The sequence below is a fragment of the Aquitalea sp. FJL05 genome, assembly GCF_003852595.1.
Classification (GTDB): domain Bacteria; phylum Pseudomonadota; class Gammaproteobacteria; order Burkholderiales; family Chromobacteriaceae; genus Aquitalea; species Aquitalea aquatilis.
In genome coordinates this window covers 1-440447 of record NZ_QAJS01000006.1, presented here as the reverse complement: position 1 = coordinate 440447, position 440447 = coordinate 1, and the positions used below count along the sequence as shown (strand labels likewise).

Below are 440447 nucleotides of genomic sequence, written 5' to 3'. Positions count from 1 at the left end.
TGCCATGGCAGCCCTTGTTGCATTCGCGCGGCAGAATCAGGCGAGTCCCAGTTCCGCGGCATGGTCATGGCACAGTGCCAGACCGGCGGAGTAGCCTGCCTGGTACATCTGCGACAGATTGGAGTAAGACCAGTCCAGCTCCTGCTCGCGTTGCGCGGGGCTGATGAACTGGTCATATGCTACGCGCAGCAACTGGGTGCGCGGCTTGCCGTCGGCATCCTTGTTATGGATTGCTTCGAACAGTTTCAGATCGTCGCGGGCAATTTCGGTCAGCGGGGTGATGATGGACTGCACCCAGGCATCGTACAGATCGCGTGGCGGATGCAGCAGCTGTTCGCTGCCCAGCACATCAAAGACCACCGTGGTGTCGATATGCGGGTGGTCCTGGAACAGGCGCTTGAAGTTGAGGGTATCGATGGCCGCACCCTCGATATAGTAGTCGCCATCCAGCAAGTAGGGCGGGTAGATCAGCGGAAAAGACAGCGCTGCCAGAAAGTGTTCGTGGGTGATCTGCTGCTTGTCCCAGCACTCCATGCGCTTGCGGCTGAGGTTGTAGGCATTCAGATAGAACTGTGGCTTGAGGCTGGCCAGCTTGCTGAAATCGACTACCTGGTCGATGAACGGCACATGGGCACACAAGCCCTTGCTCTGCGCGGTCAGGTCGCTGGGGCAGAGGCTGGCCATCAGCCAGTTACTCCAGTCGGCGGCCAATCGCTGCAGTGGCCCCCGGTCGGCCTGGGCCTGGATGGCCTGCAGTACCGGATTGGCTTGCTGCCATTGGCGCCAGATGTCTGCCAGCGGGCCGGGTTTGTTGAATACCTTGAAATTGACCGGGAAAGCGGAGTACAGCGCATCGGCCACCCCCATGTCGGCCAGCTTTTCCAGCGCGCTTTTGGCGTCCTGGCCCCTGGCTGCGGCATAGAGCAAGCCAACTATCGCTCCTGCCCCCGAGGTGGAAATGATGTCAAACTCAACGCCCGCTTCGATAAAGGCTACTAGCGAACCTGCCATCAGGGTGGCATTGGGTGCGCCACCACCCAGTACCAGCGCCAGCGATTTCTTTTTGGAGTGCATGCTTGTGATTCCGGGTGATGATCTGTCAGGAATTATGCTTTATGGATGATGAATTTACTTATTGCATAGTAAAAAATTTAAATTCACATCGTCAGTGATTCGGTGACCACCACTACGTGGTTTTACCATGTACCTTGTAATGCATAGTAGTTGGGAATAATATCCGGCTTGTTCTTGCATCTGGCACGCCTATCTACCGTGTAATGCAAGGTATGGGAGTCTGACCATGAAAACGCAGTTGAAAAAGGGCACGTTGGACATGTGCGTGCTGGCGGCACTGGCAGCGGGTGACAGCTATGCCTACGAACTGGTAAGCATTTTGTCGCGCAGCATGGAGGTAAGCGAAGGCACCATGTACCCGCTGATGCGCCGGCTGCAGGCCGAGGCATGGGTTTCCACTTATCTGGTGGAATCGGCCAGCGGGCCTTCACGTAAGTACTACACCTTAACCGTTGAAGGGCGGCGACAGTTAGTGCTAATGCAGCAGGAATGGCAGGAGTTCGTTACTGATGTGAACAGTGTGTTGCAACTGGCCGCAGGCCGGGCCAAGGGAGAAACAGCATGAAGCAGCAGGAATTCATCGAACAATTGCAGGATGCTTTGTCACGGCTGCCGGAAGGGGAGAGGCAAGACATCATTGCTGATTATCAGGAGTATTTCCGTGATGGCCTGGCGGCCGGCCGCAGCGAAGCGGACATTGCAGCTGCCCTGGGTGATCCGCACCAGCTGGCGCGGGAACTGATGGCGCGTCATCACATGGCGCGCTGGGAGAGCCGCAAGAGCTTCGGCAACCTGTTTGCCGTGGTGGGAGCCATTGCTGGCCTGGGTTTTCTCAATTTCATGCTGGCCATTCCCTTCCTGTTCTATCTGTGGCTGCTGACCATGGCGGCACTGGCTGCTACCGGCATCCTGATCGGTGGAGTGATGTTGTTCGGCACGTTGGCATGCAATGAGCTGTTTGCTTGGCCGGCCCTGCATGAGGCACGAGACATGCGAGCGGTCTGGTCCGTATTTGAGCAAGGTGGTCCGACGGGTAATATCCATATTCGTGGCAGTCATGGCGAAAAGGTGGATGTGGTGCGTGATGCTTCCTCCGGGCAGGCCCGCATCAACATACAGTCCAGCGGTGGCACGGTCAGCTTGGAGCGTAATGCTAGCGATGCCACCGGTCAGTTGCGCATCGAAGACGAAGAAGGGCGGGTGGATATTGATGCGCTGGATTGGGGCTTTAGTCGCAAGGGGGCCTGGATTGCCAGCGTAGTCATGATATTGCTGGGTGGTGGTGGGGTGTTCCTGTGTTATCTGCTGGCGCGCTGGACTTGGCGTGGTCTGCTTTCCTATGGCCGTTATCAGTTGGGCTTGCTGGATAAGGCTAGGAGACTGGATAGTTGAGTCCTTGCATTGTCATAGGTAAAAACGGACCCCGTGAGGTCCGTTTTGTATGGATGTGGTGTTGCAGTATCTGACTCAGTGCCCTTCATAAGAACAGACAGTGAACACATCCAGGCCGGCATCGCGAATCAGCTGGCCGCCGCCCAGTTCGGGCAGTTCGATGATGGTGGCGGCTTCCAGTACGTTCGCCCCCAGCTTTTTCAGCAGATTGTAGCCGGCCATCATGGTGCCGCCGGTGGCAATGAGGTCGTCGATCAGAATCACCCGGTCGCCCGCCTTGCAGGCATCGGTATGAATCTCCACCGTGGCGTTGCCATATTCCAGCTCGTATTCCTCCGCCACCGTGGTAAAGGGCAGCTTGCCCTTTTTGCGGATGGGCACGAAGCCGACATTCAGCTCGTAAGCCAGTACCGAGCCAATGATGAAGCCACGGGCATCCAGGCCGGCAATCAGGTCCACTTCTTCCAGCATGTAGCGATGAACATAAATGTCGATCAGCATGCGGAAGGTCTTGGGGTTTTGCAGCAGCGGGGTGATGTCGCGGAACATCACGCCCTGGCTGGGCCAGTTGGGCACGGTGCGGATCCAGCCCTTGAGGTAGCTGGAGTAGTCGAGATTGCTGAGATTTTCCATGGCGCTATTGTACTTTCAAATGAAGCGAGCGTGTTTGGCTGCGCTGAAAGTAAAAAGGCCCGCCGCAACAAGCGGCAGGCCCTGTATTGCCCGATGTCGATCAGGCGAAGAAAGCCAGCTTGAAGATCCACAGCGCGGCAATCACCAGCACGGCCGGTTTCAGGTCGGCAAAGCGGCCAGCCAGAATCTTGATCACAGCATAGCTGATGAAACCGAAAGCAATGCCATCGGCAATCGAGAAGGTAAACGGCATGGCCAGTGCAGTCATCACCGCAGGGGCGGACTCGGTCAGGTCGTTCCATTCGATTTCTGCCAGACCGCGCGCCATCAGCACGGCGACGTAGCACAGTGCCGGTGCAGTAGCGTAGGCCGGTACGGTCTTGGCCAGCGGGGATACCCACAGGCAAGCCAGGAACAGGATGGCCACGACGATGGCGGTCAGGCCGGTGCGACCACCCACGGCGGTGCCGGCAGCGGATTCGATATAGGCAGTGGTGGAGGAGGTGCCCATCACGGCACCAGCGGTGATGGCAATGGAGTCGGCCAGCAGGGCGCGCTTCAGGCGCGGCAGCTTGCCATCCTTGTCCAGCAGGCCGGCGCGATGCGATACGCCTACCAGAGTGCCGGTGGTGTCAAACAGATCGACAAAGAAGAATACGAAGATCACGCCAACCAGGCCGGCATTCATGGCGCCGTGCAGGTCCATGGCCATATAGGTGGGGGCCATGCTCGGCACCGGAGCGAAGATGCCTTCGAACTTGGACAGGCCAAATACGATGGACAGCACGGTGACAATCAGGATGCCGATGATGATGGAGCCCGGTACCTTGCGGTATTCCAGTGCCACGATCAGGAAGAAACCCAGAATCGCCAGCAGAGTGGTCGGATTGTGGATGTCACCCAGCGTCAGGTAGGTGGCCGGATGCGGAGCAATCACGCCGGCATTCTTCAGTGCGATGATAGCCAGGAACATGCCGACACCGGCGGAAATGGCAAACTTCAGCGAACGCGGAATGGCGTTGACGATGGCTTCGCGCACCTTGAACAAGCTGACAGCCAGGAAGACCAGGCCGGAAATGAATACCGCACCCAGTGCCGCTTGCCAGGGGATCCCCATGCCCTTGACCACGCTGAAGGTGAAGTAGGCATTCAGGCCCATGCCAGGCGCCAGAGCGATCGGGTAGTTGGCTACCAGGCCCATGATGGCGGTGCCCAGTGCTGCAGCCAGGCAGGTCGCCACGAATACGGCATTCAGGTCCATGCCGGTAGCCGACAGGATCAGCGGATTGACCAGTACGATATAAGCCATGGTCAGAAAGGTTGTGAAGCCGGCGATGACTTCGGTTCTCACCGAAGTGCCGTGTTCCCTCAGCTTGAAAAAGCTTTCCAGTAGTTGCATGACAGAGATGCTCCGAGCCTTAGTTATGATTTGGTTAAGACGCGGGATTTTACTTCGGTGTGAAGACAAACACCTAAATCTTGACATGAAGATACTTTTACCCTTAACCGGAAATGCACTCTGTGGTATTCTGAAAAATTACCCTTTCTTTGGCAGGAAGCTCGATTGATGACCAAAGCAGTCGGGAACATCTATATCGTGGTGGCACCTTCCGGCGCGGGCAAAACCTCGCTGGTGGCGGCTTTGCTGCAGGCAGAGCCAACCGTTGAGCTGTCCGTTTCCTACACCACGCGCCCTGCGCGCACGGGTGAGGTGGATGGCCAGCATTACCACTTTGTCGGGCATGCCGAATTTCAGGCCATGATCGAAGGCCAGGACTTCCTGGAGTATGCCGAGGTATACGGCAATTTTTATGGCACCAGCGTGCGCTGGCTGCAAAGCCGGCTGGAGCAGGGCCGCGACATCTTGCTGGAAATCGACTGGCAGGGTGCCGAGCAGGTGCGCAAGGTATTCCCGGAGGCGATCGGCATTTTCATTCTGCCGCCTTCCATCGAAGAGCTGGAGCGCCGCCTGCGTGGCCGTGGTACCGACAGCGAAGAAGTGATTCTGCGTCGTCTGGCTTCGGCCCGTTCCGAAATCGACAAGGTAGCCGAATACGACTACATCGTGGTCAATGACGATTTCGAACGCGCCAAAGGTGATCTGGTCAGCATTTTCCGCGCACGCCGCCTGCGTGCGGCAGTGCAAACCCTGCGACTGGCGCCGGCGCTGGCCCGCATGGGCGTGCAGCACGACTAGCACGCATTGGTTGCTCCGGCAAAACTCGATATAGTTATCCACATCGCGCAATTTACGAAAGAAATCAGATGGCACGTATTACCGTAGATGATTGCCTGGATCGCATCCAGAACCGTTTTGACCTGACTCTGGCCGCAGCCTATCGCGCCCGTCAGGTTGCCTCCGGCGCAACTTCCTTCGTGGATGCCGGCCGTCACAAGCCCACTGTTGTTGCGCTGCGCGAAATCGCTGCCGGCCATGTAGGCAAGGAAGTTCTCACCCGTAGCAAGAGCTGATCAGGGTGCAGGCGGAGCGACACATGGAGACCGGGCTGGAGATCGCCATCGATTACAAGGCATTGATCGAACGCGAAGCGGCGGCATTTTTCGAGGCAGCCGCCCGTTATCTCAAGCCGGAAGACGTGCAGTTGCTGCGCCAGGCCTTCGATGTCAGCCGTGAGGCGCACGAAGGCCAGACCCGCAAGAGTGGCGAGCCCTACATCACCCATCCGCTGGCGGTCGCGACCATGCTGACCGACTGGCGGCTGGATGTGCAGGGTCTGGCTGCTGCCTTGCTGCATGATGTGCTGGAAGATACCGGTGTCACCAAGCCCACGCTGGCCGAGAAGTTCGGCAAGGTGGTGGCGGATCTGGTGGATGGCCTGTCCAAGCTGGAAAGGCTGGAATATCAGACCAAGGAAACCGCCCAGGCGGAAAACTTCCGCAAGATGGTGCTGGCCATGGCGCGCGACATTCGCGTCATCATCGTCAAGCTCGCCGACCGGCTGCACAATATGCGCACGCTGGACTCCATGCGCGAGGACAAGCGCCAGCGCATTGCCCTGGAAACACTGGAAATCTACGCGCCGATTGCCAATCGCATCGGTCAGAACAAGGTCTACCGCGAGCTGCAGGATCTGGCTTTCAAGCACCTGCATCCGCATCGCTACAGCGTACTGTCCAAGGCCGTACGTGCCGCGCGCGGCAACCGCCGCGAAGTGGTCAACAAGATTCTGAAAACCGTCAGCCAGCGGCTGGTGGAAAGTAATATCGAAGCCACCATCAAGGGGCGCGAAAAAAACCTCTACAGCATCTACAAGAAAATGCAGGAAAAACACCTGTCATTTTCCGAGGTGCTGGACATCTACGGCTTCCGTGTTGTCGTGAATGACATCCCCAGCTGCTACCTGGCGCTGGGTGCCCTGCACAGCCTGTACAAGCCTATTCCGGGTAAATTCAAGGATTACATCGCCATCCCCAAGGGGAATGGCTACCAGAGTCTGCACACCACCCTATTCGGCCCTTACGGCACGCCGGTCGAAATGCAGATTCGCACCCGTGAAATGAACGGCGTGGCCGAGGCGGGTGTCGCCTCGCACTGGATGTACAAGAGCGGCGACGCCGGCATCAATACCGCCCAGCAACGCACCCACCAGTGGCTGCAAAGCCTGCTCGACATGCAGGAGGAGAGCGACGACGCCGTCGAATTCCTCGAACACATCAAGATCGACCTGTTCCCGGACGAGGTGTACGTGTTCACCCCCAAGGGCAAGATCATGGTGCTGCCGCAAGGCTCCACCCCTGTCGATTTTGCCTATGCCGTACACACCGACGTAGGTCATCGCTGCATCGCCGCGCGCGTCAATCATGTGCTGATGCCGCTACGCACCGTACTGCGTAATGGCGATACCGTCGAAGTCATCACTTCGACCCAGGCCAAGCCCAATCCGTCCTGGCTCACTTTCGTGCAAAGTGGTCGTGCGCGTTCCGGCATCCGTAATTACCTGAAGAGCCTGCAGCGCGAAGAGGCGTCCACGCTGGGCGAGAAGATGCTCAAGCAAGCCATCGGCGCACTGGCGGTGTCACCGCTGCTGCTGGATGACGCGCTCAAGTCTGAATACATGGCGGTGCATGGCGACAAGCTGCATGCATTTGCTGAAGTGCTGGCCGAAATCGGTGCCGGCAAACTGTTGCCCATTGCGGTGGCACGCCGTCTGGTTGAGCTGGCCGGTGAGCGACTGGGTGAGGATGTGCGTGTTGGTCCCATCACCATTCGCGGCAACGAAGGCGGCACCGTGCAGCTCAGCAGTTGCTGCAATCCTTTGCCGGGTGACGAGATTCTTGGCGTCATCACCAAGGGGCAGGGCTTGGTGATCCACCGCATCGCTTGTCCGAATGTGCAGCGGGTTGATCACGACAAGGTGCTCAACGTCAATTGGGAAACCCAGCGTGACCGCATGTTCGGTGTTTCTGTCAGCGTGCTGGCGCGCAATGAACGCGGTGCGCTGGCGGATATCGCCGCCGCCATTTCACAGGCTTCTGCCAATATCGAAAGCGTCGATACCCAGGATACCCATGTGGGCGACGGCTTTATTCACATTCATTTCCGCCTGCAGGTGGAAAGTGTCGAGCATCTGTCACGCGTGCTGAACGAAATCCAGAATCTGGTCGTGGTGCAACGGGCGGAGAGGAGATAAGCCATGCAGTTGTGCATCAATGGCGAAATGAAACAATTTGCCGCGCTGGCTACCGTGGCAGAGCTGGTGCAGGCGCTGGAGCTGGTCGGCAAACGGGTTGCCGTCGAACTCAATGGCGAGATCGTACCCCGCAGTCAGCATGGCCTAGCCGCGCTGGCGGATGGGGATGAACTGGAAATCGTGGTGGCGGTTGGCGGTGGCTGACGCTGCGCCAAAGGAGTGGAAAGTGCAGGATCAACTGGTCATTGCAGGCAAGGCTTATAACTCACGCCTGCTGGTAGGTACTGGCAAGTATCGTGATTTCGAACAGACTGCCGAGGCGCTGGATGCCTCCGGCTGTGACATCGTTACCGTCGCGATTCGGCGTGTCAATCTGGGTCAGCACGCCGGTGAGCCCAATCTGCTCGATTTTTTGCCGCAGAACCGTTACACTCTGCTCCCCAATACGGCGGGCTGTTATTCCGCCGAGGATGCCATCCGCACCTTGCGCCTGGCGCGCGAGCTGCTGGATGACCATCGTCTGGTCAAGCTGGAGGTGCTGGGCGACTCCGGCAACCTGTTCCCCAATGTCAAAGAAACCCTGAAAGCAGCCGAAGTTCTGGTGGCCGAGGGCTTTGATGTCATGGTGTACACCTCGGATGACCCGATCATTGCGCGCGAGCTGGAGCAAATCGGCTGCTGCGCCATCATGCCGCTGGCCAGTCTGATCGGCTCGGGCATGGGCATCCTGAATCCGTGGAATCTGAAACTGATCATCGAGCAATCCAGTGTTCCGGTGTTGGTAGATGCCGGCGTGGGGACCGCATCCGATGCGGCCATTGCCATGGAACTGGGTTGTGATGGCGTGCTGATGAATACCGCGATTGCCGCTGCCGGCAATCCCGTATTGATGGCACATGCCATGAAACTGGCTGTCGAAGCAGGCCGCGCCGCCTATTGTGCGGAGCGGATGCCGAAACGTTTTTATAGCGCTGTACCAAGTTCTCCTAGTGAGGGGGTGATTTCTTCTCGCAAGCCGTGATGCACAAAAGCGCCACAAAAAGCTTGTCGGGAATGCTTCAGACTTTTCCAAACCGCGTATTGTTGTTAAAATGCTGTTTTTTATAGGTAGCGGTACGTCCATACCTACGGATCTAAGGATACTTGAGTCAATGCCGAATATTCGCGTTAAAGAAAACGAGCCGTTCGAAGTCGCCATGCGTCGCTTCAAGCGCGCTGTAGAAAAAACCGGTCTGCTGACCGAACTGCGCGCTCGTGAGTTCTACGAAAAGCCGACCACCGAACGCAAGCGTAAGCACGCTGCTGCCGTAAAGCGCCACTACAAGCGCATCCGCAGCCAGATGCTGCCGCCGAAACTCTTCTAAGAGTTGCTCCGGCAATAAAGCGGGACCGCAGGCATGGCCTGCGGTTTTGCCATTTGTACTCCAGAATTCTTACGCCATGTCTTGACATGGCCCTTGTGAGCACGACATGAGCCTCAAAGTTCGCATCAGCGATGACATGAAGTCCGCCATGAAGGCAAAGGACACCGAGCGTCTGGCAGCCATCCGACTGTTGATGGCTGCCATCAAGCAAAAGGAAGTGGACGAACGTATCGAGCTGGATGACGCAGCCATCGTGGTGGTGATCGACAAGATGCTCAAGCAGCGCCGTGACTCCATCTCGCAGTACGAAGCCGCTCAGCGCCAGGATCTGGCCGACAAGGAAAAGGCCGAAATGGTCGTGCTGATGGCCTATATGCCGCAGCAATTGTCCGAAGCGGAAATCGACGAACTGGTCGCCAAGGCTGTTGTCGACAGTGCAGCCGCCTCCATGCAGGACATGGGCAAGGTCATGGGCCTGTTGCGCCCGCAACTGGCGGGCCGTGCCGATATGGCACTGGTCTCTGCCCGCATCAAGGCCAAGCTGAGCGCCTGACCTATGGCCGGGTGCTGTATGGCCCGGTATTTTGTTCCCTCGTGTTAAGGCAGGTGTTCGCCGTTGATTCCACAGGACTTTGTTGATCAGTTGCTGTCCCGTGTCGATCTGGTCGACGTGGTGGATCGCTATGTCCCGCTGAAGAAGGCCGGCCAGAACTATCTGGCCTGCTGTCCTTTCCACAAGGAAAAATCCCCTTCCTTTACCGTTAGTCCCAGCAAGCAGTTCTATCACTGCTTTGGTTGTGGCGCGCATGGTTCTGCCATTGGTTTCGTCATGGAATACCAGGGGCTGGGCTTTGTCGATGCGGTGAAGATGCTGGCGGAAAGCATCGGCATGCAAGTGCCGGAAGTGCGCAGTATCAATCCGGAAGCTACCCGTGCGGCGCGTGAGCGTCAGCTGTCGCTGGAAGAAGTGATGCAGCTGGCGGCGGGCTATTTCAAGCAGCAGCTGAAATCGGCCCCAGTCGCCATCAGCTATCTGAAAGGCCGGGGTGTCAGTGGTGAAATTGCCGGCCGTTTTGGGCTGGGTTATGCGCCGGGTGAATGGCAGAATTTGCAGGCCATTTTCCCGCAATACCAGGACGACAAGCTGGTGGATGCCGGCCTGGTGATTCTGAATGAAGAAAGCGGCAAGCGTTACGACCGCTTCCGCGAGCGGGTGATGTTCCCCATTCGTAACCAGCGCGGCGCCATCATCGGTTTTGGTGGCCGGGTGCTGGGCAAGGGGGAGCCCAAGTATCTGAACTCACCGGAAACGGTGCTGTTCGAAAAAGGCCGCGAGTTGTATGGCCTGTATGAAGCCCGCCAGGCCATCCGCGAAAAGAACCGCGTATTGGTGGTGGAAGGTTATATGGACGTGGTGGCATTGGCCCAGTTTGGCATTGGCTATGCTGTGGCTACGCTGGGGACGGCCACCACCGGCGAGCACGTGCGCAAGCTGATGCGCCATGCCGACCAGGTATATTTCTGTTTTGACGGTGACAAGGCTGGCCAGAAAGCCGCCTGGCGTGCACTGGAAAACAGCCTGCCGCAATTGCAGGATGGCAAGGCGCTGAATTTCCTGTTTTTGCCGCAGGAGCACGACCCGGACAGCTATATACGGGAATTCGGCACAGAAGCATTTGAACAGCAGCTGGAAGAACACAGCCTACCGCTGTCGGTTTACTTTACCCGCGAGCTGACAGGCCGCGTGGATATGAATACGCCGGAAGGGCGGGCAGACCTGATCAAGCAGGCCAGCCCGCTACTGGCACAGATTGCAGCACCGGCGCTGGGCTTCATGATCAGAAAAAGGCTGGCGGAACTCGCCGGCATGGACGTCGACGATTTCGACATGCTGACCACGGGCAAGAAGGCGCCGGAGCGCAAGGGCAAGCGGGAATACCGCCTGCCGGAAGAATCATATCGCCAGATCAACACGCCCATCGTCCACAAGCAGATCAAGTGGCTGCTGATGAACCCGGCGTGGGCCGGTGATGTGACATTGCCGGACAGCCTGCCGCTGTCCGACGAACTGGCCTGCTTTGCGATGTTGGCCGAGAGTGTGCAGGGACACGAACAGCCGCCCAATACGGCGCAATTGATAGAGGGGCTGCGCGGCACCCCCTACGAAGGGCTGATCGACAGTGTGCTGCACCAGGCCATGCAGGATCCGGACGAGTTTGCCGACCCCGGCGAGGATGATCGCACCCAGTTTCAACACGGCAATACCAAGCTGTTGAAAATGCTGCGTGAAGCCCAGGTGGAAAGGCTAAAACTGAAAGACCGCAACGAAGGTCTAACGCCGGAAGAGAAAGCATTATTCAGGGAACTGCTCCGAGACCTGCTCGGCTCATCCCCGTGAGCCAGGGCAGAAGTGACGTAGTTGTGTTATAATCAACTGTTTTTTTCGGCTTATTTTAAGCAGGAAGCAAAATGGCGGCCTCTCCCGAAAATCAAAAAGACGTACAGGACAACGAAGAACAGGTAATGAGCCTGGAAGAGCAGCGTAAACGCCTGCGCCAGCTGATTGCCCTGGGCAAGGAACGTGGCTATCTCACCTATGCTGAGATCAACGACCACCTTCCGGAAGATGTCTCCGATGCCGAACAGATCGAAAACATCGTCACGATGATTTCCGGCCTGGGCATCCAGGTTTACGACGAAGCCCCGGACGCAGAAACCCTGCTGATGTCCGATGCCACCCCGGCCGTGGCTGATGAAGACGCGGTGGAAGAAGCCGAGGCAGCCTTGTCCTCGGTCGATTCCGAATTCGGCCGTACTACCGATCCGGTGCGCATGTATATGCGCGAAATGGGTTCGGTGGAGCTGCTGACCCGTGAAGGCGAAATCGAAATCGCCAAGCGCATCGAAGACGGCCTCAAGCACATGATTCTGGCGATCTCGGCTTGTCCGGGAACCGTGGCCGAAGTGCTGGAGCTGGTCGAGCGCATCAGCAAGGAAGAAATCCGCGTTGATGAAGTAGTGGACGGTTTCATCGATCCGAATGCCGATACGGCTGAAGCGGCGCTGCCGTTTGCCGAGCCGGAAGTCGAGGAGGATGCGCTGCTCGAAGACGAGGAAGCAGAAGCCGAAGACGACGAGGCCAGTGCCGAAGCCGCCAATCTGGCCAATCTGGAAGAGCTGAAACAGCAAACGCTGGAGCATTTTGCCGGCGTGCGCATGATGTTCGACAAGATGGTCAAGGTGCTGGAAAAGGAAGGCTCCAAGTCCAAGGGCTATCTGGAACTGCAAGACGCCATCACCACCGAATTCATGCTGGTGCGCTTCTCCACCCGTCAGATCGAGTCGCTGTGCGAATCGCTGCGTCGCCGTGTCAATGAAATCCGCACCTTCGAGCGCGATATTCAGGACATCTGCGTCACCCGCGTGCGCATGGACCGTACCCACTTCATCAAGGTTTTCCCGGGCAACGAAATCAACACCGCCTGGGTGGAAACCGAAATCGATTCCGGCAAAGCCTGGAGCGAGGCACTGACCCGCTTCAAGTACGCCATCATCGAGAAGCAGACCAAGCTGTCCGAGCTGCAGGATCGCGCCATGTTGCCGATCAAGGAGCTCAAGGAAATCAACCGCCAGATGTCGGCGGGTGAATCCAAGGCGCGGCGTGCCAAGAAGGAAATGATCGAGGCCAACCTGCGTCTGGTGATTTCCATCGCCAAGAAGTACACCAACCGTGGCCTGCAGTTCCTCGACCTGATCCAGGAAGGCAATATTGGTTTGATGAAGGCGGTGGACAAGTTCGAATACCGTCGTGGTTACAAGTTCTCGACCTATGCTACCTGGTGGATTCGTCAGGCCATTACCCGCTCCATTGCGGACCAGGCCCGTACCATCCGTATCCCGGTACACATGATCGAAACCATCAACAAGATGAACCGCATCAGCCGTCAGATCCTGCAGGAAACCGGTCGCGAACCGGACCCGGCCGAACTGGCGGAAAAGATGGAAATGCCGGAAGAGAAAATCCGCAAGATCATGAAGATTTCCAAGGAGCCCATCTCCATGGAAACCCCGATCGGCGACGACGACGATTCCCATCTGGGCGACTTCATCGAAGACCAGAACAACCTGGCACCGTCTGATGCTGCGATGTACTCCAGCCTGAAAGACGCCACCAAGGAAGTACTGGACACCCTGACGCCGCGTGAAGCCAAGGTACTGCGCATGCGTTTCGGTATCGACATGAATACCGACCATACCCTGGAAGAAGTGGGCAAGCAGTTTGACGTGACGCGCGAGCGGATTCGTCAGATCGAAGCCAAGGCCCTGCGCAAGCTGCGTCACCCGACCCGTTCGGAACGTCTGCGCAGCTTCCTGGATAATGAGCCGGGCGGTCAGTAAGCTGGCCTTGTAGGCAGACATCATCCCCAAGCCGCTTGCATCAGGGCTTGGGGATTTTTATTTGTCTCTGCTATAATGCCCCCCTTCGGGCCTTTAGCTCAGTTGGTTAGAGCAGAGGACTCATAATCCTTTGGTCATCGGTTCAAGTCCGATAGGGCCCACCAAATTCAGACAACGGCTTGCTGCGATTTCGCGGCAAGCCGTTTTTTATTGGCTTTACTATCGCTTGGTCATTGCCGACCGCCGTGGCTGGCAAGGTGCGGGGTGGCCCGCTATGATGCTGCATTGCAGAAACTTTTTCTTTGCCAGCGGGTCTAGCTCGCTGCCACGCTAGCTCGTGTCTGCATTTCCCCCAGCTGTTCGGTCGGGTTTCCAAACGCACCTCGGCCCCTCTGTTCGGCTTTCCGAATGCATGTCATTGTATTTTTAATTTTATTGTTTAAAAACAATGACTTGCTTTGCTGTTTTGTGAATTTTTTCTGGCATGATTACTGCTGATACGAGCGGACTCAACACCGGTCTTAAAGCCGGGTTACTCTGGAGAAACGCTCGTGAAAACCAACAAGATTACCCTGTGGGTCTTGATCGCCCTGGTATTGGGCATCGCAGTCGGCTACGGCTGTCACACCTCGATTACCGATCCCAAGCAGCTGAAAGAGGTTGCCGGTTACTTCTCCATCCTGACCGACGTGTTCATGCGTCTGATCAAGATGATCATCGCCCCGCTGGTGATGTCCACGCTGGTGCATGGCATTGGCAGCAGTGATTCCCGTTCGATTGGCCGCGTTGGCCTGAAAGCCATGGGCTGGTTTATGGGTGCCTCGCTGGTTTCCCTGTTCCTGGGCCTGATCTTCGCCAATACCCTGCAGCCGGGTCTGGGTTACACCCTGCCGATGGCTGATGCTTCCGCTCCGGTAGTGAAGGCTACTGCGCTGAACCTGAAGGATTTCATCACCCACATGTTCCCCACCAGCTTCTTTGACGCCATGGCGAAAAACGAAGTGCTGCAAGTGGTGGTGTTCTCGGTGTTCTTCGGTGTGGCCATCGCTTCCTACAAGGGTCCGAAGCCTGACATCCTGATGAAAGGCTTGGAGCAGCTGGCCAGCATCATGCTGCGCGTGACCAATATCGTGATGATGTTTGCTCCGGTAGGTGTGTTTGGTGCGGTTGCCGCCACCATTACCGCTGATGGCCTGGGCGTGCTGTCGATGTACGCCAAGTTCATGGGTAGCTTCTATCTGGCGCTGACCTGCCTGTGGCTGCTGATGATTGCTGCGGCTTATGGCTTTGTCGGCAAGAAGATCTTCGCGCTGCTGAAAACCATTCGCATGCCGCTGATGCTGGGCTTTGCCACTGCCAGTAGCGAAGCTGCCTATCCGACCCTGCTGGAACAGCTGGAGCGTTTTGGCATCAAGGAGCGTATCTCTGGCTTCGTGCTGCCGCTGGGTTATTCGTTTAACCTGGATGGCTCCATCATGTACACCTCGTTTGCTGCGCTGTTCATCTCGCAGGTTGCCAACATCCACCTGACCCTGGGCCAGCAGATCACCATGCTGCTGATCCTGCTGATCACCAGCAAGGGTATCGCCGGTGTGCCGCGTGCCTCGCTGGTGGTGGTGGCTGCCGTACTGCCGATGTTCAATCTGCCGGAAACCGGCATTCTGCTGATCCTGGGTATCGACCACTTCCTGGACATGGGCCGCACGGCGACCAATGTACTGGGTAATGCGATTGCCACTACCGTGGTGGCTGCGTCCGAAGGCGATATCGATGCCGAGGCTGCGCATGTCAACCCGGCTTTGGCAGAAGACCAGGCCTGAGCGCCTTGAGAACCTGTCCCTAGTCTGCTGCGCTTCGGTGATACTGCGTTAAAAACGCCTGCGGAATGCTCATTTACTTCATGTAAATTCCGCTTCCTTAGTCGTTTTTGCCTTGTCTCACTCTAGCTCGCGAGACTTTGAACAAGTTCTAAGGCCCTGCCACCGTTTGACCCCATAAAAATCCAGTGACAGACCCCGGCCTGCCCAAGCCGCCGATACAGGCGGACAGGCAGGACGCGGGGCTGATCGCTGCAGCCAGTTGCTTCCCGGCAACGACATCCCCACTAGTCTTTCTACAAAGAGATAGAGACATGAAAAAATCGTTCAATCTGCTGTTGTCCAGCGCCGCCGTGATGGCTGCCCTGTGTGGTCAATCTGCCCATGCAGCCGAAGCGGCCAAGCCGCACGTGGTGATTCTGGCTACCGGCGGCACCATCGCTGGTACCGGTGCCAACAGCACCACCACCATCGGTTATACCGCTGCCAAGCTGGGCGTGGACAAGATGATTGCCGCCGTGCCCGAGCTGTCCAAGGTGGCTGATGTGCGTGGTGAGCAGGTGGCCCAGATCGCCAGCGAAAGCATGACCAACGAAGTGTGGCTGAAGCTGGCCAAGCGCGTGAACGAACTGCTGGCGCAGAAGGATGTGGATGGCGTGGTGATTACCCACGGTACCGATACCATCGAAGAAACCGCTTATTTCCTGGATCTGGTGGTGAAGAGCAAGAAGCCAGTGGTGGTGGTTGGTTCCATGCGTCCGTCTACCGCCATCAGTGCTGACGGCCCGATCAACCTGTACAACGCCGTGATTCTGGCAGGTAGCAAGGATGCTGCCGGCAAGGGGGTACTGGTTGCATTGAACGACCAGATCAATGCTGCACGCGAAGTGACCAAGACCAACACTTCCACCACCGATACCTTCAAGACGCCGGAACTGGGCTACCTCGGTTACATGCAGGACAACAAGCCGCATTTCTACCGCATGTCCACCCGCAAGAACACGGCCGATACCGAGTTTGACGTGAGCAAGCTGAACAGCCTGCCGCGCGTGGATATCGTTTACGGCTATGCCAATATGGACCGCGTGGCCATGGATGCCAACATCGCTGCCGGCGCCCAGGGCATCGTGCAGGCTGGTGTGGGTGATGGCAGTATCGCCGCACAGATGATGCCGGCCTTCCGTGATGCCCGTAAAAAAGGCGTCGTGCTGGTGCGTAGCTCGCGCGTGGGCAACGGTATTGTCGCCCGCAACGGCGAGGCCAATGACGATCAGGAAGATCTGGTGGTCAGCGACACGCTGAATGCACAGAAGGCACGCATTCTGCTGATGCTGGGCCTGACCAAGACCCACGACACCAAAGAACTGCAACGCATGTTCTACACCTATTGAGCCGCAGGGCCGGGTACTGTGCCGGCCTGTCTGCCCGTTGTGATGCCGGTGTCGAGCCGGCGTGATCCCCCCGCAACGGCAGCATGGCGCAGTGTCTGCTCATGCAGCCTTTGGCAAGCGGCCCCGGTGGCCGCTTTTTTTACGCCCGCCAGCCGGGCGATAGCGACACAATCAGCCCGGCTGGTTGAGGCCGTATTTTTTCAACTTGTCGAACAGGGTGGTCTTGGCGACTTTCAGGGCTTCGCTGGTGCGGCTGAGGCTGAAGCCGTGGCGGCGGAATTCTTCGGCAATCAGTGCGCGTTCGAAAGCTTCGACGGTTTCGGCCAAGGGCAGGCTCTGGCTCAGTTCGCCGGATTCGGACAGCGGGCTGCGGATGCCCAGCACATAGCGCTCGGCCACATTGCGTAGTTCCCGTACATTGCCCGGCCAGTCGTAGGCCAGCAGTTCGGCCTGTTCATGGGCCTCCAGCTGCGGAGTGGGGCGGTCGAAGCGGCTGGCGGCCTGCAGCAGGAAGTATTCGAACAGCAGGGGGATGTCCTCGCGCCGTTCGCGCAGCGGCGGCAGTTGCAGGGTGACCACGTTCAGCCGGTAGTAGAGGTCACTGCGGAAGCTGCCGTTATTGCCCATGGCCTTGAGGTCGGCCTTGGTGGCCGACACCACGCGGCAGTCGACGGAGATCGGGGTATTGGAGCCCAGCCGTTCCAGCGTGCGCTCTTGCAATACGCGCAGCATCTTGATCTGCAGCGGCAGCGGCATGCTTTCGATTTCATCGAGGAACAGCGTACCGCCATTGGCGTATTCGATGCGGCCGATGCGGCGCTTGGCCGCGCCGGTGAAGGCATGGGCTTCGTGGCCGAAGATCTCGCTCTCGAACAGGTTTTCTGCCAGCCCGCCACAGTTGACCGCGACAAAATTGTTTTTCTGACGACGGCTGATTTCATGCAGGCAGCGCGCCACCAGCTCTTTGCCGGTGCCGGTTTCGCCCAGGATCAGCACATTGGCCGAGGTATCGGCCAGATCGGCGATCATGCGCCGCACTTTCTCCATGGCCGGCGAGCGGCCGATCAGCCGGGCTTCCAGGCTTTGCTTGTCATGCAATTGCCGGCGCAGGCTTTCCACTTCCAGGCTGAGGCGGCGCTGCTCCATGGCGCGGCACACCACTTCATGCAGTCGTTCCGATGAAAACGGCTTCTCGATGAAGTCGTAGGCCCCGTCCTTCATCGCCTGTACCGCCAGGCTGACATCGCCGTGGCCGGTGATCAGGATCACCGGCAGGCCGCTGTCGCGAGCCTTGAGCTGGCGCAGCAAGGCCATGCCATCTTGCCCTTGCAAGTGGATGTCGCTTACCACCACGCCGGGGAAGCCGGGCAACAGCAGCGACAGTGCCTGCTCGGCGCTGGCGACGCCGCGTGCTTCCAGTCCTTCCAGCGCCAGCGCCTGTTCGCAGCCCAGCCGGACATCCGGATCATCTTCGACAATCAACACTTTCATGCCATCAAACATGGCGGTTTTCCTTTGTGGCAAGCGGCAGGGTAATGGTGAATACCGCGCCACCCTGCGGGTGGTTGTCGGCGCTCAGGCTGCCGCCGGCTTCGGCGATGATGCCGGCGCTGAGTGTCAGCCCCAGGCCCAGGCCGATGCCGGCGGGCTTGGTGGTGACAAAGGGCTCGAACAGCTGGGCGCGTACGGCATCCTGCAAACCGGGGCCGTTATCGCGAATCTGCAATTGTAGGTGTTCTGTGGTGCGATGGCCGCTGATTTCGATGATGGGCTGTGGCCGGTCTTGCAGCTCGTCCAGCGCATTGGCCAGCAGATTCACCAGCACTTGTTCAAAGCGGTTGGGGTCGCAGCGTGCCTGCCACGGCTCCGGTGCATTGGGGCGCACAATGCGTACCTGGCTGCCCTCCAGCCGGTTGCGCAACAGCAGCACCGCACTGTCGATGGCCAGGCTGATGTCCACCGTGCCCAGGCTGCTGGTGGATTTGCGCGCATAGCCCTTGAGTGCACTGGTGATTTCCCCCATTTTATCCACCAGCTGGCAGATGGTTTGCAGATTGCTGCGGGCGGTGTCGGTTTGCTGGCGTTCGATAAACTTGATGGCATTGCCGGACAGGGTGCGCAGGGCGGCCAGCGGCTGGTTCAGTTCGTGCGCGATACCGGTGGCCAGTTGCCCCAGCACGGCCAGCTTGCCGGCCTGTACCAGATTGTCCTGGGTTTGGCGCAGGTGCTGTTCGGCGCGGATGCGTTCGCTGACTTCTGCCTGCAGTTGCAGGTTGGTACGGGACAGGTCGGCCGTGCGCTCTTCCACCTTGCGTTCCAGCTCGCGGTAGGCGCGCTGCAGTGCCTCGCGCGCGGCCAGTTTGTCGCGCAGGCGGCGGCGCCGTTCGTTCAGCCACAGAATGCCGGTGAGGCTGAGCAGGGTGAGCAGGGCGGCCAGCGCCGCACGGTTATAGGCCAGCTGATAAACCGGCTCCAGGCTGGACAGCACGGTAAGCCGCCAGTTGGACAGCGGCAGTTGCAGCGATTGTCCCAGCATGTCGCGCGGGTAGGCCAGCCGGCTCAGCGTGCGCCGGCCGCTCTGGTCCAGCCGGTAGATGTGGCTGCCGTTGCCCAGGCTACGTCGTTCTTCCAGCCCCAGCGGCTGCAGGCGTTTGCGGTTGTATTGCCGGTTGCGGTCGAAGGCATCCTGCAGGGCCTTGCTGAAGGGCTTGAGGGTACTGAATTTCCAGCCCGGCTCGGTGGCCAGGATGACCACTTCATTCTGGTCGGACACCATCACCATGGTCTTGTTTTCGCGCCACAGCTTTTCCAGGTATTCCATGTTGATCTTGACCACCGCCACGCCAATGATGCGGCCGTGGCTGGTCAGTGGCTCGGACAGATAGTAGCCGGCCTCGCTGCGGGTGGTGCCCACGCCGAAAAAGCGGCCAGGCTGGCCGTTGATGGCATCGGTGAAATAGGCGCGGAAGGCATCGTTTTCGCCCAGATAGCTGTCGGGCTGACGCCAGTTGCTTGTAGCGCGCACGATGCCGCTGCTGTCCATGATGTAGATGGCGCTGGCCCCGGTGCGCTGGCTCAGGCGTTCCAGATAGTCATTGGCGGCCTGCTGGCGCTGGCGGTCTTGCGGGGCGTGCAGCAGCCGCTCCACATAGGGCGACAGGCCAAGCAGGCTGGGCAGGCGGGCGTAGTGGCCGATCTCGCTGTTGAGGCTGTTGGCGTACAGTTCCAGCCGCTGGGTATTGGCCGAGCGCAGCTCGTCCAGCGAACCGTCCACGCTGGCGCGAAAAGAGGCGACGGCGGCAATGTCCATCAGCACCAGCAATAGCGCTATGCGCAGTACGGTACGCAGTTTCAAGCGAAATCCAATCCTCGGGGCGGGCTGCGGCGCACCGGGCAGTGCCGGCGACCAGCAGAAAGGCGGCCGTTGGCCGCCTGCTGTGATTCGGGTCAAGCCGCACAGAATGGCGGCAGCCGGCTATTGTAGCAAATGCCTTCGCCTTCGCGGGGACGCTTGCCTGCCTACAGATGCCGTTCGAAGTGGCTGACCAGCCGCTTCAGGTCGTGGGCCGTGGTGTGCAGTTGCTGTGCTACCTCGCTGGTGGTGGCGATGCTGTGGCTGTTCTGCTCGGTGAGCGCACTCATGGTCTCCATATTCTGTGCCACTTCGGTGGAGGCCGATGACTGCTGCTGCAGCATTTCCGCCACGTTGGCTGCCGATTGCGCCACGCCCTGGTTGGCCTCGCGGATGGCGGCCAGGCTGGCGCTGGCGGTGCCGATGGCGTCTTCCACGCCCTGTACCCGTTCCAGTGCGGCATGCACGTTCTGCAATACCTGATGCGTGCGTTGGTGCAGCACATTGATGGACTGCTCGATTTCCAGCGTATTGCCCGCTGTGCGCTCGGCCAGCTTGCGCACCTCGTCGGCCACCACGGCGAAACCACGGCCCTGTTCGCCGGCGCGTGCGGCCTCGATGGCAGCATTCAAGGCCAGCAGATTGGTCTGGTTGGCGATCTCCTTGATGACCGAGGTGACCGAGCCGATTTCCTCGGCTGATTTTTCCAGAACCATAATGGCATCGCGCGTGGTCTGGAATTCTCCCATTACCTGGCGGGTGACCTCGCGGGTTTGCAGCATCTTGTCTTCGCCCTGATCGGCCAGCTGGTTGGCGGCGCTGGCATGTCCGGCACCGGTGCGGGTGGTGATGGAGATTTCATTGACCGATACCGACAGCTGTTCCAGCGCTGCCGCCACGCGGGTGATGCCTTCCTGGGCATGCTCGCCGCGCTGTTGCAGATTGCTGGCCTCGGTATGGGTGGCCGTGGCGGCCTGGCTGATGTCATGCGCGCCCACTACGACATCGGCCAGTACGGCGCGGGTATTGATGCGCATGGTTTCCAGCATTTCCAGCATCTGGCGCACATCCTGGCAGCCGGACTGGGGAATGGCTTGCTTGAAATTGCCTTCGGACAATCGGGCCAGGCCCTGTTTCGCCTGTTCCAGCGGTGCCGCCAGCCGCTGGTGAATCAGCACGGCAGCGCCAATCAGCCACAGGATGCTGGCTGCGTTGAGGTAGTCGTGCAGGCTATCGGGCAGGAGCAGTTGGGAAAGCAAGGCCAGTGCCGGTGGCAGCATGGCCAGCACCAGCAGGTTTTGCAGGCTTGCTGATCTTGGCTGGCGGGTTTGGGGAAAGCTGGCCCGTTTGGCACGCACATCGGCATAGAGTTGTTCGGCCTGCTGGCATTGCTGTTTGTCCGGGGCGCTGCGCACCGACATATAGCCAACGGTATGGCCGTTTTCACGAATGGGGGTGACATAGGCGTCCACCCAGTAGAAATCCCCCTGTTTGCTGCGGTTCTTGACCAGCCCACGCCAGGGATGGCCGCCCTGGATGGTCTGCCACATGTCTTCGAAGGCTTCCGGTGGCATGTCCGGGTGGCGTACGACATTGTGTTGCTGACCGATCAGCTCGCTTTCGCTGAAACCGCTGATATCAATGAAGGCGCGGTTGGCGTAGGTGATCAGTCCCTTCAGGTCGGTCTTGGTGACGATGGGGCGCTGCGGATGCAAAAACAGTTCCTGCTGCGTAACCGGCTGGTTGATGCGCATGACGGGCTCCCTGAGTAATGCTTCTGTCCGGGGTGCCGTGCAGCGAAGGTGGGCATGACAACGGCCGCAAGCCGGCACCGGCCGGTATTGTTTCTTTACCGGTATAGTCGAAAAACCCTAATGCCATAATTTTTCTTCCACTGCTGCTTGACCGTGCACAATGCTGTGCAAGGCTTTACACGAGGCAGGCGGTACGCTGGCTGGCTTCTTGCAGTACCTCCTGCAATAACAGGTCGAAACTGTCGACCAGGGCGGAGGCCGGGCGGTGCAAGGGCCGCACCAGATGAACGCGGAAGGGCAGGGACACGGCCAGCTTTCTCACCACCACACCCTGACCGGCAAACTCCAGCGCAGTGAGCGGATTGACCACGGCAATGCCGACGCCCTGACGCACCATGCTGCATACCGAGGCCGCGCTGTGGGTTTCCAGCACCATTTGCCGCTGCACCTGCTGTTCGGCAAACAGGCTATCCAGCTGCTGGCGGTAGATGTCGCTGACTGACAGGCTGATGAAGGCTTGGCCGGCGAAGTCGGCCAACTCCAGTACCGCCTTGTGGCACAGCGGGTGGCCGCTGGGCAGCACTGCGACTTCATCGGCACAGAAGATTTGCTGCTGACTGGTGCCCGCCGGCTGCAGCTGGCTTTCGGTCAGTCCCAGGTCATGGCGTTGCGCGGCCAGCCACTCTTCCAGCAAGGGCGACTCCTGCGGTGCGATGCTCAGCCTGACCTTGGGATAGCGTGCCAGAAAGCGCTGACAGACCGTTGGCAGCACCGCCTGGGAGAACATGGGTAGACAGGCGATGGACAGCTGGCCATGGTCGAAGTGACGCAAGGCTTCGGCGGTGCTGACAATGCGCTCCAGCCCCAGATAGGCACGCTGGACCTCTTCGAATAATTGCAGGGCCTGACGGGTGGGGCGCAGCCGGCCACGGACGCGTTCGAATAGCGTCAGGCCACTTAGTTGTTCCAGCCGGGCCAGTTCGCGGCTGATGGTGGGCTGCGAGCTGTGTAGCAGGATGGCGGCTTCGGTGACGCTGCCGGTGGTCATGATGGCGTGGAAGATTTCCACATGGCGCAGGTTGAAGGACATGGCGTGGCTCGGCTTGCTGGTGATGGTCATATCATAAATGAAAGACCTGGCGATAAATTGATATTTTATTTTCGTCGCAGGCTGCGGCAGTATCATGGCAATCATTGAATGGAATGCCATGAAAACTTTCGCCGCCCCCCAACTTGCCGCCCTGGCCGAACAATTCGGCGCCCCGCTGTGGGTATACGATGCCGCCGTGATTCGCGCCCGCATTGCCCAGCTCAAGCGGTTTGATGTGATTCGTTATGCGCAGAAGGCCAATTCCAATACCCATATCCTGCGCCTGATGCGTGAGCAGGGCGTGATGGTGGATGCGGTGTCGCTGGGCGAGATCGCGCGTGCGCGCCAGGCCGGTTACGATCTGTCTTCCGCCGAGCCGTCCGAGGTGGTATTCACCGCCGATGTGCTGGACCGCGCCACGCTGGACCAGGTGGTGGCCGAGCGCATCGTGGTCAACGCCGGCAGCATCGACATGCTGCGCCAGCTGGGTGAGCGTTCGCCGGGCCACCGCGTGTGGCTGCGCATCAATCCCGGTTTTGGTCATGGCCATAGCCACAAGACCAATACCGGCGGTGAAAACAGCAAGCACGGCATCTGGCATGCCGATCTGCCGGCGGCGCTGGCGGTGATTGCCGCTAGCGGCCTCAAGCTGGTGGGCATTCACATGCATATCGGTTCCGGCGTCGATTATGGCCATCTGCAGCAGGTATGCGGTGCCATGGTGGAGCTGGTACGCAGCCTGGGGCAGGACATCGAGGCCATTTCGGCCGGTGGCGGCCTGTCCATTCCTTATCGCGACAGCGATAGCCGCATCGATACCGAGCATTACTTCCAGCTGTGGGACGCCGCCCGCAAGGAAGTGGAACAGCTGCTGGGCCATGCCGTGCGGCTGGAAATCGAGCCGGGCCGCTTCCTGGTGGCCGAGTCTGGTGCCCTGATTGCCGAAGTGCGTGCGGTCAAAGCCATGGGCAGCCGCCATTTCGTGCTGGTGGATGCCGGCTTCAACGACCTGATGCGTCCTTCGCTGTATGGCAGCTACCACGAAATTTCGGTGCTGGAGCGCAGCGGTCAGGAGAAAACCGGTAAGGTCGCCACCGTGGTGGCCGGCCCCTTGTGCGAATCGGGTGATGTGTTTACCCAGCAGGAGGGCGGGGTGGTGGAAAGCCGCGACCTGCCGCCAGCGGTGGTGGGCGACTGGCTGGTGTTCCACGACGCCGGTGCCTATGGCGCGACCATGTCGTCCAATTACAATAGCCGCCCGCTGCTGGCCGAGGTATTGCTGGATGAGGCGGGCCCGCGCTTGATCCGTCGCCGCCAGACCATGGCCGAGCTGCTGGCGCTGGAGGCGGTGTAAGTCTGCGATCCTGGCAAAAAAAGCCCGCCGTTAAGGCGGGCTTTTTCATGTGCAGGTGCTGGCTTAGAACTCCTTGCGCAGCATCAGCCAGCTGGTGTTGGCATCCGGCTGCTCCAGTCCCAGCGCACGTTGGCCGCCAGCGTTTTGCCTGACCTGGCCATAGCCGGCTTGCAGCCAGCTGGTTTTGCTCAGGTAGTACTCGGCACCGATGGCCCACTGATTGGCACCCCAGTTCAGGCTCTGGCCATCTACCTTCACCTGGCGGCGGTGCGAATATACCGCCATGGGTTTGAAGTTGCCCATGCGATAAGCGGCGCTCAGCGCATACACCTGGCTGGTGAGCTTGTTGTTGCCGGTTTTGGCGATGCCGGCTTCGATAATGCCTGGAATCTCGAAGTCGTCGCTATTGTCCTGGTTCTTGTGGGCATTGCCGTACAGCGTGGTTTTTTGCAGGGTGGCGGCCAGTGACAGATTGTTGGCGTTGTAGCCGAATTCCAGCCGGTGCACGCCGCTGTTGTTGCTGGCAATGCTGTTCAGCTTGGTCAGATAGGCGTAGGTGGCGAAGTAGCCGTCGTCGGCGTAAGACAGGCGCAAGCCCCAGGTGTCACCGCTGCTCTTGCCATCCACCTGCTTTTCGCCGGCACCATATTGCAGGCTGCCCTGCACGCCGTACAGGCGTGGGCTATCGTAGCGCAGGCTGTTTCTGGCGCGGCTGTCGCCATAGTTGTTGCTGCCGAAGATGTCGCGCGCTTCGTACAGCGGGTAGGCAATGCCGCCTTTCACGTCGCGGCGCGGGCTGGACATGATGTCGGTGGCCTCGGTATCGGTCAGGACGTCATCGATAAAGCCGGCGCGCAGTCTGCCCCAGCCGCCTTCCAGCCCGACAAAGCTCATGCGGTTGGCCAGCCGGCCGCTGCCGGTACCGTTGTTGGGTACGCCATCCAGTGCCATGCCGGTTTCCACCTGCCAGATGGCCTGCAAGCCGTTGCCCAGATCCTCGCGACCCTTGAAGCCGATCTTGCTGCCGTAGTCGTCGATGCCGGTGGTCTGGCGGTAGTGGGTATCGGCACTTTTCATGCTGTTGATGCCAACGCGCATGGAGCCGTAAATGGATACGTCGGCCAGGGCCAGTGCGGGCAGGGTACAGGCCAGGGCTGCGACCAGAATGCGTGGGTTCATGGGTTTTCCTGATAATTGACGGGACTAGCCATTGCCGCAGTGGCGGAAGGCTGGGCGGGCTGAGTGTGCTGAGGCGGGCGAGTCAGCGTCAATGCGTCAGGGTAGGGTGGGTGTTTGGCGATTATTTACGTAAATTTGCGCTTATTTTTGTATATTTTCTTTTAATTGCAGGCAAGATGGGCGGCCTCTACGGGCTGGCCGCCTGGAGAGGGCGGGCTGCTGCTGTACCGAAGGTCGGGGCCTGCTTACGTATGCGTGGTCTGCCCAGGATAGGGATGAGGTGAGACTTGGTCGGTTCGACCGGCTTTTAGGGCAATTCCTGTCTTTCCTGGGAAGCCTCCGAGCCGGGCCGGACATGAAAACGCCTCCGGCTGGCGGAGGCGCTGGTAGCAGGCAAGGCCCTGATCGGGCCTTGTGCTTACATATTCATATTGTTGATGACGAACTTGACGCCCGGCACCTTCTCGGCGATGACGCCAGCCTTGAACATCTGCTGGTCATCGGTCATCTTGCCGTCGATGGTCACTTCCTGCTTTTTGCTGGCAACGTGCAGATTCAGTGCTTTCAGTTCCGGATCAGCATCCAGGGCGTTCTTCACATTGCTAGCCAGCTGTTCGTCAGTGGGAATGGCATCTTCGGCGTGGGCCATGAGGGGGGCGAAGCCAATGTTCAGGGCCAGGGTTGCCAACAGGGCGGAACGAGCGAAAAGGTGTTTCATGGTTATCTCCTTGCTTCAAGCAGCGTGATGGCCTGGCCGACCATTGCGATGGATCGCCAGTGGACTGTGTTGTGGCGACATGTTATCCACCTTTGTTTGCAGTTTTGTTGCGGCTCGATGAAATAGTGCATTTGGCGAACTCGCTTGCCAGGCCCGGGTCAGACGCGAGTCCTGACCGTGCAGCGCTGCGCCGCGCACGGTAACATGGCGGCTGGCTGTTTCCAGCCAGTCACCACCCTGATTTTTAAATTACGCAAGTTCCCGTCCATGCTGAAACGATTGTTGTTGCTGTTGCCACTGCTGTGGCTGGCAGCCTGTTCCACCACCACCCCTACCACGCCGCGTCCGGGCGATGGCGGCCTGCTGAGTCCGGCAGCGTTGCCGGCCTGGCAGCAGCAGAATATGGGCGACACCCTGTCGGCCCTGCAGCAAAGCTGCAAGGTCACGGCGCGCAAGCCGGCCTGGCAGGCGGTCTGTGCCGATGCCGCACGCATTCCTGCTAGTGATGGTGCACAGGCGCGGCAGTTTTTTGAAAGTCGCTTCAATGCCTGGGCGGTACGCGATAGCGCCGGCAGCGGCGGCTTGATTACCGGCTATTACGAACCTCTGCTCAATGGCAGCCGCAGCCGCAGCGAGCGCACGCCTTATCCGGTATATGGCGTGCCGGCCGACCTGCTGGTACTGGACTACCCGCCCGCCTTGCATGGTCGCAGCGTGCTGGTAGCACGCAAGGCTGGTGGCAATCGTCTGCAGTTGCTGCCGGGCAAGAATGAAGCAGCGCCGGGCGAGATTGAAATCCGCCCGGCGGATTTTCCCGTGGACAGCCGCAGCAACAAGCTCAAGGGGCGGCTGGCGGGTAACCGTCTGCTGCCGTATTACACCCGGGCCGAGATTGCCCAGGGCAAGGGCGTGGCCAGTGCGCCGGTACTGGCCTGGGTGGAGGACCCTGTGGAGCTGTTCTTCCTGCAGGTACAGGGCTCGGGCCGCATCCAGCTGGAAGACGGCAGTTTTCTGCATGTCGGCTATGCCGAGCAGAATGGTTATGCCTATCAGTCGATTGGCAAATGGCTGGTGGAAAAGCGCGAGTTGACGCTGTCTGCCGCCTCGATGCAGGGCATACAGGGCTGGATCAAGGCCAACCCCGGCCGGCAACAGGAGCTGTTTGCAGTCAACCCCAGCTATGTCTTCTTCAAGACGCTGCCGGGCGGCGACAGTGGCCCGGCCGGTGCACTGGGCGTGCCGCTGACCGGTGGTTACAGCATTGCGGTTGATCCGCATTACATTCCGCTGGGGACGCCGGTCTATCTGGCAACGACCTGGCCGCTCAGTCAACAACCACTGACCCGGCTGGTGCATGCCCAGGATACCGGCAGCGCCATTCGTGGCGCGGTGCGCGCCGATCTGTTCTGGGGCTATGGCAGCGAGGCCGGCATGTATGCCGGCCGGATGAAACAGAATGGCAGCATGTGGATGCTGCTGCCCAAGGGGATGACGCCGTCGATGGCGGCAGCGCCTTAGCGCCTGTTCATAGGCTGCTGGATTGAGCCGAGATGGGGGTGATACTGCGTTAAAAACGCCTGCGGAATGCTCATTTACGCTAGGTAAACGCCGCTTCCTTACGCGTTTTTGCTTGGTCTCACTCTGGCTCGCGGGACGCTGAGCAGGCTCTTAACATGACAACGGACGACAAGAACGGATGAAAGCAAGCTGGCTGGGATGGGGAATGCTGTTGGCGCTGTTGGCAGCTTGCGGCAAACAAGGCGAGGGTGCTGCCAGTGGCAAGGCCGTGGCCTCCGCTGCCGTGGCCGGCGCACGCGAGCTGTCGCGCGCCGATGTGGAGGTGGCGCAGCTGTCTGCCTTGCGTGATGCCTTGCCGTTTACCGGTACGCTGGCCGCGCTGAAAAGCAGCAGCATCGCCGCCGAGGTGGAAGCCAGGGTCAAGGATGTGCTGGTGCGCGAAGGCGAGTCCGTGCGGCAGGGGCAGGAGCTGGCACGGCTGGACTCCGAGTCGCTGGACCAGTCGGTCAGCGAGCAGCAGGCCCAGCTGGCCGCTAACCAGTCGCGGCTGAAGCTGGCGCGCACCAAGCTGGACAAGCAGCACGAGCTGCTGCAAAAGGGTTTCATTTCCCAGCTGGCCTATGACGAGGCCGAGAGCGAATTCACCGTGCGCCAGGGCGAGCTGCAGGCGCAGATCAGCCAGCTGGCACGGGCGCGGCGCTTGCAGGCCGATAGCGTGGTGCGCGCCCCGATAGCCGGCGTGGTCTACGAGCGCAAGATCAACCCCGGTGAAATCGCCGCCAAGAATGCCCGGCTGTTTTCCATTGCCGACCTCAGCGTGCTGGAGTTGAGCGCGACGGTGCCGGCGCAATGGATAGGCCGCATTCAGCCCGGCCAGCAGGCGTGCTTCAGCGTGGAAGGCCTGCCCGACGAGTTGAGCGGTGCCGTGGTGCGCGTCAATCCGGTGGCGCAGAGCGGCACCCGCAGTTTTCTGATTTATATCCGTGTCGACAACCGCGACGGCCGGCTCAAGGCCGGGCAGTTTGCCAAGGGCGGCGTGGTATTGCGCCAGCTGGAGGGGCAGGTGGTGCTGCCGCAGAACGCGGTGCAGGATTTGCAGGGCAAGCCCTGGGTCATGCTGGTGGAACATGGCCGGCTACAGCGCCTGCCGGTGCAGCTGCTGCTATGGTCGCAGACCGAACGCAAGGTGGCGCTGCAAGGGGTGAAGCCCGGCCAGCTGGTTCTGTCCGCCGCGCTGCTGGGTGTGGCTGCCGGTGATGCCGTCAGCCTGCCGGCCGGCCTCAAGTAAGGGGATGATGCCATGTGGTTGACCCGTGTCAGCGTGCGCAATCCCTACTTCGCCACCGTGTTGATGCTGACCTTGCTGGTGCTTGGCCTGTTTGCCTGGTCGCGGCTGCCGGTGGAGGAGCTGCCCGACATCCGTTTCCCGGTTGCCGTCATCACCACCCAGTACAGCGGTGCCTCGCCCGAAGTGGTAGAAAGCGAAGTCACCCGCCCGCTGGAAGAGGCCATCAACACCATCAATGGCGTCAAGCACATCCGCTCCTATTCCTTCGAAGGCAGTTCCACCATCGTGGTGGAGTTCGCGCTGACAGTAGACCCCAATATCGGTGTACAGGATGTACGCGACCGGGTGGGCGGGGTGCAGGGCCGTTTTCGCCGTGAAATCGCTACGCCATCGGTATCGCAATTCAATCCCAACGACCAGCCGCTGCTGTCGGTCAGCTTCAGCTCCAGCCAGGTGTCGCAGCGCATGCTGACCACCTGGCTGGAAAACACGCTGAAAAAGCGGCTGCAAACAGTGTCCGGCGTGGGCGAGGCCAAGGTGGTGGGCGGTGTGAAGCGGCAGATCCGCATCGACGTCGACCCCTACCGGCTGGAAGCCAGTGGCCTGTCGCTGCAGGAAGTGGCCGATGCCATCCGCGCCGGTAACCGCGACTACCCGGCCGGTGCCGTCAGCACGGCCAGCAATGAGCTGAGCGTGCGCGTCAGCGGCAAGCTCAAGTCACCGGACGACTTTGCCAGCCTGGTCACCGGCTATCGCAATGACAGCCCCATCCGCCTGTCCGACATCGCCAGTGTCAGCGATGCCGAGGCCGAAGCGGACAGCCTGGCGCTGATCGACGGCAAGCCCGGCGTTGGCATGGATATCCGCGCGGCACGCGGTGCCAACGTGGTGGAGGTGGCCGACGGCGTCAAGCAGGTGATTCGCCAGTTGCAAGGCCAGCTGCCGCCGGGCACCCAGGTGCGCTTTACCTATGACAAGTCGGAAGACGTCAGGAAATCGCTGGCCAATGTCGAAGCCAGCTTGCTGGAGGGCGCGGCACTGACGGTGCTGATCGTCTTCCTGTTTCTGGGCAGCTGGCGCAGCACGGTGATTACCGGCCTTACCCTGCCGGTAGCGCTGATCGGCACCCTGTTTGCGCTGCAGGCGCTGGGTTTCACCCTGAACCTGATGACGCTGATGGCGCTGTCGCTGTCCATCGGCCTGCTGATTGATGACGCCATCGTGGTCCGCGAAAACATCGTGCGGCATCGCCATCTGGGCAAGAGCCATTATCAGGCGGCGCTGGATGGCACCAATGAAATCGGCCTGGCGGTGCTGGCCACCACCTTGACTGTGGTGGCGGTGTTTTTGCCGGTCGGTTTCATGAGCGGCATCATCGGCAAGTTTTTCCACCAGTTCGGCCTGACCGTGACCGTGGCGGTGCTGATTTCCATGCTGGTCAGCTTTACCCTCGACCCGATGTTGTCGTCGATCTGGCCCGATCCGCACCAGCACGGCGACCGCCATCGCGGCCCGCTGGGCCGGCTGCTGGATGGGTGTGAACGCTCGCTGGACCGGCTGGCCGAGCGCTATGTGACGGCCATCGGCTGGACGCTGCGGCATCGCAAGACGGTGCTGAGCGGTGCGCTGCTCCTGCTGCTGGGTAGCTGCATGCTGGTGCCACTGATCGGTGGTGAATTCATGCCACGGCAGGACAAGGGCAAGTTTTCGCTATCGTACAAGACCGCTCCCGGCTCTTCGCTGGATTACACCACCAGCAAGGGGCGTGAGCTGGAAACCTTGCTGCGTCGGCTGCCGGCCGTGCAGTCCATCCAGCTGACTGCCGGCAGCGGCAGTTTCGGCTCGGGCAAGAGCGATGGCCAGCTGGTGGTGGATCTGGGTAGCAAGAGCACGCGTAGTCACAGCCTGTTCAGCGTGATGCAGCAGGCACGGGCTGCCGTCAGCCGGGTGGCCGGGGTGGAGATCCTCTCGCTGGAAGAAATGGGCAAGGAAGGCCCCGGTGGCAAGCCCATCAATATCGGCCTGCGCGGCAGCAATCTGACCGAGCTGGATGTCGCGGCCAATGCCTTGATCAAGCAGCTGGCCAAGGTAAAAGGAGTGGGCGATCTGCAAAGCAGCCTGGCCGATGCCGACCCCGCGCTCAAGCTGGACATCCGCCGCGATGCGGCGGCCAGCCTGGGGGTGGATCTCAATCGCGTGGGCAGCACGCTGTCGCAGCTCTTGGCCGGGGATGTGGTGGGCAGCTGGGAAGCACCGGATGGCGAAAACTACGATGTACTGCTGCAAGTGCCGCGCAGTGAGCGGCGCAATGAATTGCTGGACATCATTACCGTGGCCGGGCGGCCGGATGCCAATGGCGCAGCCAGCATGGTGCCGCTGTCCACGGTTACCCGGCTCAGCCCTGGCCTCAGCCCGCGCCAGATCGACCGCGTCGACCTGCTGCGCCAGGTGACTGTCACCGGCAATATCGCCGGGCGGGATGCCGGCTCGGTGTTTGCCGACATCAGCAAGATCACCGCTACTTTCAAACTGCCGCCCGGCGTGGTGCTGGCCGAGGAAGGCGAGCGCCGCGACATGGAAGAATCCCTGGGCTATGCCGTGCAGGCGCTGGCCATGGGGGTGATCTTCATCTACATGATCCTGGCGGCGCAGTTCCGCAGCTTTACCCAGCCGCTGGCCATCATGGTGGCGCTGCCACTGGCTTTCGTCGGGGTATTCCTGGCCTTGTGGCTGACCGGCTCCACCCTCAATATGTTCTCGGTGATCGGCATCATCATGCTGATGGGGCTGGCGGCCAAGAACGGCATTCTGCTGGTGGATTTCATCAATCAGGCGCGGCGTGAGGGCCTGGGCCGTAGCGAGGCCATCATCGAAGCTGGCCGGGTCCGGCTACGCCCCATCATGATGACCAGCCTGGCGATGATTTTCGGCATGCTGCCGATGGCGCTGGGCGGCGGCGAAGGGGCAGAAACCCGCGCGCCGATGGCGTATGCCATTATCGGCGGCATGATCACCTCCACCCTGCTGACCCTGATTGTGCTGCCGGTGGTTTACAGCTATCTGGACAGCTTGCGGCTATGGTTGCGGCGTTGGCTGGCACCCGCCGGCAGTGGCGTTGACCTGCCGCGCTAGCTGGCCATTCCGTCAGTATCGCAGCATGCTTGGCCCAGGTCCTGCCTACACTGCAATACCCCGCAGCCGCTGCGGCAGTGATTGTTTGATGCATCTGTTATAACAGTATGAATAAACAGTAAGGTAGCTGCCATGTTCAAGCCACTTGCCACCCTGTTGTTGTCCTTGCTGTTGAGTGCCCACTCCCTGGCCGCCGTGCCGGTGCAGCCGGTGCGCTATGCGCTGGTGTCCGGGCTGAGCGATCCGCATCGCGCCTATATGCTGGCCCTGTTGCAACTGGCCTGCGACGAAGCCCGGCTGCGCTGCCAGCTGCTTGGCACCAGCACCATGAACCAGTCGCGCGCCCTGGTGCAACTGAGCAAGGCCAATGGTGGCATCGACCTGTTCTGGGGCATGACCAGCAAGGAGCGCGAGCAGAAGACCTTGCCGATCCGCATTCCGCTGGACAAGGGACTGATTGGCTGGCGTGTGGCACTGGTTCCGGCCGAACGGCCCGATTTGCTGGCGGGCATCAGCACCCGTCAGCAACTGGCGCGGCTGGTGGCCGGACAGGTGGACGACTGGCCGGATACGAGCATCCTGCGCAGTGCTGGCCTGAAAGTGCTGACCAGCCAGGATTATGGCAATCTCTTTCCCATGTTGCAGCGCAAGCGTTTCGACTATTTCCCGCGCAGTGTGATGGAAGTGCAGCGCGAGGCTGCCCTGCCGGTGGCGCAGGGGCTGGTGATCGATCCGCACCTGCTGCTGCGCTATCCCGCCGCCATGTATTTCTTTGTCAGCCCGCATCAGCCCCAGTTGGCCAGCCAGTTGGAGCAGGGTTTGCGCATGGCCTTGCAGGATGGCCGTTTCAACCAGCTGTTCCAGCGCTATAACGGTCAGGTTCTGGCCGGGCTGGCGCTGGCCAAGCGCACGCTGATCGAGCTGGACAATCCCTTGTTGCCACCAGCCACCCCGCTACAGGATTCCAGCCTGTGGTATCGCCCCTGACATCGGCCAGCCACCTCAGTGCTGGCTGCCTTCCTCTTCCAGCCAGCGGCAGAATGCCGTTACCAGTTCATCGTCTACCAGTGCTTGTGGCACCGCCCAGGAATAGCCGCGCACGGTGATTTCCGGCCCGGCCAGCGGTGCGACCAGCTTGCCGCTGGCCAGCTCGCTTTCGATGACCGGCAGCGCCCCCAGCGTCACCCCCAGTCCGTCCACTGCGGCTTGTAAAGCCAGGTAGTAATGGTCGAAATGCTGATCGGCTGCTGATTGCAAGGCCGGCACCCCGGCCGCGGCCAGCCAGCGTGCCCAGGCCACCGGCCGGGTTTCCGCGTGCAGCAGGGTATGGGCGGCGAGGTCGGCAGGCTGCCTGATGGGCAGGCGCTGCAGCAGGGCCGGGCTGCACACCGGTATCTCCCGTTCGGTGAGGAAGGCATGCGAGACAAAACCATGCCAATGGTCCTTGCCACGGCGGATGGCGATGTCGAAATCGGCATTCTGGTTGTTGATGCTGGCATCCGAGGTCGCCAGCCGCAGCTCGACGCCGGGATAGCGCAGCTGGAAGCGGGTGAGCCGCGGCAGCAGCCAGTGCATGGCCAGGGTGGGGGTGACATTGATATTCAGCCGCCGTCCCTGCTTGCGTGCCGTCAGCTTTTCGGTGGCACCGGCAATGCTGTCCAGTGCCGCCTGAATGGCTGGCAGGTAGGACTGGCCGGCCACCGACAGCCGCACGCGCCGGCCGTGGCGTTCGAACAGCTCCACGCCCAGCCACTGTTCCAGCTGCTGGATCTGGCGACTGATGGCACCGTGGGTCACATACAGCGCGCTGGCGGCTGCGCTGAAACTACCGTGGCAGGCAGCGGCTTCAAAGGCTTTCAGCGCATTGAGCGGGGGAAGGCGTCGGTTCATGCTGGTGAGTTTAGCTCACATGGAAAGCCATAAAAACTCGTTTGTTGATTAGGGCTGGGCGGGCTAGGCTTGCAGCATGACTTCATCCCTGATCATTCCAAGCCGCCGCCAGTTGTTCCTGGGCTTTTTCAGCATAGGACTCAGCGGTTTCGGCGGTGTGCTGCCGCTGGCCCATCGCATGCTGGTACAGCAGCGCCGCTGGCTGAGCGAAGAAGAATTCACCGAACTGCTGGGCCTGGGGCAGATTCTGCCTGGTCCCAATATCGTCAATATGTCCATCGCCATCGGTTCACGCTTTCATGGCGTGGCAGGTGCCTGGCTGGCCGTGGCCGGCCTGATGCTGGCGCCGCTGGTCATCGTGCTGAGCATGGCCATGCTGTACGACCATTACCAGAGCCTGCCGGATGTGCAGGGTACCTTGCGTGGCCTTGCCTCAACGGCGGCCGGCCTGTTGCTGGCCATGGCGCTGCGCATGGGCGAGAAAATAGAGCGCCATGCGGTGGCCGCCGTGTTTGCGCTGCTTACCCTTCTGGCTGTTGGCGTGCTGCGCTGGCCGCTGCTGCTGGTGTTGCTGGTGCTGGCTCCGGTATCGGTATGGCTGGCGCGCCAGCGCGGTCGGGCAGGAGAGAAAGCATGATGCTGCTGCTGTCGCTACTGGCCAGTTTTTCCGTGTTCTCGCTGATGGCAGTGGGTGGTGCCATTACCCTGATTCCGGAAATGCATCATTACGTGGTGGAAAGCCATCACTGGATGAGTGGCCAGGAGTTTGCCGCGCTGTTTGCCATTGCCCAGGCTGCGCCGGGGCCGAATGTGCTGGTGGTCAGCCTGATCGGCTGGAAGGTGGCCGGCCTGGCCGGAGCTTTCGCCGCCACGGTGGGGATGTGTGGCCCCTCGTCACTGCTGTGTTATTACGTGGCCCGGCTGTGGCAACGCTGGCATGCCTCGCCATGGCGGCGCGCCATCGAGCGCGGTCTGGCACCACTGACCATCGGCCTGGTGACCGGCAGTGCCATGCTGATGAGCGAGGCCGCCAACCAGCATTGGTCCGGCTGGTTGTTGTGTGCCGGCAGCACCGTGCTGGCCTGGCGTACCCGCGTCAATCCGCTGTGGCTGCTGGCTGGCGGCGCACTGCTGGGCTTTGCTGGCTGGATCTGAGCGCCCCGGTTCCGGCAGGTGCCGGGCGGCGTCATCTGTGTTTCATGCAGAGCCGTCACACTGCGCTTTACTGCCGCCGCCGGAGCCTGCATGTCTTCCTCTGCCATTCCCGTACGCCTCAATCTGCTCTTGCTGCTGCTGGCGCTGCGCTTGTGGCTGGTCGAACTGGTGGCAGTGCCGCTGGCGGTGGCCTGGTTTCATCCCGCTTACGGTCTGTTGCTGGTGGCGGCGGTACTGCTGATTCCGCTGCGCTGGCAGCTGTTGCACGAAGCCGTGCATGGGCTGCTGCTGCCTTCGGTGCGTTACAACCGGCTGGCCGGACGCCTGCTGGGCATCAGCCTGGGCATTCCCTTTGATGTATGGCGGCAGGCGCATCATCTGCATCACCGCTACAGCCGCAGTGCGGCCTGTCGGGTGGAGGTGTATGAGCCGGGCGAGGAGGCGGGCTGGCAGCGCCGGCTTTATCTGTGGCTGCGGCTGTGTGGTGCGGCCTATCTGATGGCGCTGGCCGGCAGCCTGCTGCTGCTGTTCTGCCCGGCCCTCGGACGCTGGCGCTGGCTGGCCGGGCGCGCACCCTTGCTGCCCTTGTTGCAGCGTCGTGTGTGGCGCAGCCCGCAGCGACACTGCGCGCGGTTGGATGCCCTGCTGGCCTGGCTGCTGCCCGGCCTGTCATTGCTGATCTACGGCGCGCACGACTGGATGCTGTGGCTGGCTTTGCTGGCGCGTGCGTTGTTGATCTCGCTGACCGATCACGTCTGCTTTGCCGGCCAGCCGCTGGGCGATGCGCGCCGTGCCGCCAATCTGGCGCTGCCGCGCTGGCTGGGCCTGTGTCTGCTCAACAGCCATTTGCGCGGTGTGCACCATCTGTGGCCACAGCTGTGCTGGCAGGCGCTGCCGCAGCGTTTCGTCTCTGCCCGGCTGGAGTGGGATGGCCGTTTCAGCCAGGCAATCTGCCTGCGCCAGTGGCGTGCCACTCCCGCCACCGGCCTGCCGGTAATACCCCGGCGCAAGGCAGGGACAGGTATAATGCCGGCTGATTCCATTACGCCAAGCTAGCAAGCCCATACCATCATGACCCAGCTCAAGAACGATACTTTCCTGCGCGCGCTCCTGAAGGAGCCGGTTGAATATACCCCCATCTGGATGATGCGCCAGGCTGGACGCTACCTGCCGGAATACCGCGCCACCCGCGCCCGCGCCGGCAGCTTCATGGGCTTGTGCACCAGCCCGGATTACGCCACCGAAGTCACCTTGCAGCCGCTGGAGCGTTTCCCGCTGGATGCAGCCATCCTGTTTTCCGACATCCTCACCGTGCCGGACGCCATGGGGCTGGGCCTGTACTTCGCCGAAGGCGAAGGCCCCAAGTTCGAGCGCCCGCTGCGCGATGAAAGCGCCATCCGCGCCCTGAGCGTGCCGGCGCTGGACAAGCTGCAATACGTGTTTGATGCCGTCTCCAGCATCCGCAAGGCACTGGACGGCCGCGTGCCGCTGATCGGCTTTTCCGGCAGCCCCTTCACCCTGGCCTGCTACATGATCGAAGGCGGCGGCTCGGATGATTTCCGCAACGTCAAAGCCATGCTGTACAGCCGTCCGGAATTGCTGCATCACATTCTGGCCGTCAACGCCCAGACCGTGACCGATTACCTGAATGCCCAGATCGATGCCGGCGCGCAAGCCGTGCAGATTTTCGACACCTGGGGCGGCGCGCTCAGTCATGCGGCCTATAAGGAATTCTCGCTGGCCTATATGCAGCGCATCGTGGCCGGTCTCAAGCGCGAGGCCGATGGCCGCCGCGTGCCGGTCATTGTGTTCACCAAGAACGGTGGCCAGTGGCTGGAAGAGATTGCCGCCATCGGTGCCGACTGCGTAGGCCTGGACTGGACCACCGATATCGGTCTGGCCCGTGCCCGTGTCGGCGACAAAGTCGCCCTGCAAGGCAATTTCGACCCGAACGCGCTGTTTGGCTCGCCGGCAGCCATCGAAGCCGAGGCTGCACGTATCCTGGCGGCCTATGGACAGGGTTCCGGCCATGTCTTCAATCTGGGTCACGGCATCTCCCAGCATGCCGACCCCGAGCACGCCGCCGCCCTGGTAGCGGCCGTGCATCGTCTGTCCCGTCCCTTCCACCAGTAAGTGTGCATAGGCCGGGGCTGCGCCCTGGCCTGTTGGCATTTGCAAGTACGGCCTGATCAATTCCCGCTTTGTTGCAAAGGTATTTCTCAAAACAGTCTGATTTATCAGCTGTTTCATCCATTGCGGGGTGTGGGGTATCGCCCCAGCCGGGACGGACTTTCTGCAGTATGTGCAGCCTTTTTTGCCCTGCTGATCAAAGGGGTGTTGACAGCATTGCCCGGTGGTGTTCTCAGAGTTATTCACACTGGGAACTGTAGCTGTGCAGACTTGTCAAGCCCACTGGGCAATATTAGTGCTGCGCTTTTAAGTAATTGAAAAATAAGCACTTATTCTTCTGATTAATTTTTGTGCAATCTAATGGAAATGCTGATTTAATAGCCTTTCCCCGGCCAGTAAACGAGTTGTTCACAAAGATATCCACAGCTTCTGTGCATAGATCGCGCAAAGCCTTGTCGGAATTGGGTTTGATGTAAAAGGGAAAATTGCCGTGGGTCTTCAGAGAGTTCAGGTGGTGGTCGATCTGCCCCTATTTGGCGCATTTACCTACCTGTCTCATTTTGCAGTCAGCCCCGGTCAGCGGGTGGCTGTTCCCTTTGGTAATCGCCTGTTGTGTGGCGTGGTTGTCACTGGCATACCCCCCGAGGGTTTGCTCGACAGCCAGCTCAAACAGCTGGAGCAGGTATTTGACAGCCTGCCCCCCTTGTCGGCCGACTTCCTCGCGCTGGCCGAATTCGCCGCCGCTTACTATCACTTTCCCCTGGGTCAGACCCTGTTCACCGCCCTGCCCACCGGGCTGCGCGAGGCGCGCGACATCACCCCGCCGGACGAGCGCCCGTATGGCCTGACTGAGGCGGGCCTCGCCGCGATGCCGGCCGCGCGGCAGCGGGCGCGGCTAGCCTTGTGGCAGGCCTTGGGCGATGGCCCGCTCAGCCAGCCCCAGGCGCGGCAGATCACGCCGCAGGCTGGCAAGATCCTGGCCGACTGGCTGGCCGCAGGCCTGGTACAGCGGCTGGAGCCGGAAATCCAGCCGCTAGAGCTGGGCCCCAGTCCGCAGTTGAATGCCGACCAGCAGGCGGCACTGGATGCCTTGAGCTGTGAGCCGGCTGGTTTCCAGGCCTGGCTGCTGCATGGCATTACCGGCAGTGGCAAGACCGAAGTCTATCTGCAGCGCATTGCGCTCTGCCTGGCACAGCGGCAGCAGGTGCTGGTGCTGGTGCCGGAAATCAACCTGACCCCGCAACTGATCGAGCGCTTCCTGCAGCGCTTTCCCGCCAGTCGCATTGCCGTACAGCACAGCCAGTTAGCCGAGGGAGAGCGCCTGCGCAACTGGCTGGATGCCTGGCAGGGGCGGGCCGACATCATCATCGGCACCCGGCTGTCGGTGTTCACCCCCATGCCACGGCTGGGCATGATCGTGGTGGATGAAGAACATGACGGCTCCTTCAAGCAGCAGGACGGCCTGCGCTACCATGCGCGTGACCTGGCGATCTGGCGTGCGCGCCGTGCCGGCATTCCCATCGTGCTGGGCAGCGCCACGCCCAGCCTGGAAACCGTGGCCAATGTCGAGGCTGGCCGCTACCGCCAGCTCAAGCTCAATCAGCGCGCCCACGGGGCTGCGCGCTTGCCGACGGTGCGGCTGGTGGATACCCGTCGCGCCAAGCTGGTCGAGGGATTGTCCGATCCGGTGATCAAGGCGCTAGCGGCGCGGTTGGAGCGCCAGGAAATGAGCCTGGTGTTCATCAACCGCCGTGGCTTTGCCCCGGTGCTAGCTTGTACGGATTGCGGCTGGACCAGCGGTTGTCCGCGCTGCTCCACCCGGCTGGTACTGCATCTGCTGGAGCGCAAGCTGCGCTGCCATCATTGCGGCTGGGAGGAGAACGTCCCGCATGCCTGCCCGGAATGTGGCGCACCGGATATCAAGCCGCTGGGCGAGGGCACGCAAAGGCTGGAGTCGGCACTGGGCCGGCTGTTTCCGGAGGCCCGCATCCTGCGCATCGACCGCGACACCACCCAGCGCAAGCAGGCCTGGGACGAGATTTACCGCAAGGTCCATGCCGGCGAGGTCGACATGCTGGTCGGCACCCAGATGCTGGCCAAGGGGCATGACTTTGGCACCTTGTCGCTGGTGACGGTGCTCAATGCTGACGGCGGGCTGTACTCGGCCGATTATCGTGCTTCCGAGCGGCTGTTTGCCCAGCTCACCCAGGTGGCCGGCCGCGCCGGCCGGGCCGATGCACCGGGTGAAGTGCTGGTGCAGACGCAGTGGCCGGAGCACCCGCTGTATCAGGCCCTGGTGGCGCATGATTTCGACGGTTTTGCCGCCAGCTTGCTGCAGGAACGCCGCCAGGCGGCTTTCCCGCCCTCGGTCTATCAGGCCCTGTTGCGCGCCGATGCCCCGGAGCTTGCCAGTGCTACGGCCTTTCTCACCCACGTCCGCCAGCAGATGCAGGCACTGGCGGCCGAGGTGCTGATATCCGGCCCGGCCCCGGCGCTGATGGTGCGGCTGGCCAATCGCGAACGGGCGCAACTGGTGCTGGAGTCGGCCAATCGTCAGGCCCTGCACCGTTTTCTTGATCAACTGCCCCCGCTGCTGGATGCCCAGGCGCGCCAGCACGGCCGTGGCTTGCGCTGGTCGCTCGATATCGACCCGCAGGAGATGTAATGAAGTCAGTCATACACGCATTCGCCCTGATCTTGCTCACCAGTACGGCGGGTGCCGCCACGCTGGACCTGCACGGGCTGAAGCCGGATGAAGTCGCCATCTGGGCGGCACCGGTCGAGGGCGGTACCGAACTGGCCAGCCTGCGCGCCGATGCGGCGGTTAATCCAGCCTCCACCATGAAGTTAGTGACCAGCTGGACCGCACTCAACCGCCTCAAGCCCGGCTACCGCTGGACTACGCGGCTGGTGTCGGCGGCTCCGCTGGAAAACGGCGTATTGAAGGGCGACCTGGTCTGGGTGGGGGCGGGCGATCCACGCTTTAGTACCGCCAATCTGCAAGAGCTGCTGCGTGGCCTGCGCCAGCGTGGCGTGCAGCGTATCGATGGCCGGCTGCTGCTGGACAAGAGCGCTTTCAGCAGCATAGGCACGGCGGAAAATTTCGGTGGTGACGAGGGCAAGTCGTTTACGGTTGAGCCGGATACCCATCTCACCGGCCTGAAAGTGGCCTGGTTGCGTTTTTTCAATGACGCCAATGGCGCACGGGTGGTGCTGGACCCGCCGCTGGCCGGTGTCAGTGTGCAGGCCAAGTTGAGCAGTGCCGGTGGCAGCGCCAGTTGCCCGGACGTCAGGCAATGGGTGCAAATCCGCCAGCAAGCCGGGCAGATCGAGGTCAGCGGCAAGCTGCCGGCTGCCTGCGATGGCAGTCAGGCCTATGTGAATGTGCTGGAGCACAATGACTTTGCCGCCCAGTCGTTTGCCGTGCTGTGGGCCGAGCTTGGGGGCAGCGGCCCGCAGAGCGTGGCGATTGCACCGGCACCGGCAGGGGCGCGCACACTGGCGCAATTCCAGTCCGAGCCGCTGACCGTGGCGCTGGCCGATATCAACAAATACAGCAACAACACCATGGCACGCACCGTCTATCTGACACTGGGGCGGGAAGAAGGGGGGAGCGATACCCCGGCCGCCGCCCAGCGCGCGGTACGCCGCTTGCTGGCCGAGCAGCATATTTCCGACGAAGCGCTGGTGCTGGAAAACGGCTGCGGCCTGTCGCGGCGCGAGCGGGTGTCGGCCCGTTTGCTCGGCCAGGTACTGCTGAATGCCGCGCGTGGCCCCTATGGTGGCGAGCTGCTGGCCAGTCTGCCGCTGGCCAGCGAGGACGGCACGCTCAAACGGCGCTTTGCCAGCATCGGCCCGCGGCTGCGCATGAAAACCGGCACGCTGAAGGACGTCAAGGCGCTGGCCGGTTACTGGCAGGCTGCCGACGGGCGACGGCTGGCCATCGTGGCCATCATCAACAGCCCGCGTGCGCTGGCGATGGGGCCGGCACTGGACGGCATCGTGGCGGATCTGATCCACCGCTTCGACCGCAGCGCACCGGATAGCAGCCAGCTGCCAGCCGCAGAAGCTATAATGCAGCCCTGAATCCCACCACGCATTAAACAGGTTTTGTCATGAAACACGTCACCATGTATACCACCGCAGTCTGCCCCTACTGCATCCGCGCCAAGCAAGTGCTGGCCAGCAAGGGCGTGACCGGCATTGAAGAAATCCGCATTGATCTGGACGATGCGGCACGCGATCACATGATGAGCAGCACCGGCCGGCGCACCGTGCCACAAATCTTCATCGGCGACACCCATGTCGGCGGCTGCGACGATCTGGTGGCTCTGAACCAGGCCGGCAAGCTGGACGTGCTGCTGGCTGATTGACCGCCATCAAGCAAGCACGGAGTCGCCTGCTGCCATGGCCCATTCCCGCTGGGCCGCACTGGCCGCACACCGTGCTTTCATGCGATGATGCAAACCTGATTTTCCTTTGCAACCGGCCGCCCGGGGCGGCCATCAGCGAGACTGAGACATGAGCGAGCAACAAGAGCTGCAACCGGTATTCTCCATCGAAAAAATCTACGTAAAAGATCTGTCCCTGGAAGTGCCGAATGCACCGCAGGTCTATCTGGAAGCGGCCCAGCCGGAAATCGACATGCAGCTGGCCAGCGAAGGCAAGCAGATTGATGACGGCTTCTATGAAGTGGCGCTGACCGTGACCGTGACCGCCAAGCTGCCGGAAAAAACCATGTTCCTGTGCGAAGTGACCGAAGCCGGTATCTTCCGCATCGAAAACGTGCCGGTCGAAGACATCGAACCCATTCTTGGCGTGGCCTGCCCGAACATCCTGTTCCCCTATGCCCGTGAGACTGTTTCCAATCTGGTGAACCGCGCTGGCTTCCCGCCGGTACTGCTGTCGCCGATCAACTTCGAAGCGCTGTACATGCAGCAGCGCGCCCAGCAAGCCGAAGCCGGCAACGCCTGATGCTGCGCCGCCTCGTCGCCGCTGCTGCCGTGCTGGCCGGGCTGTATGCCCTGCCGGCGCAGGCGCTGGAATTCCGTTCGGTCAAGGAAACCGGTGTGGCGCTGTACGAGGCGCCCACATTGAGTGCCAAAAAGCTGTTCGTGGTCAGCCGCTATTATCCGGTGGAAGTGTTGTCCAGCCAGAAAGAGTGGTCGCGCGTGCGTGACGCCACTGGCGGCATCGCCTGGATTCCGCTGGCGGCACTGTCCGGCCAGCGCTGGTTGCTGGTGACGGCCGACCAGACCGTGGTGCGCGCCACGGCCTCTGCCGATGGCCAACCCGTGTTCAGCGTGGCCCGCGATGGCGTGCTGCAATGGCAGGAAGCGCCCAAGGATGGCTGGGTCAAGGTCAAGCACCGCGACGGCAGCAGCGGCTTTGCCCGTATCACCGATCTGTGGGGCCTGTAAATGAAACTGGCCATTCTGGGGAGTGGGGCATGGGGTAGCGCCTTGGCGCTGGCTTTTGCCCGTCATCATGATGTCAGCCTGTGGGGGCGCGATGCCGCCCAGATGTCCGACATGGCGGCCGAGCGTGTCAACCGCCGCTATCTGCCGGACTGTCCCTTTCCCGACAGCATCACGCTGACCGCGGAATTGCCACGTGCCATCCACGGCGCCGAGCTGATCCTTATCGTCACCCCCATCGTTGGCCTGCGGCCTACCTTGCGGGCGTTGACGGCACTGTCTTCCGCGCTGCCGCCCATCCTGTGGGCGTGCAAGGGCTTCGAAACCGGCTCCAGCCTGCTGCCGCATCAGGTGGTGGCCGAAGAGTTGCCGACTGATCACCCCTGTGGCGTATTGTCCGGCCCCAGTTTCGCCCGTGAAGTGGCGGAAGGCCTGCCGGCCGCAGTAACCATTGCCGCGGATGACGGCGAGTTTGCCCGGCGCATTGCGCGTGAGCTGCACAGCCCGCTGCTGCGGCTGTATGCCAATGATGATCTGGTGGGTGTTGAAGTGGGTGGCGCGGTCAAGAATGTGATGGCCATTGCCACTGGCGTAGCCGATGGGCTGGGTTTTGGCATGAATGCCCGCGCCGCGCTCATTACCCGTGGTCTGGCGGAAATCACCCGTCTGGCCAGTGCGCTGGGTGCCAGCCAGCAGACCATGATGGGCTTGTCCGGCATGGGCGATCTCATTCTCACCTGCACCGGCGCGCTGTCGCGCAATCGTCAGGTGGGGCTGAAGCTGGCCGAAGGCAAATCGCTGGAGATCATTCTGGCCGAGCTGGGCCATGTGGCTGAAGGCGTGAGCACCGCTCGCGAAGTGCTGACCATGGCGGAAAGACTGGAAGTGGAAATGCCAATTACCGCAGCCGTGTGCGGCCTGCTGTATCAGGGCAATGATCCGCATCGGGTGGTGGAAGGGCTGCTGAGCCGCGCACCCAAGTCCGAAGGTGGCGGTGCACTGGATTGATGCTTGCCGTGTACCAATGAAAAAGCCTCCATGATGGAGGCTTTTTTCATGCTTCATGCCCTGGCAGTGATGGGGGCTGCTTCAGGCTGAGAGCGAATAACAAGAGCGTAGCGTCCCTGGGGCAAGGCACCGACGCAGACTGTACCAGCAGTACGGCCAGCAGGCGCAAGGCCGCAACAGGGTTTTTGTCAGCGGCTGTTAGTGCGTGCGCTGGTTCTCACGCAGGCTCTGTGCATCCCAGTAGGCATTGATGTTCTGGATGCGCTGCTGCTCGGCGGCCGGAAGTTTGGCGAAGTCATTCTTGATGGTTTGCTGCTCGGCCTGCCAGGCGCTTACCGTGGCTGCTGCCGGCGGGTTGTTCTCGGTGTCATGGGCAAAAGCGGCGCTGCTGGTGATCAGGGTAATCAGGGCGATGGCTAGGGTTTTCATACTGTTTTCCTTGCTGATGAGATTGTGTGTCTGCTGTGTTCTACAGCTTGGGGACAGTATATTTTTAGTAATCAGTTCAATAAATACCTATTATTTAAACCATTTATTTACTATTGGTGTTTAATAAGACGAAACTTTGGCCGGTGCGCATAGTCGACACCGGCCTGTCATGTCACAGCCCCAGTACGTGGTCCTGCTGTTGACTCAGGCTGGGCTGCTACTGTCGTCGCTTCCTGCTGTCCTGTCAGGATGGTCAGCGGGCGGCTCTGCCAGCTGCAGCCGTGTGGCAATGTCGTGCTGCTTGAAACGGCCGTTGCTATGGCACAACCGCTCCGCGTACAGAATGACATTGTCGCTGTCGGCGATCAGGATGGCCGGGGCGGTATAGCCGCTCAGTGGGTAGCCGCTCGCCAGCACCCCGTATTGCTTGTGAAAGTCCCGACCACGCAGGGTGGAGAGCAGGGTGACGCCAGGCAGGCCGTGCTCGTGCCGGCTGCGCAGCAGGGAAGAGGGCGAATCCACACACACCACGATCGGTTGCAGGGCTGGCCAGTTTTCGAGAAAGCGACGGGTGTCCCGCAGCAGCGCCAGGCCGCCGTGTTCGTCTTCATCCAGCGACAGCAGGGTCAGAATGACCTTGGGCTGGCCGGCAAAAGCCTCCAGCGCAATATCGCGTTTGTGTTCGTCCACCAGCATGAAGCTGGGCAGATAGCTGTCCGGCAGCGGGAACTCGCCGCTCACCGGAATGGCCTCGTCGCCATACTGCAGTATGAAATCGTGCATGCGCTGCCTCCTTATCCTTTAATGCTGGACCGCACAGAGCCAAATACAAGGCCGATTCGACATTCTGTTGACGGGCAGACGCAAAAAAAGCGGCCGAAGCCGCTTGGTGTGGGGTGTGTGCCGCTCAGGGATAGAACCAGTACAGGCTGTATCCCATGGCGCGCACCTTGCCGGCATCCAGCCGCATGGTGACTTTCACCTCGCTGTTGGCATTGAAGCGCTGCAGCTTGAAGTCGTCAGCCTTGAGGTATTCCTTGGGCGAGAACACCTTGCGGATCAGCACCTGATCGTCGGCATCCTTCAGCGAAACTTCCAGCATCGGGTAGTTCTGCGCAAAGGCGGCGTGGTTCTTCAGGGTGGCGGACAGCTGGATCAGGTTGGCATGCTCCGGCACGAAGGCCAGCTCCGACCATTCGGTGCGGATCTGGGCGATATCGGTGGGCCAGGGCACGTTGCAGCCAGCAATATGGCAGAAGGCTTCCAGTGCCGGACGCGCTTCCGGTACTTCGGCAGCAATGCGGGTGCGATTGAAGTAAACCAGCTGGCCGGCCAACAGTACGCTGCCGATGATGGCCAGCAATACCATGACGGTAGTCAGCAGCGGATTGCGCCGGTGCGGCTCGCTGCTTTCTTCGTCGGCTTCACCCAGATCGCCATAGGGATGCGGCGGGCGGGCTGGCGGTGCCGGGATTTCAGCCAGTTCGGTGCTGGTCGCGGCGGCGGGCGGCGGAACATCGTCGGCCTGCTCACCACGGCGGCGTTTGTTGCCAAACACGTCGGGCAGGGGGGCAGCCTGCTCTGGCTCATCCAGCTCGGCCGCATAGTTCTGGCTGGGCGTCGGGCTGGTTTTGCGGGTTTGCAAGGCTTCGGCCAGCGCACGCTGGAACTCTTCGGCCTCGCGGCTGCTGCCGCTGTCGGGCGGCTGCATGGTATTGGCAGGGGCGAGCGCGGGGGCCGGCTCCAGATCGAAATCGTCGGCAGTGGCCGGGCTGACTGCGGTCTGTGGGTCGAAGTCGGGCAGTTCCAGCTCGAAATCGTCCATCGGATCGGCAGGCGGCTGCGCGCGGGGCGCGGCAGCAGCGGGCGGCGTGGCCGGCACGGGCTGCGGTGCTGCTGGCGGTGTCAGTACCGGCGGCGTGTCGGTACTGACAAAATGCTCGGTGGCGTTGAATACATGCGAACAGCGCCCGCAGCGGACGAGTCCGTTGGCGGCAGATAACTGCTTGTCGTTAACCTTGAAACGGGTCTGGCAACTGGGGCACTGTGTCGTATAGCTCATACGCTTGGGCGTCGGGTTCCTGTCAATCGTGTCCAACCCTCGTCGAACACGGGCGTATCCATGGTGAACCACTGCGCATAAATGGCAGACAGTTCATCAGCCTGTTCGGCAAGAATACCGGAAAGAACGATTCTACCACCGGTTTTTACATGGCTTGCCAGCAGCTGGCCAAGCATGCGCAGCGGGTTGGCCAGAATATTGGCCAGCACGACATCATACTGCGCGGCCGGATTGGCATCCGGCAGGCAGAAGGTGGCGGTCACGTTGTTCTGGTCGGCATTGTCGCGACTGGAACGCACCGCCTGGGCATCGATATCCACCCCCAGCGCCGAGCCTGCGCCCAGCTTGAGGGCGGCAATGGCCAGAATGCCGGAGCCGCAGCCGTAATCCAGCACGCTTTCATTGCCCTCTATATGCGCATCCAGCCACTGCAGGCAAAGCCGCGTGGTGGGATGGCTGCCGGTGCCGAAAGCCAGGCCCGGGTCCAGCTGCAGGTTGATGGCGTCCGGCGACGGAGCATCGTGCCAAGTGGGGGTGATCCACAGGCGGTCCGAGATGCGGATGGGCTCGAACTGGGATTGCGTCAGGCGCACCCAGTCCTGCTCTTCCACGCGTTCGGTCTTGTACGCCGGCATGGCCAGCTTGCAGGCGGTGCAGGCGGCGGCGATCAGCAGCGCGACGTCGGCATCTTCGGCAAACAGGGTGATGATGCGGCTGTGATTCCACAGCTTGTCCACCGGCATGCCGGGTTCGCCGAAGATGGGCTGTTCCAGCTCGGTGCCGGCCAGCGCATCTTCAATGGCGGTCGACAGCGCGCCGGCGTCCATCAGGGCATCGGCCAGGCGTTCTGCCACGGCCGAATCAGTGTCGATGGTGGCTTGTAGCCAAGCCATTATGCCTCTCCCTTTTTCATCTGCGACAGGCGCTCTTCCAGATAGTGAATACTGGTGCTGCCGCGCTGGAAGGCGGCATCCATGAACAATTCCTGATGCAGCTGGATATTGGTCTTGATGCCGGAGATGGAGATTTCCGACAGCGCCACGCGCATGCGGGCCATGGCCTGTTCGCGGGTGTCACCGTAGGAAATCAGCTTGCCTACCATGGAGTCGTAGTGCGACGGCACGGTATAGCCCTGGTAGATGTGCGAATCGATGCGAATACCAGGACCACCGGCCGGATGATAGCTTTCGATCTTGCCCGGCGAGGGTACGAAGGTAAACGGATCTTCCGCGTTGATGCGGCATTCCATGGCATGGCCACGCAGGATGATGTCGCTTTGCTTGTAGCGCAGCTTTTCGCCGGCAGCAATGCGGATCTGTTCCTGCACGATGTCCACGCCGGTAATCATCTCGGTCACCGGGTGTTCTACCTGCACGCGGGTGTTCATTTCAATGAAGTAGAACTCGCCGTTTTCGAACAGGAATTCAAAGGTACCGGCCCCACGGTAGCCGATGCGGCTGCACGCTTCGGCGCAGGCGGTGCCGATGCGCTGACGCTGCTCGTCGGTAATGCCCGGTGCCGGTGCTTCTTCGATGATTTTCTGGTGGCGGCGCTGCATGGAGCAGTCGCGTTCGCCCAGATAGATGGCATTGCCGTATTCGTCGGCCAGAATCTGGATTTCGATATGGCGCGGCTGCTGCAGGTATTTCTCCATGTAGACAGTCGGGTTGCCGAATGCCGCACCGGCTTCGGTGCGGGTCATCTGTACCGAGTTGATCAGCGCGCCTTCGGTATGCACCACGCGCATGCCACGGCCACCGCCGCCACCGGCGGCCTTGATGATGACCGGGAAGCCGATTTTCTTGGCGATCTTGACGATCTCGGCCGGATCATCCGGCAAAGCGCCAGCCGAGCCGGGTACGCAAGGCACGCCGGCAGCAATCATCGCGTCCTTGGCCGACACCTTGTCGCCCATCAGGCGAATGGTGTCCGGGCGCGGGCCGATGAAGACAAAGCCGGATTGTTCCACGCGTTCGGCAAAGTCGGCGTTTTCCGACAGGAAGCCGTAACCGGGGTGGATGGCCTGGGCGTCGGTCACTTCTGCAGCGGCGATCAGCGCCGGCACGTTCAGATAGCTCTTGGTCGACGGGGCCGGGCCAATGCAGACCGACTCGTCGGCCAGCTTGACGTATTTGGCTTCGCGGTCGGCTTCGGAATGCACGACCACGGTCTTGATGCCCATTTCGCGGCAGGCGCGCTGGATGCGCAGGGCGATTTCGCCGCGGTTCGCAATCAGGATTTTTTCAAACATGGTAGGGACGTCCGTAGAGTGGCGCGTCAAACGACAAGGGCACAGACGCTGTGTCTCGTGCCCTGTCATCTCTGGCGTCTATTAGCGAGGCAGAGAAGAATTACTCGATGATGAACAGCGGCTCGCCGTATTCCACCGGCTGGCCGTCTTCGGCCAGTGCGGCCTTCACCACGCCGGAACGGTCGGCTTCGATTTCGTTCATCAGCTTCATGGCTTCGATGATGCACAGGGTATCACCGACATTCACACTCTGGCCTACTTCCACGAAAGGCTTGGAACCCGGGCTGGCCGAGCGGTAGAAGGTGCCGACCATCGGCGACTTCAGCGCATTGGCGTTGTTGGCCGGGGCCGGGGCTTCTGCTGCGGCTACCGGAGCGGCGGCCGGTGCCATTTGCTGTTGCATCGGCATCTGCATCATCGGCTGGGCGTAGGCGATCTGGGTGTTGGCCGATACGCGGGTGATGCGGACTTTCTCTTCCCCTTCGGTCACCTCGAGTTCGGCAATGCCGGATTCTTCGACGAGATCGATCAGTTTCTTCAGTTTACGCAGATCCATGGTAATCCTTCGGATGGGATGTACTTTATTATGCTCAGGCTTGCGCGGACAAACGCCGGATGGCGTGCGCAAGTGCCAGCTCATAGCCCTGCGCGCCCAGGCCGCAGATCACGCCGACCGCCAGATCGGAAAAATACGAATGCTGGCGGAAGGGTTCACGGGCGTGGACGTTGGACAGGTGTACTTCTATGAATGGCACCTTCACCCCCGAAATGGCGTCACGCAGGGCAACGCTGGTGTGGGTAAAGGCCGCTGGATTGATGATGATGAACGACGTTCCGTCTGTCATGCAGGCGTGGACGCGATCAATCAAGAGGTGTTCGGCGTTGCTTTGCAGCGCCTCAAGCTCGAAACCGGCGGCGCTGGCCTGTTCGGTCAGCCGCTGGTTGATGGAGGCAAGCGTATCCCGGCCATAGTGCTGTGGTTCCCGTGTCCCGAGCAGATTGAGGTTGGGGCCGTGCAGCACGAGGATTTTTCCGGTCAAAGCTTTGCTCCTGAGTTCAACATGGGCGCGAGTTTGCCGCAATTAGCGACACGATGTCTAGCTTTTCGAGTATTTCAAACGGTTGTTTGATGGTTGGCGGATGCTGCGGATTTGGCCGGAAAGCCCGCCATTTCGAGCGAATGCACTACAGTGAACCGCATTTTAAACGGTGGCAAATTTTTTACAGTTTCTTGCGCCGCACTCTTGATCAAGCTCAAATTCGGCGCTTGGCCGAACAAGTCCGTGCCGGGGCTGGCTGGCGCGGGTATAATTTGCCGGTTTTGATTCGAGCTTCACGCCATGCTGCTGTCTGATTTCGATTACCACCTGCCAGAACACCTGATTGCCCAGCATCCGCCCGCCGTGCGCGGTGCCAGCCGTTTGCTGCATGTTGCCGGCACTTCCCTGACCGACGGGCAGTTTGCCGATTTTGCCAGCCAGCTCAAGGCCGGTGATGTGATGGTGTTCAACGATACCCGCGTCATCAAGGCCAGACTGTTTGGCGAAAAGGCCAGTGGCGGCAAGATAGAGGCGCTGGTAGAGCGCGTGCTGGATGCCCACACCGTACTGGCCCATGTCCGCTCTTCCAAGTCACCCAAGCCCGGCACGCGGCTGATTTTTGCCGAACGCTGGGAAGCGGAAATGGTCGAGCGCGACGATGCCCTGTTCAAGCTGCGCTTTCTGGCCGAAGACAATGTGTTCGATATCCTGGAGGCTTCCGGCAAGCTGCCGCTGCCTCCCTATATAGAGAGAAGCGCCGAAGGCGACGACGACGAGCGCTACCAGACCGTCTACGCCCGCGAGCAGGGCGCGGTGGCAGCACCGACTGCCGGCCTGCACTTTACCGAAGCGATGCTGGCGGCCTTGCAGGCCAAAGGTGTGGAACTGGCCTATGTCACCCTGCATGTGGGGGCAGGCACCTTCCAGCCGGTGCGGGTGGAAAACATCGCCGAGCACAAGATGCACAGCGAAATCTACGAAGTGCCGCAGCGCACCTTTGAGCTGATCCAGTCAGCGCGTGCGCGGGGCAACCAGGTGCTGGCGGTGGGCACCACCAGCATGCGCGCACTGGAATCTGCCGCGCGCAGTGGCGAGCTGGTGGCTGGCCGTGGCGAGACCGACATCTTCATCACGCCGGGTTACCGCTTCCGCGTGGTGGATCGCTTGCTGACCAATTTCCATCTGCCCAAGTCCACCTTGCTGATGCTGGTCTCGGCTTTTGCCGGCTACCCGGAAATGCGTGCTGCCTACGCCCATGCGGTGGAGCAGCAATACCGTTTCTTCAGCTATGGCGATGCCATGCTGCTGGAACGCAAGGACGAGCAGGGCTAAGCGCCCATCTTTGAAAACGACGAGGCAGACATGGCAGGAATCAGTCCCAATAGTGCCCAGGTGCAGGAAATCACCCTGCATGCCGTTTCGCGTACGCTGGAAATCAGCTTTGATGATGGTGAGCGCTTCCAGCTGCCGGCCGAATACCTGCGGGTGTATTCGCCCTCTGCCGAAGTGCGTGGCCACGGTGCCGGTCAGGAAGTGCTGCAGGTGGGCAAGCGCCAGGTGGCGATCACCGCGCTGGAGCCGGTAGGCCACTACGCCCTGAAGATTACCTTTGATGATGGCCACGACAGCGGCCTCTATAGCTGGTCTTACCTTTACGAGCTGGGTGCGCAGCAAGCGGCATACTGGCAGGATTATCTGAATCGCCTCGCCGCCGCTGGCGCGAGCAGGGAGTGAATATGGATCAAGAAACGCATTTTGGCTTCAAGACGGTGGCCGAGAGTGAAAAGGCCGGCAAGGTAGCCGATGTTTTCCATTCGGTGGCCAAGAAGTACGACGTGATGAACGACCTGATGTCCGGTGGCCTGCATCGCGTATGGAAGCATTTCACCCTGACCACCTCCGGCGTCAAGCCCGGCGACAAGGTGCTGGATATCGCCGGTGGCACTGGCGACCTGGCACGTGGCTGGTCCAAGCGCGTGGGCAAGAAGGGCGAAGTGTGGCTCACCGACATCAACAGCTCCATGCTGACCGTGGGCCGCGACCGCCTGCTGGACGAGGGCCTGATTCTGCCGGTATCGCTGGCGGATGCAGAAAAACTGCCGTTCCCGGACAACTACTTTGATGCGGTGTCGGTAGCTTTTGGCCTGCGCAACATGACGCACAAGGATGCCGCACTGAAGGAAATGTGCCGCGTGCTCAAACCGGGCGGCAAGCTGATGGTGCTGGAGTTTTCCAAGGTATGGAAACCGCTGTCGCCCATCTATGACTTCTATTCCTTCAAGGCGCTGCCGGTGATGGGCAAGATGGTGGCTGGCGATGCCGACAGCTACCAGTATCTGGCCGAATCCATCCGCATGCATCCGGATCAGGAAACCCTGAAGGCCATGATGCTGGAAGCCGGCTTCGGCAAGGTGGACTATCACAATATGACGGGTGGTGTGGTGGCGCTGCACAAGGGCTACAAACTCTAAAGCCCCTGTGCCGGGTCTGCCGGTGAAAGCATGACAAGGAGATTCCATGGACGGCATCACCAATCTGTGGGCCTTCATGGCGGCAGGCTTGTTGCTTAACCTGACGCCCGGCCCGGACACTTTTTACATCCTGGGTCGCAGCACGGCACAGGGCAGTCGTGTCGGCCTGCTGTCGGCGCTGGGCATAGGCCTGGGTAGTCTGGGACACACCCTGCTGGCCGCCTTTGGCTTGTCGGCGCTGCTGGCGACATCGGCCATGGCCTTTCTGGCGGTCAAGCTGCTGGGGGCGGGCTATCTGCTGTGGCTGGGCGTGAAGATGCTGCGTCGTCCTGGCAGCAGCGTGGCGGGTGATGCTGCCCGGTTGGAAGCCGCGCGGCCAGCCAAGATCCTGCGCGAGGCCTTCCTCACCAATCTGTTCAATCCCAAGGTGGCGCTGTTTTTTCTGGCCTTCCTGCCGCAGTTTGTCAAACCGGGTGCCACCGCCGTGTCCTTTGTGATTCTGGGCCTCAGCTTTGTTGCCACCGGCTTTGCCTGGTGTGCGGCATTGGCCTTGCTGTCGGCCCGGCTGGGCGACTGGCTGCGGCGCAAGGGTGTAGCGCAGCGGCTGGACCAGCTGTGTGGCGGCCTGTTTATCCTGCTGGGTATCAATCTGTTGTTTGCCCGGCTGAAACACTGAAACCGGGCTGCTTGTTTGTGGAGCATTGCTGATGCGTATCCAGATTGCCGTATTCAATCATCTGCTGAACCAGCAGCCCGCCGTGCGCGCCGAGCTGGCGGCCCATGCCGGCCGCCGTGTTGGCATCGCCCTGGCTCCGCTCACCGTGCGTGGGGTGATTACCGATGATGGCTGGCTGGCTGCCTGTGAGGGCGAGCCTGAGGCCGTCATCCGCTTGCAGCATGCCGCTGCGCTGGCGGCGGTGAGCGGTCGTGACCCGGCGCTGAGCGATGTCAGCCTGGAAGGCGACGCCGAGCTGGCTGCGGCCATTGGCCGTCTGATTGCGCGTCTGCGCTGGGATGCCGGCGAAGATCTGTCGCGGGTCATGGGCGATGTGGCGGCCAACCGTTTGCAGCGCGTGGCACGGGCCTCGCTGGGCTTCAAGGGTGAAATTGCCTGGCGCTTGCTGGAAAACTGGGTAGAGCACCTGCGCGAAGAAGCACCCATGCTGGCCAGCCGGCAAGCCGTGGGCAGCTATCTGCGTGCGGTGGACAGCTTGCGCGATGATGTGGCGCGTAGCGAAAAAAGACTGGCGCGGCTGGAAGCGGTGCTGGTGAAACCAAAGGAATAAGGGCTAGCCCGGTCATTATGCGGATTTCGCGTTTTTTCAAGATTGTTTCCACGCTTTACCGTTATGGTCTGGATGATTTTTTCGAAGGTCATTCGCGCCTGGGTTTTGTCCACACGCTGCTGAAGCTGTGTCCGCTGCCGCGTGATGTCAGCGCCCCCTTGCCAGAACGGGTGAGGCTGGCACTGGAAGGGCTGGGGCCGATTTTCGTCAAGTTCGGCCAGGTACTGTCCACCCGGCGCGATCTGCTGCCGCCCGACTATGCCGATGCGCTGGCCCAGTTGCAGGACCGGGTGGCCCCGTTTGACGGCGCGCTGGCGCGGCAGGTGATCGAACAGAGCTTTGGCCAGCCGGTAGAGAATTTGTTTGTGGATTTTGAGATCACCCCGGTGGCCAGTGCCTCGGTGGCGCAGGTGCACAAGGCCTGGCTCAAGCAGCCGGATGGCAGCCGCGGCCGCGAGGTGGCGGTCAAGGTATTGCGCCCCGGCATTCAGCCGGTGATCGAGCAGGATCTGGCCTTGATGTCCACGCTGGCCCGCTGGGTGGAGCGTTTCTTTATCGACGGCAAACGGCTGAAGCCGCGCGAGGTGGTGGCCGAGTTCGACAAGTATCTGCACGACGAACTGGACATGATGCACGAGGCAGCCAATGCCTCGCAGCTGCGGCGCAACTTCACCGGCTCGGACATGCTGATCGTGCCGGAAGTGTTTTACGACTACACCAACCGCAATGTGCTGACGCTGGAGTGGATGCACGGCACGCCGGTAGGGCAGATCGAGCGCCTGCGCGAGCAGGGTGTGGACTTGAGCAAGCTGTCGCGCTTCGGGGTGGAAATCTTCTTTACCCAGGTGTTCCGCCATGGTTTTTTCCATGCCGACATGCACCCGGGCAATATCTTCGTGGCGGAAGATGGCCGCTATATCGCGCTGGATTTCGGCATCGTCGGTAGCCTCACTGATGAAGACAAGCATTATCTGGCGGTGAATTTCCTCGCCTTCTTCAATCGCGATTACCACCGCGTGGCCACCGCGCATATCGAATCCGGCTGGGTGCCGAAAACCACCCGCGCCGAGGAGCTGGAAGCCGCAGTACGCACGGTGTGCGAGCCCATCTTTGAAAAACCCTTGTCGGAGATTTCCTTCGGCCTGGTGCTGCTGCGCCTGTTTGAAACCAGCCGCCGTTTCAATGTGGAAATCCAGCCGCAGTTGGTCCTGCTGCAAAAAACCCTGCTCAATATCGAGGGACTGGGACGCCAGCTGGACCCCAACCTGGATTTGTGGGTGACCGCCAAGCCCTTCCTTACCAAGTGGATGAACGAGCAGATGGGCTGGCGCGGCATGCTGCGCACCCTCAAGCAGGAGGCTCCGCAATGGGCCACCACCCTGCCTACGCTGCCGCGCAAGCTGAATGAGGCGCTGTCTGCCGCCAAGAGCGACCTGCTGGTGGAGGGGTATATCCAGCTGATGCGCGAACAGAAGCGGCAGAATTTCCTGCTGGCGCTGATTGCCATTCTGCTGACGGCCTTGTTGGCGAAGTCCTTGTTGTAATCTGTGGGATGGGGAAACAGAAAAGCACGCATCTGTCAGACAGACGCGTGCTTTTTCCATGGGCCTGTCCGGACTTTAGCCGGCGATGGCGTTTTCCCTGGGCTGAAGCGTTGCCGGCACATGCAGCGGCGCGGCGGTGCGCGAGCTGATGTCATGCAGGCTGACGCCCGGTGCCAGCTCCTGCAGATGCAGGCCGTCGACCTCCACCCGGATTACGCCCAGATCGGTAATGATCAGGCTGACCACGCCGACACCGGTCAAGGGCAGGGTGCAGCGTTCCAGCAGCTTGGCTTCTTCGCTGCCGTCCTTTTTCTTGGCGGTGTGCTCCATCAGCACCACCACCCGTCCCACGCCGGCCACCAGATCCATCGCCCCGCCCATGCCCTTGACCATCTTGCCCGGAATCATCCAGTTGGCCAGATCGCCGCTCTGGCTGACCTGCATGGCGCCCAGAATGGCCAGATTGATCTTGCCGCCACGGATCATGCCGAAGGAGTCGGCCGAGCTGAAGATGGCCGAACCGGGCAGGGTGGTGATGGTCTGCTTGCCGGCGTTGATCAGGTCGGCGTCCACTTGCTCTGCCGTCGGAAACGGGCCGATGCCCAGCAGGCCGTTTTCTGATTGCAGCCATACTTCCATGCCGGCTGGCACATGGTTGGCCACCAGTGTGGGCAGGCCAATGCCCAGGTTCACATAAAAGCCGTCCTGCAATTCCTGTGCCGCACGGGCGGCCATTTGTTCTCGGGTCCAGGCCATGTTCAAGCCTCCGCCAAAGCTGCGCTGCGCACGGTGCGCTGCTCGATGCGTTTTTCGGGATGGGGGTTCAGCACCAGTCGCTGCACAAAGATACCGGGGGGGTGGATGGCATCCGGGTCCAGCATGCCGTTTTCCACGATTTCTTCCACTTCGGCCACGGTGATGCGCCCGGCCATGGCGACATTGGGATTGAAATTGCGGGCGGTGCGGCGATAGATCAGGTTGCCGGCGCGGTCGGCCTTCCAGGCCTTGACCAGCGCCACATCGGCGCACAGGGCCTGTTCCAGGATATGCGGCTGGCCGTTGAAGTCGCGCACTTCCTTGCCTGCGGCCACCAGCGTGCCGTAGCCGGTGCGGGTGAAGAAGGCCGGAATGCCGCTGCCGCCGGCACGCAGTTTTTCCGCCAGCGTGCCTTGCGGGGTGAATTCCAGCTCCAGCTCGCCACTCAGGTACTGGCGTTCGAATTCCTTGTTCTCCCCCACGTAGGAAGCAATCATCTTGCGAATCTGTCGGGTGTTGAGCAGCTGGCCCAGGCCAAAGCCGTCCACGCCGGCATTATTGGAAATGGCGGTGAGATTGCACACGCCGCTGTCGCGCAGTGCGGCGATCAGCGCTTCGGGAATGCCGCACAGGCCGAAGCCGCCCACGGCAATGGTCTGGCCATCGGCCACGATGTCGGCCAGGGCGCTGGCCGCATCCGGGTAAAGCTTGTTCATTGGTTTTCCTTGCTTGCTTTACTGGGCAGTCCAGCCGCCGTCCATGGCCCAGGCAGCACCGCGTACTTCATCGGCCGCCGGGCTGCACAGGAACACCGCCAGCGCACCCAGCTGCTGCGGCGTGACAAACTGGCCGGAGGGTTGCTTCTCGGCCAGCAGCGCTTGCTGGGCCTGTTGCGGGCTGCTGCCCTGCTGCGCGGCGCGGTCGGCAATCTGCTGTGCCACCAGCGGGGTGAGCACCCAGCCCGGACAAATGGCATTGCAGGTGACGGGGCTGTGGGCGGTTTCCAGCGCCACGGTTTTGGTGAGGCCCAGCACGCCGTGTTTGGCTGCCACATAGGCGGATTTGCCGCTGGAGGCCACCAGGCCGTGGGTGGAGGCGATATTGATGATGCGGCCCCAGCCGCGCTCGCGCATGGCCGGCAGCAGCAGACGGGTGGTGTGGAACACCGCACTCAGATTGATGGCCAGCACCTTGTCCCATTGCGCCGGGGGAAAGTCTTCTATCCGGGCCACATGCTGGATGCCGGCGTTGTTGACCAGAATGTCCACACCGCCGCACTCTGCAGTGGCGAAATCGCACAGCGCGTCAATCTGGGCCGGGTCGGACAAATCTGCCGGATGATGCCAGGCCTGCACGCCCAGTGCCTGTATCTGTGCCAGGGCGGCTGCCACATCGCCAAAGCCGTTGAGCACGATATTGGCCCCGGCTTCGGCCAGTGCTTGGGCAATGCCCAGGCCGATGCCGCTGGTGGAGCCGGTGACCAGCGCGGTTTTTCCTGCCAGTGAAGTCATGATGGATATCCTGTCAGGCCCCGCCGGCTGGCAGAGCCTGAACGCTATAGAGAATTAAACGAGGCCGGTGAGGTAGAACACGCTGATGACGAAGAACACCGCCAGCGTCTTGATCAGGGTGACCGCGAAGATGTCGCGGTAAGCCTCGCGGTGGGTGAGGCCGGTGACTGCCAGCAGGGTGATCACCGCGCCGTTATGCGGCAGGGTGTCCATGCCGCCACTGGCCATGGCCACTACGCGGTGCAGCACTTCCAGCGGAATGCCGGCCGCCTGGCAGGCGCTGATGAACTGTTCGCCCATGGCGGCCAGCGCGATGCTCATGCCGCCGGAAGCCGAACCGGTCACCCCGGCCAGGGTGCTGACCGTGACGGCGGCATTGACCAGCGGATTGGGAATGTTCTGCAAGGCATGCGCAATCACCATGAAGCCAGGCAGGGCGGCAATCACCGCGCCAAAACCGTATTCCGAGGCGGTGTTCATCGCCGCCAGCATGGCTCCGGCGATGGCACCCTTGCTGCCCTCGGCAAATTTCTCGCGGATGGCCGGCCAGGCGCTGAGGGCAACGAAGGCAATGCCCAGCAGCAGGGCGGCTTCTACCGACCAGATGGCGGTGACGGTGGAGATCTGCGTGGTGACTGGTTTACTCATGCCGGCCAGTTTCAGCTCATGGCTGACCCCATACCAGGCGGGAATCCAGCGGGTGAAGGCAAAGTTGCTGATGCCGATCAACAGCAAGGGGGCCATGGCCAGCCAGGGCGAGGGCAGGTTGCTGGTGTCGATGTGTTCCGGCTCGTTGTGCAAATCGGTGCCATAGCCTTCGCCCTTGGCCATCAGGCTGCGACGGCGCCATTCCAGATAAGCCAGCCCGACGAGGGTGATGAACAGCGCGCCAACCACACCCAGTACCGGGGCCGCCCAGGCCGTGGTCTTGAAAAAAGTGGTGGGGATGATGTTCTGGATCTGCGGCGTACCCGGCAGCGAATCCATGGTGAAGGAGAAGGCCCCCAGTGCCACCGTGCCGGGAATCAGCCGCTTGGGAATATTGCTCTGGCGGAACATCTCGGCGGCAAAGGGATAGACGGCGAATACCACTACGAATAGCGAAACCCCGCCGTAAGTCAGCAGCGCGCATACCGCTACGATGACGGCGATGGCGCGTTTCTCGCCGATAAAGCGGATGACGGCAGCAACAATCGACTTGGAAAAGCCGGACAGCTCCACCAGCTTGCCGAACACCGAACCCAGCAGGAATACCGGAAAGTACAGTTTGACGAAGCCCACCATCTTGTCCATGAACAGCCCGCTGAAGGCAGGTGCCACGGCAGAGGGTTCGGTTAGCAGGACGGCGCCCAATGCCGCCAGTGGTGCCATCAGAATGACGCTGTAGCCGCGATAGGCCGCCAGCATCAGGAAGAACAGTGCCAGTAAAACCACGATAAAACTCATGGTGCATCTCCTCTATTGTTGTGTGGCCCACTGCGGGGCCCTTGTGTGGACCTGGCGCATGGCCCTGTCCCTGAACGGGATAACAGCAGGAAGCGTGCCTGAATTGGATATTCAATTAAATCAATAGCTTGCTGTGAATTGTGCTGGCGGTGAGGGCTTGCTGTCTCTGTTTGGAGACGCTATGGCGGCTTAGGACAGTGGCAGGGCCGCTAGTGGCGGGGGGAGCGCGGCCCGTCTCGCTTGGTAGACGCTGTCTCTGTTTCGAGACGAGGCCGGATGTCCTGCCGCTGACTGGGCTTGTGCTGGCGGCTAGGGCAGGGTGCGGATGCCCAGCGCGGCCAGCTTCTTGTATAGGGTGGCGCGGCCCATGCCCAGCTGGCGGGCGGCGGTTGGCACATGGCCGGCGGCGGCGGCCAGCGCTTGGCGTAGCAGTTGCGCCTCGAAGCGCGCCATCTGCTGCTGGTAATCGCCACCATCCTGCTGCGCGGCAGGCATGGGGCCCAGCAGGCTGTTGATGTCGGCTTCGTCCAGCATGCCGCCCTGGCTGAGCATGCTGGCCCGCTCCAGAATATTGCGCAGCTCACGCACATTGCCCGGCCAGTGATAGGCAGCCAGCCGCTGCATGGCTGCCAGCGTCAACTGGCAGCGCCCCATGTGGCCGCGCTGCGCCAGTTGCAGCAGCAGCGATTCGCACAGCGCAGGCAAATCCTGCAGATGGGCACGCAGCGGCGGCAGCTGGATGGTCAGCACATTCAGCCGGTAGTAGAGGTCGGCGCGGAAGCTGCCGGCTGCCACCTTTTCTTCCAGCCGGGCCGAGGTGGCGGCAATGATGCGGATATCCGCCCGCAGCACGCGGTTGGAGCCCAGCTGTTCGAATTCCTTGTCCTGCAATACCCGCAGCAGCTTGGCTTGCAGTGCGGCCGGCATGTCGCCGATTTCATCCAGAAACAGCGTGCCGCCATCAGCCAGTTGCAGCTTGCCGCTGCGGCCTTTCTTGTCTGCCCCGGTATAGGCACCGGCGCTGGCACCGAACAGCTCGGCTTCCAGCAGGGTATCGGGAATGGCCGCCATGTTCAGGCTGACCAGCGGCTTGCCTGCCCGTGGCGAGGCGGCGTGAATGGCATGGGCCAGCACTTCCTTGCCGGTGCCGGTTTCACCCAGCAGCAGCACTGCACCTTCCAGCGGTGCTGCCAGCCGCGCCTGGCGCTTGACCTCGCTGATCAGCGGGCTGTCGCCGACAAAATGTTCGAAGCTGTATTTGGCGCGGCGTGCCTGGGCCAGCGATTCACGGGTGGCGGCCAGCTCCTCGGCCAAACGGGTGAATTTGGCCACCAGCGGTGCCAGCGACTGGATCTTGTCGAACAGGGCAAAGCCGACCGCGCCAACGGTACGCCCGGTGGCATCTTTCAAGGGGAGGCGGGTGACCACCAGCTGGTCGCCGCCGGTGGGCATGATGTCCAGCAGCATGGGTTCGCCGGTGCGCAGCACTTCGCGCATCTGGCTATTGGGAATGACGCTTTCCACCGGCTGGCCCAGCGTGCTCTGCGGGTCGGCAAAGCCAAAACGCCCGGCATAGCGGGCATTGATCCAGATGATGCGGGCCTGCTCATCCACGATCACCGTTCCCTGGTAAATATCATCCATATGCTGGAACAGCGACTGCATCGCCCATTGCCGGACGTGATCATAATCTGCCAGTTCGGTAGCGGAGTGGGGCACGGTCTGTCCTTGGGCGACGTGGATGAGGCAGATTACCACGCAGCTTGGGCGCATCGCCAAGCAGCTTGGCATGCTTGCAATATTATATGAAAATATATAATATAAATCATGCAAAAACGCCGAGGAGCATTCCATGAGTCATGACTACACCGCATTGGCCCGCGATCTGGGCAGCAAGCTGGCGGAATTCCGCCGTGAAATACCCGAAACCATGAAAGGCTTCGGCCAGATGAGCCGCGCCGCCCATGCCGATGGCGCGCTGTCCAACAAGACCAAGGAGCTGATCGCGCTGGCCATCGGCATCGCCAACCGTTGTCAGGGCTGTCTGGCCTTCCACAGCAAGGCGCTGGTGGAGCTGGGCTGCAGCCGCGCCGAATTCATGGAAATGCTGCAAGTGGCGGTGTACATGGGCGGCGGCCCGTCGCTGATGACCGCGGCCGAGGCGCTGCAGGCTTTTGAAGAGTTTGGCGGCGAGAAACCGGCGGCCGCCTGACCTGGCAGCGCAAGCCCATGCCCCAATAGCCAAGCCCCGCCTGATGCGGGGCTTTGTCATGGCGGCCTTGTTGTGTCAAATCGCCAGAATGGCGGCCACCACGCGGCGGTCTTCCGCCATCAGGATGTTGAAGGTGCGGCAGGCCGCCTGGGTATCCATCACGTCCACACCGATGCCGGCGTTGACCAGCGCGGCCATCAGGCGCGGGTGGAAAAAGCGCAGGCTGGCGCCGGAACCGAACAGCACCAGCTCAGGTTGCAAATCCAGCAGCATGTTGAAATGTGACTCTGCCAGGCTGGAAAAGTCATCCACACCCCAGGCCTGTACGCTGTCCGGCGTCACGATCAGGTTGCCATCGTGACGTTCGGCATTGATCAGCACATGGCCTTCGCCATAGCCGGTAAACAGGTTTCTGCCCTGTCCCAGGGCCTGATGCATTTTCATGGGCTCGCTTTCCTGCAAGGGTAATGGTGGTGCTGGCGTCGGGTGTTGCAGCACGGCAGCGCAAGCGCGCACTCCGTAATGCAGTGCAGCACGGTTTGGGATAGGATTATACCCTGACCTGCTGTTGCCAGACGGTGTCGCCAATGGCCGGGACAGACAAGGGACTCTAATGAAAGACAACAAACCGCGCCGCCGCAAGACCGCCGCAGTGTCCGGGGCGCGGCCCGTGACGGAAAAACAGGCCACCATGCAGCCAGTACACAAATCGCAGAAGCTCGCCAATGTTTGCTACGACATCCGTGGCCCGGTGCTTGAGCATGCCAAGAAGATGGAAGACGAAGGCCATCGCATCATCAAGCTGAATATCGGCAATCCTGCGCCATTCGGTTTTTTTGCGCCGGATGAAATCATCGAAGACGTCATCGTCAACCTGCCGTCCGCCTCCGGTTATTCCGATTCCAAGGGCCTGTTTGCCGCGCGTAAATCCATCATGCATTACGCGCAGGAAAAACAGCTGCCCAATGTCAGCATGGACGACATCATCATCGGCAATGGCGTGTCCGAGCTGATCGTGATGGCCATGCAGGCGCTGCTGGATAATGGCGACGAAGTGCTGGTGCCCGCACCGGACTATCCGCTGTGGACCGCTGCCGTCAGCCTGGCCGGTGGCAAGGCGCTGCACTATGTCTGCGACGAAGAGCAGGGCTGGTTCCCCGATATCGACGACATCCGCGCCAAGATCACCCCCAATACCCGCGCCATCGTGGTGATCAACCCCAACAACCCCACCGGTGCCGTGTATCCGCCGGCACTGTTGCAGCAGATTGTCGATCTGGCGCGCCAGCATCAGCTGATCATCTACGCCGACGAAATCTACGACAAGGTGCTGTACGACGAAGTCAAACACACCTCCATCGCCTCGCTGGCACCAGACCTGCTGGTGGTCACCTTCAATGGTCTGTCCAAGAACTACCGCGCCTGTGGCTATCGCGCCGGCTGGATGATTCTGTGTGGCGAGAAAAAACACGCGCGCGACTATATCGAAGGCCTGAACATGCTGGCCTCGATGCGGCTGTGTGCCAATGTACCGGCGCAGTTTGCCATCCAGACTGCACTGGGCGGTTACCAGAGCATTGATGATCTGGTGGCACCCAGCGGCCGCCTGGCCCGCCAGCGCGATCTGGCGCACAAGCTGCTCACCGACATTCCCGGGGTGACTTGCGTCAAGCCGCAGGGGGCCTTGTATCTGTTCCCGCGGCTGGACCCCAAGATTTACCCGATCAGCGACGACCAGCAATTCATTCTGGAACTGCTGCAGGAAGAAAAAGTGTTGCTGGTGCAGGGCAGCGGGTTTAACTGGATTGCGCCGGATCACTTCCGCGTGGTATTCCTTCCTAACTCGGATGACCTGATCGAAGCGATAGGTCGCATCGCCCGTTTCCTGGCGCGTTACCGCCAGCGTCACGGCACGGCCTGATGCTCCATGCAGCCGGCGGCGCAACAGCCCGCCGGCTATGTCATCCGCGTGAAGACCTCTTGGCAAGCCGGTATGGCCGCCTTGCCAAGAGGCCGTCGGCCCGGGACAAAACACTAGAGACAGACATGGAGATGGTAATGAAACCAATCAATATTGGCCTGATGGGCGTGGGGACTGTCGGTGGCGGTGTCGCCACCGTACTCAAGCGCAATGCCGAGGAAATCGCCCGCCGCGCTGGCCGCGAAATCCGTCTGACCATTGCCTCGCGCCGCAATCTGGAGCTGGCACGCCAGCTGGTGGGCGATGATGTCAAGTTGGTGGCCGATGCCTTTGCCGTGGTCAACGATCCGGAAGTCGACATCGTGGTCGAGCTGATCGGTGGCGACACCGTGGCCAAGGAGCTGGTGCTCAAGGCCATCGCCAATGGCAAGCATGTGGTGACGGCCAACAAGAAGCTGCTGGCGGTGCATGGCAATGAAATCTTTGCCCGTGCCCAGGAACAGGGCGTGATGGTGGCCTTCGAGGCTGCCGTGGCTGGTGGCATCCCCATCATCAAGGCGCTGCGTGAGGGCCTGTCGGCCAACCGTATCGAATGGATCGCCGGCATCATCAACGGTACTTCCAACTTCATCCTGACCGAAATGCGCGAGAAGGGTGCCAGCTTTGCCGATGTGCTGGCCGAGGCGCAACGCCTGGGTTATGCCGAAGCCGATCCCACCTTCGATATCGAAGGTCACGATGCCGGCCACAAGCTCACCATCATGGCCGCGCTGGCCTTTGGCATCCCCATGCAGTTCGATAGCTGTTACCTGGAAGGCATCAGCAAGCTGGACGGCGTGGACATCAAGTACGCTGAAGAACTGGGCTACCGCGTCAAGCTGCTGGGCTTTACCCGCCGCACCGATGCCGGCGTGGAACTGCGCGTGCATCCGACGCTGATTCCGGAAAGCCAGCTGATCGCCAACGTCAACGGCGTGATGAATGCCGTGCTGGCCAAGGGCGATGCCGTCGGCCAGACCCTGCATTACGGCGCGGGTGCCGGCGCGCTGCCGACCGCCTCGGCCGTGGTGGCGGACATTGTCGATGTGACCCGCCTGCTGACCGCAGACCCGGAGCATCGCGTGCCGCATCTGGCCTTCCAGCCGGATCAACTGAAAGACCTGCGTATCCTGCCGATCGACGAGGTATATAGCTCTTACTACCTGCGTATCGGCGCTGCCGACCGCGCCGGTGTGCTGGCCAATATCACCGGCCTGCTGGCAGAAAACGACATCTCCATCGAAGCGCTGATCCAGAAGGGCTCGGCCAGCGAAGGCAATGCCGAAGTGGTCATCCTCACCCACCGGGTGCAGGAAGGGGCCATCAACGCCGCCATCGCCGCCATCGAGGCACTGGAAAGCGTAGCGGGCAAGGTAGTGCGCCTGCGCATGGAAGAACTCAACGACTAAGAACGTGTTCACGTTCTAGCGAACGAAGGGTCAGCCAAGGCGAAAGGGCGTGAAAAAGCGGAATGGACAGGGAGTCCATGAGCATTTTGAACGACTTTTCAACACTGGATCACCCGAGTATCGCAGAGCGTGAACAGGTTCTAAGGCATTCGCCCCGTCATCGCCGACGGGGTGGCAACTGGATGGTGGCAATGGCAAGACTCTGGATAAACGGCGTAGGCATGGCCTGTGCCCTGACTGCATCGGCGTTGTATGCCACGCCGCTGACGCCCGGCCAGCATAATCTGCTGCAGGGCTTCCTGATGCGCGGCTGTATCAAGCGCACCCCGGCATCTGACGGGGTGGCCGAGCACTCCGACGCCCAGGTCCAGAAATATTGCCAGTGCGCCAGCGAGCATCTGGCCAACACCTTCACCTCGGAAGAGGTGATGGGCGTGCTGACCGGACAGATCCGCAAGGACGATCCGCGCGGCAAGAAACGGCTGGTGGAAGCCTCTGCTGCCTGTAGCCGTCATCTGGATGCAAGTAGCGCCGACTGAGACTCAGCTACCCAATGGAACACATCATGGCTACCTTCCCCAAACGCTTGCTGCTGTCGTTGCTGTTGTTGCCACTGTCTGCCTGGGCTGATACCACCAGCGGCAGTCTGGCGGACGATCCCAGCATGGCACCCTATGTCCAGAATTTCAGCCAGCTGATCAGCAAGGGCTGCATGACCAGCTTTGCCAATGACAGTGCAAAGCTCAAGCAGCTGGAACAGCAGCTTGGTCATGCCATTACCCAGCAAAACCGCAGCAGCTACTGTAGTTGTGCCGCCGACAAGGCCATGCAGGCGCTGACCATCGATGACCTGAGCGAAGCCGTGGCCAACAGCATGTCTGGCAGCAAGACCGAGAGTGGCAGCAATACCTTCAAGGCCTTTTCACCCGAGATCAAGAAAAAGATCGTCAAGGCCAGTTTTCAATGTCTGGACAGGTTGACCAACTGATCATGAAGTACCTCAGCACACGTGGCGGCATGCAGCCGCAAAGTTTCAGCGACATCCTGCTCATGGGCCTGGCACCGGATGGTGGCTTGGCGCTGCCGGAAAGCTACCCGCAAATCAGCCGCAGCCAGCTGGATGCCTGGCGCGGCCTGTCTTATGCCGAGCTGGCCTTCGAAATCATCCGCCTGTTCGCCACCGACATCCCCGAGGCCGACCTCAAGGACATCGTCAGCCGCACCTATACTGCGGCCGTCTTTGGCAGCGAGGACATCACCCCGGTGAAGCGCCTGTCCGATGGCCTGGTGATTCTGGAACTGTCCAATGGCCCGACGCTGGCCTTCAAGGACATGGCCATGCAGCTGCTGGGCAACCTCTTTGAATATGTGCTGGCCAAGAAGGGCCAATCGCTGAATATTCTGGGTGCCACTTCCGGTGACACCGGCAGCGCTGCCGAATACGCCATGCGCGGCAAAAAGGGTATCAATGTCTTCATGTTGAGCCCGGATGGCCTGATGAGCGCCTTCCAGCGCGCACAAATGTTCAGCCTGCAGGATGCCAACATCCACAATATCGCCATCAAGGGCATGTTCGACGACTGTCAGGACATCGTGAAGGCGGTGCAGAATGACCACGCCTTCAAGGCCAAATACCAGATCGGCACCGTCAATTCCATCAACTGGGCGCGTGTAGTGGCGCAGGTGGTGTATTACTTCAAGGGCTATTTCAACGCCACCAGCAGCAACGACGAACAGGTCAGCTTCTGCGTGCCGTCAGGCAACTTCGGCAATGTCTGCGCCGGCCATATTGCCCGCCAGATGGGCCTGCCGGTGCAGCGCCTGATCGTGGCCACCAATGAAAACGACGTGCTGGACGAATTCTTCCGCACCGGTGCTTACCGTCCGCGTGGCACGGCCAATACTTATGTCACCTCCAGCCCGTCCATGGACATCTCCAAAGCCTCCAACTTCGAACGCTTCGTGTTCGATCTGGTCGGCCGTGATGGTGCCGCCGTGAAGGCATTGTGGGCGGATGTGGACGCTGGCAAGGGTTTTGATCTGTCGGCCAAGCTGGGCGATGCTGCGCAAAAGTTTGGTTTTGTTTCCGGCAAGAGCAGCCATGCCGACCGCCTGGCCACCATTCGTGCCGTGGATGCCAGCGATGGCGTGGTGGTGGATACCCATACCGCCGACGGTATCAAGGTGGCGCGCGAACTGCGCCTGCCGGGTGAAACCGTGGTCTGCCTGGAAACGGCGCTGCCGGCCAAGTTTGCCGATACCATCCGCGAAGCGCTGGACCGCGATCCGCCGCGTCCGGCTGGTTTTGATGGTCTGGAAGACCTGCCGCAAAAAGTGGTGGTGTTCGACGCCGACGCCGCACGGGTCAAGGCCTTTGTCGAACAGACCCTGGCCGGCTGAAGTCTGCCCGTGTCAGCCAGACAGGCTCCGTCAGGAGCCTGTTTTTCATTGCAGCTTGCAACTGTTGCCGGCTTTGCCACTCTGATGGCAGTCAGCTTACGCCGATACGCATGGGCAACCGGACTGGATACAATGGCAGGATGAAATTCCCTTATCTGTTTCTGAGCATGCTGCTGTCCGGCATGGTGTGCGCTGCGGCCAACCAGGATATGGTGGCACTGGAAAAACTGGCCGACCGCTTCATGCAGCAGGAAGTCAGCCATCGCCAAGCCAGCTACAAGCTGGGGCGGCTGGATCGCCGGCTGGTGCTGCCTGCATGTTCCAGCCCCAAGGTGGATTGGTCCAATACCGCGCAGACCAGTGGCAATACCAGCCTGGTGATTGTCTGCCCTGACAGTGGCTGGAGCATACGGCTGCCGGTCGCCGTCAATGAAAAGCAGCTGGGCGTGGTCCTGACCCGTTCCGTGGCCGCCGGAGAGGTGCTGCAGGAGGGGGATGTGAAGCTGGTGGAAATTGCCAACCCGGGGATGGCGCGCAATGTGCTGAACGAACTGGCTCTGGCTGTGGGCCAGAGCATGCGCAGCGGGGCGCCGGCGGGCAGCTGGCTACGCAATTTCATGGTGCATGCACCCTATGCGGTACGCACCGGGCAGCCGGTCAAGGTATCGGCCGGCGGCGACGGTTTCAGTGTTTTGTCCGAAGGTACGGCCAATGGCAATGCGGCCATCGGCGAAGCTGTGTCGGTCCGCCTCAGCAGCGGCAGGATGGTGCGTGGAATGGTACAGCCCGATGGCACGGTCAGTCTGACATACTGAATAAAGTTTCAAGAGATTGCTTTTTCAGCCGATAATAGATCAAACCCCTAGTTAGTTTGGAAGGTCCCACCATGAAAATCGACAACTCGGGCAGTGCGGTTGGTGCCTATGCCAGCCAGAGCAAGCTGGCCAAGCGCGATGCCGGCACGCAAGCGACTGCTGCCGGCTCGGCCCCGACCGATAGCGTGGAAATCAATCCGCTGGCCAGCCGTATCAGCGCACTGGCAACCCAGGCTGGTGACACCGCGCCGTCGTTCGATGCCGCCAAAGTGGACGCCATCAAGAGCGCCATTGCTGCTGGCAGCTTTTCGGTCGACCCCGGCAAGATCGCCGACAGCCTGATCGCTTCCACCAAAGAATTGCTGAACCAGTAAGCCCGGCAAAATGGTTGACGCTGCCATGAATCAACAACAAGGCTTTGCCGAACTGTGCCAGGCTGAAACTGCCCATGTACTGCGCCTGGTTGAGCTGCTGCAGCAGGAGCAGCAGGTGATGATCGCCGGCCAGGTGCATCTGCTGGAAGCCTTGGCCGACAGCAAGAGCCAGGTGCTGGACGAACTCGCCAGACAGTCGCAGCAGCGCGGCCAGTTGATGAAGACGCTGGGCCTGTCTGATAGCGATACCGTGTATATCTGGCTGGCTGACAAGCCGGCCGAGCGCCAGGCCTGGCTGGCACTGGAAGACCAGATTCACCGTGCCCAGGGCATCAATCAGCTCAATGGCAGCTTTATCGAGCAGCAACTGGGGCAGGTCGAAGAATCGCTGACGGTATTGCGCCAGGCCGCTGCTGCCACGCTCAGCTATGACCGTGGCGGCCAGCAGCCGCAACCGGTAGGTGGCCGGCGCTTTCTCGGTTCGGCCTGAGTCCGTTTTCTCGCTGTTTCTCCCGCCTGTCGCTGCGATGTGGTGGGCGCATCTGTCCCTTATGTGGTATCTTCGCCGCTAGGCCTGAGCAAACCACCATCCAAAAATCTGATGACCCTGATTTCCCTGATATTTGCGCTGGCACTTGAACAGCTGCGCCCACTGGGCAACCGTAACCGCGTCTGGCATGTGTTTACCCGTTATGCCAATCACCTGGAACGCAACCTGAATGCCGGTGCCAACCGGCATGGCGTGTTTGCGTGGATGCTGGCCATCCTGCCGCCGGTGTTGCTGAGCCTGCTGGTGTACTACGCCTTGTATGCTGCCAACCCGCTGCTTGCCATTCTGTGGAACGTGCTGGTGCTTTACCTCACCATGGGCTTCCGTCACTTTTCCAGCGCTTTTTCCGAGATATCCCTGGCCTTGGCCGAGGGGCGTGATCTGGATGCGCGTACCGCATTGTCGCGCTGGACCGGTTTGCCGGCAGCCGAATTGTCGGTGGGAGAGATTTCACGGCTGGCCATCGAGCAGGGCGTGGTAGACAGCTATCGTCACGTGTTCGGCACCATGTTCTGGTTCGTACTGTTGCCGGGGCCGTCCGGTGCCTTGCTGTACCGTCTGTGCAGCATGCTGGGCCAGAAATGGGGTGGTCGTCAGGCTGAGGAAGACCGCTTTGGCCGATTTGCCGGCAGTGCTGCTGCCTGGCTTGACTGGTTGCCGGTGCGTCTGACTGCAGCCAGCTTCGCCGTAATGGGCGATTTTGAAGACGCGGTTTACTGCTGGCGCTCGCAGGCAAAAACCTGGGGTAATTACGCTAACGGCATTCTGCTGGCCTCGGCGGCCGGCGCGCTGGGCGTCAAACTGGGCGATCCGCTCCGACAGGATTACACCATCAAGTTCCGGCCTGAACTGGGCCTGGGCGACGAGGCGGATCCCGGCTTCCTGAAAAGTGCCGTCGGACTGGTGTGGCGCTCGGCCCTGTTATGGTTGTTTGTCGTCCTGTTGCTCAGCGTTGCCAATCACATGGCCTGATGCCTGCTAATCGCCGCCCGTGATGGGCGGCGTTGCCATTTCAGCACGGCCATGTTCATGAACAAGGGGATGCGTCGCCCACTGCGCCGCCATCACCCAACCGAATTGCAGGAGCACACACATGCTGTTTTCCGAACTCGGGCTGTCGCCCGAGATTCTTCGTGCCATTGAAGAACAAGGCTATACCGAGCCTACCCCCATCCAGGCCAAGGCCATTCCGCTGGTTTTGTCTGGTCGCGATCTGTTGGCGGCTGCACAAACCGGTACCGGCAAGACTGCCGCTTTCATGCTGCCCATCCTGGAGCGGATGAAGAAATTCGCCAATACCAGCGTATCGCCTGCCATGCATCCGGTGCGCGCGCTGGTGCTGTCGCCCACGCGCGAACTGGCTGACCAGATCGGCGTCAACGTCAAGACCTATACCAAGTATTTGCCGCTGCGTGCCACCACGGTGTTTGGCGGCATGAATATGGACCCGCAAACCGCCGAGCTGCGCCGTGGCATGGAAATCGTCATCGCCACACCGGGCCGCCTGCTCGACCATATCCAGCAAAAGACCATCCAGCTGAACAAGGTGGAAGTGCTGGTGCTGGACGAAGCCGACCGCATGCTGGACATGGGCTTCATCCAGGACATCCGCAAGATCATGAGCATGTTGCCCAAGGAACGGCAGACCCTGCTGTTCTCGGCTACCTTTGCCACAGAAATCAAGCGCCTGGCTGCGGACTTCATGAAAGATCCGCAGACGGTTGAAGTGGCCCGTCAGAACGCCACCAACGAGCAGGTGGAACAGCTGGTGTATTCGGTGGATGCCGGCCGCAAGCGCCATCTGCTGAGCCATCTGATCAAGACCCGCGACATGAGCCAGGTCATTGTGTTCTGCAAGACCAAGATCAGTGCCGACCAACTGGCGCGTGATCTCAAGCGCGATGGCCTGGTGGCGGAAGCCATTCATGGCGACAAGGCACAGGCTTCGCGCCTGGAAATCCTGTCTTCCTTCAAGGAAGGCAGCCTGCGCGTACTGGTGGCCACCGATGTGGCGGCCCGTGGCCTGGATATTACCGAGCTGCCGTTCGTAGTGAATTACGAGCTGCCCAATTCGCCGGAGGACTATGTACACCGTATCGGTCGTACTGGCCGTGCCGGTGCCAGCGGTATCGCCATTTCGCTGATGAGCCCGGCGGAAACCCGCCAGCATGAGGCCATTGAAAAGCTGACCCGCCAGACACTGACGCCGCAGGTGGTGGAAGGCTTCCAGCCGGGTGCAGCTGCCCCGCGTGAAGAATCGGCACCGCGTCGCGAGTCTTCCCGTGGTGAGGGTGGTCGTGACTATGGCCGAGACGGGGGGCGTGAAGGAGGTCGTGAAGGGCGTACGAGTCCGGTGCGTTCTGCCCCGCGCGAATCGCAGCGTGATCCGATGTCCTTGCCGGCATCTGCCCTGATGGTGGGCAAGTCGGGCGAGGGCCTGAAAACCATCAATCCGACCGCCGGTAGCCGCCGTAGCCGCAAGGCGCAGCGCGAAGTACCGGCACTGCTACTGCCGCCGCGTTACAAGGTGGAAGCCAACCGCTGAGTATTTGCCGCTGCCAGCCCGAAACCGCCCGTCGCCAGACCGGCGGTTTTTTCATGTCTGATGGAAAGGGTGGGTAGAAATGGCGGGCAGAAAAATGGCCCCCGCAGGGGCCCCAAGGAAGCAATGCTCCGTGCGTACAAATCAGACAAAAATCACCAGTGCGGCCATGGCACCATGGGCACCCATTACCAGGCTTTGTTCGATATCGGCGGTGCGGGAGGAGCCGGAAATGAAGGCTCCAAAGCCGTGCTCCGCCATGTCGATGCGGGCATAGGCATCGCGCATGGTGTCTACCATGGCGTCACGCGGCACCACCAGTACCAGCTTCTGGGTGAGGAAATAGATGGAGCGGAAGTGGTTGTCCGGATGGCTCACCCACACGGTGGCGTTTTCTGCCACCGCCAGCTGACCGGGGACGATGGCGACATCGACATCGTGCCAGGCATGCGGATCGCTGACTTCTTCGTGCTCCGGCAGCGTCAGGTCCACCGTGCGCCCGGCATCCGGCCAACGTGCGGCCACGACATCGGCCACGCTCTGGCCATCCGGCAACTGGACGGCATCGCCACCCAGATTGCGGATCAGCGTGGCAAACGCCTCGAATGGGTTGTCATAGCGAATGAAGGGCACGGCATGGATGTCCGGCAAAGCCGTGGCTTGCGGGCGGTTCTGGCGGATACGGGCCAGTATGCTGTCACGCGTGCTCATTGCTGCTCCTCCTTGTCCTTCTTGTCCTGTTTATCTTTTTTGTTCTGGCTGCGCTGCTGGTACTGTTCCTTGAAGCTCTGGGCCGGCATCGGTGGCAGATCACGGCCTGCGCGGCTCCAGGCGCTGTGGCGGGTGAGGCTTTCCGGGATGATGGGCACCACCTTGCGCATCACCTTGCCGCCCAGATCGAACAAGGCCGGATGCTGGGTCAGAAAACGCATGGCCAGCAGGCCCATTTTCTTGCCGGTGGGCAGCAGGTTCTGGTCGAAGGCTTTCTTGCGATGCAGCACCAGCTGCTCGTGCAGATTGATCTTGACCGGGCAGACATTGGAGCAGGAGCCGCAGGTACTGCAGGCAAAAGCCATGCTGCCGTGTTTCTTCATGTCGCGGCTGGGCCCCAGGGTAGAGCCGATGGGGCCGGGAATGATGTAGCTGTAACTGAAGCCGCTGCTGCGCCGGTAAACCGGGCAGGTATTCATGCAGGCCCCGCAACGGATGCAGCGCAGGCTCTGGTAGAAGTCTTCATTGCCCAGGATGTCGCTGCGGCCATTGTCGACGATGACAATGTGCATTTCGCCACCGGGACGCGCCTGGTGGAAATGCGAGGTATACGTGGTGACCGGCGAACCAATGGCCGAGCGGGCCAGCAAGCGGGTGAATACGCCCAGGTGCTCCAGCTTGGGAATGATTTTTTCCAACCCCATGCTGGCAATGTGAAGCGGTGGCAGGCTGGTGCCAAGGTCGGCATTGCCTTCGTTGGTGCACACCACCACGCCACCGGTTTCGGCGATGGCGAAATTCACCCCGGTCAGGCCGGCATCGGCAGTCAGGAAATGCTCACGCAGATTGGCGCGTGCCGCGTGTGTCAGATAGGTGGGGTCGTTATTGCCGGCCTCGGTGCCCAGCTCCTTGTGGAAGAGCTCGGAAATCTGCTCTTTCTTCAGGTGGATGGCCGGCATCACGATATGGCTGGGGGCTTCGTGGCGTAATTGCACGATGCGCTCGCCCAGGTCGGTATCCACCACCTCGATGCCGCGCTGCTCCAGATAGGGGTTCAGCCCGCACTCTTCGGTGAGCATGGACTTGGACTTGACCAGCTTCTTCACCTGCCGCGCCGCCAGAATGCCGTGCACGATGCGGTTGTGCTCGTCGGCATCGGCTGCCCAGTGGACGGTGACGCCGTTTTTTTGCGCATTGGCTTCAAACTGTGCCAGGTAATCGTCCAGTTGCGACAGGGTATGGGCCTTGATTTCGCGTGCCAGCCGGCGCAGTTCTTCCCACTCCGGCAGCTGTTTGGCCTGGGCATCGCGCTTTTGCCGTACCCACCAGATAGCGCTGTCGTGCCATTTGGCCTGGGCACGGTCCTTGAGGAACGCTGCTGCAGCCTGCGGGTGTTTTACGCTGTCGTCCTTCATGCGCCTGCTCCACGGCCAGTGAGAATTTCCACGATGTGCAGCGGACGGATCTGCTTGCCCTGATGGCGGATGATGCCGCCCATGTGCATCAGACAGGAGGGGTCGGCACCGACGATGTATTCCGCGCCGGTGGCCTCATGCTGGGCAATGCGATCCTCGCCCATGGCGGTGGACAGCTCCGGTTCGTCCACGCAGAAGGTGCCGCCAAAGCCACAGCATTCGTCGCGGCGTTCGGGCAGCAGTACTTCCACGCCATCCACCAGCTTGAGGATGTTTTCCAGCCGCGACTGGTAGGGAATCATCAGTTCGGACGGGCTGGCGTGGTGCAGCTCGCGCAGGCCGTGGCAGCTTTGGTGAATGGATACCTTGTGCGGGAAATAGACCGGCTTGGGCAGTTTTTCCAGCTTGAGTACGTCCTGCAGGAATTCGATGATCTCGTAGACCTTGGGCTTGAGCTGCTGATAGGCCGGGTCTTCCGCGATATACCAGTCGTAGTGGTGGGTGACGTGCGAGACGCAGCTGCCAGAAGGGGCGACCACATAGTCGTATTGCTGGAATACGCCGGTAAAGCGCCGGGCGGCATCACAGGCCCCCTTGCTGTCACCGTTATTGGCCAGCGGCTGGCCGCAGCAGGACTGTTGCAGCGGAAATTCCACCTCGCAGCCCAGGCTTTCCAGCAGCTCGAGCGTGGCCATGGCCACATGAGGGAAAAGTTCGTTGATGAAACAGGGAATGAACAGGCCGATTTTCATGGTGCGCGGGGCCTCCGACAGGCTGGAGCAGGGGACTGGCTGCATTTAATCCCCATTTCCCCCGCTTTGCCAATGCGGAATTACCCTTGAGCCTGCTCCCGCCGTGCTCAGTTCGCCTGATCGTTCTGGTTTTTCATCTCGGCAAAACGGCTGATCACCTGCACCACGCCCTTGGCCTGGTGATTGATCTGCGCAATGGTCTGCCCCACGCGCTGCGACAATTCCACGCTGCCGTTGGCCTGTTGCAGCAGGCTTTGCATGCTGGCCACCGCCGTATCGGTGTGTCCCTGGATATCTTGCACCATGCTGCTGATTTCCCCGGTGGAGGAGCTGGTGCGCTCGGCCAGTTTGCGCACTTCGTCGGCGACCACGGCAAAACCACGCCCCATTTCACCGGCACGTGCGGCCTCGATGGCGGCATTGAGCGCCAGCAGATTGGTCTGGTCGGCAATTTCCTTGATGGTCTGAACGATGGAGCCAATCTGTTGCGAGCGATCACCCAGCTGCTGCACTTGCTGGCTGCCGCGTTCGATGTCGGTCGCCATGGTCATGATGCCTTCGATGCTTTGCTCGATGTCGAATACGCCGGCATTGGCCAGTTCCTGCGTCTCTTTCGAGGAGCTATAAGCCAGCAGCGCCGAGTCCCGTTCCATGACCTGTTGTTCTACCTGCTGGCTGATGTCGGTGGCGAACTTGATGACGCTGAGCACCTGTCCGCTTTCATCCAGCACCGGATTATAGTTGGCCTCCAGCCACACGGTGCGGCCATCGCGGGTCAGTCGCTGGATGCGGCCGCAGTAGTGCTGACCGTTGCGCAGGCGCTGCCATAGTGCTTCGTACGCCTGGCTGGCGGCGAATTCCGCCGGGCACAGCAGGCGGTGCTGCTTGCCGATCAGGCTGTCGCGGGTATGACCGGTGGCCAGCAGGAAATTGTCATTGGCACTGATGATCTGCCCGTCCGGGGTAAATTCGATCACCGCCATGGCGCGGTTGATGGCTTGCAGGATGGCGTCGTTGCGAGTGGCGGCATTGACCGCGGCAGTGATGTCGGTGGCAAACTTGACGATGCTGACCACGCGGCCTTGCTCATCCAGCAGCGGACTGTAAGTGGCTTCCAGCCAGATGCTGCGGCCATCGGCACTGCGGCGCTTGACCCTGGCCTGATAAAATTCGCCGCGGCGCAGGCTGTCCCAGAGACGCTGGTAGTCGCTGCTGGCGGTATAGGCGCTGTCGCAGAGCTGGCTGTGCTTTTTGCCTTGCAGTTCGCTCGGGCTGTGATAGCCCATGGTGGCGAGAAAGTTTTGATTGGCCTCGATGATGCTGCCATCCGGATTAAAGCGGATCACCGCCATGGAGCGGTCAAGCGCCTTGCTCAGTTGCTGCTCGGCATAGAGCTGTTGCTTGAGCTCGGCAATTTCTTGTTTCAGTTTGCGATCGAACATGTTTTCCCCGTTATCATCCTGCTTTTAATCGTTATAGCGGATTGGTGTCTGCTCTGACAGTGGCGTTGCCGCTATTGCCATGCAGGCAAGGCTGTAGCAGCTCGCTCAGCCATTGCATGAACACGCGGCAGCGCTGTGGTAACTGGCGGCGGTTGGCATACAGCAGGGAGACAGGCATCGGCGGTGCCTGCCAGTTTGGCAGGATTTCCACCAGCTGCCCCGTGGCCAGCTGGGCTGTCACGCCAGCCTGCGGTGCCTGGATGATCCCCATTCCAGCCAGGCAGGCGGCATGGTAGGCATCGGAATTATTCACCGTCAGTGCGCCCGGCATGCTGTGCTGGCGCAGGCTGCCGGTGCTGTCCTGATATTCGAAACCACCGCGCCGTCCACCCAGCACGCTTTGGTAATGGATCAAGCGGTGGTCGGCCAGATCGTCCAGGCTGTGCGGTGTGCCATGACGCGCCAGATAGTCCGGGCTGGCGCAATTGATCTGGCGCTGCCAGCCCAGATGGCGGGCAATCAGGTTGGAGTCGCGCAACTGGCCCACGCGCAGCACGCAGTCGAAACCTTCGCTGACCAGATCGACCAGCCGGTCGGTGCTGCTCAGCTCTATTTCCAGTTGCGGATGCCTGTGCAGGAAGTCTGGCAAGTGGGGCAGCACGGTGTGGCGGGCAATGGCAATGGGCAGATCCACGCGCAAGCGGCCGGACAAGCGGGCCGGTGTGCTGGCAAACAGCGCCTGCAGCTCCTCCACCTCATCCAGCAAGTCCTTGCAGCGCTGGTAATACATCTGCCCGTCCGGCGTCATGCTGACCTGCCGCGTCGTGCGGTGTAGCAGGCGTGCGCCCAGGCTGTTTTCCAGTTGCTGGATGGCAGTGGAAACGCTGGCCTTGGGCAAGGACAGCTGTGTCGCGGCCCGGGTGAAGCTGCCCATCTCGGCCACGCGCAGGTAAATACGCATGGCTTGTAGCTGATCCATGACATGGCACTCTATTGTCTGGAAAGTGCGAACAGTATGATCGAAGATGGCATGTTTATCACCATAAAACAAAACAATACACTGCAATCCTGCAGATGCATCCTGCTTCTGCCTTTTCATCAGGAGCTTCACATGCAACAGAAAATTGCCCTTGTCACCGGTGGCAGCCGTGGTCTGGGCCAGAATGCCGCCCGCAAGCTGGCCGCCCGTGGTGTGGCCGTGGTGCTGACCTACCAAATGAATCAGGCTGCGGCCGAGGCGGTGGTGGCGCAGATTACCGCTGCCGGTGGCCAGGCCGCTGCCATGCAGCTGGATGTGGCACTCAGCAGCAGTTTTCCGGCGTTTGCCGAACAGTTGCGCCAGCTGTTACAGCAGCGCTGGCAGCGGTCACAGTTTGATTACCTGCTCAACAATGCCGGTATTGGCATCCATGCCGGTTTTGCCGAAACCACGGAAGCCCAGTTCGATCAGTTGCTCAATATCCAGTTCAAGGGTGTGTTCTTCCTCACCCAGGCACTACTGCCGCTATTGGCTGATGGTGGCCGTATCCTGAATGTTTCCACCGGCCTGACGCGGTTTGCTTTGCCCGGCTATGCGGCCTATGCCGCCATGAAGGGCGCGGTCGAGGTACTTAGCCACTATCTGGCCAAGGAATTGGGCCCACGTGGCATTGCGGTGAATGTACTGGCCCCCGGTGCGATTGAAACCGACTTTGGCGGCGGGGCTGTGCGTGATAATGACCAGCTTAACCAGTTTATTGCCCGCCAGACGGCGCTGGGTCGAGTCGGCCTGCCAGATGATATTGGTGCGGTAATGGCTTTGCTGTTGTCAGATGAGGCCGGCTGGATCAATGCGCAGCGTATCGAGGCTTCTGGCGGTATGTTTCTGTGAAAAGAGTGACAGTTTCAAACATTGCCAATACAATTGCATGAGCAATAATAGTCAATATTCAATACAGATAAAGAGCTGCATCTTGCAGCTCTTTTCATTTGCCGCGCACACTTGGCAAGGCAGATTGAAGTGATATGCTTGGGTTGTGAGTTTTCAGCAAGCGAATGTGCTTGTCGATGTGTCACCGTAGTCAGCAGGGTCGCTTAAGTACTTTTGCTGCTCAGATTATTTGTTTTTATTTGAAGATAAATACTTTAGTCGTATGGTATTTGTTTTGTTAATCGATTAATTTTTTGACACTCTGAATGAGTTTGAAGTTACCTGCCGGCTCCATTCTGGCCGGTGAGTGCAGCTTGTTATTCGGCAATAGTCAGTCAAGGTCAGTGTCGCATCATGATAAATATCAAACAAAATTTGACTAATTGCTGTGCGGATCTTTGCTCCGGAAAGGCGGACGAAGAAAAAATCGTCCAGATGATTGCTCTGCTCAAGGCATTTCACGTGCTGTATGTCAATGTTCATACACCGGAAGCCAGGTTGATTCAGCACGTGATTGAAAATCTGAAATCGGTTTATTCGGTTTATCAGTCACGGGATGAAATCGTGCTGATGCCTTACGAAATAAGAGAACTGACCGCTGCCAAGCAGGCCTGCATGGCAAAGTCTGGCCGCCGTGGGGCCAATGTTTTGAATCATCTGTATGCGGTTTATCTGGAATATTACCGCCAAATGTTGAAAGGTAATCTGGCCTGAGTAGCCTGTTATGCAAAGGCGGTGTCATCATGCTTTCCGTGCAACTACAGCAGTTTGATGATGGTCAGTAAAAAAGCCCGCATCGTGCGGGCTTTTTTAAATGATATCGCTGGTTTACAGCCGGTAGCGGTGTACGGCTTCCGTCATGGATGCCACTGCCTGATCCAATTTGTCTGCAGTGGTCGCGGTTTCTTTTGCGGCGTCGCTTGATCGTTCTGCCATTTGTGCAATTTGTTCTACCTGAACGGCAATGGTGGTACTGGCAGTAGCCTGCTCACGAATGGCTTCTGTAATTTCTGTTACCAATTCTTTGGCATTGGATGAGGCATGGCCGATCTGCTCAATGGACTGCAAGGCATCATCTGCGCCATGGACACCTGCATCTACCAGTTTCTGCGTATCCGCCATAGCAACTGCACTTTGTCTTGAGGTCTCGGTAATACTGCGAATGACGCTATCTATTTCACTTGTCAGTGTTGTAGTACGTTCCGCCAGTTTACGCACTTCATCTGCCACCACGGCAAAACCACGTCCCTGTTCTCCGGCTCGGGCAGCCTCAATGGCTGCATTCAATGCCAGCAAATTGGTTTGCTCGGCAATATCCTTGATACTCCCAACCGCAGCAGCCACTTTACTATTTTCCTGCTCCAGCTGATTGATGCGCTGTGTTGCCTGATTCACGGTGGTATGAATCGAACGAATATCTTGTACTGTCTTGCCAATGACCACTTGTCCGGTACCGGCCAAAGCATTGGCTTCAATCGTTTTTTCGCTGGTCGTACCCGCACGTGTACCAACGTGATTGATACTGACAGTCAGTTCTTCCATGGTTGCTGCAATGCTGGCCGACGCTTCATTTTGATGGCTGGCCGCTTGGGAAACATGGTTGGCAGCCAGGGTTAGCTTGCCGGTGTAGTCGGTCACTTCTTTGCATGTGGTGGCGATCTGGCGCAGGCTGCCATTGATGCCTTCAATCAATTTATTGAATGCTGTTGCCGTAGTGCCAACTTCATCATGGGGATGATGTACCGTAACCTTTTTGGTGAAATCCAGGCTGGCCTGAATTTCAGACATGGCATTCTTTAGTTCATTCAGCGGTTTGGTAACGGCGTTGAATGTTCTGTATCCACTGGCTGCCAGTATGATGACAGTCAGTATCAGTGTGATGAGGGTGACTGTTTTTGCATTAGCTGCTTCTTTTTCGGATTTAATGACTTCTTCCGCGACATATTTTTGGTTATATTCAATATGCTTTTCAATATTTTTCAGCAAATCATCTGCTTTGGGAATGACTTGTTCGACGCGTATTTTTTTGGCCAGGGCTAAGTTGCCTTGGTCAAAGGCGGCAAATAATGGCTTGGCTGATTCGTAATAGCTATTGAGTTTTACTTTATCATCATTAAAGTCATGGCGATCTTCATCGCTATTGATGAATTTTTCATAATCGGCAATGGAGTCTTGCGCTATTTTATATCTTTTTTCAAAAAGATCTCTGGTGGCATCTTTTTCATTTTGATTTTCGGATATCAAGTATTGAGTCACCGATAGCCGTAAACGTAGTGCTGATTTTTCAAATTTGGCTAGCGTTATAATGCTTGGATAGTCGCTATTTGAAAAATTTCTAGCAGTATCTGCCAGGGAGTTTTGCGTATAAATGCTGAACCCGCTGATGACTAAAATGGCAGCAAGTGCCAGGCCGATTTGTAGAAGTATTCTCTGAGCGACTGTCATTTTAAATTTCCCTGCTTTGTTTTTTTAAATACTTCGTTGTTGGTAGTGGTTCTCACTGCCCCGGCGATGCATTGAAGAAAATGGTGCATTGAAGCAAATAAAGTGTAGAAGTATTTAACTGCTTATTCAATCTGATCTAGCAGACTTTCCCGTGGCTCTGCGCTTGTCATCCCCGTATTTCCCACTGCATGGACCAAGCCTGTGACCGATAGCTCCACCGCACAGCACACGGTGTAAGGCGCCGCCAGAGTGCAAGCGGGCGGTCAATTTCCATAGTCATTTCCTGCCCACACCCTGCTGTGAAAAGCACGCGCTAGTGCGGATGTCGATTAATGGCGTCGCCGCAAAGAATGAATTGCTTGGGGGCAACAAGAGGCAGCGCTATCGCACTGCGAAGGCTGGTTGCTGCGCCCGGGCTGAATTGCCTTCAGTTTCTTGTGCGAAATTTGTGCGAATTCTGACGCCGCATTAAGCCGCCATCACATCAGCGCTGTTCGGCTGAAATCCTTGCTGGGCCTTGGTTTTACGCGGTTTTGCGCGGTTTGGTGTGGCTTGTGAATGGCGGAAGAGAATGGGAGTCGAACCCACCTGGGACCGCTGGCGGCCCCCTCTGGTTTTGAAGACCAGCCACCCCACCGGGGATGCCTCTCTTCCGTGTCGGCCGATTATACCGGTTTCAGCCGCTGGGTGAAGTTTGGCCCTCCGCCTGGGCGGGGGTGGTGCTGTGGTGGGTGAACAGCAGGTTTTCGCGCAGCAGGTGACGGTCGGCCAGGCGGCGGGTGAAGCCGCTGCGATCAAAGAATTCCAGAATCTGGATCGCCAGCTTGCGGCCACAACCCAGCTGGTTGCGAAAGCTGGCGGCATCGGCATGGCCGTGTTGCTGACACAGCTGGCGGACGATGTCCGCCATGTGCTGCACGGTGTCGGCGGCAAAGTAGCGGTCTTGCACCACGGCGACGACATGGCCCAGCCGGGCGGCCTTGCGTAGCAGCTGCCTGAGCTGTTCTTCTTCGATGTCGCTGGCGGCGGCCAGATCGCGCACCCAGTGTGGCTCGCTGCTATTGGCAAAGCAGGGGGCCAGCTGCTGCCAATGCGCTTCTTCCTGAGACGTGAATCCAAGCACATGTTGCGGCAGGTGCACCCAGCCACGGGTCTGGCGCAGGCTGCCTTGTTGCAGCAGTTGCTCCAGCAGCAGATTGACCGTTGCTTCCGGTTCGCCAGGCAAGGCCAGCCGACGCAGGCGGCCACGGCTGGCACCCAGCTGGTCGGGGTGTTGTTGATGCAGTCTGGCCAGTCCATCCAGCAGTTTTTGCTGCAAGCCGGTCCAGCGCTCGGCCGCGTAGAGGCGGTCCGCTACCTGCTGGCCAGTGTTGTGTTGCAGCAGGGCCTGCATGCTGGCGACCGGCAGCTGGTTGGCCCAGGCAAAGTCGTCCAGCATGACCGCCTGCTGACTGCTGAGCAGCGCTAGCTTGGCTGGCAGGCTCAGCATGGGGTCTTGCAAGTGATGCAGATGGTCTAGCCGCTCAGGCAGGCGCTTGCCTCGCGCTGGCGGTTGCAATTCCAGCACTTGTGCGCCGGCGATGGTGTCGCGGGCGCTGGCGTCACGCAAGATGAGCCGGTCGCCATCGGCCAGCCACAGCGGCTGATCCAGCGTCAGTTCGGCCAGCGTCTGGGCACCGGCTTCCAGCTGGCTGCGGCAGAGCAGCACCAGGCGGCCGGTGGTGTGGCGGGCGGCGTGGTGGATATGCACGGCCTGCCAGTGCTTGAGCGGGGCAATGGCCTGCAGGGCGATGGTGATGCGCTGGCTGGGCGGCGGCGGAGCGCTGGCCAGCAGCCAGTCGCCACGTTGAAGCTGCTGCTTTTCCACATCGCCAACCAGATTGAGTGCAATGCGCTGGCCGGCCTGGCCATGGGTGGCGGCGGCATTCTGTACGTGCAGGCTACGTACCCGCACCGTCACATTGCGCCCGCTCAGCCACAGCTTGTCGCCAACGGCCACGCGCCCGCCCAGTGCGGTGCCGGTGACCACCAGCCCGGCACCGCTGAGGGTGAAGGCGCGGTCGATGGCCAGCCGGAAGCGCAAGTTGGCGGCAGCCTCCGGCAGGCTGCTTTGCTGCAGCAGATGCTGGCGCAAGCTGTCGATTCCCTCGCCGCTGTGGCTGGAGACGACAAACAGCGGGGCGTCGGCCCAGCGGCTGTCTTGCAGCAATTGGCGGATATCGGTGGCGACTTGTTGCAGACGCGCCGGGTCGACCAGATCGCATTTGCTGATGACCACGCTCAGTTGCGGGATGCCGCTGAGTTGCAGAATGGCCAGGTGTTCACGCGTTTGCGGCATGATGCCGTCGTCGGCAGCCACCACCAGCAGGGCGTGGGGAATGCCGGACAGGCCGCACAACATATTGGCCAGAAATTTCTCGTGGCCGGGCACATCGACAAAGCCCAGCACCCGGCCATCCGCCAGCGGCAGATAGACATAACCCAGGTCTATGGTCATGCCGCGCTTTTTCTCTTCGGGCAGGCGGTCGGCATTGTGGCCGGTCAGCGCCTGCAGCAGCGCGGTTTTGCCGTGGTCGATGTGGCCGGCGGTGGCGAAAATCATGCGATGGAGTGATCGGCCGGATGTTCCAGCCCCACCGGGTCGATATGGGTCATGACATTGAGTACCGGGTGTTGCTGCATCACCATGTCGCGGGCGCGTTCGGCGATGTCGTGGGCATCAAATACATTCATGTGGCCATCCACTTCCAGGTGGACATCCACCACGATCAGGTCACCCATTTTGCGGGTGCGCAAATCATGCAGTGCCAGCACGCCGGGCGTGACCAGCAGGGTCTGGCGGATGGCTTCGGTTTCTTCGGTATCGGCAGCGCGGTCCATCAGGTCGTGCAGCGAATTCCAGGCGAAGCTCCAGCCCATCTTGCCGACGATGAAGCCGACAATCAGTGCGGCGATGGGATCGAGAATCGGATAGCCCATCAGGTTGCCGACAATGCCGATGGCCACCACCAACGACGATGCAGCATCGGAACGGGCATGCCAGGCATTGGCCACCAGCATGCTGGAACGTACACGCTGGGCGACGGCCAGCATGAAGCGGAACAGCAATTCCTTGGAGACCAGCGCCACCAGTGCTACCCACAGCGCAATGCTGTGCACGGTGGGAATGGCCGACGGATCGTGAAACTTCACCGCTGCCGACCACAGCATGCCGATGCCCACGGCCAGCAGCAGCAGGCCCAGTACCAGCGAGGCGGCGTTTTCATAGCGCTGGTGGCCGTACTGGTGGTCGGCATCCGGGGCCTTGCGGCTGTGATGGCCGGCCAGCAGTACCACGAAGTCGGATAGCAGGTCGGACAGCGAATGAATACCGTCGGCCACCAGCGCCTGGGATTTGGCGAACATGCCGATCAGGATCTGTGCGCTGGCCAGTACGATATTGACCCAGACGCTGACCATGGTGCTGCGGTGGGCTGCCTTGTTGCGTGCGGCATCATCTACCGTCTCGTGTGGGGAATGGCTGGTGTGTATGGTCATGGCAAAACAGTCCGGATCAGGTGGGGGAGTGCAGTATGCCATAGCTGGCTTAAGTTTTTATTAATTGGGTTCTATTTTATGGTAAACAAAAACAATAATAAGAATGATCTGCATTTCGGCGATGTTGGCGGCTGATCATGTCAGAATACCGCCTGTTATCCCTCCTGCTCCGGAATGATCTTGGCTCTGTTGCTCAAGTCCCTGCTCGGTGCGCTGGCGGTGGTGCTGATCAGCCTGCTGTCGCGCTCGCGCAATTACTATATTGCCGGCCTGGTGCCGCTGTTTCCCACTTTTGCGCTGATTGCCCACTACATTGTCGGTAGCGAGCGCGGACCGGTTGCGCTGAAAACCACCGTGCTGTTCGGCATGTGGTCCTTGCTACCGTATTTTGTTTACCTGTTCAGCCTGTATTGCCTGGTCGACCGCCTGCGGCTGCCCTGGGCACTGGCCGCCGCCACGCTAAGCTGGGCGGTGGCAGCCTTTGTGCTGATCCAGGCCTGGAGCCGCTGGCACGGCTAGCCGGGCGAACTGGCTGAGTCTGTCGGCAGCAGGTTGGCGAGAAAAGCGGCTTCATCTTCCAGACAGCGCAGGTCCAGCCACAGTTTGCCATCGTATAGCCGGCCAATCACCGGGGCGGGCAGGCTGCGCAGGCGGCTGGCCAGCGCTTCCAGCGTGCTGCCGCGGCCATCGCGGGCACTGAAGGTAATGGCCCAGCTGGGCAGGCGATCCACCGGTAGCGAACCACTGCCAATCTGCGACAGGCAGGCGGCGCTGGCAGTGTCGAATTCAGCCCCGGCAAAGCTGCTCAGACTGTCCTGCAGGCGCGTGGCTTGCTCTTGCATGTCGGCTTGCGGGCGGGTCAGCCGACGCAGGGTGGGCAGTTGCCGGGTCAGCTTGTCCGGTTGCAGATAGAGTCGCAGCGTGGCTTCCAGCGCGGCCAGTGTCATCTTGTCGCAGCGCAGGGCGCGCTTGAGCGGGTGTTGCTGGATTTGGTCTATCCAGCTTTTCTTGCCGATGATCAGCCCGGCTTGCGGGCCGCCCAGCAGTTTGTCGCCGGAGAAACTCACCAGATCCACGCCCTGAGCAATCATCTGCTGCGGCATGGGTTCGGCCGGCAGGCCATGGGCGGACAGGTCGATCAGCGCGCCCGAGCCCAGATCGGTTGCCGCTGGCAAGCCGTGATGGTGGGCCAGTTCGGCCAGCTCGGCTTCGCTGACGCTGTGGGTGAAGCCTTCGATATGGTAATTGCTGGTGTGCACCTTCATCAGCAGCCCGGTTTCCGTATTGATGGCCTGGCTGTAATCGCGCAGATGGGTGCGGTTGGTTGCGCCCACTTCTACCAGCCGGCAGCCGGCCTGACGCATCACATCCGGCATGCGGAAGGCACCGCCGATTTCTACCAGCTCGCCACGCGACACCACCACCTCGCGCCCGGCTGCCACGGTGGAGAGCAGGATCAGCACGGCAGCGGCATTGTTGTTCACCACGCAAGCGGCTTCGGCACCGGTCAGCTCCTGCAGTAATTCGCTGATGGCGTTATCCCGATGGCCACGGCCGGCCCCGTCCAGATCGTATTCCAGTGTTACCGATTCGCGCATGGCGCGGCTGACGGCGGCGACGGCTTCTTCCGCCATCGGCGCGCGGCCCAGATTGGTATGCAGCACGGTGCCGCTGAGATTGAACACCGGCCGCATCTGCATGTGCTGGCGGCTGGCCACACGCTGGCTGGCAGCCTGTGCCAGTTGTTGTTCGTCTTCGGCCCAGCCGGGCAGGCTGTGGTTGGCGCGGATGTACTGGCGTGCCTCATCCAGCGTCTGGCGCACGGCTTCGGCCAGTGCGGCGCTGCCATGGCGGTCGATGACCTTTTCCAGCAGGCGGTGATTGAGCAGCCGGTCTACCGAGGGCAGGCGGGCATACAGGTTTTTCAGCTCCATGGGGCCTTCTCAGAATCGGGAAAATCGGTACAGCAGATACAGCAGGGCCACCAGCAGCAGATTGCCGGCCAGCCAGCCCAGGATGTGCCGCCACTGGCTGTGCTGATCCGTTGCCGGTTCGCAGCGTTGGCGGTGCAGGGTATGGGCGATGCATTGCCAGCCGCTCCAGGTGGCTTCGGCGATATCGGCGGGGAGCGATAGCAGTTTGTTGTCCTGCTGCGGATCACGGGTATGCATGGTGTGGCTCCTGCAAGTTCGGGAGGTCTCTCACCTTGCATACTAGCCGAGCCGACGCAGCAATGGGTAGCGGGTGTGGAACTGCACGTATAATGGCGCGATGACACATGATGCCACTCCCCCCTTTGCCGGCTTGACGCCGGATGCACTGCTGGATGCGGTGGAAAGCCTGGGCCTGCGCGCCTCCGGCAGCCTGCTGGCACTCAACAGCTATGAAAACCGCGTCTATCAGGTGGGCATGGAAGAAGGTCCGCCGCTGGTCGCCAAGTTTTACCGCCCGGAGCGCTGGAGCGATGCACAGATACTGGAGGAGCATGTTTTCAGCCAGCAGCTGGCCGAACGCGAGATTCCGGTGGTGCCGCCGCTGCTGTTTGACGGTGCCAGCCTGCATCAGCATGGCGGTTTCCGTTTTACCCTGTTCGCCCGCCGTGGCGGACGGGTGCCGGAGCTGGGTGACAGCCGCACGCTGGAGTGGATTGGCCGTTTCCTGGGGCGGATTCACGCCTTGGGGCAGGTCGAGGATTACGCCCAGCGGCCGCAGCTGGATATCGACAGTTTCGGGGTGGAGCCGGTGAACTATCTGCTGGCCAACAATCTGTTGCCGGCCGATCTGCGCGAGGTGTATCGCGGCGTGGCGGCCCAGGCGCTGGATGGCGTGCGGCGCTGCTTCGACCGTGCCGGTACGGTGCGCCAATTGCGCCTGCATGGCGATTGCCATAACGGCAACATGCTGTGGACCGACGATGGCCCGCACTTTGTCGACTTTGACGACAGCCGCATGGGGCCGGCATTGCAGGATTTGTGGATGCTGCTGTCCGGCTCGCGCGAGGAGCAGTCAGCCCAGTTGGCTGATGTGCTAGCGGGCTATGAGGATTTCTGCGACTTCAATGTGCGCGAGCTGTATCTGCTGGAGGGCTTGCGTACCTTGCGCCTGCTGCATTATTCGGCCTGGCTGGCGCGGCGCTGGCATGATCCGGCCTTCCCGGCGGCCTTCCCCTGGTTTGCCCAGCCGCGCTTCTGGGAAGAGCAGATTCTGTCGCTGCGCGAGCAGATTGCCCTGATGGACGAGCCGCCTTTGTGGCGTCTGCCCTGAGCCTGCCTGTCGCAAACTAGCGGATGGCCGGAGGCGTTTCGCCGACCATCCGCTGGTGCTGCTTGGCCCAGGGCTGCAGCAGTGCGGCCTCCATGGGCCGGGCAATGAAATAACCCTGCCCCAGATTGCAGCCGCGCGCCTGCATCAGCTCCATGTCCTGCCGGGTTTCTATCCCCTCGGCGACCGTAGTCAGCTGCATGCGCTGACCCAGTTCGATGATGCTGTTGGCGATGGCCTGCAAATGCGGCTTGCTGCTAATCGAGGTCACCAGCGACTGGTCGATTTTCAGCTCGGTGAAAGGAAAGTGCGTGAGCTGCTGCAAGGTGGCAAAACCGGTGCCGAAATCGTCGATGGACAGGCCGAAGCCGGCCAGCCGCAAGCGTGCGGCAATGCCGATGGCTTCCGGCAGATTGTCGGCGATGGCGGTTTCGGTGATTTCAAACGTGATGTAGCGGGCCGGTACTTTGCTGCGGTGCAGGCGGCTTTCCATTTCGCCGATGAGGGTGCTGCCCTGTAGCGAGCGGGCGGACAGATTGATGGACAAGGGCAGGCGCAGGCCTTGGCGGGCCCATTCCTGCCATTGCAGCAGCCCCTGATCCAGCATGGAGAGTGTCAGCTCGGTGGCCCAGCCATGCTGTTCGATCACCGGGATGAAGCTGCCCGGCATGACCAAACCGCGGCTGGGGTGCTGCCAGCGCGCCAGCATTTCCGCGCCCTTGAGCTGGCTGCTGTCCAGGTCGATCTTGGGCTGGTAATAGGGAATGATCTGCTGCTCTTGCAGTGCCAGGCGTATTGCGTCCGGGTCGTATAGCGCGCAGCTTTCCTTGGCCTTGGCGGATTGCTGGCACAGCCGTGCCAGCAGGTCCTGCATTGCTCCGGCTTGCAGCGGTTTTTTCAAACCACCCAGCACTGGCAGCCCCAGCCCGCAGCCCATCAGCTCCAGCGTGGAAATCAGCATGTAGTCCTTGCCAGAGGTGAGGATGATGTAAGGCGTCAGCTTTTCCAGCGCCAGTTGCTGCATGACCTGCACGCCATCCATGCGCGGCATTTCCAGGTCGAGCAGCATCAGGTCCGGCACTTGCTGGCGCACCTGCGCCATGCCTTCCTCGCCGTTGGCCGCATGGCGGATACTGCTAAAGCCCAGCTGGCTGCACAGTTCTGTGGCGAGCAGCCGGTGCAGCTGGCTGTCTTCCACGATCAGCACATCCTGCATGTCAGCAAACGGCATGAATGGCGCTCCCTTAGCGGCAAATGGCCTTGGCCATGGCGTCCAGCGGGATGACCTCATCGGCCGCCCCCAGCTTGATCGCCTCCTTGGGCATGCCAAACACCACGCAGCTGTCTTCGTCCTGGGCAATGGTGCGGGCACCGACATCATGCATTTCCTTCAAGCCCTTGGCCCCGTCGTCACCCATGCCGGTCATGATGATGCCCAGCGCATTCTTGCCGGCGAACTTGGCGGCAGAGCGGAACAGCACATCGACCGAGGGCTTGTGGCGGCTGACCAGCGGGCCGTCCACCACTTCCACCTGATAGAAAGCGCCGCTGCGCTTGATCATCATGTGCTTGCCGCCGGGGGCAATCAGCGCCCGCCCCGGCAAAATGCGATCGCCGGTGGCTGCTTCCTTGACTTCGATTTCCGACAGCCGGTCCAGCCGTTCGGCAAACGAGGCAGTGAATTTTTCCGGCATGTGCTGCACGATGGCCAGCCCCGGGCAGGTGCGCGGCAGCTTGGTGAGAATGGCTTCCAGCGCCTGGGTGCCGCCGGTGGAAGTGCCAATGGCGACGATGCGTTCGGTGGTCTGGAACATCTGCTGCCCGGTGGGGGCGGCCAGGATGGCATCGGCCGATAACTTGGGGCGGGTTTCCAGCGGGGTGGGCGGCAGGCTGCGCATGCGGCTCATGCGGGCGGCGGCCGCACCCTTGACGGCCTGGATCAGCAGATTGTTGCTGTCCTGCAGAAACTGCTTCACCCCGGCGTGCGGCTTGGCGATGACTTCGACTGCCCCGGCGGCCATGGCCTGCATGCTGATGTCGGCCCCCTTCTGGGTGAGCGAGGAGCAGATCACCACCGGGGTAGGGCGGCTGGCCATGATCTGCTTGAGGAAGGTGATGCCGTCCATGCGCGGCATTTCCACATCCAGCACGATGACATCCGGCCAGTGCTGTTTCATTTTTTCCATGGCGACGATGGGGTCGGTCGCCACATCCATCACCTCGATGCCGCTGCTGGCGTTGAAGACTTCGCTCAATACCTGCCGTACCACGGCGGAGTCGTCGACAATCATCACCTTGATGCTCATGTTTTTTTCCTTTTTGTACCGGTCAGGGTCGGGCCTGTATCGGGGTCCTGCGACAGGCGCACCCAGACATCGCCGGATTGCACATCAAATACCACCATTCTGGGACTCGCCCCGCCCAGATCCTCTGCCTGCACCGTCAGCCCCAGTTGCCGTGCCAGCAAACGGGCCATGTCGGCATTGCGTGCAGCAACATCGTTGCTGCCGTGTTCTCCTTCGAGCGTGGCCAGGATGGCTGCGCCACCAATCAGCTTGGCCCGGAATTCCTGCAAGGGCCGTCCGGTGGCCAGCACTTCGCGCAGCAACAGCAACATGGCCTCGTCGCCATAACGACCGGACAACTGGCTGCTCCGCTCGTTGCGGTGCGCCAGCAGGTAATGACACATGCCGCCCACTTGCAGCTGCGGGTGCCACAGCACGATGGAAACGCAGGAGCCCAGCAAGGTGCTGATGACATGCTCCCGGTCGGCGAACAGCCATTCGCCGGGGTGCAGAAACACTTCTTTACGCGGGCTGCTGGTCATGATGCTTTCACTTGTTTGCTGCTGCCACCGGACGCCATGCCGAAGGTGCTGGGCAGGCCCGATGAATTGGCCGCTGCGACCCTGTCGGGCCAGCACCGCAGGGCAGATGGCGTGAACAGATCCTCATCCAATCTAGTTCATCAGGCAGGCGCTTTCCGCCTTTATCTGCACACCCAGTGGCGAGGACAGGCCGGCCATCTCTTCAATCGACAGCACTTTGTCCATGTGCAGCAGCATGATGAAGCCGTGCTGCCGGTGGGTGACGCCGGCAATGAAGTCGGGCCGCAGATGGTTGCCAAAGGCTGGTGCCGGCAGGATGTCGGCGGCACTCAGGCTGATGACCTCGTGTACCGCATCCACCAGCATGCCGATGAACTGGCGCTGTCCTTCATGGCCGGCTTCCAGAATGACGATGCAACTGCGGCGCAGAATGGCGCTGGCGGGGCGGCCGCAGCGCTGGGCCAGGTCGATGACCGGCACCACCGTGCCGCGCAGATTCATCACTCCATGCACGAAAGCGGGCATTTGCGGCACGCCGGTCAGCCGGTGGTATTCCAGGATTTCCTTGACCTGCAGGATATTGCAGGCGAAGACATCGGCACCCAGCTGGAAACTGAGGTACTGCTCCGGTTCGGCCGGCTTAGTCATGGGCATCCTCCTGCAGCAGCAAGTCTGGCTGTGCTGATGGCGCTGGCGGAAGAAGCAAGCCTGCCAGTTCGTCCAGCGCCAGCAGGCGGCTGGCATCCAGCAGCACGGTAAAGCCCTGCGGTTCGCGCAGCAGGCCGGCAATGAAGTGCTCGGTTAGCAGCCCACCCAGCTGCGGTGCGGCTTCGATCTCGCTGCGCGCCAGTTCCAGCACGGCATACACTTCGTCAACCAGCATGCCGATTTCCTGTGTTGGCTGGCTGTCGGCCAGCTGCAGGATGATGATGCAGCTGCGGCGCTGTGGCGCGGCGGTGGGCAGCCCCAGGCACTGCGCCAGTTCGATGACCGGTACGCCGCTGCCGCGCAGGTTGAGCACGCCACACAGCGGCGGCTGCATATGGGGCAAGGTGGTCAGCGGCTGGTACTCCAGCAGTTCGCGCACCACATCGATGCTGATGCCCAGCTGGTGTGGTCCGGCGCGCAGCCGCAGGTATTGCACCAGTTGCGGCAGCGGCGGGGGAGCGGCGGCAGCCTGTTTCGGTTTGCGCCAGTGTTGTTGTGCGCCCATGCGGCTGTGCCTAGTAACGGATGTAGTCGGATTCGTCGGTGGGGTTGGCACCGACGCGACGCAGCTGCTGTGGCATGCCGTACTGCCCGGCCCGGCCACTGGGCGGCGAGGGCAGCGGGGCGGCGCTGTCGTGCAGCCGGAAGAAACTCATCAGCTCCAGCAGGTTTTCCGCCTGGCTGCTCATTTGCTCGGCGGTGGAGGCCAGCTCCTCGCTGGCCGAGGCGGTTTGCTGGGTGGTGGAATTCTGTTGCTGGACGGCGCTGCTGATCTGGTTGACCGCGCTGGCCTGTTCATTGGAGGCGGCGGCGATTTCCTGCACCAGATCAGCCGTGCGGCCACTGGAACGCACCATTTCACCCAGCAGCTTGCCGGCTTGCTCGGCCAGCCCGACGCTGCCGGCGGCAACCTGGCTGATTTCCTGGGCGGCGATCTGGCTGCGCTCGGCCAGTTTGCGTACTTCTGCCGCCACCACGGCGAAGCCCTTGCCGTGTTCGCCGGCACGCGCCGCTTCGATGGCGGCATTCAGTGCCAGCAGATTGGTCTGGTAGGCAATGTCGTCGATGATGACGATCTTGTCGGCAATCTGGCGCATGGCGTGTACGGTCTGGCGCACGGCCTCTCCCCCCTCGGCAGCCTCGCGGGCGGCCTGTTCGGCAATGGCTTCGGTGACGCGGGCATTGTCATTGGTCTGGTTGATGGCGGCCGACATTTCCTCGATGGCGGAGGTGGTTTCCTCGATGCCTGCGGCCGATTCGCTGGCCGATAGCGACAGTGACTGCGAGGTGGCATTCAGTTGCTGGGAGGCCGAGGCCAGATTGGCCGCGCCGTTTTTCACTTCGGCCATCAGGCCGGCCAGGGTGCTGACGGTTTGTGCCACCGAGTACAGCATGCTGCTGCTATCGCCAGGGCGCAGTGGCAGCTGGGTATCCAGCCGGCCACTGGCCAGCTGCTGCATGATGTCGGCGACGGCATGTGGCTCGCCGCCCAGGGTGCGGCGCAGCGAGCGGATGATCAGCACTGCCAGCAGGCTGCCCAGCAGCAGGGCGGCTGCCGATAGCAGCAGCATGATGTCGTGTGCCTGCTGGATGCCGGCTTCACTCTCCTGGCGTGATTGTTCGTTCAGCCGCAGTTCGGTGTCGTACAACTGGCGCAATACTTCGGTGAAGCGGTTCATGGCCGGATTGGCCTCTGACTGCATCAGCTGGATGGCAGCGTCTTTTTCATTGATGGCGGCCTGCGCCTCGGACTTGTCCATGGCAGTGAAGGCGAGTGGGCGGATCGACTGGATCTGCGCGATCAGCTCTCTTTCGCGCTGGCTCAGCGCCGGTTCGGCCAGCATGTCGCGGATCAGCAGCTGTTCGCTGTCCAGATAGCGGCGCTTGGCCTCGTTATAGCGTTGGATGGCATCGTTGATGGCATGCAGATCGGGATAGATGATGATGTTGCGGTAATTGATCCGCAGCTCCTGCGCCTGCTCGATCAGGATGGACACGCGCGTGGCATCACGGTCGTTGATGCGCATGTCGCCCAGCATGCCGTTGATGCGCACGAAGCCGAACAAGGCGACAGAGACGCACAGCACCAGCAGCAGTAGCAGGCTGGCAAAGCCCAATCCCAGCCGCATGGCTATGCTTATGGGTGCAGATTTGTTCATGGTCATTTCCCCGAATGCAGATCGTTGTTATGTGATTGCAGGCCGCCGGCCGGCGGGTATGCTTCCTGCTCCAGCGCGTAGCGGCTGGCTTCCTGCTGGGTGGCATGCTGGATGAGAGCCAGTACGTCCAGAATCAGCGCCACCGCACCATTGCCCAGAATGGTGGAGCCGCTGATGGCTTTCAGATGGCGGAACAGGCTGCCCAGCGGTTTGATCACGGTCTGGAATTCGCCTTGCAGTGCATCCACCACCAGCCCCACCCGACTGGCACCGGTCTGGATCACCACCACGTTCTGGCGGCGGCCGGGCTGCCCGTCCAGCTCCAGAAACTGGCGCAGATACAGCAGTGGCAGGATTTCACCGCGCAGCTGCAGCCGCTCCTGCATGTCACGGCAGCCGGGCGTGGCGGGCAGTTCCATGCACTCGACCACGGTTTCCAGCGGAATGACAAAGGTGGAGCTGCCCACTTCCACCAGAAAGCCGTCGATGATGGCCAGGGTGAGCGGCAGACGCAGGCGGAAGGTGCTGCCCAGCCCGACTTCGCTGTCTATCTCCACCGTACCGCGCAGCGCCTCGATATTCTTTTGCACCACATCCAGCCCCACGCCACGGCCGGACAGATTGCTGACGCGCTCGGCCGTGGAAAAGCCGGCGGCAAAGATCAGCCGGTAGATGTCCTGCTCGCTTAGCATGGCATCGCTGCTGATGATGCCGCGCTGCACGGCCTTGGCCAGGATGCGCTGCGGGTCGAGCCCGCCGCCATCATCGGCCACCTCGATCACCACGCTGCCCGATTCATGATAGGCATTCAGCCAGACATGACCCTGCTCCGGTTTGCCGGCGGCCCGGCGCTGCTGCACATCTTCGATGCCGTGGTCGATGGCATTGCGCACCAGATGGGTGAGCGGGTCGGCCAGCTTGTCGACCATGGATTTGTCCAGCTCGGTTTCCGCACCGCTGATTTCCAGCTTGATGGATTTGCCCAGCTCGTGGCCGACATCGCGCACCACGCGCGGGAAACGGCTGAAGGTTTCACCGATAGGCACCATGCGCATGGCCAGTGTATGCGAGCGGATCTGCTCGATCAGCCCGGCCATCACCACGGTGGATTCCAGCAAGGGGCTGCTGCCATTGCCGCGCGCCAGCAGATTGGCCGCTGCGCCGGCAATCACCAGTTCGCCGACCAGATTGATCAGGCTGTCGAGCTTGCCGGCTTCCACCTTGATGAACCTGCTTTCGCTGCTGCGGGTGGTTTTGCTGTCTGCTGGCGTGGCCACTGCCGCTGTCGTGTCGGTGGCTGTGCTGGGAGGAGTGGCCGGCGCGCTCTGAGCCGTGGGCTGCCACAGCCCCCATTGCTGCCAGATGTCGCTGCAGCGTTGCTGCTCGGCGGCGTCGCCGGCCTGCAAGGCTTGTTGCAGATGGCTGGCCAGCTCGCTGCGCGGGCTGATGATGAACTGGCTGTCCTCACTGGCAAAGGCGAATACGCTGGCCAGTTGCTCAGCATCCACCGCACCGCGGAACTGCATTTCCAGCCGCAGGTAATTGCGCTCCGGGTCGAAGCTGTCATCCGCGGGCAGTGCACTGCAACAGGCGGCAATGGCCTGTATCTGTCCCAGTGTGGCCAGGTAGCGCACAAAGGATGCCGGGTCCATGCCATTGCGCAAGACCTCCGGGCCAAAGCGCAGTGACAGCAGCCAGTCGCTGTCGGCGGCCTGCTCGGGGCTGCTTGCGCTGGTTTCGGCCGGCTGGGGCGACATACCCGGCTGCTGCAACAGGGCCGCGATGTCCGCCAGAATGCGGTCCTGCTCGCCCGCCGGAATGGCCTGCCCGGCGGCCACTGCTGCCAGCTGGGCCTTGACGTGATCGTGGCTGCGCAGCAAGACGCCGCTCAGTTCGGCATCCAGTTGCAATTTGCCATCGCGCAGCTGGTCCAGCAGGTTTTCCGCCTGATGAGTGAAACGGACAATCTCTGCCAGCTCGAACAGTCCGGCCGAACCCTTGATGGTGTGCATGCAGCGGAACAGTGCGCCCAGCTGTTCGGTGCTAATGCTGTCGGCTTCGGCGTCCAGCAGGATGCATTCCATCTCTTCCAGCAGTTCGGCAGACTCTTGCAAGAAGGACTGCATGGCCAGTTCAAGATTCATCCGCAGCCTCCAGTGCACTCTGCAAGGCTTGCAGGCCCAGCAGCCGGATGAAATCCACTAGCGCCGGGCTGGCATGGCGCAGCGTCAGCTGGCATGGCTGCTGTGGCGCGGCCTGGTGCAACCACAGCAGCACCTGTGCGCCGGCGCTATCGATTTCCTCGATTTGCGACAGGTCGATCTCCAGCTGCGCATGCTCGCGCAGGGCCGCTGCCAGCTGCTGGTGCAGGGCCGGGGCCTGGTAGATGGTCTGCTCGGCAGCCAGGGTGATGAGGTGGGCCATGGCGCTGGCTCAGGGCAGGATGAGCCGGGCGATGGCGTCCAGCAGTTGCGGCGGCTCGAATGGCTTGATGACCCAGGCGCAGCTACCGTGTTGCTGACCTTGCCGTTGCAGATGGTCGGCGGTTTCGGTGGTCAGCATGATGACCGGGGTGCTGTGATAGTCGGGATGCTGCTTGATCTGTGCCAGCAGGCTGAGGCCATTCATCACCGGCATGTTGAGGTCCGACAGCACCAGATGGATCTTGCGCCCGTCCAGCAAGGCCAGCGCTTGCTGGCCATCGGCCGCCTCGATGACATCGTAGCCGGCACCTTCCAGTGTCATCTTCACCACCAGCCGCAGGCTGGTGGAGTCGTCCACGACTAGTATGGTCTTGGCCATATTTTCCCCTTGTACGTCGCTGACGTTGCAGCCTGCTGCGGCTGGCGTATTGCCACAGGTTGGCAGGCGGCTGGTGCCCGGACGGGCTATTTTTGTGGCAGCGACTGCTGCTTGGTCTTTCTAGTTTTGTAGTTGCTGCCTTTGTCGAATGCAAAGGGGAATGGCAGGGCGATGTGTTTTATTTATTATTACTGGTCATGATTTTTTAAACATTGTTTCTTGTCGCAATAAAAAAACCGGCCACCCGGGCCGGTTGTTGATTGGCAGTAAGGTATTCAGCCGGGAAACAGCAGCGGGTTAATGCCGCTGCGGGCAAAGCCCTGTTCTTCCAGCGCGGCATCCAGCGCCAGGCTGGCCAGGTCGTCCGCCACGGCCTCGGCCTGCTGATCCTTATCCAGTGACAGGATTTTCAGATAGCTGCCGCAATCGCCGCAGGATTCCCCGCGCACCGCCGCATGCTGGTCTTGCAGCGACCAGTAGCCAATGTCGCGCGTTGCCTCGCAGTTGCTGCACTTTGCCCGTACCAGATGCCACTCGCTTTCGCACAGGCTGCAGTGCAGATAGCGCAGGCCGGCCTCATTGCCCTGATGCACGATGCTGGCCACCGGCGCGCTGGCGCACACCGGACACAGGTGGCGGGCATCGCCCGGCTCGGCCACGGCGGCGATTTTCAGCTGGCTGGCCAACTGGCTGAAGTACACCGACAAGGCCGCCCAGATGAAGGGTGCCTGGGCGCTGTCCACCGCCGCCAGATCACCCGACAACAGTGACTGGGCTGCCTTTTCATGTTGCTCTGCCGGTGCGGCCAGCAACTGCGTCAGCACCTGCTGCACGGCCGGACTGGCGCCATCCACCAGCTGTGTACACAGGGCCTGCAGCAATTGCCGCCATTGCCCGTCGCGTTGCCAGGCCATGGCACCCAGTGGTGGCAGGCCGTGCTCGGCGCACTGCTGGAAGTAGTCCTCCCGCGCGGGCAGCAACACCGGCTGGCTGTGTACCAGCTGGTGTTGTGCTTCGGCAATGCGGCTGGCCAGTTGCAGGTAATCGGCCATGACATGCCCTGCCGCCAGTTGCTGCAGCCGGGCCGCACGCTGACGATACAGCGTGGCTGGCTGCGGCAGCAGCAGCGGGGTGATGTCCAGGCTGGCCGCTTGCCGCTCTGCCAGCTGTTCTACCGGCACAATGCGAATGCTCATGGCTTGTTCTTGTCTCCTGTCATTTCGCGGTACCAGCGCGGGTGATGCTTCTTGGCCCAGGCATGGGTGACCACGCCCTCCACCATGGCGCGGATGGTGCCGCGCACCCAGATGGCGGCGTAGACATGCACGATGATGCCGGCAATCAGCGCCAGGGCGCTCCAGGCATGCAGCAGCAGGGCGACGCGGATCAGCTCGATGGGGAAGTAATAGGCAAAGTAGGGCCGCCAGATGATGACACCGGTACAGATCAACACCAGCAGGCAGCCGGTCATCATCCAGAACATGCCTTTCTGGCCGCCGTTGTACTTGCCGGTATCGCCCACCTCATGGCCTGCCAGCACCGACTTCACCGATTTCATCCACTTGATGTCTTCCTTGTCGATGAAATTGTGATGCCAGTAACGGAAAAACTGGCGGGCAAAGCCGAGGAACATCAGCACCCCGACAAAGGGGTGCACGATGCGCGCCAGCTGCGGCGTGCCAAACACCCCGGTGAGCCAGAAGAAGGCCGGGTAGAAGAAGGCCAGGCCGGAAATGGCCAGCAGCACGAAACACAGCGCCACGATCCAGTGGTTGATGCGTTCTGCGGCACTGTAGCGCTTGATCAGCTTTTCCTTGCTCATACCTTGTCCTCCTCTTCTTCATCCTCGGCCTTGTTGGGGCCGACGCCGATGTAGTGGAAGAAGCCGAACAACACCGAAGCGGCCAGACCAATGGTGGACAGCGGCTTGAGTATGCCCTTCCACAGGCTGACCACCGGGCTGATCTGCGGGTCTTTTTTCAGTCCGTGGTACAGCTCGGGCTGGTCGGCATGGTGCAGCACATACATCACGTGCGTGCCGCCCACGCCTTGCGGATCGTACAGGCCGGCATTGGCATAGCCACGGGTTTTCAGCTCGTCCACCCGTTCCTGTGCGTATTCCTTCATGTCCTCCTTGCTGCCGAAGCGGATGGCCCCGGTCGGACAGGTTTTCACACAGGCCGGCTCCTGGCCGACGCTTACCCGGTCGGAACACAAGGTGCACTTGTAGGCCTTGTTATCCTTCTGGTTGATGCGCGGCACATTGAAGGGACAGCCGGAAATGCAGTAGCCGCAGCCGATGCAGTGCTCGGACTGGAAGTCCACGATGCCGTTGGCGTACTGGATGATGGCACCGGGCGAGGGGCAGGCTTTCAGGCAGCCGGGGTCGGCGCAGTGCATGCAGCCGTCCTTGCGGATCAGCCATTCCAGCTTGCCGTTCTGCTCGGTTTCGCTGTAACGCATCACCGTCCAGCTTTCGGCGGACAGGTCGGCCGGGTTGTCGTACACCCCGACATTGCTGCCCACTTCGTCGCGCAGGTCATTCCACTCCGAACAGGCCACCTGACAGGCCTTGCAGCCGATGCAGGTGGTCACGTCGATCAGCTTGGCCACTTCCGCCTTGTGCTCGCGCGCAATCGGCGGCTGGGTAGGGCTGGCGGAGCGGCGCAGGATATCTTGCGATTGCAGTGACATGGTCGCTCCTATGCTTTTTCAACGTTGACGAGGAAGGACTTGAACTCCGGCGTCTGGGTATTGGCATCCCCGACAAACGGCGTCAGCGTATTGGCAATAAAGCCCTTCTTGGTCAGTCCCTCAAAGCCCCAGTGAATCGGAATGCCGACATGGTGCACCGACTGGCCGTTCACCGGCATGGCCTTGATGCGCTTGGTCACCACCGCCCTGGCCTTGATATAGCCGCGCCGCGACGACACCTTGACCATGTCACCGTGGACGATGCCCTTTTCCCTGGCCAGTTCTTCGCCGATTTCCACGAACTGTTCCGGCTGCATGATGGCGTTGAGCCGCGCATGCTTGGTCCAGTAATGGAAATGCTCGGTCAGGCGGTAGGTGGTGGCGGCATAAGGGAACTGCTGATGCTGGCCCAGTTGCTCCTTGTCGCCCTTGAACAGCCGCGCTGCCGGGTTGGAAATCACCTTGGGATGCAGCGGGTTGGTACCCAGCGGCGTCTCAAACGGCTCGTAATGCTCGGGGAAGGGGCCTTCGGCCATCTTGTCCAGCGCAAACAGTCGTCCCAGACCTTCCGGCTGCATGATGAAGGGGCCCATGGCGCTGCCTGGCGGCTCGTCGGCCTTGAAGTCAGGCACATCCACGCCCACCCACTTTTCGCCATTCCACTTGATCAGCGTGCGCTTCTTGTCCCATGGCGTGCCATCGGGTTTGCAGGAGGCGCGGTTGTACAGGATGCGGCGGTTGGCCGGCCAGGCCCAGGCCCAGCCCAGGGTGTTGCCAAGGCCGGATGGGTCGCTGTTGTCGCGCCGCGCCATCTGGTTGCCAGCCTGGGTCCAGCTGCCGGCAAAAATCCAGCAACCGGACGCGGTGCTGCCATCGGCCTGCAGCAGGGCAAAGCCGGGCAATAGCTCGCCCTTTTTCGCCAGCGTCTGGCCGGGGTTTTTCGGATCGGGCAGATCAGCCAGCGCCTTGCCGTTCAGCTCCTTGGCCAGCTCTTCCGGCTTGGGCTCGTGCGGGTCGCCATAAGCCCAGGACAGGCTGTTGATGGCATCCGGGAAGGTGCCGCCGTCCTTGGCGTACATGGCCTTGAGCTTGAGGAAGATGCCGGCGAGGATTTGCGGGTCAGTCAGTGCCTGGCCCGGTCCTTCCGCACCTTTCCAGTGCCATTGCAGCCAGCGGCCGGAGTTGACGATGGAGCCGTCTTCCTCGGCAAAGCAGGTGGTGGGCAGCCGGAACACTTCGGTGTGGATCTTGGCCGGATCGACATCGTTCTGCTCGCCGTGGTCCTGCCAGAAGGTGGAGGTTTCCGTGGTCAGCGGGTCCATGATCACCAGGAACTTCAATCGCGACAGGGATTCCACGATCTTGTTCTTGTTGGGGAAGGACGCCACCGGGTTGAAGCCCTGGCAGAAATAGCCATTCACCTTGCCCTGATGCATCAGCTCGAAGTACTGCAGCACATCGTAGCCCTTGTCCCACTTGGGCAGCAGGTCATAACCCCAGCTGTTGTCTGCCGTCGCCTTGTCGCCCCACATGGCTTTCATGAAGGAAACAAAGAACTTGGGATAGTTCTGCCAGTAGTTCATCTGGCCATCGGCCAGCGGCTTGCTGGTGTACTTGTCCAGATAGGATGACAGCGTCGGCTCTTTCTCCGACGGCATGGTCATGTAGCCAGGCAGATTGGTCGACAGCAGGCCCAGGTCGGTCAGCCCCTGGATATTGGAGTGACCGCGCAAGGCGTTGATGCCACCACCGGCCATGCCCATATTGCCCAGCAACAGCTGGATCATCGCCATGGTGCGAATGTTTTGCGCACCGATGGAGTGCTGGGTCCAGCCCAGGGCATACAGGAAGGAGGTGGTCTTGTCCGCTGCGCTGGTTTCTGCCAGGTATGCGCAAATGGCCTGGAAGGCTTCTTTGGGCGTGCCGCAGATATTGGTCACCACGTCGTCGGTATAGCGCGACACATGCTGTTTCAGCAGATTGATCACGCAACGCGGGTCGCTCAGCGTGTCATCGCGTTTGGCCATGCCTTGCTCGTCCAGCTGGTAGGCCCAGGTGGATTTGTCGTATTTGCGCTTTTCCGCGTCATAGCCGCTGAACAGGCCGTCTTCAAAGCTGAAGTCCGGGTGCACCAGCAGTGCCGCATTGGTGTAGGCGAGCGTGTATTCCTTGTTGTATTTGCCGGTTTCCAGCAAATAGCGAATCACGCCGGACAGCAGGGTGATGTCCGTGCCGGTGCGGATAGGCGCGTAGAAGTCCGCCACCGAGGCGGTACGGGTAAAGCGCGGGTCGATGACCAGCAGCTTGGCCTTGTTGCGGGTCTTGGCCTCAATGGCCCAGCGGAAGCCAACCGGGTGTGCTTCGGCGGCATTGCCACCCATCACCACGATCAGATTGGCGTTCTTGATGTCGACCCAATGGTTTGTCATGGCACCGCGACCAAATGTTGGGGCAAGACTTGCCACCGTTGGTCCGTGTCATACACGCGCCTGATTGTCGACAGCCAGCATGCCCAGGCTGCGGGTAAATTTGTGGGTCAGCCAGCCAGCTTCATTGCTGGAGGCAGACGCAGCGAGAAAACCGGTGGACAGCCAGCGGTTCACCGTCACGCCATCGGCGTTCTTTTCGATGAAGTTGGCATCGCGGTCCTGCTTGACGTGCTTGGCGATGCGCGCAAAAGCCTCGTCCCAGCTAAGGCGTTTCCACTCGTTGCTGCCGGCTTCGCGGACTTCCGGATATTTCAGGCGATTAGGGCTGTGGATGAAGTCCACCAGGCCGGCCCCCTTGGGGCAGAGCGCGCCACGATTGACCGGATGATCCGGATCGCCTTCGATGTGAAAAATTTCGGACTTGGCGTTTTTGGCACCATCGCCCAGGCTGTACATGAGAATGCCACAGCCTACCGAGCAGTACGGACAGGTGTTGCGGGTTTCACTGGCGCGCATCAGCTTGTAGCTGCGCACATCAGCCATTGCCTTTTCCGGCAATAAACCCAGCGTTGCAATCGTGGAACCTGCCATACCCCCGGCGCACAGCTTGAAGAACTGCCGCCGATTGACCTGCATGGGGTCTCCTTCATGGGGAATGTTGACTGACTTTCCGCTCTGGTCGTCAAATGCAGCAATATGCTTGCTCGACGCCAATACCGGGCAGAAAGACGGGTCTGGCCAACCTGTGAGAGTTGTCGCCTGACCCCATTATCGTCAGCAATTTCTGTAAGCTCAAATAGCGAGTGACAATGAAACCCCTAAAAAATCCTAATCCATGACCGATTCCGCTCTCGAAGGCTTTGATATCTCCAGCAATATTGCCCGAATCCAGTGGCAGGAGGCACAGCCCATGCTGCACCAGGCCGATGTCCTGGCCTGCGAAGTGCCGGTGGCACTGGTCTACAACGGTCTGGCGCATGTGGTGATGATGGCCAGCCCGCAGCAACTGGAAGATTTTGCCCGTGGTTTCTCGCTGGCCGAGGGCATTGCCCGGCAGGTCAGCGATATCTACGACATCGAAGTACGCAACGCCGCCAGCGGCATCGAGGTGCATGTCGAGCTGGCCACGGCCTGCTTTGCCGCCCTCAAGGAGCGCCGCCGCCAACTGGCCGGCCGTACCGGCTGCGGCCTGTGCGGTGTGGAGCAACTGGCAGAAATCTTTCGTCCCTTGCCCGCTTTGCCGGATACGGTAAGGCTGGGTTGGCCAGCGCTGAAGCGGGCGCTGCAGGCGCTGCCCGAGCGGCAAACCCTGTCGCAGCAGACCGGCTGCGTCCACGCGGCCGCCTGGCTTGATCTGCAAGGCAGCTTGCTGAAGGTGTGCGAGGACGTTGGCCGGCATGTTGCGCTGGACAAGCTGATCGGCCGGCGGGCCATCAGTGACTGGGGCGCGGGCGTGGCACTGGTGACCAGCCGCGCCAGCTACGAAATGGTGCAAAAGGCTGCTGCTGCCGGCATTGAAATCCTGGTGGCGGTTGCCGCCCCCACCGCGCTGGCGGTGCAAATGGCCGAACAGTACGGCCTTACCCTGCTGGGTTTTGCCCGGCCGGGCAGGGTGAATGTCTACACCCATCCGCAGCGGCTATTGGCTGGCTGAGCCAGCGGCTGTCACGGCTGGCCAGCTTGTGGCAGATGGACGGGGCGGCCAGGCAGATTCCAGCTGTGCTTCAGCAGCGGCTGATAGCCGCGTGGCCGCGATTTGTTGCATTGCGCAAAGGCAGATGGGCATTGTCGAACAATGGCCTTGCTTTTATGGCGAAGATCGGGCCAGAATCGAAGTCCGACATATCAACCTTTCTATATAAGAAGCAAGCATGGCACTCATCGTACAAAAGTACGGCGGTACCTCGATGGGCTCTGCGGAGCGCATCAAGAACGTGGCCCGCCGTGTCGCCAAATGGAAAGCGCAGGGACATGATGTCGTAGTAGTGGTATCTGCCATGAGCGGCGAAACCAACCGACTGATTGCCCTTGCCAAAGAGATCCAGGCCTATCCGGACCCGCGCGAGCTGGACGTGATCATTTCCACCGGCGAACAAGTCACCATCGGCCTCCTGGCCATGGCACTCAAGGAAATTGGCGTCGACGCCAAGAGCTACTGTGGCTGGCAAGTGCGCGTCACCACCGACGACTCGCACAACAAGGCACGTATTCAATCCATCGACGAAGCCGCCATGCGGACAGACCTCGCGGCCGGTTCGGTCGTGGTGGTGGCAGGCTTCCAGGGCATTGATGAAAACGGCAACATCACCACGCTGGGTCGTGGTGGTTCCGACACTTCCGCCGTGGCGCTGGCCGCTGCGCTGAAGGCCGACGAATGCCAGATCTACACCGATGTCGACGGTGTCTACACCACCGATCCGCGCGTCGTGCCGGATGCCCGCCGTCTCAAGACCATTACCTTCGAGGAAATGATCGAGATGGCCTCGCTGGGCTCCAAGGTATTGCAGATCCGTTCGGTGGAATTCGCCGGGAAATACAAGGTACGTCTGCGTGTACTGTCCAGCTTCGAAGAGGAAGGGGAAGGCACGCTGATTACGTTCGAGGAAGATGAAAACATGGAAAAGGCCGTAGTTGCAGGCATCGCGTTTGACCGTAACGAAGCACGCATCAATGTGAAGGGCGTACCCGACAAGCCGGGCATCGCTTACCAGATTCTGGGCCCGATTGCCGATGCCAACATCGAAGTCGACATGATCATCCAGAACGTGGGCGAAAACGGCACGACCGATTTCTCCTTCACCGTGCCGCGCGGCGAATTCCCGCGCACCATGGACATCCTGCGCGAAGTGCAAACCCATATCGGCGCCGCCAAGATCGATGCCGACGACAAGGTAGCCAAGATCTCCATCGTCGGCGTGGGCATGCGCTCGCACTGTGGCGTGGCCTCCACCATGTTCCGCACCCTGGCGGAAGAGGGCATCAATATCCAGATGATTTCCACTTCGGAAATCAAGGTATCGGTGCTGGTGGACGAGAAATACCTGGAGCTGGGCGTGCGCGTTCTGCACAAGGTATTTGGTCTGGATCAGCCGGCATAATTTTTTAGGTAGATGCTTGACAGGGCGCGCCAGCTTGCTTAATATGGCGCTCTCTGAACGGAGAAATGGCCGAGTGGTCGAAGGCACTTCCCTGCTAAGGAAGCATACGGGCTTAAACCTGTATCGAGGGTTCGAATCCCTCTTTCTCCGCCAGAATCTGCACCCGTAGCTCAGTTGGATAGAGTATTTGGCTACGAACCAAAGGGTCGGGCGTTCGAATCGCTCCGGGTGCACCAAAGTCCCTATAGTTTAGCGGTTAGAACACCGCCCTTTCACGGCGGTAGCCGGGGTTCGATTCCCCGTGGGGACGCCAGGATTCAAGATCAAGCCCAGTCGCAAGACTGGGCTTTTTCGTTTCTGTTTTCCTTTTCCCTGTTGCGGTATTCCTGCCGTACGTGTTTCCTTCCAGTTCGGCAAGCAGACCATACATGGCCTGCTTGCCTGATCATCGCTATTGCCGTGCCATGCAGGCCTGGTAGCGCACATTCACCTTGTCGGCAAACCATTGTGTGGTCAGCTTGCGGCTGATTTTCGGGCTGTGCAGGTCGATCTGCGGCATGCGTTCGCGTGGCTGGGGCTTGCCGGCCTGCTTGTCTGCCAGTGCAAACAGCTTGCGGTACAGCTCGCTTTGCGCAAAGGCGCTGTTCTTCTCCTGCTGCAAATCCCGTTCGATCTCGCCTTGTTTCATGTCCAGTTTTGTCTTGAGTTCCAGCAGCGCCCGGTAGCTGCTGCCACTGGCCTGTTTGCCGCTATAGCTGAGCAAATCGCCATCCAGTGCCAGCTTGCGGCCGGTGAGCTGGCTGAGCGCGGCCTGGAATGCCGCATTGCGGCTGCTGTAGCGCCCGGCATTGAAGTCGGCGAAGCGATAGCGCATGTCCTGATAGGGAGCCGGGTATTGCAGCAGGATGGCGCTGCCAAAATACACGCCGCCACGGCGGGTGAAGACGTCATTGCGGATGCTGTTGCCGGTCTGGTAAGGATAGGGCCAGATTTTGACGTGGGCTTCGGCAAACTCCACGCTTACCTGCATCGGCCCGCCGGTGCGAATGGGGTTCTTCATATTCATCGGCAGCCCCAGCTTGCTGGCTTCGGCTGACATGTCTTCGAATAACAGATTCATCTCGCGCTCGGTGCGCAGATTGTCTATGCGTGATTTGTAGCTTTTGCCATTGGGCGAGGTTTTCAGCAGGGCGGCTTTGACCACCGGCAGCGGTACCAGGTATTTGTTGGCACGCTCGCCGATCTTGCCCCAGACAATGGCTGGCAGATTAGGCACGCCGGGGTCGCCTTGCCAGCTGGATTCCTGCTCGATCACCGCGGCTACGGCGCAGAAATTGTCGGCTCGGTAGGGGAGCTTGAGTGCGGTAAAGGCACTCAGGATGTCATTGTTCCAGCCCTGGCGATCACCGATGCCAGGTGGCAGCAGGCGGTTCAACAAGGTGCGTGCCTGGCTTTCTGTCAGCGGTGCTTTGCTGCCGGGGGGAGTGACCGGGCTGATAGTGACGGGTGGGGTGACTGGCGGGGGAGTGGTCACAACCGTGGCGGCGGGCTCGCTGGCTGCGGTAGGGATAACGGGTGCAGGTACTGGTACGGGGGCCAGATTTGTCGGCGTGGTGCTACAGGCGCAAAGCCCGGCTAGCAGCGCCAGGCTGAAAAGATGACGGGTCATACGGATAAAGTCCAAGAGGCCAAGCCGAGACCTTAGGCTATCTGCGCCGGTGCGGCAATGCTTGCAGTCTTGCCGTATCGGCAAGCATGGGCCGCTCAGGCAGGAAAATGCTGTTGCTGGCCGCGCTGTTATTTACAATGCATGACCGGGCCGGCGCAAACATCAGCGCCCAGCAACAAGCCACAGGTGGGAGAGACCGATGATTTATCTATATAGCGCGCAAGACGGCGAGCAGTACCGCCAGTTACTGCAGCAAGCGCTGCCACAGCGGCAGGTAGTCTGCTGGCCGCAGCCGGTGGAGGCTACGCAGGTGCGGCATGCCGTGGTGTGGAATCCGCCGGCCGGTTTTTTTGCCGGCATGACGCAATTGCAGGCGGTATTCGTACTGGGTGCCGGTGTGGATCGCATTCTGCGCCGTGATGATCTGGACCCGGCGGTGCCGGTGATCCGGCTGAGCGATGCCGGCATGGCGCAGCAGATGCTGGAGTACGTGCTCTACGGTGTGCTGCATGTGCAGCGCCGCATGGACCAGTATCAGCGCCAGCAACAGCACCGTCAGTGGCAGGCGCTGGCTGCTACGGCTGCCGGCCAGACCCGGATTGGCGTGTTGGGGCTGGGAGAGATTGGTGGCAGGGTGGCGCAAGGCCTGGCGGCAATGGGCTACGAGGTGGCTGGCTGGAGCAGGCAGGGGCGGCAGTTGCCGGGCGTGGCTGATTTTGTCGGTGAGCAGGGCTTACCTGCCTTGCTGGCGCGCAGTGACATCCTGATCAATCTGCTGCCGGCCACGGCAGAAACCCGTGGTTTGCTGAACAGCCAGCTATTGCGGCAACTACCGCGTGGTGCGGCGCTGATCAATGCCGGGCGTGGCGAGCAAGTGGACGAAGCGGCCCTGCTGGGCATGCTGGATAGCGGCCATCTGCGCTTTGCCTTGCTGGATGTGTTTGTAGTGGAGCCGTTGGAGAGTGTCCATCCATTGTGGCGCCACCCGGCGGTGCTGCTGACACCGCATATTGCCGCCATGACGCTGGCCGAGCCGGCGGTGGCGCAGATTGTGGCCAATCTGCAGGCGCTGCAGCAAGGTGTGCCGCCGCAGGGCCTGGTGCTGAGAGAGCGCGGTTACTGAGCGGGCAGTACCGCCAGCGGGTTGGTGGCCCGGCCCTGGTGGCGCAGCTCGAAATGCAGCATGTCGCGTGTACTGCCGGAGCGGCCTAGCGTGGCAATTTGCTGCCCGGCTTTGACTGCCTGGCCTTCTTTCACCAGCAGCGTCTGGTTGTGGGCATAGGCGGTGAGGTAATCATTGCCATGCTTGATGATGAGCAGGTTGCCATAGGCGCGTATGCCCTTGCCGGCATAGGCTACGGTGCCGCTGGCGGCCGCACGCACCGGGTCGCCTGCTTTGCCCGCGATGTCGATGCCCTTGTTGCTGCTGCCATTGAACTTGCCAATTAATTGCCCTGTGGCCGGCCATTGCAGCGTGATGGCGCTGGCGACCGGGCGTGCTGGCGTGCTGGTGGCCGGTTTGACTGGTGGCTTGGCCTGGGTGGAGCTACTGGTGGCCTGCGGGCTGATGCGCAGAAGCTGGCCGGCATTGATGCTGGCCGGGTCTTTCAGTTGATTCCAGCTCACCAGATTGCCGACGCTCTGGCGATGCTTGAGCGCAATGCGGTACAGCGTGTCACCGGGCTGAACACGGTAAAAGCCTGCCGGTGCCGGCGGGTAGTCTGGTAGCGTGCTGCAGGCGGTGATGACCAGTATCAGCAGCAGGTAACAGCGGCGAAGAAGGGATTGCATGCGGGCATTTTAGCATTGCCCTGCACTACCGGCCGACTTGGCTGGTTTTCGTGCCGTTTGCCCACTAAGCTGAAAGCCCCGCTGCAGTTTTGAAAGGAGTGCACGATGGCCGATGAACCGTTCTCGCCACAGAGCTTTCCCTATGCCGTAGAAGTGGAGGCCGGCAAGCATTACTGGTGGTGCGCCTGTGGACAAAGCGACAAGCAGCCGTTCTGCGATGGCAGTCATGCCGGCTCCTGTTTCAGCCCGGTGGAGTATGTGGCCGAGCAAAGCGGGCTGGTTTACTTCTGTGGCTGCAAGTTGAGTGAAGGCAAGCCCTTGTGCGATGGTTCGCACAGCCAGCTGTCCTGAGCTGTTGGTGTTGTAAAGAAAAACCCCGCCAAGGCGGGGTTTCTTGTGACTGGCTGATCAGCGGATGATGGGCTTGTAGCGGATACGCTTGGGCTTGGCACCTTCTTCGCCCAGACGCTTTTTCTTGTCGGCTTCGTATTCCTGATAGTTGCCGTCAAAGAAGGTCCACTGCGATTCGCCTTCCGCCGCCAGGATATGGGTGGCGATACGGTCGAGGAACCAGCGGTCGTGGGAGATCACGAACACGGTGCCGGCGAATTCCAGCAGCGCATCTTCCAGCGCACGCAAGGTTTCCACGTCCAGGTCATTGGACGGTTCATCCAGCAGCAGCACATTGCCGCCCTTGAGCAGGGTCTTGGCCAGATGCAGACGGCCACGTTCACCCCCAGACAGCATGCCTACCTTCTTCTGCTGATCGGCACCCTTGAAGTTGAAGCGGCCCAGATAGGCGCGGCTGGACATTTCAAAGCGGCCAACCGTCAGGATGTCGGCACCACCGGACACGTCGTCGAATACGGTCTTGTCGTCTTCCAGGCCTTCGCGGCTCTGTTCGACAAAGGCCATCTGTACGGTCTGGCCGATACTCACGCTACCGGAGTCCGGCTGCTCCTTGCCGGCAATCATCTTGAACAGCGTTGATTTACCGGCACCGTTGGGGCCGATGATGCCGACGATGGCACCAGCCGGTGCCTTGAACGACAGGTTGTCGATCAGCAGGCGGTCGCCAAAGCCCTTGGACACACCGTCGAATTCGATCACTTCATTACCCAGGCGCTCGGCTACGGGGATGAAGATTTCCTGGGTTTCGTTGCGCTTCTGGGTTTCGTAGCTGGACAGTTCTTCGAAGCGGGCAATACGCGCCTTGGACTTGGCCTGGCGGCCCTTGGGGTTCTGGCGCACCCATTCCAGTTCCTGCTTCATCGCCTTCATGCGCGCGCCTTCGCTCTTGGCTTCCTTCTCCAGGCGCTCTTCCTTCTGCTCCAGCCAGCTGGAGTAGTTGCCCTTCCACGGGATGCCTTCGCCACGGTCCAGTTCCAGAATCCATTCGGCCGCGTTGTCGAGGAAGTAGCGGTCGTGGGTGACGGCTACCACGGTGCCGGGGAAGCGCACCAGGAATTGTTCCAGCCACTCTACCGATTCGGCGTCCAGGTGGTTGGTCGGCTCATCCAGCAGCAGCATGTCGGGCTTGGACAGCAGCAGCTTGCACAGCGCCACGCGGCGCTTTTCACCACCGGACAGCGGGCCGATCTTGGCGTCCCACGGCGGCAGACGCAGTGCGTCGGCGGCCAGTTCCAGCTGCAGTTGTACATTGTCACCGGCACCGGCGGAGATGATGGCTTCCAGCTTGGCCTGTTCTTCGGCCAGGGCGTCGAAGTCGGCATCTTCTTCGGCGTAGGCGGCATACACTTCTTCCAGACGCTTTTGCGCGCCCATCACATCACCCATGCCGCTTTCCACTTCTTCGCGCACGGATTTTTCCGGGTCCAACTGCGGTTCCTGCGGCAGGTAGCCGATTTTCACGCCCGGCAGATGCTGGACTTCACCGTCGTATTCCTTGTCCACATTGGCCATGATGCGCAGCACGGTGGATTTGCCCGAGCCGTTCAGACCCAACAGGCCGATCTTGGCACCGGGGAAGAAGGACAGCGAAATATCCTTGATGATCTGGCGCTTGGGCGGCACCACTTTGCTCACGCGGAGCATAGACATTACATATTGAGCCATGAGGGACCACGCAGAAGGTAATCGTTAATGGGGGGATTCTACCAAAAGCAGGCCGCGCTGGCGTTGCCTGCTTTCGAGACTGCTTTACCAGAACCAGGCGAGGATGGCGGTGGTGAGCATGGCGAAGGCACAGCCGATCTTGGCGGCGGTACCGACCAGAAAGCCGGCCAGCGTGCCCACACCCACGCGACCGGCCTGCCAGGCGTCGCGCCGGGCAATGAATTCGCCAATCATGGCACCCACCAGCGGCCCCAGAATGACGCCGGCCAGCCCCATGGGCAGACCGGCAATGCTACCAATAAAGGCGCCCCACAAGGCTTGTTTGCTGGCACCGGTCATCTTGGCGCCCAGCAGGCCGGCGAGAAAATCGACGGCAACGCCACACAGGGTGATCAGCGTCAGGATGGTGAGCGATAGGCTGCCCAGGTGCTGGAAGTCATCGACCCAGCCGATGAGCAGCATGCCGCCCAGCATCAGCGGCAGACCGGGCAGAGCGGGAAACAGGACGCCGGCCATGCCGATGATGATCAGCAGGCTGGCTAGCAAGTAGAGCAGGATAGTCACGTGGGCTCCTCGAAGTAGCGGCAACACCATGAGAAAGCGGCCGGGCGACGGAAGTTCCGCCGGCCGGCCGCCATGTCATCTGCCTGCTGGGCTCAGGTTTTAGCGGGCGTATTCTTCCAGCAGCACGTTCTGTGCGCAGCGCTCCTTGCCACGGCTGGGGCGACGCTTGTAGCTGCCGTCAGATTGCATGTCCCAGGCGTTGACATTGTCTTCCAGGTACAGGCGCAGCGCTTCCTTGATGATGCGGCGCTTGACCTTGGGGTCGAGGATGGGCGAGCAGGTTTCAATGCGGCGGAACAGGTTGCGGCCCATCCAGTCGGCACTGGCGATGTAGAGGTTTTCCTGCTTGTCGTTATAGAAGTAGTAGACACGCGGATGCTCGAGGAAGCGGCCGACCACCGAGCGCACGGTGATGTTTTCCGACAGGCCCGGCACGCCCGGGCGCAGGGCGCACACGCCACGGATGATCAGCTGGATCTTCACCCCGGCCTGGCTGGCGCGGTACAGGGCATGAATTACCTGTGGTTCCAGCAGGGCATTCATCTTGGCGATGATCTGCGCCGGACGGCCTTGCTGGGCGTGTTCGATTTCGCGTTCGATGGAGTCGAGCAGCAGGCTGTGCAGGGTAAACGGGCTCTGGTACAGCTGTTTGAGCTGGCTGGCACGACCGAGGCCAGTCAGTTGCACGAAGATGTCGTTCACATCGCTGGCGATGTCTTCGTTGCAGGTCAGCAGGCCCAGGTCGGTATAGAAGCGGGCGGTGCGCGGATGGTAGTTGCCGGTGCCCAGATGCACATAGCGGCGCAGGCGTTTGTCTTCGCGGCGGATCACCATCAGCATCTTGGCATGGACCTTGTAGCCGAACACGCCGTATACCACGTGTGCGCCGGCATCTTCCAGGTGGCTGGCCCAGCTGATGTTGGCTTCTTCATCGAAGCGCGCCATCAACTCCAGCACCACGGTGACCTGCTTGCCGGCACGGGCAGCGGCAATCAGCGATTCCATCAGCACCGAGTCGGTACCGGTGCGATATACCGTCATCTTGATGGCCACGACCTGCGGGTCGGTGGCGGCCAGATTCAGCATGTCGATGACCGGCTGGAAGCTCTGGAAGGGGTGATGCAGCAGGATATCGCCCTTGCGGATGGCGTCGAACAGCGGCACTTTCTTGTCCAGCTGGTCGGGCAGGGAGGGTACGAAGGGCGGGAATTTCAGGTCGGGACGGTCGACCAGATCCGGCACCTGCATCAGGCGTACCAGATTGACCGGGCCGTTGACGCGGTAGACATCCTGCTTTTTCAGATTGAACTGGGTGAGCAGGAATTCTTCCATGTGCGGCGGGCAGGTATCGGCGATTTCCAGCCGTACTGCATCGCCAAACTGGCGCTGACGCAATTCGCCTTGCAGGGCGGTGCGCAGGTTTTTCAGGTCTTCGTCTTCCACCGTCAGTTCGCTGTCGCGGGTGACGCGGAACTGGTAGCAGCCCTTGACCGTCATGCCGAGGAACAGCTCGTGCACATGCGAGTGCAGGATGGAGGACAGGAAAACAAAGGTATGGGGGTGGCCGTTGCACACTTCCGGCGGCACCTTGATCACGCGCGGCAGGATGCGCGGGGCCTGCACGATGGCGATGTCAGACTGGCGGCCAAAGGCATCGCGTCCTTCCAGTTCCACCGCGAAGTTGAGCGATTTGTTCAACACCTTGGGGAAGGGGTGGGACGGGTCCAGTCCGATGGGGGTAAGGATGGGCAGCAGCTCGTTACTGAAGAAATCATGCACCCATTGCTGTTGCTGCTCGGTCCATTCAGTACGGCGCAGGAAAATGATGTCTTCCTGACGCAGCGCCGGGAACAATACATCACTCATCACGGCGTATTGCTGGCGGACCAGTTCGTGCGAGGCGGCTGATACCTTGGCCATGATCTGTGCCGGTGTCGAGCCGTCGGCCAGAATGCGGCTGGGGGTGAGCAGGGCGGTATCCTTCAGCCAGGCCATGCGTACTTCGAAAAACTCGTCCAGATTGGAGGAGACGATGCACAGGTACTTCAGGCGCTCCAGCAGCGGCAGGCTTGGGTCTTCGGCCTGAGCCAGTACTCTGCGGTTGAATTCGATCAGGCCCAGTTCACGGTTGAGCAGCAACTCGTGGGTTTGTGACATACGGTTTCGCGCCAATAATTGAGAGTGATTGAGACAAAAAAGCCCTCGGTCAGGAGGGCTCTGCGTATTGCTTACTGCTGCGGCGGCGTGTAGCCGGCTGGTGCATCTGCACCGGCACCGAAGAAATAGGCTTCCAGCTGCGCTGCCAGATACTGGCGGGCACGGGCATCGGCCAGGCTCAGGCGGTTTTCGTTGATCAGCATGGTCTGATAACGCAACCAGCCTTGCCAGGCTTCCTTGGAAACACTTTCATACACACGCTTGCCAAGCTCGCCCGGCAACGGGGGGAAGTCGAGACCTTCAGCCTCGCGACCCAGCTTGATGCAATTGACGTTTCTTGCCATTGCGAATCCTTGCAAAAGTTAAACCGAATATACTGCAGTATTGTGTCACAGACATGAAACCCTTCCAACCATGCCACGGCTGTGGCTGAAGCTGGGTTTACAGCTGTTTGACGAATATTTTCGAGCGGCGCTGATTGTTGTAGAAGGCCTGACGCGCCAGTGGCAACTGGCCACGGCCGGCTTCGGCAAAACCGCGCTCGACAAACCAGTGTGCGGTCTGGGTGGTCAGCACGAACAAGGCTTTCAGGCCCTGGGTGCGCGCCTGGTATTCCACATGCTTGAGCAGGGTTTCGCCAAAGCGGCCTTCGCGCCGCTCGGGTGCTACCGCCAGGCAAGCCAGCTCGGCCATGCCGGCCTCGGGGAAGGCGTGCATGGCCACGCAGCCATAAATCTTGCCGTCGTGTTCCAGCACCGAATACTGGGAGATTTCCATTTCCAGGTGTTCGCGACTGCGCTTGACCAGAATGCCTTGTTCTTCCAGCGGGCGAATCAGATTGAGTATGGGGCCGACATCATCAATGCTGGCGCTGCGCACCTTCACCAGCGAATCGCGCGCAATCATGGTGCCGGTGCCGCCATTGGTAAACAGCTCGGCCAGCAGCGAGCCATCTTCATGATGGCTGACCAGATGCGCGCGCGGGATGCCGTCGCGGGTGGCTTTCACGGCATAGGGCAGGTAGGCGGTGACATCGCGTTGCAAGTGACCGGCCTGCAGCAGGTCTTCGGCCTGCTGGGCGGTGAGCGAACTGACATGCTGGCCCAGCTCGTTGGTGACGCCACGTCCCTCGATCACGAAGATAAGCTTCTCGGCTTTCAGTGCAGAAGCCAACTGGGCGGCCATTTCTTCCATGGTCAGGTTGAAGGCTTCGCCGGTGACGGAGTAGCCAACCGGCGACAGCAAGACCAGCTCGCCGGCGGTCAGCCGGGTATTGATGCCGTCCACATCGATGCGTCGTACCTGTCCGGTGTACTGCATGTCCACACCATCAAGCACACCCAGCGGCTGGGCCGTGATGAAATTGCCGCCGGCCACGCGCAGATGAGCGCCGAACATGGGGGAATTGGGCATGCCCATCGACAGTTGTGCCTCGATGCCGTGCCGGGTAACGCCACAGGCCTGCTTGACGATTTCCATGGTACTGGCATCGGTCACTCGTCGGTCGCGGTGGAACAGCCGGTTCAGTCCGAAGCGCTTGAGCAGGGCTTCGATCTGGGGGCGGATACCATGCACCAGCACCACGCGCACACCCAGACTGACCAGCAGATTGATATCCTGCGACAGATTGTAAAAACCGCCCTCCATCACTGCTTCGCCGCTGATGGCGAGCACGAAGGTTTTACCACGAAAGGTATTGATGTAAGGGGCGGCTTCACGGAATGAGAGGACAAATTCCCGATTCAGCATTGTTGGATTGGCTCCCGCCATGGAAGGACTTCAGAAGTGACAAGCCTAGCAGGAATAGGACGGCATGGGCAGGGCTTTTGCCACCTGTCATCTGCTGGGAAGAAACGAAAACAGCCACCCCGCACGTGGCGGGGTGGCTGTCTGAGGCGGTATCAATTGCCTTGTTTGATCAGCAGTTGCTGCACCTTGAGGATGTTCAGACCTTGCGATAGCTGGTAATCCTGCTTCGGATTGGGTTCGCGCGGATTATCCGGGCTGGCGTTCTTGTCATCCTGCTGCTTGGGCGCTTCCTGCTTGAGCGGAGCGGCCACCGGCGGTTTTGCCGGTTTGCTCGCCTTGGCCGGAGCGTCGTCGCCATTGGGATTGGCCAGATGGTTTTCCAGATCCACTTCGCGCACGCGCAGGGCCTGGTCGGCGGCCGTCACGGTAGCGTCTTCCACCACCACATCCGGCACAATGCCCTTGGCCTGGATGGAGCGACCGCTTGGCGTGAAGTAGCGGGCGGTGGTCAGCTTGATGCCACCGGCACTGCCCAGCGGCAGGATGGATTGCACCGAGCCCTTGCCGAAGGTCTGGGTACCCACCAGCACGGCGCGCTTGTGGTCTTGCAGCGCACCCGCGACGATTTCCGAGGCCGAGGCCGAGCCGCCGTTGACCAGCACCACCAGCGGTACCTTGTGGGTTTCCTGCGGCAGGACCGACAGCGGATCGGGCATGCCCGGGCGGCCGTAGTTCTGCGGCGTGGCTGTCAGCTTCATCTTGGCATCGGCGGTGCGGCCTTCGGTGTAGACCACCAGCGCATCCTTGGGCAGGAAGGCGGCGGATACGCCAACGGCGCTGGTCAGCAGGCCACCGGGGTCATCACGCAGATCAAGCACCAGGCCCTTGAGCGGCTGCTTGTTCTGCTTGGTCATGCTGGCCACGGCTTCGGCCAGGTTCTCGGTGGTGTGTTCCTGGAACTGGGTGATGCGGACATAGCCGTAGCCCGGTTCCAGCAGCTTGAACTTGACGCTCTTGGTCTTGATGATGGCGCGGTTGAGGGTGAAGACCAGCGGCTTGGTTTCACTCTTGCGGGCAATGGTCAGTGTGACCTTGGTGCCGGGTTTGCCACGCATGCGCTTGACCGCATCGTTCAACGACAGGCCACGTACCGGTGTGTCGTCAATCTTGATGATCAGGTCGCCACTCTTGATGCCAGCCTTTTGCGCCGGAGTGTCTTCAATCGGCGAGACGACTTTTACCAGGCCGTCTTCGGCACCGATTTCAATGCCCAGACCACCGAATTCGCCCTGGGTACCTTCACGCAATTCCTTGAAAGCGTCGGCATCCATGTAGTCGGAATGCGGGTCCAGTCCGCTGAGCATGCCCTTGATGGCTTCGGTGATCAGCTTTTTGTCATCGACCGGATCAACATAATCCTGCTTGATGCGGCCAAATACTTCGGCAAAGGTACGTAATTCGTTCAGCGGCAGCGCAGTGGGTTCCTTGCCGGCAAAAGCCTGCACACTGAGGGTAAGGGCGCCGCCGGCCAGAGCGCCGGCCGCGAGCCAGGCAATTTTTTTCATGCGATGACTAGTCATATTGTGTGTTGGTCTCCGATACCGCGGGTGGCTTAGCGTACCCAGGTTTGCGGGTTGAGAGGTCGTCCCATATGCCGGATTTCAAAGTACAGGCCGGATTCGCCGCTGTCCAGTGCGCCTGTGTTGCCGAGTGTTTCACCTGCTTTGACCGAACTGCCCACGCTCTTGCCGATGGAGGACAGGCCGGTATACACCGTGAGGTAATTGCCGCCATGGTCAATGATCACGGCGTTGCCGAATCCGCGCAGCGCATCAGCATACACTACGTTGCCGTCGGCGACCGCATGCACGGCCTGACCCGCTGCCGTTTTGATGAACAGGCCCTTCCACGAAGTCCCTTCACTACGGGCGCTGCCAAAGCGGCCGGCCAGTACGCCTGATACCGGCATTTTCATGCGGCCCTGCAGGCTGGTGAAAGCCTTGCCGGCAGCGCTGTTGTCTGCCACATCGTCGACGGGTTTTTCCTGTGGCACCGGCACGGTTTTCTTGGCTACTTCCGGCACCGGCTTGCCTTGCTTGCGGGCGTTTTCGGCCAGCTTGCGACGGCGCTCGTTTTCCTTCTTCGCCGCCATGGCCGCGGCCTGTCTGGCCTTGCGTTCTTCTGCCGCCTTGCGGGCGGCTTCCTTGCGGCGGCGTTCGATTTCCTGATTGATCTGGGCAATCAGGTTGGTCAGCCGCTTTTCATCCTCTTGCAGCTTGCCCAAGCGGCTTTGCCCGGCCTGGATTTCTCCGGACAGCTTGTTCAATTGGGCCTGCTTGCTGGTTTTGTTGTTGAGCAGGGCGCTTTTTTCCCGGCTCTTGTGATTCGACAGGGCGTCCAGCCGGGCCAGCTCCTGTTCCAGTTGGTAGGTGAGCGCTTCCAGTTCGTGCTGGTGGGTAATCAGCTGCGCCACCATCTGCTGCTGGGCTTTGGCAATGTGCTGGTAGTACACCATGTCGCGCGAGGTCTGGTTGGGGTCGTCGGCGTTGAGCATCAGCTTCATGGCGTCGTGATCGCCATTCTTGTACTGCCTGGCCAGCATCTGCGCGACATGCTGCCGAGTGGTAGCCAGCTTGTTTGCGGTGTCTTGTACTTGCTTGCGCAGCTCGGCCAGTTGTTGTGCCGAATTGCTTTGCTTGTTTTCCAGCGTGGCAATCACCTTGCTGGTCTTGGCGATGGCCTGTTCCGACTCCTGAATGGCCGATTTGGCTTCCTGCTGTACCACCTGCTTCTGGGCGAGGTCCTTTTTCAAGCTGTCGATTTCCTTGCGCACCGATTGCAGATTCTGCTGCTGTGGTGCGGTAGACAGGGGAGGAGAGGCAGTGGGTGTCGCGGCGTGGGCCGCGCCGGCCAGCAGGGCGAACAGCAGTATCGGTTTCATTCCATTATCGCTTCGGATTAAGCCTGTGGCCTGCATGATAACAGGCGGATGCGGAGGGATGTGGCCGGAGAGGCAGCCGGTCTGCATGGCAGACCGGCGCAGCGACTTACTGGAAGTCGATCAGCGAACGGCCGGTCATTTCTTCCGGCTGGGGCAGGCCCATCATGGCCAGCAGCGACGGCGAGATGTCTCGCAGTGCGCCACCTTCCTTGATCTTGGCTTTGCGGCCGATGTAAAGGAAGGGCACCTTGTCCAGCGTGTGCTGGGTGTGCGGCTGGTGATGCACAGAGTCGAACATCTGCTCGCAGTTCCCGTGATCGGCGGTGATCAGCACTTCGCCGCCGGCGGCGCGCATGGCATCCACGCAGCGCTTGATGCAGCCATCCAGTGCCTCTACCGCCTTCACTGCCGCATCGAACTTGCCGGTATGGCCCACCATATCGCCATTGGCGTAATTGCAGATGATGGCCTGATATTTGCCCGAGGCAATGGCTTCCACGATGTGGTCGGTCACCTGGGCCGCGTTCATTTCCGGCTGCAAGTCGTAGGTGGCTACCTTGGGCGAGGGCACGAGGATGCGCTCTTCACCCGGATACACCTGCTCTTCTCCACCATTGAAGAAGTAGGTGACGTGCGGATATTTTTCTGTTTCGGCAATGCGCAGCTGCTGCAGGCCCTGTGCGGACAGGTATTCGCCCAGACCATTGCTGATTTTTTGCGGAGCATAGGCCACCGGATTGCGGTAAGCCTCGCCATACGAGGTGAGGGTGGCGAACAGGCCCAACTTGGGCTGGCGGGCGCTAAAGCCGCTGAAGGCCGGGTCGGTCAGTGCGGTGGTGAGCTGGCGGGCGCGGTCGGCGCGGAAATTCATGAACAGGGCGACATCGCCGTCCTGCATCTTCACTGGCTGGCCGATGCTGGTGGCTGCGACGAATTCGTCGTTCTCGTCGCGAGCATAGGCTGCGGTCAATGCAGCCAGACCGCTATCGGCATGGTACAGACCTTCGCCTTCCACCAGCAGGCGATAGGCAGGCTCTACCCGCTCCCAGCGTTTGTCGCGATCCATGGCCCAGTAACGGCCGGTGACCGATACCAGACGCGCTGCCGGGCAGTCCGCCAGCACCTCATCCAGACGCTTGAGGTAGGTTTCTGCACTGCGCGGCGGGGTGTCGCGGCCATCCAGGAAGGCATGCACGTAAATCTTGCTGACGCCCGCGGCCTGAGCGGCACGGATCAGGGCAAAAATGTGATTTTCATGGCTGTGGACGCCGCCATCGGACAACAGGCCCATCACGTGCAGCGCAGAGATTTTTGCTTGCTGGATGGCTTGTTGCAGGACAGGGTTCTGGTCGAAACGGTTTTCTTCGATATCGCAATCGATGCGGCTGATGTCTTGTTGGACAATCCGACCAGCGCCGATGTTGAGATGGCCGACTTCCGAGTTGCCAAACTGCCCTTTGGGAAGGCCAACATGGCCTTCGGAGGCATCGATGACACCGTAGGGAAAAGCCTGTTTCAGTGCGTTCCAGGTGGGGGTATTGGCATGCAGGATGGCGTTGTCGTCGCCCTCCAGTCGGTGTCCGAAGCCGTCGAGGATGAGGAGTAATACCGGTGTGATAGCTGTCATGATGTCCACAATCAGAATATTAGAAATTCTTGATGGTATTGATTTTTTTAGTTAGTATTGTACCGTAGTCAAACCAATATAAATACGCATTGCAATCTACTTAGGAGCAGAGCTTGCTGTTCAACGATGACCAGATCGAACAGTCCTCGAGGGCGATGAAGGCAATGTCGCATCCCTTGCGGTTGAAGATCATTTCGGTACTGGGCGACCAGGAAGTCAGTGTGCAGGATATTGTGGAACAGGTGGGAACCTCGCAGAGCAATATCTCGCAACATCTGGCCATCATGCGCGACAAAGGTGTGCTGCGAACACGCAAGGATGCGAACCGGGTTTATTACCGCGTTGGCGATATCCGGACACTGGAAGTGCTCAAGATGATGCGTGAAGTATTCTGTGGTTTTGTCGACTGACCCATCTGCCAGCCGATATCAATGAAAAAAGGCCGCTCAGCGGCCTTTCTTGCGTCTTACATACAGCGTTTTGTTAACGGTGGCGACAATATCGCCAGCCTGATCCCGGATATCAACCTGCAGCTCCGGCAGATATTTCTCGCCGCCGGCGGTACGTTGGCGGATGTCCTGCAATTGCATCTCGTCCAGGCGGAAGCGCGCGCTGACCACGCCGGTGCCGGGCTTGTGGTATTCGATGGAGCCGGCCTTGTCCCACACCACATAGTCCGGGCCGAGCGACTGTATCAGCATCAGCATGAAAAACGGGTCGGTCATTGAATACAGGCTGCCACCGAAGTGCACGCCGACATAATTGCGGTTGGTCAGACCAAGCCGCAAGCGCACATCAACTTGTTTCCAGTCGGCGGCAATGTGGCAAACCTTGATGCCCGCTCCCAGAAAGGGCGGCCACAGGTTGATGATGGTCTTGATCAGGCGCGGCGAAGGTTTCAACATGGCTGCATTCAAACGGTTGTTTGATTTACATGCTCGGCAAAAAGCTGATCCATGTCAAGTAAACCTGTTTTCGGTTCGTCTGCTTTCAGAATGGCAATTCTGGCTGCGCGCCTTGCGGATGATCGATGATGGCTTCGGTGATGCCTTCGGCCAGACGGAGCAGCACTCTCTCCTGATTCAACAACTCTTGTGGCGATTTAACTGCCTGCCCGTCGCGCTTTTGAACAATGGCATAGCCACGGCTGAGCACCGCTTCCGGGTTCATTGCCTCCAGTGTGGCGTGATGTCGCTGTAGCAATTGCTGTTGTCGGTCCAGCGTCTGGCTGATGCCACGTTGCATGCGCTCGGCCAGGCGGGCAAGGTGTTGCTGCTGCTGGGCAAGCTGTGGCTGGTGCCGCTGCATGCGGCTGCTGGCCAGTTGCAGTGCCCAGCGCCGGCGTGAGAACAGGGTGTCCAGCCCGCGCTGCATACGGTCGCAGGCCTGGGTCAGGGCTAGGGCCTGACGGCGCAGCTTGTCGCCGGGATGTGCCAGACGACGGGCCAGATAGTCCAGTCGTTGGGACTTGTCGGTCAGCAGACGGGACAAGGCCCGCTCCAGCCCGCGCTTGCCTTGCTCCAGTTGCAGCCGCAGTTGTTCCTGACTGGGAGAAACCAGCTCGGCAGCGGCCGTCGGGGTGGGGGCCCGGCGGTCGGCAACAAAGTCGCAGATGGTGAAATCGGTTTCGTGGCCAACGCCGCTGACGGTGGGAATGCTGCAGGCGGCAAGGGCGCGGGCAACGATCTCCTCGTTGAATGACCACAAGTCTTCGATGCTGCCGCCACCCCGGCAGACAATCAGTACTTCCACTTCCTGCCGGGTCGAGGCTTGCTGGATGGCGGTGGCAATTTGCCGGGCGGCCGCTTCTCCCTGCACCTGTGCCGGGTAGAGGATGACGGGAATGCCAGGCATGCGTCGAGCCAGGGTGGTGACGACATCGCGCAGTGCTGCCGCTGCTGGAGAGGTGACGATGCCGATGGCGCGTGGGTGCGGCGGCAAGGCACGCTTGCGGGCCTGATCGAACAAACCCTCGGCATTCAGCTTGGCTTTGAGCTTTTCAAATGCTTCGTACAGTCGGCCCAGTCCGGCCGAGCGCATGGTATCGACATTGATCTGGAAGTCACCGCGGGCTTCGTACAGGGTGACCAGTCCTTTGAGTTCCACCTGCATGCCTTCGGCCAGGCGGAAGGGGAGCAGGCTCAGCTTGTGACGGAACATGACGCAGCGTATTTGTGCGCCGCCATCCTTGAGCGAGAAATAGGCGTGACCGGAGGCTGCCAGCGTCAGATTGGATATTTCTCCGCCGATCCACATGGGGGGCAGGCCCGATTCGAGCAGGTCGCGCGCCATGCGGTTAAGCGAGGAGACACTGATAACGTCGTTGGCCGAGGTATTGAAATTCATGGTTGTCAAGTCATCCACAGCAGGAATACCGTTTTTTGTCGTCTGTAAATTGTCGGACAATGCTTTTGGCTGGGGGTATGTTGCTTTGATTAAATTCTTTTAAAAACAATAGCTTGTGTATTTTGTTCAAATTGCGTGCAGCCGGATGAAAGCGCCGTGCCAGCAGGATATGAGCGGTCTGTTCACAAGCTTATCAACAAAGTTATCCACAGCATCTGTGGATGCGGCCAAATTTCCCTTAGAAAATCGACTCTTAGCGAATTTCCTTACATTGGTTTGGGAAATGTCTTTTTTTATTACCGGCAAGTCTCTGACTACGGTTGCCGAGAACCCTGGCAACCGCTAAAGTTTAGCGTTTAGCTAAAGCTTTGGAGAATGTTTCGTGTGGTCAATCATTGAAGCGGCCGGCTGGCCGATCTGGACCATCATTCTGGCCTCGGTCATTTCGCTGGCCATCATCTTCGAGCGGCTGTTCAGTTTGCGCGCATCGCTGATCGTGCCGGATGGCCTGCTGGCGCAGACTGTAACCGAATATCGCCGGGTTGGCGCCTCTGCAGACCTGCTGCAATTACTCAACAAGCACTCACCGCTGGGCAAGCTGTTTGCCGCCGGCCTGCGCAATGTCAGCGTTAGCCGCGAGGTAATGAAAGACGCCATCGAGGACGAAGGCCGCGTGGTGGCGCATCAACTGGAACGCTTTCTGAATACGCTGGGCACCATCGCGGCCATGGCCCCCTTGCTGGGTCTGCTGGGTACGGTGATCGGCATGATCGAGATTTTCGGGTCGCAGGCTCCGGGCGGTTCTTCCAATCCCCAGCAACTGGCACATGGTATTTCCATTGCGCTGTACAACACCGCCTTTGGTTTGATCGTGGCCATTCCCAGCATGATGTTCTATCGCCACTTCCGCGCCCGCGTGGATGGCTTGCTGGTCGAGATGGAGTCCCAGGCGGTGAAACTGGTGGAAGTGCTGCACGGCGACCGCCAGAACGGCAGCAAGTCATGAATTTTCGTCGCGGACGGCAACGCGAGGAGCCGGAAATCAACTTCATCCCGATGATTGATTTGCTGCTGGTGATCCTGATTTTCCTGATGGTCACCACCACCTATTCCAAATTCGCCGAGCTGAAGATCAATCTGCCCAGTGCCCAGGCCGAAACCAGCCAGCCTGTGGCTACCGAGATCACGGTAGCGGTGGCGGCTTCCGGTGAAATGGAGGTGGCAGGACACAAGCTGGCCGCCGGCGACAAATCTGCCTTGCAGGTGCAGTTGCGCGATGCAGCTGCCGGCAAGAAAGACCCGGTGATCATCATCAACGCCGATGCCAAGGCGACTCATCAGTCGGTAGTGAGTGTCATGGAGGCCGCACGGGCTGCTGGCCTGACCCAGCTGACTTTTGCCACGCAAAACAGCACACCGTGAGTCGCATCAGTCAACGTATCGAACGCCACTGGTATCAACCTACTTGGTGGCTGACAGCCCTTCTGGCTCCGCTGGAAGGGCTGTTTGCACTGGTGTCGGCGCTGCGGCGCACGGCTTATCGCCTGCGACTGCTGCGCAGCCATAAGCTGGCGGTGCCGGTGGTGGTGATTGGCAACATCAATGTGGGTGGTGTCGGTAAAACACCGCTGACCTTGAGTCTGCTGGCCAGCTTGCAAGCCCAGGGCGTGCGGGTGGGGGTGGTGAGTCGTGGCTATGGCGGGACGCACCGGCAGCCAAGGTTGGTGAGTGCCGACTGTAGCCCGGAACTGGTGGGGGACGAGCCACTGCTGTTGGCTGCCAGTGGTGCACCGGTTGTGGTGGGACGGGACCGGGTTGCCGCCGGTGAATGGTTACTGCACTGCCATCCTGATTTGCAATTGATCCTGACCGATGACGGCCTGCAGCACTACCGGCTGGCCCGCACACTGGAAGTGGTGGTGCTGGACGGTGGGCGCGGTCTGGGCAATGGCCATTTGTTGCCGGCAGGCCCGCTGCGTGAGCCGGCCGCACGTCTTGCCAGCGTAGATGCGGTGGTGGTGAATGGCGCAGCCTCCTCCCTGGCACTGCCTGCCACTTTGCCATGCTTTCAGATGCGGCTGAGTGCAGAGCGCCTGGTGGCGCTGGCCGATCCGGCACGGAGTCGCAGCGTGGCGGATTTCGGTGCCGAGCCGGTGCTGGCATTGGCGGGTATCGGTCACCCCGAGCGTTTTTTCAACACCTTGCAAGGCCTGGGATTTTCGCTGCAGCACTGCCTCAGCTTTCCTGATCACCACGATTTCAGCGCGGCGGATTTGCCTGCTGGCGACAGCCCCATCATCGTCACCAGCAAAGATGCGGTGAAATTGCGGCGGGTGATTCATGATGCGGCGCAGCGTGCTAGACTATGGGTCTTGCCGGTTACGGCACAGCTGACGCCGGATCTGGCGGGCTGGCTACTTTCCCGATTGAAGATAAGACATGGACGCTAAATTTCTGGACATCCTGGTGTGCCCGCTGTGCAAGGGCCCGCTGGTATTCGACAAGGCCCAGCAGGAACTGATCTGCAAGGGCGATCGTCTGGCATTCCCGGTGCGGGACGGCATCCCGATGATGCTGGAAACCGAAGCGCGCGAACTGCCGCCGGAAGAAGAAGTAAAATGAGCGGTTTTGCCGTCGTCATCCCTGCGCGCATGGCCTCCAGCCGTTTGCCGGGCAAGCCGCTGGCTGATCTGGCCGGCAAGCCCATGGTGGTGCGGGTGGCCGAGCAGGCGGCAAAAAGTGCAGCCAGCCAGGTGGTGGTGGCTACCGACCATGCCGATATCTTGCAAGCCTGTGCTGCACATGGCATCGCCGCGGTGATGACGCGTGTTGATCACGCCAGCGGCACCGACCGCCTGGCCGAGGTCGCACAGCAGATGCAGTGGGATGACGCGCAGATCGTGGTCAACGTTCAGGGCGATGAGCCCTTGATCGATCCGGCACTGATCGACCGCTTGGCCGCCCTGATGGCCGAGACCAAGGTGCCAATGGCCACCGTGGCCCACCCGTTTCATGCAGCACAAGATATGTTCAATCCCAATGTGGTCAAGGTTGTGCTGGACCATGCTGGGCGGGCCCTGTATTTCAGCCGGGCGCCCATTCCCTATGCCCGTGACGCGTTTGTACACGATACAAGCGTCTTGCCAGCCGACCTACCGGTCTTGCGGCACATCGGCATGTATGCCTATCAGGCAGGTTTTTTGCAGACTTACAGCTCATTGAGCCCGGCACCGCTGGAGCAGTTCGAAGCACTGGAACAGCTGCGCGTGCTGTGGCATGGCTACCCCATCATGGTGGCCACGGTGAGTGAAGCACCCGCGGCCGGCGTGGATACGCCGGAAGACTTGGAACGGGTGCGTGCCGTACTGGCCGGGCGCTGAGCGCCGGGCAAGGCCGCAGCAGAAGACGGCCGATGAACACCAAACACAATAAACGACATACAAACTGACGGGAGTAATTATGCGATTGATTCTGTTGGGCGCTCCGGGCGCTGGCAAGGGCACTCAGGCCAACTATATTCGTGAACAGTTCGGCATTCCGCAGATTTCCACTGGCGACATGCTGCGTGCGGCCGTCAAGGCTGGCACCCCGCTGGGCCTGGAAGCCAAATCCATCATGGATGCCGGCGGTCTGGTGCGCGACGACATCATCATCGGTCTGGTCAAGGAACGTATCGCCGAAGCCGATTGTGTCAACGGTTTTCTGTTCGACGGTTTCCCGCGTACCATTCCGCAAGCCGAAGCCATGATTGCTGCCGGCGTGGATATCGACTACGTGGTTGAGATTGATGTGCCGGATGCGGCCATCGTTGAGCGCATGGCTGGCCGTCGTGTACATCTGGCCTCCGGTCGTACCTACCACATCACCTTCAATCCGCCGAAAGTGGCCGGCAAGGATGACGAGACCGGTGAAGACTTGATCCAGCGTGATGACGACCACGAAGAAACCGTGAAAAAGCGTCTGGCGGTGTATCACGAGCAAACCGAAGTGCTGGTGGGCTTCTATGGCGAGCGCGCTGCCAGCGGCGATGCCAAGGCTCCCAAGTACGTCAAGATCGATGGCACCCAGCCGGTAGATGTCGTGCGTGGCAATGTATTGAAGGCGCTGGGCGCCTGAGCTGCAGACTGAGTGCTTGATGAAACAAAGCGGGCTGCGGCCCGCTTTGTTGTTGCTGTCGCAGCATTTTCGCCTTGCCCATGCTTGTATTGCGATGAATTGACGCTATCTTGCTGGTATACACTGGAACTGTGGTGGTGTTTTGCTTGCCCAAGCCTGTCCGGGACGGCAGCTTCGGTTTTGCCATATTTCCTGCCGGGCAAGAGAAAGAGGTGTTATGTATTACGGAGAGCGCTTCAACGGGATTTCCCACCTGGTGGGCACCGTGCTGGCCATTACCGGGCTGATCAGCCTGGTGTATGTGGCGGCAGAGCAGGGCGATCCCTGGAAAATTGTCAGCTTCAGCCTGTATGGTTCTACGCTGGTGCTGCTGTATCTGATTTCCACGCTGTATCACAGCGCCAAGGGACGGGCCAAGGCCATTTTGCAGAAGTGTGACCATTCGGCCATCTATTTGCTGATTGCCGGCAGCTACACGCCGTATTGTCTGGTCACCTTGCGCGGAGCCTGGGGTTGGACACTGTTCGGGCTGAGCTGGGGCCTGGCCATTTTCGGCATTATCCAGGAGTTGACACTGGGGCGGCGCACCCGGTTGCTGTCGATGATTCTGTATGTGGTGATGGGCTGGCTGGTGGTGATTGCCATGCAGCCGCTGATTGCCGCCATGTCCTGGGGCGGGCTGTTCTGGCTGGCCTTGGGCGGCCTGATTTACAGCGTGGGTATTTACTGGTTTCTCAATGACGAGAAAATCCGCCATGGCCACGGTATCTGGCACTTGTTTGTGCTGGGTGGCAGCATCTGCCAGTTTGTCAGTGTGATGTTTTACGTCGCCTGATTAGCGCCGCCTGACCATGACAAAGCCGCCACAGCGTATGCTGCTGGCGGCTTTGTCATGGGGATGGATTTGCTTACAGTTCAAAGGGCAGCCTGCCTTCGTCCACCATATCGCACAGCGCACTGACCACTACCGGATCAAACTGGCTGCCTGCGCGGCTGCGGATATAGTCCAGGGTTTCCGTCAGCTCCCATGGCTCCTTGTAGGGGCGCTTGTTCAGCAGGGCATCAAACACATCCACCACCGCCACAATGCGGGCAGAGAGCGGTATTTGCTGCTCTTTGAGCTTGTTCGGGTAGCCATTGCCATCGAAGTGCTCGTGGTGGCCGCCGGCAATTTCAGAACCCAGTGACAGATAGCTCTGCCCCTCCACCATCTGTGCCGATTTGGCCAGGATGCTGGCACCAATACCGGCGTGCTGCTCCATGATGCGCCGCTCGTCGGGGTCCAGCTTGCCCGGTTTGAACAGAATGTGATCCGGCGTGCCGACCTTGCCGACATCGTGCAGGATGCTGGCCATGCCCACCATGTCCATGAATTCGGCAGTGAGCAAGTCCAGATACTGCCCGCGCTGGCGGATTTCGCCGGCAATGGCATCGGTGAGCTTCTGCACCCGCAGCACGTGGGCACCGGTATCGGTATCACGATATTCAGCCAGCGCTGCCAGGGCCACCACGGTGGCTTCCTGCGAATGGCGCAGCTGGTTGTAGAGATAAAGGTTGTCGTAGGCCGAGGAAATACGCTGGCAGAACACCTCCAGCAGATTGCGCTCTACATCGTCCAGCGGCCAGGGCGGGGTGAAGTGTACGGCGAATTCGCGCCCGTTCTGCGCGGTAATGCACAGCACATCATAGGGGTGCTGGTAGATATTGCGCTTTTCCTGCAAGGCCTGCCGGATGGCGCTGGCCAGTTCCGGGTAGTCGTCCAGGCTGCCACTTTCCAGCAGGCTTTCATAGGCACCGGCTGCGGCCAGGATTTCCAGTTGTGGCCGGCCCGTCATGTCTGGCGTGCTTTCCACGCAGAGAATGCCATCGGTGCCCACATCCAGAATGGCGCTGATCTGCTTGAGCACGCCAGAGGCGAACTCCTTCAGCGAGAACATCTGGTATAGATCGGCCGCCCCTTCCAGAATCTTGGCCAGACCCTGACGGTTTTTTTCGATGGTGATCAGGTTCTCGTAGGCCCGCAGCGAGGCGATGACCGTGGTAAACAGCTTTTGTACCGTCAGCTCGGTCTTGGTTTTGTAGTCGTTGATATCGTAGTTGAGGATGACTTCCTGTTCCGGTGCCTGGCCGGGTTGGCCGGTGCGCAGCACGATGCGGGTGGTGCTGATCTGCAGTTCCTCGCGGATGCGGCGCACCAGGCGCAGGCCGGCGTCATCGGTCTCCATTACCACGTCCAGCAGTATCAGCGCGACGTCGCCATGCTGTTGCAGCATCTGCAGGGCTTCGCCTGCCGAGTAGGCACTGAGCAGCTCGAGTGCACGATCCTTGTAGCGCATATTGCGGATGGCCAGCGCCGTGGCACTGTGGACATCCGGCTCATCATCCACGATCAGGATTTTCCATGGATGCCTGTACGGGGGCACAGGTGCGCTCAGATCTGGCGGATCATCATCCAGCAGCCAGTCGTCGTCATTTGCTTGCTGCTGGCTCATTGGTTGAACTCCTTGTGCTGAATTTCAGGGGCGATGCAGGGAATGGTGATGATGAAGCTACTACCTTTGCCGACTTCGCTGTGCACCTCGATACTGCCACCCAAACGTTGCCGGATGATGTTGTAGACGATATGCAGACCGAGCCCGCTGCCACCGCTGCCACGGCGCGTGGTGAAGAAGGGGTCGAAGATGCGGCTGAGGTTTTCGGCAGGGATGCCCTTGCCGTTATCCTTGATGCTCAGCTTTACATTATTGTTGCTGCTGCGCTCGGCATGGATGCTGATGGCCCCGCCGGGCTTTTCATCAAAGCCATGCACCAGTGCATTGACCAGCAGATTGGTGATGACTTGCGACACCGCTCCCGGATAGCTGTCCAGCAGCAGGTCGTCTTCGCAGGAGATGTCGATGCTGGTCTGCGAGCGCTTGAAGCGCGGCTTGAGACTGGTGACGATTTCACTCAGATAGTCGTTGAGCTGGAAGTCGCGGCGCTGTTCGCTGGTTTGATCCACCGCCACTTGCTTGAAGCTGTGGATCAGGTTGGCGGCGCGTTCTGCATTGGACAGAATCAGTTCGCAGCACTCTTTGGCGGTATCCAGATAAGCCTGGAAGTCGCTTTTCTTGATGCCGCCGTTATCCAGTTTTTCCGTGATATGCAGGGTCGTGGTGGCCAGGTGTGAGGCCGTGGTCAGGGTAATGCCCACCGGTGTGTTGATTTCATGGGCCACGCCAGCCACCAGGCTGCCCAGCGAGGCGAGTTTTTCAGCCTCAACCAGGGTTTGCTGGGTGTGCACCAGCTGGCGCAGGGCCAGCTCGGCATTGTCCTTTTCCAGACGGGCCTGGGCCTCGGCCGCCGTACGCATGGCGAGGTCAGCCGAAATGCGGTCGACAATGCGGTTGAAGCTGCGGGTGACTGCACCGAACTCATCCTGGGTTTCCTGCGAAATGCGTGAGGACTTGGCGTCATCACTGCTGGCCGCCCGATTCAGTGCATCCTGCAAGCGCTTTAGTGGATCGAACACGAAGCGGTTCAGGTTGTAGGTCATCACGAAGAAGATCAACACGTCCAGTACCACGATTTCCAGCAGGATTTCCAGCAAGTGCACCAGTTGGCGGTGTTCCAGCTGGCTACGGGACAGGTAGACGGTGGCTGTGCCGAGCTTTTCGCGGTTCTGGTAGATGATGGGTAAGCTCAGCACATCATCGCTGCTGGGCTTTTCGGATGGTGCCATGTCGCGCAAGGTGTTGCTGTCGCTGCGGATGCGGCCGATGTTCAGGCCAGCGTCACCGGTAATGCGAATGGCCACCACCGAGTTCCAGCCCAGCTCGGCATCCAGTGTCAGGCGGGTGTAGGAGTCGTCCATCTGCCAGACCCCGTGTGGCAGGGACAAGGATAGCCGCGCCTGCAGTGAGGCGCGTTGTGCCTGGTAGTCTGCTTCATCCTGGCTGCGGTTCTGGTTATAAGACAACAGACCGGTGATTGCCACGATCACGGTCACCCCCATCATCAGCCAGAGCCTGAGCTTTGATTTGATACTGTTCATTGCTTTTATTATCCCTCTTACCCTGTTTGAATCCTAGAAACTCAACACGGGAATTGCTACAACTGTTTGCTAAGCATGTTGGCATCGCAGTATGAAGCTGTCACGGCTGTTATGCGTGATGGGGATAATTTAATGGTTTACGCTTGCAAATGGCAGCACAACCAGCAGGCGTTGGTTGAGAAATGCAGTTTTTTTGCACTCAAGTGCAGCTTGAGCCAGTTGCCATCAGCATATTGGCACTGCTCTGGCTAATGGTGCTAGTTGCTTTTTCCCAGTTTTTGCAGCAGCAGTCCGCCCAGGATCAAGCCCAGTCCGATCAGCGTGGAGGGCAGGATGGGTTCGCCGACAATGAAGTGGATCAATCCCAGTGACAGCAGTGGTGACAGGAAAATCAGGTTGGCGATGCGCGCAGTACTGCTGGTGAGCTTCATCGCGCTTAGCCACAGTACGAAGGTGAAACCCATTTCCAGGCCGCCGACATAGGCGGCACCCGCCAGGCCTTGCCAGGCGACTGGCTTGAGTTCGCCGCTGAAGGCGCAAAAAGCCAGTGTCAGCGGCAAGGACAGCAGGAAATTGAGCGTAAGCCCGATCACCGGTTCGCGTTGATCGCGGGCATTGAAAATCCAGTAGCCGGCCCAGAGCAGGGTGGAGGCCAGGGCGAAGCCAACACCTTTCAGGCTGGAGAAATGCAGTTGCAGCAGCTGGCCATGGGTGCCGATGACCAGCACCCCCAGATAGCAAATCACGGCGGCCAGCATGTCTGGCCGGCTCAGCTTGTGTTTGAGCAGGGGCACTGACAGCAAGGTCATGGTCAGTGCCCAGGTGTAGTTGATGGCCTGTGCTTCTTGCGCGGGCAGCAGGGCGTAAGCCTGGAACAGGATCAGGTAGTAGGCGAGCGGATTGACTGCGCCTAGCAGCAGTGAGCGGCGCCAGTGCTGGCGCAGGGCCGGCAGAAGGCTGGCAAGACGACCTTGCCACAGCAGGATGGAAAACAGGCTGAGTGTGGAGGCGATGCTTGCATACAAAACAAGCTGTGCGGGCGACAGATGCTGCAAACTGATCTTGAAGGCAGCGGCCACCGTAGACCAGGCAAGAACGGCAGAAAGCCCTAGCAGATAAGCTTTTTTTTGTTGAGGCAAGACAATTCTCCACCATATTGGTGGCTCATTTTACACATGGCGAGCGGGCTGCGGGAATCGTTCTTGTATACAAAAACTGGGATTGAACTTGTTGCGGGCTAGAGCAGGCGGTTCAGCCAGTTGCTACAGCGTTGGCTGGTAGCCGATGCAGTCAGGCCGATGGGGCCGCCTGCCTGTTGCTGATATTCATCCCCGGCCAGTCCGTGTACCCGAGCCGCCAGGCTGCTGGCTGCTCGCGCATCCATGCCCTGCGCCAGCAAGGCGGCGATCAGTCCGGTCAGCACATCTCCCTGCCCGGCAGTGGCCAGTGCCGGACCGCCGCTGGTATTGAGCAGATAGGGTTGTCCAACAGTTACGATCAGGCTGCCAGCTCCTTTTAGCAGCACCGTACACTGAAAACGCTCGGCCAGTTGACGGGCGGCGGCTAGACGGTCGCCTTGCACGGTCGCGGTTGAGCAAGCCAGCAGGCGGGCTGCTTCTGCCGGGTGCGGCGTCAGGATGCTGGTGGCTGGGCGCTTGGCCAGTGCCTGCTGAATGTCGATGCTGCAGGCCAGCAGGTTAAGGGCATCCGCATCCAGCACCAGTGGCAAGGAGCTGGCCAAGGCCAGCGCAAGCCATTGCCGGGCCGGTTTGTCCTGTCCCAGGCCAGGCCCAAGCGCCAGCACGTCGGCTGATGGCAGCGGCATGGCCGGATCGGCATGCTGCAGCATCAGTTCCGGGCAGGCGGGGTCGACCGGCAGGCTGCCATCCAGTGTCAGTACATGCACTTTGCCTGCGCCTGCGGCCAGTGCTGCGCGTCCGGCTAGCAGGGCTGCACCCAGCATGCCGCGATTGCCACCAATGATGCATACCGTGCCGTTGCTGCCTTTGTGGCTGTCGCGTCGGCGTTGCAGTGGGCTGGCATCCTGTCGGTTCAGATAGCCTTCGGCTGGTGGTAGCAGCGCTTGCGGGCAGTCGAGTTCGGCCAGTTCGATTTGACCGGCATGGTCGGCACCCGCGGCATAGAACAGTCCCGGTTTGTGGCAGAGAAAAGTCAGGGTATGGCTGGCATCCATGCAGGCCTGTTGTGCCTGCCCGGTGTAAGGGTCCAGCCCGCTGGGGCAGTCCAGGGCCAGTTTCAGGCAGGATAGCTGGTTCAGCCGGGTAATGACGGCCACCCAGTCGGCTGACAGGGGACGGCTCAGGCCGATGCCGAACAGGCCGTCTATCAGCAGGTCTGGCGTGGGGTAGTCGCTTGCCAATTGCTGCAGGGGAATCCCGCCGGCTTGGCGTATGGCCTGCAGTGCGGCCTGGCTTTGCGGACTGGTGGCGGCTTGCGGCAGCAGGATATCCACGCTGTAGCCTGCCTGCATCAGCAACAAGGCAGCATATAGCGCATCACCACCATTATTGCCGGGGCCTGCGGCCACCAGGATGTGTGCGTCGCGGTCCAGGTGTTGGCCCACCCAGTCGGCAGTGGCGCGGGCAGCGCGTTGCATCAGATCGAGGCCTTGTCGTTCGGCTTCGGTTTCGAGCCGGCGCAAGTCCGGCAGGCTCCACAACGCGTTTTCCCGCATGGCTTACTCCTTGTGTGCTTCACCCCAGCGCGGCATCAGGCTATGGGGGATGCGCAGCTGGTCCAGAATGCGTGCCACGACAAAGTCCACCATGTCATCGACGCTAGCTGGATGTGTATAGAAGCCTGGTGATGGTGGCAGGATGACGACCCCCAGCCGGGCCAGTTGCAGCATGTTTTCCAGGTGGATGACCGACAGTGGGGTTTCGCGCGGCACCAGAATCAGTTTGCGGCCTTCCTTGATGCTGACATCGGCAGCCCGCTCGATCAGATTATCACTCATGCCATGGGCAATGGCGGCCAGGGTTCCCATCGAGCAGGGGCAGACCACCATGGCATCTGCCGGATTCGAGCCCGAGGCGACCGGGGCAAACCACTCTTCACGGCCAAACACGGCCAGTTGTTCGGCTTGTGCGCCGGTACGTTCATACAGCCATTGTTGTACTTCGGCGGGGCGAGAGGGCAGCAGCAGATTCATCTCCTGCTTGGCCACCACCTGGGCCGCCTGTGAATATAAAACCCACACGCGGATACCTGCGGCGATCAGTGCATCGATCAGGCGCAGGCCATAAGGCAGACCGGAGGCTCCGGTCAGGGCGACGGTAACGGTTTTGGGTATGGTCATCAGCATCTTCCATGGGCAGGGATCTTGCCGATGCTGTGGGCAGGATCCGCAATGGCCGGGAGGTATGGGGGAGCCGCACTGTCCGGCTGCAGGGGGCCGCGCGGGTTCAGGCTTCGCGGAACAGCTGGCGGTGGCGCAGCAGCACCTGTGAGGCGGGAAAGGCCCGCGCCAGTTGTTCGGTAATATAGACCGAGCGGTGCTGGCCACCGGTACAACCGATGGAGACTGTCAGGTAGCTGCGGTTTTCACGGCTGAATTCCGGCAGCCATTTGGCCACCATGTGACGAATGTCTTCGGTCATTTCAGCGACCAGCGGGTGCTGCAGGAAAAAATCGACAATCGGTTGATCCCGGCCGGTCAGTGGACGCAGGGCAGGGTCGTAGTAGGGATTGGGCAGGCAGCGCACATCGAAGACATAGTCGGCATCCAGCGGGACGCCATGCTTGAAGCCGAAGGACTCGAAGATGATGGTCAGCCGGCTGCTGTCTGCCTCTACCAATTCCTTGATCCAGCTTTTCAGTGCATTGGCCGACAGCTCGCTGGTGTCGATGCGAATGCCCATTTCCTGGATGCTGGCCAGTAACTCCTGCTCCAGCCGGATGCATTCTTCCACCGTGGAGCCGCTGCCGGACAAGGGGTGGCGACGACGGGTTTCAGAAAAGCGCTTGACCAGGGTTTCCGGCTTGGCTTCCAGAAACAGCAGTCGTACGTCCACGCCTTGCTGGCGCAGCTTGTCCACTTCCTGTGGCAATGCGCCGAGCGAAGGGCTGGAACGGGTATCCACGCTGATGGCGATTTGCTCGTAGCCATAGTCGGCATACAGCGACATGGCCTCATGCAGCATGGTGGCTGGCAGATTGTCCACGCAATAATAGCCGGAGTCCTCCAGCGCGCGCAGGGCAATGGATTTGCCGGAGCCGGACAGGCCGCTAATCAATATCAGGCGCATTTTCCTGATCTCTGAGGAAGTTGGTATGGCGTTCGATGAATTCACGCGTGCTGTCGATGCCACGCAGTTGCAGGATGTAATTGCGTACTGCCGCTTCCACCAGCACGGCCAAGTTGCGGCCTGCAGCCACTGGCAGCACCACCTTGCGTACGGTGACACCCAGAATGTCCTGGGTTTCGGACTGGATATTCAGCCGATCCAGTGCCTGCATGGCCTGGTCGTTGGCTTTGACCAGATGGATGATCAGTTTGAGCACCTTTTTCGGCCGGACGGCGGTTTCACCGAAAATGGTGCGGATATTCAGAATGCCCAGGCCGCGCACTTCCAGAAAGTCGCGCAGCAGGGGCGGGCAGCGGCCTTCCAGTGTTTCCGGGCCGATGCGGTAGAGTTCCACTGCGTCATCGGCCACCATGCCGTGACCGCGTGAAATCAGTTCCAGTGCCAGCTCGCTCTTGCCCATGGCCGAGTCGCCCATGATCAGCACGCCGATTTCCAGCACATCGAGAAAAACCCCATGTAGCACTGTTGAAACCGCCAGCGCACGCGCCAGATAGATGCGCAGCACATCCATCAGGTAGGGGCTTTCCAGCGGCGTGCTCATCAGTGGCACGTTATGGGTGTGGCAGTAGTCGCGCAGCAGCTTGGGTACCTGCTGGCCATTGGCCACCATCACCACCGACATGGTCTTGTGGAACAGCTGGTCCAGCGCGGTCTTGGCGGCGGACTGTTCCAGCCGGTTCAGGTAGTCGACTTCGGCCAGACCCAACACCTGTACACGGTTGGGGTGGATGAAGTTGAGGTGACCCACCAGTGCCAGCGTAGGGCGCTGCTCGTCATTGCCGATGGGGCTGTCGGCACCACCGGTGCCGGCCACCCAGGTCAGATTGAGCTTTTGCTGATTGTCCTGATACAGCCGGCGCACGGTGATGCTAGGCATTATTGGTATTCCATGCAGTGAGCAACTGGTAGAGCTCGGCGCGGTTGGTGGCAGTCAGCAATTGTTCGCGCAGCTGTTTGCTGGAGAAGAGCTGGGCCAGTTCCGACAGTACCTGCAGGTGCAGGTCGGTGGCTTGTTCCGGTACCAGCAGTACAAACAGGCTTTGCACCGGCTTGCCATCCGGCGCATCGAAGGGGATGGGGTTCTTCAGCCGAATGAAGATGCCGGCGGCTTCCTTCAGACCACGGGCACGGCCATGCGGAATGGCGACTCCCTGGCCCAGTCCGGTGGAGCCGAGCTTTTCCCGGGCAAACAGGCAGTCGAAAATTTCACTGCGCGCAATGCCGTGGGTGTTTTCGATAAGGAGGCCCACCTGCTCGAAGACGCGCTTCTTGCTGGCGACATCCAGGTCCGGGAGGATGTGATCCTGTGTCAGGATTTTGCCGATCAGGCTCATAGGAATGTGTGCACGCGGCTACAAAAACTGGCCAATTCTACGTTGCCTTCATCAAAATGAAAAAGGCTCCGTGCAAATAAAAACGGGAACCCGCTGGGTTCCCGCATCGTCGGTCAGGTGATTACAGGGTGGCTTCCGGTTGAACCTGCGGAGTCACGCGGTGTTCGCTCTGTTTTTCCTTGTGCTTGAGTACCTGTCGATCCAGCTTGTCCATCAGCGAGTCGATGGCAGCGTACATATCGGAGTCGGTGGCTTCTACGTGGATGTCCTTGCCGGAGAGGTGAACGTTGACTTCTGCCTTTTGCACCAGCTTGTCTACCGACAGTGTGACGGTAACGTCGATAACGTGATCGACATGGCGGGTGATACGTTCCAGCTTGCTTTCCAGAAATTCGCGGAGGGCCGGGGTTACTTCGAGGTGGAGACCGGTTACTTTGAGGTTCATACCCTAACTCCTTCTTGTGTTGACTGCCCGGTCGGGTCGGCCGGGCAAGCGGATATTCTTCAAGGCGTCCTACAATGCCTTGCGCAGGTTGACCGGTGGAATCTGCATAGCTTCACGATACTTCGCAACGGTACGTCTTGCAACCTGCATGCCCTGTTTACCCAATTCGTCGGCAATGGCGCTGTCAGAAAGTGGCTTGGCCGTATTTTCGCCGTCTATCATGCGGCGGATATGGGCCTTGATGGCAGTGGCCGAGCATTCGCCGCCACTGTCGGTTTCCAGGGAACTGCCGAAGAAATATTTCAGCTCGAACAAGCCGCGCGGGCAGAGCAGGTATTTCTGGGTAGTCACCCGGGAAACGGTTGATTCATGCAGTCCCAGCTCGTCTGCGATATCGCGCAGGATGAGCGGACGCATGGCCACTTCTCCGTGTTCAAAGAACGCTTGCTGCCTTTCCACTATAGCTTCCGACACTTTCAGGATAGTGTCAAATCGCTGCTGGATGTTCTTGACCAGCCATTTTGCTTCCTGCAGGCGGCCGGAAAGCTCGCCTGCACCGGCACGGTTTTCCGACAGCATCTGGGCATACAGCTGGTTGACCCGCAGCCGGGGTACGGCACCGTTGTTGAGTTCGGCCACCCAGCGGCCGCGGCGTTTGCGCACGGTGACATCGGGGATGACGTAGTGCACGTCCTCGCCACCGAAACCGGCTGCCGGATGGGGGGTCAGCCGGGCGATCAGTTGCTGGGCCTGGCGGATGGCGGCGTCGTCGACGCCGAGTAGGCGTTTGAGCCGGGTATAGTCGCGATTGCCCAGCAAACCGAGGTGTTCTGCCACGATCTTGCGCGCCAGGGCATGGCCGTTTTCCTGCGGTGGCAGACGGTCCAGCTGCAGGCAGAGCGATTCGGCCAGCGAGCGCGCGGCGATGCCGGCCGGATCGAACTGCTGCAACAGGCGCAGGCCGACCATCAGTTCGTCGGCTTCCAGCTCCAGTTCCAGCGGCAAATGACTGGCCAGTTCTTCCAGATCGACGCTGAGAAAGCCGTTGTCGTCCAGTTCTTCGATCAGCAATTGCACGATGGCCTGATCGCGGGTGGGGAGCGTCAGTTCGCCCAGCTGGGCCAGCAGATGTTCGCGCAGGCTGACCGGGCAGGGGACGTTGAGCATGGGGTCGAACTCGTCGTCGCCGTCGTTGCGGCGGCTGCCGCTGCCCCAGTCGGTGAGTTCGCCGCTGCTGTCGTCACGCGGGTTGCTGTCGCTGTCATTGCTGTCGGAGGCGGGCGTGCTCTCTTCTCCGGCCGCCGGCGTGTCGCTGGTACTGGTGCTGCCTTCTTGTGTCGGGGTGTCGTCGCCGCGTTCCAGCATGGGGTTGTCCAGCAGGAAGCGCTCGACTTCGGTTTGCAGGTCGAGGGTGGACAGCTGCAGCAGCTTGATCGACTGCTGCAGTTGCGGGGTAAGCGTGAGTTGCTGTGAAACCCTGAGCTGTAGTGACTGTTTCATGGCTTACAGGTGGAAGTGTTCGCCAAGGTAGACCTGGCGCACTTTCTCGTTGTTGACCAGTTCTTCCGGTTCGCCGGAGGCCAGTACCGAGCCGTCGCTGATGATGTAGGCGCGGTCACAGATGCGCAGGGTTTCCCGTACGTTGTGGTCGGTAATCAGTACGCCGATGCCACGTTGTTGCAGGAAGGTGATGATTTTCTGGATGTCGATCACGGCAATCGGGTCGACGCCGGCAAAAGGCTCGTCCAGCAGGATGAAGCGCGGGCGGGTGGCCAGTACGCGGGCGATTTCCACCCGGCGTCTTTCGCCGCCGGACAGCGACAGGGCATTGCTTTCGCGCAGGTGGGCGATATTGAGGTCGTCCAGCAGCAGGCTGAGTTCCTTTTCCAGCTTGTCACCTTTGTAGCCGGCGATTTCCAGTACGGCGGTGATGTTTTCCTCCACCGTCATCTTGCGGAAAATCGAGGCTTCCTGCGGCAGGTAACCAAGGCCAAGGCGGGCGCGCTGGTGGATGGGCAGGTGGGTGATGCTGCTGCCATCCAGGGTGATTTCACCTTCATCGGCGCCGATCAGGCCGACAATCATGTAAAAACTGGTGGTTTTGCCCGCGCCGTTGGGGCCGAGCAGGCCGACCACTTCGCCGCTCTGGATCTGCAGGGCGACATCCTTGACGACGGTACGTTTCTTGAAGCGCTTTTTCAGCCGCTCGACTTTCAGAATGCTGGGGCCGCTCATGGTGCGTTTCCGTCGGGTTTCTTGGCGGCAGGGGCGGTGGTGTCCCTGGGCTTGGGCTGGATGATGGCGGTGACGCGGCCGCCATTGCTGCTGGCGCCGCTGCTGACTTCATACAGCTCGGTTTCGGTGTTGTAGGTGATGACGTTGCCGATGACCAGATCGTTGCCGCGCTTGACGCGGGCATTGCCGGTGAGGACGGCGACATGGCTGACCGTGTTGTAGTCCAGTTGGTTGGCCTGGCCTTCAATCCATTCGTTTTTTCCATCCATTTTCTGGCGGAACAGTACCTGACGCCCGGTGGCCTGCATGGTCTGGTTGCCCTGCTTGTCCTGGGTGACGGTGGCGCGGTCGGCGTTCAGTTTCAACGTGCCTTGCACGATGATGACATTGCCCTGCCAGACGGTAACGCCCTTGAGCTGGTCGAGATTGCCGCGATCTGCACTGATTTCAATGGGTTTGTCGCGGTCGGCCTTTTCGGCGTGTGCACTGTGGCCCGCGCACAGGGAAAGCGCCAGCAAGGCCAGGCGGGCGTAAGTGCGGCATTTATTTTTCATAGGTGACCTTTGCATTGGACAGCAGCTGCAATTGGCCGGTCTGCTGTTCATAGATGAAGCCGACGGCACTGCCGCTCGACTTGCCGTGATAGAAGTGGGTCAGCGTGGCGGCCTGCGCGATGTGGCGCACGGTATCGATACGCATATTGCTGCTGACCACGCGGGTTTCCGGCTGCTCTGCACTGGCCGGCTGGATCAGCGTGACTTTCTTGTCAAACAGCGCCTGTCTGGTCTTGCTGTTATAGCGCCCGCTTTCGCCAATGGCGTGGTAGGCGAGTACACCGTTCTTGTAGCTTTGCAGGTCCGGCGTTTCGAAATAGGACTCGGTGCGGTCAGGGTACTGCCACATGCGGCTGGCAATCATTTTTTCCTGCAGCATGCCCTTGGGGTCGTAGCGGGTAGCGACGACAGCATCAACCACGACTTCCGGCTTGTTGGGGTCGAGTTCGCGCTTGCTGGGCTCCCAACGCGATACGGTATCCAGCCAGACCGTCAGCAGGCCGGTGATGAGGACCAGCAGGATGGGAAACAGCCGGTGCGAGCGGATCATGCCAGATACCTGGCCAGGATGGCATCGAAGTTGCCCTGAGCCTGCATGATGAGTTCGGCCAGTTCACGCACCGCACCCTGGCCACCGGGAAAACCGGTGACGTAATGGGCGTGCTGGCGCACCAGGGTGGGGGCGGCCGGTACCGCCACGGCCAGCCCGACACGGCGCAGCACCGGCAGGTCGATCAGATCGTCACCGATGAAGGCGCATTGTTCGGCGCTGACATTGGCCTGCTCCAGCAATTGGGCCAGCGCTTCCTGCTTGTTGTGGATGCCGCCGAAATAGAAATCGATGCCCAGCGCGCGGGCGCGATGCTCGACACAGCGGTCGGCCCGGCCGGAGATGATGGCCAGCTTGACCCCGGTGGACTGCAGTAGCTTGAGGCCCAGCCCGTCCTGCACGTAGAAGGATTTGCTTTCTTCGCCCTGGGCGTTGTAGTAGATGCGGCCGTCGGTCATGACGCCGTCCACATCCATGATCAGCAGCTTGATTTTGCGGGCTTGTTCGGTGATGGCTTGCATGAGTTTCCTTGTGGGTGGGCTAGCGGAGCTAGACCACGCCGGCCTTGAGCAGGTCGTGCATGTGGATGGCACCGGCCAGTTTGCCGTCGGCATCCACTACCAGCAGGCTGGTGATGCGACGCTGCTCCATCAGGTGAACCGCTTCGGTGGCCAGCTTGCTGTGCAGGATGGTTTGCGGGGCGGGGCTCATCACCTGGTCGATGTTCAGGTCGTAGATATTGCCGGAATGTTCCAGCGTGCGGCGCAGGTCACCATCGGTATAGATGCCGCAGATGACATTGTCTGCGTTGGCGATGGCCACCATGCCCAGTCGCTTGTGCGACATTTCCAGCAGGGCGTCTTTCAGCGCGGTGCCGGGGGCGACACGTGGCAGCTCTTCGCCACTGTGCATCAGATCCTTGACGTGTACCAGCAGGCGGCGGCCCAGGCTGCCACCGGGGTGCGACAGGGCGAAGTCTTCCGGGCCGAACTGGCGCGCGTCCAGCAGGGTTACCGCCAGGGCATCGCCCAGTGCCATTTGTACGGTGGTGCTGGTGGTGGGGGCCAGGCCCAGCGGGCAGGCTTCCTTTTCCACCTGGGTGTCCAGCAGAATGTCGGCTTCGCGTCCCAGCGAGGAGGCCGGATTGCCGGTCATGGCGATCAGCACCAGGCCCTTGCGCTTGAGAGCGGGCAGCAGGGCGACCACTTCGCCGGATTCGCCGGAGTTGGACAGGGCGATGACCACGTCCTGTGCGGTAATCATGCCGAGGTCGCCATGGGCCGCCTCGGCCGGATGAACGAAGAAGGCCGGGCTGCCGGTACTGGCCAGGGTGGCAGCAATCTTGCGGCCGACATGGCCGGATTTGCCCATGCCAGTCACCACGATGCGGCCGGTGCAGGCCAGAATGGCCTCGACTGCTCGCAGAAAGTCGCCGTTCAGACGGCGCGACAGTGCCAGAATGGCGTCGGCTTCGGTGTGCAGCACTTCGCGTGCCAGGTCGAGTCGTGATGTTGCTTGAGCATTTTCCATGGGGGAAAGTATATCAAAGGTTATAATCGGTGGAGTCACAAGCTGGTGCATCTTTTGCTTGTCGGCTGATTAACAATCATTGCGCGGCACCGTTTTAGCCCTTGTGGCGACTGTTTCATACCGGGGTCGGGCGCGATTTATCTTTTAGAGTCCGGCTGGCCCTGTCAGCACCATGTCCTTATTTCTTGCCCGGTTTTACAGGAGATTGTCGCACCAATGCATTCGCTTGCTCCCATTGTGCTGGTTCTGCTGGCCGCCGTACTGTCCGTTACCCTGTGTCGCAGCCTGCGGGTGCCGCCGATGCTGGGCTATCTGGTGGTGGGCTTTCTGGCCGGCCCCGGCGTGACCAGCCTGATTCCGGATGGCGAGGAAACCCAGTTTCTTGGTGAGATCGGCATTGTTTTCATGATGTTCTCCATCGGGCTGGAGTTCTCCCTGCCCAAGCTGCGGGCGATGCGGCACCTGGTGTTTGGTCTGGGGCTGGCGCAGGTACTGGCGACCATGTTGCTGATTGCGCTGGTGATGGGCTGGCTGTCTGGCTCGGCGCTGTCCGGTTTTGCCGTGGGTGGTGCGCTGGCCATGTCATCCACCGCCATTGTCAGCAAGCTGTTGACCGAGCGGCTGGAGCTGAATCAGCAGCACGGCCAGTTGGCTATTGGTGTACTGCTGTTTCAGGACATTGCGGTGGTGCCCTTGCTGATCCTGCTGCCGGCCTTTGCCGGGGGCAGCGAAACCTTGTGGATGGATCTGGGGCTGGCTGCGGTGAAAGTGGTGGTGGTGATGGCACTGCTGCTGTTTTTCGGCCAGCGCCTGGTGCGGCCGTGGTTTCATCTGGTGGCGCGCCAGCGCTCTGGCGAGCTGTTCATGATCAATGTGTTGCTGATCACCCTGGGGGTGGCCTGGCTGACCGAGTTGTCCGGCCTGTCGCTGGCGCTGGGGGCCTTTGTGGCCGGCATGCTGATTTCCGAAACCGAATACCGCTACCAGGTGGAAGAGGACATCAAGCCCTTCCGCGACATCCTGCTGGGCTTTTTCTTTGTCACGGTAGGCATGCGGCTGCAACTGTCGGTGCTGTTTGAGCGCTTTGGCGAAGTAGCGCTGATGCTTGGCCTGCTGCTGCTGGCCAAGCTGGGCATTGTGTTTGTGCTGGGACGTCTGCTGCGCCATCAGCCCAATCATTCCATGCGCGCTGGCCTGGCGCTGGCGCAGGGGGGCGAGTTCGGCTTTGTGCTGCTGGCTTTGTCCGGCAACCTGGGTCTGATTGCCGAAAGCACCGAGCAGGCGGCCATTGCCGCCATTTTGCTGTCGATGCTGGTGGCACCGTTCATGATCATGCACGGCGAAGCCATTACCCGCCGGCTGGTGAAGCAGGATTGGATGATGCAGGCTTTCAGCCTGCACCACTTGCTGGTGGAGAGCATGGGCAAGTCCGACCATGTGCTGATTTGCGGCTATGGCCGTAGCGGTCAGGCGCTGGCCCGTTTGCTGGAAACCGAAAGCATTCCCTTTTTCGCGCTGGACATGGACCCGGAGCGGGTGCGCGAGGCCGGTGAGGCGGGCGACCCGGTGGTGTTTGGCGATGCCGGCAAGAAGGAAGTGCTGGTGGCCGGTGGCCTGATGCGGGCCAAGGTGGTGGTGGTGACTTTTGCCGATACCCATGCCGCTCTGCGCATTCTGCATACGGTGCAGGCTGCCAGGCCGGATCTGCCGGTGATCGTGCGCACCGTGGATGACAGCGATATCGATTTGCTGCGCAAGGCCGGTGCTGACGAGGTGGTGGCCGAGGTGATGGAAGGCAGCCTGATGCTGGCCTCGCAGGCGCTGATGGTGCTGGGCGTGCCATTGAACCGGGTGCTGCGCCGTATCCGCTCTGTGCGGGAAGAACGCTACAACCTGTTTCGTGGCTTCTTCCGTGGTGCCAGTGATGATGCCGAGGGGCTGGACGAGGCGCTGGTGCCGCGTTTGCTCAGTATTCAGGCTTGCCCCGGTGCCCATGCCATCGGTCGGCCATTGGGTGAGCTGCATCTGGAAGGGCTGGGGGTGGAGGTGAAGTCGGTGCGCCGTAACAGCATTCGCCGGCTGGACTTCGATGCCGATTTTGAAATCGATGCCAACGATGTGCTGGTGCTGCTGGGTACGCCAGAGCAGCTAGCGCTGGCCGAGGCGCGCATTCTGGAAGGCTGAAAGGCTGACTGGTCGCCTGTCCCCGCTGCAATGAACAAGGCCGTGTCATCGACACGGCCTTGTGCTTGTCTGCCCAGCCTGCTGGCTCAGGGCAGAATGGTGGTGATCTGCTTTTTCAGCTCTTGCTTCAGTGCCTGCTGCTTTTCGCCTTCGGTCTTCTTGCCCTTGACCATGGCGTTGAAGTCCAGCGCATACACTGGCGCATTCAGCGGGCCGGTAATCTTCAATGGAACGTTGACCCCCTTCAGCCGGCTGAATTCCTGCGGGTTGGCTTCCACATCCATGGTGTAGTCGACGATGTTCTGCGTCAGGTCGACCTTGCCCGAACCTTTCACGTTAACCAGCTGTGACGCCAGCTGCATGTTCTGGCTGCGGGCCACGCCCTTGTCCAGGCGGAAGCCGGCTGACAGTGTCGAGAAGGTGGTTTTCTGGTCGGCCTGGGCCTGGGTATTCCACTCTTTCAACTCTGCCGGCAGGTTTTTCAGTGCGGCCACCAGGTCGATACCGGACAGCGCGCCCTTGTTCAGGCTGGTTTCCACCGAACCGGTCAAGGTATTGCGCAGGTCGAGGAAAGACTTGCCATCCGCACTGATGTTGATCTGGCCATTGCCCTTGCCGTCCAGACGGCTGAAGTTGAACAGATCGACCAACAATGGGCGGATGTTCATGTCCTTCAGCGTTTGTTTGACCTCAAGGTGTGGCGTGTCGCGGCGCGCCAGCAAGATGTCGCCCTGCAGACGGCCCTGATAGATGTCGGCCGACATCTGGTCCAGCTCCAGTTCGCGCGGATTGATGCGCACGCTGGCACTCAGGTTGTTCATGCGGAAGCGGCCCATGGCCAGTTCACCGACGGCGATCTTGCCGGTCAGGTCGAAATAGTCGAGCCAGTCGAGTGGAATCGGCTTGCTGTTCTGGAAGATGGCCACCGGGTCGCCCTTGCTTTCCGGCAGGTAGCGGTTGAGGTCGAGCTTGCCTACCGACAGGGTGACCTCATGGCGCGGTTTCATCAGGCCGAACTGGCTTACCGTTACCGACAGGTCGGAGCCATCCAGCTTGCCGGCCACGCGCAGATTGAGGCGCGGTTCGTCCAGATCGCCATCCAGCGCACCTTCCATGCTGGAAAACAGCTTGCCGCGCGGCAGCAGCGGCGTGGTGAGCGTGGCGGTCATGTTCAGCGGCTGCATGCGCAGCTGTTTCATGCCCATCAGCGCGAGTGGCGCATCCAGCTTGAAGTTGAGCCGGGTGTCGCCGGCCTGCCAGTTGAAGTCGCCCTTGACCTTGTCTGCGGCCAGTCCGCCTTCGGTGAGCTTGAGGTTGTCCAGGCCGGCATCCAGCTGGTACTGGCTGTGGGCGTAATTGAGCTTGCCGGCCAGATGGGCGGAAGGCATGGTGATTTCATTGAAGCTAGCGTTCAGCTCCGGTACTTTCAGCTCCAGCTGGCTGCTGGGGCGTTCGCTGCTGAAGTTGAAGCCGAGATCCTTGCCGGTGGTTTGCAGCGTGGCGAAGTTCAGTTTGTACTGGCCGGTGGCGGCAAACTTGCTCTCACCCAGGCCGGGCAGCTCGGACAGGGCAACGGCATCCACTTTCTCCAGGCTGACCTGATCGTCCTGAATGGTGAGCGGAGTGCTGATGGCCAGGCGGATGGGGCGTTTGCCATTGCTGAGAATGGCGGCGGCGCTCAGGTTGGCGCTGCTGCGCAGGTCGTCGGCATCCAGGCTGATGGTATCCAGCTTCTGGTCATTGCCGGTCATGCGGTCGGAGTAAACCAGCGTGCCTTCGCGCACCAGCAGGCTGTCCAGCTTCATGCTGACATTGCCCGGGGTATGGCGCTGGAACAGGTCCATTACCGACAGCCGGCCATCGGCGGCGCGGATGATGCTGGCGCTGACGCCATGTAGTTCCAGTGCCTTGATTTCGCGGTTGCCGGTTAAGAGCGGCAGCCAGGACAGATAAACGTCCAGCTGTTCTACCCGGGCAAAGGGCAGGCTGCTGCCGGGTTCGCTGATGGTGAGCTGGTGAATGCTGAGGCCGGGCGAGGGGAAGAGCGTGGGGCTGATCTTGCCTTCCACCACCACCTGGCGCTGGGTATCGCGCAGCGAGGCAGCGAGGGTGGTCCTGATCGACGCTTCATCGAATTTCCAGAAAATCAGTGCCTGGATAATGACAAACAGCGTCAGCAGCGTCGTCGCGCCGTAGACCGAGATACGAAGCCATAGCCGGCCGGAGTTCCATTTCATGAGTGCGTCTTCGGGGGGCTTAGCAGGATGATGTTATTTGCAAGCATGGTGTGGCTGACAGGGGCTTGGCAGCCGCTTGCCCAAATTTGGCGAAGCCAAAATATTACCGGGCAGCCGGCATTTGTAAAGCGTGAATTTTAGCATGCTTTAGCAGGTGGGCCGTAATCGGCCGGCAAGCCCCGGGAAATCAGGCGTAGCAGGGGATTGAATGGCCATGTTGCTGCCGAATTCCCATCCGCCCGGTGCTGGCTTTGGCGCAGCGGTCAGTGGCCACGGCTGCTCGTGAGCACTCGCGATGCAAGCAAGGGCAGCCCACCTGTCGATGTGCGCACAGGGGGGGGCTTGCATGCGTAGCTTCCGGCCATGTGCCGGAGCCACGTCACCGGACTATGTCAGGCCGTAAATGGTCAGGCCGTAAACAGTCAGGCCGTAAATGGAGGCTGCCCAGACGAGCAATATCGTCAGCGAGCGGACCGGTACTTGAGTCGCGTGACGGGGCGCCGTGGTGGCTGAGTGATGTGCTGGCTGGGCCGCTGCCGGGCTGTTTTCTGCGGTGATTTCAGCTTTTTTGCCACGGTGTGGCGGCGGAAAAGTGGCACTGCCTGCTGGCTTTTTTCATGTCGTGCATTCACTTGATCTGGAGCAAATGCCGTCAATGCGGCGAGGCGCAGCATCCCACCCACAATAGTATTAGTAAATAATTATTTATCGATTGGGGATGTGTTCGATGACGACTTCGCTCATGCCGCTTAATGTCGGCAATACCGGCTTCATGCTGCTCTGCTCCAGCCTGGTCATGTTAATGACGCCTGGCCTGGCTTTCTTTTATGGTGGTCTGGTCGGCCGCAAGAATGTGCTGACCATCATGGCCCAAAGCTTCATGTCACTGGGCTGGACCACGGTGCTGTGGTTTGCCTTTGGCTATTCGATGTGCTTTGGCCCGACATGGCATGGCATCGTGGGTGATCCGACCTACTATGCCTTCATGCATGGCGTGACCCTGCATACCATGTATACCGGCAACGACGCCGGCATACCGCTGATCGTGCACGTGGCCTATCAGATGATGTTCGCCATCATCACTCCCGCGCTGATCACCGGTGCCTTCGCCAACCGGGTCACGGTGAAAGCGTATTTCCTGTTTCTCACCGGCTGGCTGGTGTTGGTCTACTTCCCCTTTGTCCACATGATCTGGAGTCCTGATGGCCTGCTGGCCAAGTGGGGCGTGCTCGATTTTGCCGGCGGCATCGTGGTGCACAACACCGCCGGTTTCGCCGCGCTGGCCTCCGTGCTGTATGTGGGACGCCGCTCGGTGGTGGAAAACAAACCGCACAATGTGCCGCTGATTGCCCTGGGTACCGGCTTGCTGTGGTTTGGCTGGTATGGCTTCAATGCCGGCTCGGAATTGCGCGTGGATTACATCACCGCATCTGCCTTTCTCAATACCGACGTAGCCGCCTCGTTTGCCGGCACGGCGTGGTTTTTCCTTGAGTGGTCTCATGCCCGTCAGCCCAAATTCATCGGCTTGCTGACCGGCGCGGTGGCTGGCCTGGCCACCATTACCCCGGCGGCGGGTTATGTCTCGCTGGGTACTGCCGCAGTCATCGGCGTGATTGCTGCAGTCGTCTGCTACTACGCAGTGCAATTGAAAAACCGTCTGGGTTGGGATGATGCGCTGGATGTCTGGGGCGTACACGGTGTGGGCGGCCTGTTGGGCACACTGCTGCTGGGCGTGTTTGCCAGCAAGGCCTGGAACCCGGCCGGCGCGGATGGCCTGTTGATGGGCAATCCGGATTTCCTGTGGAAACAGGTGGTGGCCGCGGTGGTGTCCGGCTTGTGGGCCTTCGGCTTTACCTACGGCATGCTCTGGCTGATCAACAAGATGACGCCGGTGCTGATTGACGAGCATACGCAGGAAACCGGGCTGGATCAGACCCTGCATGGCGAGGAAGCCTACAGCGGTTCGCTCTGAACAGGGTGACTGGCAAAACCAGACCGGTTGCCAGCTATCGACCAGACAAGAAAAAAGCCAACCGCTGACGGTTGGCTTTTTCTTTTGCAGATCAAGGATCTACAGGAATTCGGTATGGAGCGGGCGATGGGAATCGAACCCACGGCACAAGCTTGGGAAGCTTGGGTATTACCATTATACGACGCCCGCGAAGGGTGGCATTGTAACCGGGTTTTGCATTGCTGGGTAGCCGCTTGTGTGATGTCGGCCAAGGGGCGGTGCTGGTGGGGGAGGGCATGCGGTGGTGGCTATCCCGTGGCGGTGCTGCCCTGGGCGGCAGGGTGGGCCGGCGCTGATACAAAATCAGCACATTAATCCGCTTGTTTTAGCCTGGGTCGCAGGGGAGTATTCCGCACGATGCCCGCGGAATAATTTGACAGTCGCGCGGGTACTGGCGCGCCGCCGTGTCGAGCAAGGGAGGAATGGTGATGGCAGAAGAGGAATACGAAATCGCGGGTCTGCATGAAAAGCTGCTGGAGGAAGAAGCGGAAAAAGGCCAGCTGGCGCAGAAGATCGCCTTGCTGACCGCCATTCTGGCCACTATCGGTGCGGTGTTCAGTTACCAGAGCGGTGCCAAGCAGAACGAGGCGCTGTTTCTGAAGAATCAGAGCATTCTCAAGCAGTCGGAGGCCTCGGATGCCTGGGGCTATTACCAGGCCAAATCGACCAAGGCGCATCTGGACCAGCTGGCGCTGGTGCTGGTGACCGATCCGGCGCAAAAGGCCCAGTTCCAGCTTGATCTGCAAAAGCAGGAAAAGCAGAAGCTGGAGCAGCAGAAAAAAGCGGAAGCCTTGCAGGAAGAGTCGCGCCGGCTGAGCGAGGAGTCGGAGCGGGTATTGCGTCCGCACGAGCGCATGGCGTTGGCGATGACGCTGATCCAGATTGCCGTGGCCATGGCTTCCATCACCGTGCTGACCCAGCGTCGCTGGCTGCTGGCGGTGTCTATCCTGTCGGCGTTGGGCGGCATCGGTCTGGCAGCAAGCAGCTGGTTTTGAGTGGTGGCAGGGGCGGTGTGTCATCCGTCATAACCCTGCTGCGTTGTAGACAATGATGGGTGCAGGGCAGGGGCCGGCACCCAGGTCGCTTGCCGGGCAAGCGAGGGCGACCGTCGCCCAATAGTGAGAGAGGCATGGCTGTGCAACAAGACGAAGCCGGACAACACGCTCCGGCCGCGATAGCGGGCAGTGCCGGGCACCAGCATGGCTGGTCGCAGCGGCTGGATTACTATCTGGATGTAATGGGCATGCGCGGCAAGGGCCTGCTGTTGCTGGGCGGTCTGCTGGCCACCGGCTGGGTGATGGCGGGTATTTACAAGGTGCAGCCGGACGAGCAGGGCGTGGTGCTGCGCCTGGGCCGCTGGGTGGATACCACCCAGGCCGGGCTGCATTATCACCTGCCATGGCCGATTGAAACCGTGCTGCTGCCCAAGGTCACCCAGATCAAGCAATTGAAACTGGCCAACCTGTTTGACGGCGCGGCCACCGACTCCAGCGACCCGCGCGAAAAGCAGATGCTGACCGGCGACGAAAACATTGTCGAGGCCGATTGCGCGGTGTTCTGGCGCATCAAGGACGCCGGGCAGTTCCTGTTCAAGGTGAATAATCCGGAAACTTCGCTGCGTATTGCCGCAGAAAGCGCCATGCGCGAGGTGGTGTCGCGCACGCCGATTCAGGCGGTGATGTCCAACCGCCGCCAGCAGGTGGCTGAAGAAACCCGCGCCCTGCTGCAAAGCCGGCTGGATGAAGCCGAAAGCGGCATCATCGTCACCCAGGTGCAGCTGCAGCGGGTGGACCCACCGGCGGCGGTGATCGATGCCTTCAACGATGTGCAGCGCGCCCGTGCCGACCAGGAACGTGCCCGCAACGAAGCCCAGGCCTACAGCAACGATATCCTGCCCAAGGCGCGTGGCGATGCCGCCCGCATCCTGCAGGAAGCGCAGGCCTATCAGAGCCAGGTGGTGAATCTGGCACAGGGCGAGGCCAAGCGCTTTGATTCGGTCTACCAGAGCTATGCCCAGTCCAAGGATGTCACCGCCTGGCGGCTGTATCTGGACAGCATGGACGAAGTCTTGAAGAAGGCCAGCAAGGTGGTGGTGGATTCGTCTGGCAAGGCTGGCAATGGCGGCGTGCTGTCGCTGCTGCAATTGCAGGACAAGGACAAACCCAAGCCGGCGAAGGAGACCCGCTGATGGCCCGCTCGTACAAAGGCGCCGGCATCCTCGGCGCGCTGGCAGTGTTGTGGCTGCTGTCCTCCTCTTTCTACACCCTCAGCGAGGGGCAGAAGGGGCTGATCATCCGCCTGGGTGCGCCCATCGAGGTGGATGCCGAGCCCGGCCTCAAGTTCAAGCTGCCGCTGGTGGACAGCCTGCAGTTTTATGATGTGCGGCTGCAAACGCTGGCACCGCCGCCGGAACAGATCATTCTGGGTGATGAAAAACGGCTGGAGGTGGAAACCTACACCCGCTACCGCATTGCCAATCCGCTGCGCTTTTATCAGGCGCTGCGCACGGAAGACCAGGCCCGCTTGCAACTGACTCAGCTGGTGAGCACCTCGTTGCGGCGCGAGCTGGGCAAGGTGCCGCTCAAATCCCTGCTATCGGAAGAACGTACCCGCATCGTGCAGCAGATCCAGCAGGAAACCGCTACCCGCGCCCGTTCCTTGGGCATCGAAGTCACCGAAGTCCGCCTGCACCGCGCCGACCTGCCGCTGGAAACCAGCCAGGCGATTTACGACCGCATGAAGTCGGCCCGCCAGCAGGAAGCACGCGAACTGCGCGCCCAGGGCGGGCAGTGGGCACAGGAAATCCAGGCCAAGGCCGATGGCGAACGCACGGTGATCCTGTCCGAGGCGCAGCGGCAGAGCGCCATCATTCACGGCGAGGCCGATGCCCAGGCCAACAAGGTGTTGGCGGCGGCTTTCAGCAAGGACCCCAAGTTCTACAAGTTTTATCGCTCGCTGCAGACTTACCGTCAGGCGCTGTCCGATTCGGCCCCTACCTTGCTGCTGACGCCGGATTCGGCGCTGCTGCATGACTTCCGCAACGGGCCGGCAGCCGGCAAGCCATGAGCCAGCTGGCTGTGCCGCAGTGGCCGTCGGCGAGTCGGCTGCGCCGACTGGCGGCCACGCTGGGGCCGGGGCTGGTGGTGATGCTGGCCGATACCGATGCCGGCAGCGTGCTGACAGCAGCCCAGAGTGGTGCGCAGTGGGGTTATCGCCTGTTGCTGCTGCAGTTCCTCATCATTCCGCTGCTGTTCATCGTGCAGGAGCTGACGGTGCGGCTGGCGCTGTCCACCGGCAAGGGTTATAGCGAGCTGATCCTGCAACGCTTTGGCCGCTGCTGGGCGCAGCTGTCCTGCGCGGCGCTGGTGGCCAGCTGTTTTGGTGCGCTGCTCACCGAAATGAGCGGGCTGGCTGGTGTCGGCCAGCTTTATGGCGTGCCGGTATGGCAGAGCGTGGCGCTGGTGGCCGGGCTGATCCTGCTGATGGTGTGCAGCGGCAGCTATCGGGCGGTCGAACGCGTGGCCATGCTGTTTGGCGTGGCCGAGCTGGCCTTCCTCTACATGGCCTGGCATGCCCAGCCAAACTGGCAGCATATCCGGCAACAGGTGTTGGTGATGCCGCTGCACGATGCCAGCTATCTCTACCTGCTGGCGGCCAATCTGGGCAGCAGCGTGATGCCGTGGACGGTGTTCTATCAGCAGTCGGCGCTGATCGACAAGGGACTGGACCTGCGCGACCTGCGCGCGGCGCGGCTGGATACCATGCTGGGGGCAGTGCTGTGCCAGCTGGTTACCGCCGCCGTGCTGATTGCCTCGGCAGCGGTGTTTGCCGGACATGGCGGGGTGGTGCTGGATACCGTGCCGGAGCTGGCCGATGCCTTTGGTCGTGTGCTGGGTCCGCTGGCTGGCCGTTTGCTGTTTGCCCTGGCGCTCAGTGGCGGCGCGCTGGTGGCCACCATCGTGGTCTGCCTGTCGGCTGCCTGGGCGCTGGGGGAAATGCGCGGCACCCGTCACTCGCTGGCGCAGCATCCGCTGCAGGCACCGTGGTTTTACGGTGCGTTTGCCCTGTTGCTGCTGGCTGCCGCACTGACCGTGGTGCTCAGCCACAGCCTGGTGCGGCTGTCCATTGCCACCGCCGTGCTCAATGCCGTGCTGCTGCCCTTGGTGCTGGGCTTTCTGTTCTGGCTGGCGCGCAGCGAGCTGCCGCCGGGGCTGCGGCTGCAAGGGCGCTATGCCGTGGCCGTGGGAATATTGTTTTTACTGACTGGCGGGCTGGGTTTGTACGCCGGGGTGACCGGAGCCTTGCATGGCTGAACCGGGCGCGTTTGTGCTGAATGAAAGGCTGTGATGGAGCTGGATGGTTTGATGCATGCGCTGGGCATGACGCTGCAAGTGTTTTTTCTCGACCTGATTCTCAGCGGCGACAATGCGCTGGTGATTGCGGTGGCCTGCCGCTCGCTGCCGCCAGCGCTGATGCGCAAGGCGGTGCTGCTGGGCACCGGCTTTGCCATTCTGCTGCGGGTGTTGCTGACCACGGTGGTGGGTTTCCTGCTGCAAGTGCCGCTGCTGAAACTGCTGGGCGCGGCCTTGCTGGTCAGCATTGCCATCAAGCTGCTGCTGGGTGATGACGACGGCGATGCGCTCCCCGGCAGTGCTGCCGACAGCCGTCAGCTGTGGTCGGCGGTGTCGGTGGTGGTGATGGCCGATCTGGTGCTCAGCCTGGACAATGTGGTGGCGCTGGCCGCCGCCGCGCAGGGCAGCGTGCTCTATCTGATACTCGGCCTGCTGTTCAGCGTGCCGCTGCTGATGTATGGCAGCCTGTTCATCGCCCGCCTGCTGGGTGAGATCCCCTTGCTGATTCCGCTGGGTGCCGCCCTGCTGGGCTGGGTGGCCGGCCAGATCGCTGTCACCGACCCGCTGCTGGCTGACTGGATCACTACCCAGGCCCCGGCCTTGCAGGTGGTGGTGCCATTGCTGTGCGTGGTGTTCGTGCTGGTGGAAAGCCGCATTATCCGAGAACGTGCCCAGGCACTGACTCCACCGCCGCCTCTGGGCTGGCTGGATGGCCTGATGGGCCGGCTGGCGCGCATTGGCGAAGCGGGCGCTACGCCCCAGGTCGTCGCTGTGGCTACGCTGGTCGAGCATACCGGACCGCAGGGTAATGCCGAGGCGATGGCGGTGAGCACTGTGCCAGCCGTCATGTCTGCTGATGCGGCCGTGGTGGCCCCGGTATCTGAAAGATCCCCGCCTGCCAGCGTGGAGGAGGTGGCCACAACGGCAGCCAGCAGCGAGCAGCCGCCGGAGACGGCAGCGATCCGCACGGACGCTGATAAGCCTGTCGCCGCCGACAGTGTGGCGCGGCCAGCACGCAAGGACGGTTTGCTGAATTCGCCGCGCATGGCGCTGCTGGTGAAGCTGCTGCTGGGCGTGGCGGCGCTGGTCGGGGTCTGCGCCTTGGGCTGGCTGCTGTTTCATCTGCTCAGCCAGGGCTTTTTGCCGACGCCGGCACCCAGCACCAAGGTGAAACACTGAACACAGGCAGGCCGGGGCGGACAAGTGGCTGGGCAAAACTGCCGCCATTGTTTACCGTTGTGGCCTGCCGCATTTTTGCCTGCCGCGCCGTTAATGGCGTGGGGGATTTCGAGGTTAATCCACATGTATCGTTATCTGTCTGCCGGCTTGTTGCTGGCCCTCGCCGGCTGCGCCAGCAGCGTGGCTCCTGTCCCCGCTCCGGTGGTTTCCCCGGCGGTGCGCCCGGCACCGATGCCCGATCCGCAAACCCTGCTGCCCGCGCCGCTGCCGGCACCGGTCCAGCCGGCTCCGCCGGCGAGTGCGCCGGTAAGCAAGCCAGTGCCGGCTCCGCTGCAGCCGGCCTACAACAACGAACAGGCGGGTTCCGCCTTGCTGGAGCGGCTGTTGCCGCGCGGCATTCCGGCCCGCCGCGAATGGCATGGCGACATCATGAGCGCCTTTAGCCATCTGAAAATTCCGTATGCCCCGCAATACTTCTGCGCGGTGCTGGCAGTGGCCGAGCAGGAGTCTGGCTTCAATCCCGATCCGGTAGTACCCAATCTGTCCAAGATTGTTTGGGGGCAGATCGAGGAGCGGCGGCAGAAGTATTTCATTCCCTCGCTGGTGGTGGATGCCGCCATGCTGAAGAAATCGCCCAATGGCCAGAGCTACAAGGAGCGGGTGAATGCGCTGCGCACCAAGAAGCAGATGAATGCGCTGTTTGAGGACATGATTCGCGAGCTGCCGTTCGGCCAGACCATCTTCGAACACAAGAACCCCATCCGCGATGGCGGGCCGATGCAGGTGAGCGTGGCTTTTGCCGAAACCCAGGTGCGCGCCTGGCCCTATCCCTACAGCTACAGCAGCCTGCGTGATGAGGTGTTCAGCCTGCGCGGCAGCGTGTACTTCGGTTCGGCCATCCTGTTGCAATATCCCATCAGCTATCCGGACATGGTGTACCGCTTTGCCGACTACAACGCCGGCCGCTACGCCAGCCGCAATGCCGCCTTCCAGCAGGCAGTGCAGCATCTGTCCGGGCAGAAGCTGGCGCTGGATGGCGACATCATGCTGTACAGCGACAAGATGAACCGCGTGCTGTCGGGTGCCACCAGCGATACCCAGCGCGCGCTGAATGGCCTGGCCGGTCGCCTGCGCATGAGCCCGGACGAGATGGCACGTGACCTGCGCCAGGAAAAGCTGTCCGGCTTCTCGCAAACCGCGCTTTACCAGCGGGTGTTTGCGCTGGCCGATCAGTCCGGCAAGGCCGCGCCGCGCCAGATCATTCCGCAGATCGTGCTGATCAGCCCCAAGTTCACCCACCAGCTGACCACCGAGTGGTTTGCCCGCCGCGTGGATGGCCGTTATCAGAAGTGCATGGCTCGCGGCACCGCGTCGTGAGCAGCGGGGCAGGGGAATCGTCGCCGCGATAAGTGGGTGAGCGCGGCGCAGCGTTGTATGATGTTGGCAAATTTCACCGGATTGTGCCATGGCAACCCTGCTACGCCCCCTTGTCTTCACCGCTGCCCTGCTGAGCTGCACCCTGGCCAGCGCTTCCAGCATTGTCACCTTCAGCCCGCAAGGTGAGATCAAGACCGTCAGCCAGGTGCGCGCCAGTTTCAGCGACAGCATGGTGGCGCTGGGTAACAGCGCTGCCGCCGCGCCATTCAGCTGGTCGTGCTCGCTCAAGGGCCAGGGCCACTGGGTGGACGACAAGACCTGGGTGCTGGACATCAGCGCCATGCCGCCGGCCAATACCGACTGCCGCTTCAATCTCAAACCCGGCCTGAAAGACATGCAGGGCGGCGTGCCTGGCGGTGTGCGGCAGTTCCGTTTCTTTACCGGGCTGCCGGTCATCAGTAATAGCTGGCCTGATCCCGGCCATATCGAGGAAGATCAGGTCTTTGCGCTGCAGTTCAATGCACGGGTGGTCGAGGCCGGCCCCTTGTTCTGCCTGTCTTCTGCTTCGCCGGAGCGCTTGCCCGCGCAGCCGGTCAGTGCGGCCGAGCGCGGCATCCTGCTCAAGCATCTGCGGCTGGAGAACGAGGCCGCCAGCGTGGCCACCGTGCGCTGCAGCCAGCGCCTGCCAGCGGATAGCAAGCTGACCTTGCTGCATCCGCGCGGCAATGCAATGGCGGACAAGCTGAATTTCCAGGTGCGGCCGCCCTTTACTGCCGCCCTTAGCTGCCAGCGCGAAAATGCGCGCGGTGCCTGCATTCCCTTTGCCTCGATTACTCTCAACTTCACTTCGCCGGTACCGGAAAAGCTGGCCATGGCCATCCGGCTGCGTGGCAGTGAGGGTGAGCGCAAACCGGCAGCGGTGAAAAACAGCCATGGCGAACCGGTGGACAGCGTGCGTTTCGATCCACCGTTTCCGCCACTGGAAAACTTCAGCCTGGTGTTGCCGGACAAGCTGCGTGACGAGGTGGAGCGCCCGCTGGCCAATGCTGCCCGCTTTCCGCTGGCGGTGAAGCTGGCCGACTATCCGCCACTGGCCAAGTTTGCCGCTGCCCCCTTCGGCATTATCGAATCCGGCCCGGATGCCGCCCTGCCCATTACCCTGCGCGGGGTGGAAGCCGGCCTGAACATCAAGACGGTGCAACTGGGCGGGCAGGCGCTGCGCTTGTCCGACGACCGGCAGATGCTGCAATGGCTGAACAAGGTGGAGCGCTATCATGAGTCGCGCATTCCCAACAAGGCGGGCAAGGAGGTGGAAAGCCGGCGGCTGTCACTGCTGAGCCACGAGCGCGCCGCGCAGCCACTGAAGCTGCCCACCCAGCCGGATGCCCAGGGCAAATGGCCGTTCGAGGTGGTGGGCATTCCGCTGCCCAAGCCGGGCCTGTACGTGGTGGAGGTGTCCTCGCGCCTGTTGGGCAAAGCGCTGCTGGCTGCCGACAAGCCGATGTATGTGCGCACGGCGGCCCTGGTCAGCAATCTGGCGGTGCATCTGAAGCGCTCGCCGGAAAATGCGGCGGTGTGGGTGACTACCCTGGACAAGGGGCGGCCGGTGCCGGATGCGCACATCGCCGTGTATGACTGCAAGGGCGCCACCCTGTGGCAGGGCCGTACCGACAGCAAGGGCGTGGCCTTTGTCGGCAGCCGGCTGGACGAGGGCAGCTGCGAGCACGGCGACGAGCAGTCTTCCGGCTTGTTCGTCACTGCCCATGCCCGTGATGCCCAGGGCAATGAGGATGTGTCCTTTGTCCGTTCCGGCTGGAACCAGGGCATCGAGTCCTGGCGTTTTCCCTTCCCCACGCGCAGCGACGCCGCCCCGGCCCTGCTGGCGCACAGCATTCTGGACCGCAGCCTGTTGCGTGCCGGTGAAACCGTGTCGATGAAGCACCTGCTGCGGGTGCAAAGCAGCCGTGGCCTGTCGTTGCTGAAAGCCGGACAGCTGCCGCAGCAGTTGCGCATTGTGCACGATGGCAGCAGCGACGAATTCGTGCTGCCGCTGAGCTGGCGGCAAGGGCGCTATGCCGAAAGCAGCTTTACCCTGCCACGCGAGGCCAAGCTGGGTGAATACACCCTTTATCTGGAACGCAAGGGCAGTCGCAGTAGCGGGGACACGGGCCAGGCATCGAGTCCCGAGCTGGATGGCTACTCGCTGCACAGCGGTAGTTTCCGGGTGGAAGAGTTCCGGCTGCCGGTGATGCGTGGCCGGATCAGCAGTGCGCGTGACGCCGGCATTGCCGCCAGCAGCCTGCCGTTGAACGTGTCGCTCAGCTGGGGCAACGGCGGCCCGGCCAAAGGCTGGCCGGTGGAAGTCAGCGCCATGCTGACGGAAAGCTATGGCCACTGGAAGGGCTACGACGACTACAACTTTTCTGCGCCGCAACGCAGCCGCGAACAGCGCGACAGTTCGCTGGATGGCAAGGTGGTGCTGGACAAGGCCGCCGTGGTGCTGGATGGCAACGGCAACGGCAAAACCATGGTCAACGGCCTGCCCAAGCTGGACCGCCGCTACGATCTGCAGGCCGAAGCCGCCTATCGCGACCCGAATGGCGAGGTGCAGACCATCAGCCGTCGCCTGGCGCTGTGGCCATCCGCCCTGCAACTGGGCATCAGCGTGGAAAGCTGGATGAACAGCGGGCGCGAAGTCCCGCTCAAGGTGGTGGTGCTGGATACCACCGGCAAGCCGGTGGCTGGCCGCAAGGTGCAGGTCAGCCTGCGTGAGCATCGCTATCTGTCCAGCCGCAAGCGGCTGGTGGGCGGCTTTTACGCCTGGGAACACAATGAAGAAGTCGCGGACAAGGGCCAGGTGTGCAGCGGTAGTAGCGATGCCCGTGGTCTGCTGTTGTGCGATATCAGCCTGAAGGATGCCGGTGAAATGGAGCTGGTGGCCCAGGCCCAGGATGACAAGGGCAATCTGGCGCAGGCCGCCCAGCAAGTATGGGTGAGCGAGCATGACGAGCTGTGGTTCGATGTCGACAACAACGACCGCATCGATGTGCTGCCGGAGAAAACCGACTACGCCCCCGGCGATATCGCCCGCTTCCAGGTGCGCATGCCTTTTCGCAAGGCCACGGCCTGGGTCGGCATCGAGCGCGACGGCATCATGGAAACCCGCGTGCTGGAACTGGAAGGCAAGCAGCCGGTGATCGAACTGAAGGTCGAGCCGGACTGGACGCCCAATGTTTATGTGTCGGTGCTGGCCATCCGTGGCCGGGTGCGCGAAGTGCCGTGGTATTCCTTCTTTACCTGGGGCTGGAAAACACCGGGCGAGTGGTGGGATGCCTACTGGCATGAAGGGCGGGATTATACCCCGGCCACGGCGCTGGTGGATCTGGCCCGGCCGGCCTTCAAGTACGGCATTGCCGAAATCCGCGTCGGTGATGCCGCCAAGCGGCTGGCGGTGGAAATCAGCCCGCTGCGCAAGAGCTATGGCATCCGTCAGCCGGTTGAGGCCGACATCAAGGTCAAGCTGCCCAATGGCAAACCGGCACCGGCCGGCACCGAAGTGGCTTTTGCCGCGGTGGACGAAGCCCTGCTCGAGCTGCAGCCCAATCGCAGCTGGGAGCTGATGCAGGCCATGTACCAGCGCCACAGTTACGGGGTGGAAATCGCCACGGCGCAGCAGCAGGTGGTGGGCAAGCGTCACTTTGGCCGCAAGGCCTTGCCGCCGGGTGGTGGTGGCGGCAAGGCACCCACCCGCGAACTGCTGGACACCCTGCTCAGCTGGCAGCCGCGCGTGGTGCTGGATGCCAATGGCCACGCCCGGGTGCGTTTCAATACCAATGACGCCCTCAGCCGCTTCCGCCTGGTGGCGGTAGCCGATGTCGGGCGCGACCAGTTCGGCACCGGCGAGGCCGGCATCAATGTGGTACAGGATGTGCAGATCAGCGCTGGCATTCCGCCGCTGGTGCGCAATGGCGACCAGCTACAGGCTGGCATCACCGTGCGTAATGGCAGCGATCATCCCTTGCAACTGCAAGTTCAGGCTGCGGCCGAAGGCTTGCCCTCACTGCCGCCGCAGGCCATCAGCCTGCCGGTGGGCGAGTCGCGCTGGGTGAGCTGGCCGGTGACCGTGCCGGCCGAGCTGTCGCAGCTGAAATGGCAATTCCAGGCCAGCGAGCGCAATGGCAAGGCCAGCGACCGGCTGGCAGTAGCCCAGCCGGTGGAGCCGGCTGTGCCGGTGACGGTGGAGCAGGCCAGCCTGCAACGACTGGCTCCGTCCCTGTCGCTGCCCGTGGCCTTGCCACCTGCAGCCCTGCCGGGGCGCGGGGGCTTGCGCATCAAGCTGCAGGACCGCCTGGGCAGCAGCTTGCCGGCGGTGCGGCGCTGGTTTGCCGAATATCCCTATCACTGCCTGGAACAACGTAGCGCGGTGGCGCTGGGGCTGGGCGACAAGGCTGCCTGGCAGGTGCTGGGGCAGGAGCTGCCGCTGTATCTGGATGGCAACGGCCTGGCGGCCTACTTCCCGCTGGGCGAGGGCGCGGCCGACCGGGGCAGCGATATCCTGACTACCCATTTGCTGGCCGTGGCGCACGAAGCCGGGGCCAGCCTGCCGCAAGCCGGCAGCCAGCGCATGCTGGACGGGCTGACCGCCTTTGTCGAAGGCCGCATCAAGCGCGAGCTGTTGTCCTCGCACCAGGATCTGGATGCGCGCCGGCTCAGTGCCATGGAGGCGCTGGCGCGCTATGGCCGCTTCCGTCCGGCCATGCTGGAAGTGCTGGAACTGAACCCGCAGAAAATGAGCACGGCGATGCTGCTGGACTGGCTGAGCCTGCTGGATCGCGCTGCCACCATTCCCCAGCGCGCCAGCCGGCTGGTGGAAGCGACCAATCTACTGCGGGCGCGGCTGACTTATCAGGGCAGCCACATGGGCTTTACCACCGAGGCCGCCGACAATGCCTGGTGGCTGATGGGCAATGGCGATGTCAATGCCGCACGCCTGTTGCTGCTGGCCAGCCGTCGCCCGGAATGGCAGGCCGATGTGCCACGCCTGCTCACCGGCCTGCTGGCGCGGCAGAACAAGGGCCACTGGCAGACCACCACTGCCAATCTGTGGGGCAGCCTGGCAGTGGCGCAGTTCTCGCGCCAGTTTGAAAACACCCCGGTCAGCGGCAGCAGCGTGCTGAGTCTGGAAGGCAGCAGCCAGAAGCTGGCCTGGCCGCAGGCAGGCAATCAGGCCGCCGTGTTGTTGCCGTGGCCGGCTGGCGGACGCGGCACGCTGCAACTGAGTCATCAGGGCAGCGGCGCCCCCTGGGCCACGGTGCAGGCCGAAGCGGCGGTGGTGTTGAAGAGCCCGCGTTACGCCGGCTACAGCATACGCAAGACGCTCACCCCCATCAGCCAGCACACCGCCGGCCGTTATCAGGTGGGGGATGTGGTCAAGGTGACGCTGGAGATCACCGCGCAGAGTGATATGAGCTGGGTGGTGGTGGATGATCCGATTCCGGCCGGGGCCAGCATCCAGGGCAGCGGGCTGGGCCGGGATTCGCAAATCGCCGGCGCGGCCGCGCGGCAAGGCGACAGTGCCGATTATGTCGAGCGGCGCTTTGCCGGTTATCGCGCCTATTACGGTTTCGTGCCGCGCGGCAGCCTGAAAGTGGAATACAGCATGCGGCTGGGCAATGCCGGGCTGTTCCAGTTGCCCCCGACCCGGGTCGAGGCGCTGTATGCGCCCGAGGTGTTCGGCATGTTGCCCAATGCAGCTTTCCGTGTGATCGATGGCCAGTAAGGGAGGGCGTGGCGCGCTGTTGCTGGCGGCGCTGCTGTTGAGCGGCCCCTGCCTGGCGCTGCCCGGCTTTGCGCAAGTGAAGGCGGCATGGCGCTCGTCGGATGTCATCGTGCAAGACCGCCACGGCCAGCCGCTGCAGCGCTGGCGGGTGGACAAGCAGGGGCGGCGACAGGACTGGGTCAGCCTGGTCGATACCTCGCCGGCCTTGCGTCAGGCGCTGGTGCTGTCGGAAGACAAACGCTTCTACCAGCACAGCGGGGTGGACTGGTCCGGGGTGGCTGCCGCGGCCTGGGGCAATCTGTGGAATACCCGTACCCGTGGTGCCTCCACCCTCACCATGCAGCTGGCCGGCTTGCTGGATCAGCAACTCAAGGCCGGGCGCAATGGCCGCAGCCTGTGGCAGAAAATGGGCCAGAGCTGGTCTGCCGCCGAACTGGAACAGCACTGGAGCAAGGCGGAAATCCTGGAGGCTTACCTGAATCTGGTGGCCTTCCGTGGCGAGCTGGTCGGCCTGTCTGCCTTGTCGTCCACTCTGTTTGGCAAGCTGCCTTCCGGGCTGAACCAGGAAGAATCCGCCATCACCGTGGCGCTGATCCGCGCCCCGAATGCAGCAGTGGAAAAGGTGTCGGCCCGCGCCTGCCAGCTGCTGCACGATCTGGGCCAGTCAGCACGTTGCGATGTGGTGGCCATCCATACCAGCCAGGCGCTGGCGCGCAGCCGCGCCGCCAATCCGCAGGCCGAGCAGGACGCGCCGCACTTTACCCGCAAGCTGTTGCAGCGCCAGCCCATGGCGCAGGGCGGGGTGGTGCGCAGCACGCTGGACCAGCCCCTGCAGCGTTATGCCACTAGCGTGCTGCGCCGGCAATTGGCCGCACTGGCGCAGCGCAATGTGCAGGATGGTGCGCTGGTGGTGCTGGACAATGCCAGCGGCGACATCCTGGCCTGGGTGGGTTCCAGCGGTGCCGCGCTGTCCAGTGCGGCCGAGGTGGATGGCGTCACGGCGCTGCGCCAGGCCGGTTCCACCCTGAAGCCCTTTCTGTATCAGCTGGCCTTGCAGCGTCGTTATTTGACTGCGGCCTCCTTGCTCAATGACAGCCCGCTGGATTTGCAGACCGGCAGCGGCTTGTATGCTCCGCAGAATTACGCCAAGGATTTCAAGGGTCTGGTGTCGGCGCGCACCGCGCTGGCGGCCTCGCTGAATGTGCCGGCAGTGCGGGTGATCGAAATGGTCGGGCCGCAGGCGCTGCGCGACCGTTTGACGCAGCTGGGGCTGAGCAGCCTGCAACAGGACGGCGAGTATTACGGCTACAGCCTGGCGCTGGGGGCGGCCGACATCCGCCTGCTGGAACTGGCCAATGCCTACCGCACCCTGGCCAACCAGGGGCGTGCCTCGGCATTGCGCTGGACCATGGCCGATCCGCCGCCGCGCTGGCAGCGGCAGCTGGATGCCGCCAGCAGCTTCATCATTGCCGACATCCTGTCCGACCGCACCGCCCGCGCGCGCACTTTTGGTCTGGACAGCGTGCTGTCCACCCGCTACTGGAGCGCGGTGAAAACCGGCACCAGCAAGGACATGCGCGATAACTGGGCGGTGGGTTTCTCGCGCCAGTTCACCGTGGCCAGCTGGGTGGGCAACAGCAATGGCGAACCGATGTGGGATGTGTCCGGCATGCATGGTGCCGCACCAATCTGGATGGCCGTGCTGGACAAGGCGCAAAGCAGCACCGGGCCATCGCTGCCACCGTCAGTGCCGGCCGGCGTGGTGCGTCAGTTGGTACGTTACCGTGGTGGCGAGGAGGCCGAGCGCCAGGAGTGGTTTCTGGCGGGCAGCCAGCGCAGCCTGATCGAGAGCGCGGACAGCAAGGCCACGGCGCAAAGCCCGGGCATCGTGTCCCCGCTGGATGGCAGCATTTTTGCCATCGATCCGGATATTCCACCGGCCAATCAACGGCTGCTGCTGCGCGCTCGTGGTGTGGTGGCGGCACAGTGGTGGCTGGATGGCAAATGGCTGGGCAAGGGCGCGGCCTTGCGCTGGTTTCCCTGGCCGGGCCGGCACCGGCTGGAGCTGCGCGATGGCAAGGGCAACAAGGTGGAGGCCGTCGGCTTCGAGGTGCGGGGTGCCATGCTCAAGCCGCCAGCCCGGCCGCCGGGGCGCAGCACGCCCCCCGGCATGCCGCACTAGGGCGGCAGGGCCTGCACTGCAATACAGATCGCGTCGACAGGCCCTGGCCAGCGGCTTCAGCGCTGCCAGTTCAGCTGGGTCCAGCCGTGCTGGGCAGCCACTGCCGCCAGTTTCGGGTCGGCATTCACGGTATGGGCCTGTTCCACTGCCTGCAGCAGCGGCACATCGTTGATGGAGTCGCTATAGCCATGGCTGCCTGCCAACGCAGCCCCGTGCTGCGTCAGCCAGTCTTGCAGGCGCAGCACCTTGCCGTGTTGATAGGTCAGCACGCTATGGGTGCGGCCGGTATAGCAGCCATCGTGGGTTTCCAGGCAGATGGCCAGAAAGTCGTCCGCCCCCAGAAAGCGTGAAATCGGCCCCACCAGATGCTCGCCAGTGGCAGAAATCACCAGCAGGGTGCGCCCCTCCGCCTTGTAGCGCGCCAGTGTTTCCCGCGCGGCCGGAAAGACGATGGGCGCGATCTTGTCGGCGATGAAGCGTTCCACCCACTCGGCCATGTCCGCCATGCTGCGGCCCTGCATCGGCTGCAGGGTGAATTCCATATAGTCTTCCATGCGCAGTTCGCCACGGCGGTAGGCTGCCATCAGCTCGGCCTCGCGCGGCAGCATGTCGGCAGCGGCCAGGCCGTGTTCCACCATGAATTGCAGCCACAGGCTGGAGCTGTCGCCGTCAGTCAGGGTGTCGTCCAGATCAAAAATGGCCAGCATCAGCGTACCTCGCGCATGTCGTCGCGGCTGATTTGCAGCCTGACTTCGGTGCCGGCGGGCATCAGGTCGCTGGCCGTGCGGTTCAGCCGGTCTACCTGCAGGGTGATGCCGGCGCTTTCAATCTGGTAGCGGATGATATTGCCCAGCAGCTGGTGCTGGCGGATGGTGCCGGCCAGGGTGCCATCCTGCTGGCTGTGGCCGTCCAGCACGTGAATGGATTCCGGGCGGATGGCCAGGTGGCCGCTGATGTTCAGCCCCAGCAGGCGGTTGGTGTCGGCAGCGCCCAGCAGGTTGTAATTGCCCATGAAGCGGGCGACAAACTCGGTGGCCGGTTCGGTGTAGACGATTTCGGCGCGGCCTTCCTGCTCCACCTTGCCCTGGTTCATCACGAAGATGCGGTCGGACATGGTGAGCGCTTCTTCCTGATCGTGGGTGACGAAAATGGTGGTCAGGCCAAGGCGGCGCTGGATGTCGCGGATCTGCTCGCGCAGGTTTTTGCGGATGCGAGCGTCCAGTGCCGACAAGGGTTCGTCCAGTAGCAGGATGCGTGGCTCCACCACTAGCGCGCGCGCCAGTGCCACCCGCTGACGCTGGCCGCCGGACAATTCGTGCGGGTAGTGGCTCTCCTTGCCGGACAGCTCCACCAGCTTGATGACCTCGGCCACCTTGCGCTTGATGTCATCGGCCGGGCATTTGCGCATTTTCAGGCCAAAGCCGATGTTCTGCGTCACGTTCATATTGGGAAACAGCGCATAGCTCTGGAACACCATGCCGATGCCGCGCTTTTGTGCGGCCTGGTGGGTGATGTCCTCGCCGCCGACGCAGATGCGGCCGGAGGTAGGGGTTTCAAAGCCGGCGATCATGCGCAGTACCGTGGTCTTGCCACAGCCGGAGGGGCCGAGGAAAGTCACGAACTCGCCCTGTTCGATACTCATGTTGAAGTCGTGCACCACGACGTGGTCGTCGAAGCGCTTGTGCAGATTATTGATGGTGAGATAGGCCATGCTGGTTCCTTGAGTTCTGTCTGTGCTCAGGCCGTCTTGCGGGCCGGGCGGGCATTGCGGGCGAATACCTGGATCAGCCCCATCGAGGCCCAGGTCACCATGAAGGCGATGATGGCCAGCGCCGAAGGCTCGTAAGCCCGGTTGGCACCAATCAGCTGCAGATAGGGGCCGAAGGCCGGGCGGCCCAGCAGGCTGGCCATGGTGAATTCGCCAATCACTACCGCAAAGGTGAGAAAGGCGCCGGACAGGATGGCCGATTTCACATTGGGAAAGATCACCTGCAGCAGGATGCTGGGCCAGCTGGCACCCAGGCTCTCGGCCGCTTCGGTCAGCGTGCGCACGTCGATGGCCCTGAGGCCGGCATCGACGGAGCGGTACAGATAGGGCAGCGCCAGCGTGACATAGCTGCACATCAGCAGCAGGTCGGTGGCGCGCTCGTTGCCGGTCAGCGGCAGCCAGGAGCTGCTGTTGTACAGCTTGAGGTAGCCAAACACGATGACGATGGCCGGAATCACCAGCGGCAGCAGGGTGATGAACTCCACCAGCGGCCGCAGCCGTGGCAGTTTCAGCTGAATCCAGTAAGCGGTGGGCACCACCAGCAGGATGCCGACGATGATGGTGAGCACCGCCATCAGCGTGGAATAGCCAAAGGTAGCCTGAAAGCCGGGGTCGGCCAGCACCACCTTGTAGGCCTCGAAGCTGTAGCCGTCGCGGTTCATCTTCAGGCTGAATTCGAAGGTAGCGATCAGCGGCAGTACAAAGTAGAGGGTGCCGATGGCAATGGCCACCCAGGCGCCCAGTCGGGATGTCGATTTCATTCACGCCCCCTTTCGGCGCGGCTGCGCAGCCAGATATAGCCGGCATTGGACAGGCCGGTCACCACGATCATGCCCAGAGCCAGGGCGTAGCCCAGGTTCTGGTCGTGCAGCACGTCGCCGCGAATCTGCGCATACAGCAGGATGGGCACGATGTTGAGCGAGCTGCCGGTGAGCGCATAGGCCGTGGCCACCGCGCCAAAGGCATTGGCAAACAGCAACAGCGCCGAGCCCATGATGCTGGGCCACAGAATGGGCAGGGCAATATGCCACCAGTAGGCCACGCTGCTGCCGCCCAGGCTTTCGCAGGCTTCGCGCCATTCGGCACGCAGGCCATCGATGGCCGGGGTGACGATCAGCACCATCAGGGGAATCTGGAAGTACAGGTAGGTCAGCGTGAGGCCCAGAAAACTGAGAATGGAAAAACCGCTGCCGTAGAGGTCAATGTCGGCATAGTTGCGCAGCAATACCGTCACCAGGCCCATGCGGCCCAGGGTGGACAGGAAGGCGAAAGACAGGGGAATGCCGGCAAAGTTGGAAGCCACGCCGGAAAAGGTCATCAGCGTGGGGCGTATCCATTGCGGCAGGCCGCCCTGAATGGCGGCCAGCGCCAGCGCCAGACCGATTACCGTGCCGCCCAGCGCCGAGGCAGCGCTGACTTCAAAACTGATCCAGTAGGCCGACAGAATGCTGTCGTCGAACAGTTTGGCGATATTGCCCAGGGTGAAATGGCCGTCGGCATCCTGAAACGCGCCTATCATCAGCGTGGCGGTGGGCAGGATCAGAAACAGCAATGCAAACAGGAAAAACGGTGCCACGCCCAGCCAGTTGAGCGAAGACAGCGTCAGGCCCTTGCGGATCTGGCCTGTCCCGGGCTCGGGATGGTGGGTGAGGGAATCGGGTGAAGTACTCATCCGTGGTGCAGCCTCGTGTACAAGGGAGTGCCCGGCATCAGCAACGGTGGAGCCGGTGGGCTGCCGCTGCCTTGCTGTTGTACTGCCACGCGGGCAGGGTCGGGTCTGGTCCCTGATGGGTGGGATCAAAAACCGTCATGGCCGTTTGCACGGCCATGAGGTCTGGGTGCTCAGATGCTGGCGGGCTTACTTGACGTTGCTGCCCACCACGCTGTCCCACTGTTTGGTGATGGTGGCCTTGTACACTTCCTGTTGTTCCAGGGTGGGGAACACGGCCTTTTTGTAGCTGGCGGCAGCCGGCAGCTTGGACAGCAGGTCAGCCGGTACTTTCTTGCGCGCAGCCAGGTCGTTGAAACGGCTCGGGTGGCAATAGCCCTTCAGCCAGCCCAGTTGGCCTTCGTCGGAGTACAGGTATTCCATCCACAGCTTGGCGGCATTCGGGTGCGGGGCGTAGGCGCTGATGGCCTGTACATACACGCCAGCCACCACGCCGGATTTCGGCACCACTACAGCCACTTTCGGGTTGCCCTTCAGGGTGTCGCGGTCGGCCAGGGCGTTGTAGTCCCAGCGTACGATGATGGGGGTAGTGCCCTGGGCCAGCGAGGCAGCCTTGCCGATCACCGGCACGAAGTTGCCGCTCTTGTTCAGCTGCGAGAAGAATTTCAGGCCGGCATCGGCGGCCTTGGCCGGGTTGCCACCTGCTTGCGACAGGCCGGCAGCGTACACGCCCATGATGGCCTGGTTGGCGGTGCGCGGGTCACCGGCCAGCGCCACAGCGTTCTTGTATTCCGGTTTCAGGAGGTCAGCCCAGTCGGCCGGTACTTTCTTGATGATGTCGGTATTCACTTCGAAGGCCAGCACGCCGTAGTAGTCGCCGTACCAGAAGCCATCCTTGTCCTTCACTTCAGCCGGAATGCTGTTCCAGGTGGAAACCTTGTACGGCTGGATCAGGCCAGCGGCCTTGGCCTGCGGGCCGAAGGACAGGCCAACGTCGATCACGTCCGGCGCTTGCGGGCCCTTATTGCCCTTGTTGGCCTTGATGGCTTCGATTTCATCGCCGGAGCCGGCGTCCGGATTCAGTTCGTTCACCTTGATGCCGTATTTGGCCTTGAAGCCGGCCACCAGGTCGCCATAGCCACACCAGTCATGCGGCAGGCCGATGGTGGTGAGCTCGCCTTCCTGTTTTGCCGCCTTGATCAGGCTGTTCAGATCCTGTGCATGCACAGCGGAAGCACCAACACTCAGTGCGGACAATACAACTGCGGCCATCAGCTTCTTGTTCATTGGTTCCATCCTTTGGACTAGGTCAATATGAGCAGGGCGATCATAGGCAGTGCAGGTGACGAAATGATGTGAGGCAAGTTTCAGTTCCGTGTCTATTGTGTGAAGTCTTGCGTGCGACCTGTTTTGGTCATATTCCGACATGCTGTCGCAGGCTTGTCATTTGAGTTTGCTAAACACTAAGCTCCAGTCAAATCAATATGGACTAGTCCAGAGCATGTCAGTAGAAAATAACCAGACACAAGTCGCCCGGATAAGACAGTCCCTGCTGGCACAGATCGAAGGCGGACTGCTGCCGCCCGGCGGCAAATTGCCGTCCGAACGCAGCTTGTCCGAGCTGTTCGATACCACCCGTATCACCCTGAAGGATGCTCTGCTGGCGCTGGAGGCCGAAGGCTGCATCTACCGCGAAGACCGGCGTGGCTGGTTTGTCGCCCCGCCCCGGCTGGAATACAACCCGCAGTACCGGGTGCATTTCCAGCAGATGGTGCAACAGCAGCAGCGGCGGGTGGATACCCGGGTGCTGTCGGTGCGCAGCATGGTGGCGACACCGGCGATGAGCCAGCGGCTGCAATTGTCGGCGCTGGCGCGGGTGTTGCAGATTTGTCGCCAGCGCAGCCTGGATGGCCGCGTGGTGATGTATGTCGAGCACTATCTGAAGCCGGAATGCTTTCCCGGCATCATGAACGAAGACCTGTCGCAATCGTTGACCGAGCTGTACCAGACGCGTTACGGCCTGCATTACCGCCGTTCGCGCTTCGACATCACTCCGACAGCCGCGCGCGGCGAGGTGGCACAGGCACTGATGCTGGCCGATGGCAGCCCCATCCTGCGCATCACCCGCATCAACTACGACCAGCAGCAGCGCATCATTGATTGCGATGTCGAGTACTGGCGGCACGATGCCATCCGCTTGTCGGTGGACAGCCAGTTGCCGACAGAGCCAGGTGATCTGGGTATTACGGTCATGCCAATGGGTTGATGTGTGAATTATTTGTCATTTTTGTCATGAATTAACAATTGCACACAGTTCCATTACAAATGCTTACCAAGCGATACAGCATGGCTACAGACCGGCAATGACTGCGTGCGACATGCTGCAAGCAGTTCCTCATTTCCGGAGAGCATTCAATGAAAGCGCAAATCCTGCGTAGTGGCCGCTGGCTGATGCTGGCCGCCGCTGTGTCTGGCCTGAGTGCCTGCGTGGTGGTTCCGCCGCGCACCCAGGTCGTCTACAAGCCCGCCCCGGTGGCTGTCGCCCCGCACTGGAATCCTGCCGAACACCCCTATTACGGCCATGCCATGAGCGATCTGCGCCAGGCGCGTGCTCTGCTGGCGCGTCCGGATGTGCAGCCAGTGCAGGATGACGAGCGCTGGGCCGTCGGTGCCATCGATGCCGCCCTGAAGGAAATGACCCAGGCCTCGATCCAGGACGGCAAGAACCCCTGGCAGCCACAGCCCATTGATACCCGGCTGAACTCCACCGACCGCTTCCATCAGGCCCTGCAATTGCTGGAACAGGCCCGGCGCGATGCCAGCCACCGCGAGGATGATCCCTGGGTGCGCGATCTGCAGGGGCGCATCCTGCATCACATCGACGATGCTCACCGCGCCACCCAGCAAGCCATTGCCGACGCACTGCGTTGAGCCAGGCTGTCACACCACTGCTTCGCAACCATAACAAAGCCGCTTGTAATCAAGGAGAACAACCATGTTGATCCTGAAGAAATCTGTCGCCAGCCTGCTGCTGGCTGGCCTGGCCCTGTTGGCAACGGGTACGGCGATGGCCGACGACTGGCACGGCAATGACTGGCGCCCGGACATGCAGCGCGAGTGGCGAGAGGGCATGCCCTGGCGCTTCGAGCAGCACCACTGGCAGCCGGAGCAGCATCCTTACTACAGCCATGCCATGACCGACTTGCGCATCGCCCGCGATTTGCTGTCCCGTCCGGACCAGCCACGTGTCGAGCAGGGCGAGCGCCGTGCCGTGGAAGCCATCAACCAAGCCCTGCATGCCATGCATGATGCGGCTATTGATGATGGCAAAGACCCCTTCCAGCGCATGCCGCCGGATGCACAGTACCGCCCGGACGACCGTTTCCATCAGGCGCGGCGCCTGCTGGACAAGGCCAGGCAGGATGCCAGCCATGAGGAAGATGACCCCTATCTGCGCGGCCTGCAGCATTACATCATCGGCCAGATTGCTGTTGCCCAGCATGCTGTGAATGACGCCATCAACGAAGCATTGCGCTAAGACTCGCTAACAAAACCCCCGCGCCTGCGTTGCGTCTCCTTGCCGTACTCTTGGTACTGTCTGCGCTGGCGCGCCCTGGCCCAGGCTCTCTGCGAGGTTTTGTTCGCGGCGTTAAACCTTCACCGCTGCGTCCCCCCGCCACAGCCCGACTGTCGCGGGGGTTTTTACTGCCAGGCGGGCGGCTTGCCGCCAAGTTGCCGGTTTTGCGCTACCATGCCGGCTGTTTGATGTTGACCAAGGATGCAACCATGACCCGCCTGCTTGTCCTCTATAGCGGAGGCACCATTGGCATGGACCACAGCCCGGATGGCCTGGCCCCGGTGCCGGGCCTGCTGCCACGGCTGCTGGAACGTTTTCGCACGCCGGCGCTGGATTTCGATGTGCTGGAATACCCGCAGCTGATCGACTCGTCGGCCATCATGCCGGCGCAGTGGCAGCAACTGCTGGATGACCTGATTGCCCGCTATGCCGACTACGACGGCTTCGTGGTGATCCACGGCACCGACACCATGGCCTATACCGCCAGCGTGCTGGCCTTTGCCCTGCAAGGCCTGGCCAAGCCGGTCATCGTCACCGGTTCACAACTGCCGCTGGTGCATCCGCGCTCCGATGGCTGGAGCAATCTGGCCGATGCACTGGAAGCCGCCAGCCAGCCCGATCTGCACGAAGTGTGCATTGCCTTCAATCGCCTGCTGTTGCGCGGCTGCCGTGCGCGCAAGCTGGATGCGGCCAGCTTTGCCGGCTTTGCCAGCCCCAATGCGCCGGCCTTGGCCAGCTTTGGCATCCAGGCCCAGTGGCAGCGCCAGCACTGGCTGACGCGCACTGGCGCTTTTGCCCCGGTAAAGCTGGATGTCTCGCTCAAGCTGGCCACCTTTTTCCTGACTCCCGGCTATGCCAGCACGCTGGCGGGCCAGATCATGCAGGATGGCGAGCTGGATGGCGCAGTGCTGATGAGCTATGGCAACGGCAATACCCCGGCTGATGCGGCCTTGCTCGCTGGTGTGGCCGCGCTGACGGCGCGTGGCGGTGCCGTGCTGAACATCAGCCAGGTGGTGCATGGTGCGGTCGAAGTAGGGGCTTATGCGGCGAGCCAGCCATTGGCGCGGGCCGGGGCGGTGGCCGGGGCAGACCTGACGCCAGAAGCGGCCACAGCCAAGCTGCTGGTGCTGTTGTCGCAGGGTTTGCGTGGCGAGGCCTTGCGCCAGCAGCTGGCTACCCCGCTGCTGGGTGAGAGCAGCTAAGCTTGCCAGGCTAGTCTGTAGTAAAGAACAAGGGCGTGCCTGCGGCACGCCCTTGTTGCTGTCCGGTGCAATAAATTGCCTAAAAAATAAGCGGTCTGATTTTTCATTGCCAGATCAGTAGCTTGCCCATGCTATCCACAAGCCCTCCACACCGTGGTACACGCGGGGTGGGGAAAAACATGGCAACTGCCCAAAAAACAGGCAATGGCAGAAAGCCTGTTACCACTCAATGGTTTAGACAGTTTGTCCACAGCCCACACACAAGGCTGTCCCCTCTGCTTGTGTAAAACCGTGTGCTACCGCGCAGGAGGGCTGGCTTGGTGTGGACGGCTGGCTGCTGCCTAAAAAAGCAGCAGGTCAGGAAAAGTCCATTTCTTTCAGTGCTTTGCTTCAGTTGCCCACAGGCGGTGCACAAGCCTGTCCCCGCCTGCTGTGCAAAACCATGGCCAACAGCCAGTTTCAGCGGTGGAGAGCGCCAGCAGGCTGCATAAAATGGCCATTGCCTAAAAAACAGGCAGTCAGTAAAACCCTGTCGCGTTTCATGCACTTAGCCAACTTGCCCACAGACCGTGCACAAGGCTGTCCCCGCGCCATGTGTAAAACTGCGGCGACGCTGCCAGGCACAGGCAGGCAGCAGGAAACGGGTACTTGCCTAAAAAACAGGCAGTATAGAGAAGGCTGATTGCTTTCAGCGACTTAGCCTGTTTGTCCACAAGCCACGCACAAGGCTGTCCCCGCTGGCTGTGCGAAACCGTGCACCGTGTGCAGAAATGCGCGGCAACACTACTGGCAGGCTGCCATCCCGACGTATAATCAGGCTCTTTGCCGGTGCCGTGCCGTGTCAGTCATCAGAATCGCCGTGATCGGGCCGGAATCCTGCGGCAAGAGCACCTTGTCGCTGCAGCTGGCAGCCGCCTTGCGCAGCCAGGGCTTGCGCGCCGTGGCCGTGGCCGAATATGCGCGCACCTATTACGCCGAACGGGACTACCAGGTGAGCATGGCCGATATCGAAGCCATTGCCGCCGGCCAGTTGCAGGCCGAACAGGACGCGGCAGCAGGGCAGGACTGGCTGGTGTGCGATACCACGGTGCTGACTTGCAAGATCTGGGCCGATGTGGCGTTTGGCCAGCCTTCGCCGGCCCTGCTGCAGCTGTACCGGCCACAAGACTATGGGTTCACCTTGTTGACCGCGGCCGACATCCCCTGGCAGCCGGACCCGCTGCGCAGCCATCCCCAGCAGCGCGACTGGTTGCTGGGTTTGTACCAGGCCGAGCTGGCGCGGCAAGGCGTGGCGTATACCCTGGTGCAGGGCGGGCAGGCCGCACGGCTGGCGCAGGCCTTGCAGGCGTTGGGCCGCGCAGATTTGCCCAAAAAATAAGCAGTAGCGACAAAGCCTTTATATTTCATGGCTTTGTCCCCATTTTCCACAGCTACCCCACAGCCCTGTCCCGCAGGCAGGTGGAAAAGCGGCAGTATCTGCCTAAAAAACAGGCACTGTGAAAAATGGCTTTTCGCTCAAACAGTTGCAGGTCTTGTCCACAGCCGGTGCACAAGCCTGTCCAGAATGGATGTGTAAAAATGAATGAAATCTACAAACTGACTACCGAATACATCGCCCTGTGCGATCTGCTGAAAAGCTGCAGCGTGTGTTCTTCCGGTGGCGAAGCCAAGCATTTCATCGCCGAAGGTAATGTGGCGGTGAATGGCGTGCAGGAATTGCGCAAGACCTGCAAGATCCGCGCCGGCCAGGTGGTGAGCGGGCAGGGCTTTACCATCAAGGTGCTTGCTGCCTGATGAGCGAGCCGCTTCCGCTGGCTCCAGATGCTGCCGATCCCATGCCGGAGCCGCCGTTCGAGGTGAGCGACGACATGTGCTGCGGCAGCGGCTGTGATCCCTGCATTCTCGACACCTATCAAGCCGAGCTGCGCGACTACCGCAGCCGGCTGGCCGCCTGGCAGGCGCGGCAGCCCTTACGGCAGAACAAGGACGGACAATAAGCCATGGCCAGTATCGATCTGCATTTTCATTCGCACGCCTCCGATGGCGCGCTGCCGCCGGCCGAGGTGATTGCCCGCGCCGCCGAGCGCGAGGCCACGCTGGTGGCGCTGACCGACCACGATTGCACGCGCGGGCTGGCCGAAGCCCGTGCTGCCGCCGCGACCCATGGCGTGGATTTTCTCGACGGGGTCGAGGTATCGGTCACCTGGAATGGCAAGCACACCGTGCATATTGTCGGCCTGGGCATCGACCCCGAGCATGCCGGCCTGCTGGCCGGTCTGCAGTCCATCCGCGATGGCCGGGTGGAGCGTGCCCGCGAAATGTCTGATTCGCTGGCCCGTATCGGTATCCACGGGGCTTTCGAAGGGGCGATGGCGGTGTGTGAAAACCCGGAAATGATAGGCCGTACCCACTTTGCCCGTTTCCTGGTCAATAGCGGCGAGGTGAAAGATGTCCGCACCGTGTTCCGCAAATACCTGACGCCGGGCAAGCCCGGCTATGTGCCGCATGAATGGACCAATCTGGCCGATGCAGTAGGCTGGATCGTCGCCTCCGGCGGCATGGCGGTGATCGCCCATCCCGGCCGTTACGATATGGGCCGCACCCTTACCGAGCGGCTGATCCTGGATTTCAAGGACGCTGGTGGTCGTGGCATCGAAGTGGCCAGCGGCAGCCACAGCCTGGACGATATGCACAAGTACGCACTGATCGCCCAGCGCTACGGCCTGCTGTCCAGCGCTGGCAGCGATTTTCACGCGCCGGGCGAAGGCGGCCGCGACGTGGGCCGCACCGATGACCTGCCGCCCATTTGCCAGCCGGTGTGGCAGGCACTGCAAGAGCGCATCATCCGCGCCCCACGCGCGGCATAAACCAACACAAAAGCACACACATGGCACAGTTCTTCATGATTCACCCGGACAATCCGCAGGCGCGGCTGATCCGGGAAGCGGCGACCATCCTGCGGGGCGGCGGGGTGGTGGTGTATCCCACCGACTCCTGTTACGCGCTGGGCTGCATGCTGGGTGACAAGAAGGCGATGGAGCGCATTCTGGCCATCCGCCAGATCGAGCTCAAGCATCACCTGACCCTGGTCTGTCACAACCTGTCGGAGCTGGCCAACTACGCCCGCGTCGACAATAGCCAGTTCCGCCAGCTCAAGGCCGCCACGCCGGGTAGCTACACCTTCATCCTGCAGGCTACCAAGGAAGTGCCGCGCCGCACCTTGCATCCCAAGCGCGCCACCATCGGCCTGCGCGTGCCGGACCACAAGGTGGCGCTGGCCCTGCTGGAAGAGCTGGGCGAGCCCATCCTGTCCTGTACGCTGTTGCTGCCGGGTGATGACGAGCCGCTGACCGACCCGTATGAAATCCGCGAACGGCTGGAGCACAGCGTGGATGCGGTGATTGACGGCGGCTGGTGCGGCACCGACCCCACCACGGTGATCGACATGACCGACGGCGTGGAACTGCTGCGTCGCGGCAAGGGCGACCCGGCCGTTTTCGGTTTATAGCCAGCCCGGCTGGAACCATGGCCGGCTGTCCCCATCTAGTAGTGGTTCATCTTACCCAACCAGAAAAGAAGCTATGGGCGATACCTCTCAACTGATCCAGCAGATCAGCATCTATGCCTTGCCGGTGCTGCTGGCCATTACCCTGCACGAAGCCGCACATGCCTATGCCGCCAAGCGTTTTGGCGATGCCACTGCCTATATGCTGGGGCGCATGACGCTTAACCCGCTCAAGCACATCGACCCGGTCGGCACCGTGCTGCTGCCCCTGCTGTCGCTGATGATGGGCGGTGTATTGTTCGGCTGGGCCAAGCCGGTGCCGGTGAATTTTGGTGCCTTGCGCAATCCGCGCGTCGGCATGCGCTGGGTGGCGGCTGCCGGCCCGCTGGCCAACTTTGTCATGGCGGTGATGTGGGTCTTGCTGCTGAAACTCGCCATCATGATGAACAACAGCTATTCCGAACCGCTGGCGCTGATGAGCAAGGCCGGCATCAATATCAACGTCATGCTGATGGTGCTCAACCTGCTGCCACTGCTGCCGCTGGATGGCGGGCGCATCGTGGAAAGCCTGCTGCCGCCGGGCCTGGCTTACAAGTATTCCCGGCTGGAACCCTATGGCATGTGGATACTGATCGCGCTGATCTTTACCGGCGCGCTCATGCCGCTGCTCAATCCGCTGCGTCAGCTGGTGTATCATCTGCTCAGTCTCTTTTTCTAACTGGAATCCGCTCCATGTTTGCCAACCGCATCCTTTCCGGCATGCGCCCCACGGGCAGCCTGCACCTGGGCCACTACCACGGCGTCATCAAGAACTGGGTAGAGCTGCAGAGCAGTCACGATTGCTATTTCATGGTGGCCGACTGGCACGCTCTCACCACCAATTACGATAATGTCTCCATCATCGAAAAAAGCATCTGGGACATGGTGATCGACTGGCTGGCCGCCGGTGTCGACCCGGACAAGGCCACGGTATTCCTGCAGTCCAAGGTGCCGCAGCATGCCGAGCTGCACCTGGCGCTGTCCATGGTGACCCCGCTGTCCTGGCTGGAGCGCGTGCCCACCTACAAGGACCAGATCGAAAAACTGTCCACCAAGGATCTGGGCACCTACGGCTTCCTCGGCTACCCGCTGCTGCAGGCCGCCGACATCCTGGTGTACAAGGCCGGGCTGGTGCCGGTGGGCGAAGACCAGGTGCCGCACATCGAACTGACCCGTGAAGTGGCCCGCCGCTTCAACAATCTGTTTGGCCGCGAACCCAATTTCGACGAACTGGCCCAGGCCGCCGCCAAGAAAATCGGCAAGCAGGGCAAGCAGTTCATGCAGCAGCGCACTGCTTATTTGCAGGACGGCAACGCCGAAGCGCTGCAAGCCGCGCGTGAGATTCTGGCCGCCAGCCAGAACCTGGGCGTGGCCGACCGCGAACGCCTGGCCGGCTGGCTGGAAAACAAGGGCAAGACCATCCTGCCGGAGCCGGAAGCCAAGCTGACCGCCGCTTCGCGCATGCCGGGCCTGGACGGGCAGAAGATGTCCAAGTCCTACGGCAACACCATCACCATGCGCGAAGCGCCGGAGCTGGTGAGCAAGAAGGTCAAGGCCATGCCGACCGATCCGGCCCGTGTGCGCCGTACCGATGCCGGCAATCCGGAAAAATGCCCGGTGTGGCAGCTGCATCAGGTGTACAGCGATCACGAAACCCGCGAATGGGTGAAGCAGGGCTGTACCAGCGCCGGCATCGGCTGTCTGGATTGCAAGCAGCCGGTGATCGAAGGTGTGCTGCGCGAACAGCAACCGATGTTCGAGCGGGCCGAGCAGTATCTGTCCCACCCGGACCGGGTCAAGGAGATCGTGTTCGAAGGCTGTCGCCGTGCCGAGAAAGTGGCAAAAGAAACCATGACCGACGTGCGCGCCGCCATGGGCCTGGGTTTCTGAGCGCAGCTGACAAACCCCCTGTTGCGGCGTTGCGCCTCCTTGCCGTACGTCGTGTACTGTCTGCGTCGGCGCGCCTTGCCCCAGGGCCGCTACGCTGTTTTGTCAGCCGCACCATGCTGTAGCAGCGGTGGTGGATGTAAAAAAGCCGGAACAAACGTTCCGGCTTTTTCATTTTCTGGGGAAGGTACTACCCCAAGCGGATCTCCATATGGCTTGTCATGCGGCTTTTTCTCTACGAGGAATTTGGGGTAGCGCGCAGTGTGTATGTGGAGGTGAGTAGCAGGGAAGTGGAGATTCGAACCGATATGCCCGATCCTTCGTTGGCACGCGCCGACGGAATGGCCACGGACAAGGTTTTAAGCCACCGCATGCTTGAGTGGCGCGACGATAGCGCGCCGCGAGTTCGGTGGCGCCTTGGCCGTGGTCGGGCAGGCGGAAATACGCGGGCCGTCGAGGTCGCCCGGGGTTGCAAGGGGGCTGGCGGGCAGCCCCGCCATACGATGCAAGCACGTCGTCCGGAGCGTGCCAACGAGGCATGGGGGTATCCTGCTTTTGCCTGGCTGCTCAGTGCTCCATCCGTGGCAAAAACACCTCCGCCAGCATGCAGCGACAACTGCCGCCGCCCACCGCTTCGATGGTGGGAATGGGGTTGACCACCGGCTGGCCGTGACGCTCCAGTACGCGCTGCTGTTGCGGGGTGAAGCCGTCCCAGGCTCGTTGCGACATGGCCAAGAGCGGGGTGCCATCCTGCGCCGCCAGTTGCAGGATATTGCCGCAAAAGTGCTGTTCTACCTGCTGATGACTGATGCGGATTACCTCGTGGGTGGATTCCAGCGCCTCCAGCACCCGGCGTCGTTCTTCCGGCTGGTACAGGCTGTCGGCGCAGATCACCGCGATGTCCTGCCCCACCGACATCATCACATTGCTGTGATAGATGGGCACGCCGTGGCTATCGGCGGTGTCGAACAACTGGACATCTTCCAGCCCGCGCAGCCTGGCGTAGCGATACAGCGCCAGCGGATGGCAACGCTGCGAGCGGGCGGCATAGACACGGTGGCGGGCGTGGTCGAAAATCATCACCCCGGTGCCTTCCAGAATCAGCTGCTCCTCCCAGGGATGGCCAATCCAGCTGATCTGGTTGATCTGATAGCCATGGTCCAGCAGCAGTCGCGCCAGCTCTTCCACCCGGCGCTCCTGGCGGCGGTTGGGGGTATGCATGGGGTAGACCTGCAGGCTGCCATCGGCACTGGTGCTGAACCAGTTATTGGGAAACACCGCGTCCGGGGTGGCAACGCCATCGGGGCTTTTTTCCAGCACCATCACCTGCAGGCCGTGCTGTTGCAGGCGTTGTACCATGGCCTCGAATTCGGCGAGGGCCAGTGCGGTGACCTCGGCCGGTGCCAGCTGCAGCCGGTGCTGGAACACATTGTCGGCACCGGTTTGTTCGTTGAAGGCAAAGTCGACGGGGCGCACCATGACCACGGCACGAGCCAGTTGTGCTTGTGCCGGACGGGTCAGTGACAGGGGGGCGACCCAGGGCAGATTCTGATTTCCCATGTAATGGTTTCGGAGGCAAAGTGTGGAGGGTGCTGGTATAGTAGCCAGACCTATATCAAACAAAAAGTTGGATTTGTTTGACATCTCCATAATGATTTGGAATGGATTTTCATCTAGCCGCCCTCAAGGCCTTTGTCAGTGCCGCGCGCGAGTCTTCATTTTCCCGCGCCGCCGACTGCCTGCACCTCACCCAGCCCGGCCTGTCCAAGCGCATCCGCAGCCTGGAAGATGCCCTGCGGGTGGAGCTGTTCGACCGCATCGGCCGGCGCACGGTGCTGACCGAGGCCGGCCGCGCCTTCCTGCCCTATGCGCTGCGCATCCTGGCCGAAGCCGAAGAGGCCGGCCAACTGCTGCGCAGCCTGCTGCCGGCGCAGATCGGCAAGCTGCATCTGGCGACCACCCAGCACATCGGCTTGTACTACCTCAAGCCGCTGCTGGCGGAGTTTGTGCGCCAGTATCCGGGCATTGATCTCACCGTGGATTTCAAGACCTCGGCGGAAACCCACAAATTGCTGTGTCAGGGCGAGCTGGAACTGGGCTTCATGTCCGAACCGCCGCTGCATGAGCAGGCGCTGGAGTATGTAGAGGTGCTGAACGAGCGGCTGTGCTTTGCCGTGGCACAGCAGCATCCGCTGGCCTTGCTCGAGGCGCTGACGCTGCAGGATCTGGCACGCTATCCGGCGCTATTGCCCGGCAGCAATACCCGTTGCCGCCGGCTGATCGAAAACCTGTTTCAGCAGCATGCCACCCCGCTGGATGTGCGCGAGCCGTCCAATTATCTGGAAGCCCTGCGCATGCTGGTGGAGGCCGGGCTGGGCTGGAGTGCCTTGCCCGAGGTGATGATCAGCAGTGGCCTGTGCCGGCTGCCTTTGCAGTCATACGAGCCGGCCCGCACCATCATGCTGGCCTATCACCGCAAAGTGAGCCTGTCCGGCCCGGCCCGGCTGTTTCTGGAATGGCTCAAAGACCACCCGCCTGGCTTACACTCTGTCGCATGAGCACCTTGACCACCACCACCGATTTCACCCTGACTGCACCGGAACTGCCGGCCGGTCTGCCCATTGCCCATGTCTTTGGCCAGCCTGTGCTGGAAGTGCCGCAGGATCTGTTCATTCCGCCCGATGCCTTGCAGGTGATTCTGGAAAGCTTCGAAGGCCCGCTCGACCTGTTGCTATACCTGATCCGCAAGCAGAATCTGGATGTGCTCAACATTCCCATGGCCGACATCACCCGCCAGTACATGAGCTATGTCGATGCCATGCAGGGCGAGCGGTTGGAGCTGGCGGCCGAATACCTGCTGATGGCGGCCTTGCTGATTGAAATCAAGTCGCGGCTGTTGCTGCCACGCCCGCAGCTGGACGAAGAGGGAGAAGTGGACGACCCGCGCGCCGAACTGGTACGCCGCCTGCTCGACTACGAGCAGATGAAGCTGGCCGCGCTGGCGCTGGACAAGCTGCCACAGGCCGACCGCGACTTTGCCTGGCTGGCCGTGCTGATCGAGCAGGGGGCCGAGGCAAGGTTGCCGGATGTTGCCGCCATGGATCTGCGCCAAGCCTGGCTGGCGATTTTGTCGCGCGCCAAGCACAAGCGCAGCCACAAGGTGGAAAAGGACGAACTGTCGGTGCGCGAGCAGATGAGCTGGATCCTGCGTTATCTCAGTGATCGCGAATATGTGCCGTTCGAGGAACTGTTCGAAGTCGACAGGGGCGTGCCACACCTGGTAGTCAATTTCATCGCCGTGCTGGAACTGGTGAAGGAAGGGCTGATCAAGGTCAGCCAGGAAGTGGCCTACCAGCCGATTTACGTGCGTATCGCCATCAGCTGATGGCCGCGACTGTTGCGCGCATGACAGTAACGCGTCAATTGACCGTGCTGCTTGGCGGGAAATCAGGTAAAATCCGCGCCTTCCCCGCGCAATGTATATTTTTTCGCCCCCAGTCCTGTGCGCAGGCCGGGCGAGACCTGGTCCGATGTCCACCATCACCGACTTAAACTATCTCAAGATCGTGCTGGAAACGGCATTGTTGACCGCGACGGAACCCTTGTCGGTATCCCAGCTCAAAAAGCTGTTTACCGAAGACATCAAGGCCACCCTGCTGAACGACATTCTGGAAGACATCCAGACAGACTGGCGTGGCCGTGGTGTGGAGCTGGTGAAACTGGCCAGCGGCTGGCGCTTTCGGGCGCGTGCCGAGTTCACCCCTTATCTGTCACGGCTGAATCCGGAAAAACCGCCGCGTTATTCACGCGCCGTGATGGAAACCCTGGCGATTATCGCCTACAAACAACCTGTTACCCGTGGTGATATCGAATCCATTCGTGGCGTATCGGTGTCCACCAGCGTGATGCAAACCCTGCTGGAGCGGGGATGGATTGAAGTAATCGGGCACAAGGACGTGCCCGGCCGGCCGGGGCTGTATGCCACCACCCGCAAGTTTCTGGATGATCTTGGCTTTGTTTCGCTAAGGGACCTGCCACCACTGGCAGACTTGGGAACACTGGTCATACCCGATGCCCAGCCACAAGAGATCGGCAGCGATGAAGCCGAAGACACTCTCCCCCTCGACGATGAGGCGGACAATCTGGAGCCACAGGCAGAATAGGCTGGACGCCGTTTTGCTGTGCGCTCGTACTGAAAGAGCATGATTTATGTCTACCAAAGGACAAAACAACGCCCGCCAGCCGGTGGCGCGTGTAAAGGGCCGCGAATCTTCTCCGCGCCGTCAGCCCGATGCGCCGCGCGGCAACGCCCCGCAGCAACAGGGTCGTGGCAAGCCGGGAGGCTTTGGCAAGGCGCGCAATCCGCAAGACGCGCAAGGCCAGGGTGGCAAGCCGCAGGGCCGTCGTCCTGCTGCACCGCGTGATGCCTATGGCAACCTGCTGCAATCGCAGCCGCATGCCGCACCGCATGAAAGCGCGCCGCTGTTCAAGATGAGCCGTTCCGAGCTGGCCCAGCTGGAACTGCAACGCCAGGCCCGTGGCCAGGTGGTACGTGGTGAAAACGGCGAGGCCAACGGCAATGTCGCTGAGCCGAAAAAGCCGGCCGCAGGCCGTCGCAAGGAAACGGTCAACCGCCGTGGCGAAGTACAGAGCAATCCCACCGGCAGCGGCAAGCGCAGCCAGTCGGAAAACAACCGCCAGCAGCAAGCTGCCCGTCGCCAGGAAAAAGCCGAGCGTCTGCAAGGCCAGGGTGGTGAGGCATTGCAGCACGAACGCCGCTTTGGCAACAAGAATGCCGCCATGCCGGTGGCTGAAGGTGAGCAAAGCCCGCGTGAACAGCGCCGTGCACCGGCCGCGGGCAAGCCGCGCGCAGAAGGCAAGTCGCTGGTAATCAAGGCAAAAAAGTTGCGTCTGCGCAGCCCGAGTCAGGACGTGAAAGAAAAGTCCAAGCGGCTGCGCGAGGTGCGCCTCGACAAAGAACAGATTGAGCCGGTTCGCCTGCAAAAGGCCCTGTCGGCTTCTGGCGTCGGTTCCCGTCGCGAGATGGAAGAGTGGATCGAAGCCGGCCTGGTGCTGGTAAACGGCAAGAAAGCCAGCCTGGGTGACCGCGTGGGTCCGGAAGACCGCGTGACCGCCAAAGGCGATGTGATCAAGCTCAAGTGGGCCGACCGCCTGCCGCGCGTCATCATGTACCACAAGCAGGAAGGCGAAATCGTTTCCCGCGACGACCCGGAAGGCCGTGTCAGCGTGTTCGAACGCCTGCCGCAAGCCAAGAGCAGCCGCTGGGTGGCCGTGGGCCGTCTGGACGTGAATACCTCCGGCCTGCTGCTGATCACCACCAGCGGTGAACTGGCCAACCGCATGATGCACCCCAGCTTCGAAGTGGAGCGTGAATACGCAGTGCGCGTGCTGGGCGAGCTGACCCCGGAAATCGCCAAGGAAATGACCGCCGGCGTGGAACTGGAAGACGGCCCGGCCGCTTTCCAGCGCGTGTTCCAGCGCGGTGGTGCCGAAGAAGGTGCCAACCAGTGGTACAACGTGGTGATCAAGGAAGGCCGTAACCGCGAAGTGCGTCGCATGTTCGAACACTTCGGCCTCACGGTCAGCCGCCTGATCCGCGTCCGTTTCGGTAACCTGGGCCTGCCCCCGCGCCTGAAGCGTGGCCAGTTCTACGAACTGAACGAAGCCGAAGTGGCTGCGGTGATGAAGTGGTCTGACCTGACCATGACCGGCCGCAAGAAAACCCGCGGAAGCAAGGCAGAGTGAGCCGTGGCAGCTGGCCGTTGCTGACGGCACTGGCTGCGCGCTGCTGCAAATGGGTGACCGCCTGGCGGTCGCCCGTTTTGCTTTCGGCGGGCTTGCAGGATGAGGTCGTGCCGCCGGCTGCCACCGCAGGTGGTGGTGGCCTGCTGGGCTTGCGTCGCGGACCGCGTGCTTCGGTGGTCATCATTCAGGATGGCCGCCTGCTGATGATGCAGCGTATCAAGAATGGCAGGGAGTACTTCGTACTGCCCGGCGGCACCATCAAGGCGAGCGAAACCCCGGCCATGGCCTGCGTGCGCGAAACCCGCGAAGAAACCGGCCTGAGCATCTGGCTGGCCGAGCAGCTATGCACGCTGGAGCACAAGGGGCGCATCGAGCATGTGTTTCTGGCCAGCAAGTTTCGTGGCACGCTGCGGCTGGGTGGCCCAGAGCTGGCGCGCATGACGCCGGATAATCAATACCATCTGGTGTGGCTGGATTACGCGCAACTGCAGCAGGTCAAGCTGCGGCCGAAGAATCTGCTGGTGTACTGCCGGGAATGGCTGTGGCCGGTTGACGAGTGACAACTTGCCGCTGCCGCCATTCTCGACGTAAGGTAGCGGATTGCAGCGCAAGGCAGGGAAGCAGGCATGAGCAAGGCATTTACCAAAGAGAATGACGAGGCCGAAGACGATCTGCCAGTCGAGCAGCGGCTGCCGGCCTCCAGCAAGAACTACATCACACCCGGTGGCTGGCGTCGGCTGAAGGACGAGCTGTACCAGCTGGTCAACAAGGAAAGGCCGGAGGTAGTGCAGGTGGTCAACTGGGCGGCCAGCAATGGCGACCGCTCGGAAAACGGCGACTATCTGTACGGCAAGCGCCGCTTGCGCGAAATCGACCGCCGTATCCGCTTTCTGACCAAGCGGCTGGAGCTGGCTGAAGTGGTCGATCCCGAGGCGCGTGAAGCCACTGACCAGGTATTTTTCTCCGCCACCGTGCTGATCGAGCGGGGTGATGGCAGCGAGCAGTTGCTGAGTATTGTCGGGGTGGACGAGATTGATCTGCCGCGCGGTCATATCAGCTGGATTTCGCCGATTGCCCGCACCCTGATCAAGGCGCGCGAGGGAGATAGTGTGTTGTTTCGCGGCCCGGACGGCGACGAGGACATCGAAATCCTCGAAGTGTACTACCAGAAAATCAGCTGAAGCGCTGTGTTCTGCCCAAACAAAAGCCCGTGTCGGAAGACGCGGGCTTTTTTATATGCTGCCGAAGCTTGGCCGGGTTTAGTGCTTGGCGTCGTCGGCGTCTGCACGGCCGGCCAGTTGGCCGTTGACGGCCATCCAGTCGCGGGTGGCGGTATCGCCGATACGACTGAACGCCTGGCTGAGCAAGCGGGCTTGCTCTTTGTGCAGGGCTTCTTCCAGCTTGCGGCCTTCGCCGGTCAGCGTCAGCTGCTTGACCCGCTTGTCGTGGTTGGCGGCCACGCTGGCAATCAGTCCCATCTCCACCAACTGGCGCAAGGGCATGTTGATGGCCTGTTTGGTCACGTCCAGCGCGCTTAGCAGATCCTTGACCGACAGACCGGGATAGCGGGCCACGAAGAACAGTATGCGGTGATGCACCCGGGCCAGGCCACGCCGGGCCAGGATTTCATCCGGCTTGGCGGTAAAGGCTTTATAGGCATGGAAGAACACTTCCATGGCTGCGCGCAGATCAATCGCGTTATCGCTGTCAGGCATGTTGACGACATCCCCTGTCAGGGGTAAATTAGGTCAAAAAAATTGACGTTTATTGTCTATTGGGCTGGCGCAATAGCAGACCATAAAGCGGTAGCAGAAGAAATCATCCTTACTGCTGCAGGAGCTGGGCTTCCGTAGGCTTACCACCCTCGGCCACGGCAATATGGCAGACATGCTGGTGCGACAGTCATGGAGATTACCATGTTTTCAGAACGTATCGAACGACTGATGGGTTCGCTGATCCGCGAAATCCTTGCCGCCGCCCAGCGCCCTGAAGTCATTTCCTTTGCCGGTGGTCTGCCTGCAGCCAGTTGTCTGCCGCAGCTGGATTTCAGCGGCCTGCCGCCTGATCTGGCGCAGTACGGCACGACCGAGGGCGAGCCGCAGCTGCGCGAACTGATTGCCGCCCAGGCTAGGGCTCTGGGGCTGGAGTGCAGCGCCCAGCAGGTGCTGGTGTTGTCCGGCTCGCAACAAGCCATTGATCTGGCGTCCAAGCTGTTCATCGATCCGGGTACACCGGTGGTGACGGAAGGGCCGACCTATCTGGCGGCCTTGCAGTCCTTCAATCTGTTTGGTGCCGCCATTACTGCCGTTGCCCAGGAAAATGGCCAACTACCGCCGGCCAAACTTGAGCAGGCCCTGCGTACGGCGAAGCCACGGCTGACCTATCTGATCCCCAGCTTCCAGAATCCGTCCGGTGCCTGTTACAGCGAGGAAAACCGTCGTGCGCTGGCCGAGGTGATTGATGCCCACGGCTTGCCGGTGTACGAGGATGATCCTTACCGCGCCCTGTCTTATGATGGCGAAGCACCGGCACCGCTGGTGAGTCACTTGAAGAATACACCGTGGATTTATGCCGGTTCCTTCTCCAAGACACTGGCTCCCGGGCTGCGTATCGGCTACCTGATTGCTTCGCCCGAGCTGTACCCGCATCTGGTCAAGCTGAAGCAATCCACTGATTTGCACAGCAACCGTCCGGGGCAGTGGTTTATTGCCCAGCAGTTGGCTGACCCGGCGTTCCCGGCCCATCTGCAATCGCTGCGCGATACCTACCGTGTGGGTCGCGATGCCATGCAGGCTGCGCTGGAAAAGCATTTTGCCGATCTGGCCGACTGGCAGGTGCCCCAGGGCGGCTTGTTCTTCTGGCTGACTCTGAAGCAGCCGCAGGACACGCGCGAGCTGCTCAAGACCGCATTGGCCGAGCGCAATGTCGCCTTCATGCCGGGCGAGCCGTTCTACCCGAATCCGCAGGATGGCATCGGTCACTTGCGCCTCAACTTCAGCCATGCTGCTGTTGAGCGCATCGACGAGGGCATTGCCCGTCTGGCCGAGTTGGTGCGTGCCGCTCACCGTTGAGTTTTGCTGCAATGAAAAAGCCGCTCACAGGAGCGGCTTCAGGCTGCTGACAAAGTAAGTTGGTACGATTACGCGGGACCCGGCAAAGCCGGGCCTTTCGACTCACTTAATTAATTCCGCAGCCTTCCATTTATTCCCAATCCCCCCGCCCTTGCCCTGCAAGGGAGCCTCGCTTTCCTTTGAGAAAGCGAGACGGGTTTGTCAATAATCTGAAAAGCCGCTCACAGGAGCGGCTTTTTTATCTGCAGTGTCCGGATCAACTGCCAAGCGGACCTTCGTTTTCCAGCATTTCCACACCGGCCAGGCCAGAGCGGAACACCGCCTGCTGCAGGGTTTCCACGGCTTTCTTGCGGAAAAACTGCTTGCGGGTGACCAGCAATACCCGGCGTTGCGGTGCCGGTTCCTGGAAGGGCAGGATGGACAGCAGGCTGTCATCACCAGGGCCGATGGAGGTGGATGGCATCACGGTCACACCCATGCCGCTGGCCACCATGTGCCGGATGGTGTTGAGCGAACTGCCTTGCAGGGTGGTGGCAAGGCCGGACTGGTGGTTCTGCTTGCTGGCCAGTTCGCTGCAGGCCTGCAATACCTGGTCGCGGAAGCAGTTGCCCTGGTTCAGCAGCAGTACGCTCTCGTCAGTCAGCTGGCTGGCTTCGATGCAGGCCAGCTTTTCCCATGGATGGCCCTTGGGTGTGGCGACCACGAAGGATTCATCGTACAGCGGCCAGGTCATGGTGCCGGCTTCTTCGAAGGGGTCGGCCACGATGATGGCGTCCACTTCACCGCGCTTGAGCATTTCAGCCAGACGGACGGTGTAGTTCTCTTCCAGAATCAGCGGCATGTCCGGTGCCAGAATGCGCAGGGCCGGAATCAGCTTGGGCAAGAGATAGGGGCTGATGGTGAAGATCACCCCCAGCTTGAGCGGGCCGACCAGCTCGTTCTGGTGCTCACCCGCCAGCCGTTTGACGGTTTCGGCTTCTTCCAGCACGCGTTGCGACTGCTCGATGATGCGTTCGCCAATTTCCGTCACCGCCACTTCCTGGCCACCACGTTCGAACAGGGTGATGCCCAGCTCGTCTTCCAGCTTCTTGATGGCGATGGACAGGGTGGGCTGGCTGACAAAGCAGCTTTGTGCGGCGCGGCCAAAGTGGCGCTCGCGCGCCACTGCCACGATGTAGCGGAGTTCGGTCAGCGTCATGGTTTAGCGCTGGTGCTCCGGCAGGACGATATTGACCTCCAGCACCTCGAAGTCATCCTGGCGTTCTACCTGCACCTTGATGTCATCCAGATTCACCGCCACGTATTTGGAGATCACCTCCATCAGTTCGCGTTGCAATGCAGGCAGGTAGTCAGGGGCGCTGCGACCATTGCGCTCGTGCGCCAGAATGATCTGCAGACGTTCTCTGGCGATGGCGGCCGTCTTCTGGCGCTTGCCGAACAGAATGTCGATAAGAGACATGGTTTAACCTCCGAACAGGCGCTTGAGCAGGCCCACCTTGGGCGCGTCCAGGAAGCGCATGGGGCGATCTTCGCCCAGGAAACGTGAAATCACGTCGGAATAGGCCTCGGCCACATCGCTGCCCTTCAGGTGAATGGCCGGCGTGCCGGAGTTGGAGGCTTGCAATACGGTCTGCGATTCCGGAATCACGCCAATCAGCGGCACGCGCAGGATTTCCTTGACGTCGTCTACCGACAGCATTTCGCCCTTGTCGACACGGGCCGGCGAGTAGCGGGTAATCAGCAGGTGTTCCTTGACCGGATCACCACCCTGTTCGGCACGGCGCGACTTGGAGGCCAGAATGCCCAGGATGCGGTCGGAGTCGCGTACCGAAGACACTTCCGGGTTGGTGACGATCAGCGCTTCATCAGCAAAGTACAGTGCCAGCAGGGCACCCTTTTCGATACCGGCAGGCGAGTCGCAGACGATGAACTCGAAGCCGCTGTCGGCCAGTTCCTTCAGCACCTTTTCCACGCCCTCTTGCGACAGGGCATCCTTGTCGCGGGTTTGCGAGGCCGGGATGATGTAGAGGTTGTCGCAGTTCTTGTCCTTGATCAGGGCCTGGTTCAGCGATGCCTCGCCATTCACCACATTGATCAGGTCGTACACGACGCGGCGTTCGCAACCCATGATCAGGTCCAGGTTGCGCAGGCCGACGTCAAAGTCGATGACCACAGTCTTGTGTCCACGCAGGGCCAGGCCGGATGCAAAGCTGGCACTGGTAGTGGTTTTGCCGACACCACCTTTGCCGGAAGTCACGACGATGATTTTTGCCACGGTAAATCCCTTTGGATAATTGAATTATTCGCCAAGCGCGGTCATGACCAGGCGCTCGTTTTCAAGATAGATCTGGGTAGGCTTGCCCTTGATACTTTCGGGCAGGGCCTGTTCGATAGTGCGATAGACCCCGGCAATGGAAACCAGTTCGGCCTCCATGCTGCGCACGAAAATGCGGGCGGCTGTGTTGCCACGTGCGCCAGCCAGTGCGCGGCCACGCAGCGGGGCATAAATATGGATGTTGCCATCGGCAATCACCTCGGCACCGGCGCTGACCATGGCCAGGACCACCAGGTCGCCGCCACGGGCGTAAATCTGCTGTCCGGCACGAACCGGGCGGTCGACGATCATGGCGGCCACCGGGGCGGGGGCGGCTGCCACCTCCACCGGCTTGGCCACGGTCTCGCTCAGGTTCTGGCGTGGCGGCGTATTGCCGCGCACATAGGCCAGGCCATAGCGGCTGGCGACCTCGGCCATGCTGCTATCCGGATGGCGCAGGGCGACGGCACGAATGCCATGGCGGCTGAGCATGGGGAGCAGGCGGCCGTAATCGGCGTCGGCTGCATTTACCAGGGCTTCCACATCCAGCAGGAAAGCTTCGGCCGGGGCATCACCGGCCGGGCCGAAACGGGCCTCCAGCGCAGTAGTCAGTTCTTCCAGATTGTCCGTGCGGAGAATCAGGGCCAGCAGATCAAGGCTGGCAGATTTGATGTCAAAGGCGGTGACCGCAGAGCTCATGAGTAGGCTTTATATAAATAGATTTCTTCTATGGAGCGAGTGTACTGGCTTGCCGCCCCCCTTTCAATGCCGGTGAACTAATCGGCGAGCACGGCCTTCTGTTGATATTGCGCTGCAAAAAATACCAGCAGCCTGGCGCAGGCTGTAATTGTCGCAATACTGTCATTCATTTGGAATGTTGATGTTGTAAAAACACATACAAAATAGTTGTTTACGTGATTGTGCGGTGCAGCATTTACTTGACCGGCACCAATCATTTGGTTAAATTACATTTGCTGCTGTGCAGCATTGGCGGCGAAACGGTTGTTGTGACTGTTAAAGCTGAGTTGTATTTCGACATTTCCAGGAGTAGCCATGTTTACCAACACCCAAGAATTTTCTGCTCTCGGCCAGGTGCAGTTCGACAAAGCCGTTCGCCTGTCCTCCATCGTTCTGGCTGGTGCCGAGCGTTTTGCCAACCTGCAGCTGGAACTGACCCGCAAGCTGCTGGACAACAACGCCAAGCACTTCAAGGCACTGACCGAAGTGAAAGACCCCAAGGCATTTGCCGAGCTGCAAACCAGCCTGGCACAGCCCAGCCTGGATCAGGCTTTCAGCGTGGCGCGCGAAGTTTACGACGTGGCTGTTGCTACCCAGGGCGAACTGAGCTCCTTCGTGGAAGAACAACTGGCTGAACAGAACAAGCTGCTGCTGAGCAATCTGGACCGTCTGTCCAAGAACGCCCCGGCTGGTTCCGATGTTGCCGTTTCCGCACTGAAAACCTTCGTTAACAGCTCCAATGCTGCTTTCGAAAGCGTGTCCAAGACCGCCAAAAAAGTTAGCGCCGAAATTGCTGAAGCCAGCGTAGAAGCTGCCAGCACCCAGGCCAAGGCCACTGCTGCTGCGGTAAGCCGCAAAAAGCCGGCTACGCCCGCTGCTGCCTGATTTGTTGCAGTAATACAGAAAACCCGCCTAACCGGCGGGTTTTTTTATTGCCTGCCATTCTGCTGGCTAAGAGCCTGTTCAAAGTCTCGCGAGCTAGAGTGAGACAAGGCGAAAACGGCTAAGGAAGCGGAGTTTACATAGAGTAAATGAGCATTCCGCAGACGTTTTTAACGCGGTATCACCGAAGCGCAGCAGACTATGAACAGGTTCTAAGGCTGGTGCAGGGTGGAAAACACCTGCTGCAGCATGCTGTGCAAGGTGTCACGCTGTTGCATGGCCAGTACGATGAGGATGGCCAGATTGGCAGCAAAATGGCTTTGTGCGGCGGCAGGCAGGGCGAAGTTGCTGCGCGCCTCGCTGGCGCTATATGCGGCAGGGTTGATGCCCTGGCGCTGCAGATAGTCGGCGGAGAGCAAATACAGCTTGTCAGCCAGTTCGCTCTGCTGCTGCATCAGCTGTTCCCAGTTGATGCTGGCGGGCTGGCCATTGGCTGGCAGCTGTTGCAAGGCCAGTTGCCAGGCATGGCGCATGGCGTTGATGACATGCAGGGTGTAGCGGGCGCTGCCCAGCGGCCCGCAATGCAGCCAGCCTCCTGCCAGCGGCGCGGCGCAATCCAGCCAGTGGCGGGCTTCGCTGCTCGCGGGGAGTTCTCCGCCGCAAAGCAGCATGAAACCGAACTGCTCACCCTGTGGCAGCCATTGGCCACACACTTCCAGCAAGGCAATGTCGTGCTGCCGGCAATGCCCGGCACGCTCCAGCAGGTGCTTGCTGTCGTCTGCCGCCAGATCCAGCCAGCAGTGCTCTCCGGCAAAGCCTTGCCACTCGGCCGGTAGCCATGTGGGCAGGCCTGCTTCCGCTGCGCGCAGCAGGGTGCCTGCTTGCAGGCGCTGGCTGAGCCAGTGCAGATGAGGAGCGCTGCCCTGAGGCTGAAACATTGCTTGGCCTTATATGATCAGTTGCTGTTGCTGAATGGCGAGTGCCAGGTTGTCAATAAACCAGGCTAGTGCTTTGCCGGGACATTCTTCTTTCCATGCGTAAAACATCTTGGTGCAACTGCGCTTTTCCTTGAGTGATTTTTCCACAAGTTGGCCGTTTTGCAGATAGGGAGCGGCGAGCATGCGTGGCAGGTAGCCAATGCCCAGTCCCGCAGTCATCAATGCGAGCTTCGCATCCAGTGTATGCACGGTCAGCACGTCCTGCCCGTTGAGTATGCCTGCAGTTCGTGTCGGCAAGCGGCGCGAGGTGTCGCCCAGCGAAATAATCCGGTGCTGGCGCAAGGTGTGGGCGGCCAGTGGTTCGGGGGCGGTGGCCAGCGGATGTTGCGGGCTGACCAGAAACACGAAATCGATGGTGCCGATTTCCCGGTGGAAATAATCACCTGCTGGCGGGTGACCGGGTGCGCCCAGCACCAGGTCCGCACGCGCGTCATACAGCGCATCCCAGATGCCGCCGAAAACCTCACGGGTAAAGCGCAACTGTGTGCCGCTGCCCAGCTGATCGAAGCGGGTGATGAGCGGAATGAGCTGCTCGAAGGGGATGAGATCGCCGATGGTGATGACCAGCTCACTTTCCCAGCCGGCCGCCTGTTGCAGCAGCCGGTGTTCGACCGTGCGCGCGGCATCCAGCAGATTACGGCCATCGCGCAGCAGGACTTGCCCGGCAGCGGTCAGGCGGGCGCGGTGTCCGCTGCGGTCGAATAGCTGTACATCCAGATCTTGTTCCAGCTTCTGGATGACGTAGCTGACGGCCGAGGTGACCCGGTGTAGTTCGTCTGCTGCTGCGGCAAAGCTACCGTTGCGATCGATGGCATCCAGAACCAGCAGGGCATCCAGGGATATTTTCATGTTCGAATTTTTTGAATGAGCCGTTCAGATCATTTCGCTATCAACAGGAATCGCTCGCGTTTAATATCTGTTTCACCAACCCGATGCAAGTGACAAGGCAGTTTTTCAAGCATTAATTGTACAGACCTATCAGGTAGTGACATCAAAAAAATTGAAGCATTTTGATGCTCAGCTGCACAAAGCTTGCATCCTGCTAACCGAATGGAGTGAATCATGTTGAAGAAATTGATGCTGGCCCTTGTTGTTTCGAATGCACTGGTAGCAACTGCCATGGCCCAGAGCGATGTACGCAGCCGCCCGGACAAAGATGTCGTGCAAAAGTACGAACAGCAGTTCAGTCAGAGCGATGCGCAGCGCAAGGCTGCTGATGATCGTGCCGGCAAGGCTATTGCAGCCAATGCCGCCGATTATCGCAACCACTAAGCAGACTGCCGGCAGCTTTCCCTGCCTGGCACTCTCCCATACAAAAACGCCAGTGCATGCACTGGCGTTTTGTCTTGTCCGCAGGGACAGCAAGCCCGCAAGGCGGGCTGGGTAGGCAGGCTTACTTGCCGAAGCGGGCAATGCCTTCTACCAGTTCGGTCTTGGCATCTTCCAGCGTGCCCCAACCGTTGATCTTGACCCACTTGCCCTTTTCCAGGTCCTTGTAGTGCTCGAAGAAGTGCACCATCTGCGCGCGCAGCAGTTCCGGCAGGTCTTCCAGTTTCTGGATGGACTTGTACATCGGGCAGAGCTTTTCTACCGGTACGGCAACCAGCTTGGCATCCACGCCGCCGTCGTCTTCCATCTTGATCAGGCCCAGGGCGCGACAGCGGATGACCACACCGGGCGGCAGCGGGAAGGGGGTAACGACCAGCACGTCGACCGGATCGCCATCGCCGGCCAGGGTTTGCGGCACAAAGCCGTAGTTGGCCGGGTACATCATGGAGGTGCCCATGAAACGGTCAACCACCAGGGTGTTCCACTCTTTGTCGAATTCGTATTTGATCGGCGCAGCGTTGGCGGAGATTTCGATCACGACGTTGAAGTCGCCCGGCATGTCTTTGCCCGGGCCGATGAGTTCCAGGTTCATCAGGCAGAATCCTTTGTTAGATGGTGGTTGTTTACATGGAAAATCATGCCGGATTATATCAGCAGCTGCCGTCTTGTGCGGTGCACGGGTATAATCTTTGACGGATTTGTGCACCAGTCGGGAACCATATGTTTGATACGCTGATTACTGAATTCGACAAGGGTTTGCGTACCCTGTTTGCCCAGGCGGAAAGCCAGCGGCCACGGCCGGATGCCGGGCTGGAGGAGGCGGAGTTGAGCGCTGCGGAAAAGCGCCATGCCATGGGCCTGATGCGGGTGAATCACTGCGGCGAAGTATGCGCCCAGGCACTGTACCAGGGGCAGGCGCTGACTGCGCGCAACCCGCAAGCGCGCGAGGCGCTGCAGCATGCCGCATTCGAAGAGGTCGAACACCTGGCCTGGACTGAGCAGCGCATTCGCGAACTGGGTGGTCACCCCAGCCTGCTGGGTCCACTGTGGTATACCGGTTCGCTGGCGCTAGGCGTAACGGCCGGCCTGCTGGGGGATAAATGGAATCTGGGTTTTCTGGAAGAAACCGAGCATCAGGTTGGCGCTCACCTGGATAGTCATCTGACTGCACTGCCCGAGGCGGATGCCAAAAGCCGCGCCATCGTGACGCAGATGCGGGATGACGAATTGCGCCATGCCGACATGGCGCATGAGTTTGGTGCAGCCAGCCTGCCGGCTCCGGTTAAGGGATTGATGAAACTGACTGCCAAGCTGATGACCGCTACCAGCTATCGCGTATAGTGGGCAGGGGAGTCGCGGTTCAAGTCCATACGCCACCTCATGGTGGCGTTTTTATTGGAGAAGAGACAATGGCAGAAACCATGGCACAGCTCTTTTTGCAGCAAGCGGCAGCAGTGGGTTTTGATGCGGACGATGAAATACGTATTGGCGGCAATTATCAAGCGCTGGTCCGTGATGGCAATCTCTTGTATGTCAGCGGGCAGGTGCCGCGTATCGGTAGTGAGGTGGTGGTGAAAGGCGCAGTGGGTGGGGAGATTGATCTGGCCGCTGCTCAGCACGGCGCGCGTATTGCCGTGCTGCGCTGCTTGGCCTTGCTGCAACGGGAATTGGGCAGCCTGGAGCAGATTGCCCGCATGTTGACCATGACGGTTTATGTGCGTTCGGCGGCCGGTTTTGCGCAGCAGAGCGAGGTGGCGGATGCCGCATCGGAACTATTGCTGCAGGTAATGGGCGACGCCGGGCGTCATGCACGTACTTCGGTAGGGGTGGCTGAACTACCCAAGGGGGCTGCAGTAGAGATTGCCTTGCAGGCTCGGGCAAACAGCTGATTGCGTGATGGCCATGAAAAAGCCCAGTCTGGTGACTGGGCTTGATCTTGAATCCTGGCGTCCCCACGGGGAATCGAACCCCGGCTACCGCCGTGAAAGGGCGGTGTTCTAACCGCTAAACTATAGGGACTTTGGTGCACCCGGAGCGATTCGAACGCCCGACCCTTTGGTTCGTAGCCAAATACTCTATCCAACTGAGCTACGGGTGCAAAGCTGGCGTCCCCACGGGGAATCGAACCCCGGCTACCGCCGTGAAAGGGCGGTGTTCTAACCGCTAAACTATAGGGACGCTGTAGTGGTGCACCCGGAGCGATTCGAACGCCCGACCCTTTGGTTCGTAGCCAAATACTCTATCCAACTGAGCTACGGGTGCACTGTCTCGAAAACGTTTTGTCTTTCGAGAGGGCGAACTATACAGATTCACTTTTTTTGTGTCAACACTGCGACAAATATTTTTTTGCTTTGCCCGCCGAAGCGCGGGGCGAGCCTGTTGCACCAGCCGCAACGCGCCCTGGCGAGCGGGTTCGGCAAATGCGGGCAGCCCGTGTAAGATGGCGCTGCGGATCAGCCTTGGCGCTTGATCCATCCCCTGCCGGTTGTTCCGGCTCATTATTTCGCCCGATGAGACTGCATGCTGTTTGATATCCCCTGGGCCATTGTCGACCTGGAAACCACTGGCGGCCATATCGGTCGCGACCGCATCACCGAAATCGGCCTGATCATGCTGGATGGTGATCAGCTACGTCGCTATCAGACACTGGTCAATCCCTTGCAGCCGATTCCGCCATTCATCGAAAACATGACTGGAATCAGCAACGAGATGGTGCAGGTACAGCCTCCGTTTGCGGCTATCGCTGGCGAGCTGTTGCCCATGCTGCAGGGGCGTTTGCTGCTGGCACACAATGTGCGTTTCGATTACGGCTTTTTGCGCAACGAATTCCGTCGCCAGGGCTTGCGTCTGCAAAGTGCAACCCTGTGTACGGTAAAACTGTCACGCCGGCTGTATCCGCAGCATTTCAAACATAATCTGGACAGCATCATTCAGCGTCATGGCCTGCAATTGCCGGACCGGCACCGCGCCATGGCCGATGCCGAGGCGCTGTTGCTGTTCTTGCAGTCGGCTATCGCCGAGCTGGGCGAGGCTACGGTGCAAGATGCCATCCGTCAGGTGCTGGCACAGCCGGATCTGCCACCAGGAGTGGACGCCGCGCTGGTGGATGATCTGCCTGATCTGCCCGGCGTCTATACCATTTGGGGTGAAGAGGGCGCTGCGCTGTACGTGGGGCGCGCCAGCAATGTGCGTGGCAAGGTAGTTTCGCAATTGGCGCAGGATGGCAAATACGGCAAGGACCCGTCGATACAGCGGCCTATCCGGCGTATCGAGTGTCAGGAAACGGTGGGCGAGCTGGGGGCGCATCTGCTGGAACAGCGCCTGCTGCGCGAGTTGCAGCCGTTTTACAATCACCGCAGCCGTCTGGCGAATGATTTGTGCTCGATTCAGCTGGACCATGGCCAGGGTGAGTTCATGCGACCGGCCATCGTGTATGCCGACCAGCTGGATTTCAGCCGCACGGCTGATCTGTATGGGCTGTTTCGTAGCCCGAAAGAAGCGCGCAAGGTATTGGCCGAAATCGCCAATGGCAATGGCTTGTGTCAGTCGGTACTGGGAGTGGAGGCGCTGACCAGCCGCAAGGGCGTGGGCTGTGCGGGCATCAGCAGCGGGCGTTGCCGTGGCGCTTGCATCGGTAAGGAAGCCGCGCCGCAGCACAATATGCGGCTGATGCAGGCGTTGGCGCGCATCAAGGTCAAGCCCTGGCCGTTTCCGGCACCGGTGGCCGTGGTGGAAACCGACGAAGTCACCGGCGTGGCGATGGAGCATGTCTTCGACCGCTGGTGCTACCTGGGTTCGCGTGCCGTCGGTGAGCAGGCCCTGGCTGGTGCGCCGAGCTTTGACATCGATACCTACAAATTGCTGGATGCCTATCTGAAAAAGCCGGCAGAGGGTAGCAGCCTGAGGCTGCTGGCCTAGGGCCTGTTAACGCTATTTTTTTCACGGCGGCGGATGTTGAGGGGATGCAATGCGCGAAAAACCGCGCTGGCAGGGCATTCCCTGCCAGCGCGGTTTGACAAGGCAGTGCGCCGCTCAACATCTGCCCCGCAGGGCAGGCCCGACCAGCTTGCCACTGCTGCGTTGTCGGATTTGCGCTTGGGGCCACCAAGCGCTGCACCCTCCGCCTTGCATTGACAAGCTTTCAGGGCCTGCGCCGCAGAAAACATAGTGTTAACAAGCCCTAGCTGTTACTCGTGCATGGCCTGGAAGCTGCGCAGGCGGCTTTCGATGATGCGTGGATTTTCACCATTGGCGATGGCCACCAGGCCTTCCACTACCATTTCTTTCAGGGCGATCTCGGCGGCGACCAGGTGCTTGAGTTTGGCGGCCACCGGCAGGAAAAACAGGTTGGCGGAGCCGACACCATACACGGTGGCGACAAAGGCCACGGCAATGCCGGCGCCTAGCTTGGACGGGTCAGACAGGTTTTCCATGACGTGGATCAGCCCCAGTACCGCGCCAAGAATACCCATGGTGGGCGCATAGCCCCCGGCCGATTCCCACACCCGCGCCGCCTGCTTGCGGGCATGTTCGAACATGCCGATTTCCACTTCCATCACCCCGCGCAGCACATCGGGTTCGGCACCATCCACCACCATTTGCAGGGCTTTCCTGGTGAACGGATCTTTCTGTTGGCTGACATAGCCTTCCAGCGACAACAGGCCGCCGCGACGGGCAGTCTGGCTCCAGTTCACTACTTCGCGGATCAGTTTTTCGTGGTCTTGCGGCGGCGGCTGGAAAATCCACTTGACCATGCGCATGCCGGCGACAAATTGCTTGGGCGTGCTCTGCAGCATGACGGCACTCATGGTGCCGCCGATCACGATCATGAAGGCAGTCAGTTGCAACAGGGAGCCAATATTGCCCCCTTCGATGGCCTGGCCGGCAATGATGGCCGTCAGGCCCATGACGATGGCGATGATGCTGATCTTGTCCACGCTGAATTCCGTTATCTTTATCTGAGCAAGCGGATGGTTTCACCAGCGGTTTCCGATGTGCTGCTATCGGATGGCCGGGCACGGCGGTCGCTTGGCCTGGCCTGCCCGGGAGGCGGGGCAGGGGGGGCTTGTGCGAGCCGCAGTGCGCCAGACCGTCAACACGCTCTAGATCCATTCCTTCATTTTGGCCCGAATACGGGCAATAGCCTGGGTATGCAACTGGCAGACGCGGGATTCCGATACTTCCAGTACCGCGCCAATTTCTTTCAGGTTCAGTTCCTGCTCGTAGTACAAGGCCATCACCAGCTGGTCGCGCTCGGGCAGGGTCTTGATGGCATCGACCAGTGCCTGGCGGAAGTCGCCGTCGGCCAGTACCTGCAGCGGGTTGGGGGCGTTGTTGTCTTCGATATTGGCAATGGCGTCATTCAGGCTTTCGCCTTCGCCATCGGAGAAATCTTCGAAGTGCACCAGGCTCAGCCCCTTGCAGTCGCCCAGCATGCCTTGGTAGTCGTCCAGCTCTACGCCCAGTGCTGCAGCGATTTCCGATTCCAGCGGTGCGCGGCCCAGCTTTTGTTCCAGCTTGTTGATGTTGTCTTCGATCTGCCGTGCCTGACGGCGTGCCTGGCGCGGCAGCCAGTCCTCGCGGCGCAGCTCGTCCAGCATGGCACCACGGATGCGCTGGCTGGCAAAGGTCTCAAACTGCACGCCCTGGCCGGGGTCGAACTGGCGGGCGGCATCAATCAGACCGATGATGCCGACCTGGACCAGATCGTCCATTTCCACCGAGGCCGGCAGGCGGGCCATCAGCATGCCGGCCAGTTTCTTAACCAGCGGCAGGTGGTTCTGTACATCGATTTCCGGGGCGGTGACCGCACCCGCATAGCCTTTGCGGCGTAGGGACGGCAGTGTCATCGTCGTTTTGCTCCATCTGCCTCGGCCCAGTCGCGCGAGGTGGCTATCAGCATGTCCATGAAGCCGGTGTCGTGGCGCTCGGTTTCCGGGCTGTCCCACTGTGGCAGCACCGCCGCCAGCTGGGCGAAGGCGGTGGCGGCTTCGCTGTCGGGGAAGGCTTCCATCAGCGGACGACGCAGGGCCTGGCTGCGGCGCACTGCATTGTCGGCCGGCACAAAGCCGACCCAGCGCAGCGAGACGCTGAGAAATTCGCTGGTCACGGCGGCCAGCCGGTTGAACAGCTCACGTGCTTCTTCCAGATGCCGGGCGCGGTTGATCAGCACATTGAAGCGTTGGCGGCCAAAGCCGGCGGACAGGCGTTTGATGTTGGCGTAGGCGCTGGTCATCGAGTCGGCCGCCGGGCTGAGCACCAGAATCAGGTTGTCCGCCACGCTGGCGGGCACCGGGTCGGTGGAGGTGGCGGGGACGTCGATCATCAGTACCGTGCTGTCGCGCTCCAGTGCGGCAAATTCGCTGCCCAGCCTTAACCATAGCTGGGCCGAGAACAGGGCGCGTTCTTCCGGTCTGGCATACAGGTTGATCAGCTGGATGCCCTGGCGCGAGGTGGTCATCATTTCATCCAGCCCGCCCACGCTGACCATCTGGCTTTCCAGGGTGGCGGTAGTGGGGGCGCCCAGGCGGCGTGCCTGTATCTGCCCCAGGCTGCAGTCGACGACTAGCGGCCGGTGGCCGGCGTAGGCCAGACCCAGCGACAGCTCGGTGACCAGCGTACTGGCACCGGCCTTGTCTGAACCGATGAAGGCAAAGCTGGGCGCACGGCTGGCCTGGGCGGAAAGACGGCGCAGGCTGGCGGCCTGGTCTTGCATATTGCTGCTCATAACCAGCTGGCCTGAGCGGAGTTCATGATGGTCAGTTCATCACCTTGCAGGCTGAAAGGGGAGCCCGGTTGTGGCGCGCGCAGGGCACGGTCCACCAGGAAGGCCGCGCTGGCCGAATGCAGGTCTTCCGGCACGCGCTGGCCATTGGTGATGTAAAACAGCTTGAGCCGGTTGCGGATGATGACATCCATGCTGGGGCCCATGCTGACGGCTTCGTCGATCTTGGACAGGATGCAGCCGGCCAGACCGTTGCCGCGGTAGTGGCGCACCACGTCTTCCAGGGTATGGCCGTCGGCATTGGCGGCCAGCAGCAGCAGGCGTTCCACCTGGCGGCCTGCACCACGGAACATCTCGATCTGGCCGGTGACGCGGGCATCGCGCTGACTCATGCCGACGGTGTCGATGAACACCAGATGGCGATTGGACAGGTCGGCCAGGGTCAGTTGCAGATCGCCTTCGTTCTGGATGGAAAACACCGGGATGCCGAGAATCTTGCCGTAGATGCGCAATTGGTCCTGGGCACCGATACGGTAGCTGTCGGTGGTGATCAGCGCCACATGCTGGGCACCGAAGCGCATGGTGGCGTGCGCGGCCAGCTTGGCCACGGTGGTGGTCTTGCCCACGCCGGTGGGGCCGACCAGTGCATACACGCCACCCTTGTCCATGATGTCGTGATTGGCGTCGGCGCATTTCAGATTGTGCATCAGCGCCGAACGAGCCCATTTGATGGCGATGTCACCCTCGTACTGGGCTGGCATCTTTTCGATCAGCTGGCGAATCAGGTTGGCAGAAAAACCCATGCCCAACAGATGCTTGAACAGCTCGATGCGATTGGGCGTCTTGCCCTCCATGTCCGACCAGGCAAAGCTGGCCAGCTGGCTTTGCAGCAGGCTGCGTAGCAGCTTGATTTCATCGCCGATCTGCTTGAGTTCCTGCGCCATCACCTCCGGCTCTTCATCTTCCGCAGCCGGAGCCGCCTTGCCCGGTCGCGGCGTATTGCCGTTGACTGCCGGACCGGCCGCTACCGTCTGCATCTTCACCAGGGACTCCGGCACCATGCTGGCCGGCACTGACCGAGCCGGGGGCGGGGTTTGCGGGCTGACGTTGAAATTGACGGCGGGTGTTTCGGCCAGTGAAGGTTCGATACGCTGCTGCGGGCGCGGGGCAGGGCTGTCGATGCGGGGTGGTGCCGGGCTTTCCAGCGGCTCCACCGGCATGGCATAGGTACGGGCAATGGCGCGGTTGGTGGCGGCGTTGGGGGCCGCCGGCGCAGGCTGCACCGGACGGCTGACCGCCGGCGCGTTACGGGCCGGGTGCTTGCTGCCAGGCGTGGACAGATTGGTGGCCAGGTTGGCGACATCTGCATCCGCCACGGCCATGATCTCTACGCCGCCCCCCATTGTCGGGCGATTGGACAAGATGAGGGCGTCGGCACCCAGCTCCTCGCGGACCTGTCTGAGTGCATCACGTGTGGTTTTTCCGAAGAATTTTTTTACCACCATTGTTTATCAGCCCTTGCTTCCCCCAATTACCGCAATTATACGAATGGATTTATTGTCCGGTACTTCATTATGCGAGATCACACGCAGTTGTGGGAGAGCCCTTCTCAAGAATCGTGCCAGTAGTGGCCGCAAACCTGGTGGTGTCAGCAATACCGGATTGTAACCTTGAATCTCCACTTGTTCGGCTTGTTGTGCAGCGCTGGACAGCAGGTTTTCTGCCAGACCGGGTTCCAGACCGCCGCCGGTCTTGGAGTTGACTGCCTGTGACAGCACGTTTTCCAGTGCGGGGTCCAGCGTCATCAGCGGTAGTTCGGTCTCGCCGGGGAACAGCTGCTGCACGATGACCCGCGCCAGCGCAGTCCGTACCGAGGAGGTGAGGTCGTCCACGTCCTGGGTGGTGCCGATGTGGTCTGCCAGGGTTTCCAGAATGGTGCGGAAGTCGCGGATATGGATGCCATCGGTCAGTAACTGCTGCAATACCTTTTGCAGAATGCCGATGGGGACAATCTTGGGCACCAGGTCTTCCACCAGCTTGGGCGATTCCTTGGCCTGATGGTCGATCAGCGCCTGCACTTCTTCGCGGCCCAGCAGTTCGGCGGCGTGGGTTTGCAGCAGGTTGGAAATATGGGTGGCCACCACGGTGCTGGAGTCGACCACGGTATAGCCCATCTGTTGGGCTTCTTCGCGCTTGGCGGCATCGATCCACACCGCCGGCAGGCCGAAGGCCGGGTCGGTGGTGGGCGTGCCGGGCATATTGCCGTTTACCCGCCCCGGATTGATGGCGAGGTATTGCCCGATATAGGCCTCGCCCTGTCCGATTTCCACGCCCTTGAGCAAAATGCGGTAGGCATTGGGCTTGATTTCCAGATTGTCGCGGATGTGGACTGCGGGTACCAGAAAGCCCAGTTCCTGGGCGATTTTCTTGCGGATGCCGCGAATGCGGCGCAAGAGTTCGCCATCCTGGCTGCGGTCGACCAGCGGAATCAGCCGGTAACCGACCTCCAGTCCCAGTGCGTCCACGTGTTGCACATCGTTCCAGCTGACTTCGGCCATGGGCTGGTCGGGTGGGGCGGCGGCCAGGGCTTCCTGCTTGCTTGCCTTGGCGGCGGCGGCCATTTCCTTCTTGTCCATGGTCCAGCCCAGCGCGCCCAGCAGGCTGGCGATCAGCAGGAAGGCGAAGTGCGGCATATTGGGGATGAGGCCGATCATGCCGATGACGGCGGCCGTGATGTACAGCACTTGCGGTTTGGCAAACAGCTGGCCGAAGAACTGCTCCGACATGTCCTTGTCGGTCCCCACACGCGACACCACGATACCGGCGGCGGTGGAGATGATCAGCGCGGGAATCTGTGCCACCAGGCCATCGCCGATGGTGAGCAGGGTGTAGGTCTTGGCGGCGGTGCCGGCATCCAGATCATGCTGTACCACGCCGACAATCAGGCCGCCGACGATATTGATGACGATGATCATGATGCCGGCCATGGCATCGCCGCGCACGAATTTGGAGGCACCGTCCATCGAGCCGAAGAAGTTGGCTTCTTCGGAAATGGTGGAGCGGCGCTTGCGGGCTTCGTCTTCGCCGATCAGGCCGGCGTTGAGGTCGGCGTCAATCGCCATCTGTTTGCCGGGCATGGCATCCAGGGTGAAGCGGGCGGATACTTCGGCGATACGGCCGGCACCCTTGGTGATCACCACGAAGTTGATGATGGTGATGATGACGAATACCACGATACCAATGGCGACGTTGTCGCCGATCAGGAAGTGGGCAAAGGATTCGATCACCTTGCCGGCGGCATCCGGGCCGCTGTGGCCTTCCAGCAAGATCGTCCGGCTGGATGCCACGTTGAGCGACAGGCGCAGCAGGGTGGTGACCAGCAGTACCGAGGGGAAGGATGAGAAGTCCAGCGGCTTGCGGACATTGATGCCCACCAAGAGAACAATCACCGACACCGCAATATTGAAGGTAAAGAACACGTCCAGCAGCACCGGTGGCAACGGCAATACCATCATCGACAAAATGAGGATGATGAGGATGGGGCCGGCCAGCTTGGTGACGTTGAACTGCTTCAGCTGGGTGAGGAAATTATCCATGCGGGATTACTGTCTCGCTTTCGGGGCCGCATCTTGCTGGCGTTTGCTTTCCGGGTCAAGGTCGGCGGGGACTTCCAGCTGGTCCGGGTAGACCGGTGCCAGGCCGCCGTTGTATTCATAAGCTTTCAACTGGTAAACATAAGCCAGAATCTGCGCTGCCGCAGTATACAGCCTGGCGGGGATTTCCCGGCCCAATTCGCCATGGAAATACAGCGCCCGGGCAAAACTGGGCGAGCGCATCACCGTGACCTTGTGTTCTTTGCCGCTTTCGATGATTTTTTCGGCCAGTTTCAGCGTGCCCATGGCGACAATCTGTGGTGCCTGCATGCCTTCTTCGTATTTCAGTGCCACCGCATAGTGGGTTGGGTTGGTCACGATCACATTGGCCTTGGGGATTTCAGCCATCATGCGCTTGCGTGCGGCTTCCCGTTGCAGCTGGCGGATACGGCCCTTGACCTCGGGCGAGCCTTCCATTTCCTTGTATTCCTGCTTGATCTCTTCCTTGGTCATGCGCAGTTGCTTGTGGTAGTTCCACAGCTGGAAAGGCACGTCGATCACCACCAGCATCAGCATGGCGGCGGTGACGGTGAAGAAGGTGGTGATCAGCATGTCGGTCATCTTGAGGATGCCTGCTTCCAGCGGCATGGTGAGCAGACCGAGAATGTCGCTGCGCTCGCGCCAGATGATCCATACCGCCACGCCGCCGATCAGCATGCTCTTGAGGATGGCCTTCAGGCCTTCGGTGGCAGAGTTGAGCGAGAAAATGCGCTTGATGCCGCTGGCCGGGTTCAGCTTGGTCAGCTTGGGCTCGAGCGGACTGAGGGTGAAGTTCCAGCCGCCGATCAGAATGGGAGTGGCTACCGCCACCAGTGCCAGCCCGCCCAATATCGGCATCAGCTGCCACAGCATGGAGAACAGTGCCTCCTTGAAGCGGATGATGGCCGGCTCGGCCTGTTGCACCGTGTGCTGATCAAAGATCAGCAGCTGTTTCATCATCAGCATGATGGCGCCGGCGAGCTTGCCGCCCAGGGTCATCAGCAATGCGACTCCGGTCATGGTGACTGCGAACGTGGACAATTCCCGCGAGCGCGGGATATTGCCGTCGTCCCGTGCGGTTTGCAGCCGTTTGGCTGACGCGGGTTCGGTCCGTTCGAGATCGGAATCTTCTGCCATTGAGCTCCAGTTTTCTGACGTTGTATTTTAAAGCGGATGGTAGCGTATGCCGGGGGCGGCCGGCCAGTCCGATTTGGCATCATGGTTATTGCCCCTGCTGTTTTTACAGCAAGGGCGGCCGAGGCGACGGGCTGCGGCTGCCTGCGGTACAATCGGCGGATTCTTATGGATGGATGGCAGCATGCAACAGTACCTCGACCTGATGCGCCATGTGCTGGAACATGGCCATGACAAGTCCGACCGCACCGGCACCGGCACCCGCTCGGTATTCGGTTACCAGATGCGCTTCGACCTGCAGCAGGGTTTCCCGCTGATCACCACCAAAAAATGCCACCTGCGCTCCATCATTCACGAACTGCTGTGGTTTCTGACCGGCGATACCAATATCCGCTATCTGAAAGAAAACGGGGTATCGATCTGGGATGAGTGGGCCGATGAAAATGGTGATCTGGGCCCGGTTTACGGCTACCAGTGGCGCAGCTGGCCGGCGCCGGATGGCCGCCATATCGACCAGATCAGCAATGTGGTGGAGATGATCAAGCGCAATCCCGATTCACGCCGGCTGATGGTTTCCGCCTGGAATCCGGCGCTGGTGGATGAAATGGCGCTGCCGCCTTGCCACAGTTTGTTCCAGTTTTATGTGGCGGACGGCAAGTTGTCTTGCCAGCTGTATCAGCGCTCGGCCGATATTTTCCTGGGTGTGCCCTTCAATATCGCCTCCTATGCCTTGCTCACCATGATGGTGGCGCAAGTGTGCGGCCTGCAGCCCGGCGATTTCGTGCACACGCTGGGCGATGCCCATTTGTATAGCAATCATCTGGAACAGACCCGCCTGCAGCTGAGCCGCGAACCACGCCCGCTGCCGCAGATGAAGATCAACCCGGCGGTGAACGATCTGTTTGCCTTCACCTTTGATGACTTCACGCTGGAAGGGTATGACCCGCACCCGCACATCAAGGGAGCGGTGGCGGTATGAGCAAGCCTGTTCTGACGCTGGTCGCCGCCATGGCCAGCAACCGGGTGATCGGCATCAACAACACCTTGCCCTGGCACTTGCCGGAAGACCTGAAGCATTTCAAGGCGGTGACGCTGGGCAAGCCGGTGCTGATGGGGCGTAAAACCTACGATTCGATTGGCCGCCCACTGCCGGGCCGACGCAATATCGTGATTACCCGGCAAGCCGACTGGCAGGCGGCTGGTGTGGAAGTGGCACATTCACTGGAGCAGGCTTTGGAAATGGCCGCTGACGTGGAAGAAGTCTGCCTGATTGGCGGTGCCGAGCTGTACCGGCAAGCGATTGCCGCAGCGGATCGCCTGCGGCTGACTGAGATTGCCCAACCCTTCGATGGCGATGCGCATTTCCCAGCGTTTGATGTGGAGGCCTGGCAGGAGGAGTCGCGCAGCGAGCATTGCAGCGAACAGGGGCTGGCCTACGCTTTCGTCGATTACCGACGTTGCAGTGTTGGCTAGGCAGAAGCTGATCTGACCATGACAAAAGCCGCGAGCAAGCGGCTTTCAGGCTGCTGACCAAGTAAGTTGGTACGATTGCGCTGGACCCGGCGAAGCCGGGCCTTTCGACAGCTGCTTGCTTCCGCAGCCTTCCCGTTTATTCCCAATCCCCCCGCCCTTGCCCTGCAAGGGAGCCTCGCTTTCTTTCCAGAAAGCGAGAGGGACTTGTCAACAATTTGAAAGCCGCTTGTGACTACCCGGCTCAGTGCTGGCTGCCAGCCAGTGCCTCGGCGGATTTCTGTGCCAGCTTGCTGTAGTCCTGGCCAAACTCCGCCACCATGATGCGCAGGCGCGTGGTGTCGCGGGCGATGATGGTTTTCAGCAGGTCTTCCAGAAACTGTTGGGTAAGATCCATTTGCGACCGGCCAGCACGCAGGATGGCGAACAGGCAGCGCTGGGTCAGCGGCAGCAAGTCTTGCAGGGCAGCGCTCATGTAGCGGTTGCTGGAGAAGTCGTACAGCGCACGCAGAAATTCCACGCCGCTATCAAAATAACCCGGCATGTCATCCTGGCGATGGCATTCCGCCAACTGTGTCATCAGCTCGAAAAAGCGTGCCAGATCGTCGTTTTTCCAGTTGCTGGCCAGGTTGCTGACCACCCGGTCCAGCAGCATGAACCACAGTTCGAAGAAGTCGCGTACATCCTGGCCGGAGATGCTGGACACCACGGCACCACGGCGCGGAAAAATTTCCACCAGATGACGCCGCTGTAGAATCAGCAAGGCTTCCCGTACCGAACCCCGGCTGACCTCCAGCTCGGCCGCAATGCGCAGTTCCTGTATCCGCTCGCCCGGTGCCATTTCTCCCTGGATGATCTTTTTGCCAAGGTATTGGGCTATTTGTTCCGTGAGCGAGTCGTTGGCCTTGAACGTCATCAGCGTCTCCATTATCGAATATTATTATTTTCATATATATTGGCCTGCACGGCAATTGGAATGTGGAATTGTCTGGCAATTGGGCTGTCGGGCAGGGTGATGCAATTAGGCAAAGCCTGTTGCATTTTGATGATGTTTCTTTGCCTTGTTAGGGAAATCCCTTGTCTGTATTCGGAATAGGCTTTAGGATTAAAACGCTTGTTTGAAATGGCTGACACGAGGAATGGGGCTATACAAACTTGCCTGAGGCAAGCAGTGCACCTGAGGGTGCGGTGTGTTTTCTCACAATCTAGCGGGTTGTTTACCGGTCCTGGACCGGGGGATGATTGGGGCCTTCGCTGCGGCGAAGGCCTTTTTTTATCTGCATGGGTGCCGTGGAAAAAAGAAAACCCCTGGCCGGCTTGGAGCGGGGCAGGGGTCTGGCGCAGGCGTGCTGTGTTTACAGCGCCGCGCGGCGGGTGGCCATCAGGTAGTTGACCTGGGTGTCGTCGCCCAGCGAATAAATGCGCGTCAGCGGCTTGTAGCTCATGCCGCTGACGTTGCCGATTTCCAGCCCGGCATTGCGCGCCATGCGCGACAGCTCGGACGGCTTGAGGAAGCGGGCATACTCATGGGTGCCGCGCGGCAGCATGTTGAGCACGTACTCTGCGCCCACGACTGCCAGCAGATAGGCCTTGGCATTGCGGTTGAGGGTGGAGAAGAATACCCAGCCACCCGGCTTGACCAGACGGGCACAGCTGCGCACCACGCTTTCCGGGTCTGGTACATGCTCCAGCATTTCCATGCAGGTGACGACATCAAAGCTGCCCGGCGCTTCGTCGGCCAGTTCTTCCACGGCGATGCAGCGGTATTCCACGGCCACGCCCGACTCCAGGCTGTGCAGCTGGGCCACTTTCAGCGATTTCTTGGCCAGATCAATGCCGGTGACCTGCGCGCCGCGCAGGGCCATGCTCTCGGCGAGAATCCCGCCACCACAGCCCACATCCAGTACCTTGAGGTCCTTGATGCCGGCAAAGTCATCGATATAGTCCAGCCGTAGCGGGTTGATCTCGTGCAGCGGCTTGAATTCGCTGTCCTTGTCCCACCACTTGTGTGCCAGCTGGCTGAATTTGTCGATTTCCAGTTCGTCTACATTGCTCATTGCTTACCTCGCCAGAATACGGTTGCGCCAGTCTTCACCGCGCGCTTTCAGTGCAGCTTCGTCCATGGTCTGCAGCTGGCGTGCGTCCAGCAGGCAGCGGCCCTTAACCCAGACATGGCTCACCTGCTCGCGGCCGGCGGCGTACACCACATGCGATACCGGATCGAAAGCCGGGGCGGTTTCCAGTGCCGACAGGTCGATGGCGATCAGGTCGGCCTGTTTGCCCACCTTGACCGAGCCTACCTTGTCGGCGATACCCAGTGCGCGCGCGCCGTTCAGCGTAGCCATGCGAATGGCGGTGGCTGCCGGCACGGCGGTCGGGTCCAGCGTGCCCACCTTGGCCAGCAGGGCGGCCAGACGGGTCTCTGCCATCATGTCCAGCTTGTTGTTGGACGCTGCACCATCGGTGCCGATACCGACGGCCACACCGGCTGCCAGCAGTTGCTGTACCGGGGCGATGCCGGAGGCCAGCTTCATATTGGATGCCGGATTGTGCGCGACCGCCACGCCATGCCGGGCGACGATGTCGATTTCCTCAGCATTCAGATGCACCATGTGGGCGGCAATCAGGCGCGGCGACAGCAAGCCCAGCTGTTGCAGGCGCGCCAGCGGGCGTTGTTGCAGTTCCTTGACGCTGTTGCTCACCTCATCCGCGGTTTCGTGGATGTGGCAGTGAATCCGCATGTCTTCGCGCTCGGCCAGATCAACCACCTTGCGGAAGGTGTCATCAGATACGGTGTAGGGGGCGTGCGGGGCCAGGGTGAAGGTAATCAGCTCTTCGCCCAGGAATTCGCTACGCTCGGCCATGCCCTTGCTGATGTATTCATCGGCATTGCTGGCGTAATTGGTGGGGAATTCCAGAATCGAGCAGCCGACAAAGGTGCGCATGCCGGATGCCAGGCCGGCGCGGCCCATGGCGGCATGGTAGAAGTACATGTCGTTGATGGTGGTGGTGCCACCACGAATCATTTCCGCCATCGCCAGGCTGGCACCGTCGAACACGAAATCATCGCGCACGTGCTTGCCTTCGGCCGGCCAGATATGATTGTTCAGCCAGTCCATCAGCGCCTTGTCGTCGGCCAGACCGCGCAGCAGGGTCATGGCCGAGTGGCCGTGCAGGTTGATCAGGCCAGGCATCAGCACATGATTACCCAGTTCCAGTCTTTCACTGGCGTTGATTGCAGGGCACTGGCTGGCGGGCAGAATGGCGGCGATCTGGCCATCCTTGATGGCGACCGCATGGTTTTCCAGCACTTCGCCATCTTGTTCTACCGTGATGATCCAGCGTGCCGAAATAAGCGTGTCGTATTGTGTTGCTGACATGGATAAAGTCCTGCCGAATTCTGAATGCTGGGGATTGTAGGCTGCTGCTCTGGGCATGGCAAATTGACCGCGTGGGCGGTGGCCGTACCGCATAAACTGTTATGTAAAGAAAAAATCGCTTATAACTGGGAAAGGTCTGCCTTATTATGCGATTAATCTGATTGACAGCACATGAGCTGCAATTTTGCAGCTAAATATTGATAGCGGGTTTTCCGCGCCATGAACGTTTTTTGATAATCGATACCGATGGCATCCCAAGAAGAAAAGAACCCAGTCACCTCTAGCCTCTCCCTGCGCACGGTCTTCATGATCGCCGTGGTACTCGGCTTGCTGATTCCCGCCTCCATCATCAGTTATCTCAGCATCAATATTCAGCGGGACAACCTCACCGCCCAGCTGGAAACCGACGAAAAGCGCTTGCTGGACATTGTGGCGCTGGGCATGCAGGAGCCATTGTGGAACCTCAGCCGTCAGGCCGGCAGCCCGCTGATTTCCTCGGTCATGGAAGACGCCCGCGTGGTGTCCATCCGGGTGACCGACACCCAGTCCAACCAGGTTTTCCTGTCCGCCTTGCGTAGCGAGCGGCGCGTCGGCGGCGTTTCTTTCGTACAAAAACCAGTGATTTACCGTGGCGAGGAAATTGGCCAGGTCACGCTGGAGTTTGATACCGAGCATCTGGCCAACGCCCTGCACAATCAAGTGAAGAACATCCTGCTGATTCTGGTGGCGCAGCTGGTGTTGTCCATTCTGCTGATCATGAGCATTCTGCATTCGCGTTTCCTGCGCCCCATGCACAGCCTCACCGAGCAGGCCACCCAGTTGGCCGAACTCAAGCTGGAGTCGCCGTTTTACTGGGCGCGGCGTGATGAAATCGGCAAGCTGGGCAAGCACCTGGAATGGACCCGCTCCGAACTGAAACGGCTGATTGACGAGTTGCGTGCGAAAACACTGGCGCTGGAGGCGGATATTTCCCGCCGCCGCGAGGTGGAAGATGCGCTGCGCCGCTCGGAAAACAAATACCGTGAACTGTTCTGGTCCAATCTGGATGGCATTGTCATCAGTTCGCTGGATGGCCAGGTGATGGATGCCAACCCGGCCTTTCTCAACCTGATGTGCTACAACCTCGACCAGCTCAAGCAGCAGAATTTCTGGTCGCTGGTGGGGCAGGAGAGCGAGGCGCTGGAGCGCTTCAACCTGGACAACAAGGTATTGCGCTTCGGTTATTGCGACGAATTCGAGGCGGTGTACATGAACCGCTTCAGCAATCAGGTGCCGGTCAGTGTCAAGACTGTGGCCATGCGTGATGCCTTTGGCCGCATCAATGCGGTATGGCGCATGGTGCGCGACATCTCCGAAAAGCGTGCGGCAGAAGAGCGGGTGCAACTGGCGGCCAAGGTGTTTGAAAACACCGTCGAAGGTATCATGATCACCGACAGCGACAAGCGCATTCGCAGCGTCAACAAGGCATTCACCGAAATTACCGGCTATTCGCAGCAGGAAGTGTTGGGGCAGAAAACCAGCATCCTGTCTTCCGGCCGTCACGATGAAGCCTTCTACGGCAATATGTGGCTGGCCATTGATGGTCAGGGTTCCTGGCAGGGCGAAATCTGGAACCGGCGCAAGAATGGCGAAATCTACCCGGAGTGGCTGGCTATTAACGCGGTGCGTAACCCGCTGTCCGAAATCACCCATTATGTCTCCATCTTCAGCGATCTGACCGAGCGCAAGGCCGCCGACGAGCGTATTCAGTTCCTGGCGCATTTCGACGTGCTGACCAGCCTGCCCAACCGCGCCCACATGCACGACCGAGTCGAGCTGGCGATTCACAATGCCTGCCGCGATAACGAGCAAATGGCGCTGCTGTTGCTGGACCTCGACCGCTTCAAGACGGTGAACGAGTCACTGGGGCACTCTGCTGGCGACATCTTGCTGCAGGTGGCGGCCGACCGCATCAAGTCCTCGCTGGCTGCCGGTGAAACCGTGGCGCGGCAAGGGGGCGACGAATTCATCATCCTGCTGCCGGCGATTTCCGACCCGAGCGAGGCTGCACTGGCGGCGGAGCGCATCCGCGAATCCTTCAATGCTTCCATCGAGCTGCATAACCACACCATCACCATCACGCCGTCCATCGGTATCAGCGTCTACCCGGATGATGGCCGCGACTTCGAAACCCTGGTGCGCAATGCCGATGCCGCCATGTACCACGCCAAGTCGTCGGGCCGTAACAGCTACAAGTTCTACACGGCCGACCTGAACGCCCGTGCCCGTGAAATTCTGGCCATTGAGAGCCAGCTGCGCTTTGCACTGGAGCGCAACGAATTCATCCTGCATTACCAGCCGCAAGTGGCGATGGCCGATGGCCGCATTACCGGGGCCGAAGCACTGATACGCTGGAATCACCCCTCGCTGGGCATTCTGGGACCGGCGCGCTTTATCGAAGTGGCCGAGGAGCGCGGCTTCATCGTGCAGATCGGCAACTGGGTGATCCGCGAAGCCTGCCGCCAACTGGCCTTGTGGCATGGCCAGGGGCTGCCCAAGATGTCGCTGGCAGTCAATCTGTCAGCCTTGCAATTCCGCCAGCAGGATCTGGCCGAGGTCCTGGAAACCGCTCTGCGTACCCATGGCTTGTCTGCCGACATGCTGGACGTTGAGGTGACGGAAAGCGTGATCATGGAAGACGTGACCAGCACCGTGCAGGCCATTGACAGCATCAAGGGCATGGGGGTACAGCTGTCCATCGATGACTTTGGCACCGGCTATTCCAGCCTGTCCTACCTCAAGCGCTTCAAGGCGGACAAGCTGAAGATTGACCGCTCCTTCGTGCGCGACATTCCCAATGATGCCGACGATTCCGCCATTGCCCGGGCCATCATCAACATGGCGAAAAACCTCAATATGCAAGTCGTGGCCGAAGGCGTGGAAACCATCGATCAGTGGCGTTTCCTCAAGCAGGAAGGGTGTGACCTGATTCAGGGCTATCTGCTGGCCAAACCGATGCCGCCGGAGGAGTTTGCCGGCCTGCTGGCCAAGGGTAGTTTGCTGCCCGAGGAATAAGGCAGCTTCCGCGCCGCGCCAGCTGGCTTTCTTTCAGTAAATTGGTATCTTGAATATATATATTCAGATAGTTCCTGTTGATGTGTTCGTTCGGTTATCAATGTGCCTGGCACTCGCGCAGTGTGTTAGCGCACTTCGACAAGTCCGGACTGGCGCTGAAAGAGAAAGAAAGCCATGTTTTTTGAAAATGATCAGGCCATGTCGGCTGTCGGAAGAGAACTGCTGGCCAACAGTTTCGAATTCATTCCCATCCCCATCCTGATTTCCGAATGCAGCAATAGCGGCGATATCAATTCCGGCCGCTGGCATCGTTTTTCCAATCAGGCCTTTCGTCAGCAGATTGGCTATAGCCTGGAAGACATGCCGGATATCGATAGCTGGTTCCAGCTGGCTTATCCCGATGCTGGCTACCGGGCGGAAGTCATGCAGACCTGGGAGCGGGAGGTGGAGCGTTGCCTGGCCAGTGGCCAGCCGCTGGCGGAACTGACCGCCCTGGTGTGCTGTGCCGATGGCCAGCAACGCTGGTTCATCATCACCGCGCAGACGCAAGCGGCCACCTTGCCATTTCTGCAGATCATCACCTTTCGCGATGTGCACGAACTCAAGTGCACGGTGGACGAGAACATCCGGCTGTCCCGTACCGATTTTCTGACCCGGCTGCTGAACCGGCGTGAAGCCAGCAAGCGCTTGCAACTGGCCTGGGAAGGCTGGCAGCGCGCGAGAGAGATGTTCTCGGTCTTGCTGTGTGATATCGATGGCTTCAAGCATGTCAACGACCAGTACGGCCACGCCTGTGGCGATCACATGCTGGTGTTTTTTGCTGATCAGCTTACTGCCTTGTTTGATGGGCAAGCGGATATCGTGCGCTGGGGCGGTGAGGAGTTCTTGCTTATCCTGCCGGCTACCGATCTGGCGGGTGCCGCCATCGCCGCCGAACGGCTACGCCAGCAGATAGCCGACAGCAAGCCGGTATGGCAGCAGCAACAGCTTGGTTTGACCGTCAGCATTGGCTATACCTGCGTCGCTGATCATGGCGAGCTGGAGGGCATATTGCATGCCGTGGATGTAGCCATGTACCGTGCCAAGCTACAGGGGCGCAACTGTATTTGTCAGGGCTAAGTGTCATGGCTGGCAGGGGCTTGCTCAAGGCCCCTGCGTGCGGGCGGTTTTGGCTGGCCTGCTGCGTGATTGCTGTTCACCCACAATGCAAAAAACCACGCGGTAGCGTGGTTTTTTGTTGAGTCCCCAGCGGAGCTGGCGGCTTATTCCGGGCGCATCTGCGGAAAGAGAATGACATCGCGGATGGACGGGGCGTCGGTCAGCAGCATCACCAGACGGTCGATGCCGATGCCGCAGCCACCGGTCGGCGGCAGGCCGTATTCCATGGCGCGGATGTAGTCGGCGTCGTAGTGCATGGCTTCGTCGTCACCAGCGTCCTTCTGGGCCACTTGCGACAGGAAGCGTGCTGCCTGGTCTTCCGGATCGTTCAACTCGGAGTAGCCATTGGCGTGTTCGCGGCCGACGATGAACAGCTCGAAGCGTTCGGTGATGGCCGGATCAGCATCGGAGCCACGCGCCAGCGGGGACACTTCCACCGGGTAGTCGATGATGAAGGTCGGGTTCCACAGCAGGCTTTCGGCACATTCTTCAAACAGTGCCAGTTGCAGGCTGCCCAGGCCCGGTGCCGGCGGCAGCTTGCCACCCAGGCGCTTGATTTCGGCGGCTACCCAGGCGGCATCGCCCAGTTGCTCATCGGTATATTGCGGGTTGTAGTGCTTGATGGCACCGACGATGGTGAAGCGGTCGAACGGTTTGCCCAGTTCCACTTCCTTGCCGTTGTAGCTGATGGTGGTGCCGCCACAGACGGTTTCGGCACAGCGGCGGATGATGTTTTCGGTCATCTCCATCATGCGCTGGTAGTCGCTGTAGGCTTCGTAAAATTCGATCATGGTGAACTCGGGGTTGTGGCGTGTGCTCATCCCCTCGTTACGGAAGTTGCGGTTGATCTCGAACACGCGTTCCAGACCGCCAACCACCAGGCGCTTCAGATACAGTTCCGGTGCGATGCGCAGGTAGAGCGGCATGTCCAGCGCATTGTGGTGGGTGACGAAAGGCTTGGCTGTGGCGCCGCCCGGGATGGGGTGCATCATCGGGGTTTCCACTTCCAGATAGCCTTCGCTCACCATCACGTCGCGAATCTTCTGCACGATCTGCGAGCGCTTGATGAAGGTGTTGCGGCTGTCTTCGCTCATGATCAGGTCGGCGTAGCGCTGACGGTACTTTTGTTCCTGATCGGTCATGCCGTGGAATTTTTCCGGCAGCGGACGGATGTTTTTCGACAGCAGGCGCACTTCGCTGGCCTGTACCGTCAGTTCGCCGGTCTTGGTCTTGAACAGCACGCCGCGGATGGCGATGATGTCGCCCAGGTCGTAGTGCTTGAATTCGGCATGTACTTCTTCGCCCACGCCATCATTGGCGATATAGGCCTGGATGCGGCCACTGCCATCCTGTAGGGTGGCAAAGCTGGCCTTGCCCATGACGCGCTTCAACATCATGCGGCCGGCAACGGCAACCTCGATCTTTTCGGCTTCCAGAGCTTCCTTGTCTTTACCCGCGTGTTTTTCCTGAAGATCCTTGGCAAAGTGGCTGCGTTTGAAATCGTTGGGGAAAGCGACGCGTTTTTCGCGGATGCTCTTCAGCTTCTGGCGGCGTTCCGCCATGATCTGGTTTTCGTCCTGACTTGGGGATGATGCTTGTTCACGTTCAGACATGATGACTCCGTTGACTACTGCGGGTAAGGGCAGGGGGCCATTCCCCCGCCAGGCCTCATCGGCCAACAATTAAGGTATTACGCTGCGCTAATGCAGGCTGGCTGTAGCAGCCAGCCCGGACGTTTACACGCCCTGCTTCAGGCTGGCTTCGATGAAGCCATCCAGGTCGCCATCCATGACGCCCTTGATATTGCCCACTTCATAGCTGGTTCGCAGGTCCTTGATGCGCGACTGGTCGAACACGTAGGAGCGGATCTGGTGACCCCAACCCACATCGGTCTTGGTGTCTTCCAGGGCCTGCTTGGCCTCGTTGCGCTTTTTCAGTTCCAGCTCGTACAGCTTGGCGCGCAGCATCTGCATGGCTTCATCGCGGTTGCGGTGCTGCGAGCGGTCATTCTGACACTGCACCACGGTGTTGGTGGGCAAGTGGGTAATACGTACGGCCGAGTCGGTCTTGTTGATGTGCTGACCACCGGCACCGGAGGCGCGGTAGGTATCAACGCGCAAATCAGCCGGGTTGATGTCGATCTCGAAGCTGTCGTCCACTTCCGGATACACGAATACCGAAGAGAACGAGGTATGGCGACGGGCATTGGAGTCGAACGGTGACACGCGCACCAGGCGGTGTACGCCCACTTCGGTACGCAGCAGGCCGTAGGCGTATTCGCCCTCGATCTTCAGCGTGGCACTGCTAATGCCGGCGACTTCACCTTCGGAGACTTCCAGCACGTCTACCTTGAAACCCTTGCGCTCGGCATAACGGGTATACATGCGCAACAGCATGCCGGCCCAGTCCTGTGCCTCGGTGCCACCAGCACCGGCCTGGATGTCCAGGAAGCAGTTGTTGGGGTCCATCGGGTCGTGGAACATGCGGCGGAATTCCATCTTGGCCACTTTGGCCTCGACTTCTTCCATGTCGGCTTTTACCGCGAAGATGGTTTCGTCATCTTCTTCGCTCTTGCCCATTTCCAGCAGTTCGCGCGCATCGGCGATGCTGGCGTTGATGCTGTCCAGCACCAGTACCACATCTTCCAGTTGCTTGCGTTCGCGGCCCAGCTCCTGGGCGCGCTTGGGGTCGTTCCAGATATCGGAATCTTCAGTGAGGCGGCTTACTTCTTCCAGACGGTCTTTTTTTCCGTCGTAGTCAAAGATACCCCCGAATATCGGTGGCGCGCTCGGCCAGGTTTTCAATCGTGGCCGCAATCTGGTTCAGGACTTCGACTTCAATCATGCTCTTGCTCCAGTAGCAGTCTGTATTAGTAAATTCAAATGTACTTGCTTGTATTGATCAAACACAAAAAGCGCACCAGTTGGTGCGCTTTTCGCTGATCTGGCTAGTGCTTAGCCAAACAGGTGAGCGACAGCTGCGCGCTCTTCTTCCAGCTCGGCCAGGGTGAAGTTCATGCGTTCGCGGCTGAACTCGTCCACTTCCAGACCTTCGACGATTTTGTATTCGCCATTTTCGCATACAACCGGGAAACCGTACATCACGCCTTCCGGAATGCCGTAGGAACCGTCGGACGGAATGCCCATGGTCACCCACTTGCCATTGCTGCCCAGCACCCAGTCGTGGATGTGGTCGATGGCGGCATTGGCGGCGGAAGCAGCAGAGGACAGGCCACGTGCTTCGATGATGGCAGCGCCACGCTTGCCTACTGTCGGCAGGAATACGTCACGGTTCCAGGCTTCGTCGTTGATCATGGCTTTTACCGATTGGCCATCAATGGTGGCGAAGCGGTAGTCGGCGTACATGGTCGGCGAGTGGTTGCCCCATACCGCCAGGTCCTTGATCGAAGCCACCGGCTTGCCGGTCTTGGCAGCCAGTTGCGACAGGGCGCGGTTGTGGTCCAGACGCAACATGGCGGTGAAATTTTTCGGGTTCAGGTCCGGAGCGCTCTTCATGGCGATCCAGGCGTTGGTGTTGGCCGGGTTGCCTACCACCAGAACGCGGACATTGCGGTCGGCATGGTCATTCAGTGCCTTGCCCTGAACGGTGAAGATGGCACCGTTGGCTTCCAGCAGGTCCTTGCGTTCCATGCCCTTGCTACGCGGGCGGGCACCCACCAGCAGTGCAACTTGAGCGTCCTTGAAAGCGACGTTCGGGTCGTCAGTGGCAACCATGCCGGCCAGCAGCGGGAAGGCACAGTCTTCCAGTTCCATCATCACGCCCTTAACGGCGGTCTGGGCTTGCGGCAGGTCGAGCAGTTGCAGGATGACCGGCTGGTCTTTGCCCAGCATTTCACCACTGGCGATACGGAACAGCAGGCTGTAGCCAATCTGACCAGCAGCGCCGGTAACGGCAACGCGAACGGGAGCTTTCATTGGTGGACTCTCCTTTAGATATCCGGGACTGTCTCAAATTGCAGATGTTGCTCTGCACTATAAGTGTGAAGCGAGTGTATCACGGAGTGTAGACCATGTGGCACTGGATTCCCCATCAGAAATTCTGATAAGCTGCCTTATGTCTTGTGTCTTATATAAGACATCCCTTTACGCTTGATTTATTTGATGATACAAAGCCACTACATGATTGCTAATGCTCCGCGTCGTCAGCCGCTTTATGTGCAAATCAAGCAGTTTTTGCTGCGTCGTATCGCCGAGGGCGAGTGGCTGGAACATGATGCACTGCCCAGTGAATGGGACCTGGCGGCAGAGATGTCGGTGAGTCAGGGAACAGTGCGCAAGGCGCTGGGTGAGCTGGTGGCGGATGGCCTGCTATACCGTCAGCAGGGCAAGGGCACTTTTGTTGCCGCCGTGCTCAGTGACTGGGGAGCGTCCTTGCTGCAGTCGCCCGGGGTGTTCGACGAAATGCCGGATCGTCTGAGCTGTGAGTTTCTTGCCATCTCGCGGGTCAATGCCAGCGATGACATGGCGGTGGCGCTGCAGTTGCGCCGGCATGCGCCGATGTTTCGGGTGCGCCAGTTGTGGCGCGGGCAGGGCAGGCCGGTGGCGCTGGATGAAGCCTACCTGCCGGCTGAACGATTTGATGGCATGGAAGCGCGCTGGTTTCGCTCTGCAACCGGGGTGTATGCCACCTTGCAACAGCGCTTTGGTGTAAGGGTGGTAGAAAGCCGCGAGCAGTACCGCGCTGTCATGTTGCCGCGCGAAGATGCGAGTTTGCTGGGTTTGTCCGGCGCAGCGCTGGAAGAGCCGGTATTGAGTGTGCTCAGACTGACCTTTTCGTCAGTTGGAGAGAGAGTGGAATGGCGGCAGCGCTACTGCCTGAGTCGTGATCTGGCGCTGCTGCAAAAGGGCTGTTGATGTCGCCTGCCAGCATGGCAATGTCGCTTGTCCGGCAAAAAACGGGCAGCAGGCAGGTGATTTTTGCTAGAATTTCCAGATCATATTGCCCTGCAGCATCGGGCAGCATGATGTTCAGTATTGAGAGGGACCACCCGGTTTTTACAAGGGCGGACCTTTCAGGCGGGCTTCCAGACAGGGGCCCGGAGATAACCACTTGGTTCAAATACATCCAAGGAAGCCATATGCAGAAGCAACGACCGAAGCACCTGGATCTGGCCACGATCAGACTGCCCATCCCGGGTATTGTCTCGATCCTGCACCGGGTCAGTGGTGTGGCGCTCTTCTTTTCCCTCCCGCTGTTGATCTACCTCCTTCATGGTTCGCTCAGTTCAGCAGAGTCCTTTGAAACCTACCGTGCCGTAGTCGCGCATCCGCTGATGAAGATCATCCTCATCGGCTTGTTGTGGGCCTACATGCATCACTTCTGTGCCGGTATTCGTTTCCTGTTCCTGGATATCCACAAGGGTCTGGAACTGCAAACTGCCCGTGCTACCGCCAAGACTGTGGTGGTGGTTAGCCTGGCCCTGACTCTGATTCTGGGAGTAGCTCTATGGTAAACCGCTCTGTCATCGGCGCTCACTACGGTTTGCGCGACTGGGTCATGCAGCGCGTGACGGCCACCATCATGGTGATCTATACCGTAGCTCTGGCGCTGTTCCTGCTGACCATGCCGTCCAGCTATGCAGGCTGGAAAGACTTCTTCGCACAAACCTGGGTGCAAGTGCTGACCCAGACCACCCTGCTGGCAGTCTTCCTGCACGTATGGGTTGGTATTCGCGATGTGTGGATGGACTACATCAAGCCCACCGGCCTGCGTCTGACGCTGCATGCCTTCACCATCGTGTGGCTTGTGTCCTGTTTCATCTATTCCGTTAAAGTTGTCTGGGGGCTGTAATGGGCGTACCTGTTCGTCATTTTGATGCAGTAATCGTTGGCGCAGGTGGTGCCGGCATGCGTGCCGCCCTGCAGCTGTCCGAAGCTGGCCTGAAGACTGCCGTACTGTCCAAGGTATTCCCCACCCGCTCCCACACCGTGGCAGCACAGGGCGGTGTATCCGCCTCGCTGGGTAACTCCGAGGAAGATCACTGGCACTGGCATATGTACGACACCGTCAAGGGGTCGGACTGGCTGGGCGACCAGGATGCCATCGAATTCATGTGCCGCGAGGCACCGAAGGTCGTGACCGAGCTGGAACACTTCGGCATGCCGTTCGACCGTAACGCTGATGGCACCATCTACCAGCGTCCGTTTGGCGGTCACATGTCCAACTTCGGTGAAAAGCCGGTGCGTCGCGCCTGTGCTGCCGCCGACCGTACCGGTCATGCCATGCTGCACGCGCTGTATCAGCGCAATGTGCGCGCCAACACCCATTTCTTTGTGGAATGGATGGCGCTGGACCTGATTCGCGACGCCGACGGCAATGTGCAGGGCGTGATCGCCATGGAAATGGAAACCTCGGAAATCGTGGTATTCCAGGCCAAGGCCACCCTGTTTGCTACTGGCGGTGCCGGTCGTATCTACGCTTCTTCCACCAATGCCTTCATCAATACCGGTGATGGCCTGGGTATGGCCGCTCGTGCCGGCATCCCGCTGGAAGACATGGAATTCTGGCAGTTCCACCCCACCGGCGTGGCCGGTGCTGGTGTGCTGATTACCGAAGGCGTACGTGGTGAAGGCGGCATTCTGCGCAACAGCGAAGGTGAGCGCTTCATGGAACGCTATGCACCGAATGCCAAGGATCTGGCTTCGCGTGACGTGGTATCCCGCGCCATGGTGACCGAGATCAACGAAGGTCGTGGTTGCGGCCCGAACAAGGATCACGTGCTGCTGGACATCACTCACCTCGACCCCGAAGTGATCATGTCCAAGCTGCCGGGCATCCGTGAAATCTCGATCAAGTTTGCCGGTGTTGACCCGATCAAGGCGCCGATTCCGGTCGTGCCGACCTGCCACTATCAGATGGGCGGCATCCCCACCAACTACCACGGTGAAGTGGTGGTAGGCGGCAAGCCGGTAAACGGTTTCTATGCTGCTGGCGAATGTGCTTGTGCATCGGTACACGGTGCCAACCGTCTGGGTACCAACTCCCTGCTCGACCTGCTGGTATTCGGCAAGAGCTCGGCCAATTCGATGATCGACTTCATCAAGCAACAACCGCTGGAGCTGCCGGATCTGGCCACGTCCGATGTTGAGCGTTCCGTCGCTCGCGTTGAGCGCCTGAACAAGCAGACCAATGGCGTTGCCGTGAACGATGCCCGTACCGCCATGCAGCGCACCATGCAGGCGCACTGCGGTGTGTTCCGCTTCAAGGACATGCTGGCACAAGGTGTTGAGAAAATTCTGGAAGTGGAAAAGATGGTTCAACAGACCGAAATTTCCGACCAATCCAGCGTATTCAACATGGCGCGTATCGAAGCCCTGGAGCTGGAAAACCTGATCGAAGTGGCCAAGGCCACCATGATCTCGGCCAATGCCCGTACCGAATCCCGTGGTGCCCACGTGCGTGACGATGCGCCGGATACTGCCGAAACGCCGAATGGTCGTGACGATGCCAACTGGCTGAAGCACACCCTGTGGTCGCGCGATGGCAACCGTCTGGAATACAAGCCGGTGAACATGCAGCCGCTGACTGTCGACACCATCGCTCTGAAGACCCGTTCCTACTAAGGGCTTGAACAAGATGACTACTGAAACCGTCAAATTCCGCATCTACCGTTACGATCCGGACAAGGATGCCAAGCCCTACATGCAGGACATCAGCGTCGAGCTGGATTCCACCGACCGCAAACTGCTGGATGCGCTGACCAAGCTCAAGGTGAAGGACGACACCATCACCTTCCGCCGCTCCTGCCGCGAAGGCGTATGTGGTTCGGATGCCATGAACATCAACGGCAAGAACGGCCTGGCCTGTCTGACCGATTTTCGCGATCTGAAGCAACCGATCGAACTGCGCCCGCTGCCGGGCCTGCCGGTGGTGCGCGACCTGATCGTGGACATGACCCAGTTTTTCAAGCAATACCACTCGATCAAGCCGTATGTGATCAACGACACGCCGCCGCCGGAACGCGAGCGCCTGCAAAGCCCGGAAGACCGCGAAGAGCTGAACGGTCTGTACGAGTGCATTCTGTGCGCCTGCTGCTCCACGTCCTGCCCGTCGTTCTGGTGGAATCCGGACAAATTCGTTGGCCCGGCCGGCCTGCTCGCAGCGTATCGCTTCATTGCCGATACCCGCGACACCGCCATCAACGAGCGTCTGGACAACCTGGAAGATCCCTACCGCCTGTTCCGTTGTCACACCATCATGAATTGTGTTGATGTCTGCCCCAAGGGTCTGAACCCGACCAAGGCCATCGGCAAGATCAAGGACCTGATGGTCAAGCGTGCAGTATGACCGCCTACGATCCGATTGAACTCAAACGGATCCGTTGGCGGTCCCGCCGGGGCTTGCTGGAGCTGGATCTGGTGCTGGAGCGGTTTTTTGCCCAGCGTTTCGATTCACTCTCCCCGGCGGAGATCGACGCCTACAAGCGTATTCTCGATTTGCCCGACACCGATTTTCTGGATGTGGTGAACGGCAAGGCTGACCTGGACGATCCGGAAGAGGCCGCCATCATCGAGATCCTGCGGGCTGTCTGAGCCACAGGATGCAGGGCCCAAAACGATTATTACAACACCACAAAACTGACTGGGAGTATTGCTGTGGAAACCAACCGCAAAGTGACGCTCACTTACAACGAGGGCAAGGACAACCTGGAAATGCCGGTTCTGTCCGGCACTCTGGGTCCGGATGTCGTCGATATCCGTGCCTTCTCCAAAACCGGCATGTTTACCTTTGACCCGGGCTTCCTGGCTACCGCCAGCTGCGAGTCCGCCATCACCTTCATCGACGGTGATCTGGGTCAGCTCTACTACCGCGGCTATCCGATCGAACAGCTGGCAGAAAAGAGCGATTACCTGGAAGTGTGCTACCTGTTGCTGAACGGCGAAATGCCGACTGCCGCACAGCGCAAGGAATTCGAACGTGGCGTGATGCGCCACAACATGCTGCACGATCAGCTGATGAGCCTGTTCAAGGGCTTCCGTCGTGACGCACACCCGATGGCCGTGATGGTGGGTGTGGTAGGTGCGCTGTCTGCCTTCTACCACGACTCGCTGGACATCACCAATCCGGAACACCGTCGCATTTCGGCCCACCGTCTGGTGGCCAAGCTGCCGACCATCGCTGCACAAGCCTACCGCTACAACAAGGGCCTGCCGTTCTCCTACCCGAAGAATGGCCTGACCTATGCGGAAAACTTCCTGCACATGATGTTCTCCACCCCGTGTGAAGAGTACAAGGTGAACCCGGTTCTGGCGCGCGCGCTGGACCGCATCTTCACCCTGCACGCCGATCACGAGCAGAATGCCTCCACCTCCACCGTGCGTCTGGCCGGCTCCTCCGGTGCCAACCCGTTCGCATGTATCGCTGCCGGTATCGCCTGCCTGTGGGGCCCGTCCCACGGTGGTGCCAACGAAGCCGTGCTGAAGATGCTGGACGAAATCGGCAGCGTGGACAACGTGGCCGACTTCATGCAAGGCGTGAAGGACAAGCGTTACAAACTGATGGGCTTCGGCCACCGCGTGTACAAGAACATGGACCCGCGCGCCGCCATCATGAAGACCACTTGCGACGAAGTGCTGAACGAACTGGGCCTGCACAACGATCCGAAGTTCAAGCTGGCCATGGCGCTGGAAAAGATCGCCCTGGAAGATCCGTACTTCATCGAGCGCAAGCTGTACCCGAACGTGGACTTCTACTCGGGTATCGTGCTGTCCGCCATCGGCATTCCGGTATCGATGTTCACTCCGATCTTCGCCCTGGCCCGTACCGTGGGCTGGATCGCGCACTGGAGCGAAATGATCGGTGACCCGGCGATGAAGATCGGCCGTCCGCGTCAGCTGTACACCGGCGCCCCGCGCCGCGATATTGTCGATATCGACAAGCGCTGATCAAGCTGTGACAAGTTGGCCGGACACGTTTCGGCCAACTTTTTAGCCTGTTTAACAGAATACAGTAGCCGGTTTCACGACAGACGCCGACAGAGCGCTGCGGAAAAGAATGGAGACGGATTTGCCCTTCCTCACGAAGGCCCTTCTTGCGTCTTTTCCACAACGCTTTCTCCACGCAGCAATGTAGCCAAACGTAGATACGTACGTAGATAACAAAGGGTCGAATAATGATGCAATCCATGTACAGTCATTCCTACCTGTTCGGTGGGAATGCACCGTTCATCGAGGAACTGTACGAACAGTACCTCGCTGATGCGAATTCGGTTCCAGCCGAATGGCGTGAATACTTCGACAAGCTGGCCCAGGCTCCGGGCGCAGCCGAGCGCGATGTACCCCACATGCCCATCCAGGAATCCTTCATTCAACTGGCCAAGAAACCGGCCAGCGGCCCGCGCAACAGCAGCGGCGGCGAATGGGAAACCATGCAAAAGCAGGTGGGTGTGCTGAAGCTGATTTCGGCCTACCGCGTACTGGGTTCCCGTCAGGCCAACCTCGACCCGCTCAAGCGCATGGATCAGGAAACCTTGCGCGAGCTGGATCCGGTCAAGCATGGCCTGACCGATGCCGACATGGCGGTGCAGTTCAATGTGGGCTCGCTGGTGGCGCCGCAGAAGCTGCCGCTGTCCGACATCCTGTCGCGCCTGAAGCAGACCTACTGCGGCAACATCGGCCTGGAGTTCATGCACATCACCAAGTCGGACGAGAAGCACTGGGTACAGAAGCGCTTTGAAGGCGATCTGTCCACCCCGCGCTACGACGCCGGCAAGAAACTGCGCATCCTCAAGCAGATCACGGCGGCCGAGACCCTGGAACGCTATCTGCATACCAAATACGTTGGCCAGAAACGCTTCTCGCTGGAAGGCGGTGAATCGACCATCGCTGCGCTGGATCACCTGATCCACAACGCCACCTCGGTGGGTGTGCAAGAACTGATCATCGGCATGGCCCACCGTGGCCGTCTGAACGTACTGGTGAACACGCTGGGCAAACAGCCGCGTGACCTGTTCGCCGAATTCGAAGGCAAGGCGGCCCAGCAGATGGCCTCCGGCGACGTGAAGTACCACATGGGTTTCTCCTCCGACATCCCCACGGCCAATGGCCCGATGCACGTGTCGCTGGCGTTCAACCCGTCCCACCTGGAAATCGTCAACCCGGTGGTGGAAGGTTCGGTACGCGCCCGTCAGGATCGTCGCAAGGACAACGAGCGCAAGTGCGCCGTGCCGGTGCTGATCCACGGTGACTCCGCCTTTGGCGGCCTGGGTGTCAACCAGGGTACCTTCAACCTGTCGCAAACCCGTGGCTACGGTACCGGCGGCACCATCCACATCGTGATCAACAACCAGGTTGGCTTCACCACCTCGGATACGCGCGACATGCGTTCCACCCTGTACTGTACCGACGTGGCCAAGATGGTCGAAGCGCCCATCCTGCACGTCAACGGTGATGATCCGGAAGCCGTCTGCTATGTGATGCAGGCTGCGCTGGACTACCGCATGCAGTTCAACAAGGACGTGGTCATCGACCTGGTCTGCTACCGCAAACTGGGCCATAACGAAGGTGATGATCCCTTCCTGACCCAGCCGATGATGTACAAGAAGATTGCCAAGCATCAGGGCGTGCGCGCCATGTATGCCGAGCGTCTGGTACAGGAAGGCGTGCTGAAGGCCGAAGAAGCCGAAGGCATGATCCAGGCCTACCGCGACGCGCTGGACAAGGGCGAGCACGTGGAACAGACCGCGCTCACCAACTACAAGCGCGAACACGCCCTGGACTGGAGCCAGTATCTGGGTACCCACTGGGCACACCCCACCGATACCTCGCTGCCGCGCGCCGACATCCAGCGTCTGACTGAAAAGTTCACCACACTGCCGGAAGGCTTCAAGCTGCACCCCACCGTGCAGAAAGTGCTGGCTGCACGCAAGGCGATGGCTGCCGGTGAACAGAATGCCGACTGGGGCATGGCCGAGACTCTGGCCTACGCCAGTCTGGTGACCAATGGTTTCGGTGTACGCCTGTCCGGTGAAGACTCCGGTCGCGGCACCTTCTCCCATCGCCATGCCGTGCTGCACGACCAGAACCGCGAGCGTTGGGACCAGGGTTCCTACGTACCGCTGCGCAATATGTCGGACAACCAGGCTGATTTCCTGGTGATCGACTCCATCCTCAACGAAGAAGCCGTACTGGCCTACGAATACGGCTATGCCTGTTCCGCTCCGGACCAGCTGGTGATCTGGGAAGCCCAGTTTGGCGACTTCGCCAACGGTGCCCAGGTGGCGATTGACCAGTTCATTTCTTCTGGCGAAACCAAGTGGGGCCGTCTGTGTGGCCTGACCACCATCCTGCCGCACGGCTACGATGGCCAGGGCCCGGAACACTCCTCCGCCCGTCTGGAACGCTGGCTGCAACTGTGCGCCGAGCACAATATGCAGATCGTGATGCCGTCCGAAGCCAGCCAGATGTTCCACATGCTGCGCCGTCAGGTGCTGCGTCCGTATCGCAAGCCGCTGGTGATCTTCCTGTCCAAGCGCCTGCTGCGCTTCAAGGATTCCATGAGCCCGATCGAAGCCTTCACCAACGGCAGCTTCCGCCCGGTGATCGGCGACGCCGTGGTGCAGGATCCGAAGAAGGTGAAGCGCGTCGTGCTGTGTGCCGGTCAGGTGTATTACGACCTGGCGGCTGGCCGCAAAGACAAGGGCGTGGAAGACGAGGTTGCCATCGTGCGTATCGAGCAGTTGTATCCCTTCCCGACCGAGCAGGTAGCCGCCGAACTGGCACGCTTCCCGCAAGCCAAGGAAGTGATGTGGGTGCAGGAAGAGCCGCGTAACCAGGGTGCCTGGTACCAGATTCGCCATCGCCTGGAAGGTCTGCTGAGCGGCAAGCAGTTCTTGTCGTTCGCTGGTCGTCCGTCCTCTGCTTCCCCGGCCGTAGGCTATATGAGCAAGCACGTTGCCCAGCTCAAGTCCTTCGTCGAAGAAGCCATGACGATTGCCAAGTAAGTACACGCCATCACAACGAATGATATGACGGGGGCAGCACCGCAGCTGCCCCGCTCTGGAGAAGAACATGATTATTGAAGTCAAAGTCCCCCAACTGCCTGAGTCCGTTTCCGAAGCCACGCTGATGACCTGGCACAAGAAAGCCGGCGATTTCGTCAATCGCGACGAAAACGTCATCGATCTGGAAACCGACAAGGTCGTGCTGGAACTGCCGGCACCGCAGGCTGGCGTGATTGTTGAAATCATCGAACAAGACGGCGCCACCGTGGTTTCCGGTCAGCTGATCGCCCGTATCGACACCGCCGCCAAGGCAGGTGATGCACCGGCTGCGGTTGCTGCAGCGCCGGCTGTTGCCGCTCCGGCTGCCGTACAAGCTGCTCCGGCCGCTGCACCGGGTGGCGCTGCCATGCCGTCGGCTGCCAAGCTGGCTGCCGAAACCGGCGTCAATCTGGCCAATGTGGCTGGCTCCGGCCGTGACGGCCGTGTGCTGAAAGAAGACGTACAGGCTGCTGCCGCTGCACCGTCGCAAGCTGGTCCGGTACTGGCCCACGCCGGCAACGCCGGTGTTGCCCTGGCCGCCACCCCGGCTGCCGTGAACGTGGCTGCCGTGCTGGGCGATCGTCCGGAACAGAGCGTGCCGATGTCCCGCCTGCGCCAGCGTGTGGCCGAGCGTCTGGTGATGAGCCAGCAGACCAACGCCATCCTCACCACCTTCAACGAAATCAACATGAAGCCGTTGATGGACCTGCGTGCACGCTACAAGGACAAGTTCGAGAAGGAACACGGCGTGAAGCTGGGTTTCATGGGCTTCTTCGTCAAGGCCGTGGTTGCCGCGCTGAAGAAATACCCCATCGTCAATGCTTCGGTTGATGGCAACAACATCATCTACCACGGCTACTTTGACATCGGCGTGGCCGTAGGCAGCCCGCGTGGTCTGGTAGTGCCGGTGATCCGCAATGCTGACCAGCTGAGCCTGGCTGAGATCGAGAAGCAGATCGCCGACTTCGGCAAGCGCGCCCAGGAAGGCAAGCTGACCGTGGAAGAGCTGACCGGCGGTACTTACACCATTTCCAATGGCGGTACTTTCGGTTCCATGATGTCCACCCCCATCATCAACCCGCCGCAATCGGCCATTCTGGGCATGCACGCTACCAAGGAGCGCGCCGTGGTTGAGAATGGTCAAGTTGTTGTGCGCCCGATGATGTACCTTGCCCAGTCGTACGACCACCGCATCATCGATGGTCGCGAAGCGGTACTGAGCCTGGTAGCCATCAAGGACGCCATCGAAGATCCGGCCCGCCTGATCCTCGACCTGTAATAGTTGTTGGCCGCAAGTTGTCTTGCGGCCACTTTGAATAATGTGAACGGAGAAATGATGATTTTGCCTGACTGGCTTTATGCGGTAGCTTCCATCCTGGCCGGTGTGGCCATCGCGGTACTGACCTGGAAGAAGCATCAGCGCGGCATTCGCGAAGACCGCTACAGCCTGGTGGGCAAGCTCATCATCGCCGTGTTCATGATTGCTTTCGGGATCTTGCTGTTCAAGGTCGGCAAGTTCTGATCAAGGAAAATCAATGAGCCAACAGTTTGATGTCGTCGTTATCGGCGGCGGCCCCGGCGGTTATGTGGCTGCCATTCGTGCAGCCCAGCTCGGTTTCAACACCGCTTGCGTGGATGCCTTCAAGAACCCGGAAGGCAAGCCTTCGCTGGGTGGCACCTGCCTGAACGTGGGTTGCATCCCGTCCAAGGCGCTGCTGCAGTCCTCGGAAAACTTCCACGCGGTACAGCACGACTTTGCCAAGCATGGCATCACCGTGTCCGGTGCCAAGATGGACGTGGCCGCCATGCTGGATCGCAAGACCGGCATCATCACCAAGAACGCCGCTGGTATCAGCTTCCTGTTCAAGAAGAACAAGGTCGCCAATATCCACGGTCTGGCTGCGCTGAAAGGCCGCCAGGGCGACAAATGGCTGATTGAAGTGACTGACAACGGCGCGGTGGTTGACACGCTGGAAGCGACCAACGTCATCATCGCCACCGGCTCCAGCCCGCGTCAGCTGCCGGGCCTGGCTACCGACAACCACATGGTGCTGGACAACGAAGGCGCGCTGGCGCTCACCGCTGTACCGAAGCGCCTGGGCGTGATCGGTGCCGGTGTGATCGGCCTGGAAATGGGTAGCGTGTGGAAGCGTCTGGGTGCAGAAGTCACCATCCTGGAAGCCGCACCGACCTTCCTGGCTGCTGCCGACCAGCAGATCGCCAAGGAAGCCTTCAAGACCCTGACCAAGGACACCGGTCTGGACATCAAGCTGGGCGTGAAGATTGGTGAAATCAAGGCCACCAAGAAGCACGTTACCGTTCACTACGAGCTGAACGGCGAAGCCGTGGCTGCTGAATTCGACAAGCTGATCGTGTCCATCGGTCGCGTACCGAACACCGCTGGTCTGGGTGCGGAAGCCGTTGGCCTGCAACTGGACGAGCGTGGTTTTGTTGCCGTGGACGACCACTGCCACAGCAATCTGCCGGGTATCTGGGCGATTGGCGACGTGGTACGTGGCCCGATGCTGGCACACAAGGCTTCGGAAGAAGGCGTTGCGGTGGCAGAGCGTATCGCCGGCCAGAAGCCGCACGTCGATTTCGGCGTGATTCCGTGGGTGATCTACACCTCGCCGGAAATCGCCTGGGTGGGCAAGACCGAAGAACAGCTCAAGGCTGAAGGCATCGAATACAAGAAGGGTACTTCCGGTTTCGCTGCCAACGGTCGCGCGCTGGGCCTGGGTCAGGCGCAGGGTACGGTCAAGATCCTGGCCGATGCCAAGACCGACCGCATCCTCGGCCTGCACATGATCGGCCCGATGGTGTCCGAGCTGGTGACCGAAGGCGTGGTATCGATGGAGTTCAAGGCCGCCAGTGAAGATCTGGCGCGCATCGTGCACGCCCATCCGAGTCTGTCGGAAGTGGTGCACGAAGCCGCACTGGCTGCCGACAAGCGCGCATTGCACGGCTAATTGCCGTGGGGCCGTGTACAATTCACACGGCCCGAAAGAGGGTATGGGGTAGGACCTGCCGCGAGAACAGGTTCGCCCCGATACATTAGGGTTGAGGAAGCGACCAAGGAATAGAGACGTTGGCCAGACAGGGCCCCGCCATCATTTCCACCGAAAGGAAACCATAGATGAACCTGCACGAATACCAAGCGAAAGAGCTGCTGGCCAAATACGGCTTGCCGGTACAACAGGGCATTCTGGCCACCACGCCGGAAGAAGCCGCTGCCGCTTATGACAAACTGGGCGGCAAGTTTGCCGTCGTCAAGGCCCAGGTGCATGCCGGTGGCCGTGGCAAGGCCGGTGGTGTCAAAGTGGTGAAGAGCCGCGAAGAAGCCGCTGAAGTTGCCAAGAGCCTGATCGGTATCAATCTGGTGACCTACCAGACCGACGCCGCTGGCCAGCCGGTCAACAGCGTGTTGGTGTGCGAAGACATGTACCCGGTACAGCGTGAACTGTACCTGGGCGCCGTAGTGGACCGTGGCAGCCAGCGCGTTGTGTTCATGGTCTCCACCGAAGGCGGCGTGGAAATCGAAAAAGTAGCCGAAGAAACCCCGGAAAAGATCATCAAGATCGAAATCAACCCGCTGGTGGGCATGCAGCCCTTCCAGGCGCGTGATGCCGCCTTTGCCCTGGGTCTGTCCGGTTCGCAAATCGCTGCTTTCAGCAAGCTGATGCTGGGTGCTTACCAGGCTTTCGTGGAAAACGATTTCGCCCTGTTCGAAGTCAACCCGCTGGCGCTGCGTGAAAACGGCGAACTGGCCTGCGTTGATGGCAAGATCAACCTGGACTCCAACGCCCTTTACCGTCACCCGGCCCTGCTGGCACAACGCGACAAGTCGCAGGAAAACGAACGTGAAGTGAAAGCTTCCGAATTCGACCTGAACTACGTGGCGCTGGAAGGCAATATCGGCTGCATGGTAAACGGCGCTGGCCTGGCCATGGCCACCATGGACATCATCAAGCTGAAGGGTGGCCAGCCGGCCAACTTCCTGGACGTGGGTGGTGGTGCCACCAAGGACCGCGTGATTGAAGCCTTCAAGCTGATCCTGGCCGATGATTCGGTCAAGGGCGTGCTGATCAACATCTTCGGCGGCATCGTTCGCTGCGACATGATTGCCGAGGCCATCATCGCCGCCGTGAAGGAAGTAAACGTGACCGTGCCGGTGGTTGTGCGCCTGGAAGGCAACAACGCCGAATTGGGCGCCAAGATTCTGGATGACTCCGGCCTGAAGCTGGTTTCCGCCCAGGGCCTGAACGACGCAGCCGAGAAGATCGTTGCTGCCGTTGCTGCGCTTTAATCACCTGCACCGCATAAGGATTTCAAAATGAGCGTATTGGTAAACAAAGACACCAAAGTGCTGGTGCAAGGTTTCACCGGCAAGAACGGTACCTTCCACGCCGAACAGGCACTGAAGGTTGGCACCAAGGTAGTTGGTGGCGTGACCCCGGGCAAGGGCGGTTCCGAGCATTTGGGCCTGCCGGTGTTCAACACCATGAAGGACGCCGTGCGTCAAACCCAGGCTGATGCCTCGGTCATCTACGTACCGGCAGCTTTTGCCAAGGATTCCATCCTGGAAGCCATCGACAGCGGCGTGAAGCTGATTGTCTGCATCACCGAAGGCGTGCCCACCCTGGACATGCTGTACGTGAAAAAGGCTGTGGACGAAGCCGGCATCCGCCTGATCGGCCCGAACTGCCCGGGTATCATTACCCCGGGTGAGTGCAAGATCGGCATCATGCCGTGGCACATCCACAATCCGGGCCGCATCGGTATCGTGTCCCGTTCCGGCACCCTGACCTACGAAGCCGTGGCACAAACCACCGCGCTGGGTCTGGGTCAGTCCACCTGCATCGGTATCGGCGGCGACCCGATCCCGGGTACCAGCCACATCGACGCCCTGAAACTGTTCCAGGACGATCCGGATACCGACGCCATCGTGATGATCGGTGAAATCGGTGGTACCGCCGAAGAAGAAGCAGCCGAATTTGCCAAGGCCTACGTGACCAAGCCGGTAGTCGGCTACATCGCCGGTGTGACTGCTCCCAAGGGCAAGCGCATGGGCCACGCTGGTGCCATCATCTCTGGCGGCAAGGGTACGGCCGAAGAGAAGTTCAAGGCCTTCGAGCGTGCAGGCATTGCCTACACCCGCAGCCCGGCCGAAATCGGCAAGACCATGTTCGAACTGCTGAAAAGCAAGGGCATGATCTAATCCCTTAGCGGATAGCCGTACACTGAAACGCCACCCTCGGGTGGCGTTTTCTTTTTGCGCTAGAATGCAGCTTTGCCAGTGCCCGCGCTGGCTGAACTGCGCGGCTTCAGCTTGGTCTATCCAGCCCGGCTCCATGATGCAGAAGAAAGGAATGTCATGCGCAAATGGCTATGTCTGCTGGTGTTGCTCACCAGCGCCTGCGGCAGTTTTCCCAGCCGTGAGGGCTATGCCCAGAAGGCTTACTATTGGCAGGGCCGGGATGCCAATGAATTGCTGGCAGTCTGGGGTGCCCCCAGCAAGAGCATGAGCATGCCCAATGGCAACACGCTATATACCTACAGCAAGTCCTATACCCAGCAGCAACCGTATTTTGACAATCGCCGCTTCGAGCCGGGCAGCCGCTTTACCGTGACGGAAAACGGCCAGAGCCGGGTGATCGAAACTCCGGGGCGCTGGGTCTATGACGGCACCAGCGGTGGCGGCATCCAGCACTACAGCTGCACCACCAATTTTGTGGTGAACAGCAAGACCCAGCAGGTGGAGTCAGTCAGCTTTGAGGGTAATGACTGCGTGGCCGTACCGCGCCAGTAAGCCTGCTTACGGCAGCTTCCATTCGCCGCTGCTGCTGAAGGGCAGGCTGGCTACGCCTTGCAAGCCCTCCAGCCGGCCTTGCAACTGGTAGTCGAGCTTGCCCGTGCCATTCACTGCCTTGCCCAGCTGCTTTAGCCAGCTCAGGGTGGAGGTATGGACCCGTACCGTGATCTCGGCTTCGCCCAATGCCGGCACGGCAATCGCCTGATTGCTGAGGCCGCTGGCCAGTCGGTTGCCTGCAACATCCAGATCAAAGCTCAGTCCGCTGGCGCTCAGTGGCAGTGTGTTGGGGTTCTGCAGCCGCAGGGTGACATCGAAGTTCTGTTCCAGCAGGGTGGAGGCGGCCGGATGGATGTCGACCAGGCTGACCTGTGGCTTTTGCAGGCCCAGCGTGCTGCAGCCGACCAGCCACAGGCAAATGAGCAGAGCAAGACATGGTTTCATGTGCATTCCTTGAGTGTTATTGCAGGCCACCCAGTACTTCCTGGGTGACGGCGATCCAGGCGCGGGCCGCATGGGACAGATAGCCGCCTTGCTGCCAGATCAGCGCCAGATGCCAGATCAGCCAGGGGTTGGATACCGGAATCACGTCGTAGAGTTCCCGGTCCAGTCTTTCCACTACCGAACGTGGCAGCAGAGTAACACCCAGCCGCGCGGTAACCAGCTCGACGATAAAGTCCCAGTGTGCGCTGCGGCCAACAATATGCAGCGGCTTGCCCATTTCGTGGAAGGCATGGCTGATGCGGCTGGACAGGGTGAAGTCTTCCGGGTACAGCACGAAGTCCTGGTCGGCGATATCGGGCAGGGTGACCACCGAACGGCCATGCCAGGGCGAGCCGGCCGGTGCCACCAGGCAGAGCGGGTCGCGCACCACGGCAAATTGCTGAAAGATGCTGTTGTCCACCGGCAGCACCGCCACGCCGATTTCCAGTTCGCCGCAACGCACGCTGTTTTCGATGGCCAGCGCGCCGTCTTCCACCATTTTCAGCTCGATGCCGGGATAGCGTTCGCGAAAGGTACTGACCACCGGCGCGAAAAAGGCCACACCCACCATGGGGGGCAGGCCCACCACCAGCTCGCCGCGAGAGAGACCGGCCAGATCGCTCAGCTCGTGCTTGAGCTGGCTCATGGCCGACAGCACATCCAGCCCCCGTTCAAACGCCACCTTGCCAGCATCGCTCAGCCGGAAGCTGCGTCCCTCGCGGATGATCAACGGTGTGCCCAGTTCTTCTTCCAGCTGTTTCACCATCTTGCTGATGGTGGGCTGGGTCACGAACAAGGCTTCCGCTGCCTTGGTGAAACTGTGCCGTTTTACCACTTCGACAAAGTAGCGCAGCGCCCGGACATCCATGATCGATTCCATTTAAGAATGAGTTGGATAATTTTAATTCATTTTTTGAATGAAATGGTGGCGACTATACTCGATTCACGTTTCCTGGTTGCGGAGTGACCGGATCATGAAAAACCTGCCGAACATTGCCGTCAAGCAAAGCCTGTCCACGCTGTCGCAAGTGGTACTGCTCAGTCTGGTGTGGCTGCTGGCCAGCCGCCTGAGCCATTACTTCCTGCCTGCGGTGCCCGCTGGTGTGCTGGGCATGTTCCTGGTATTGGGCGCATTGGCGCTGGGCTGGTTGCCCCTGTCCTGGTGCAAGAGTGGCGCGCGCTGGCTATTGGCCGAGATGTTGCTGTTTTTCATTCCGGCCACGGTTGCCGTGGTGCAGTATCCGCAGTTGCTGGGCAGCATCGGTCTGCGCATCGTGCTGGTGATCCTGTTGTCTACCGTACTGGTGATGACAGTGACTTCGCTGGTGGTGGATGCCGGCTACAAGTTTGAAATCCTGCTGAAGCGTCGCAAGCGACAGCATGGAGTGTCCTGAGATGGAAAACCTGCTGGCTTTTGGCTGTCTGGTGTTGACGCTGGTCTTGTACTGGCTGGCCAAGACGCTGTACCGCCGTACTGGCAACTGGTGGAGCGCACCATTGCTGGCGGTTCCCTTGCTGGTGATTGGCGCTGTGGTGGCCGGGCATATTCCCTACCACACCTATTTTCAGGATACGCACTGGCTGAGCTGGTTGCTTGGCCCGGCTACGGTAGCGTTTGCCATCCCGATTTACGAGCAGCGCCAGGTTATCCGCAAGCATGCGCTGTCGCTCAGTTGCGGTGTGCTGGTGGCGATGCCGGTGGCGGTATTGAGTTCGGTGTGGCTGGCGCGGGCTTTTGGTTTGTCCGAGCTGCTGCAGAAAAGCCTGGCACCACGGTCGATCAGTACACCGTTTGCCATGGCGACGGCATCCAGCATCGGTGCCTCGCCCGACCTGACTGCCGTGTTCGTGGTGATTACCGGTGTAGCCGGGATGCTGCTGGGTGAATTGATGCTGATGCTGCTGCCGCTGCGGTCGCGTCTGGCCAAAGGGGCCTTGCTGGGTGCTGCCGCACATGGTGCCGGCACCGCCAAGGCCAATGAGCTGGGAGCGGAAGAAGGCGTGGTAGCCAGCCTGACCATGATGCTGGGTGGCATTGCCACGGTGTTTGCCGCGCCATTGATTGCCTGGTTCGTCTAATACAGAGCGGACCCAAGATTTCTCTGTAGTAAGCCCATGCCATCGGGAGTGGTGTGTGGTGTCTCTCCTCTTGTTGTACTCCCATACGAGCGTTGTTCGGGCTGACCCTATCCGGTCAGCCCATTTTTTTGCCTATTGTCCGCCCCTTATAGCAAAACACCCGGTATGGCCGGGTGTGGTGGTGTGAGGCTGTTTGCGCCTGACTATGCCGCCTGGTCCGGCGTAATCAGCACTTCGACCCGGCGGTTCTTGCTGCGGCCTTCTATGGTGGCATTGCTGGCTACCGGCTGGCTGGGGCCAAAACCCATGGTGCGAATACGCACGGTGTTGACGCCCTTGGTTGCCAACTGGTCGGTAACGGCCTGGGCGCGCTTCTCGGACAGGGTCTGGTTATAAGCTGCCGGCCCCGTGCTGTCGGTGTGCCCGGCGACGGTAATGCTGGTGTCGGTGTACTGCACCAGCACGGCGGCGATATCGCTCAGCGGCTGCTGCGCGGCGCTACCCAGCTGGAAGCTGTTGGTGGCAAAGGTGACGTTGTCCGGCAGCGACAGCTTGATCTGATTGCCTACGCGCTCAACACCAATTCTGGTGTTGGCCAGTTTTTCCCGCAGTTTCTTTTCCTGATTGTCCATATACGCACCAACGCCAGCACCGATGGCACCGCAGGCCAGTGCCGAGTTGCGGGCGCCGACGCTGCCGTGGGTGGCGGCACCGATCAGGCCGCAGGTCACCGCACCGCCAATGCCGTACAGCGCAGCCTTGTTGATTTCGGTCTGACCGGTTTGCGGGTTGGTGGTGCAGGCACTGGTAGCGATAGCCAGCACCAGCGTACACAGCATGGCTGGCTGCGACAGGCGATTCATCATCAAAACATCTCCGGAAGCTGAACAGTCATGATGGCCGCGCGGGCGCATCATGCTGCAAAGCAGGCATTCTAATACGGGCAAGCTGCCAGGGGATGAAATGTTGGTCGGGTAGACCGTGACAGGGTCTCAGGCAAAAGTATCGACCGCCCGGCCCTTGCTGCTGGCCTGCGGGTTGGCGATGGCGGCAAAAATCGCCTTGGCGGTATCGATGGCGGGGTTGTGCTGGGCTTGCTGCAGTTGCTGTTGCTGCTGTTTGTCGATTTCGGACTGGGCTTGCTGTGCCATTTGTTCGGCTGCGGCCGCCACGGCACGGTCCTGGCCGGAAGGGTCGGTCGGGGCGAGCGCCGCTGCAGCCACCTGTCTGGCATTGCGCAGCGTTTCCTCTGGGCTTTGTCCACCGGCCAGCCGGATGCTGACTTCACCGCCTATGGCATATTGCTTGCCATCGGGGCCTTCCTGATAGCTGTAGCTGGCCCCGCCACTGACCAGAGCGCCACCGGTCGCCATGTGGGCTTGCTCGTGCTGGCGGACATCGGTATCACGCGAGCGCAATTCATCCAGCTGCTTTTGCTGGTCGGGGCTGAGGGTCTGACCGCTGTAAATGGCGGAAGGGGAGGGTGGTGTCACGCCAGGTACCGGGGTGGCAATCGCGGCCATGCGCGCCGCCGTGCACGTCGGGCAGCTGCATGCCGGGCCGTGTTGCAGCCCGCTGCTGATTGGGTAGCCAGTGCTGGCGGAGAGGGAAGAAATGCTCATGATTTGCACCATCCTGAACATTTTCAGTGTAGTGCATGGTGCTGTTCGATTCATTGAATAAAAAGATTATTTGCTGGGTTTTTCAAGAGCTTGTGGCTTGTCTGCATGATGGGTAAGGGCCAGACCAACTCCCGCATTGCTGCGGCAAGGTGGCTATGGTTTCTGGCCGGTCAGCATGGCTGCTTGGCGTATGGGCCGCATGTCGAACGCGACACTGCGCAGTGGCTGCGGCAGAATGGCGGAACATTGCTTAAGTTCGATCCAGCCAGAGCACGCCATTGGGCTAAGCGCTGGACACAAGGCATTGGCTCGCTATGCGTGATGCCACCACAATGAATAACGGTAAGGAAAGCAGGGATATGCAAGATCAGGCAGCACAGGAAAACCAGCGTGAACTGGTGATGTCGGTATTGATGATGCCGGACATGGCCAATTTTTCCGGCAATGTGCACGGCGGTGTGTTGCTCAAGCTGCTGGACCAGGTGGCGTACGCCTGTGCCAGCCGCTATGCCGGGCGCTATGTGGTGACCCTGTCGGTAGACCAGGTGCTGTTCAAGCAGCCTATCCATGTGGGCGAACTGGTTACCTTCATGGCCAGCGTCAACCATGTTGGCCGCACTTCGATGGAGATCGGCATCAAGGTGGTGGCCGAGGATATCCAGCGGCGCAGTGTGCGCCATACCAATAGCTGCTACTTCACCATGGTGGCCTTTGAAGATGGCAAGGCGGTGGCCGTGCCGCCATTGAGCCTGGACACCGACGAGCAGAAAAAGCGCTTCCGCGATGCCGAGATCCGCAAGAAGCTGCGCATGGAAGCCCAGCAAAAAACCAGCGATCCCTGCTGAGCGGGTAGAATGCCGGCTTTGTCCTGCTGGTGTTTCTGGCCATGTTTACCCTGCTGCATACCGACCCACGTTTTTACCTGATCAACAAGCATGCCGGCGTCAGCTTTCATCGCGAGGGCGAAGAGGCCGGCCTGCTGGAGGGCGTGCGGTCGGCCTTGCAGGACGAGGCGCTGTGGCCGGTGCACCGGCTGGATCGCATTACCTCGGGGCTGATCCTGCTTGCCCGTTCCAGTGAGGTGGCCAGCCAACTGGGGGCAGCCTTTGCCGCGCATCAGGTGGAGAAATATTATCTGGCGCTGTCAGATCGCAAGCCGCAGAAAAAACAGGGGCTGATCAAGGGCGATATGGACAAGGGCCGTGGTGGGGCGTGGCGGCTGCTGGGCAGTCAGGCCAATCCGGCGATTACCCAGTTTTTCAGCTTTTCGGTACAGCCCGGTCTGCGCCTGTTCCTGTTGCGGCCACATAGTGGCAAGACCCATCAGCTGCGCGTGGCGCTGAAATCGCAATCGGCACCGATTCTGGGAGACACCCTGTATGGCGGCAGCGCGGCAGATCGTGGTTATCTGCATGCCTATGCGCTGCGCTTCAGTCTTGATGGCGACGATTTCGCCTTTGTCTGCCCGCCGGAGCAGGGTGAGCAGTTTGTCAGCCCGGCCTTGCAGGCCTGCATGGCCCGCGAGGTCGCTACTCCGTGGGCGCTGGCCTGGCCCCGGCTTTAATTCCTGAATTTCCCCAGCTGTACACCCGCTTCGCGGCAGGCATCGGCAAAAGCTGTGCTGCCCAGATGGCAGTATTCCACAGCACGGGCAGCGGCGATCCGGTCGCTGGCATCGTCTGCCGGCAGGCCGGGGTGACACATCATCAGGCCACCATCCGGGCAGGCGTTCAGCCATTGCTGCATCAGCGTGGCAAAACCGGCTTCCGCTTGTAGCGCATACAAGCCGGCAAACCAGCGATTGCACACCAGCCCGTGCTGGCTAGCCGCCTGGGCAAAGCCGCGACATACCATTTGCAATACCACAGCCTTCAGACGGCTGTCGCCGGGATGGCCCAAGTGGTCCGGTGCGCGCAGATAGGGCTTGCGGCTGTCTGTCCAGCGCAGGGCGATGGCAGCGAACAGGGCGTCGCGCACTACCGGCAGCGCATGCACATGCTGGTGGCCATCGATAAAGTCCGGCAGGCGTCCAAAGTGCTGGCTGAACAGGTCGATCTGTTGCAGCAGGCTGTCCAGCAAGGTCTGATACGGCAGGCAGCGCAGCTGGCTGAGCAGCAGCCAGTGCGACAAGGGCTTGATCAGCTGCCGCTCGCGGGCGAAATCATGGGTGAGATTGAAATGCAGGCCGATGTCGGCTTGCTGCTGCAGCTCGGACAGTGGCGCGGCGAGGCCGGGCCAGTGCGGCGACTGCGTCATCACGCTGGTGGCCGACAGCCGGCCAGCCTGCAGCAGGTCGAGAATGCCCTGGCTGATGGCCGGTGACTGGGCGAAGTCATCCGCACACAGGGTGAGGCGACGTGTGCTCATGCCGGCTGTGCCTTGCCCGAGAAAGCCCACAGCTTGCTCAGGACAAAGGTGAACACGGCCACGCTGCCCAGCACGATCAGCAAGGCGATACGGTAATCCAGCGCAGTAAAGTGCAAGAGCAGGAAATACATGGCTTCGTTCAGGGCAAAGCTGAGGCAGGACACCATGAAGAAGCGTGGCAAGGCCTGGCGATGCGGCACATGGCCGGCTTCGAAGGTTTTATGGCGATGTCCCCAGTAGCTGATCTGGAAGGCCAGCAGAAAGGCGACAATATTGGCCAGCAGCGGCGGCAGGCCGGCGGGTACCAGCAGGCAGGCCACCAGCAGGAAATGCACCAGCATGGCACTGACGCCGACCACGCCAAACCAGAACAGCTCGCGCTTCATGGCTTGTCCTGTTCGGCGCGGCTGACGCGGCTGAGCAGATAAATGGGGCGCTGCTTCACTTCGCTGAAGATGCGGCCGATGTACTCGCCCAGAATGCCGATGGACAGCAGCTGCACCCCGCCAAGAAAGGAAATGGCCACGGCCAGCGTCGGCCAGCCTGGCTGGTCGTTACCGAACAGCAGGGTGTGAATCAGCTCCCAGCTGGCATACAGAATGGAGGCCAGCGAGATGGCGCTGCCAATCAGCGTCCATATCCGCAGCGGTACATTGGAGAAGGCGGTCAGACCGGTCAGCCCCAGATTGAGCAGGCTGAAGAAGTTGAAGCTGCTCTTGCCGGCCCGGCGTTCCTCGGTATGGGTTTCCACCGGCAACTGGGTAAAGCCTACCCAGTTATACAGGCCCTTCATGAAGCGGTTGCGCTCCGGCATCTGGCGCAGGGCATCCAGCACGCAGCGGTCCATTACACGGAAGTCCTGGGTGTTTTCCGGAATCTTGTGCCGCGCCCCGCTGTTGAGCAGGGTATAGAACACGCGGGTAAACAGCCGCTTGCCCAGGGTTTCGTTATCGCGACTGGAGCGCACGCTATAGACCATGTCGTAGCCGGCGCGCCATTGTCGCAGGAACTCCGGCACCATTTCCGGCGGATGCTGGAAATCGCTGTCGATCAGCACCGCCACATCGCCGTGGGCATGGTCGATGCCGGCGGTGAGCGCCAGTTCCTTGCCGAAATTGCGGGACAGCTGCAGCAGGGTGACCGGCAGTAGTTCAATCTGGCTCATCACCTGCTGTACGGTGTCGTCGCGGCTGCCGTCATCCACCACGATGAATTCATGGCGAAAGCCGGCCTCGCTCAGCAAGCCATGCAGGGTCTGCAGCATGGGAACGATGTTTTCGCTCTCGTTGTAAGCCGGCAAGATGCAGCTGACCAGCGGGTCGGCCGGGCGGTCTGCGGCGCGCTGCTGCAGCAGATAAGGTGGTACGAAGGCGCGGGGTGGCGTAGCGGTCATCGGCGTCTCCTGGCTTGTCATGGTGTGGCGTCGGCGCCCTTGGCGCGTAACAGCAACATGTGGTCTTTCATCACTTCAAAGCTGGCCACCGGCTGGAAGCGGGCGGCCACAGCAGCCGGAAGGCTGGGCAGATCGCGCTGCTCGGTGACGATGAAGCGGTTGTGCGGGGCGGCCAGCAGCTGCAGTAGCTCAGCCGGCTTGTTGGTGGTGACCACCTTGCCCTCGCTGTAGAACTCGGCTGAAAACTCGCGGCGGCTATCCCAGTAGATCAGCTTGCTGCCGGCAGCCGGGTGTTGCTGCTGCCAGGCTGTGATGACCTGCTGCTGGGTGCGGAAGTAACGTTGCCCCTGGCTCCATTGCAGGCCGACAGCAATCAGCAACAGCAGCCCGGAGGCCAGTGCCAGCCAGGGCAGGCTGCTGCCCTGTTGTGGCTGGCGTCCAGCTTGCCACAGCGTGGCAAACAGCAAGGCACAACCTGGCAGCATGGGCAGCGGATAGGGGAAGATGATATTGCCGGAGATGGTGAAGAACAGCAGCGTCATCAGGCTCCACAGCAGCACATACAGCCGCCAGCCGTCGCCATCCTTGCTCAGGCCGAGTGCCTGCTTGCCATGGCGTGCCAGCCAGACCAGCATGGCCAGCGACCACGGGAAGATCGCCCCCAGCCAGTACAGCCAGATCATGCCGCGCGGCGTCGCGTGGGCATAGCCGTACTTGTCGCCCTTCCAGCCGGGGTCGAGAAAGCGGCTGACATGCTCGCCCATGATGAAGTAATTGAGAAAGCCGGGAGTGCGGTATTCCGCCAGCAGATACCAGGGCAGGGCAATGGCCAGCATCAGCAGGCTGCCGCTGATCCACGGCAGGCGCTGCCACAGGGCTTTCCAGTCATTACGCAGCAAGGTCCAGACAAAAATCGGCATGCCGACCAGTACGATGGCCAGCGGTCCCTTGGCCAGCAGGCCCAGACCAAGGCCAACGAAAAACAGGTAGTTCCACAGCTTGCCGCGTCCTTGCATGGCATGCCAGAAGGCTAGTTGGGACAGTGCCACGCAGAACATCAGAGCCGGATCGGTCATGACGGTGCCGGCCGCACCGAAGAACAGCAGGCTGCCGGCCAGAATCAGGATAGAGGCGAGTGCCGCATCGCGCCCCAGGCGCTGACGGGCGGCATCGGCCACCAGCCACAGTACCGCCAGTGACAGCAGTAATGCGGGCAGGCGGGCGGCAAGCGGATTCACACCGAATAGCCCCATGCTGGCGGCCGAGGTCCAGGTGGATAGCGGCGGTTTGGCCCAGAACGGTATGCCGTAGTCGTGCCACAGCGTGACCCAGTTGCCAGTTTCCAGCATCTTGCGGGCGATTTCGGCGTAGCGCGCTTCGGTGGTGTCGGTCAGTGGAATGGCCCACATCGCCAGCAGGCGAATCAGCAGCAGGGCAAACAGTGCATAGGTGGCAAATCGCTGCCAGCGGGTATCGGAGGACGGTCTCATGTAGTCCAGTCAGCACGCCGCAGGGCGGCCGGGGAAGTCGGAAAAAACCCGCACAGCTTACCATGCCCGCCTTGTTTTAGTCTTAAGCGCCGCCGTCCGCCCATGCAAAAACGCCGCCCTGAGGCGGCGTTTCAAGATGGCAGGCCAGCTTGGCCCAGCATGGATTTACTGCAGGCCGTGCATCATTTTCTTCAGCTTGCTCGACAGCAGGAACAGAATCAGCGAACCGACCCCCGCCATGGCGACGAACACCATGAAAAAGTCATGCAGATTGTTGATGCTGTAGCCCAGCAGGTGCGGGGCCGGCTTGGTCGGGTCCGGATAGAGTTCGGACAGTGTGCCGGCCAGCTTGTTGGCGGCGGCATTGGACAGGAACCAGATACCCATCATCAGGCTGGTAAAGCGTGCGGGCGACAATTTGACCACCAGCGACAGGCCGATGGGCGACAGGCACAGCTCACCAAAGGTGTGCAGCATATAGAGGCTGACCAGCCACAGCATGCTGACCTTGACGCCGGGTTCCAGCCCATCCACGCCAAAGGCGATGACCAGATAGCCAATCGCCAGGAACAGCAGGCCGCAGGCCATCTTGACCGGCGAGGTCGGCTCGCGGCCCTGCTTGCCCAGCATGGTCCACAGCATGGCGAACAAGGGGGCGAAGATCACGACCGAGATCGGGTTGATCGACTGGAAGTAAGAGGCGGGGACGGTAAAGCCCAGCAGGCTGCGATTGGTCTGTTCTTCGGCAAAGAAGGTGAGCGAGGCACCGGCCTGTTCGAAGGCGGACCAGAAGAAGATGACAAAGGCTGACACGATCAGGATGACGGCCAGACGCTCTTTTTCCACCCGGGTCAGCGGTGCATGCACCACTTTTTCACCGCTGGCGTGGTGACGTGCCGGTGCCATGCCGATGGGTTTGCCCTCTGGGGTGACCAGGTATTTGTTCTTGAACAGGCTGAATACCAGCAGGCTCAGCAGCATGCCGAAGCCCGCTGCCATGAAGCCCCATTTGAAGTCGCCCGGATGACCGGTGTCGCCCAGCGTGCCGCAGATCAGCGGGGCCATCAGCGAACCGGCATTGATGCCCATGTAGAAAATGGTAAAGGCCGAATCCACCCGCTTGTCGTCCGGTGCATACAGCTGGCCCACCATGGAGGAAATATTCGGCTTGAACAGGCCATTGCCGGCAATCAGCAGGCCCAGGCCACCGTACAGCAGCCAGGAAGCCATCGGTACATTGCTGTCGTGCAGGTTGCCAGAGAAGAACAGCATGAACTGGCCACAAGCCATCAGCACGCCGCCAGCCAGAATGGAGCGGCGATTACCCCAGTAGCGGTCGGCGATATAACCGCCGATCAGCGGTGTAAGATAAACCAGCCCGGTATAGGTACCATAGATGTCGGCGGCGTGTGCCTTGTCGAACATCAGGGCCTTGATCATGAACAGGACAAAGATGGCGCGCATGCCGTAGTAGCTGAAGCGCTCCCACATCTCCGTGACAAAGAGCAGGTACAGCCCTTTGGGGTGGGATCTGGAGGTCATAAAGATTTCCTTGTGTAGCTGGGGAAGTCACTCTGCGGTGACGTGTTGTAGTGTTTTATTGCCAGTTTTTCTGGCAGGCGGCGATAGTAGCGACAAAATCTACAGTTGTGGAAGATTTATTTGCGGATTACTGCTCTTGTTGGTGATTATAAGGTTATTCGAATATTCTATGTTTGATATTAGGCAAGTATTTCAATCGAAAGGAAATTTCATGCTGAAAAAGTGGCTGATCACCCTGTTGCTGCTGTCTGGCCTGACCGGCTGCGGCTACAACACCATGCAGACCCAGGACGAGGCTGCCAATGCGGCCTGGTCGGAAGTCGTCAACCAGTACCAGCGCCGGGCCGACCTGATCCCCAATCTGGTCAACACGGTGAAAGGCTACGCCAGCCATGAAAAAGACGTGCTGACCCAAGTGACGGCAGCGCGCTCGCGGGTGGGCAGCATCCAGCTGGATGCCAGTACCGCGACCGACCCGAAAAAGCTGAATGATTACGCAGCGGCGCAACAGCAGCTGGGCTCGGCGCTATCGCGCTTGCTGGTAGTGTCGGAAAACTATCCGCAGTTGAAAGCCGACGGTGCCTTCCGTGATTTGCAGGCCCAGCTGGAGGGCACGGAAAACCGTATTGCGCTGGCGCGCAAACGCTATATCGATGCCATCCAGTCGTATAACAGCACGGTGCGTACTTTCCCCGGCAACCTGACGGCCATGGCCTTCGGCCTGAAAACACGGCCGAACTTTACCGTGGAGAACGAGAAAGCCATTGCGGCAGCGCCGGCCGTGAGCTTCGGTCAGCCTGCTTCGGCCGGGCAGTAAACATGCGGCCCCTGTTCTGGTGTTTGTTATGGCTATGCACTGCTGTGCTGGGCTCGCTTGTGCTGGGATCACTTGCCTTGGCACAGCAGCCCTTGCCTGCGCCCAGCGCGCCCTTGATTGATACGGCGGGTTTCCTGAGCGCGAGCGAACAGCAGCAGCTCAAGCAGCAATTGCTCGATTTTCACCAGCAGCAGGGTAGCCAGCTGGCGGTGCTGATCGTGCCGAGCATCGCCCCGGAGACGCCCTTCGATTACGGCACTCGTGTGATGGAAAGCTGGAAGCTGGGCCGCAAGGGTGTGGATGATGGTGTGTTGTTGCTGATCGTGGCCAATGAACACCAGACACAGCTGCTGGTGGGGCGTGGGCTGGAAGGGCCGATTCCGGACGCAGTGGCAAAGCGCATTCTGCAGGACACGCTCAAACCCAAATTGCAGGCAGGGCAAAGGCTGGAGGGCATCATGCTGGCGGTCGGGCAGATCGAGGGCCTGATCAAGGGTGAAGCTTTGCCTCCCCCCAAATCCACGACCCATGCTGCCGGCAGCATCGAGGACAATCTTCCCCTGCTGGGCTTTATCGCCCTGTTTGGCGGTGGTGTGCTCACCCGGATGTTTGGCCGGCTGATCGGTAGCTTTATTGCCGGTTGTGCAGCCATCGTGCTGACCTTGTTACTGGGCGGCGGCGTGTTGCTGGCTTTGCTCTCCGGCGTGCTGGCTGCGGTATTTGCCCTGTTGCTGGGCAGTCACGGCATTGTGTTGGGAGGCGGCGGCGGAGGAGGCTGGGGCGGTGGCGGTGGCCGCAGTGGCGGCGGCTGGTCGGGCGGCGGTGGTGATTTTGGTGGCGGTGGTGCTTCGGGGAACTGGTGATGAGGCATTGGAAAAAAGCATGGCAAAACCTGCGCAGCACCGGCTGGCAGGCTCGGCGATTGTTTCCGCAAGCCAGTGTGCAGCAACTGGAGCAGCAGATTGCCTTGTCCGAGCGCGAACATGCCGGACAGCTGCGCTTTGTGCTGGAGTCGGCACTGGACTGGCAGCTGGCCTTGCACGGCATGACAGCGCGTGAGCGCGCCTTGCAATGGTTTGGCCAGTTGCGTATCTGGGATACCGAGCACAATAGTGGGGTGCTGGTGTATGTCCTGCTGGCAGAGCGGCGCATCGAAATCATTGCCGACCGTGGCATAGACCGCCGGGTGCCAGCACAAGCCTGGCAGGACATTTGCGCCGGCATGCAGCAGTCGTTTGCGGTGGGTGATTATATGGATGGTTTGCAGCAGGGCTTGTGGCGCATTCATGCTCTGCTCATCGTGCATGCTCCGGCACATGGGCCGCACGCTAATGAGCTGCCGGATACGGTGATCGTGCGCTGAGTGCTGGCGCAGTACCGGCCGGATGCCGGTGAAGCTGTCTGGGTGGCCGGTTGACAATTTTCTTGCCGGCCGCAATGGCTGGTAGTAATCTGGCTCCGCCATCCGGCTCTGATTTTTACTAAGGTGTTGTTGCATGAACACGTTGGCATGCTTGAACCGGGCGGCTGCCAACCACGGCAGCCTGCCGAAAAACTGGTTTACTCTCGATATCGTGCTGGCCTACGACTTCCCCCGTCGTTGATCTCCCCACGTAGCGGCTCCGCGCCAGCTACGTTCTGTTGCATTCATTCTTTATATTCTGAATTGACAGCTTTGGCCTTGTTGCGTCCAGATCACTGCCCTGGCGGGTAGTCGTCTGTGGCTTATGCATGCGGCCAGGGCAGGGAGTATCACGCATGGCACGTCGCATTCCTGAACCGTTCCGCATCAAAATGGTTGAACCGATCAAACAAACCACCCCTGAATATCGCCGTAGCGCACTGGCCGAGGCAGGCTGGAACCCTTTCCTGTTGCGTGGCGAAGATGTCTATATCGACCTGCTGACCGATAGCGGCACCGGTGCCATGTCAGACCGGCAATGGGCCGGGTTGATGATGGGAGACGAGGCCTATGCCGGCAGCCGCAATTATTTTCATCTGGCCGATACCGTCAGGGAGTTGTTCGGCTATCAGCACACCATTCCTACGCACCAGGGCCGTGGTGCGGAGCAGATTCTGTTCCCCGAATTGGTCAAGCGCTGCCGTGGCAGCCAGCCGGTGTTTATTTCCAATTACCATTTTGATACCACCAAGGCGCATGTCGAAATTGCCGGTGCCCGTGCCATCAATGTGCTGACGCCGCACGCGCTGGATACCGAAACCGCTTATGACTGGAAAGGGGATTTCGACCTGCCGCGTCTGGCCGAGGTCATTGCCAGCGAAGGGGCCGAGAATATTGCCGGGCTGATCATTACGGTGACCTGCAATAGCGCCGGCGGCCAGCCGGTTTCCATGCCGAATATGCGTGCGGCCAGTGCGCTGGCGCGCCAGCATGGCATCCCGGTGATTATCGATGCGGCCCGTTTTGCCGAAAATGCCTGGTTTATCCGTCAGCGCGATCCGGACTACGCCGGTCAGTCCATTGAAGCCATCGTGATGGAAATGTTTGGCTATGGTGACATGCTGACCATGTCGGCCAAGAAAGACGGACTGGTGAATATCGGTGGCCTGTGCTGCTTCAAGGACGATGCCGATCTCTTCCGTGCGGTGCAGGTACGCTGTGTGCCGATGGAGGGCTTTGTTACCTACGGTGGCCTGGCCGGCCGCGATATGGAGGCGCTGGCCATTGGCTTGAAAGAGGGGCTTGATCCGGCATATCTGACCTATCGCATCGGCCAGGTGGAGTATCTGGGCGAACGGCTGCGCGAAGGTGGTGTGCCCATCCAGTACCCGACTGGTGGCCATGCGGTGTTTGTCGATGCCAAGCGCCTGCTGCCGCATATTCCGGCTGCACAGTTTCCGGCACATGTACTGGCGTGTGAGCTGTATCTGGAGGGTGGGGTACGCGGGGTGGAGATCGGTTCGCTGCTGCTGGGGCGCAATCCGCAAACCGGCGAGCAGGAAGCCTCTCCGCTGGAACTGCTGCGGCTGACCATTCCGCGCCGGGTGTATACCAACGACCACATGGACTACATCGCCGACTGCCTGATCGAAGTCAAACAGCGTGCCGCCAGCATGCGTGGCCTGACCTTTGAATATGAACCGCCCATCCTGCGTCATTTCATGGCCCGGTTGAAGCCGCTGGCCTGATCGCTATCGCAATAAAAAATGGCTGCCATTGGCAGCCATTTTCTTGGTGTGGCTAGTCGAGCCTACTTGATCAATTCCACTTGCAGCTGTGGCATGCCGCTGCTGAAAGCATTGACCCGGCTGGTGTTTTGCAGTCGCAGTTCACCGTCGACATACACCTGGGCCTGCAGGCTGTAACTGCCGCCACTTTGGATGGCGTGCTTGTCATAGCACAGCGAGAAGGCCAGCGGGAAGGCTTTGGGCTTTTCCAGTGTCTGCTCTGCCAGCAGACGTGCCGGCGCATCAGCCTGGCCATTGTCGTCCAGCAGTCGTACCCGGACCAGTGTGGTGGCCAGCGGCAGCTTCAACGACGGTGCTTTGAGCACCACGCTGCCGTTGAGGTATTGCGGCTGATAGCCATGGCTGGCACAGCCAGCCAGCACGGCCAGCAGGCCGGCTGCCAGCAAGCTACGCCGTGTGCTACGGCCCATCATTCCACGGCCTCCAGCTTGGGTTTGCCCAGCATCACCACCGGGCCTTGTTCCGGCTTCCATTCCGCCTGTACCCGCCACTGATTGCCCTTGTCTTCCAGCTGTGCATACCAGTGATTGGCCTTGACCAGATCCTTGGCAAAGCTGCCGCTGTACTGATTGGCGGCAATCTTGTGCATGTCGGCGGCCACGTCGTAATCATCCTGCGCCGGGTGAATCAGCTTCAGGATCAGCACATCCGGCAGGGCCTGCTTGCTGGTGGTGTTGACGGTGACGCTGCGGCCATCGCTGCTGAACATGACCTGGGCCGTAATGCCCATGGCGGCTGCGGCCGTGTTGCGACGCAGTTCCATATTGATGGCCTTGCCCTTGTTGTAGTAGTCGTCGGTTACCAGGCCATCATCGGTCTTGATGGCGGTGGTGATGTAAAGCGAACCGACGATGACGGCAGCCAGTGGAAAGCTGATCAAAAACCATACCCAGGGCTCTTTATACCAGGGGCGGGAAACAGGACTGCTCAGTTGCATGACTTACTCTCCGATGAAGCTGGATTTTTCTTCCACATGCAGAACCGGGCTGCTGACCGTTTCTACCTTGAAGTGGATCTCGTGGCTGCCCTTGGTGGCAACCTGGGGATCGGCCTGCACGCGAACACCGAAGCTTTCGGTTTCAGTTGCCTTCACCTTGAGGTGCTTGCTGTCGCTTTGCAGCTTCAGGTCGGGCATGCCGTCTACCGAGATTTTAAACTCTTGATCGCGTTCTGTGGTGTTGATGATCTTGATGGTATAGGCATTTTCCAGCAGGCCGGCATCGGTCTCTTTCACCAGCGAGGCACGGTCACGCAAGATGTCCACCTTGAAGGGTTTGCGCATGGCCAGTGAACCCAGTGCAGCACCCAATACAATCAGCAGCACCACCGTGTACATGATCACACGCGGGCGGCGCAGGTGTTTGACGATGTCTTTTTCCGGGTATTTGCCTTCCAGCGCGTTTTCCGTGGTGTAACGGATCAGGCCGCGCGGGTAGCCCACCTTGTCCATCACTTCGTCACAGGCATCGATACAGGCGGCACAGCCGATGCATTCGTATTGCAGGCCGTTGCGAATGTCGATGCCAACCGGGCAGACCTGTACGCAGATGCCGCAGTTGACGCAGGAACCGAGGCCTTGCTGCTTGAAGTCGACGCCTTTTTTGCGGGCACCACGCGGTTCACCACGGGCTTCGTCATAGGAGATGATCAGGGTGTCGGCATCGAACATCACGCTCTGGAAGCGGGCATAGGGGCACATATACTTGCACACTTGCTCGCGCATGAAGCCGGCCAGCAGGTAGGTGAATCCGGCATAGAAGAAGATCCAGAAGCTTTCCCACGGGCCATAGTCGAAGGTGGGCATGGCCTTGACCAGATCGCGGATGGGGGTGAAATAACCCACCAGCGAGAAGCCGGTCCACAGGCAGAACAGAATCATCAATGCGTGTTTGGTGAGTTTGAGCCTGATCTTGCGCAGGCTCATCGGGGCATTGTCCAGCTTGATGCGCTTGTTGCGGTCGCCTTCCACCCATTGCTCAATCCACAGCATGATCTCGGTGTAGACGGTTTGCGGACAGGAGTAGCCACACCACAGGCGGCCGGCAATGGTGGTCCAGACAAACAGACCAAAGGCACAGCTCATGAGCAGGGCGGCGAGGTAAACGAAGTCCTGCGGCCAGATGGTCAGGCCAAAGATATAGAACTTGCGGTTCACCATGTCGAAGAACAGCGCCTGCCGGCCATTCCAGGTCAGCCAGGGCAGGCCCAGGAAGGCCAGTTGGGTGCCGAGTACGAAAAGAATACGCCAGTTGTTGAAGATCCCTTTGACGCTACGCGGGTAGATCTTTTTTTGTGCCTCGTACAAGGACACGGTTTCCGGAGCGGCCTTGTGGGAGGGGGGAGTGTGTTCTACTTTGACCGGTATATCTTTGAGCGAATCAGACATGGTGTTTCCCTGAAGAGGATTTCGCAAAGTTCACTCTCAACATGGACTTTGCGCAAGCCTCTTGCCAGCTTTTTCATTATACCGAATTATATATTAATTGTCATAAAGCATACTGCCCGCTTGCGCGGGCAGTATGTCAGCTAAGGCTTACTGCGCCTTGGCGTTGTTGGACAGGCCCCATACATAGGCTGCCAGCAAGTGAACCTTGCCATCGCCCAGGAAGTCCTTCCAGGCCGGCATCTGGTTGTTGCGACCATTGGTGATGGTCTCGATGATGGTCTTTTCAGTACCACCATACAGCCAGATGTTGTCGGTCAGGTTAGGTGCACCCAGTTGCTGGTTACCCTTGCCATCCGGGCCGTGGCAGGCCGCGCAGATGGTGGCAAAGGTTTCCTTGCCACGGCTGGCGCGTTCGGCATCATGCTTCTTGCCGGACAGCGACATCACGTAGTTGGCGGCATCCTTGACCTTCTCTTCACCCAGTGCAGCACCCCAAGCCGGCATCTGGCCATGGCGACCAGCCTGAATGGTGGTTTCGATGGTTTTCGCATCGCCACCCCACAGCCAGTCGTTGTCGGTCAGGTTCGGGAAGCCCTTGGCTCCGCGTGCATCAGAGCCGTGGCACTGTACGCAGTAGGTCTGGAACAGGCGCTTGCCCATTTCCTGTGCCTTGGGATCAGCCGCAACGGCCTTCAGATCCTGTTTCAGGTAGTTGTCGTACAGGGGCTGGTATTTGGCTTCGGCTTGTGCGCGTTCTTCCTTGTACTGACCAACGGAAGTCCAGCCACGAATACCTTGCCATTTGCCCAGGCCCGGGTAGAGCACCAGATAGCAGGCACCGAAGATCAGCGTGATGTAGAACATCAGCATCCACCAGCGCGGCAGAGGATGGTTGTACTCCTCCAGATCGCCATCCCATACATGACCCATGGTCTTGACCTGCTCACCCTTGTTGACCGTGGTCTTGGATTGGGTGAACAACAGCAGGGACAGGCCAACAAAACCTGCAACCACGATGGCCGTGATCCAGATGCCCCAGAAATCGCTTACGAAATCACTCATTGTTTTGCTCCGTTAGAAGCCGACTCATGGTTATCGGCCTCCTGCACCTTGTCGTCGTCGAGAAAGGGCACATTGGCCGCTTCATCGTACCGGTTCTTTGAGCGCCTGCTGTAGGCAATGAACAACACCAGAATAAAGAAGGTGAAGCACATTACGGTGAAGGCAGAGCGCCCAATCGTTACCCAGTCCATGACTTAGCGAACGTTCTTCAGTGCAAGACCCAAGCCCTGCAGGTATGCAATCAGGGCATCCATTTCCGACTTGCCTTCGACCTGAGCCTTGGCTTCGGCGATATCCTTGTCGGTATAGGGAACGCCTACGCTGCGCAGCGCTTCCATTTTCTTCGGCATGATTTCGGCGTCAGCCAGGTTCTTGGACAGCCACGGGAAGGCCGGCATGTTGGATTCCGGTACCACGTCACGCGGATTGGTCAGGTGAACACGGTGCCATTCGTCGGAATAGCGACCGCCTACACGAGCCAGGTCCGGACCGGTACGCTTGGAGCCCCACTGGAAGGGGTGGTCGTAGACCGACTCGCCCGCAACGGAGTAGTGACCATAGCGCTCGGTTTCGGCGCGGAAGGGACGGATCATCTGGGAGTGGCAGTTGTAGCAGCCTTCACGGATGTAGATGTCACGGCCAGCCAGTTGCAGTGCGGTATAGGGCTTGACGCCTGCTACCGGCTGGGTCGTGGACTTCTGGAATGCCAGCGGCAGGATTTCTACCAGGCCGGCAAAGCTGATCACGATCAGCGTGAACACGATGAGATAGCCTACGTGTTCTTCAATCAGTTTCTGGATCTTTTCCATGTTCTTCTACCTTTATCCGCTTAAGCGTGAGCCGATGCGTTAACAGCCGGGATCTTGGCGTCAACAGCGCGGCCACCAGCTACGGTGCGGAAGGTGTTGTAGGCCATCAGCAGCATACCGCTCAGGTACAGCGTACCACCCAGGAAACGTACGAAGTGGTAGGGGTACGTTGCTTTCACGGCTTCAACAAAGGCGTAAGTCAGGGTGCCGTCGGCATTCAGGGCGCGCCACATCAGGCCTTGGGTCACACCCGAGATCCACAGTGCGGCGATGTACAGCACCACGCCTACGGTAGCCAGCCAGAAGTGAGCTTCGATCAGTTTCACGCTGTGCATGGACTCGCGGCCAAACAGACGCGGCAGCAGGTAGTACATGGAACCGATGGTGATGAAGCCTACCCAGCCCAGGGCGCCGGAGTGCACGTGACCGATGGTCCAGTCAGTGTAGTGCGACAGGGCGTTGACGGTCTTGATGGACATCATCGGGCCTTCGAAGGTGGACATACCGTAGAAGGACAGGGAAACCACCAGGAACTTCAGTACCGGATCGGTACGCAGCTTATGCCAGGCACCGGACAGGGTCATGATGCCGTTGATCATGCCACCCCAGCTCGGAGCCAGCAGCACCAGGGAGAACACCATGCCGATGGATTGGGTCCAGTCAGGCAGCGCGGTGTAGTGCAGGTGGTGAGGACCAGCCCACATATAGGTGAAGATCAGCGCCCAGAAGTGCACCACGGACAGACGATAGGAGTAAACCGGACGGCCAGCCTGCTTCGGAACGAAGTAGTACATCATGCCCAGGAAGGCGGCGGTCAGGAAGAAGCCTACGGCGTTATGGCCATACCACCATTGCACCATGGCATCCACGGCACCGGCGTACACGGAGTAGGACTTGGTCAGGGAGACCGGTACGAAGGCGCTGTTGACGATGTGCAGCAGGGCTACCGCCAGGATAAAGGCACCATAGAACCAGTTGGCTACATAGATGTGCTTTACCTTGCGGATGGCGATGGTGCCGAAGAATACGATGGCATACACCACCCAGGTCACGGCGATCATCAGTTTGATCGGCCATTCCAGTTCGGCGTATTCCTTGCCGAAGGTATAACCCAGCGGCAGGGTGATGGCAGCAAGGACGATGATCAGCTGCCAGGCCCAGAAGGTAAAGGCGGCAAGCTTGTCCGAGATGAGTCGTACGTTACAGGTGCGCTGCACGACGTAGTAGGAAGTGGCAAACAGGCCGCAACCGCCAAAGGCGAAAATCACGGCGTTGGTGTGCAGCGGGCGCAAACGACCAAAGTGGAACCAGGGCCCAAAATTGAGCTCCGGCCACACCAATTGGGCCGCAATGATGACGCCCACCAGCATGCCTACAATGCCCCAGACTACGGTCATGATGGCAAACTGGCGCACCACCTTATAGTTATAAGTGGATTGCGTTTCCATTTAGGGTTTTCTCCAAGGTTGCTAACTTAGAACGTGACAAACCATGGCGACTTGATTTCCTGCCCACTGCCCCAAGCTGTAGTTGACAGGAAAGCCGCAGGGGAATCTGATCATTTTCAGATTAGTAAAGCGTTTGACCCGTGCTGACAATTTGCTGCCAAAAAAACTTGGCAAATCATGTCAGACACACGCTTTTTCCCCATTTATTCAGCGAGGCATTCTAAAGCAAATACCCATGACGGGCCAGTTGATTAGTATGCTCGCGGGATTTTTACGTCCACCATTTTCTTGATTTCAAGCGAGCGGGCCGCAGGTGCTGAACACCTGATGCCGCTTACTGGGGATTATATTGTCATGTCAGTGCAAGCCCTTGACTTAGGTCAAATCGCCATCGGCCACGACGACTGTATGGACCCGGTGCTAAAATCTGCTGTTTCCGCCCCATCTTCAGGCAGATCATGACCGCCCCAGTTCACTATTCCATCCGTCCGTGCTCACCGCAAAGCCATTGCTTCGAGATTACGCTCAAGGTTGCCAAGCCCGCCAAGAAGGGGCAAGTGTTTACCTTGCCGGCGTGGATTCCCGGCAGTTATCTGATCCGTGAGTTTTCCCGTCATATCGTCAGCATTCAAGCGAGCAGTGCTGGCAAAGAGGTTGGGCTATGCAAGCTGGACAAACACACTTGGCAGGCCGAGCCGGTGGCCGGCAGCCTGACGCTGGTGTATCAGGTCTACGCCTATGATCTGTCAGTGCGGGGTGCTTATCTGGATGAAGAGCGTGGCTTCTTCAATGCCAGCAGCGTTTTCCTGGCGGTAGAGGGATACGAGTCGGTAGCCTGCACGGTGGAGATCCGAGCGCCCAAGGGCAAGGCATTCGCTGACTGGAAAGTAGCCAGCAGCCTGCCGGCGCTGGAGACCGACCGCAATGGTTTCGGCGTGTACCGTGCCGGCGATTACGATGAGCTGCTGGATCACCCGGTGGAGCTGGGGGCGTTTCAGTCGGTCAGCTTCAAGGCCTGCGGCGTGCCGCACCAGTTTGTGGTGTCCGGGCGTTTCCGTGGCGACCTCAAGCGCCTGGCGCGCGACACCAAGAAAATCTGTGAACACCAAATCAAGCTGTTCGGCACCCCCGCACCTTTTGATCGCTATGTTTTCATGCTGTATGTCGGCAAAGACATCTACGGCGGGCTGGAGCATCGCGCCTCGACTGCCTTGGTCGCCAACCGCGACGATTTGCCGCAAGCGGCAGATGAAGCGATCTCGGATGGCTACCTCAAGCTGCTGGGACTGATCAGCCATGAATACTTCCACAGCTGGAATGTAAAACGGATAAAACCCGCTGCCTTCAGCCCTTATGACCTGAGCCGCGAGGGCTATACTCGCCTGCTGTGGGCATTCGAGGGCATTACCTCCTATTACGATGATCTGACTCTGCTGCGCTGCGGCCTGATCGACAGCAAGCGCTATCTTGGCCTGCTGGCGCAGACCATCAGCGGAGTCGAGCGCGGTGCCGGTCGCCTCAAGCAGACGCTGGAAGAATCCAGCTTTGATGCCTGGACCAAATACTATCGCCAGGATGAAAACAGCCCCAACAGCATCGTCAGCTACTACACCAAGGGCTCGCTGGCGGCGCTGGCGCTGGATCTGACCATCCGCCAGCAGAGGGATGGCCGCCAGTCGCTGGATGACGTGATGCGTGCCTTGTGGCAAAAGTGGCAGGCCGATGGCCAGGGGCTGGCGGAAGACGAGTGGGAGCAGATTGCCCAGAAGGTCACCGGCCTGGACTTGCAGGCCTTCTTCGACAGCGCCTTGCGCTCCACGGCAGATCTGCCCTTGGCCAACTTGTTGGCAACGCAGGGGCTGGACATGTGCTGGGACTACGCGGATCATGCCGGCGATGCAGGGGGTGTCGGCCCGGTGGCAGCAGACCGTCGGCCACGTGCCAGCCTTGGCGTGAAGACCGCTGCGGACCCGCTGGGCCTGCGGCTGGTCAACGTACTGGATGGCAGCGCAGCACAGCAGGCTGGTCTGGCTGGCGGAGACATACTGATTGCACTGGATGGCCTGAAAGTGGCTGATCTGGACAAGATGCTGGCACGCTATGGCGTGGGGGAAACCGTGACCCTGCATCTGTTCCGCCGCGATGAGCTGCTGGTGCGGGATGTCAGTTTGCAAGCCGTGCCACGGACATGCTGCCGTTTGCAGCTGCTGGGCGAGGAGGCCGGCTGGCTGCGTGGCTAAGGCATTCAGCCACTGGATAGTGCACCCATAACCGGACCGGGGCGGCGATCCCGCCCGGTCCATGAGCAAGACCGGATCAAGCCGGCAACGACTACTAATAGAGAGAAGAACATGGCGCAGCAGCCTCAAGTCAACTATCTGAAAGACTATACCGTTCCCCCTTACCTGGTGGATCGGGTGGATTTGAAGTTTGATATCGAGGACGCACAGACGCGTGTGCACTCGCGTATGGTGGTCAAGCGCAATGACAAGTCTGCTGCTGCCAGCGCGCTGTGGCTGGACGGTTCGGCCCGGCTGCTCAGCCTGACGCTGGATGGCGAGCGGCTGGATGCCTCTGCTTATCAGTTGGCGGCCGACGGTGTGCTGATTCCTGCCGTGCCCGACAGCTTTATCCTGGAAGTGGAAACCGAGCTTGAACCGGCGACCAATACCAGCCTGATGGGCTTGTATGCCTCCAAAGGCAATCTGTTTACCCAGTGCGAGCCGGAAGGCTTTCGCAAGATCACCTTTTATATGGACCGTCCAGATGTGATGGCCAAGTTCACCACCACCATCGTTGCCGACAAGCAGAAGTTTCCGGTGCTGCTGTCCAATGGCAACAAGGTGGGGGAGGGCGTGCTGGACAAGAAGCGCCACTGGGTTAAATGGGTCGACCCCTATCGCAAGCCGTCCTACCTGTTTGCCCTGGTGGCCGGCAAGCTGGTGGCCGCGCGTGACAAATTCATCACCCAGCGCGGCCGCGCTGTCGCGCTGGAAATCTGGACCGAGCCGGCCGACCAGGACAAAGTTGCCTTTGCCATGGGGGCGGTCAAGCGCGCCATGAAGTGGGACGAGCAGCGCTTTGGCCTGGAATACGATCTGGACATCTACATGATCGTGGCGGTCAGCGATTTCAATATGGGGGCCATGGAAAACAAGGGCCTCAACATCTTCAATACCTCGGCGGTACTGGCGCGCAAGGATACCCGTACCGATGCGGAGTTCCAGCGCGTGGAAGCCATCATTGCCCACGAATATTTCCATAACTGGACCGGTAACCGTGTCACCTGCCGCGACTGGTTCCAGCTGTCGCTGAAAGAGGGGCTGACGGTATTCCGCGATCAGGAGTTCAGCTCTGATCTGGGCAGCCGTGGCGTCAAGCGCATCGACGATGTCAAAAGCCTGCGTGCCTTGCAGTTCCCGGAAGATGCCGGCCCAACCGCGCATCCGATTCGTCCCGATTCCTATATCGAGATGAACAATTTCTACACCATGACGGTGTATGAAAAAGGCGCGGAAGTGGTGCGCATGTATCACACCCTGTTGGGTGAGTCTGGTTTCCGCAAGGGCATGGATCTGTACTTCAAGCGCCACGATGGCCAGGCGGTAAGCTGCGATGATTTCCGTGCGGCCATGGCCGATGCCAATGCTGTCGATCTCGGCCAGTTTGCCCTGTGGTATAGCCAGGCGGGCACGCCGCTGCTGCAAGTCAGCAGCCATTACGATGCCGCAGCGCGGCGCTATGAATTGACCGTTGCCCAGTCCTGCCGGGCCATCAGCGGCCAGCCCGCACCACAGCCGCTGCACATTCCCCTGGCACTGGGGCTGGTAGGCAGTGATGGCAAGGATCTGCCGCTGCAGCTGGAAGGCGAGGAGCAGGCACAGCCTGGCACGCGTGTGCTGGATATCAAGCAGGCCAGTCAGACATTTGTGTTCGTTGATGTGCCGGAAGAACCGGTGCCTTCGCTGTTGCGCGGTTTCTCCGCGCCGGTTCGGCTGGAGTACGACTGGCGCGATGAACAGCTAGCCTTCCTCATGGCCAACGACAGCGACAGCTTCTGCCGCTGGGAAGCCGGTCAGACCCTGGCCGAGCGGCTGTTCCGCCAGTTGATCGAAGCTGCGGCGCAGGGCCGTGCACTGAGCTTGCCCGAGACCTTTGTCACAGCCTTCCGTGCGGTGTTGAAAGATCCGGTGGCCGATCCGGCCTTCAAGGCCATGATGCTGGGCTTGCCGTCGGAAGCAGAAATGCTGGAAATGGTGGAACTGGCCAACCCGGCAGTCATTCATCAGGTGCGTGATTTTGTGCTGGACCAGTTGGCCGAGGCGCTGCGTGGCGAGTGGCATGAGGCTTATCACCTGAACCAGACCCGTGAATACAAGCCGGAAGACGCTGGCCGACGCGACCTGAAAAACCGTGCCTTGCAGATGCTCACCCGCTTGAGCGTGGCCTGGCCGGCTGAGGCCGCCCGCAAGCAGGCTCTGGAAGCTGACAATATGTCAGACCAGATGGGAGCCATGCTGGCGCTGCGCGATCATGACGGCGAAGAACGCGACGAATGCTATACCGACTTCGCCGCCCGCTGGCAGCATGATGCGCTGGTGATGGACAAGTTCTTCATGCTGGTGGCTTCCAGCCAGCTGGAAGGCACGCTGGATCATGTCAAAGCCGCCATGGAGCATCCGGCCTTTACCTTGAAAAACCCCAACAAGGCACGGGCGCTGATTGGCAGCTTTAGCAATAATATGGTGCATTTCCATGCTGCCGATGGTAGCGGCTACCGCTTCCTGGCAGACCAGGTGCTGGCGCTGGATGCCATCAATCCGCAAGTAGCCAGCCGCATCGTGCGTGCCTTCAATCGCTGGAAGAAGCTGGAGCCGGGCCGTCAGGCACTGATGAAGGCCGAGCTGGAGCGTCTGTTGGCCGCGCCCTTGTCCAATGATGTCTACGAGATTGTCTACAAAAATCTCAATGCCTGAGCAGACTTGCACGGGTAGCAATAACGGGTCGCCATGGCGGCCCGTTTTTCATGGGGCGTGCGTATAGCAGATTGACCTGCCGCTGGACTTGCCTTAATCATACGGTCGTTTGCTTGGTGATCTGGCAAGGTGAGGGTGATGGCGGAAAAGCAGCAGCAGGACTTGTATGTGGAAGTTGAGCAGCAGCGGCTGCATCTGCGGCGTATCTGGCGCGAGGCAGACGGACCACCGGTATTGCTGGTGCATGGTGTCATGGCCGATGGCCGGATTTTCTATAGCGATAGCGGCAAGGGCCTGGCCCATTTCCTGGCCGATGCCGGCTACGATGTGTTTGTGGCCGATTTGCGTGGTCGTGGCCGCAGTACACCGAAGATCGACGCTACCTCACGCCATGGTCAAACCGAAATCATTTGTCAGGACCTGCCGGCGCTGCATGCGGCCATCTTCAAGCTGAAGGGCGGGCAGCGCCTGCACTGGATGGCGCATTCCTGGGGTGGGGTGCACATGAGCAGCTGCTTGTTGCGCTACCCGCAGCTGGCGGCCCAAGTGGCCAGCCTGGTGTACTTTGGCAGCAAGCGCAGCATAGCCGTACGCAATCTGCGCAAATGGCTGGAGGTTGACCTGATCTGGAATATCGCCGCGCGCTGGCTGATTCGCTGCTATGGCTACCTGCCGGCCAGGCGTATTGGCCTGGGTGCCGACGATGAAACCGAGAAAAGTCATCGCCAGAGCAAGCGCTGGGCCAAGCTACGCCCCTGGGTGGATAGTGATGACGGCTTCGATTATGGCGCGGCCGCCCGCCATGTCTCCTTGCCACCCGCCCTGTATTTTGCTGCCCGCAACGACCCCTGCCGTGGCCATGTCGACGATGTGCGCCGCTTTCGTGACGAGTCTGGCCCGCATCTGTCGCGGCTGCGCTTGCTTGGACGCGCCGCCGGGCACTGGCATGACTATGATCACGTGTCCCTGCTGACCCATCCGGATGCCCCGGCCGACCATTTTCCGCTGGTGCTGGACTGGTTGCGTGGCCGGCATGACAAGGTTATGGAAAACCACTGACAAATATCATGCCGCAGGCCGGGGGGCTGTGGTAGAACAGCCGGCTCTAGTGGAGAATGCCGCCATGACTCAAGTGACAGACCAATCCCCAGCCTGCCTGGACCCCATTATCGATACCCTCGCCGAGCAGGGCTGGGTCGTCGATCACACCCTGTTCAGTGCCGAAGACATCCGCCGCCTGCAGCAATGCTGTCTGGCGCAGTGGAATGAAGGACGGTTTCATGAGGCTGCCGTCGGACGGGCCGACCAGCAAGGACGACGCAGTGAAATCCGTTCCGACTCGGTATTGTGGCTGGAGCCGCAGGATGCCGAACCGGCCATTGCCCATTATTTCGCCACGCTTGATCAAGTACGCCAAGCAGTGAATCAGGCCTTTTATCTGGGGCTGGAAGACCTGGAATCGCACTTCGCGGTCTATCCGCCGGGCAGCTTCTACAAGAAACACCTGGATCGCTTTCGTGACGATGACGCCCGCACACTGACTGCCGTGCTGTACCTGAACGAAGACTGGCCTGCCGATGCCGGTGGCCAGATGCGCCTGTACCTGGATGATGAATGCAGTCGCTCGCTGGACGTTGCGCCGCAGGCCGGCACGCTGGTGTTGTTCCTGTCTGACCGTTTCTGGCACGAAGTCTTGCCAGCCTCACAGCAGCGGCTATCGGTCACCGGCTGGTTTCGCCGGCGTCAGACGGGACTCGCTTGGTCGTCGTAGACAGGTTTTGCCGTGCTAGAATCAGGCCAAACCAGATGAAATGACAAGGGACGAATCAAGATGTCAGGCAACACCATGGGGCTGCTGTTTACCGTAACTTCCTTTGGCGAAAGCCACGGGCCGGCCATCGGCTGCGTGGTGGATGGCTGCCCGCCGGGCCTGGCCATCAGCGCCGAGGACATCCAGCAGGAACTGGACCGGCGCAAACCCGGCACCAGCCGACATGTGACCCAGCGGCGCGAGCCGGATGCGGTCGAAATTCTGTCTGGCGTTTATGAAGGCAAGACCACCGGCACACCGATTGCCTTACTGATCCGCAATACCGACCAGCGCTCCAAGGACTACGGCAATATCGCCGACACCTTCCGTCCCGGTCATGCCGATTACACCTATTGGCACAAGTATGGTGTGCGCGACCCGCGTGGTGGCGGCCGTTCCAGCGCCCGCGAAACCGCCGTGCGCGTGGCGGCGGGTGCCATTGCCAAAAAATGGCTGCACGAGCGCTATGGCATCGTGATCCGTGGCCACATGACCCAGATCGGCAATGTGGAAATCCCCTTCAAGAGCTGGGATGTGGTCAACAGTAATCCTTTCTTTGCCGCCGACGAAGCCGTGGTGCCGCAGCTGGAGGAATACATGGACTCCATCCGCAAGAGCCTGGACTCGGTGGGTGCCCGCTTGCGCGTGGTGGCGGAAAACGTGCCGGTGGGCTGGGGTGAGCCGGTATTCGACCGTCTTGATGCCGACATCGCCTATGCCATGATGAACATCAACGCCGTGAAGGGTGTGGAAATTGGCGCGGGCTTTGCCAGCGTGACCCAGCGCGGCAGTGAGCATGGCGACGAGCTGACACCGCAAGGCTTTGCCAGCAACCACGCCGGCGGCATTCTGGGTGGCATCTCCACCGGGCAGGACATCGAAGTATCCATGGCGATCAAGCCAACCTCGTCCATTGCCCAGCCGCGCCGCTCCATCGACAGACAGGGCAATCCCATCGTGATGGAAACCCACGGTCGTCATGATCCGTGCGTTGGCATCCGTGCCACACCGATTGCCGAGGCCATGCTGGCGCTGGTGCTGATCGACCATGCCTTGCGCCACCGCGCCCAATGTGGCGACGTGGTGGTGGATACCCCAAAAATACCGGGCCGAATCGACTAAACTGCACTGAGGCTGTCTGTCCCTCAGCCGGGTGTCATGAGAGAGCGAACCATGTTGAAAAACCTGATTGGCGGTTTGGCCGGTCGTCTGAAAAAAAATGAAGAAAGTCAGGCCGACGAAATTGCCGCTGTAGAAAAAGAATTGGAAGCTTCACCGGTCAAGCGTGCAGTCGAGCCGGAAATTGTCGATCAGCTGCCGCCGACCCTCGGCTTCGTCACCCACCAGCCGGTCATGGACCGGCAACACCGCGTGGTGGCTTACGAGTTTTTCGTCAAGTCCGGTGCGGCAAGCAAGGGGGGCAAGCATCAGGATTTTGATCGCCTGATGCTGACCACGCTGCAGAATATGGAAGTGTTCCGCCTGCTGGCCTATCGACGCGCGCTGGTTCACATTTCCATCAGCTCGCTGTCCGAACCATTGCTGCTGCAGATGCCTGCCAAGAGCGTGATTTTCGTTCTGGAGCCGGACCCGAACGAGCCGGTCACGGCCGAAGTGATGCAGGTACTGGACGAGCTGCGCATCAAGGGCCTGCGTTTTGCCATCGAGCCGGCGGCTTTCGATGCCCATGTGCTGGTGGAGCGTTTGCAGCCGGAGCTGTTCAACCGCATGGATTTCATGCTGCTGGATTTCGCCGCACCCTCTACCCGCGTGCTGGCCCCCATTCTGGACCAGCTGCCGCGCCGCTACCCCAATGCGCGCTGGATGGCACGCAATGTTGGCACCGCCGAAGATCTGGACGTTTGCCTGCGCGCGCCGGGCAGCAATCGTTTTGCCCTGTTCCATGGGCCTTTCATTGCCACCGTGCGTAGCCTGGAGAGCGGCAAGGTCGACAGCAACCAGACTCGTGTGCTGCAGATCATGCGCATGCTGCGTGCCAACGCCGAACCACGCGAACTCGAGGCGCAATTCAAGCTGGATTCGGTCTTGCTGTTCAAGCTGCTGCGTTTCATCAATTCCCCGGTGAACGGCCTGGCCCGCAAGGTGCAGACCATCGAGGAAACCCTGCTGCTGCTGGGGCGCGAAACCCTGTTCAAATGGCTGTCCATGCTGCTGTTTACTGCCAAGAAGGAAGATGGCACCGCATTGGCCTTGCTGGAGAAGTCGCTGATCCGCGCCCGCTTTCTGGAGCGGCTGGGCGCTTATCGCGGCAACAAGCTGGAGGCCGAGCATCTGTTCCTGACTGGTATGTTCTCGCTACTGGACGTACTGCTGAACCAGCCCTTCCCGGATGTGCTGGACCCGCTGGAGTTGCCGCCCACCGTGCGTGACGCCGTGGTGGAGAACAAGGGCATGTTCAGCCCTTATCTGGCCTTGGCACTGGCTTGTGAGCAGGGAGATGACCAGCGCATCAATGCCCTGTGCAAAGTGCTGAATTTCGAAGTGGAGCATGCCTGCCGCTATTACATCGACTCGGTGGTATGGGCACAGGAAGTCTTGCGCGAAAGCGAAGTGCACAACGACGTGGAAGCCGTTTAAGGCGGCAGCTACCGCTGTGTGGGCAATCAGGCCAGCACCGCGGTGCTGGCTTTTTACATTGTTGCGCGACAATTTGTAACAGCAATATAGTGTGGCCTCGGTATGCTTGCCGACAGAGATAATGATGCGGGCTTGATTGACGTGGGGCATCGCTGTCAACAACCGGCATAAAACTCGACAATAAACACTATAAATTTCCATCAGGCGCAGGCATACAATAGCGTCTTATGAAAAAATAACCCCCGCCATGGTCCAGGTGCCTGACTGTGCGGGCAAGGCAGCGTGATGAACACTATCGAGCAGATCAAGCAAGTCATTGTAGAAAAATTTGGCGTGAACGCCGACGAAGTCGAGGCAGAACGTCCGCTGGGCGAATACGGCCTGGATTCGCTGGGGCAGATCGAACTGTTGTTCGCCATCGAAGAGCATTTCGATGTATCGATTCCCGAGGAAGAAGCCCACGTTGCCAATTTGCAGGAGCTGGCCAACCTGGTGGACCGCCACAAGGCAGCAAAGGCATGAGGACTGCCGTTGCCATTACGGGCATTGGCCTGATTTCCCCGCTGGGCAATCAGGCAGAGGCGGTTTTTTCCCGCCTGATGGCCGGTGAGTCGGGTATCAGTCTGCTGGATGAAGCGGCAACTGGCTGCAAGCCCGCTGTGGCCGGCGTTGCCGAGTTCGACCCGGCACCGTGGTTTACCCGCCTGCAGTTGTCCGGGGTGGATCGCGTCAGCCAGATGGCTGTTGCTGCTGCCACGCTGGCATTGGAAGATGCTGCGCTGACCCTGCCAGAGGAGCGGGAGCAGCTCGGCGTGTATGTAGGCTGCGCGATGGGGGGGAGTGCCGCGCTGGACAAGGGTTTCCATAATTTTTATGCCGACAAGTCGCGGGTATCGCCGCTGTCGGTCATTGCCAGCATGGCCAATGCCCCGGCAGGGCACATCAGCATGCGTTTCGGTATTACCGGCCCCTCGGTCAATTATTCCGTGGCTTGTGCTTCGTCCGCCATTGCGCTGGGTGAAGCCATGCGAGCCATTCGCCACGGTGAAGTCACCCATGCCATCGCCGGTGGTGCCGAGGCCATGTTGTTGCCTGGCATCATCAATGCCTGGCAATCCATGCAGGTGCTGGCCAGTACCGCTGGCGAGCACCCGGAGCAGGCCTGCCGCCCTTATGACAAGGAGCGTAGCGGGCTGGTACTGGCGGAAGGTGCTGCTTTCCTGATCCTGGAACGGCTGGATCTCGCCTTGGCGCGTGGCGCACGTATCTATGCCACGCTGGATGGCTATGCTTGCCGCAGTGATGCCACCCATATCACCAAGCCCGATGTCGGTGGTCAGGTGCGGACCATGCGGGCCGCGCTGGCGGATGCTGGCCTGGCTGCCGGGCAGATTGGCTATTGCAATACCCACGGCACGGCAACCCAGGTGGGCGATGTCGTGGAATGCCAGGCATTGCAGACCATCTGGGGGGAAGATACCCCCGGCTTGCAAGTGAGTGCCACCAAGTCCATGCATGGCCATCTGCTGGGTGCGACGGGTGGGCTGGAAACCGCCATCACCGCACTGGCGCTCTACCATCGGCAATTGCCACCCACGGCCAACTGCCGGCAGCTGGATGAGAACTGCCGGGTGCAACATGTGCTGGGCAAGGGCGTGGCGGCTCCGCATTTGCAGGCAGCCATCAGTAATTCTTTCGCCTTTGGTGGCAGTAATGCCTGCTTGGTATTGCAACGCCATCAGGCGTGAAGTGTTGCCTTGAGTCTCAGGCCTGCCACTGCGCTGTGCTGCAACTGACGATGTGAAGGTAATGACAGAAGACCCGGCCATGGCCGGGTTTTTTCACGTCAGAGTCTGAGCCGCACGTTGTCTTGCACTGCCTAATCTGCCCGCTCTTGTGGAGCTTTGAGCGGCCAGCCCCCGTTTTGATGGAGCTTCAGGCACAACGAAACGTCAGGCTGATACGCCGACTGCCCAGCAGCGGGTGCCAGCCATCCGCCAGCGGCATGATGCCGTGAAAGCACAGGCGGGCCGGACCGCCAAACACCAGTACATCGCCATGGTGTAGTGGAATTTTCTGGTGAACCGACTGGCGTTGTATTCCTCCCAGCATGAAGCGGGCAGGAAGTCCCAGCGACAGGGTGACGATGGGTTGAGTGAAGTCACGCTCATCCCGGTCCTGATGCAAGGACATGCGGCTACCCGGCTCGTAGCAATTGATCAGACAAGCATTGCTGTGGAATCCATCAAAGCCGGCTGTCGCCGCCCATGTGCCAGCCAGTGCGGCCAGTATGGGTGGCAGCTCAGGCCAGGGCTGGCCGCTTGCCGGGTCTTTTGCACTGTAGCGATAGCCGTGCAGGTCACTGATCCAACCCAGTTGGCCACAATTACTCATGGCAACGGACATGGTATGGCCGCCGGGTGTCTGCATCTGCCGCAAGGGAGCTCGCTGCAGTATCTGACTGACTGCTTGCCAGATGGCCTCCTGTTGCGCCAGCGCTTGGCCGGGCAGCAAAACTGCACCTGGAGCCAATGGCTGTGGCGGACCAACCAAGCTGTCGGGGAAAAGATCATCCATGATGAACGGTGCTTGGCAATGTCATGATTGCTCCTTGTCCAGCAAAGCCTGTTTGCGCGCGATACCCCAGCGGTAGCCCGAGAGCTGTCCATCCTGGCGCACTACCCGGTGGCAGGGAATGGCAACCGCCAGGACATTGGCCGCGCAAGCCTGTGCCACGGCGCGGACCGCGCTGGGGCTGCCGATTCTTGCTGCCACCTCGCTATAGCTCAGTGTTTGCCCAGGCGGAATGTCGCGTAGCGCCTGCCACACCCGTTGCTGAAAGGCCGTACCGCGAATATCCAGCGGCAGCGGCAGGCCCTGACGCGGATTATCGATCAGGCCGATGACCAGAGCCACTTGCTGCTCAAAATCATGGTCGGCACCGATCAGCTGGGCTTGCGGGAACTGGTCTTGCAGCTGTTGCAGCAATTGCTCTGGCTGCTCGCCCAGTAAGATGGCACAGATGCCCTTGTCGCTTTGTGCCACCAGAATGGACCCCAGCGAGCACTGGCCGATGGCGAAATGAATCACCGCCTGCTTGCCACCTGCACGGTAGTTGCGGGGTGTCATGCCCAGCAGCTGTGCCGATTCGGCATAAAAACGGCTGCTGGACTGATAACCGGCGGCATAAATGGCGGTGGTGATGCTGGCGGCGCTGCCTAGCTGCTGTTGCAGCCGTTGCTGGCGTGCCGCCATGGCATAGCCACGCGGTGTTAAGCCGGTGGCCGCCTTGAACAGGCGGTGAAAGTGATAGCGGCTCATGCCTGCTTCGTCTGCCAGTTGTTGCAGGTCTGGAGCCTGTTCTGCCGCAGCAATGCGCTTGCAGGCGGATTCGATCAGTGCAGCCTGACGCTGCCGTGGCGATTGCTGGTGTGGGGTGCAACGCAAACAGGGGCGATAGCCAGCTTGTTCCGCCGCCGTGCAATCAGCAAAGAAATGCACATTATGCGGCTTAGGCTGGCGTGCCGGGCAGCTGGCACGGCAGTACACGCCAGTGCTGGCCACACCATAGACAAAGTGCTCGTCTGCCTCATGATTACGCTGTAACACATCCTGCCAGCGCGGATCACGGCTGATGAGTTCTGCGTGTTGTTGCTGTTTGCGGCTGGCCATGGCGGGCTCGATTCATCAGGAAGATGGCGTACTGTAGCTCCGGTGAGCAGGGTTGACACCTCGTGGCTTGCGCTCAAATTCTAGCAGTTTGCCCAGCCGGCCAGTCTGCTGCAGGACATAAAAAAAGCCTGCATAAGCAGGCTTGAGAAGGATATCACTGACTTTCGAAAAGGCTTAGAAGCTCTTGGACAGGCCAATCAGCTCGCCATTGCGGGCACTGCCACCAGCTTGCGGCTTGTCGTGAGACAGTTCGACATAAGCCATGGTGTGCTTGCTCAGGCTGTAGTGCAGCAGCAGGTTGACGTATTTTTCAGTGCCGGACACCAGTTGCGGCGAATTGTCCTTGCGTACCCCGGTTTGCAGACCCAGTTGGGTATTGCCGATGGTGTAGTAAGCGTACAGCGAGGTGGCGTTGATCACACTGTCATCCGCCAGCTTGTTACGCTGATATTCCACGGCCAGTTCCAGCGCATCGATGGGCTTGTAGTTGGCAGTCAGGTGCAGCTGACTGTTGCTGCCCAGCTGGTTGATGTTGGTGGCATTGCTGTTGGTGGTGTTGCTGGATGCGCCATAGTTGGCAGAAACCGTCCAGTTGCTGCCACTGAAGCCGGCCAATACTGAATAACGGTTGGTACCGCTGCTGGTGCTGGTTTTGTTTTCATCGGTGGAGAATTGCACCCCGCCGTAGAAGCCACCCAGATTACCCGGCAGGTCGTAGCGCACCATATTGTTGCCGGTCACGCCACCGTACCAGCCCAGGTGGTTGTCCGGGCCTGCCCAGACGCTGTAATCGAATTTGCCGTCTTCCACGTTACCGGTGCCTTTGCCGGCGCGAATCATACCGAAGCTGCCCTTTAGGCCGACAAAGCTGTCATCGCTGGCAAAGGTATTGGCCTGCTTGCCCATTTCGTCGTAACCGCTGCCGGTAGGCGAGAACCGGTTATTCACCTGGAAGATGGCGCTCAGGCCATTGCCCAGATTTTCTTCACCATTGAAGTTGATCTGGCCACGACCGGCCACATTGGTGGTGGACACCGCCGCCGGATTCGTGGTGTAGCCCCAGGCATTGTTGGCCGCACCGTTGTACTGCAGCACGCCGGCACGGACAAAGCCGGAGATGGTGACGCCAGAGTCTTCGGCATGGGCATAACCGGCGCAGGCCGCCATCACGGCCAGCGCAATATACTTGCTTTGCATTTTGTCTTCTCCAATTGTCTCGTCTTGTTGTTTTGCTACTTTTGGCGACAGATTTCCGCTGAGTTTCTTGGCGGTTCCTGGCGCTGTTGAAAGCACGGACATTGTTAATTTCTGTGTTCTTGGCGGTCAAACGTATTCTATGTAGCCGAATCGCTACATTTTGATGGGTTCTTGTGTAGTAATTAAACTACATTAAATTTGAGTGATAAATCGGCGTGGCTAAGTATTTATCACTAGAAAATTGCATGAATCATCATTTGGCAGCATTAAATAACCATGTTGGCAAAGTGCAACGTATTAGCATTTTCTGTCTCAATTTGCGATTTTTGAGGCGTTATGCTGCAAGTGCACATTGAGGCTAGGCAGGTGCAGGCCTGGATCAGGCTGTCCAGAACGGCAGCTTGGTGTGGAATTCTCTGGGATGGTTGGGGGAGAAATCGAGTGTTTAGACCATTCTGGTGCGGCCAGGTTGGTCAAAACAAGCAATCAGGTGCCGCTGTCAGGTGTATATGCAGCATGGCGGTGCAACCTTGCTCCGCTAGGGTGCTGTCCCGTTGGCTGGAATGTCCGGCAAGATTTATGGCAGTCTTGCGCAATAAAATTGCGTGGCGTGCAGGTGCGACTGGAATAGTCTGATCTGGCGGGCTGGTCATGCATTTGGTGGCGATGGATCTGCATGAGCAGGCCATGGCCGATGCCGTGGGTTACCCAAGCGGGCCGGATGGGGGTGCCTGTCGCGTGGGATATATCGCAGGCAATAAAAAAGCCCTTGATTTCTCAAGGGCTTAGCTGTTTGGTCTGGCGGAGAGGGAGTCCGCTAATTTATTGTTCATTCACATCCGGTCATGCTCAATAATTCATATTAAAACATAGGCTTATATGTATTTGTTGAACAAGGTAAGCTTGTGTTATGCAGCAAGATGCAGTGGTTGGTGGCATACTGGATGGCATACTAAACAAGGCAAGGACATTAGACCCATGGCGATCCTTACTGATACCAAAGCCAGAAGCTTAAAGCCGGAAGATAAACCTATATCTCATGGCGCGGTGACTGGACTGTGTCTGCATCCCTCGGGTAGCAAGGGGCGAGGAAAGTGGGTTTTGCGCTATGTAAGCCCCCAGACGGGCAAGCGTCGTAATGCTGGGCTTGGTGCTTATCCTGAAGTGGCTATCGCTGAAGCAGCCAAGATCGCGATTGCTATGAGAGAGCAAATCCGCCAGGGAGTTGATCCTCTGGAGGTGAAATCCAAGCGAGAAGAGGCTGAGACCCCACTTACATTTGAACAAGCGGCAATGCAGTTGCACAAGGAACTTCTTCCTAGCTGGAAAAATGACAAGCATGGGCAGCAGTGGATAAATACACTGGATCAATATGCATTTCCTCAGCTAGGTTTGCTTGCACTTGATCAAATTGCTCCAAGTCATGTCGCAGATGTACTACGCCCAATTTGGCTTGATAAAGCGGAAACGGCAAGTCGAGTCAAACAGCGTATTCATGCAGTGATGGCATGGGGCTGGGCACATGGCTTGTGCACGTCGAACCCCGTTGATGTCGTTCATCATTTATTGCCAGCGCAGCCTAGCAAATCGGTGAGGACCCAACATCAACCAGCTATGCCGTGGCGACAACTTCCTGCTTTCATTGCAATGCATCTTTGCATTGGTGGTCGACCTGATGTTACTCGTCTGCTGCTGGAGTTCCTGATATTGACTGCAGCACGTTCTGGAGAGGTACGCGGGATGACGTGGCAAGAGATTGACTGGGATGCTGCGATTTGGACAGTGCCTGCTGATCGCATGAAGGCAAAGATGGTACATCGCGTCCCACTTTCAAAGAGGGCAATGCAGATTCTGCAGTGCTGCCGTGGTACACATGAAATCTTGGTATTTCCATCTCCCCGCGCCCAAACGGCACTGTCGGATATGGTGCTGACTTCATTCCTGCGACGTGTGAAGGCTCCAAGCGATACCCCTGGCCGTATTGCTACGGCACATGGTTTCCGTTCAAGTTTTCGAGATTGGTGCAGTGAGCATGGATACAGCAGGGATCTCGCCGAGCGTGCGTTGGCACATACAGTTCAGAACAAAGTTGAGGCCGCATATCATCGCACGGACCTGCTTGAACAAAGACGTAGCATGATGGATGCTTGGAGTGTCTTTGTGCAAAGTGAATGTGAGGGTGGAAAGTATGACTAAGGATAGCCTTTTATCTATACAAGAGATTTGTACCCGACTGGGTAATAATACACTGGATTTTGATATTTTAAAGTTGATTTATAATAAAAAAATTCCTTGCTTTATTGAATGTCCTGACGAATTTTCAGTATATGCTGAAGGTGAAGTTATTGAAACAATTCACGTTATTATGAGAAGTATTAAAAAGAAGCAGAATGAAATTGAAAGTCCGATAAAGTTCTCTGATGTGAGCTATCTAAAAATATGCAACGATGATGTTGAATATTTAACTTCAAATTCAACGGTTAGGTTGTCTAGGTTCGACGGAGTTTTAATTGGCCGTTCTCTTGAGTTACAATCACGGAGGTTGTGCGTTTCAAATTATTATTTTATTGCACCTGAGAATAAAATAATTCCAGAGAGTGGATTGTTTGAATTTCATCATCGAATTAATGTGCATCTATCTGATTTGTACATTAACCCTGTCGATTTTGATAAATTAAAAAAAGCTTATTTTTCTGAGTGTATTGAAAATCAACTCATTGTTAGTAATGATTACGTCACATTGTTGAATTTGTGTGCATATGAATTTTATAAGGATGGATTGGGTAGGGAGTACCATCGGGATGATGTTGTAAATTTGATTTTGAACTCCTCAGTAAAGAATGTTTCCATATCGGAAAATGATGCAAGATATCTGGCTGCAATTATTAGTAGGGAAAATAGTACTCGGGGTGAGTTTAAAGGAGAAGTAGCTACTATTTGGGCTGAGAGCGATTTGCCTGATGATGTACGTGCATGTAAGAAACATGAATGTTTTTCTGTTAAGTTAATAATCATAAATTATCTATTTCACATGATTGATGGTGAGCTCATTCTAAGGAATGAAGTTGATAAGAAATTGAAATACTACGGATTTAGAAAAATTCAAGCTAATTTGGTTTCTGAATTTTTATGGTTATTTCGAGGTAGGTGAAATTCCCATCATTAAAGGTTTAGATCAATTAAGGGTGGGGCTTTTTTTATTACAGATCCTATTCCAATTATTTTTTCTTCAGTTATTAATTTTCTTGCTTTAAGATTTTCAAGTAGAGGTGTTATTTTTTCTTTTCCTCTGATTGAGAGTGGAGCGTATTGATATATTCTCACTTTTTCTATTTGAAAGAGATTTTTCTTGAAAAGCTCATTGCATATCCAATCGTATAATTCTGTCGATTTTCTTTCTATTTCATTTGTTTTATCAAAATACTGAACGGCTTGATTGAAATACCACACACTAAGATCTTTTGCACACCGCATAGTGTTGTATTCAATGTCGCCATTCTTGTTTTCCAGTATGTGAAATATGCAGGCAATACGTACCATGTTGTTGGTTGCTTTTGCTACAAAATCTTTAAATTCGCACAGGCTGTTTTGATGGCTGGTTAAAAATTTAATTTCACGCTTTGTTTCTTCGTATAGTCTTGAAGCCTCTGGGCTTAGTTTTATTGTTTTCCTATTGATGGTGTTCTCATTGTGCAGATTTTTTGATTTTCTCAGTAATGATCCAATTTTGTTCTGTATTTCCTCAATGCAATTTTGGGATGAGGAGTGAAACCCAAAGTTATACACGCCATTGTTTTGTTGTTGAAAGTAGAATAATGATCTAGCGTATAGTCCTACGCTGCGCATTTCTTCACCATGACGGTTGTCGAACTTCTTAAAAATATCCGGCTGTGAAAAAATTAACATGGCTGCTGCAGGGTTTCTGCATGCCATGGAGCCAGTAGTAAGTCTGTCAACATGAAATGATGTGCCATCATAAAGATTGCAGATCAGTTCAGGCTCGCTAAATATCCTTCCGGTTTTAAAGGCCGAATTGCCTTCAGATACAAATATCCCTCCAGTTATTTCATTTCCTGCAAAAAAAATCTTTACAGTTCCAGGCGTTGCATCACTGATTAAAACTCTATCAAGCATTGGTGTGATAGGTTTCATCTTTTCGTGTGTTTTTATTTCACTTTCAATGCTGCTGGTATCGTCTCCATTTTTGATTAATTTTTTATATGTTGAAATTAATGTACCCTTTTTGATATTCCATAATGTCATTTCGCCACTGATATTCTCAGCTGCAGTATTCGCCGTCTTGATTTCATTTTCTTCGTGCGACTTTGGTGCTGTTTTTGAATAGTGGTCAAGAATAGACTTTCCGAAGCCAGATTCAGCTATTACGTGAGCCAATAGAGCAGGTGGAATGATGAATCCAGGTTCAACTTCCACGTTGTAGCACCGAGCGACTCCCAGTGAAACTGCAGTTAGTAGTGCGGTCACTGTTGCTGCAGGATCAATACCTTTTTCTTGGTAGAGCTTTATTGCCGCATCCCGTAAGACGGGTGGTAGGGATGGAATAACTGATTCAAAGCTATACATGATGATCTCCGTATTAAATTAAAATTTACCTTGCAAGATAAGGCACATATTGGCTGTATCTTCTGGATTTTTTCTTGGTGCACCCATCTTGTTCTTCATCTTTGGCATCACCCCCTTTCGTAGTGTTCTTTGCTTCTCCAGCAATGTTTTAACGTAGTAGTCGCCTTTGACCATGTAGGCAATCGCTAAGCGGATACCTTTTAGTTTGTCCGTTTCGCTAACATGAACCATGCCAATTCCACAGTACTTATATTTATCTTTTCTTTTTGCACAGTTGTTATAGTTGCCTTTTTGATCAGTGCAATTTGTCCAGTATTTCCCAATTTCTTCTGTGAGGAAAATGTCCCGCTGATGCTCGTTGGAGTTCAGAGCAATGAATACATGTTGATGAAATCCACGAATGTATCCAAACTCTGTTGTGGAGATATATCCAACAACATCGGGTACGATCCGGTTCTCACTAAGCGCTCGTAGGAATTTGTCCAGGTAAACTCTGTTCAGTTGCGGTGTAATTGATTCGTAGTGTTTTTTTAAGAAATATAAATCAATTCGAAGAATGAGTAGTCGAGAGTGCTTTTTGAAAAGTGCAATAATATACTTAACGACAGATCGCAGATTCTGTTGAGCAGTGTTTTCGTGGCTTCTGACAGCTCTTTTGAACTTTGTATGACGCATCACATACTGCATCCAATGCAAGGCTCTTGCTAAGATGAACGTTATTTTCGAAAGCTCATCGATCGTGAGTCCTGATTTTATTGCACTGGTGATGGCTTCTAATCTTCTTCTTAATATGCGAAAGAAAAGGTATACCCTTGGGGTAGTAGCATGTTTGTAAAAGTAAGTAGGTATTAAACGAATATTCTGGCGGATTAATTTAATCAGCTTACCCCCTTCTGGACTGCATTTAGCCTTTTTTGATCTGTTGTTTTTGGCATCAGTAATGTCAAAGTGCACTTCATTGCTTATTGCAATGTCTTTCATCAAGTCATCAATTTCTTTGATTAGCTTGATGAAATTTCCATCGCTGTGATGTTCAATCAGATTGGAGCCATTGAAAGTAAGGCTATTTTTATAGTAGATAGCTTCATCTTCTGATTGGTCTTTTATTTTCATTTCAATCACTCCTTGCTGAGAGGTAATTGGTGTGAATATGTTCATGCTCTATCCATGCATCGGCATGCATTGCTGATGCCTGGCTGTCAAATGTAGTATGACAGCCATGACCAGTAGGTATAGGTGGTATAGGTGTGCTAATGCTTAACTGTAGATAGTTAACTAAGTAATACTAATTAATTAATATCATAAGAACCGTAAGTATGTTTTGTTTATAGTTTACGTGTCCCGAGTAGTTTGTTATAGGAATTGGGCTGATTCCTCATTTTATTAATTGATATGTCTTGTTGAGTTAGCTGTTGGCTACTGGCCAAGTAGTGATACTTAGCTATCGTTGACGACTGCACCTTTCTTTTGTTGTATCCATGCAATAACTTCAATAGCCAACCACCCACTTGCAGCATTCCTGGCCGTGCTCTCGCTCAGTTTGAAACACTTGGGAAAGGTAGGGTCATACCACAGGCTATTTTTATTCATGCGGTTATACAGGCTGGTGGCTCCAAGGCTCGTTGCTTCCATGACCTTGGCTTTTCGCCAAATGGTGTGTTGAGTAATATCGGTGGACATTTTCGTCTCCTCAGGTTTATCGGGTTGACGAATTCATCGTAAGGCAAGTTGAAACACATTCCTAAATGTGTTTTCCACACTTTATTGTGTGCAGTATCGGGGGGGGGGGCAGTACATAGTGGTTTCCGGTGACAGACTGACACCGTAGGCTGGAAGAAAACGTGATTTAAGCGGGTACTTGGCTGCTATTCTTGCTAGAACGCGTCAGACTTAGCATGTTGGTCAATGCCCTAGCAAAAATAGCAACAGGTTTACAATGTGAATGGCCACTTGTCTGGCTGACAGAGGAATGTGCGAAATTGTGAGTTTGTTGCCTTCTAGAAAGATCAATTTCCCCATCGGTCATGCAAAAAAAGCACTCCTCATCAGAGGAGTGTTTTATGCCGCCAGCTCAGCGACCCCACAGGGTACTGAGCTTGTCGGCCATCACTTCTTGCCCTTGCGGGTCAGGTCACCTAAACGGCTACGCAGTAGCTGCCACAGGCAAGCCAGACAGAGCTGCCAAGTAGTATTGGAGATCTGTTCCGGCCTGGCTTCCCGTACCACTCCCCACTTTCTTTCATGCGGCAGTGCTCGCACGATGTTCTCCACCAGTTCTGGCAAGCCGTAGTTTTCCGCTGCAGTGGCAATCACGCTGATGAGGCTGGCCGGGATGTTGAAGGTGTCGGCGATCACCCGTTGCTTCAGGGCCAGATTCTCTTGTTGCATTGGGCCTGGACGATGTTGTTGTTCATCCCATTCCCGGCAGGGTTCGATCTTGTCGGCCTGGCTGATGACAAACAGTACCGGGATGGAGTGGTTAGCCAGATGCGGTTGTAACAGTTCTTGGTAGCACTGCTGATCCAGACTTAGGGCGCGGTCGTCAGCTTTGATCAGCCACAGGATCAGATCCAACTCCGGTAGCAGTGCCTTGTACTGTTCACGGTACTCCTCATGCCGTCGCAGGCTTTCGCCTACCCCTGGCATGTCGATCAGCGAGATACCTCGTCCGGATTGATAGGCCAAGGTGATTTCTTGTGGATAACGGGTGCCACCGGTCACATCACTGACCGCCGTTTCCTCCTGGCCAAATAACGCGTTGCACAGGGAAGACTTGCCGGTTCCACTCTTGCCCATCACGCCGATGGTGGCCTGGTAGCTAACGATCTTCTGTAGCTCATCCTGCAGGTACTGGCGGTAATCTGCCGACAAATGGTGAGTTTGCTTGTCCAGCCATTGGCTCAGGCAACTTTGTAGTGGTGGGATGGATTCAGGCGGGTTGGCGGGCGTGCGCATGTCAGGCCTCACTTTCAATGGATGAAATAAAAATCGCCACCTCGGGAGAGATGGCGATCGGAGTGGGATGGATGTGACGTTATGTTCTTACCAGCTCTCACACTGAGCACGGGCCGGGTCAGCAGGAAGTACTGCGGCAGCGCCCGCCACCGGAACCACCATGCTGGCTTTTCCTGCATGAATGATCACTTTCTTACCAGCACGTAATGCATCCCAGGCAGCACGGAAGTTGTCACCCCCTGCATTGCTGCCAGCATCAGAAGGGAATAGCTTTTTGCTACCGACCTGCATGCTGAAGTCCTGCGGGTAGCCTGGGCCGTAGTAATGCTGGTTCAGGCTGGCATGCATGGTGGCGGGTTCTTTGCCACACTGGATATCGAGCGAATTACCTTTGTCGTCGGTGACGCCGTAATGCAGGGTCTGACCATCCAGTGCCACGGATTTTTTCCATTGGCCGGGTTGAGCCGCCAGGGCAGAAGTACTGAGGGCTGCCGCGATGAGAGCAAGGGAGAGCGATTTCATGTCTTGTCTTTCGTAAGGGGGAAAACTGGCAGGCCTCCCTACCAGTAAATTGAATCAGGTGAATGGACTGCAGGGCTTAGCGATCTGGCCTAGGGTGCGACGGTTCCAGTCGGTGCAGGCTGTCCCCCAGGGCAATGCCCAGCAGTAACAGACTGAGCGAACCGATACGGTCAGCTGAGGCATGCTTGAGTAGCAGTACACTGACCACCATCAGCAAGGGCAGCTGCATCGGATGACGACGTGGGGGAAGCAAGCTGTTGAGCATGGCGCTTTCCTTTCTCGGCTTAGATTCCCACCCATCCGTTGTCAGATTTGACCATTCGCAGGTTGTCGTAGGTGTAGTCGATGTGGATGGTGCTGGAGTAGGACGTGATATTGGCCTGCGAATAGTCACCGTAGACATTGCGCGGCATGTTCGGACAGGTGCGGTGCAGGTTGGCCATGATGCGCTCGCGTACCTTGACGATGAATTCATTCTTCTCCCATTGCACCCAGTCAGTGTGGCTGGTCAGCTGAGCATTCATGTCATCCAACAGCTTGGCATTCTCGGGCAAGGGTGCAAATTCCAGTGCGTACTTTACCTGCAGGGTGTAACGGTTATCGCCATCGGCAATTCCGTTGACCTTGTCGAAACTGCTGATGGTGGCGATGCTGCAATCCCCCAGCGATTTCTGAATAGCCTGCTTGGCTTCGGAAGAGGAAGGCGAGCTGGAGCCGGAGCAGGCGGTCAGCAGTAATAAACTGGCCATGGTGCTGCCCAGGACCAGGGTGCGGTAAGCGTTGTGCATGTGGTGATTCCTTATTGATGAAGTAAATAGTTGTCTTTCAAGTTGACTTTCAACTTATAGCGATGAGTTTCAACGCAACGGGTTCTTCATGTCAATGGGTTGTCTTGCGACTATTTGAGTTGAATGGAGAATGCGATGGCAAAAACGAAGGTGGACGCATTGGCGCTGAGCATTGGCAAAGCCATTGCGGCACGACGGCAGGAAGCTGACCTGACGCAGGAACAGGTCGCGGAACAACTGAAGATTGGCAATGAAGCGGTATCCCGCATGGAGCGGGGGCTAGTGATGCCGACGGTGGCCCGCCTGCTGGAACTGGCTAGCCTGTTTCACTGCGACGCCTCATCCTTGCTGGTGGAATCCAGCAATCGCCCCGCGGAGCAGGCCCAGCACCTGGCGCAGATGCTGGCCCGCCTGGATAGTGCAGATCGGGAGATGGTGTTGGCGATGGTGGAACAACTGACCAACCGGCTGGCTAAGCCGTCCTGACGGCACCCAACTTGGACGTGAGCCGGGTAGGGCGAGACACTGCCTCCGGCTTCTCCTCGACCTCGGCACCACTTTCCACTGTTGGATAAAACTCCTCCAGCAGCTGCGGTACTTCCTCCTCGGTATCCTCGAACTGACCGTTCTGCAGCAACAGCCGGGCGGCTTGCTCCAGTTCGGCGGTATCGATGCCGGCTTCCAATTGCTCATCCGCTACTTTACGTGCGGTACTGACCGCTTCGGCCAGCGTTTTGCCATCACGCAGTGTCAGATCGACGTAGTACACCGGGGTACGGTGCGACTGAGTGGTGCTCTTGGCCCGTAGACGTAACAGCAACGGTAGATGCTTGGTGTTACCACCACTGGCTGCTTCGTAATACTTCAGCCGTGCTGCCAATGTCCGTACCGAGTTGTAGCCGGTGGTGCGGAAGATAAAGCTGCCCAGCTCATCCTGCTGTCCTTCCACCTGCACATTGAGACGACCATACAGCTTGCAGCCCAGCTCCTTGGCCAGCGGGCAACGGTCTGGTCCGACACAGCCAATTTCTTCCATGCCCTGACTGGTCACTCGGCGTGCCGTTTCTCCGTTTCCGACGCAGACAGGACGACCGTTATTCCGGTCGAAGGCACTGTATTCGGCGCGTAGGTTCAGTTCGCTGTCGTTGAACAGTAGCTGAATCGGAATAGCGCGAATCTTGCCGTTTTGTGCCTGCTCCGACAGGGCCTGGTGCAAGGGATGCAGCAGCCAGCCATCCCGGCTCTGTACCTGAGTGGTGAGTGAAAAGCTGTCGTCTTTCTCCGGCAGCCAGCGTTCTTGTTTCTGGACCAGCTTGCCAATGCTGATACGCCCGATCACGGGCGGGGTAATGGCGAGACCTTTGATCACGATGCTTTCCTTTCCGTTTGAATGACAAAGCGCCGGGAACCGGCAATGGACTTGCTGTACTGGGCAAGCAGGGTGGGATGGTCTTGCGACAGACGCTCGACATCAGGGGCAACGCGGTCTTTAGATCGCTTCCAGGTGATACGGCCAGACTCGAATACAGCGGCAGAGGCATGACCCAGCACGTTCTGGATCTGCTGTCGGATGGCTGCCTCTCGGGCCTCGGCGTCTTCCTTACGCTGCCGTTCTGCCAACAGGGCAGAGAACAGCCGGTTGCCTTCAATGGATTCGGACAGGTCGATGGTCTGGCCATCGTCACGGGGAAACAGCCAGGACAGTGCAGCACCTGCATCATCCGAACCATCTGGTGCAGGCTGGGTATCCAGTACTACGTGCTGCCAGAACACCGTTTCCCGGGCGATCAGGTCTGCGATCTTGTCCTCATCCCGATTCACCCGATAAATCCGGAAATCCTGTCCGCCGATCAGCACTGCCACATCGGCCCAGTCATGGCCGGTGACGGCTAGCTGATGCAGCACCTGGCATTGATAGGCCACCGGAATGCCTTCTTCCCACTGCGGGGCGGAGTGATAACTGGCTGTCTTGATTTCCAGGATGCCCCAGCCTTCCTCTGGACAACGGACCTCCCGATCCAGATTGGCTAGCATGAAACGGTGAGTCGGGTGCTGCAGTACCGCATTCACGCGCCGTACTTTGCGACCAGTTCGCTCGGCATACACCCGCGCCAGGATGGGTTCCAGGATCGTGCCCCAGATGACAGGCTCTTTCTCTGACAGATCTTCTGGCTCCTTGCGACCGGTCTTCTCCAGCCACAAGGACAAGGGGCACTTGTACGGCGACAGCCCAATGGCCGGGGCAGCATCGGAGGAACCAATGCCTAGCTGTCGAATGCGCAGCCATTCATCACGAGACAACTTCAGGGTAGAGGCCAGACGAATGGCCTGTGCGTAGCGTTCAGCCATGGCGAAACACTCCTTATAAGGCATAAAGCCCGGCAGCAAGGCTGACCGGGCAATGAATGAAATAAACAGGGAGAGTAGAAACAAGAGAAACGACAGCAGGGCAGGACAACAGAGACAGCTGGAAGGAATCAGACCAACACCAGACCAACCGCAGATTTACGATGGCGCGACCGGCACAATCACCGGCAGCTCAGCAGAGAGCGTTAGCAGGATCTGCCGGATGACAGGCCACTGCTGTGGCTGACCCCGCAACATGAACTCCCCGGCCAGTCGCACCAGGCAGGTTTTGACCCAATCGAGGGAAGGAGGCAGACCATCATGCAAGACGATCCACTCGGCAATGGCGCTGCCCAGGGCTTCGGTCACTTCGTAGTGCCACACCCCAGGTGCAGCCTGATCCAGCTGGTCGTACAAGGTATCAGCCAGTGCGGACACTATCGGCGCGTACTGCACCAGTTCAGCATGCAGCTCCAGGCAGCCAGCACCCCAGATCACCAGCAGACTGCGCTCGGCATCCGGGCCGTCATATGCCACACCCAGGCTATTCCAGGTGCAGAAGTCGCGCATCCCTGCCGTTAGGCAAGCCGCGGTCAAGGCAATGGATTGCACAGAGGCCATGGCATCACTCCACCAGGACCAGTGCGTGCTCCAGCGCCTTGCCCTTCAACTGAGCCCCCTGGCCGAACCAGGCCGAATCCAGCCTGTAGTCCTGACTACGGGCACGGCGGCGATGATCGACATACTCGGTCATCGCATTCACCAGGCCCCAAGCCGTTCCCTTGGTACCAGCCAGCAGCGAACCCATGCCACCACCGCTATACAGGGCCGATACCTGCTGCAATGCCTTCGAGGTGACAGCATCTGCAGTCCCCTCCACCAGCGGTTCGTCCAGTACTTCACGGAAGAACTGACAAGCTTCCTCCGGTGACACAGTCCGCTGTGACAGCTGCTTGATGTTGCCGATGAAGCGATCCCAGGCCGACAGACCAATACCCAAGGCCTCCTTCACGGACTGCGGATCAAACACAGTGGAGTGGGGCACCTTCACTGCACCGGTCCTGTCCTGCACCGCCATCTGCAGGGTGTTGTTGCACACCACCCGCACCGAGGTGAACTGGGCCGTGGTACACAGCGTGCCGTCACAACTGGTGGCCAGCAGCAAATAGGCCTTCACCCGATCACCACCTTTGAGCAGGGCTTCCTGCCCGGTCTTGGCCAGCGCCCACAACTTACGGCCACCCTTCAATACCCCAGCGGTTTCCAGCTCAAAGCCACCAGCACTGACGAGATCTCGATAGAACTCCAGCACTTCCGATGGCTGCACTACCTTGTAACGCGGCGAGACCACCGACAGTGGTGCCAGAGAGTCCGAGCGATACAGCACCTTGGAATCGGCAAACGGCCGGATGTGCATGCCGTCGTCAGCCACGTTGAACAAGACATCACTCTGCTCGATACGCCAGTCCATACCGGCTTCAGTCAGCCACACTTCCAGCGGCTGTTGGGGAGACAAAGGATTGCCCAGACCGTGCCAGGGCGTGGCTCCGACAAAGGCCATGGATTCGATGAGATGGGACATGAGATCACTCCAATGAAAACGCCCCAGGCAAAGCTGGGGCGAGGGCATAAAGGACACCCTGAGTGGGTGTCGCTGTGCGTGTTCAAGGAAGTGATATAGGTCTGAAAATAATTAGGTTGAACTGCTTTGGCAGGCAGGGCTAAGAAATGGTCCGGTCTTAATAGGAAACGGCGCTTCTCGGTATCATTTTGCGCGTCGTCAGCCTGGAGTCGCGTCGTCCGCTTGATTGGAGGGCGCAATATCGGCGGGCTGCGGTGTCTCGTATTGTGGTGCTGGCTCCACCGTGCTCTCGGATGGTTGCTGGTTCTTAACTTTTTTGTGTTTTTTCTTCTTCTTTTTCGGATGCCCATGCGCTTTTTTGGGCTTGGGATGGGGGACCGGATCCGGTGTTTGAGTTGCGGCTGGATTCTGTAGCGATGACACCCAACTGGACAAGAAACGATATCCAGGCACAGCCACCGCTACACAGCCTGCAAGGATCAAGCCTGCAATGACCTGCCGACGGGTGGGCTGCCAGCGCTTCGGGAGTTCATGGCAGATGGTCGTCGGTTGGAGCACCCGTGCTGGACGCTCAGGATGTTGGGGAGAGGCCATTATGGGTGCAGGTGCAGGTGCAGGTGCAGGTACAGGTACAGGACGAGATGTGGGCTCTTGCTTTTCAGCAAGAACGATATCTGGGTCGAGGGTGATTTTTGCAGGAGCGTTTTGGGATACTTCACGATCTTGCTCAGCCTGAATGGCTAATTTGGCTTCTTCCAACGTGCAGGAAAAAAATTCGCGCCAATGATTAACACGAAACTCCTTCAAAAACTCGTGAACCCGCTGTTCCGCATCAAATGCGTGCTCGAAACGAGCAGCAAAGGCAACGTTGAAATTCTGGGGAACTCCCCAGCACTCATATTCCCAGTAATACAAATCCTCTGCGCGCTCCTTGGGCTCTTTGCGTGTATAGCCAATCTTCAACAGAGGCGCATGGCCGTCATGGTAGACCTCATTGGTGAGCACATAAACATAACCAGGTGTATTTTTTCGCTTATTTTCGGACCATGCCTTTCTAGCGGCCTCCTCCTCTACAATATCAGGTTCTTTCAGTGCATCGGGGTTAAAGGCTGTGTCAGCGCTGCAAAGTACGGGAGGTCGTTCTGCTTTATAGGTAATATCCCCTTGGACGGATGACTCAACGGCAGCGATAGCTTCTTGAATCGTGCAGTTAAAAAAATCTCTTTCGTTGTTCAAGCGTTGAGCATGCAGGATTCTGTGAGCATGGCGCATCGTTGCCCGTGCCTTCCACACCATTGCGTGATACTTAACTTCGAATGGAAATGGCACGCCAGTGCTGTAGATCTGTCGCAAACTTGCTACCATTGAATGGGTTGTATACCCAATTTTTATAACTGGTATTCCATTTAGCTGATAGCCAGGATTGGCAAGCACATAGACGTATCCGGGGCTTTCAGGGATGGAAGCTTGGAATTTGCAGTCAAGTCCTATGAATTTTGAGCACCCAAAAAATAGGTTCCCATTACTACGGTTTCTACGAATTGTGATGCGGCCCTTGTTACAGCGAGGGCAGATCACACCTTCTCGAGGGAGAGGTTTACCGTTATGTTTTTGGCTTCGGCTAGGCATTGAAATACGGTGTCAAGGCTAAAAGGCCAACCACACCGCCTTTCATGCCAAATAATTAATTTTTGTGATTTATGTCTTGTCGGATGCTCTACATGGTTGCCAGCAGCATTCCGGCGGGTAAACGCAGCCAGACGCCATCGGCACAATTCACCCCTTCGCGCAGAGCATGCCATTGATCTTCCGTTACTATCATTGTGTCAGACTCTGTGTAGCACTGCCCCAGCAAAGTAATCATGGTAGCTTTCGCTTGTCCCAATTTGACCGGTGGGGATTTGAATGCTCGACAGGCTCCTTGCCACGCTGTTTCCAGGTAGCAGTCTAGCTCCCCTGCTTGATTGATGGTCATCGCTTGGTGGCGAGCAGTATCCAGCACCAGATGGGCGCGCAGCGCGTAATGGTCTACGGTACGACGCAGAGCGAGATTAGTGTTGAGAGGTTTGTTCATTGGCAGGTACAGCTTGAAGTGACAAAGGATAGAGGCTCTGTATCGGTGTGGTTGGTATTAATCATAATTAGACAGGCCGCTACGATTTTAAATCGAGTGTTGTCGAGTGTCTGCAATGGCGAATGAATAGGCCGACATCCGGTGAGCTAAAAGCCCCTTTGAGATCTTGTGTACTTGTACCGTGCGGCACTGCTTGGCCGGCAAATACGATTCAGCCGGGCACACTGGGGGCACCAGCTCCCAGTCAAGACCCGCATAGGGGGTGCTATCCAGAAGTGCCCGCGATGACACTCCCAGATCATCTTGGTATCCACATTGGCATAGCTGATGGACCAACACTTCCCACCGCGCTCTATTGCCACACGCTGCATCGTAGCCAGGCTGTGGTATCGCTCTGCCCGATAGCACTCAGGGCAGCCTTTGCAGGCCTTGATATTCTTGCTATTGCTCTGCCAGCGATGCCCTTTATCGCATTGCCAGGACATTGGGGTGGCCTGATCAACAAACACGTTAGAAAGGCACAGCCAGCCGCGCCTTCGTGCCCAATCCTTCAGGCGCTTCAGGGTAACAGCTTGCCGGCTACCACATGCTGGACAGAAGTTTCCAGCCAGTAATGTAGCGGGTGTTCTCCCCCACACATGCCCATGCTGGCAGGCAAATAGCAGATGCCCTTGAAAGCCCAGGTACGTGTCTGACAGGCATTCCCCACCCCATGCTTGAGCGATGGCCTGAACCTGAGCTAACAATTTTAGTCGCTCAGCCGACGTGGGATGGTAGCCCGTCGGGTAGGATTGCCAGCGCTGAATCGCATGTTGGACAGCCAATGGCAATGTGTCGAATTTCTTGGATTGTGCCAAGGCCATATTCAATCAGTCACTGCTTGCTGCAATTGGCAGCGCCATTCATCAACACTGCACCGCAGCTGGTTTTATGGCCCTCATACGCGACGGGAATGCCATCAATGGTGTCACTGGCATCACCCTCAACAATCACGCGATGAGAATGGCCCTGCATCGCCCCTCGTGTTTCTCGAAAGCGGCAAGCAACCATAGCAGCGCGCAGTATGGCCATGTTTTAGGAATGCTCGGCACCCAGTGGCCTTCCTGTCTTCGGGTCTAGTCCCTTGGCTTTGGCCAGTTTTTCCAACAAGGCCTCGCTAGGCTTGGGTGGCGCAATATTGGCTTCGTGATCTTTCAGCCATTGAATTTTGCCATCCCAGGGTGGCAGTTTGGCTGGCGGCAGTGGAACGATGTCATCCAGTTCGGGGACCGTGGGGTGGGCGTAGGAGTAGCGGCCCAGGATGTCGCCGATTTCCTTGTAGCGGCGACTACGTTCGGGGTCTTTTTCTAGGCCCATGTAATAAAGTGGATCCTCATTGGAAGGAGCGAGAAAACCATGCTCAAGAAATGAAGCTGCACTTTCATTTCCGGCTTTGACTCCAAGCTGAAATGCTTCCCACGCCTGAGAAAGTACTTTGACATCATCCTTAAGATCAATGCCTAAATCCGTAGCAGCATCACCATGTCCCTGTCTAGCTGCACACTTTCGCATCTGCCGGGCAACCTCTGGTGCATTTTCCATGGGGGCTAGCTTATTTGCTACTAAATACTGCCCCTCAGGACTACCCATGTCAGCAGACTTACGGTAATAACGCAAAGCTAGTTCCGCATCCTGTTTAACGCCATAACCGGCTTCAAGATAGCGTGCCATGTCGTAATAGCCACCGGGAATGCCGCGATCAATCAGTTCCTGAGTCAGATCCAGCGTTTCTTTTACCGGATCTGCGGTCCAGGCTTGTCCCTTACCTATCATCTGTCGTAATTCAAGATTGGCCTTGTAATGGCCATGGGCAGTGGCAATGCGGTAATAGCGTTCCAATTCGGGATAGATGCTGACATCTTCTTGCAGCTGGTTGTTTTTCTGTAGATAACGTGCATAGCGATACACCTGATCGGCCTCGGCATCCAGCTTGGGTAGATGATCTTGTTCATGTACGCAGGTAAAAGCCAGATTGGTTTTGACTTCCTCTAAAGTGGGCACGGTTCTTTCCTTGTTGCTACAGGCAGCCAGCAGCAGACACAGAGTTAACGATATTAAGCGCTTCATGGCCTAGTCCTTGTTGGTGCGCATGGCACTGGGACGGGAGAACTCGACCAGAGAGGCGATCGGTTTTTGTCCTACAGCTTCCGCTTGTTTATTTTGTTTCATAATGTCAGCCCAAGCTTTAAACGCCTCCAGCGGCTTATCCTGTGCTCCTCTCCCGGCGGTATGTAAACCCCACAACTGCCTGCGTAGCGGCAGGGTAATTTCCGGGCGATGGTGCGCAATATTCAGTTCGCTATCCACCTGCATGCTGCGGGTATTGATATTGGCACTGCCCAGAGTCATAAAGGTGTCGTTGACGATCATCAGCTTGGCGTGGACATAAACTGGTGTCCATTCCCGCCCCGGCGTTTTGGTGACCTTGGCGGCGGGATAAGTTTGGCCACTCGGGGTGACCTGCACACTGGCAGCAACTCGTGGAAGTGAGTCTGGGGCGACCAAGGTGCAGACATGTACTTTCAAACCTGGGCGTTCTTCTGGTAAGACGGGCGCATTGGGTTTGCGTGCGGCTTCTACTTGTCGGCGCAGCGATTCGTTTTGCGCCTTGAGTGCGGCTTGCTTTTGCTGTAATGCCTTGAGCTTGTCTTGATAGGCTGCAATCTTGGCAGCACCACCATAACGGCTGGGCGGCAGCAATTGGTTTTGTTCCAGCTGAGATAGCCGGGACTCTACTTCATTGCGGTTTAATCTTGTCTGGGCATCGTCAGCCCGCTCCAGGCGGGCTACTGCCGGAATGGTGTCAGCCCGCCCCAGGCTATTGAGCATTTCATAGGTTTTGACTGTGCCATCGCCCATGCCTTCGTCGCTGGAGTTGGTGACGACAAATAAATAAAGCGAGTCGTGCTTGCCTGGGTCTCGGCCACCCTGTGTCTGTTTTTTAGCCGCTTCTTGTATTTTTGCAGCCAATGGTGGCCAGCGGAAATACTGGTTTTCGATGTAGATCATGGTGCTGGCGTTGTTGACCGCCTGCAGGTAAAGATCCTGGATGTTTTTGACATTGTATTGGGCCTGGGTCCGCAACAATTGCCCCTGAATCGGTAGGTTCTGGCTGTCGGCATGTACGGGGTAGCGGCTAAAATCAGGTTTGGGTAGTGCCTCACCAGTTTCTTTTTTCCATGCTTGCCAGAAATTGGCAAACAGGTCGCCTACGATGGGGCCTGTGACGCGGCTGGAAATATCCTGGCGCGGACCATGGCCGTTTCGCCCGCGATTTGGACCGTAGCGCTTGTAACTGTGCTGATCAGTATCCCAATATTCGTCCAGCATGTTGTGACCCATGACAAAGCCAACAGCATGTTCCGGGTCTTCATAGTCCACAACCACCATCTTTTGATGGTGCGTGACGGCCCCGGCATGCGCAGCCTTGGTCTGCCAGCCCAGGTTGGAATCTTTGGCTTGGAAACGAGAGCGATACAGAATTTCCGTACGTTCATCCAAGGTAAATCCTCTGCCCACAAAGCGTAGGTTTGGATCTTGCGCGCTTTTTGCCTTGGCATACCACATCACATCAAATGAATGCTGCTGGTCTGTTTCTGTCGGGCTGCGGCTGAAGAATGCACTGTACCCAGGTGTATTATTCTCAGGCCCGAGCTGGGCCAGATTACCTGCCCCCATTGTCCAACCAAGGATTTTTACCTTTACCCCTTGTGTAGCTTTTTGCATGAGCAACTGGCCGATACAAGGCGAAGCACCATCACGGATAAAATACATGGATGGCTGGAATCCCCAGCAAATGATGCAAACCGATTTCTTTGCGGCTGCAATGGCTTGGTATACCGCACGGAATGCTCGTTCTCCATTAACCAGCACCTGAAAACTAGCATTGAGGACGTGATATTCGGAGCCATTGACGAACCATGGAGGGGTAATCGTTGCCTGCATGGTTTCGTTTTGTGCAACAGGTGCCGGAATCGGCTTTTGTGCTGCTGCCTTACCCATTTTTACTTCCCTTCTGGGCCATCGCCAAGAAATCCTCACGTACAGAATTCATTGGTGAGGTCCGGCCCGCTTCATCAGCATCACCTGCGATATGGCCATGAAAACCCTGATTGGCGGGTTTACCTTGGGCGGGATTGGTGTACTCGTTGGGTAGCGGGATGTCGTATTTGACACCATTTGCCATCTCAAGCTGGTATTTTTGTGTGGGTACCATATGGTCGATGTGCAGTCGTCCGCTTTCATCAAGCACATCCTTTTTCAGCACGGCACCATCGGCATACAAGGTAAACGGCATGCCGGCCCAACTGCTTTTCATCCCTTTCGCAGCCTGATCGATTTGTATCGTCAAGGGGGACTTTGGCAAATTTTGGGGAAAGGCAGGGTGTGCAATGTTCAGTTTGTCTGGGCCGCTTAAGTTATGACTAGCCCCCTTTACACTGACAATCCCCGGGCAATGCACTTCGATATTGCCGCCTTTCAGCCGGATATAGCCGCCGCCACTGGCCAGCAGAATCTCTTCTTTGGCTGCAATGGTGATGCGCTCCTTGCAGGAGGTAATCGTCACATCCTTATCAGCCGTCAGCTCCATCGCATCGCTCTGCGCCTGGATCTGCACTTTGCCCTTGGCTGCAATGAGTTTCATGGCGATTTTGTTTTGTACCCCGACCACGAACAAACTGATGTGCTGGCCGACGTTGTGAATCCAACGGCGGCTTGTAATGTGGTTAGCATCGCGCTGTGCAACAAGATTCAAATTGGTTCCGGCGTTCACTGTCTGGCTTTGTTCAGTGACACTGACGATGCCTGCAGGGCCTGACAAAACGAGTTGGGGCTGCTGACCTGCTTGGTCTTTTGCTGTCTTGCCCTCCTTGTCGGTATTGCTGCCGGCTTCCCAGGCCGCCAAGGCATCCAGTTGATGCTGCATGTGACCCTTGGTCTTTTTGCCTGCTTTGGCATTGTCTTCACCAATACTGTCCGGGCCGGTTTCCATGCTGTCGGCCAGTTGCGCAGCGGCGGTGTCGCCCAAGCTTTGGCTGAGGCTGAGCGCGGCGTCGAGCTGGCTTTGTGCGTGTTCGCGCGCCAGTTGTTTGCCCCCAGCGCCGCTTTGTGCTTCGGTGCTGAGCAGCAGGCCATGGCCGGCGCGGATGGCACCGTGCTGGTCGGTGCGCAGTTCGAAACCTTCGCCGCGTGGCTGGGCTTTGCCATTGCTGCGCGGGTGAGTCAGGAAGCCTTGGTTGAGCTGGGTTTTGCCCGGTTCGCTGGACAGTTTTGCCCGCACTTCGCCGGGGGTGTCGTCGAACAGCAGCTCGTTGTACTGGCCGCCCTGATGCTCTTTTGACTTGATGCCGGACAGCGTCTTGTTGGCCGGGAGCGCACCGGCACCGCTAAAGGCCGGGGTGGCGTGGCTGCCGTTGTACAGCACGCCGACGATCACCGGGCGGTCGATATCACCTTCGATAAAGTCCACCAGCACTTCCTGACCGATGCGCGGGATGAACTGGTGGCCCCAGCCGGCACCGGCGCTGGGCATGGCCACGCGCAGCCAGCAGGAGGAGGTGTCGTCGAGCTTGGCCCCGATGCTGGGGTGTTCGTCTGGCCGCTGCCAGTGGAATTGCACCTTGATGCGGCCCAGTTCGTCGGTATGGACTTCCTCGCCAGCGGGGCCGACCACAGTGGCGGTCTGCACGCCTTTGGAGGTGGGCTTGGCCTGGGCGCTATGGGCATAGGCCGGGGTAAGCGGAATGCCGCGGCGCTGGGCGGTGATGTTGGTCTGGAAGGGGCTGCTGTTCTGCGAATCGGCAGTGCTGTCCTTGCCCAGCAAGCCACGCAGGCTGCTGGCCAGATCGCCGGGCAGATTATTGTTGGCGCGGAAGGTTTGGCCGGTGACCACGAATTCACGCTGTTCGCTGCTGTCGCCCTCGTGCGCCGGGTGTTCGTCCAGCCGGAACCATTGGCCAGCGAGCAGGCTGCGTACCGAACCACTGCCGCTAAATTGTTTGGCCTGCACATCGTGCGCCTGCTGGCGCAGCTGGGCATACTGGCTGAGCTGCTCGGCATCGCTGGCGTAGTACAGCGACTGCGGGTCGTAATCCTGCAAGGTGGATTGCAAGGCATCACCGCTACGGCCTTGCTGAATGCGGGTCTGGTCGCCGGTATGCTGGGTGCTCACCGGCTGGTAATCGAAACTGGCCAGTGCCACATTGCCCGATACCACCTGGCGGGCGGTGCTCCAATCGGTGAGGCCGTCTTCTTCTTCTGTTGCATCGCTGCGGTGAAAGCGCACCCGCTCGCTGGCCGCCGGCGGCAGGCTGAAGGCGTCGTCGAACACCACCAGCTTGACCTGCGGGTGCTCGCCATCAATGTGCTCGAAACGCCAGGCATAACCCTCTTCGTGCAGCAGCCGCACGATGAAGTCGAAATCGCTCTCGCGATATTGCAGACAGTAACTGCGCGGGCTGGCCGTGGCGGTGTGGAATTCCAGCGTCTGCACCTGGGCAAACACCGGATTATTGGCCTGATGTTCAGCCAGGATTTGTTTGACGATGTCGGGGACGGACAGGTCCTGAAACACCCGCGAGGTGCGACGCAGGCGCAGCAGGGCAAACGGTGGCTCGATGGTGAGGCCATACTTGGCAAAACCGCCATCAGAGCCTAATAGCTCGGCGCGCGACACCACGCCACAACGCACCACCTCGCTGCCAGCGGCATCCAGCACGCCGAGACGGGCGGCGACGCCCAACAACGACTTGAGTTCGATATTGCCGTCGGGTGACAGACAGGTGAGCTGATAGCGATAGGCTTCCGACACGCCCTCGCTGCCATCCAGCGTGTGCGGCAACAGCTGCTCGGCGGCGATCTGCCCGCCATCCAGCTGCAAGGTAAGCAGACGCTGGTGCTGGGAAAAGGCGGCGGCGAAGCTGGCGAGCAGAGCGGAAAAGTCCATGGCGTCTCATCACGTCTGCTGACGTGAATCTTCACATTCTGTTGAAAGTTCAACAGTTTATGCGCCTAACATGCGCCGAACAAGGTGGAATGGCATGAATGCGTAGTTCTACGGATGGCCGTCGATACAGGAAAAGGGATGGAAGGGGTCGCGTCAGGCATTCTCTACGGGCAGTTCATCGGCCAAACCGGTCGGTGATCTAGTCCAAGAAAATAGCCGATTCTGGTAACAAACCGGTCATTGGAGGTTGCAGCAATCAGATTACTGACTTACCTGTTAACTGGGGAGTAGCTAGAAAATTCGTTGCAACTTATCCCACCATAGTCAAAGTGCAGGATCATGGAAGCGATACTGCCGCCCCCGCTCATTGATGGTGCCGACAAAGCGCAAAGCGTCAGCGTCTGAACAGCCTTGCTGCCTGAGGACGGCATACAGCTGGTAGAACTCGCCTTTGAGGTTACCGGCGAAAATGCCAGGATCGTCTGAGCCGAGGGATACCATGATAGGCGTGTCTCCTGCCTGCACATGGCCGGGAACGCCCATCCAGCGCAGGGCGTGGTGCTCCTCAAAGCGCTGGTACTGGCTGATGCGTACATTGCTGCTTGGCAGGGTTTCGATGATGACCCGCCGCTCGGCCACATGCCTCATCAAGGCTTGCTGCAGTCGCAGATACAGGTTTGGCGTGAATAGTGCGTCTTGCGTGTCGATGCTGATGAGTGATTCGCTGCGCTGCCAGAGCTCACGGTCACTCTGCCACTTCCAGAGTAGCGACAGGGCCTCTTTGTCTTGCTCATTTGCTTCACTGACCAAGCGTGCTTCTTCTCGCAAGCTGTCTACCAGCGAGGCAGAAGTCCAGTCCCAGTGCTGGTCGCGCTGCAGCGAGGCCACGAACCCCATATGCAGCCCACGCAGGGCCATGGCTCGCTCGAATAGCCTAGCCGAGATGGAATCCTTGAAAATCAGTGGTAACAAGCGTTCAAGTTCGCACTCGACCTGATAGGCCTGAGCGGTGGTATCTGGCAACTTGCGCAACAACTGCCAGGCGGCCAGAAGATCCAGCAGCCGCTCACTGCGCTTCAGGTACAGTGTGCCGGGCATGCGCTCCAGCCAGAGTTCGGGCTTGATGCCTAGGGCGGTACCGTGGCCAATACGTGCCCCATCGCGAAGCTCCAACAGTTCAAGCGCGTCCAGCATGTGGCGCAGACCGGTCAGCAGGTGTGGAAAATCCTCACCGACGTGAAAGCTGCGATGTCCAAGTCCGGCGCGTTCAGCTTGGCGGAAAATGCTGGCAAACACTTCCGGCGGTGCATGCAGCTCGTTGGCTGCCCCATCAACGCCGCGGATCCAGCGGAGCAGCCTTGGATAGTTTTTCAGCGTCAAGCGCATCTGGGCCATCTGGGCCTCCAGCTTGCGACGTAGCGGGTAATGGCGGTAGGAACCAGCTTTCTTGGCGTCCCAGTTCCAGTCCTCTTTAATGAAATGCGCCACCAAGGCTAGTTGTTGGCGTCGTGGCCATCGCGCATCGGCACTTTCGCACACGCTATCCAAGGCTTCGAGAACACTTGTAAGGGAGGTTTTTTTAGCCCCTACTTTGGTGGGCAGGTCTTCCTGCAGGTATTCCAGATAGTCCCGCAGGATAGCAAGCAGTAACTGGGAATTTTTGTCGGCAGTAGGCTTGGGCGCGAATCGTCCTTCCAGATAAGCGCTCTGGCTGCGCTGTGGGTGAGACCCGTGCATATCATTGAGCCGCTGGCAATAGCGTTCTTCGGCAGGGTTTCGCAGCTCGGTGTGGGTGTACTTCTGGAACTGGTCAAAGCCATACAGTTCTTCGCCTTGCACCATCAGGGCGCGGTACTGGTGCTGCAGCAGTAGGTACAGGTGCAGCATGCGATCTACCTGAGAGGGTAGTTTGTGCTGGCACAGCAACAGTGTCATCCATTCCAACTCGGCAGCCAGGGTTTCCGCGCCGAGGGGGTTGTGAAGCGGATTGAATGCTCGGGGCAGCGAGGGAGCGGGAGCCCGTTTCTGCCGGCCACGCAGGTCGTCTGCGCTCCATGGTACCGGAGAGGCTTCCGACGAAGGATTTTGTGCAAAGTGCACCAACCAGCCGCGCAGCTGGCGCGCCAGCATCAGGTCGTGCCGAAACTGAGTCGGAGTGAAGTTTGCGTCGTGCAGGCGTGCCAGTTCAAGCACCTTGTCGCCGGCAGCGCTGCGCTGGGCTGTTTGCCACAGGTCGCTGAATTGCTTGGTGGCCTTATCAGGCCGGGCCATGGCACTTAGCCAGCACTGTTCCGCAAAGCTGCTGCCGTTCAGGTGCAAATGGCTTTCATGCAAGCCTTCCCGGCTGATGTAATCTTCCACCGCACCATCGCGCGGTGTGATGCAAGGCAAGGGCGGCTGCTGGGCGCGCCCAGGTAGTCGCTGTGTGAGCAGGTCAGCAGCGAGGTGACCGCCCCGCCGCATGTGCATGGCCTGCATGGCCGCGATAATGGGCAGGCCGCTTACACGGCTCAATACGCTTTGTTGCCATTCGCCGAACTGAGCCAGTCGCACATGCACGTGGCCGTGTTGAACTTCTAGATATCGTTCGGCTAGCAGACGTAGCGCGGTAGCGGCTAGCTTTCCATCTTTGAGTTCTTGCGCTTGCGCCGCCTTGAAGCTCAGGTCGAACACATGGTCCGGCAAGCGCGCCTGCCAGGGCTGGTTGCCAAGGTAAAGGTGCTGGCGTAGATCGCGCTCGTCCAGTGAGGTGGACCAGTCGTGGCTTAGCAGATGCTGCCTGAGCAACGGGCTGCTTAACGTGCGGCAGCACAGCAGGGATAGCTGGGAGGCTGCAGTATGCATCGCTTAGCACGCCCCCGCGATCAATGAAATGCAGGCAAGCACCTTGTGGCTGGATGGATTGGGCCTAGTCATCATCCCTGCTTTAGTAACGTCGTCTTCGCCATTTCCACCCAGACCTCGGCGCTGCACAAGGCTGACCCAGGAATTACTAGAGAAATATTGGCTGTTTTCAAACTGGCATTGAGGAGCTTGATGAAGTCCTGTGTGGCTTTGTCGCTCTTGATCAAGCCTAACACGAGGGGACACGCGGCGATCATGAAGGTCAGCGGTGCCATAGACGGGGTTACGTCTTCTGCCTTTTTTTGTGCTTCCTCTGCGGAGGGGGGGGCGTCTTCAGAATGTTGGAATTTTGCCATTACCAGAGCGCCCGCCGTCCTTGGGTTCTTCCTGTTCAATTCGCCCCGGGCAGATGGTTCAGACTGGTAGTGATAATCGACTTCTTCAACGAGGCATGCGTTGATTAGCGCCCATGCAAACAATTCCATGGCCTTGGTGCTACGCTCTTCCTCATGTGAACTCGAACGCATGGCTGCCGAAATATTGTCCAGACTGAAGTGCAGGCGATTCCAGATCTTCCCCATCAGCATGGCGGAAGGGTAGAAATGCCGTTTTATCTCTTGGCAGGCTGTCAGCCAAGCTTTGATCTGACCTACCAGATTTGTGAATCCCTGCGGAAGGTCTTGGTCGTCATCGTTGGTCTCTCCATCGTCTATATCTGCAACCATGGAAGTCTCAGTGTCCCACTTGGGCATAGAGACAGTCGGAATGCTTAATATCTTGTTCAATTGCCTGCGAATCTCATCTTCACCTTTTTCGCTATCGTGTATCCCCAAAAGGTTGGCAATCAGGCCTAAAGTATTAAAAATTGAAAGATAACGTCGGGTGTTGTCAGGGTATTTCACAGCCGACTGGGTGAAAGCGATGGCAGGGTAGGTGTCTTTAGAACACTCTTTAAGTGCCTGGTTAAGACAGTAGTCGAAAGAGACAGCGTCGTTCTTTTTTGAGACCCGCACACCGATGATGCCTTGCCGTAACGGCAGGCTTTTATTGGTATTCGCGCCAATCAGCGCTGCCGTAGCATGCCAGGCCCAATTGAGTGCGTTGTCCTGACGACCGACCGATAGATACTGTTTGACCTTGCGCTGCAGTTCGCCTTCACTGGCCTTGTTGCCCTTGACTGTTACCAGATGCAGGATCTTGCTACTGCCGGCCATGCTCACCATGTAAGTGATGGCCTTGGCCGGATCGTTCTCGCACAACCTGGCCACATCCGCCGCCAGCGATGGATAGGCATGGCGTAGCGTGGCATCGCGCGACTGTGGCCGCAGGTAGATGGCGGTATCCGGTTCGCCATCCGATTGGCACAAGTCAAAGGCGGCATCGATGAGGGCATGCAGGTCGCCTTCCGCAATGCTTTCAACATCGATGTTCTGCCGATAAAGGCTGCTCAGCGCTGTCGCGCGCAAGGCTTCGGCAGCGGCTTCACGCGCTGTGGTCTTAATGTCGCTGCGCAACTGGTAGTAATAAGCCAATAGTTGCAGCACGGAACGAACAGGCTGCTTCAATACATGCTCGCGGAACAAGTCCAGGTCGTGTCCATCCCGAAGGCGCAATCCCTCTGTGGCGATGGCATCAATAGCTTCCAGCAGGGGGGCTGCGTCTCCATCTCCTGATTTTTTGACGATGAAAGCCGGAGTGCTGGAGCCTTCTGGCTTGTCGCCTTTTCGCTTTCTTTCAATCAGGGTGTGCAAGGTTCTCAGTTGCACCCGCCGCTGGACGGGGAAAAGTTTGAGCAGGTACTGCTCTTCCAGATGCGCCACCATACGGGTTTGCTGTGTCTTGCGGTCATCGGTAAAACCTTTGCTGTCATTGGCAAAGTCTTGCTGGAAGTGGTTTTGTACCAGTAGCGAGTACATTTCCATGTCGCCGGTGACGAGCAGCAGCAATTGGGGGGTATCCAGATACTTGCGTATGCATTCAAGCACCTCAATGGCATTGGTAAATTTGGTGTCCGCGTCATCGATGGCCACCAGCAATGCACGGGTGTTATAAGCCTTGCAGACCAGATCGATGGTCTGGTGCAGCAGTCGGCGCAGCTGTTGGCTGTCGGCTGCGCGATCCAGGCCGTAATCCAGGAACAGTTCGGCATCCAGGTCTTTGAGGTTGTCCGTTTTGGAAACGAATAGCTGCAGCCCCCCCGCCATCTGCTTGAAGAGATCCCTGAATTTTTCTTGCTGGCTGCTCCAATCTGGCCCACGGTGGGAACACTCCTCCATCAAGTATTTCAGATGCTTTAGGATATGTAGCAGCACGATTTCGCTGGCTTCAATGCGGCTTGGATCCAGATACAACAAGGGCTTCACGGACGCGGCATCGCTCGCCGGCTTTGCCTCCAGATACTTGTACGTGAAATCCAGAAAGGTGGATTTGCCTGCGCCCCGTGTGCCGTCAATGAAGTAGGTCAGGCCGCTGCCGGGTGGGTAAAGGTCGTTTGTGTATGCATCCGGGGTTTGTCCTGCTGCTTGACGAACTTTGGCATTTGCGTGCCCTAGATCCTCGCGGATCTGCTGTTGTAGCTTTTCAAAGGCTTCGCGCTGAATCAGCTTTGCTCGGTCGATAGGATGGTTGTAGTTGCTTGAGCTCAGGTCGATCTCGATAATGCTGTTATCCATGACGTCTGCGATTGGGTGTTTAAGTATTTTTTCATCATACCTTAGCGAGCTTGCCCTGGTAATCGCGAATTCAGCAGCTTAGTTTTATGCCATTGGCATTAATCTGTGCTCTAATGTGACTAGCTACAGCTCATCACCCACTTGACCTTGGCCTGCTCGTCGACAACGCAGTACTCAATTACGTTTGTGGCTGATCACCAAGTCGGAGCAACTCCGTATGCTCATCTAACGTCACATTTCCACTTTCACCTATGTTGGAACGCAAAGAGTCAGGCTGCCGCCCGGCAATCAAGGAAAGGGTTTATTGCGCGCTACACGAGAGTGCTGGTCAATTTTGGGATACGTTGGCAAGAAATACGGAGGCAGGCGTGCGCAGGGTCACTTGGCTTTAGCCATGGGGCAGATGCGTGATGGCCTCGGAACGGAAAGCCGCAGTTCAAACCCTCGCCTTGGTGAATAGCAGCAACCTAGCACATTGCCGCCTGTGCGAAACTATTGACTGTATGACTGTACAGCTCCCAAGGCGAGGCGCTGCCTGTTACCGCTGGCATGATGACCGCTATTAGCTAATAGCGGACTTTTTCCGCCAAGTTGGTGAGTGTCTGCTTTGGCCGACAACCCGCCTCCTTGTGGAACAACAAGCAGATCAGTCAGTAGAGCGGCCCGCCGTTTGTCGGCGGCACCGCGTTGATGGATGTGCTGGTGCTAATTGATTCAAGCACGTTCATGCTGGTGAAGGTGCTTTATGTGCGTTTCGTCAATGAGATCGCTGAGGCAGAGTACTCATGCGCACTGCTATCAGATGATGCCTGTGTGCTAAAACACTGGTTTGGTTACCAGTAGCCGGGATTAGCAGTTGAAGCTATGTCTCATCATCTAGCCAAAATGGTGCAATGTTGTGCCGAGAAAGCAAATGGTTAATGGCATACCTGATGGCATACTGACTGAAGTAAAAAACAAAAAAGCCCTTGATTTCTCAAGGGCTTAGCTGTTTGGTCTGGCGGAGAGGGAGGGATTCGAACCCTCGGTACGCTCGCACGTACGCCTGATTTCGAGTCAGGTACATTCGACCACTCTGCCACCTCTCCGACTCAGAGCGACGAATTCTATGGTTAGTCGGGCCGGCTGTCAATAGCTTGATCGCTTGGCTGCGCATTGTTTTTGACAGTGATGCCACCGGGTCCGGCTTGAGCTGCGGATTGGCTGGCGAGTATCACTGTGCCGGCTGGTGAAGGGCTGTGCTGGAGGGGGCGTGGCGGGCTTGTTACACTGGGCACAACCGCCATCGCGTGCCGGGTGCTGCCGCTGGCGACATAACAGGGGATTGTGGTGCGACTATCAACAAGACTGAATGACATTGCGCCGTTTCAGGTGATGGCCATTCTGGAGCGGGCCCGGGCCTTGCAGGCGGCGGGCAGGGATGTGATTCATCTGGAAGTGGGCGAGCCGGACTTTGCCACGCCGGCAGCCATTGTCGAGGCTGGCCGGCAAGCATTGAGCGAGGGCCATACTTTTTATACTGCCGCGCAGGGCTTGCCCGCCTTGCGTGAGGCGATTGCGGCATTTTATCTGCAGCGTTATGGCGTGGAGGTGGATGCGCGCCGCATCATCGTGACGCCGGGTGCGTCAGGTGCGCTGCAGATTGCCTTGTCCTTGCTGGTGGACCAGGGCGACCAGGTGCTGATGGCGGATCCGACTTATCCGTGCAACAGGCATTTTGTCAGCCTGCTGGGTGGTGAGCCGGTCTGTCTTGCCGTGGGACCGGAATCCCGTTACCAGTTGCTGGCCGGGGATGTGGATGAGGCCTGGGCCGAGCGCACGGTGGCGGCGATGGTGGCCAGCCCGGCCAATCCGACTGGCACCTTGTTGACGGCGGCAGAACTGGCCGCCCTGAGCGCCAGCTGCAAGCGCCATGGTGGCAGCCTGATCGTGGACGAGATTTATCATGGTCTGACCTATGGCTGTGATGCAGCCACGGCGTTGGCGGTGGACCCGGATGTGTTCGTGATCAACAGTTTTTCCAAGTATTTCCAGATGACCGGCTGGCGGCTGGGCTGGCTGGTGGTGCCGGATGCTTATGTCGAACCGGCGCTGCGGCTGGCGCAGAACCTGTTTCTGTGTCCGCCGACGATGGCGCAGCATGCGGCACTGGCGGCTTTTCAGCCGCAGGTGATTGCGGAGCTGGAGCAGCGTCGTGCCGAATTTGGCCGGCGGTGCGATTTCCTGTTGCAGGCATTGCCGTCGCTGGGCTGGAAGCTGCCAGTGCAGCCGGAGGGGGCTTTCTATCTGTATGCGGATGTGAGTGACGTTACCGATGACAGCTTCGCCTACTGCGCACGGCTACTGGAGGAGGTGAATGTCGCCATTACGCCAGGGGCGGATTTTGGCTGTTATCGTGCCGCACAGCATGTGCGGGTAGCTTATACCACCAGTATTGAGCGACTGACTGAGGCGGTGGCGCGTATTGCTAGCTTGGCTTAGACCGCCGGCAAAGCTTCTTCTGAGGGCACCTTGATTGCCGTACTGGGTGTTCTGTCGGCATCCGTGCGCCTTGGCCCAGATACTGTGCGAGGGTTTGTTCGCCGCTCTTGGCGCTGCGTGTGTCAGACGTGAAAAAGGCTGCCTTTGTGGCAGCCTTTTGCATGGTGCAGGTGATGTCAGTGATGAATATCCAGGGTGACATCGCCGCGTTCTTCCGCTACCGATTGCAGGATTTCCAGCAGGGTGGCGTAGAGGTCGGCACCCAGTTGCTGGCGGGACTGTTCGGTATCGCGCCAGATGATTTCGAAGGGGCCGCTGACATCTGCACTCAGGCTGTCGTACAGCGCATCCAGATTGCGGCCGAAATGCGCAGGCAGATGCAGCTGGCGGGTCAGCTCGTCATAGAACTGTTCCAGCGAAGTGATGTGATGAAGTTCGCAAATGCTTACTGACATGCTGGCACCTCGATAAAGCGCTGGTAATGGTCGAGAGAGACAAAACGCTGGCCGGCGCGCGAAAACACCAGTCGATAGGCACCGCGCTTGCCTCCTTTATAGTTCAGATCGGCTTCCTGCCACTGCCCCTTGGGCAGCTGCTTTTCATAATTGCCAAAGCGGTCGCCGCCTATCGACTTGCCTTGCAGTCCGGGAACGGCCCACAGGCTGCGGCCGGGTTGCCAGCCAGCCTGTTGCGCCTGGCGCTTGGTGAGGAATTGATCCGGCAGCCTGCCGCTTTGTCCCAGTGTTTGCAGCACGGTGGTCAGTTCCCGTGCGTCCAGCCGGTTGCCGGCTTGCTGATTGACACTGCTGGCAACGCTGGCGCATTGCGGCAAGGCCCAGGCGGCAGGGGCGAGCAGGGCGCTGAGCAGCAGGCTCGGGATGGCACGGCGTAGCAACATGATTTACTCCAGGTTCAGGGATTCGACAGCGTAGCCATGGCCGATCAGCAGCGGCAGCATGGTTGCCATCGCGTGCGGGTCTTCCGCTGTGGTGATGAAACGGTAGCAATGATCACCGACGCTGTCACTGCCGTGCAGTTGCAACAGCGAATCGACACGGCGGGCGATGGCCTCGGCCGGGTCGTACAGGGCGATGCTGTCGCCGGTGAGTTCGCGAATCAGCGGTGACAGGAAGGGGTAATGGGTACAGCCCAGCGCGATGTGGTCGATGTTTTCCTGCAAGAGCGGGCGGACAACCTCAGCCACGCGGCGGCGGGTGAGGGTGCTGTCCAGTTGGCCTGCTTCCACCTGTTCCACCCAGCCCAGCCCCGGCCGGCGCAGGACTTCTACCTCGCCGGCATGTTTGTCCAGCAGTGCCTGTACCCGCTCGCTGGCCAGCGTAGCCGCGGTGGCCAGTACGGCAATGCGGCCGGTGCGGCTGGCTGCCGCTGCCGGCTTGATCGCCGGCTCGACCCCGACGATGGGAATGGGCAGCTGCTGGCGCAGTGCCGCCACGGCTGCCGTGGTGGCGGTGTTGCAGGCCACCACCAGCAGGCTGGCCCCCTGCTGGTGCAGGTAGTGGCCGATTTTCAGGCTGCGCTCGATGATTTCGGTCTTGCTGCGGCCGCCATAGGGGCAGTAGGCCTGATCAGCCAGATAGGTAATCGGCCAGGCAGGCAGCGCTGTTTGCACGGCGCGCCAGATGGATAGCCCGCCCAGGCCGGAGTCGAACATCGCAATCATGCTGTGCTTAGTTGTTCTGGATGACGATCTTGGGAAACTTGCCGGAGAAGTCCTGCGCCTTTTCACCCACCTTGACTGCCAGCTTGCGCGCAATGTCCTTGTACAGGGTGGCGATGGCTCCATCGGGGTCGGCCGCAACCGTCGGCTTGCCTTCATCCACCGCCAGGCGAATGCCCATGTCCAGCGGCAGCGAGCCCAGCACTTCCACACCAAAGTCGGCAGCCATGCGCGCGGCACCGCCCTCACCAAAGATGTGTTCGGCGTGGCCGCAGTTGCTGCAGATGTGAATGGCCATGTTTTCCACCATGCCCAGGATCGGCACGCCTACTTTCTGGAACATGGTGACGCCCTTGCGCGCATCCAGCAGGGCGATGTCCTGCGGGGTGGTGACGATCAGCGCGCCGGTAACCGGCACTTTTTGCGACAGCGTCAGCTGGATGTCGCCGGTACCCGGCGGCATGTCGATGACCAAGTAATCCAGATTGTCCCAGCGGGTGTCGTTGAGCAATTGCTGCAGCGCTTGGCTCACCATCGGGCCGCGCCACACCATGGCCTGGTCGGCATCCACCAGATAACCGATGGACATGGTCTGGATGCCGTAATTGACGATGGGCTGCAGGCTTTTGCCATCCGGCGTTTCCGGGCGCTGGCCTTGCAGGCCCAGCATCAGCGGCTGCGAGGGGCCGTAGATGTCGGCATCCAGAATCCCCACGCGTGCGCCTTCGGCTTGCAGCGCCAGGGCCAGATTCACGGCGGTGGTGGATTTGCCCACGCCACCCTTGCCGGAGGCCACGGCGATGACATTCTTGACCCCGGGCAGTAGCGGCACGCCGCGCTGTGCGGCATGGCTGGTGATCTGGCTGCGCACCGTGACCTGCAGCGTACGGCCTGCTGCAATGGTTTGCAGGGCGGTTTCGAACTGGCTGCGTACCAGCGCAAACTGGCTGGCCGCCGGGTAGGCAAGTACCACGTCCAGTGCCAGTTGCTCGGCACTGATCCTGATGTTCTTTACCGCCTTGGCGGCAACATAGGGTTTGCCGGTATTGGCATCGAGCAGGCCGGCAACGGCCTCCAGTACTTGGGCATCGGTCAGGGTCATGGTGTCGGCTGCGCTATCTGCGTCCGGTTTGGCACCGAACAGCTTGGTCAGTTTGGAGAGCATGGGGGCAATAGGGATGGGTGGAATACCCGACAATTTTACTATGTTTTAGCACGGGTGCGTTGCTCCCGTTGCGCCAGCTGGCATGTTACTCCCGCCTTGCCCGAGTGGCTATGGCCATCGCTTGGTGGCCGGTCGCTGGCTGTTATTGATTGCTTCATCTCGAAAGATTTTGCCGTAAGCGCTTGATAAGCGTAGAATTAGCCCCTTTTTTTTCACGCCACGGTACGTATTTCGCGTGTCGTCCGGCACCGGCTCGGCCCTGTCAGGCCATGGCTTTGCTCTTTGTCATCAAGAAAGGTTGTTGCATTGCAGTCCAAACATGTTTCTCTCAGTCCGGCCAATCTGCTGTTTCCCCTCGCGCTGGTCTTGTTCGAATTTGCCGTTTATATCGCCAATGACATGGTGCAGCCCGCCATGCTGCAGGTTACCCGTGAATTCATGGTGAATACCTCGTGGGTTCCCACCTCGATGACCGCTTTTCTGATCGGCGGAGCCGTGCTGCCCTGGCTGACCGGCCCGCTGTCGGACCGTATCGGCCGTCGCCCGGTGCTGCTGTTTGGCGTGGCGTATTTCGTCCTGGCCTGCCTGGCCAGTTATCTGGTGCATTCCATCGAAAGCTTTATTGCCCTGCGTGTGTTGCAGGGCATGGGGCTGTGCTTTATCAATGCCGTGGGCTATGCCGCCGTGCAAGAGGCTTTTGAAGAAACCGCAGCGGTCAAGGTAACGGCGCTGATGGCCAATGTGGCGCTGATTGCGCCGCTGGTTGGCCCGCTGGCTGGTGCCGCGCTGGTGGAAATCGCCCCGTGGCGCAGCTGCTTCCTGGTGATTGCCGCCATGTCCTTTATCGCGCTGCTGGGCCTGATCTGGAAGATGCCGGAAACCGTCAAGCCCAGTCATGACAAGCTGCCGCTGTCGCAAATGGGCCGCGATTACCTGCGCCTGTTCAGCCAACGCCGCTTTGTGCTGTCTGCCCTGTGCATTCCCTTGCTGGCTTTGCCCTTGATGGGCTGGATTGCCTTGTCGCCAGTGCTGCTGGTGCAGGACCTGGGCATGAGCACCCTGCAATACGGCATGATGCAGCTGCCGGTGTTTGGTGGCCTGATCGCCGGTAATTTCGCGCTGGTGTTGCTGGCCGACCGCTGGCCGCTGGGTCGTTCGGTGTTTGTTGGCATGGGGCCCATCGTCAGTGGCCTGCTATTGATGCTGGCTGGCGTGCTGTTTGCCGCAGAGCCGGTATGGCTGATGGTGGCCGGCATGAGTTTGATGAGCTTTGGCGAAGGCCTCAGTTTTGGTGTGCTGTACCGCTTTGCCCTGATGTCTTCCCCGGTGGCCAAGGGCACGGTATCGGCTTCCATGAGCATGCTGTCGATGGCCGGCTACGCCTTGGGCATCGAAATCTTCCGTCTGGCCTACATGCTGGGCGGCATGGCCGGCTTTGCCGCGTGCTCGGTGCTCACGGCGCTGCTGTTTGTCCAGCTGGCACGCAGTACCGTGCCGCAGGCCATGGCCGAGCGCGCTGCACCGGCAGATTATCTGCCGCCGGAACTGCAAACCCAGAACAGCTGATTTTCCGCGACGTTTCCCCCAATCAGCCCGGTTGGCCCGCCTTTGCCGCGGTCCGCCGGGTTTTTGCCGATCTGCGCCGTGACCGGCAGCGGCATCCGGCTCTATAATCGTCCGCTTGAGATCGCTTACCTTCAGGAACACCCAATGAGCAAACGCAAGATTCTGGTGACCAGCGCACTGCCTTACGCCAACGCGGGGCTGCATCTGGGCCATATGCTGGAACAGATCCAGACCGACGTCTGGGTACGCTTCCAGAAAATGCGCGGCCACGAGTGCTATTACGTGTGCGCCGACGACACCCACGGTGCGCCCATCATGCTGGCCGCCGAAAAGCAGGGCATCACCCCCACTCAGCTGGTGGATGCCGTGCGCGAACTGCATCTGGCCGATTCGCAGGGTTTCCTGATCGGTCACGACAACTACTACAGTACCAACAGCCCGGAAAACAAGGCCTTTGCCGAGCAGGTGTACAAAGCCCTGCGCGCCGATGACAAGATTTCCAGCCGCACCATCGAGCAGCTGTTCGATCCGGAAAAGCAGATGTTCCTGCCGGACCGCTTCGTCAAGGGCGAATGCCCCAAGTGCGCGGCCAAAGACCAGTACGGTGACAACTGTGAAGTGTGCGGTGCCACTTATAACCCGACCGAACTGAAGAACCCCTACTCGGCCGTGTCCGGTGCCAAGCCGGTGCTGAAAACCTCCGAGCACTATTTCTTCCGTCTGGGCGAGTGTGCCGACTTCCTCAAAGGCTGGACCAGCGGCAGCACCACCCGTGCCGATGGCGTGAGCCAGCCGCATCTGCAGCCGGAATCGCTCAACAAGATGAACGAGTGGATCGAAGGCGGCCTGCAGGATTGGGACATCAGCCGTGATGCACCGTATTTCGGCTTTGAGATTCCAGATGCACCGGGCAAGTACTTCTATGTCTGGCTGGACGCGCCGATTGGCTACATGGCCAGCTTCAAGAACCTGTGCGACAGCAAGGGCATCGACTTTGATGCCTGGTTCAAGCCGGGCTCGGATGCCGAGATGTACCACTTCATCGGCAAGGACATCCTGTATTTCCACGCCCTGTTCTGGCCGGCCATGCTGCAGTACTCCGGCCTGCGTGTGCCCACCGGCGTGTTTGCCCACGGCTTCCTCACCGTGGACGGGCAGAAGATGTCCAAGTCGCGCGGCACCTTCATCCAGGCCAAGAGCTACCTGGAGTGCGGCCTGAATCCGGAATGGATGCGCTATTACATGGCCGCCAAGTTGAACGGCCGCATCGAAGACATCGACCTCAACCTCAATGACTTCGTTGCCCGCGTCAATTCTGATCTGGTAGGCAAGTACATCAACATCGCCAGCCGCTCTGCCGGTTTCATCAGCAAGCGCTTTGCCGGCAAGCTGGCCGACAGCGTGGCCGACACTGCCATCCTGCACAAGCTGCAGGCCGCCGCCGCCGAGCTGGCCGCTGCGTTTGAAGCACGCGAATACGCCAAGGCCCTGCGCGACGTGATGGCGCTGGCCGATGAAGTCAACGCCTATGTCGATGCCAACAAGCCGTGGGAACTGGCCAAGCAGGAAGGGCAGGATGCGCGTTTGCAGGAAGTCTGCACCGTGCTGCTCAATGCCTTCCGCCTGCTCACCATTTACCTGAAGCCGGTACTGCCCAAGCTGGCCAAAGACGTGGAATCCTTCCTTGGCGTGGCGCCGCTGACCTGGGCCGATGCCGACAGCCTGCTCTTGGGCAAGACCATCAACACCTATCAGCACCTGATGCAGCGCATCGACCCGGTGCTGATCGACAAACTGATCGAAGCGAACAAACAGAATATGCAAGCTACTGCCAACACCCCGGCGGCTGCCGCCCACGAACCGCTGGCCGACACCATCAAGATCGACGACTTTGCCAAAATAGACCTGCGTATCGGCAAGGTACTGGCCTGCAATTTCGTGGAAGGTTCGGACAAGTTGCTACAGTTCACCGTGGATCTGGGTTTTGAACAGCGCAATATCTTCTCCGGCATCCGCTCTGCCTATCAGGAGCCGGAAAAACTGGTAGGGCGCAATGTGGTGGTGGTGGCCAATCTGGCCGAGCGCAAGATGCGCTTTGGCGTGTCGCAAGGCATGATCGTCTGCGCCTCTGGTGCTGACGACAATAGCGGTCTGTTCCTGCTGGATGTGGACCAGGGCGCTGCACCTGGCATGCGTATCGGTTAAGCCCTACACCAATACCCAGCTCAAAGCCCTGCCGATCCCGTATCGGCAGGGCTTTGTTTTTTGTAGCATTTTTGCCGGAAAATCGTCACGAATGTGTCATTTGCCACTGTTACAGTGCTTCATCAGTGCGATACGGAACTTTATTGTTGGCTAATTTGTCAATAACGTGTTAAACCTTTAGATCAAACTAAAAATTTTGTCGCAATGATAAAAAAAATAAGGAAATACCTAAATGAAAATCTCTCAATTGCAACCGGGTTATACCGTTCTTGAGCATAAAGACAGTGGCGATATCGTCCACTACACCGTCGTCAGCATTCGCCAGGTTGGCAAGATGTTCGAAGTCACTTTCCAATCCGTGCTGGGTCTTGCCAGCGCCTTTTATCCGGCCAACGGTTTTATCCACGCCGCCGCATAATTGCAGTACCTGCTGACCGCACAAGCCGGTCAGTACACAGACAACAAAACCCCGCCGCCGGCGGGGTTTTGCTTTGTGGGCCTCCTGTCATGCTGCAGTTGGCTGGTAGCAGGCATGGTTTCTGCCCTATCATCGATTTTTTCCCCTTCCACTTGCTCATGTCCCGTTTTTTCAAACTGCTGCCTGAATTGGTCTGCAATTTCCTGCTGCCGTGGCTGTGCTACCGCTGGGCGCTGCCGCAGTGGGGAGAAACCACCGCGCTGATGGCTTCCTCGCTCCCTCCCATTGTCTGGAGTGTGGTCGAGTTGCTGCGTTTTCGCCGGGTAGACACCCTTAGTTTGCTGGTTGTTGGCGGTATCGTATTGTCACTGCTGGTCATGTTGCTGGGGGGAAGTCCGCGCGTATTGCTGATGCGGGAATCCTTGCTGTCGGGCTTGTTTGGCGTGGTTTTCCTGCTGTCGCTGCTGATGGGGAGGCCGCTGGTTTACCATCTGGCACTTGCCATGCTTGCGCGCGAGTCAGCAGATGGGAAAGCGCGTTTTATCCGGCGCTGGCAAGAGCCGGCCTTTCGTCAGGCAATCCGCCGCATGACCGGTTTGTGGGGCTGGGGGCTGACACTGGAAGCCGTGATTCGTGCCGCCATGATCTCGCAGCTGTCGGTAGAGCGCTTTCTGTTGCTTTCGCCCTTTGTCAGCTATGCCATCATGGCCTTGCTGATTGGGCTGACCTGGCTTGGGCGGCAGCGTTTGCGCAGCCTGGGTAGCGCATTGCCATTCTGAGGACAAAAAAAGGGGCCGCCAACAGGCGGCCCAAAATTTCCGTGATGAACACTTAGGAGAATACGCGCTGCACTTCGCCTGAGCTGGCGCAGTACGATTCAAACTGCACTGGCTACCTGTCTGCAACACGTTCGCCTCTCGGGGAAGTCGACGGGGTGTGCCGCAAGCGGCCAGCCACTCATGGGGCAGAAGTGACTGGCGGTAACACAGGTCCTACTTTAGGCCAGCGGTATTGAGGAGATGTGTCAGGCAAGCGGCTAAATGTTAATAAGTTTTACAAATGATTCCGGCAGCATATTAAATTTATTTTAAGAAAGTATTGACGCTGCCCATGATGGCAGGTACTATGCACTCCTCTTCTGAAGAAACAGCGCAGAAGACAGCGACAGAACACTGACGCGGGATGGAGCAGTCTGGTAGCTCGTCGGGCTCATAACCCGAAGGTCGTAGGTTCGAATCCTGCTCCCGCAACCAATTCCCTGCAGCTTGCTGCACGGTAGTAAAAACCCCGATCAAGCGATGCTTGACGGGGTTTTTGCATTGTCGCGCTGTCTATAGTGATGCCAATATCGCGGGCAGCTGCGCTGCTGCATTCATGCCTCGGGGCTGTGTTGTGCCCGCGTTATACTGAAAGTCCTCCCACTTTCAGGCGACAACCACCATGCGCATCGCTGTTTTCGATACCAAAAACTACGACCGGCAAAGCCTGGATCTCGCCAATCAGCAGTTTGGCCATCAGTTGAGCTATTTCGAACCCCGACTCAATCAGGACACGCTGGAGCTGGTGCATGACGTCGATGCGGTCTGCCCCTTTGTCAATGACCGGCTGGATGCCGAGGTCATTGCCCGCCTGGCGCAGCGAGGCGTGCGTTTGATTACCTTACGCTGTGCTGGCTTCAATGGAGTGGATCTGGCGGCGTGTCAGCAGCACGGCATCGTGGTTACGCGGGTGCCGGCCTATTCGCCGCACGCGGTGGCTGAGCATGCCTTTGCCTTGCTATTGGCCGTGGTGCGTCGCATCCACAAATCCTATGTGCGGGTGCGCGAAATGGATTTTTCACTGGATGGTCTGGTGGGTTTCGACCTGTATCGCAAGACTATCGGTGTGGTGGGCACCGGGCGCATCGGTCAGGCAACCATTGCCATTGCCAAGGGCTTTGGCATGCGGGTGCTGGCTTTTGATGTCTATCCCCAGGCCGGGCTGGACCAGCAGCTTGGTTTTGAATATGTGTCGATGGCGCGTTTGCTGCAGGAGTGCGATGTGGTCAGCCTGCATTTGCCGCTGACGCCGCAAACCCAGCACATGATCAATGCCGATGCGCTGGCCGGCATGAAAAGCGGTGCGGTGTTGATCAATACCAGCCGTGGTGCGCTGGTGGAAACCACGGCCTTGATTGCTGCCTTGAAGGATGGCCGGCTGGCCGGGGTTGGGCTGGATGTGTATGAGATGGAGGAGGGGGTGTTTTTTGAAAACCACTCTGAAGTCGGCCTGCAGGATGACCAGCTGGCGCGCTTGCTGACCTTCCCCAATGTGCTGGTCACTGCGCACCAGGGCTTTCTCACTCGCGAGGCGCTGGACAATATCGCGGAAACCACGCTGGCCAACGCCACGGCATTCGAGCAGGGGCTGGCGCTGGCCAACAAGGTGGGAAGCTGAGGGTCTGGTGGCTGCTAGGCCGGGTTCAGGCAAGCTGGCGGCGGAATACCCAGCGCTGGCTGTCTGATTCGGCTGTATCAAACCGGTAGCCGCCCAGATTGAAGTCCTGCAGTGCTTCTGGGGTGTCTACTGCATGCAGGGCGGCCCAGCGCGCCATCAGGCCACGCGCCTGTTTGGCGTAGAAGCTGATGATCTTGTACTGGCCGTTTTTGAAGTCCTGGAATACCGGGGTAATCAGCCGGCCATGCAATTGGGCCGGTTTGACCGATTTGAAATATTCGTCGGAAGCCAGGTTGACCAGTGTCGGGTTGTCTTTTGCATCCAGCAGCTGATTCAGCGCCTGGGTAATGCGTTCTCCCCAGAATGCATACAAGTTGGCACCGCGCGGATTGGCCAGCCGTGTTCCCATCTCCAGCCGATAGGCTTGCATCAGGTCCAGCGGCCGCAGCAGGCCATATAGCCCGGAGAGGACGCGCAGGTGGTTTTGCAAATAGTCCAATTGCGTTTCGTTCAGGCTGGCTGCATCCAGCCCCTCGTAAACATCACCCATGAAGGCCAGTACGGCCTGCTTGGCATTGCCAGGCGTGAAATCGGGAGTCCAGTCGTGATAGCGGCCCACATTCAGTGTGGCCAGCGCGTCGCTGATGCTCATCAGGCGGGCAATATCTGCCGGGCTTTTTTCGCGCAGCACCGTGATCAGTTGCTGGCTGTCGGCCAGAAAGTCGGGCTGACTGTAGCGCGTGGTGTGCGGTGGCGTGGTGTAGTCCAGCGTTTTGGCCGGGGAGAGTACCATCAACATGAGGCGAATCCTTGCAGCGGGGTAGGGTGGGATTGTAGCGGAGCCGGCCGCCTAGCGCGCCGGCTCCATGAGTCTGGCGGTGCCGGATACGCGGATTGAGCTGCCTTTTTCAGCCGGGATCATGGCCTGCAAGCAAGAACGCTGGCCCATGTCTTCACCCTGTACTACTTCGATATGGCCGCCATGCTCCCAGCCAATATCGCGCAGATAACCGGCTAGAGCTGCCGTGGCGGCGCCGGTGGCCGGGTCTTCATAGACACCGCCCGCAGCGAAGGCATTACGGCTGTGAAAGCGTTGCCGGTCTTCTGCCCACAGCAGCAGGATGGTGGTGAGCCCGGCACGGCGCATCAAGTCGCGGCCTGCTTCCAGCGAATAGCGCATGGCGGACAGGGTGGCGCGCTCTTGCAAGGCCAGTAGCAGGTGCTCGGCTCCGGCATGGATCAGGGCCGGGGGCAGCTCTGGAGAGAGTTGGTCGGGGCTTAGCCCAAATAAGGTGAGTGCCTCTTGCAGCAATGCTGCCGGTGCCGGCGCACTGCGTGTCGGTGGTGACTGCAGGGCGGCACTGAGCTGGTCTGCCTGGAATTGGCCACTGACGCTGATGTTGGCCTGATTCAGTTGCAGGGGGAAATCCCCATTACCGTATTGCATGGCCAGCGCCGCACCCAGGGCAATGGTGGCATGGCCGCAAAACGGGACTTCTGCTTCCGGTGAAAAATAGCGTACGCGCCAGCCCTCGCCCTGCGGCATGGCAAATACGGTTTCCGAGAAGCCTAGCTCGGCGGCAATCCTTTGCATTTCACTGTCACTGGGCAAGCTGGGCTGGATCACAACACCGGCCGGGTTGCCACCGTTGTCGCCATCGGAAAATGCGGCAATCTTCAGAATATTCATCACAGGCTCCTGCCGGGTAGAATGGCACGTCAGATTCTAGGAGATGTGGGCATGCGGGTCGTTGTTCAACGGGTAAGCGAAGCAAGCGTGACGGTTGCCGGCGAGGTGTGCGGCCAGATTGGCGCAGGGCTGCTATTGCTGGTGGGGGTGGAGGAGGTGGATGGCCAGCAGGATATCGACTGGCTGGTACGCAAGATCAGCCAATTGCGCATTTTCAATGATGCCGCCGGCGTGATGAATCTTTCCCTGCTGGAAGGTGGTGGCGAGGTGCTGGCGGTCAGTCAGTTCACCCTGTTTGCCTCAACTCGCAAAGGTAATCGGCCTTCCTATAGCCGGGCTGCGCGTGGTGATATTTCCCGGCCCGTATTCGACCAGTTTGTTGTCAGCCTGGGCCAGGCGATTGGCCGTGCAGTGCCGACGGGAATTTTTGGGGCGGACATGCAGGTTGCGCTGGTCAATGACGGGCCCGTGACCATTTTGCTGGACAGCCGCGACCCTGAGTGAGCGCCGCAGTGGCTGATGGCAGACAAGAAAAAACCCGCGGCAGCGGGTTTTTCATTGGCAGGAGCAGGTGAATTACAGGCCCTGGGTCTCGATGCGTACGCGCTGGCCCGGTTGCAGGCGGGTCAGCTGGTTGGCATCGTTCCAGCGCTGGATATCAGCGTGGTTGACACCAAAGCGGCGGGCAATGCTGTAAACGGTATCGCCGCGTTGCACCACGTATTCGGCCGGTACTGCTCCGGTGGCCTGAGCCATGCTGCCACTGACTTTGACCATCGCTTCATCCTGCGCACTGGGAACCGGTACGGCTTCGGCCAGCATGGTGTTGGCAGCCAGCGGGTTGCCCTTCACCTTGATGACCTGACCCAGCTTGACGGTGTTATCCGCCATATTGTTGAAGGCTTTCAGGTCTGACACGCTGACATTGTAGCGGCGCGCAATATTGAACAAGGTATCGCCACTGGCGACAGTGTGCTGGCTGGCGGCGGGGTTGACGCTGGCCAGACGGGCTTCCAGCGGCTTGGGCGGCGGCGTGGTGCTGGAGGGCAGGTTGGGTGCTTCAGCCTTGGCCAGCAATACCGGTTTGGCAGCAAGCACTGGCGGTGCAATTACTGCGGGTTTGGCCGGTGTGCTGTCGGCAATGATGGTTGGCTCAACTGTGGCAACCGTGTTGGCAACTGGCGGCGTGGCCACGCTGGCCGCTGCTACTGCTACCGAATTGCTGACAGGCAAGGGTTTGGCCACGCTGGCAGGTGCAGCACTGGCAACCGTTTGAGTCTCGATCCTGCTGGCCAGGACCGGCGAGCTTGTCACCGGGGCCGGAGCCGCGGCGATCAGGCTGCTGCTATCGCCCAGGTTGCCATCGCCACCATCCAGCGGGCTGGCACCATCACTCTTGCCGCGCAAGGCAACCAGTACCGGGCGGCCGGCAGTCAGATTACGTGAACCTACCTTGTTGACGTTCTGCAGTTCTGCCGAGGTCATGCCATAGCGCTCGGCAACGCTGGCCACGTTTTCTTCGCTGCTTGGGGTATATACCTGCCAACTGAGCAAGGGTTTGTTCCAGTGCGACAGGTTGTAATCGAACTTGTCGGCCTTGGATAGCGGAATCAGCATCTGCCGGCCCGGCTTGTGCGCGTATACCGGCAGATTGAAGGCGGGGTTCAGTTCCTTGAATTCGGCAACGGAAATGCCCGCCATCTTGGCTGCGACGTCGATGTCCATGTGACGACCGGTGGACACCGCGATGAAGTAAGGCTTGTTCGGGAATTTATCCAGCTTGACGCCGAATTTTTCCGGCTGGCTGAGAATGTTGCGCACGGCAATCAGCTTGGGAGCGTAATTGCGCGTTTCATTCGGCATCTTGATGTTTTCGTAGGTCGGTTCAAGACCTGCGGCCTGGGCGCGGGCAATGGCGCGTGCCAGATTGCCCTCGCCCCAGTTGTAGGCGGCCAGGGCCAGATTCCAGTCGCCAAACTGCGCGTACAGATTCTGCAGATAATCCAGCGCGGCGCGGGTGGCTTCCATGACATCGCGGCGGCCGTCGTACCACCAGGTCTGTTCCAGACCGTAATGACGGCCGGTGGCGGGCATGAACTGCCACAGCCCGGCCGCGCCCACTGGCGAATTGGCGGTGGGGACAAAGGCGCTTTCCACTACCGGCAGGAAGGCGATTTCGGTCGGCATGCCACGGCGTTCCACTTCATTCATGATGTGAAACAGGTATTTGTGGCTGCGGTCCAGCATGCGTTTGAAGTATTCGGGCTTGCTGCTGTAGAGGCGTTCCTGCTTGTGCACGATGTCGGCGTTGACTTCGGTCAGCTGGAAACCTTCGCGTGCGCGTTCCCACACATTGTCGCCATTGCGTAGCAGGGTGGAGTTCAGCAGCATCATGTCCAGGCCAGCGGCCTGAGCTTCGTCGACACCGACGGATTGCCGGAATGCCCCTGAATCGGCATGTGCCAGGGATGAAACGGAAAATGCAAATGACAACGAAAGTGCCAATGGTGTAATTCTTTTCATTTGGCCAGCCCGGAATTCTGATCTCGGCCGATGCTAAACACCCCCCAAGGGTGTGTCAATCGAAAAAGGCAAATCATTTCATGAGCTTTGCTTGAATGAGTCGATATATTTAATAAAGGTTGGCAGCCAGCCTTTTGGCAAGAATGATCTACCCGGAATGCATGTCAGCGGAAGCTGTTCTTCCATTCGCGCAACACCGTGAACACCTGCAGGCGGTCTTGCAGCGCATGTCCGGCCTGCCGGCTGGCCTGCTGTTGCACGGCCGGTTTGTTGCAACGCATGAAGGGGTTGGTGGTTTTCTCCAGTCCCAGCTCGGTTGGCAGCGTGGGCAAACCCATGGCGATCTGCTTTTGGTCCAGCAGCTGGCGCAGCTGTATTTCGTCATTGTCCGGCTCTACTGCCAGCGCAAACTTGAGGTTGGACAAGGTGTATTCGTGTGCCGGATAAAAACGGGTGGTATCTGGCAGCGCGGCCAGCTTGTCCAGCGAGGCCAGCATCTGCGCCGGGCTGCCTTCAAACAGCCGGCCACAGCCCGCTCCGAACAGGGTGTCACCGCAGAACAACTGGCCATGGCCGTAATAACCCAGGTGGTCCAGCGTGTGGCCCGGCAGGGCCAATACTTCGAATTGGTAGCCCTGCCAGTCAATCCGGTCGCCTTCTGCGACTGGCTGATTGACGCCGCTGATGCTGGCCGGGCCGTACACCTTTGCCTGTGGCCAGCGCTGCAACAGCTCGGTCAGTCCGCCACAGTGGTCGGCATGGTGATGGGTGATCAGAATGCCTTGCAGCGCCAGACCGCCGTGCTCCAGAAAGGCGATCAGTGGTGCCGCGTCGCCCGGATCAACTGCAAGTGCGCCGGTGCCCTGCTGCAAAACCCAGATATAATTGTCGGCAAATGCCCGAACGGGGGTAATGGTAAACATGGTCGGATCGGACTCCTTCAATGATGCAAGCGTTTTCCACGTGGCTGGCCACGACCGAACTGGGACATTACCTGCTGGAGTGCGAACAGGCGTTTTTCGATCGGGCTGTCGCCGATATTTTCGGTTTTCATGCGGTGCAGATGGGCTTGCCGGAGGTGGATTTTCTGGCGGCTAACCGCATCCCCTGGCAATGTCGGGCGGCCGAAAGCGGCCAGACGGCGCAGATCATCTGTCACCCGGCACAACTGCCTTTCGAATCGCGCAGCCTCGATCTGCTGGTGATGCCACATTTGCTGGATTTTACCACCGAGCCGCACCAGGTACTGCGTGAGGTGGAAAGAGTGCTGGTGCCGGAAGGGCGTCTGCTGATGACCGGTTTCAATCCGGTGTCCTTGTGGGGCGTGCGCCGCTTGATACAGGGCCGGGCAGATACACCGTGGCGTGGCAATTTTTTCCCGCTGATCCGCATTCGCGACTGGCTGAAACTGCTGGATCTGGAGCCGGTCGCTGGCTGTTTCATGGCTTATGCTCCCCCCGTTTCGCAGCGAGACTGGCTGGACCGCTTTGGTTTTCTGGAGCGGGCTGGTGACAAGTGGTGGCCGCTGGCCGCCGGCGTGTATGGCATTGAAGCCATCAAGCGTCAGCGCGGCATGCGGCTGATTACCCCAAAATGGAAAACCGCCAAGTCGCCACAGGGGCTGGTGGTGGCCGGTGGCAACGAGCGCCACCCTACGCACAAGCAAGCTGCCACCCCCAGCCGGTGTACGGAGACAGCCAACATGACCATGCCCGGTCGGCAGGACGGGGCGGAACTGACAGAGACACATGACAACTGAAGATCGCGTTGAGATTTATACCGATGGTGCCTGCAAGGGTAATCCTGGCCCTGGTGGCTGGGGTGCGCTGCTGCGTTTCAAAGGCAAGGAAAAGGAATTGTTTGGTGGCGAGCGTGGTACCACCAATAACCGCATGGAGCTGCTGGCGGTGATTCGCGCGCTGGAGGCATTGAACCGGCCTTGCAGTGTGGTGGTCTACACCGACTCGCAATATGTACAGAAAGGCATTTCCGAGTGGATCCACGGCTGGAAGGCACGTGGCTGGAAAACCGCCGCCAAGGAACCCGTCAAGAATGCCGACTTGTGGCAGGCGCTGGATGCCGAACGCAACCGCCATGCCCATGTCGAGTGGCGCTGGGTGAAGGGCCACGCCGGCCATGAGTTCAACGAACGCGCCGATCAGCTGGCCAACCGTGGCGTCGACACGCTGTAAACCCCCTGACAGATTTATTGATTGCGACCGGCTCCGTCCGGTCCGTCCGAAAGCAGCAGCATGAGACAGATCATTCTCGATACTGAAACCACCGGCCTCGACCCTGATCAGGGCCATCGCATTATTGAATTCGCCGGTCTGGAGATGGTGAACCGCAAGCTGACCGGCAAGCATCTGCACGTTTACATTCACCCTGAGCGTGATATCGACCCGGATGCCGAACGGGTGCACGGTATTTCACTGGCCTCGCTGGAGGGCAAGCCGCGCTTTGCCCAGGTGGCGGCCGAGCTGGCCGACTTCATGCGTGGGGCCGAGCTGATCATTCATAACGCGCCGTTTGACGTCAAATTCCTCAATGCCGAATTCGACCGCATGGGCCTGCCGCGCATCAAGGATGTGGCCGAGCAGGTGACCGACACCCTGGCCATGGCGCGTGACCAGTTTCCCGGCAAGCGTAACAGCCTGGATGCCTTGTGTGACCGCTTTGAAATCGACCGCTCCAACCGTACGCTGCACGGCGCGCTGATCGACTGCGAACTGCTGTCGGAAGTTTACTTGTGGATGACCCGTGGCCAGGAAAGCCTGGTCATGGATATCGATGTCGACAATGGCAGCCAGCAGGCTGGCGACATCCAGTTCGAGCGCAAGCCCTTGTCGGTGCGCCGGGCCAGCGAGGACGAACTGGCTGCGCACCAGAGCTATCTGGGCGATCTGGACAAGGCGGTCAAGGGCAGTTGCCTGTGGCGCACGCTGGAGAACCCGCCGGCGGGGGATGCTGCATGAGCCGTTATCTTGCCCTGGTGCCGGCCGCTGGTTCCGGCAGCCGTTTTGGCGGCCCCAGTCCCAAGCAGTACTTGCAACTGAACAATCGTCCGCTGATGTGGCACACCTTGCAGGTACTGTGTCAGGTGGAAGCCATCAGCCAGGTGGTGGTGGTGATTTCGCCGGGCGACGAATGGTTTGATGATTTTGAATGGGATCTGCCCAAGCTCAGCGTGCAGCGCGTGGGCGGTGCCAGCCGCGCCGAAAGCGTGCGCAACGGTTTGCAGGCCATGGAAGCCGCCGAGCAGGACTGGGTGCTGGTGCATGATGCCGCGCGCTGCTGCCTGTCTGTCGCTGCCGTGGAGCGGCTGATTGCCACGCTGGCCGATGACCCGGTGGGCGGCCTGCTGGCCTTGCCGGTGCCGGATACGGTGAAGCGGGCGGATGGAGAAGGCCGCATCAGCGCCACCGTGCCGCGTCAGGGGCTGTGGCTGGCGCAGACGCCGCAGATGTTCCGTGCCGGGCTGCTGGGCCAGGCACTAGCCGCTGCTGCTGTGGCGGATATCACCGATGAAGCGTCTGCCGTGGAGCAATATGGCCACAAGCCCCGTCTGGTGGAGGGCGATGCGCAGAATTTCAAGGTGACCTACCCACGCGATCTGGCGCTGGCGCGCGCCATTCTGGCCGCAAGAAAGGATTGAACAGCATGTTCCGAGTTGGACAAGGTTACGACGTGCATCAACTGGTGGAAGGCCGCCCGCTGATTCTGGGGGGGGTGACCATCCCGCACAGCCATGGCCTGCTGGGGCATTCCGATGCCGATGCCCTGCTGCATGCCATTACCGATGCGATTTTGGGTGCGGCTGCGTTGGGCGATATCGGCCGCCACTTTCCGGATACCGACGAGCGCTTCAAGGGTGCCGATAGCCGGGTGCTGCTGCGCGAGGCCGCGGCACGGGTGCGTGCGGCGGGCTGGCAAGTGGTGAATGTGGATGCCACGCTGATCGTGCAGCGCCCCAAGCTGGCACCGCACATCGATGCCATGTGTGCCTGCATCGCCGCCGACCTGGGGCTGGCTGCCGGTGCGGTCAACGTCAAGGGCAAGACCAATGAAAAACTGGGCTATCTGGGACGTGGTGAGGCGATCGAAGCGCAGGCCATTTGTCTGCTGATGCCGGCGTAGTGATGGTTGGCGCACCGACAGAAGCCAGCCGATGTGGGATAATCCCGTTCTGAATGCGGAATCGAACTCACCTGATGGAGGTATCAACATGCTGACCCAAGACCAACTCAAGCTGGCCGTGGCCCAAAAGGCGCTGGAATTCGTGCCGGACGACTGTATCGTCGGTGTGGGCACTGGCAGCACGGTCAATCTCTTCATTGAAGAACTGGCCGCCATCAAAGGCCGTATCAAAGGCGCGGTATCCAGCTCCGAGGCCTCCACCGCCCGTCTGAAAGCTCACCACATCGAGGTATTCGAGCTGAACGAGGTGGAAAAGCTGGAGGTGTATATCGACGGTGCCGACGAGATCAACCATCACCTGCACATGATCAAGGGCGGCGGCGCGGCGCTGACGCGCGAGAAAATCGTGGCCAGCGTGGCCGAGCAGTTCATCTGCATCGCCGATGAAAGCAAGTATGTGCTGCAGCTGGGCAAGTTCCCGCTGCCGGTCGAAGTCATCCCGATGGCCCGCAGCTCGGTGGCGCGCCAGCTGGTGGCACTCGGTGGCCACCCGGAACTGCGCCAGGGCGTGGTGACCGACAACGGCAACCTGATTCTTGATGTGCATGGCCTCACCATCAACACCCCGGTCGAGCTGGAAGAAGCCATCAACCATATCGCCGGTGTCGTGACCTGCGGCCTGTTCGCCCGCCGTCGTGCCGATGTGCTGGTGCTGGGCCGCCAGAACGGCGTGGAAGTGATCCGCTAACACCGGGCCGCTGTGGACCTGTTCAGTTTATTGACCAACCCCATCTCGCTTTCTGATAGGAAAGCGAGGCACCCTTCTTCAATTGGCAGGGCAAGGGCGGGGGGAAAGGGGAATAGACAGGAAGGTTGCGGAAGAAATAAGTAAGTCGAAAGGCCCGGCTTTGCCGGGGCCAGTGCAATCGCACCAACTTACCCTGTCAGCAGCCTGACAGGCCCGTTTTGATTAAATGTCATCAGCCTGTCATCCAGCGGGCTTACCATCATCCATTCTTTGAAATCCGGATTCGTTTAAGAGGCAGACATGGCAGAACACATCTCCAAGCAGTTTGACATGGAACTGGAAACCATCCGCACCCGCGTCCTGCAAATGGGCGGTCTGGTGGAACAACAGATCCTCTCTGCTATCGATGCGCTCATGTCCGGTGACATCGCCAAGTTTGACAAGGTGATTGCCGAAGATGCGCTGGTCAACTCGATGGAAGTCACCATCGACGATGATTGCCAGCACATCATCGCGCGCCGCCAGCCAGCCGCCAGCGACCTGCGCATCATCATCACCGTGATCAAGACCATTACCGATCTGGAGCGCATCGGTGACGAGGCGCAGAAAATCGCCCGCATGGGCAAAACCATCTACCAGTCCGAGCGCTACCAGATGCCGCGTTTCCGCGAAATCCGCAAAATGGCGGAAGTCGCCCTGGCCATGCTGCGCCGCGCACTGGATGCCTTTGCCCGGCTGGACGCCAGTGCTGCACTGGAACTGGCAGAAGAAGACATGCGGCTGGACGACGACTTCGCTGCCGAGCTGCGCCAGCTGATCACCTTCATGATGGAAGACCCGCGCACCATCAGCATGTCCATCGATACCCTGTTCATTTCCAAGGCCATCGAACGTATTGGCGACCACTCCAAGAACATCTCGGAATACGTGGTCTATCTGGTCAAGGGCAAGGATATTCGCCACACCTCGCTGGAAACCATCAAGCGGGAAACCCTGGGCCACTGATCAAGCGCAATGACGCAAGGGCATGAATGGCGGTAACATCGCGCATGTTACTGCCATTTTTTATTGAATAATCCATGGCGTAGCCGGGTACAGGCTGAGCCCTGAACATGGCTGCGCAGCAAACCATATTGGAAAAGGCTAGCCTTTGACCACAACCCTGCCCACCCCGGATGTGCTGGCCACGGTCGACCTGGGGTCCAACACCTTCCGTCTGCAAGTCTCCCGCGTTGTAGAAGACCAGCTTTACCCGCTGGACGCCATGAAAGAAACCGTGCGTCTGGGGGCCGGCCTGACTGCCGACAAATACCTGGACGACGCCACCCAGGAAAAAGCCCTGGCCTGCATGGCCCGTTTTGGCGAGCGTCTGCGCGGCTTCAACCCGGCCCAGGTACGTATCGTCGGTACCAATACCCTGCGCGTGGCAAAAAACTCGGCCGATTTCATCCAGCGGGCCGAAGCGCTGCTGGGCTTTCCCATTGAAATCATCGCCGGGCGCGAAGAGGCCCGGCTGGTGTATATCGGCGCGGCGCACTCCCTGCCCGCCACCAAGGAAAAACGGCTGGTGGTAGACATCGGCGGCGGCTCGACCGAGTTTGTCATCGGCAGCCAGTTCAAGGCCCATGTAACCGAAAGCCTGCCGCTGGGCTGTGTCAGCTACAGCATGCGCTATTTTGCCGATGGCAAGCTCAGTCGCAGCAATTTCGCCGATGCCACGCTGGCGGCACGCAATGAAATCCAGCGCATTACCACCGAATACCGTCCGGAAGAGTGGCAACTGGCGGTGGGCACCTCCGGCACGGCCCGTTCGCTGCGCGATATTCTGGAAATCAATGAGTGGTCGGCTTCCGACATCACGCTGGAAGGCATGTTGCAATTGCGTGCCGAACTGATCAAGCGAGAGTCCCTGAAAAACGTCAGCCTGAACGGCCTGAAGGTGGATCGCCTGCCGGTGCTGCCGGGCGGGCTGGCCATCATGATCGCCATCTTCGAAGAGCTGGGCATCAGCAAGATGACCGTGGCCGAAGGCGCGCTGCGTGATGGCGTGCTGTACGACCTGCTGGGCCGCCAGCGCGAAAAGGACATGCGCGAAAGCACGGTGCAGCTGTTCAAGCGCCGTTATCACGTGGATGTGCCGCAGAGCGAGCGCGTGCAAGTGCTGGCCGAACGGCTGTATCGCATGGTGGCGGGCGAAGATGTGGACCAGGACATGCTCAAGCGGCTGATCTGGGCGGCCAAGCTGCATGAAATCGGCCTGACCATTGCCCACACCGCTTACCACAAGCATTCGGCTTATATCCTGCAGAATGCCGACATGCCGGGTTTCTCCAAGCGCGAACAGGCCATGCTGGCCACCATCGTGCTGGGCCATCGCGGTGATATGGGCAAGATGCAGCAGGTTGTGAACGACCCCGCCTTGTGGCAGGCGGTGGTGGCGCTGCGGCTGGCAGTATTGTTCTACCGCAGCCGCATGGCGATCACGCTGCCGGAATTGCTCGACCTCAAGCTGGATGTGAAAGGGTTTGTGCTGACCATGAGTCAGAATTGGCTGAATGATAATCCGCTGACTGCCAGCGCCTTCCGCCAGGAAGTGTTGCAGTGGAAGAATGTCGGTTTCGAACTCGACGTCAGCCAGCTCTAAATCATGCGCCATGCCGAAGTGAAACAGCGGGTACCCACGCTGGGCGAAGCGCCCGGCGCACTGTTGCCGGTCGGGACCCGCAAAGTGGAGGCCGCCAGCATTGCCCTGCTGGAGTTCGGCCCGCAGCAACTGAATGAAAGCCGTTTTGACAGCATCGCGGCCGGGCTGGCGTATCAGCCGGCGCAGCCGGTACTGTGGCTCAATGTCTATGGCCTGCACGACCCTGCCGTGATGCAGGCCATCGGCGAGCGTTTCCAGCTGCACCCGCTGGTGCAGGAAGATATTCTCAATAATCGTCAGCGTCCCAAGCTGGAAGACTATGGCGACTATCTGTTCATCGCCACGCGGGTGTTCGATTTTCCCAAAAACGGCGGCCGGCTCAGCTACGACCAGATGTATCTGGTGGTGGGAGAAAACTTTGTCCTGAGCTTTCAGGAAAGGCCGACCGGGGTATTCGAACCGGTGCGCGAGCGGCTGCGCAATCCGCACAGCATGCTGCGCAGCAAGGGGGCGGACTATCTGGCTTATTCACTGCTGGATGCCATCATCGATGATTATTTCGGCGTGCTCAGCCAGTTTACCGAGCATGTCGAGCGCACCGACCAGTTGTTGCTGCATGGCCGGGAGCAGGGCGTGCTCAACAAGGTGCAGCGTCTGAAGCACGATTGCCTCAAGCTGCGCCGCTCCATCCTGCCGCTGCGCGAGATGCTGCTGACCATGCTGCGCGGCGAATATCGGCTGATCCGCCCGGAAACCCAGGTGTATTTGCGCGATGCCTACGACCACACCATGCATGTCATCGAGTCACTGGAAATGTCACGCGAAATGGTGGCCGACATGCTGGATCTCTACCTGTCCACCCAGTCGCACCGGCTGAACCTGCAAATGCGTGTGTTGACCGTGTTCAGCATGATCTTCATGCCCTTGACGTTGATTGCCGGCATCTACGGCATGAACTTTGAAAACATGCCGGAACTGCATTGGCACTATGGCTATTTTGCCGTGCTGGGCCTGATGGCCGCCATTGCCGGCGGGCTGGTCTGGCTGTTCTGGAAGCGTAACTGGATCTGAACCACATCCGGTTGCAGCCACTGCCGCAGCGCCATTGGCCCTGCGGCTTTTTCACGTCTGCCGATGTGCTGATGATGGTGTTCACATACCCCTTGGGGGTATATACTGAAATACCTGAGGAGGCCGTCATGAATGAATCTGCCATTTCCCTGCCCATTGCCGGAATGAGTTGCGCTGCCTGCGCCATCCGCTTGGAGAAGGTATTGAACCGACTGGAAGGTGTCAGTGCCAGCGTCAGCTTTGCCAGCGAACAGGCGCTCATCCGTTACCAGCCAGATACCACTTCCATCGCACAGTTGCAGGCCGCCATCGACAAAGCTGGCTTCAGGGTACCGCAGCAGCAGCTGCAACTGGATATTGCCGGCATGAGCTGTGCCGCCTGCGCCGTGCGTCTGGAAAAAGTGCTGAACAAACTGCCGCTGCTCAATGCCGAGGTCAATTTCGCCACGGCCACCGCCCGCCTGCAGTTTGCGCCGGGCACGCTGCACGCGGCTGATGCCATTGCCGCGGTGGCCAAGGCTGGCTTCACCGCCACGCTGCAGCAAGATGCCGGCCAGGATGGCGCGTCGCAGACGCAGTCATACCGGCGCGAGCTGCTGTGGTTTGCCGCCTCGGCGCTGCTCACCCTGCCATTTTTCCTGGAAATGCTGGCCATGCTGTTCGGCTGGCATCAGCTGATGTTGCCACGCAGCCTGCAACTGGCCCTGGCCACGCCGGTACAGTTCATCATTGGCTGGCGCTTTTATCGCGGAGCCTGGCATGCGCTGCGCAGCGGCGGGGCCAATATGGATGTGCTGGTGGCGCTGGGCACCAGCATGGCCTGGTTGCTGTCCACCGTGGTCACCCTGTCTGGCTGGCAGCAGCAACATGTGTATTTCGAGGCCAGTGCCGCCGTGATTACCCTGGTGTTGCTGGGCAAGCTGCTGGAAGCGCGGGCGCGTGGCAAGAGCGCAGGGGCCATTGCCAGCCTGCTGCGGCTGGCACCGCGCACGGCGCGAATCGAGCGTAATGGCAGCCTGCAGGAGATCGCGGTTGACCAGCTGCAAGTGGGGGATGTGGTGCTGGTGCGCCACGGTGAAAGCCTGCCGGTGGATGGTGTGGTACTGGAAGGACATGCCAGCCTCGACGAAAGCATGCTGACCGGCGAGAGCATGCCGGTGGCCAAGACGGTGGGCGACAAGGTCTATGCCGCCACGCGCAATCTGCAAGGCATGCTGAAAATACGCGCGGGCAGTGTCGGTGCTCATACGCAGTTGGCGGAAATCATTCGGCTGGTCGGGCAGGCGCAGGGCAGCAAGGCACCGATCCAGCGCCTGGCGGACCGCATTGCCGGCGTGTTCGTGCCGGTGGTGGCCGGCCTGGCTGCCCTCACCCTGCTGCTGAATGGCTGGTGGCTGGGCGACTGGAGCCAGGCACTGATCAATGCCGTGGCGGTGCTGGTGATTGCCTGCCCCTGCGCGCTGGGGCTGGCGACACCGACTGCCGTCATGGTGGGCGTAGGCAAGGGGGCTAGCCGCGGCATGCTGTTTCGCAATGCGGCGGCACTGGAAACCGCTGGCCGCATCCAGCTGCTGGTGGTGGACAAGACCGGTACGCTGACCGAAGGCCGGCCGCAGCTGAGCAGCCTCTGGGCGGCCGATGGCGATCAGGACCAGCTGCTGCGCCTGGCGGCGAGTGCCGAGAGCGGTTCGGAGCACCCACTGGCGCTGGCCCTGCTGCAACAGGCGGCTGCGCGCCAGCTGTCCTTGCTACCGGTGCAGTCCTTCCGTGCTGAAGTGGGGCAGGGGGTGATTGCCGATCTCGCCGGTTATGGCGAAATACGGGTCGGGCGACCGGAGTGGGCCAGCAGTCAGGCCCTGCCGCCGCAGTGGAGTGCGCCGGGGCAAAGCGTGATTGCCGTTGCCCGCGATGGCGTCTTGCTCGGCCTGCTGGCCATTGCCGACCGTTTGCGTCCCACCTCGGCTGCTGCCGTACGCAGCTTGCAGCAAATGGGGGTGCGGGTCATCATGCTGACCGGCGATAATCCATCGACGGCGGCTGCCATTGCCGCCGAGGTCGGCATCGACGACTACCGCGCCAGCTTGCGGCCACAGGACAAGGCGGATGCCCTGCGCCAAATCCAGGCGACGGGCCTGAAGGTGGCCATGCTGGGCGATGGCATCAACGATGCGCCGGCGCTGGCGGTGGCGGATGTCAGCTTCGCCATGGGGGCTGGCTCGGATGTGGCGCTGGAAACTGCCGACATCACCCTGATGCGCGGCGATGTACAGCAGGTGGCCGATGCCATCCGCCTGTCGCGTGCTACCTTGGGCAAGATCCGGCAGAACCTGTTTTTTGCCTTTATCTACAATGTACTGGGCATTCCGCTGGCGGCATTGGGGCTGTTGAATCCGGTGCTGGCAGGTGCTGCCATGGCCATGAGTTCGGTGTCGGTAGTCAGCAATTCGCTGCTGCTGCGCCGCTGGAAATAAACTGAAAGGAACAAACATGAGCGAACTGAAACTGAATATCGAAGGCATGACCTGCGGCGGCTGCTCCAACAGCATCAGCAAGGTATTGTCCACCATGGCGGGTGTCAGCAGCGCCGAAGTCAGCCTGGAAACCAAGCAGGCACACATCGTTTACGATGCGGCCACTGTCTCACCGGAAGAACTGGCGGCAGCCGTGGTGGATGCCGGTTTTGAGGTGCTTGCCAGCGAATGAATAGGTACCGGCCACTGGTATAAACACTTATACTGCTGTCATTGCAGATGCCGGTCCCTCAGAACCTGTTCATCGTCTGCTGCGCGTCGGTGATACTGCGTTAAAAACGTCTGCGGAATGCTCATTTACTCCAGGTAAACTCCGCTTCCTTAGCCGTTTTCGCCTTGTCTCACTCTAGCTCGCGAGACGCTGGACAGGCTCTTGACCGGCATCAGTCGTTTACAAGCAGACGGCTACAGGCCGCAGATGACGCGATGATGCGCTTTTCGATCAAGTGGGTAGCAGTATGGTGTTGGCTGGCGGTCTGCAGCGGGCCGGTCATGGCGGCGGCACTGCCCGTGCTGGCCGAGAGTAATGTGCCTTTTTCCTATTGGCAGGATGGGGCAATACAGGGCTATTGCACCGACATCGTGCGTGCCACCCTGGGCGCCGCCCGTTTGCCCTACCAGGTGGACATCCAGCCCTGGGCCAGAATCTACACCACCACGCTGGCCCGGCCGGGCACGCTGATGTATCCGGTGGCCAGAACACCGGAGCGTGAGAACAAGTTCAAGTGGATAGGCCCGCTGGTGAGCAACCGCATTGCCCTGTTTCGCAAGAAAGGGCGCGGCGACGTGGTGGTCCACAGCCTGGATGATGCCCGACGCTATCGCATCGGCGTGGTCAATATGGATTTCCGCGAGGAGTACCTGCGGCGCAAGGGCTTTGCCGATGGCGGTGACAAGACCTTGATGGTGGTGAGTTCCAGCGATCTGTTGCTGCCCATGCTGCAGGCTGGTCGTATTGATCTGGTGCCGCTGGGGCTGGCCAAGTGTGCGCCGCACGGCCTGGATTGCAGCCAGATCGAGCCGGTTTATGTGTTGAGCGAGCTGGAGTCCGGCCTGTACATGGTGTTCAACCGTGATACCAGCGACGCGCTGGTGCAGCAGGTGCGGGATGGTTTTGAGCGCATCCGGCGTAGCGGCAGGCTGGCACGCATCATGGAACCGCTTAACCGCATTTATGGCATGAGCGAGTAAGAGCGGCTAACAAAATAGCGTAGCGTCCCTGGGGCAAGGCCTGCCGACGCAGACAGTACAAATAGTCGGGCAAGGAGGCGCAACGCAGCCGCAGGGTTTTTGTTAGCGGCGCTAAGCGGCGCTCATAGCTCGATGGTGATGCCTTGCTCCAGTGGGTGCAGGTGCAGCAGCGAGGGCAGCTCCTTGCGTACCTGCTCCAGCAGCTGGCTGCGCAGGCTGTGTTCGGTGTGGGTAATCCACACATGGACATTGGGTGGCAGGATTTCCAGCAGCGGCAGCAGCAGCGCCGGCGACATGTGGCCGCCTTTCATCGCCTGCGCCGATTGTTCGTTCAGATAACTCAATTCGCAAATCACATCCGTCAATGACGGGACATGGCTGATCCAGTGCCAGAAGGCCAGGCAGGGGCCGGAGTCACCGGTAAAGGCCAGCGCCCGCCATGGGCCTTCCAGCAGCCAGCCCAGTGCCGGCACGCTGTGCTCGGCCGGCAGCGCGGTGGCCATGCCATCGGGCAAGGGAATCGAGTCACCCACTTCCAGTGCATGCAGCCTGACCCACGGCATATTCCCCGGGGCCGACTTGGTATAGTCCGGCCACAGCAGGCCGTTGAACATGTGCTGCTGCAGCGCGCTGATGGTTTCCTGCTGGGTATAGACGTCCAGCCCCCTGCCGCCGTGTGTCACATGGGCATCAGCCAGCAGCGGCAGGCTGCCGCTGTGATCGAGGTGACTGTGGGTCAGCAGCACGGTATCGATCTGCAACAGGGCGTCGGTATCGAGGTCGGCGACGCCGCTGCCGCAGTCGATCAGGCAATTGCCATCAACCAGAAAGCTGGTGGTACGCGCCGCTTGTCCGATACCGGCGGACGCACCCAGAACCTTGACATGCATGTGGAACACCTCGCTCATCAGCCGGATCAACCTGTAGCCAGTGTAGTCGATGGCGCAGCATTGCGCCGCAGCCATCAAACCGGATGGCCTCAGGCGGGCATGCGGCCGGCGCGCCGTCCCAGCCATTCCAGCGTACTGCACAGCAGCAGATAGCCGATGGCCAACAGGCCGAAGATTTGCAAGGGATAGACCTGCTCGCGATTGTTGATCTGGGTGGCGACAAAGGTGAATTCCGCCACACCCACCACATAGGCCAGCGAGCTGTCTTTCAGCAAGGTGATCCACTGGTTGACGAAAGACGGCAACATGGCACGCAAGGCCGGTGGCAGGATGATGTAGCGCAATGTCTGCCAGCGGGTCATGCCCAGAGCCTGCGCCGCGCGCCATTGCCCGTCGCCGATGGCGTCAATGCCGGCCTTGACCGACTGGCTCAGATAGGCGGCATTGATCACGGCCAGGGCGGCAATCACCGTCAATACGCCGGGAATATCAATGCCGAACAAAATCGGCAGCAAAAAATAGCACCAGAAAATCAGCATCAGCACCGGGATGGCCCGCAGAATCTGCACCAGCGTGTTGAGTACCCGGCACAGGCGCGGCCCACCCATGCACAGCGCAATACCCCCGACCAGCCCGCCCAGCGTGGCCAGCACGCCGGCAGCCAGGCTGATGCCCAGTGTCAGCAGCAGGCCGCCCGGCTGACCACGGGTGAGATTCCCCCACAGCAAATAGTCCAGATTGTCATGCAGCAAGCTCAGCATCATGGTGCTTTCACTCCCGGGCGACGCTGGCTGCCGATGACTTGTGTCAGCACCACCAGCAAGAGATAGAGCAAGGTGGCCACGGCAAAGGCCTGAAAGGCCAGCAGGGTTTCACTTTCCACCTGGCGCGAGGTATAGGACAGCTCCGCCACGCCAATGGCCATGGTCAGCGAAGTATTCTTGATGATGGCGGTGTACTGGCCGAGCAGGGGCTGGCGGATGTGGCGCAATGCCTGCGGCAGCACGACAAAGCGGAAAATCTGCCACTCGCTCATGCCCAGGGCCCGGCCGGCCAGCCGCTGCCCACTGCCTACAGTACGCAGCCCGGCAGCCAGTTCGCCGCTGATGAAGCAGGCCGAATACAAGGACAGGGCAATCCAGGCGGCCAGCCATTCAAACGAGGGCCAGGACAGGCTCAAGCCCAGCGGTAGCTGCAGCTGGTGCGGGCTGTTCAGCCATTGCATGGCCTGATCCGGCAACAGGCCGCCCACGCCGAAATACCACAGCAAGACCTGCACCAGCAGCGGGCTGTTGCGATGCAGGCTGCAAAACAGTCGCGCCGGCCATTGCAGCCAGCGCTGCTTGCTGTCCTGTGCAGCGGTCAGCAGCACACCCAGCACGGTGGCACTGAGGCAGATGCACAGTGCCAGTGCGGCAGTCATGGCCGCACCTTTGAGCAGCCAGCCCAGATAGTGCGGCGCCAGCCAGCCTTGTCCCAGCCAGGAAGGCGGAGTCATCGGTCCATTCTTTCAGTAAGGGAGATGAAAATGCAGAAAACCGGCCTGTGCGACAGAGGCGCAGGCCGGTTGGCTGATCCGGGAAAAATCAGGCGGCGTCGCCGATCTTGAAATCACGCGGCAGCGGGGCCTTGGTCTTGGGGCCAAACCAGCGGTCGTAGATCTTGCGGGCCTGGCCAGATTTTTCCAGCTCCACCAGCGTGTCATTCACGGCCTTGCTCAGGCGGGCTTCACCCTTGGGCAGGCCGATGGCCTGGTATTCGCGGGTCAGGGTGAACGGGGCCAGCTCGTACTTGGCCTTGTCCGGTGCGTTGGCCAGCAGCGCAGCCAGCTTGGAGCCGTCCTGCGAAATGGCCTGCACATTGCCGTTACGCAAGGCGGTAAAGGCCAGCGGGGTGTCATCGTAGGCAACCACGGTGGTCTTGCTGTATTTCTCGCGCAGATAGATTTCCTGGGTGGTGCCCTTGTCCACACCCACGCGCAGGCCGGCCAGTTGTTCCGGCTTGCTCAGGCTGCCCTTGCGGGCAATGAACTGCTGGCCGGAGGCAAAGTAGGGCAGGCTGAAGTCCACCTGCTTCTTGCGTTCGTCGGTCACGGTAAAGTTGGCGGCAACCAGATCGGCCTTGCCAGCGACCAGCAGCGGAATGCGGTTGGCCGGGTTGGTAGCAACCAGTTCCAGTTTCACCTGGAGTTTCTTGGCAATGGCCTGGGCTACTTCCACATCCAGACCGCTGATCTGGTGGGTCTGGGCATCCAGGAAGCCGAAGGGCGGGTTGCTGTCGAAAGCGGCGACGCGCAGTACGCCGGCTTTCTTGATGTCGTCCAGACGGTCGGCCAAGGCGTGGCCGGCGTTACCCAGCAGGGTGAGTGCCAGCAGCAGGGAGGTAGTCTTCATGAGTAAGCCTCTTGTGGAGTTGGATCGCAGTGACAGCGGGCACCGGTAAGTGCTGCTGTGAATGAGAGCCATGCTAGGCGAGGCTTGTCATGAGGTAAAACGATTAAAACAGCGTTTTATATCTGCATTTGGAATAAGCGAGCGAGTGAACGGGCTTGGCAAGCCAGCGCTGAAGCGGGCTCAGCCCATGCGCTGCCGGCAATAACGACTGAGCTGCTCCACCGCCCACGACAGCAGCAGCATGGCGATGATCAGGCTGGCCGCCCGATGCTGCTGGAACAAGGACAAGGCCAGATACAGCTGCTGCCCCAGGCCACCAGCACCTACGATGCCCAGCACGGTGGCGCTGCGAATATTGTTTTCCCAGCGGTACAGGGTATAGGCCAGCCATTGGCTGAATACCGTGGGCAACTGGCCATAGGCAAAGGCCAGCAGCCTGCCGGCCCCGGCCTGTTGCAAGGCCAGCTCCGGCTCCAGGTCGGCGTTTTCCAGCGTTTCGGCAAACAGCCGCCCCAGCACGCCGGTGGTGTGCAGTGCCAGTGCCAGCACCCCGGCGGCCGGGCCAAGGCCGACCGCCAGTACGGCAATGGAAGCCCACAGCAGGTCAGGCACGCCGCGCAGCAGATTCAGCAAGAGCCGGCTCAGCCATTTTGCGACCCAGCCAAAGCGGCCGGCTGCCGGCATGGCCAGCAGCGCGCCAAGCACCAAGGCGAGCATGCTGCCCAGCCCCGACATGGCCAGTGTTTCCACAATGCCGTGGGCAATTTCGTTGAGCATGTCGCTGTCCGGGGGGAAGAAGTCCCGGGCAAAGCGCGCGATGGCGCTGGTGTCGAAACCACTATCACGCCAGCCAGGCCACAGCCACAACACGCTGGCAGCCACGGCCAGCAGGCCCAGCGCCGGCAGCATGCGGGTAGCGGCCGCACTGCCAAGGGCACGGCGCGACAACAGGCTGATGCCTTCGCTCAAGCTGACCAGTAGCAGGAAAACCAGCAACAGGGTGCTGACTTCGCCGCCATTGAGCATTTTCAGGCTGGTGTCCAGCAACTGGCCCACGCCACCGGCACCGACAAAGCCCATCACTGCCGAAGCGCGGATGGCGCACTCCCAGCGATACACGCTATAGCTCAGCAGCTCGGGCAGGGCTTGTGGCCACAGGCCGTACAACAGGCACTGCCAGCGGCTGGCGCCTTGCAGATACAGGGCAGAAGCCAGCTCGCGTGTTTGTGATTCCAGAATCTCGGCATACACCTTGGCCAGCATGCCGCCATAAGCGAGGCCGATGGCCAGCACGGCAGGCAGGCTGCCCAGGCCAACCGCCCGCACCAAGAGCAGCGCCCAGACGATTTCCGGAATGCCGCGCAATATCACCATCAGCCCGCGCAGCACGCTGGCGAGCCAGCAGGCCAGGCGGGCCGGGCGCTCGCCGCCCAGCACATGGCGCTGCAAGGCGTGGCTGGTGACAAAGGCCAGCGGTGCGCCCAGCAGCATGGCCAGGGCGATGCCGGCGGTGGCACTGGCCAGGGTGGTCAGGGTTTCGCGTGCCACATCGCGCAGAAAATCCGCCTGCAGCGCCATGGGAAAGAAACCGGCGACAAAGCCGGCCATGGTGCGCCAGCTATCCGGGTTGGCCAGGGTGGCGGGGTTGAACTGGGTCAGGCTGAAGCTGGGGGCCAGCAAGGCCAGGCACAGCAGCAGGGTGAGCAGGCGCGGCCAGCGCGCCGGATCGCGTGGATGGCTGCTCAGCATCGCAGGCCCTGACGGCTGTTGGCTGCGGCGAGCGGTTCAACTGCCTCGCGCAGCCTTTCACCGGCATACAGGGCGCTGACCACGCCGGGGTGTACCTGTTCGCGTGGCAGGTCGAACATGATCTGGCCGGCGCGCACACCGATGATGCGCGGGAAATAGGCCAGTGCCAGTTCAACCGAATGCAGGCTGACCAGCAGGCTGGACTGCTGTGCGGCGGCTTCGTCGCACAGCAGGCGGATGGTGTCCTCAGCCAGCCGGGGGTCGAGCGCCGCGACCGGCTCGTCCGCCAGCATCAGCGCGGGACGTTGATGCAGCACCCGGGCAATGCCGACACGCTGGCGTTGCCCGCCGGAGAGCTGGTCGCAGCGTTGCCACAGCTTGTCGGCCAGCGCCACCCGCTGCAGGCTGTCCAGAATGGCTGCGGTGTCGTCTGGCCACAGCAGCTGGCGCAGCGCGCTCCAGCCGGACATCTGGCCCAGTCGTCCGGCTGCCACCGCATGCACCACCCGCTGGCGTGCAGGCAGCGGTGCCGCCTGATAGATCATGCCGATGCGGCTGCGCAAACCGGCCAGCCAGCGCGGCGACAAGTGCCAGGGATTGTCGCCCAGCAGATTGAGGCTGCCGTGGCTGGGGCGGTAGCGCGTGGCGGCCAGCAATAACAACGAGGTCTTGCCGGCACCGGACGGTCCAATCAGCGCCGCCTGCTCACCCTGGGCCAGGCTCAGACTGATATCGCGCAGGATGTCCGTGCCGCCCAGTTGCAGGCCGACGCTGTCAAACTGCAGGCTCACTTGAGCAGGCCTGCCGCTTCTGCCGCTGCTTCGATGCCCTTGTAGTTGTCAGCCTTGGTGGGAATGAAGCGGCTGGCACGTTGCAGATCGAGAATGGCTTTGTCTTGCGGATTTTTCGAGTCCAGCTTGAGGAAAGCGGCGCTGATTCTGGCCTGCAGCTTCTTGTCCAGATTGCCACGCACCGTCCAGTTGTAGTCGTAGAAGGCCGGGGTGGTGGCCAGCAGTTTCACCTTGCTGCCATCCACCTTGCCGCTTTGCACCAGCTTTTCCCATACCGAGGCATTGAGCGCACCGGCATCCACCTTGCCGGAGGCTACCCAGGCCACGGTGGCGTCATGTGCGCCGGAGTAGGCGACGTTCTTGAAGAAGGTTTCCGGCTTGATGCCTTCCTTTTGCAGGAAGTAACGCGGCATCAGGTGACCGGAGGTTGACGAGGCCGAGCCGAAAGCAAAGCTCTTGCCCTTGAGGTCTTGCAGCGATTTGGCCCCCACTGCCGCATTGACGATGAATTTGGAGGTGAACTTGCTGTCCTCCTCGCGCTGCACCAGCGGCACCACCTTGCCATGCAGGCTGGCCTGCACAAAGGTAAAGCCACCTAGCCAGGCCAGGTCGATCTTGTCGCTGTTGAGCGCAGTCACCACTGCGGCGTAGTCGGTCACCGGCACGAATTGCACCTTCATGCCCAGCTCCTTTTCCAGATACTGGCCCAGCGGCGCAAACTTGCGTTGCAGTTCGGTAGGGGCTTCATCCGGAATGGCGGAGACTTTCAGCACGGCTTCTTCGGCCGAGGCCAGAGCGGAGACGGCCAGCAGGGCAGTGGCCAGCGTGAGCTTGAGGGTTTTCATGCCTGGTATTCCTTATCTGTGCGGGCAAAAGGCCGCAGGATCAATAAAGCAGACTGTTGACAAACCCCCTCTCGCTTTCTGCAAAGAAAGCGAGGCTCCCTTGCAGGGCAAGGGCGGGGGATTGGGAATAAACGGGAAGGCTGCGGAAGCAATAATCTGGCCGCAAGGCCCGGCTTTGCCGGGGCCTGTACCATCGCATCAAATCATGGTGTCAGCAGCCTGAAAAGCCAGTCGATGACTGGCTTTCTGGATAAAGCGATGGTGGCAGACGAAAAGCTGCCAGCGGCAATTATAGCCTAGCGTGGCTGGCGCTTGCCGAACAACAGCAGCAAAGCCACGCCGATGACGATCATCGGCAGGCTCAGCCACTGGCCCATGCTGATGGTGTAGGAGTGGCCAAAAATCCCGGCATCCGGGTTGCGGAAAAACTCGCTGACAAAACGCGCCAGACCGTAACCAATCAGGAACACCGCCGACACCTGGCCACGGGCGCGCGGCTTGCTGCTGTAGATCCACAGCACGGCAAACAGGGCGATGCCTTCCAGCAAAAACTCATACAGCTGCGAGGGATGGCGCGGCAGCGCGCCGTACTGCATCAGCATGTTCAGCAGGTCGGACGAAGTCTGGCCCTCGGCCAGATCATTGGCCCTGGCGGAAGGGAAGAGCATGGCCCACGGCAGGTCGGGGCTGGCCACGCGGCCCCACAGCTCGCCATTGATGAAGTTGCCGATACGCCCGGCCGCCAGCCCCAGTGGTACCAGCGGGGCGATGAAGTCGGTCAGCTCCCAGAAGCTGCGCTGCTGTTTGCGGGCAAACAGCGCCATGCCTATCAGGACCCCCAGGAAACCGCCGTGGAAGGACATGCCACCCTTCCACACCATGAAGATTTCCGCCGGATGGCTGAAGTAATAGGCAGGCTCGTAAAACAGCACCTCGCCCAGCCGGCCGCCGATGACCACGCCGAGCACGCCATACATCAGCAGGTCATCCAGCAGTTTTGCGGTAAGAAAAGCATGGCCCTGGCGGATGCGGTAATTGCCCAGCAGCAGGAACAGGCCAAAGCCCAGCAGGTACATCAGGCCATACCAGTGAATGGCCAGCGGGCCCAGGTGAATGGCGACGGGGTCAAACTGCGGATGAACGATCATTTGTCAGGTCGGTGCGTTTGCGGTAAAAGAATATGGACGAAATTATACGGAATGCGTTCCGCCGCGTCCTGTCATTACCGTGACAGAATGTGGCCAGCCCGATCCTGCGGCACCCCGGAGAGGGCAGACCTGCCTGCAACACAGGCACGGTCAGCGGCAATGTGCTCTGCAAGCATCTGATCATCAAGGAAACAAGACATGCCCCAATACCGTTCCAAAACCTCTACCGCCGGTCGCAACATGGCGGGTGCCCGCGCCCTGTGGCGCGCCACCGGCATGAAAGACGAGGATTTTGGCAAGCCCATCATCGCCATCGCCAACAGTTTCACCCAGTTTGTGCCCGGTCATGTCCACCTGCACAATATGGGGCAGTTGGTTGCACGTGAAATCGAACGCGCCGGCGGTGTGGCCAAGGAATTCAACACCATCGCCATCGATGACGGCATCGCCATGGGCCATGGCGGCATGCTGTACAGCCTGCCCAGCCGCGACCTGATCGCCGACAGCGTGGAATACATGGTGAATGCCCACTGTGCGGACGCGCTGGTGTGCATCTCCAACTGCGACAAGATCACCCCCGGCATGCTGATGGCCGCCATGCGCCTGAACATCCCGGTGATCTTCGTCTCCGGCGGCCCGATGGAAGCCGGCAAGGTGCAGTGGGGCAACGACATCCGCAAGCTCGACCTGGTCGACGCCATGGTGGAAGCGGCCAACAGCGCCATTTCCAATGAAGACGTGGAACGGGTGGAGCGCTCGGCCTGCCCGACCTGCGGTTCCTGCTCCGGCATGTTTACCGCCAACTCGATGAACTGTCTGACCGAGGCACTGGGTTTGTCGCTGCCGGGTAACGGCAGCCTGGTGGCCACCCATGCCGACCGCAAGGAGCTGTTCCTGCGCGCCGGCCGCATGATCGTTGACATCACCAAGCGTTATTACGAGCAGGACGACGCCAGTGTGCTGCCGCGTGCCATCGGCACCAAGCAGGCCTTTGAAAACGCCATGAGCCTGGACGTGGCCATGGGCGGTTCCACCAATACCGTGCTGCACCTGCTGGCTGCTGCCAGCGAAGCGGGTGTCGACTTCAAGATGGCCGACATCGACCGCATTTCGCGCTCGGTGCCCTGCCTGTCCAAGGTGGCCCCGGCCACACAGAAATATCATATGGAAGATGTGCACCGCGCCGGTGGCGTGGTGGCCATTCTGTCCGAGCTGGACCGTGCTGGCCTGATCCACCGCGATGTGCCCACCATCCATAGCAAGACGCTGGCCGAGGGGCTGGAAGCCTGGGACATCATGCGCCATGGCGAAGACAGCGAAGCCCGCCGCTTCTACCGTGCCGCACCGGGTGGCGTGCCGACCACCATCGCCTTCTCGCAATCCATGCGCTATCCCGGCGTGGATGATGACCGTGCCGAGGGCTGCATCCGCGACAAGGCCAATGCCTACTCGCAGGATGGCGGCCTGGCCGTGCTCTACGGCAATATCGCCGAGCGTGGCTGTATCGTGAAAACCGCCGGTGTGGATGACTCCATCCTCAAGTTCACCGGTCGTGCCCGCATCTTTGAAAGCCAGGATGACGCCGTTGCCGCCATTCTGGATGACCAGATCGTAGCCGGTGATGTGGTGGTGATCCGCTATGAAGGCCCGAAGGGTGGCCCGGGCATGCAGGAAATGCTCTATCCCACCAGCTATCTCAAGTCCAAGGGCATGGGCAAGGCCTGCGCCCTGCTGACCGATGGCCGTTTCTCCGGTGGCACTTCCGGCCTGTCCATTGGCCATGTGTCGCCAGAGGCAGCCGAAGGCGGTGCGATTGGTCTGGTGGAAGAGGGCGACACCATCGAGATCGACATCCCCAACCGCGGCATCCGTCTGGCCATCAGCGACGAGGCACTGGCTGCCCGCCGCGCCGCCATGGAAGCCTGTGGCCGCGATGCCTGGAAGCCGGTTGATCGCCAGCGCCCGGTCAGCGCCGCCCTGCGTGCCTACGCCGCCATGACGACCAGCGCGGATACCGGTGCAGTGCGCGACGTGACCCAGGTAGAAAAATAAGCGGACTGCCCGCTACATTGGACAGAAACGGCAGCCACGGCTGCCGTTTTTTTAGCGCCAACCACTAACAGGAAAATACCCGGCATGGCCGAAACACTGCATTCATCCCCGGAAATGGTAGTCCAGCAACAGCTGGATGCCTATAACGCGCATGATCTGGAGGCCTGGCTGGCTACCTATGCGGCAGATGCCTGTCAGTATCAGCACCCGGCCACCTTGCTGGCACGTGGTCATGCCGAGATTCGCCAGCGAGCCATCGCCCGTTTCGCCGAGCCCGATCTGCATGCGCAGCTGCTGCATCGTCAGGTACTGGGTCAGGTGGTGATTGACCACGAAATGGTCAGGCGCAATTTTGCCGAAGGCCCAGGCTATATCGAGCTGCTGTGCCTGTATACCGTGGAAGAAGGCAAGATAAGCAGCGCCAGCTTTGTCGCGGGGCCTGTGCAACTAGACCAGGCCCAACCTGCTTGACGCCACCGCCGGAGGAGATCACCGATGAACAGCCACGCTGCACTGCATCTTACCGTTGATGCCCAGTACTGCAGCCCGTATGCCATGTCGGTGTATGTGGCGCTGCAGGAAAAGCAGCTGCCCTTTACCCTGTCGACGCTGGATCTGGATGCCGGGGCCAACCATGCGCCGGCCTATGCCTTCAGCTCGCTGACCGCACGGGTTCCCGCCCTGCAGCATGGAGATTTTGTGCTGAGTGAATCCACTGCCATCACCGAGTATCTGCAGGACAACTTCACCGGTCCGGCGCTGTATCCGCAGCAGGCCCAGGACAAGGCGCGGGCGCGGCAAATCCAGGCCTGGTTGCGCAGTGATTTGCTGGCACTCAGACAAGAGCGCGACACGCTGGTGGTGTTTTATCGGCCTGTGAGCAAGCCCTTGTCGGATAGCGGCCAGCGCGCCGCCCACAAGCTGCTGCGTGTCGCCGAACAGTTGCTGTTGCCGGGGCGAGATCATCTGTTTGCGCAATGGAGTATTGTCGATGTGGATCTGTCGCTGATGCTCAACCGTCTGCGGCTCAATGGCGACGCCCTGCCGCAGCGGCTGGCAGACTATGCGGCCTTGCAGTGGCAGCGGCCATCCGTACGGCAGTGGCTGGAGCTGGAGCGTCCGGCGCTGGCCTAATGGTGCGCAGCAGGCGTGCTGTGTACTGCTTGCCACATGCGGGAAATGCGCTGTGTGGAATTTTCTACAAGTCAGAACTTAATTTCTTTGCCTCAGTCTCAACATTTCCAGTTTGGTCCCCAGGCTGGATTCCCCGATCAACAGCGCAATTCCCGCTGTTTTACCTTGCTAGCTCAGCAAGACCGAACATTTCCGCATGTTCGGTTTTTCTTTTTTGTCACAATTTGAACTTGTATACAGTGTATGTTTCATTTGCTGCAGCAGATTGCGCAAATTCGAACATGCCAATGTGCATTCCAATGTCCTGGCATCGCAGTGGCTTTGCGCGTGTGCAGTGTGGGGCATGACAGGGCCGTCATGGCTGCCAGCGTGATTCTTAATAAGAAGGGGAATAGTATCGCCAGTATAAAAAATCTTTAATAACATTGTGTTATGTAGATTTTTCCTGGGCTTGGCTGACGAATGGACAAAAAAATGCGCGGTGCCGTGAGGCCCGCGCCAAGTCTACAAAGGAGAAATAGAGGAGAAACTATCAAGAAGCAATTGCTGCATCTCAACGAGTACGGATTATCCGGATGTCGCGCTCGGGTGTCAACATCCGTATTTTCGAAAAGCTAAAAAATATCCGTTTCTGTCGCTAATTAGCACATGCTTATGTTTGAAAGTGAAAGTCAAGCGCTTGCTTGGTGAGCCGGGTGCGGCTGATTGTGCGACAATATGGCCTTTCCCGATTTCAGCAGGATGACATGATGTCGCAGCCGCTTCTCACTCTTCCGGACCCGCGCCAGTACCACCCGCCGGTGTCGCTGACCAATATGCTGATCCACAACGCGCTGTCGGTGCAAAACGCCACGAGCGATGCCGACCGCGAGCTGTGGTTTGTCGCCATTCGCGATGCCATGGCGCAAATGCTGCAGCGTGGCGAATTGCTCTCCATTTCGGTCGCATTGGCGATGGTGCCGTCGCAAGACACTTATAAGATTGTCTGGGATGCGTTGCGTGCTGCGGTGGAACAGCCGGATGGCCGTCGTGCTCACCTGTTTGCCCTGCCGCTGGTGCTGGTGGCTGGCAGCAAGAATCAGGCGACGCTGCCGGCGCAGATTGCTGATGAAGATGGCCTGAATGCCTTGTTGCGCCAGCACGGCGTGCTGAGTTCGGACGGCGAGGCCCGCGTGTTCGGCCAGCTCTTGCATCCGGACAGTGTGGTGGCCATGGATGCGGCCAAGCTCTACCGCCTGACCCGCGAACTGGATTCGGCTGCCCCCCTGGCTGGCGAAGCGCTGGAGGGTGCGGCCATTACCCTGAAGGAAGAGGGCGTATTCCTGCGCTACCTGCTGGGTGTGGCGATTCAGCAGCCGGGCGATGCCGCACCGGTCCAGCTGGGAGGTGCCGTGGGAGCCTGGGGCATGCTCTTGATGAAATTCCTGGGCGAGCAGCTGCACACCGATGGCGTGACGCTGTTCCCCATCGCCCGTCCGCCCCTGCCGGTGATGCAGGCGCTGGTGGCTGGCAATTTCGCCCGTTTCGAGGTGGCTTTGCAGGTATTTGCCAGCAGCCAGATCCGTCGTTTGCGCGAGCTGTCGAAAGACCCGGTGGCGATTCTGTCCGCTCATGATAACGGTGAGCTGCATATCACGCTGTCGGCCGAAGGCGACGAGCGTAACTGGGAAGCCTTTGTCTGGCCGCTGGCGGCCATGGACAATGTGGCACTGATTGAATCGAACTTCCGCGAACTGATGGCGGAATGCCGGGTGCGCGATGTGCATGTGCTGCCGGCGGTTTACCCGGAAAGTCGTGATGGCATTCCGCTGTTCTTTACCGCAGACGACTTGCCGCAGTTGAACGGGCAGGCCTGAAGCGGCGCTGGTAAAAACGCTTCATGTGAAAATGTTTCAGAGGGCGATTCGTGTAGAATGGCCTCATCGTTAACCCTTTGATGGAAGAGTCAAAGATGTTTGCAGCTGACCAGACGATTGCCAAGTTCGACCCGGAATTGGCCGCCGCTATCAAGGCCGAGTGCCAACGCCAGGAAGATCATATTGAACTGATCGCTTCCGAAAACTATACCAGCCCCGCAGTCATGGAAGCCCAGGGCTCCCAGCTGACCAACAAGTACGCCGAAGGCTACCCGGCCAAGCGTTTCTACGGTGGCTGTGAACACGTGGATGTGGTCGAGCAACTGGCCATCGACCGTGTGAAGCAACTGTTCGGTGCCGAATACGCCAACGTGCAGCCGCACTCCGGCAGCCAGGCCAACCAGGCGGTGTACTTCTCCATCCTGAAACCAGGCGATACCGTAATGGGCATGAACCTGGGCCATGGTGGTCACCTGACCCACGGCTCCCCGGCCAACCTGTCCGGCAAGATGTTCAACATCGTGGCCTACGGTCTGAACGAGCAGGAAGAAATCGACTACGACGACATGGAACGCGTAGCGATGGAAACCAAGCCCAAGCTGATCATTGGCGGTGCTTCTGCCTACGCCCTGCGCTTCGATTTCGAACGCATGGGTCAGATCGCCAAGAAGTGCGGTGCTTACTTCATGGTCGACATGGCGCACTATGCCGGCCTGATCGCCGCTGGTGTGTACCCGAATCCGGTGCCGTACGCCGACTTCGTGACCTCCACCACCCACAAGACCCTGCGTGGTCCGCGTGGCGGCATCATCCTGGCCAAGGCCGAGTTCGAGAAGAGCATCAACAGCAACGTCTTCCCGACCCTGCAGGGCGGCCCGCTGATGCATGTGATTGCCGGCAAGGCCATCGCTTTCAAGGAAGCGCTGCAACCGGAATTCAAGGTGTATCAGGAACAAGTGCTGAAGAACGCCGATGCCATGGCCCGTGCCCTGGCCGAGCGCGGTCTGCGCATCATCTCCGGTCGTACCGAAAGCCATGTCTTCCTGGTGGACCTACGTCCCAAGGGCCTGACCGGCAAGGCTGCCGACGCGCTGCTGGGCCGTGGTCACATCACGGTCAACAAGAACGCCATTCCGAATGACCCGGAAAGCCCGTTCGTGACCTCCGGCATCCGTATCGGTTCGCCGGCCATCACCACCCGTGGCTTCAAGGAAGCCGAGGCGGTCATGGTGGCTAATCTGGTTGCCGATGTACTGGATAATCCGACTGACGATGCAGCCATCGCCCGTGTTGCCGAACAAGCAACCGCGCTGTGCCACCGTTTCCCGGTTTACGCCAAGTAAGCGCAACACTGATTGCCAGAAAGGCAGCCTGTGGGCTGCCTTTTTTCTTATCTGCGGCAAATCAAGGCGGCTTTACTGTTGCAGGCATTAACCTGTCTGATCTTTGCTGATACCATCAGACCTCATCAAACATACTGGATTGACACGTCATGAAATGTCCTTTCTGTGGCAATGCCGATACTCAGGTCATCGACTCCAGAGTCAGCGAGGACGGTGCCAGCATTCGTCGCCGTCGTCGTTGCCTGGCCTGCGAAAAGCGCTTCACGACATTTGAAACCGCTGATGTGCGCATGCCGCAGGTGGTGAAATCCGGCGGCCATCGTTCCGAGTTCGATATCGAGAAGGTGCGCACCAGTTTCCTGCGCGCCCTGCACAAGCGTCCGGTGCCTACTGCACTGGTAGATGATGCCATCGACCGCATCTGTCACAAGCTGCTGCAACTGGGCGAGCGCGAAGTCTCCAGCCGCCAGATCGGCGAAATGGTGATGAACGAACTGGCCAAACTGGACAAGGTCGCCTACGTGCGTTTTGCCTCGGTTTATCGCAGCTTCCAGGATATCTCCGAGTTTTCCGACGCCATCAAGGAAATCCAGAAGTCCAATCATTGAACAAGGACAGGCCAGCCCGCTGCGGCGGGCCTGTTTTCCGTTGCCGGTCGCTGGCGCTATACGGCGTGGCGCGGCCATACTCATTCCGCTGGAAGGTTGCTTGATGTCGTCGTTTTCCCCGCAAGATCATGTGTTCATGCAGCAGGCCCTGCGCCTGGCCGAAGCCGCAACCCGCCGTGCCGCACCCAATCCCGGCGTAGGTTGTGTACTGGTACGTGATGGCCAGATCATCGGTGAAGGGGCAACCTTGCAGGTCGGTGGGGATCATGCCGAAATTCAGGCAATCAAGGATTGTCTGGCGCGCGGTAACACCCCTCGCGGCGCTACCGCCTACGTGACACTGGAACCCTGCAGTCATCACGGCCGCACCCCGCCTTGTGCCGAACGGCTGATACAGGAAGGGTTGGCGCGGGTGGTGGCGGCCATGGTCGATCCTTACCATGAAGTGTCCGGCCGCGGCCTGGCCATGCTGCGTGCAGCCGGCATCGATGCCCGTGCCGGACTGCTGGAAACCGAGGCGCGCCGGGTGCATCGCGGTTTTCTGTCGCGGGTGGAGCGCCAACGCCCCTGGGTCACGCTGAAAGCAGCGGCCACGCTGGATGGCAAGACGGCCTTGCTCAATGGCAAAAGCCAATGGATTACCGGCCCGGCGGCCCGTCATGATGTGCAAAAGCTGCGCGCCCGCCACTGTGCCATCCTCACCGGTAGCGGTACGGTACTGGTCGACAATCCGCAGCTGACGGTACGCGATTTCATCCTGCCGCAGCAGCCCTTGCGCGTGGTGCTGGATAGCCGGCTGGTCACCCCGCCGGATCGGCGCATATTCCATGGTGGCAATACCCTGCTGGTCACCAGCAGTGCCGACCTGGCCCGTCATCAGCCTTATCTGCAGCGTGGTGCCGAGCTGATGGTGCTGCCGGAAGATGCCGGTCATGCCAATCTGCCGATGTTGATGCGCCATCTGGCTGAGCGCGGCATCAATGAATTGATGATAGAAGCGGGTGCTGGTCTGAACGGTGCCCTGGTGCGGGCTGGTCTGGTTGACGAAGCCATTCTGTATCTCGCTCCAGCGCTGGTCGGCAGTACGGCACAGGGCCTGTTTGCCTGGCCGGCGCTGGAAGACCTTGCCGACAAGCAGCAGGTAAAAATTCAGGATGTACGCATGGTAGGGGCGGATATCCGCATCAACATGACATTTGCCGCGCCTCTGTGACCCGCACAGGCAAGGCTGCAGCGGATATCAGGCTGGCTGAACAGGCTGGCTTGTTCCACAATGAAGCAGTGTATTCATTGCTCCGGCTGCCGCCTGGCACGGGTGTGGTGAAACACAAGACTGGCGGTAGCCGCCAGTATCGGCCTGGGCTGCTAGCATGAGTAGACAACAATGACTGACTCAGCCTCATCACTTCCCGCCATGGACACGGTCGGCTTGCAGCAGGCGCTGGATGCCTATCTGCGCCTTATCATGCGCCAGGGGGCGGCCGAACAGGTGCTGGACGAGCGGCGGCAATTGCTGGATCAACTGCTGCCACTATTGGAAGGGGTAACACGCGATGCCCATTCCTTCCGGCGCGTGGTGGAGCGCTTTGTCGGCAGCTGTGCCGTGATCGACCGCGTCACGGCGTTAACCTGCGCGCGCGAGTTCTATTATTTCTGGCTGGGTGATGTGAAAAAGCTGGTGGAAATTACCGCCCGCTCCGGCTTTACCACGCGCAATGTCCGGCTGGAGATGGCCGACTCACTGGCCTCGCTGCTGGAGCGCATGCAGCGCCAGGGCTTCGATGCCTTTCCGCCCTCGCTGGAAATCTATCTGGGCAAACTGTTCGAGGATGGCATGGCGGAAGCCGACATTCACGAACGCGAAATGCTGCTCAAGGGCATGCTGTTCCTGCTGTCCGGGCAACCTTACCGGCCAGACAGCTTCCGCATGGTGGTCGATGCCATGCTGTTGCACCTGAACGATAGCCGCAACAAAAAAGCCTTCGTGCAACTGGCGCGCGAATACTTCTACTATTGGCTGTCTTTCCCGCCGGCGCACGAACGTATACATCTGGCAGAGGAGGCAGCTCAACCCATCAGCCTGCTCCAGCCGGGCAGTACCACGCGCCAGCGCTGAGCGCACACCACTTTTGCTGTCCCCGGCTGGATTTGCCGGGCAGCGGCGTGGCATCATGCTCCCACTCATCTCTTGCAGGAGCACGCATGTCCCAGCCTTCGGCCTACCAGTCCCTCGTTGCCAGCTTTACCCGGCTTTACCGTTACGAACATCTTTCCGCCATGGTCAGCTGGGATCAGGCCACCATGATGCCGCCCAAGGGGAATGACGCGCGGGCCGCGGCGCAGGCCGAGCTGGATGTGCTGATGCACGCCACCCTGACCGACCCCGCACTGGCCGAGCAATTGCAGCGGACTGAGCAGGAAGACCTCAGCCTGCAAGAGCGCGCCAGCCTGCGCGAAATGCGCCGGGAATGGCAACGTGCCAATCTGCTGCCCGCCACGCTGGTGGAGGCACAAGCACTGGCAGGGGCGCGTTGCGAACATGCCTGGCGCAGCCAGCGCACAGCCAATGACTGGGCTGGATTTCTGCAGAATTTCCGCGAAGTGGTGGCGCTGTCGCGCCAGGAAGCCCGGCTACTGGCCGAGGCGCAAGGTTGCAGCCCCTACGATGCCTTGATGAACAAATACGAGCCGGGTATGCAGAGTGCCGATATCGACCGCATATTCGGCGAGGTGAAGCAGTGGCTGCCGGGCTTGATTGCGCAGGTCATGGCCAAGCAGGGCAGCGAACCCCTGCTCTTGCCGCAGGGCAGTTTTCCAGTGGAGCAGCAGCGTCAGCTGGGGCTGGCCGTGATGCAACGCTTGGGTTTCGATTTTGACGGGGGGCGGCTGGATGTCAGCGTTCATCCTTTCTGCGGTGGTGTCGCGGAAGACGTGCGCATCACCACGCGCTATCGCGAAGACGATTTCATGCAAAGCCTGATGGGTATCATCCATGAAACCGGCCATGCCCGTTACGAACAGGGCTTGCCGCGTGACATACTGCATTTGCCAGTAGGGCGTGCTCGCTCCATGGGCATTCATGAAAGCCAGAGTCTGTCTTTCGAGATGCAGCTGGGGCGCAGCCCGGCCTTCCTCAGCCTGATTGCACCGCTGGTCGGCCAATATCTGGGCGAGCAGCCGGCCTTGTTCGCCGAAAACCTCGCTGGGCTGTACAGCCGGGTCCATCCGGGTTTTATCCGGGTCGATGCCGACGAACTGTGCTACCCGGCACACGTCATCCTGCGCTATGAAATCGAAAAAGCCCTGATGGAAGGCGAGATCGAGGCCGAGGATATTCCGGCGCTGTGGGACGAGAAAATGCAGGCTTATCTGGGGGTGGATACCCGTGGTAATTACCGTCAGGGTTGTTTGCAGGATATTCACTGGACGGATGGCAGCTTTGGCTACTTCCCCAGCTATACGCTGGGTGCCATGTATGCGGCGCAGTATTTCGCCGTGATGCGGCGTGACACGCCGGATCTGGATCAGCGCATTGCCGCAGGTGATCTGGCGGTGGTGTTTGACTGGCTGCAGCAGCATATCTGGAGCCAGGCCAGCTTGCATGACACCAACGAGCTGGTGCAGCGTGCCACCGGAGAAAGCTTGAATCCGGCTTACTTCCATGCCCATTTGCAGGCGCGCTATCTGGGTTAGTGCCCGGCTGCTGACATGAAAAAACCGCGGCCATTGTGGCGCGCGGTTTTTTTATGGCGAGAGGCCGGGCGTTTAGCCAGCGACGGCCAGCTCCAGATGCATGGCATCCACCCAGTCTTCAAATTCCACGTCCGACATGCCCAGATAGTTCAGCACTTCGTCCTTGCGTGCCTCCCAGCCGGCATCTTCCTTGCCCGGTGTCAGCGTGCGCCAGACATGGCGCGCCGCCCGGGTGACCGCCACCATCATGCGGCCATCATGATCCAGTGGTGCATCCGGCCCGGTGCTCATGACCGTGTCGTCGTTCTGCATCAGGATCGCTTTGGCAAAGTTCTCCGGCATGTTCCAGCTGCGGGCCACCAGGTAGCCAACCACGTCATGGCGAGTGCCATGCAGCTCTTGCTCAACCAGGCCAACCCGGTCGTCGCTGGCCATTTCTGTCAGCCGCAGGGTGCGATGGTAAGTGGGGTAGCGCATCAGCATGAGGGCTATGCCGCAGCTGTGAAACAGGGCAAAGCTCTGGCAGTCATCCGGTACATGCACGATCTTGTCGCATAGTGCGGCGCTGATCGCGGCAATCTGCAAGGTGTTATCCCAGAATTGCTCTAGCGCCGGTGGTGTTTCTGCTGTCAGCCGGGTACGCAGTACCAGACCGCTGACCAGGCTGATCACATTTTTCACGCCCAGCAGGCTGATGGCCTGATGGATGGAGGTAATGTGGCGGCCACGGCCAAGAATGGGGGTGTTGGCCGCCTTGAGCATGGCGACGCACAGGGCCAGGTCTTCGCTGATGATGTCGTCCAGCTTTTGCAGCGTGACATCCGGGTCATTGCGCAGTCCCAACAGCTTGTCCAGCACATCCGGACGCGGGGGAATAACCAAATTTTTCAGGAGCTCGTCACGCTCGTCGGTACTGATCAGTGGCGTCATGCTGGATGCTATCAGGAGATAATTTGCGTTCAGTTTATCAGCCTTCCTGCCAAGCGTTAGGCCATCTTATAGGCTATCCGCTAAATTTTGACCGCACGCAAACGCGTATGGACCAGGTCTTCAATCGGGCCTGGTTTCAGCTTAAATCAGGAAAGGCTGAATCACCTCTGCCAGCGCTGTCGGTTGCTCCCACTGGATCATGTGGCCGGCGTTGGCAATCACGTTTTCCTGCAGCCGGGCAAAGCAGGCACGCCGCTCCGGCAGGGTGTCCAGCACACCTTTGGCCATGGGATGGTCCCACATATCGCCGCCCATGACCCATTGCACCGGCGCGCTGATGCGCTGCCAACAGCACTTGGCTTCTTCCAGCCGGTACAGCACCGGGTTGACCATCTTGTGGCGTGGATCAGCACGGTAGACCAGCTGGCCGTCATCCTGCTCACGCGTCAGCATGGAGGCCAGCCAGTGCGCCCGCGATGCATCCAGGCGCGGGTTGCGTTCAATCAGCTTGCTGGCAACAGCTTCCAGCTGGCCCAGTGGGTTGAATGCGGGAGCGTCACGCCGCTCGCGCAACCAGCGGGCATAGCGGCCGGGTGCTTCGGCCGGACGGGTGGCATTCAAGCCAAAGCCTTCCACCAGCGACAGGCGTTCGATGCGTTCCGGGCGTACACCGGCATAGATGCCGGCAATCATCGCCCCCATGCTGTGTCCCAGTAGCCGGACCGGCTGGCCGGGGGAGAGATGCTGCAGCAGGGCATCCAGATCGGCCAGGTAGTCGGGAAAGTAATAGCTGCCGCTATTCCAGTCGCTGTCGCCAAAGCCGCGCCAGTCAGGCGCTACGACATGCCAGTGCCCGGGCAGGGCATCGATGAGGAACTGGAAAGTGGCCGAGCTATCCATCCAGCCATGCAGCATGATCAGCAAGGGGGCCGCAGGCTCACCCCAGTGGCGCAGATGGTAACGGTGCTGGTTCAGGCTGATGAATTGGCTACGGCTGGGTTGAACAAGGGGCATGGCGAGCTAATCGTCTGGGTTGGGCAGGGGCTTAGTGTACGGAAAAAGCAGGGCGTACTCACCATCAACGGTAGACGAAGGGCGCTGCCGCCTGCATGACAGGGGAGGGGCTGCAGGAGACATTCGGGCGGAATGTGCATCGTGCTGGCGAGGCAGGCTAGAATCGCAAAATCGATCAATGCATCTCACCTAGACTGTCCGTCATGAGCAAACCCTATCGCCAGCACGGCCCCGGTACCCTGTATTCGCAACGCTTGATGCGCGCACTGGATTATCTGTGGCGGCATCTGGATCAGCCTGTCTCGCTGGAGCGGCTGGCCGAGGAGGCCTGCTTCTCGCCCTACCACTTTCATCGCTTGTTTCATGCGCTGATGGGCGAGACGCTAAGCCAGAGCCGGCAGCGCATGCTGTTGCACCGTGCTGCTGGCGAACTGGCTGCGGGCCGGCGAGCACTTCCGGTGATTTCCAGCCGCGCCGGTTATGGCAGCAGTGCCGCTTTTGTGCGGGCCTTTGGCAAGCACTACGGCGAGACGCCCGGGCGTTATCGCCAGCGCCGTTTGCTCATTTCCGCCACTTCACAGGAGCGTGTCATGCACAGCGTCAGCATCATCTTGTTACCCGCCATGCCAGTATTGCAGCGGCATCATCGGGGGCCGTATATGGGGATAGGGCAGGCTTTCGATGCCCTGCATGCCTTGGTGGGGCCCATGCCGGCTGGAGGTGAACCCTTGCAGGTGTTCGGCCAGTATCTGGATGATCCGGATGAGGTGGCAGCGGCCGATTTGCGTTCCATCGCCAGTGTCAGCCTGCCTGCCGGATTCAGCCTGAGTGATGCAGCGCTGGCGGCCCAGGGATTTTCCCATGGTGAAATCCCGGCCAGCCGTTATGCTTGCCTGGAGCATGTGGGCCCGTATGCCGAGCTGAAAACGGCATGGGATCAGTTGTATCGCCACTGGTTGCCGCAAAGCGGCGAGGAGCCCGCCGACCTGCCTTGCCTCGAGCAGTATCTGAACTCCCCTTACAATACGCCGCCCACTCAGCTGCGCAGCCGTCTGCTGCTGGCCTTGCAAGATTAAACCGGAGCCCGCCATGTATCAGGTAGAAATCATCCATTACCAACAGCCGCTGCCGGTGCTGATGAAACCGCATCTGGGGCCTTATTCTGGCATTGCTGCTGCTTTTGCCGCCTTGCGCACGCTGTTGCAGCAGCATGCGGCTGGCCCGCAAACCTTGCGGGCATTCGGTCAATATCTGGATGACCCGGCCACCGTTGCACCGCAGACGCTGCGTGCGGCGGCTTGCCTCACGCCGCCACCGGTTTTGCGCTTGTCAGAGGAAGAGCTGGGTGCAATGGGATTTGTCCATGGAGAGCTGGCGGCAGGGCGCTATGCCAGCATTGTGCATCAGGGGCCTTATCAGGGACTGGCAGAGGGCTGGAACTGGCTGCTGCAAGAGTGGCTGCCCGCCAGTGGTGAGCAGTTTGGCCTGCGGCCCCTGTTGGACGAGGCACTGAATGCGCCATTCAACACGCCGCCAGCGCTGTTGCGCACGCGCTTGCTACTGCCGCTGGCCTGAGCGTTGGCCACAAAAAAGCCCGTGTCTTGCGACGCGGGCTTTTGATCGTCAAGCGGTCGAGGACCGGCTTTGACTGAGGATTAACGCGAAACGTGGTAGTTCGGCGCTTCCTTGGTGATTTGCACATCATGCACATGCGATTCCTGCATGCCGGCGGAGGTGATTTCCACGAAGCCAGCCTTTTCATGCATTTCATCGATGTTGGCGCAGCCCAGGTAACCCATGGAGGAGCGCAGGCCGCCCATCAACTGATGGATGACGGCAGCGATCGGGCCCTTGTACGGTACGCGACCTTCAATGCCTTCCGGCACGAACTTGTCGGCAGCGTTGGAGCTGTCCTGGAAGTAGCGGTCAGCTGAACCCTGGCTCATCGCACCCAGCGAGCCCATACCACGGTAGGACTTGTAGGAACGGCCCTGATACAGCTCGACTTCGCCCGGTGCTTCTTCGGTACCGGCGAACATGCCACCCAGCATCACGCAGTTGCCACCCGCGGCCAGCGCCTTGGAAATGTCACCGGAGAAGCGGATGCCGCCGTCGGCGATCATCGGCACGCCAGTGCCTTTCAGTTCTTCGGAAACATTATGGATGGCGGTCAGTTGCGGAACACCTACGCCAGCCACGATACGGGTGGTGCAGATGGAGCCGGGGCCAATGCCCACTTTCACGCCATCGGCACCGGCTTCAACCAGTGCACGCGCGGCAGCGGCGGTGGCGATGTTGCCGCCAATCACGTCCACCTGCGGGTAGGTCTGCTTGACCCAGCGTACGCGGTCGATCACGCCCTGGCTGTGGCCGTGAGCCGTATCCACCACGATCACGTCCACGCCGGCAGCCACCAGCGCGGCAACGCGCTGTTCGGTATCGCCACCGGTGCCAACTGCAGCACCCACACGCAGACGACCCTGATTGTCCTTGTTGGCGCTCGGGTGTTCGCTGGTCTTGATGATGTCCTTGACGGTGATCAGACCCTTCAGCTCCCACTGGTCGTTGATGACCAGCACACGCTCCAGGCGGTGGGTATGCATCAGCTCGCGGGCTTCGTCGATGCTGGCACCTTCCTTGACGGTAATCAGGCGCTCACGCGGCGTCATGATCGAGCCGACAGTCTGTTCCAGACGGGTTTCGAAACGCAGGTCACGGTTGGTGACGATACCCACAACCTTGCCGTTTTCGATCACCGGCAGGCCGGAAATCTTGTGTTGGCGGGTCAGCAGCACCAGATCGCGCACCAGCATGTCAGGTGCGATGGTGATCGGGTCTTTGACCACGCCGCTTTCGTGGCGTTTTACCTTGGACACTTCCGCAGCCTGTTTGTCGGCCGACATATTCTTGTGAATGATGCCAATACCACCTTCCTGCGCCATGGCAATGGCCAGCCCGGATTCGGTAACCGTATCCATGGCAGCAGAAACCAGCGGCAGGTTCAGCGTGATATTGCGGGAGAGTTTGGTAGAGAGGACTACGTCGCGCGGCAGAACTTCAGAATGGGCCGGGACGAGGAGAACGTCGTCGAAAGTATAGGCTTTCTCGATGATACGCATCTGGCGTTTCCTTTGCGGCAAAGCGGCATTATACCGAGACTATAGAAGTGTTGCAAAAAATGCTGTCGCTTGTTTTTGCGATCAGCGTGCCGACACCGTACAATCAGCGTGTTTCAGCTTAGGACACCAAAGAATGAAAACCCGCGCGATTCTGAGTGTGCTTGTTGCATTTTTGCTATCGGCCCCGGCCCCGGCCCCGGCCATGGCCGAGGTCTACCAGTATGTCGATGCCAACGGCAAAACCGTGTTTTCCGATCAGCCGCCGCCGGGAGCCAGGGCCAAGCAGCTGAATGTACGGGCATCGGCAGCCGCGTCTGCGCCAGTCAAAGCCTCCAAGACGACCGCACTGAGCGATGTTGAAAAGAAAAACGCCGAGATTGATGCTGAAAACGCCAAGGTAAAAGAGCAGAACAAAAAAACAGCGCAGGAAAATTGCAAGAACGCACGCAATAACCTGGCTGCGCTGCAGCAAGGCGGCCGGGTCAAGATGCCGGGTAGTAATGCCCTGGCAACGGACAGCCAGCGCAGCGAATTATTGCAAGCAGCCCAGCAAAATGTAGCCAGCTGGTGTAACAAGTAGTGTCTGCCAGCGTATTCGATTACAAGTCGGTACTGGCCAGCCTTCCGAATTTGCCCGGCGTCTATCGCATGTTCGATACGTCGGGCAATGTGCTTTATGTGGGCAAGGCCATCGATCTGAAAAAGCGGGTCAGTTCCTACTTCCAGAAAAGCGATCTGTCACCGCGCATCCAGTTGATGGTGCGGCAGATCGCCAACATCGAAACCACGGTGACCCGTTCGGAAGCCGAAGCGCTGATTCTGGAAAACAACCTGATCAAGGCGCTGGCCCCCAAGTACAACATCCTGTTTCGGGATGACAAGTCCTATCCCTACCTGATGCTGACCGGCCATGACTACCCGCAAATGGCTTATTACCGTGGCGAGCTGAAAAAGCCACATCAGTACTTTGGTCCTTATCCCAATGGCTATGCGGTGCGGGAAAGCATACAGATCCTGCAAAAAGTATTCCGCTTGCGTACCTGTGAAGATGCGGTCTTCGCCAATCGCTCCCGCCCCTGTCTGCTCTACCAGATCAAGCGCTGCTCTGGCCCCTGTGTCGAACATGTTTCGGCCGAGGATTACCGCAGCGATGTGCAAAGTGCAGTGGCTTTTCTGCAAGGCAGGCAAAGCGAACTGATCGACACCCTGACTGCCCGCATGGAGCAGGCTGCCGAGCAGCTGGAGTTCGAACAGGCGGCAGAGTTGCGCGATCAGGTACAGGCGCTGAGCCGGGTGCAGGAAAAACAGTTTGTCTCCAGCAACTCCAGCCAGCTCGATTGCGATGTGGTGGCCGTGGCGGCGGAGGGCGGGCTGGTGTGCATCAATCTGGTGATGATTCGTGGCGGCCGTCACCTGGGGGACAAGAGTTTCTTCCCGCAGGGCGCGCAAGAGGAAGATGCCGGGGCCAACCTGGATGCCTTCCTCGCCCAGCACTATCTGGGCGCGCCCATGCCGCCGGTCATCATCTTCAATGGCGACGTGTCAGCGGCGCTGTGCCAAACGCTGGAAGAACAATCCGAACGCAAAGTACATCTGGTCAGCAATCCCATCAGCGAGCGCCGTGTATGGCTGGAAATGGCCGAGAAAAATGCCATGCTGACCATTCAGCAGCGCCACAGCAGCAAGGCCACCCAGCAGCATCGCGTGGCACAGCTTAACGAAGCGCTTGGGCTGGAGGGGGTAGAGCGGCTGGAATGCTTCGATATCAGCCACACCATGGGCGAAGCCACGGTGGCTTCCTGTGTGGTGTATGACAAGGAAAGCATGCAGCCCAGTCAGTATCGCCGTTTCAATATTGAAACCGCCAAGGCCGGTGACGACTATGCCGCCATGCGCGAAGTCCTGACGCGGCGTTACAGCAAGCTGGCGGCAGGCGAGGGCCTGTTGCCTGATGCCGTGCTGATTGATGGTGGCAAGGGCCAGGTCGGGGTTGCCGTAGAAGTATTTGCCGAACTGGGGCTGACCCTGCCCATCATCGGGGTGGCCAAAGGGGAAGAACGCAAACCCGGTCTGGAAACGCTCATCCTCCCTTATCAGCAAAAGACGCTACAATTGCGCAGTGATCATCCTGCCTTGCATCTGATCCAGACCATACGCGATGAAGCACACCGCTTTGCCATCACCGGCCATCGTGCCCGCCGTGCCAAGGCCCGGACCGCCTCCACGCTGGAGGATATTCCGGGGATTGGCGCCAAGCGTCGTCAGCAACTGCTGCTGAGGTTTGGCGGCTTGCGTGGTGTGGTGGCGGCCAGTGTGGATGAACTGGCGCTGGTGGATGGTATCAGCCGTACGCTGGCAGAAAAGATTTACCACGCGCTGCATTGAACAAAACATAACCAGATAATCCAGATGCCCTTCAATTTGCCGATCTTCCTTACCTGGCTCAGAGTCGCCCTGATACCGCTCTGCGTTGCCGTGTTTTTCCTGCCGGATACCGTGCTGCATGCCAGTGACCGCAATAATGTAGGGGCCATGATCTTTTTCCTCGCGGCCTGGACCGACTGGCTGGACGGGTTCCTGGCGCGCAAGCTGGGCCAAACCTCTGCCTTTGGTGCCTTTCTGGATCCGGTCGCCGACAAGCTAATCGTTGCTGCCGCGCTGATCCTGCTGGTCGAGATGGGGCGCACCCCCGGCTGGATGGCCATGATCATCATCGGTCGTGAAATCACCATCTCTGCCTTGCGTGAGTGGATGGCGGGGATGGGCAGCCGTGGCAGCGTGGCAGTGGCCTATATCGGCAAGCTGAAAACTGCGGCGCAGATGCTGGCTATTCTGCTATTGCTGTATGCCGGTCCGCTGTTGCCGGGGCTAGACAGCCTGCTGCTTGGAAATATTTTCATGGTGATCGCAGTAATTTTGACTTTGTGGTCAATGGTTTATTATCTGCGCATGGCTGCACGCGAGTTTTCCGGTAAAAAAATTGATGTGTGAAGTGTTGACAGGGTCCGAGAAACCCTTATAATTCGCACTCTCTCGACGCCACTTCGGTGGCAGACAAGAGAAGCAAAAGTAGTGTGAGTGCGGGAATAGCTCAGTTGGTAGAGCGCAACCTTGCCAAGGTTGAGGTCGCGAGTTCGAGCCTCGTTTCCCGCTCCAGCATCACTTTTGCCGCTGTAAATGCGACGCGGGAATAGCTCAGTTGGTAGAGCGCAACCTTGCCAAGGTTGAGGTCGCGAGTTCGAGCCTCGTTTCCCGCTCCACTACAGTTTAAGCAGTACCATGCGACGCGGGAATAGCTCAGTTGGTAGAGCGCAACCTTGCCAAGGTTGAGGTCGCGAGTTCGAGCCTCGTTTCCCGCTCCATTACAGTTCAAGCAGTACCATGCGACGCGGGAATAGCTCAGTTGGTAGAGCGCAACCTTGCCAAGGTTGAGGTCGCGAGTTCGAGCCTCGTTTCCCGCTCCACAATTCATCAGGCAGATATAACGCTGTCTGAATACAAGCTACGGCGCGGTAGCAAAGCGGTTATGCACCGGATTGCAAATCCGTGTAGGTCGGTTCGACTCCGGCCCGCGCCTCCAAATAAATCCTTGTAAATCAAGGTTGTAAACGCCCAGCTTAGTCTGGGCGTTTTCTATTTATCTTCCTGAAACGCATTCCGATATGACTTTATTGCCAGCGTAAATAGATCATACTGTGATTGCCCTGGTTTTCACCTATGCAGAAAAATAGCCCAACAGAGATTTAGTCCGTTGGGCTGTTTAGGCAAGCTTGGCCATCATCTTTACTTCTACACAAACCTGCAGTCAGTCTTGATATTTTTGTGCAGACCGTGGAGTAGGTGGTAGGAATATCTACCTACTGTACGACAATCCTTTATTTCCCAGTATTCAGTACAGTGCATTCGACTATTTTTATTTCATCTTTCTTTTGTTTTTCTATGTCGTAAGCAAGGTTACATGTTCTGTTTTCTGAGTATTTAACTACTAACTGACCAGAGCTATATTTCACTCGGGCAAATAGTTTGCCTGCCTGGCCAATTTCACCAACGGTATTTCCATCCTTGTCATATACACTGGCACCAAATGGTAGCGGCTGCCCATTGGAAAAACTGGTTTTGAAAAGTAATGGTATTCCTTTTTTTGTTTTGAATTTTGCCAATACCACAGAGCCACTACGTGGAACGACTTCGGTACTGGTATAGTCAAGCTCGACCCCGTCGCTCATGCTGCCAGTTTCCAGGAGTACGCTATTAATTCGATATGAAGACAATGATGGTAATAGAGCATATCCATCAGGGTTGATTTTAACGCCAATGCTAGGAGCGACTTGTGCTCCTTCAGCATCTTTGGCTTGAATAATAGCGGTGCTATCTCCAAGTGGCTGACCAAATAGAACAGTTCCTGCTGCGCCTACGACTGAGCCGGTCAATCCCAGTGACATTTGACTGGAGTTGTTACTGCTGCTAGCGCTGGCGCTGAGAATTCCATTACTTCCCTGATAGTTCAAGTTTCCAGCAATATTATTGTTTTCATTTTGCTGATTTTTATTATTGATAATGTTAACGCCGTAGCTGAGTTTCCTTTCCTCTCCAAGCGTTCCGTTCATATTCAGTTGGCTACTATTATTACCATTTGAGTCATGCTGAAAAGACGTACTGAATGTTTTTCCTTTGTCCAGATTGAAGTTTACAGTGAACATAATAGTATCAATGTTTTTTCCGTTAAAGTCAGTTTGTCTTCCGGCATTTAATCCTATATTTCCCCAGCGATATCCTTGTCTTATCCCCGCCTGGAATTGGCTGTTACTGCGCTGTGCCGCCCAGTAGCTTTGTGTCGAGCCACTGATGTAAGCCGAACTATTCGTACCAAATGTTTGATTGATGTTTATTTCTGCACGGCTACGTACGCGTGCATAGCCATCAATGAAACCTTGTGAGTTACTATAGTTCTCAATCTTATCTCGCGCATTTAATGCATCTTGTATATTTAAATAACCGGAAGTAGAGTAGCGATAAGCGGCTAATGTAACATTTGTTCCTGTATTGTAGAATAATTTGTTAAAACTGATGCGATAGGATTGACCAGTTAATGATTGGCTACCTAGTTGTGTATTTGATGTAGTCATGTCAAGACCGATTGCACCGGCACTTGTATTGAATACACTTCCTAATTGCAATGCTGTATAGCTATCACTAGCAGTCAGGCCGCTATTCATGGTTAACAGATTGGATAGGCCTCGCTGGTAAGTCAATTGCCCTAGCCATGGCTGGTTGTTGGTCAATTGGCGTACTTTGCCTAAGCTGAAACTGTAACGATCAGATCCTTCTCGCAAGGAGCGTGGTACTGCTGAAAATGGAACAAAAAATGTCGAACTCCGGCCATCCGCTTCGGTAACGGTTACTTGCAAGTCGCCATTATAGCTTGAAGGTGCAATGTCTTTTATTTCAAATGCACCTGGTGCAACAGTTGTTTCTGCAATAATATAGCCATTTTGTTTTATCGTTACTTTTGCATTGCTATTGGCAATACCACGTACGACAGGGGCATAGCCTGTGTCATTGATCGGTTTCATTCGCTCATCACTAACCAAGCGCATCCCGCGTAATGAAACGGAATCAAACAGGTCACCATCGGTAAAATTATCCCCAATAATCAGCTGGGATTTTAACGAGTCGATATCACGTTTTAGATAACTTTCAATGGGAGTGATGGATCTTCCGGATGTATTGTTCCAGCTGGCTGATGTGGTGTTGCGGAATTGCCAGCTGCCAATATTTACGCCTGATTTTGCTAGCAAATAGGCATTTTGTGCTGTATCTCCACTATTTTTTGCATAGTAGAAATTGCTGTTGTAATCCAATAGAAATGCAGGTAAGCCACTTTCCCATCTTTCGGGTGGTACATAGCCTTGTAACTGCTGTGACATATCTATTTGTGGAGCGCTAATGTTTAGTTGCAGATCATTGCTGTTGAATTCGTAGAAGGCATTTTTTATACGGTCAGCAATATCCACACATTCGTCGTCACCAGGTTCTGCTGCGATAGGTAGGCTTTCTGGTTTGACGCCAAATTCTAAAAGAAGCTCACGAGGCACGCAGGGTATTGCAGTATTTTTGCTGGATTTTTTGATGACTGTTAAGTCACGCCGGCCCTTTACAATTCCATTGATGCTCAAGTCAATACTATATGTACCATCGGGTAAGGTGTTTGAAGTGCCATATTTGCTAAAATCAAGGTTTTTTAACGACTCACCCCATAGCATACTTTTGTCAAAAGCCGGCGCTTGAGTGTTATCCTCGGCCTGAACTGATCGACTCATTGTTGCTAGTATGGCAGCGATAAGAAGGTAAGTTGGATTTCTATTGAATGGAGTGGTCGTGTTCACGTTGATTGCTCTGTAGTATGCATTTTATAATTAATGCATATTGTTTTATTCCCCGGTATTTGCAGTAAAGCTGCTTTGGCCACCGTAGTCATTGATAATGCTGAAATTAATACCTTGTTTTAATTCTGACTTGGAAGATTTTAGCTCATATTCTGTATCGCTATTCGGTGCCAGCATGGAGTTTTGGGGGGCTAGCTCTACGGTGCTATTTATATCTTTTGTTTTAATATTTATTACGCTGAATGTAATATAGTAGGGGCTATTATTTTTAATAATGGCAACCCATTTTCCATTTTTCTTTTCAACTTGCCAATTGAGCTTTTCGGTGGCATTTTCTGGTTTTATTGTTAGGTTATTTGGTCGAAAGAAGAATTTTATTCTGGTGCGTAAACCGATTCGTAGTTGATTTGGTGCATCGATGTTTTGGGGGATTTCCAATACATTTACCCAGAAAAGTGACTCCTTCTCTTCTGGTAATTTTTTCTCTGCAGTGTAACGCACGCGGATATTTTGACTTTTTTCAGGTGAAATAACTGAAATAGGGGGGGTGAGGATGAATGGTGCTGTAGTATTGTCTGGCGTATCTTTCGGATTGCCTTCATCGACCCAGCTTTGTACTAGCGATGCTTTTTTACCATTATTATTTATTGTGAAAGTAATTTCTCGCTTGTCTGCAGGGTAGATGATGCGGGTGCCATTGATAGAAGTATCGGCACTAGCTGGTGCTAGCCAGCCAGTAATGGAAATGAAGGTGCAATAAGTAATGAATTTTTTCATATGGTCCTCCCCGAGGTATTTTAATTTAAACAAGGAGGCCTTTATCAGCCTCCTTGTCTGTGTTACTAAATCTAGTTAGTTACTACTGATATTATTATTGGTATTGAATGGTGTAGTTGACCTTGCCGGCTACAGGACCTGCACCTGCGGCACCGGTGGCGTAGTATTTAGCTTGATAATTCAATGTAGCCGAGCCGCTGGTGATTGGGTAGGCAGTACCACTGCTGCCAATTGCGCCACTGCCGGCACCAATCGCAATAGGACTAGTGGAGGTCAGGTTGTAGAGCGCGATTTCCACATTTGATGCACCACCGGCAGCAGAATTGATCAGACGGCCAGCAGCATTAACATCGCCACTGTTTTCGAACCAGGCCGCGGCTTGAGTCGGGGCTGGGGAGCCGCCGGTACAACCGGTCAAGTTGATGGCAAATTGCGTGGTGCCTGCGGTGGCACCAGATGTTGCCAAGCTGCTTTTCGCTACGGTCGGCAGCGTAACGGTGCCGGTCGTGGTGCCACCAGCGGCGCTGATGGTGCAAGTAACCGCAGATACGGTACCGGTGAAATTGATGGTGCCATCAGCGGCTTGAGCTTGGGTGGCAATGCCTGCGAGCAGCAAGGTGGCGGATGCGGTGGTGAGCAGTTTTTTCATGGCTTAAGTCCTTGATGAAGGTGTGTTAACAACAAGCAGTGATTGCTTAGATGGCACTATCAACGATCGCGGACGCTAAGTAATTGAGAGCAATCTTTTTTGAAGCTAGGAAAATTCCTAAGGATTGGGTGTGGTAATCCACTTGATGCAATTTCTAATTAATGAAACGCATTGAGTTGTGCCATGTTTATTAATGAGGTGTCTTGAAGCTAGCTTTGGCGCTTGAGGCTGCTGTGTTGGTCGTTGGTCGGTGGGGCCGATCACGCAGGGATGATGAGGCTGTGGGTCCGGAATTATGCGGTTTGGGTGTGGGGTAAGCGTATTGCGATTGTCAGCCCGTTGCGGCGCGGCAATAATCTGGTTTTAGATGTCAAAGGCTGCGTATGTTGATTGGTGAATCGCGTGTTGAACGCTTGGTGGTGCATCGGGTAGGCAATCAGGCCAGAGGCGAAGGCTTGCAACTGTCTGAGCGGGCCTGTGATGTCGATGACGGCGTTTCTTCGCTCATTTTGAGTGGCTACTTAAGAGGTGTGGTTTCTGACAAGAAAAAGCACCAGTTTTTTCATGAGTCCGATCTCAATCTGAACGAGATCTACCACTACACGCGGCAATTTTTCCGTGATGAACTGGACTTCCTCACGCTGTCACAGCGTATTGCCAAGCATCTGTATGCGCGTTCACAGCATCGGAATATCAGTGCCGGCGATTTGTTTGTCATTCTGTTTGCTGGTTTGTCTGATGGTGAGCGTGAGCTGCGTGCTTTGGGGGTGTTCAAGTCGGAAGTGCGTGATGACTTTCTGTCGGTGATCGAGGCTGGTGAAGTATTTGATATTCGCCATGCTTCCGGGATCAATCCGCGCTTGATCGACAAGGGAGCATTGATTCTGGAGAGCAGCCCGCTGGTGTATGCCGTGGACCGGGGTGGGCAGCAAGCCAAGTTCTGGCTGGATGATTTTCTCAAAGCCATGCGGGTGCCGGATGCCAATAGCAGTAGCCGTATGGTGGCCAGCGTGGTCGAGCAGCTATCGGAAGAGATCGCCGACCCGCTTGAGCAGGCCCGCTTCAAGGATGAGTTCCTGGCGGTATGTGGTGCGGAAGAGGAGATGTCTACTGGACAGGTCAGCTCCATCGCTGAAAAATTTGTTGGCAAGGAGCAGGTGAGCCAGGCCTTTGACAGCGCGGCCGAGACATATGGCTTTGCGTTGGATGAGGAGGCACGGCTGCCTGCGCAGAACATGGCCAAGCGATTGGAAAAGTCGCTATCGAAATATGGTATTGGTCATGGCATCAGCGTGCTGTTGCCTACAGGCATTACCCTGAAAAATATCCAGTCAGTGAATGATGGAGAGGGTGAGTTAAGCCTGACCTTGAAACTGCACAAGCGCGACTGAGTCGTGCTGTTGTGACAAAAAAAGCCCGTCAGTGATGACGGGCTTTTTACTTGGCGTGGTAAAGACAATCTCAGTCTTCCAGCACGCTGGCCATGGCTTGTGCGACATAGTCCACGTTGCGGCTGTTCAGGCCAGCTACGCACATGCGACCGGAGCGCACCAGATAGACGGCAAATTCATCACGCAGGCGATCCACCTGCGCCGGGCTGAGTCCGGTATAGCTGAACATGCCTTGCTGGGAGGTGAAGTAGCTGAAGTCGCGGCCAGGCAAGCGGGCGCTGAGCACGGCAAACAATTGCTGGCGCATGGCCTTGATGCGGACTCGCATCTGCGTCACTTCGGTTTCCCATTGGGCAAATAGTGCCGGATCGTTCATGACGGCGGCGGTAATCTGGCCACCGTGGGTGGGTGGGCTGGAGTAGTTGCGACGCACGGTGGCTTTCATCTGCCCCAGTACGCGCTCCGCTTCTTCCTTGCTTTGGCAGATGATGGACAGGCCACCACAGCGTTCACCATAGAAGGAAAGATTCTTGGAAAAGGAATTGCTGACAAAGAAACTGATTCCGGCATTGGCCAGTGCACGGATGGCGTACGCATCTTCATCCAGCCCCTGGCCAAAGCCCTGATAGGCGATATCGAGGAAAGGCAGCAGATTGCCGTCCTTCAACACGGGAATCAGTGCATCCCACTGTGCAGTGCTCAGGTCGACACCGGTCGGGTTGTGGCAGCAGGGGTGTAGCAGAACCACGCTGCGCGCCGGCAATTGCTTGAGGGTGGCCAGCATCTCATCGAACAGGAGGCCACCGCTGTGGGCATCATAGTAAGGGTAGTCATGTACCTGGATGCCGGCGCCTTCAAAGATGGCGCGGTGGTTATCCCAGCTGGGATTGCTGATCCAGGCTTCGCTCTGCGGGAAATAGCGCTTGATGAAGTCCGCCCCCACTTTCAGCGCACCAGAGCCGCCTATGGTCTGGATGGTGGCAATGCGCTGTTGCTGCACGGCAGGGTGTACTGCACCAAACAACAGCTTTTGTACGGCGCTGCGATAGTTGGCTGCGCCTTCCATCGGCAGGTAGGGGCGTGGCGAGGGCGCGGCTGCGCGTGCGGCTTCCGCTTGCTGCACGGAATTTAGCAGCGGGATGCGACCTTCTTCGTCATAGTACAGGCCGATGCCCAGGTTTACTTTCTGGCTACGGGTGTCGGCATGGAAGGTTTCCACCAGGGTCAGGATGGGGTCGCCGGGGTAGGCTTCGACATGTTCGAACATGAGACGGCAATTCCTTGGAAGCGATCATGATAAGTAGTCGGCAGCGGCCAGTCGAAAGACAGGGCGGCAGCGATGCACAAGTCATGCATCTTCGCGCAAAGCAGTCGACAGCAGCAAGTCATGTACGGCTTGCTGCCGCAGGATAGGGCAAATTGCGTGTGCAAAGGGTGACTCTGCGGCCGAGTGCTGGCATAATCCGCCACTCGGTGCGCCCATGGCGAAATTGGTAGACGCAAGGGACTTAAAATCCCTCGACTTCGGTTGTGCCGGTTCGACCCCGGCTGGGCGCACCAACACCGTTACACTGTTCGAGCCACATGGCTAGCAGACCAGTTGGTATACGCCGGCTTTTGCTGGCATGCGCTGGTAAGCTGCATTACCATACAGGGCGCAGCAGCGTCATGCAGATGACGATATGCTGTGCTAGCGACGGGTTGTACACCGTCACCCCGTCTGGCAGGCTTGCCTGTCATTGAAAAGCATCACTGGATCTAGATAGAAGTTCATGAAGCCAAATACCGAAACGGCACTGGGTGCTGCTCTCAAGTCCGCAGTGCAGAGTCTGTCGAAGAAAAAACAGACTGAAATGATTGCGGAACATGTTTACAGCAAGTTCGAAGTGTTTCGTCAGTTCCGTCCGCTGGCTCTGGGCATCCATGAGAGCCTGATTGCTGCCCTGCCGCAATTTGAGCCCACGCTGATTTCCCGTGTGGTGGCCAATCACTGCCGCAAGCCGCGCTATGTCAAATCCCTGGCGCGCGGCGGCAAGCGCTTCGACCTGGCGGGCAAGCCCACCGGTGAAGTGACTGCTGAAGAGAAAAAGGCTGCCCAACTGATGTCGGCACCCAAAGCAGCAGTCGAAGCCAGCGCTGTGCCAGAAGCCAGTGCAGCTCCGCTTACGCCGGAAGGCCAGTCTGCAGAATAAGCGTTAACTCGCCCCCGTTACCAACCCCTCCTTGCCTTGGCAAGGAGGGGTTTTGCATTTATGTTGTCCGTTTTCGGCTGGAGGATGACCTATGCGTTGGCTACTTGCACCGGATTCCTATAAAGGCTCGCTGGATGCTGCTGCGGTGGCAGAGGCGATGCAGCGTGGCATTGAACGTGCCGACCCGCAGGCGGAATGTATGCGGCGGCCGATGGCTGATGGCGGCGAGGGGACGCTGGATGCCTTGCATGCCGCTGTTGGCGGCCAGTGGCTGCAGTTTCCTGTTTGCAATGCCACGGGTGAAACCATCATGGCGCCTTGCCTGCTGTTGCCAGATGGAACCGCCGTATTGGAGGTGGCGCGCATCATCGGTTTGCCTGAAGCCGGGGACAGCCCGGTGGCACAGCGCAGCAGCCGTGGTGTTGGTCAGATGCTGGCTGCCTTGTTGCAGTCGGGGCAGCGGCGTATCGCGGTGGCCTTGGGTGGTTCCAGTACCAATGATGGCGGGGCTGGCTGTCTGGCCGCCCTCGGTCTGCAGTTGCTGAATGCTCAGGGGCAGCAATTGGTCGGCGCGCTACAGGATTTGCCGCAGCTGTTTACGCTTGATGCCGATGGCTTGCTGGACGCCTTTGCCGGTGTCGAGCTGGAAATCTGGTCTGACGTGGATAATCCGCTGAGTGGCCCACGCGGTGCAACGGCGGTATTTGGTCCACAAAAGGGGGTGGCTGCGGTGGATATCGCCCGTATCGATGGTGAGATCACCCACTTTGCACAACTGCTGGATGCCCGTTTGCAGCAAGATACCCGGCACTTGCCCGGTAGTGGTGCTGCCGGTGGACTGGGCTATGCCATGCTGTTGCTGGGCGGGCGCATGCAATCGGGAGCCCAGGCCGTGGCGCGCCACCTCCGCCTGGAAGCAGCACTGCAGACGGTTGACTGGGTGCTGACCGGGGAAGGACGCAGCGACAGTCAAACGCTGGCGGGCAAGGCACCAGCCTGCGTGGCTGCGCTGGCGCGTGCGGCTGGTGTGCCAGTCAGCTTGTTGTCCGGTGCGGTCATCGTGGATGAGGAGGGCGCCTTGGCGGCCAGTTTTGATGGTTGCTTTTCCCTCTGTAACCGGCCAATGCCGCTGGATAGCGCGATGCAGGAAGCCCCGCAACGCCTTGCCCAGTTGGCCGAGCAACTGGCGCGCACCATTCTGGCGGCCCAGGGTAGTCGTCTGCCTTGAGCCGGTTTGTGGCTGCTAGCTGACCTCGCCCTTGGCTGGCCTGGGCAGCGTGCCACCGCAATGCTTGCAAAAGCGCGCATCCCAATCATGACCTTCACTGAAACAGTGGGGGCAGAGGCGGGTAGCCGACTGATCATCAGCTGGCGTTGCGGAGGCGCCACGGGCTATTTCTGCCGTCACGATGCCGGTGGGCACGGCGATGATGCCATAGCCGGTAATCATCACCAGGCTGGCCAAGCCCTGGCCGAGCGCGGTTTTGGGGGTGATGTCGCCAAAGCCGACCGTGGTGAGGGTGACAATGGCCCAATAGATGCCAACCGGAATGCTGGTAAAGCCATTGGCCTCGCCTTCGATGACATACATCAGCGTCCCCAGAATGATCACCAGCAGCACCACTGTGCCGAGAAAAACGATGATCTTGCGGCGGCTCGCCAGCATGGCTCGTTTCAGTTCACGTGCCTCGCCCATATAGCGGGTGAGCTTGAGGATACGGAACATCCGTAGCAGTCGCAGCACGCGGATATCGGCGAGGAAACGGCTTTCCGGGATGAACAGGCCAAGGTAGAGCGGCAGGATGGACAGGAGGTCGACCACGCCGAAAAAGCTGCGGGCGTAACGCAAGGGTTTGTGGATGCAGGCCAGGCGCAGCAGGTATTCGACTGTGAAAAGGATGGTGAACAGCCAGTCCAATACTTTTAGCTGAGTGCCCCATTGCTGGCGAATACTGGCCACGCTCTCCAGAATCACGGTGAGTAGCGACAGCACGATGCAGACAATCAGTGCGAGATCGAACAGCCGGCCAGTGCGTGTGTCCGCCTCGAATATGATGATGTACAGCTTGCGGCGCCAGCCGCTCAAGGGAATCAGCTCTTCCTGGGTCGGCATGATGAATGTGGGATCTGTTGGTTCATTGAATAGAAGTAAACACTATTAGAGTTTTTTTGCCGCTCATATATTATAAGCGTTATTAAATCTTGCATTAATGTTGCCCGGGAGAATAAGACGATGCGTATCGCCAAGACCGTAACCGACCTGATCGGCAATACCCCTCTGGTCAAACTGAACCGTGTTACCGATGGCTGCGTCGCCACCGTGGTAGCCAAGCTGGAGTTTTTCAATCCGGCACACAGCGTCAAGGACCGTATCGCGGTGGCCATGATCGATGCTGCCGAGCAGGCTGGCAAGATAGGGCCGCAGACCACCATCGTCGAACCGACTTCCGGCAATACCGGCATTGGCCTGGCCATGGTCTGCGCAGCTCGTGGCTACAAGCTGGTGATCACCATGCCGGAAACCATGAGCCGTGAACGCCGCCAACTGCTGAAAGCCTACGGTGCCGAGCTGATCCTGACCCCGGGGCCGGATGGCATGGGTGGTGCCATCGCCAAGGCACGTCAGCTGGTCGAAGAAAACCCGGACAGCTGGTTTATGCCGCAGCAGTTCGAAAACGCAGCCAACCCGGAAGTTCACCGCAACACCACGGCGGAAGAAATCTGGCGCGATACGGATGGCCAGGTCGATATCTTTGTGGCCGGTGTCGGTACTGGTGGCACCATTACTGGTGTCGGTGAAGTATTGAAAGCCCGCAAGCCCGGTGTTCAGATTGTCGCTGTGGAGCCGGATGCTTCGCCGGTGCTGTCCGGTGGGCCAAAGGGTCCGCACCCCATCCAGGGTATTGGTGCCGGTTTTGTCCCCCCCATCCTGAATACCGAGGTCTACGACGAAATCATTCGCGTGAAGAATGATGATGCCTTTACCACGGCTCGGGCCGTGGCGACCCAGGAAGGGGTGCTGGTTGGTATCTCGTCCGGGGCAGCCGTCTGGTCGGCCATTCAGCTGGCCAAGCGTCCGGAAAACGCCGGCAAGCTGATCGTGGTGGTCATTCCTTCTTTTGGCGAACGTTACTTGTCGACACCGCTGTTCGAACATCTGGCCTGATCGCTTCTGGCCACCCGCCCAAACCGGTATCGCCGGCCGCGCAGCTTCTGCCCGGCCGGTTTTGTCGTCTGTGTGCCTGCTGGCAGCGAACTGCGTGACCGCGTATTTTGTCCAATCTGCCCCCACATCCGCTACACTACCGCCCATGCATTCCACCCTCAAAGTGCTTAGCCGGGTAGCCGGCCTGTCGCTGCTGTTGTCTGCCTGCAGCTTGCTGCAACAGCCAGCCGCTCCGCAAACCGGGACACGCCCGGTTCATCCTCCGCAGGCCCAGCCTGTGCCGGACAGCAAGGTAGACGCGCTGTTGAAGGAAGCCAACCGCCTGGCCGGCAAGGTGAAAAGCGGTGAGCTGAATCGTGTGGCGGCGGCTGATCAGCTCAACATCTATCGCCTGCGCCTGATCGGTGCCAACCAGGTCGATGACAATAGCTTTGCCATGTATCGCTATCTGGCCGTGGAGCGCGATGCCGGGCGGCTGACTCAGGAAGAGTCGCAGGCACGGATGGAAATGCGTTTGCGCGAATGGATGCGTCGCTGGCCCAAGCTGCAGCCCAAGCCGCCCGCACCGGTATTTACCAATTTTCTGTTGAAACTCTATGGATTGCCCGCCCTGGGCTGATAAAGCAATGAGCAAGAAGAAACATTCCAGTGCTTGCCCCTGTGGCCTGACTGCCCCCTTTGCCGACTGTTGTGGCCGCTACATTGATGGCGCACTGCTGGCCCCGACGGCCGAGAGCCTGATGCGCTCCCGCTATGCGGCCTACACCATGAATAATGGTGACTATCTGCTGGCTAGCTGGCACTCCTCCACCCGTCCGGCAGAGCTGGACCTGTCGCGCGAAGAGCGCTTTGTCAAATGGCTGGCACTGGACGTGCTCAGTACGCAGGCAGGCAGTGCCACTGACGATGCTGGTGTGGTGGAGTTTGTCGCCCGCTACAAAGTCAACGGCCGTGCCCAGCGGTTGCATGAAGTCAGCCGCTTTCGCAAGGAAGACGGCCGCTGGTTCTATGTGGATGGCGATGCCGAAGAAGGCTGAGCAACCAGTCTTGCGCCCGGGCAAATCATGCTCCGGTCGCTGTTGACCCCACCGCCCCATCGCGCCAGCATGGGGCTTTTTCTTGCCGGATATTCCCATGCTGACCATCTATAGCGACAAACACCGTTTGCAGCACGGCAAGGCCGAGCTGATCGATGGCACCCTCAAGCCTTGTTTCGAAAATCCCTCACGTGCCGACATGGTGTTGCAGGAAGTCAGGTCACGTGGCCTGGGCCCGGTGATCGAGCCGCTGGCACATGGGCTGGAGCCGGTGCTGCGGGTGCACGATGCCGGCTATGTCGAATTTCTGCAAACGGCCTGGCAACGCTGGTCCGCCATGGGGCGTGACTACGATGCCTTGCCCAAGATGTGGCAGATCCGCCGTCTGCGTGCGGCCATCCCCCAGCATGTGGAAGGCCAGCTTTGTTATTACTCGATGGACTGCGGTACGCCGCTGACTGCCGGCACCTGGCCGGCCATCACTGCTGCGGCTGATGTGGCACTGACTGCCATCGATCAGCTGGCAGCTGACCAGCGTGGGGTGTTCGCCCTCACCCGGCCGCCGGGTCATCATGCTGCTCGCGATTATTGCGGTGGCTATTGCTTCTTCAATAATGCTGCCATTGCGGCACAAAGCCTGCTGGACCGGGGTGCGAAGCGGGTGGCCATCCTGGATGTCGACTATCACCACGGCAATGGCACGCAGGATATTTTCTATCAGCGGGATGATGTGTTGTTCCTGTCGATTCATGGCGACCCGGCTACCGAATACCCCTTCTTTCTCGGCTTTGCCGACGAACATGGTGAAGGTGCCGGTCTGGGTTACAACTACAACTTTCCGTTGCCGGCGGCTTCCAGCGTGGCTTTGTGGTTTGCCGCGCTGGACACCGCGCTGGGTGAAATCCGCCGCTATGCGCCGGATGCACTGGTGGTGTCGCTGGGGGTGGATACCTTCGAGGGCGATCCCATCTCGCGCTTCTCCTTGGCCAGTGCAGACTTTCTGCGACTGGGCGAGCAGATTGGTGGGCTGGGTCTGCCCACTGCATTCTGCATGGAGGGTGGGTATGCGGTGGAGCCTATCGGGCTGAATGCGGTCAATGTGCTGGATGGGTTTTCAATGCGGCAATAGCCAGTGCCGCTTGGGCGCGAGCTACCGTGCCGTCTCCTTTCATTTGCCATGAGGGCATTATTTCCGCAGTCCGGCTGGCTCCCGCATATTGATGGAACAAGCCTGTTTGCGGCGATGGTCGATGAATATTTTGTTTCAAGTCAATATCTTGGCGGTGGCAGCTTGGTTTTTTGACAGCCCGCAGCTAGCGTTAAAGTGTGGGTGAAAGGAGATGGCAATGGGACTAGCTTTGAAAGGCTTGCTGGGCGAGCTGGAAAGCTGCCGCAGCAAAGGCGTGGCCACTAATGCGGTGACACAGATTGATGTGGTCCGTACGCTGGAAATACCACTGGATCTGCATGCTTGCCGCGAGCTGCGGGTATTGGCGCATGTGTTTAGTGGCGACCAGGCCGCACTGGCCGCCATGGTGCTGAAGGCCGCCTTGCTGGATATGCAGGAACATCTGGATGAAGATCTGGACAGGCTGGCGGAAAGTGCCCGGATTTTGCTGGAAGATCCTTGCTATAAGGCAAGCGAGATCATCTAGGCCGGATATAACAACGGGGTCACCGGGGAATGAGGGAATAGCAGGGCCGGCTTTGCCGGCCCTGTTTCTTTGTATCGGCAGTATTTCATGGTGGCCGTGTCATGGCTAAAGTGGCGCACTATTTTCATTGCGTGAAAATTTTTAATAAAAATGCCAATTGAATTTTACGTGGATAAAAAAAGGGACGTAACGGCAAGGGGGAACCGCGACGTCCCAAGAAGAAACCATGTGCTGTATTGAGTTTGCTGCTGAAATCCGGCAAGCCACAGTTCATCCTAGAACAGACAGCAGAAATTGCGCGACAGATTTTCATGCATATGAAATAAAAAAGGACAGCGTGGGCTGTCCTTGTCGTAAGGGCTTGTCGCACAAGGCGACAATCAGGGGCGGGGCAGCGTGACGCCAACCTGGCCCATGTATTTGCCAGCGCGATCAGCATAAGACACATCGCACACTTCATCGGATTCGAAGAACAGCACCTGTGCCACGCCTTCGTTGGCGTAGATCTTGGCTGGCAGCGGGGTGGTATTGGAGAACTCCAGCGTGACATAGCCTTCCCATTCTGGTTCGAAGGGGGTGACATTGACGATGATGCCGCAGCGCGCATAGGTCGATTTACCCAGACACACGGTCAGTACCGAACGCGGGATGCGGAAATATTCCACCGTGCGTGCCAGGGCGAAGCTGTTGGGCGGGATGATGCAGTAGCCCTTGCCAGAGACTTCGACAAAGGAGTCAGGGTCGAAATTTTTCGGGTCGACAATGGTGCTGTTGATATTGGTGAATACCTTGAATTCATCGGCACAGCGGATATCGTAGCCATAGCTGGATGTGCCGAAGGAGATCACCTTTTCGCCGTTGAGATTCTTGATCTGGTTGTATTCAAACGGCTCGATCATGTTGTGATCCTGCGCCATGCGGCGGATCCACTTGTCGGATTTGATACTCATGGTCGGGGGTCCGTTACAGAAATTTAGATGGGTCCGATTCTAAACGGTATGACCCGGCACGGCCATATCTAGTCATGTGTTGCCGGCTTTGGCGAACGACTTGGGTTTGCTGGCAGTTGATGTTGCGCAAACCTTGGCCAGATGACGGGCAACAGCCCTGATGGCTGCAAAGGTCTTTGCGCTTATAATTAATGCAAACTATTCGCGTTATGGGGATGCAAGATGTTGTCACTCGACCAGTTTCCTCTGGGCTGCAAAGGGGTGGTGGACAGCCTGGATTTGTCTGATGAGGCTTTTCGTCGTGTTGCGGCTTTTGGGCTGATTCCCGGCAGCCACTTCAGCCTGACGCGCAGTGCGCCCTTTGGTGGCCCGCTGGTGCTGGAAGTGGGGAGTACCCGCTTTTTGCTGCGTCGCAGCCTGGCCAGTTTGATTCAGGTACGGGTGGCTGAATGAAGCGTTTTGCTCTGCTCGGTCTGCCCAATACAGGTAAGTCCACGGTATTCAACCGCCTGACCGGCATGTCGCAGCGCGTTGGCAACTGGCCCGGACTGACGGTCGAACTGACCAGCGCACGTCTGCTGCTGGGCGGCAAGATGGTGGAATTGGTCGACTTGCCGGGCGTGAATGATCTGACCGGCTATAGCGACGACGAGGCCGTCGTACGTGATGTGTTGATGAGCAGCGCATTTGATGCGGCCATCCTGGTGCTCAATGCCGCCCAGCTGGACCGCCAGCTGCCACTGGCGCTGCAGGTTCTGGCCAGCGGCCTGCCTGCCGTCGTGATGCTGAACATGGCCGATGAAGCCAGGATGCTGGGGATTACGCTTGATCTGGAGCGATTGCGCCAGCGTCTTGGCGTGCCGGTGGTGCTGGTGTCGGCCAAGCGCATGGAGGGCTGGCCCGTGCTGATGGAGGCATTGCATCGTCAGGCGGCCAGTGACGCAGCCGCCAGCCATGCCCAGCTTGACCGCGTACCGGAGACGGAGGATGCCATCATGCAGGCGCGGGCGCTGCTGGATGGTTGCTGGAACTTGCCAGCGGTATTGCCTGAGGGCATGACGGAAAAAGTCGATGGCTGGCTGATGCATTCCTGGCTGGGCTTGCCGCTATTCTTCGCCTGCATGGCCTTGTTGTTCAATCTGACGTATCAGATTGGCACGCCACTGCAAGGGCTGGTTGGCGACGGGCTGGACTGGTTCAAGACTGCAGCGTTACAGCAATGGCTCGCCCCCTTGCCTGCCATTGTGCAAAGCCTGTTGCTGGAGGGCGTCTGGCAAGGGGTATCCACCGTCCTCACTTTTGCGCCCATTCTGTTCGTGTTTTTCATTCTGATGGCGATGGTGGAAGATAGTGGCTACCTGGCGCGTGCGGCCTATCTGACCGATGCCTTCATGGCCAGGCTGGGGCTGGATGGCCGTGGTTTTGTCATGCAGCTGATGGGGTTTGGCTGCAATGTGCCGGCAATCCTGGGTACGCGGGTGATGCGCGAGCGCAAGCAACGCCTGCTCACCATGCTGATCATTCCCTTCTCCCTGTGTTCTGCGCGGCTGCAGGTGGTGGTGTTTTTTGCCGGCATTCTGTTCACTCCGCATCAGGCGCCGTGGGTGTTGCTGCTGCTATACCTGCTGAGTTTTGTGGTCGCCATTTTCACCGCCTGGGTGTTCAAGCATCGTTATCACGGCAATGAAGCGTTCTTGCTGGAGGTGCCGCCTTATCGCCTGCCGGGTTTGCGCCATATGCTGATCCGTGCGGTGGCCGAGGTGCGTGCCTTTCTCGAACTTGCCTCCAGTTTCATCCTGATGGGGGTGGTGCTGGTGTGGCTGGTATCGCATATCCCGGCCGGCGATAACAAGACGCTGGCCGATATGCTGGGTACGGTGATGGCACCGGTACTCGACCCCATCGGTATCAAGCACGAACTGGCAGTGGCCCTGCTGGTGGGCTTTGTTGCCAAGGAGATCCTGCTGGGTGGCCTGGCTGTGATCTATGGCGTGCCGGAAGCCGGATTGGGGGCCGCGTTGCTGCACCATCTGGACTGGGCCTCGGCCATGAGCTTCCTGATCTTTACCCTGGTGTATGTGCCTTGTCTGTCCACGGTGGCGGCGATCCGCCGTGAGTCGAAAAGCCGCGCATTTACCGCGCTATCCGTCGGCTGGTCGGTATTGCTGGCCTGGTTGATTTCCTTTGCCTTCTATCAGGGCGTACAGCTATTGCGCTAGCTGAATGGGCAAGGCCGAGAAACGACCGCTGCGGCGGTCGTTTTGCATGGAGGCTTGACGTGGCGCAGAGCGACAGTGGCGTGGCGGGTGCAGACTGCGTTTTTTGTTTTGTCGGGAAATCCAAGGCATGCATGTAGACCTGTCTGTCTCCTGGCTTGGTCTTGCCATGGCCAATCCTCTGTATAACGCCTCGGGCGTCATGTGCCGCAGCGTGGCGGAGCTGGAGCAAGTGCGCACTTCGGCTGCCGGTGCGGTGATCACCAAAAGCTGTACGCCGCAGCCGCGTATGGGCAATCCGGAGCCGCGTTATTGTGCGACGCCGCTGGGCAGTATCAATTCGATGGGGCTGCCCAACGCGGGCTATCCCTATTACCTTGACTATGCGCGCAGCTATCCCTATGCCGCAGGCAAGCCGCTGTTTCTGTCGCTCTCCGGCATGACGCTGGATGAGAATCTGGACATGCTGCGCGATCTGGCGGCCGCGCAGCTACCCTGTTTGCCGGAAGTCAATCTGTCCTGCCCCAATCTGCCGGGCAAGCCACAGCTAGGCTACGATTTTCAAGCTTGCAGCGAGGCCCTGACGCAAATCACCCGTGTTTACCATGGCCCGTTCGGGGTGAAGTTGCCGCCGTATTTCGATCCGGTGCATTTTGCCCAGATGGCCGCCGTGCTCAATGCCTTCCCTGGCTTGCGCTTTGTCACCTGCATCAACTCCATCGGCAATGGCCTGGTGATCGATGTCGAGCGCGAAAGCGTCGTGATCAAGCCCAAGGACGGGCTGGGTGGCCTGGGCGGCAGCTATGTATTGCCGACGGCGCTGGCCAATGTGCGCGAGTTTTACCGCCTGCTGCCTGGCAAGCATGTGGTTGGCTGTGGGGGTATCAATAGTGGCCGGGAGGCTTTCATGCATATCCTGGCCGGGGCGACAGCGGTGCAGATTGGCACCTGTTTGTACGAAGAAGGCGAGGGGGCGTTTGCCCGCATTCTGGATGAGCTGCGTGTATTGATGGCGCAAAAGAGCTATCAGTGCCTGGATGACTTCCGTGGCAAATTGAAAACCCTGTAAGTAACAAGCAGGGCTTGGATAGCAGCAGGGCCACCTGAGGGTGGCCCTGTTACATTTCAGTCGAAGCGCCAGCAGGCCATCGACAGTGAACCCATGCGCCAGTCATCGTGCAGCTTTTCTGGTGGCGTGTCATCGGATGCCGCCCCCATGGCCACCAGCAGCGGATTGAAGTGCTCGTCGCTGGGGTGATTTTCACGGGCATGCGGTGCCAGCTGCTTCCAGTTGAGGATGTCCTGTACCTGATTGTGGCTTAAGGCAGCGTCCATCCAGCCGGCAAAATCTTCGGCCCAGGATTGCGGCGCACTGCCATCGCGATCGAGCTGCCACAGATTGTGGGTATAGCTGCCAGAGCCAATGATCATCACATTGTCATCGCGCAGCGCGCGCAGCGCGCGGCCCATCTGGTAATAAGTGTCGGCCGTCGCTGCATGCGGCAGCGACACCATGACCAGCGGAATATCTGCTTGCGGATACATCAGCATCAGCGGTGTCCACATGCCGTGGTCCAGAGCGCGCTGATCGGTGCTGCCTACGCGCAAGCCGGATTGGCGCAACAGGTCCATCACCTCTGCGGCCAGGGCCAGATCTGTGCTGGCGGGATAGCGCAGGGTATAGAGAATGGGCGGAAAGCCGCCGAAGTCATATAGCGTCCCCGGCTTCTCTGCCAGATTGACCATGGGCAGTGTGCTTTCCCAATGAGCGGATAGCACCACGATGGCCCGTGGGCGGGCGAGCTGCTGGCCAAGCTGCTGCAGAAAGTCGCGGGTAGGGCTGTGCTCAATGGGGAGCGTCGGGGCTCCGTGAGAAATAAACAGGGCGGGTTGTCGCGTGGTCATGGTGGTATTACCTGCATTGATTGCCATGTGAACAGCTTAACCAGCTTTGCCTGTCAAAAAAACCGTGAATTTCTCATTATATTGTTTACCAATGGTAAATAGTATCGCGGACCTTTGCTGATGTGTATGCCTTGGCCTAAGCCGGGTGGCTGGCGACTGGCTGGCTACCCATGGCGCTGTGTCCTGCTGGCTGCAATATCAAGGCCCAGCCTGCGCAGACGATGGCAAGGCCAACCAGTCGACGTGCCATCAGGCGAAAACGGCTGCGCTGCAATGTGGTGTGCTGTTGTTTCATGTGCTTCTCCCTGTGAATGCTCTTATTTTAATGAGAATAATTCGCAAGTAAAATTAATCTTTTAAAATTACCGATTTGTTTTGGCAATGATCGTTGCTGGCCAAGGTTACGGAAGGGTATGCAGGGGATATGCAGGGGAGGGGAATGTGCTGCAAGCCAACCGGACAGCTTGTGCTGTCCGGTTGGCTTGCTGTGATGACGCTGCTAAGCGCCAGGGCTATCAGTTCAGATCAAAGCGATCTGCATTCATCACCTTGGTCCAGGCCGCGACGAAGTCCTGGACGAATTTCTCCTGGCCATCATCTTGTGCATACACCTCGGCGTAAGCACGCAGCACCGAGTTGGAACCGAATACCAGATCGACACGGCTTGCTGTCCACTTGACTGCGCCGCTCTGGCGATCGCGCAGCTCGTAAAGATTGTGCGCGGCCGGCTTCCAGGTATTGGCCATATCAGTCAGATTGACAAAGAAATCATTCGTCAGCTGACCAACACGGTTGGTGAACACGCCATGCTGGCTGCCGCCGTGATTGCTACCCAACACACGCAGGCCACCCACCAGAACGGTCATCTCGCAGGCTGTCAGGCGCATCAGCTGGGCACGGTCGAGCAGCATTTCTTCTGCGCTGACCACGAAATCCTGCTTCTGCCAGTTACGGAAACCATCGGCCACCGGTTCCAGCACATCAAAGGATTCGGCATCGGTCATCTCGGCCGTGGCATCACCACGACCCGGTGCGAATGGCACCGCTACGGCATGGCCTGCTGCCTTCGCTGCCTGTTCGATACCGACATTGCCGGCCAGAACAATCACGTCGGCCACGCTGGCTCCGGATTCGGCGGCGATTTTTTCCAATACCGCCAGCACCTTGGCGAGGCGGGCCGGTTCATTACCCGCCCAGTCCTTTTGCGGAGCCAGACGGATGCGTGCACCATTAGCACCGCCGCGCTTGTCAGAACCACGGAAGGTCCGGGCGCTGTCCCAGGCAGTGCTGACCATCTCGGCCAGGCTCAGGCCGCTGGCGGCAATCTTTGCCTTGACTGCGTCGATGTCGTAGTCGGTGCGGCCAGCCGGAACCGGATCTTGCCAAACCAGATCTTCCTGCGGCACATCGGGGCCGACATAGCGAGCCTTGGGGCCAAGGTCGCGGTGAGTCAGCTTGAACCAGGCACGGGCGAATACTTCAGAGAAGTAGGCCGGGTCCTTGTGGAAGCGCTCGGAAATCTTGCGATATTCCGGGTCTACCTTCATGGCCATGTCAGCATCGGTCATGATAGGCGTACAGCGGATGCTGGGGTCTTCCACATCCACCGGCTTGTCTTCTTCCTTGATGTCGATCGGCACCCATTGCCAGGCACCTGCCGGGCTCTTGGTAAGCGTCCATTCATGGCCCAGCAGCATGTCGAAGTAGCCGTTATCCCATTGTGTCGGGTGGGTGGTCCAGGCACCCTCGATACCGCTGGTCACGGTGTCGCGGCCAATGCCACGGCTGGTGTGATTCATCCAGCCCAGGCCCTGTTCTTCCAGCCCGGCACCTTCCGGCGCTGCACCCAGATTGGCGGCACTGCCGTTGCCATGGGTCTTGCCCACGGTATGGCCGCCTGCCGTCAGTGCTACGGTTTCTTCGTCGTTCATTGCCATGCGGGCAAAGGTGACGCGTACGTCGTGAGCGGTTTTCAGCGGGTCTGGCTGACCATTCACCCCTTCCGGGTTGACGTAAATCAGGCCCATCATGACAGCGGCCAGCGGATTTTCCAGGTCGCGCTCTCCGGAGTAGCGGCTGCCTTCGCCACCGCTAGGGGCAAGCCATTCCTTTTCCGAACCCCAGTAGATGTCCTTCTCGGGTGCCCAGATGTCTTCACGACCGAAAGCGAAGCCATAGGGCTTGAGGCCCATGGACTCATAAGCCATGGTGCCGGCGAGAATCATCAGATCGGCCCAACTGATCTTGTTGCCGTATTTTTTCTTGATCGGCCACAGCAGGCGGCGTGCCTTGTCGAGGTTGGCATTGTCCGGCCAGGAGTTGAGCGGAGCAAAGCGCTGGTTGCCGGTACCGGCACCACCACGGCCATCGGCGATGCGATAGCTGCCGGCAGAGTGCCAGGCCATGCGGATCATCAGCCCGCCATAATGGCCCCAGTCAGCCGGCCACCAGTCCTGGCTGTCTGTCATCAATGCCTTGATGTCATTTTTCAGTGCTGCAACATCAAGCTTTTTGAGTTCTTCGCGATAGCTGAAACCACTGCCCAGCGGATTGGTCTTGCTGTCGTGCTGGTGCAGGATGTCCAGGTTCAGGGATTTGGGCCACCAGTCCATATTGGACATGCTTGCCTGGGTCATCCCGCCATGCATGACCGGGCACTTGCCTGCAGAACTTGCGTTGTTGTTCGCCATCACTTGCTCCTGTTGCGTGGGTTGTGAGTTGTTGCGGGCGTTTTCCCCGCTAACAGATAAGGGTTTTCAAGAATCCAGTGCAACGGATGGTGTCCGCTTGCACTTTCAAGGCAGAGTCCGGCGAAGAGTCACCAGAGGCTTTGCACCTGATAGCACTATTGCAGGCCGGCAAATGCGGCCAGCATGTCGAGCAGGACTTCCTGCCATGTCTGATTGTTTTGCATGACGTTCTCCCGGTGTACTGGATTGATAGCCTAATTTGTACTGCATCACCTGTTCTTTGTTACTGGGATAATTCCGTAATATTGGCAAGAAAAATCCTATCCAATAGCTGGACAGCGTATTGGGCCACCGGTTCAAGCCTTTGCTACCTGCCCAATAGCAAGGTGATGGGATGAGTATGGTTGTTGTTGATAGTTTTGTTAAATTGATTGTTATTAATCGATTGTTAGTTTTGTGCTATCAAAAAAAAAGAGCCCGCAGGCTCTTGGTCAATCTCGTGGTGTCTGGGCTCAGTCCCAGGGCAGCTTCTCATCGCTGCCATCCTCTACTGGCACAGCAACTTGCCGGGTTGGTGCTGGTGCTGAAGTAGTCTCTGGCGATGCCTGGCTGTCTTCCAGGCCTCCCAGTGCTTCAATCAAGGCCTCTACCAGTTCGCCCAGTTCTTCACTCATCAGGGTGAATGTCGCTTCAAACAGGCTTTCCCGGTCATCGCCGGCCTGGCTGGCTTCTTCCTGCAGAACATCCAGAAACTGGATGCGCTTGAGTTGCAGGGTATCGGTCAGCATGAAACGAACCTTCTCCTGCCAGATCAGGCCGACGCGGGTCACCTGCTTGCCGGTGGCGATATGCTGGCGGATTTCTTCCGCAGTCAGATCCATGCGCGTGCAGCGAATGACTGCACCGTTTTCGCTGCCATCCTTCAATTCGCAGTCGGCATCCAGCTCGAAGCCATAAGGTGCCTCGCCAGCAGCCAGCCAGTCCGTCATCGCCGTATGCGGGGCCAGTTTGGTGCGGGGCAGGGCAGCCGGGAAGGGCGGCAAGGCCTCACGCAGTTTGGAAACCAGCGCTTCGGCCTTACTGGCGGTACCCGAATCCACCATCATCCAGCCGCGGCGGCAATCAAGATAAGCAGTCGTACGGTGGGTGCGAACAAAGGCACGTGGCAGCAGATCATCGGTAACCTGTTCCTTCAGCGCCAGCTTTTCCTTGCGGCCAACCTTGCGTAGCTCCTTCTCTTCGATCTCCTGCACCTTCTGTTCGACAAAATCGCGGATCACGCCAGCGGGCAATACCTTGTCTTCCCGTTTGAGTGACAGCAGCTGACATTCGCGGGCGGAGAATACCGGGCTGTCCAGGTGTGAAGCCGGTGCTACCCAACCCTCACTAAACCAATCCAGCCCGCCGCAATGCTGAAAGGGGCTTTTCTCCAGCGCGGCGGCCAGCTTGTCGGTTTCATGGATGGATTCGGAAGTCAGGCGATAAAAAGATAGTTGCTTAAACCACATAATTGTTCCATAATGCGCGTCCTCTGATGCCGCTGATTGTAACCCGGAAACGGGCCGCGCAGCAGACAACAGATTGCAGATATTAGTGGGAAGCGGAGTGTAGCTTAGCCTGGTAGAGCGCTACGTTCGGGACGTAGAGGCCGGAGGTTCGAATCCTCTCACTCCGACCAAAAATATTGCAAAAGTATTGTGAAATACTTGGATTTGAGTTAAATTGCTGTTCTCGCGCTGATGCACGAAAACACAAATCGGAGTGTAGCTTAGCCTGGTAGAGCGCTACGTTCGGGACGTAGAGGCCGGAGGTTCGAATCCTCTCACTCCGACCAGATTCAAAAAAGCCTTGAATTTCTTCATAAGAGACTCAAGGCTTTTTTACCAAGTTGGTTCGCCGGTATAGCTCAGTTGGTAGAGCAGCGCATTCGTAATGCGAAGGTCGGGGGTTCGACTCCTCTTACCGGCACCATGTAAGTCAAGCAATTAAGCCAGCTCTCCGGAGCTGGCTTTTTGCTTTTCTGTCGCTTGTAAGACTGGCGAGGGGAATTTTCTCGCGGTGTCGAGGTGCTTACCAGTCAGGACGAAGTATCTACATAAAACAGAGGCAGTTCAGTCTACCTGTACCGCGATGGTGCAATCTAGCCGACCTATTGGCATAAGTGCTGATGTAGCCATTGTTTGACTACTGGCGCATGTGGATGCGCGGCTCCACTTTTCTTGAAGCTTAATACGTAGACATTATTGGTTGCCAATTCTGCCGCGATAGGTATCAGCAGACGTTTGCTGTCCAATAAAGGTTGTACTAGCTGCTTGTCTACCATGGCGATACCCACTCCACGCACAGCGGCCTCGATGGCCAGCTCATCGAGATTAAAGAAAATATGTGTTTGGGATATATCCAGCGACCAGCCATGCGCTAAGGTCCAGCGTTCCCAATCGATGCCATTGAGCGAGCCATGCAGTAGCGTGTAGCCAGAAAGCTGATCCATATTTTGCGGAGGTACTTTTCCAGCAACACATTGTGGATGGCAGACCGGGATCAGGCACTCTTCAAATAACAGCAAATCCTCCTGGCTAAGTGCTGACTTCTCTTTGTAGCTGACAAATGCATCATATTGAGCCAGATCGCCATAAACAAGGTCTGATTCTGTTTCTATCGTCAGACTCAGACCGGGATTATCAACGCAAAATTGTGGCAGCAATGGAAGAAGTATCTTCGCTGCTAAGGAAACATAAATCTTAAGGCGGAATGGCCTGCTTTTTCGTGAATAGCGTTTTTCAACATTACTTAATTCACGAAATATCAGTTCGGTGGATCTCAGTAATTCAATTCCCTCTGCTGTCAATTCCACTTTGCGCGCACTGCGATTGAACAATGTTACCGAATAATGTTCTTCAAGCAGTTGTATCTGGCGACTGACTGCACTTTGCGTAAGGTGCAGGCGTTCGGCTGCTTCCGTGAATGAGTTACACTCACTCAGCATCAAAAAGGTCTGTAGCGACTGGATGTTAGGTGGGCGTATGATCATGTGGATGAAATTCCGGAATGGCAGAATGAAAATAAATTGTTTGCTATGGCATCTTGCGATTTTTATACTTAAAAAATCAATAAAATCAAATGGCGAGATGAAAAATGGATCGGTGCGGATGGATAGAGACAAGTAATGGCATAAATAAACTGCCTACGTTGGGAAAAGATATTAAAACAGATTTTCTCATTGTGGGTGCTGGTTTTGCCGGAATTTCCTGTGCCATTAATTTGGCAAGGATCAATCCATCGCAGCGTATTGTGCTGGTAGAAAAAAACAGGCTGGGACAAGGTGCATCATCCCGTAATTCTGGTTTTGTTGTTTGCCATGAGAAGCCTGGTGATGGCGAATATATTAATCAAGCCGGATTTGAGCGATATCACCAGGAAACACAATTTGGTACTGCAGCCAGCCAACTGGTTGCCCAGTATGTAAAGCAATTTGATATCGATTGTGATTTTGATCAGTCCGGTTACTTCATCGGCGTGAGTGACAGCAGCAAGATGTCAGATCCAGCGCAGTTGCTGGCCACGCTCAAGGCGGCGGGAGCCCAGGTCTCGCTGCAGGAGGGGGATGCACTCGCAGCTCGGCTGGGGACCGACTTTTACAAGATAGCCGTCCACTGTGCAGGCGGCAATGCATTAATTCAGCCGGCCAAATACGTTCAGGGTCTGATTGCTGCACTACCTCCCAATGTGGAAGTGTACGAACAGGTCAATGTTCATGCCATCCGCGCCGTTGCTGGTAATGCCCTGGAGGTACGTGGCAATGGCCATTGCATCACTACGGATCGAGTCATTGTCTGTGCCGGTGCCTATCCAGGGCGTGCGGGTGTCAAATCAGCTCATATCTTGCCACTGGAGCTGACCGCCTCACTAACCCGCCCCCTCAGTCAGCAGGAGCTCAACGCCATGGATGCTCCCCAGCCCTGGGGCATTCTCTCCGCAGCCCTGACCGGAGCCACCGTCAGGTTGACACAGGATCGGCGGCTCATGATTCGCAACACACTGGAATACCGATGCCGCGATGTGTCTGCCGCAGAATTGCAAGCCAGGCAGAACGTGCATCTGGCGGGTCTGCAGCGGCGCTTTCCCTGGCTGGTCAAGCAGGATATCGCTTACACCTGGTCTGGCCACCTGAGTGGTACGCGCACCGGAAATCCCCTGTTTAAACAATGGGGAAACCAGATGTTTGCCGTATCTGGCTGCAATGGTTCCGGTATTGCTCGCGGTACGCTGTGGGGCAAGCTGCTGGCCGAGTATGCCTCTGGAGTATCCAGCGATCTGCTGCGCTATGCCGTGAAGCATGGCGAACCCGGCTGGCTGCCACCCCGTCCATTCCTCGATATCGGTGCCAGTTTGAAAATTGGCTACGAGCGCTTCAAATCAAGCAGTGAAATCTAACAAGGAGAGACAGCATGGAGAAATGGTTGAAACAGGCAGGCACGATGATGGCGACTTCCGGTCTGCTGGTCATCGCACTGCAGAGCGCACCGGCAACTGCTGAAACGCTGAACGTGTATAACTGGTCCGATTACATTGCCAAAGATACCGTACCCAATTTCGAAAAGCAGCAAGGTGTAAAAGTCCGTTACGACAACTACGACAGTAACTCCACCCTGGAAGCCAAGCTGATGGTTGGCAACTCTGGCTATGACCTGGTGGTGCCCACCACCAATTTCATGGCACGGCAAATCAAAGCCGGCATCTACCAGAAGCTGGACAAGAGCAAGATCGACAACCTGAAACACCTTGATCCCACTTTGATGAAGCTGATTGAAGGGGCTGATCCTGGCAATCAGTATGGTGTGCCCTGGGCCTATGTCACGATCGGCATCGGTTATAACAGCCAGAAGGTCGCTCAGGCCTTGGGAAATGGCGCTAAAGTCGATTCGTGGGAGGTGCTGTTCAATCCGAAACTGGCCGCAAAGGTAGGGAAATGTGGACTGTCCGTCGTGGATGAACCCGTGAATGTGTTTGCAGCGGCCTTGCAATACATGCATCGCAATCCGAGCAGTACCAACCCCAAGGACTATGAAGATGCCTATGCCTTGCTGAAGCAGGTTCGTCCCTACATCACCCAGTTCAATACCTCCGGCTATATCAACGACCTGGCAAATGGGGATGTCTGCGTCGCCATGGGCTTTTCCGGTGACGTCTACATTGCCAGCAAACGAGCCCGTGAAGCTAAAAGACCGTACACGGTTGGTTTTTCCAATGCCAAGGAAGGCGGCTTGCTGGCCTTTGACGTGATGGCAGTTCCCAAGAGTGCCAAGAACCCAGCATTGGCGATGAAATGGATAAACTATATTGAAGACCCCAAGGTGAATGCAGCCATCACCAATGAAATCTTCTATCCGACAGCCAACAAGGAAGCCCGTAAATACGTGAACCCGGTTTTGCTTGCAGATCCCATTCTCTATCCGCCTGAGTCTGAGCTCAAACGCATGGCGCTGATCAAGCCACTGCCGGAGGCCATCATGCAGCTGCAGAATCGCCTGTGGTCGCAGTTGAAGGTCAATAAGTGAAAATCATGCAGCGCAGAGAGAGAAGGCATTAATACGTGCTTGAACTGCTCGCTGCTTCATGGCTGTCCTCCTGAGAGGGGGCAGCCATTTTTATATGCATGAGAGTTGCCTTGCTTACGGATTGATTAATTATCAAGATAAACAAATTGCCCGCATTGTCATGACAGGGGCAATTGACGGTTACTTTATTCTTTTTTTCTTCTAAAAAATGTATCGAAAAGTGTGGCCATCAATTGGCTGTGCTTTCTCCTTGATTCGATTGGCTGCAGATGCACAATCACCGTAATTCAATGTGTTTGTTCACATCAAATGGCTCAGGTCATGCTCAGATATAACTCATCCTCCTGGGCAAAATGTAGTTGCAAAATGGTGTCCAGGCCGTAAAGCGTCCGTTGCAATTCCTGTATTTCCAATGCGGAAGCCGAGATAGGTAGTGCTGCAATTTGCATCGCCAGGCGCCGAGACTGTTTGAATATTTCCTGGTGGCTGCGGCTGAGCGCAGCGAGAGGGTCTTCCCCCCCCAGTAATTGTGCCATTGCCGGATAGACCTGATGTTCCTCCCGCTTTTCATGTGGCAGCAGCTGTTCTTGCAACATGGCGTCCAGCCGGGTCAACTCTTCCACCAATGTGGCATGTTCCAACTGGGGTAGGCTGCGCGCCAAGGCCGCCAAATGCTGCAACAGTGGATTAAGCTGGGCGTGCTCCTCATTCAGTTTCGATATCGTGCCGACCGTAAAGCGCTGCCGCTGTCGCACCGCAGCCGGCGGGGCTAAAGCCCGCAGTGCATTGAGAATCACCGCAACATCAATGATCTCCTGCAAAACGGCCCCGGCAACCGGTGGCAGCCAGCCCCATGCGGCAGCCAGCATGGCCGTGACCGAGAGCCCCATGCCGGCAACGACGCTTTGCCGGGCGATGGACATGGTGCGATGTGCGGCTATGACCGTTTCCGCCAGACGATCCAGGCGATCATTGAGCAATACGACGCCAGCGCTCTCTGCCGCAGCGGCTGCGCCTTGCGCGCCCATCGCGACGCCGACATCGGCTGTCCGTAACGCCGGCGCGTCATTAATGCCATCGCCCACCATGATGGCAACACCGTGTTGGCGAGCCTCCTGGATGCGGGAAAGCTTGTCCTGAGGCTGTAATCCGGCAAACACCTCATCCACCCCGATGCCGTTTCCGATCGCCTCGGCTACATCCTGGCGGTCGCCGGATAGCATGGTAATGCGCTTGATCCCCGCTCTCTTCAGCATGCGTAAGGCCCGGGGGGTTTCCAGTCGCAGGCAATCTGCCATCTCCAGCGCACCTAACAGCTGCCCCTCTCTGGCAACATACACCGAGCTTGATCCTTCTATGTCTAGCCTGGACTGCAACTGTGTCGCCCACTCCGGCAGGGAAGACAGCTGGCTCGTGATGTAGGCAAAGTTGCCCAAGGTCACCCTGCGGTTTTCAAGAAGGCCTGTCAGCCCGGCTCCAGCCGTTTCAGTGACGTCACTGGGCATGGGCAAACGGGTTTCCCCCCGCTCGTTCGCCGCTTGCACCACCGCCGTCGCCATCACATGATTCGACATCTGATCCAGTGCCGCAGCCAGCCTCAACACTTCATCCGTATGCACGCCATCCGCTGCATGAATTGCCGTCAGCCGTGCCTTACCCCCGGTCAGGGTGCCGGTTTTGTCAAAGAAGAGCAGGTTAGCGCGTGCCAGCGTCTCCAGCACTTCACCACTTTTCACCAGCACCCCTCTGCTGGCGCACTGGGATATCCCGGAAATCATTGCCACAGGCACGGCCAACAGCAAGGGGCAGGGGGTTGCCACCACCAGAACCGCCAGTGCCCGCATGACATCGCCACTGGCCAGCCAGGCAAGGCCGGCAAGCGCGAGGGTGGCGGGAATGAACCAGAAGGCGTAGCGATCGGCCATGCGCGTTACCGGCGCCTTGGCCCGCCCGGCTTCTTCTACCAGTTTGATGATGCTACTGAAGGTGCTGGCCTCGGCAGTGGCGATCGCAGTCATCCTGAATGCGTCACCCGCATTAATCGTGCCGCTTCTGAGCAGTGCGCCGGCATTGTAATTGACCGGGGTGGGCTCGCCGGTCAGGGTCGCTTCGTCAAGAACGGCAAGCGGATCTTTCAGGCGTCCATCGACCGGTACCACCTCGCCAGATTTGACGAGTAAAAAATCGCCAATAGCTATTTCCGCCAGCGGCACGCGCTGCTGGCTTTCCCCCTCCAGCCGGTTGGCGTAGCGCGGCACCTTGGCCAGCAAGCTGGTCATTTCCCGCTCGGCGCGTCCGGCTGCATAGCTGTCCAGCCAGCGACCGGTAGCCGCCATGGCTGCGATGATCGCAGCTGTCAGCCATTGATCCAGCATCATGGAGCCGCCGATGGCCAGCAAGGCCAGCAGGTCGACCCCCAGTGCTTGCTTGCTCAAGACAACTACCGTGTCTTTTACCAGCAGAACCATGACTGGCACTGCCGAGACAAGCAAGAATATGTCCACTGAAACATCAAGTGAAAACACCCGCTGCACGCACCACAGCAGTACTGCCACAGTAGGTGGCAGCAACAAGGCTGCGTTGATCAGACTCTGTTTTTTTCCCACCGTAACTCCCTAATGGTGATGAGTGGAGGACGCCGCCCCCGCAGTATCATCGAAGGAAACTGTCAGGACTGAAGTCTGTGCCTCGGCCTGACACGCCAGGGCCCAGCCGGCTTCCACCTCTGCTTGCGACAGCACCAGATTACTGCGCATTGCCACCCGGCCCTCGCTCACTTTGCAGCGACAGCTTCCGCACATGCCCGCGCGGCAGTGGCTGGGCGCTTGCAAACCTTGACGCTCCATCGCATGCAGCAGCGTAGCACCTTCGTCCAGCACGATGGCGTGCTGTTTCCCGTGCAGACTCACCCGCGCCGAGGCGGCTCTGCTGTCCATGCCTGCAGCCTGCCGGCCCACCGCAAAACGCTCGCGATGAAGGGCGGCTGGTGGCATGCCCAGATTAGTCAGGCAGGTCTGCGCCATGCTCATCAGCCCATCAGGCCCGCAAAGGAAGGCTTCAGTGTGAGTCCAGTCGCGTACCAATATTTCCAGCCTGTCCGCATCAATCCGGCCTTCGTCTTCCGTGATCCATAGCGTGGCGACCAGTCGCTGAGCGTAACGGTCCTGCAAAGATGCCAGTTGTTGGCGAAAGATCACATTATCAGCTTGTTGGCTGACATAGATCAGCCTCACCCGACCCTGGCTTTGGCTCAACACGTAACGAAGAATCGAATACAGTGGCGTGATACCGCTGCCGCCTGCTAGCAATAGCAGATCCCCTGCGGGCACTCGGGGCCGGAACTGGCCTGCGGGCGGCAAGGCAGCCACGGTCATGCCGACACGCAAACCCTCATGCAGCCAGTTCGAAACCAGTCCGCCAGCCACGCGCTTTACCGTGATCGCCAGGGTGGCCTCGCCTGGCAGGCTGGTGATGGAGTAACACCTCCAGTGGCGCATGCCATGAATATCCACCCCGATGGTCAGATGCTGGCCAGGCTGATGCTGAAACCGCCACCGGCGCTCAGCCGGCAAGGCCAGCACAATGGTGATGGCATCCTGCGTTTCCTGACGCAATTCACACACGGAGAGATTGTCATGCTGCACCGCAGAGCGGGACGGCTCGGCTGGCTTTGCCGTGTGTGTGCCACCCAGCAGAAACCACACCATTTTCCGGCGATACACCATCAGCCAGCCTATATGTAAAGCAATCAGCCCCAGGCTCAGCGTCGCAACCATTTCATGGAGTTCCTCGCCCTTAAGCTGTGGCAGGCCGGCGACAAGGTTGCCTATGGATTCCGCCTGTGCTGGCGGAATAAAGAGCTGTAAACCGGCATTGATGAGTGCAGCGTTATCCACCATCAGGACACCCGTCAGCGAAATCAATATCAAGGCAGCCACCATTCCCCATATCAGCGTCTTGCCCCATATTTCTGCCGCGATACCTTTCTGCAGTGTGGCATTCGGCAGAATGCGCGGAAATCCATTAATCCGCATTAATACTATTGCCACCCGAATAATAATAAGCGCTATCAAGCCATAACCAAGCCAGGCATGTGCCAATCCTGCATCATCGCCGGTCAGATAAGCCAAAACAAACAGGCCAGCCAGCGACCAATGAAACCAATGGAATCGGGTGAATTTTCGCATGCTCATCTCCTTGTATTTTGAGATACGGATTTCACAGTAATTCCATCAGCTTAAGCAGTAATTAATTCCATGATTGTCAAATAATAATAAAACCCATTATCAAAAATTAAATGGAAAATTAATCATAAATTAAGCTTGTCCTCCTAAGGTAAAAGCGTCAATAAAACAGGAGGAGATCATGCGCACTGCAATTATCCTGGTAATCGCGCTAGCAAGTGTAGGCACAAGCGCAAGCGCCACACCGGCCATCATCAGCGACTATGCCACGCAGGCCAAACAGGCCAATCCCGGTTTTACCGGCTTTGCGGCCGATCGCGGCAAAACCCTCTATTTCAGGGAGACCCTGCAAAACGGCAAGAAAATCAGCTGCGCCACTTGCCACTCGGCAGATCCACGCCAGGCAGGGAAAACACTTGCCTTTCGCACTATCGACCCGATGGCGACGTCGGTTACGCCTTCCCGATTTACTGATTCGAAGAAAGTTGAAAAATGGTTTCGCCGCAATTGTGATGATGTCTTCAAGCGCGAATGCACCCCGCTGGAAAAAGGAGACTTCATTACTTATCTGAGTAGCCTGAAATAAGGACAAACAACATGAAGAAAATCTTGTTGCTGGGTGCCATCGCCCTGATGGGCATCAGCGCAGGCCAGATCATGGCCGATGACGGAGAGCACCATGAAGGTGGCAAGCGGCCAAAACAGCTGGCCCGCTCACTATCGCAAGCGCCAGCTGTCTGGAAAACGGAATGCGGCAGCTGCCACATGGCTTACCCGCCGGGCTTGCTGCCGGCCTCCGCCTGGAAACGGCAGATGGACACCCTGAAAAACCATTACGGCAGCAACGCTACGTTAACGCCTGAAGACGAGAAGATCATTCGTACCTACCTGACCGGGGCCGCTGCGGACGGCAAATACGCAACGCCAAGCCAGAGCAACAAAGTGGAAGCGCCCAGAATCACCAGCAGCGGCTGGTTCATCCACAAGCACGACGAAATCAGTCCTGCAGTCTGGAAACGCAAATCCATTGGCAGCGCCGCCAATTGTCAGGCTTGCCATGCCGGTGCAGCCAAAGGCGACTTCAACGAGGATGGGGTGAATATTCCACGCTAACGCTGTGCTGCTGCACGGGAGCCACTCGAGACGTAGGCCGGTCGGCGTAAGCCAACGGCGGCTGGATGGATCAAGCAGGTTGAGCACCGGTTTGCCCCCCGCAAAGACGCAGGAAAAATATTGACATTAGAGGGCGAGGGGGTATTATCCGGCCAATCAAAATTGATTTTCATTTACGGGTGATGTGGATGCGACTTAGCGAACTGGGAAAGCAACAAACAGCCAGTGTGGTCGGTGTGGAAAAGCTGCAGGCTGATGACGCGATTGCCGCGCGCCTGCAGGACATCGGCTTTGTCGCAGGTGAGACGGTAAAGGTCATTACCCGTGCCCCGTGGGGAGGCGATCCGATACTGGTGCAGGTGGGCACCAGCCGCTTTGCCCTGCGCCGGGAAGAAGCCAGCCGCATCGTGCTGCAACAAGGAGTTCAGCGTGGCTGAGATGGCTTTGCGCATTGCCCTGGTCGGTAATCCCAATTGCGGTAAAACTGCGCTGTTCAACCAGCTGACCGGCGCCCGGCAGAAAGTGGCCAATTACGCCGGCGTGACTGTCGAGCGCAAGGAAGGCCATTTCTTCACCGCGTCCGGCCACCGCATCAGCCTGCTCGACCTGCCCGGCACCTATAGCCTGGAGTCCGCCAGCCAGGATGAAAAAGTCACGCTCGATGTGCTGCGCGGCCAGCACCGTGGTGAGCAGACGCCGGAAATGATTATCTGTGTCGCCGACGCCACCAATCTGCGGCTGCATTTGCGCTTTGTGCTGGAGGTGCAGCAACTGGGCCTGCCCATGGTACTGGCGCTGAATATGGTGGATGCGGCACAGCGACGTGGCATCCACATTGATGTGGCGCGCCTGTCTGCCGAACTGGGCATTCCGGTAGTGGAAACCGTAGCAGTGCGTCGTGGCGGGGTGGATGCGCTGGTGCAGCTGGTCGATCAGACAGCCAGCAAAATCCCTGCGGCCGCCGCCGCTCACCATGGTGACCTGCATCAGCGTGTGCGCCACATCATGGCCGATTGCGTCAGCATTCCCCAGCTGTCCGATGCGAAAGTGGATGCGATTGATCGCTGGGTGCTGCATCCGGTGCTGGGGCCGCTGATTCTGCTGCTGGTGATGTTCATGGTGTTCCAGGGGGTGTATTCGCTGGGCAAACCGGTGACCGACCTGATTGGCGACAACTTTGACCTGTTGAACAAGCTGGTGGCCGGGCTGCTGCCGGATGGCCCGCTGCGCGGCTTGCTGTGTGATGGCCTGATCAGCGGCCTGGGCACGGTGCTGGGCTTCCTGCCGGAAATTCTGGTGTTGTTCTTCTTCATCCTGGTGCTGGAGGAGTCGGGCTATCTGCCGCGCGCCGCCTTTCTGCTCGACCGCGTCATGTTGTCGGTTGGTCTGACCGGCCGTTCATTCATTCCGCTGCTGTCCAGTTTTGCCTGTGCCATTCCCGGCATTATCGGCAGCCGCAGTATCAGCAATCAGCGTGACCGCTGGACCACCATTCTGGTCGCGCCTTTGATGACCTGCTCGGCACGCTTGCCGGTTTATGCCTTGCTGATTGGTGCGTTTATCCCGGCGCACAGCATTGGTGGAATATTGAATCTGCAAGGCCTGGTGCTGCTAGGCCTGTACCTGCTGGGTATTGTGGGGGCCATGGCGGTGGGCTGGGTGTGCAAGCGGCTGCGGCCTCGTGATGCGCAGCAGCCGGCTTTGATCATGGAATTACCCGCCTACCGTGTGCCGCAGCTCCGCGATCTGGCCTTGGGGCTGTGGGAGAGAGGCAGCATCTTCCTGAAGAAGCTGACCGGCATGATTCTGGCGCTGACGGTGTTGATGTGGTTTATTTCCAGCTTCCCCAATCCGCCTGTCGGCGCTACCGGCCCGGCCATCGATTACAGCATCGCCGGCTATCTGGGCAAGTCCTTGCAGTTTCTGTTTGCGCCACTGGGCTTCAACTGGCAGGTCACGTTGGCGCTGATTCCAGCCTTTGCCGCACGGGAAACGGCAGTGGCTACCCTGGCTACGGTTTACTCGGTGGCCAATGCCGATGATGTCGCTTCGCTGGGCCATGTGCTGGCGCATCAGATCTCGCTGGCCAGTGCCTTATCCTTGATGGTGTGGTTTGCCTTTGCCCCGCAATGCATGTCGACGCTGGCGGTGATCCGCAAGGAAACCGGCAGCCGGCGGCAGGTGGTGTTGTCCTTCAGCTATATGTTTGTGGTGGCTTACGCCTGCTCGTTTCTGACTTATCACCTGGTGAAGGCCTTTGCATGACTACCAGTCTCTTGCTCCAGTACGGCATCATCGCCATCGTTGTCTTGTTCGCCCTGCGCAGCCTGATTCAGCGCTTTGCCCGCAAGCAGGGTGCTTGTGGCACGGGTTGCGGTTCGTGTGGAGGAGGCTGCGCGTCCAACAGCGCTGCGCCTGCAGTCGTGCTTAAGCAGGTGTCACCGGCGAAGAAAGGCGGCGATTGCTGCTCGGGTGACTGAGTCGACTTGCTCTCCGGCGCTGGCCCGCAGGCCACTGCCCTTGCCATGGAAATGCCACGCTTAGTCGTGGCATTTTGCATTTGTGGCGGGAATGGCAGCGTTCATTGTTCTTTGGCACGGCTCAGGCACGGCTCATTCCATGCGGATGCAGCGTGCTGCACGCTGATGGCACTGGCCACGGGCTTATCCCGGCAGCCGGCAGCACCCCGCAACCGCCGGCGTGTAGAGCGGCAGATGGCTGCAGGGAAGGGCTGGCGGGGTGGGCGACAAAATTTTGCGTTGACAGTTCAAATGCAAATGAGCATGATTCTCATTTTCAAAAAATGAGCCTGGTCATGTTGATCCCGTTTCTCATCATGTTGCGCGAAGGCATGGAGGCCGCGCTGATTGTCGGCATCATCGCCAGCTATCTGCGCCAGTCCGGCCAGCAGCGCTGGATGCCCGCCGTATGGCTGGGCGTGGTGCTGGCCTGCCTGCTCAGTCTGGCGGTGGGCTGCGCACTGGAACTGACCCAGCAGGAATTCCCGCAAAAGCAGCAAGAGCTGTTTGAGGCGGTGGTGGCGCTGATTGCCGTCGCCATTCTCACGTCCATGGTGTTCTGGATGAAGCAGGCGGCGCGTTCCATCAAGGGACAGCTGCATGAGTCCATGGCGGCGGTGTTCAGCCGCGGCCGGGGACAGGCTTATGCATTGGTCGGCATGGCGTTTTTTGCCGTGGCGCGCGAGGGGCTGGAGTCGGTGTTTTTCCTGCTGGCTGCTTTCCAGCAGCAGGCGGAAAACCCGCTGGCCTGGCTGGCCGCCTTGCTGGGCCTGGTGGTGGCGGCGGCCATCGGCTACGGCATTTACCAGGGCGGCGTGCGTATTGATCTGCGCCGTTTCTTCCGCCTGACCGGCTTGTTCATCATCTTCGTCGCTGCCGGCCTGCTGGCTGGTGCCATCAAGGCCCTGCATGAAGCCGGCCTGTGGAACCAGCTGCAAACCGTGGTATTCGACCTGAGCCATGTGCTGCCCATCGACACCCCGCTGGGTGTGATTCTGGCCGGCATGTTCGGCTACAACGACACCCCCACCATCAGCGAAGTGCTGGCCTGGTTGCTGTTCCTGATTCCGGCCTTGTTCCTGTTCATGCGCGGCAGCCAGCCTGCCGTCAGTCCGCTGCCTGCAACAACGCGCTGACCCTGCTTCAGCCTTTTATTTCTCAAGGAAAAATCCTGATGACAAACCGTTCCCTGTTCAAGCTGTCGCTACTGGCGCTGCTGGTATCCACCCTGGCCGCCTGCGGCAAAACCGAAGATGCACCGGTGGCGCAGGCCAGCAGTGCGGCCGTGGCTGCCGCCTCGGCACCCGCGGTGGACTATAGCGCCCAGTTGGCCGGCCCGATTGCCGATTACAAGCAATACGTGACGACCGAGCTGGCCGGCCTGCTGACCCAGTCCAAGGCTTTTGCGGCTGCCATCAAGGCTGGCGAACTGAAAAAGGCGCAGGAGCTGTACGCCATCACCCGTCAGCATTACGAGCGTATCGAGCCGATTGCCGAGCTGTTCTCCGATATGGATGGCGCGATCGACGCCCGTGAGGATGACTTCAAGCAAAAAGCTGCCGACCCGAAATTCACCGGCTTCCACCGTCTGGAAAAAGCCCTGTTTGGCGAGCACACCACCAAGGGTCAGGCGGAGTATGCCGACAAGCTGGTAGCGGACATCACCACCCTGCAAAGCCGGGTGCAGACGCTGAGCATTCCGCCGGCCAAGATGGTGGGCGGCGCGGCCGGCCTGATCGAAGAAGTGGCGGCCACCAAGATCAGCGGTGAGGAAGACCGCTACAGCCATACCGATCTGTGGGACTTCCAGGCCAATGTGGACGGCGCGCAGAAGATTGTCGAACTGCTGCGCCCGCTGCTGCAGAAAGCCAGCCCGGACCTGCTGGCCAAGGTGGATGAAAACTTCAAGACCGTGGACAGCCTGCTGGACAAATACCGCAGCGAAGACAAGCAGGGCTTTGTCAGTTACGACAAGGTGACTGACGCGGACCGCACCGCCATGAAGGGCCCGATTACCGCCCTGGCGGAAGACCTGTCCAAGCTGCGTGGCGTGCTGGGTCTGGATTGATCAGTCACGATGCCGCCCGGCGCTGCCAGCGGGCAGGCCGGGCGAGCTTGAACACATTGCCTTAGAAAGTCCTTATGTCCAGAGTATTCCCCGTATTGCTGCTAGCGGCCTTGCTGGCCGGCTGCAGCCAGGAGGCCCCGGCACCACAGGCAGCTGCCGCAGCAGCGGCTGCCGCCATTCCGGTGGTGAATGTCGGCATCAGCAATGAGGCCTGCCAGCCGATGCAGCTGACCGTGCAGCGCGGCAAGACCCAGTTCATGATCAAGAACAACAGCGGCCGCACCGTGGAGTGGGAAATCCTCAAGGGCGTGTATGTGGTGGAGGAGCGCGAGAACATCGCCCCCGGCTTCAGCCAGAAGCTGACTGCCAGGCTGGAACCCGGCAAATACGAAATGACCTGCGGCCTGCTGAGCAATCCGCACGGTGTGCTTATCGTCGAATGACCATGCTGCGCGGCAGCACAACCCAGACAAACTTCACATCATGACAGAACAAGACAAGCCAGCCATTGCCCAGGCTGCAGCGATAGCCAACCCCCAGCGCCGCAGCCTGCTGCGCGGAGCCGGGTTGTTTGGAGGTGGCCTGCTGGCTGGTGGGCTGGGAGCAGGGGCCTGGTTTGGCAAGCTGGCACCGCCGGTGGACCCGGCGCAGGACCTTGTCCCCTATCGCGGACAACATCAGGCGGGTATCACCACCCCGGCACCACAGGAAGCCATCTTCATTGCGCTGGACGTACTGGCCAAGGATCGCCAGGGCTTGCAGGGCACCTTGCAATTGCTGACCGAACGCATCGCCTTCCTGACCCAGGGCGGCCCGGCACCGGTTGATCACCCCAAAATGCCACCGCCGGACTCCGGCCTGTTGGGTGGCAATATCGCCGCGGATGGGCTGACCATGACCGTGGCGGCAGGTGCCTCGCTGTTTGACCAGCGCTTTGGCCTGCAGGCACAGCGCCCGCAGCACCTGAGCCAGATGCAGGCCTTTGCCAATGACGCGCTGGACGCGGCATGGTGCGATGGCGACCTGCTGCTGCAATGCTGCGCCCATTCCCGCGAAACGGTGATTCATGCGGTGCGTGACATTATCAAGCACAGCCCGGACAAGCTGGCGGCCCGCTGGAAAATGGATGGTTTTCTGCCAGCGGGGGCGGTACGCCACAGCAGCACGCCAATCAATCTGTTCGGCTTCAAGGATGGTACCGGGAACCCCGACACGGCAGACGCCACCCAGATGAATGCGCTGGTGTGGGTGGATGACAAGGATAAGGAACCGGCCTGGGCCAAGGGTGGCAGCTATGTCGCCATCCGCCTGATCCGCTTCACGCTGGAGCAGTGGGACCGCACACCGCTGGGCGAGCAGCAGGGTATTTTTGGCCGCGACAAGGCCAGTGGTGCGCCGCTGGGCAAGACCCACGAATTCGACGACCCCGGCTTTGCAGCAGACCCGCATGGCCAGCATGTACCACTGGATTCCCACATGCGCCGTGCCGAACCACGCAAGCATGGCCGCCATGATGCCAAGCTGCTGCGTCGCAGCTACAGCTATTCGCTGGGGCTGACCAAGTCCGGCCAGCTGGACATGGGCCTGGTGTTCATCTGCTTCCAGTCCAATCTGCAAACCGGCTTTATCGATACCCAGCACCGGCTGGATGGCGAACCGCTGGAGGAGTACATCAAACCCTTTGGCGGCGGCTATTTCTTTGCCCTGCCCGGCGTGAGCGGCAGTGAATATCTCGGCGCCAGCCTGTTGCAAGCCGGGCGTTGATGCCGGCCCGGCCATCAGGCTGGAACAGAGTTTGCTGCAGCGAGCACACCAAGGTTGTCTTTTTCCCCTGCCTAAGAGCCTGTTGATAGGCTGCTGTGCTTCGGCGATAGCTCGTTAAAAGTGCCTGTGGAATGCTCATTTTTGCCGTGTCGCTGGGTATTCTGAATGCTTTGTGGGGGGAGCATGAGGAAGAGCGCCAGGCGCTGCATTAAGCTGCACTGCGCTGTCGAGGCCAGCCACTGAGTCGCTGGCCCAAAACAACAGGGGCTGTAGTCCGCAATGGACACAGCCCCTGTTGCATGCCGGGTGGCCGCCGCGGCGACCGTGTGTGTGGCTCAGCCGATATCCAGCCGGCGGATCACGGTTTCCAGCACTTGCGCCCGGTCGGCCCATTGCGGCTTGAGCAGTTTTTCTGCCCGCTGGATGGCCTGGCAGGCCGGGCAGTCATCCTGGCGGTCTTCGGAACCGTCCACCGGGCAGTTGGCGCGGCGGATATGCTGGGTTTCATCGGTGGCGACGCGCAGCAGGCCTTCCATTGCAGCCTTGATTGCCTTGTCCATTGTGTTATCTCCTGTTGGGGGATGTCTTGCAAAGATGGAAAGCAGTGACAGGGACGGGCTCCCGGTAGGGAGTCGCTGGCCAATGCGTTAGGTGTTCGCATGACGCCATGTGCAGCATGGCGCGCCCTGTGCCTGCATTTGTCGTCAGCATAAGTGACAATTGCAGGCAAAGTTTTCGTCTAGGTCAAGAAAGCCGCATTCATTGCCGGCCGGCATGAAAAAAGCCCGGCAGTGCCGGGCTTGTGGGGGGAGCGTGCTGCGGTTTAGCCGACGGTTTCCACCTTGGCGGCGGCCGTCTGCTTGCCGTGATGTTCCGACGCCAGTGCCATATACATGGCCGGTACCACGAACAGGGTGAACAGCGTGCCGATGGACAGGCCGCTGAAAATCACCAGACCCATGGCATGGCGGCCGGCGGCACCCGCACCAGAGGCGATCACCAGCGGCACCACGCCAAACACCATGGCGGCGGTGGTCATCAGGATGGGGCGCAAACGCACTACCGCCGCACCTTCGATGGCTTCACGCTTGCTGGCGCCCTTGGCGCGCAGGTCGTTGGCCACCTCCACGATCAGGATGCCGTGCTTGCTGATCAGGCCCATCAGCGTCACCAGTCCCACCTCGGTGTAGATATTGATGGAGGAGAAGCCGAGGAAGATGAAGATCATCGCCCCGAACAGCGCCAGCGGCACCGATACCAGAATCACCACCGGATCGCGGAAGCTCTCGAACAGCGCCGCCAGCGTCAGGAACACGATGATGACGGCAAACAGCATGGTGAGCGCGAAGCCACCGGATTCCTGGCTGAACTGGCGCGACTGGCCGGCGTAGTCCACCGTATAGCCGCTGGGGGCAATTTCCTTCAGCGTGTCTTCCAGGTATTTCAGCACTTCACCTTGCGCCTGGCCGGATACTCCGGACAGGGTGGCGGAGTTCTGCTGCTGGAAGCGGGTGATGGATTCCGGTACCACGTCCGACTTCAGATGCGCCACGGTGGACAGCGGAATCACCCCGGCATTCGGCGTGCGGATGTAGTAGTTCAGCAGCTGTGCCGGATTGAGACGGTCTTTCTGCAGCAGTTGCGGAATCACCTTGTAGGAGCGGCCGTCGATGGAGAAGTAATTGACGTAGCCGCCACCCATGGCCGCGCTCATCGCATTGGCCACATCCTGTTGCGTCATGCCCAGCGCGCTGGCCTTGTCGCGGTCGATCACCACCGTGGTTTGCGGGGCGTCGATCTTCAGGTCCACGTCGGCAAAGTAGAACTTGCCCGAGCTGCGCGCCTTGTCCAGCAGCTGTTGCGATACCTCGTTGAGGTTTTCGAACGGCTCGGTGGTCTTGATGACGAACTGCACCGGCAGGCCGGACGAACCCGGCAAGGGCGGGAACTGGAAGGCCGCTACCCGGGCACCGGCAATCTTGTTCCAGCGGGCTTGCAAGTCTTGCTGGATTTCATGCGCACTGCGGCCGCGCTCTTCCCACGGCTTGAACAGCACGCCGCCGATACCGGCATTGATGGTGGGGGTGCCGGTGATCTGGAACATCTGCGCGTACTCCGGCATGCTCTTGCTGATGGCATACATCTGCTGCGCGTAAGTCTGCATCTGGTCGGCATTGGCGGTGGGCGAACCTACGATCTGGCCCAGCACGATGCCCTGGTCCTCTTCCGGTGCCAGTTCCGATTGCGACATCTTGGTCATCAGGCCCAGCAAGGCCAGCAGAATGGCGGCCATCACCACCAGCACCGGCCAGGTTTCCAGCAGGCTGTGCAGCAGGCGGCGGTAGCCGTTCTGCACCTTGTCGAAGGTGTGGTCGATGGCCTTGACCAGCCGGCCTTCATCCTGCTCCGGACGGAAGAAGCGCGAGCACATCATCGGCGACAGGGTCAGTGCCACGATGCCGGATACCGTCACGGCGGAGGCCAGGGTGAAGGCAAACTCGGTAAACAGCGCACCGGTGAGGCCGCCCTGGAAGCCGATGGGCACATATACCGCCACCAGCACCACCGTCATCGCCAGAATCGGACTGCCCAGTTCGCGGGCGGCGATGATGGCCGAATCATAGGGCGATTTGCCTTCCTTCATGTGGCGGTCGACGTTCTCCACCACGATGATGGCGTCGTCCACCACCAGGCCGATGGCCAGCACCAGCGCCAGCAGGGTCAGCAGGTTGATGGAGTAGCCCAGCATCAGCATCATGAAAAAGGTGCCGATCAGCGACAGCGGCATGGCGATCACCGGTACCAGCACGGCGCGGAAGCTGCCCAGGAAGAAGAAAATCACCACGGTGACGATCACCAGCGCTTCCACCAGCGTCTTCACCACTTCATGAATCGAGGTGTTGATGAAGTCGGTGGAGTCGTAGACGATCTGCCCGGTCAGGCCGGACGGCAATTGCTGCTGAATGCCGGGGAAGGCAGTGCGCACGCTCTTGGCCACATCCAGGATATTGGCCTCCGGTGCCACCTTGATACCGATGAATACCGAGCGCTCACCGCTGAAGGCCACGTTGAAGTCGTAGTTTTCCGAGCCCAGCGTCACCGTGGCAATGTCTTCCAGCCGCACGATGGCATCGCCACTTTGCTTGACTGCCAGCTTCTTGAATTCGTCCACGCTGTGCAGGTCGGTCGCGGCAGTCAGCGGAATACTCACCATCTGCCCCTTGCTGGTGCCGACAGCCGCCAGCACGTTATTGCTGGCCAGCGCGCTGTTGACATCGGTGGCGGTAATGCCGTGGGCGGCCATCTTGTCGGCATCCAGCCAGGCACGCAGGGCGAACTGACGCGCACCCAGCAGCTCGGCCGTCTGTACGCCGGGGATGGAGTCCAGCTTGGGCTTGACCACACGGTTAAGGAAGTCGGTGACGTTGTTGGTGGGCAGGGTCTTGCTATAGAAGCCGATATACATGGCATCTGTGGTCTGCCCGGTCTGCACCGTCAGCACCGGCTGCTGGGCTTGCGCCGGCAGCTGGTTCTTCACCGTGTTGACCTGGGTGTTGATCTCGGTCAGCGCGCGGTTGGCGTCGTAGTTCAGCCGCAGGGTGGCGGTAATGGTGGAAATACCGCTATTGCTGGTGGATGACAGGTAATCGATACCCTGTGCCTGGGCGATGGCGCCCTCCAGCGGCTGGGTGATGAAGCCGGCCATGGTCTTGGCGTCCGCACCGTAATAGGTGGTGGACACGGTGACGACGGCGTTCTGGGTCTGCGGGTACTGATTGATCGGCAAGCCGAACAATGAGCGCAAACCCAGCACGACGAGCAGCAGGCTTACCGTCGTCGCCAGCACCGGCCGGCGAATGAAGATGTCGGTAAAGTTCATGGCTGGGCCTTAGTGTTCCTGCGGGGTCGGATTGGGGTTGTTGGTCGGCTGCACTGCATTGTCCACCGTAACGGCCGTGCCGTTCTTCAGCTTGACCTGACCGGTGGTCACCACCTGTTCGCCTTCGCTGACCCCACTGAGGATGGCTACCTGATCACCACGGGTCGGGCCGGTGGTGACAAATACCTGTTTCACCACCAGGCTGCCGGCAGCGGCCGAGGCCTCCTTGCCAGCGGCCTTCACCACGAACACGGTGGAGCCGTAGGCGTTATAGGTAATGGCTGTCTGCGGCAGGGTCAGGTAGGGCTGTTCGCGTCCGGTGTCCAGGCTGGCGCTGGCAAACATGCCGGGCAGCAGCTTGCGGCCGGGGTTGGCGATCAGTGCCTGTACCTGCACATTGCGGGTGCTGGTGTCGATCTTGGGGTTGATGGCGTTCACATTGCCGGCAAAGGTCTTGTCGGCGGTGCCATCGGTCTTGATCACCACCTTCTGGCCAATGCTGACTGCAGCCAGCTGGCTTTGCGGCAGGTTGAAATCGACATGGATGGGGTCGATCTGCTGCAGGGTGACGATCTTGTCGCCGGCATTCAGGTACTGACCGGGATTGACGCTGGTGATGCCCACACGGCCGGCAAACGGCGCGCGAATGGTTTTCTTGGCCACCAGCGCAGCTTGTTGTGCCACTTGCGCCTTCTTGCTTTTCAGGTCGGCCGCGTCGTTATCCACCTGTGCCTGCGCTACGCCTTGCACCGCCAGCTGGGCCTGATCGCGCTTGAGCGTGATGGCGGCCAGTTCGGCGGCGGCTTCCAGCGCATGTTGCTGGGCGAGATCGGCATCGGCATTCAGTTGGACCAGCACATCGCCGGCCTTCACATCCTGGCCAGACTGGAAGTGCAGGCTGCGTACCTGGCCAGCCACTTCACTGCTGATATCCACGCCATGCACGGCGCTGAGGGTGCCGACCGACTTGAGCTGCGGCTGCCAGCTGGTTTTCTTGGCGATGATGGTGCTGACAGTCTGCGGCTGTGGCTTGGGTGCACTGGCCATCAGGGTACGGATATGCATGAAGAAGCCCAGCCCCAGTACCACTACCAGCAGCACTATGCCTCCCAGCATGATGAACATTCGCTTGGTCATATTGCTTTCCTTGTTTTCTCTTGATTGCGTGTCGTCTACCGGCTGCGATCAGGGCTTGGCCTGGGCGGTAGGGTCGGGGTTGGCGATATCGTCGCTGCGGTTCCACCAGCCACCACCCAGCGCCAGGAACAGCGCGGCGGTATCGGCATAGCGGCTGGCGCTGGCGCTGACCAGATTGATGCGGGTCTGCTGCCAGGTGCGCTGTGCATCCAGCAGGCTCAACTGGCTGACTGCTCCCAGGCGGAAACGCTGCTGGGTCAACTGCAGTGTTTCGCGTGCCTGTGCCTCGGCATCGGCCTGGGCTTGCAGGGTGCTGGCATCGGCGCTGACTGCGCGCAGGCTGTCGGCCACATTCTGGAAGCCCTTGAGCACGGTCTCGCGGTACTGGGCCTGGGCCTGTTCGAAAGCCGCCTCGGCAGAACGCTTTTTGGCACGCAGCGCGCCGCCGTCAAATAGCGACTGGCTGACGCTGGCGCCCAGGCTCCACAGGCTCAGCCCGGCAGTGGCCGGACCCACAAACAAACGCTCGCGGGTGAAGCTGCCGGTCAGGCTGATTTGCGGATACTGGTTGGCCGTGGCCACGCCGACCTGGGCACCCGCCTGCTGCAGCAAGGCTTCGCTGGCGCGAATGTCCGGCCGCTGGCGCACCAGTTCCGAGGGCAGCGATACCGGCAGTTCGGCCGGCAGATGCAGGCTGTCCAAGGTGAATTCCGGCAGGCCGCCGCTTGATGGCAGCTTGCCCACATACACCGCCAGTTGGTTGCGGGTGAGGTCCAGCGCCTTTTCCAGTGGTGGCAACTGGGCGCGGGTCTGTGCCACCAGCGTAGCCTGCGACAGCACGCCACTGCGGGCGACTGCACCCAGCGCGGCCTGTTTTTCCACGATGCGCAGCTGCTGTTCGGCAGCGGTCAGCATTTCCCGTGTGGCTTGCAACTGGGCACGCTGCGAGGCTTCCTGGATGGCGGTGGTGACCACATTGAAAATCAGCGTCTGGTAGGTGGCTTCCAGCTGATAGCGCTGGTAGTCGCTGGCGGCCATCAGTCCCTGCAATTGCTGGCGGTTGGCACCGAACAGGTCCAGCGTGTAAGACACATTGAGGCCGGCGCTCAGTACATTGAAATCACTGGGGGTGCTGCCGGACTGGGTCTGGCGCTGGCGGCTGCCGCCCAGCTGGCCGCTGACCGAGGGATATTCCAGCGTGCCGGCGGCGGCATTGTAGTTTTCCTGAGCCTGGCGCAGGGCGGCACGAGCGGCAGCCAGGCTGGGATTGTTGTGCAGGGCTTCGCGAATCAGCTGGTCGAGGGCGGGCGAGCGAAACAGCTGCCACCATTCCGGCTGCAATTGCTGGCCCAGCGCCAGGTGCTGCGCGATGCCGGCGGCACCCGCCTGCCGGCTGGCCACCGTGTGTTCGGCCAGCGGGCTGCTGCCATAGCTGCGGCTCTGGCCATCAACCAGTTGCGGTGTGCTGGCTGGCGGCGTCAGGGTGCAGCCCGACAATGCCAGACCGAGCAACAGCGGCAGCGCTGCCCGGGGGAGGGTTGACGCCGCTGTTGCCGGTGGGCGGCCCGGTGAGTGCTTGGGATGCATCCTGTACTCCTGTTCTTGACCTGCGCAGCCGTGGTGGTGGCTTTGCATTGTCCTGCCTTGTGGGCGAGTTGATTCTTCGGATTATTCTGATATTGCTGCCGGATGCGACGCTTTGATCAGCCGGTCAAAGGCATACAGAAAGCGCCGACGGGCTTCTTCGCTATCCTGCGGGCCGCTACTGTTCAGATTGCGTAGGGCAATGCCGGCAATGGTGCTGTGGAACAGGGCCATTTCGTCGTCGCTGGCGTGAACGCCCAGCCGCTTGAAGGCTTCTTTCTTGTTGTTCAGCATGCGGCGGTCAAAGTCGCTGATCCAGTCCTTGAGTTTGGGGTCGACCTCGGCCGCCACGGTGACCGCCACCATCAGCCGGGCAATGCGGCTGTCGCAGATGTTGTTGCACATGGCCTGGCGAAACGCCTCCAGCGTGGGCATGGGCGCTGTGTCATGGCAGCCCTGGGCGTTGATCACCATCAGGCAGCCATGCTCCACCACCACGGTCAGCAGATCGTTGCGCGTGGGGAAGTAATAGGTCAGGTGGCTCTGGCGTAGGCCGGCCTGCTTGGCAACCTTGCTCTGGCTGAAGCCCAGGATTCCGTCATGCAGCAGCACATCCAGCGCGGCATCAATCAGCTTGGTGCGGATGTCCTTGCAACTGGCGGCCGAGCAGGGCGGGGCGGATTGTTGGCTTGCTGTCATGGTTTTTGGTTAAGTTACCAAGAAGTGGCAATCTAACAATATTCCATGTGATTTGCCAGCCTGTGTGGCGGATTATTTTGCGCGGGCCGGTTTCCCCAGTGATCTGAGGCAGATTTGACACAGGTGGGGAGCTGTACAAGCCGGGTGGGAATCAAGACAAGGGGAAGGATGTTGCGGGGAGTCATGCATTTTGCCAAAAAATACCAAATGACTTTATTTTCACTTTAAAAATGTAAATGTCATTAAGTGTGGGCGCAAAAGCAAGCCATAACCTATGGCATGGCTGGGCAAACAGGTTTTGATGCAGATCATGCTTGTTGTCATTAGTCTGCGAGGCGGCGGTGGAAGCTGCTTAAGTAGCGGGTCTGCCAGCCTGACGTAAAGGTAAGGATAAGCGTCAGCCGGCAGCATGAATCTGGCCGAGACAGGCCGGAACAACGCTCGATAAAACAGCAGGCCGCAAGCAGGCCGCAAATTGCAAGGGATAAACAAGTGGAAAGACGTATCCACCATGCCGGACTGGCAGGGAAAATCATGTCGGCAGAAAATGCCGCAGCACAAATCCAGCCGGGCATGACCGTGGGCATGAGCGGTTTTACCGGCTCGGGCTACCCCAAGGCCGTGCCATTGGCACTGGCTGGCCGCATTGAGGCCGCACAAGGACGGGGTGAAAAATTTGCCCTGCGCGTGCTGACTGGCGCCTCCACCGCGCCGGAACTGGATGGCGCGCTGGCCAAGGCTGGGGGTATCGACTTCCGTCTGCCCTATCAGTCTGATCCGGAGCTGCGCGCGCGCATCAACCGTGGCGAAATCGAATACATGGATGTGCATCTGGGCCAGGTGGCGCAATACACCTGGTTTGGTTTCCTCGGCAAGATCGATGTGGCCGTGGTGGAAGTTGCCGGCATCCTACCGGATGGCCGGCTGATTCCTTCGACTTCAATTGGCAATAACAAAACCTGGCTGGACCTGGCCGACAAGGTGATTCTGGAAGTCAACAGCACCCAGCCGCTGGGGCTGGATGGCATGCACGACATCTATTACGGTACGGCGCTGCCGCCCAATCGTCAGCCCATTCCGCTGACGCAAGCCGGCGACCGTATCGGCGAGCCTTATCTGCGGGTTGATCCGGCCAAGGTGGTGGCGGTGGTGGAAACCCATGCGCCGGACCGACTTGGCCGCTTTAGCGCCCCGGACGAAACCAGCCAGCGTATTGCCGGCCATCTGGTGGAATTCCTCAAGCATGAAATCAAGGTGGGGCGTCTGCCGGAAAACCTGCTGCCCTTGCAGTCTGGTGTGGGCAATATCGCCAATGCGGTGCTGGGCGGGCTGCGTGATGGCGGCTTTAGCAATCTGACTGCGTTTACCGAGGTGATTCAGGACGGCATGCTCGACCTGATCCGCACCGACACCATCCGCATGGCCTCGGCTACCGCGCTGTCGCTCAGCCCGGAAGGAGTGCAAGAGTTCGCCCGCAATATCGAGCACTACCGCGAGCGCATAGTGCTGCGGCCGCAGGAAATCTCCAATCATGCCGAACTGGTGCGCCGCCTGGGCTGTATCGGCATCAACGGCATGGTAGAGGCCGATCTATACGGCAACGTCAACTCCACCCATGTGGCCGGCACCTCCATCATCAACGGCATTGGCGGTTCTGGCGACTTTGCCCGCAATGGCTTTTTGTCCTGCTTCGTCACCCCCAGTACCGCCAAGAACGGGGCGATTTCCTGCATCGTGCCCATGGTCAGCCATGTCGATCACACCGAGCACGACGTGTGCATCATCGTCACCGAACAGGGGTTGGCTGACCTGCGTGGCCTGTCGCCCAAGCAGCGCGCCCGCGCGGTGATTGCCAACTGCGCCCACCCGGACTATCGCCCGCTGCTGCAGGATTACTTTGACCGCGCCTGCCGCGACAGCAAGGGCAAGCACACCCCGCATCTGCTGGGCGAGGCGCTGTCCTGGCATGAGCGGCTGCTAGGGCAGGGCAGCATGCAGCGCTGAGTCGCGCTCAGGGGCTTGCCTGCCCGTTCGATGGAAAGGAAAAGGCCATGCCATACCCGGCATGGGCCTTTTTGACGGGGTCTGGAGCGGGGGCGGGTTTACAGCTCCACCACCTGTTTGCTGCGCAGTGCCTGGGTGATGGCCAGGCCAATGCGCGTCGCCTCGGTGGCATCGGCCAGGCTCAGTGCCAGCGGTTGATCCTGCAGCACAGCATCGACAAAGTGCTGGGCCTCGCTGACAAAAGCTTCGGCAAAACGCTGGTAGAAGTCCTGCACACATTCATTGCGCACGCCATGGACATCGCTGATGTCCACCCGGTTGGCGCGCGGGTTGGCTCCCACAGTCAGCCGCCCGGCACTGGCGAAGATTTCGGTCAGGGTTTCATGGCCATGCGCCTGGGTGCGCGAGGCATAGAAGCAAGCCAGCTTGCCATCGGCAAACTCCAGCATCGCCACGCCATTGTCCACGTCGCCACAGTCGGCCAGTGCCGGGTGCAGGGCATTGGTGCCAGTGGCCCAAGCGCGTAGCGGCTTGGGTGAGCCCAGCAGCCAGCGTGCCAGATCGATATCGTGAATGCTGCAATCCATGAAAATGCCGCCGCTGCTGGGGGAAAATTTCACAAAAAAACCATTCTCGTCATTCAGGTCACAGGTTTGTGAGCGCAATAGATAAGGCTGGCCCACCAGGCCCTGTTGCAGCTTGGCGGCGGCATCCTGATAGCTGGCATCAAAGCGGCGGACAAAACCCACCATGGCCTTGAGTTGCGGATGGTCTGCCGCTACTGCTTCTACTTTCTGGCAATCTTCCACATTCAGCGCCAGCGGTTTTTCGCAAAACACATGCTTGCCGGCGCGCAGGCTGGCGATGATCTGCTCGGCATGCAGCGCGGTAGGGGTGACCAGAAATACCGCTTGTAGCTCTGGCTCTGCCAGCATCGCATCCAGCGTGGCGTGGCGCTGCACGCCGGGCAGGTTTTCCGCTGCCCAGTCCAGTTCTTGCGCCAATGGCGAGCAGGCCGCCAGCAGTGTTGCACCGCGAATGCGGTCGCGCAGATTGAGCGCATGGCGGCGACCTAGCCGGCCCAGGCCGACAAGGCCGATATTCAGTGTGGACATGACTTCTCCTTGCCCGCCGGATTTGTGCGCGGCGGGCTGCTTGGCAATCGGGGAGATTTACAGGGTGATCAGGCGGTTTTCCTGCCAGGAGCGGGTGGCCGCATCGGCCAGTTCCAGTGCCTTGACGCCATCCTCCACCGTGGTACGCGGGCGGGTGCCGTGCTGCACTACCTCAAAGAAGTGGGCCATTTCCAGTGCATAGGCGGCGCGGTAGCGTTCCAGGAAAAAGCGTTCCGGCAGATCGGTGCTGACCTGCTGGCTGCCATAGGCGGTGACTTCGGTGGGGCGGTGATTACCGGCCTGCAGCATCCCCAGATTTCCCATCACCTCGAAACGCTGGTCATAGCCATAGGCGGCACGGCGGCTGGTGTTGATCTGGCACAGACGGCCAGAACGGGTGCGGATGGTGACCGCCGTGGTATCGGCATCGCCAGCCGCTCCGATGGCCGGGTCGGTCAGGACGCTGGCGCTGGCCTGCACGCTGACGGCTTCGTCGGCCAGAATCCAGCGGCAGATGTCGAAATCGTGAATCAGCATGTCCTTGAAAATGCCGCCAGAGCGCTTGATGTAGTCCACCGGCGGTGCGCCAGGGTCGCGGCTGGTGACAATCAGCACTTCCGGCTGGCCGATTTCCCCGGCCTCGATGCGCGCTTTCACTGCGGCAAAGGTGGGGTCGTAGCGGCGCTGAAAGCCGATCAGGCAGGCTACGCCAGCTTCTTTCACCGCAGCGGCGCATTGGCGTGCGCGCTCCAGGGTAAGGTCTACCGGTTTTTCGCAGAAGATGGCCTTGCCACGGGCTGCAGCACGCAGGATGAGGTCGGCATGGGTATCGGTACTGGAGGCAATGACGACAGCGCCCACTTCCGGGTCGGCCAGTGCGCTGTCGATATCAGTCACGCTGGCACCATAATGTGCGGCCAGTTCCTGTGCGGATGGCTGGTGGGTATCGACGACATACTTCAGGCGGGCGCCGGACTGGGCGGCCAGGTTGGCGGCGTGGATCTTGCCGATACGGCCGGCTCCGAACAGGGCTACTGCGGTCATTGCTGTCTCCTCATGCGTGTTGTTGGCCTGCCATATGCCTGGCGCGGCAGCTTGCCTGAGAGTATATGTTAGAAAAAAATTTCTGAAAAATATTTATTCGGAAATTTTATTTTCTGAAGTGCAAAAGGAAAAAAAGCCACAGTAGTCGATGGCCACCGTGGCAAGTCCGAGGAAGTGTGCTGCAGAAGAAACTGCCGGGTCAGTAAAAGTCCGGGCGCGGTGGCATGCTGATGTTCACCACGCTGCCGTTTTGCTGCGCCAGTACGCAGGCATCCGCGGCCACGGCGGCGGCATAGCCATCCCAGGCGGAGGGGCCGGTGAGCTGGCCGGCCAGCACGCCGTCGATGAAGGCTTGCAGCTCTACGTCGTAGGCAGCGATGAAGCGTTGCTTCCAGTCGGTGAGAATGGCAGTGGAGTAGCTGGCCGCGCTGCGCAGCGGCACGCTGCTGGGTTCCGGCAGGCTGGCAATGCCGGTTTCGCCCACGATCTGGCACTGGATGTCATAGCCGTACTGGCAGTTGACGAAGATTTCCACGTCAATGCGCACCCCGCTGCGGGTTTCCAGCAGCACGATCTGCGGGTCGGCCAACTGTGGCCGGGCGTGGCTGCTCTTGCGCGGGAACACCACCTGGGCCGAGACATAGTCTTCATCCAGCAACCAGCGCAATACGTCCAGCTCGTGAATCAGCGTGTCAGTAATCGCCATCGGCGTGGTGTAGCCTTCGCCGACCGAGGGATTGCGATGGGCGCAGTGCAGCATCAGCGGCGCACCGATACGGCCTTCCTTCAGCACCTGTTTGAGCGCACGGTATCCGGCGTCGTATGGGCGCATGAAGCCCACTTGCACCAGCCGTTTGCCGTGGGCACGCTCAGCCTCGACGATGCGCATGCAACCTTCTGCAGTAACTGCCAGCGGCTTTTCGCAGAACACCGGCTTGCCGGCGGCAATGGCGGCCAGCACGAATTCTTCATGGCTGGGGCCCCAGGAGGTCACCAGCACGGCTTCCACTGCCGGGTCGCGGATCAGCGCCTGGGCGCTGTCGTGCACGGTGGCGGCCAGCCAGTATTGCTGCACCGTGGCCTGGGCTTGCTCGGGGTTGATGTCGTGGACGGCAACCACGCGCGCCCCGGACAGGGTCTGGCTGAGGCGGCGGATGTGGTCCTGGCCGATGGCTCCGGTACCGATGACGCCGATGGCTAATGTCATGTCTGTCTCCTTGGTTTTGCTTGTTATGTGATGTGCAGGGGGGCCTGCGGGCTTAGCTGGCAAGTTGCTGGCGGATGTAGTCCATGCTGCTCTGCAGCAGGGTTTCGCTGTCGGGGGCTTGCATGATGTCGCTGGCAAACGGCTCGAACGACACCACACCCTGATAGCCACGGACCAGTAGTTCCTTGAGTTGGGAGATATTGCCCAGCCGGTCGGCACTGCCCACCAGCACGCGGTGGCCGTCGCGCATTTCATGACTGGCCAGGGTGGTGGATTCCACGCCGGAGATATGAACCAGCCCGGTCAGTTCCGGAAAGAAAATGTCTTCGCCGGCCAGATGGTGGTGGAAGGTGTCGTGCACCAAGCGGAAATGGCGCTCGCCGGCGGCGGCGTAAATGGCGGTGACGGCCTCGGATTTGCGGCGCAATGCGCATTCCTCGAAACCCAGCGGCTCGACCAGACCGGTCATGCCGTGGTCGTCCAGAATCGGCTTGAGCTGCTTGAGCGCATGGATCAGATCCTGCTGGCGCTGGCTGGGGTTGCGGGCATCGTCGCGGCTGTTGAGCGGACACATCACCAGTGCCTGGGCGCCACAGTCGCGGGCATAGGCAGCCAATTGCATAGCACGCTGTTGCAGCTGGGCATCGAATACGTCAAACGGGTAGAGTGCATTGATGCTGCGGATGGTGATGCCTGCTGCGGAGGCGGCAGCGCGCAACTGGGCGGCCGGGGTGCCATTGCTGATTTCCACGCCGTTCAGATCGTTGCGGATTTCAATGTCGCTTACCCCCAGTCGGCGGCACATGGTCAGATAGTCGGGAAAGGGCAGGCGTGGCGCGCTGATGCGGTTGATGGCAAAACGGATGCTGTTGTTCATGATGGGCTTTCGGCGGGTGAGGGGGCTTACTTCGGTTGCCAGTGGCGGTAGTGCTGGTTCAGGTAGCGCTGCATTTCGCTCAGCATGAAGCGCGACGATTCATCGGCGCGTTCTTCCCAGGCAAACACGCAGGAAGACAGCACGCCGTCAAAGCCGACCTCGGCCAGGGTGGCGAAGAACACATCCCAGTCGATTTCGCCCTGGCCGATATCCAGATGCTGATGTACGCGCACATTGGCCCCCGGCGGATTGACGATGTAGCGCAGACCGGATGACGCCCGGTGATTGAAGGTGTCGGCCACCCGCACATGGGTTAGTACTGGCGCAGCGGCACGCAGCATGGCGGCCATGTCGTCGCCGTAATAGAAGGTATGTGGCGCGATATAGGACAGCTTGACCTGAGGCGAGCCGATTAGCTGCACGATGTCCAGTGCCGGCTGAAAGGTTTCGATCCAGTCTTCCGGATGCGGCTCTATCGATAGCTGCAGGCCTTCATGCTCGAAAATCGGCAGAAGTTCGTCCATCGAACGCCAAAATGCCGCCTCGCATTGCTCCGGGGTGTTGATGCCTGCGCCCATGCCCAGTGACCGTTCTGGCGCTGCGCCACGACCAAATTCGGAAATCAGGGTGTCGCACTCCAGCTCCACCGCAATTTCGATGGCCCGCTTCCAGTATTTCATTGCCGCCTGGCGTTCATCTTCGAACGGGCTGGACCAGCGGTACATCGGCTGCAAGGTGGCCAGGCTCACGCCATGCTCGCGCATGGCCTGCTTGAAGCTGGCCAGCCGTACGCCATTGGCACGCGGCATGGCCCACCATTGCAGCAGGTCGGCACGTGGGGATAACTCGATATGGCGGTAACCCAGCTCGGCCGTCTTGCGGCACAGCTCTGGCAGGCTCAGCTGCCGGTGCATGTAAGGGTCCAGAGCAATTTTCATGTCGTCCTCCAGTTCTTGTCGTATGGCCGGATAATGTTGCGGTGCACACCATGCCAAGCGCTTGATGCCTTGTGGCGGAAGGGTTGCAGGCTGGTGTGGTGGGACTGACTCTAGGGGAGGGAGAACAGCTTTTCAGTTGCTGTTTTGACGATAAATCGTCAATGTGGGCCGATTGCCCAGCTAGCAGCACAGGAAGGCTCCCCATGACTGCACCCGCTCGTCGCAAGAAAACCGCCCGCTTTATCGAAATTGCCGCCGCCGCCGGGGTGAGCGTGGCCACGGTGGACCGGGTATTGAACGAGCGCGGCAGCGTGTCTGCCCAGGCGCGGGACAGGGTAGTGGCTGCTGCACGCGAACTGGCAGTGCCACGGCTGTTGCCGGACACCCGTCACGGGCTGATTCATATCGACATCCTGTTGCCGGACAACCGCTCGCCATTTTTCCAGCGCCTGCGCCAGGCCTTGCAGCAGGCACTGCCCATGCTGGACCAGCGGGTGGTGGTGCATCAGCAAACGCTGGGCGAAAAAGACGAGGCAGGCCTGCTGCGCGCGCTGCGACCACGGCCCTACCTTCGGCAGGGGCTGATTGTGGCGGCACCGGATACCCCAGCAGTGCAGCTGGCCTTGCAAGCAGCCATCCAGCGTGGCGAGCAGGTGGTCCTGGTGGTGAGTAATGTGGCCGGCCTGCCACAGGCGCGCTATGTCGGCATCGACAACCACGCTGCCGGGCGTACTGCCGGCCTGTTGCTGGGGCGGTTGTGCCGCCAGCCGGGGCGGGTGCTATTGCTGTCCAGCCGGCCGGATTATCGTGGCCATCTGGAGCGCGCCAGCGGCTGTGCCGAGGTGCTGGCGCAGGACTTTCCCCATTTGCAGTGCGATCAGGTGGCCACCGCCACCCATGACGATGCCGACCGTTGCCATGCTGCGGTCAGCCTTGCCTTCAAGCAGGGGCAGCCGATTGCCGGCATTTACAACAGTGGAGCCGGCTCCCCGGGCATCGAAGCTGCGCTGCACCGCTATGCCATCCACGACAAGGTGTGTTGGGTGACGCACGAATTGTCGGACGACCACCGTCTGTATCTGCAACAGGGCCTGCTGGACGTGGTGATTGATCAGGACCCGGACGGCCAGGCCATCAAGGCCTTGCAGCATGTGCTGAGTGTGGCGGAGCAAGCGCCCGCCGCTGCCAGGGCTGGTCCGGCGGAATTCCGGTTGTATCTGGCAGAAAACATGTCAGCCCAGCCTTATCTGACCGGCTGAATCTGCCTGGCCGCAACGCCTTGGTTTCGCATTCAAGGAAATCAATTTCCAAAATAAAATAAAATGAAAAATATTTTGCAATTTGGTTGAAATCTTATATCGTAGTGGCAGACAAGCCCCTTACCGTTGATGGCCTGCCAGCGGCTCCGCCCAGCCGGGTGCAGGCTGTCTCCCCCTGGAGAATGGATGTGAAAACCGTACGTCTCACCGTGGCCCAGGCGCTGGTGCGCTATCTGGCCGCGCAGTTTGTCACCCTGCCGGATGGCCGCCGGGAGCGGCTGTTTGGTGGAGTGTGGGCCATTTTCGGCCATGGCAATGTGGCTGGTCTGGGCGAGGCGCTGCAGGCTGCGCAGGATGTGCTGCCCACCTTGCGCGCGCACAACGAACAGGGCATGGCGCTGGCCGCCACCGCTTATGCCAAGGCGCATTTCCGCCGCCGCATGATGGCGGTCAGTACCTCCATTGGCCCTGGTTGTACCAATCTGGTGACTGCCGCTGCCGTGGCCCATGTCAACCGCCTGCCCATGCTGCTGTTGCCAGGTGATGTGTTCATCTCGCGCGCACCGGACCCGGTGCTGCAACAAGTAGAAGATTTTCAGGATGGCGGCGTGTCGGCGGTGGACTGCCTGCGCCCGGTATCGCGCTATTTCGATCGCATCGTGGTGCCATCGCAACTGCTCACCGCCTTGCCACGTGCCATCGCCACCCTGACCGATCCGGCGCAGTGCGGCCCGGTGACGCTGGCGCTGCCGCAGGATGTACAGGCCCAGGCCTGCGACTGGCCGGAGTCCTTCTTTGCCGAACGCGATATCCATTTCCGCCAGCCGCCGCCGGAGCCGACCGAACTGGCCCGGCTGGCTGCCTTGCTGCGTCAGGCCAAGCGTCCGCTCATCGTCTGTGGTGGCGGGGTGCTGTATAGCGCTGGCGGTGTGGATGCACTGAAAAATTTTGTGGAAAGCCATGGCATTCCGGTGGGCGAAAGCCAGGCAGGCAAGGGTGCGCTGGCCTGGGATCATCCGCTGCTGGCGGGTTCCATTGGCGTAACCGGCTCGCCTGCGGCCAATGAGCTGGCCGAACAGGCTGACGTGGTGCTGGCCGTGGGTAGCCGCTTGCAGGACTTCACCACCGGCTCGCACACGCTGTATGCCCAGGCCACTTTGCTGTCCATCAATGTGAATGGCTTTGATGCCATCAAATGGGGTGGTCACAGCCTGCAATGTGATGCTGCGGTGGGTCTGGCGGCGCTGAGCAGTGCACTGCAAGGCTGGCAGGCAGACGCTGACTGGACGACACACAGCCAGCGGCTGTGCCATGGCTGGCGGCGTCAGGTGGCGGAGATCGTGCACAGCCCGCGTGCCAGCTTGCCGACCTATGCCGAAGCCATCGGCGCGGTACAGGCATCGGCGGTGGATTCGGCCGAACGCGACATCGTGGTGTGCGCGGCGGGCACCTTGCCTGCCGAATTGCACAAGTTGTGGCGCACCAGTACGCCGGGTGGCTATCACATGGAGTATGGCTTCTCCTGCATGGGCTACGAGGTAGCCGGCGGCCTGGGGGTGAAGATGGCCAGGCCGGAGCGGGAAGTCATCGTGATGGTGGGTGATGGCAGCTATCTGATGTTGAACAACGAGCTGGCCACCTCGGTGATGCTCGGCCACAAGCTCATCGTGGTGTTGTTGGACAATGCCGGCTATGCCTGCATCAACCGCCTGCAGCAGACCTGCGGAGGTGTGCCATTCAACAATATGCTGGCCGATTGCCTGCACGGCGAACACGGCATCCCGCAGATCGACTTTGCCCAGAATGCCCGTTCGCTGGGGGCGGAGGCGGAAACGGTCAGTACGGTGGCGCAACTGCAGGCCGCCATGCTGCGCGCCCGTGCCGCCAGCCGCAGTTATCTGATCCAGCTGCGCATCGATGGCCCGCAATGCACGCCGGAAGGTGGCAGCTGGTGGGAAGTGGGTATCCCGGAAGTATCGGAACGCGAGCCGGTGCGTGACGCTCGTGCTGCCTATGAAGAGGCCCGCCAGCGTCAGCGCCAGTGAGGCGGCTTGCTGGCGCCGCGGGGCTAGGCTGCTTGACCGAGCAGTACTGCGCTAGCCTGTTGAGAAAGCCACAGGTCTGAAAGACAGTAGCCATGCCATCGCGGCATGGCTTTTTCATTTTCTTGTTCAATATTTTTTCAGTAAATAATTTTAAAAAACAATTGGATAGATGATTTTTTTGCGCAGGGTGCTAGGTGATGGCAGGAAGATGTGTGGTATCTGTCAAAAGTAAAAATGGAAAAATATTTCTACTAATTTTTATTTGTGAAATTTTATTTGCAATAATGCGTGTGCTCACTTATCTTAGCTGCACGACCAGACGATATGCGCCTTGCATTGCACTGCAACATGGAAAACGGCGCATCTCGGGATCGAACCACTAATAAAGACAGGAGACGCATCAATGAAACGCATCACCAAGCTTGCTGGTTCCGCAGTGTTCTTTTCCCTCACCATGCTGGCCATGCCGGCCTCTGCTGCCAAACTGGGCGTGACCATGTCCGCCTTCGACGACAATTTCCTGACCGTGCTGCGCAACAATATGAAGACCTACGCCGGCAGCCAGAAGGGCGTGGACATCCAGTTTGAAGATGCGCAAAACGATGTGGGCCGCCAGCTCAGCCAGGTACAGAATTTCATTGCGCAGAAAGTCGACGGCATCATCGTCAATGTGGTGGATACCGACGCCACCCCGAAAATCACCAAGCTGGCCCAGAGCGCAGGCATCCCGCTGGTGTACGTAAACCGCATGCCGGCCGACAAGACCTTGCCGTCCAAGGTAGCCTTTGTCGGCTCTAATGAAGCCGAGTCTGGCACCGTGCAAATGAAAGAGGTATGCCGCCTGCTCAAGGGCAAGGGCAATATCGTGGTGATGATGGGTGATCTGTCCAACCAGGCTGCGCGCCAGCGCACCAAGGACGTGGAAGAGGTCATCGCCAAGGCACCGTGTAATGGCATCAAGATTGTGGAAAAGCAGACTGCCAAGTGGTCGCGCACTGATGGCCGCGACCTGATGATGAACTGGCTGAGTGCCGGTCTGCAGTTTGATGCCGTGGTGTCCAATAACGACGAAATGGCACTGGGTGCCATTCAGGCGCTCAAATCCGCCAAGCGTCTGGACAAGACCATCGTGGCTGGCGTGGATGCCACCCAGGATGCGCTTACCGCCATGAAAAACGGCGAACTGAAAGTCACTGTGTTCCAGAATGCCGCAGGTCAGGGCAAGGGCGCAGTCGATACCGCCCTCAAGCTTTCCCGTGGCGAGAAGCTGCCGTCGATGATTTGGGTGCCGTTTGAGCTGGTGACCCCGGCCAATCTGAAGAACTACCAGTCGCGCAACTAATTGCCGCAGCGGGCGGCATCTGCTGGACGATGCCGCCCGGCACGAGGAGGAGCAAGCCATGTTGAGCCTGGCCCCAGAAAAACCACTGACTACCGCCCCATCCCACCCGCCGGTGGCTGCCCAGCAGCTGCTGATCGAAGTGGAAGGTGTACGCAAGGCCTTCCCCGGCGTGGTGGCACTGGATGATGTGTCCTTTCGCCTGCGCGCCGGTACGGTGCATGCCCTGATGGGCGAGAACGGTGCTGGCAAATCCACCCTGATGAAGATTCTGGCCGGGGTGTATATCCCGGACCAGGGTGTTTATCGCCTGCACGGCCGCGAGATCGCCCTGACATCGCCGCTGGATGCACTGGAAAACGGCATCGCCATGATCCATCAGGAACTGAACCTGATGCCCTTCATGAGCATTGCCGAAAACATCTGGATCCGCCGCGAGCCGCTGAACCGTTTCGGCCTGATCGACCATGCGCGCATGTATCAGATGACGCGGGAGCTGTTTGCCCAGCTGTCCATCGAGCTGGACCCGGAAGCCAAGGTCGCCAGCCTGAGCATTTCCAGTCGCCAGATGGTGGAGATCGCCCGCGCCGTATCGTACAACTCCGATGTGCTGATCATGGACGAACCCACCTCGGCGCTGACCGAGCACGAAGTGGCGCATCTGTTCCGCATCGTGCGCATGCTGCGCGAGCAGGGCAAGGGCATCATCTATATCACCCACAAGATGAACGAGCTGTTCGAGATTGCCGATGAGGTGTCGGTATTCCGCGATGGCCATTTCATCGGCTGCAAGCAGGTGGAACAACTGAGCCACGATGAAGTGATCCGCATGATGGTGGGGCGTGAAATTACCGAGATGTTCCCCAAAACCATCGTGCCGATTGGCGATGTGGCACTGGAAGTGAGCCATCTCACACTGGATGGCGTATTCCACGATGTGTCTTTTTCGCTGCGTCAGGGCGAGATTCTCGGGGTGGCCGGCTTGATCGGCTCCGGCCGCAGCAATGTGGCGGAAACCCTGTTTGGCGTCAGCCCGGCCAGCAAGGGCGAGATTAAGGTGTTGGGTCAGGCGGTGGCAATCGATTCACCGCGCACCGCCATGCAGCACGGCATGGCCTTTCTCACCGAAGACCGCAAGGACACCGGCTGTTTCCTCAGCTTGAGCATTCAGGAAAACATGCAGATTTCGGTACTGGGTGGTGACAATCTGCAAGCCGGCTTTGTGCGGCAGCAGGCTCTGGATGCTATGTGCGAGGCCATGTCCGGCACCTTGCGGGTTAAGACACCCAATCTGCAGGAGCGGATTGAAAACCTGTCCGGCGGCAATCAGCAAAAGGTGCTGATTGGCCGCTGGCTGCTGACCAATCCGAAAATACTCATTCTGGACGAACCCACCCGTGGCATCGATGTCGGGGCCAAGGCGGAAATCCACAAGCTGATCTGCAAACTGGCAGGGCAGGGCGTGGCCGTGATCATGATTTCGTCGGAGCTGCCCGAGGTACTGGGCATGAGTGACCGCATCATGGTGATGCATGAAGGCCGGGTCACCGGCATCGTCGACCGCGCCGATGCCACCCAGGTCAGCATCATGACACTGGCTGCCGGCTGACCTCAGTTGGCCACGGCAGGCAAGCACAATAACAGCAGGAGAAGACAAGATGGCAATCAGCAATACGCAAGCACTGGGCAAATCTCCCAAGCCCGGTGCATTCCGGTTCAAACTGCCGGCCGAAGCACGCATCTTCATGGTGCTGCTGGGCGTGGCCCTGATTTTTGAACTGTTGGGCTGGATATTTGTTGGCCAGAGCTTTATCGCCAACAAGGAAAGGCTCATCGTGATGATTCTGCAGGTATCGGTCATCGGCATCATCGCCGTGGGGGTCACCCAGATCATCATCATGGGCGGGATCGATTTGTCTTCGGGCTCGGTGGTGGCACTCACCGCCATGGTGTCGGCCAGTCTGGCGCAGACCTCGGATTTTGCCCGTGCAGTCTTCCCCACGCTGACCGACCTGCCGGTGATTGCACCGCTGGCTGCCGGCCTGCTGGTGGGGCTGGTATGCGGGCTGATCAACGGTACGGTGATTGCCAAGACGGCCATTCCGCCCTTCATCGCGACCCTGGGGGTTATGGTTACGGCACGCGGCATGGCCAAGTGGTATACCCAGGGCGAACCCATCAGCATGCTGTCGGACAACTACGCAGCCATTGGTGCCGGCATCAATCCGGTCATCATCTTTCTGGTGACGGCGCTGGTGTTCCACATCATTCTCAGCTACACCCGCTACGGCAAATACACCTATGCCATCGGTGCCAACCGTGCGGCCGCCCGCGTGGCCGGCATCAATGTCAATCGCCACCTGATCCTGGTGTACACCGTGGCTGGCCTGCTATCCGGCCTGGCCGGCGTGGTGACCTCGGCACGGGCGGTATCCGGCCAGGCCGGCATGGGCATGATGTACGAGCTGGATGCGATTGCCGCTGCGGTCATCGGCGGTACCTCGCTCAACGGTGGTCTGGGCAAGATTACCGGCACCGTCATCGGTACGCTGATCCTGGGCACCATGACCTCTGGCTTCACCTTCCTGCGCATCGATGCCTATTACCAGGAAATCGTCAAAGGCATCATCATCGTGGTGGCCGTGGTGGCGGACCAGTACCGCCAGCGCAACCGCCGCAGCTAACAGCTAACTGACACGACGCAGGGTGTGACTCCGGTTAAACTGCTGCCGGCGTGACACCCTGTCGCAATTGCTCTGCAGGGTGTTGATCGGGAAGGCGAGCCTTCCCGTTTTTTCATTAATGGCGGGAAGGTGTTGTTGTTTTGAATCGTGCTCTGCGCCCCGGGCTGGCCGAAGCCAGCCTGATACTGGTTACCCTGATTGCCGGCTTTGGCTGGCTGTGTTCCAAGGAAGTGCTGCGCGGCATGCCGCCGCTGTTGTTTCTGGGCGTGCGTTTCGCCTCTGCCGGTGCGGTGCTGGCTGTGCTGGCGCGCCTGCGCGCTCAGCCATTGCCGTGGCGGCTGCATGCCACTAGCTGGTGGAGTGCGGCCATGCTGGCGCTGGCCATGGTGTTGTGGATGCTGGCCTTGCAACTGAGCCATAACCTGGGGGTGGGTGCCTTCATCGGTAGCCTGGGCGTGGTGCTGGCCCCGGTGCTGGCGCGGCTGATGTTTGGCACGGTGCTGCTGGCGCAGACCTTGTGGGCCATGCCGCTGGCGGTGCTGGGGGTGGCTGCCATGGCCTTGCATGGCGGTTGGCAGCTGGATGCGGCGGACAGCCTGCTTCTGGCTTCGGCTCTGGCGATGTCGGTGTTTCTCAATCTGAACGGGCGTGCGGGTGCGCGGGCACCGGCCTTGTCACTGACTGCCTTGCAGCTGTTGCTGGCCGGGGCGGCCGGTTTCGCCGGCAGTGCGCTGGTGGAGTCGTGGCCTGCCAGCTTGAGTCCGGCAGTGTGGGGCTGGCTGCTGGTTAGCATCTTGCTGGCCACTTGTGGCCGTTTCTTTTTGCAGGGTTGGGCGCAGGCCAGGGTGCCGATGCAGCGTTCGGCCTTCATCCTGCTGCTGGAGCCGGTATGGACCGCCTTGCTGGCCTGGTGGTGGTTTGGCAGCGGCATGAGCGCCAGCCAGCTGACCGGCGCCGGCCTGATCATGTCGTCCTTGCTGATCAGTCGTCGTAAGCCCCGGCGTCGCGGGTCTCTTCAATCACCAGTTCCAGCCGGTAAGACAGGGCAATGAACAAGGCCTGGCACAGACTGATGGTGCTGGTGAGCGAACGGAAGGCGAAGGCACTGCCTTCTTTTACCGTCAGTACCGCATCGGCATGGCGCGACAGCGGGCTGAGCTGACTGTCGGTAATCACCAGCTGCCTGGCCTTGCTTTGTGCGGCCACGCGCGCGCAGTAGCGGGTTTCCTTGCCATAGGGCTGAAAGCTGATGGCAATCAGCAAATCGTTTTCGCGGATGCTGCGGATCTGGTCGTGGTACATGCCGCCCAGCCCGGATACCAGGTGCACGCGCTTGGCTGTGTGTTGCAAGGCGTAGCTGATATAGCTGGCAATCGGAAACATGCGCCGCACTGCTACTACATAGATATTGTCTGCCTTCACCAGCAAATCAACCGCCTTGTCGATGGCGACCGGGTCCAGGGTCTGGCCCAGCTCGTCCAGGCCTTGCTGGCAGGCGGCAATGAAGTTCTGCGTTACCTGGGTGTTGCTCAGCGGCGTGTCCTGGGTGGCAATCACGCTGCGGATGCGCTTCTGGTAGTTGTTGACGTTGCTGGCTGCCGGGGCAAAGGCATCGCGGAACACCGTCTGCATGTCGGAAAAGCCGCTGAAGCCAAAGCGCTGGGCAAAACGCACAATGGCCGATGGCTGCACTTCGCAGGCATGGGCGATATCGGTTATCCGCTCCAGGATCAGTGTCTGGCGGTGTTCCTCGATATATTTGGCAATCACTTTCAGTTGCTTGCTCAGGCCTTCGTACTCCTCGGCAATCCGCTGCATCAGCTGGTCCGCGCTCATTTCCTTGCTCATGTTGTGAAGTTTCTGCTGTCTGGACCATCCTATTTTAGAGGGAATCGGCCAAGTTAGAAAAAATTATTTCGGAAATAAATTTCTATTAGAAATTAAATACGAAAAAAATGTTGCATTTGCCGTGGCCGCGTTTTATGCTGGTTGCAACCGATATGGCTGACGGATTGCTTCCCCGGGCGGGTGGGGGCAGCTTGCAGCGGCGGACAGTCACTCAACCAGACATAGAATGCACACCATGCAAAACACTACCCATTTTGCTGCCGACCGACCGCTGGACCTGATTTGCCTGGGTCGGCTGGCCATCGATCTGTATGCCCGCCAGTTGGGAGCCCGGCTGGAGGATGCCGCCAGCTTTGCCCGCTATCTGGGCGGCTCCTCAGCCAATATCGCTTTCGGCACCGCCAGGCTGGGCCTGAAGTCCGCCATGCTGTCCCGTGTAGGCGATGAGCACATGGGCCGCTACCTGCTGCAAACCCTGTCTGACGAAGGCTGCGATGTCAGTCAGGTGAAGGTGGACCCGGAGCGGCTCACCGCGCTGGTGCTCTTGGGCATCAAGGACCGCGATACCTTCCCCCTGCTGTTCTACCGCGAGAACTGCGCCGACATGGCGCTGGAAGAAGCAGATATCGATGAAAGCTTCATCGCTTCCAGCAAGGCGCTGCTGATTACCGGCACTCATTTTTCCACCGCCAAGGTCAACGCCGCCAGCCGCAAGGCCCTGACGCTGGCACGGCAGCACGATGTACGCACCGTGCTGGACATCGATTACCGCCCGGTGCTGTGGGGTATCACTGGCCGGGGCAATGGCGAGCAGCGCTATATCGCCAGCGACGGGGTGACTGCACATTTGCAATCGGTGCTGCCGCTGTTCGACCTGATTGTGGGTACCGAAGAAGAAATCAATATTGCTGGCGGTTCGGCTGACTTGCTGACCAGCCTGGCCACCGTGCGCCAGTTGGCACCGCAGGCCACGCTGGTGGTGAAGCGCGGGCCGCTAGGTTGTGCGGTCATTCCGGCGGCCATTCCGGCGCGCATCGAGGATGCTTTCTCGGTCAAGGGCGCACAGGTGGAGGTGATGAATGTGCTGGGGGCCGGCGATGCCTTTTTGTCGGGCTTCCTGTCTGGCTGGCTCAATGGCCGTGACTATGGCTGGTGCTGCACGCGCGCCAATGCCTGCGGTGCGCTGGTGGTGTCCCGTCATGGTTGCTCGCCAGCCATGCCCACCCCGGCCGAGCTGGATTACTTCCTTGGCCTGGAGCAAACACCGCTACGCCCCGGTGAGGATGCCACCCTCAGCCGCCTGCACCGGGTCAGTATCAAGCGCAAGCAATGGGACGACCTGTGTGTATTCGCCTTTGACCATCGCAAGCAATTTTTCGAGCTGGCACAGCAGAGCGGGGTAGATGAAGCGCGGATTTCCACTCTCAAGAGCTTGCTGGTGCAGGCAGTCGCCGAAACCGAGACCGCGCTGCAACTGCAAGGCCATATCGGCATTCTGGTGGATGACCGCTACGGCGAGGACGCCATGTATGCCGCCACTGGCCGCGGCTGGTGGCTGGGCCGTCCGGTGGAGCTGCCCGGTTCCAATCCGCTGGAGTTCGACCGTGGCCGCACCGCTACGGCCCGGCTGGAGAGCTGGCCGCAGGAACACATCATCAAATGCCTGGTGCAGTACCACCCGGATGACACGCTGGAAAACCGGCTGGAACAGGAAGCCCAGGTGCGTGCCATTTACGAGGCGGCACAGCTGAGCGGACACGAACTGCTGCTGGAAGTGATTCTATCGAAAAAGCTGCCGCAACAGCCGGATACCGTGCTGCGCGCACTCAAGCGTTTCTACAATCTGGGCATTTATCCGGAGTGGTGGAAGCTGGAATCCATGTCGGCCATGCAATGGCAGGCAGTGGATGCTCTGCTGGCCGAGCGCGACCCTTACTGCCGTGGCGTGGTGCTGCTGGGTCTGCATGCCTCGCTGGATGTGCTGCGTCAGGGCTTCGCCGACGCCGCCGTCAGCACCAGCTGCCGTGGTTTCATGGTGGGGCGCACCCTGTTCCATGAACCATCACAACGCTGGCTGGCCGGCGAACTGGACGATGCCGGGCTGATCAGCGCCGCCCGTGCCAATTTTGAAACCCTGATCGACATCTGGCACAGCCGTCGCCAGCCGCGCTAAGCATCACCGGAGGAGCACAATAATGAGCAAGCCATTCAAGGTAAGAATCGGCATCAACCCCATTTCCTGGTGCAATGACGACCTGCCTTCGCTGGGTGGAGAAGTGACGCTGGAGACCATCCTTGCTGAAGGCTCCCGCATCGGCTATCAGGGTTTCGAGCTGGGCAACAAGTTTCCGCGCGACCCGGCCGCGCTGGCCGCCGTGCTACGGCCCTATGGTGTGGCCTGCATTTCCGGTTGGCACTCCGGCTTGCTGGCCGAGGGCACGGTAGAAGACGAAATCCGTCGGGTCGAGCCGCATCTGCAATTACTGGTGCACAACGGCTGCAAGGTGATGGTGTACGGCGAAGTGGCCAGCGCCATTCAGGGCCAGCCACAGCCGCTGTACAAGCGCCCGCGTTTCAACAGCCAGCAGCAATGGCTGGCCTATGGCGCGCGCCTGAATGAATTTGCCCGCCACCTGCAATCCCGTGGCATCACTCTGGCCTACCACCACCACATGGGTGCTTATGTGGAAACGGCACAGGACATCGACCAGTTGATGGCGGTGACTGGGCCGGAGGTCGGTCTGCTGTTCGATAGCGGCCATATCACCTTCGCCGGTGGCGATGCCCTCGCCGTGCTGAAAAAACATATTGCCCGCGTGGTGCATGTGCATTGCAAGGACGTGCGCCCGCAAGTGGTGGCGCAGGCCTGGAACGGCAACTGGAGCTTTCTGCAGGCGGTGATCAACGGTGCCTTTACCGTGCCGGGCGATGGCTGCATCGATTTTGCGGCAATCCTGCAAACCCTGGCCGATCACGACTATGCCGGCTGGCTGGTGGTCGAGGCCGAGCAAGACCCGGTGGTGGCCCCCAGCTACGAATACGCCGACAAGGGCTATCGCACCCTGTCCGGCCTGGTGGCTGCCATCAATCAGCAGGAAAGGAATGTGGCATGAGTTTGCTGGTAAAGGCAGGCAAGGGACGCGAGATTGCCGATATCACCCCGCACCGTGCGGGCTGGCAGCACGTTGGCTTTCGCGCACTGCGGCTGGATGTGGGCGAGCAGGAAAACTGGCTGGACGCCGGGCGCGAATGCTGTCTGGTGATCCTGAGCGGCAAGCTGGCAGTGCGCGCAGGTGATCAGGCCTGGGATAGTCTGGGCGAGCGCAGCAGCGTGTTCGATGACCAAGCGCCGTGGGCGGTCTATGTGCCGGCCGGTACGGCGCTGACCATGGCTGCGCTGACTCCGGCCGAAGTGGCACTGTGCTCGGCTCCGGGCCAGGCAGGGCGCGAGGTACGGCTGATTGATCCTGCCAGCATGCAGCGCAGTGTGCGCGGCAAGGGGGCCAATACCCGCTATGTCACCGACATCCTGCCGCAAACCGAGCCTGCAGATGGCCTGCTGGTGGTGGAAGTGATTACCCCGTCCGGCCACTCCTCCAGCTACCCGCCGCACAAGCACGATCTGGACAATCTGCCGGCGGAAAGCGCGCTGGAAGAAACCTACTATCACCGCATCGACCCGCCGCAGGGTTTCGCCTTTCAGCGTGTGTATACCGATGACCGCAGTCTGGACGAATCGCATGCGGTGGAGAACCACGACGTGATGATGGTGCCACGTGGCTATCACCCGGTATGCGTTCCTTACGGCTACCAGTCCTATTACCTGAATGTAATGGCCGGGCCCAAGCGCCAATGGAGTTTTCGCAACGACCCGCAGCACGAGTGGCTGCTGCAGCTACCCGACTGAAGCCGACAGACCCGCCCTGTAGGGACGGGCCGCTCCGATCCCCACCGATTCCGTTTTGATGCCGAAGACAGGCAGGCCACCGGCTTGCCCGCCGCAAGGAGATTTCATGTTACAGATTCCGCATTTCATCAATGGCCAGCGTACGGCTGGCTCGGCACAACGCCATGCCGCGGTGTTCAACCCGGCATTGGGACGCCCGCAGGCCGAAGTGGCCCTGGCCGAACCACAAGATGTGGCCGCCGCGGTGGCAGCCGCCCATGCGGCCTTTCCGGCCTGGGCGGCACTGTCGCCGCTCAAGCGCTCGCGCATCCTGTTCCGCTTCAAGAGCATTCTGGAAGAACGCCAGCGCGAACTGGCTGCGGTGATTTCCAGCGAGCATGGCAAGGTGGAGTCCGACGCCCAGGGCGAAGTGCAGCGCGGGCTGGAAGTGGTGGAGTTTGCCTGCGGCATTCCGCAGTTGCTCAAGGGCGAATACACCGAGCAGGTGGCCAGCGGTGTGGATGCCTGGACCATGCGCCAGCCGCTGGGCGTGGTGGCCGGCATCACGCCTTTCAACTTTCCGGCCATGGTGCCGATGTGGATGTTCCCGGTGGCGCTGGCCTGCGGCAATAGCTTTATTCTCAAGCCCTCCGAGCGTGACCCATCGGCCAGCCTGCTGATCGCTGAATGGCTGAAAGAAGCCGGCTTGCCGGATGGCGTGTTCAATGTGCTGCAAGGCGACAAGCTGGCGGTGGATGGCCTGCTTACCCATCCGGATGTGGCGGCAGTCAGCTTTGTCGGCTCCACACCGATTGCCCGTTACATCTACGAAACCGGTGCTGCGCACGGCAAGCGGGTACAGGCGCTGGGCGGGGCCAAGAATCATATGGTGGTGCTGCCGGACGCCGATCTGGACATGACTATCGAAGCGCTGATGGGCGCGGCCTATGGTTCGGCTGGCGAGCGCTGCATGGCCATCTCCGTGGCCGTGGCCGTGGGCGATGTGGCGGACACGCTGGTGTCGCGGCTGGCCGAGCGTACCCGCCAGCTACGCATCAATGTCGGTACCGACCCCAAGGCCGAAATGGGCCCGCTGGTGACGCGCCAGCATCTGGACAAGGTGACAGGCTATATCGCCCAGGGCGTAGCCGAAGGTGCCCAACTGGTGGTGGATGGCCGTGGGCTGGTGGTGCCTGGTTGCGAGGAAGGCTTCTTTATTGGCGGCACGCTGTTCGATCTCGTTACGCCGGAGATGGCCATCTATCAGGAAGAAATCTTCGGCCCGGTGTTGGCCGTGGTGCGGGTAGACACTCTGGACGCGGCAGTACGGCTGATCAACCAGCATGCCTACGGTAATGGCACGGCCATCTTTACCCGCAATGGCGGTGCTGCCCGCGAGTTTGCCCACCGCATCCAGGTGGGGATGGTGGGCATCAATGTGCCGATTCCGGTGCCAATGGCCTTCCACAGCTTTGGCGGCTGGAAAGCCTCGCTGTTTGGCGACCATCACATGCACGGCCCGGAAGGGGTGCGTTTTTACACCCGCATGAAGGCCATTACCAGCCGCTGGCCGGCAGGGCAGGTGCAGAGCGCAGAATTTGCCATGCCGACACTGGGCTAGGCATCGTCAGAACTTCATTCCCTCATCCACAGTGGGACTTCCCGGGCAGCGCAGGCTGCCTGTTTTTACTCTGCAGAATGCAACAGGCCCGCCCTCATTAAATGAGGGCGGGCCTGACGTCTGCCAGCAAAAGGCTTGGAGCGGCTAACAAAATCGCGTAGCGCCCCTGGTGCAACGCCGCAGCGGGATTTTTGTTAGCAGCACTTATTGCGCGGCAGGCCCCAGTAGCGGGGTGTAGCCAAGGTTGCGCAGCTTGGCCATGGCCTCGTCCGCTTCGGCGCGGGTCTTGAACGGGCCGAGCTGAACGCGGGTTTCGGTGTGGGCTTCAATGCCCTTGGCTTTTAATTCCTTCACCAGTTTTTCCGCATTACCCATGCTGGAAAACAGCCCAAGCTGCAATTTGTAACCCAGCGAGCTGCCTTCCGGTTTGGCTTTGACCAGTGCGGTGGGCGGTGCGGTCACGCTGTTGTCGCTGTCGGTGCTGCTGCGTACTGGCAGGGGGGCAGGGGCTGCCTTGGCTGATGCACTATGTGTGGTGACCACTGCAACGGGCGGCGTGGCGGCTTGTGGGGCAGCCGCCGCGGCTGGTGCTGCCGGTGCGGGTTTGCTGGCAGGTTTGGCAGCGGCAGGGTGGGCTGCCGGCGGTGTGACCGGTTTGCTGCTGGCGACCGCCGGGGTCTTGCTGATGTCTGGAGTCTGCGGTGGCGTTGCCGTCGGCGCTGCTGGCGAGGCCGAGTTGCCGGCGTCAGTCTGGGGTGCGCTAGCCTCTACTGCGGGGGCGCTGCTTTCAACTGCTGGCTCTGCTGCGGGCTGTTCCAGTGCCGGGGCTGAGCTGGGGTTGACGATCTTGCCCGAACTGCCAACTGGGGTGGTGGCCGTCATTTCCACTTTGGGTTTTTTCATGCTGTCCAGCACGGGAATGGCCGCCAGTGCCACGGCAACGAGTCCGCCAGCAATCGCCAGCCGCTTTTTCAGCTTGCTGTTGAGGTCTTTTTCATCCGGAGCAGAGCCGGGGTCTTGCCGTTGGTTTTGTTCTGTCATGGCCTTGAATTTTTATGCAGCAGAGGCTTGAAAAGGCTGGTAAAATATCGGGTTCCTCAGAATTGCGTAACCCGAGTGGCTGAGCTAGAGCCTAGTTTAGCCACTTGTTCTGTTATTTGGGAGTATTTGGGAGATTTTTATGGCAATTGAACGTACCCTGTCCATCGTTAAACCGGATGCCGTAGCCAAGAACGTTATCGGCAAGATCTACGACCGTTTCGAATCCGCCGGTCTGAAGGTGGTTGCAGCCAAGCTGAAGCAGCTGTCCCGCGCTGAAGCCGAAGGCTTCTACGCCGTGCACAAAGAGCGTCCTTTCTTCAAGGATCTGGTTGATTTCATGATTTCCGGCCCGGTGATGATCCAGGCTCTGGAAGGTGAAAACGCCATCGCTAAGAACCGCGAACTGATGGGCGCCACCGACCCGAAAAAGGCTGACGCCGGCACCATCCGCGCCGATTTCGCCGATTCCATCGATGCCAATGCCGTTCATGGTTCTGACAGCGCTGAAAACGCAGCAATCGAAGTGGCTTATTTCTTTGCCTCTTCCGAGGTTTACTCCCGTTAATCTCGCTTTGCCGCTTTAAGTTGTACCGGGCGGCAGCCATTCAGGCTGCCGCTGTTTTACCGAGGACTGCATGAAAACCAACCTGCTCGACTTCAATCTGGACCAGTTGACCGAACACTTTGCCGCCATGGGCGAGAAGCCCTTCCGTGCCAAGCAGGTGATGCGCTGGATGCACCAGATGGGCGAAGACGATTTCGACGCGATGACCGACCTGGCCAAAAGCCTGCGTGCCAAACTGCACCAGCATGCCGAGGTGCGCGTACCGTCGCTGATGACCGGGCAGGCGTCCAGTGATGGTACCCGCAAGTGGCTGCTCGACGTCGGCACCGGCAACGGTGTGGAAACCGTGTTCATTCCGGAAGACGAGCGCGGCACCTTGTGCGTGTCATCCCAGGTGGGCTGTGCGCTGGAGTGTACTTTCTGCTCCACCGGTCGCCAGGGTTTCAACCGCAACCTGAGCACTGCCGAAATCATCGGTCAGTTGTGGTGGGCCAACAAGGCCATGGGGATTACCCCGAAAAATGAACGCGTGGTGTCCAATGTGGTGATGATGGGCATGGGCGAACCGCTGGCCAACTTTGACAATGTGGTCAGCGCCCTGCAAATCATGCTGGACGATCACGGCTACGGCCTGAGTCGCCGTCGCGTGACGCTGTCTACCTCTGGCCTGGTGCCGCAGATGGATCGTCTGCGAGAAGCCTGTCCGGTTGCGCTGGCTGTCAGCCTGCATGCGCCGAATGATGCCATTCGCGATGAAATCGTCCCCATCAACAAGAAATACCCCCTGAAGGAATTGATGGCGGCCTGCCAGCGTTATCTGGAAAAGGCCCCGCGCGATTTCATCACCTTTGAATATGTCATGCTGGACGGCATCAACGATCGCCCCGAGCATGCCCGGCAGTTGCTGGAACTGGTGCGCGACGTACCGTGCAAATTCAATCTGATACCGTTTAATCCTTTCCCTAATTCCGGTTACGATCGCTCCAGCAATAACGCGATCCGCATCTTCCGCGAATTGTTGCAGGAACAGGGTTACGTGGTTACCGTAAGAAAAACCCGCGGTGACGACATCGACGCTGCCTGTGGTCAACTGGCCGGACAGGTGATGGACAAGACCAAGCGTCAGGTCAAATGGATGCAGATAGCCCAGGAGCGCGAAGAATGAGCAAGTGGCGAGTGTGGATGGCAGTGTGCCTGTTGGCGTATTCCCTTGTCGCATTCGCCGCGCCGGCCAACCGGAAACTGGCGGAAATCCGCAGCCAGCTGGCCGTTGAATATGCCGGGTTGGGTAATTTGCCGATAGCATTGGCCTCGGCCAATGAAGCCGTCCAGGCCGACGACAGCTTTGTCGGTGCCTATCTGACCCGGGCCTATGTGTACAATCTGATGCATCTGGATAGCGATGCGGAGAAGAACTTTCTCAAGGCGCTACAGGTCGATTCCTCCAGTCCAGAGGCAAATAATAATTACGGCCAGTTTCTGTGCGAACATGAACGCCCACGGGCAGCCATGGATTATTTCGCCAAGGCGATAGCCAACCCACTGTATCAGACACCCCAAACGGCCTATCTCAATATGGGCCGTTGCAGTGTCAAGCTGGGTGAAAACACTCAGGCCAACGATTACCTGCTGACTGCATTGCAGATGGCCCCCAATTATTTGCCCGCATTGCGCGAATTGGCTGCCTTGCATCTGGAGCTGGGCAATGCCAAGCTGGCGTCCTTTTATTTCGGACGCCTGCAACAGGCTGCAGGTAATGCGCTGCAGGGAGCCGATGTCTTGTGGCTGGGCGTGCAGATTGCCAGGAAAGGGGGAGACCGGGTGCATGAGGCGGAGTATTCCTCCGCGCTGAAAAGCCGCTACCCGGACTCCAAGGAAACACAACTGTTGTTGAGCGGAAGCTGAAGATGGAACAGGAAGCGCATGGCCAGTCGACCAGACTGGGTGTCGGCGCAGCGCTGAAAGCAGCGCGCGAACAAGCCGGCATGAGTCTGGGTGAAGTGGCCGAACGGCTGAAACTGTCTGTGCGGCAGCTGGATGCCATTGAAAAAGATGACTTCCAGCAATTGCCGGGTGCAACGTTCGTACGTGGTTTTGTCAGAAATTATGCCCGTTTTCTCAAGGTGGATTCCGAACCCTTGATGGCACAGCTGGAGGAGCATTTCCCCTCGGCAGTCAATGACGTGGTCAATCTGGTAAAGCATGACCCGTCCAGCGAGCCGGCCAGCATGGCCGAAACCCTCGCCCGGGTGTCGTCGCCGGCTGGCCGTAGCGGCAAAACGGGCAAATGGCTGCTGTGGTTGGTGCTGGCGGCTGCCGTGGCGGGTGGCGCAGTGTGGCTGGCTGGCTTGCAGGGCAAGTCAGCTCCCGTTGCCGACCAGGCATTGCAGCCCATGTTGACGCAGCAGGCTGCTTCTGCGCTTGCGGCATCTGCGCCGGTGTCGGCCTCGGCTGCCGTGGTGGCAGAGCCGGTCGCGGCTCCGGCTACGGCCAGTCAGGCTGTTGTTCAGCCGACTACCATCGCCTCTCCGGTAGTGACCGCAAGTGCAGCCACTGCTGTCAGTACCGGCAAAACGCCCGCCAGTGCAGCGGCGGCCGACAGCGCCAGCGGGCATATCCAGCTGAATGCACAGCAGGCTGCGTGGGTTTCGGTGATCGATGCCACCGGCAAGAAACTGCAATTCGGCATACTGGAGGCCGGCAGCAGCAAGGAATTGAGCGGCACGCCGCCTTTCCAGCTGAAAATTGGCAATGCCGCCCAGGTACAGCTCAGCTTTAACGGACAGCCCGTCGCTCTGACGGACAAGATTCGTGGCACTACCGCCAAAATTGAACTCAAGTAGATGCGGATTTTTGCATGAATAGCGTGAATATCGCGCGACGTCCCACCCGCCAGGTCAGGGTGGGACATGTCATGGTGGGGTCGGATGCGCCGGTTGTGGTGCAGTCCATGACCAATACCGACACGGCTGACGCCATCGCCACCGTAGAACAGGTTTACCAGTTGTCCCAGGCCGGCTCCGAGCTGGTGCGCATTACCGTGAATTCGCCGGAAGCCGCCGCACAGGTGGCGGAAATCCGCCAGCGGCTGGATGACATGGGTTGCAATGTGCCACTGGTGGGTGATTTCCACTTCAATGGCGATCGTCTGCTGAAAGAATATCCGGACTGCGCCCGTGCGCTGGCCAAATACCGTATCAACCCCGGCAATGTCGGCAAAGGTGCCAAGGGCGACGACAAGTTTGCCTTCATGATCCGCACCGCGGCCGAACTGGACAAGCCGGTACGCATTGGCGTCAACTGGGGCAGTCTGGATCAGGTCCTGCTGGCGCGCATGCTGGATGCCAACAACAGCAAGCCGCATCCCTTGCCGCTGGAACTGGTGATGCGCGAGGCGCTGATCGTGTCGGCGCTGGAATCAGCAGACAAGGCGATGGAATTGGGCCTGCCGGCCGACAACATCCTGCTGTCGTGCAAGGTCAGCAATGTGCAAGACCTGATTACCGTTTACCGCGATCTGGGCAGCCGTTGCGATTTCCCGCTGCATCTGGGCCTGACCGAGGCCGGCATGGGCAGCAAGGGTATTGTGGCGTCTTCCGCCGCCCTGGCCATCCTGCTGCAAGAAGGCATCGGCGACACCATCCGTATTTCGCTGACCCCACAGCCGGGCGAAGCGCGCACCCGTGAAGTCATCGTGGCGCAGGAATTGCTGCAAACCATGGGTTTGCGCAGCTTCACCCCGCTGGTGACAGCCTGTCCTGGCTGTGGTCGCACCACCAGTACCTTCTTCCAGGAACTGGCCGACCAGATCCAGAGCTATCTGCGCGAGCAGATGCCGATCTGGCGCTTGCAGTACCCCGGTGTGGAAGAGATGAAAGTGGCGGTGATGGGCTGCGTGGTCAATGGCCCGGGCGAAAGCAAGCTGGCCGATATCGGCATCTCCTTGCCAGGTACCGGCGAAGTGCCGGTTGCGCCAGTGTATGTGGATGGTCAGAAGGGCGTGACGCTGAAGGGCGATAATATCGCTGGCGAATTCAAGGCGCTGGTCGACGATTATGTGCAGACCCGCTACGGCGAAGGTGGCAGCAAGCGTCGTGACAGCAGCAGCCGCATCATTCCGATTCAGCCGCAACGCTGAGCCGGGCCGGCTGGCACCGGTGACAAGATCAATCGAATAGCAAAAAGAACTGTATAAATGGCGCAAAAATTGCAGGCAATCAAGGGCATGAATGATGTACTGCCCGCCGAATCCTACCAATGGGAATATTTTGAAGGTGTGCTGCGCAAGCTGCTGGCCGACTATGGCTATCAGAACATCCGCACCCCCATCGTGGAAACCACCCCGCTGTTTGTGCGCGCCATCGGCGAAGTGACCGATGTGGTCGAGAAGGAAATGTATACCTTCATCGATAGTCTCAACGGCGACAGCCTGACGCTGCGCCCGGAAGGCACCGCAGGCACCCTGCGCGCTGTGGTTGAACACACCCTGCTATACAACACCACGCAAAAACTGTGGTATATGGGCCCGATGTTCCGCCACGAAAAACCGCAGAAAGGCCGCTACCGTCAGTTCCACCAGATGGGTATCGAGGCGCTGGGCTTTGCTGGCCCGGATATCGACGCCGAAATCATCGCCATGACCGCCGACCTGTGGCAGCGCCTGGGTCTGAGCCAGTATGTGCGTCTGGAAATCAACTCGCTGGGCAATGCCGAAGAGCGTGGGCAACACCGTCAGGCGCTGATTGCCTATCTGGAGCAGTTCGTTGACATTCTGGACGAAGACGGCAAGCGCCGGCTGTACACCAATCCGCTGCGCGTGCTGGATACCAAGAATCCTGCCTTGCAAGATATGGCCGACAAGGCACCGCGCCTGTCCGATTATCTGGGCGAAGCTTCGCGCGCCCACTATGAAGGCTGGAAGAGCATGATCGCCAGCCTGGGCATTGAGTTCGTGGAAAATCCGCGGCTGGTGCGCGGGCTGGATTATTACAACCAGTCGGTATTCGAGTGGGTGACCACCGAGCTGGGTGCGCAGGGTACGGTGTGCGCTGGTGGCCGTTACGATGGCCTGATCGAACAGCTGGGTGGCAAGCCCGCCCCGGGCATCGGTTTTGGTATGGGGCTGGAGCGTGTGCTGCTGCTGTTGCAGGACAAGGGCCTGCTGCCGGCAGCCCGCAGCGTCGATGTCTACATCGTGCAGCAGGGGGCAGGCGCGGCCATGTATGCCATGAAGCTGGCTCAGCAAATGCGCACGGCCGGCCTGTCCGTTATCCAGCATCTGGGTGAGGGCAGCTTCAAGTCGCAAATGAAAAAGGCCGATGGCAGCGGTGCGGAATTTGCCGTCATCATCGGTGAAAACGAAATGGCTGCCGGTCAGGCCGTCGTCAAACCGATGCGTGCCGACGCGGCACAGCAGACGGTGACGCTGGACCAGGTAGCTTCGACCATTGCCGCTATCAAGGCTTGATATAAGGGGGGTGCGCCATGGCGTACGACTTGCAGGAACAGGAACAGATCGACTCCATGAAGGCCTTCTGGCAACAGTGGGGCAAGCTCATCAGTGGTGCGGTAGTGGCCATCAGTGTGGCTTATCTGGGTTACAAGGCTTTCGGCTATTACCAGAGCGCACAAGCCAGCAAGGCCGCCGTGGTGTTTGCTGATGTTGAGCAGGCTGCCCAAAGCCAGGATCTGGCCAAGGTGAGAAGTTCGGCCGGCCTGTTGCAGTCGGATTATTCTTCCACGGCCTACGCGGCAGATGCCGCCTTGCTGGCAGCCAAGGTGGCTTTCGAAAAGAATGATCTGGCCACAGCCCAGGCGCAGCTATCCTGGGTGGTGCAAAACGTGAAGGACGAATCCATGGTGGCTGTCGCACATTTGCGCCTGGCTACCATCGAGCTGGATCAAAAGCGCTATGATGCTGCGATTGCCGAACTGGGCCAGGCGCATCCGAGTGCATTTGATGCGCTGTTCCTGGATCAAAAGGGTGATGTGCATGCAGCCAAGGGCGACAAGGCCGCGGCACGTGATGCTTATAAGGCTGCCCTGGCCAAGCTGGTAGGCGAATCGCCCAACCGCCAGTTCATACAGACCAAACTCGACGCACTGGGAGGTTAATTGATGCGCCGCCAACTGCTGGTTACTGCTGTTCTTTCCTCGTTCTTGCTGGCCGGCTGCGCCAGCTGGTTTGAAAGTTCCTCCGCTGCTAAACCCACACCGCTGGCGGCCATCAAGCCCATCCAGGCCTTGAATGTGAAATGGACGCTGTCGCAAGCAGCCTCTAACAGCGGTTTTACCCCGGTTTACGCCAACGGCAACGTAGTGTCGGCTGATCCTTCCGGTCATGTCCGTACTGTCGATGCCCTGTCCGGCCGCGTGAGCGCCGATGTCACACTCAAGCGCGACTTGTCATCTGGTGTTGCCGTTGCCGGTGATACCGTCATTGTCGGTAGCCAGGATGGCAAACTGCTGGCAGTGGATCGCAGCAGTGGCAAACTGCTGTGGGAGCAGTCGCTCACCAGCGTGATGCTGGAAGCGCCGCAAGTGGCTGGCGGCATGGTGGTGGTACGCAGCAACGATGGCCGCCTGACCGGCTTCAGCCTGGCTGATGGCAAGCAGCAATGGTCGATTGCCCATGCCCAGCCGCAATTGCTGGTGCGCAATACCGGCTCGATGCAGGCGGTTGGCAACGAAGCCGTCATGGTAGGTCTGCCCGGTGGCAAGCTGGACATCATCAGCCCGGCCAACGGCAATACGCTGTGGGAAGGTGTGGTCGCCAACCCGCGTGGTGCTACCGAACTGGAGCGCATCACCGATATCACCAGCCGTCCGGTCTACGACGGCGGACAAGTTTGCAGCGTGGCCTACCAAGGGCGCGTGGCCTGCTTCGATGCCAAGAGCGGCAGCCTGATGTGGGCACGCGAACAGTCCTCCAGCCGCGGAGTGGCGCTGGATGCCAGCAAATTGTATGTGACTGCGGAAGATGGCTCGGTCTGGGCCTATGACCGCAGTACCGGTCGCAGCCTGTGGAAGACCGATGCCCTGAAATTCCGCAATGTATCCGGCCCCGCCATGCTCGGACGTTTTGTCCTGGTGATCGATGGCGAAGGCTATGGCCACCTGCTGTCCAATGAGAGCGGCAGTCTGGTGGGCCGTGTGAAACTTGGCAGCGAAGGCGCAACCGCCCAGCCCGTCTCCCTGGGCGCATCTGCCCTGGTGCAGGGGCAAAATGGTCGCCTGTCGCTGCTGTCTATTGAGTAAAAGCTGTAACCATGAAACCTACCGTAGCGCTGGTCGGCCGCCCCAATGTGGGCAAGTCGACCCTTTTCAACCGGCTGACCCGCAGCCGTGACGCCCTGGTCGCCGACCAGCCTGGCCTGACCCGCGACCGCCATTACGGCCATGGTCGAGTGGGGGGCAAACCGTATCTGGTGGTCGACACCGGCGGCTTTGAGCCGGTAGTGGATGAAGGCATTCTGTTCGAAATGGCCAAGCAGACACTGCAGGCCGTGGATGAAGCCGATGCCGTGGTATTCCTGGTGGATGGCCGTACCGGCATCACCCCGCAGGACAAGATCATCGCCAATCGCCTGCGCCAGATCGACCGCCCGGTATTCCTGGTGGTCAACAAGGCCGAAGGCATTAGTCACGCCATCGCCAGCGCGGAATTCCACGAACTGGCTCTGGGCCAGCCGCTGGTGATTTCTGCCGCGCATGGTGATGGTGTGCGCGAACTGATGGAAATGGTGCTGGAAGACTTCCCCGACGAAGTGGAAGAGGAAGCCCGTTACCATCCCAAATTCGCCGTGATCGGTCGCCCCAATGTTGGCAAGTCGACGCTGGTCAATGCCATTCTTGGCGAAGAGCGCGTCATCGCCTTTGACCAGGCCGGTACCACGCGTGACAGCATCTATATTGATTTCGAGCGTGATGACCATACCTATACCATCATCGACACCGCCGGCGTGCGGCGTCGCGGCAAGGTAAGCGAAGCCATCGAGAAGTTCTCCATCATCAAGACCATGAAGGCCATCGAAGATGCCAATGTGGCGGTGCTGGTACTGGATGCGCAGCTGGACATCTCCGAGCAGGATGCCACCATCGCCGGTTTTGCACTCGAAGCAGGCCGTGCCTTGGTGGTGGCGGTGAACAAGTGGGACAATCTGGACTTCGAGAAAAAGGAAACCGTGAAGCGGGAAATCGCCCGCAAGATCAGTTTCCTCGATTTTGCCAAGTTCCATTACATCTCGGCCATCGAAGGCCGTGGCGTGACCGACCTGTTCAAATCCATCGATGAAGCCTACCAGGCAGCCATGGTGAAGCTGGCCACGCCGAAGCTGACGCGGGTACTGAATGTTGCAGTAGAACGTCAGGCACCGCCGCGCTCGGGCCTGATGCGCCCCAAGATGCGTTATGCTCACCAGGGTGGCATGAACCCACCTATCATCGTGATTCATGGCAATGCGCTGGATGCGATCCCGGCCAGTTACACGCGTTATCTGGAACATACCTTCCGTAAGGTGTTCAAACTGCAGGGCACGCCGCTGCGTGTGCAGTACAAAACCTCGGAAAACCCCTTCGATACTGAAGAATCCAAGGAAAAGTCCCGGGCTAAACCGAAACCGATGTCTAAGCTGCGTGGACGCGAGAAGGAAGTACGCTGGGGCAAGAGTGGTAAAAAATAGTAGGCTGGGGTTTTTTCTGCTAAAAATAAGCATACCAGCCGGGCTTTAAAGATTATTTAATACAACAATCAACGATTCGGAGAAAACGAATGAGCTCTAAAGGGCAAATGTTACAAGACCCGTTCCTGAATATTCTGCGTAAGGAACATGTGCCGGTATCCATCTATCTGGTGAACGGTATCAAGCTGCAGGGTCAGGTTGAGTCTTTTGACCAATACGTAGTGCTGTTGAAGAACACGGTTACCCAGATGGTTTACAAGCATGCCATCTCTACCGTTGTTCCGGCCCGTCCGGTTACCATCCCGCACGAACATCCGGGTCAGAAGCAGGATCAGCAAGACGCCTGATCAGGCTGAAGGCTGTCTCCCCGCGGGCCGCCAGGCTGTGTCTTGCTGACACGGCTTGTCGGCCTTTTTTCATGCATGATCCTGCCACTGCGTGCTTGCAGCAGTCATGACGGCAGAATCCTCATCTACGGTTTTCTATACAGTGTTTGATCGTCCCGATATTGGAGACCAGGCAGTGCTGGTCTGTCTGGATTTTGGTGATCCCGATCATCAGGAAAATGTAGCCGAGTGCGTCGAACTGGTTGGCTCTGCCAACGTGACAGTCACCGGCATTGTTCAGGGCAAGCGCCAGCGTCCTGATGCCGCGCTGTTTGCCGGCAAGGGCAAGGTGGAAGAGGTCGGACTGATGGTGCGGGCAACCGGTGCCAATGTGGTGATCTTCAATCACCAGCTGTCGCCCGGGCAGGAGCGCAATCTGGAACGTGCTCTGCAATGCCGGGTGATTGATCGCACCAGCCTGATTCTTGACATCTTTGCCCAGCGCGCCCGCAGTCATGAGGGCAAATTGCAGGTGGAACTGGCCCAGTTGTCGCATATCGCTACCCGGCTGGTTCGTGGCTGGACGCACCTGGAGCGGCAAAAGGGTGGTATCGGCCTGCGTGGTCCGGGTGAAAGTCAGCTGGAGACCGACCGCCGGTTGCTGGGTAATCGGGTCAAGGCACTCAAAGAGCGGCTGGCCCAGGTACAAAAACAGCGCAATACCCAGCGACGGGGCCGCCAACGCACCGGTATCGCTTCGGTTTCCATTGTCGGCTACACCAATGCCGGCAAGTCAACGCTATTTAACGCACTGACCAAGGCCCGCAGTTATGCGGCCGACCAGCTGTTCGCCACGCTGGACACCACCAGTCGCAAGCTGTTTCTCAATACTGAAACCTCGATCATCGTTTCAGATACCGTGGGCTTCATTCGCGATTTGCCGCATACCCTGGTGGCTGCTTTCCGTGCCACACTGGAAGAAACCATTCAGGCCGATTTGCTGTTGCATGTAGTGGACTCCTCCAATCCACTGCGCGATGTCCAGATTGATGAAGTCAACAAGGTGCTGGCTGAAATCGGTGCAGATGGTGTGCCCCAACTGATCGTATGGAACAAGACCGATTTGCGGCAGTTGCCAGCCGCCATCGAACGCGACCAGGAGCAGCTGGCACAGGCAGTTCGCCTCTCCGCGCTGACGGGCGAAGGGCTGGAACTCTTGCGGACAGTACTTGCCGAACGTTTGCAGTCATCTGATAACCAACACGAAGAACAAGACGAATATGTCGCAGAATGATCCAAATCGGGGACGTCAGGGCAGTGACGGTCCGCCGGACCTTGACGAAATTTTCCGTAATCTCAATCAGCGCCTCGCCCGTCTGCTGGGGGCCAAGCCATCGGGCGAACAGCCAAGCCCCGAGCCGCGTGCCGCCTTCAAGGGTGGTGCCATCGCCGTTGTCGGCGTGCTGGCAGCGCTATGGCTGGGTAGCGGTTTTTATGTGGTGGATGCCAAGGAGCAGGGCGTGGTGTTGCGCATGGGCAGTTTCAGCCGCGTGACCGACCCCGGCTTGCAATGGCATGCACCTTACCCCTTTGAAAAGGTGGAAATCGTCAACCTGACCGAGCTGCGCAGCGTGGAAGTGGGCTATCGCAGCAATGCCAAGAACAAGGTGCCGGAAGAGTCGCTGATGCTCACGGCTGATCAGAACATCATCGATGTGCAATTGTCAGTGCAGTTCGACGTGAAGGACCCCAAGGCCTTTCTGTTCAACAATGCCGCCGCTGATCGCAATGCCAACGATATCGTGAAGCAGGCAACCGAAACCGCCATCCGCGAAGTTGTCGGTCGCAACAATGTGGATTTCGTCCTCAATGAAGGTCGTGCGCAAATAGCGGCTGAATCACAGAAAGTCATTCAGGACATCCTGGACCGCTACGCGCTGGGTGTGCGTATTGCCAAGGTCAACATCAATGCCGTGCAACCGCCCGAGCAGGTCCTGGCGGCATTCGACGACGCCGTGAAGGCTGGTCAGGACAAGGACAAGCTGCGTAATGAAGGCCTGGCTTACGCCAATGATGTCGTGCCCAAGGCCAAGGGTATGGCCGCCCGCCTTGAGCAGGAGGCCGAAGCCTATCAGCAAAAAGTGGTGTCGCAAGCGGAAGGGGATGCCTCCCGTTTCAAGCAAGTGTTGTCTGAATACAACAAGGCTCCCAAGGTCATGCGTGACCGTCTCTATCTGGACATGATGCAACAAGTGATGAGTGCCACCAGCAAGGTGATTGTTGACCAGAAAAACGGCAACAGCCTGCTTTACCTCCCGCTGGACAAGCTGACCCAGGCGGCAAGCCCTGCAGCGCCAACCACGGCAGCACCCGCTGCCACCACGCCGGCACCGGCAGCTGCGCCGGCAACTGCACCTGCACGGAGCAACAAGAGTGGTCGGGATTTCGGCCGTAGTCGCGACATTCTGGGTGGGGAGCACTGAAATGCAAAAAATCATGCCAACCCTGCTGGCCGTGCTCGGCATTCTGTTTGTCGCCAGCCTGTCGCTGTTTACCGTGGACCAGCGCCAATACGCCATGGTCTTCCAGTTTGGCGAAGTGGAACGGGTGATCAAACAGCCTGGCATCCAGTTCAAGATTCCGCTGCTGCAGAATGTGCGCTATTTCGACAGCCGGGTTCTGACCATCGACGCCGAAGCACCCGAGCTGTTCAATACGCGCGAGAAGAAAAACGTGCTGGTGGATAGCTATGTAAAATGGCGCATTGTCGATGTCGAACAGTTCTACAAGAGCGTGGGATCGGAGAATGCCGCCGTGGCCCGTCTCAAGCAGACCATCAACGACGGATTGCGTGCCGAATTCGGTCAGAAGACTGTAGCTGATGTCATTTCCGGCAAACGCGACCAGGTGATGGAGACGGTTCGCAAGCGCGCAGACGCAGATGCGCGTAAAATAGGCGTGGAAATTCTCGACGTACGCTTAAAACGTGTCGATTTTCCGGATAAAATAAGCAGCTCCGTCTATGATCGCATGCAGTCGGAACGCCGTACCGTCGCCAGCCAGTTGCGTAGCGAAGGTGCTGCCGATGCCGAACGTATTCGTGCCGAAGCGGAGAAGCAGCGCGATGTGCTGTTGGCCGATGCCTACAACAAGGCACAGCAACGGAAGGGTGAGGGCGATGCCAAGGCTGCCGCAATTTACGCGGAAGCTTATGGGCGTAGTCCGGAGTTCTATGCCTTCTGGCGCAGCATGGATGCCTATAAAGAGTCGTTCAAGAACAAGAGCGACGTGATGGTGCTGGACCCCAACAGCGAGTTCTTCAAGTACTTCAAGAACCCGCAGGCGGCCAGCAAGGGCAGGTAGGCGCTGCCTGGTAGTTACAATTAGTTTTCATGACTGGCCGGACACCCCGGCCAGTTTGCCGTAAACAGGGCGGGGTGATGAATCCCGCCTTTTATTTGTCGAAACCGGAATATGCGTAACTGGCTGTTACCCGAATACATTGCAGACATCCTGCCGGCTACCGCCCGCCAGGTGGAGTCTGCCAAGGCAGCGATGCTGGAACAATTCCGCTGTGCAGGCTATGAGCTGGTCCTGCCGCCGCTGATCGAATATGTCGATTCGCTGATCGCCGAAGGTGATACTGCGCTGGACCTGAAAACCTTCAAGCTGGACGACCAGTTGTCTGGTCACCAGCTGGGTCTGCGTGCGGATATCACCCCGCAAGTGGCGCGCATTGACGCCCACTTGCTGGGCCATCGCACTGGTGTTACCCGCCTGTGCTATGCCGGCAGTGTGGTGCATACCCGTCCCAATGGCTTGATGAGTTCGCGCCAGCCCATGCAGGTTGGTGCCGAGTTGTACGGCTATGCCGGTATCGAAGCCGATATCGAAATCATCGAACTGATGCTGTCCACGCTGGGTCAGGTCAAGGTGCCGCAGCTGCGACTGGATGTTGGCCATACTGCCATCTTCCGTGGACTGGCCACCGCAGCTGGCCTGTCGCCGCAAGCCACGCGCGAACTGTTTGCCGTGCTGCAAAACAAGGATGCCGCCAGCATTGCCGAACAGGTAGCAGGTCTGGCCGAGCCTTACCGTTCTGCCTTCCTCGCCTTGCCCGAGCTGTATGGCCCGGCATCGGTGCTGGAAAAAGCCCGCACCCGCCTGCCGTCCTTGCCGGAAGTCGAGCTGGCACTGATGCAGCTGTCGGCCATTGCCCGCGCCTTCGAGGGGCGTGTCGCAATCAGCTTTGACCTATCCGAACTGCGTGGTACGCACTACCACACCGGCCTGATCTTTGCCGCCTATGCGCCTGGCTGGGCGGTAGAGCTGGCTCGTGGCGGCCGCTACGACAATGTTGGTCGTCGTTTTGGTCGTGCCCGTCCGGCTACCGGTTTCAGTCTGGACTTGCGCGATCTGATCCAGATGCTGCCGGAACGCGGTAGTGCCATGGGTGTACGTGTTTCCAATCGCCACCTGCCGGCGGCCCAGGGCGAAGTCGAGCGCCTGCGCGCGGCTGGTGAGGTGGTGATTATTGATTATCTGGGGGAATCAGCCGAGGCCATCGGCTGCAACCGTGAACTGATTCCGGCCGCTGACGGCTGGCAGATCGTCCCCTTTAACTGATTTTTAGTTTGACTGAAGAAGAGGTTTTTCCAATGTCCAAGAATGTTGTCGTGATCGGTACCCAATGGGGTGATGAAGGCAAGGGCAAGATCGTTGACTGGCTGACCGACCACGCACGTGCTGTGGTGCGTTTCCAGGGTGGTCATAATGCTGGCCATACCCTGGTGGTGGGTGGCAAGAAAACCGTGCTGCGCCTGATTCCGTCCGGCATCCTGCGCGAAGGCGTCGAGTGCTTTATCGGCAATGGCGTTGTCCTGTCGCCGGAAGCGCTGCTGAAGGAAATCGACGAGCTGGAAACTGCCGGTGTCAATGTGGCGGCCCGTCTGAAGATTGCCGAAGCCTGCCCGCTGATCCTGCCTTACCACGTGGCTCTGGACCAGGCACGCGAAGCGGCCAAGGGTGCCGGCAAGATCGGTACCACCGGTCGCGGTATCGGCCCCTGCTACGAAGACAAGGTTGCGCGTCGTGCATTGCGCGTGATCGACCTGTTCAATCCGGAGCGCTTCGCTGCCAAGCTGAAAGAGAACGTCGAGTTCTACAACTTCCAGCTGACCCAGTATTTCAAGGCAGAGCCGGTCAGCTTTGAAGCCATTCTGGAGCAGACCATGCTGCTGGCCGAACGCATCAAGCCGATGGTGGCCGATGTGTCGCGTACCCTGTATGACATGAACCAGGCTGATGTGCCGCTGCTGTTCGAAGGCGCACAAGGTACGCTGCTGGATATCGATCACGGTACTTATCCGTATGTGACTTCGTCCAACTGTGTGGCCGGTGCTGCCGCGCCGGGCGCTGGCGTTGCCCCGCAAATGCTCAATTACGTACTGGGCATCGTCAAGGGTTACACCACCCGAGTGGGTTCCGGTCCCTTCCCGACCGAACAGGAAAACGAAATTGGCGCCTTCCTGGCCAAGCGTGGCAATGAGTTCGGTTCGGTTACCGGTCGTCCGCGCCGCTGTGGCTGGTTCGATGCCGCCGCACTCAAGCGTTCCATCCAGATCAACGGCGTATCCGGTCTGTGTGTCACCAAACTGGACGTGATGGATGGTCTGGAAGAGATCAAGCTGTGCGTGGGCTACAAGCTGGATGGCAAGGAAGTCGACATCCTGCCCTTCGGTTCCGATGCCGTGACCCAGTGCGAACCGATCTACGAAACCATGCCTGGCTGGAGTGAAACCACTTTCGGCACCAAGCGTTGGGAAGACCTACCGGCCAATGCTCAGGCTTATCTGAAGCGTATTGCTGAAGTCTGCGGCGCGCCGGTTGATATCGTTTCTACCGGTCCGGATCGCGAAGAAACCATCGTATTGCGTCATCCCTACGGCCTGTAAGCTTGGTATGACTCACAAAACCCACCCCGCGCGGTGGGTTTTTTTATGGCTGCAATTCGGTATGATAGCGCTAACATTGCTGTTTTTCTCCCCTCCTACCAACCGCAGCTATCCGTTTTCCTGCAGATAGCACAGTCAGGATGATGCATGTCTACTCCATTGAATGTCGTGCTGGTCGGCTATGGATATGCCGGTAAAACCTTTCATGCTCCGTTGATTGCCGCCTGCCCGGATTTGCAGCTTTACGGCGTGGTCAGCAGCAAGGCCGATGTGCTTAGCGCAGATTGGCCAGCGCTACGGCAGTGGCCCACGCTGCAACAGGCCCTGCAGGATGCGGCAGTCGATCTGGTGGTGATCGCCACGCCGAATGATCTGCATTTTTCCCAAGCCGAAGCGGCCTTGCTGGCAGGCAAGCATGTGGTGGTGGACAAGCCATTTACCCTTACCCTGGCACAAGCCCGACAGCTGGATGCGCTGGCCGACCGGCTGGGTCTGTTGCTGTCGGTATTCCATAACCGGCGCTGGGATGCCGACTTCCTCACTGTGCAGCACTTGCTGGCAAGTGGCCGGCTGGGGAAGATCAGCCAGTTTGTCTCGCACTTTGATCGCTATCGGCCACAGGTACAGCAGCGCTGGCGCGAGCAGGGTGGTGCCGGTAGCGGTTTGTGGTATGACCTGGGCCCACATTTGCTGGATCAGGCCTTGCAACTGTTTGGCCAGCCACTTGCCGTATCAGCCTATCTGGCCAGGCAGCGGCAAGCGGCACAAGCGACCGACTATTTCCATGTGCAATTGCGCTATCCGGCAGTACATGTGGTATTGCATGCTTCCTGCCTGGTCGGTGGTGGTATCCCGCGCTTTGCCGTGCACGGTGATCTGGCCAGTTACACCAAGTACGGGCTGGACACGCAAGAGACCGATCTCAAACTGGGCAAACCGGCAGGTGGTGCCGACTGGGGGCTAGACCCCTTGCCCGGTCAATTATTCCTGTCATCAACGACCATGGCACAGACGGAGAGCGTAGCTAATCTGCGCGGGGACTATCGCGATTATTATCGCCAGCTGGCTGCGGCCATCCGTGGCGAAGCGGACAATCCGGTCACCGCCCGGCAGGCGGCCAGTGTCATGGACTGGCTGGAGCGTGCTGAATACAGTGCGGCACAGGGTAGGGATGTGAGCGCTGAGGAGGTATTGCCATGAGTGTGGAAGACGATCTGCTCATCATCGCCGAGCAGGAAGCACGGCTGGAATTCAGTCAGTTTGATTCGGATACCGTGTGGGAACTGGGCTGTCGCCTGCGCGAGGCCGCCCGCCAGCGCAGCGCAGCACTGGCCATTGTCATTACCGTTAACCAGGTACGCCGTTTCCAGCTGCTGATGGCAGGTGCCAGTGCCAATAACGAGGACTGGGCCCGTCGCAAGCACAATGTGGTACAGAAGTTTGAACGCAGTTCGCTGGCTGTCGGCTTGGACTGCCAGCGACAGCACACCAATCTGCAGGAGAAAAACGGGCTGTCCCTGGCGGAACATGCGACCCATGGCGGTGGCTTTCCGCTGCGGCTGCAAGGCGTCGGTTGTATTGGCTCCATCGTGGTGTCCGGTCTGCCACAACGGCAGGATCACCAGCTAGTGGTCGATGTGCTGGCCAGCATGCTGGCAGTCCGGGATGTACCCGCGCTGGATTGTTAGCCTATGGCGCTTATCTGCTGGCCGGTAAAACATCTGCATCGGTCAGTGTCTGCAGAAAAGCCAGCATGGCGTCAATATCGCTGGCATTGAAAGCTGCCCGGGAGCCGGCCTTGCCGCCAAAGGGTGGTTCCTGATTGATATTGCTGTGGTAGCGACGGGGCAGATCATCGAAACGCTGGTCTTTTTTCCCATGTCCATACCATTTGGCTGGGGCGCTATCACGGCTGGCGTAAAACTCCAGCACTTGGCGTAAATCATGGAATACACCATTGTGGAAAAAGACCTTGCGGCTCGCGACATTGCGCAGCGATGGCGTACGGAACAGCCCGCAATATTCATCCTGCTGCATATCCTGTCGCAATGGTCCGCACAAGCCCATATCAAAATAGCCAGGGTTACGATTGACCGCCAATGCCATATTGCGTGGCACACCCAGTGCGATCAGCCCGAAATCGCTAAAGGCCGGAAAGGAGCCATCTGGCTGTCGCTGGCTGAGATGACAGGAAGCACAATTTCCCTTGGCCGGATCGTTAAAGACCTGCAAGCCGCGCAATTCCAGCTTGCTCAGTGATGCCTGCCCGCGCAGCCAGGCATCGTATTGGCTGCTGTAGGGGTAAAACTCGGCTGGATTTTGCTGGAACACCTCCAGCGCCAGTAGCAGTTTTTTGAATGCGGCCTGCTTGTCGTGAAAGATGTCTTGACCAAACAAGGCAGCAAATGCGCCGGCACTCGGGCTAGCCCGCAGTTGTTCAACGACTTGCTCCGGGCTGCGATTGGCCATCTCATTGGCCGCTAACAGCGGCAGACTAGCCTGCTCATGCAGGCTGGCGGCGCGACCATCCCAGGTCAGTCCTCCGGTGGGACCGGCATCTTCGCTGTCATTGCCATCGTTATCGCGGAAGTGTTCGCTGAATGGCGGTACGCCTTGCAGATAGCGCAAGGAGGGCACGGCGCGGCTGCCTTGCTGTTGACCATCTACGCCGCCGAACTGGGCAGGCTTGCCATCCGCTGGACCATAAGCATGAGTCGGGCTATGGCAGCTGGCGCAGGATTGTTTGCCGGAAGCCGACAGCGCAGTTTCGTGGAATAACTGTCGCCCCAGCGCTTCCAGTTGTTTCACGGGTCGTGGATGGCTATCTGCATAAACAGCCTGCGTAGCAACTGTGCTGATCACGGCAGGTGCTGCTGCCTGGTGGCAGGCCGTCAGCAGGGAGAGCAAGCTCAGCCAGGGCAGCAGTATGCGCAAAGCTGGAGTGAGGGGAGGGCAAGACGACATGACTGAGGGCAATCGGATGGAATCGGCAGCAGCATACGCCAGTTTTATCTCCTCATGATGACGTAATGACAGGCCTTACGGGCAGGGCTGCCCTGTCTTGTCTGTGCCCGGTTTTGGCCGTCTAATTCGTCCATCATACGCGTGCAACACGATGCCGGCACAATCTCCCGAACCCGCACAAGGATACCCACATGCACAACTGCCAACCTGCTCTGCTCTCCCTTGCCCTGACGGCGGCACTTGCCGGCTGCGCCAGTAACACGCCTCAGGCACCGGTTACCAGCGGCTCGCTGGATGCCATCCAGAATGTTGTCGTTATTTTCGCTGAGAACCGCGCCTTCGATAACCTGTATGGCTTGTATCCGGGGGCTAACGGTATCCCGGGTGTCAATCCTTCGGCGCGTGGTCGCTATGTGTCGCAGAAGGATTTTGATGGCTCGGTCTTGCCAGTGCTGCCGCCGACCTGGAATGGCCTGACTGCTGCCGGCCAGAGTGTCACCCTGACCCAGGCGCAAACCATGGGCTGGCCCAATAAGCCTTTCCAGATTGATGATCCTGCCGGTGTAAATGGCAGCGGTGTGCAGCTAGGGCAGGGAGTAGTGACCCGCGATCTGGTGCATCGCTTCTATAACAACCAGATGCAGATCAATGGCGGCAAGAATGACAAGTTTGCTGCCTATTCGGATGCCGGTGGTCTGAGCATGGGCTACTACGATGGCAGCAAGATGGCATTGTGGAAGCTGGCGCGCCAGTACACGCTGGCAGACAACTTCTTCATGGGGGCGTTTGGTGGCTCTTTTCTGAACCACCAGTATCTGATCTGTGCCTGTGCGCCAAGCTATCCCAATGCCGATGCGGCTGACTCACCAGCCAAGGATTCGATTTCTGCCATCGATACCGATGCCAAGGGGCAGTTCCTGCGCCTGACGCCTGCCGCTGCTGCCAAGGCCTCGGTGCTGGATGGCAAGCCGACCTACAAGAATGACAGCAATCTGACGCCCAAGGATGGCCAGGGCATGTTCTATGCCGTCAACACCATGCAGCCCTTGTATCAGCCCAGTGGCAATGCGCCGGGAGCCAAGGGGCCGAGCCAGTATGCCGATACCACCAAAGCCACCACGCTGCCAGCACAGACTGCCGCCACCATTGGTGATCGCCTGACTGCCAAAGGTGTCAGCTGGGCCTGGTACGCTGGCAGCTGGAATGCTTCAGTGGTTCAGCGCAGCAATATCTACAATGGTGGACAGCCGAATTTCCAGGCCCACCATCAGCCTTTCAACTACTACGCGGCCTTTGATCCGCTCACGCAGCAGGCTTATCGTCAGGCTCATCTGAAGGATTTTGATGCGGAATTCCTGCGGGATGCCCAGGGCGGCAAGTTGCCGGCGGTTGCTTTTTACAAGCCGCAGGGCAATCTGAACCAGCATGCCGGTTATGCCAGCGTGGCCGATGGTGACGAGCACATTGCCCAGCTGATTACCAAGCTGCAGCAGAGCCCGCAGTGGAAGAACATGCTGATCGTGGTTACCTACGATGAAAATGGCGGTATTTATGATCATGCTCCGGTTCCCAAGGGGGATCGCTGGGGGCCGGGCAGCCGCATTCCGGCCATCATCATTTCACCGTATGCGCGCAAGGGCTTTGTCGACCATACCCAATACGACACTGCTTCCATCCTGCGTTTCATCAGCCGACGTTTCGATTTGCCAGCGCTGCCGGGCGTTATCGAGCGCGATGCCGCCTTGCAGGCCAATGGCGAAGCAGTCATGGGTGACTTGAGTAATGCGCTGGAGCTGGGCACGCATTAAGCCTTGTTTATCGTTGTGTGGCGTAAAGAGAAGGCAGCCTCATGGGCTGCCTTCTCTTCATTTTCACAACTGCTAACACTTCTTCCTCACATCCGTTCTGACTGCATGGGTCAAGCTGCTAGACTGAACGACACATTCCTTCGCAGACTGATGCTATGCAGTTCAAACTGGCCAGCGGCATGCTGACGCCGCTTATCATTGCCACCGCCCTGTTCATGGAAAACATGGACGCTACCGTGATCGCTACCTCTTTGCCGGCAATTGCCCGCGATTTGCTGGTCGATCCTGTCGCTCTCAAGCTGGCACTGACATCCTATCTGGTCAGTCTGGCGGTATTCATTCCGGTCAGCGGCTGGATGGCAGATCGGTTTGGTGCCAGACGGATATTCCGCTCGGCCATTGCCGTTTTCATTCTCGGTTCGGTGCTGTGTGGTTTCAGTGCTTCGCTGGAAGGATTTGTGCTGGCACGCTTTGTTCAGGGCATGGGCGGGGCGATGATGGTGCCGGTGGGGCGGCTGGTCATTCTGCGAACTACTCGGAAGGAGGAACTGGTAAAAGCCCTGAGCTACCTCACCATTCCGGCTTTGCTTGGCCCGGTGATGGGGCCACCGCTGGGCGGTTTCATTACGACCTATTTCCACTGGCGCTGGATCTTCTTTATTAACATTCCCATTGGGATACTGGGCATGGTGTTGGCGGGGCGCTATATCGAGAATCTGAAGGAAGATCATTTGCCGCCGTTGGACAAAACCGGCTTTGCTCTGACCGGAGTCGGCTTGTCGATGTTGATGCTGGGCCTGGCCACGGAAGGCAAGCACATGTTGTCGCTGCAACTATCGCTGGCAGTCAGCTTGCTCGGCGCGGTGTTGCTGCTGGCCTATCGGTGGCATTACCGCCGCGTGGCAGATCCATTGCTGGACCTATCCTTGTTACGCCTGCCGACGTTTCACGCCAGCGTGATGGGGGGCTTTCTTATCCGGATGGGTGTCGGAGCCACGCCATTCTTGCTGCCGCTGATGTTGCAGCTCGGTTTTGGCTATACGCCATTCGAGTCTGGCATGTTGACCTGTTCCACTGCCATCGGGGCCATCTTCATGAAAACCATTGTGGCCAAAGTGCTGGAGCGCTTTGGTTTCAAGAAGGTCCTGAGTTGGAATGCCCTGCTGGTGGCGCTGTCAATGGCGGTGTATGGTCTGTTCCGTGCAGACACACCGCATGTGCTGATGCTGGTGGTGTTTGTGCTGGGTGGATTTTCCCGCTCACTACAATTTACCAGCCTCAATGCCATTGCTTTTGCCGACGTGGAACAAAGCCGCATGAGTCATGCCACCAGCCTGTCCAGTGTGGCGCAACAGTTGGCTGCCGGCTTTGGGGTGACCGTTGCGGCAATGACGCTACAGGTAGTCACTACCCTGCAAGGACATCAAATCCTGGTTAGCAGTGACTTTGCCTGGTCATTCCTGGTGATGGGCTTGCTGACTTCGTGCTCGGTGTTTTTCTTTTTAGCTCTGGATGCGAGGTCTGGCGCTGCACTGGCAGGGGAGTCAACGGACAGGTCTGTCACGCGCTGATTGCAAGGGAAGGCAGTGAGCTGCTGCGAGTGCTGAGCTGGAATGAAAAAAAGCCGCTGATCTGAGATCAACGGCTTTTTTAATTGGTGCCCAAGAGAAGACTCGAACTTCCACACCCTTGCGGGCGCTAGGACCTGAACCTAGTGCGTCTACCAATTCCGCCACCTGGGCAAAGCAAATTGTATGTACTGCAAGCTGGTGATGTTAAGCCAACCTTAAAAAATTGTTGGTGCCCAAGAGAAGACTCGAACTTCCACACCCTTGCGGGCGCTAGGACCTGAACCTAGTGCGTCTACCAATTCCGCCACCTGGGCAAACCAAATTTTTCATTGCAACAGCAATAAGACTATATAATACAGCTGAATGGTGCCCAAGAGAAGACTCGAACTTCCACACCCTTGCGGGCGCTAGGACCTGAACCTAGTGCGTCTACCAATTCCGCCACCTGGGCACTGCTTTGCTGTATCATTCTGTTGCTGTAGTGCTGCAACGAGATGCGAATTATAAACAAGTTTCTGAGGGTGTCAATGGCCCAATCTGCAAAAAAACAAAAAAATACATCCCTGCGTCTGCAGGATCCTTTCTTGGAACGAGAAAAACTCAAATATTCCAATCCTTTACCTAGCCGGGAATTTGTTCTGAAACTCCTGGAAGAGCGTGGTGTGCCGCTGTTCCCAGATGAACTGGCCGCTATGTTGTCCATCCAGAATAACGAACTGGGCTTCTTTGAACGCCGCCTGCTGGCGATGGAGCGTGAAGGCCAGATCATCATCAATCGCAAAGGCGCGATCTGCGCCGCAGAAAAACTCGACCTGATCAAGTGCAAGGTTTCCGGCCACCGCGATGGTTTTGGCTTCGGCTTGCCAGATGAGGGCGAAGGCACGGGTGTGGATATATTCCTGCCAGAACGTGAAATGAAGAAAGCCATGCATGGTGACCGGGTACTGGTGCGGCCATCAGGCGTGGACCGGCGTGGCCGGCAGGAAGGCAAAATTGTTGAGGTGCTGGATCACGCCGTCAGCAAGCTGGTCGGTCGCATTCACCTCGAGCGTGGTGTATGGATCGTCACGCCGGAAGATCGCCGTATCAGTCATCAAATTTTGATTGAGCCGGGTAGCCAGGGTGAAGCCAAGCATGGCCAGGTAGTAATGGTGGAAATCCTGCAGTATCCGGATGCCTACCGTCAGCCGGTAGCCCAGGTAGTCGAGGTACTGGGTAATTACGCCGATCCGGGTATGGAAATCGAAATCGCCTTGCGTAAACATGCCTTGCCGCATGAATTTCCTGAAGATGTCGTGGCACAGGCCAAGGCAACGCCAAAAAAAGTCCGTAAAAAAGATCTCACCGCAGATCGAGTTGATCTGCGCCATTTGCCTCTGGTGACGATCGATGGTGAAACTGCGCGCGATTTCGATGATGCGGTCTATGCCGAGAAGCAGGGCAAGGGCTTCCGCCTGATCGTCGCCATTGCCGATGTCAGCCACTATGTTCAACCCGGCGATGCGCTCGATACCGAAGCGCTAGAACGGGGTACTTCGGTTTACTTTCCGCGCCGTGTCATTCCGATGCTGCCGGAAGCGCTGTCCAATGGCATCTGTTCGTTGAATCCCGATGTCGAGCGCCTGTGCATGGTGTGTGACATGCAGATCAACGGCAAGGGTGAGGTCAAGCGCTACCAGTTCTATCCTGCGGTGATGCTGTCCAAGGCTCGCCTGACTTATAACCAGGTGTGGGACTGGATACAGCATGGTACGGATAACGCGCTTCTGCCCAATATCCAGACACTCTATAGCTTGTTCAAGATTTTGCTGGCCGCTCGGGCCAAGCGTGGTGCGATCGAGTTTGACTCTGTTGAAACCCAAATGCTGTTCAACGAGCAGGGCAAGATCGACAAGATCGTGCCAGTAGTACGTAACGATGCTCATCGTTTGATTGAAGAGTGCATGCTTTCCGCCAATGTCTGCGCTGCCGACTTCCTGCTCAAGAGCAAGCAGAAATGCTTGTACCGCGTGCATGAAGGCCCGACGCCGGAGAAACTGGAAAACCTGCGTAACTATCTGCAACTGGTTGGTCTGACGCTGGGTGGCAATGACAAGCCGTCTGCCAAAGACTACGCCAAACTGGCTGAGCAGATTCACGGTCGCCCGGATGCGCCTGTTTTGCAGACTATGCTGTTACGTTCCATGCAGCAGGCGGTTTACACGCCAGACAACAACGGCCACTTCGGTCTGGCATATGAGGCTTACACTCATTTCACCTCGCCGATTCGTCGCTATCCCGACCTGCTGGTACATCGCTCCATTAAAGCGGTGTTGCAAGGTGGCAAGTACAAGCCAGGCAAATGGGCGCAATTGGGCATACATTGCTCGATGACAGAACGGCGCGCGGACGATGCCAGTCGTGATGTCGAGTCCTGGCTCAAGACTTATTATATGCAGGACAAGATTGGCGAAGTTTTCCAGGGCAAGATCAGTGCTGTGACTAGCTTTGGTGTGTTCGTTCTGCTGGACAATGTTTACGCCGAAGGTTTGGTGCATATTTCCGAATTGGGCAAGGACTACTTCCACTTCCGCAAGGATATCCAGGCTATCGTCGGGGAGAAGAGTGGGGTGCAGTACCGTTTGGGCGACACCTTGACGGTGAAAGTCATGAGCGCCAATCTGGAAAGTGCGCAAGTTGACTTTGCACTGGTACGCGAATTGACCGAAGCCGGGTTGTCGACATCTCCGACCCACACTGCCAAGCGCGAACAGCAAAAGCATGGGCATCGTGGCGGAAATAACCATCACAAACAGGCCGGGCAGGGTGGTCATGGTCGTGCCCGCCATGGGCGACATACCGGTGCGACAGCGGAGGTGGTAAAACCTGTCCCCAGTGCCCCGCGTCCTAAGCCAGTTAGTCCGAGGGTCGAGTCCGTTGCCGAGCAGCCAGTCTCGCCACCCGCTGTTGCGCTGCCGAAGTCCCCGGTAGGCCGGCGCAAACAGCCTGCTGCACCAGTCCGTCAGCAGGCTCCGGTAGCTGCTGAACCTGCTGTGATCAAGCAAGCACCTGCGCGACGCCGCAAGCCGGCGGCGGCCGCACCGGATGTTCCGCCTGTCGTGCCTGCAGCCACTCCAGCTCCGCGTGTGCGCAGCAAGCCGGCTGCTGCCGGTGAGGCCGCAGTTACACCGGCACCGCGCAGCCGGCGTCGCACGACTAACAAGACGACGGGTGACGAATAATCCTCGCCTTGTTCTTATATAAGCAGGATTGATGAAACAAAGCCCGGCGTCAGCCGGGCTTTTTGCTGCCGGTGTTGGTGTGGTGACCCCTTTTTACGCCAGCCAGCCCCACCCATCATGGCAAGTGCGAATGGGGATGTGTTTATTTTTGTGCGTCCGCAG

Annotated in this window: 400 protein-coding genes and 24 tRNA genes; 231 read left to right on the top strand and 193 right to left on the bottom strand. The window is 59.5% G+C overall.

The window, feature by feature from the left end; all coding sequences use genetic code 11:
• Positions 1-36 precede the first annotated feature (36 nt).
• Positions 37-1074, bottom strand: a complete 1038-nt coding sequence (locus tag DBR44_RS06890) for a patatin-like phospholipase family protein (RefSeq protein ID WP_124643288.1) — start codon at positions 1072-1074, stop codon at positions 37-39.
• 226 nt (positions 1075-1300) lie between these two features.
• Between DBR44_RS06890 and DBR44_RS06885 the strand changes: the two genes are divergently transcribed.
• Together DBR44_RS06885 and DBR44_RS06880 are read left to right on the top strand one after the other, a co-directional pair.
• Positions 1301-1639, top strand: coding sequence for a PadR family transcriptional regulator (locus DBR44_RS06885; RefSeq protein ID WP_124643286.1), 339 nt, complete (start codon positions 1301-1303; stop codon positions 1637-1639).
• On the top strand, positions 1636-2466 hold the full coding sequence (locus DBR44_RS06880) for a DUF1700 domain-containing protein (RefSeq protein ID WP_124643284.1): 831 nt from the start codon (positions 1636-1638) through the stop codon (positions 2464-2466). Before DBR44_RS06885 ends, DBR44_RS06880 begins: the two co-directional genes overlap by 4 nt.
• Before the next feature lie 75 nt (positions 2467-2541).
• Here DBR44_RS06880 and DBR44_RS06875 read toward each other — a convergent pair whose 3' ends face one another.
• Both DBR44_RS06875 and DBR44_RS06870 read right to left on the bottom strand, forming a co-directional pair.
• On the bottom strand, positions 2542-3099 hold the full coding sequence (locus DBR44_RS06875) for an adenine phosphoribosyltransferase (RefSeq protein WP_124643282.1): 558 nt from the start codon (positions 3097-3099) through the stop codon (positions 2542-2544).
• Between the two features lie 100 nt (positions 3100-3199).
• The gene (locus DBR44_RS06870; protein ID WP_124643280.1) at positions 3200-4498 is read right to left on the bottom strand and encodes an NCS2 family permease; all 1299 of its coding nucleotides are present in this window, start codon (positions 4496-4498) and stop codon (positions 3200-3202) included.
• A 168-nt stretch (positions 4499-4666) separates the two neighbouring features.
• Here DBR44_RS06870 and gmk point away from each other — a divergent pair, with 168 nt between their 5' ends.
• The 12 genes from gmk to DBR44_RS06810 all read left to right on the top strand — a co-directional run bounded on the left by gmk (position 4667) and on the right by DBR44_RS06810 (position 16721).
• Positions 4667-5296 carry a guanylate kinase gene (gmk, locus tag DBR44_RS06865; protein ID WP_124643279.1) on the top strand — a complete coding sequence of 210 codons (630 nt, stop codon included), beginning with the start codon at positions 4667-4669 and terminating at the stop codon, positions 5294-5296.
• A 68-nt stretch (positions 5297-5364) separates the two neighbouring features.
• Positions 5365-5571: a DNA-directed RNA polymerase subunit omega gene (gene rpoZ / locus DBR44_RS06860; protein WP_059284935.1), complete on the top strand. Its 207-nt coding sequence runs from the start codon at positions 5365-5367 to the stop codon at positions 5569-5571.
• Positions 5572-5594: 23 nt separating this feature from the next.
• Positions 5595-7751: a bifunctional (p)ppGpp synthetase/guanosine-3',5'-bis(diphosphate) 3'-pyrophosphohydrolase gene (locus DBR44_RS06855; protein WP_124643277.1), complete on the top strand. Its 2157-nt coding sequence runs from the start codon at positions 5595-5597 to the stop codon at positions 7749-7751.
• A gap of 3 nt (positions 7752-7754) precedes the next feature.
• Complete coding sequence (gene thiS / locus DBR44_RS06850; RefSeq protein ID WP_124643275.1) at positions 7755-7955, top strand: sulfur carrier protein ThiS; 201 nt, start codon at positions 7755-7757, stop codon at positions 7953-7955.
• A 22-nt stretch (positions 7956-7977) separates the two neighbouring features.
• On the top strand, positions 7978-8772 hold the full coding sequence (locus DBR44_RS06845) for a thiazole synthase (protein WP_226034193.1): 795 nt from the start codon (positions 7978-7980) through the stop codon (positions 8770-8772).
• A gap of 130 nt (positions 8773-8902) precedes the next feature.
• On the top strand, positions 8903-9115 hold the full coding sequence (rpsU, locus tag DBR44_RS06840; protein ID WP_059284939.1) for a 30S ribosomal protein S21: 213 nt from the start codon (positions 8903-8905) through the stop codon (positions 9113-9115).
• A 106-nt stretch (positions 9116-9221) separates the two neighbouring features.
• A complete protein-coding gene (locus DBR44_RS06835; protein ID WP_124643273.1) occupies positions 9222-9668 on the top strand; it encodes a GatB/YqeY domain-containing protein in 447 nt (148 codons plus the stop codon).
• Between the two features lie 63 nt (positions 9669-9731).
• A complete protein-coding gene (gene dnaG, locus DBR44_RS06830; RefSeq protein ID WP_124643271.1) occupies positions 9732-11513 on the top strand; it encodes a DNA primase in 1782 nt (593 codons plus the stop codon).
• Positions 11514-11584: 71 nt separating this feature from the next.
• Positions 11585-13513: an RNA polymerase sigma factor RpoD gene (gene rpoD, locus DBR44_RS06825; protein ID WP_124643269.1), complete on the top strand. Its 1929-nt coding sequence runs from the start codon at positions 11585-11587 to the stop codon at positions 13511-13513.
• A gap of 87 nt (positions 13514-13600) precedes the next feature.
• A tRNA-Ile gene (locus DBR44_RS06820) sits at positions 13601-13677 on the top strand.
• A gap of 387 nt (positions 13678-14064) precedes the next feature.
• Positions 14065-15333, top strand: a complete 1269-nt coding sequence (locus DBR44_RS06815) for a dicarboxylate/amino acid:cation symporter (protein ID WP_124643267.1) — start codon at positions 14065-14067, stop codon at positions 15331-15333.
• 311 nt (positions 15334-15644) lie between these two features.
• On the top strand, positions 15645-16721 hold the full coding sequence (locus DBR44_RS06810) for a type II asparaginase (protein WP_124643265.1): 1077 nt from the start codon (positions 15645-15647) through the stop codon (positions 16719-16721).
• A 171-nt stretch (positions 16722-16892) separates the two neighbouring features.
• Here the strand turns inward: DBR44_RS06810 and DBR44_RS06805 are convergent, their stop codons facing one another.
• The 4 genes from DBR44_RS06805 to DBR44_RS06790 all read right to left on the bottom strand — a co-directional run bounded on the left by DBR44_RS06805 (position 16893) and on the right by DBR44_RS06790 (position 22947).
• On the bottom strand, positions 16893-18224 hold the full coding sequence (locus DBR44_RS06805; RefSeq protein WP_124643263.1) for a sigma-54 dependent transcriptional regulator: 1332 nt from the start codon (positions 18222-18224) through the stop codon (positions 16893-16895).
• Positions 18217-20076, bottom strand: a complete 1860-nt coding sequence (locus DBR44_RS06800; RefSeq protein WP_199730984.1) for an ATP-binding protein — start codon at positions 20074-20076, stop codon at positions 18217-18219. The genes DBR44_RS06805 and DBR44_RS06800 overlap by 8 nt, the downstream gene beginning before the upstream one ends.
• A 164-nt stretch (positions 20077-20240) precedes the next feature.
• Complete coding sequence (locus DBR44_RS06795; RefSeq protein WP_124643261.1) at positions 20241-21827, bottom strand: methyl-accepting chemotaxis protein; 1587 nt, start codon at positions 21825-21827, stop codon at positions 20241-20243.
• Positions 21828-22002: 175 nt separating this feature from the next.
• A complete protein-coding gene (locus tag DBR44_RS06790) occupies positions 22003-22947 on the bottom strand; it encodes a LysR family transcriptional regulator (RefSeq protein ID WP_124643258.1) in 945 nt (314 codons plus the stop codon).
• A gap of 88 nt (positions 22948-23035) precedes the next feature.
• On the opposite strand from DBR44_RS06790, the gene lysA reads away from it, so the two are divergent.
• Positions 23036-24271: a diaminopimelate decarboxylase gene (gene lysA / locus DBR44_RS06785; RefSeq protein ID WP_124643256.1), complete on the top strand. Its 1236-nt coding sequence runs from the start codon at positions 23036-23038 to the stop codon at positions 24269-24271.
• Between the two features lie 63 nt (positions 24272-24334).
• Here lysA and DBR44_RS06780 read toward each other — a convergent pair whose 3' ends face one another.
• Both DBR44_RS06780 and DBR44_RS06775 read right to left on the bottom strand, forming a co-directional pair.
• Positions 24335-25450: a porin gene (locus DBR44_RS06780; RefSeq protein WP_124643254.1), complete on the bottom strand. Its 1116-nt coding sequence runs from the start codon at positions 25448-25450 to the stop codon at positions 24335-24337.
• Between the two features lie 418 nt (positions 25451-25868).
• Positions 25869-26168 (bottom strand): BON domain-containing protein, encoded by a 300-nt coding sequence (locus DBR44_RS06775; RefSeq protein WP_233578404.1) that lies wholly within the window; start codon positions 26166-26168, stop codon positions 25869-25871.
• Between the two features lie 267 nt (positions 26169-26435).
• Here DBR44_RS06775 and DBR44_RS06770 point away from each other — a divergent pair, with 267 nt between their 5' ends.
• The 4 genes from DBR44_RS06770 to DBR44_RS06755 all read left to right on the top strand — a co-directional run bounded on the left by DBR44_RS06770 (position 26436) and on the right by DBR44_RS06755 (position 33093).
• On the top strand, positions 26436-27686 hold the full coding sequence (locus tag DBR44_RS06770; RefSeq protein WP_124643252.1) for a murein transglycosylase A: 1251 nt from the start codon (positions 26436-26438) through the stop codon (positions 27684-27686).
• Between the two features lie 205 nt (positions 27687-27891).
• Entirely contained in the window at positions 27892-28974 is a 1083-nt protein-coding gene (locus DBR44_RS06765) for an efflux RND transporter periplasmic adaptor subunit (RefSeq protein WP_124643250.1), read from the top strand.
• Positions 28975-28986: 12 nt separating this feature from the next.
• On the top strand, positions 28987-32106 hold the full coding sequence (locus DBR44_RS06760; RefSeq protein WP_124643248.1) for an efflux RND transporter permease subunit: 3120 nt from the start codon (positions 28987-28989) through the stop codon (positions 32104-32106).
• A 132-nt stretch (positions 32107-32238) separates the two neighbouring features.
• The gene (locus DBR44_RS06755) at positions 32239-33093 is read left to right on the top strand and encodes a hypothetical protein (protein ID WP_124643246.1); all 855 of its coding nucleotides are present in this window, start codon (positions 32239-32241) and stop codon (positions 33091-33093) included.
• Positions 33094-33108: 15 nt separating this feature from the next.
• Here the strand turns inward: DBR44_RS06755 and gcvA are convergent, their stop codons facing one another.
• Positions 33109-33996: a transcriptional regulator GcvA gene (gene gcvA / locus DBR44_RS06750; RefSeq protein WP_124643244.1), complete on the bottom strand. Its 888-nt coding sequence runs from the start codon at positions 33994-33996 to the stop codon at positions 33109-33111.
• 76 nt (positions 33997-34072) lie between these two features.
• On the opposite strand from gcvA, the gene DBR44_RS06745 reads away from it, so the two are divergent.
• The 10 genes from DBR44_RS06745 to DBR44_RS06700 all read left to right on the top strand — a co-directional run bounded on the left by DBR44_RS06745 (position 34073) and on the right by DBR44_RS06700 (position 43706).
• Positions 34073-34633 (top strand): chromate transporter, encoded by a 561-nt coding sequence (locus DBR44_RS06745; RefSeq protein WP_124643242.1) that lies wholly within the window; start codon positions 34073-34075, stop codon positions 34631-34633.
• Positions 34630-35151 carry a chromate transporter gene (locus DBR44_RS06740; RefSeq protein ID WP_124643241.1) on the top strand — a complete coding sequence of 174 codons (522 nt, stop codon included), beginning with the start codon at positions 34630-34632 and terminating at the stop codon, positions 35149-35151. The genes DBR44_RS06745 and DBR44_RS06740 overlap by 4 nt, the downstream gene beginning before the upstream one ends.
• A gap of 90 nt (positions 35152-35241) precedes the next feature.
• Positions 35242-36207, top strand: coding sequence for a fatty acid desaturase (locus DBR44_RS06735; protein ID WP_124643239.1), 966 nt, complete (start codon positions 35242-35244; stop codon positions 36205-36207).
• Between the two features lie 15 nt (positions 36208-36222).
• Complete coding sequence (hemE, locus tag DBR44_RS06730; protein WP_124643237.1) at positions 36223-37284, top strand: uroporphyrinogen decarboxylase; 1062 nt, start codon at positions 36223-36225, stop codon at positions 37282-37284.
• Between the two features lie 487 nt (positions 37285-37771).
• Positions 37772-39946, top strand: coding sequence for a primosomal protein N' (locus DBR44_RS06725; RefSeq protein ID WP_124643235.1), 2175 nt, complete (start codon positions 37772-37774; stop codon positions 39944-39946).
• On the top strand, positions 39946-41367 hold the full coding sequence (gene dacB, locus DBR44_RS06720) for a D-alanyl-D-alanine carboxypeptidase/D-alanyl-D-alanine-endopeptidase (RefSeq protein WP_124643232.1): 1422 nt from the start codon (positions 39946-39948) through the stop codon (positions 41365-41367). The genes DBR44_RS06725 and dacB overlap by 1 nt, the downstream gene beginning before the upstream one ends.
• Before the next feature lie 29 nt (positions 41368-41396).
• Positions 41397-41654: a glutaredoxin 3 gene (gene grxC, locus DBR44_RS06715; RefSeq protein ID WP_124643230.1), complete on the top strand. Its 258-nt coding sequence runs from the start codon at positions 41397-41399 to the stop codon at positions 41652-41654.
• 148 nt (positions 41655-41802) lie between these two features.
• The gene (gene secB / locus DBR44_RS06710; protein ID WP_124643228.1) at positions 41803-42255 is read left to right on the top strand and encodes a protein-export chaperone SecB; all 453 of its coding nucleotides are present in this window, start codon (positions 41803-41805) and stop codon (positions 42253-42255) included.
• Entirely contained in the window at positions 42255-42701 is a 447-nt protein-coding gene (locus DBR44_RS06705) for an SH3 domain-containing protein (RefSeq protein ID WP_124643226.1), read from the top strand. Before secB ends, DBR44_RS06705 begins: the two co-directional genes overlap by 1 nt.
• Positions 42702-43706, top strand: coding sequence for an NAD(P)H-dependent glycerol-3-phosphate dehydrogenase (locus DBR44_RS06700; protein ID WP_124643224.1), 1005 nt, complete (start codon positions 42702-42704; stop codon positions 43704-43706).
• Positions 43707-43904: 198 nt separating this feature from the next.
• Here the strand turns inward: DBR44_RS06700 and DBR44_RS06695 are convergent, their stop codons facing one another.
• The 7 genes from DBR44_RS06695 to aroQ all read right to left on the bottom strand — a co-directional run bounded on the left by DBR44_RS06695 (position 43905) and on the right by aroQ (position 49488).
• The gene (locus DBR44_RS06695) at positions 43905-44135 is read right to left on the bottom strand and encodes a hypothetical protein (protein ID WP_124643222.1); all 231 of its coding nucleotides are present in this window, start codon (positions 44133-44135) and stop codon (positions 43905-43907) included.
• 204 nt (positions 44136-44339) lie between these two features.
• The gene (locus DBR44_RS06690) at positions 44340-44918 is read right to left on the bottom strand and encodes a thiol peroxidase (protein ID WP_199730983.1); all 579 of its coding nucleotides are present in this window, start codon (positions 44916-44918) and stop codon (positions 44340-44342) included.
• A gap of 124 nt (positions 44919-45042) precedes the next feature.
• Complete coding sequence (locus DBR44_RS06685; RefSeq protein ID WP_124643220.1) at positions 45043-46197, bottom strand: DUF3426 domain-containing protein; 1155 nt, start codon at positions 46195-46197, stop codon at positions 45043-45045.
• Positions 46194-47090, bottom strand: a complete 897-nt coding sequence (gene prmA, locus DBR44_RS06680; RefSeq protein WP_124643218.1) for a 50S ribosomal protein L11 methyltransferase — start codon at positions 47088-47090, stop codon at positions 46194-46196. Before prmA ends, DBR44_RS06685 begins: the two co-directional genes overlap by 4 nt.
• A complete protein-coding gene (gene accC / locus DBR44_RS06675; RefSeq protein WP_124643216.1) occupies positions 47090-48448 on the bottom strand; it encodes an acetyl-CoA carboxylase biotin carboxylase subunit in 1359 nt (452 codons plus the stop codon). Before accC ends, prmA begins: the two co-directional genes overlap by 1 nt.
• Before the next feature lie 100 nt (positions 48449-48548).
• The gene (gene accB, locus DBR44_RS06670) at positions 48549-49004 is read right to left on the bottom strand and encodes an acetyl-CoA carboxylase biotin carboxyl carrier protein (protein WP_124643214.1); all 456 of its coding nucleotides are present in this window, start codon (positions 49002-49004) and stop codon (positions 48549-48551) included.
• A 34-nt stretch (positions 49005-49038) separates the two neighbouring features.
• Positions 49039-49488: a type II 3-dehydroquinate dehydratase gene (gene aroQ / locus DBR44_RS06665; protein ID WP_059287045.1), complete on the bottom strand. Its 450-nt coding sequence runs from the start codon at positions 49486-49488 to the stop codon at positions 49039-49041.
• Positions 49489-49788: 300 nt separating this feature from the next.
• On the opposite strand from aroQ, the gene queA reads away from it, so the two are divergent.
• From queA to ubiB, 6 genes are read left to right on the top strand one after another with little or no spacing between them, the layout of a single operon-like run.
• A complete protein-coding gene (gene queA, locus DBR44_RS06660; protein WP_124643212.1) occupies positions 49789-50820 on the top strand; it encodes a tRNA preQ1(34) S-adenosylmethionine ribosyltransferase-isomerase QueA in 1032 nt (343 codons plus the stop codon).
• A 30-nt stretch (positions 50821-50850) separates the two neighbouring features.
• Positions 50851-51222 carry a gamma-butyrobetaine hydroxylase-like domain-containing protein gene (locus tag DBR44_RS06655; protein WP_124643210.1) on the top strand — a complete coding sequence of 124 codons (372 nt, stop codon included), beginning with the start codon at positions 50851-50853 and terminating at the stop codon, positions 51220-51222.
• A gap of 2 nt (positions 51223-51224) precedes the next feature.
• A complete protein-coding gene (gene ubiE, locus DBR44_RS06650) occupies positions 51225-51959 on the top strand; it encodes a bifunctional demethylmenaquinone methyltransferase/2-methoxy-6-polyprenyl-1,4-benzoquinol methylase UbiE (RefSeq protein WP_124643208.1) in 735 nt (244 codons plus the stop codon).
• A 46-nt stretch (positions 51960-52005) separates the two neighbouring features.
• Entirely contained in the window at positions 52006-52635 is a 630-nt protein-coding gene (locus DBR44_RS06645; protein WP_124643206.1) for a LysE family translocator, read from the top strand.
• 31 nt (positions 52636-52666) lie between these two features.
• Positions 52667-53245: an SCP2 domain-containing protein gene (locus DBR44_RS06640; RefSeq protein WP_124643204.1), complete on the top strand. Its 579-nt coding sequence runs from the start codon at positions 52667-52669 to the stop codon at positions 53243-53245.
• Positions 53246-53262: 17 nt separating this feature from the next.
• Entirely contained in the window at positions 53263-54789 is a 1527-nt protein-coding gene (gene ubiB, locus DBR44_RS06635; protein WP_124643202.1) for a ubiquinone biosynthesis regulatory protein kinase UbiB, read from the top strand.
• Between the two features lie 75 nt (positions 54790-54864).
• Here the strand turns inward: ubiB and DBR44_RS06630 are convergent, their stop codons facing one another.
• From DBR44_RS06630 to DBR44_RS06610, 5 genes are all read right to left on the bottom strand, one after another.
• Positions 54865-55545 (bottom strand): 3-oxoacid CoA-transferase subunit B, encoded by a 681-nt coding sequence (locus DBR44_RS06630; RefSeq protein WP_124643200.1) that lies wholly within the window; start codon positions 55543-55545, stop codon positions 54865-54867.
• A gap of 2 nt (positions 55546-55547) precedes the next feature.
• Positions 55548-56261: a CoA transferase subunit A gene (locus DBR44_RS06625; RefSeq protein WP_124643198.1), complete on the bottom strand. Its 714-nt coding sequence runs from the start codon at positions 56259-56261 to the stop codon at positions 55548-55550.
• Between the two features lie 18 nt (positions 56262-56279).
• Entirely contained in the window at positions 56280-57056 is a 777-nt protein-coding gene (locus tag DBR44_RS06620) for a 3-hydroxybutyrate dehydrogenase (protein ID WP_124643196.1), read from the bottom strand.
• Positions 57057-57110: 54 nt separating this feature from the next.
• Positions 57111-58502: a GntP family permease gene (locus DBR44_RS06615; RefSeq protein ID WP_124643194.1), complete on the bottom strand. Its 1392-nt coding sequence runs from the start codon at positions 58500-58502 to the stop codon at positions 57111-57113.
• Positions 58503-58811: 309 nt separating this feature from the next.
• Positions 58812-60221, bottom strand: a complete 1410-nt coding sequence (locus DBR44_RS06610; RefSeq protein WP_281279264.1) for a sigma-54-dependent Fis family transcriptional regulator — start codon at positions 60219-60221, stop codon at positions 58812-58814.
• Between the two features lie 133 nt (positions 60222-60354).
• Between DBR44_RS06610 and DBR44_RS06605 the strand changes: the two genes are divergently transcribed.
• A complete protein-coding gene (locus DBR44_RS06605) occupies positions 60355-60714 on the top strand; it encodes a carboxymuconolactone decarboxylase family protein (protein WP_124643189.1) in 360 nt (119 codons plus the stop codon).
• A 75-nt stretch (positions 60715-60789) separates the two neighbouring features.
• Here DBR44_RS06605 and DBR44_RS06600 read toward each other — a convergent pair whose 3' ends face one another.
• Positions 60790-61158 (bottom strand): Mth938-like domain-containing protein, encoded by a 369-nt coding sequence (locus tag DBR44_RS06600; protein WP_124643187.1) that lies wholly within the window; start codon positions 61156-61158, stop codon positions 60790-60792.
• 247 nt (positions 61159-61405) lie between these two features.
• Between DBR44_RS06600 and DBR44_RS06595 the strand changes: the two genes are divergently transcribed.
• The 10 genes from DBR44_RS06595 (at position 61406) to DBR44_RS06550 (ending at position 70767) form a co-directional block, all read left to right on the top strand.
• Positions 61406-62635 (top strand): pyridoxal phosphate-dependent aminotransferase, encoded by a 1230-nt coding sequence (locus tag DBR44_RS06595; RefSeq protein WP_124643317.1) that lies wholly within the window; start codon positions 61406-61408, stop codon positions 62633-62635.
• A gap of 137 nt (positions 62636-62772) precedes the next feature.
• A complete protein-coding gene (locus DBR44_RS06590; protein WP_124643185.1) occupies positions 62773-64083 on the top strand; it encodes a homoserine dehydrogenase in 1311 nt (436 codons plus the stop codon).
• 191 nt (positions 64084-64274) lie between these two features.
• Entirely contained in the window at positions 64275-64622 is a 348-nt protein-coding gene (locus tag DBR44_RS06585; RefSeq protein ID WP_124643183.1) for a hypothetical protein, read from the top strand.
• A gap of 26 nt (positions 64623-64648) precedes the next feature.
• Positions 64649-65071 carry a hypothetical protein gene (locus DBR44_RS06580; RefSeq protein WP_124643181.1) on the top strand — a complete coding sequence of 141 codons (423 nt, stop codon included), beginning with the start codon at positions 64649-64651 and terminating at the stop codon, positions 65069-65071.
• Positions 65072-65073: 2 nt separating this feature from the next.
• The gene (gene thrC / locus DBR44_RS06575; protein WP_124643315.1) at positions 65074-66483 is read left to right on the top strand and encodes a threonine synthase; all 1410 of its coding nucleotides are present in this window, start codon (positions 65074-65076) and stop codon (positions 66481-66483) included.
• Positions 66484-66623: 140 nt separating this feature from the next.
• On the top strand, positions 66624-67298 hold the full coding sequence (gene flgA, locus DBR44_RS06570) for a flagellar basal body P-ring formation chaperone FlgA (protein WP_233578402.1): 675 nt from the start codon (positions 66624-66626) through the stop codon (positions 67296-67298).
• 71 nt (positions 67299-67369) lie between these two features.
• Positions 67370-67672 (top strand): flagellar biosynthesis anti-sigma factor FlgM, encoded by a 303-nt coding sequence (gene flgM / locus DBR44_RS06565; RefSeq protein ID WP_124643179.1) that lies wholly within the window; start codon positions 67370-67372, stop codon positions 67670-67672.
• A 25-nt stretch (positions 67673-67697) separates the two neighbouring features.
• The gene (locus tag DBR44_RS06560) at positions 67698-68162 is read left to right on the top strand and encodes a flagella synthesis protein FlgN (protein ID WP_158613568.1); all 465 of its coding nucleotides are present in this window, start codon (positions 67698-67700) and stop codon (positions 68160-68162) included.
• A gap of 111 nt (positions 68163-68273) precedes the next feature.
• The gene (locus DBR44_RS06555) at positions 68274-69194 is read left to right on the top strand and encodes a CobD/CbiB family protein (RefSeq protein ID WP_124643175.1); all 921 of its coding nucleotides are present in this window, start codon (positions 68274-68276) and stop codon (positions 69192-69194) included.
• A gap of 121 nt (positions 69195-69315) precedes the next feature.
• Positions 69316-70767: a DEAD/DEAH box helicase gene (locus DBR44_RS06550; RefSeq protein ID WP_124643173.1), complete on the top strand. Its 1452-nt coding sequence runs from the start codon at positions 69316-69318 to the stop codon at positions 70765-70767.
• Between the two features lie 141 nt (positions 70768-70908).
• On the opposite strand, the gene DBR44_RS06545 is transcribed toward DBR44_RS06550, so the two are convergent.
• The 5 genes from DBR44_RS06545 to DBR44_RS06525 all read right to left on the bottom strand — a co-directional run bounded on the left by DBR44_RS06545 (position 70909) and on the right by DBR44_RS06525 (position 76063).
• Positions 70909-71475 carry an LUD domain-containing protein gene (locus DBR44_RS06545; protein WP_124643171.1) on the bottom strand — a complete coding sequence of 189 codons (567 nt, stop codon included), beginning with the start codon at positions 71473-71475 and terminating at the stop codon, positions 70909-70911.
• Positions 71472-72890, bottom strand: coding sequence for a lactate utilization protein B (locus DBR44_RS06540; protein ID WP_124643164.1), 1419 nt, complete (start codon positions 72888-72890; stop codon positions 71472-71474). Before DBR44_RS06540 ends, DBR44_RS06545 begins: the two co-directional genes overlap by 4 nt.
• Positions 72887-73687 (bottom strand): (Fe-S)-binding protein, encoded by an 801-nt coding sequence (locus tag DBR44_RS06535; RefSeq protein ID WP_233578400.1) that lies wholly within the window; start codon positions 73685-73687, stop codon positions 72887-72889. Before DBR44_RS06535 ends, DBR44_RS06540 begins: the two co-directional genes overlap by 4 nt.
• A gap of 62 nt (positions 73688-73749) precedes the next feature.
• Positions 73750-75084, bottom strand: coding sequence for a PAS domain-containing methyl-accepting chemotaxis protein (locus DBR44_RS20020; protein ID WP_124643162.1), 1335 nt, complete (start codon positions 75082-75084; stop codon positions 73750-73752).
• 31 nt (positions 75085-75115) lie between these two features.
• Positions 75116-76063 (bottom strand): LysR family transcriptional regulator, encoded by a 948-nt coding sequence (locus DBR44_RS06525; RefSeq protein WP_124643161.1) that lies wholly within the window; start codon positions 76061-76063, stop codon positions 75116-75118.
• A gap of 132 nt (positions 76064-76195) precedes the next feature.
• Here DBR44_RS06525 and DBR44_RS06520 point away from each other — a divergent pair, with 132 nt between their 5' ends.
• Together DBR44_RS06520 and DBR44_RS06515 are read left to right on the top strand one after the other, a co-directional pair.
• Positions 76196-76954, top strand: a complete 759-nt coding sequence (locus DBR44_RS06520) for an SDR family NAD(P)-dependent oxidoreductase (protein WP_124643159.1) — start codon at positions 76196-76198, stop codon at positions 76952-76954.
• Positions 76955-77347: 393 nt separating this feature from the next.
• A complete protein-coding gene (locus tag DBR44_RS06515) occupies positions 77348-77707 on the top strand; it encodes a hypothetical protein (protein ID WP_124643157.1) in 360 nt (119 codons plus the stop codon).
• A 114-nt stretch (positions 77708-77821) separates the two neighbouring features.
• Here the strand turns inward: DBR44_RS06515 and DBR44_RS06510 are convergent, their stop codons facing one another.
• The 4 genes from DBR44_RS06510 to DBR44_RS06495 all read right to left on the bottom strand — a co-directional run bounded on the left by DBR44_RS06510 (position 77822) and on the right by DBR44_RS06495 (position 82975).
• Entirely contained in the window at positions 77822-79438 is a 1617-nt protein-coding gene (locus tag DBR44_RS06510) for a methyl-accepting chemotaxis protein (RefSeq protein ID WP_124643155.1), read from the bottom strand.
• Positions 79439-79997: 559 nt separating this feature from the next.
• Positions 79998-80092: transfer RNA gene (locus DBR44_RS06505), tRNA-Sec, on the bottom strand.
• A gap of 22 nt (positions 80093-80114) precedes the next feature.
• Positions 80115-82040, bottom strand: a complete 1926-nt coding sequence (selB, locus tag DBR44_RS06500; protein WP_124643153.1) for a selenocysteine-specific translation elongation factor — start codon at positions 82038-82040, stop codon at positions 80115-80117.
• Positions 82037-82975 carry a cation diffusion facilitator family transporter gene (locus DBR44_RS06495; protein WP_124643151.1) on the bottom strand — a complete coding sequence of 313 codons (939 nt, stop codon included), beginning with the start codon at positions 82973-82975 and terminating at the stop codon, positions 82037-82039. The genes selB and DBR44_RS06495 overlap by 4 nt, the downstream gene beginning before the upstream one ends.
• Positions 82976-83155: 180 nt before the next feature.
• Here DBR44_RS06495 and DBR44_RS06490 point away from each other — a divergent pair, with 180 nt between their 5' ends.
• Complete coding sequence (locus DBR44_RS06490) at positions 83156-83494, top strand: GlpM family protein (protein ID WP_124643149.1); 339 nt, start codon at positions 83156-83158, stop codon at positions 83492-83494.
• Here the strand turns inward: DBR44_RS06490 and selA are convergent.
• Together selA and DBR44_RS06480 are read right to left on the bottom strand one after the other, a co-directional pair.
• Positions 83491-84909 carry an L-seryl-tRNA(Sec) selenium transferase gene (gene selA, locus DBR44_RS06485; protein ID WP_124643147.1) on the bottom strand — a complete coding sequence of 473 codons (1419 nt, stop codon included), beginning with the start codon at positions 84907-84909 and terminating at the stop codon, positions 83491-83493. The two genes, DBR44_RS06490 and selA, sit on opposite strands and share 4 nt — an antisense overlap.
• Positions 84910-84918: 9 nt before the next feature.
• Entirely contained in the window at positions 84919-85146 is a 228-nt protein-coding gene (locus DBR44_RS06480) for a hypothetical protein (RefSeq protein ID WP_124643145.1), read from the bottom strand.
• 100 nt (positions 85147-85246) lie between these two features.
• Between DBR44_RS06480 and DBR44_RS06475 the strand changes: the two genes are divergently transcribed.
• Complete coding sequence (locus tag DBR44_RS06475) at positions 85247-86239, top strand: serine/threonine protein kinase (RefSeq protein WP_124643143.1); 993 nt, start codon at positions 85247-85249, stop codon at positions 86237-86239.
• Positions 86240-86255: 16 nt separating this feature from the next.
• Here the strand turns inward: DBR44_RS06475 and DBR44_RS06470 are convergent, their stop codons facing one another.
• The 13 genes from DBR44_RS06470 to fdnG form a co-directional block, all read right to left on the bottom strand.
• Positions 86256-87467: an EAL domain-containing protein gene (locus DBR44_RS06470; RefSeq protein WP_124643141.1), complete on the bottom strand. Its 1212-nt coding sequence runs from the start codon at positions 87465-87467 to the stop codon at positions 86256-86258.
• A gap of 13 nt (positions 87468-87480) precedes the next feature.
• On the bottom strand, positions 87481-88542 hold the full coding sequence (locus DBR44_RS06465; protein WP_124643139.1) for a chemotaxis response regulator protein-glutamate methylesterase: 1062 nt from the start codon (positions 88540-88542) through the stop codon (positions 87481-87483).
• Positions 88539-89063, bottom strand: coding sequence for a chemotaxis protein CheD (locus DBR44_RS06460; RefSeq protein WP_124643137.1), 525 nt, complete (start codon positions 89061-89063; stop codon positions 88539-88541). The genes DBR44_RS06465 and DBR44_RS06460 overlap by 4 nt, the downstream gene beginning before the upstream one ends.
• Before the next feature lie 132 nt (positions 89064-89195).
• Entirely contained in the window at positions 89196-89711 is a 516-nt protein-coding gene (locus DBR44_RS06455; protein WP_233578398.1) for a chemotaxis protein CheW, read from the bottom strand.
• On the bottom strand, positions 89704-90276 hold the full coding sequence (locus tag DBR44_RS06450; RefSeq protein WP_124643134.1) for a chemotaxis protein CheW: 573 nt from the start codon (positions 90274-90276) through the stop codon (positions 89704-89706). Before DBR44_RS06450 ends, DBR44_RS06455 begins: the two co-directional genes overlap by 8 nt.
• Before the next feature lie 10 nt (positions 90277-90286).
• Entirely contained in the window at positions 90287-91930 is a 1644-nt protein-coding gene (locus DBR44_RS06445) for a methyl-accepting chemotaxis protein (protein WP_233578396.1), read from the bottom strand.
• A 2-nt stretch (positions 91931-91932) separates the two neighbouring features.
• Entirely contained in the window at positions 91933-94074 is a 2142-nt protein-coding gene (locus DBR44_RS06440; RefSeq protein ID WP_124643130.1) for a chemotaxis protein CheA, read from the bottom strand.
• Positions 94064-94354, bottom strand: a complete 291-nt coding sequence (locus DBR44_RS06435) for a lipid asymmetry maintenance protein MlaB (RefSeq protein ID WP_124643128.1) — start codon at positions 94352-94354, stop codon at positions 94064-94066. Before DBR44_RS06435 ends, DBR44_RS06440 begins: the two co-directional genes overlap by 11 nt.
• A gap of 9 nt (positions 94355-94363) precedes the next feature.
• Positions 94364-94732 carry a response regulator gene (locus DBR44_RS06430; RefSeq protein WP_124643126.1) on the bottom strand — a complete coding sequence of 123 codons (369 nt, stop codon included), beginning with the start codon at positions 94730-94732 and terminating at the stop codon, positions 94364-94366.
• A gap of 275 nt (positions 94733-95007) precedes the next feature.
• The gene (gene fdhE / locus DBR44_RS06425; RefSeq protein ID WP_124643124.1) at positions 95008-95928 is read right to left on the bottom strand and encodes a formate dehydrogenase accessory protein FdhE; all 921 of its coding nucleotides are present in this window, start codon (positions 95926-95928) and stop codon (positions 95008-95010) included.
• Positions 95925-96554: a formate dehydrogenase subunit gamma gene (locus DBR44_RS06420; protein ID WP_124643122.1), complete on the bottom strand. Its 630-nt coding sequence runs from the start codon at positions 96552-96554 to the stop codon at positions 95925-95927. Before DBR44_RS06420 ends, fdhE begins: the two co-directional genes overlap by 4 nt.
• Positions 96551-97426: a formate dehydrogenase subunit beta gene (fdxH, locus tag DBR44_RS06415; protein ID WP_124643120.1), complete on the bottom strand. Its 876-nt coding sequence runs from the start codon at positions 97424-97426 to the stop codon at positions 96551-96553. The genes DBR44_RS06420 and fdxH overlap by 4 nt, the downstream gene beginning before the upstream one ends.
• Positions 97427-97434: 8 nt before the next feature.
• Positions 97435-100491, bottom strand: coding sequence for a formate dehydrogenase-N subunit alpha (fdnG, locus tag DBR44_RS06410; protein ID WP_148090017.1), 3057 nt, complete (start codon positions 100489-100491; stop codon positions 97435-97437).
• Positions 100492-100690: 199 nt separating this feature from the next.
• Between fdnG and fdhD the strand changes: the two genes are divergently transcribed.
• From fdhD to DBR44_RS06380, 5 genes are all read left to right on the top strand, one after another.
• Positions 100691-101509 (top strand): formate dehydrogenase accessory sulfurtransferase FdhD, encoded by an 819-nt coding sequence (gene fdhD, locus DBR44_RS06400; RefSeq protein WP_124643114.1) that lies wholly within the window; start codon positions 100691-100693, stop codon positions 101507-101509.
• Between the two features lie 217 nt (positions 101510-101726).
• Positions 101727-102953 (top strand): aspartate kinase, encoded by a 1227-nt coding sequence (locus tag DBR44_RS06395; protein WP_059286973.1) that lies wholly within the window; start codon positions 101727-101729, stop codon positions 102951-102953.
• Positions 102954-103012: 59 nt separating this feature from the next.
• Positions 103013-103106: transfer RNA gene (locus tag DBR44_RS06390), tRNA-Ser, on the top strand.
• Positions 103107-103112: 6 nt separating this feature from the next.
• Positions 103113-103189 (top strand) — tRNA-Arg (locus DBR44_RS06385).
• A gap of 2 nt (positions 103190-103191) precedes the next feature.
• Positions 103192-103266: transfer RNA gene (locus tag DBR44_RS06380), tRNA-Glu, on the top strand.
• 138 nt (positions 103267-103404) lie between these two features.
• Here DBR44_RS06380 and DBR44_RS06375 read toward each other — a convergent pair.
• Positions 103405-104622 (bottom strand): DUF1615 domain-containing protein, encoded by a 1218-nt coding sequence (locus tag DBR44_RS06375; RefSeq protein ID WP_124643112.1) that lies wholly within the window; start codon positions 104620-104622, stop codon positions 103405-103407.
• 199 nt (positions 104623-104821) lie between these two features.
• On the opposite strand from DBR44_RS06375, the gene DBR44_RS06370 reads away from it, so the two are divergent.
• Positions 104822-105745, top strand: coding sequence for a glyoxylate/hydroxypyruvate reductase A (locus tag DBR44_RS06370; protein ID WP_124643110.1), 924 nt, complete (start codon positions 104822-104824; stop codon positions 105743-105745).
• Here DBR44_RS06370 and DBR44_RS06365 read toward each other — a convergent pair.
• Positions 105739-106413 carry a peptidoglycan DD-metalloendopeptidase family protein gene (locus tag DBR44_RS06365; RefSeq protein ID WP_124643108.1) on the bottom strand — a complete coding sequence of 225 codons (675 nt, stop codon included), beginning with the start codon at positions 106411-106413 and terminating at the stop codon, positions 105739-105741. The genes DBR44_RS06370 and DBR44_RS06365 overlap by 7 nt on opposite strands.
• Positions 106414-106518: 105 nt before the next feature.
• On the opposite strand from DBR44_RS06365, the gene DBR44_RS06360 reads away from it, so the two are divergent.
• Positions 106519-106764, top strand: coding sequence for a CDGSH iron-sulfur domain-containing protein (locus tag DBR44_RS06360; RefSeq protein WP_103524883.1), 246 nt, complete (start codon positions 106519-106521; stop codon positions 106762-106764).
• 57 nt (positions 106765-106821) lie between these two features.
• Here DBR44_RS06360 and ettA read toward each other — a convergent pair whose 3' ends face one another.
• The 8 genes from ettA to gpmI form a co-directional block, all read right to left on the bottom strand.
• On the bottom strand, positions 106822-108489 hold the full coding sequence (ettA, locus tag DBR44_RS06355; RefSeq protein ID WP_124643107.1) for an energy-dependent translational throttle protein EttA: 1668 nt from the start codon (positions 108487-108489) through the stop codon (positions 106822-106824).
• Positions 108490-108573: 84 nt separating this feature from the next.
• Positions 108574-109053 carry a DUF456 domain-containing protein gene (locus tag DBR44_RS06350; RefSeq protein WP_124643105.1) on the bottom strand — a complete coding sequence of 160 codons (480 nt, stop codon included), beginning with the start codon at positions 109051-109053 and terminating at the stop codon, positions 108574-108576.
• A 99-nt stretch (positions 109054-109152) separates the two neighbouring features.
• Positions 109153-111210 (bottom strand): polyphosphate kinase 1, encoded by a 2058-nt coding sequence (ppk1, locus tag DBR44_RS06345; protein ID WP_124643103.1) that lies wholly within the window; start codon positions 111208-111210, stop codon positions 109153-109155.
• 71 nt (positions 111211-111281) lie between these two features.
• Entirely contained in the window at positions 111282-111554 is a 273-nt protein-coding gene (locus DBR44_RS06340) for an oxidative damage protection protein (protein ID WP_059286551.1), read from the bottom strand.
• Positions 111555-111651: 97 nt separating this feature from the next.
• Complete coding sequence (argA, locus tag DBR44_RS06335) at positions 111652-112959, bottom strand: amino-acid N-acetyltransferase (protein ID WP_124643101.1); 1308 nt, start codon at positions 112957-112959, stop codon at positions 111652-111654.
• Between the two features lie 152 nt (positions 112960-113111).
• Entirely contained in the window at positions 113112-114524 is a 1413-nt protein-coding gene (locus DBR44_RS06330; protein ID WP_124643099.1) for a S41 family peptidase, read from the bottom strand.
• Between the two features lie 47 nt (positions 114525-114571).
• Positions 114572-115900 (bottom strand): murein hydrolase activator EnvC, encoded by a 1329-nt coding sequence (locus DBR44_RS06325; protein ID WP_124643097.1) that lies wholly within the window; start codon positions 115898-115900, stop codon positions 114572-114574.
• 106 nt (positions 115901-116006) lie between these two features.
• A complete protein-coding gene (gene gpmI, locus DBR44_RS06320; protein ID WP_124643095.1) occupies positions 116007-117527 on the bottom strand; it encodes a 2,3-bisphosphoglycerate-independent phosphoglycerate mutase in 1521 nt (506 codons plus the stop codon).
• Positions 117528-117640: 113 nt separating this feature from the next.
• Between gpmI and DBR44_RS06315 the strand changes: the two genes are divergently transcribed.
• Positions 117641-117937, top strand: coding sequence for a helix-turn-helix transcriptional regulator (locus DBR44_RS06315; RefSeq protein WP_045845528.1), 297 nt, complete (start codon positions 117641-117643; stop codon positions 117935-117937).
• Between the two features lie 36 nt (positions 117938-117973).
• Here DBR44_RS06315 and DBR44_RS06310 read toward each other — a convergent pair whose 3' ends face one another.
• Positions 117974-118432, bottom strand: coding sequence for a DUF4442 domain-containing protein (locus DBR44_RS06310; RefSeq protein ID WP_124643093.1), 459 nt, complete (start codon positions 118430-118432; stop codon positions 117974-117976).
• Positions 118433-118517: 85 nt separating this feature from the next.
• Positions 118518-119873: an exodeoxyribonuclease VII large subunit gene (gene xseA, locus DBR44_RS06305; protein WP_124643091.1), complete on the bottom strand. Its 1356-nt coding sequence runs from the start codon at positions 119871-119873 to the stop codon at positions 118518-118520.
• 382 nt (positions 119874-120255) lie between these two features.
• Between xseA and DBR44_RS06300 the strand changes: the two genes are divergently transcribed.
• The 7 genes from DBR44_RS06300 to DBR44_RS06270 all read left to right on the top strand — a co-directional run bounded on the left by DBR44_RS06300 (position 120256) and on the right by DBR44_RS06270 (position 124824).
• Complete coding sequence (locus DBR44_RS06300) at positions 120256-120879, top strand: MotA/TolQ/ExbB proton channel family protein (RefSeq protein ID WP_124643089.1); 624 nt, start codon at positions 120256-120258, stop codon at positions 120877-120879.
• Positions 120876-121295 (top strand): biopolymer transporter ExbD, encoded by a 420-nt coding sequence (locus DBR44_RS06295; RefSeq protein ID WP_124643087.1) that lies wholly within the window; start codon positions 120876-120878, stop codon positions 121293-121295. The genes DBR44_RS06300 and DBR44_RS06295 overlap by 4 nt, the downstream gene beginning before the upstream one ends.
• Positions 121292-122323: a tetraacyldisaccharide 4'-kinase gene (gene lpxK, locus DBR44_RS06290; RefSeq protein ID WP_233578395.1), complete on the top strand. Its 1032-nt coding sequence runs from the start codon at positions 121292-121294 to the stop codon at positions 122321-122323. Before DBR44_RS06295 ends, lpxK begins: the two co-directional genes overlap by 4 nt.
• A complete protein-coding gene (locus DBR44_RS06285) occupies positions 122313-122495 on the top strand; it encodes a Trm112 family protein (protein ID WP_103524896.1) in 183 nt (60 codons plus the stop codon). The genes lpxK and DBR44_RS06285 overlap by 11 nt, the downstream gene beginning before the upstream one ends.
• Positions 122492-123253, top strand: coding sequence for a 3-deoxy-manno-octulosonate cytidylyltransferase (gene kdsB, locus DBR44_RS06280; protein ID WP_124643085.1), 762 nt, complete (start codon positions 122492-122494; stop codon positions 123251-123253). Before DBR44_RS06285 ends, kdsB begins: the two co-directional genes overlap by 4 nt.
• Positions 123254-123332: 79 nt before the next feature.
• A complete protein-coding gene (gene adk / locus DBR44_RS06275) occupies positions 123333-123989 on the top strand; it encodes an adenylate kinase (RefSeq protein ID WP_124643083.1) in 657 nt (218 codons plus the stop codon).
• Positions 123990-124206: 217 nt separating this feature from the next.
• On the top strand, positions 124207-124824 hold the full coding sequence (locus DBR44_RS06270) for a hemolysin III family protein (protein ID WP_124643081.1): 618 nt from the start codon (positions 124207-124209) through the stop codon (positions 124822-124824).
• 73 nt (positions 124825-124897) lie between these two features.
• Here the strand turns inward: DBR44_RS06270 and DBR44_RS06265 are convergent, their stop codons facing one another.
• The 15 genes from DBR44_RS06265 to DBR44_RS06195 all read right to left on the bottom strand — a co-directional run bounded on the left by DBR44_RS06265 (position 124898) and on the right by DBR44_RS06195 (position 138998).
• Complete coding sequence (locus DBR44_RS06265; protein ID WP_124643080.1) at positions 124898-126481, bottom strand: DUF3369 domain-containing protein; 1584 nt, start codon at positions 126479-126481, stop codon at positions 124898-124900.
• Entirely contained in the window at positions 126478-128022 is a 1545-nt protein-coding gene (locus tag DBR44_RS06260) for a sensor histidine kinase (protein WP_124643078.1), read from the bottom strand. Before DBR44_RS06260 ends, DBR44_RS06265 begins: the two co-directional genes overlap by 4 nt.
• 257 nt (positions 128023-128279) lie before the next feature.
• Positions 128280-129161, bottom strand: coding sequence for a DMT family transporter (locus DBR44_RS06255; RefSeq protein WP_124643076.1), 882 nt, complete (start codon positions 129159-129161; stop codon positions 128280-128282).
• A 98-nt stretch (positions 129162-129259) separates the two neighbouring features.
• Positions 129260-130717 (bottom strand): NAD(P)H-hydrate dehydratase, encoded by a 1458-nt coding sequence (locus DBR44_RS06250; RefSeq protein WP_124643074.1) that lies wholly within the window; start codon positions 130715-130717, stop codon positions 129260-129262.
• A gap of 3 nt (positions 130718-130720) precedes the next feature.
• Positions 130721-131341, bottom strand: a complete 621-nt coding sequence (locus tag DBR44_RS06245; protein WP_124643072.1) for a flavin prenyltransferase UbiX — start codon at positions 131339-131341, stop codon at positions 130721-130723.
• Positions 131342-131447: 106 nt separating this feature from the next.
• A complete protein-coding gene (gene rapZ / locus DBR44_RS06240; protein WP_124643070.1) occupies positions 131448-132290 on the bottom strand; it encodes an RNase adapter RapZ in 843 nt (280 codons plus the stop codon).
• Positions 132271-133227, bottom strand: coding sequence for an HPr(Ser) kinase/phosphatase (hprK, locus tag DBR44_RS06235; protein WP_059287117.1), 957 nt, complete (start codon positions 133225-133227; stop codon positions 132271-132273). Before hprK ends, rapZ begins: the two co-directional genes overlap by 20 nt.
• The gene (gene ptsN / locus DBR44_RS06230; protein WP_103524905.1) at positions 133220-133684 is read right to left on the bottom strand and encodes a PTS IIA-like nitrogen regulatory protein PtsN; all 465 of its coding nucleotides are present in this window, start codon (positions 133682-133684) and stop codon (positions 133220-133222) included. Before ptsN ends, hprK begins: the two co-directional genes overlap by 8 nt.
• A gap of 121 nt (positions 133685-133805) precedes the next feature.
• Positions 133806-134129: a ribosome hibernation-promoting factor, HPF/YfiA family gene (gene hpf / locus DBR44_RS06225; protein ID WP_124643068.1), complete on the bottom strand. Its 324-nt coding sequence runs from the start codon at positions 134127-134129 to the stop codon at positions 133806-133808.
• A gap of 69 nt (positions 134130-134198) precedes the next feature.
• Entirely contained in the window at positions 134199-135629 is a 1431-nt protein-coding gene (locus DBR44_RS06220) for an RNA polymerase factor sigma-54 (protein ID WP_124643066.1), read from the bottom strand.
• 3 nt (positions 135630-135632) lie between these two features.
• Entirely contained in the window at positions 135633-136364 is a 732-nt protein-coding gene (gene lptB, locus DBR44_RS06215; RefSeq protein WP_124643064.1) for an LPS export ABC transporter ATP-binding protein, read from the bottom strand.
• Positions 136361-136918 (bottom strand): lipopolysaccharide transport periplasmic protein LptA, encoded by a 558-nt coding sequence (gene lptA, locus DBR44_RS06210; RefSeq protein WP_124643062.1) that lies wholly within the window; start codon positions 136916-136918, stop codon positions 136361-136363. Before lptA ends, lptB begins: the two co-directional genes overlap by 4 nt.
• The gene (gene lptC, locus DBR44_RS06205) at positions 136908-137468 is read right to left on the bottom strand and encodes an LPS export ABC transporter periplasmic protein LptC (protein WP_124643060.1); all 561 of its coding nucleotides are present in this window, start codon (positions 137466-137468) and stop codon (positions 136908-136910) included. The genes lptA and lptC overlap by 11 nt, the downstream gene beginning before the upstream one ends.
• Entirely contained in the window at positions 137465-137989 is a 525-nt protein-coding gene (locus tag DBR44_RS06200; RefSeq protein ID WP_124643058.1) for an HAD family hydrolase, read from the bottom strand. The genes lptC and DBR44_RS06200 overlap by 4 nt, the downstream gene beginning before the upstream one ends.
• 28 nt (positions 137990-138017) lie before the next feature.
• A complete protein-coding gene (locus tag DBR44_RS06195; RefSeq protein WP_124643056.1) occupies positions 138018-138998 on the bottom strand; it encodes a KpsF/GutQ family sugar-phosphate isomerase in 981 nt (326 codons plus the stop codon).
• A gap of 216 nt (positions 138999-139214) precedes the next feature.
• Here DBR44_RS06195 and DBR44_RS06190 point away from each other — a divergent pair, with 216 nt between their 5' ends.
• Positions 139215-141182: a monovalent cation:proton antiporter family protein gene (locus tag DBR44_RS06190; protein ID WP_124643054.1), complete on the top strand. Its 1968-nt coding sequence runs from the start codon at positions 139215-139217 to the stop codon at positions 141180-141182.
• 86 nt (positions 141183-141268) lie between these two features.
• Here the strand turns inward: DBR44_RS06190 and DBR44_RS06185 are convergent, their stop codons facing one another.
• Positions 141269-143419, bottom strand: a complete 2151-nt coding sequence (locus DBR44_RS06185) for an AsmA family protein (protein WP_124643052.1) — start codon at positions 143417-143419, stop codon at positions 141269-141271.
• 727 nt (positions 143420-144146) lie between these two features.
• On the opposite strand from DBR44_RS06185, the gene DBR44_RS06180 reads away from it, so the two are divergent.
• Positions 144147-145391, top strand: a complete 1245-nt coding sequence (locus DBR44_RS06180; protein WP_199730982.1) for an ammonium transporter — start codon at positions 144147-144149, stop codon at positions 145389-145391.
• A gap of 115 nt (positions 145392-145506) precedes the next feature.
• Here DBR44_RS06180 and DBR44_RS06175 read toward each other — a convergent pair.
• Positions 145507-145580, bottom strand: a tRNA-Gly gene (locus tag DBR44_RS06175).
• A gap of 278 nt (positions 145581-145858) precedes the next feature.
• Here DBR44_RS06175 and DBR44_RS06170 point away from each other — a divergent pair.
• The 8 genes from DBR44_RS06170 (at position 145859) to pbpC (ending at position 160299) form a co-directional block, all read left to right on the top strand.
• Positions 145859-146425 carry a DUF4337 domain-containing protein gene (locus tag DBR44_RS06170; protein WP_158613567.1) on the top strand — a complete coding sequence of 189 codons (567 nt, stop codon included), beginning with the start codon at positions 145859-145861 and terminating at the stop codon, positions 146423-146425.
• 134 nt (positions 146426-146559) lie between these two features.
• Entirely contained in the window at positions 146560-147618 is a 1059-nt protein-coding gene (gene hflK, locus DBR44_RS06165) for an FtsH protease activity modulator HflK (RefSeq protein WP_124643048.1), read from the top strand.
• Positions 147618-148496, top strand: coding sequence for a protease modulator HflC (gene hflC / locus DBR44_RS06160; RefSeq protein WP_124643046.1), 879 nt, complete (start codon positions 147618-147620; stop codon positions 148494-148496). Before hflK (DBR44_RS06165) ends, hflC (DBR44_RS06160) begins: the two co-directional genes overlap by 1 nt.
• Complete coding sequence (locus tag DBR44_RS06155) at positions 148493-149743, top strand: NRAMP family divalent metal transporter (RefSeq protein ID WP_199730981.1); 1251 nt, start codon at positions 148493-148495, stop codon at positions 149741-149743. The genes hflC (DBR44_RS06160) and DBR44_RS06155 overlap by 4 nt, the downstream gene beginning before the upstream one ends.
• Positions 149744-149776: 33 nt before the next feature.
• Positions 149777-150961 (top strand): YjbE family putative metal transport protein, encoded by a 1185-nt coding sequence (locus DBR44_RS06150; RefSeq protein WP_124643044.1) that lies wholly within the window; start codon positions 149777-149779, stop codon positions 150959-150961.
• 123 nt (positions 150962-151084) lie between these two features.
• The gene (locus DBR44_RS06145) at positions 151085-152338 is read left to right on the top strand and encodes a DUF1615 domain-containing protein (RefSeq protein WP_124643042.1); all 1254 of its coding nucleotides are present in this window, start codon (positions 151085-151087) and stop codon (positions 152336-152338) included.
• Positions 152339-152426: 88 nt separating this feature from the next.
• Positions 152427-158117, top strand: coding sequence for an alpha-2-macroglobulin (locus DBR44_RS06140; protein WP_124643040.1), 5691 nt, complete (start codon positions 152427-152429; stop codon positions 158115-158117).
• Positions 158107-160299, top strand: coding sequence for a penicillin-binding protein 1C (gene pbpC, locus DBR44_RS06135; protein WP_124643038.1), 2193 nt, complete (start codon positions 158107-158109; stop codon positions 160297-160299). Before DBR44_RS06140 ends, pbpC begins: the two co-directional genes overlap by 11 nt.
• Before the next feature lie 56 nt (positions 160300-160355).
• Here the strand turns inward: pbpC and DBR44_RS06130 are convergent, their stop codons facing one another.
• The 5 genes from DBR44_RS06130 to DBR44_RS06110 form a co-directional block, all read right to left on the bottom strand.
• Complete coding sequence (locus DBR44_RS06130) at positions 160356-161006, bottom strand: HAD family phosphatase (protein WP_233578394.1); 651 nt, start codon at positions 161004-161006, stop codon at positions 160356-160358.
• Positions 161006-162010: an ABC transporter ATP-binding protein gene (locus tag DBR44_RS06125; protein ID WP_124643035.1), complete on the bottom strand. Its 1005-nt coding sequence runs from the start codon at positions 162008-162010 to the stop codon at positions 161006-161008. The genes DBR44_RS06130 and DBR44_RS06125 overlap by 1 nt, the downstream gene beginning before the upstream one ends.
• Before the next feature lie 26 nt (positions 162011-162036).
• On the bottom strand, positions 162037-162828 hold the full coding sequence (locus DBR44_RS06120) for an ABC transporter permease (protein WP_103524931.1): 792 nt from the start codon (positions 162826-162828) through the stop codon (positions 162037-162039).
• Entirely contained in the window at positions 162825-163739 is a 915-nt protein-coding gene (locus DBR44_RS06115) for an ABC transporter permease subunit (protein ID WP_124643033.1), read from the bottom strand. The genes DBR44_RS06120 and DBR44_RS06115 overlap by 4 nt, the downstream gene beginning before the upstream one ends.
• 186 nt (positions 163740-163925) lie before the next feature.
• Positions 163926-165023, bottom strand: a complete 1098-nt coding sequence (locus DBR44_RS06110) for an ABC transporter substrate-binding protein (RefSeq protein ID WP_124643031.1) — start codon at positions 165021-165023, stop codon at positions 163926-163928.
• A 214-nt stretch (positions 165024-165237) separates the two neighbouring features.
• Between DBR44_RS06110 and DBR44_RS06105 the strand changes: the two genes are divergently transcribed.
• From DBR44_RS06105 to DBR44_RS06055, 11 genes are all read left to right on the top strand, one after another.
• Complete coding sequence (locus DBR44_RS06105) at positions 165238-166002, top strand: UTRA domain-containing protein (protein ID WP_124643029.1); 765 nt, start codon at positions 165238-165240, stop codon at positions 166000-166002.
• A gap of 149 nt (positions 166003-166151) precedes the next feature.
• Positions 166152-166667, top strand: a complete 516-nt coding sequence (locus DBR44_RS06100) for a hypothetical protein (protein WP_124643027.1) — start codon at positions 166152-166154, stop codon at positions 166665-166667.
• A gap of 64 nt (positions 166668-166731) precedes the next feature.
• The gene (locus DBR44_RS06095; RefSeq protein ID WP_124643025.1) at positions 166732-167274 is read left to right on the top strand and encodes a hypothetical protein; all 543 of its coding nucleotides are present in this window, start codon (positions 166732-166734) and stop codon (positions 167272-167274) included.
• A 248-nt stretch (positions 167275-167522) separates the two neighbouring features.
• Positions 167523-168515, top strand: a complete 993-nt coding sequence (locus DBR44_RS06090) for an asparaginase (protein ID WP_124643024.1) — start codon at positions 167523-167525, stop codon at positions 168513-168515.
• An 838-nt stretch (positions 168516-169353) separates the two neighbouring features.
• Positions 169354-169893 (top strand): AAA family ATPase, encoded by a 540-nt coding sequence (locus tag DBR44_RS06085; RefSeq protein WP_124643022.1) that lies wholly within the window; start codon positions 169354-169356, stop codon positions 169891-169893.
• A gap of 200 nt (positions 169894-170093) precedes the next feature.
• Complete coding sequence (locus DBR44_RS06080; RefSeq protein WP_124643020.1) at positions 170094-170309, top strand: RNA-binding S4 domain-containing protein; 216 nt, start codon at positions 170094-170096, stop codon at positions 170307-170309.
• Complete coding sequence (locus DBR44_RS06075) at positions 170309-170512, top strand: oxidoreductase-like domain-containing protein (RefSeq protein ID WP_124643018.1); 204 nt, start codon at positions 170309-170311, stop codon at positions 170510-170512. The genes DBR44_RS06080 and DBR44_RS06075 overlap by 1 nt, the downstream gene beginning before the upstream one ends.
• 3 nt (positions 170513-170515) lie before the next feature.
• The gene (locus DBR44_RS06070; protein WP_124643016.1) at positions 170516-171382 is read left to right on the top strand and encodes a 3',5'-nucleoside bisphosphate phosphatase; all 867 of its coding nucleotides are present in this window, start codon (positions 170516-170518) and stop codon (positions 171380-171382) included.
• Between the two features lie 20 nt (positions 171383-171402).
• A complete protein-coding gene (locus tag DBR44_RS06065; RefSeq protein WP_124643014.1) occupies positions 171403-172023 on the top strand; it encodes an L-threonylcarbamoyladenylate synthase in 621 nt (206 codons plus the stop codon).
• Positions 172024-172096: 73 nt separating this feature from the next.
• Positions 172097-172738, top strand: a complete 642-nt coding sequence (locus tag DBR44_RS06060) for a site-2 protease family protein (RefSeq protein WP_124643012.1) — start codon at positions 172097-172099, stop codon at positions 172736-172738.
• A 14-nt stretch (positions 172739-172752) separates the two neighbouring features.
• Positions 172753-173949, top strand: a complete 1197-nt coding sequence (locus DBR44_RS06055) for a tryptophan--tRNA ligase (RefSeq protein ID WP_124643010.1) — start codon at positions 172753-172755, stop codon at positions 173947-173949.
• 564 nt (positions 173950-174513) lie between these two features.
• On the opposite strand, the gene DBR44_RS06050 is transcribed toward DBR44_RS06055, so the two are convergent.
• Complete coding sequence (locus DBR44_RS06050; protein ID WP_124643008.1) at positions 174514-175506, bottom strand: arginine deiminase-related protein; 993 nt, start codon at positions 175504-175506, stop codon at positions 174514-174516.
• 101 nt (positions 175507-175607) lie between these two features.
• Between DBR44_RS06050 and DBR44_RS06045 the strand changes: the two genes are divergently transcribed.
• The 6 genes from DBR44_RS06045 (at position 175608) to greB (ending at position 180893) form a co-directional block, all read left to right on the top strand.
• Positions 175608-176504 carry a LysR family transcriptional regulator gene (locus tag DBR44_RS06045; RefSeq protein ID WP_124643006.1) on the top strand — a complete coding sequence of 299 codons (897 nt, stop codon included), beginning with the start codon at positions 175608-175610 and terminating at the stop codon, positions 176502-176504.
• On the top strand, positions 176501-177331 hold the full coding sequence (locus tag DBR44_RS06040) for a ScpA family protein (protein ID WP_124643004.1): 831 nt from the start codon (positions 176501-176503) through the stop codon (positions 177329-177331). The genes DBR44_RS06045 and DBR44_RS06040 overlap by 4 nt, the downstream gene beginning before the upstream one ends.
• Positions 177332-177476: 145 nt before the next feature.
• Complete coding sequence (scpB, locus tag DBR44_RS06035; RefSeq protein ID WP_124643002.1) at positions 177477-178109, top strand: SMC-Scp complex subunit ScpB; 633 nt, start codon at positions 177477-177479, stop codon at positions 178107-178109.
• Positions 178110-178746: 637 nt separating this feature from the next.
• Complete coding sequence (gene rluB, locus DBR44_RS19720) at positions 178747-179712, top strand: 23S rRNA pseudouridine(2605) synthase RluB (RefSeq protein WP_124643302.1); 966 nt, start codon at positions 178747-178749, stop codon at positions 179710-179712.
• A gap of 107 nt (positions 179713-179819) precedes the next feature.
• Positions 179820-180272: an NUDIX domain-containing protein gene (locus DBR44_RS06025; protein ID WP_158613566.1), complete on the top strand. Its 453-nt coding sequence runs from the start codon at positions 179820-179822 to the stop codon at positions 180270-180272.
• Between the two features lie 66 nt (positions 180273-180338).
• Positions 180339-180893, top strand: coding sequence for a transcription elongation factor GreB (greB, locus tag DBR44_RS06020; RefSeq protein WP_124642998.1), 555 nt, complete (start codon positions 180339-180341; stop codon positions 180891-180893).
• A gap of 78 nt (positions 180894-180971) precedes the next feature.
• On the opposite strand, the gene DBR44_RS06015 is transcribed toward greB, so the two are convergent.
• Entirely contained in the window at positions 180972-181427 is a 456-nt protein-coding gene (locus tag DBR44_RS06015) for a MarR family winged helix-turn-helix transcriptional regulator (protein ID WP_124642996.1), read from the bottom strand.
• Positions 181428-181628: 201 nt separating this feature from the next.
• On the opposite strand from DBR44_RS06015, the gene DBR44_RS06010 reads away from it, so the two are divergent.
• Positions 181629-182783: a PLP-dependent aminotransferase family protein gene (locus DBR44_RS06010; RefSeq protein ID WP_124642994.1), complete on the top strand. Its 1155-nt coding sequence runs from the start codon at positions 181629-181631 to the stop codon at positions 182781-182783.
• 256 nt (positions 182784-183039) lie between these two features.
• Here the strand turns inward: DBR44_RS06010 and DBR44_RS06005 are convergent, their stop codons facing one another.
• The 4 genes from DBR44_RS06005 to minC are packed head-to-tail and all read right to left on the bottom strand — an operon-like array spanning position 183040 to position 185796.
• Positions 183040-183981 (bottom strand): LysR substrate-binding domain-containing protein, encoded by a 942-nt coding sequence (locus tag DBR44_RS06005; protein ID WP_124642984.1) that lies wholly within the window; start codon positions 183979-183981, stop codon positions 183040-183042.
• A 3-nt stretch (positions 183982-183984) separates the two neighbouring features.
• A complete protein-coding gene (minE, locus tag DBR44_RS06000) occupies positions 183985-184242 on the bottom strand; it encodes a cell division topological specificity factor MinE (RefSeq protein ID WP_059286884.1) in 258 nt (85 codons plus the stop codon).
• Between the two features lie 3 nt (positions 184243-184245).
• Positions 184246-185058 carry a septum site-determining protein MinD gene (gene minD / locus DBR44_RS05995; RefSeq protein WP_103524951.1) on the bottom strand — a complete coding sequence of 271 codons (813 nt, stop codon included), beginning with the start codon at positions 185056-185058 and terminating at the stop codon, positions 184246-184248.
• 24 nt (positions 185059-185082) lie between these two features.
• On the bottom strand, positions 185083-185796 hold the full coding sequence (gene minC / locus DBR44_RS05990) for a septum site-determining protein MinC (protein ID WP_124642982.1): 714 nt from the start codon (positions 185794-185796) through the stop codon (positions 185083-185085).
• A gap of 354 nt (positions 185797-186150) precedes the next feature.
• Here minC and DBR44_RS05985 point away from each other — a divergent pair, with 354 nt between their 5' ends.
• Positions 186151-186720 (top strand): phasin family protein, encoded by a 570-nt coding sequence (locus DBR44_RS05985; protein WP_124642981.1) that lies wholly within the window; start codon positions 186151-186153, stop codon positions 186718-186720.
• Between the two features lie 209 nt (positions 186721-186929).
• Here the strand turns inward: DBR44_RS05985 and DBR44_RS05980 are convergent, their stop codons facing one another.
• Positions 186930-187655, bottom strand: a complete 726-nt coding sequence (locus tag DBR44_RS05980) for a hypothetical protein (protein ID WP_124642979.1) — start codon at positions 187653-187655, stop codon at positions 186930-186932.
• A gap of 9 nt (positions 187656-187664) precedes the next feature.
• On the bottom strand, positions 187665-188564 hold the full coding sequence (locus DBR44_RS05975; RefSeq protein ID WP_124642977.1) for a LysR family transcriptional regulator: 900 nt from the start codon (positions 188562-188564) through the stop codon (positions 187665-187667).
• A 213-nt stretch (positions 188565-188777) separates the two neighbouring features.
• Here DBR44_RS05975 and DBR44_RS05970 point away from each other — a divergent pair, with 213 nt between their 5' ends.
• Positions 188778-188987 carry a hypothetical protein gene (locus DBR44_RS05970; protein ID WP_124642975.1) on the top strand — a complete coding sequence of 70 codons (210 nt, stop codon included), beginning with the start codon at positions 188778-188780 and terminating at the stop codon, positions 188985-188987.
• Positions 188988-189108: 121 nt separating this feature from the next.
• On the opposite strand, the gene ppa is transcribed toward DBR44_RS05970, so the two are convergent.
• Positions 189109-189636 (bottom strand): inorganic diphosphatase, encoded by a 528-nt coding sequence (gene ppa / locus DBR44_RS05965; protein WP_103524956.1) that lies wholly within the window; start codon positions 189634-189636, stop codon positions 189109-189111.
• A 128-nt stretch (positions 189637-189764) separates the two neighbouring features.
• Here ppa and coq7 point away from each other — a divergent pair, with 128 nt between their 5' ends.
• Both coq7 and DBR44_RS05955 read left to right on the top strand, forming a co-directional pair.
• Entirely contained in the window at positions 189765-190385 is a 621-nt protein-coding gene (coq7, locus tag DBR44_RS05960; protein WP_124642973.1) for a 2-polyprenyl-3-methyl-6-methoxy-1,4-benzoquinone monooxygenase, read from the top strand.
• Between the two features lie 80 nt (positions 190386-190465).
• On the top strand, positions 190466-190933 hold the full coding sequence (locus DBR44_RS05955) for a RidA family protein (protein ID WP_124642971.1): 468 nt from the start codon (positions 190466-190468) through the stop codon (positions 190931-190933).
• A gap of 55 nt (positions 190934-190988) precedes the next feature.
• On the opposite strand, the gene DBR44_RS05950 is transcribed toward DBR44_RS05955, so the two are convergent.
• The 4 genes from DBR44_RS05950 to DBR44_RS05935 form a co-directional block, all read right to left on the bottom strand.
• Positions 190989-191063, bottom strand: a tRNA-Glu gene (locus DBR44_RS05950).
• Between the two features lie 2 nt (positions 191064-191065).
• Positions 191066-191142: transfer RNA gene (locus tag DBR44_RS05945), tRNA-Arg, on the bottom strand.
• A 5-nt stretch (positions 191143-191147) separates the two neighbouring features.
• Positions 191148-191222 (bottom strand) — tRNA-Glu (locus DBR44_RS05940).
• A gap of 7 nt (positions 191223-191229) precedes the next feature.
• Positions 191230-191306 (bottom strand) — tRNA-Arg (locus DBR44_RS05935).
• Positions 191307-191564: 258 nt separating this feature from the next.
• Between DBR44_RS05935 and DBR44_RS05930 the strand changes: the two genes are divergently transcribed.
• Positions 191565-192962: a 3'-5' exonuclease family protein gene (locus DBR44_RS05930; protein ID WP_124642969.1), complete on the top strand. Its 1398-nt coding sequence runs from the start codon at positions 191565-191567 to the stop codon at positions 192960-192962.
• 269 nt (positions 192963-193231) lie between these two features.
• Here DBR44_RS05930 and DBR44_RS05925 read toward each other — a convergent pair whose 3' ends face one another.
• The 6 genes from DBR44_RS05925 to flhB form a co-directional block, all read right to left on the bottom strand.
• The gene (locus DBR44_RS05925; RefSeq protein ID WP_124642967.1) at positions 193232-193981 is read right to left on the bottom strand and encodes a flagellar motor protein; all 750 of its coding nucleotides are present in this window, start codon (positions 193979-193981) and stop codon (positions 193232-193234) included.
• A 165-nt stretch (positions 193982-194146) separates the two neighbouring features.
• Entirely contained in the window at positions 194147-194893 is a 747-nt protein-coding gene (locus DBR44_RS05920; RefSeq protein ID WP_124642965.1) for an RNA polymerase sigma factor FliA, read from the bottom strand.
• Positions 194890-195771, bottom strand: coding sequence for a flagellar synthesis regulator FleN (locus DBR44_RS05915; RefSeq protein WP_233578391.1), 882 nt, complete (start codon positions 195769-195771; stop codon positions 194890-194892). The genes DBR44_RS05920 and DBR44_RS05915 overlap by 4 nt, the downstream gene beginning before the upstream one ends.
• Entirely contained in the window at positions 195768-197273 is a 1506-nt protein-coding gene (flhF, locus tag DBR44_RS05910) for a flagellar biosynthesis protein FlhF (RefSeq protein WP_124642961.1), read from the bottom strand. The genes DBR44_RS05915 and flhF overlap by 4 nt, the downstream gene beginning before the upstream one ends.
• A gap of 6 nt (positions 197274-197279) precedes the next feature.
• A complete protein-coding gene (gene flhA / locus DBR44_RS05905; protein ID WP_124642959.1) occupies positions 197280-199364 on the bottom strand; it encodes a flagellar biosynthesis protein FlhA in 2085 nt (694 codons plus the stop codon).
• 6 nt (positions 199365-199370) lie between these two features.
• Complete coding sequence (gene flhB / locus DBR44_RS05900) at positions 199371-200537, bottom strand: flagellar biosynthesis protein FlhB (protein WP_124642957.1); 1167 nt, start codon at positions 200535-200537, stop codon at positions 199371-199373.
• A 181-nt stretch (positions 200538-200718) separates the two neighbouring features.
• On the opposite strand from flhB, the gene DBR44_RS05895 reads away from it, so the two are divergent.
• Positions 200719-201513 (top strand): thymidylate synthase, encoded by a 795-nt coding sequence (locus DBR44_RS05895; protein WP_124642955.1) that lies wholly within the window; start codon positions 200719-200721, stop codon positions 201511-201513.
• Positions 201510-202007: a dihydrofolate reductase gene (locus DBR44_RS05890; protein ID WP_124642953.1), complete on the top strand. Its 498-nt coding sequence runs from the start codon at positions 201510-201512 to the stop codon at positions 202005-202007. The genes DBR44_RS05895 and DBR44_RS05890 overlap by 4 nt, the downstream gene beginning before the upstream one ends.
• Positions 202008-202248: 241 nt before the next feature.
• On the opposite strand, the gene DBR44_RS05885 is transcribed toward DBR44_RS05890, so the two are convergent.
• The 3 genes from DBR44_RS05885 to DBR44_RS05875 form a co-directional block, all read right to left on the bottom strand.
• Positions 202249-202920, bottom strand: a complete 672-nt coding sequence (locus tag DBR44_RS05885; RefSeq protein ID WP_124642951.1) for a GntR family transcriptional regulator — start codon at positions 202918-202920, stop codon at positions 202249-202251.
• A 439-nt stretch (positions 202921-203359) separates the two neighbouring features.
• Complete coding sequence (gene ubiG, locus DBR44_RS05880) at positions 203360-204061, bottom strand: bifunctional 2-polyprenyl-6-hydroxyphenol methylase/3-demethylubiquinol 3-O-methyltransferase UbiG (protein WP_124642949.1); 702 nt, start codon at positions 204059-204061, stop codon at positions 203360-203362.
• A gap of 3 nt (positions 204062-204064) precedes the next feature.
• Positions 204065-205384 carry a TRZ/ATZ family hydrolase gene (locus DBR44_RS05875; RefSeq protein WP_124642947.1) on the bottom strand — a complete coding sequence of 440 codons (1320 nt, stop codon included), beginning with the start codon at positions 205382-205384 and terminating at the stop codon, positions 204065-204067.
• Positions 205385-205630: 246 nt separating this feature from the next.
• On the opposite strand from DBR44_RS05875, the gene DBR44_RS05870 reads away from it, so the two are divergent.
• On the top strand, positions 205631-208438 hold the full coding sequence (locus DBR44_RS05870; protein ID WP_124642945.1) for a bifunctional diguanylate cyclase/phosphodiesterase: 2808 nt from the start codon (positions 205631-205633) through the stop codon (positions 208436-208438).
• A 174-nt stretch (positions 208439-208612) separates the two neighbouring features.
• Positions 208613-209557 (top strand): sensor domain-containing diguanylate cyclase, encoded by a 945-nt coding sequence (locus tag DBR44_RS05865; RefSeq protein ID WP_124642943.1) that lies wholly within the window; start codon positions 208613-208615, stop codon positions 209555-209557.
• Positions 209558-209700: 143 nt separating this feature from the next.
• Here the strand turns inward: DBR44_RS05865 and lysS are convergent, their stop codons facing one another.
• The 3 genes from lysS to DBR44_RS05850 form a co-directional block, all read right to left on the bottom strand.
• Positions 209701-211209 carry a lysine--tRNA ligase gene (gene lysS, locus DBR44_RS05860; RefSeq protein ID WP_124642941.1) on the bottom strand — a complete coding sequence of 503 codons (1509 nt, stop codon included), beginning with the start codon at positions 211207-211209 and terminating at the stop codon, positions 209701-209703.
• A gap of 123 nt (positions 211210-211332) precedes the next feature.
• Positions 211333-212400 (bottom strand): peptide chain release factor 2, encoded by a 1068-nt coding sequence (gene prfB, locus DBR44_RS05855; RefSeq protein WP_158613565.1) that lies wholly within the window; start codon positions 212398-212400, stop codon positions 211333-211335.
• Positions 212401-212550: 150 nt separating this feature from the next.
• Complete coding sequence (locus DBR44_RS05850) at positions 212551-213531, bottom strand: malate dehydrogenase (RefSeq protein WP_124642937.1); 981 nt, start codon at positions 213529-213531, stop codon at positions 212551-212553.
• Between the two features lie 204 nt (positions 213532-213735).
• On the opposite strand from DBR44_RS05850, the gene DBR44_RS05845 reads away from it, so the two are divergent.
• The 14 genes from DBR44_RS05845 to DBR44_RS05780 all read left to right on the top strand — a co-directional run bounded on the left by DBR44_RS05845 (position 213736) and on the right by DBR44_RS05780 (position 228405).
• Positions 213736-214470, top strand: coding sequence for a GntR family transcriptional regulator (locus DBR44_RS05845; RefSeq protein ID WP_124642935.1), 735 nt, complete (start codon positions 213736-213738; stop codon positions 214468-214470).
• A 224-nt stretch (positions 214471-214694) separates the two neighbouring features.
• The gene (gene sdhC, locus DBR44_RS05840; protein WP_045845607.1) at positions 214695-215069 is read left to right on the top strand and encodes a succinate dehydrogenase, cytochrome b556 subunit; all 375 of its coding nucleotides are present in this window, start codon (positions 214695-214697) and stop codon (positions 215067-215069) included.
• A complete protein-coding gene (gene sdhD, locus DBR44_RS05835; protein WP_124642933.1) occupies positions 215063-215407 on the top strand; it encodes a succinate dehydrogenase, hydrophobic membrane anchor protein in 345 nt (114 codons plus the stop codon). The genes sdhC and sdhD overlap by 7 nt, the downstream gene beginning before the upstream one ends.
• Positions 215407-217179, top strand: coding sequence for a succinate dehydrogenase flavoprotein subunit (gene sdhA / locus DBR44_RS05830; RefSeq protein ID WP_124642931.1), 1773 nt, complete (start codon positions 215407-215409; stop codon positions 217177-217179). Before sdhD ends, sdhA begins: the two co-directional genes overlap by 1 nt.
• A 13-nt stretch (positions 217180-217192) precedes the next feature.
• Entirely contained in the window at positions 217193-217903 is a 711-nt protein-coding gene (locus DBR44_RS05825; protein ID WP_045845610.1) for a succinate dehydrogenase iron-sulfur subunit, read from the top strand.
• The gene (locus DBR44_RS05820; protein ID WP_059285416.1) at positions 217900-218148 is read left to right on the top strand and encodes a succinate dehydrogenase assembly factor 2; all 249 of its coding nucleotides are present in this window, start codon (positions 217900-217902) and stop codon (positions 218146-218148) included. The genes DBR44_RS05825 and DBR44_RS05820 overlap by 4 nt, the downstream gene beginning before the upstream one ends.
• 63 nt (positions 218149-218211) lie before the next feature.
• Positions 218212-219501, top strand: a complete 1290-nt coding sequence (gltA, locus tag DBR44_RS05815) for a citrate synthase (protein WP_103524276.1) — start codon at positions 218212-218214, stop codon at positions 219499-219501.
• 227 nt (positions 219502-219728) lie between these two features.
• On the top strand, positions 219729-222557 hold the full coding sequence (locus DBR44_RS05810; protein WP_124642929.1) for a 2-oxoglutarate dehydrogenase E1 component: 2829 nt from the start codon (positions 219729-219731) through the stop codon (positions 222555-222557).
• Positions 222558-222624: 67 nt separating this feature from the next.
• The gene (odhB, locus tag DBR44_RS05805) at positions 222625-223875 is read left to right on the top strand and encodes a 2-oxoglutarate dehydrogenase complex dihydrolipoyllysine-residue succinyltransferase (protein ID WP_124642928.1); all 1251 of its coding nucleotides are present in this window, start codon (positions 222625-222627) and stop codon (positions 223873-223875) included.
• Between the two features lie 57 nt (positions 223876-223932).
• Positions 223933-224118, top strand: coding sequence for a hypothetical protein (locus DBR44_RS05800; protein WP_103524279.1), 186 nt, complete (start codon positions 223933-223935; stop codon positions 224116-224118).
• 13 nt (positions 224119-224131) lie between these two features.
• The gene (gene lpdA / locus DBR44_RS05795) at positions 224132-225565 is read left to right on the top strand and encodes a dihydrolipoyl dehydrogenase (RefSeq protein WP_124642923.1); all 1434 of its coding nucleotides are present in this window, start codon (positions 224132-224134) and stop codon (positions 225563-225565) included.
• Positions 225566-225732: 167 nt separating this feature from the next.
• The gene (gene sucC, locus DBR44_RS05790) at positions 225733-226902 is read left to right on the top strand and encodes an ADP-forming succinate--CoA ligase subunit beta (protein WP_103524281.1); all 1170 of its coding nucleotides are present in this window, start codon (positions 225733-225735) and stop codon (positions 226900-226902) included.
• 27 nt (positions 226903-226929) lie between these two features.
• Positions 226930-227814, top strand: a complete 885-nt coding sequence (gene sucD, locus DBR44_RS05785) for a succinate--CoA ligase subunit alpha (protein WP_103524282.1) — start codon at positions 226930-226932, stop codon at positions 227812-227814.
• Between the two features lie 156 nt (positions 227815-227970).
• Positions 227971-228405: a hypothetical protein gene (locus tag DBR44_RS05780; RefSeq protein ID WP_124642921.1), complete on the top strand. Its 435-nt coding sequence runs from the start codon at positions 227971-227973 to the stop codon at positions 228403-228405.
• A 6-nt stretch (positions 228406-228411) separates the two neighbouring features.
• On the opposite strand, the gene DBR44_RS05775 is transcribed toward DBR44_RS05780, so the two are convergent.
• Positions 228412-228849, bottom strand: coding sequence for an LEA type 2 family protein (locus DBR44_RS05775; RefSeq protein WP_124642919.1), 438 nt, complete (start codon positions 228847-228849; stop codon positions 228412-228414).
• A gap of 16 nt (positions 228850-228865) precedes the next feature.
• Complete coding sequence (locus DBR44_RS05770) at positions 228866-229756, bottom strand: LysR family transcriptional regulator (protein WP_124642917.1); 891 nt, start codon at positions 229754-229756, stop codon at positions 228866-228868.
• 106 nt (positions 229757-229862) lie between these two features.
• Between DBR44_RS05770 and DBR44_RS05765 the strand changes: the two genes are divergently transcribed.
• Positions 229863-230282, top strand: coding sequence for a CidA/LrgA family protein (locus tag DBR44_RS05765; RefSeq protein ID WP_124642915.1), 420 nt, complete (start codon positions 229863-229865; stop codon positions 230280-230282).
• A gap of 1 nt (position 230283) precedes the next feature.
• Entirely contained in the window at positions 230284-230967 is a 684-nt protein-coding gene (locus DBR44_RS05760; protein WP_233578388.1) for an LrgB family protein, read from the top strand.
• Between the two features lie 203 nt (positions 230968-231170).
• Here DBR44_RS05760 and DBR44_RS05755 read toward each other — a convergent pair whose 3' ends face one another.
• Complete coding sequence (locus DBR44_RS05755) at positions 231171-231830, bottom strand: OmpA family protein (RefSeq protein WP_168190918.1); 660 nt, start codon at positions 231828-231830, stop codon at positions 231171-231173.
• 129 nt (positions 231831-231959) lie between these two features.
• Positions 231960-232589: a putative metalloprotease CJM1_0395 family protein gene (locus DBR44_RS05750; RefSeq protein ID WP_158613564.1), complete on the bottom strand. Its 630-nt coding sequence runs from the start codon at positions 232587-232589 to the stop codon at positions 231960-231962.
• Between the two features lie 359 nt (positions 232590-232948).
• On the opposite strand from DBR44_RS05750, the gene DBR44_RS05745 reads away from it, so the two are divergent.
• Positions 232949-233434 carry an acyl-CoA thioesterase gene (locus DBR44_RS05745; protein WP_059287108.1) on the top strand — a complete coding sequence of 162 codons (486 nt, stop codon included), beginning with the start codon at positions 232949-232951 and terminating at the stop codon, positions 233432-233434.
• Positions 233435-233475: 41 nt separating this feature from the next.
• On the top strand, positions 233476-234153 hold the full coding sequence (locus DBR44_RS05740; protein ID WP_124642909.1) for a TIGR01621 family pseudouridine synthase: 678 nt from the start codon (positions 233476-233478) through the stop codon (positions 234151-234153).
• Here the strand turns inward: DBR44_RS05740 and DBR44_RS05735 are convergent.
• The 5 genes from DBR44_RS05735 to DBR44_RS05715 form a co-directional block, all read right to left on the bottom strand.
• Positions 234150-234956 (bottom strand): ChbG/HpnK family deacetylase, encoded by an 807-nt coding sequence (locus DBR44_RS05735; protein WP_124642907.1) that lies wholly within the window; start codon positions 234954-234956, stop codon positions 234150-234152. The two genes, DBR44_RS05740 and DBR44_RS05735, sit on opposite strands and share 4 nt — an antisense overlap.
• Positions 234953-235342 (bottom strand): GtrA family protein, encoded by a 390-nt coding sequence (locus DBR44_RS05730; RefSeq protein ID WP_124642905.1) that lies wholly within the window; start codon positions 235340-235342, stop codon positions 234953-234955. The genes DBR44_RS05735 and DBR44_RS05730 overlap by 4 nt, the downstream gene beginning before the upstream one ends.
• Entirely contained in the window at positions 235339-236349 is a 1011-nt protein-coding gene (locus DBR44_RS05725) for a glycosyltransferase family 2 protein (RefSeq protein WP_124642903.1), read from the bottom strand. The genes DBR44_RS05730 and DBR44_RS05725 overlap by 4 nt, the downstream gene beginning before the upstream one ends.
• A gap of 17 nt (positions 236350-236366) precedes the next feature.
• Positions 236367-237839, bottom strand: coding sequence for a glycosyltransferase family 39 protein (locus DBR44_RS05720; protein ID WP_124642902.1), 1473 nt, complete (start codon positions 237837-237839; stop codon positions 236367-236369).
• 165 nt (positions 237840-238004) lie between these two features.
• Complete coding sequence (locus tag DBR44_RS05715) at positions 238005-239381, bottom strand: peptide MFS transporter (RefSeq protein WP_124642900.1); 1377 nt, start codon at positions 239379-239381, stop codon at positions 238005-238007.
• A 211-nt stretch (positions 239382-239592) separates the two neighbouring features.
• Here DBR44_RS05715 and DBR44_RS05710 point away from each other — a divergent pair, with 211 nt between their 5' ends.
• From DBR44_RS05710 to DBR44_RS05695, 4 genes are all read left to right on the top strand, one after another.
• Positions 239593-240198, top strand: coding sequence for a LemA family protein (locus DBR44_RS05710; RefSeq protein WP_124642898.1), 606 nt, complete (start codon positions 239593-239595; stop codon positions 240196-240198).
• 59 nt (positions 240199-240257) lie between these two features.
• Complete coding sequence (locus tag DBR44_RS05705) at positions 240258-241061, top strand: YgcG family protein (RefSeq protein WP_233578386.1); 804 nt, start codon at positions 240258-240260, stop codon at positions 241059-241061.
• Complete coding sequence (locus DBR44_RS05700; RefSeq protein ID WP_124642894.1) at positions 241061-241561, top strand: TPM domain-containing protein; 501 nt, start codon at positions 241061-241063, stop codon at positions 241559-241561. The genes DBR44_RS05705 and DBR44_RS05700 overlap by 1 nt, the downstream gene beginning before the upstream one ends.
• 395 nt (positions 241562-241956) lie before the next feature.
• On the top strand, positions 241957-243348 hold the full coding sequence (locus tag DBR44_RS05695; RefSeq protein WP_124642892.1) for a tryptophanase: 1392 nt from the start codon (positions 241957-241959) through the stop codon (positions 243346-243348).
• Positions 243349-243410: 62 nt separating this feature from the next.
• On the opposite strand, the gene DBR44_RS05690 is transcribed toward DBR44_RS05695, so the two are convergent.
• The 7 genes from DBR44_RS05690 to ccoN all read right to left on the bottom strand — a co-directional run bounded on the left by DBR44_RS05690 (position 243411) and on the right by ccoN (position 249113).
• A complete protein-coding gene (locus tag DBR44_RS05690) occupies positions 243411-243821 on the bottom strand; it encodes a YbaY family lipoprotein (protein WP_158613563.1) in 411 nt (136 codons plus the stop codon).
• Positions 243818-244345, bottom strand: a complete 528-nt coding sequence (locus DBR44_RS05685; RefSeq protein ID WP_124642888.1) for a FixH family protein — start codon at positions 244343-244345, stop codon at positions 243818-243820. Before DBR44_RS05685 ends, DBR44_RS05690 begins: the two co-directional genes overlap by 4 nt.
• Before the next feature lie 3 nt (positions 244346-244348).
• Positions 244349-245794, bottom strand: coding sequence for a cytochrome c oxidase accessory protein CcoG (ccoG, locus tag DBR44_RS05680; RefSeq protein WP_124642886.1), 1446 nt, complete (start codon positions 245792-245794; stop codon positions 244349-244351).
• Positions 245795-245941: 147 nt separating this feature from the next.
• A complete protein-coding gene (gene ccoP, locus DBR44_RS05675; RefSeq protein WP_124642884.1) occupies positions 245942-246856 on the bottom strand; it encodes a cytochrome-c oxidase, cbb3-type subunit III in 915 nt (304 codons plus the stop codon).
• The gene (locus DBR44_RS05670) at positions 246853-247047 is read right to left on the bottom strand and encodes a CcoQ/FixQ family Cbb3-type cytochrome c oxidase assembly chaperone (RefSeq protein WP_045845631.1); all 195 of its coding nucleotides are present in this window, start codon (positions 247045-247047) and stop codon (positions 246853-246855) included. Before DBR44_RS05670 ends, ccoP begins: the two co-directional genes overlap by 4 nt.
• A 3-nt stretch (positions 247048-247050) precedes the next feature.
• On the bottom strand, positions 247051-247665 hold the full coding sequence (gene ccoO, locus DBR44_RS05665; protein ID WP_059285217.1) for a cytochrome-c oxidase, cbb3-type subunit II: 615 nt from the start codon (positions 247663-247665) through the stop codon (positions 247051-247053).
• Between the two features lie 20 nt (positions 247666-247685).
• Entirely contained in the window at positions 247686-249113 is a 1428-nt protein-coding gene (gene ccoN, locus DBR44_RS05660) for a cytochrome-c oxidase, cbb3-type subunit I (protein ID WP_124642882.1), read from the bottom strand.
• A 458-nt stretch (positions 249114-249571) separates the two neighbouring features.
• Between ccoN and DBR44_RS05655 the strand changes: the two genes are divergently transcribed.
• The 8 genes from DBR44_RS05655 to DBR44_RS05620 all read left to right on the top strand — a co-directional run bounded on the left by DBR44_RS05655 (position 249572) and on the right by DBR44_RS05620 (position 260245).
• Complete coding sequence (locus DBR44_RS05655) at positions 249572-251353, top strand: M61 family metallopeptidase (protein ID WP_124642880.1); 1782 nt, start codon at positions 249572-249574, stop codon at positions 251351-251353.
• A gap of 111 nt (positions 251354-251464) precedes the next feature.
• Positions 251465-254089: an aminopeptidase N gene (pepN, locus tag DBR44_RS05650; protein WP_124642878.1), complete on the top strand. Its 2625-nt coding sequence runs from the start codon at positions 251465-251467 to the stop codon at positions 254087-254089.
• Positions 254090-254227: 138 nt separating this feature from the next.
• Positions 254228-255148 (top strand): alpha/beta fold hydrolase, encoded by a 921-nt coding sequence (locus DBR44_RS05645; protein WP_124642876.1) that lies wholly within the window; start codon positions 254228-254230, stop codon positions 255146-255148.
• A gap of 64 nt (positions 255149-255212) precedes the next feature.
• Positions 255213-255860 carry a 2OG-Fe(II) oxygenase gene (locus DBR44_RS05640; protein WP_124642874.1) on the top strand — a complete coding sequence of 216 codons (648 nt, stop codon included), beginning with the start codon at positions 255213-255215 and terminating at the stop codon, positions 255858-255860.
• 60 nt (positions 255861-255920) lie between these two features.
• Positions 255921-257021, top strand: coding sequence for a chorismate synthase (gene aroC / locus DBR44_RS05635; RefSeq protein WP_124642872.1), 1101 nt, complete (start codon positions 255921-255923; stop codon positions 257019-257021).
• A gap of 51 nt (positions 257022-257072) precedes the next feature.
• The gene (locus DBR44_RS05630) at positions 257073-258497 is read left to right on the top strand and encodes an EAL and HDOD domain-containing protein (protein ID WP_124642870.1); all 1425 of its coding nucleotides are present in this window, start codon (positions 257073-257075) and stop codon (positions 258495-258497) included.
• A 285-nt stretch (positions 258498-258782) separates the two neighbouring features.
• Complete coding sequence (locus DBR44_RS05625; protein ID WP_124642868.1) at positions 258783-259019, top strand: acyl carrier protein; 237 nt, start codon at positions 258783-258785, stop codon at positions 259017-259019.
• Entirely contained in the window at positions 259016-260245 is a 1230-nt protein-coding gene (locus DBR44_RS05620; protein WP_124642866.1) for a beta-ketoacyl synthase, read from the top strand. Before DBR44_RS05625 ends, DBR44_RS05620 begins: the two co-directional genes overlap by 4 nt.
• Before the next feature lie 187 nt (positions 260246-260432).
• On the opposite strand, the gene alkB is transcribed toward DBR44_RS05620, so the two are convergent.
• The 3 genes from alkB to DBR44_RS05605 all read right to left on the bottom strand — a co-directional run bounded on the left by alkB (position 260433) and on the right by DBR44_RS05605 (position 263366).
• A complete protein-coding gene (gene alkB, locus DBR44_RS05615) occupies positions 260433-261074 on the bottom strand; it encodes a DNA oxidative demethylase AlkB (RefSeq protein WP_124642864.1) in 642 nt (213 codons plus the stop codon).
• A 21-nt stretch (positions 261075-261095) separates the two neighbouring features.
• Positions 261096-262169: a bifunctional DNA-binding transcriptional regulator/O6-methylguanine-DNA methyltransferase Ada gene (ada, locus tag DBR44_RS05610; RefSeq protein WP_124642862.1), complete on the bottom strand. Its 1074-nt coding sequence runs from the start codon at positions 262167-262169 to the stop codon at positions 261096-261098.
• Positions 262170-262343: 174 nt separating this feature from the next.
• A complete protein-coding gene (locus DBR44_RS05605) occupies positions 262344-263366 on the bottom strand; it encodes a porin (protein ID WP_158613562.1) in 1023 nt (340 codons plus the stop codon).
• A gap of 978 nt (positions 263367-264344) precedes the next feature.
• On the opposite strand from DBR44_RS05605, the gene DBR44_RS05600 reads away from it, so the two are divergent.
• Both DBR44_RS05600 and DBR44_RS05595 read left to right on the top strand, forming a co-directional pair.
• Entirely contained in the window at positions 264345-265562 is a 1218-nt protein-coding gene (locus tag DBR44_RS05600; RefSeq protein WP_124642858.1) for a tyrosine-type recombinase/integrase, read from the top strand.
• Positions 265555-266517 carry a hypothetical protein gene (locus DBR44_RS05595; protein ID WP_124642856.1) on the top strand — a complete coding sequence of 321 codons (963 nt, stop codon included), beginning with the start codon at positions 265555-265557 and terminating at the stop codon, positions 266515-266517. Before DBR44_RS05600 ends, DBR44_RS05595 begins: the two co-directional genes overlap by 8 nt.
• A gap of 11 nt (positions 266518-266528) precedes the next feature.
• Here DBR44_RS05595 and DBR44_RS05590 read toward each other — a convergent pair whose 3' ends face one another.
• The 7 genes from DBR44_RS05590 to DBR44_RS05560 all read right to left on the bottom strand — a co-directional run bounded on the left by DBR44_RS05590 (position 266529) and on the right by DBR44_RS05560 (position 272215).
• Positions 266529-267950 carry a DUF3987 domain-containing protein gene (locus tag DBR44_RS05590; protein WP_124642854.1) on the bottom strand — a complete coding sequence of 474 codons (1422 nt, stop codon included), beginning with the start codon at positions 267948-267950 and terminating at the stop codon, positions 266529-266531.
• Positions 267951-267968: 18 nt separating this feature from the next.
• Positions 267969-269108, bottom strand: coding sequence for an inovirus-type Gp2 protein (locus tag DBR44_RS05585; RefSeq protein ID WP_124642852.1), 1140 nt, complete (start codon positions 269106-269108; stop codon positions 267969-267971).
• 279 nt (positions 269109-269387) lie between these two features.
• On the bottom strand, positions 269388-269630 hold the full coding sequence (locus DBR44_RS05580) for an AlpA family transcriptional regulator (protein WP_124642850.1): 243 nt from the start codon (positions 269628-269630) through the stop codon (positions 269388-269390).
• Between the two features lie 426 nt (positions 269631-270056).
• On the bottom strand, positions 270057-270905 hold the full coding sequence (locus tag DBR44_RS05575; RefSeq protein WP_124642848.1) for a GTPase family protein: 849 nt from the start codon (positions 270903-270905) through the stop codon (positions 270057-270059).
• A gap of 87 nt (positions 270906-270992) precedes the next feature.
• A complete protein-coding gene (locus DBR44_RS05570) occupies positions 270993-271427 on the bottom strand; it encodes a hypothetical protein (RefSeq protein WP_124642846.1) in 435 nt (144 codons plus the stop codon).
• A gap of 76 nt (positions 271428-271503) precedes the next feature.
• Positions 271504-271692, bottom strand: coding sequence for a hypothetical protein (locus tag DBR44_RS05565; protein ID WP_124642844.1), 189 nt, complete (start codon positions 271690-271692; stop codon positions 271504-271506).
• A gap of 19 nt (positions 271693-271711) precedes the next feature.
• Positions 271712-272215 carry a hypothetical protein gene (locus DBR44_RS05560; protein ID WP_124642842.1) on the bottom strand — a complete coding sequence of 168 codons (504 nt, stop codon included), beginning with the start codon at positions 272213-272215 and terminating at the stop codon, positions 271712-271714.
• A 135-nt stretch (positions 272216-272350) separates the two neighbouring features.
• On the opposite strand from DBR44_RS05560, the gene DBR44_RS05555 reads away from it, so the two are divergent.
• Complete coding sequence (locus DBR44_RS05555; protein WP_124642841.1) at positions 272351-272701, top strand: helix-turn-helix domain-containing protein; 351 nt, start codon at positions 272351-272353, stop codon at positions 272699-272701.
• Here the strand turns inward: DBR44_RS05555 and DBR44_RS05550 are convergent.
• The 13 genes from DBR44_RS05550 to DBR44_RS05490 form a co-directional block, all read right to left on the bottom strand.
• Positions 272688-273584, bottom strand: a complete 897-nt coding sequence (locus tag DBR44_RS05550; RefSeq protein ID WP_124642839.1) for a hypothetical protein — start codon at positions 273582-273584, stop codon at positions 272688-272690. The genes DBR44_RS05555 and DBR44_RS05550 overlap by 14 nt on opposite strands.
• Positions 273581-274564 carry a YqaJ viral recombinase family protein gene (locus tag DBR44_RS05545; RefSeq protein WP_124642837.1) on the bottom strand — a complete coding sequence of 328 codons (984 nt, stop codon included), beginning with the start codon at positions 274562-274564 and terminating at the stop codon, positions 273581-273583. The genes DBR44_RS05550 and DBR44_RS05545 overlap by 4 nt, the downstream gene beginning before the upstream one ends.
• Before the next feature lie 156 nt (positions 274565-274720).
• Positions 274721-275182, bottom strand: a complete 462-nt coding sequence (locus DBR44_RS05540) for a hypothetical protein (protein ID WP_124642835.1) — start codon at positions 275180-275182, stop codon at positions 274721-274723.
• Between the two features lie 4 nt (positions 275183-275186).
• Positions 275187-276143: a DUF932 domain-containing protein gene (locus DBR44_RS05535; protein ID WP_124642833.1), complete on the bottom strand. Its 957-nt coding sequence runs from the start codon at positions 276141-276143 to the stop codon at positions 275187-275189.
• A 198-nt stretch (positions 276144-276341) separates the two neighbouring features.
• On the bottom strand, positions 276342-277577 hold the full coding sequence (locus DBR44_RS05530) for a GIY-YIG nuclease family protein (RefSeq protein ID WP_158613561.1): 1236 nt from the start codon (positions 277575-277577) through the stop codon (positions 276342-276344).
• Positions 277578-277860: 283 nt separating this feature from the next.
• Positions 277861-278217, bottom strand: a complete 357-nt coding sequence (locus DBR44_RS05525; RefSeq protein ID WP_124642829.1) for a hypothetical protein — start codon at positions 278215-278217, stop codon at positions 277861-277863.
• Between the two features lie 873 nt (positions 278218-279090).
• A complete protein-coding gene (locus DBR44_RS05520) occupies positions 279091-279288 on the bottom strand; it encodes a PAAR domain-containing protein (RefSeq protein WP_124642827.1) in 198 nt (65 codons plus the stop codon).
• Between the two features lie 3 nt (positions 279289-279291).
• The gene (locus DBR44_RS05515) at positions 279292-280323 is read right to left on the bottom strand and encodes a sel1 repeat family protein (protein ID WP_124642825.1); all 1032 of its coding nucleotides are present in this window, start codon (positions 280321-280323) and stop codon (positions 279292-279294) included.
• A gap of 3 nt (positions 280324-280326) precedes the next feature.
• Positions 280327-282258, bottom strand: coding sequence for a phospholipase D-like domain-containing protein (locus DBR44_RS05510; RefSeq protein ID WP_124642823.1), 1932 nt, complete (start codon positions 282256-282258; stop codon positions 280327-280329).
• Positions 282251-285202 carry a type VI secretion system Vgr family protein gene (locus tag DBR44_RS05505; RefSeq protein ID WP_124642821.1) on the bottom strand — a complete coding sequence of 984 codons (2952 nt, stop codon included), beginning with the start codon at positions 285200-285202 and terminating at the stop codon, positions 282251-282253. The genes DBR44_RS05510 and DBR44_RS05505 overlap by 8 nt, the downstream gene beginning before the upstream one ends.
• Positions 285203-285526: 324 nt before the next feature.
• Positions 285527-288046, bottom strand: a complete 2520-nt coding sequence (locus DBR44_RS05500; RefSeq protein WP_124642819.1) for a hypothetical protein — start codon at positions 288044-288046, stop codon at positions 285527-285529.
• A 71-nt stretch (positions 288047-288117) separates the two neighbouring features.
• On the bottom strand, positions 288118-290718 hold the full coding sequence (locus DBR44_RS05495; RefSeq protein WP_124642817.1) for a hypothetical protein: 2601 nt from the start codon (positions 290716-290718) through the stop codon (positions 288118-288120).
• A 998-nt stretch (positions 290719-291716) separates the two neighbouring features.
• Positions 291717-291806 (bottom strand) — tRNA-Ser (locus tag DBR44_RS05490).
• 241 nt (positions 291807-292047) lie between these two features.
• Here DBR44_RS05490 and DBR44_RS05485 point away from each other — a divergent pair.
• The gene (locus tag DBR44_RS05485) at positions 292048-293199 is read left to right on the top strand and encodes a pyridoxal phosphate-dependent aminotransferase (protein WP_124642815.1); all 1152 of its coding nucleotides are present in this window, start codon (positions 292048-292050) and stop codon (positions 293197-293199) included.
• A gap of 176 nt (positions 293200-293375) precedes the next feature.
• Here DBR44_RS05485 and DBR44_RS05480 read toward each other — a convergent pair whose 3' ends face one another.
• From DBR44_RS05480 to apbC, 4 genes are read right to left on the bottom strand one after another with little or no spacing between them, the layout of a single operon-like run.
• Positions 293376-293654: a barstar family protein gene (locus DBR44_RS05480; protein WP_124642813.1), complete on the bottom strand. Its 279-nt coding sequence runs from the start codon at positions 293652-293654 to the stop codon at positions 293376-293378.
• Complete coding sequence (locus tag DBR44_RS05475; protein WP_124642811.1) at positions 293645-294097, bottom strand: ribonuclease domain-containing protein; 453 nt, start codon at positions 294095-294097, stop codon at positions 293645-293647. The genes DBR44_RS05480 and DBR44_RS05475 overlap by 10 nt, the downstream gene beginning before the upstream one ends.
• 3 nt (positions 294098-294100) lie before the next feature.
• Positions 294101-294880, bottom strand: coding sequence for a glutamate racemase (gene murI, locus DBR44_RS05470; protein WP_124642809.1), 780 nt, complete (start codon positions 294878-294880; stop codon positions 294101-294103).
• A 7-nt stretch (positions 294881-294887) separates the two neighbouring features.
• The gene (apbC, locus tag DBR44_RS05465; protein ID WP_370449626.1) at positions 294888-295979 is read right to left on the bottom strand and encodes an iron-sulfur cluster carrier protein ApbC; all 1092 of its coding nucleotides are present in this window, start codon (positions 295977-295979) and stop codon (positions 294888-294890) included.
• Positions 295980-296348: 369 nt separating this feature from the next.
• Here apbC and DBR44_RS05460 point away from each other — a divergent pair, with 369 nt between their 5' ends.
• The 6 genes from DBR44_RS05460 (at position 296349) to DBR44_RS05435 (ending at position 302667) form a co-directional block, all read left to right on the top strand.
• Positions 296349-297608: an MFS transporter gene (locus DBR44_RS05460; protein WP_124642806.1), complete on the top strand. Its 1260-nt coding sequence runs from the start codon at positions 296349-296351 to the stop codon at positions 297606-297608.
• Positions 297609-297752: 144 nt separating this feature from the next.
• A complete protein-coding gene (gene metG / locus DBR44_RS05455; RefSeq protein WP_124642804.1) occupies positions 297753-299813 on the top strand; it encodes a methionine--tRNA ligase in 2061 nt (686 codons plus the stop codon).
• A 232-nt stretch (positions 299814-300045) separates the two neighbouring features.
• Complete coding sequence (locus DBR44_RS05450; protein WP_059286504.1) at positions 300046-300231, top strand: hypothetical protein; 186 nt, start codon at positions 300046-300048, stop codon at positions 300229-300231.
• Between the two features lie 158 nt (positions 300232-300389).
• Entirely contained in the window at positions 300390-301010 is a 621-nt protein-coding gene (locus tag DBR44_RS05445; protein ID WP_124642802.1) for a VC0807 family protein, read from the top strand.
• Positions 301011-301407: 397 nt separating this feature from the next.
• Positions 301408-301484 (top strand) — tRNA-Met (locus DBR44_RS05440).
• A gap of 187 nt (positions 301485-301671) precedes the next feature.
• Positions 301672-302667: a 2-hydroxyacid dehydrogenase gene (locus DBR44_RS05435; RefSeq protein ID WP_124642800.1), complete on the top strand. Its 996-nt coding sequence runs from the start codon at positions 301672-301674 to the stop codon at positions 302665-302667.
• Between the two features lie 25 nt (positions 302668-302692).
• Here the strand turns inward: DBR44_RS05435 and yaaA are convergent, their stop codons facing one another.
• Positions 302693-303466: a peroxide stress protein YaaA gene (yaaA, locus tag DBR44_RS05430; RefSeq protein WP_124642798.1), complete on the bottom strand. Its 774-nt coding sequence runs from the start codon at positions 303464-303466 to the stop codon at positions 302693-302695.
• Positions 303467-303517: 51 nt separating this feature from the next.
• Positions 303518-304357: a PhzF family phenazine biosynthesis protein gene (locus DBR44_RS05425; protein ID WP_124642797.1), complete on the bottom strand. Its 840-nt coding sequence runs from the start codon at positions 304355-304357 to the stop codon at positions 303518-303520.
• A 51-nt stretch (positions 304358-304408) separates the two neighbouring features.
• Between DBR44_RS05425 and dtd the strand changes: the two genes are divergently transcribed.
• Complete coding sequence (gene dtd / locus DBR44_RS05420) at positions 304409-304861, top strand: D-aminoacyl-tRNA deacylase (RefSeq protein ID WP_124642795.1); 453 nt, start codon at positions 304409-304411, stop codon at positions 304859-304861.
• 72 nt (positions 304862-304933) lie between these two features.
• Here the strand turns inward: dtd and DBR44_RS05415 are convergent, their stop codons facing one another.
• Entirely contained in the window at positions 304934-306751 is a 1818-nt protein-coding gene (locus tag DBR44_RS05415; protein WP_233578384.1) for a LysM peptidoglycan-binding domain-containing protein, read from the bottom strand.
• A gap of 293 nt (positions 306752-307044) precedes the next feature.
• Positions 307045-307803 (bottom strand): hydroxyacylglutathione hydrolase, encoded by a 759-nt coding sequence (gene gloB / locus DBR44_RS05410; RefSeq protein ID WP_124642791.1) that lies wholly within the window; start codon positions 307801-307803, stop codon positions 307045-307047.
• Between the two features lie 20 nt (positions 307804-307823).
• Between gloB and DBR44_RS05405 the strand changes: the two genes are divergently transcribed.
• From DBR44_RS05405 to DBR44_RS05350, 12 genes are all read left to right on the top strand, one after another.
• Positions 307824-308639, top strand: a complete 816-nt coding sequence (locus DBR44_RS05405) for a class I SAM-dependent methyltransferase (protein ID WP_124642789.1) — start codon at positions 307824-307826, stop codon at positions 308637-308639.
• The gene (gene rnhA / locus DBR44_RS05400; protein ID WP_124642787.1) at positions 308629-309072 is read left to right on the top strand and encodes a ribonuclease HI; all 444 of its coding nucleotides are present in this window, start codon (positions 308629-308631) and stop codon (positions 309070-309072) included. The genes DBR44_RS05405 and rnhA overlap by 11 nt, the downstream gene beginning before the upstream one ends.
• A 60-nt stretch (positions 309073-309132) precedes the next feature.
• The gene (gene dnaQ / locus DBR44_RS05395) at positions 309133-309855 is read left to right on the top strand and encodes a DNA polymerase III subunit epsilon (RefSeq protein WP_124642785.1); all 723 of its coding nucleotides are present in this window, start codon (positions 309133-309135) and stop codon (positions 309853-309855) included.
• The gene (gene ispD, locus DBR44_RS05390; RefSeq protein WP_124642783.1) at positions 309852-310535 is read left to right on the top strand and encodes a 2-C-methyl-D-erythritol 4-phosphate cytidylyltransferase; all 684 of its coding nucleotides are present in this window, start codon (positions 309852-309854) and stop codon (positions 310533-310535) included. The genes dnaQ and ispD overlap by 4 nt, the downstream gene beginning before the upstream one ends.
• A 5-nt stretch (positions 310536-310540) precedes the next feature.
• Positions 310541-311017, top strand: coding sequence for a 2-C-methyl-D-erythritol 2,4-cyclodiphosphate synthase (gene ispF / locus DBR44_RS05385; RefSeq protein WP_124642781.1), 477 nt, complete (start codon positions 310541-310543; stop codon positions 311015-311017).
• Positions 311018-311105: 88 nt separating this feature from the next.
• Positions 311106-311765 (top strand): ribose-5-phosphate isomerase RpiA, encoded by a 660-nt coding sequence (rpiA, locus tag DBR44_RS05380; RefSeq protein ID WP_124642779.1) that lies wholly within the window; start codon positions 311106-311108, stop codon positions 311763-311765.
• 300 nt (positions 311766-312065) lie between these two features.
• Positions 312066-312770 carry a phosphate signaling complex protein PhoU gene (phoU, locus tag DBR44_RS05375; protein ID WP_124642777.1) on the top strand — a complete coding sequence of 235 codons (705 nt, stop codon included), beginning with the start codon at positions 312066-312068 and terminating at the stop codon, positions 312768-312770.
• Positions 312771-312942: 172 nt separating this feature from the next.
• Positions 312943-314409 (top strand): exopolyphosphatase, encoded by a 1467-nt coding sequence (gene ppx, locus DBR44_RS05370; RefSeq protein ID WP_124643298.1) that lies wholly within the window; start codon positions 312943-312945, stop codon positions 314407-314409.
• A gap of 3 nt (positions 314410-314412) precedes the next feature.
• Positions 314413-315480 (top strand): magnesium/cobalt transporter CorA, encoded by a 1068-nt coding sequence (corA, locus tag DBR44_RS05365; RefSeq protein ID WP_233578382.1) that lies wholly within the window; start codon positions 314413-314415, stop codon positions 315478-315480.
• Between the two features lie 128 nt (positions 315481-315608).
• Positions 315609-317951, top strand: coding sequence for a heavy metal translocating P-type ATPase (locus DBR44_RS05360; RefSeq protein ID WP_124642772.1), 2343 nt, complete (start codon positions 315609-315611; stop codon positions 317949-317951).
• A 16-nt stretch (positions 317952-317967) separates the two neighbouring features.
• A complete protein-coding gene (locus DBR44_RS05355; RefSeq protein ID WP_124642770.1) occupies positions 317968-318183 on the top strand; it encodes a heavy-metal-associated domain-containing protein in 216 nt (71 codons plus the stop codon).
• A 254-nt stretch (positions 318184-318437) separates the two neighbouring features.
• Entirely contained in the window at positions 318438-319202 is a 765-nt protein-coding gene (locus tag DBR44_RS05350) for an ABC transporter substrate-binding protein (protein WP_124642768.1), read from the top strand.
• A gap of 122 nt (positions 319203-319324) precedes the next feature.
• On the opposite strand, the gene DBR44_RS05345 is transcribed toward DBR44_RS05350, so the two are convergent.
• From DBR44_RS05345 to lgt, 8 genes are all read right to left on the bottom strand, one after another.
• Positions 319325-320092, bottom strand: coding sequence for a 3',5'-cyclic-nucleotide phosphodiesterase (locus tag DBR44_RS05345; RefSeq protein WP_124642766.1), 768 nt, complete (start codon positions 320090-320092; stop codon positions 319325-319327).
• 89 nt (positions 320093-320181) lie between these two features.
• Complete coding sequence (locus DBR44_RS05340; protein ID WP_124642764.1) at positions 320182-320856, bottom strand: amino acid ABC transporter permease; 675 nt, start codon at positions 320854-320856, stop codon at positions 320182-320184.
• Positions 320853-321590 (bottom strand): amino acid ABC transporter permease, encoded by a 738-nt coding sequence (locus DBR44_RS05335; protein WP_124642762.1) that lies wholly within the window; start codon positions 321588-321590, stop codon positions 320853-320855. The genes DBR44_RS05340 and DBR44_RS05335 overlap by 4 nt, the downstream gene beginning before the upstream one ends.
• 88 nt (positions 321591-321678) lie before the next feature.
• On the bottom strand, positions 321679-322485 hold the full coding sequence (locus tag DBR44_RS05330) for an ABC transporter substrate-binding protein (RefSeq protein ID WP_124642760.1): 807 nt from the start codon (positions 322483-322485) through the stop codon (positions 321679-321681).
• A 180-nt stretch (positions 322486-322665) separates the two neighbouring features.
• A complete protein-coding gene (phnE, locus tag DBR44_RS05325) occupies positions 322666-324234 on the bottom strand; it encodes a phosphonate ABC transporter, permease protein PhnE (RefSeq protein WP_233578381.1) in 1569 nt (522 codons plus the stop codon).
• Positions 324228-325025 carry a phosphonate ABC transporter ATP-binding protein gene (locus DBR44_RS05320; protein ID WP_124642758.1) on the bottom strand — a complete coding sequence of 266 codons (798 nt, stop codon included), beginning with the start codon at positions 325023-325025 and terminating at the stop codon, positions 324228-324230. Before DBR44_RS05320 ends, phnE begins: the two co-directional genes overlap by 7 nt.
• A complete protein-coding gene (locus DBR44_RS05315) occupies positions 325022-325870 on the bottom strand; it encodes a putative selenate ABC transporter substrate-binding protein (protein WP_124642756.1) in 849 nt (282 codons plus the stop codon). Before DBR44_RS05315 ends, DBR44_RS05320 begins: the two co-directional genes overlap by 4 nt.
• A gap of 296 nt (positions 325871-326166) precedes the next feature.
• Positions 326167-327018, bottom strand: a complete 852-nt coding sequence (lgt, locus tag DBR44_RS05310; RefSeq protein WP_124642753.1) for a prolipoprotein diacylglyceryl transferase — start codon at positions 327016-327018, stop codon at positions 326167-326169.
• 198 nt (positions 327019-327216) lie between these two features.
• On the opposite strand from lgt, the gene ilvD reads away from it, so the two are divergent.
• The 9 genes from ilvD (at position 327217) to DBR44_RS05265 (ending at position 337704) form a co-directional block, all read left to right on the top strand.
• Positions 327217-329070, top strand: a complete 1854-nt coding sequence (gene ilvD / locus DBR44_RS05305) for a dihydroxy-acid dehydratase (protein WP_124642751.1) — start codon at positions 327217-327219, stop codon at positions 329068-329070.
• Between the two features lie 84 nt (positions 329071-329154).
• Entirely contained in the window at positions 329155-329541 is a 387-nt protein-coding gene (locus tag DBR44_RS05300; protein ID WP_124642749.1) for a nuclear transport factor 2 family protein, read from the top strand.
• A 24-nt stretch (positions 329542-329565) separates the two neighbouring features.
• The gene (yfcF, locus tag DBR44_RS05295) at positions 329566-330204 is read left to right on the top strand and encodes a glutathione transferase (RefSeq protein WP_124642747.1); all 639 of its coding nucleotides are present in this window, start codon (positions 329566-329568) and stop codon (positions 330202-330204) included.
• A gap of 749 nt (positions 330205-330953) precedes the next feature.
• Complete coding sequence (locus DBR44_RS05290) at positions 330954-332060, top strand: hypothetical protein (RefSeq protein ID WP_124642745.1); 1107 nt, start codon at positions 330954-330956, stop codon at positions 332058-332060.
• 95 nt (positions 332061-332155) lie between these two features.
• Entirely contained in the window at positions 332156-333403 is a 1248-nt protein-coding gene (gene glyA, locus DBR44_RS05285) for a serine hydroxymethyltransferase (protein ID WP_124642743.1), read from the top strand.
• Positions 333404-333552: 149 nt separating this feature from the next.
• Positions 333553-334011 carry a transcriptional regulator NrdR gene (nrdR, locus tag DBR44_RS05280; RefSeq protein ID WP_103524666.1) on the top strand — a complete coding sequence of 153 codons (459 nt, stop codon included), beginning with the start codon at positions 333553-333555 and terminating at the stop codon, positions 334009-334011.
• A 103-nt stretch (positions 334012-334114) separates the two neighbouring features.
• On the top strand, positions 334115-335224 hold the full coding sequence (gene ribD, locus DBR44_RS05275) for a bifunctional diaminohydroxyphosphoribosylaminopyrimidine deaminase/5-amino-6-(5-phosphoribosylamino)uracil reductase RibD (protein WP_124642741.1): 1110 nt from the start codon (positions 334115-334117) through the stop codon (positions 335222-335224).
• 171 nt (positions 335225-335395) lie between these two features.
• On the top strand, positions 335396-336127 hold the full coding sequence (locus DBR44_RS05270; RefSeq protein ID WP_199730978.1) for a hypothetical protein: 732 nt from the start codon (positions 335396-335398) through the stop codon (positions 336125-336127).
• Between the two features lie 86 nt (positions 336128-336213).
• Positions 336214-337704, top strand: a complete 1491-nt coding sequence (locus DBR44_RS05265; protein ID WP_124642739.1) for a carboxypeptidase M32 — start codon at positions 336214-336216, stop codon at positions 337702-337704.
• A gap of 72 nt (positions 337705-337776) precedes the next feature.
• Here the strand turns inward: DBR44_RS05265 and DBR44_RS05260 are convergent, their stop codons facing one another.
• Both DBR44_RS05260 and DBR44_RS05255 read right to left on the bottom strand, forming a co-directional pair.
• A complete protein-coding gene (locus DBR44_RS05260) occupies positions 337777-338634 on the bottom strand; it encodes an HDOD domain-containing protein (protein WP_124642737.1) in 858 nt (285 codons plus the stop codon).
• A 141-nt stretch (positions 338635-338775) separates the two neighbouring features.
• Positions 338776-339648 carry an alpha/beta fold hydrolase gene (locus DBR44_RS05255; RefSeq protein ID WP_124642735.1) on the bottom strand — a complete coding sequence of 291 codons (873 nt, stop codon included), beginning with the start codon at positions 339646-339648 and terminating at the stop codon, positions 338776-338778.
• Between the two features lie 203 nt (positions 339649-339851).
• Between DBR44_RS05255 and DBR44_RS05250 the strand changes: the two genes are divergently transcribed.
• Both DBR44_RS05250 and DBR44_RS05245 read left to right on the top strand, forming a co-directional pair.
• On the top strand, positions 339852-340724 hold the full coding sequence (locus DBR44_RS05250) for a GyrI-like domain-containing protein (RefSeq protein ID WP_124642733.1): 873 nt from the start codon (positions 339852-339854) through the stop codon (positions 340722-340724).
• Positions 340725-340737: 13 nt separating this feature from the next.
• Positions 340738-341223, top strand: coding sequence for a GyrI-like domain-containing protein (locus DBR44_RS05245; protein ID WP_124642731.1), 486 nt, complete (start codon positions 340738-340740; stop codon positions 341221-341223).
• A gap of 80 nt (positions 341224-341303) precedes the next feature.
• Here DBR44_RS05245 and guaB read toward each other — a convergent pair whose 3' ends face one another.
• Positions 341304-342767 (bottom strand): IMP dehydrogenase, encoded by a 1464-nt coding sequence (gene guaB / locus DBR44_RS05240; RefSeq protein ID WP_124642729.1) that lies wholly within the window; start codon positions 342765-342767, stop codon positions 341304-341306.
• Here guaB and DBR44_RS05235 point away from each other — a divergent pair.
• The 8 genes from DBR44_RS05235 to DBR44_RS05200 all read left to right on the top strand — a co-directional run bounded on the left by DBR44_RS05235 (position 342757) and on the right by DBR44_RS05200 (position 346347).
• Positions 342757-343347 (top strand): DUF4124 domain-containing protein, encoded by a 591-nt coding sequence (locus DBR44_RS05235; protein WP_124642727.1) that lies wholly within the window; start codon positions 342757-342759, stop codon positions 343345-343347. The genes guaB and DBR44_RS05235 overlap by 11 nt on opposite strands.
• Positions 343347-345152, top strand: coding sequence for an excinuclease ABC subunit UvrC (gene uvrC, locus DBR44_RS05230; protein ID WP_124642725.1), 1806 nt, complete (start codon positions 343347-343349; stop codon positions 345150-345152). The genes DBR44_RS05235 and uvrC overlap by 1 nt, the downstream gene beginning before the upstream one ends.
• Before the next feature lie 24 nt (positions 345153-345176).
• Entirely contained in the window at positions 345177-345758 is a 582-nt protein-coding gene (pgsA, locus tag DBR44_RS05225; protein ID WP_124642723.1) for a CDP-diacylglycerol--glycerol-3-phosphate 3-phosphatidyltransferase, read from the top strand.
• Between the two features lie 89 nt (positions 345759-345847).
• Positions 345848-345923 (top strand) — tRNA-Gly (locus DBR44_RS05220).
• Between the two features lie 28 nt (positions 345924-345951).
• A tRNA-Gly gene (locus tag DBR44_RS05215) sits at positions 345952-346027 on the top strand.
• A 26-nt stretch (positions 346028-346053) separates the two neighbouring features.
• Positions 346054-346129, top strand: a tRNA-Gly gene (locus tag DBR44_RS05210).
• Between the two features lie 26 nt (positions 346130-346155).
• Positions 346156-346231: transfer RNA gene (locus DBR44_RS05205), tRNA-Gly, on the top strand.
• A 42-nt stretch (positions 346232-346273) separates the two neighbouring features.
• A tRNA-Cys gene (locus DBR44_RS05200) sits at positions 346274-346347 on the top strand.
• Positions 346348-346642: 295 nt separating this feature from the next.
• Here the strand turns inward: DBR44_RS05200 and DBR44_RS05195 are convergent.
• The 3 genes from DBR44_RS05195 to DBR44_RS05185 all read right to left on the bottom strand — a co-directional run bounded on the left by DBR44_RS05195 (position 346643) and on the right by DBR44_RS05185 (position 350579).
• Positions 346643-349153: a fimbria/pilus outer membrane usher protein gene (locus DBR44_RS05195; RefSeq protein ID WP_124642721.1), complete on the bottom strand. Its 2511-nt coding sequence runs from the start codon at positions 349151-349153 to the stop codon at positions 346643-346645.
• 45 nt (positions 349154-349198) lie between these two features.
• Entirely contained in the window at positions 349199-349930 is a 732-nt protein-coding gene (locus DBR44_RS05190; RefSeq protein ID WP_124642719.1) for a molecular chaperone, read from the bottom strand.
• A gap of 94 nt (positions 349931-350024) precedes the next feature.
• Complete coding sequence (locus DBR44_RS05185) at positions 350025-350579, bottom strand: fimbrial protein (protein ID WP_124642717.1); 555 nt, start codon at positions 350577-350579, stop codon at positions 350025-350027.
• Positions 350580-350962: 383 nt separating this feature from the next.
• On the opposite strand from DBR44_RS05185, the gene DBR44_RS05180 reads away from it, so the two are divergent.
• Positions 350963-351970 carry a nucleoid-associated protein gene (locus DBR44_RS05180; protein WP_124642716.1) on the top strand — a complete coding sequence of 336 codons (1008 nt, stop codon included), beginning with the start codon at positions 350963-350965 and terminating at the stop codon, positions 351968-351970.
• 70 nt (positions 351971-352040) lie between these two features.
• Here DBR44_RS05180 and DBR44_RS05175 read toward each other — a convergent pair whose 3' ends face one another.
• Positions 352041-353237, bottom strand: a complete 1197-nt coding sequence (locus DBR44_RS05175) for an amino acid aminotransferase (protein ID WP_124642714.1) — start codon at positions 353235-353237, stop codon at positions 352041-352043.
• A gap of 208 nt (positions 353238-353445) precedes the next feature.
• On the opposite strand from DBR44_RS05175, the gene DBR44_RS05170 reads away from it, so the two are divergent.
• The 3 genes from DBR44_RS05170 (at position 353446) to DBR44_RS05160 (ending at position 355390) form a co-directional block, all read left to right on the top strand.
• A tRNA-Leu gene (locus tag DBR44_RS05170) sits at positions 353446-353530 on the top strand.
• Positions 353531-353742: 212 nt separating this feature from the next.
• Positions 353743-354162 (top strand): ProQ/FINO family protein, encoded by a 420-nt coding sequence (locus tag DBR44_RS05165; RefSeq protein ID WP_124642712.1) that lies wholly within the window; start codon positions 353743-353745, stop codon positions 354160-354162.
• Positions 354163-354253: 91 nt separating this feature from the next.
• Positions 354254-355390: a glycerate kinase gene (locus tag DBR44_RS05160; RefSeq protein WP_124642710.1), complete on the top strand. Its 1137-nt coding sequence runs from the start codon at positions 354254-354256 to the stop codon at positions 355388-355390.
• Positions 355391-355405: 15 nt separating this feature from the next.
• Here the strand turns inward: DBR44_RS05160 and DBR44_RS05155 are convergent, their stop codons facing one another.
• Positions 355406-356275 carry an ion transporter gene (locus tag DBR44_RS05155; protein ID WP_124642708.1) on the bottom strand — a complete coding sequence of 290 codons (870 nt, stop codon included), beginning with the start codon at positions 356273-356275 and terminating at the stop codon, positions 355406-355408.
• Positions 356276-356395: 120 nt separating this feature from the next.
• Here DBR44_RS05155 and cysK point away from each other — a divergent pair, with 120 nt between their 5' ends.
• The 5 genes from cysK to DBR44_RS05130 all read left to right on the top strand — a co-directional run bounded on the left by cysK (position 356396) and on the right by DBR44_RS05130 (position 360020).
• Positions 356396-357328, top strand: coding sequence for a cysteine synthase A (gene cysK / locus DBR44_RS05150; protein ID WP_124642707.1), 933 nt, complete (start codon positions 356396-356398; stop codon positions 357326-357328).
• Between the two features lie 145 nt (positions 357329-357473).
• On the top strand, positions 357474-357947 hold the full coding sequence (locus DBR44_RS05145) for a hypothetical protein (protein WP_124642705.1): 474 nt from the start codon (positions 357474-357476) through the stop codon (positions 357945-357947).
• Positions 357948-357954: 7 nt separating this feature from the next.
• Complete coding sequence (locus tag DBR44_RS05140; RefSeq protein ID WP_124642703.1) at positions 357955-358365, top strand: YchJ family protein; 411 nt, start codon at positions 357955-357957, stop codon at positions 358363-358365.
• A gap of 97 nt (positions 358366-358462) precedes the next feature.
• Positions 358463-359494 (top strand): histone deacetylase family protein, encoded by a 1032-nt coding sequence (locus tag DBR44_RS05135; RefSeq protein ID WP_124642701.1) that lies wholly within the window; start codon positions 358463-358465, stop codon positions 359492-359494.
• Positions 359495-359711: 217 nt separating this feature from the next.
• Positions 359712-360020: a hypothetical protein gene (locus DBR44_RS05130; protein ID WP_124642699.1), complete on the top strand. Its 309-nt coding sequence runs from the start codon at positions 359712-359714 to the stop codon at positions 360018-360020.
• Between the two features lie 380 nt (positions 360021-360400).
• On the opposite strand, the gene dcd is transcribed toward DBR44_RS05130, so the two are convergent.
• A complete protein-coding gene (gene dcd, locus DBR44_RS05125) occupies positions 360401-360970 on the bottom strand; it encodes a dCTP deaminase (RefSeq protein WP_124642697.1) in 570 nt (189 codons plus the stop codon).
• 222 nt (positions 360971-361192) lie between these two features.
• Between dcd and DBR44_RS05120 the strand changes: the two genes are divergently transcribed.
• From DBR44_RS05120 to DBR44_RS05110, 3 genes are all read left to right on the top strand, one after another.
• Positions 361193-361423 carry a FeoA family protein gene (locus DBR44_RS05120; protein ID WP_124642695.1) on the top strand — a complete coding sequence of 77 codons (231 nt, stop codon included), beginning with the start codon at positions 361193-361195 and terminating at the stop codon, positions 361421-361423.
• The gene (feoB, locus tag DBR44_RS05115; protein ID WP_124642693.1) at positions 361420-363189 is read left to right on the top strand and encodes a ferrous iron transport protein B; all 1770 of its coding nucleotides are present in this window, start codon (positions 361420-361422) and stop codon (positions 363187-363189) included. Before DBR44_RS05120 ends, feoB begins: the two co-directional genes overlap by 4 nt.
• 127 nt (positions 363190-363316) lie before the next feature.
• Positions 363317-364255: a dihydroorotate oxidase gene (locus DBR44_RS05110; RefSeq protein WP_124642691.1), complete on the top strand. Its 939-nt coding sequence runs from the start codon at positions 363317-363319 to the stop codon at positions 364253-364255.
• A 56-nt stretch (positions 364256-364311) separates the two neighbouring features.
• Here the strand turns inward: DBR44_RS05110 and DBR44_RS05105 are convergent, their stop codons facing one another.
• From DBR44_RS05105 to DBR44_RS05095, 4 genes are all read right to left on the bottom strand, one after another.
• On the bottom strand, positions 364312-365091 hold the full coding sequence (locus DBR44_RS05105; protein ID WP_124642690.1) for a class III extradiol ring-cleavage dioxygenase: 780 nt from the start codon (positions 365089-365091) through the stop codon (positions 364312-364314).
• A 136-nt stretch (positions 365092-365227) separates the two neighbouring features.
• A complete protein-coding gene (locus DBR44_RS19470; protein ID WP_158613560.1) occupies positions 365228-365386 on the bottom strand; it encodes a hypothetical protein in 159 nt (52 codons plus the stop codon).
• Between the two features lie 220 nt (positions 365387-365606).
• Complete coding sequence (gene katG / locus DBR44_RS05100) at positions 365607-367781, bottom strand: catalase/peroxidase HPI (protein WP_124642688.1); 2175 nt, start codon at positions 367779-367781, stop codon at positions 365607-365609.
• 512 nt (positions 367782-368293) lie between these two features.
• Entirely contained in the window at positions 368294-369289 is a 996-nt protein-coding gene (locus DBR44_RS05095; protein WP_124642685.1) for a recombination-associated protein RdgC, read from the bottom strand.
• Between the two features lie 93 nt (positions 369290-369382).
• Here DBR44_RS05095 and DBR44_RS05090 point away from each other — a divergent pair.
• From DBR44_RS05090 to DBR44_RS05080, 3 genes are all read left to right on the top strand, one after another.
• Positions 369383-369459, top strand: a tRNA-Pro gene (locus DBR44_RS05090).
• A 79-nt stretch (positions 369460-369538) separates the two neighbouring features.
• Positions 369539-369615, top strand: a tRNA-Pro gene (locus DBR44_RS05085).
• A gap of 61 nt (positions 369616-369676) precedes the next feature.
• Positions 369677-369752 (top strand) — tRNA-Thr (locus tag DBR44_RS05080).
• Positions 369753-369930: 178 nt separating this feature from the next.
• On the opposite strand, the gene DBR44_RS05075 is transcribed toward DBR44_RS05080, so the two are convergent.
• Positions 369931-370944, bottom strand: coding sequence for a LysR family transcriptional regulator (locus DBR44_RS05075; protein ID WP_124642683.1), 1014 nt, complete (start codon positions 370942-370944; stop codon positions 369931-369933).
• A 26-nt stretch (positions 370945-370970) separates the two neighbouring features.
• On the opposite strand from DBR44_RS05075, the gene DBR44_RS05070 reads away from it, so the two are divergent.
• Positions 370971-372215: an FAD-binding oxidoreductase gene (locus tag DBR44_RS05070; RefSeq protein WP_158613559.1), complete on the top strand. Its 1245-nt coding sequence runs from the start codon at positions 370971-370973 to the stop codon at positions 372213-372215.
• A 14-nt stretch (positions 372216-372229) separates the two neighbouring features.
• Entirely contained in the window at positions 372230-373339 is a 1110-nt protein-coding gene (locus tag DBR44_RS05065) for a polyamine ABC transporter substrate-binding protein (protein ID WP_124642679.1), read from the top strand.
• A 314-nt stretch (positions 373340-373653) separates the two neighbouring features.
• Here DBR44_RS05065 and DBR44_RS05060 read toward each other — a convergent pair whose 3' ends face one another.
• Positions 373654-375945, bottom strand: a complete 2292-nt coding sequence (locus DBR44_RS05060; RefSeq protein WP_233578378.1) for a heavy metal translocating P-type ATPase — start codon at positions 375943-375945, stop codon at positions 373654-373656.
• Between the two features lie 9 nt (positions 375946-375954).
• Positions 375955-377526, bottom strand: a complete 1572-nt coding sequence (locus tag DBR44_RS05055; RefSeq protein ID WP_158613558.1) for a 2Fe-2S iron-sulfur cluster-binding protein — start codon at positions 377524-377526, stop codon at positions 375955-375957.
• 178 nt (positions 377527-377704) lie between these two features.
• On the opposite strand from DBR44_RS05055, the gene DBR44_RS05050 reads away from it, so the two are divergent.
• The 9 genes from DBR44_RS05050 (at position 377705) to efeB (ending at position 384987) form a co-directional block, all read left to right on the top strand.
• A complete protein-coding gene (locus DBR44_RS05050) occupies positions 377705-378109 on the top strand; it encodes a DUF1924 domain-containing protein (RefSeq protein WP_124642675.1) in 405 nt (134 codons plus the stop codon).
• An 11-nt stretch (positions 378110-378120) separates the two neighbouring features.
• Positions 378121-378636: a diheme cytochrome c gene (locus DBR44_RS05045; protein WP_124642673.1), complete on the top strand. Its 516-nt coding sequence runs from the start codon at positions 378121-378123 to the stop codon at positions 378634-378636.
• 188 nt (positions 378637-378824) lie between these two features.
• Positions 378825-379073 (top strand): FeoA family protein, encoded by a 249-nt coding sequence (locus DBR44_RS05040; RefSeq protein ID WP_124642671.1) that lies wholly within the window; start codon positions 378825-378827, stop codon positions 379071-379073.
• Between the two features lies 1 nt (position 379074).
• A complete protein-coding gene (locus DBR44_RS05035; protein WP_199730986.1) occupies positions 379075-380901 on the top strand; it encodes a ferrous iron transporter B in 1827 nt (608 codons plus the stop codon).
• Entirely contained in the window at positions 380898-381116 is a 219-nt protein-coding gene (locus DBR44_RS05030; protein ID WP_124642667.1) for a FeoB-associated Cys-rich membrane protein, read from the top strand. The genes DBR44_RS05035 and DBR44_RS05030 overlap by 4 nt, the downstream gene beginning before the upstream one ends.
• Positions 381117-381451: 335 nt before the next feature.
• Complete coding sequence (gene efeU / locus DBR44_RS05025; protein WP_124642665.1) at positions 381452-382291, top strand: iron uptake transporter permease EfeU; 840 nt, start codon at positions 381452-381454, stop codon at positions 382289-382291.
• 38 nt (positions 382292-382329) lie between these two features.
• Positions 382330-383223: an iron uptake system protein EfeO gene (efeO, locus tag DBR44_RS05020; protein ID WP_124642663.1), complete on the top strand. Its 894-nt coding sequence runs from the start codon at positions 382330-382332 to the stop codon at positions 383221-383223.
• Between the two features lie 74 nt (positions 383224-383297).
• Entirely contained in the window at positions 383298-383666 is a 369-nt protein-coding gene (locus tag DBR44_RS05015) for a cupredoxin domain-containing protein (RefSeq protein ID WP_124642661.1), read from the top strand.
• Positions 383667-383706: 40 nt separating this feature from the next.
• Positions 383707-384987: an iron uptake transporter deferrochelatase/peroxidase subunit gene (gene efeB / locus DBR44_RS05010; protein ID WP_124642659.1), complete on the top strand. Its 1281-nt coding sequence runs from the start codon at positions 383707-383709 to the stop codon at positions 384985-384987.
• A gap of 335 nt (positions 384988-385322) precedes the next feature.
• On the opposite strand, the gene DBR44_RS05005 is transcribed toward efeB, so the two are convergent.
• The 5 genes from DBR44_RS05005 to DBR44_RS04985 form a co-directional block, all read right to left on the bottom strand.
• Complete coding sequence (locus tag DBR44_RS05005; protein WP_124642657.1) at positions 385323-385547, bottom strand: hypothetical protein; 225 nt, start codon at positions 385545-385547, stop codon at positions 385323-385325.
• Between the two features lie 263 nt (positions 385548-385810).
• Positions 385811-388867 carry an efflux RND transporter permease subunit gene (locus tag DBR44_RS05000; protein ID WP_124642655.1) on the bottom strand — a complete coding sequence of 1019 codons (3057 nt, stop codon included), beginning with the start codon at positions 388865-388867 and terminating at the stop codon, positions 385811-385813.
• A 9-nt stretch (positions 388868-388876) separates the two neighbouring features.
• Positions 388877-390004: an efflux RND transporter periplasmic adaptor subunit gene (locus tag DBR44_RS04995; protein ID WP_124642653.1), complete on the bottom strand. Its 1128-nt coding sequence runs from the start codon at positions 390002-390004 to the stop codon at positions 388877-388879.
• Positions 390005-390052: 48 nt separating this feature from the next.
• Positions 390053-391591, bottom strand: coding sequence for an efflux transporter outer membrane subunit (locus DBR44_RS04990; protein ID WP_124642651.1), 1539 nt, complete (start codon positions 391589-391591; stop codon positions 390053-390055).
• 81 nt (positions 391592-391672) lie between these two features.
• Positions 391673-392287 carry a TetR/AcrR family transcriptional regulator gene (locus DBR44_RS04985; RefSeq protein WP_124642649.1) on the bottom strand — a complete coding sequence of 205 codons (615 nt, stop codon included), beginning with the start codon at positions 392285-392287 and terminating at the stop codon, positions 391673-391675.
• Positions 392288-392821: 534 nt separating this feature from the next.
• On the opposite strand from DBR44_RS04985, the gene DBR44_RS04980 reads away from it, so the two are divergent.
• On the top strand, positions 392822-394291 hold the full coding sequence (locus DBR44_RS04980; RefSeq protein ID WP_199730985.1) for an acetyl-CoA hydrolase/transferase family protein: 1470 nt from the start codon (positions 392822-392824) through the stop codon (positions 394289-394291).
• Between the two features lie 98 nt (positions 394292-394389).
• Here the strand turns inward: DBR44_RS04980 and DBR44_RS04975 are convergent, their stop codons facing one another.
• The 5 genes from DBR44_RS04975 to DBR44_RS04955 form a co-directional block, all read right to left on the bottom strand.
• Positions 394390-395406, bottom strand: a complete 1017-nt coding sequence (locus tag DBR44_RS04975; protein ID WP_124642645.1) for a Gfo/Idh/MocA family oxidoreductase — start codon at positions 395404-395406, stop codon at positions 394390-394392.
• A gap of 57 nt (positions 395407-395463) precedes the next feature.
• Positions 395464-396450, bottom strand: coding sequence for an inositol 2-dehydrogenase (gene iolG, locus DBR44_RS04970; RefSeq protein ID WP_124642643.1), 987 nt, complete (start codon positions 396448-396450; stop codon positions 395464-395466).
• A 199-nt stretch (positions 396451-396649) separates the two neighbouring features.
• Positions 396650-397657: a Gfo/Idh/MocA family protein gene (locus tag DBR44_RS04965; protein WP_124642641.1), complete on the bottom strand. Its 1008-nt coding sequence runs from the start codon at positions 397655-397657 to the stop codon at positions 396650-396652.
• Positions 397658-397709: 52 nt separating this feature from the next.
• A complete protein-coding gene (locus tag DBR44_RS04960) occupies positions 397710-398534 on the bottom strand; it encodes a TIM barrel protein (protein ID WP_124642639.1) in 825 nt (274 codons plus the stop codon).
• Positions 398535-398560: 26 nt separating this feature from the next.
• The gene (locus DBR44_RS04955) at positions 398561-399472 is read right to left on the bottom strand and encodes a sugar phosphate isomerase/epimerase family protein (RefSeq protein WP_124642637.1); all 912 of its coding nucleotides are present in this window, start codon (positions 399470-399472) and stop codon (positions 398561-398563) included.
• A 203-nt stretch (positions 399473-399675) separates the two neighbouring features.
• Between DBR44_RS04955 and DBR44_RS04950 the strand changes: the two genes are divergently transcribed.
• The 6 genes from DBR44_RS04950 (at position 399676) to DBR44_RS04925 (ending at position 407851) form a co-directional block, all read left to right on the top strand.
• Complete coding sequence (locus DBR44_RS04950) at positions 399676-400731, top strand: LacI family DNA-binding transcriptional regulator (RefSeq protein ID WP_124642635.1); 1056 nt, start codon at positions 399676-399678, stop codon at positions 400729-400731.
• Positions 400732-400919: 188 nt separating this feature from the next.
• On the top strand, positions 400920-402776 hold the full coding sequence (gene iolD / locus DBR44_RS04945; RefSeq protein ID WP_233578376.1) for a 3D-(3,5/4)-trihydroxycyclohexane-1,2-dione acylhydrolase (decyclizing): 1857 nt from the start codon (positions 400920-400922) through the stop codon (positions 402774-402776).
• Positions 402777-403179: 403 nt separating this feature from the next.
• A complete protein-coding gene (locus DBR44_RS04940; protein WP_124642633.1) occupies positions 403180-404118 on the top strand; it encodes a sugar ABC transporter substrate-binding protein in 939 nt (312 codons plus the stop codon).
• A 58-nt stretch (positions 404119-404176) separates the two neighbouring features.
• Positions 404177-405724, top strand: a complete 1548-nt coding sequence (locus DBR44_RS04935) for a sugar ABC transporter ATP-binding protein (RefSeq protein ID WP_124642631.1) — start codon at positions 404177-404179, stop codon at positions 405722-405724.
• 49 nt (positions 405725-405773) lie between these two features.
• Positions 405774-406799, top strand: a complete 1026-nt coding sequence (locus DBR44_RS04930; RefSeq protein WP_103525526.1) for an ABC transporter permease — start codon at positions 405774-405776, stop codon at positions 406797-406799.
• Between the two features lie 140 nt (positions 406800-406939).
• Entirely contained in the window at positions 406940-407851 is a 912-nt protein-coding gene (locus DBR44_RS04925) for a DMT family transporter (RefSeq protein WP_124642629.1), read from the top strand.
• Here the strand turns inward: DBR44_RS04925 and DBR44_RS04920 are convergent.
• Positions 407781-408647, bottom strand: a complete 867-nt coding sequence (locus tag DBR44_RS04920) for a MurR/RpiR family transcriptional regulator (RefSeq protein WP_124642627.1) — start codon at positions 408645-408647, stop codon at positions 407781-407783. The two genes, DBR44_RS04925 and DBR44_RS04920, sit on opposite strands and share 71 nt — an antisense overlap.
• 235 nt (positions 408648-408882) lie before the next feature.
• Here DBR44_RS04920 and iolC point away from each other — a divergent pair, with 235 nt between their 5' ends.
• From iolC to DBR44_RS04900, 4 genes are all read left to right on the top strand, one after another.
• Entirely contained in the window at positions 408883-410820 is a 1938-nt protein-coding gene (gene iolC, locus DBR44_RS04915) for a 5-dehydro-2-deoxygluconokinase (RefSeq protein WP_124642625.1), read from the top strand.
• A gap of 22 nt (positions 410821-410842) precedes the next feature.
• Positions 410843-411760, top strand: coding sequence for a myo-inosose-2 dehydratase (gene iolE / locus DBR44_RS04910; RefSeq protein ID WP_124642622.1), 918 nt, complete (start codon positions 410843-410845; stop codon positions 411758-411760).
• Positions 411757-412554, top strand: coding sequence for a 5-deoxy-glucuronate isomerase (gene iolB, locus DBR44_RS04905; protein ID WP_124642620.1), 798 nt, complete (start codon positions 411757-411759; stop codon positions 412552-412554). The genes iolE and iolB overlap by 4 nt, the downstream gene beginning before the upstream one ends.
• 106 nt (positions 412555-412660) lie before the next feature.
• Positions 412661-414154, top strand: coding sequence for a CoA-acylating methylmalonate-semialdehyde dehydrogenase (locus DBR44_RS04900; protein WP_124642618.1), 1494 nt, complete (start codon positions 412661-412663; stop codon positions 414152-414154).
• A 204-nt stretch (positions 414155-414358) separates the two neighbouring features.
• Here the strand turns inward: DBR44_RS04900 and DBR44_RS20015 are convergent, their stop codons facing one another.
• On the bottom strand, positions 414359-415195 hold the full coding sequence (locus tag DBR44_RS20015; protein WP_124642616.1) for an SPOR domain-containing protein: 837 nt from the start codon (positions 415193-415195) through the stop codon (positions 414359-414361).
• Between the two features lie 139 nt (positions 415196-415334).
• Between DBR44_RS20015 and ndk the strand changes: the two genes are divergently transcribed.
• From ndk to DBR44_RS04810, 17 genes are all read left to right on the top strand, one after another.
• Entirely contained in the window at positions 415335-415760 is a 426-nt protein-coding gene (gene ndk / locus DBR44_RS04890) for a nucleoside-diphosphate kinase (protein ID WP_124642614.1), read from the top strand.
• Between the two features lie 70 nt (positions 415761-415830).
• Complete coding sequence (gene rlmN, locus DBR44_RS04885; protein ID WP_124642612.1) at positions 415831-416925, top strand: 23S rRNA (adenine(2503)-C(2))-methyltransferase RlmN; 1095 nt, start codon at positions 415831-415833, stop codon at positions 416923-416925.
• Positions 416922-417665 (top strand): type IV pilus biogenesis/stability protein PilW, encoded by a 744-nt coding sequence (gene pilW, locus DBR44_RS04880; protein WP_233578374.1) that lies wholly within the window; start codon positions 416922-416924, stop codon positions 417663-417665. Before rlmN ends, pilW begins: the two co-directional genes overlap by 4 nt.
• Before the next feature lie 2 nt (positions 417666-417667).
• The gene (locus DBR44_RS04875; protein WP_124642608.1) at positions 417668-418603 is read left to right on the top strand and encodes a helix-turn-helix domain-containing protein; all 936 of its coding nucleotides are present in this window, start codon (positions 417668-417670) and stop codon (positions 418601-418603) included.
• Positions 418604-418617: 14 nt separating this feature from the next.
• Positions 418618-419898, top strand: coding sequence for a flavodoxin-dependent (E)-4-hydroxy-3-methylbut-2-enyl-diphosphate synthase (gene ispG / locus DBR44_RS04870; protein WP_124642606.1), 1281 nt, complete (start codon positions 418618-418620; stop codon positions 419896-419898).
• A 57-nt stretch (positions 419899-419955) separates the two neighbouring features.
• Positions 419956-421227, top strand: coding sequence for a histidine--tRNA ligase (hisS, locus tag DBR44_RS04865; RefSeq protein ID WP_124642604.1), 1272 nt, complete (start codon positions 419956-419958; stop codon positions 421225-421227).
• Positions 421228-421244: 17 nt separating this feature from the next.
• Positions 421245-421874, top strand: a complete 630-nt coding sequence (locus DBR44_RS04860; protein WP_124642602.1) for a tetratricopeptide repeat protein — start codon at positions 421245-421247, stop codon at positions 421872-421874.
• A gap of 3 nt (positions 421875-421877) precedes the next feature.
• Positions 421878-423017 carry an outer membrane protein assembly factor BamB gene (gene bamB / locus DBR44_RS04855; protein WP_124642600.1) on the top strand — a complete coding sequence of 380 codons (1140 nt, stop codon included), beginning with the start codon at positions 421878-421880 and terminating at the stop codon, positions 423015-423017.
• Positions 423018-423028: 11 nt separating this feature from the next.
• The gene (gene der / locus DBR44_RS04850; protein WP_059287277.1) at positions 423029-424441 is read left to right on the top strand and encodes a ribosome biogenesis GTPase Der; all 1413 of its coding nucleotides are present in this window, start codon (positions 423029-423031) and stop codon (positions 424439-424441) included.
• 89 nt (positions 424442-424530) lie between these two features.
• Positions 424531-424788, top strand: coding sequence for an RNA chaperone Hfq (gene hfq / locus DBR44_RS04845; RefSeq protein WP_124642598.1), 258 nt, complete (start codon positions 424531-424533; stop codon positions 424786-424788).
• 142 nt (positions 424789-424930) lie between these two features.
• A complete protein-coding gene (gene hflX, locus DBR44_RS04840; protein WP_124642596.1) occupies positions 424931-426061 on the top strand; it encodes a GTPase HflX in 1131 nt (376 codons plus the stop codon).
• Positions 426048-427250 carry an FtsH protease activity modulator HflK gene (gene hflK, locus DBR44_RS04835; RefSeq protein WP_124642594.1) on the top strand — a complete coding sequence of 401 codons (1203 nt, stop codon included), beginning with the start codon at positions 426048-426050 and terminating at the stop codon, positions 427248-427250. The genes hflX and hflK (DBR44_RS04835) overlap by 14 nt, the downstream gene beginning before the upstream one ends.
• 1 nt (position 427251) lies before the next feature.
• Entirely contained in the window at positions 427252-428130 is an 879-nt protein-coding gene (gene hflC / locus DBR44_RS04830; protein ID WP_124642592.1) for a protease modulator HflC, read from the top strand.
• A gap of 111 nt (positions 428131-428241) precedes the next feature.
• A complete protein-coding gene (locus DBR44_RS04825) occupies positions 428242-429393 on the top strand; it encodes an ATP phosphoribosyltransferase regulatory subunit (protein WP_124642591.1) in 1152 nt (383 codons plus the stop codon).
• Positions 429394-429425: 32 nt separating this feature from the next.
• The gene (locus tag DBR44_RS04820) at positions 429426-430721 is read left to right on the top strand and encodes an adenylosuccinate synthase (RefSeq protein WP_124642589.1); all 1296 of its coding nucleotides are present in this window, start codon (positions 429426-429428) and stop codon (positions 430719-430721) included.
• Between the two features lie 147 nt (positions 430722-430868).
• Positions 430869-431921, top strand: coding sequence for an oxidoreductase (locus tag DBR44_RS04815; protein ID WP_124642587.1), 1053 nt, complete (start codon positions 430869-430871; stop codon positions 431919-431921).
• Positions 431918-432409, top strand: coding sequence for a heme-degrading domain-containing protein (locus DBR44_RS04810; RefSeq protein WP_124642585.1), 492 nt, complete (start codon positions 431918-431920; stop codon positions 432407-432409). The genes DBR44_RS04815 and DBR44_RS04810 overlap by 4 nt, the downstream gene beginning before the upstream one ends.
• A gap of 10 nt (positions 432410-432419) precedes the next feature.
• Here DBR44_RS04810 and DBR44_RS04805 read toward each other — a convergent pair whose 3' ends face one another.
• The gene (locus DBR44_RS04805; RefSeq protein ID WP_233578372.1) at positions 432420-433529 is read right to left on the bottom strand and encodes a cytochrome-c peroxidase; all 1110 of its coding nucleotides are present in this window, start codon (positions 433527-433529) and stop codon (positions 432420-432422) included.
• Positions 433530-433876: 347 nt separating this feature from the next.
• Between DBR44_RS04805 and acpA the strand changes: the two genes are divergently transcribed.
• Together acpA and DBR44_RS04795 are read left to right on the top strand one after the other, a co-directional pair.
• Complete coding sequence (gene acpA, locus DBR44_RS04800) at positions 433877-435493, top strand: acid phosphatase (RefSeq protein ID WP_124642581.1); 1617 nt, start codon at positions 433877-433879, stop codon at positions 435491-435493.
• A gap of 155 nt (positions 435494-435648) precedes the next feature.
• Complete coding sequence (locus DBR44_RS04795) at positions 435649-437064, top strand: DHA2 family efflux MFS transporter permease subunit (protein ID WP_233578369.1); 1416 nt, start codon at positions 435649-435651, stop codon at positions 437062-437064.
• An 84-nt stretch (positions 437065-437148) separates the two neighbouring features.
• Here DBR44_RS04795 and DBR44_RS04790 read toward each other — a convergent pair.
• From DBR44_RS04790 to DBR44_RS04780, 3 genes are all read right to left on the bottom strand, one after another.
• Positions 437149-437235 (bottom strand) — tRNA-Leu (locus DBR44_RS04790).
• A gap of 56 nt (positions 437236-437291) precedes the next feature.
• Positions 437292-437378 (bottom strand) — tRNA-Leu (locus DBR44_RS04785).
• Positions 437379-437428: 50 nt separating this feature from the next.
• Positions 437429-437515: transfer RNA gene (locus DBR44_RS04780), tRNA-Leu, on the bottom strand.
• A 76-nt stretch (positions 437516-437591) separates the two neighbouring features.
• Here DBR44_RS04780 and rnr point away from each other — a divergent pair.
• Positions 437592-440285 (top strand): ribonuclease R, encoded by a 2694-nt coding sequence (gene rnr / locus DBR44_RS04775; RefSeq protein ID WP_124642579.1) that lies wholly within the window; start codon positions 437592-437594, stop codon positions 440283-440285.
• Positions 440286-440447 lie beyond the last annotated feature (162 nt).

What these genes read in the sequence shown, in the direction of transcription:
- dtd (WP_124642795.1), top strand. Translation starts at nt 304,409, where the DNA reads ATGCGGGTCGTTGTTCAACGGGTAAGCGAAGCAAGCGTGACGGTTGCC.
- DBR44_RS04930 (WP_103525526.1), top strand. Translation starts at nt 405,774, where the DNA reads ATGGCAATCAGCAATACGCAAGCACTGGGCAAATCTCCCAAGCCCGGT.
- DBR44_RS05850 (WP_124642937.1), bottom strand. Translation starts at nt 213,531, where the DNA reads ATGAAAGCTCCCGTTCGCGTTGCCGTTACCGGCGCTGCTGGTCAGATT.
- DBR44_RS06170 (WP_158613567.1), top strand. Translation starts at nt 145,859, where the DNA reads ATGGCAGAAGAGGAATACGAAATCGCGGGTCTGCATGAAAAGCTGCTG.
- hisS (WP_124642604.1), top strand. Translation starts at nt 419,956, where the DNA reads ATGGCGCAAAAATTGCAGGCAATCAAGGGCATGAATGATGTACTGCCC.
- DBR44_RS05355 (WP_124642770.1), top strand. Translation starts at nt 317,968, where the DNA reads ATGAGCGAACTGAAACTGAATATCGAAGGCATGACCTGCGGCGGCTGC.
- pgsA (WP_124642723.1), top strand. Translation starts at nt 345,177, where the DNA reads ATGCCCTTCAATTTGCCGATCTTCCTTACCTGGCTCAGAGTCGCCCTG.
- DBR44_RS06855 (WP_124643277.1), top strand. Translation starts at nt 5,595, where the DNA reads ATGGAGACCGGGCTGGAGATCGCCATCGATTACAAGGCATTGATCGAA.
- DBR44_RS05515 (WP_124642825.1), bottom strand. Translation starts at nt 280,323, where the DNA reads ATGAAGCGCTTAATATCGTTAACTCTGTGTCTGCTGCTGGCTGCCTGT.
- DBR44_RS06515 (WP_124643157.1), top strand. Translation starts at nt 77,348, where the DNA reads ATGATAAATATCAAACAAAATTTGACTAATTGCTGTGCGGATCTTTGC.
- DBR44_RS05510 (WP_124642823.1), bottom strand. Translation starts at nt 282,258, where the DNA reads ATGGGTAAGGCAGCAGCACAAAAGCCGATTCCGGCACCTGTTGCACAA.
- DBR44_RS06070 (WP_124643016.1), top strand. Translation starts at nt 170,516, where the DNA reads ATGGCCAGTATCGATCTGCATTTTCATTCGCACGCCTCCGATGGCGCG.
- DBR44_RS05015 (WP_124642661.1), top strand. Translation starts at nt 383,298, where the DNA reads ATGTCCAGAGTATTCCCCGTATTGCTGCTAGCGGCCTTGCTGGCCGGC.
- DBR44_RS05505 (WP_124642821.1), bottom strand. Translation starts at nt 285,202, where the DNA reads ATGGACTTTTCCGCTCTGCTCGCCAGCTTCGCCGCCGCCTTTTCCCAG.
- DBR44_RS06010 (WP_124642994.1), top strand. Translation starts at nt 181,629, where the DNA reads ATGTTTTCAGAACGTATCGAACGACTGATGGGTTCGCTGATCCGCGAA.
- DBR44_RS05035 (WP_199730986.1), top strand. Translation starts at nt 379,075, where the DNA reads ATGGCTTTGCGCATTGCCCTGGTCGGTAATCCCAATTGCGGTAAAACT.
- DBR44_RS05540 (WP_124642835.1), bottom strand. Translation starts at nt 275,182, where the DNA reads ATGGCCTCTGTGCAATCCATTGCCTTGACCGCGGCTTGCCTAACGGCA.
- DBR44_RS06745 (WP_124643242.1), top strand. Translation starts at nt 34,073, where the DNA reads ATGACTTCATCCCTGATCATTCCAAGCCGCCGCCAGTTGTTCCTGGGC.
- DBR44_RS05180 (WP_124642716.1), top strand. Translation starts at nt 350,963, where the DNA reads ATGTTGATTGGTGAATCGCGTGTTGAACGCTTGGTGGTGCATCGGGTA.
- DBR44_RS05425 (WP_124642797.1), bottom strand. Translation starts at nt 304,357, where the DNA reads ATGAATATTCTGAAGATTGCCGCATTTTCCGATGGCGACAACGGTGGC.
- DBR44_RS05520 (WP_124642827.1), bottom strand. Translation starts at nt 279,288, where the DNA reads ATGGCCATACTGCGCGCTGCTATGGTTGCTTGCCGCTTTCGAGAAACA.
- DBR44_RS06360 (WP_103524883.1), top strand. Translation starts at nt 106,519, where the DNA reads ATGGCCGATGAACCGTTCTCGCCACAGAGCTTTCCCTATGCCGTAGAA.
- DBR44_RS04900 (WP_124642618.1), top strand. Translation starts at nt 412,661, where the DNA reads ATGTTACAGATTCCGCATTTCATCAATGGCCAGCGTACGGCTGGCTCG.
- DBR44_RS06145 (WP_124643042.1), top strand. Translation starts at nt 151,085, where the DNA reads ATGTATCGTTATCTGTCTGCCGGCTTGTTGCTGGCCCTCGCCGGCTGC.
- DBR44_RS05645 (WP_124642876.1), top strand. Translation starts at nt 254,228, where the DNA reads ATGGCGGAAAAGCAGCAGCAGGACTTGTATGTGGAAGTTGAGCAGCAG.
- DBR44_RS04810 (WP_124642585.1), top strand. Translation starts at nt 431,918, where the DNA reads ATGAGTGTGGAAGACGATCTGCTCATCATCGCCGAGCAGGAAGCACGG.
- DBR44_RS05445 (WP_124642802.1), top strand. Translation starts at nt 300,390, where the DNA reads ATGTCCCGTTTTTTCAAACTGCTGCCTGAATTGGTCTGCAATTTCCTG.
- DBR44_RS06810 (WP_124643265.1), top strand. Translation starts at nt 15,645, where the DNA reads ATGAAAAAATCGTTCAATCTGCTGTTGTCCAGCGCCGCCGTGATGGCT.
- DBR44_RS05930 (WP_124642969.1), top strand. Translation starts at nt 191,565, where the DNA reads ATGCTGTTTGATATCCCCTGGGCCATTGTCGACCTGGAAACCACTGGC.
- sdhA (WP_124642931.1), top strand. Translation starts at nt 215,407, where the DNA reads ATGGGCGTACCTGTTCGTCATTTTGATGCAGTAATCGTTGGCGCAGGT.
- gmk (WP_124643279.1), top strand. Translation starts at nt 4,667, where the DNA reads ATGACCAAAGCAGTCGGGAACATCTATATCGTGGTGGCACCTTCCGGC.
- DBR44_RS06645 (WP_124643206.1), top strand. Translation starts at nt 52,006, where the DNA reads ATGGACGGCATCACCAATCTGTGGGCCTTCATGGCGGCAGGCTTGTTG.
- DBR44_RS05770 (WP_124642917.1), bottom strand. Translation starts at nt 229,756, where the DNA reads ATGGATGTCCGGGCGCTGCGCTACTTTGTCGAAGTGGTAAAACGGCAC.
- DBR44_RS06795 (WP_124643261.1), bottom strand. Translation starts at nt 21,827, where the DNA reads ATGCGCATCAACCAGCCGGTTACGCAGCAGGAACTGTTTTTGCATCCG.
- lysS (WP_124642941.1), bottom strand. Translation starts at nt 211,209, where the DNA reads ATGTCTGAACGTGAACAAGCATCATCCCCAAGTCAGGACGAAAACCAG.
- DBR44_RS04935 (WP_124642631.1), top strand. Translation starts at nt 404,177, where the DNA reads ATGTTGAGCCTGGCCCCAGAAAAACCACTGACTACCGCCCCATCCCAC.
- DBR44_RS06090 (WP_124643024.1), top strand. Translation starts at nt 167,523, where the DNA reads ATGACCCGCCTGCTTGTCCTCTATAGCGGAGGCACCATTGGCATGGAC.
- DBR44_RS06510 (WP_124643155.1), bottom strand. Translation starts at nt 79,438, where the DNA reads ATGACAGTCGCTCAGAGAATACTTCTACAAATCGGCCTGGCACTTGCT.
- DBR44_RS04995 (WP_124642653.1), bottom strand. Translation starts at nt 390,004, where the DNA reads ATGACCAAGCGAATGTTCATCATGCTGGGAGGCATAGTGCTGCTGGTA.
- rluB (WP_124643302.1), top strand. Translation starts at nt 178,747, where the DNA reads ATGCCGGTGGCTGAAGGTGAGCAAAGCCCGCGTGAACAGCGCCGTGCA.
- DBR44_RS05810 (WP_124642929.1), top strand. Translation starts at nt 219,729, where the DNA reads ATGATGCAATCCATGTACAGTCATTCCTACCTGTTCGGTGGGAATGCA.
- DBR44_RS05980 (WP_124642979.1), bottom strand. Translation starts at nt 187,655, where the DNA reads ATGTTTCAGCCTCAGGGCAGCGCTCCTCATCTGCACTGGCTCAGCCAG.
- fdxH (WP_124643120.1), bottom strand. Translation starts at nt 97,426, where the DNA reads ATGTCACTGCAATCGCAAGATATCCTGCGCCGCTCCGCCAGCCCTACC.
- hflK (WP_124643048.1), top strand. Translation starts at nt 146,560, where the DNA reads ATGGCTGTGCAACAAGACGAAGCCGGACAACACGCTCCGGCCGCGATA.
- DBR44_RS05570 (WP_124642846.1), bottom strand. Translation starts at nt 271,427, where the DNA reads ATGAAATCGCTCTCCCTTGCTCTCATCGCGGCAGCCCTCAGTACTTCT.
- ccoP (WP_124642884.1), bottom strand. Translation starts at nt 246,856, where the DNA reads ATGAGTGATTTCGTAAGCGATTTCTGGGGCATCTGGATCACGGCCATC.
- accB (WP_124643214.1), bottom strand. Translation starts at nt 49,004, where the DNA reads ATGGATCTGCGTAAACTGAAGAAACTGATCGATCTCGTCGAAGAATCC.
- selA (WP_124643147.1), bottom strand. Translation starts at nt 84,909, where the DNA reads ATGGAGCTGAAAAACCTGTATGCCCGCCTGCCCTCGGTAGACCGGCTG.
- DBR44_RS04955 (WP_124642637.1), bottom strand. Translation starts at nt 399,472, where the DNA reads ATGAAAATTGCTCTGGACCCTTACATGCACCGGCAGCTGAGCCTGCCA.
- DBR44_RS06580 (WP_124643181.1), top strand. Translation starts at nt 64,649, where the DNA reads ATGGCTACCTTCCCCAAACGCTTGCTGCTGTCGTTGCTGTTGTTGCCA.
- DBR44_RS06615 (WP_124643194.1), bottom strand. Translation starts at nt 58,502, where the DNA reads ATGAGTTTTATCGTGGTTTTACTGGCACTGTTCTTCCTGATGCTGGCG.
- DBR44_RS05525 (WP_124642829.1), bottom strand. Translation starts at nt 278,217, where the DNA reads ATGAACAAACCTCTCAACACTAATCTCGCTCTGCGTCGTACCGTAGAC.
- DBR44_RS05590 (WP_124642854.1), bottom strand. Translation starts at nt 267,950, where the DNA reads ATGTATAGCTTTGAATCAGTTATTCCATCCCTACCACCCGTCTTACGG.
- efeU (WP_124642665.1), top strand. Translation starts at nt 381,452, where the DNA reads ATGTTGATCCCGTTTCTCATCATGTTGCGCGAAGGCATGGAGGCCGCG.
- DBR44_RS05885 (WP_124642951.1), bottom strand. Translation starts at nt 202,920, where the DNA reads ATGACGTTCAAGGCCAACGACTCGCTCACGGAACAAATAGCCCAATAC.
- efeO (WP_124642663.1), top strand. Translation starts at nt 382,330, where the DNA reads ATGACAAACCGTTCCCTGTTCAAGCTGTCGCTACTGGCGCTGCTGGTA.
- DBR44_RS06295 (WP_124643087.1), top strand. Translation starts at nt 120,876, where the DNA reads ATGAATTTTCGTCGCGGACGGCAACGCGAGGAGCCGGAAATCAACTTC.
- DBR44_RS05050 (WP_124642675.1), top strand. Translation starts at nt 377,705, where the DNA reads ATGCGCACTGCAATTATCCTGGTAATCGCGCTAGCAAGTGTAGGCACA.
- DBR44_RS06220 (WP_124643066.1), bottom strand. Translation starts at nt 135,629, where the DNA reads ATGAAACAGTCACTACAGCTCAGGGTTTCACAGCAACTCACGCTTACC.
- DBR44_RS05165 (WP_124642712.1), top strand. Translation starts at nt 353,743, where the DNA reads ATGAAGCCAAATACCGAAACGGCACTGGGTGCTGCTCTCAAGTCCGCA.
- guaB (WP_124642729.1), bottom strand. Translation starts at nt 342,767, where the DNA reads ATGCGTATCATCGAGAAAGCCTATACTTTCGACGACGTTCTCCTCGTC.
- DBR44_RS05595 (WP_124642856.1), top strand. Translation starts at nt 265,555, where the DNA reads ATGACTAAGGATAGCCTTTTATCTATACAAGAGATTTGTACCCGACTG.
- pepN (WP_124642878.1), top strand. Translation starts at nt 251,465, where the DNA reads ATGGCGCAGCAGCCTCAAGTCAACTATCTGAAAGACTATACCGTTCCC.
- DBR44_RS04860 (WP_124642602.1), top strand. Translation starts at nt 421,245, where the DNA reads ATGGCGTACGACTTGCAGGAACAGGAACAGATCGACTCCATGAAGGCC.
- DBR44_RS05105 (WP_124642690.1), bottom strand. Translation starts at nt 365,091, where the DNA reads ATGACCACGCGACAACCCGCCCTGTTTATTTCTCACGGAGCCCCGACG.
- DBR44_RS05415 (WP_233578384.1), bottom strand. Translation starts at nt 306,751, where the DNA reads ATGATGCTGCTGAACTCCACCCTGCTACGCAATGGCGACAATGTGTGG.
- DBR44_RS06540 (WP_124643164.1), bottom strand. Translation starts at nt 72,890, where the DNA reads ATGAAGGACGACAGCGTAAAACACCCGCAGGCTGCAGCAGCGTTCCTC.
- DBR44_RS05580 (WP_124642850.1), bottom strand. Translation starts at nt 269,630, where the DNA reads ATGTCCACCGATATTACTCAACACACCATTTGGCGAAAAGCCAAGGTC.
- pbpC (WP_124643038.1), top strand. Translation starts at nt 158,107, where the DNA reads ATGGCCAGTAAGGGAGGGCGTGGCGCGCTGTTGCTGGCGGCGCTGCTG.
- DBR44_RS06060 (WP_124643012.1), top strand. Translation starts at nt 172,097, where the DNA reads ATGGGCGATACCTCTCAACTGATCCAGCAGATCAGCATCTATGCCTTG.
- DBR44_RS06590 (WP_124643185.1), top strand. Translation starts at nt 62,773, where the DNA reads ATGAAACCAATCAATATTGGCCTGATGGGCGTGGGGACTGTCGGTGGC.
- DBR44_RS06065 (WP_124643014.1), top strand. Translation starts at nt 171,403, where the DNA reads ATGGCACAGTTCTTCATGATTCACCCGGACAATCCGCAGGCGCGGCTG.
- DBR44_RS05055 (WP_158613558.1), bottom strand. Translation starts at nt 377,526, where the DNA reads ATGCGAAAATTCACCCGATTCCATTGGTTTCATTGGTCGCTGGCTGGC.
- DBR44_RS05775 (WP_124642919.1), bottom strand. Translation starts at nt 228,849, where the DNA reads ATGAAACCATGTCTTGCTCTGCTCATTTGCCTGTGGCTGGTCGGCTGC.
- fdhD (WP_124643114.1), top strand. Translation starts at nt 100,691, where the DNA reads ATGACCGATTCCGCTCTCGAAGGCTTTGATATCTCCAGCAATATTGCC.
- DBR44_RS05160 (WP_124642710.1), top strand. Translation starts at nt 354,254, where the DNA reads ATGCGTTGGCTACTTGCACCGGATTCCTATAAAGGCTCGCTGGATGCT.
- DBR44_RS05045 (WP_124642673.1), top strand. Translation starts at nt 378,121, where the DNA reads ATGAAGAAAATCTTGTTGCTGGGTGCCATCGCCCTGATGGGCATCAGC.
- DBR44_RS05895 (WP_124642955.1), top strand. Translation starts at nt 200,719, where the DNA reads ATGCAACAGTACCTCGACCTGATGCGCCATGTGCTGGAACATGGCCAT.
- DBR44_RS06445 (WP_233578396.1), bottom strand. Translation starts at nt 91,930, where the DNA reads ATGAACAAATCTGCACCCATAAGCATAGCCATGCGGCTGGGATTGGGC.
- DBR44_RS06115 (WP_124643033.1), bottom strand. Translation starts at nt 163,739, where the DNA reads ATGAGTACTTCACCCGATTCCCTCACCCACCATCCCGAGCCCGGGACA.
- hflC (WP_124642592.1), top strand. Translation starts at nt 427,252, where the DNA reads ATGCAAAAAATCATGCCAACCCTGCTGGCCGTGCTCGGCATTCTGTTT.
- DBR44_RS04920 (WP_124642627.1), bottom strand. Translation starts at nt 408,647, where the DNA reads ATGAGCAAGGAAATGAGCGCGGACCAGCTGATGCAGCGGATTGCCGAG.
- DBR44_RS06885 (WP_124643286.1), top strand. Translation starts at nt 1,301, where the DNA reads ATGAAAACGCAGTTGAAAAAGGGCACGTTGGACATGTGCGTGCTGGCG.
- DBR44_RS05575 (WP_124642848.1), bottom strand. Translation starts at nt 270,905, where the DNA reads ATGCGCACGCCCGCCAACCCGCCTGAATCCATCCCACCACTACAAAGT.
- DBR44_RS05335 (WP_124642762.1), bottom strand. Translation starts at nt 321,590, where the DNA reads ATGACTCCGCCTTCCTGGCTGGGACAAGGCTGGCTGGCGCCGCACTAT.
- DBR44_RS06330 (WP_124643099.1), bottom strand. Translation starts at nt 114,524, where the DNA reads ATGAAAAAAATTGCCTGGCTCGCGGCCGGCGCTCTGGCCGGCGGCGCC.
- DBR44_RS05190 (WP_124642719.1), bottom strand. Translation starts at nt 349,930, where the DNA reads ATGAAAAAATTCATTACTTATTGCACCTTCATTTCCATTACTGGCTGG.
- DBR44_RS06075 (WP_124643018.1), top strand. Translation starts at nt 170,309, where the DNA reads ATGAGCGAGCCGCTTCCGCTGGCTCCAGATGCTGCCGATCCCATGCCG.
- DBR44_RS06370 (WP_124643110.1), top strand. Translation starts at nt 104,822, where the DNA reads ATGATTTATCTATATAGCGCGCAAGACGGCGAGCAGTACCGCCAGTTA.
- minC (WP_124642982.1), bottom strand. Translation starts at nt 185,796, where the DNA reads ATGAGCTCTGCGGTCACCGCCTTTGACATCAAATCTGCCAGCCTTGAT.
- selB (WP_124643153.1), bottom strand. Translation starts at nt 82,040, where the DNA reads ATGATTTTCGCCACCGCCGGCCACATCGACCACGGCAAAACCGCGCTG.
- DBR44_RS04875 (WP_124642608.1), top strand. Translation starts at nt 417,668, where the DNA reads ATGGAACAGGAAGCGCATGGCCAGTCGACCAGACTGGGTGTCGGCGCA.
- murI (WP_124642809.1), bottom strand. Translation starts at nt 294,880, where the DNA reads ATGATTGCGATGTTCGACTCCGGCCTGGGCGGGCTATCCATCTGGCGC.
- DBR44_RS05065 (WP_124642679.1), top strand. Translation starts at nt 372,230, where the DNA reads ATGGAGAAATGGTTGAAACAGGCAGGCACGATGATGGCGACTTCCGGT.
- DBR44_RS05620 (WP_124642866.1), top strand. Translation starts at nt 259,016, where the DNA reads ATGAGGACTGCCGTTGCCATTACGGGCATTGGCCTGATTTCCCCGCTG.
- DBR44_RS05870 (WP_124642945.1), top strand. Translation starts at nt 205,631, where the DNA reads ATGGCATCCCAAGAAGAAAAGAACCCAGTCACCTCTAGCCTCTCCCTG.
- DBR44_RS06585 (WP_124643183.1), top strand. Translation starts at nt 64,275, where the DNA reads ATGGCAAGACTCTGGATAAACGGCGTAGGCATGGCCTGTGCCCTGACT.
- DBR44_RS05030 (WP_124642667.1), top strand. Translation starts at nt 380,898, where the DNA reads ATGACTACCAGTCTCTTGCTCCAGTACGGCATCATCGCCATCGTTGTC.
- DBR44_RS06555 (WP_124643175.1), top strand. Translation starts at nt 68,274, where the DNA reads ATGACCCTGATTTCCCTGATATTTGCGCTGGCACTTGAACAGCTGCGC.
- DBR44_RS06270 (WP_124643081.1), top strand. Translation starts at nt 124,207, where the DNA reads ATGTATTACGGAGAGCGCTTCAACGGGATTTCCCACCTGGTGGGCACC.
- DBR44_RS06460 (WP_124643137.1), bottom strand. Translation starts at nt 89,063, where the DNA reads ATGACCAGCAGCCCGCGTAAAGAAGTGTTTCTGCACCCCGGCGAATGG.
- DBR44_RS06495 (WP_124643151.1), bottom strand. Translation starts at nt 82,975, where the DNA reads ATGACCATACACACCAGCCATTCCCCACACGAGACGGTAGATGATGCC.
- iolC (WP_124642625.1), top strand. Translation starts at nt 408,883, where the DNA reads ATGCAAAACACTACCCATTTTGCTGCCGACCGACCGCTGGACCTGATT.
- ubiG (WP_124642949.1), bottom strand. Translation starts at nt 204,061, where the DNA reads ATGAGCAATGTAGACGAACTGGAAATCGACAAATTCAGCCAGCTGGCA.
- greB (WP_124642998.1), top strand. Translation starts at nt 180,339, where the DNA reads ATGAGCAAGGCATTTACCAAAGAGAATGACGAGGCCGAAGACGATCTG.
- rpoD (WP_124643269.1), top strand. Translation starts at nt 11,585, where the DNA reads ATGGCGGCCTCTCCCGAAAATCAAAAAGACGTACAGGACAACGAAGAA.
- DBR44_RS06690 (WP_199730983.1), bottom strand. Translation starts at nt 44,918, where the DNA reads ATGCACGATTTCATACTGCAGTATGGCGACGAGGCCATTCCGGTGAGC.
- DBR44_RS05360 (WP_124642772.1), top strand. Translation starts at nt 315,609, where the DNA reads ATGAATGAATCTGCCATTTCCCTGCCCATTGCCGGAATGAGTTGCGCT.
- DBR44_RS06440 (WP_124643130.1), bottom strand. Translation starts at nt 94,074, where the DNA reads ATGAATCTTGAACTGGCCATGCAGTCCTTCTTGCAAGAGTCTGCCGAA.
- DBR44_RS05185 (WP_124642717.1), bottom strand. Translation starts at nt 350,579, where the DNA reads ATGAAAAAACTGCTCACCACCGCATCCGCCACCTTGCTGCTCGCAGGC.
- DBR44_RS06880 (WP_124643284.1), top strand. Translation starts at nt 1,636, where the DNA reads ATGAAGCAGCAGGAATTCATCGAACAATTGCAGGATGCTTTGTCACGG.
- DBR44_RS06465 (WP_124643139.1), bottom strand. Translation starts at nt 88,542, where the DNA reads ATGAGCATCAAGGTGATGATTGTCGACGACTCCGCCGTGGTACGGCAG.
- DBR44_RS05725 (WP_124642903.1), bottom strand. Translation starts at nt 236,349, where the DNA reads ATGACCGCTACGCCACCCCGCGCCTTCGTACCACCTTATCTGCTGCAG.
- DBR44_RS06475 (WP_124643143.1), top strand. Translation starts at nt 85,247, where the DNA reads ATGACACATGATGCCACTCCCCCCTTTGCCGGCTTGACGCCGGATGCA.
- DBR44_RS06185 (WP_124643052.1), bottom strand. Translation starts at nt 143,419, where the DNA reads ATGAAATGGAACTCCGGCCGGCTATGGCTTCGTATCTCGGTCTACGGC.
- DBR44_RS05655 (WP_124642880.1), top strand. Translation starts at nt 249,572, where the DNA reads ATGACCGCCCCAGTTCACTATTCCATCCGTCCGTGCTCACCGCAAAGC.
- DBR44_RS06755 (WP_124643246.1), top strand. Translation starts at nt 32,239, where the DNA reads ATGTTCAAGCCACTTGCCACCCTGTTGTTGTCCTTGCTGTTGAGTGCC.
- DBR44_RS04820 (WP_124642589.1), top strand. Translation starts at nt 429,426, where the DNA reads ATGTCCAAGAATGTTGTCGTGATCGGTACCCAATGGGGTGATGAAGGC.
- metG (WP_124642804.1), top strand. Translation starts at nt 297,753, where the DNA reads ATGAGCAAACGCAAGATTCTGGTGACCAGCGCACTGCCTTACGCCAAC.
- ispG (WP_124642606.1), top strand. Translation starts at nt 418,618, where the DNA reads ATGAATAGCGTGAATATCGCGCGACGTCCCACCCGCCAGGTCAGGGTG.
- yfcF (WP_124642747.1), top strand. Translation starts at nt 329,566, where the DNA reads ATGAACAGCCACGCTGCACTGCATCTTACCGTTGATGCCCAGTACTGC.
- DBR44_RS06765 (WP_124643250.1), top strand. Translation starts at nt 27,892, where the DNA reads ATGCTGTTGGCGCTGTTGGCAGCTTGCGGCAAACAAGGCGAGGGTGCT.
- lysA (WP_124643256.1), top strand. Translation starts at nt 23,036, where the DNA reads ATGAAAACTTTCGCCGCCCCCCAACTTGCCGCCCTGGCCGAACAATTC.
- DBR44_RS05695 (WP_124642892.1), top strand. Translation starts at nt 241,957, where the DNA reads ATGGCACGTCGCATTCCTGAACCGTTCCGCATCAAAATGGTTGAACCG.
- DBR44_RS05640 (WP_124642874.1), top strand. Translation starts at nt 255,213, where the DNA reads ATGACTCAAGTGACAGACCAATCCCCAGCCTGCCTGGACCCCATTATC.
- ribD (WP_124642741.1), top strand. Translation starts at nt 334,115, where the DNA reads ATGTCGTCGTTTTCCCCGCAAGATCATGTGTTCATGCAGCAGGCCCTG.
- DBR44_RS05140 (WP_124642703.1), top strand. Translation starts at nt 357,955, where the DNA reads ATGAGCAAGAAGAAACATTCCAGTGCTTGCCCCTGTGGCCTGACTGCC.
- DBR44_RS05685 (WP_124642888.1), bottom strand. Translation starts at nt 244,345, where the DNA reads ATGCAACTGAGCAGTCCTGTTTCCCGCCCCTGGTATAAAGAGCCCTGG.
- DBR44_RS06180 (WP_199730982.1), top strand. Translation starts at nt 144,147, where the DNA reads ATGACGACTTCGCTCATGCCGCTTAATGTCGGCAATACCGGCTTCATG.
- gloB (WP_124642791.1), bottom strand. Translation starts at nt 307,803, where the DNA reads ATGTTTACCATTACCCCCGTTCGGGCATTTGCCGACAATTATATCTGG.
- ccoO (WP_059285217.1), bottom strand. Translation starts at nt 247,665, where the DNA reads ATGGAAAAGATCCAGAAACTGATTGAAGAACACGTAGGCTATCTCATC.
- lptC (WP_124643060.1), bottom strand. Translation starts at nt 137,468, where the DNA reads ATGATCCGCTCGCACCGGCTGTTTCCCATCCTGCTGGTCCTCATCACC.
- DBR44_RS06200 (WP_124643058.1), bottom strand. Translation starts at nt 137,989, where the DNA reads ATGCAAGCCATCACCGAACAAGCCCGCAAAATCAAGCTGCTGATCATG.
- thiS (WP_124643275.1), top strand. Translation starts at nt 7,755, where the DNA reads ATGCAGTTGTGCATCAATGGCGAAATGAAACAATTTGCCGCGCTGGCT.
- gpmI (WP_124643095.1), bottom strand. Translation starts at nt 117,527, where the DNA reads ATGACAGCTATCACACCGGTATTACTCCTCATCCTCGACGGCTTCGGA.
- DBR44_RS05535 (WP_124642833.1), bottom strand. Translation starts at nt 276,143, where the DNA reads ATGTCCCATCTCATCGAATCCATGGCCTTTGTCGGAGCCACGCCCTGG.
- DBR44_RS05270 (WP_199730978.1), top strand. Translation starts at nt 335,396, where the DNA reads ATGACTGACTCAGCCTCATCACTTCCCGCCATGGACACGGTCGGCTTG.
- DBR44_RS06700 (WP_124643224.1), top strand. Translation starts at nt 42,702, where the DNA reads ATGAAACTGGCCATTCTGGGGAGTGGGGCATGGGGTAGCGCCTTGGCG.
- DBR44_RS05760 (WP_233578388.1), top strand. Translation starts at nt 230,284, where the DNA reads ATGGAAAACCTGCTGGCTTTTGGCTGTCTGGTGTTGACGCTGGTCTTG.
- DBR44_RS06705 (WP_124643226.1), top strand. Translation starts at nt 42,255, where the DNA reads ATGCTGCGCCGCCTCGTCGCCGCTGCTGCCGTGCTGGCCGGGCTGTAT.
- rnhA (WP_124642787.1), top strand. Translation starts at nt 308,629, where the DNA reads ATGACAACTGAAGATCGCGTTGAGATTTATACCGATGGTGCCTGCAAG.
- DBR44_RS06770 (WP_124643252.1), top strand. Translation starts at nt 26,436, where the DNA reads ATGCTGAAACGATTGTTGTTGCTGTTGCCACTGCTGTGGCTGGCAGCC.
- DBR44_RS06250 (WP_124643074.1), bottom strand. Translation starts at nt 130,717, where the DNA reads ATGCGGGAAAACGCGTTGTGGAGCCTGCCGGACTTGCGCCGGCTCGAA.
- DBR44_RS05000 (WP_124642655.1), bottom strand. Translation starts at nt 388,867, where the DNA reads ATGAACTTTACCGACATCTTCATTCGCCGGCCGGTGCTGGCGACGACG.
- DBR44_RS06340 (WP_059286551.1), bottom strand. Translation starts at nt 111,554, where the DNA reads ATGGCAAGAAACGTCAATTGCATCAAGCTGGGTCGCGAGGCTGAAGGT.
- DBR44_RS05005 (WP_124642657.1), bottom strand. Translation starts at nt 385,547, where the DNA reads ATGGACAAGGCAATCAAGGCTGCAATGGAAGGCCTGCTGCGCGTCGCC.
- DBR44_RS05845 (WP_124642935.1), top strand. Translation starts at nt 213,736, where the DNA reads ATGATTGCTAATGCTCCGCGTCGTCAGCCGCTTTATGTGCAAATCAAG.
- yaaA (WP_124642798.1), bottom strand. Translation starts at nt 303,466, where the DNA reads ATGTTGATGGTACTCTCCCCGGCCAAAACGCTGGACTACACCACGCCA.
- DBR44_RS04985 (WP_124642649.1), bottom strand. Translation starts at nt 392,287, where the DNA reads ATGACAGCAAGCCAACAATCCGCCCCGCCCTGCTCGGCCGCCAGTTGC.
- DBR44_RS06285 (WP_103524896.1), top strand. Translation starts at nt 122,313, where the DNA reads ATGGACGCTAAATTTCTGGACATCCTGGTGTGCCCGCTGTGCAAGGGC.
- DBR44_RS05890 (WP_124642953.1), top strand. Translation starts at nt 201,510, where the DNA reads ATGAGCAAGCCTGTTCTGACGCTGGTCGCCGCCATGGCCAGCAACCGG.
- DBR44_RS06420 (WP_124643122.1), bottom strand. Translation starts at nt 96,554, where the DNA reads ATGAGCAAGGAAAAGCTGATCAAGCGCTACAGTGCCGCAGAACGCATC.
- DBR44_RS06140 (WP_124643040.1), top strand. Translation starts at nt 152,427, where the DNA reads ATGGCAACCCTGCTACGCCCCCTTGTCTTCACCGCTGCCCTGCTGAGC.
- DBR44_RS05265 (WP_124642739.1), top strand. Translation starts at nt 336,214, where the DNA reads ATGTCCCAGCCTTCGGCCTACCAGTCCCTCGTTGCCAGCTTTACCCGG.
- DBR44_RS06790 (WP_124643258.1), bottom strand. Translation starts at nt 22,947, where the DNA reads ATGACCATCACCAGCAAGCCGAGCCACGCCATGTCCTTCAACCTGCGC.
- DBR44_RS05260 (WP_124642737.1), bottom strand. Translation starts at nt 338,634, where the DNA reads ATGACGCCACTGATCAGTACCGACGAGCGTGACGAGCTCCTGAAAAAT.
- DBR44_RS06735 (WP_124643239.1), top strand. Translation starts at nt 35,242, where the DNA reads ATGTCTTCCTCTGCCATTCCCGTACGCCTCAATCTGCTCTTGCTGCTG.
- DBR44_RS06450 (WP_124643134.1), bottom strand. Translation starts at nt 90,276, where the DNA reads ATGGGCGCACAACAACACTGGCGCAAACCGAAACAGGCTGCCGCCGCT.
- DBR44_RS06190 (WP_124643054.1), top strand. Translation starts at nt 139,215, where the DNA reads ATGCATTCGCTTGCTCCCATTGTGCTGGTTCTGCTGGCCGCCGTACTG.
- DBR44_RS05235 (WP_124642727.1), top strand. Translation starts at nt 342,757, where the DNA reads ATGATACGCATCTGGCGTTTCCTTTGCGGCAAAGCGGCATTATACCGA.
- DBR44_RS05780 (WP_124642921.1), top strand. Translation starts at nt 227,971, where the DNA reads ATGCGCAAATGGCTATGTCTGCTGGTGTTGCTCACCAGCGCCTGCGGC.
- DBR44_RS06100 (WP_124643027.1), top strand. Translation starts at nt 166,152, where the DNA reads ATGAAAGCGCAAATCCTGCGTAGTGGCCGCTGGCTGATGCTGGCCGCC.
- odhB (WP_124642928.1), top strand. Translation starts at nt 222,625, where the DNA reads ATGATTATTGAAGTCAAAGTCCCCCAACTGCCTGAGTCCGTTTCCGAA.
- DBR44_RS05450 (WP_059286504.1), top strand. Translation starts at nt 300,046, where the DNA reads ATGAAAATCTCTCAATTGCAACCGGGTTATACCGTTCTTGAGCATAAA.
- sdhC (WP_045845607.1), top strand. Translation starts at nt 214,695, where the DNA reads ATGCAGAAGCAACGACCGAAGCACCTGGATCTGGCCACGATCAGACTG.
- DBR44_RS05720 (WP_124642902.1), bottom strand. Translation starts at nt 237,839, where the DNA reads ATGAGACCGTCCTCCGATACCCGCTGGCAGCGATTTGCCACCTATGCA.
- DBR44_RS05625 (WP_124642868.1), top strand. Translation starts at nt 258,783, where the DNA reads ATGAACACTATCGAGCAGATCAAGCAAGTCATTGTAGAAAAATTTGGC.
- DBR44_RS05245 (WP_124642731.1), top strand. Translation starts at nt 340,738, where the DNA reads ATGTATCAGGTAGAAATCATCCATTACCAACAGCCGCTGCCGGTGCTG.
- DBR44_RS04795 (WP_233578369.1), top strand. Translation starts at nt 435,649, where the DNA reads ATGCAGTTCAAACTGGCCAGCGGCATGCTGACGCCGCTTATCATTGCC.
- DBR44_RS06740 (WP_124643241.1), top strand. Translation starts at nt 34,630, where the DNA reads ATGATGCTGCTGCTGTCGCTACTGGCCAGTTTTTCCGTGTTCTCGCTG.
- ubiB (WP_124643202.1), top strand. Translation starts at nt 53,263, where the DNA reads ATGCGGATTTCGCGTTTTTTCAAGATTGTTTCCACGCTTTACCGTTAT.
- rpoZ (WP_059284935.1), top strand. Translation starts at nt 5,365, where the DNA reads ATGGCACGTATTACCGTAGATGATTGCCTGGATCGCATCCAGAACCGT.
- hemE (WP_124643237.1), top strand. Translation starts at nt 36,223, where the DNA reads ATGACCCAGCTCAAGAACGATACTTTCCTGCGCGCGCTCCTGAAGGAG.
- phnE (WP_233578381.1), bottom strand. Translation starts at nt 324,234, where the DNA reads ATGCTGAGCAGCCATCCACGCGATCCGGCGCGCTGGCCGCGCCTGCTC.
- rpsU (WP_059284939.1), top strand. Translation starts at nt 8,903, where the DNA reads ATGCCGAATATTCGCGTTAAAGAAAACGAGCCGTTCGAAGTCGCCATG.
- flhF (WP_124642961.1), bottom strand. Translation starts at nt 197,273, where the DNA reads ATGGTGGTAAAAAAATTCTTCGGAAAAACCACACGTGATGCACTCAGA.
- alkB (WP_124642864.1), bottom strand. Translation starts at nt 261,074, where the DNA reads ATGGATGATCTTTTCCCCGACAGCTTGGTTGGTCCGCCACAGCCATTG.
- minE (WP_059286884.1), bottom strand. Translation starts at nt 184,242, where the DNA reads ATGTCTCTTATCGACATTCTGTTCGGCAAGCGCCAGAAGACGGCCGCC.
- DBR44_RS05500 (WP_124642819.1), bottom strand. Translation starts at nt 288,046, where the DNA reads ATGCATACTGCAGCCTCCCAGCTATCCCTGCTGTGCTGCCGCACGTTA.
- DBR44_RS06560 (WP_158613568.1), top strand. Translation starts at nt 67,698, where the DNA reads ATGAATCAACAACAAGGCTTTGCCGAACTGTGCCAGGCTGAAACTGCC.
- DBR44_RS05820 (WP_059285416.1), top strand. Translation starts at nt 217,900, where the DNA reads ATGACCGCCTACGATCCGATTGAACTCAAACGGATCCGTTGGCGGTCC.
- lgt (WP_124642753.1), bottom strand. Translation starts at nt 327,018, where the DNA reads ATGATCGTTCATCCGCAGTTTGACCCCGTCGCCATTCACCTGGGCCCG.
- DBR44_RS06685 (WP_124643220.1), bottom strand. Translation starts at nt 46,197, where the DNA reads ATGAGCTATACGACACAGTGCCCCAGTTGCCAGACCCGTTTCAAGGTT.
- DBR44_RS06195 (WP_124643056.1), bottom strand. Translation starts at nt 138,998, where the DNA reads ATGGAAAATGCTCAAGCAACATCACGACTCGACCTGGCACGCGAAGTG.
- rapZ (WP_124643070.1), bottom strand. Translation starts at nt 132,290, where the DNA reads ATGCGCCTGATATTGATTAGCGGCCTGTCCGGCTCCGGCAAATCCATT.
- DBR44_RS04815 (WP_124642587.1), top strand. Translation starts at nt 430,869, where the DNA reads ATGTCTACTCCATTGAATGTCGTGCTGGTCGGCTATGGATATGCCGGT.
- DBR44_RS06435 (WP_124643128.1), bottom strand. Translation starts at nt 94,354, where the DNA reads ATGGCCCACCTCATCACCCTGGCTGCCGAGCAGACCATCTACCAGGCC.
- kdsB (WP_124643085.1), top strand. Translation starts at nt 122,492, where the DNA reads ATGAGCGGTTTTGCCGTCGTCATCCCTGCGCGCATGGCCTCCAGCCGT.
- DBR44_RS06525 (WP_124643161.1), bottom strand. Translation starts at nt 76,063, where the DNA reads ATGGATCAGCTACAAGCCATGCGTATTTACCTGCGCGTGGCCGAGATG.
- dacB (WP_124643232.1), top strand. Translation starts at nt 39,946, where the DNA reads ATGAAGTCAGTCATACACGCATTCGCCCTGATCTTGCTCACCAGTACG.
- aroC (WP_124642872.1), top strand. Translation starts at nt 255,921, where the DNA reads ATGTCAGGCAACACCATGGGGCTGCTGTTTACCGTAACTTCCTTTGGC.
- ispF (WP_124642781.1), top strand. Translation starts at nt 310,541, where the DNA reads ATGTTCCGAGTTGGACAAGGTTACGACGTGCATCAACTGGTGGAAGGC.
- DBR44_RS06055 (WP_124643010.1), top strand. Translation starts at nt 172,753, where the DNA reads ATGTTTGCCAACCGCATCCTTTCCGGCATGCGCCCCACGGGCAGCCTG.
- ppk1 (WP_124643103.1), bottom strand. Translation starts at nt 111,210, where the DNA reads ATGTCACAAACCCACGAGTTGCTGCTCAACCGTGAACTGGGCCTGATC.
- DBR44_RS05145 (WP_124642705.1), top strand. Translation starts at nt 357,474, where the DNA reads ATGCATTCCACCCTCAAAGTGCTTAGCCGGGTAGCCGGCCTGTCGCTG.
- DBR44_RS06550 (WP_124643173.1), top strand. Translation starts at nt 69,316, where the DNA reads ATGCTGTTTTCCGAACTCGGGCTGTCGCCCGAGATTCTTCGTGCCATT.
- DBR44_RS05330 (WP_124642760.1), bottom strand. Translation starts at nt 322,485, where the DNA reads ATGAAGACTACCTCCCTGCTGCTGGCACTCACCCTGCTGGGTAACGCC.
- DBR44_RS06125 (WP_124643035.1), bottom strand. Translation starts at nt 162,010, where the DNA reads ATGGCCTATCTCACCATCAATAATCTGCACAAGCGCTTCGACGACCAC.
- DBR44_RS05110 (WP_124642691.1), top strand. Translation starts at nt 363,317, where the DNA reads ATGCATGTAGACCTGTCTGTCTCCTGGCTTGGTCTTGCCATGGCCAAT.
- DBR44_RS06015 (WP_124642996.1), bottom strand. Translation starts at nt 181,427, where the DNA reads ATGCCTGACAGCGATAACGCGATTGATCTGCGCGCAGCCATGGAAGTG.
- DBR44_RS20020 (WP_124643162.1), bottom strand. Translation starts at nt 75,084, where the DNA reads ATGTTCGATCGCAAACTGAAACAAGAAATTGCCGAGCTCAAGCAACAG.
- DBR44_RS05605 (WP_158613562.1), bottom strand. Translation starts at nt 263,366, where the DNA reads ATGCAAAGCAAGTATATTGCGCTGGCCGTGATGGCGGCCTGCGCCGGT.
- sucD (WP_103524282.1), top strand. Translation starts at nt 226,930, where the DNA reads ATGAGCGTATTGGTAAACAAAGACACCAAAGTGCTGGTGCAAGGTTTC.
- katG (WP_124642688.1), bottom strand. Translation starts at nt 367,781, where the DNA reads ATGGCGAACAACAACGCAAGTTCTGCAGGCAAGTGCCCGGTCATGCAT.
- ndk (WP_124642614.1), top strand. Translation starts at nt 415,335, where the DNA reads ATGGCAATTGAACGTACCCTGTCCATCGTTAAACCGGATGCCGTAGCC.
- DBR44_RS06545 (WP_124643171.1), bottom strand. Translation starts at nt 71,475, where the DNA reads ATGAGCACGCGTGACAGCATACTGGCCCGTATCCGCCAGAACCGCCCG.
- DBR44_RS06110 (WP_124643031.1), bottom strand. Translation starts at nt 165,023, where the DNA reads ATGAACAAGAAGCTGATGGCCGCAGTTGTATTGTCCGCACTGAGTGTT.
- ppa (WP_103524956.1), bottom strand. Translation starts at nt 189,636, where the DNA reads ATGAACCTGGAACTCATCGGCCCGGGCAAAGACATGCCGGGCGACTTC.
- ubiE (WP_124643208.1), top strand. Translation starts at nt 51,225, where the DNA reads ATGGATCAAGAAACGCATTTTGGCTTCAAGACGGTGGCCGAGAGTGAA.
- sucC (WP_103524281.1), top strand. Translation starts at nt 225,733, where the DNA reads ATGAACCTGCACGAATACCAAGCGAAAGAGCTGCTGGCCAAATACGGC.
- DBR44_RS06150 (WP_124643044.1), top strand. Translation starts at nt 149,777, where the DNA reads ATGGAGCTGGATGGTTTGATGCATGCGCTGGGCATGACGCTGCAAGTG.
- prmA (WP_124643218.1), bottom strand. Translation starts at nt 47,090, where the DNA reads ATGGCTTGGCTACAAGCCACCATCGACACTGATTCGGCCGTGGCAGAA.
- DBR44_RS06430 (WP_124643126.1), bottom strand. Translation starts at nt 94,732, where the DNA reads ATGGCCAAGACCATACTAGTCGTGGACGACTCCACCAGCCTGCGGCTG.
- DBR44_RS06520 (WP_124643159.1), top strand. Translation starts at nt 76,196, where the DNA reads ATGCAACAGAAAATTGCCCTTGTCACCGGTGGCAGCCGTGGTCTGGGC.
- DBR44_RS06130 (WP_233578394.1), bottom strand. Translation starts at nt 161,006, where the DNA reads ATGCTGGCCATTTTTGATCTGGACGACACCCTGACTGACGGCGACAGC.
- DBR44_RS05300 (WP_124642749.1), top strand. Translation starts at nt 329,155, where the DNA reads ATGGCCGAAACACTGCATTCATCCCCGGAAATGGTAGTCCAGCAACAG.
- DBR44_RS05690 (WP_158613563.1), bottom strand. Translation starts at nt 243,821, where the DNA reads ATGATGGGCCGTAGCACACGGCGTAGCTTGCTGGCAGCCGGCCTGCTG.
- DBR44_RS06480 (WP_124643145.1), bottom strand. Translation starts at nt 85,146, where the DNA reads ATGCATACCCGTGATCCGCAGCAGGACAACAAACTGCTATCGCTCCCC.
- DBR44_RS05435 (WP_124642800.1), top strand. Translation starts at nt 301,672, where the DNA reads ATGCGCATCGCTGTTTTCGATACCAAAAACTACGACCGGCAAAGCCTG.
- DBR44_RS05565 (WP_124642844.1), bottom strand. Translation starts at nt 271,692, where the DNA reads ATGCTCAACAGCTTGCTTCCCCCACGTCGTCATCCGATGCAGCTGCCC.
- DBR44_RS05340 (WP_124642764.1), bottom strand. Translation starts at nt 320,856, where the DNA reads ATGATGCTGAGCTTGCTGCATGACAATCTGGACTATTTGCTGTGGGGG.
- DBR44_RS05040 (WP_124642671.1), top strand. Translation starts at nt 378,825, where the DNA reads ATGCGACTTAGCGAACTGGGAAAGCAACAAACAGCCAGTGTGGTCGGT.
- feoB (WP_124642693.1), top strand. Translation starts at nt 361,420, where the DNA reads ATGAAGCGTTTTGCTCTGCTCGGTCTGCCCAATACAGGTAAGTCCACG.
- DBR44_RS06625 (WP_124643198.1), bottom strand. Translation starts at nt 56,261, where the DNA reads ATGAACAAGCTTTACCCGGATGCGGCCAGCGCCCTGGCCGACATCGTG.
- bamB (WP_124642600.1), top strand. Translation starts at nt 421,878, where the DNA reads ATGCGCCGCCAACTGCTGGTTACTGCTGTTCTTTCCTCGTTCTTGCTG.
- ccoG (WP_124642886.1), bottom strand. Translation starts at nt 245,794, where the DNA reads ATGTCTGATTCGCTCAAAGATATACCGGTCAAAGTAGAACACACTCCC.
- DBR44_RS04980 (WP_199730985.1), top strand. Translation starts at nt 392,822, where the DNA reads ATGTCGGCAGAAAATGCCGCAGCACAAATCCAGCCGGGCATGACCGTG.
- DBR44_RS06620 (WP_124643196.1), bottom strand. Translation starts at nt 57,056, where the DNA reads ATGACTTCACTGGCAGGAAAAACCGCGCTGGTCACCGGCTCCACCAGC.
- DBR44_RS06045 (WP_124643006.1), top strand. Translation starts at nt 175,608, where the DNA reads ATGGATTTTCATCTAGCCGCCCTCAAGGCCTTTGTCAGTGCCGCGCGC.
- lpdA (WP_124642923.1), top strand. Translation starts at nt 224,132, where the DNA reads ATGAGCCAACAGTTTGATGTCGTCGTTATCGGCGGCGGCCCCGGCGGT.
- flgA (WP_233578402.1), top strand. Translation starts at nt 66,624, where the DNA reads ATGAAATTCCCTTATCTGTTTCTGAGCATGCTGCTGTCCGGCATGGTG.
- DBR44_RS06050 (WP_124643008.1), bottom strand. Translation starts at nt 175,506, where the DNA reads ATGGGAAATCAGAATCTGCCCTGGGTCGCCCCCCTGTCACTGACCCGT.
- DBR44_RS06375 (WP_124643112.1), bottom strand. Translation starts at nt 104,622, where the DNA reads ATGACCCGTCATCTTTTCAGCCTGGCGCTGCTAGCCGGGCTTTGCGCC.
- nrdR (WP_103524666.1), top strand. Translation starts at nt 333,553, where the DNA reads ATGAAATGTCCTTTCTGTGGCAATGCCGATACTCAGGTCATCGACTCC.
- lptA (WP_124643062.1), bottom strand. Translation starts at nt 136,918, where the DNA reads ATGAAAAATAAATGCCGCACTTACGCCCGCCTGGCCTTGCTGGCGCTT.
- DBR44_RS05560 (WP_124642842.1), bottom strand. Translation starts at nt 272,215, where the DNA reads ATGCACAACGCTTACCGCACCCTGGTCCTGGGCAGCACCATGGCCAGT.
- DBR44_RS05800 (WP_103524279.1), top strand. Translation starts at nt 223,933, where the DNA reads ATGATTTTGCCTGACTGGCTTTATGCGGTAGCTTCCATCCTGGCCGGT.
- DBR44_RS06470 (WP_124643141.1), bottom strand. Translation starts at nt 87,467, where the DNA reads ATGCCGTTTGCTGACATGCAGGATGTGCTGATCGTGGAAGACAGCCAG.
- acpA (WP_124642581.1), top strand. Translation starts at nt 433,877, where the DNA reads ATGCACAACTGCCAACCTGCTCTGCTCTCCCTTGCCCTGACGGCGGCA.
- DBR44_RS05715 (WP_124642900.1), bottom strand. Translation starts at nt 239,381, where the DNA reads ATGACCTCCAGATCCCACCCCAAAGGGCTGTACCTGCTCTTTGTCACG.
- glyA (WP_124642743.1), top strand. Translation starts at nt 332,156, where the DNA reads ATGTTTGCAGCTGACCAGACGATTGCCAAGTTCGACCCGGAATTGGCC.
- DBR44_RS05865 (WP_124642943.1), top strand. Translation starts at nt 208,613, where the DNA reads ATGTTTTTTGAAAATGATCAGGCCATGTCGGCTGTCGGAAGAGAACTG.
- DBR44_RS06040 (WP_124643004.1), top strand. Translation starts at nt 176,501, where the DNA reads ATGAGCACCTTGACCACCACCACCGATTTCACCCTGACTGCACCGGAA.
- gcvA (WP_124643244.1), bottom strand. Translation starts at nt 33,996, where the DNA reads ATGAACCGACGCCTTCCCCCGCTCAATGCGCTGAAAGCCTTTGAAGCC.
- DBR44_RS06760 (WP_124643248.1), top strand. Translation starts at nt 28,987, where the DNA reads ATGTGGTTGACCCGTGTCAGCGTGCGCAATCCCTACTTCGCCACCGTG.
- coq7 (WP_124642973.1), top strand. Translation starts at nt 189,765, where the DNA reads ATGTTTGATACGCTGATTACTGAATTCGACAAGGGTTTGCGTACCCTG.
- dnaQ (WP_124642785.1), top strand. Translation starts at nt 309,133, where the DNA reads ATGAGACAGATCATTCTCGATACTGAAACCACCGGCCTCGACCCTGAT.
- DBR44_RS05700 (WP_124642894.1), top strand. Translation starts at nt 241,061, where the DNA reads ATGAGGCATTGGAAAAAAGCATGGCAAAACCTGCGCAGCACCGGCTGG.
- ada (WP_124642862.1), bottom strand. Translation starts at nt 262,169, where the DNA reads ATGGCCAGCCGCAAACAGCAACAACACGCAGAACTCATCAGCCGTGAT.
- DBR44_RS05975 (WP_124642977.1), bottom strand. Translation starts at nt 188,564, where the DNA reads ATGAAAATATCCCTGGATGCCCTGCTGGTTCTGGATGCCATCGATCGC.
- DBR44_RS06535 (WP_233578400.1), bottom strand. Translation starts at nt 73,687, where the DNA reads ATGCAGCCAGTCCCCTGCTCCAGCCTGTCGGAGGCCCCGCGCACCATG.
- DBR44_RS06875 (WP_124643282.1), bottom strand. Translation starts at nt 3,099, where the DNA reads ATGGAAAATCTCAGCAATCTCGACTACTCCAGCTACCTCAAGGGCTGG.
- DBR44_RS05350 (WP_124642768.1), top strand. Translation starts at nt 318,438, where the DNA reads ATGATGCGCTTTTCGATCAAGTGGGTAGCAGTATGGTGTTGGCTGGCG.
- grxC (WP_124643230.1), top strand. Translation starts at nt 41,397, where the DNA reads ATGAAACACGTCACCATGTATACCACCGCAGTCTGCCCCTACTGCATC.
- DBR44_RS06095 (WP_124643025.1), top strand. Translation starts at nt 166,732, where the DNA reads ATGTTGATCCTGAAGAAATCTGTCGCCAGCCTGCTGCTGGCTGGCCTG.
- secB (WP_124643228.1), top strand. Translation starts at nt 41,803, where the DNA reads ATGAGCGAGCAACAAGAGCTGCAACCGGTATTCTCCATCGAAAAAATC.
- pilW (WP_233578374.1), top strand. Translation starts at nt 416,922, where the DNA reads ATGAGCAAGTGGCGAGTGTGGATGGCAGTGTGCCTGTTGGCGTATTCC.
- DBR44_RS05135 (WP_124642701.1), top strand. Translation starts at nt 358,463, where the DNA reads ATGCTGACCATCTATAGCGACAAACACCGTTTGCAGCACGGCAAGGCC.
- DBR44_RS05630 (WP_124642870.1), top strand. Translation starts at nt 257,073, where the DNA reads ATGTTGAAAAACCTGATTGGCGGTTTGGCCGGTCGTCTGAAAAAAAAT.
- DBR44_RS06870 (WP_124643280.1), bottom strand. Translation starts at nt 4,498, where the DNA reads ATGCAACTACTGGAAAGCTTTTTCAAGCTGAGGGAACACGGCACTTCG.
- flgM (WP_124643179.1), top strand. Translation starts at nt 67,370, where the DNA reads ATGAAAATCGACAACTCGGGCAGTGCGGTTGGTGCCTATGCCAGCCAG.
- DBR44_RS05765 (WP_124642915.1), top strand. Translation starts at nt 229,863, where the DNA reads ATGAAAAACCTGCCGAACATTGCCGTCAAGCAAAGCCTGTCCACGCTG.
- DBR44_RS05545 (WP_124642837.1), bottom strand. Translation starts at nt 274,564, where the DNA reads ATGGCTGAACGCTACGCACAGGCCATTCGTCTGGCCTCTACCCTGAAG.
- DBR44_RS06365 (WP_124643108.1), bottom strand. Translation starts at nt 106,413, where the DNA reads ATGCAATCCCTTCTTCGCCGCTGTTACCTGCTGCTGATACTGGTCATC.
- DBR44_RS05920 (WP_124642965.1), bottom strand. Translation starts at nt 194,893, where the DNA reads ATGACACTGCCGTCCCTACGCCGCAAAGGCTATGCGGGTGCGGTCACC.
- xseA (WP_124643091.1), bottom strand. Translation starts at nt 119,873, where the DNA reads ATGAATTTCAATACCTCGGCCAACGACGTTATCAGTGTCTCCTCGCTT.
- rpiA (WP_124642779.1), top strand. Translation starts at nt 311,106, where the DNA reads ATGCTGACCCAAGACCAACTCAAGCTGGCCGTGGCCCAAAAGGCGCTG.
- DBR44_RS06155 (WP_199730981.1), top strand. Translation starts at nt 148,493, where the DNA reads ATGAGCCAGCTGGCTGTGCCGCAGTGGCCGTCGGCGAGTCGGCTGCGC.
- corA (WP_233578382.1), top strand. Translation starts at nt 314,413, where the DNA reads ATGCGCCATGCCGAAGTGAAACAGCGGGTACCCACGCTGGGCGAAGCG.
- DBR44_RS06080 (WP_124643020.1), top strand. Translation starts at nt 170,094, where the DNA reads ATGAATGAAATCTACAAACTGACTACCGAATACATCGCCCTGTGCGAT.
- ispD (WP_124642783.1), top strand. Translation starts at nt 309,852, where the DNA reads ATGAGCCGTTATCTTGCCCTGGTGCCGGCCGCTGGTTCCGGCAGCCGT.
- hfq (WP_124642598.1), top strand. Translation starts at nt 424,531, where the DNA reads ATGAGCTCTAAAGGGCAAATGTTACAAGACCCGTTCCTGAATATTCTG.
- DBR44_RS05405 (WP_124642789.1), top strand. Translation starts at nt 307,824, where the DNA reads ATGATGCAAGCGTTTTCCACGTGGCTGGCCACGACCGAACTGGGACAT.
- DBR44_RS20015 (WP_124642616.1), bottom strand. Translation starts at nt 415,195, where the DNA reads ATGACAGAACAAAACCAACGGCAAGACCCCGGCTCTGCTCCGGATGAA.
- DBR44_RS05495 (WP_124642817.1), bottom strand. Translation starts at nt 290,718, where the DNA reads ATGGATAACAGCATTATCGAGATCGACCTGAGCTCAAGCAACTACAAC.
- ilvD (WP_124642751.1), top strand. Translation starts at nt 327,217, where the DNA reads ATGCCCCAATACCGTTCCAAAACCTCTACCGCCGGTCGCAACATGGCG.
- DBR44_RS06105 (WP_124643029.1), top strand. Translation starts at nt 165,238, where the DNA reads ATGTCAGTAGAAAATAACCAGACACAAGTCGCCCGGATAAGACAGTCC.
- DBR44_RS05255 (WP_124642735.1), bottom strand. Translation starts at nt 339,648, where the DNA reads ATGCCCCTTGTTCAACCCAGCCGTAGCCAATTCATCAGCCTGAACCAG.
- DBR44_RS05710 (WP_124642898.1), top strand. Translation starts at nt 239,593, where the DNA reads ATGCTGAAAAAGTGGCTGATCACCCTGTTGCTGCTGTCTGGCCTGACC.
- DBR44_RS05730 (WP_124642905.1), bottom strand. Translation starts at nt 235,342, where the DNA reads ATGAAGCGCGAGCTGTTCTGGTTTGGCGTGGTCGGCGTCAGTGCCATG.
- DBR44_RS05985 (WP_124642981.1), top strand. Translation starts at nt 186,151, where the DNA reads ATGTTTACCAACACCCAAGAATTTTCTGCTCTCGGCCAGGTGCAGTTC.
- DBR44_RS06595 (WP_124643317.1), top strand. Translation starts at nt 61,406, where the DNA reads ATGCAGCCAGTACACAAATCGCAGAAGCTCGCCAATGTTTGCTACGAC.
- phoU (WP_124642777.1), top strand. Translation starts at nt 312,066, where the DNA reads ATGGCAGAACACATCTCCAAGCAGTTTGACATGGAACTGGAAACCATC.
- dcd (WP_124642697.1), bottom strand. Translation starts at nt 360,970, where the DNA reads ATGAGTATCAAATCCGACAAGTGGATCCGCCGCATGGCGCAGGATCAC.
- DBR44_RS05745 (WP_059287108.1), top strand. Translation starts at nt 232,949, where the DNA reads ATGCAAGATCAGGCAGCACAGGAAAACCAGCGTGAACTGGTGATGTCG.
- DBR44_RS05755 (WP_168190918.1), bottom strand. Translation starts at nt 231,830, where the DNA reads ATGAATCGCCTGTCGCAGCCAGCCATGCTGTGTACGCTGGTGCTGGCT.
- flhA (WP_124642959.1), bottom strand. Translation starts at nt 199,364, where the DNA reads ATGGATAATTTCCTCACCCAGCTGAAGCAGTTCAACGTCACCAAGCTG.
- DBR44_RS05750 (WP_158613564.1), bottom strand. Translation starts at nt 232,589, where the DNA reads ATGAGCATTTCTTCCCTCTCCGCCAGCACTGGCTACCCAATCAGCAGC.
- DBR44_RS04940 (WP_124642633.1), top strand. Translation starts at nt 403,180, where the DNA reads ATGAAACGCATCACCAAGCTTGCTGGTTCCGCAGTGTTCTTTTCCCTC.
- DBR44_RS05825 (WP_045845610.1), top strand. Translation starts at nt 217,193, where the DNA reads ATGACTACTGAAACCGTCAAATTCCGCATCTACCGTTACGATCCGGAC.
- DBR44_RS05315 (WP_124642756.1), bottom strand. Translation starts at nt 325,870, where the DNA reads ATGAAAACCCTCAAGCTCACGCTGGCCACTGCCCTGCTGGCCGTCTCC.
- DBR44_RS06395 (WP_059286973.1), top strand. Translation starts at nt 101,727, where the DNA reads ATGGCACTCATCGTACAAAAGTACGGCGGTACCTCGATGGGCTCTGCG.
- DBR44_RS05095 (WP_124642685.1), bottom strand. Translation starts at nt 369,289, where the DNA reads ATGTGGTTTAAGCAACTATCTTTTTATCGCCTGACTTCCGAATCCATC.
- DBR44_RS05250 (WP_124642733.1), top strand. Translation starts at nt 339,852, where the DNA reads ATGAGCAAACCCTATCGCCAGCACGGCCCCGGTACCCTGTATTCGCAA.
- DBR44_RS06805 (WP_124643263.1), bottom strand. Translation starts at nt 18,224, where the DNA reads ATGTTTGATGGCATGAAAGTGTTGATTGTCGAAGATGATCCGGATGTC.
- fdhE (WP_124643124.1), bottom strand. Translation starts at nt 95,928, where the DNA reads ATGAGCATTCGCATTGTGCCGGTAGAACAGCTGGCAGAGCGGCAAGCG.
- DBR44_RS05955 (WP_124642971.1), top strand. Translation starts at nt 190,466, where the DNA reads ATGGCACAGCTCTTTTTGCAGCAAGCGGCAGCAGTGGGTTTTGATGCG.
- DBR44_RS06325 (WP_124643097.1), bottom strand. Translation starts at nt 115,900, where the DNA reads ATGAAACCGATACTGCTGTTCGCCCTGCTGGCCGGCGCGGCCCACGCC.
- DBR44_RS05175 (WP_124642714.1), bottom strand. Translation starts at nt 353,237, where the DNA reads ATGTTCGAACATGTCGAAGCCTACCCCGGCGACCCCATCCTGACCCTG.
- DBR44_RS06835 (WP_124643273.1), top strand. Translation starts at nt 9,222, where the DNA reads ATGAGCCTCAAAGTTCGCATCAGCGATGACATGAAGTCCGCCATGAAG.
- DBR44_RS05970 (WP_124642975.1), top strand. Translation starts at nt 188,778, where the DNA reads ATGTTGAAGAAATTGATGCTGGCCCTTGTTGTTTCGAATGCACTGGTA.
- lptB (WP_124643064.1), bottom strand. Translation starts at nt 136,364, where the DNA reads ATGAGCGGCCCCAGCATTCTGAAAGTCGAGCGGCTGAAAAAGCGCTTC.
- DBR44_RS06630 (WP_124643200.1), bottom strand. Translation starts at nt 55,545, where the DNA reads ATGGCCTGGACCCGAGAACAAATGGCCGCCCGTGCGGCACAGGAATTG.
- DBR44_RS05475 (WP_124642811.1), bottom strand. Translation starts at nt 294,097, where the DNA reads ATGTTGCTACGCCGTGCCATCCCGAGCCTGCTGCTCAGCGCCCTGCTC.
- ettA (WP_124643107.1), bottom strand. Translation starts at nt 108,489, where the DNA reads ATGGCTCAATATGTAATGTCTATGCTCCGCGTGAGCAAAGTGGTGCCG.
- DBR44_RS06455 (WP_233578398.1), bottom strand. Translation starts at nt 89,711, where the DNA reads ATGACTAAGCCGGCCGAACCGGAGCAGTACCTCAGTTTCCAGCTGGGT.
- DBR44_RS05130 (WP_124642699.1), top strand. Translation starts at nt 359,712, where the DNA reads ATGGGACTAGCTTTGAAAGGCTTGCTGGGCGAGCTGGAAAGCTGCCGC.
- DBR44_RS06260 (WP_124643078.1), bottom strand. Translation starts at nt 128,022, where the DNA reads ATGAACAGTATCAAATCAAAGCTCAGGCTCTGGCTGATGATGGGGGTG.
- hpf (WP_124643068.1), bottom strand. Translation starts at nt 134,129, where the DNA reads ATGAACCTCAAAGTAACCGGTCTCCACCTCGAAGTAACCCCGGCCCTC.
- argA (WP_124643101.1), bottom strand. Translation starts at nt 112,959, where the DNA reads ATGCTGAATCGGGAATTTGTCCTCTCATTCCGTGAAGCCGCCCCTTAC.
- scpB (WP_124643002.1), top strand. Translation starts at nt 177,477, where the DNA reads ATGTCCACCATCACCGACTTAAACTATCTCAAGATCGTGCTGGAAACG.
- DBR44_RS06780 (WP_124643254.1), bottom strand. Translation starts at nt 25,450, where the DNA reads ATGAACCCACGCATTCTGGTCGCAGCCCTGGCCTGTACCCTGCCCGCA.
- DBR44_RS05915 (WP_233578391.1), bottom strand. Translation starts at nt 195,771, where the DNA reads ATGAGCAGCAATATGCAAGACCAGGCCGCCAGCCTGCGCCGTCTTTCC.
- sdhD (WP_124642933.1), top strand. Translation starts at nt 215,063, where the DNA reads ATGGTAAACCGCTCTGTCATCGGCGCTCACTACGGTTTGCGCGACTGG.
- cysK (WP_124642707.1), top strand. Translation starts at nt 356,396, where the DNA reads ATGCGTATCGCCAAGACCGTAACCGACCTGATCGGCAATACCCCTCTG.
- DBR44_RS05345 (WP_124642766.1), bottom strand. Translation starts at nt 320,092, where the DNA reads ATGCATGTCAAGGTTCTGGGTGCGTCCGCCGGTATCGGACAAGCGGCG.
- DBR44_RS04960 (WP_124642639.1), bottom strand. Translation starts at nt 398,534, where the DNA reads ATGAACAACAGCATCCGTTTTGCCATCAACCGCATCAGCGCGCCACGC.
- efeB (WP_124642659.1), top strand. Translation starts at nt 383,707, where the DNA reads ATGACAGAACAAGACAAGCCAGCCATTGCCCAGGCTGCAGCGATAGCC.
- DBR44_RS04825 (WP_124642591.1), top strand. Translation starts at nt 428,242, where the DNA reads ATGCGTAACTGGCTGTTACCCGAATACATTGCAGACATCCTGCCGGCT.
- DBR44_RS05585 (WP_124642852.1), bottom strand. Translation starts at nt 269,108, where the DNA reads ATGAACATATTCACACCAATTACCTCTCAGCAAGGAGTGATTGAAATG.
- hflK (WP_124642594.1), top strand. Translation starts at nt 426,048, where the DNA reads ATGTCGCAGAATGATCCAAATCGGGGACGTCAGGGCAGTGACGGTCCG.
- DBR44_RS05875 (WP_124642947.1), bottom strand. Translation starts at nt 205,384, where the DNA reads ATGTCAGCAACACAATACGACACGCTTATTTCGGCACGCTGGATCATC.
- DBR44_RS06265 (WP_124643080.1), bottom strand. Translation starts at nt 126,481, where the DNA reads ATGAGCCAGCAGCAAGCAAATGACGACGACTGGCTGCTGGATGATGAT.
- DBR44_RS06695 (WP_124643222.1), bottom strand. Translation starts at nt 44,135, where the DNA reads ATGAAAACCCTAGCCATCGCCCTGATTACCCTGATCACCAGCAGCGCC.
- flhB (WP_124642957.1), bottom strand. Translation starts at nt 200,537, where the DNA reads ATGGCAGAAGATTCCGATCTCGAACGGACCGAACCCGCGTCAGCCAAA.
- queA (WP_124643212.1), top strand. Translation starts at nt 49,789, where the DNA reads ATGCTGCTGTCTGATTTCGATTACCACCTGCCAGAACACCTGATTGCC.
- DBR44_RS06890 (WP_124643288.1), bottom strand. Translation starts at nt 1,074, where the DNA reads ATGCACTCCAAAAAGAAATCGCTGGCGCTGGTACTGGGTGGTGGCGCA.
- DBR44_RS06640 (WP_124643204.1), top strand. Translation starts at nt 52,667, where the DNA reads ATGCGTATCCAGATTGCCGTATTCAATCATCTGCTGAACCAGCAGCCC.
- DBR44_RS05670 (WP_045845631.1), bottom strand. Translation starts at nt 247,047, where the DNA reads ATGGACTGGGTAACGATTGGGCGCTCTGCCTTCACCGTAATGTGCTTC.
- iolE (WP_124642622.1), top strand. Translation starts at nt 410,843, where the DNA reads ATGAGCAAGCCATTCAAGGTAAGAATCGGCATCAACCCCATTTCCTGG.
- ptsN (WP_103524905.1), bottom strand. Translation starts at nt 133,684, where the DNA reads ATGAGCCTGATCGGCAAAATCCTGACACAGGATCACATCCTCCCGGAC.
- DBR44_RS05290 (WP_124642745.1), top strand. Translation starts at nt 330,954, where the DNA reads ATGTCGCAGCCGCTTCTCACTCTTCCGGACCCGCGCCAGTACCACCCG.
- iolB (WP_124642620.1), top strand. Translation starts at nt 411,757, where the DNA reads ATGAGTTTGCTGGTAAAGGCAGGCAAGGGACGCGAGATTGCCGATATC.
- DBR44_RS04990 (WP_124642651.1), bottom strand. Translation starts at nt 391,591, where the DNA reads ATGCATCCCAAGCACTCACCGGGCCGCCCACCGGCAACAGCGGCGTCA.
- DBR44_RS04965 (WP_124642641.1), bottom strand. Translation starts at nt 397,657, where the DNA reads ATGACATTAGCCATCGGCGTCATCGGTACCGGAGCCATCGGCCAGGAC.
- DBR44_RS19470 (WP_158613560.1), bottom strand. Translation starts at nt 365,386, where the DNA reads ATGAAACAACAGCACACCACATTGCAGCGCAGCCGTTTTCGCCTGATG.
- DBR44_RS06245 (WP_124643072.1), bottom strand. Translation starts at nt 131,341, where the DNA reads ATGACCATACCCAAAACCGTTACCGTCGCCCTGACCGGAGCCTCCGGT.
- DBR44_RS06120 (WP_103524931.1), bottom strand. Translation starts at nt 162,828, where the DNA reads ATGAAATCGACATCCCGACTGGGCGCCTGGGTGGCCATTGCCATCGGC.
- DBR44_RS05735 (WP_124642907.1), bottom strand. Translation starts at nt 234,956, where the DNA reads ATGAGCACACGTCGCCTCACCCTGTGTGCGGATGACTTCGCCCAGTCA.
- thrC (WP_124643315.1), top strand. Translation starts at nt 65,074, where the DNA reads ATGAAGTACCTCAGCACACGTGGCGGCATGCAGCCGCAAAGTTTCAGC.
- DBR44_RS05740 (WP_124642909.1), top strand. Translation starts at nt 233,476, where the DNA reads ATGTTTACCCTGCTGCATACCGACCCACGTTTTTACCTGATCAACAAG.
- DBR44_RS06310 (WP_124643093.1), bottom strand. Translation starts at nt 118,432, where the DNA reads ATGTTGAAACCTTCGCCGCGCCTGATCAAGACCATCATCAACCTGTGG.
- DBR44_RS05120 (WP_124642695.1), top strand. Translation starts at nt 361,193, where the DNA reads ATGTTGTCACTCGACCAGTTTCCTCTGGGCTGCAAAGGGGTGGTGGAC.
- iolG (WP_124642643.1), bottom strand. Translation starts at nt 396,450, where the DNA reads ATGACCGCAGTAGCCCTGTTCGGAGCCGGCCGTATCGGCAAGATCCAC.
- der (WP_059287277.1), top strand. Translation starts at nt 423,029, where the DNA reads ATGAAACCTACCGTAGCGCTGGTCGGCCGCCCCAATGTGGGCAAGTCG.
- DBR44_RS05600 (WP_124642858.1), top strand. Translation starts at nt 264,345, where the DNA reads ATGGCGATCCTTACTGATACCAAAGCCAGAAGCTTAAAGCCGGAAGAT.
- adk (WP_124643083.1), top strand. Translation starts at nt 123,333, where the DNA reads ATGCGATTGATTCTGTTGGGCGCTCCGGGCGCTGGCAAGGGCACTCAG.
- DBR44_RS06775 (WP_233578404.1), bottom strand. Translation starts at nt 26,168, where the DNA reads ATGAAACACCTTTTCGCTCGTTCCGCCCTGTTGGCAACCCTGGCCCTG.
- DBR44_RS05480 (WP_124642813.1), bottom strand. Translation starts at nt 293,654, where the DNA reads ATGTCAGTAAGCATTTGCGAACTTCATCACATCACTTCGCTGGAACAG.
- DBR44_RS04950 (WP_124642635.1), top strand. Translation starts at nt 399,676, where the DNA reads ATGACTGCACCCGCTCGTCGCAAGAAAACCGCCCGCTTTATCGAAATT.
- DBR44_RS05555 (WP_124642841.1), top strand. Translation starts at nt 272,351, where the DNA reads ATGGCAAAAACGAAGGTGGACGCATTGGCGCTGAGCATTGGCAAAGCC.
- apbC (WP_370449626.1), bottom strand. Translation starts at nt 295,979, where the DNA reads ATGACCCTGACCGATGCCCAAGTACTGGAGGCCGTTGCCGGCCTGCTC.
- DBR44_RS04975 (WP_124642645.1), bottom strand. Translation starts at nt 395,406, where the DNA reads ATGTCCACACTGAATATCGGCCTTGTCGGCCTGGGCCGGCTAGGTCGC.
- rlmN (WP_124642612.1), top strand. Translation starts at nt 415,831, where the DNA reads ATGAAAACCAACCTGCTCGACTTCAATCTGGACCAGTTGACCGAACAC.
- accC (WP_124643216.1), bottom strand. Translation starts at nt 48,448, where the DNA reads ATGTTTGAAAAAATCCTGATTGCGAACCGCGGCGAAATCGCCCTGCGC.
- hflC (WP_124643046.1), top strand. Translation starts at nt 147,618, where the DNA reads ATGGCCCGCTCGTACAAAGGCGCCGGCATCCTCGGCGCGCTGGCAGTG.
- DBR44_RS06600 (WP_124643187.1), bottom strand. Translation starts at nt 61,158, where the DNA reads ATGAAAATGCATCAGGCCCTGGGACAGGGCAGAAACCTGTTTACCGGC.
- DBR44_RS06655 (WP_124643210.1), top strand. Translation starts at nt 50,851, where the DNA reads ATGGCAGGAATCAGTCCCAATAGTGCCCAGGTGCAGGAAATCACCCTG.
- ccoN (WP_124642882.1), bottom strand. Translation starts at nt 249,113, where the DNA reads ATGGAAACGCAATCCACTTATAACTATAAGGTGGTGCGCCAGTTTGCC.
- DBR44_RS06005 (WP_124642984.1), bottom strand. Translation starts at nt 183,981, where the DNA reads ATGACGCTGACCGAACTCCGCTACATCGTGGCAGTGGCGCGCGAGCGC.
- hprK (WP_059287117.1), bottom strand. Translation starts at nt 133,227, where the DNA reads ATGCCTAGCATCACCGTGCGCCGGCTGTATCAGGACAATCAGCAAAAG.
- DBR44_RS06605 (WP_124643189.1), top strand. Translation starts at nt 60,355, where the DNA reads ATGAGTCATGACTACACCGCATTGGCCCGCGATCTGGGCAGCAAGCTG.
- DBR44_RS05155 (WP_124642708.1), bottom strand. Translation starts at nt 356,275, where the DNA reads ATGCCGACCCAGGAAGAGCTGATTCCCTTGAGCGGCTGGCGCCGCAAG.
- rnr (WP_124642579.1), top strand. Translation starts at nt 437,592, where the DNA reads ATGGCCCAATCTGCAAAAAAACAAAAAAATACATCCCTGCGTCTGCAG.